Origin of the sequence: Yoonia sp. R2331, from assembly GCF_041103235.1 — a bacterium.
GTDB lineage: Bacteria > Pseudomonadota > Alphaproteobacteria > Rhodobacterales > Rhodobacteraceae > CANMYO01.
The window spans coordinates 447725-894710 of sequence record NZ_JBGCUN010000001.1 but is presented as its reverse complement, the minus strand read 5'-3'; the positions used below and the strand labels follow the sequence as shown (position 1 = coordinate 894710).

General features: G+C 60.1%; 446 protein-coding genes, 4 tRNA genes and 1 riboswitch (1 of these 451 only partly in view). Of the genes, 232 read left to right on the top strand and 218 right to left on the bottom strand.

Annotated elements, in window-relative coordinates; genetic code table 11:
• Positions 1–243 precede the first annotated feature (243 nt).
• Both AB3Y40_RS04540 and AB3Y40_RS04535 read right to left on the bottom strand, forming a co-directional pair.
• The gene (locus AB3Y40_RS04540; protein ID WP_369437614.1) at positions 244–1032 is read right to left on the bottom strand and encodes a HalD/BesD family halogenase; all 789 of its coding nucleotides are present in this window, start codon (positions 1030–1032) and stop codon (positions 244–246) included.
• Positions 1029–2714 carry an NAD(P)H-dependent oxidoreductase subunit E gene (locus AB3Y40_RS04535; protein ID WP_369437613.1) on the bottom strand — a complete coding sequence of 562 codons (1686 nt, stop codon included), beginning with the start codon at positions 2712–2714 and terminating at the stop codon, positions 1029–1031. Before AB3Y40_RS04535 ends, AB3Y40_RS04540 begins: the two co-directional genes overlap by 4 nt.
• Positions 2715–2885: 171 nt before the next feature.
• Between AB3Y40_RS04535 and AB3Y40_RS04530 the strand changes: the two genes are divergently transcribed.
• Together AB3Y40_RS04530 and AB3Y40_RS04525 are read left to right on the top strand one after the other, a co-directional pair.
• A complete protein-coding gene (locus tag AB3Y40_RS04530) occupies positions 2886–3896 on the top strand; it encodes an alkane 1-monooxygenase (protein ID WP_369437612.1) in 1011 nt (336 codons plus the stop codon).
• Positions 3884–4273 (top strand): hypothetical protein, encoded by a 390-nt coding sequence (locus AB3Y40_RS04525; protein ID WP_369437611.1) that lies wholly within the window; start codon positions 3884–3886, stop codon positions 4271–4273. Before AB3Y40_RS04530 ends, AB3Y40_RS04525 begins: the two co-directional genes overlap by 13 nt.
• On the opposite strand, the gene xseA is transcribed toward AB3Y40_RS04525, so the two are convergent.
• A complete protein-coding gene (gene xseA, locus AB3Y40_RS04520; protein ID WP_369437610.1) occupies positions 4270–5781 on the bottom strand; it encodes an exodeoxyribonuclease VII large subunit in 1512 nt (503 codons plus the stop codon). The two genes, AB3Y40_RS04525 and xseA, sit on opposite strands and share 4 nt — an antisense overlap.
• Positions 5782–5850: 69 nt before the next feature.
• Here xseA and purD point away from each other — a divergent pair, with 69 nt between their 5' ends.
• Positions 5851–7128: a phosphoribosylamine--glycine ligase gene (gene purD / locus AB3Y40_RS04515; protein WP_369437609.1), complete on the top strand. Its 1278-nt coding sequence runs from the start codon at positions 5851–5853 to the stop codon at positions 7126–7128.
• A 109-nt stretch (positions 7129–7237) separates the two neighbouring features.
• Here purD and AB3Y40_RS04510 read toward each other — a convergent pair whose 3' ends face one another.
• The 5 genes from AB3Y40_RS04510 to AB3Y40_RS04490 form a co-directional block, all read right to left on the bottom strand.
• A complete protein-coding gene (locus tag AB3Y40_RS04510; RefSeq protein WP_369437608.1) occupies positions 7238–7747 on the bottom strand; it encodes a CarD family transcriptional regulator in 510 nt (169 codons plus the stop codon).
• 211 nt (positions 7748–7958) lie between these two features.
• Positions 7959–8294, bottom strand: coding sequence for a ferredoxin FdxA (fdxA, locus tag AB3Y40_RS04505; protein ID WP_369437607.1), 336 nt, complete (start codon positions 8292–8294; stop codon positions 7959–7961).
• A gap of 48 nt (positions 8295–8342) precedes the next feature.
• Positions 8343–8726 carry an RNA-binding S4 domain-containing protein gene (locus tag AB3Y40_RS04500; protein ID WP_369437606.1) on the bottom strand — a complete coding sequence of 128 codons (384 nt, stop codon included), beginning with the start codon at positions 8724–8726 and terminating at the stop codon, positions 8343–8345.
• On the bottom strand, positions 8723–11467 hold the full coding sequence (locus AB3Y40_RS04495; protein ID WP_369437605.1) for a helicase-related protein: 2745 nt from the start codon (positions 11465–11467) through the stop codon (positions 8723–8725). Before AB3Y40_RS04495 ends, AB3Y40_RS04500 begins: the two co-directional genes overlap by 4 nt.
• Before the next feature lie 24 nt (positions 11468–11491).
• On the bottom strand, positions 11492–12043 hold the full coding sequence (locus tag AB3Y40_RS04490; protein WP_369437604.1) for a tetratricopeptide repeat protein: 552 nt from the start codon (positions 12041–12043) through the stop codon (positions 11492–11494).
• Between the two features lie 72 nt (positions 12044–12115).
• Between AB3Y40_RS04490 and AB3Y40_RS04485 the strand changes: the two genes are divergently transcribed.
• The 7 genes from AB3Y40_RS04485 (at position 12116) to AB3Y40_RS04455 (ending at position 19795) form a co-directional block, all read left to right on the top strand.
• Positions 12116–12403: an SCP2 sterol-binding domain-containing protein gene (locus AB3Y40_RS04485; RefSeq protein ID WP_369437603.1), complete on the top strand. Its 288-nt coding sequence runs from the start codon at positions 12116–12118 to the stop codon at positions 12401–12403.
• Positions 12404–12406: 3 nt separating this feature from the next.
• A complete protein-coding gene (locus AB3Y40_RS04480) occupies positions 12407–13345 on the top strand; it encodes an alpha/beta hydrolase (RefSeq protein WP_369437602.1) in 939 nt (312 codons plus the stop codon).
• A gap of 259 nt (positions 13346–13604) precedes the next feature.
• Complete coding sequence (locus AB3Y40_RS04475; protein ID WP_369437601.1) at positions 13605–14618, top strand: ligase-associated DNA damage response exonuclease; 1014 nt, start codon at positions 13605–13607, stop codon at positions 14616–14618.
• The gene (lepB, locus tag AB3Y40_RS04470; protein ID WP_369437600.1) at positions 14615–15259 is read left to right on the top strand and encodes a signal peptidase I; all 645 of its coding nucleotides are present in this window, start codon (positions 14615–14617) and stop codon (positions 15257–15259) included. The genes AB3Y40_RS04475 and lepB overlap by 4 nt, the downstream gene beginning before the upstream one ends.
• Positions 15256–16845 carry an ATP-dependent DNA ligase gene (locus tag AB3Y40_RS04465; protein WP_369437599.1) on the top strand — a complete coding sequence of 530 codons (1590 nt, stop codon included), beginning with the start codon at positions 15256–15258 and terminating at the stop codon, positions 16843–16845. The genes lepB and AB3Y40_RS04465 overlap by 4 nt, the downstream gene beginning before the upstream one ends.
• Before the next feature lie 195 nt (positions 16846–17040).
• Positions 17041–17910 (top strand): amidohydrolase family protein, encoded by an 870-nt coding sequence (locus AB3Y40_RS04460; protein ID WP_369437598.1) that lies wholly within the window; start codon positions 17041–17043, stop codon positions 17908–17910.
• A gap of 67 nt (positions 17911–17977) precedes the next feature.
• Positions 17978–19795, top strand: coding sequence for a M3 family oligoendopeptidase (locus AB3Y40_RS04455; RefSeq protein ID WP_369437597.1), 1818 nt, complete (start codon positions 17978–17980; stop codon positions 19793–19795).
• Positions 19796–19828: 33 nt separating this feature from the next.
• Here AB3Y40_RS04455 and AB3Y40_RS04450 read toward each other — a convergent pair whose 3' ends face one another.
• Positions 19829–20479 carry a pyridoxamine 5'-phosphate oxidase family protein gene (locus AB3Y40_RS04450; RefSeq protein WP_369437596.1) on the bottom strand — a complete coding sequence of 217 codons (651 nt, stop codon included), beginning with the start codon at positions 20477–20479 and terminating at the stop codon, positions 19829–19831.
• A gap of 94 nt (positions 20480–20573) precedes the next feature.
• Here AB3Y40_RS04450 and AB3Y40_RS04445 point away from each other — a divergent pair, with 94 nt between their 5' ends.
• Positions 20574–21053: a GNAT family N-acetyltransferase gene (locus AB3Y40_RS04445; protein WP_369437595.1), complete on the top strand. Its 480-nt coding sequence runs from the start codon at positions 20574–20576 to the stop codon at positions 21051–21053.
• 83 nt (positions 21054–21136) lie between these two features.
• Entirely contained in the window at positions 21137–21625 is a 489-nt protein-coding gene (locus tag AB3Y40_RS04440; protein ID WP_369437594.1) for a LysM peptidoglycan-binding domain-containing protein, read from the top strand.
• A gap of 23 nt (positions 21626–21648) precedes the next feature.
• On the opposite strand, the gene AB3Y40_RS04435 is transcribed toward AB3Y40_RS04440, so the two are convergent.
• The 7 genes from AB3Y40_RS04435 to AB3Y40_RS04405 all read right to left on the bottom strand — a co-directional run bounded on the left by AB3Y40_RS04435 (position 21649) and on the right by AB3Y40_RS04405 (position 28190).
• Complete coding sequence (locus tag AB3Y40_RS04435; RefSeq protein ID WP_369437593.1) at positions 21649–21930, bottom strand: DUF4389 domain-containing protein; 282 nt, start codon at positions 21928–21930, stop codon at positions 21649–21651.
• The gene (locus AB3Y40_RS04430; protein ID WP_369437592.1) at positions 21930–22892 is read right to left on the bottom strand and encodes a Gfo/Idh/MocA family protein; all 963 of its coding nucleotides are present in this window, start codon (positions 22890–22892) and stop codon (positions 21930–21932) included. The genes AB3Y40_RS04435 and AB3Y40_RS04430 overlap by 1 nt, the downstream gene beginning before the upstream one ends.
• A gap of 130 nt (positions 22893–23022) precedes the next feature.
• Positions 23023–23919 carry an RNA polymerase sigma factor RpoH gene (rpoH, locus tag AB3Y40_RS04425; RefSeq protein ID WP_369437591.1) on the bottom strand — a complete coding sequence of 299 codons (897 nt, stop codon included), beginning with the start codon at positions 23917–23919 and terminating at the stop codon, positions 23023–23025.
• A gap of 168 nt (positions 23920–24087) precedes the next feature.
• The gene (locus AB3Y40_RS04420) at positions 24088–25119 is read right to left on the bottom strand and encodes an RluA family pseudouridine synthase (RefSeq protein ID WP_369437590.1); all 1032 of its coding nucleotides are present in this window, start codon (positions 25117–25119) and stop codon (positions 24088–24090) included.
• 28 nt (positions 25120–25147) lie between these two features.
• Entirely contained in the window at positions 25148–26173 is a 1026-nt protein-coding gene (locus tag AB3Y40_RS04415; RefSeq protein ID WP_369437589.1) for an ABC transporter substrate-binding protein, read from the bottom strand.
• Entirely contained in the window at positions 26152–27528 is a 1377-nt protein-coding gene (locus AB3Y40_RS04410; protein ID WP_369437588.1) for a sensor histidine kinase, read from the bottom strand. Before AB3Y40_RS04410 ends, AB3Y40_RS04415 begins: the two co-directional genes overlap by 22 nt.
• Complete coding sequence (locus AB3Y40_RS04405; RefSeq protein WP_369437587.1) at positions 27525–28190, bottom strand: response regulator transcription factor; 666 nt, start codon at positions 28188–28190, stop codon at positions 27525–27527. Before AB3Y40_RS04405 ends, AB3Y40_RS04410 begins: the two co-directional genes overlap by 4 nt.
• A gap of 122 nt (positions 28191–28312) precedes the next feature.
• Here AB3Y40_RS04405 and AB3Y40_RS04400 point away from each other — a divergent pair, with 122 nt between their 5' ends.
• Genes AB3Y40_RS04400 through AB3Y40_RS04380 form a run of 5 tightly spaced genes read left to right on the top strand, consistent with a single transcriptional unit; the run spans position 28313 to position 32911 of the window.
• Positions 28313–29278 (top strand): Bug family tripartite tricarboxylate transporter substrate binding protein, encoded by a 966-nt coding sequence (locus AB3Y40_RS04400; protein ID WP_369437586.1) that lies wholly within the window; start codon positions 28313–28315, stop codon positions 29276–29278.
• Positions 29278–29769 carry a tripartite tricarboxylate transporter TctB family protein gene (locus AB3Y40_RS04395; RefSeq protein WP_369437585.1) on the top strand — a complete coding sequence of 164 codons (492 nt, stop codon included), beginning with the start codon at positions 29278–29280 and terminating at the stop codon, positions 29767–29769. Before AB3Y40_RS04400 ends, AB3Y40_RS04395 begins: the two co-directional genes overlap by 1 nt.
• Before the next feature lies 1 nt (position 29770).
• Positions 29771–31276 (top strand): tripartite tricarboxylate transporter permease, encoded by a 1506-nt coding sequence (locus AB3Y40_RS04390; protein ID WP_369437584.1) that lies wholly within the window; start codon positions 29771–29773, stop codon positions 31274–31276.
• Positions 31277–31292: 16 nt separating this feature from the next.
• A complete protein-coding gene (locus AB3Y40_RS04385) occupies positions 31293–32612 on the top strand; it encodes an acyclic terpene utilization AtuA family protein (RefSeq protein WP_369437583.1) in 1320 nt (439 codons plus the stop codon).
• On the top strand, positions 32609–32911 hold the full coding sequence (locus AB3Y40_RS04380; protein WP_369437582.1) for a DUF4387 family protein: 303 nt from the start codon (positions 32609–32611) through the stop codon (positions 32909–32911). Before AB3Y40_RS04385 ends, AB3Y40_RS04380 begins: the two co-directional genes overlap by 4 nt.
• A 96-nt stretch (positions 32912–33007) precedes the next feature.
• Here AB3Y40_RS04380 and AB3Y40_RS04375 read toward each other — a convergent pair.
• Positions 33008–33084, bottom strand: a tRNA-His gene (locus tag AB3Y40_RS04375).
• 81 nt (positions 33085–33165) lie between these two features.
• On the opposite strand from AB3Y40_RS04375, the gene AB3Y40_RS04370 reads away from it, so the two are divergent.
• Positions 33166–33357, top strand: coding sequence for a DUF6324 family protein (locus tag AB3Y40_RS04370; RefSeq protein ID WP_369437581.1), 192 nt, complete (start codon positions 33166–33168; stop codon positions 33355–33357).
• A gap of 54 nt (positions 33358–33411) precedes the next feature.
• Here the strand turns inward: AB3Y40_RS04370 and AB3Y40_RS04365 are convergent, their stop codons facing one another.
• Positions 33412–33870, bottom strand: coding sequence for an MmcB family DNA repair protein (locus tag AB3Y40_RS04365; protein WP_369437580.1), 459 nt, complete (start codon positions 33868–33870; stop codon positions 33412–33414).
• 167 nt (positions 33871–34037) lie between these two features.
• Here AB3Y40_RS04365 and AB3Y40_RS04360 point away from each other — a divergent pair, with 167 nt between their 5' ends.
• Positions 34038–34178: a hypothetical protein gene (locus AB3Y40_RS04360; protein ID WP_369437579.1), complete on the top strand. Its 141-nt coding sequence runs from the start codon at positions 34038–34040 to the stop codon at positions 34176–34178.
• 253 nt (positions 34179–34431) lie between these two features.
• Positions 34432–34917 carry a hypothetical protein gene (locus AB3Y40_RS04355; protein WP_369437578.1) on the top strand — a complete coding sequence of 162 codons (486 nt, stop codon included), beginning with the start codon at positions 34432–34434 and terminating at the stop codon, positions 34915–34917.
• On the opposite strand, the gene nusB is transcribed toward AB3Y40_RS04355, so the two are convergent.
• The 5 genes from nusB to AB3Y40_RS04330 form a co-directional block, all read right to left on the bottom strand.
• Positions 34918–35385, bottom strand: coding sequence for a transcription antitermination factor NusB (nusB, locus tag AB3Y40_RS04350; protein ID WP_369437577.1), 468 nt, complete (start codon positions 35383–35385; stop codon positions 34918–34920).
• Positions 35382–35912: a 6,7-dimethyl-8-ribityllumazine synthase gene (locus tag AB3Y40_RS04345; protein WP_369437576.1), complete on the bottom strand. Its 531-nt coding sequence runs from the start codon at positions 35910–35912 to the stop codon at positions 35382–35384. The genes nusB and AB3Y40_RS04345 overlap by 4 nt, the downstream gene beginning before the upstream one ends.
• Positions 35912–37042, bottom strand: coding sequence for a 3,4-dihydroxy-2-butanone-4-phosphate synthase (gene ribB, locus AB3Y40_RS04340; protein ID WP_369437575.1), 1131 nt, complete (start codon positions 37040–37042; stop codon positions 35912–35914). Before ribB ends, AB3Y40_RS04345 begins: the two co-directional genes overlap by 1 nt.
• Positions 37043–37113: 71 nt before the next feature.
• Positions 37114–37668: a hypothetical protein gene (locus AB3Y40_RS04335; protein ID WP_369437574.1), complete on the bottom strand. Its 555-nt coding sequence runs from the start codon at positions 37666–37668 to the stop codon at positions 37114–37116.
• Positions 37665–38261, bottom strand: a complete 597-nt coding sequence (locus AB3Y40_RS04330) for a riboflavin synthase (protein ID WP_369437573.1) — start codon at positions 38259–38261, stop codon at positions 37665–37667. The genes AB3Y40_RS04335 and AB3Y40_RS04330 overlap by 4 nt, the downstream gene beginning before the upstream one ends.
• A 199-nt stretch (positions 38262–38460) precedes the next feature.
• On the opposite strand from AB3Y40_RS04330, the gene AB3Y40_RS04325 reads away from it, so the two are divergent.
• The 3 genes from AB3Y40_RS04325 (at position 38461) to AB3Y40_RS04315 (ending at position 43004) form a co-directional block, all read left to right on the top strand.
• Positions 38461–39690 (top strand): capsule biosynthesis protein, encoded by a 1230-nt coding sequence (locus AB3Y40_RS04325; protein WP_369437572.1) that lies wholly within the window; start codon positions 38461–38463, stop codon positions 39688–39690.
• A gap of 164 nt (positions 39691–39854) precedes the next feature.
• On the top strand, positions 39855–40985 hold the full coding sequence (locus tag AB3Y40_RS04320) for a polysaccharide biosynthesis/export family protein (RefSeq protein WP_369437571.1): 1131 nt from the start codon (positions 39855–39857) through the stop codon (positions 40983–40985).
• Positions 40986–40988: 3 nt separating this feature from the next.
• Positions 40989–43004: a capsular polysaccharide biosynthesis protein gene (locus AB3Y40_RS04315; RefSeq protein ID WP_369437570.1), complete on the top strand. Its 2016-nt coding sequence runs from the start codon at positions 40989–40991 to the stop codon at positions 43002–43004.
• On the opposite strand, the gene ribD is transcribed toward AB3Y40_RS04315, so the two are convergent.
• Positions 43001–44089, bottom strand: a complete 1089-nt coding sequence (ribD, locus tag AB3Y40_RS04310) for a bifunctional diaminohydroxyphosphoribosylaminopyrimidine deaminase/5-amino-6-(5-phosphoribosylamino)uracil reductase RibD (RefSeq protein ID WP_369437569.1) — start codon at positions 44087–44089, stop codon at positions 43001–43003. The genes AB3Y40_RS04315 and ribD overlap by 4 nt on opposite strands.
• The gene (gene nrdR, locus AB3Y40_RS04305; protein ID WP_369437568.1) at positions 44086–44553 is read right to left on the bottom strand and encodes a transcriptional regulator NrdR; all 468 of its coding nucleotides are present in this window, start codon (positions 44551–44553) and stop codon (positions 44086–44088) included. Before nrdR ends, ribD begins: the two co-directional genes overlap by 4 nt.
• A gap of 284 nt (positions 44554–44837) precedes the next feature.
• Between nrdR and fnrL the strand changes: the two genes are divergently transcribed.
• The 9 genes from fnrL (at position 44838) to ccoS (ending at position 53476) form a co-directional block, all read left to right on the top strand.
• Positions 44838–45557: a transcriptional regulator FnrL gene (gene fnrL, locus AB3Y40_RS04300; RefSeq protein ID WP_369437567.1), complete on the top strand. Its 720-nt coding sequence runs from the start codon at positions 44838–44840 to the stop codon at positions 45555–45557.
• Positions 45558–45685: 128 nt separating this feature from the next.
• The gene (gene ccoN / locus AB3Y40_RS04295) at positions 45686–47296 is read left to right on the top strand and encodes a cytochrome-c oxidase, cbb3-type subunit I (RefSeq protein ID WP_369437566.1); all 1611 of its coding nucleotides are present in this window, start codon (positions 45686–45688) and stop codon (positions 47294–47296) included.
• Between the two features lie 9 nt (positions 47297–47305).
• Positions 47306–48031 (top strand): cytochrome-c oxidase, cbb3-type subunit II, encoded by a 726-nt coding sequence (ccoO, locus tag AB3Y40_RS04290; RefSeq protein WP_369437565.1) that lies wholly within the window; start codon positions 47306–47308, stop codon positions 48029–48031.
• Positions 48032–48041: 10 nt separating this feature from the next.
• On the top strand, positions 48042–48278 hold the full coding sequence (locus AB3Y40_RS04285) for a cbb3-type cytochrome c oxidase subunit 3 (RefSeq protein ID WP_369437564.1): 237 nt from the start codon (positions 48042–48044) through the stop codon (positions 48276–48278).
• Positions 48271–49134 (top strand): cytochrome-c oxidase, cbb3-type subunit III, encoded by an 864-nt coding sequence (gene ccoP / locus AB3Y40_RS04280; RefSeq protein ID WP_369437563.1) that lies wholly within the window; start codon positions 48271–48273, stop codon positions 49132–49134. Before AB3Y40_RS04285 ends, ccoP begins: the two co-directional genes overlap by 8 nt.
• A gap of 145 nt (positions 49135–49279) precedes the next feature.
• A complete protein-coding gene (gene ccoG / locus AB3Y40_RS04275; protein ID WP_369437562.1) occupies positions 49280–50764 on the top strand; it encodes a cytochrome c oxidase accessory protein CcoG in 1485 nt (494 codons plus the stop codon).
• Positions 50761–51213 carry a FixH family protein gene (locus AB3Y40_RS04270; protein WP_369437561.1) on the top strand — a complete coding sequence of 151 codons (453 nt, stop codon included), beginning with the start codon at positions 50761–50763 and terminating at the stop codon, positions 51211–51213. Before ccoG ends, AB3Y40_RS04270 begins: the two co-directional genes overlap by 4 nt.
• Complete coding sequence (locus tag AB3Y40_RS04265; protein WP_459553964.1) at positions 51210–53327, top strand: heavy metal translocating P-type ATPase; 2118 nt, start codon at positions 51210–51212, stop codon at positions 53325–53327. The genes AB3Y40_RS04270 and AB3Y40_RS04265 overlap by 4 nt, the downstream gene beginning before the upstream one ends.
• Positions 53324–53476 (top strand): cbb3-type cytochrome oxidase assembly protein CcoS, encoded by a 153-nt coding sequence (gene ccoS / locus AB3Y40_RS04260; protein WP_369437559.1) that lies wholly within the window; start codon positions 53324–53326, stop codon positions 53474–53476. Before AB3Y40_RS04265 ends, ccoS begins: the two co-directional genes overlap by 4 nt.
• Positions 53477–53547: 71 nt before the next feature.
• Here ccoS and AB3Y40_RS04255 read toward each other — a convergent pair whose 3' ends face one another.
• The 11 genes from AB3Y40_RS04255 to AB3Y40_RS04205 all read right to left on the bottom strand — a co-directional run bounded on the left by AB3Y40_RS04255 (position 53548) and on the right by AB3Y40_RS04205 (position 65960).
• Entirely contained in the window at positions 53548–53961 is a 414-nt protein-coding gene (locus tag AB3Y40_RS04255) for a secondary thiamine-phosphate synthase enzyme YjbQ (protein ID WP_369437558.1), read from the bottom strand.
• Positions 53962–53991: 30 nt separating this feature from the next.
• On the bottom strand, positions 53992–54192 hold the full coding sequence (locus tag AB3Y40_RS04250; RefSeq protein WP_369437557.1) for a hypothetical protein: 201 nt from the start codon (positions 54190–54192) through the stop codon (positions 53992–53994).
• Positions 54193–54334: 142 nt separating this feature from the next.
• Positions 54335–54604, bottom strand: coding sequence for an HlyU family transcriptional regulator (locus tag AB3Y40_RS04245; RefSeq protein WP_369437556.1), 270 nt, complete (start codon positions 54602–54604; stop codon positions 54335–54337).
• 2 nt (positions 54605–54606) lie between these two features.
• On the bottom strand, positions 54607–56586 hold the full coding sequence (gene rpoD / locus AB3Y40_RS04240) for an RNA polymerase sigma factor RpoD (RefSeq protein ID WP_369437555.1): 1980 nt from the start codon (positions 56584–56586) through the stop codon (positions 54607–54609).
• Positions 56587–56743: 157 nt separating this feature from the next.
• Positions 56744–58687, bottom strand: a complete 1944-nt coding sequence (gene dnaG / locus AB3Y40_RS04235; RefSeq protein WP_369437554.1) for a DNA primase — start codon at positions 58685–58687, stop codon at positions 56744–56746.
• An 87-nt stretch (positions 58688–58774) separates the two neighbouring features.
• The gene (locus AB3Y40_RS04230; protein WP_369437553.1) at positions 58775–59266 is read right to left on the bottom strand and encodes a sarcosine oxidase subunit gamma; all 492 of its coding nucleotides are present in this window, start codon (positions 59264–59266) and stop codon (positions 58775–58777) included.
• A 31-nt stretch (positions 59267–59297) separates the two neighbouring features.
• On the bottom strand, positions 59298–62201 hold the full coding sequence (locus AB3Y40_RS04225; protein ID WP_369437552.1) for a sarcosine oxidase subunit alpha family protein: 2904 nt from the start codon (positions 62199–62201) through the stop codon (positions 59298–59300).
• Positions 62198–62458 carry a sarcosine oxidase subunit delta gene (locus AB3Y40_RS04220; protein ID WP_369437551.1) on the bottom strand — a complete coding sequence of 87 codons (261 nt, stop codon included), beginning with the start codon at positions 62456–62458 and terminating at the stop codon, positions 62198–62200. The genes AB3Y40_RS04225 and AB3Y40_RS04220 overlap by 4 nt, the downstream gene beginning before the upstream one ends.
• 12 nt (positions 62459–62470) lie before the next feature.
• A complete protein-coding gene (locus AB3Y40_RS04215; RefSeq protein ID WP_369437550.1) occupies positions 62471–63724 on the bottom strand; it encodes a sarcosine oxidase subunit beta family protein in 1254 nt (417 codons plus the stop codon).
• Between the two features lie 83 nt (positions 63725–63807).
• Positions 63808–64317, bottom strand: coding sequence for a YcxB family protein (locus tag AB3Y40_RS04210; RefSeq protein WP_369437549.1), 510 nt, complete (start codon positions 64315–64317; stop codon positions 63808–63810).
• 200 nt (positions 64318–64517) lie between these two features.
• Positions 64518–65960 (bottom strand): Glu/Leu/Phe/Val family dehydrogenase, encoded by a 1443-nt coding sequence (locus tag AB3Y40_RS04205; RefSeq protein WP_369437548.1) that lies wholly within the window; start codon positions 65958–65960, stop codon positions 64518–64520.
• A 352-nt stretch (positions 65961–66312) separates the two neighbouring features.
• Between AB3Y40_RS04205 and AB3Y40_RS04200 the strand changes: the two genes are divergently transcribed.
• Genes AB3Y40_RS04200 through AB3Y40_RS04190 form a run of 3 tightly spaced genes read left to right on the top strand, consistent with a single transcriptional unit; the run spans position 66313 to position 69004 of the window.
• Positions 66313–67851, top strand: a complete 1539-nt coding sequence (locus tag AB3Y40_RS04200; RefSeq protein ID WP_369437547.1) for a vWA domain-containing protein — start codon at positions 66313–66315, stop codon at positions 67849–67851.
• Positions 67852–67859: 8 nt separating this feature from the next.
• Positions 67860–68396 carry a TadE/TadG family type IV pilus assembly protein gene (locus AB3Y40_RS04195; RefSeq protein WP_369437546.1) on the top strand — a complete coding sequence of 179 codons (537 nt, stop codon included), beginning with the start codon at positions 67860–67862 and terminating at the stop codon, positions 68394–68396.
• Complete coding sequence (locus AB3Y40_RS04190; RefSeq protein ID WP_369437545.1) at positions 68393–69004, top strand: TadE/TadG family type IV pilus assembly protein; 612 nt, start codon at positions 68393–68395, stop codon at positions 69002–69004. The genes AB3Y40_RS04195 and AB3Y40_RS04190 overlap by 4 nt, the downstream gene beginning before the upstream one ends.
• On the opposite strand, the gene AB3Y40_RS04185 is transcribed toward AB3Y40_RS04190, so the two are convergent.
• The 3 genes from AB3Y40_RS04185 to AB3Y40_RS04175 all read right to left on the bottom strand — a co-directional run bounded on the left by AB3Y40_RS04185 (position 69001) and on the right by AB3Y40_RS04175 (position 71177).
• A complete protein-coding gene (locus AB3Y40_RS04185) occupies positions 69001–69492 on the bottom strand; it encodes a hypothetical protein (protein WP_369437544.1) in 492 nt (163 codons plus the stop codon). The genes AB3Y40_RS04190 and AB3Y40_RS04185 overlap by 4 nt on opposite strands.
• A gap of 62 nt (positions 69493–69554) precedes the next feature.
• On the bottom strand, positions 69555–70499 hold the full coding sequence (locus AB3Y40_RS04180; protein ID WP_369437543.1) for an NAD(P)-dependent oxidoreductase: 945 nt from the start codon (positions 70497–70499) through the stop codon (positions 69555–69557).
• Between the two features lie 90 nt (positions 70500–70589).
• Complete coding sequence (locus AB3Y40_RS04175; RefSeq protein WP_369437542.1) at positions 70590–71177, bottom strand: TetR/AcrR family transcriptional regulator; 588 nt, start codon at positions 71175–71177, stop codon at positions 70590–70592.
• A 108-nt stretch (positions 71178–71285) separates the two neighbouring features.
• Between AB3Y40_RS04175 and AB3Y40_RS04170 the strand changes: the two genes are divergently transcribed.
• The 5 genes from AB3Y40_RS04170 to AB3Y40_RS04150 all read left to right on the top strand — a co-directional run bounded on the left by AB3Y40_RS04170 (position 71286) and on the right by AB3Y40_RS04150 (position 76029).
• Positions 71286–71576 carry a hypothetical protein gene (locus AB3Y40_RS04170; RefSeq protein ID WP_369437541.1) on the top strand — a complete coding sequence of 97 codons (291 nt, stop codon included), beginning with the start codon at positions 71286–71288 and terminating at the stop codon, positions 71574–71576.
• Between the two features lie 52 nt (positions 71577–71628).
• Positions 71629–72915 carry a homoserine dehydrogenase gene (locus tag AB3Y40_RS04165; RefSeq protein WP_369437540.1) on the top strand — a complete coding sequence of 429 codons (1287 nt, stop codon included), beginning with the start codon at positions 71629–71631 and terminating at the stop codon, positions 72913–72915.
• A gap of 120 nt (positions 72916–73035) precedes the next feature.
• On the top strand, positions 73036–74001 hold the full coding sequence (glpX, locus tag AB3Y40_RS04160) for a class II fructose-bisphosphatase (protein WP_369437539.1): 966 nt from the start codon (positions 73036–73038) through the stop codon (positions 73999–74001).
• A 107-nt stretch (positions 74002–74108) separates the two neighbouring features.
• On the top strand, positions 74109–75869 hold the full coding sequence (recJ, locus tag AB3Y40_RS04155) for a single-stranded-DNA-specific exonuclease RecJ (protein ID WP_369437538.1): 1761 nt from the start codon (positions 74109–74111) through the stop codon (positions 75867–75869).
• Positions 75870–75954: 85 nt separating this feature from the next.
• Positions 75955–76029, top strand: a tRNA-Glu gene (locus AB3Y40_RS04150).
• Between the two features lie 18 nt (positions 76030–76047).
• On the opposite strand, the gene AB3Y40_RS04145 is transcribed toward AB3Y40_RS04150, so the two are convergent.
• From AB3Y40_RS04145 to modA, 4 genes are read right to left on the bottom strand one after another with little or no spacing between them, the layout of a single operon-like run.
• Entirely contained in the window at positions 76048–76560 is a 513-nt protein-coding gene (locus AB3Y40_RS04145; protein WP_369437537.1) for a CoxG family protein, read from the bottom strand.
• 30 nt (positions 76561–76590) lie between these two features.
• Positions 76591–77688, bottom strand: a complete 1098-nt coding sequence (gene modC / locus AB3Y40_RS04140) for a molybdenum ABC transporter ATP-binding protein (protein ID WP_369437536.1) — start codon at positions 77686–77688, stop codon at positions 76591–76593.
• Positions 77658–78344 carry a molybdate ABC transporter permease subunit gene (gene modB, locus AB3Y40_RS04135; protein ID WP_369437535.1) on the bottom strand — a complete coding sequence of 229 codons (687 nt, stop codon included), beginning with the start codon at positions 78342–78344 and terminating at the stop codon, positions 77658–77660. The genes modC and modB overlap by 31 nt, the downstream gene beginning before the upstream one ends.
• The gene (gene modA, locus AB3Y40_RS04130; RefSeq protein WP_369437534.1) at positions 78341–79060 is read right to left on the bottom strand and encodes a molybdate ABC transporter substrate-binding protein; all 720 of its coding nucleotides are present in this window, start codon (positions 79058–79060) and stop codon (positions 78341–78343) included. Before modA ends, modB begins: the two co-directional genes overlap by 4 nt.
• Positions 79061–79142: 82 nt before the next feature.
• On the opposite strand from modA, the gene AB3Y40_RS04125 reads away from it, so the two are divergent.
• A complete protein-coding gene (locus AB3Y40_RS04125; RefSeq protein ID WP_369437533.1) occupies positions 79143–80357 on the top strand; it encodes a 3-deoxy-D-manno-octulosonic acid transferase in 1215 nt (404 codons plus the stop codon).
• Here AB3Y40_RS04125 and AB3Y40_RS04120 read toward each other — a convergent pair.
• Positions 80323–81441 (bottom strand): acetoin utilization protein AcuC, encoded by a 1119-nt coding sequence (locus AB3Y40_RS04120; RefSeq protein WP_369437532.1) that lies wholly within the window; start codon positions 81439–81441, stop codon positions 80323–80325. The two genes, AB3Y40_RS04125 and AB3Y40_RS04120, sit on opposite strands and share 35 nt — an antisense overlap.
• A 43-nt stretch (positions 81442–81484) precedes the next feature.
• On the opposite strand from AB3Y40_RS04120, the gene AB3Y40_RS04115 reads away from it, so the two are divergent.
• The 3 genes from AB3Y40_RS04115 to AB3Y40_RS04105 all read left to right on the top strand — a co-directional run bounded on the left by AB3Y40_RS04115 (position 81485) and on the right by AB3Y40_RS04105 (position 83095).
• Positions 81485–81985 carry an NUDIX hydrolase gene (locus tag AB3Y40_RS04115; RefSeq protein WP_369437531.1) on the top strand — a complete coding sequence of 167 codons (501 nt, stop codon included), beginning with the start codon at positions 81485–81487 and terminating at the stop codon, positions 81983–81985.
• Positions 81986–82055: 70 nt separating this feature from the next.
• Positions 82056–82451 (top strand): DUF1178 family protein, encoded by a 396-nt coding sequence (locus AB3Y40_RS04110; protein ID WP_369437530.1) that lies wholly within the window; start codon positions 82056–82058, stop codon positions 82449–82451.
• Positions 82451–83095, top strand: a complete 645-nt coding sequence (locus AB3Y40_RS04105) for an SDR family NAD(P)-dependent oxidoreductase (RefSeq protein ID WP_369437529.1) — start codon at positions 82451–82453, stop codon at positions 83093–83095. Before AB3Y40_RS04110 ends, AB3Y40_RS04105 begins: the two co-directional genes overlap by 1 nt.
• Here the strand turns inward: AB3Y40_RS04105 and AB3Y40_RS04100 are convergent.
• Entirely contained in the window at positions 83092–83586 is a 495-nt protein-coding gene (locus AB3Y40_RS04100; protein WP_369437528.1) for an asparaginase domain-containing protein, read from the bottom strand. The two genes, AB3Y40_RS04105 and AB3Y40_RS04100, sit on opposite strands and share 4 nt — an antisense overlap.
• Positions 83587–83709: 123 nt before the next feature.
• Here AB3Y40_RS04100 and AB3Y40_RS04095 point away from each other — a divergent pair, with 123 nt between their 5' ends.
• Positions 83710–84948, top strand: coding sequence for an aspartate kinase (locus tag AB3Y40_RS04095; protein WP_369439599.1), 1239 nt, complete (start codon positions 83710–83712; stop codon positions 84946–84948).
• Between the two features lie 737 nt (positions 84949–85685).
• Positions 85686–87965, top strand: a complete 2280-nt coding sequence (gene ptsP / locus AB3Y40_RS04090; RefSeq protein ID WP_369437527.1) for a phosphoenolpyruvate--protein phosphotransferase — start codon at positions 85686–85688, stop codon at positions 87963–87965.
• Here the strand turns inward: ptsP and AB3Y40_RS04085 are convergent.
• Positions 87962–88753 carry an EcsC family protein gene (locus AB3Y40_RS04085; RefSeq protein ID WP_369437526.1) on the bottom strand — a complete coding sequence of 264 codons (792 nt, stop codon included), beginning with the start codon at positions 88751–88753 and terminating at the stop codon, positions 87962–87964. The two genes, ptsP and AB3Y40_RS04085, sit on opposite strands and share 4 nt — an antisense overlap.
• Before the next feature lie 50 nt (positions 88754–88803).
• Complete coding sequence (locus tag AB3Y40_RS04080) at positions 88804–89304, bottom strand: GNAT family N-acetyltransferase (protein ID WP_369437525.1); 501 nt, start codon at positions 89302–89304, stop codon at positions 88804–88806.
• Between the two features lie 72 nt (positions 89305–89376).
• Here AB3Y40_RS04080 and AB3Y40_RS04075 point away from each other — a divergent pair, with 72 nt between their 5' ends.
• Together AB3Y40_RS04075 and AB3Y40_RS04070 are read left to right on the top strand one after the other, a co-directional pair.
• On the top strand, positions 89377–89985 hold the full coding sequence (locus tag AB3Y40_RS04075) for a flavin reductase family protein (protein ID WP_369437524.1): 609 nt from the start codon (positions 89377–89379) through the stop codon (positions 89983–89985).
• Between the two features lie 94 nt (positions 89986–90079).
• Complete coding sequence (locus AB3Y40_RS04070) at positions 90080–91015, top strand: fatty acid desaturase (RefSeq protein ID WP_369437523.1); 936 nt, start codon at positions 90080–90082, stop codon at positions 91013–91015.
• Here AB3Y40_RS04070 and AB3Y40_RS04065 read toward each other — a convergent pair.
• Together AB3Y40_RS04065 and AB3Y40_RS04060 are read right to left on the bottom strand one after the other, a co-directional pair.
• Complete coding sequence (locus tag AB3Y40_RS04065) at positions 90999–92621, bottom strand: SulP family inorganic anion transporter (RefSeq protein WP_369437522.1); 1623 nt, start codon at positions 92619–92621, stop codon at positions 90999–91001. The two genes, AB3Y40_RS04070 and AB3Y40_RS04065, sit on opposite strands and share 17 nt — an antisense overlap.
• A gap of 95 nt (positions 92622–92716) precedes the next feature.
• Positions 92717–93265 (bottom strand): hypothetical protein, encoded by a 549-nt coding sequence (locus tag AB3Y40_RS04060; RefSeq protein WP_369437521.1) that lies wholly within the window; start codon positions 93263–93265, stop codon positions 92717–92719.
• A 147-nt stretch (positions 93266–93412) separates the two neighbouring features.
• Here AB3Y40_RS04060 and AB3Y40_RS04055 point away from each other — a divergent pair, with 147 nt between their 5' ends.
• Positions 93413–94294, top strand: coding sequence for an S-methyl-5'-thioadenosine phosphorylase (locus tag AB3Y40_RS04055; protein ID WP_369437520.1), 882 nt, complete (start codon positions 93413–93415; stop codon positions 94292–94294).
• Positions 94291–94821, top strand: coding sequence for an adenine phosphoribosyltransferase (locus AB3Y40_RS04050; RefSeq protein WP_369437519.1), 531 nt, complete (start codon positions 94291–94293; stop codon positions 94819–94821). The genes AB3Y40_RS04055 and AB3Y40_RS04050 overlap by 4 nt, the downstream gene beginning before the upstream one ends.
• 323 nt (positions 94822–95144) lie before the next feature.
• Here AB3Y40_RS04050 and AB3Y40_RS04045 read toward each other — a convergent pair whose 3' ends face one another.
• The 14 genes from AB3Y40_RS04045 to AB3Y40_RS03980 form a co-directional block, all read right to left on the bottom strand.
• Positions 95145–96554, bottom strand: coding sequence for an FAD-binding oxidoreductase (locus AB3Y40_RS04045; protein WP_369437518.1), 1410 nt, complete (start codon positions 96552–96554; stop codon positions 95145–95147).
• A 55-nt stretch (positions 96555–96609) separates the two neighbouring features.
• Positions 96610–97302, bottom strand: a complete 693-nt coding sequence (locus AB3Y40_RS04040) for an RraA family protein (protein ID WP_369437517.1) — start codon at positions 97300–97302, stop codon at positions 96610–96612.
• The gene (locus AB3Y40_RS04035) at positions 97299–97985 is read right to left on the bottom strand and encodes an alpha/beta fold hydrolase (protein WP_369437516.1); all 687 of its coding nucleotides are present in this window, start codon (positions 97983–97985) and stop codon (positions 97299–97301) included. The genes AB3Y40_RS04040 and AB3Y40_RS04035 overlap by 4 nt, the downstream gene beginning before the upstream one ends.
• Entirely contained in the window at positions 97982–99109 is a 1128-nt protein-coding gene (locus tag AB3Y40_RS04030; protein ID WP_369437515.1) for a cobalamin-independent methionine synthase II family protein, read from the bottom strand. Before AB3Y40_RS04030 ends, AB3Y40_RS04035 begins: the two co-directional genes overlap by 4 nt.
• Before the next feature lie 76 nt (positions 99110–99185).
• The gene (locus AB3Y40_RS04025) at positions 99186–100151 is read right to left on the bottom strand and encodes a cupin domain-containing protein (RefSeq protein ID WP_369437514.1); all 966 of its coding nucleotides are present in this window, start codon (positions 100149–100151) and stop codon (positions 99186–99188) included.
• 5 nt (positions 100152–100156) lie between these two features.
• Positions 100157–101137, bottom strand: coding sequence for a nuclear transport factor 2 family protein (locus AB3Y40_RS04020; RefSeq protein ID WP_369437513.1), 981 nt, complete (start codon positions 101135–101137; stop codon positions 100157–100159).
• On the bottom strand, positions 101134–102156 hold the full coding sequence (locus AB3Y40_RS04015; protein WP_369437512.1) for a LacI family DNA-binding transcriptional regulator: 1023 nt from the start codon (positions 102154–102156) through the stop codon (positions 101134–101136). The genes AB3Y40_RS04020 and AB3Y40_RS04015 overlap by 4 nt, the downstream gene beginning before the upstream one ends.
• Positions 102156–102920, bottom strand: coding sequence for an SDR family NAD(P)-dependent oxidoreductase (locus AB3Y40_RS04010; RefSeq protein ID WP_369439598.1), 765 nt, complete (start codon positions 102918–102920; stop codon positions 102156–102158). The genes AB3Y40_RS04015 and AB3Y40_RS04010 overlap by 1 nt, the downstream gene beginning before the upstream one ends.
• On the bottom strand, positions 102920–103915 hold the full coding sequence (locus AB3Y40_RS04005; protein WP_369439597.1) for an ester cyclase: 996 nt from the start codon (positions 103913–103915) through the stop codon (positions 102920–102922). Before AB3Y40_RS04005 ends, AB3Y40_RS04010 begins: the two co-directional genes overlap by 1 nt.
• A 47-nt stretch (positions 103916–103962) precedes the next feature.
• On the bottom strand, positions 103963–105294 hold the full coding sequence (gene hisD, locus AB3Y40_RS04000) for a histidinol dehydrogenase (RefSeq protein ID WP_369437511.1): 1332 nt from the start codon (positions 105292–105294) through the stop codon (positions 103963–103965).
• Between the two features lie 15 nt (positions 105295–105309).
• Positions 105310–106326 (bottom strand): hypothetical protein, encoded by a 1017-nt coding sequence (locus AB3Y40_RS03995; protein WP_369437510.1) that lies wholly within the window; start codon positions 106324–106326, stop codon positions 105310–105312.
• Positions 106323–106847: an ester cyclase gene (locus AB3Y40_RS03990; RefSeq protein WP_369437509.1), complete on the bottom strand. Its 525-nt coding sequence runs from the start codon at positions 106845–106847 to the stop codon at positions 106323–106325. Before AB3Y40_RS03990 ends, AB3Y40_RS03995 begins: the two co-directional genes overlap by 4 nt.
• Positions 106844–108355: a GMC family oxidoreductase gene (locus AB3Y40_RS03985; RefSeq protein WP_369437508.1), complete on the bottom strand. Its 1512-nt coding sequence runs from the start codon at positions 108353–108355 to the stop codon at positions 106844–106846. The genes AB3Y40_RS03990 and AB3Y40_RS03985 overlap by 4 nt, the downstream gene beginning before the upstream one ends.
• Positions 108356–108358: 3 nt before the next feature.
• The gene (locus tag AB3Y40_RS03980; protein WP_369437507.1) at positions 108359–109402 is read right to left on the bottom strand and encodes an ABC transporter ATP-binding protein; all 1044 of its coding nucleotides are present in this window, start codon (positions 109400–109402) and stop codon (positions 108359–108361) included.
• Positions 109403–109659: 257 nt separating this feature from the next.
• On the opposite strand from AB3Y40_RS03980, the gene AB3Y40_RS03975 reads away from it, so the two are divergent.
• The 4 genes from AB3Y40_RS03975 to AB3Y40_RS03960 are packed head-to-tail and all read left to right on the top strand — an operon-like array spanning position 109660 to position 113890.
• Positions 109660–110907, top strand: a complete 1248-nt coding sequence (locus AB3Y40_RS03975) for an ABC transporter substrate-binding protein (protein WP_369437506.1) — start codon at positions 109660–109662, stop codon at positions 110905–110907.
• A gap of 54 nt (positions 110908–110961) precedes the next feature.
• Complete coding sequence (locus AB3Y40_RS03970) at positions 110962–111987, top strand: carbohydrate ABC transporter permease (RefSeq protein WP_369437505.1); 1026 nt, start codon at positions 110962–110964, stop codon at positions 111985–111987.
• A 1-nt stretch (position 111988) separates the two neighbouring features.
• Positions 111989–112870, top strand: coding sequence for a carbohydrate ABC transporter permease (locus tag AB3Y40_RS03965; RefSeq protein WP_369437504.1), 882 nt, complete (start codon positions 111989–111991; stop codon positions 112868–112870).
• 3 nt (positions 112871–112873) lie between these two features.
• Complete coding sequence (locus tag AB3Y40_RS03960; RefSeq protein ID WP_369437503.1) at positions 112874–113890, top strand: ester cyclase; 1017 nt, start codon at positions 112874–112876, stop codon at positions 113888–113890.
• A gap of 144 nt (positions 113891–114034) precedes the next feature.
• On the opposite strand, the gene AB3Y40_RS03955 is transcribed toward AB3Y40_RS03960, so the two are convergent.
• From AB3Y40_RS03955 to coxB, 10 genes are all read right to left on the bottom strand, one after another.
• Positions 114035–114940, bottom strand: a complete 906-nt coding sequence (locus tag AB3Y40_RS03955; protein ID WP_369437502.1) for an alpha/beta fold hydrolase — start codon at positions 114938–114940, stop codon at positions 114035–114037.
• Between the two features lie 109 nt (positions 114941–115049).
• Entirely contained in the window at positions 115050–115634 is a 585-nt protein-coding gene (locus AB3Y40_RS03950) for a GNAT family N-acetyltransferase (RefSeq protein ID WP_369437501.1), read from the bottom strand.
• Positions 115634–116899, bottom strand: coding sequence for a M16 family metallopeptidase (locus tag AB3Y40_RS03945; protein WP_369437500.1), 1266 nt, complete (start codon positions 116897–116899; stop codon positions 115634–115636). Before AB3Y40_RS03945 ends, AB3Y40_RS03950 begins: the two co-directional genes overlap by 1 nt.
• Complete coding sequence (thrC, locus tag AB3Y40_RS03940; RefSeq protein ID WP_369437499.1) at positions 116896–118281, bottom strand: threonine synthase; 1386 nt, start codon at positions 118279–118281, stop codon at positions 116896–116898. The genes AB3Y40_RS03945 and thrC overlap by 4 nt, the downstream gene beginning before the upstream one ends.
• A 4-nt stretch (positions 118282–118285) precedes the next feature.
• Positions 118286–118954 (bottom strand): SURF1 family protein, encoded by a 669-nt coding sequence (locus tag AB3Y40_RS03935; protein ID WP_369437498.1) that lies wholly within the window; start codon positions 118952–118954, stop codon positions 118286–118288.
• A 136-nt stretch (positions 118955–119090) separates the two neighbouring features.
• Positions 119091–119891: a cytochrome c oxidase subunit 3 gene (locus AB3Y40_RS03930; protein WP_369437497.1), complete on the bottom strand. Its 801-nt coding sequence runs from the start codon at positions 119889–119891 to the stop codon at positions 119091–119093.
• 30 nt (positions 119892–119921) lie between these two features.
• Entirely contained in the window at positions 119922–120515 is a 594-nt protein-coding gene (locus tag AB3Y40_RS03925; RefSeq protein WP_369437496.1) for a cytochrome c oxidase assembly protein, read from the bottom strand.
• Positions 120512–120712: a hypothetical protein gene (locus tag AB3Y40_RS03920; RefSeq protein WP_369437495.1), complete on the bottom strand. Its 201-nt coding sequence runs from the start codon at positions 120710–120712 to the stop codon at positions 120512–120514. Before AB3Y40_RS03920 ends, AB3Y40_RS03925 begins: the two co-directional genes overlap by 4 nt.
• Positions 120712–121638 (bottom strand): heme o synthase, encoded by a 927-nt coding sequence (gene cyoE / locus AB3Y40_RS03915; RefSeq protein WP_369437494.1) that lies wholly within the window; start codon positions 121636–121638, stop codon positions 120712–120714. The genes AB3Y40_RS03920 and cyoE overlap by 1 nt, the downstream gene beginning before the upstream one ends.
• Positions 121639–121678: 40 nt before the next feature.
• A complete protein-coding gene (gene coxB, locus AB3Y40_RS03910) occupies positions 121679–122506 on the bottom strand; it encodes a cytochrome c oxidase subunit II (RefSeq protein ID WP_369437493.1) in 828 nt (275 codons plus the stop codon).
• Positions 122507–122680: 174 nt separating this feature from the next.
• Between coxB and tldD the strand changes: the two genes are divergently transcribed.
• From tldD to topA, 5 genes are all read left to right on the top strand, one after another.
• A complete protein-coding gene (gene tldD / locus AB3Y40_RS03905; RefSeq protein WP_369437492.1) occupies positions 122681–124102 on the top strand; it encodes a metalloprotease TldD in 1422 nt (473 codons plus the stop codon).
• Positions 124102–124542, top strand: a complete 441-nt coding sequence (locus tag AB3Y40_RS03900; RefSeq protein WP_369437491.1) for a hypothetical protein — start codon at positions 124102–124104, stop codon at positions 124540–124542. The genes tldD and AB3Y40_RS03900 overlap by 1 nt, the downstream gene beginning before the upstream one ends.
• On the top strand, positions 124539–125030 hold the full coding sequence (locus AB3Y40_RS03895; protein WP_369437490.1) for a GNAT family N-acetyltransferase: 492 nt from the start codon (positions 124539–124541) through the stop codon (positions 125028–125030). Before AB3Y40_RS03900 ends, AB3Y40_RS03895 begins: the two co-directional genes overlap by 4 nt.
• 120 nt (positions 125031–125150) lie before the next feature.
• The gene (gene dprA / locus AB3Y40_RS03890; RefSeq protein ID WP_459553963.1) at positions 125151–126284 is read left to right on the top strand and encodes a DNA-processing protein DprA; all 1134 of its coding nucleotides are present in this window, start codon (positions 125151–125153) and stop codon (positions 126282–126284) included.
• A 172-nt stretch (positions 126285–126456) separates the two neighbouring features.
• Complete coding sequence (gene topA, locus AB3Y40_RS03885; protein ID WP_369437489.1) at positions 126457–129048, top strand: type I DNA topoisomerase; 2592 nt, start codon at positions 126457–126459, stop codon at positions 129046–129048.
• On the opposite strand, the gene AB3Y40_RS03880 is transcribed toward topA, so the two are convergent.
• Positions 129049–129498 carry a GFA family protein gene (locus tag AB3Y40_RS03880; RefSeq protein WP_459553986.1) on the bottom strand — a complete coding sequence of 150 codons (450 nt, stop codon included), beginning with the start codon at positions 129496–129498 and terminating at the stop codon, positions 129049–129051.
• Positions 129499–129653: 155 nt separating this feature from the next.
• Between AB3Y40_RS03880 and AB3Y40_RS03875 the strand changes: the two genes are divergently transcribed.
• From AB3Y40_RS03875 to AB3Y40_RS03860, 4 genes are read left to right on the top strand one after another with little or no spacing between them, the layout of a single operon-like run.
• Positions 129654–130370: a CoA transferase subunit A gene (locus AB3Y40_RS03875; protein ID WP_369437487.1), complete on the top strand. Its 717-nt coding sequence runs from the start codon at positions 129654–129656 to the stop codon at positions 130368–130370.
• Positions 130367–130990 carry a CoA transferase subunit B gene (locus tag AB3Y40_RS03870; RefSeq protein WP_369439595.1) on the top strand — a complete coding sequence of 208 codons (624 nt, stop codon included), beginning with the start codon at positions 130367–130369 and terminating at the stop codon, positions 130988–130990. Before AB3Y40_RS03875 ends, AB3Y40_RS03870 begins: the two co-directional genes overlap by 4 nt.
• A complete protein-coding gene (locus AB3Y40_RS03865) occupies positions 130983–131390 on the top strand; it encodes an acyl-CoA thioesterase (protein WP_369437486.1) in 408 nt (135 codons plus the stop codon). Before AB3Y40_RS03870 ends, AB3Y40_RS03865 begins: the two co-directional genes overlap by 8 nt.
• Positions 131380–131670, top strand: a complete 291-nt coding sequence (locus AB3Y40_RS03860; RefSeq protein ID WP_369437485.1) for a GNAT family N-acetyltransferase — start codon at positions 131380–131382, stop codon at positions 131668–131670. Before AB3Y40_RS03865 ends, AB3Y40_RS03860 begins: the two co-directional genes overlap by 11 nt.
• A 70-nt stretch (positions 131671–131740) precedes the next feature.
• Here AB3Y40_RS03860 and AB3Y40_RS03855 read toward each other — a convergent pair whose 3' ends face one another.
• A complete protein-coding gene (locus AB3Y40_RS03855; protein ID WP_369437484.1) occupies positions 131741–132511 on the bottom strand; it encodes a lytic transglycosylase domain-containing protein in 771 nt (256 codons plus the stop codon).
• A 390-nt stretch (positions 132512–132901) separates the two neighbouring features.
• Here AB3Y40_RS03855 and AB3Y40_RS03850 point away from each other — a divergent pair, with 390 nt between their 5' ends.
• The 16 genes from AB3Y40_RS03850 to pdeM all read left to right on the top strand — a co-directional run bounded on the left by AB3Y40_RS03850 (position 132902) and on the right by pdeM (position 148564).
• Positions 132902–133081 carry a Flp family type IVb pilin gene (locus tag AB3Y40_RS03850; RefSeq protein ID WP_369437483.1) on the top strand — a complete coding sequence of 60 codons (180 nt, stop codon included), beginning with the start codon at positions 132902–132904 and terminating at the stop codon, positions 133079–133081.
• A gap of 156 nt (positions 133082–133237) precedes the next feature.
• Positions 133238–133417, top strand: a complete 180-nt coding sequence (locus tag AB3Y40_RS03845; RefSeq protein WP_369437482.1) for a Flp family type IVb pilin — start codon at positions 133238–133240, stop codon at positions 133415–133417.
• Between the two features lie 163 nt (positions 133418–133580).
• Positions 133581–133760, top strand: coding sequence for a hypothetical protein (locus tag AB3Y40_RS03840; RefSeq protein WP_369437481.1), 180 nt, complete (start codon positions 133581–133583; stop codon positions 133758–133760).
• A 78-nt stretch (positions 133761–133838) separates the two neighbouring features.
• Positions 133839–134705, top strand: coding sequence for a Flp pilus assembly protein CpaB (gene cpaB, locus AB3Y40_RS03835; RefSeq protein WP_369437480.1), 867 nt, complete (start codon positions 133839–133841; stop codon positions 134703–134705).
• 215 nt (positions 134706–134920) lie between these two features.
• Positions 134921–136348 (top strand): type II and III secretion system protein family protein, encoded by a 1428-nt coding sequence (locus AB3Y40_RS03830; protein WP_369437479.1) that lies wholly within the window; start codon positions 134921–134923, stop codon positions 136346–136348.
• 19 nt (positions 136349–136367) lie between these two features.
• The gene (locus AB3Y40_RS03825; protein ID WP_369437478.1) at positions 136368–137033 is read left to right on the top strand and encodes an OmpA family protein; all 666 of its coding nucleotides are present in this window, start codon (positions 136368–136370) and stop codon (positions 137031–137033) included.
• Between the two features lie 271 nt (positions 137034–137304).
• The gene (locus tag AB3Y40_RS03820; RefSeq protein ID WP_369437477.1) at positions 137305–138549 is read left to right on the top strand and encodes an AAA family ATPase; all 1245 of its coding nucleotides are present in this window, start codon (positions 137305–137307) and stop codon (positions 138547–138549) included.
• Positions 138550–138561: 12 nt separating this feature from the next.
• On the top strand, positions 138562–139998 hold the full coding sequence (locus AB3Y40_RS03815; RefSeq protein WP_369437476.1) for a CpaF family protein: 1437 nt from the start codon (positions 138562–138564) through the stop codon (positions 139996–139998).
• A 5-nt stretch (positions 139999–140003) separates the two neighbouring features.
• Positions 140004–140969, top strand: coding sequence for a type II secretion system F family protein (locus tag AB3Y40_RS03810; protein WP_459553962.1), 966 nt, complete (start codon positions 140004–140006; stop codon positions 140967–140969).
• A gap of 11 nt (positions 140970–140980) precedes the next feature.
• Entirely contained in the window at positions 140981–141958 is a 978-nt protein-coding gene (locus tag AB3Y40_RS03805) for a type II secretion system F family protein (protein ID WP_369437475.1), read from the top strand.
• Between the two features lie 7 nt (positions 141959–141965).
• A complete protein-coding gene (locus tag AB3Y40_RS03800; RefSeq protein WP_369437474.1) occupies positions 141966–142529 on the top strand; it encodes a tetratricopeptide repeat protein in 564 nt (187 codons plus the stop codon).
• 27 nt (positions 142530–142556) lie between these two features.
• On the top strand, positions 142557–143414 hold the full coding sequence (locus AB3Y40_RS03795; RefSeq protein WP_369437473.1) for a tetratricopeptide repeat protein: 858 nt from the start codon (positions 142557–142559) through the stop codon (positions 143412–143414).
• Between the two features lie 4 nt (positions 143415–143418).
• Entirely contained in the window at positions 143419–143910 is a 492-nt protein-coding gene (locus tag AB3Y40_RS03790; RefSeq protein ID WP_369437472.1) for an A24 family peptidase, read from the top strand.
• Between the two features lie 114 nt (positions 143911–144024).
• Positions 144025–145335: an ATPase gene (locus AB3Y40_RS03785; protein WP_369437471.1), complete on the top strand. Its 1311-nt coding sequence runs from the start codon at positions 144025–144027 to the stop codon at positions 145333–145335.
• Positions 145336–145419: 84 nt separating this feature from the next.
• On the top strand, positions 145420–147861 hold the full coding sequence (locus tag AB3Y40_RS03780) for a ligase-associated DNA damage response DEXH box helicase (RefSeq protein WP_369437470.1): 2442 nt from the start codon (positions 145420–145422) through the stop codon (positions 147859–147861).
• A 43-nt stretch (positions 147862–147904) separates the two neighbouring features.
• Positions 147905–148564, top strand: coding sequence for a ligase-associated DNA damage response endonuclease PdeM (pdeM, locus tag AB3Y40_RS03775; protein ID WP_369437469.1), 660 nt, complete (start codon positions 147905–147907; stop codon positions 148562–148564).
• Here pdeM and folD read toward each other — a convergent pair.
• The 17 genes from folD to ruvC all read right to left on the bottom strand — a co-directional run bounded on the left by folD (position 148561) and on the right by ruvC (position 164313).
• Positions 148561–149454 carry a bifunctional methylenetetrahydrofolate dehydrogenase/methenyltetrahydrofolate cyclohydrolase FolD gene (gene folD / locus AB3Y40_RS03770; RefSeq protein WP_369437468.1) on the bottom strand — a complete coding sequence of 298 codons (894 nt, stop codon included), beginning with the start codon at positions 149452–149454 and terminating at the stop codon, positions 148561–148563. The two genes, pdeM and folD, sit on opposite strands and share 4 nt — an antisense overlap.
• A gap of 107 nt (positions 149455–149561) precedes the next feature.
• Positions 149562–151238, bottom strand: a complete 1677-nt coding sequence (locus AB3Y40_RS03765) for a formate--tetrahydrofolate ligase (RefSeq protein ID WP_369437467.1) — start codon at positions 151236–151238, stop codon at positions 149562–149564.
• Between the two features lie 153 nt (positions 151239–151391).
• Complete coding sequence (locus AB3Y40_RS03760) at positions 151392–151970, bottom strand: MOSC domain-containing protein (RefSeq protein WP_369437466.1); 579 nt, start codon at positions 151968–151970, stop codon at positions 151392–151394.
• Positions 151971–152095: 125 nt separating this feature from the next.
• On the bottom strand, positions 152096–154015 hold the full coding sequence (gene ftsH / locus AB3Y40_RS03755; protein WP_369437465.1) for an ATP-dependent zinc metalloprotease FtsH: 1920 nt from the start codon (positions 154013–154015) through the stop codon (positions 152096–152098).
• A 102-nt stretch (positions 154016–154117) separates the two neighbouring features.
• Positions 154118–155335 carry a tRNA lysidine(34) synthetase TilS gene (gene tilS, locus AB3Y40_RS03750; protein ID WP_369437464.1) on the bottom strand — a complete coding sequence of 406 codons (1218 nt, stop codon included), beginning with the start codon at positions 155333–155335 and terminating at the stop codon, positions 154118–154120.
• Positions 155326–156144, bottom strand: coding sequence for a tol-pal system protein YbgF (gene ybgF / locus AB3Y40_RS03745; RefSeq protein WP_369437463.1), 819 nt, complete (start codon positions 156142–156144; stop codon positions 155326–155328). The genes tilS and ybgF overlap by 10 nt, the downstream gene beginning before the upstream one ends.
• A 13-nt stretch (positions 156145–156157) precedes the next feature.
• Positions 156158–156682, bottom strand: coding sequence for a peptidoglycan-associated lipoprotein Pal (pal, locus tag AB3Y40_RS03740; RefSeq protein WP_369437462.1), 525 nt, complete (start codon positions 156680–156682; stop codon positions 156158–156160).
• An 83-nt stretch (positions 156683–156765) separates the two neighbouring features.
• Positions 156766–158082: a Tol-Pal system beta propeller repeat protein TolB gene (tolB, locus tag AB3Y40_RS03735; RefSeq protein ID WP_369437461.1), complete on the bottom strand. Its 1317-nt coding sequence runs from the start codon at positions 158080–158082 to the stop codon at positions 156766–156768.
• 118 nt (positions 158083–158200) lie between these two features.
• Complete coding sequence (locus AB3Y40_RS03730; protein ID WP_369437460.1) at positions 158201–159322, bottom strand: energy transducer TonB; 1122 nt, start codon at positions 159320–159322, stop codon at positions 158201–158203.
• A 4-nt stretch (positions 159323–159326) separates the two neighbouring features.
• Complete coding sequence (gene tolR / locus AB3Y40_RS03725) at positions 159327–159806, bottom strand: protein TolR (protein ID WP_369437459.1); 480 nt, start codon at positions 159804–159806, stop codon at positions 159327–159329.
• Positions 159807–159808: 2 nt separating this feature from the next.
• Positions 159809–160483, bottom strand: coding sequence for a protein TolQ (gene tolQ, locus AB3Y40_RS03720; protein WP_369437458.1), 675 nt, complete (start codon positions 160481–160483; stop codon positions 159809–159811).
• A gap of 113 nt (positions 160484–160596) precedes the next feature.
• Positions 160597–160998, bottom strand: coding sequence for a tol-pal system-associated acyl-CoA thioesterase (ybgC, locus tag AB3Y40_RS03715; RefSeq protein WP_369437457.1), 402 nt, complete (start codon positions 160996–160998; stop codon positions 160597–160599).
• 48 nt (positions 160999–161046) lie between these two features.
• Positions 161047–161391, bottom strand: coding sequence for a VOC family protein (locus tag AB3Y40_RS03710; RefSeq protein WP_369437456.1), 345 nt, complete (start codon positions 161389–161391; stop codon positions 161047–161049).
• A 20-nt stretch (positions 161392–161411) separates the two neighbouring features.
• The gene (locus tag AB3Y40_RS03705; protein WP_369437455.1) at positions 161412–162044 is read right to left on the bottom strand and encodes a hypothetical protein; all 633 of its coding nucleotides are present in this window, start codon (positions 162042–162044) and stop codon (positions 161412–161414) included.
• Between the two features lie 41 nt (positions 162045–162085).
• Complete coding sequence (gene ruvB / locus AB3Y40_RS03700) at positions 162086–163108, bottom strand: Holliday junction branch migration DNA helicase RuvB (protein ID WP_369437454.1); 1023 nt, start codon at positions 163106–163108, stop codon at positions 162086–162088.
• A 45-nt stretch (positions 163109–163153) separates the two neighbouring features.
• Positions 163154–163810, bottom strand: a complete 657-nt coding sequence (gene ruvA, locus AB3Y40_RS03695) for a Holliday junction branch migration protein RuvA (RefSeq protein WP_369437453.1) — start codon at positions 163808–163810, stop codon at positions 163154–163156.
• Positions 163807–164313, bottom strand: coding sequence for a crossover junction endodeoxyribonuclease RuvC (gene ruvC / locus AB3Y40_RS03690; RefSeq protein ID WP_369437452.1), 507 nt, complete (start codon positions 164311–164313; stop codon positions 163807–163809). The genes ruvA and ruvC overlap by 4 nt, the downstream gene beginning before the upstream one ends.
• A gap of 138 nt (positions 164314–164451) precedes the next feature.
• On the opposite strand from ruvC, the gene AB3Y40_RS03685 reads away from it, so the two are divergent.
• Together AB3Y40_RS03685 and AB3Y40_RS03680 are read left to right on the top strand one after the other, a co-directional pair.
• On the top strand, positions 164452–164904 hold the full coding sequence (locus AB3Y40_RS03685) for a hypothetical protein (protein WP_369437451.1): 453 nt from the start codon (positions 164452–164454) through the stop codon (positions 164902–164904).
• Positions 164905–165118: 214 nt separating this feature from the next.
• Complete coding sequence (locus AB3Y40_RS03680) at positions 165119–165325, top strand: DUF1127 domain-containing protein (RefSeq protein WP_369437450.1); 207 nt, start codon at positions 165119–165121, stop codon at positions 165323–165325.
• A gap of 161 nt (positions 165326–165486) precedes the next feature.
• Here the strand turns inward: AB3Y40_RS03680 and AB3Y40_RS03675 are convergent, their stop codons facing one another.
• The 5 genes from AB3Y40_RS03675 to AB3Y40_RS03655 all read right to left on the bottom strand — a co-directional run bounded on the left by AB3Y40_RS03675 (position 165487) and on the right by AB3Y40_RS03655 (position 169950).
• Positions 165487–165831 (bottom strand): hypothetical protein, encoded by a 345-nt coding sequence (locus tag AB3Y40_RS03675; protein WP_369437449.1) that lies wholly within the window; start codon positions 165829–165831, stop codon positions 165487–165489.
• Between the two features lie 107 nt (positions 165832–165938).
• Positions 165939–166814 (bottom strand): 50S ribosomal protein L11 methyltransferase, encoded by an 876-nt coding sequence (locus AB3Y40_RS03670; RefSeq protein ID WP_369437448.1) that lies wholly within the window; start codon positions 166812–166814, stop codon positions 165939–165941.
• A gap of 55 nt (positions 166815–166869) precedes the next feature.
• On the bottom strand, positions 166870–167517 hold the full coding sequence (gene msrA / locus AB3Y40_RS03665; protein WP_369437447.1) for a peptide-methionine (S)-S-oxide reductase MsrA: 648 nt from the start codon (positions 167515–167517) through the stop codon (positions 166870–166872).
• Positions 167518–167571: 54 nt separating this feature from the next.
• Positions 167572–168801: an MFS transporter gene (locus AB3Y40_RS03660; protein WP_369437446.1), complete on the bottom strand. Its 1230-nt coding sequence runs from the start codon at positions 168799–168801 to the stop codon at positions 167572–167574.
• 21 nt (positions 168802–168822) lie between these two features.
• Positions 168823–169950 (bottom strand): flavin-containing monooxygenase, encoded by a 1128-nt coding sequence (locus tag AB3Y40_RS03655; RefSeq protein ID WP_369437445.1) that lies wholly within the window; start codon positions 169948–169950, stop codon positions 168823–168825.
• Positions 169951–170031: 81 nt separating this feature from the next.
• Here AB3Y40_RS03655 and AB3Y40_RS03650 point away from each other — a divergent pair, with 81 nt between their 5' ends.
• Positions 170032–170478 (top strand): universal stress protein, encoded by a 447-nt coding sequence (locus AB3Y40_RS03650; RefSeq protein WP_369437444.1) that lies wholly within the window; start codon positions 170032–170034, stop codon positions 170476–170478.
• Here AB3Y40_RS03650 and AB3Y40_RS03645 read toward each other — a convergent pair.
• From AB3Y40_RS03645 to AB3Y40_RS03605, 9 genes are all read right to left on the bottom strand, one after another.
• Positions 170475–171416, bottom strand: coding sequence for a radical SAM protein (locus AB3Y40_RS03645; RefSeq protein WP_369437443.1), 942 nt, complete (start codon positions 171414–171416; stop codon positions 170475–170477). The two genes, AB3Y40_RS03650 and AB3Y40_RS03645, sit on opposite strands and share 4 nt — an antisense overlap.
• Positions 171416–171733, bottom strand: coding sequence for a hypothetical protein (locus AB3Y40_RS03640; protein ID WP_369437442.1), 318 nt, complete (start codon positions 171731–171733; stop codon positions 171416–171418). The genes AB3Y40_RS03645 and AB3Y40_RS03640 overlap by 1 nt, the downstream gene beginning before the upstream one ends.
• A gap of 312 nt (positions 171734–172045) precedes the next feature.
• Positions 172046–172690 (bottom strand): DUF2306 domain-containing protein, encoded by a 645-nt coding sequence (locus tag AB3Y40_RS03635; RefSeq protein WP_369437441.1) that lies wholly within the window; start codon positions 172688–172690, stop codon positions 172046–172048.
• A gap of 125 nt (positions 172691–172815) precedes the next feature.
• Entirely contained in the window at positions 172816–173844 is a 1029-nt protein-coding gene (locus AB3Y40_RS03630; protein ID WP_369437440.1) for a hypothetical protein, read from the bottom strand.
• A gap of 28 nt (positions 173845–173872) precedes the next feature.
• Complete coding sequence (locus AB3Y40_RS03625; protein WP_369437439.1) at positions 173873–174556, bottom strand: hypothetical protein; 684 nt, start codon at positions 174554–174556, stop codon at positions 173873–173875.
• Positions 174553–175035, bottom strand: a complete 483-nt coding sequence (locus AB3Y40_RS03620) for an NAD(P)H-binding protein (RefSeq protein WP_369437438.1) — start codon at positions 175033–175035, stop codon at positions 174553–174555. Before AB3Y40_RS03620 ends, AB3Y40_RS03625 begins: the two co-directional genes overlap by 4 nt.
• Positions 175036–175270: 235 nt before the next feature.
• Positions 175271–175633 carry a glycine zipper family protein gene (locus AB3Y40_RS03615; protein WP_369437437.1) on the bottom strand — a complete coding sequence of 121 codons (363 nt, stop codon included), beginning with the start codon at positions 175631–175633 and terminating at the stop codon, positions 175271–175273.
• 106 nt (positions 175634–175739) lie between these two features.
• Entirely contained in the window at positions 175740–176765 is a 1026-nt protein-coding gene (locus tag AB3Y40_RS03610; RefSeq protein WP_369437436.1) for an AraC family transcriptional regulator, read from the bottom strand.
• Positions 176766–176854: 89 nt separating this feature from the next.
• The gene (locus AB3Y40_RS03605; RefSeq protein ID WP_369437435.1) at positions 176855–177790 is read right to left on the bottom strand and encodes an alpha/beta fold hydrolase; all 936 of its coding nucleotides are present in this window, start codon (positions 177788–177790) and stop codon (positions 176855–176857) included.
• Positions 177791–177876: 86 nt separating this feature from the next.
• Between AB3Y40_RS03605 and AB3Y40_RS03600 the strand changes: the two genes are divergently transcribed.
• Positions 177877–178590 (top strand): helix-turn-helix transcriptional regulator, encoded by a 714-nt coding sequence (locus AB3Y40_RS03600; RefSeq protein ID WP_369437434.1) that lies wholly within the window; start codon positions 177877–177879, stop codon positions 178588–178590.
• Positions 178591–178626: 36 nt separating this feature from the next.
• On the opposite strand, the gene AB3Y40_RS03595 is transcribed toward AB3Y40_RS03600, so the two are convergent.
• Positions 178627–179526, bottom strand: coding sequence for a LysR family transcriptional regulator (locus AB3Y40_RS03595; RefSeq protein ID WP_369439593.1), 900 nt, complete (start codon positions 179524–179526; stop codon positions 178627–178629).
• Between the two features lie 150 nt (positions 179527–179676).
• Between AB3Y40_RS03595 and AB3Y40_RS03590 the strand changes: the two genes are divergently transcribed.
• The 3 genes from AB3Y40_RS03590 (at position 179677) to AB3Y40_RS03580 (ending at position 181894) form a co-directional block, all read left to right on the top strand.
• Complete coding sequence (locus AB3Y40_RS03590; protein WP_369437433.1) at positions 179677–180399, top strand: DUF4386 domain-containing protein; 723 nt, start codon at positions 179677–179679, stop codon at positions 180397–180399.
• 12 nt (positions 180400–180411) lie between these two features.
• The gene (locus tag AB3Y40_RS03585) at positions 180412–181449 is read left to right on the top strand and encodes an NAD(P)-dependent alcohol dehydrogenase (protein WP_369437432.1); all 1038 of its coding nucleotides are present in this window, start codon (positions 180412–180414) and stop codon (positions 181447–181449) included.
• 106 nt (positions 181450–181555) lie between these two features.
• Entirely contained in the window at positions 181556–181894 is a 339-nt protein-coding gene (locus AB3Y40_RS03580; RefSeq protein ID WP_369439592.1) for an ABA4-like family protein, read from the top strand.
• Positions 181895–182023: 129 nt separating this feature from the next.
• Here the strand turns inward: AB3Y40_RS03580 and AB3Y40_RS03575 are convergent, their stop codons facing one another.
• Positions 182024–182662: a TetR/AcrR family transcriptional regulator gene (locus AB3Y40_RS03575; RefSeq protein ID WP_369437431.1), complete on the bottom strand. Its 639-nt coding sequence runs from the start codon at positions 182660–182662 to the stop codon at positions 182024–182026.
• A gap of 388 nt (positions 182663–183050) precedes the next feature.
• On the opposite strand from AB3Y40_RS03575, the gene AB3Y40_RS03570 reads away from it, so the two are divergent.
• Positions 183051–183722 carry a VPLPA-CTERM sorting domain-containing protein gene (locus tag AB3Y40_RS03570; RefSeq protein WP_369437430.1) on the top strand — a complete coding sequence of 224 codons (672 nt, stop codon included), beginning with the start codon at positions 183051–183053 and terminating at the stop codon, positions 183720–183722.
• A 217-nt stretch (positions 183723–183939) separates the two neighbouring features.
• On the opposite strand, the gene AB3Y40_RS03565 is transcribed toward AB3Y40_RS03570, so the two are convergent.
• Positions 183940–186132 (bottom strand): primosomal protein N', encoded by a 2193-nt coding sequence (locus tag AB3Y40_RS03565; protein WP_369437429.1) that lies wholly within the window; start codon positions 186130–186132, stop codon positions 183940–183942.
• 246 nt (positions 186133–186378) lie between these two features.
• Between AB3Y40_RS03565 and fsa the strand changes: the two genes are divergently transcribed.
• The gene (gene fsa / locus AB3Y40_RS03560) at positions 186379–187032 is read left to right on the top strand and encodes a fructose-6-phosphate aldolase (RefSeq protein ID WP_369437428.1); all 654 of its coding nucleotides are present in this window, start codon (positions 186379–186381) and stop codon (positions 187030–187032) included.
• A 48-nt stretch (positions 187033–187080) separates the two neighbouring features.
• On the opposite strand, the gene AB3Y40_RS03555 is transcribed toward fsa, so the two are convergent.
• Positions 187081–189381 (bottom strand): Orn/Lys/Arg family decarboxylase, encoded by a 2301-nt coding sequence (locus AB3Y40_RS03555; RefSeq protein ID WP_369437427.1) that lies wholly within the window; start codon positions 189379–189381, stop codon positions 187081–187083.
• Positions 189382–189650: 269 nt separating this feature from the next.
• On the opposite strand from AB3Y40_RS03555, the gene AB3Y40_RS03550 reads away from it, so the two are divergent.
• Genes AB3Y40_RS03550 through AB3Y40_RS03540 form a run of 3 tightly spaced genes read left to right on the top strand, consistent with a single transcriptional unit; the run spans position 189651 to position 192011 of the window.
• Positions 189651–190358, top strand: a complete 708-nt coding sequence (locus tag AB3Y40_RS03550; RefSeq protein WP_369437426.1) for a DUF484 family protein — start codon at positions 189651–189653, stop codon at positions 190356–190358.
• A gap of 4 nt (positions 190359–190362) precedes the next feature.
• Positions 190363–191277 (top strand): tyrosine recombinase XerC, encoded by a 915-nt coding sequence (locus AB3Y40_RS03545; RefSeq protein WP_369439591.1) that lies wholly within the window; start codon positions 190363–190365, stop codon positions 191275–191277.
• A gap of 38 nt (positions 191278–191315) precedes the next feature.
• Positions 191316–192011: a CDP-alcohol phosphatidyltransferase family protein gene (locus AB3Y40_RS03540; protein ID WP_369437425.1), complete on the top strand. Its 696-nt coding sequence runs from the start codon at positions 191316–191318 to the stop codon at positions 192009–192011.
• Here AB3Y40_RS03540 and AB3Y40_RS03535 read toward each other — a convergent pair.
• The 11 genes from AB3Y40_RS03535 to dnaE all read right to left on the bottom strand — a co-directional run bounded on the left by AB3Y40_RS03535 (position 192008) and on the right by dnaE (position 206758).
• Positions 192008–192844 carry an EamA family transporter gene (locus AB3Y40_RS03535; protein WP_369437424.1) on the bottom strand — a complete coding sequence of 279 codons (837 nt, stop codon included), beginning with the start codon at positions 192842–192844 and terminating at the stop codon, positions 192008–192010. The genes AB3Y40_RS03540 and AB3Y40_RS03535 overlap by 4 nt on opposite strands.
• 12 nt (positions 192845–192856) lie before the next feature.
• Positions 192857–193306, bottom strand: a complete 450-nt coding sequence (locus AB3Y40_RS03530; protein ID WP_369437423.1) for a methylated-DNA--[protein]-cysteine S-methyltransferase — start codon at positions 193304–193306, stop codon at positions 192857–192859.
• On the bottom strand, positions 193303–193686 hold the full coding sequence (locus AB3Y40_RS03525; RefSeq protein ID WP_369437422.1) for a PaaI family thioesterase: 384 nt from the start codon (positions 193684–193686) through the stop codon (positions 193303–193305). The genes AB3Y40_RS03530 and AB3Y40_RS03525 overlap by 4 nt, the downstream gene beginning before the upstream one ends.
• A gap of 66 nt (positions 193687–193752) precedes the next feature.
• Entirely contained in the window at positions 193753–196674 is a 2922-nt protein-coding gene (ileS, locus tag AB3Y40_RS03520; RefSeq protein WP_369437421.1) for an isoleucine--tRNA ligase, read from the bottom strand.
• Positions 196675–196982: 308 nt separating this feature from the next.
• The gene (locus AB3Y40_RS03515) at positions 196983–197867 is read right to left on the bottom strand and encodes an extensin-like domain-containing protein (protein ID WP_369437420.1); all 885 of its coding nucleotides are present in this window, start codon (positions 197865–197867) and stop codon (positions 196983–196985) included.
• The gene (locus AB3Y40_RS03510; protein ID WP_369437419.1) at positions 197864–198784 is read right to left on the bottom strand and encodes a prephenate/arogenate dehydrogenase family protein; all 921 of its coding nucleotides are present in this window, start codon (positions 198782–198784) and stop codon (positions 197864–197866) included. Before AB3Y40_RS03510 ends, AB3Y40_RS03515 begins: the two co-directional genes overlap by 4 nt.
• Complete coding sequence (hisC, locus tag AB3Y40_RS03505) at positions 198784–199869, bottom strand: histidinol-phosphate transaminase (protein ID WP_369437418.1); 1086 nt, start codon at positions 199867–199869, stop codon at positions 198784–198786. The genes AB3Y40_RS03510 and hisC overlap by 1 nt, the downstream gene beginning before the upstream one ends.
• A 57-nt stretch (positions 199870–199926) precedes the next feature.
• Positions 199927–201342 (bottom strand): homospermidine synthase, encoded by a 1416-nt coding sequence (locus tag AB3Y40_RS03500; RefSeq protein WP_369437417.1) that lies wholly within the window; start codon positions 201340–201342, stop codon positions 199927–199929.
• Between the two features lie 125 nt (positions 201343–201467).
• A complete protein-coding gene (locus AB3Y40_RS03495) occupies positions 201468–202247 on the bottom strand; it encodes a VPLPA-CTERM sorting domain-containing protein (RefSeq protein ID WP_369437416.1) in 780 nt (259 codons plus the stop codon).
• Between the two features lie 173 nt (positions 202248–202420).
• Complete coding sequence (locus tag AB3Y40_RS03490) at positions 202421–203188, bottom strand: hypothetical protein (RefSeq protein ID WP_369437415.1); 768 nt, start codon at positions 203186–203188, stop codon at positions 202421–202423.
• 69 nt (positions 203189–203257) lie between these two features.
• Positions 203258–206758 (bottom strand): DNA polymerase III subunit alpha, encoded by a 3501-nt coding sequence (dnaE, locus tag AB3Y40_RS03485; protein ID WP_369437414.1) that lies wholly within the window; start codon positions 206756–206758, stop codon positions 203258–203260.
• A gap of 93 nt (positions 206759–206851) precedes the next feature.
• Here dnaE and AB3Y40_RS03480 point away from each other — a divergent pair, with 93 nt between their 5' ends.
• Both AB3Y40_RS03480 and AB3Y40_RS03475 read left to right on the top strand, forming a co-directional pair.
• Positions 206852–207178, top strand: coding sequence for an ArsR/SmtB family transcription factor (locus AB3Y40_RS03480; RefSeq protein ID WP_369437413.1), 327 nt, complete (start codon positions 206852–206854; stop codon positions 207176–207178).
• Entirely contained in the window at positions 207175–207654 is a 480-nt protein-coding gene (locus AB3Y40_RS03475; RefSeq protein WP_369437412.1) for an SRPBCC domain-containing protein, read from the top strand. The genes AB3Y40_RS03480 and AB3Y40_RS03475 overlap by 4 nt, the downstream gene beginning before the upstream one ends.
• Positions 207655–207663: 9 nt before the next feature.
• On the opposite strand, the gene AB3Y40_RS03470 is transcribed toward AB3Y40_RS03475, so the two are convergent.
• The gene (locus tag AB3Y40_RS03470; protein ID WP_369437411.1) at positions 207664–208038 is read right to left on the bottom strand and encodes a VOC family protein; all 375 of its coding nucleotides are present in this window, start codon (positions 208036–208038) and stop codon (positions 207664–207666) included.
• 154 nt (positions 208039–208192) lie between these two features.
• On the opposite strand from AB3Y40_RS03470, the gene AB3Y40_RS03465 reads away from it, so the two are divergent.
• From AB3Y40_RS03465 to AB3Y40_RS03415, 11 genes are all read left to right on the top strand, one after another.
• Positions 208193–209536: a xanthine dehydrogenase small subunit gene (locus AB3Y40_RS03465; RefSeq protein WP_369437410.1), complete on the top strand. Its 1344-nt coding sequence runs from the start codon at positions 208193–208195 to the stop codon at positions 209534–209536.
• On the top strand, positions 209533–211944 hold the full coding sequence (gene xdhB / locus AB3Y40_RS03460) for a xanthine dehydrogenase molybdopterin binding subunit (protein ID WP_369437409.1): 2412 nt from the start codon (positions 209533–209535) through the stop codon (positions 211942–211944). The genes AB3Y40_RS03465 and xdhB overlap by 4 nt, the downstream gene beginning before the upstream one ends.
• The gene (xdhC, locus tag AB3Y40_RS03455) at positions 211941–212687 is read left to right on the top strand and encodes a xanthine dehydrogenase accessory protein XdhC (protein ID WP_369437408.1); all 747 of its coding nucleotides are present in this window, start codon (positions 211941–211943) and stop codon (positions 212685–212687) included. Before xdhB ends, xdhC begins: the two co-directional genes overlap by 4 nt.
• Positions 212684–214207 (top strand): ABC transporter ATP-binding protein, encoded by a 1524-nt coding sequence (locus AB3Y40_RS03450; protein WP_369437407.1) that lies wholly within the window; start codon positions 212684–212686, stop codon positions 214205–214207. Before xdhC ends, AB3Y40_RS03450 begins: the two co-directional genes overlap by 4 nt.
• 123 nt (positions 214208–214330) lie before the next feature.
• The gene (locus AB3Y40_RS03445; protein ID WP_369437406.1) at positions 214331–215413 is read left to right on the top strand and encodes an ABC transporter permease; all 1083 of its coding nucleotides are present in this window, start codon (positions 214331–214333) and stop codon (positions 215411–215413) included.
• A complete protein-coding gene (locus AB3Y40_RS03440; RefSeq protein WP_369437405.1) occupies positions 215410–215724 on the top strand; it encodes a hypothetical protein in 315 nt (104 codons plus the stop codon). Before AB3Y40_RS03445 ends, AB3Y40_RS03440 begins: the two co-directional genes overlap by 4 nt.
• A gap of 12 nt (positions 215725–215736) precedes the next feature.
• Positions 215737–216651: an ABC transporter permease gene (locus AB3Y40_RS03435; protein ID WP_369437404.1), complete on the top strand. Its 915-nt coding sequence runs from the start codon at positions 215737–215739 to the stop codon at positions 216649–216651.
• A 46-nt stretch (positions 216652–216697) separates the two neighbouring features.
• A complete protein-coding gene (locus AB3Y40_RS03430; protein ID WP_459553961.1) occupies positions 216698–217786 on the top strand; it encodes a BMP family ABC transporter substrate-binding protein in 1089 nt (362 codons plus the stop codon).
• 204 nt (positions 217787–217990) lie between these two features.
• Complete coding sequence (locus tag AB3Y40_RS03425) at positions 217991–218701, top strand: VPLPA-CTERM sorting domain-containing protein (RefSeq protein WP_369437403.1); 711 nt, start codon at positions 217991–217993, stop codon at positions 218699–218701.
• A gap of 104 nt (positions 218702–218805) precedes the next feature.
• Positions 218806–219738: an aldo/keto reductase gene (locus AB3Y40_RS03420; protein ID WP_369437402.1), complete on the top strand. Its 933-nt coding sequence runs from the start codon at positions 218806–218808 to the stop codon at positions 219736–219738.
• Positions 219735–220817, top strand: a complete 1083-nt coding sequence (locus AB3Y40_RS03415) for an NAD(P)/FAD-dependent oxidoreductase (RefSeq protein WP_369437401.1) — start codon at positions 219735–219737, stop codon at positions 220815–220817. Before AB3Y40_RS03420 ends, AB3Y40_RS03415 begins: the two co-directional genes overlap by 4 nt.
• Here the strand turns inward: AB3Y40_RS03415 and AB3Y40_RS03410 are convergent.
• Complete coding sequence (locus AB3Y40_RS03410) at positions 220814–221758, bottom strand: Hint domain-containing protein (protein WP_369437400.1); 945 nt, start codon at positions 221756–221758, stop codon at positions 220814–220816. The genes AB3Y40_RS03415 and AB3Y40_RS03410 overlap by 4 nt on opposite strands.
• Before the next feature lie 133 nt (positions 221759–221891).
• Here AB3Y40_RS03410 and AB3Y40_RS03405 point away from each other — a divergent pair, with 133 nt between their 5' ends.
• Together AB3Y40_RS03405 and AB3Y40_RS03400 are read left to right on the top strand one after the other, a co-directional pair.
• Positions 221892–222212 (top strand): hypothetical protein, encoded by a 321-nt coding sequence (locus tag AB3Y40_RS03405; protein WP_369437399.1) that lies wholly within the window; start codon positions 221892–221894, stop codon positions 222210–222212.
• A 51-nt stretch (positions 222213–222263) separates the two neighbouring features.
• Complete coding sequence (locus AB3Y40_RS03400; protein ID WP_369437398.1) at positions 222264–222728, top strand: hypothetical protein; 465 nt, start codon at positions 222264–222266, stop codon at positions 222726–222728.
• Between the two features lie 18 nt (positions 222729–222746).
• On the opposite strand, the gene AB3Y40_RS03395 is transcribed toward AB3Y40_RS03400, so the two are convergent.
• Positions 222747–225242, bottom strand: coding sequence for a GcvT family protein (locus AB3Y40_RS03395; protein ID WP_369437397.1), 2496 nt, complete (start codon positions 225240–225242; stop codon positions 222747–222749).
• Positions 225243–225404: 162 nt separating this feature from the next.
• On the opposite strand from AB3Y40_RS03395, the gene AB3Y40_RS03390 reads away from it, so the two are divergent.
• Entirely contained in the window at positions 225405–225878 is a 474-nt protein-coding gene (locus AB3Y40_RS03390) for a DM13 domain-containing protein (RefSeq protein WP_369437396.1), read from the top strand.
• Between the two features lie 17 nt (positions 225879–225895).
• Here AB3Y40_RS03390 and AB3Y40_RS03385 read toward each other — a convergent pair whose 3' ends face one another.
• Positions 225896–227266, bottom strand: a complete 1371-nt coding sequence (locus AB3Y40_RS03385) for a hypothetical protein (RefSeq protein ID WP_369437395.1) — start codon at positions 227264–227266, stop codon at positions 225896–225898.
• Between the two features lie 122 nt (positions 227267–227388).
• On the opposite strand from AB3Y40_RS03385, the gene panC reads away from it, so the two are divergent.
• Together panC and panB are read left to right on the top strand one after the other, a co-directional pair.
• On the top strand, positions 227389–228258 hold the full coding sequence (gene panC, locus AB3Y40_RS03380; RefSeq protein ID WP_369437394.1) for a pantoate--beta-alanine ligase: 870 nt from the start codon (positions 227389–227391) through the stop codon (positions 228256–228258).
• On the top strand, positions 228255–229067 hold the full coding sequence (panB, locus tag AB3Y40_RS03375; protein WP_369437393.1) for a 3-methyl-2-oxobutanoate hydroxymethyltransferase: 813 nt from the start codon (positions 228255–228257) through the stop codon (positions 229065–229067). The genes panC and panB overlap by 4 nt, the downstream gene beginning before the upstream one ends.
• A gap of 290 nt (positions 229068–229357) precedes the next feature.
• Here panB and AB3Y40_RS03370 read toward each other — a convergent pair whose 3' ends face one another.
• From AB3Y40_RS03370 to AB3Y40_RS03350, 5 genes are all read right to left on the bottom strand, one after another.
• Positions 229358–229918 (bottom strand): F0F1 ATP synthase subunit B, encoded by a 561-nt coding sequence (locus AB3Y40_RS03370; RefSeq protein ID WP_369437392.1) that lies wholly within the window; start codon positions 229916–229918, stop codon positions 229358–229360.
• 4 nt (positions 229919–229922) lie between these two features.
• Positions 229923–230471, bottom strand: a complete 549-nt coding sequence (locus AB3Y40_RS03365) for a F0F1 ATP synthase subunit B' (RefSeq protein WP_369437391.1) — start codon at positions 230469–230471, stop codon at positions 229923–229925.
• 81 nt (positions 230472–230552) lie between these two features.
• Positions 230553–230777, bottom strand: coding sequence for a F0F1 ATP synthase subunit C (locus AB3Y40_RS03360; protein WP_089993977.1), 225 nt, complete (start codon positions 230775–230777; stop codon positions 230553–230555).
• A gap of 61 nt (positions 230778–230838) precedes the next feature.
• Positions 230839–231591 carry a F0F1 ATP synthase subunit A gene (locus AB3Y40_RS03355; RefSeq protein WP_369437390.1) on the bottom strand — a complete coding sequence of 251 codons (753 nt, stop codon included), beginning with the start codon at positions 231589–231591 and terminating at the stop codon, positions 230839–230841.
• On the bottom strand, positions 231581–231934 hold the full coding sequence (locus tag AB3Y40_RS03350; protein WP_369437389.1) for an AtpZ/AtpI family protein: 354 nt from the start codon (positions 231932–231934) through the stop codon (positions 231581–231583). Before AB3Y40_RS03350 ends, AB3Y40_RS03355 begins: the two co-directional genes overlap by 11 nt.
• A 210-nt stretch (positions 231935–232144) precedes the next feature.
• Here AB3Y40_RS03350 and AB3Y40_RS03345 point away from each other — a divergent pair, with 210 nt between their 5' ends.
• Positions 232145–232468: an ArsR/SmtB family transcription factor gene (locus tag AB3Y40_RS03345; RefSeq protein WP_369437388.1), complete on the top strand. Its 324-nt coding sequence runs from the start codon at positions 232145–232147 to the stop codon at positions 232466–232468.
• On the opposite strand, the gene AB3Y40_RS03340 is transcribed toward AB3Y40_RS03345, so the two are convergent.
• Positions 232465–233346: a DMT family transporter gene (locus AB3Y40_RS03340; RefSeq protein WP_369437387.1), complete on the bottom strand. Its 882-nt coding sequence runs from the start codon at positions 233344–233346 to the stop codon at positions 232465–232467. The genes AB3Y40_RS03345 and AB3Y40_RS03340 overlap by 4 nt on opposite strands.
• Positions 233346–234224, bottom strand: a complete 879-nt coding sequence (locus AB3Y40_RS03335) for a LysR family transcriptional regulator (protein WP_369437386.1) — start codon at positions 234222–234224, stop codon at positions 233346–233348. Before AB3Y40_RS03335 ends, AB3Y40_RS03340 begins: the two co-directional genes overlap by 1 nt.
• A gap of 109 nt (positions 234225–234333) precedes the next feature.
• On the opposite strand from AB3Y40_RS03335, the gene AB3Y40_RS03330 reads away from it, so the two are divergent.
• From AB3Y40_RS03330 to rpmE, 15 genes are all read left to right on the top strand, one after another.
• A complete protein-coding gene (locus AB3Y40_RS03330) occupies positions 234334–235260 on the top strand; it encodes an alpha/beta hydrolase (protein ID WP_369437385.1) in 927 nt (308 codons plus the stop codon).
• Positions 235261–235419: 159 nt separating this feature from the next.
• Entirely contained in the window at positions 235420–236928 is a 1509-nt protein-coding gene (gene ffh / locus AB3Y40_RS03325) for a signal recognition particle protein (RefSeq protein ID WP_369437384.1), read from the top strand.
• A gap of 157 nt (positions 236929–237085) precedes the next feature.
• The gene (locus AB3Y40_RS03320; protein ID WP_369437383.1) at positions 237086–237631 is read left to right on the top strand and encodes a GNAT family N-acetyltransferase; all 546 of its coding nucleotides are present in this window, start codon (positions 237086–237088) and stop codon (positions 237629–237631) included.
• On the top strand, positions 237628–238137 hold the full coding sequence (locus tag AB3Y40_RS03315; RefSeq protein ID WP_369437382.1) for a GNAT family N-acetyltransferase: 510 nt from the start codon (positions 237628–237630) through the stop codon (positions 238135–238137). The genes AB3Y40_RS03320 and AB3Y40_RS03315 overlap by 4 nt, the downstream gene beginning before the upstream one ends.
• The gene (locus tag AB3Y40_RS03310) at positions 238134–238646 is read left to right on the top strand and encodes a GNAT family N-acetyltransferase (RefSeq protein ID WP_369437381.1); all 513 of its coding nucleotides are present in this window, start codon (positions 238134–238136) and stop codon (positions 238644–238646) included. The genes AB3Y40_RS03315 and AB3Y40_RS03310 overlap by 4 nt, the downstream gene beginning before the upstream one ends.
• Positions 238643–239212, top strand: coding sequence for a GNAT family N-acetyltransferase (locus AB3Y40_RS03305; protein WP_369437380.1), 570 nt, complete (start codon positions 238643–238645; stop codon positions 239210–239212). The genes AB3Y40_RS03310 and AB3Y40_RS03305 overlap by 4 nt, the downstream gene beginning before the upstream one ends.
• The gene (locus tag AB3Y40_RS03300) at positions 239209–239724 is read left to right on the top strand and encodes a GNAT family N-acetyltransferase (protein WP_369437379.1); all 516 of its coding nucleotides are present in this window, start codon (positions 239209–239211) and stop codon (positions 239722–239724) included. Before AB3Y40_RS03305 ends, AB3Y40_RS03300 begins: the two co-directional genes overlap by 4 nt.
• Positions 239721–240017 carry a chorismate mutase gene (locus tag AB3Y40_RS03295; RefSeq protein WP_369437378.1) on the top strand — a complete coding sequence of 99 codons (297 nt, stop codon included), beginning with the start codon at positions 239721–239723 and terminating at the stop codon, positions 240015–240017. The genes AB3Y40_RS03300 and AB3Y40_RS03295 overlap by 4 nt, the downstream gene beginning before the upstream one ends.
• A 46-nt stretch (positions 240018–240063) precedes the next feature.
• Positions 240064–240483 (top strand): 30S ribosomal protein S16, encoded by a 420-nt coding sequence (rpsP, locus tag AB3Y40_RS03290; protein WP_369437377.1) that lies wholly within the window; start codon positions 240064–240066, stop codon positions 240481–240483.
• A gap of 53 nt (positions 240484–240536) precedes the next feature.
• A complete protein-coding gene (locus AB3Y40_RS03285; protein ID WP_369437376.1) occupies positions 240537–240677 on the top strand; it encodes a hypothetical protein in 141 nt (46 codons plus the stop codon).
• 5 nt (positions 240678–240682) lie between these two features.
• On the top strand, positions 240683–241198 hold the full coding sequence (gene rimM / locus AB3Y40_RS03280) for a ribosome maturation factor RimM (RefSeq protein WP_369437375.1): 516 nt from the start codon (positions 240683–240685) through the stop codon (positions 241196–241198).
• Positions 241195–241998, top strand: coding sequence for a hypothetical protein (locus AB3Y40_RS03275; RefSeq protein ID WP_369437374.1), 804 nt, complete (start codon positions 241195–241197; stop codon positions 241996–241998). The genes rimM and AB3Y40_RS03275 overlap by 4 nt, the downstream gene beginning before the upstream one ends.
• The gene (gene trmD / locus AB3Y40_RS03270; RefSeq protein WP_369437373.1) at positions 241991–242800 is read left to right on the top strand and encodes a tRNA (guanosine(37)-N1)-methyltransferase TrmD; all 810 of its coding nucleotides are present in this window, start codon (positions 241991–241993) and stop codon (positions 242798–242800) included. The genes AB3Y40_RS03275 and trmD overlap by 8 nt, the downstream gene beginning before the upstream one ends.
• A gap of 251 nt (positions 242801–243051) precedes the next feature.
• The gene (rplS, locus tag AB3Y40_RS03265) at positions 243052–243435 is read left to right on the top strand and encodes a 50S ribosomal protein L19 (protein ID WP_369437372.1); all 384 of its coding nucleotides are present in this window, start codon (positions 243052–243054) and stop codon (positions 243433–243435) included.
• Between the two features lie 12 nt (positions 243436–243447).
• A complete protein-coding gene (gene rpmE, locus AB3Y40_RS03260; protein ID WP_369437371.1) occupies positions 243448–243669 on the top strand; it encodes a 50S ribosomal protein L31 in 222 nt (73 codons plus the stop codon).
• A gap of 326 nt (positions 243670–243995) precedes the next feature.
• Here rpmE and AB3Y40_RS03255 read toward each other — a convergent pair whose 3' ends face one another.
• Both AB3Y40_RS03255 and AB3Y40_RS03250 read right to left on the bottom strand, forming a co-directional pair.
• Positions 243996–244421, bottom strand: coding sequence for a DUF6855 family protein (locus AB3Y40_RS03255; RefSeq protein ID WP_369437370.1), 426 nt, complete (start codon positions 244419–244421; stop codon positions 243996–243998).
• Positions 244418–244849 (bottom strand): SRPBCC family protein, encoded by a 432-nt coding sequence (locus AB3Y40_RS03250; protein ID WP_369437369.1) that lies wholly within the window; start codon positions 244847–244849, stop codon positions 244418–244420. The genes AB3Y40_RS03255 and AB3Y40_RS03250 overlap by 4 nt, the downstream gene beginning before the upstream one ends.
• Between AB3Y40_RS03250 and AB3Y40_RS03245 the strand changes: the two genes are divergently transcribed.
• On the top strand, positions 244848–245525 hold the full coding sequence (locus tag AB3Y40_RS03245) for a helix-turn-helix transcriptional regulator (RefSeq protein ID WP_369437368.1): 678 nt from the start codon (positions 244848–244850) through the stop codon (positions 245523–245525). The two genes, AB3Y40_RS03250 and AB3Y40_RS03245, sit on opposite strands and share 2 nt — an antisense overlap.
• Before the next feature lie 75 nt (positions 245526–245600).
• Here AB3Y40_RS03245 and AB3Y40_RS03240 read toward each other — a convergent pair whose 3' ends face one another.
• Positions 245601–246923 carry a DEAD/DEAH box helicase gene (locus AB3Y40_RS03240; RefSeq protein ID WP_369439589.1) on the bottom strand — a complete coding sequence of 441 codons (1323 nt, stop codon included), beginning with the start codon at positions 246921–246923 and terminating at the stop codon, positions 245601–245603.
• A gap of 303 nt (positions 246924–247226) precedes the next feature.
• Here AB3Y40_RS03240 and AB3Y40_RS03235 point away from each other — a divergent pair, with 303 nt between their 5' ends.
• Positions 247227–248036, top strand: a complete 810-nt coding sequence (locus AB3Y40_RS03235) for a division plane positioning ATPase MipZ (protein WP_369437367.1) — start codon at positions 247227–247229, stop codon at positions 248034–248036.
• Here the strand turns inward: AB3Y40_RS03235 and AB3Y40_RS03230 are convergent.
• Positions 247993–249243 (bottom strand): O-antigen ligase family protein, encoded by a 1251-nt coding sequence (locus tag AB3Y40_RS03230; protein ID WP_369437366.1) that lies wholly within the window; start codon positions 249241–249243, stop codon positions 247993–247995. The genes AB3Y40_RS03235 and AB3Y40_RS03230 overlap by 44 nt on opposite strands.
• Positions 249244–249710: 467 nt before the next feature.
• On the opposite strand from AB3Y40_RS03230, the gene pufB reads away from it, so the two are divergent.
• From pufB to AB3Y40_RS03210, 4 genes are all read left to right on the top strand, one after another.
• Entirely contained in the window at positions 249711–249863 is a 153-nt protein-coding gene (gene pufB / locus AB3Y40_RS03225) for a light-harvesting antenna LH1, beta subunit (RefSeq protein ID WP_369437365.1), read from the top strand.
• A 12-nt stretch (positions 249864–249875) separates the two neighbouring features.
• A complete protein-coding gene (locus AB3Y40_RS03220) occupies positions 249876–250232 on the top strand; it encodes a light-harvesting protein (RefSeq protein WP_369437364.1) in 357 nt (118 codons plus the stop codon).
• A 92-nt stretch (positions 250233–250324) separates the two neighbouring features.
• Positions 250325–251761 (top strand): PucC family protein, encoded by a 1437-nt coding sequence (locus AB3Y40_RS03215; protein WP_369437363.1) that lies wholly within the window; start codon positions 250325–250327, stop codon positions 251759–251761.
• Positions 251758–252426, top strand: coding sequence for a hypothetical protein (locus AB3Y40_RS03210; RefSeq protein ID WP_369437362.1), 669 nt, complete (start codon positions 251758–251760; stop codon positions 252424–252426). Before AB3Y40_RS03215 ends, AB3Y40_RS03210 begins: the two co-directional genes overlap by 4 nt.
• Here AB3Y40_RS03210 and AB3Y40_RS03205 read toward each other — a convergent pair.
• The 6 genes from AB3Y40_RS03205 to AB3Y40_RS03180 form a co-directional block, all read right to left on the bottom strand.
• Complete coding sequence (locus AB3Y40_RS03205; protein ID WP_369437361.1) at positions 252423–254078, bottom strand: FAD-binding dehydrogenase; 1656 nt, start codon at positions 254076–254078, stop codon at positions 252423–252425. The genes AB3Y40_RS03210 and AB3Y40_RS03205 overlap by 4 nt on opposite strands.
• On the bottom strand, positions 254075–254938 hold the full coding sequence (locus AB3Y40_RS03200) for a bile acid:sodium symporter family protein (RefSeq protein ID WP_369437360.1): 864 nt from the start codon (positions 254936–254938) through the stop codon (positions 254075–254077). The genes AB3Y40_RS03205 and AB3Y40_RS03200 overlap by 4 nt, the downstream gene beginning before the upstream one ends.
• A gap of 311 nt (positions 254939–255249) precedes the next feature.
• Positions 255250–255326, bottom strand: a tRNA-Arg gene (locus AB3Y40_RS03195).
• Between the two features lie 54 nt (positions 255327–255380).
• Positions 255381–256778, bottom strand: a complete 1398-nt coding sequence (locus tag AB3Y40_RS03190) for a sensor histidine kinase (RefSeq protein WP_369437359.1) — start codon at positions 256776–256778, stop codon at positions 255381–255383.
• Positions 256779–256792: 14 nt separating this feature from the next.
• Positions 256793–258211, bottom strand: coding sequence for a dihydrolipoyl dehydrogenase family protein (locus tag AB3Y40_RS03185; protein WP_369437358.1), 1419 nt, complete (start codon positions 258209–258211; stop codon positions 256793–256795).
• Between the two features lie 3 nt (positions 258212–258214).
• Positions 258215–258940 carry a TVP38/TMEM64 family protein gene (locus AB3Y40_RS03180; protein ID WP_369437357.1) on the bottom strand — a complete coding sequence of 242 codons (726 nt, stop codon included), beginning with the start codon at positions 258938–258940 and terminating at the stop codon, positions 258215–258217.
• A gap of 283 nt (positions 258941–259223) precedes the next feature.
• Here AB3Y40_RS03180 and rpmH point away from each other — a divergent pair, with 283 nt between their 5' ends.
• The 3 genes from rpmH to yidD are packed head-to-tail and all read left to right on the top strand — an operon-like array spanning position 259224 to position 259977.
• The gene (gene rpmH, locus AB3Y40_RS03175; protein ID WP_008231458.1) at positions 259224–259358 is read left to right on the top strand and encodes a 50S ribosomal protein L34; all 135 of its coding nucleotides are present in this window, start codon (positions 259224–259226) and stop codon (positions 259356–259358) included.
• Positions 259359–259372: 14 nt separating this feature from the next.
• Positions 259373–259759 carry a ribonuclease P protein component gene (rnpA, locus tag AB3Y40_RS03170; protein WP_369437356.1) on the top strand — a complete coding sequence of 129 codons (387 nt, stop codon included), beginning with the start codon at positions 259373–259375 and terminating at the stop codon, positions 259757–259759.
• A complete protein-coding gene (gene yidD, locus AB3Y40_RS03165) occupies positions 259756–259977 on the top strand; it encodes a membrane protein insertion efficiency factor YidD (protein ID WP_369437355.1) in 222 nt (73 codons plus the stop codon). The genes rnpA and yidD overlap by 4 nt, the downstream gene beginning before the upstream one ends.
• Here the strand turns inward: yidD and AB3Y40_RS03160 are convergent.
• Both AB3Y40_RS03160 and AB3Y40_RS03155 read right to left on the bottom strand, forming a co-directional pair.
• Positions 259974–260894: an alpha/beta hydrolase gene (locus AB3Y40_RS03160; RefSeq protein WP_369437354.1), complete on the bottom strand. Its 921-nt coding sequence runs from the start codon at positions 260892–260894 to the stop codon at positions 259974–259976. The two genes, yidD and AB3Y40_RS03160, sit on opposite strands and share 4 nt — an antisense overlap.
• 57 nt (positions 260895–260951) lie before the next feature.
• Positions 260952–261488, bottom strand: a complete 537-nt coding sequence (locus AB3Y40_RS03155) for a DUF3833 family protein (protein ID WP_369437353.1) — start codon at positions 261486–261488, stop codon at positions 260952–260954.
• A 93-nt stretch (positions 261489–261581) separates the two neighbouring features.
• Between AB3Y40_RS03155 and ttcA the strand changes: the two genes are divergently transcribed.
• From ttcA to AB3Y40_RS03120, 7 genes are all read left to right on the top strand, one after another.
• Complete coding sequence (gene ttcA, locus AB3Y40_RS03150) at positions 261582–262427, top strand: tRNA 2-thiocytidine(32) synthetase TtcA (RefSeq protein WP_369437352.1); 846 nt, start codon at positions 261582–261584, stop codon at positions 262425–262427.
• 61 nt (positions 262428–262488) lie between these two features.
• Positions 262489–264306: a membrane protein insertase YidC gene (yidC, locus tag AB3Y40_RS03145; RefSeq protein ID WP_369437351.1), complete on the top strand. Its 1818-nt coding sequence runs from the start codon at positions 262489–262491 to the stop codon at positions 264304–264306.
• Positions 264303–265052 carry an MOSC domain-containing protein gene (locus AB3Y40_RS03140; RefSeq protein ID WP_369437350.1) on the top strand — a complete coding sequence of 250 codons (750 nt, stop codon included), beginning with the start codon at positions 264303–264305 and terminating at the stop codon, positions 265050–265052. Before yidC ends, AB3Y40_RS03140 begins: the two co-directional genes overlap by 4 nt.
• Positions 265052–265702, top strand: coding sequence for a ribosome biogenesis GTP-binding protein YihA/YsxC (gene yihA / locus AB3Y40_RS03135; protein WP_369437349.1), 651 nt, complete (start codon positions 265052–265054; stop codon positions 265700–265702). Before AB3Y40_RS03140 ends, yihA begins: the two co-directional genes overlap by 1 nt.
• Entirely contained in the window at positions 265699–266586 is an 888-nt protein-coding gene (argB, locus tag AB3Y40_RS03130; protein ID WP_369437348.1) for an acetylglutamate kinase, read from the top strand. The genes yihA and argB overlap by 4 nt, the downstream gene beginning before the upstream one ends.
• A 46-nt stretch (positions 266587–266632) precedes the next feature.
• Complete coding sequence (locus tag AB3Y40_RS03125) at positions 266633–267256, top strand: ferredoxin (protein ID WP_369437347.1); 624 nt, start codon at positions 266633–266635, stop codon at positions 267254–267256.
• On the top strand, positions 267253–267744 hold the full coding sequence (locus AB3Y40_RS03120; RefSeq protein WP_369437346.1) for a SixA phosphatase family protein: 492 nt from the start codon (positions 267253–267255) through the stop codon (positions 267742–267744). The genes AB3Y40_RS03125 and AB3Y40_RS03120 overlap by 4 nt, the downstream gene beginning before the upstream one ends.
• Positions 267745–267954: 210 nt before the next feature.
• On the opposite strand, the gene tdh is transcribed toward AB3Y40_RS03120, so the two are convergent.
• The 3 genes from tdh to AB3Y40_RS03105 all read right to left on the bottom strand — a co-directional run bounded on the left by tdh (position 267955) and on the right by AB3Y40_RS03105 (position 270841).
• A complete protein-coding gene (gene tdh / locus AB3Y40_RS03115) occupies positions 267955–268992 on the bottom strand; it encodes an L-threonine 3-dehydrogenase (RefSeq protein WP_369437345.1) in 1038 nt (345 codons plus the stop codon).
• Positions 268989–270191 carry a glycine C-acetyltransferase gene (locus AB3Y40_RS03110; RefSeq protein WP_369437344.1) on the bottom strand — a complete coding sequence of 401 codons (1203 nt, stop codon included), beginning with the start codon at positions 270189–270191 and terminating at the stop codon, positions 268989–268991. Before AB3Y40_RS03110 ends, tdh begins: the two co-directional genes overlap by 4 nt.
• A gap of 83 nt (positions 270192–270274) precedes the next feature.
• Positions 270275–270841: a helix-turn-helix domain-containing protein gene (locus AB3Y40_RS03105; protein WP_369437343.1), complete on the bottom strand. Its 567-nt coding sequence runs from the start codon at positions 270839–270841 to the stop codon at positions 270275–270277.
• A 349-nt stretch (positions 270842–271190) separates the two neighbouring features.
• Here AB3Y40_RS03105 and AB3Y40_RS03100 point away from each other — a divergent pair, with 349 nt between their 5' ends.
• From AB3Y40_RS03100 to AB3Y40_RS03035, 14 genes are all read left to right on the top strand, one after another.
• The gene (locus tag AB3Y40_RS03100; RefSeq protein WP_369437342.1) at positions 271191–271940 is read left to right on the top strand and encodes an SDR family NAD(P)-dependent oxidoreductase; all 750 of its coding nucleotides are present in this window, start codon (positions 271191–271193) and stop codon (positions 271938–271940) included.
• A gap of 13 nt (positions 271941–271953) precedes the next feature.
• A complete protein-coding gene (locus AB3Y40_RS03095) occupies positions 271954–273189 on the top strand; it encodes an enolase C-terminal domain-like protein (protein ID WP_369437341.1) in 1236 nt (411 codons plus the stop codon).
• Positions 273189–274292 (top strand): ABC transporter ATP-binding protein, encoded by a 1104-nt coding sequence (locus AB3Y40_RS03090; RefSeq protein ID WP_369437340.1) that lies wholly within the window; start codon positions 273189–273191, stop codon positions 274290–274292. The genes AB3Y40_RS03095 and AB3Y40_RS03090 overlap by 1 nt, the downstream gene beginning before the upstream one ends.
• A gap of 29 nt (positions 274293–274321) precedes the next feature.
• Positions 274322–275551, top strand: coding sequence for an ABC transporter substrate-binding protein (locus AB3Y40_RS03085; protein ID WP_369437339.1), 1230 nt, complete (start codon positions 274322–274324; stop codon positions 275549–275551).
• A gap of 16 nt (positions 275552–275567) precedes the next feature.
• A complete protein-coding gene (locus AB3Y40_RS03080) occupies positions 275568–276518 on the top strand; it encodes a carbohydrate ABC transporter permease (RefSeq protein ID WP_369437338.1) in 951 nt (316 codons plus the stop codon).
• Positions 276518–277399, top strand: a complete 882-nt coding sequence (locus tag AB3Y40_RS03075; RefSeq protein WP_369437337.1) for a carbohydrate ABC transporter permease — start codon at positions 276518–276520, stop codon at positions 277397–277399. Before AB3Y40_RS03080 ends, AB3Y40_RS03075 begins: the two co-directional genes overlap by 1 nt.
• Before the next feature lie 11 nt (positions 277400–277410).
• On the top strand, positions 277411–278130 hold the full coding sequence (locus tag AB3Y40_RS03070; RefSeq protein WP_369437336.1) for a GntR family transcriptional regulator: 720 nt from the start codon (positions 277411–277413) through the stop codon (positions 278128–278130).
• On the top strand, positions 278127–278996 hold the full coding sequence (locus AB3Y40_RS03065; RefSeq protein ID WP_369437335.1) for an SMP-30/gluconolactonase/LRE family protein: 870 nt from the start codon (positions 278127–278129) through the stop codon (positions 278994–278996). The genes AB3Y40_RS03070 and AB3Y40_RS03065 overlap by 4 nt, the downstream gene beginning before the upstream one ends.
• Positions 278993–279466 carry a phosphopyruvate hydratase family protein gene (locus tag AB3Y40_RS03060; protein ID WP_369437334.1) on the top strand — a complete coding sequence of 158 codons (474 nt, stop codon included), beginning with the start codon at positions 278993–278995 and terminating at the stop codon, positions 279464–279466. The genes AB3Y40_RS03065 and AB3Y40_RS03060 overlap by 4 nt, the downstream gene beginning before the upstream one ends.
• Positions 279463–280323 (top strand): fumarylacetoacetate hydrolase family protein, encoded by an 861-nt coding sequence (locus tag AB3Y40_RS03055; protein ID WP_369437333.1) that lies wholly within the window; start codon positions 279463–279465, stop codon positions 280321–280323. Before AB3Y40_RS03060 ends, AB3Y40_RS03055 begins: the two co-directional genes overlap by 4 nt.
• Complete coding sequence (locus tag AB3Y40_RS03050) at positions 280314–281060, top strand: SDR family oxidoreductase (protein WP_369437332.1); 747 nt, start codon at positions 280314–280316, stop codon at positions 281058–281060. The genes AB3Y40_RS03055 and AB3Y40_RS03050 overlap by 10 nt, the downstream gene beginning before the upstream one ends.
• Positions 281057–282076, top strand: coding sequence for a hypothetical protein (locus AB3Y40_RS03045; protein WP_369437331.1), 1020 nt, complete (start codon positions 281057–281059; stop codon positions 282074–282076). The genes AB3Y40_RS03050 and AB3Y40_RS03045 overlap by 4 nt, the downstream gene beginning before the upstream one ends.
• 258 nt (positions 282077–282334) lie before the next feature.
• Positions 282335–282997 (top strand): alpha/beta hydrolase family protein, encoded by a 663-nt coding sequence (locus AB3Y40_RS03040; protein ID WP_369437330.1) that lies wholly within the window; start codon positions 282335–282337, stop codon positions 282995–282997.
• Positions 282998–283125: 128 nt separating this feature from the next.
• On the top strand, positions 283126–283275 hold the full coding sequence (locus AB3Y40_RS03035) for a hypothetical protein (RefSeq protein WP_369437329.1): 150 nt from the start codon (positions 283126–283128) through the stop codon (positions 283273–283275).
• A gap of 184 nt (positions 283276–283459) precedes the next feature.
• Here AB3Y40_RS03035 and AB3Y40_RS03030 read toward each other — a convergent pair whose 3' ends face one another.
• Positions 283460–284446 (bottom strand): 2-hydroxyacid dehydrogenase, encoded by a 987-nt coding sequence (locus tag AB3Y40_RS03030; RefSeq protein WP_369437328.1) that lies wholly within the window; start codon positions 284444–284446, stop codon positions 283460–283462.
• Between the two features lie 114 nt (positions 284447–284560).
• Here AB3Y40_RS03030 and AB3Y40_RS03025 point away from each other — a divergent pair, with 114 nt between their 5' ends.
• Positions 284561–285088, top strand: a complete 528-nt coding sequence (locus tag AB3Y40_RS03025; protein ID WP_369437327.1) for an SH3 domain-containing protein — start codon at positions 284561–284563, stop codon at positions 285086–285088.
• A 31-nt stretch (positions 285089–285119) separates the two neighbouring features.
• A complete protein-coding gene (locus AB3Y40_RS03020) occupies positions 285120–286025 on the top strand; it encodes a cation diffusion facilitator family transporter (protein ID WP_369437326.1) in 906 nt (301 codons plus the stop codon).
• On the opposite strand, the gene AB3Y40_RS03015 is transcribed toward AB3Y40_RS03020, so the two are convergent.
• The 7 genes from AB3Y40_RS03015 to AB3Y40_RS02985 form a co-directional block, all read right to left on the bottom strand.
• Positions 286022–288049 (bottom strand): M3 family metallopeptidase, encoded by a 2028-nt coding sequence (locus AB3Y40_RS03015; protein ID WP_369437325.1) that lies wholly within the window; start codon positions 288047–288049, stop codon positions 286022–286024. The two genes, AB3Y40_RS03020 and AB3Y40_RS03015, sit on opposite strands and share 4 nt — an antisense overlap.
• A gap of 99 nt (positions 288050–288148) precedes the next feature.
• A complete protein-coding gene (locus tag AB3Y40_RS03010) occupies positions 288149–288937 on the bottom strand; it encodes an amino acid ABC transporter permease (RefSeq protein ID WP_369437324.1) in 789 nt (262 codons plus the stop codon).
• 39 nt (positions 288938–288976) lie between these two features.
• The gene (locus AB3Y40_RS03005; protein WP_369437323.1) at positions 288977–289762 is read right to left on the bottom strand and encodes a transporter substrate-binding domain-containing protein; all 786 of its coding nucleotides are present in this window, start codon (positions 289760–289762) and stop codon (positions 288977–288979) included.
• Positions 289763–289802: 40 nt separating this feature from the next.
• The gene (locus AB3Y40_RS03000; RefSeq protein WP_369437322.1) at positions 289803–290855 is read right to left on the bottom strand and encodes a HesA/MoeB/ThiF family protein; all 1053 of its coding nucleotides are present in this window, start codon (positions 290853–290855) and stop codon (positions 289803–289805) included.
• A complete protein-coding gene (dut, locus tag AB3Y40_RS02995; protein ID WP_369437321.1) occupies positions 290852–291310 on the bottom strand; it encodes a dUTP diphosphatase in 459 nt (152 codons plus the stop codon). Before dut ends, AB3Y40_RS03000 begins: the two co-directional genes overlap by 4 nt.
• A gap of 105 nt (positions 291311–291415) precedes the next feature.
• Complete coding sequence (gene coaBC, locus AB3Y40_RS02990) at positions 291416–292615, bottom strand: bifunctional phosphopantothenoylcysteine decarboxylase/phosphopantothenate--cysteine ligase CoaBC (protein WP_369437320.1); 1200 nt, start codon at positions 292613–292615, stop codon at positions 291416–291418.
• Positions 292616–292673: 58 nt separating this feature from the next.
• Complete coding sequence (locus AB3Y40_RS02985; RefSeq protein WP_369437319.1) at positions 292674–293552, bottom strand: RNA polymerase factor sigma-32; 879 nt, start codon at positions 293550–293552, stop codon at positions 292674–292676.
• Between the two features lie 95 nt (positions 293553–293647).
• On the opposite strand from AB3Y40_RS02985, the gene cobU reads away from it, so the two are divergent.
• From cobU to AB3Y40_RS02965, 4 genes are read left to right on the top strand one after another with little or no spacing between them, the layout of a single operon-like run.
• Positions 293648–294172 (top strand): bifunctional adenosylcobinamide kinase/adenosylcobinamide-phosphate guanylyltransferase, encoded by a 525-nt coding sequence (cobU, locus tag AB3Y40_RS02980; protein ID WP_369437318.1) that lies wholly within the window; start codon positions 293648–293650, stop codon positions 294170–294172.
• Positions 294169–294747, top strand: coding sequence for a histidine phosphatase family protein (locus tag AB3Y40_RS02975; RefSeq protein WP_369437317.1), 579 nt, complete (start codon positions 294169–294171; stop codon positions 294745–294747). The genes cobU and AB3Y40_RS02975 overlap by 4 nt, the downstream gene beginning before the upstream one ends.
• Positions 294748–294805: 58 nt before the next feature.
• The gene (locus AB3Y40_RS02970; protein WP_369437316.1) at positions 294806–295678 is read left to right on the top strand and encodes a glutathione S-transferase; all 873 of its coding nucleotides are present in this window, start codon (positions 294806–294808) and stop codon (positions 295676–295678) included.
• Positions 295679–295732: 54 nt separating this feature from the next.
• Positions 295733–297247: a YifB family Mg chelatase-like AAA ATPase gene (locus tag AB3Y40_RS02965; RefSeq protein ID WP_369437315.1), complete on the top strand. Its 1515-nt coding sequence runs from the start codon at positions 295733–295735 to the stop codon at positions 297245–297247.
• Here the strand turns inward: AB3Y40_RS02965 and gshB are convergent.
• The 3 genes from gshB to rsmI all read right to left on the bottom strand — a co-directional run bounded on the left by gshB (position 297244) and on the right by rsmI (position 299468).
• The gene (gshB, locus tag AB3Y40_RS02960) at positions 297244–298185 is read right to left on the bottom strand and encodes a glutathione synthase (RefSeq protein WP_369437314.1); all 942 of its coding nucleotides are present in this window, start codon (positions 298183–298185) and stop codon (positions 297244–297246) included. The two genes, AB3Y40_RS02965 and gshB, sit on opposite strands and share 4 nt — an antisense overlap.
• Positions 298186–298254: 69 nt before the next feature.
• Entirely contained in the window at positions 298255–298611 is a 357-nt protein-coding gene (locus tag AB3Y40_RS02955; RefSeq protein WP_369437313.1) for a YraN family protein, read from the bottom strand.
• Positions 298608–299468, bottom strand: coding sequence for a 16S rRNA (cytidine(1402)-2'-O)-methyltransferase (rsmI, locus tag AB3Y40_RS02950; RefSeq protein WP_369437312.1), 861 nt, complete (start codon positions 299466–299468; stop codon positions 298608–298610). Before rsmI ends, AB3Y40_RS02955 begins: the two co-directional genes overlap by 4 nt.
• 64 nt (positions 299469–299532) lie before the next feature.
• Between rsmI and AB3Y40_RS02945 the strand changes: the two genes are divergently transcribed.
• From AB3Y40_RS02945 to AB3Y40_RS02930, 4 genes are all read left to right on the top strand, one after another.
• A complete protein-coding gene (locus AB3Y40_RS02945; protein ID WP_369437311.1) occupies positions 299533–300720 on the top strand; it encodes a penicillin-binding protein activator in 1188 nt (395 codons plus the stop codon).
• Positions 300680–303499, top strand: coding sequence for a [protein-PII] uridylyltransferase (locus AB3Y40_RS02940; RefSeq protein ID WP_459553960.1), 2820 nt, complete (start codon positions 300680–300682; stop codon positions 303497–303499). The genes AB3Y40_RS02945 and AB3Y40_RS02940 overlap by 41 nt, the downstream gene beginning before the upstream one ends.
• Positions 303496–305043, top strand: coding sequence for a murein biosynthesis integral membrane protein MurJ (gene murJ, locus AB3Y40_RS02935; RefSeq protein ID WP_369437310.1), 1548 nt, complete (start codon positions 303496–303498; stop codon positions 305041–305043). The genes AB3Y40_RS02940 and murJ overlap by 4 nt, the downstream gene beginning before the upstream one ends.
• 143 nt (positions 305044–305186) lie before the next feature.
• Positions 305187–305915 carry a sugar transferase gene (locus AB3Y40_RS02930; RefSeq protein WP_369437309.1) on the top strand — a complete coding sequence of 243 codons (729 nt, stop codon included), beginning with the start codon at positions 305187–305189 and terminating at the stop codon, positions 305913–305915.
• On the opposite strand, the gene AB3Y40_RS02925 is transcribed toward AB3Y40_RS02930, so the two are convergent.
• Entirely contained in the window at positions 305912–306592 is a 681-nt protein-coding gene (locus AB3Y40_RS02925) for a rhomboid family intramembrane serine protease (RefSeq protein ID WP_369437308.1), read from the bottom strand. The genes AB3Y40_RS02930 and AB3Y40_RS02925 overlap by 4 nt on opposite strands.
• Positions 306593–306671: 79 nt before the next feature.
• On the opposite strand from AB3Y40_RS02925, the gene trpS reads away from it, so the two are divergent.
• The 19 genes from trpS (at position 306672) to AB3Y40_RS02830 (ending at position 321706) form a co-directional block, all read left to right on the top strand.
• Positions 306672–307691 (top strand): tryptophan--tRNA ligase, encoded by a 1020-nt coding sequence (gene trpS, locus AB3Y40_RS02920; RefSeq protein WP_369437307.1) that lies wholly within the window; start codon positions 306672–306674, stop codon positions 307689–307691.
• Between the two features lie 477 nt (positions 307692–308168).
• Positions 308169–309032 (top strand): branched-chain amino acid aminotransferase, encoded by an 864-nt coding sequence (locus tag AB3Y40_RS02915; RefSeq protein ID WP_369437306.1) that lies wholly within the window; start codon positions 308169–308171, stop codon positions 309030–309032.
• 101 nt (positions 309033–309133) lie between these two features.
• Positions 309134–309589, top strand: a complete 456-nt coding sequence (locus AB3Y40_RS02910; RefSeq protein ID WP_369437305.1) for a universal stress protein — start codon at positions 309134–309136, stop codon at positions 309587–309589.
• A gap of 5 nt (positions 309590–309594) precedes the next feature.
• Positions 309595–310200 (top strand): CPBP family glutamic-type intramembrane protease, encoded by a 606-nt coding sequence (locus AB3Y40_RS02905; RefSeq protein WP_369437304.1) that lies wholly within the window; start codon positions 309595–309597, stop codon positions 310198–310200.
• 456 nt (positions 310201–310656) lie between these two features.
• On the top strand, positions 310657–310986 hold the full coding sequence (locus AB3Y40_RS02900) for a hypothetical protein (RefSeq protein ID WP_369437303.1): 330 nt from the start codon (positions 310657–310659) through the stop codon (positions 310984–310986).
• Positions 310987–311083: 97 nt separating this feature from the next.
• Positions 311084–311413, top strand: a complete 330-nt coding sequence (locus AB3Y40_RS02895; RefSeq protein WP_369437302.1) for a hypothetical protein — start codon at positions 311084–311086, stop codon at positions 311411–311413.
• Positions 311414–311511: 98 nt separating this feature from the next.
• Complete coding sequence (locus AB3Y40_RS02890) at positions 311512–311841, top strand: hypothetical protein (RefSeq protein ID WP_369437301.1); 330 nt, start codon at positions 311512–311514, stop codon at positions 311839–311841.
• A gap of 138 nt (positions 311842–311979) precedes the next feature.
• On the top strand, positions 311980–312543 hold the full coding sequence (locus tag AB3Y40_RS02885; protein WP_369439587.1) for a NifU family protein: 564 nt from the start codon (positions 311980–311982) through the stop codon (positions 312541–312543).
• On the top strand, positions 312543–312830 hold the full coding sequence (locus tag AB3Y40_RS02880) for a DUF6958 family protein (protein ID WP_369437300.1): 288 nt from the start codon (positions 312543–312545) through the stop codon (positions 312828–312830). Before AB3Y40_RS02885 ends, AB3Y40_RS02880 begins: the two co-directional genes overlap by 1 nt.
• Complete coding sequence (gene tsaB / locus AB3Y40_RS02875) at positions 312827–313390, top strand: tRNA (adenosine(37)-N6)-threonylcarbamoyltransferase complex dimerization subunit type 1 TsaB (RefSeq protein WP_369437299.1); 564 nt, start codon at positions 312827–312829, stop codon at positions 313388–313390. Before AB3Y40_RS02880 ends, tsaB begins: the two co-directional genes overlap by 4 nt.
• Positions 313387–313788 (top strand): GNAT family N-acetyltransferase, encoded by a 402-nt coding sequence (locus AB3Y40_RS02870; RefSeq protein ID WP_369437298.1) that lies wholly within the window; start codon positions 313387–313389, stop codon positions 313786–313788. Before tsaB ends, AB3Y40_RS02870 begins: the two co-directional genes overlap by 4 nt.
• Before the next feature lie 203 nt (positions 313789–313991).
• Positions 313992–315002 carry a BMP family lipoprotein gene (locus tag AB3Y40_RS02865; RefSeq protein ID WP_369437297.1) on the top strand — a complete coding sequence of 337 codons (1011 nt, stop codon included), beginning with the start codon at positions 313992–313994 and terminating at the stop codon, positions 315000–315002.
• Positions 315003–315073: 71 nt separating this feature from the next.
• A complete protein-coding gene (locus AB3Y40_RS02860) occupies positions 315074–315433 on the top strand; it encodes a nuclear transport factor 2 family protein (protein ID WP_369437296.1) in 360 nt (119 codons plus the stop codon).
• Positions 315430–316971, top strand: a complete 1542-nt coding sequence (locus AB3Y40_RS02855; RefSeq protein WP_369437295.1) for an ABC transporter ATP-binding protein — start codon at positions 315430–315432, stop codon at positions 316969–316971. The genes AB3Y40_RS02860 and AB3Y40_RS02855 overlap by 4 nt, the downstream gene beginning before the upstream one ends.
• Positions 316971–318062 carry an ABC transporter permease gene (locus tag AB3Y40_RS02850; RefSeq protein ID WP_369437294.1) on the top strand — a complete coding sequence of 364 codons (1092 nt, stop codon included), beginning with the start codon at positions 316971–316973 and terminating at the stop codon, positions 318060–318062. The genes AB3Y40_RS02855 and AB3Y40_RS02850 overlap by 1 nt, the downstream gene beginning before the upstream one ends.
• Positions 318063–318065: 3 nt before the next feature.
• Positions 318066–318698 (top strand): LysE family translocator, encoded by a 633-nt coding sequence (locus AB3Y40_RS02845; RefSeq protein WP_369437293.1) that lies wholly within the window; start codon positions 318066–318068, stop codon positions 318696–318698.
• Between the two features lie 3 nt (positions 318699–318701).
• Positions 318702–319865 (top strand): ABC transporter permease, encoded by a 1164-nt coding sequence (locus tag AB3Y40_RS02840; RefSeq protein ID WP_369437292.1) that lies wholly within the window; start codon positions 318702–318704, stop codon positions 319863–319865.
• A 174-nt stretch (positions 319866–320039) separates the two neighbouring features.
• Positions 320040–320960, top strand: coding sequence for a sulfite exporter TauE/SafE family protein (locus AB3Y40_RS02835; protein WP_369437291.1), 921 nt, complete (start codon positions 320040–320042; stop codon positions 320958–320960).
• Positions 320957–321706: a TIGR02186 family protein gene (locus tag AB3Y40_RS02830; protein ID WP_369437290.1), complete on the top strand. Its 750-nt coding sequence runs from the start codon at positions 320957–320959 to the stop codon at positions 321704–321706. Before AB3Y40_RS02835 ends, AB3Y40_RS02830 begins: the two co-directional genes overlap by 4 nt.
• 74 nt (positions 321707–321780) lie before the next feature.
• Here the strand turns inward: AB3Y40_RS02830 and AB3Y40_RS02825 are convergent, their stop codons facing one another.
• The 7 genes from AB3Y40_RS02825 to AB3Y40_RS02795 form a co-directional block, all read right to left on the bottom strand.
• Complete coding sequence (locus AB3Y40_RS02825) at positions 321781–322503, bottom strand: SDR family oxidoreductase (RefSeq protein ID WP_369437289.1); 723 nt, start codon at positions 322501–322503, stop codon at positions 321781–321783.
• Between the two features lie 13 nt (positions 322504–322516).
• The gene (locus AB3Y40_RS02820) at positions 322517–324049 is read right to left on the bottom strand and encodes an ATP-dependent DNA helicase (protein WP_369437288.1); all 1533 of its coding nucleotides are present in this window, start codon (positions 324047–324049) and stop codon (positions 322517–322519) included.
• Positions 324050–324089: 40 nt separating this feature from the next.
• A complete protein-coding gene (locus AB3Y40_RS02815; RefSeq protein WP_369437287.1) occupies positions 324090–324722 on the bottom strand; it encodes an acyl-homoserine-lactone synthase in 633 nt (210 codons plus the stop codon).
• A gap of 125 nt (positions 324723–324847) precedes the next feature.
• A complete protein-coding gene (locus AB3Y40_RS02810; protein WP_369437286.1) occupies positions 324848–325627 on the bottom strand; it encodes a helix-turn-helix transcriptional regulator in 780 nt (259 codons plus the stop codon).
• Positions 325581–325787, bottom strand: coding sequence for a hypothetical protein (locus tag AB3Y40_RS02805; protein ID WP_369437285.1), 207 nt, complete (start codon positions 325785–325787; stop codon positions 325581–325583). The genes AB3Y40_RS02810 and AB3Y40_RS02805 overlap by 47 nt, the downstream gene beginning before the upstream one ends.
• A gap of 201 nt (positions 325788–325988) precedes the next feature.
• Positions 325989–327269, bottom strand: a complete 1281-nt coding sequence (gene ccrA, locus AB3Y40_RS02800) for a crotonyl-CoA carboxylase/reductase (protein ID WP_369437284.1) — start codon at positions 327267–327269, stop codon at positions 325989–325991.
• 110 nt (positions 327270–327379) lie between these two features.
• Positions 327380–328756 carry a 1-acyl-sn-glycerol-3-phosphate acyltransferase gene (locus AB3Y40_RS02795; RefSeq protein WP_369437283.1) on the bottom strand — a complete coding sequence of 459 codons (1377 nt, stop codon included), beginning with the start codon at positions 328754–328756 and terminating at the stop codon, positions 327380–327382.
• Between the two features lie 136 nt (positions 328757–328892).
• On the opposite strand from AB3Y40_RS02795, the gene AB3Y40_RS02790 reads away from it, so the two are divergent.
• Together AB3Y40_RS02790 and AB3Y40_RS02785 are read left to right on the top strand one after the other, a co-directional pair.
• Complete coding sequence (locus AB3Y40_RS02790; protein WP_369437282.1) at positions 328893–330860, top strand: methylmalonyl-CoA mutase family protein; 1968 nt, start codon at positions 328893–328895, stop codon at positions 330858–330860.
• Positions 330861–330945: 85 nt separating this feature from the next.
• On the top strand, positions 330946–331287 hold the full coding sequence (locus AB3Y40_RS02785; RefSeq protein WP_369437281.1) for an H-NS histone family protein: 342 nt from the start codon (positions 330946–330948) through the stop codon (positions 331285–331287).
• Positions 331288–331547: 260 nt separating this feature from the next.
• Here the strand turns inward: AB3Y40_RS02785 and AB3Y40_RS02780 are convergent, their stop codons facing one another.
• Positions 331548–332063, bottom strand: a complete 516-nt coding sequence (locus AB3Y40_RS02780; RefSeq protein ID WP_369437280.1) for a DUF4329 domain-containing protein — start codon at positions 332061–332063, stop codon at positions 331548–331550.
• Positions 332064–332123: 60 nt separating this feature from the next.
• Here AB3Y40_RS02780 and deoD point away from each other — a divergent pair, with 60 nt between their 5' ends.
• Entirely contained in the window at positions 332124–332828 is a 705-nt protein-coding gene (gene deoD, locus AB3Y40_RS02775) for a purine-nucleoside phosphorylase (RefSeq protein WP_369437279.1), read from the top strand.
• Positions 332829–332853: 25 nt separating this feature from the next.
• Here the strand turns inward: deoD and AB3Y40_RS02770 are convergent, their stop codons facing one another.
• The 15 genes from AB3Y40_RS02770 to AB3Y40_RS02700 form a co-directional block, all read right to left on the bottom strand.
• Entirely contained in the window at positions 332854–333699 is an 846-nt protein-coding gene (locus tag AB3Y40_RS02770; protein WP_369437278.1) for an urea carboxylase-associated family protein, read from the bottom strand.
• 123 nt (positions 333700–333822) lie between these two features.
• A complete protein-coding gene (locus AB3Y40_RS02765) occupies positions 333823–334602 on the bottom strand; it encodes a succinate dehydrogenase iron-sulfur subunit (protein ID WP_369437277.1) in 780 nt (259 codons plus the stop codon).
• A gap of 20 nt (positions 334603–334622) precedes the next feature.
• Positions 334623–334907 (bottom strand): hypothetical protein, encoded by a 285-nt coding sequence (locus AB3Y40_RS02760; RefSeq protein ID WP_369437276.1) that lies wholly within the window; start codon positions 334905–334907, stop codon positions 334623–334625.
• Positions 334904–335191 (bottom strand): hypothetical protein, encoded by a 288-nt coding sequence (locus AB3Y40_RS02755; RefSeq protein ID WP_369437275.1) that lies wholly within the window; start codon positions 335189–335191, stop codon positions 334904–334906. The genes AB3Y40_RS02760 and AB3Y40_RS02755 overlap by 4 nt, the downstream gene beginning before the upstream one ends.
• A gap of 2 nt (positions 335192–335193) precedes the next feature.
• Entirely contained in the window at positions 335194–335610 is a 417-nt protein-coding gene (locus AB3Y40_RS02750) for a hypothetical protein (protein ID WP_369437274.1), read from the bottom strand.
• The gene (gene sdhA / locus AB3Y40_RS02745; RefSeq protein WP_369437273.1) at positions 335610–337415 is read right to left on the bottom strand and encodes a succinate dehydrogenase flavoprotein subunit; all 1806 of its coding nucleotides are present in this window, start codon (positions 337413–337415) and stop codon (positions 335610–335612) included. The genes AB3Y40_RS02750 and sdhA overlap by 1 nt, the downstream gene beginning before the upstream one ends.
• Before the next feature lie 18 nt (positions 337416–337433).
• The gene (gene sdhD / locus AB3Y40_RS02740; protein WP_369437272.1) at positions 337434–337805 is read right to left on the bottom strand and encodes a succinate dehydrogenase, hydrophobic membrane anchor protein; all 372 of its coding nucleotides are present in this window, start codon (positions 337803–337805) and stop codon (positions 337434–337436) included.
• 9 nt (positions 337806–337814) lie between these two features.
• Complete coding sequence (gene sdhC / locus AB3Y40_RS02735; protein WP_369437271.1) at positions 337815–338198, bottom strand: succinate dehydrogenase, cytochrome b556 subunit; 384 nt, start codon at positions 338196–338198, stop codon at positions 337815–337817.
• A gap of 164 nt (positions 338199–338362) precedes the next feature.
• Positions 338363–339043, bottom strand: a complete 681-nt coding sequence (locus AB3Y40_RS02730) for a DUF1194 domain-containing protein (protein WP_369437270.1) — start codon at positions 339041–339043, stop codon at positions 338363–338365.
• Positions 339044–339100: 57 nt separating this feature from the next.
• Entirely contained in the window at positions 339101–339835 is a 735-nt protein-coding gene (locus AB3Y40_RS02725) for a DUF4344 domain-containing metallopeptidase (protein WP_369437269.1), read from the bottom strand.
• 6 nt (positions 339836–339841) lie between these two features.
• Positions 339842–340426, bottom strand: a complete 585-nt coding sequence (locus tag AB3Y40_RS02720) for a histidine phosphatase family protein (RefSeq protein ID WP_369437268.1) — start codon at positions 340424–340426, stop codon at positions 339842–339844.
• Positions 340423–341448 carry a MaoC family dehydratase gene (locus AB3Y40_RS02715; protein ID WP_369437267.1) on the bottom strand — a complete coding sequence of 342 codons (1026 nt, stop codon included), beginning with the start codon at positions 341446–341448 and terminating at the stop codon, positions 340423–340425. Before AB3Y40_RS02715 ends, AB3Y40_RS02720 begins: the two co-directional genes overlap by 4 nt.
• Positions 341445–341648: a DUF1737 domain-containing protein gene (locus tag AB3Y40_RS02710; RefSeq protein WP_369437266.1), complete on the bottom strand. Its 204-nt coding sequence runs from the start codon at positions 341646–341648 to the stop codon at positions 341445–341447. Before AB3Y40_RS02710 ends, AB3Y40_RS02715 begins: the two co-directional genes overlap by 4 nt.
• A gap of 3 nt (positions 341649–341651) precedes the next feature.
• Entirely contained in the window at positions 341652–342197 is a 546-nt protein-coding gene (locus AB3Y40_RS02705) for an NnrU family protein (protein ID WP_369437265.1), read from the bottom strand.
• A complete protein-coding gene (locus AB3Y40_RS02700) occupies positions 342194–343033 on the bottom strand; it encodes an HpcH/HpaI aldolase/citrate lyase family protein (protein ID WP_369437264.1) in 840 nt (279 codons plus the stop codon). The genes AB3Y40_RS02705 and AB3Y40_RS02700 overlap by 4 nt, the downstream gene beginning before the upstream one ends.
• Before the next feature lie 181 nt (positions 343034–343214).
• On the opposite strand from AB3Y40_RS02700, the gene AB3Y40_RS02695 reads away from it, so the two are divergent.
• Positions 343215–343529 (top strand): hypothetical protein, encoded by a 315-nt coding sequence (locus AB3Y40_RS02695; RefSeq protein WP_369437263.1) that lies wholly within the window; start codon positions 343215–343217, stop codon positions 343527–343529.
• Here the strand turns inward: AB3Y40_RS02695 and AB3Y40_RS02690 are convergent.
• Complete coding sequence (locus AB3Y40_RS02690; RefSeq protein ID WP_369439586.1) at positions 343526–344272, bottom strand: sulfite exporter TauE/SafE family protein; 747 nt, start codon at positions 344270–344272, stop codon at positions 343526–343528. The genes AB3Y40_RS02695 and AB3Y40_RS02690 overlap by 4 nt on opposite strands.
• A gap of 103 nt (positions 344273–344375) precedes the next feature.
• On the opposite strand from AB3Y40_RS02690, the gene mdh reads away from it, so the two are divergent.
• Positions 344376–345344, top strand: coding sequence for a malate dehydrogenase (gene mdh / locus AB3Y40_RS02685; protein ID WP_369437262.1), 969 nt, complete (start codon positions 344376–344378; stop codon positions 345342–345344).
• Positions 345345–345482: 138 nt separating this feature from the next.
• Positions 345483–346484 (top strand): glycosyltransferase family 2 protein, encoded by a 1002-nt coding sequence (locus AB3Y40_RS02680; protein ID WP_369437261.1) that lies wholly within the window; start codon positions 345483–345485, stop codon positions 346482–346484.
• A 62-nt stretch (positions 346485–346546) separates the two neighbouring features.
• Here the strand turns inward: AB3Y40_RS02680 and AB3Y40_RS02675 are convergent, their stop codons facing one another.
• Positions 346547–347248: a VPLPA-CTERM sorting domain-containing protein gene (locus AB3Y40_RS02675; protein WP_369437260.1), complete on the bottom strand. Its 702-nt coding sequence runs from the start codon at positions 347246–347248 to the stop codon at positions 346547–346549.
• A 379-nt stretch (positions 347249–347627) separates the two neighbouring features.
• Between AB3Y40_RS02675 and sucC the strand changes: the two genes are divergently transcribed.
• The 12 genes from sucC to lpdA all read left to right on the top strand — a co-directional run bounded on the left by sucC (position 347628) and on the right by lpdA (position 359345).
• Positions 347628–348821, top strand: a complete 1194-nt coding sequence (gene sucC / locus AB3Y40_RS02670) for an ADP-forming succinate--CoA ligase subunit beta (RefSeq protein ID WP_369437259.1) — start codon at positions 347628–347630, stop codon at positions 348819–348821.
• Entirely contained in the window at positions 348821–349339 is a 519-nt protein-coding gene (locus AB3Y40_RS02665; protein ID WP_369437258.1) for a hypothetical protein, read from the top strand. Before sucC ends, AB3Y40_RS02665 begins: the two co-directional genes overlap by 1 nt.
• A gap of 172 nt (positions 349340–349511) precedes the next feature.
• On the top strand, positions 349512–349715 hold the full coding sequence (locus tag AB3Y40_RS02660; RefSeq protein ID WP_369437257.1) for a hypothetical protein: 204 nt from the start codon (positions 349512–349514) through the stop codon (positions 349713–349715).
• A 219-nt stretch (positions 349716–349934) separates the two neighbouring features.
• The gene (locus AB3Y40_RS02655; protein ID WP_369437256.1) at positions 349935–350123 is read left to right on the top strand and encodes a hypothetical protein; all 189 of its coding nucleotides are present in this window, start codon (positions 349935–349937) and stop codon (positions 350121–350123) included.
• 61 nt (positions 350124–350184) lie between these two features.
• Complete coding sequence (locus AB3Y40_RS02650) at positions 350185–351177, top strand: hypothetical protein (protein WP_369437255.1); 993 nt, start codon at positions 350185–350187, stop codon at positions 351175–351177.
• Between the two features lie 47 nt (positions 351178–351224).
• Positions 351225–352106, top strand: a complete 882-nt coding sequence (gene sucD, locus AB3Y40_RS02645; protein ID WP_369437254.1) for a succinate--CoA ligase subunit alpha — start codon at positions 351225–351227, stop codon at positions 352104–352106.
• Positions 352107–352227: 121 nt separating this feature from the next.
• Entirely contained in the window at positions 352228–352716 is a 489-nt protein-coding gene (locus AB3Y40_RS02640; protein ID WP_369437253.1) for a DUF805 domain-containing protein, read from the top strand.
• Entirely contained in the window at positions 352713–355667 is a 2955-nt protein-coding gene (locus AB3Y40_RS02635; RefSeq protein WP_369437252.1) for a 2-oxoglutarate dehydrogenase E1 component, read from the top strand. The genes AB3Y40_RS02640 and AB3Y40_RS02635 overlap by 4 nt, the downstream gene beginning before the upstream one ends.
• A gap of 3 nt (positions 355668–355670) precedes the next feature.
• The gene (odhB, locus tag AB3Y40_RS02630) at positions 355671–356861 is read left to right on the top strand and encodes a 2-oxoglutarate dehydrogenase complex dihydrolipoyllysine-residue succinyltransferase (protein ID WP_369437251.1); all 1191 of its coding nucleotides are present in this window, start codon (positions 355671–355673) and stop codon (positions 356859–356861) included.
• Positions 356862–356955: 94 nt separating this feature from the next.
• Positions 356956–357441, top strand: a complete 486-nt coding sequence (locus AB3Y40_RS02625) for a hypothetical protein (protein ID WP_369437250.1) — start codon at positions 356956–356958, stop codon at positions 357439–357441.
• A complete protein-coding gene (locus tag AB3Y40_RS02620) occupies positions 357438–357851 on the top strand; it encodes an MAPEG family protein (protein ID WP_369437249.1) in 414 nt (137 codons plus the stop codon). Before AB3Y40_RS02625 ends, AB3Y40_RS02620 begins: the two co-directional genes overlap by 4 nt.
• Before the next feature lie 105 nt (positions 357852–357956).
• Positions 357957–359345 carry a dihydrolipoyl dehydrogenase gene (gene lpdA / locus AB3Y40_RS02615; protein WP_369437248.1) on the top strand — a complete coding sequence of 463 codons (1389 nt, stop codon included), beginning with the start codon at positions 357957–357959 and terminating at the stop codon, positions 359343–359345.
• 65 nt (positions 359346–359410) lie between these two features.
• Here lpdA and AB3Y40_RS02610 read toward each other — a convergent pair whose 3' ends face one another.
• Both AB3Y40_RS02610 and AB3Y40_RS02605 read right to left on the bottom strand, forming a co-directional pair.
• On the bottom strand, positions 359411–360058 hold the full coding sequence (locus tag AB3Y40_RS02610; protein WP_369437247.1) for a GntR family transcriptional regulator: 648 nt from the start codon (positions 360056–360058) through the stop codon (positions 359411–359413).
• 42 nt (positions 360059–360100) lie between these two features.
• The gene (locus AB3Y40_RS02605) at positions 360101–360790 is read right to left on the bottom strand and encodes a M48 family metallopeptidase (RefSeq protein WP_369437246.1); all 690 of its coding nucleotides are present in this window, start codon (positions 360788–360790) and stop codon (positions 360101–360103) included.
• A gap of 112 nt (positions 360791–360902) precedes the next feature.
• On the opposite strand from AB3Y40_RS02605, the gene AB3Y40_RS02600 reads away from it, so the two are divergent.
• From AB3Y40_RS02600 to AB3Y40_RS02590, 3 genes are all read left to right on the top strand, one after another.
• Entirely contained in the window at positions 360903–361235 is a 333-nt protein-coding gene (locus tag AB3Y40_RS02600) for a TIGR02300 family protein (protein ID WP_369437245.1), read from the top strand.
• Positions 361236–361304: 69 nt separating this feature from the next.
• Positions 361305–361380 (top strand) — tRNA-Ala (locus AB3Y40_RS02595).
• Positions 361381–361582: 202 nt separating this feature from the next.
• The gene (locus AB3Y40_RS02590; protein ID WP_369437244.1) at positions 361583–363076 is read left to right on the top strand and encodes a malonate--CoA ligase; all 1494 of its coding nucleotides are present in this window, start codon (positions 361583–361585) and stop codon (positions 363074–363076) included.
• A gap of 647 nt (positions 363077–363723) precedes the next feature.
• On the opposite strand, the gene AB3Y40_RS02585 is transcribed toward AB3Y40_RS02590, so the two are convergent.
• From AB3Y40_RS02585 to AB3Y40_RS02530, 12 genes are all read right to left on the bottom strand, one after another.
• Positions 363724–364389 carry a DUF4166 domain-containing protein gene (locus AB3Y40_RS02585; protein ID WP_369437243.1) on the bottom strand — a complete coding sequence of 222 codons (666 nt, stop codon included), beginning with the start codon at positions 364387–364389 and terminating at the stop codon, positions 363724–363726.
• A gap of 42 nt (positions 364390–364431) precedes the next feature.
• Positions 364432–364992, bottom strand: coding sequence for a GbsR/MarR family transcriptional regulator (locus tag AB3Y40_RS02580; protein ID WP_369437242.1), 561 nt, complete (start codon positions 364990–364992; stop codon positions 364432–364434).
• A gap of 107 nt (positions 364993–365099) precedes the next feature.
• Positions 365100–366224 (bottom strand): Gfo/Idh/MocA family protein, encoded by a 1125-nt coding sequence (locus tag AB3Y40_RS02575; RefSeq protein WP_369437241.1) that lies wholly within the window; start codon positions 366222–366224, stop codon positions 365100–365102.
• A 2-nt stretch (positions 366225–366226) separates the two neighbouring features.
• On the bottom strand, positions 366227–367282 hold the full coding sequence (locus AB3Y40_RS02570) for a sugar phosphate isomerase/epimerase family protein (protein ID WP_369437240.1): 1056 nt from the start codon (positions 367280–367282) through the stop codon (positions 366227–366229).
• Positions 367283–367285: 3 nt separating this feature from the next.
• Positions 367286–368896, bottom strand: coding sequence for a glycoside hydrolase family 43 protein (locus AB3Y40_RS02565; protein WP_369437239.1), 1611 nt, complete (start codon positions 368894–368896; stop codon positions 367286–367288).
• Positions 368893–370002 carry a Gfo/Idh/MocA family protein gene (locus AB3Y40_RS02560; RefSeq protein WP_369437238.1) on the bottom strand — a complete coding sequence of 370 codons (1110 nt, stop codon included), beginning with the start codon at positions 370000–370002 and terminating at the stop codon, positions 368893–368895. Before AB3Y40_RS02560 ends, AB3Y40_RS02565 begins: the two co-directional genes overlap by 4 nt.
• 12 nt (positions 370003–370014) lie before the next feature.
• The gene (locus AB3Y40_RS02555; protein ID WP_369437237.1) at positions 370015–370767 is read right to left on the bottom strand and encodes a sugar phosphate isomerase/epimerase family protein; all 753 of its coding nucleotides are present in this window, start codon (positions 370765–370767) and stop codon (positions 370015–370017) included.
• A gap of 9 nt (positions 370768–370776) precedes the next feature.
• Positions 370777–373146, bottom strand: a complete 2370-nt coding sequence (locus AB3Y40_RS02550) for a beta-mannosidase (RefSeq protein WP_369437236.1) — start codon at positions 373144–373146, stop codon at positions 370777–370779.
• Complete coding sequence (locus AB3Y40_RS02545; protein WP_369437235.1) at positions 373146–374225, bottom strand: ABC transporter ATP-binding protein; 1080 nt, start codon at positions 374223–374225, stop codon at positions 373146–373148. Before AB3Y40_RS02545 ends, AB3Y40_RS02550 begins: the two co-directional genes overlap by 1 nt.
• A 3-nt stretch (positions 374226–374228) precedes the next feature.
• Positions 374229–375188 (bottom strand): carbohydrate ABC transporter permease, encoded by a 960-nt coding sequence (locus tag AB3Y40_RS02540; RefSeq protein WP_369437234.1) that lies wholly within the window; start codon positions 375186–375188, stop codon positions 374229–374231.
• A complete protein-coding gene (locus AB3Y40_RS02535) occupies positions 375181–376038 on the bottom strand; it encodes a carbohydrate ABC transporter permease (RefSeq protein ID WP_369437233.1) in 858 nt (285 codons plus the stop codon). Before AB3Y40_RS02535 ends, AB3Y40_RS02540 begins: the two co-directional genes overlap by 8 nt.
• Positions 376039–376241: 203 nt before the next feature.
• Positions 376242–377474, bottom strand: coding sequence for an ABC transporter substrate-binding protein (locus tag AB3Y40_RS02530; RefSeq protein ID WP_369437232.1), 1233 nt, complete (start codon positions 377472–377474; stop codon positions 376242–376244).
• 147 nt (positions 377475–377621) lie between these two features.
• Between AB3Y40_RS02530 and AB3Y40_RS02525 the strand changes: the two genes are divergently transcribed.
• The 5 genes from AB3Y40_RS02525 (at position 377622) to rpiB (ending at position 383855) form a co-directional block, all read left to right on the top strand.
• Positions 377622–378686, top strand: coding sequence for a LacI family transcriptional regulator (locus AB3Y40_RS02525; RefSeq protein ID WP_369437231.1), 1065 nt, complete (start codon positions 377622–377624; stop codon positions 378684–378686).
• 63 nt (positions 378687–378749) lie between these two features.
• Positions 378750–378835, top strand: a riboswitch (glycine riboswitch).
• Between the two features lie 148 nt (positions 378836–378983).
• A complete protein-coding gene (gene gcvT, locus AB3Y40_RS02520; RefSeq protein ID WP_369437230.1) occupies positions 378984–380096 on the top strand; it encodes a glycine cleavage system aminomethyltransferase GcvT in 1113 nt (370 codons plus the stop codon).
• Positions 380097–380114: 18 nt separating this feature from the next.
• Positions 380115–380474 carry a glycine cleavage system protein GcvH gene (gcvH, locus tag AB3Y40_RS02515; RefSeq protein ID WP_369437229.1) on the top strand — a complete coding sequence of 120 codons (360 nt, stop codon included), beginning with the start codon at positions 380115–380117 and terminating at the stop codon, positions 380472–380474.
• Positions 380475–380479: 5 nt separating this feature from the next.
• Positions 380480–383320 (top strand): aminomethyl-transferring glycine dehydrogenase, encoded by a 2841-nt coding sequence (gene gcvP, locus AB3Y40_RS02510; RefSeq protein ID WP_369437228.1) that lies wholly within the window; start codon positions 380480–380482, stop codon positions 383318–383320.
• A gap of 85 nt (positions 383321–383405) precedes the next feature.
• The gene (gene rpiB / locus AB3Y40_RS02505) at positions 383406–383855 is read left to right on the top strand and encodes a ribose 5-phosphate isomerase B (RefSeq protein ID WP_369437227.1); all 450 of its coding nucleotides are present in this window, start codon (positions 383406–383408) and stop codon (positions 383853–383855) included.
• 22 nt (positions 383856–383877) lie between these two features.
• Here rpiB and AB3Y40_RS02500 read toward each other — a convergent pair whose 3' ends face one another.
• From AB3Y40_RS02500 to AB3Y40_RS02480, 5 genes are all read right to left on the bottom strand, one after another.
• Positions 383878–385329 carry an aldehyde dehydrogenase family protein gene (locus AB3Y40_RS02500; protein ID WP_369437226.1) on the bottom strand — a complete coding sequence of 484 codons (1452 nt, stop codon included), beginning with the start codon at positions 385327–385329 and terminating at the stop codon, positions 383878–383880.
• Between the two features lie 84 nt (positions 385330–385413).
• Entirely contained in the window at positions 385414–388782 is a 3369-nt protein-coding gene (locus AB3Y40_RS02495; RefSeq protein ID WP_369437225.1) for a TonB-dependent receptor, read from the bottom strand.
• A gap of 10 nt (positions 388783–388792) precedes the next feature.
• On the bottom strand, positions 388793–400987 hold the full coding sequence (locus AB3Y40_RS02490; RefSeq protein WP_369437224.1) for a beta strand repeat-containing protein: 12195 nt from the start codon (positions 400985–400987) through the stop codon (positions 388793–388795).
• 235 nt (positions 400988–401222) lie between these two features.
• A complete protein-coding gene (locus AB3Y40_RS02485) occupies positions 401223–402308 on the bottom strand; it encodes a Hint domain-containing protein (RefSeq protein WP_369437223.1) in 1086 nt (361 codons plus the stop codon).
• Positions 402309–402416: 108 nt separating this feature from the next.
• Positions 402417–403313, bottom strand: a complete 897-nt coding sequence (locus AB3Y40_RS02480) for a lipid A-modifier LpxR family protein (RefSeq protein ID WP_369437222.1) — start codon at positions 403311–403313, stop codon at positions 402417–402419.
• A gap of 203 nt (positions 403314–403516) precedes the next feature.
• Between AB3Y40_RS02480 and glgB the strand changes: the two genes are divergently transcribed.
• Genes glgB through AB3Y40_RS02455 form a run of 5 tightly spaced genes read left to right on the top strand, consistent with a single transcriptional unit; the run spans position 403517 to position 412213 of the window.
• Positions 403517–405739 carry a 1,4-alpha-glucan branching protein GlgB gene (gene glgB, locus AB3Y40_RS02475; RefSeq protein WP_369437221.1) on the top strand — a complete coding sequence of 741 codons (2223 nt, stop codon included), beginning with the start codon at positions 403517–403519 and terminating at the stop codon, positions 405737–405739.
• Positions 405740–405741: 2 nt separating this feature from the next.
• On the top strand, positions 405742–407013 hold the full coding sequence (glgC, locus tag AB3Y40_RS02470; RefSeq protein ID WP_369437220.1) for a glucose-1-phosphate adenylyltransferase: 1272 nt from the start codon (positions 405742–405744) through the stop codon (positions 407011–407013).
• 1 nt (position 407014) lies between these two features.
• Positions 407015–408445 (top strand): glycogen synthase GlgA, encoded by a 1431-nt coding sequence (gene glgA, locus AB3Y40_RS02465; RefSeq protein WP_369437219.1) that lies wholly within the window; start codon positions 407015–407017, stop codon positions 408443–408445.
• On the top strand, positions 408442–410568 hold the full coding sequence (glgX, locus tag AB3Y40_RS02460) for a glycogen debranching protein GlgX (RefSeq protein ID WP_369437218.1): 2127 nt from the start codon (positions 408442–408444) through the stop codon (positions 410566–410568). The genes glgA and glgX overlap by 4 nt, the downstream gene beginning before the upstream one ends.
• Before the next feature lie 13 nt (positions 410569–410581).
• Positions 410582–412213, top strand: a complete 1632-nt coding sequence (locus AB3Y40_RS02455; RefSeq protein ID WP_369437217.1) for an alpha-D-glucose phosphate-specific phosphoglucomutase — start codon at positions 410582–410584, stop codon at positions 412211–412213.
• Here the strand turns inward: AB3Y40_RS02455 and AB3Y40_RS02450 are convergent.
• From AB3Y40_RS02450 to AB3Y40_RS02405, 10 genes are all read right to left on the bottom strand, one after another.
• Positions 412203–413210 (bottom strand): LacI family DNA-binding transcriptional regulator, encoded by a 1008-nt coding sequence (locus tag AB3Y40_RS02450; RefSeq protein WP_369437216.1) that lies wholly within the window; start codon positions 413208–413210, stop codon positions 412203–412205. The two genes, AB3Y40_RS02455 and AB3Y40_RS02450, sit on opposite strands and share 11 nt — an antisense overlap.
• Positions 413211–413459: 249 nt before the next feature.
• Entirely contained in the window at positions 413460–414512 is a 1053-nt protein-coding gene (locus tag AB3Y40_RS02445; RefSeq protein WP_369437215.1) for an ABC transporter ATP-binding protein, read from the bottom strand.
• Positions 414512–415774 (bottom strand): MGH1-like glycoside hydrolase domain-containing protein, encoded by a 1263-nt coding sequence (locus AB3Y40_RS02440; protein WP_369437214.1) that lies wholly within the window; start codon positions 415772–415774, stop codon positions 414512–414514. Before AB3Y40_RS02440 ends, AB3Y40_RS02445 begins: the two co-directional genes overlap by 1 nt.
• Positions 415771–416985, bottom strand: coding sequence for a carbohydrate ABC transporter permease (locus tag AB3Y40_RS02435; protein WP_369437213.1), 1215 nt, complete (start codon positions 416983–416985; stop codon positions 415771–415773). Before AB3Y40_RS02435 ends, AB3Y40_RS02440 begins: the two co-directional genes overlap by 4 nt.
• A gap of 115 nt (positions 416986–417100) precedes the next feature.
• Entirely contained in the window at positions 417101–418345 is a 1245-nt protein-coding gene (locus AB3Y40_RS02430; protein ID WP_369437212.1) for a carbohydrate ABC transporter permease, read from the bottom strand.
• Between the two features lie 104 nt (positions 418346–418449).
• Positions 418450–419796 carry an ABC transporter substrate-binding protein gene (locus AB3Y40_RS02425; protein ID WP_369437211.1) on the bottom strand — a complete coding sequence of 449 codons (1347 nt, stop codon included), beginning with the start codon at positions 419794–419796 and terminating at the stop codon, positions 418450–418452.
• A 21-nt stretch (positions 419797–419817) separates the two neighbouring features.
• The gene (locus AB3Y40_RS02420) at positions 419818–420876 is read right to left on the bottom strand and encodes a LacI family DNA-binding transcriptional regulator (RefSeq protein ID WP_369437210.1); all 1059 of its coding nucleotides are present in this window, start codon (positions 420874–420876) and stop codon (positions 419818–419820) included.
• Between the two features lie 172 nt (positions 420877–421048).
• A complete protein-coding gene (locus tag AB3Y40_RS02415) occupies positions 421049–423514 on the bottom strand; it encodes a caspase family protein (protein WP_369437209.1) in 2466 nt (821 codons plus the stop codon).
• A 1-nt stretch (position 423515) separates the two neighbouring features.
• Complete coding sequence (locus tag AB3Y40_RS02410; protein ID WP_369437208.1) at positions 423516–423857, bottom strand: hypothetical protein; 342 nt, start codon at positions 423855–423857, stop codon at positions 423516–423518.
• A gap of 44 nt (positions 423858–423901) precedes the next feature.
• Entirely contained in the window at positions 423902–424225 is a 324-nt protein-coding gene (locus AB3Y40_RS02405) for a hypothetical protein (RefSeq protein WP_369437207.1), read from the bottom strand.
• A gap of 400 nt (positions 424226–424625) precedes the next feature.
• Between AB3Y40_RS02405 and AB3Y40_RS02400 the strand changes: the two genes are divergently transcribed.
• The 8 genes from AB3Y40_RS02400 to AB3Y40_RS02365 all read left to right on the top strand — a co-directional run bounded on the left by AB3Y40_RS02400 (position 424626) and on the right by AB3Y40_RS02365 (position 433250).
• Complete coding sequence (locus tag AB3Y40_RS02400) at positions 424626–425906, top strand: DUF4384 domain-containing protein (protein WP_369437206.1); 1281 nt, start codon at positions 424626–424628, stop codon at positions 425904–425906.
• A gap of 23 nt (positions 425907–425929) precedes the next feature.
• A complete protein-coding gene (locus AB3Y40_RS02395) occupies positions 425930–426814 on the top strand; it encodes an OmpA family protein (RefSeq protein WP_369437205.1) in 885 nt (294 codons plus the stop codon).
• Positions 426811–428382, top strand: a complete 1572-nt coding sequence (locus AB3Y40_RS02390; protein ID WP_369437204.1) for a caspase family protein — start codon at positions 426811–426813, stop codon at positions 428380–428382. Before AB3Y40_RS02395 ends, AB3Y40_RS02390 begins: the two co-directional genes overlap by 4 nt.
• 144 nt (positions 428383–428526) lie before the next feature.
• On the top strand, positions 428527–429180 hold the full coding sequence (locus AB3Y40_RS02385; RefSeq protein ID WP_369437203.1) for a hypothetical protein: 654 nt from the start codon (positions 428527–428529) through the stop codon (positions 429178–429180).
• 146 nt (positions 429181–429326) lie between these two features.
• Positions 429327–430742, top strand: coding sequence for a circularly permuted type 2 ATP-grasp protein (locus tag AB3Y40_RS02380; RefSeq protein ID WP_369437202.1), 1416 nt, complete (start codon positions 429327–429329; stop codon positions 430740–430742).
• A gap of 1 nt (position 430743) precedes the next feature.
• On the top strand, positions 430744–431685 hold the full coding sequence (locus AB3Y40_RS02375; RefSeq protein ID WP_369437201.1) for an alpha-E domain-containing protein: 942 nt from the start codon (positions 430744–430746) through the stop codon (positions 431683–431685).
• The gene (locus AB3Y40_RS02370; RefSeq protein ID WP_369437200.1) at positions 431685–432485 is read left to right on the top strand and encodes a transglutaminase family protein; all 801 of its coding nucleotides are present in this window, start codon (positions 431685–431687) and stop codon (positions 432483–432485) included. Before AB3Y40_RS02375 ends, AB3Y40_RS02370 begins: the two co-directional genes overlap by 1 nt.
• A gap of 33 nt (positions 432486–432518) precedes the next feature.
• Positions 432519–433250, top strand: coding sequence for a peptidase (locus AB3Y40_RS02365; RefSeq protein ID WP_369437199.1), 732 nt, complete (start codon positions 432519–432521; stop codon positions 433248–433250).
• An 8-nt stretch (positions 433251–433258) separates the two neighbouring features.
• On the opposite strand, the gene AB3Y40_RS02360 is transcribed toward AB3Y40_RS02365, so the two are convergent.
• Both AB3Y40_RS02360 and AB3Y40_RS02355 read right to left on the bottom strand, forming a co-directional pair.
• The gene (locus AB3Y40_RS02360) at positions 433259–434572 is read right to left on the bottom strand and encodes a TRAP transporter large permease (RefSeq protein ID WP_369437198.1); all 1314 of its coding nucleotides are present in this window, start codon (positions 434570–434572) and stop codon (positions 433259–433261) included.
• Positions 434569–435147 carry a TRAP transporter small permease gene (locus AB3Y40_RS02355; protein WP_369437197.1) on the bottom strand — a complete coding sequence of 193 codons (579 nt, stop codon included), beginning with the start codon at positions 435145–435147 and terminating at the stop codon, positions 434569–434571. The genes AB3Y40_RS02360 and AB3Y40_RS02355 overlap by 4 nt, the downstream gene beginning before the upstream one ends.
• Before the next feature lie 229 nt (positions 435148–435376).
• On the opposite strand from AB3Y40_RS02355, the gene AB3Y40_RS02350 reads away from it, so the two are divergent.
• From AB3Y40_RS02350 to AB3Y40_RS02315, 8 genes are all read left to right on the top strand, one after another.
• The gene (locus AB3Y40_RS02350; RefSeq protein WP_369437196.1) at positions 435377–436444 is read left to right on the top strand and encodes a zinc-binding dehydrogenase; all 1068 of its coding nucleotides are present in this window, start codon (positions 435377–435379) and stop codon (positions 436442–436444) included.
• 82 nt (positions 436445–436526) lie between these two features.
• Positions 436527–437237 carry a succinate dehydrogenase/fumarate reductase iron-sulfur subunit gene (locus AB3Y40_RS02345; protein WP_369437195.1) on the top strand — a complete coding sequence of 237 codons (711 nt, stop codon included), beginning with the start codon at positions 436527–436529 and terminating at the stop codon, positions 437235–437237.
• On the top strand, positions 437237–437569 hold the full coding sequence (locus tag AB3Y40_RS02340) for a succinate dehydrogenase (protein WP_369437194.1): 333 nt from the start codon (positions 437237–437239) through the stop codon (positions 437567–437569). The genes AB3Y40_RS02345 and AB3Y40_RS02340 overlap by 1 nt, the downstream gene beginning before the upstream one ends.
• Positions 437566–437919 carry a succinate dehydrogenase, cytochrome b556 subunit gene (sdhC, locus tag AB3Y40_RS02335; protein ID WP_369437193.1) on the top strand — a complete coding sequence of 118 codons (354 nt, stop codon included), beginning with the start codon at positions 437566–437568 and terminating at the stop codon, positions 437917–437919. Before AB3Y40_RS02340 ends, sdhC (AB3Y40_RS02335) begins: the two co-directional genes overlap by 4 nt.
• The gene (locus AB3Y40_RS02330; protein WP_369437192.1) at positions 437919–439676 is read left to right on the top strand and encodes an L-aspartate oxidase; all 1758 of its coding nucleotides are present in this window, start codon (positions 437919–437921) and stop codon (positions 439674–439676) included. The genes sdhC (AB3Y40_RS02335) and AB3Y40_RS02330 overlap by 1 nt, the downstream gene beginning before the upstream one ends.
• A 34-nt stretch (positions 439677–439710) precedes the next feature.
• Entirely contained in the window at positions 439711–440667 is a 957-nt protein-coding gene (locus AB3Y40_RS02325; protein ID WP_369437191.1) for a fumarate hydratase, read from the top strand.
• A complete protein-coding gene (locus AB3Y40_RS02320; RefSeq protein WP_369437190.1) occupies positions 440668–441582 on the top strand; it encodes a homocysteine S-methyltransferase family protein in 915 nt (304 codons plus the stop codon).
• On the top strand, positions 441579–442244 hold the full coding sequence (locus tag AB3Y40_RS02315) for a fumarate hydratase C-terminal domain-containing protein (RefSeq protein ID WP_369437189.1): 666 nt from the start codon (positions 441579–441581) through the stop codon (positions 442242–442244). The genes AB3Y40_RS02320 and AB3Y40_RS02315 overlap by 4 nt, the downstream gene beginning before the upstream one ends.
• On the opposite strand, the gene AB3Y40_RS02310 is transcribed toward AB3Y40_RS02315, so the two are convergent.
• From AB3Y40_RS02310 to AB3Y40_RS02300, 3 genes are all read right to left on the bottom strand, one after another.
• Entirely contained in the window at positions 442227–443132 is a 906-nt protein-coding gene (locus tag AB3Y40_RS02310) for a LysR substrate-binding domain-containing protein (protein ID WP_369437188.1), read from the bottom strand. The two genes, AB3Y40_RS02315 and AB3Y40_RS02310, sit on opposite strands and share 18 nt — an antisense overlap.
• A gap of 271 nt (positions 443133–443403) precedes the next feature.
• Positions 443404–445161: a beta-N-acetylhexosaminidase gene (locus AB3Y40_RS02305; RefSeq protein ID WP_369437187.1), complete on the bottom strand. Its 1758-nt coding sequence runs from the start codon at positions 445159–445161 to the stop codon at positions 443404–443406.
• 46 nt (positions 445162–445207) lie between these two features.
• Entirely contained in the window at positions 445208–445963 is a 756-nt protein-coding gene (locus tag AB3Y40_RS02300) for a GntR family transcriptional regulator (protein WP_369437186.1), read from the bottom strand.
• Positions 445964–446180: 217 nt separating this feature from the next.
• On the opposite strand from AB3Y40_RS02300, the gene AB3Y40_RS02295 reads away from it, so the two are divergent.
• A protein-coding gene (locus tag AB3Y40_RS02295; RefSeq protein WP_369437185.1) for a carbohydrate ABC transporter permease crosses the window boundary here: on the top strand, positions 446181–446986 show its 5' portion. 139 nt of this gene lie beyond the right edge of the window; 806 of the gene's 945 nt are visible here — the first part of the coding sequence; the start codon lies at positions 446181–446183; the stop codon falls past the right edge of the window.

Here is a 446986-nt window from a genome sequence, read left to right as displayed (position 1 = left end):
CGCCTCTTCCGCGACACGGGCCGCCTCGGCCTCTTGCGCGCGGACGGCTTCAGCGTCTGCCGCAACATCCGCCTCGATCACGTCCTCTACGCCGCCATCACTGACGATCGCGTCCAGACCCTCATCAATTTTCGAGGATGACCGAAACATCCGGTCCTTGAGCTTTTTGAAAAACGACATGCGCGGGCCTTCACAACCTTGTTGCAAATGACCTAATGCCGAATGCCGCGATTTGAAAGCCCGTCAGGCCGTGCGACCATAAAACCCAAGCTGTTCGGCCTGAGAAAACCGTGCGCCGGGGCGTTCATAATAGGTCAGCACCGCAATCATCCGCGCCCGCGCGCCCTGCACCGGGGTCACCCGATGCGGCGTGTTTACCCCGCGAAAAACGTTCAATGTTCCGGGGATCACGTTCATGCGCTGCATGTCGGGATCATCCCCCGCCAAAAGCCGCGCAACACCGTCATAATTGGGGTCATCCGCCGTGCGCAAATCCGTGCGATATTCAAATTCCCCCCCGCTTTCAGGGGCTTGCAGCAAAAGCGTCACGGTAAACTCGGACCGGTCAAAGTGCCAGTTCAGCGCCTGCCCGGCCTGATAGCGCATCACGTTGAACGCCGCCAAAGGATCATCCATCGGGTATAGCGCCGGTTTGCCCATCACCCCTGCCAGAAACCTGCGCAATGGTGCCCAATGGTAGATCTGCTCAACCACCGACCCACGCAGCTGATCATTGCAAAGCGTGTTGTTCGAGGTCTCGAACTCCTGCAAGGCCGGGTGATCCGGGGCCAGACCGGGCACGTCTTTCTTGAAATAGACATTGTGCCGCCGTTTGTGGTTAAACGACGCGGTATCCATCAGCGGCGTATGCGCCTCTGCCTCGGCCTGTGCCACCTCGGGCCGCAAGAACCCATCCAGATTGAACAGGCCATCCGCCGCCATCTCTGCGCGACATCGCGCTACAAGCGCCTGATAAATGGCACTTTTTGGCGCATCCAAAGGAAACGCTGACAGGTTCAGCGCCTCCTTCATACCTCGTCCGGGAAATGCTCCATCACCAGCTTGATCGGGTTTGGCGCGGCCTGCCCCAGCCCACAGATCGAAGCATCGGTCATCGCGGTGCAAAGCTCGTCCAGCAGGTCCTGATCCCAGCTGTCTTTTTCCATCAGTTTGACCGCTTTTTCACAGCCCACGCGGCACGGCGTGCACTGGCCACAGCTTTCGTCTTCAAAGAACCGCAGCATGTTCAGGGCCGCGGCCTTGGCGCTATCTTGATCCGACAGCACCACCACAGCGGCAGAGCCAATGAAGGTGCCAAGCGGTTGCAGCGTGTCAAAATCCAGCGGCACATCATTGATCGATGCAGGCAACAGGCCAGAGGACGGACCACCCGGCTGATAGGCCTTGAAATTATGCCCCTCCGCCATGCCACCGGCGGCCGCGATCACATCCATGATGGTTGACCCCGCAGGCAGCAGGTGCACGCCGGGATTGGCGACGCGGCCCGAGACGGAATAGGACCGCAAGCCCTTACGCCCATTCTTTTCGGTGCCTGACAGAACCTCCGGCCCCTCGCGCAGGATGCGCGCGACCCAATGCAGCGTTTCGACATTATGGACCAAAGTCGGCTGCCCAAAGATACCGACCTGCGCCACAAACGGCGGGCGGTGACGTGGCAATCCACGCTTGCCTTCGATGCTCTCGATCATCGCGCTTTCTTCGCCGCAGATATAGGCCCCGGCCCCGCGACGCAGATCGATATAGCCCGGTTCCACGAGGCCCGCATCTTCCAAGCCCTTGATCTCGCGCGCCAAAATCGTCAGCACGGCAGGATATTCGTCGCGCATGTAGATAAAGACCTTATCAGCCTCCACCGCCCATGCGGCAATCAACATCCCCTCAAGGAACAGATGCGGCACCCGTTCAAGATAATAGCGGTCCTTGAATGTGCCGGGCTCGCCCTCGTCCCCGTTCACGGCCATATAACGCGGGCCGGGGTTGGCACGGACAAAGCCCCATTTCTTGCCTGACGGGAACCCGGCCCCGCCCAGACCACGCAGGCCAGACGACAACACCGTGTCCTGCACGGCTTCCCAATCGCCACCGTCCTTCAGTTCTGCCAACTTGGCATAGCCACCTTCGGACCTGTAGGCCGCAAGCCCTTGATAATCCGGAATATGTGCGTGCGTTTCGCCAGCGGCGATTGCCGCTTTCACCTTTTCGGGCGTGGCGTGGTCGATATGCGCATGGCCCAGTTCCAGCACCGGTGCAGTGTCGCAACGCCCCATGCATGGCGCGCGCAGCACGCGCACCTCTGAGGCGTCCAACCCGTCTTCCAAGGCGGCCTTCAGTTGCTGCGCCCCTGCCAGCTCGCACGACAGACTGTCGCAGACCCGGATAGTCAGCGCAGGCGGCTTGGACTCGCCTTCTTTGACCACATCAAAGTGGGCATAGAACGACGCGACCTCGTAAACCTCTGCCTGTCCCAGGCGCATTTCTTCCGCCAAGGCGCGCAGATGCGCGGCAGACAGGCAGCCATAGGTATCTTGAATAAGATGCAAAAACTCGATGAGCATGTCGCGGTCACGTGGTGTGTCACCCAGCAAAGCGCGCACCTCATCCCAGGCGGCATCATCCAACTGACGGCCTTTGGGCGTATGCCGCCCCTTGCCTTTGCCCGATTTCCAGACACCCTTGCGTTCATCCAGCGCCATAACATCCCTTTCACTTCTGCGCAGACAATAGCCGCGCAGACCGGGCACGGAAATCGCAAAAGCGACATGGCAAAGCAAAGATGCGCGCGTCCGGTCCATTAGCCGCAACAGGACTGGGCTGACCGCGCGCAAACTTCGTGCTAGACCCTGCGAAATCGTGCCGGACCCGTTATGTATTTCTTTGCCTTTGCCACCCTTTTTCCGATCCCGGTGATTGCCGCCGCTGCCGTTTGGGGCGGTGTCTGGGTGCTGACGGCCTTGGCCGTCATGACAGCACTTGTCGCCGGGTTGGACCATCTGGTCCGCCGCACCTCGCCCGCGCTGCCCGATCAGGAATTTCCTGTCGCCAACGCCCTGTCTGTCATTCTGGCGCTGGCGCATTTTGCGTTGCTGGGGGCTGTGGTCTGGGGCCTGGCACAGCCGCAGCTGTCATTGCTTGGTAAGGTTGGCGTCTGGTATGCGGCGGGGCTCTACTTTGGGCAGGTCAGCAACGCCAATGCGCACGAACTCATCCACAAATCTGGCCGGATTCTGCATCGCCTGGGCATGTGGGTCTATATTTCGCTGGCCTTCGGGCATCACACGTCGGCGCACGTGTTGGTGCATCACCGGCACGTGGCAACCGCGCAGGACCCGAATTCGGCCCGGCAAGGCGAAGGGTTCTATCGCTACGCTGCCCGTGCATGGCGCGGATCCTTCGTGGCAGGTTACACAGCAGAGGCCGCGCGCCTGTCACGGGTCGACCGGGGCATCCTGCACAACCCCTACCTGCTTTATCTGGGCGGGGCCGCGCTAATGCTGGGGATCGCCATCGCCTTGGGCGGCTGGCAGGGTGCTGCGGCCTACATTTGCGTCGCCGGGCTGGCGCAGGTCCAGCTTTTGCTGTCGGACTACGTGCAGCACTACGGTCTTACGCGCGCGATCGGTCAGAATGGCAAGCCAGAGCCTGTGGGCGACCGCCATAGTTGGAACAGCCCGCATTGGTACTCGTCTGCCCTGATGCTGAACGCACCGCGCCATTCCGATCACCACGCACATCCCGGACGGGCCTTTCCCGCCCTGACGCTGCCCGCAAATGGCCCCACCCTGCCGCGCGCCATTCCGGTCATGGCAACCGTCGCACTTGTGCCGCCACTTTGGCGTCGCGTCATGGACCCACGGGTGGCGCGATGGTCCGCCTGATCCTGCTGCTGATCACCCTTGCCGCCCCTGTCGCGGCAGAAACGCCGATGACAGCCAAGGAATTTGACACCTATGCCACGGGCCGCACCCTGACCTTTGGGCTGGCCGATGGGACCGTCTTTGGTGTGGAACAATACCTGCCCGACCGCCGCGTGATCTGGTCGCGCATGGATGGCACCTGCACCGATGGGTTCTGGTACGCGCACAAGTCAAACATCTGTTTTGTCTACGAAAACGACCCCGAACCCAAATGTTGGGAGATCTTCCGCACCGCCAATGGCATCCGCGCGGATTTCGCAAACCAACCCGGCACAACGGTCCTGTTTGAAGCCATCGAAGACCCCGCCGCCCTGATCTGCGGCAACCTGTTGTCCTAGAACAGGCTGCCCTGATCGTCCGGCTTGGGCTTTGACGCCTTGGCCTTGCCGCCCAGCGTCAACCGGCCATCGGCAAACTCAACCTCAAGCGCCTTCGCCTCTTTCGCGCGCGCCACATTGGTCACCACATCGCCGTCACCGCGCACCACCGCGTATCCCCGCTTCAGCGTTTCCTTGTACCCCAAGGTCTCGCGCAGCCGGTCAAGTGCAACCAGCCGCGCGGCATAGGCATCCTGCTGGCGATTGGCGCGGTCCGACAAGCGGCGCAACAGGCCATCCAAGCGTTCGCGCGGGCGGGTCACATCAGGTGGGCGCAGCCCCTGCTGACCAAGCGCACGCCGCGCATCCGCCATGCGCCGCGCCATCGCGGGGTCCAGCCGCGCGCCCAATCGGTCCAGCCGGTCGCGGTTCACCGCGATCCCGCGCCGCAACAGGCCGGGGCGCATGTCATTCTTGGCCAGCATGACCCGCTTTTGCGCCGCCGTCGCGCGCAAGGCCGCTGGCAGGCGCTCAGCCAGCAAATCCAACCGTTGCTGCGGCCCATTGGTCAGGCTCTCTGGCCGCGGCAGCGCGCGGCCCAAATCACGCACCCTTTGCGCGCGCCGGTCGACCGCCCCCGACAAGGCCCGATGCAAGCGCGCGCCCTGTTCATCGACCCACCCCAGCAACTCCATCCGCACCGGCACCGCCAGTTCCGCCGCCGCCGTCGGTGTCGGCGCGCGTTTGTCGCTGACAAAGTCGATCAGCGTGGTGTCCGTCTCATGCCCCACGGCAGATATCAGCGGGATCTCCGATGCCGCTGCCGCCCGTGCGACTACCTCTTCGTTGAACCCCCACAAATCCTCGATCGACCCGCCGCCGCGCGCCACGATCAGCAAATCAGGCCGGGGCAAGGCGCCCCCCGGCGTCAATGCGTTAAAGCCCGCAATCGCGCGCGCCACCTCAGGTGCTGCGTTCTGCCCCTGAACAGCTACGGGCCAGACCAATACCTTACGCGGAAACCGGTCCCGCAGCCGGTGCAAAATATCCCGGATCACCGCCCCACTGGGCGAGGTCACAACCCCGATGATCTCGGGCAGGAACGGCAGCGGTTTCTTGCGTTCCGGCGCAAACAGCCCCTCTTCGGCCAGCTGCGCCTTGCGTTGTTCCAGCATCGCCATCAGCGCTCCGGCGCCCGCGACCTCAATGCTGTCAACGTTGATACTATAGCGCGATTGCGGGCCAAAGGTGGACAGCTTGCCGGTGACGATGACCTCCAGCCCCTCCTCGGGCTTGACCCCCAGCCCCGGCACCTGCCCTTTCCAGGTGGTGCAGGAAATCACGTTCCGCTCGTCCTTGACGTCGTAATAGATGTGTCCCGACCGTGCGATCATCACGCGCCCAACCTCACCACGGACGCGGACCCGGCCAAAGGACCCCTCAAGCGTCTTCTTGATCGACCCCGTCAGCTCTGAGACGGTGAATTCAGGTGTGTTGCCGCCAGGTGCGTCGTCTTCAAAAAGGTCCATGGGCTGCCTTGTGATCTGTGCAGTGCGACCCTAGAACGACCGCCAACAAAGGCCAAGCGGGGGTGCCACATGAATATCCTGATTTTGGGCAGCGGCGGGCGCGAACACAGCCTCGCTTGGGCGGTCAAGCAGAACCCGAAATGCGACCGGCTGATCGTGGCCCCTGGAAACGCGGGTATCGCCGATCTGGCCGATTGCGCCGATATCGACATCCTCGACGGCCAAGCCGTGGCGACGTTTGCCGAAGAAAACGCCGTTGATTTCGTGATTGTCGGGCCAGAGGCCCCGCTCGCCGCCGGCGTCGCGGACGTGTTGCGCGATGCCGGACTTTCAGTTTTCGGACCTTCGGCGGCAGCGGCACAGCTCGAGGCATCAAAATCTTTCACAAAAGCGATCTGCGACGCCGCAGGCGCCCCCACCGCGGCTTACGCGCATTTCACCCACCCTGACGACGCCCGCGACTACATCCGCACCACCGGCGCGCCCATCGTGGTCAAGGCTGACGGGCTCGCCGCAGGCAAAGGCGTGGTGGTCGCCATGTCCGAGGCCGAGGCACTCGCCGCCATTGACGATATGTTCGACGGCAGCTTTGGCGATGCTGGCACCGAAGTGGTGATCGAGGAATTCATGACCGGCGAAGAGGCGTCGTTCTTTGTGCTCTCTGATGGTGAAACGCTGCTGCCCGTCGGCACCGCCCAGGATCACAAGCGCGTCGGCGAAGGCGACACCGGCCCCAATACCGGCGGCATGGGGGCCTACTCCCCTGCGCCAGTGATGACCGACGCCGTAATCGCCAAAACCATGGACCAGATCGTGCGCCCCACAATGCAAGCGATGGCCGCGCGCGGCACACCGTTCCAGGGCGTGCTATTTGTCGGTCTGATGATCGAAAACGGCAACCCGCGGCTGGTCGAATACAACGTCCGTTTCGGCGATCCCGAATGCCAATGCCTGATGATGCGTCTGGGCGGTCAGGTGCTGGACCTGTTGCAAGCCTGCGCCGAGGGCCGCCTGTCAGAGGCGCAGGTGAACTGGGCCGACGACCACGCGATGACCGTGGTACTGGCCGCCACCGGCTACCCCGGTCCTTACGAAAAAGGCAGCGTGATCAAGGGCCTGTCTGACCTGCCCGAGGACAGCCACCAGATGACCTTCCATGCAGGCACCGGCACCCGCGACACATCCATCATCGCCACGGGCGGTCGGGTTCTTGCCGCCACAGGCCGTGGTGCCACCTTGGCAGAGGCCCACGCCCGCGCCTACGCCCAAGCGCACCAGATCGACTGGCCGCAGGGGTTCTATCGCCGTGATATCGGCTGGCGCGCGCTCCCCTCTTCTTCTGGCTAAAAATATCCCCGCCGGAGGCTCCGACCGCAAGAAAAAGAACGGGCCGCGCCATTGCGCGACCCGGTCTCAACCATCCCCGATTATTCGTCGAATAATCGCCGCCCCCGCGTCAAGCGGCGCGCGACACCAGAACGCTGTCGATCTCTTCAGCAGCCGCTACCTCGTCATTGCCGGCAACCGCCGCAATCTCACGCGTCAACCGCTCCAGCGCGGCTTCATACAGCTGACGTTCCGAGTAGCTTTGTTCGCGCTGATCGTCCTGCCGGTGCAAATCACGCACCACTTCGGCAATCGCGATCAAATCGCCAGAGTTGATCTTTTGCTCATATTCCTGCGCCCGGCGCGACCACATGGCCTTTTTCACTTTGGCCTTGCCGCGCAATGTCTTCATCGCATGGCTGACCACATCCGGCGTCGACAGCGCGCGCATCCCCACTTCGGTCGCCTTATGTGTCGGCACCCGCAGGGTCATCTTGTCCTTTTCGAAAGCAATCACAAAAAGCTCCAGCTCAAAACCGGCGACTTCCTGGTTCTCGACCGAGACGATCTTGCCCACGCCATGCGCGGGGTAGACCACGAAGTCATTGGGCTGAAACTCTTTTTTCTTCGACTTGCTCATGGCATTCCTTTCTGTCCCGCAGGGCGCTCAGGCGACAAAAAAACCGGCGGGGGCGCGGGCCTCCGTCAGCTTTCAATATTGCAACAATCCTGTCAGGTCTTTGGCATCATTCCCAAACATCATACCACAAAAACGCCGCGCCCGCCAGCGCGGCAAGGAGTTTGGATTTCTGCAATAAAACGAATGGCTTAGGCGCAGCACTTTCGCCGAATCAACCGCCCTCGCCAGCGGCTTCGGAAAACAGCTCCATCTTGCCCTCTTTGCCGTCCATATCGTCGGCATTGGGCAGCGGATCTTTCTTGGTGATGATGACCGGCCACTTTTCGGAATACTTGCGGTTGAACTCGACCCACTTTTCCATGTCCGGCTCTGTATCGGGGCGGATTGCATCTGCCGGGCATTCAGGTTCGCAGACGCCGCAGTCGATGCATTCGTCGGGATGGATCACCAGCATGTTCTCACCCTCGTAGAAGCAATCCACAGGGCAGACCTCGACACAGTCGGTGTATTTGCAGGCGATACAGTTGTCGTTGACGATATAAGTCATTGTCTCTTCCGAAATCTCACGCGCGCCTTGCTAGGCTGATCGCCCCGGTCATTCAAGCCCGAACGGACCGTCACCCCCTGTTCGGGACGCCATGTCGCGCCGATCCTTCTTGGTCGGGCGACCTTTCCCGTCAAACCGCGGATTCGCAGGACGTTTGATCTTTTCGGGCGACATGTCCTCGTAAAGCGCCTGTGCCTCAGGCGCCGGTCCGCGCCGGTCGCCACAGGCAAGGATTCGCACAACCCGCACATCTTGCTGTTGCGTAAACGTCAGCACCATGCCCGGCCCCACGGCACGCGCTGGTTTGCTCACCGGTGTGCCATCAACCCGCACCTTGCCGGCGCTGACCACACCTGCGGCGATCGAGCGCGACTTGAAAAACCGCGCCTGCCACAGCCATTTGTCCAGCCGGATTGTCGGGCTCTCACTCAATCGGTCTTGAAGCCCGACAGGGCCGCCGCAAAGGGATTGTCAGGATCAATCCTCTTTTCGGCCTTGGGCTTGGATGTGAACTTTTGCGGCTTGTCACCGCGCGGCCCACCCTTGCCCTTTGGCTTGCCTTTGCCACGGGGTTTTTGCTGGCCTTGTGGCCGTCCACCCTGCCGCTGCGCGCGACCACCCCAAGTGAAGGTGTAAAACACCTCCATCTCGGGACCGGTGTCCGGGGCGTCCAGTGGTGTTTCCGCCGGGGCCGCATCGGTTGGGGGGACAATTTCTGTCGGGGCCTCTGCTGGCACCTCGACGGGTGCATCCCCTTCGGCTGCAGGCGCTTGTGCCACAGCCTCTGTCGCGACGGCCTTGACCTTTTCGCGCTCGCCCTTGTCGGCTTTGTAGCCCAGACCGCCCATCAGATCAGCAAATTGGTCCAGCGTCATGCCGGTGATCGACAGCATGTCGGCTGTCGCTTCAAACCCACCGCGCGAATCCTGATCGCGCAGCATATCGGCCAGCCGTTCCAGCATATCAATGCGGATCGCCCGTTCGCCCGCCGCGCGATAGCCCGCCATGGCGTAGTATCCCGGCGGCACATCCTTGGACGCAGGCACCGTCACCAGACCCGGTGGCGGGCTTTCGGGAAACTCCGACAGGTTCTTGGCCAAGGACCACAGCACCAGCCGCAACCGTGTTGGGGCGGGCTTCAACAAAAGCGGCATGAAAATCGTAAATTGCCCAAACCGCACGCCATGCTTGCGCAGCGCGCCGCGCGCGTCCTGATCCAGCGCCTTGACCTCGTCAGCCACCTCACCACGCGGGATCACGCCGAACCCTTCGGCCATCCGAAAGGCAAAGCCTTTGGCAGCCCCTTCCAGCGCCTCATCATTCTTCAGCGCCAGCAGCGGTTCAAACCCGGCGGCAATCTTGCGTTCGATGAAATGCTGCAAGCGGCGCTGCACCTTGGCCGCCACATCGGCGCCGGCCTCGTCATCGACAAAAGCCACAACCTCGGGCTTCAACGGGTCAGCACCCGCCGTCAGCTTGCCCACCGCGGCATCGCCCCACATCAGACCGCCCTGCTCGGTAAAGTCCATCTCGGGGTCGGGCGCGTTATAGAACCGGTCCGCCATCAGGTGCCAATGCGGCACCAGTGCCGCGACAGAGGCCTGCCGCAGCGTCTTGGCCTCATCAGGGCTGCCCGCCTTGTCCATGCGGAACCGGAACCCTTCCAGCTTGCCCACAAATTCACCTTCGACGGTCACTTCGCCTTTGTCGTTCACCTCGGCCACAAGGCTCTCCTTCTGCTTGAGCCGGCGAAGCAGGACACTGGTCCGCCGGTCCACAAATCTTTGCGTGAGCGCGCCATGCAGCGCGTCTGATAAACGGTCTTCTACAGCGCGCGTCGCATCGCGCCAATGCAATTCGTCACGCAGCCAGCCGCCCCGCTGCGCCACATAGGTCCATGTGCGGATATATGCCAACCGTTTCGACAGCGTGTCGATATCCCCGTCATGACGGTCAATCCGCGCCACCTGCAGCGCGAACCAGTTTTCATCAACCCGCCCCGACTGATGCAGATCGGTAAAGATCCGCGTCAGCAGATTGGCATGTTCGCCCCGGCTGATGCCCCGGAAATCCGGCACCCTGCAGACATCCCACAACAACCGCACCGATGGCCCATCCGTGGCCCGTGCGGCGACCAGATCATCCGCCGCCAACGCCTTGAGCGCGGCCAGATCGTCACTTTCGCGCACCCGAGTCAGCCAGGGGTCATCGGTCCGCGCCTCCAGTGTCTGGATCAGCCGCTTGGGCGATCCAAATTGCAGATCGGTGTTGCGCCACTGCAGCTTTTGCACCGGGCGAAACCGGTGCTCGACAATGGCCTCGGCCAGTTCATCATCCAGCGCCGGGGCCTCACCGGTGACGCCAAAGGTGCCGGGTTCCATATAGCGCCCCGCACGGCCCGCAATCTGGCCCAGCTCTTCGGGGAACAAATGTCGCATCCGCACACCGTCAAACTTGGACAACGCCGAAAAGGCCACATGTTTGACGTCGAGATTCAGCCCCATGCCGATCGCATCGGTGGCGACCAGATAATCCACATCGCCGTTTTGATACATCTCGACCTGCGCATTGCGCGTGCGCGGGGAAAGCGCGCCCATCACCACTGCCGCTCCACCCTTTTGGCGGCGCAGCAGTTCAGCCATCGCATAGACGTTTTCCACCGAAAACCCGACAATCGCCGCGCGGGCGGGCATCCGGCTCAGCTTCTTTGACCCCGTGTAGGTCAGCGTACTGAACCGCGCACGATGCATAAACTCCACACCGGGGACCATCGCAGCGATTGCCCCGCGCATGGTGTCGGCCCCCATGAACAGCGTTTCCTTCTGCCCGCGTGCGTGCAGCAACCGGTCGGTAAAGACATGACCCCGCTCAGCGTCAGCACAAAGCTGGATCTCATCTACAGCCAGAAAATCGCAGCCCATGCCCTCTGGCATCGCCTCGACCGTGCAAACCCAATAGGCCGCGCGCGGCGGCACGATCCGCTCTTCTCCGGTCACAAGTGCCACAACACCCGGCCCCTTGATCGCAACGATCCGGTCATAAACCTCGCGCGCCAACAGGCGCAGCGGCAGGCCAATCACGCCGGTGCGATAGGCCAGCATCCGGTCAATTGCATAATGCGTCTTGCCGGTATTGGTCGGGCCCAGAACGGCCGTAATGCGACTGGCTTGCATGGGGCTTTCCGATCTGGTCGCAGCTTACAGCGACTGGCCTTCCAATTGAATGTCCAACCGGTCCACAGCCTCGTTCACGCCTTCCGCATGCGGATGCAACGCCAGCACCTCGCGGTAAACCTCCAGCGCGTCTTCCGGCCGCTCCAATTCCTCCAGCATGATCGCCAGCCCCCGCAGCGCCCCAAAGTGGCGCGGGTTCAGGCGCAACACCTGGCGGATGTCTTCCAGCGCAGGCCCCATCATGCCGGACAGGTAATAGGCCGTCGCGCGCCCGTTGTACCCTTCGGCAAAGGCCGGATCATGATCCACCAGCGCGCTGAAATGCTCCAGTGCGGCCTGCACATCGCCCGCTTCCAGCGCATCCTCGCCCCGACGCAACAACAGATCCATCGCCGGTGACCCGCTGCGGCCCCATGCCGTGTTGATCTGCCCCGCAATCCGGTCCGCATCCTCCGGTGCCGCCTGCGCCAATTCATCGAACAACCGGTCCAGCTCCGCATCCTGCGCCCAGGCAGGTGACGCAAACGTCAAAAGTGCCGCGACGGAAAAATTGATGATGGTGCTGCGCGTGTTCATATGTTGAATGTAGCGTATCACACCGCCGACGCCAGTAGGTGTCGGTCACAATGAGATGAAAAGGACACATCAATGAGCGACGTCATCACCCAAGCCGTAGCCACCCTGAACGACAAGATTGCAGGCGGCTTTGACGGCACCGCGAAATTCAACATTGATGGCGAAGGTTCGATCATCATCGACAGCGACGGCGCGCGCGCAGGCGACGACGAAGCAGACGTGACAATGACCGCCTCGGCTGACACCTTCAAGGCGATCATGGACGGCGAACAGAACCCGACTGCCGCCTTCATGACCGGCAAACTCACCGTTGATGGCGACATGGGTGCGGCCATGCGTCTGGCTGGCTTGCTGGGCTAACCCATGGAAAAGGCACCGTTCTTTGCGGACGTCGCAGACGGCCCCGATGGGGGTGTGGCCCATTGGCTGACCACCGGCGATGGGTTGCGTATCCGCGCAGGTTATTGGCCGCAGGACGGCGCAAAAGGCACGGTGCTCCTGTTCACCGGGCGGACCGAGTTTATTGAAAAATATGGCCGCATCGCACGCGAAATAGCCGCGCGCGGCTATGCGATGGCCGCCGTGGACTGGCGCGGCCAGGGCCTCTCGGACCGAATGGCCGATGATCGCGGGCTGGGCCATGTTGAGGCATTTGGCGACTATCAGCACGATGTGGCCGCCTTTGTGGACTATGCCCGCGCCTCAAACCTGCCAAAGCCCTTTTACCTGATCGCTCACTCGATGGGCGGCGGCATCGGACTGCGCGCGCTGATTGACGGCTTGCCCGTCAAGGCCGCGGCCTTCTCGGCACCGATGTGGGGCATTCAGGCCTCGCTCAGCCTGCGTTCGGTCATGTGGGGCGTCACAACGCTCAGCCGCCGGTTCAACCTCGATGGCAACATCACCCCCGGCCAGACCTCTGACATCACGCTGGGTGAGACACCGTTTGCTGAAAATGAGCTGACCAACGATCCCGAAATGTACGCCTACATGCAGGAACAGGTCCGCAAATACCCCGACCTGGGCTTGGGCGGCCCTTCCTTACGCTGGGTGAACGAGGCGCTGTGGGAAACCCGCCGCCTCGCGGCCCTGCCCGCCCCACCCACACCGGCGATCACCTTTCTGGGCACGGATGAGACCATCGTCGACCCCGACCGGATCAAAACGAAAATGGCGCAATGGTCGAACGGCACATTGACCGTCATACCGGGCGGCAAACACGAAATGATGATGGAAAGCCCGGCGATCAAAGACCCAATCCTTGACGCAATTGCTGCACATTTCAACGCCCATCCCGCGTGACACCGGACGCTGCGTCGGGTGATGGGGCGCGGGCGCTATTGCCACCGGGTGACGGCCGCAACTTTGCAAGCAAAGCCGCTTACCCGCACGCGGTTGGCCGCTCGCGCGTCCCACCGTTCTTCTGGCAAAAAATATCCTCGGGGGAGTTTGAGGGGGCAGACAGCCCCCTCATCCGCGCCGCCAAAGGGCGGCGCAAAACATCGCGCGCGGCGCAGCCGCACCGCTCGACAGCAGCCGATCATGCGCTACCCTGCGGATCATGGCCGATGTCCTGACTTTTACCCCGCGCGGGATCTACTGCCCCGCAGGCGATTTCCATATCGACCCCTGGCGCCCGGTGGACCGCGCGCTCATTACCCACGGCCACGCCGACCATTCCCGCCCCGGCATGGGCACCTACCTCGCCACACATGCCGCAGCCCCCGTGATGCAACACCGGCTCGGCCCTGACGCCCGTATCGAAACGCTGGATTTTGGCGCGACGCGTCAAATTGGCGGTGCCACGGTCAGCTATCACCCCGCCGGCCATGTCCCCGGCTCCGCCCAGATCAAAGTCACCGTCAAAGGGCAAAGCTGGGTGGTCTCGGGCGATTACAAAACCGTCGCCGATGGGCTGTCCGAACCCTTTGAACCGGTCGCCTGCCACGCCTTCATCACCGAATGCACCTTTGGCCTGCCCGTGTTCTCATGGACCCCGAAAGACGTTCTGACCCGGCAAATCAACGACTGGTGGGCCACCAATGCCGCCGCCGGACGGTTTTCGCTGTTGGGGGCCTATGCGCTTGGCAAGGCCCAGCGCCTGCTGACCACCGTCAACGCTGACATCGGCCCGATCCTGACCCATGGTGCCATTGAAAACACCAACGCCATCTTGCGGGCCCAAGGCATCACCCTGCCTGACACGATCCGCGTGACCCCTGATATTAACGTCAAGAAATACCCCGGCGCGCTGGTCCTCGCCACACCGGGTGCCATGGCGCAACCCTGGGCGCGGCAGTTTGGCGTTGCCGCCACCGCCTTTGCCTCAGGCTGGATGGCCCTGCGCGGCGTGCGGCGCAGGCGCGCCATGGATCGTGGCTTTGTCGTCTCGGATCACGCCGACTGGGACGGGCTCAACACCGCAATCCGGGCCACAGGCGCCGAAAAAATCTTTGTCACCCACGGCTATACCGGCCCGTTCCGGCAATGGCTGACCGAACAGGGCTATGACGCCCATGTGGTCAGCACCGAATACACCGGCGACGACGCCGACCCGTCACAGGACCCAACATGAAATTCCTCGCCTTTCTCATCCTCACGCTGTCATGGGCCACGACAGCCTCTGCCCAATTCTGCCCACGCGGGCAGCTCCTCAGTCTGCTTCCATCAATTGACAGCTGGTACATCCCGCAATCAGGCATGTTACCAACGCTCAAGCCGGGCGACTGCCTGACCACGCGCACCATCACGGACCCTGCCGAGATTGAATCGGGTCGCATCGCGGTGTTCTCCGAAGGACCGACCAAAACCATCTTTCTGTTTCGCATTGTCGCCACAGCCGGACAGACGGTCCAGATGCGAAACGGCGCGCTATGGATCAACGGGACACCCGTACCACGCACCGCCCTCTCGCCGTATTTGCATATTGTGCAATTGACCAATGGCACCCCAAGCCGATGCCCAACACCCACTGCCGTCGGTGACACCTGCGAAATCAAGCAATTTCAAGAGGTTTTGGGCAATACCACCTACGCCACGCTCGATCTTGGAAAGTCCCCATACGATGACACAGACATCTTTGTCGTCCCCCCCGACCACGTCTTTGTTCTCGGCGATCACCGCGACAACGCCACTGACAGCCGCATGGCCCGCGACATCGGTGGTCGCGGCTTTGTGTCCATCGACCGGATCATCGGGATTGTTTCGCGGAAATGAAACACTTCGCCGCCCTCTTTGCCCGGATTGACGAGACGACCAAAACCAGCGTCAAGAACGCTGCACTGGCTGACTACTTTCGCAGCGCCCCGGACGACGACAAGCTTTGGACCATCGCCCTCTTCTCGGGCCGCAGGCCCAAGCGCACGATCACCGCAACCAAGCTGCGGGAATGGGCCGCTGCGCGCGCGGGCCTGCCTGATTGGCTGTTCGAGGAGTGCTACAGCGTTGTCGGCGATCTCGCTGAAACCATCGCCCTGATCCTGCCCGGGTCAAACGGCACCAGCGACGAAAGCCTCAGCCATTGGATCGGCCAGATCAAACACCTCACGACCTTGGAAGAGGATGATCGCCGCCGCGGCATCCTCGCGGCATGGGACAGCCTGCCAACCCGCGAAAGGTTCCTGTTCACCAAACTGCTCACCGGCGGCTTCCGCGTCGGCGTCAGCCAGAAACTGATGACCCGCGCACTGGCGCAAGCCACTGGTCAGGACGAACCGGCGCTGACCCATAAACTGATGGGCAACTGGACCCCGGACACCACCACTTGGGCGCAGCTGATCGAAGCGGATGACCCCACCGCCGATCTCTCAAGGCCTTATCCTTTCTATCTGGCCTACGGGCTTGGCACGCTGGATGAACTTGGCCCGCCAAACGACTGGAATGCCGAACGAAAATGGGATGGCATTCGCGGCCAATTCATCCTGCGCAGCGGTGAGCACCACTTGTGGTCCCGCGGCGAAGAGCTGATGACTGACCGCTTTCCGGAACTGGCACAACTGCGTGACTTCCTGCCCGATGGCACGGTGATTGACGGCGAAATCCTCGCCTTTGCCGATGAAACCCCGCTCAGCTTCAGCGCGCTGCAATCCCGCATCGGACGCAAGACCGTGCCAAAGAAACTTCTGGCCGAAGCACCGGTGATCCTGATGGCCTATGACCTGCTCGAAAAGGACGGCGACGACATCCGCACAGAGACATTCACAACGCGCCGCAACCACTTGGAAACGCTTATCAAAGCCACTCCCGAAACCGCTCCTATCCGCCTCTCCGCCTCCGTCCCTTTTGCCGACTGGCCCACTCTGCAAGCCGAACGCGACCGATCCCGCGCGCTGCACGCCGAAGGCCTCATGCTCAAACGCCGCGACAGCCCCTATCTCTCTGGTCGGAAACGCGGCGACTGGTGGAAATGGAAGGTCGATCCCCTGACCATCGACGCGGTGATGATCTATGCCCAAGCCGGATCAGGCCGCCGCGCCAACCTCTTCACCGACTACACCTTCGCGGTCTGGAACGGCAACGAACTCACCCCCTTTACCAAGGCCTATTCCGGCCTCACCGACGCCGAGTTCCGGGAAATCACCGCCTGGGTCCGCAAAAACACCCAAGCGAAATTCGGCCCCGTCCGCCAGGTCACACCGCACCACGTGTTCGAAATCGCGTTTGAGGGTATCCAGGCCTCACCGCGCCACAAATCAGGGGTTGCGCTGCGCTTTCCCCGCATGCTCCGCTGGCGCAAAGATAAACCCCTGGCAGAGGCGAACACGCTTGCCGACCTCAAAAAGATGCTCGCCACCTATGGCTGACCCAAACCACCAACAGCACCTGCCCCCTTCTGCGGGCCAAAAATATCCTAGGGGGTCGCCATTGGACGCGCCATTGGTCCAAGCGTCAATGGCGACGGGGCTGGCCCCCCAATCGGTCGGCGCACAATGTGCGTCGAAATCCGGCATTTCACCCCACCGGTTTGCAGACACACCAATCACGGCGAAACCGAAACCATGACCAAGCCCATTGCCCCCCTACCGCCCGCACCCCAACCCGCGCGCCAGGCACCGCCCGGCGCTTGCGACACCCATGTCCATATGCTTGCAGGCCCCGAAGAACTGCCGCTCTTTGACGGCCGGACAGAGGATCCCGCCCAGCCCTATGCCGCCTACCTCGCGGGCTACAAGGCGCACTTGAACGCCATCGGCATCACCCGCGGCGTCATCGTGCATTCAATCTTCTATGGCCTCGACAACACCGTGACCGCAAACGCCGTCCGCGACATAGGCGCAGGATTCAAAGGCATCGGCCTTTTGCCCAATGACGCGACGGCTGCGCAACTCGACCAATTCGCGCAATGGAACTTTGCCGGTGTGCGCCTCAACTACGTCCACGGCGGTGTGCTCACATGGGATGGAGCCCGCGCAATGGCCCCCGCGCTGGCCGACCGCGGCCTGCATATCCAGATGCTCTGCCACGCTGACCAGCACATGGAAACGCTCGCCGCTGACATCGCTGACTGCCCAGTCCCGGTGGTCTTTGACCACATCGGCTGGCCGACAGACATCTCGGCAGGCCCTGACACGCCGGGTTTTCAGGCGCTCTGCCGTCTGCTGTCGGGCGGCCACACCTACGTCAAGCTCTCCGGCCTCTACCGCCTGACAGACGCGCCCTACACCGAAACAGACCGCTTTGTGCAGGCGCTTGTCGCCGCCAACCCCGAACGTTGCCTCTGGGGCTCTGACTGGCCGCACATCATGCTGAACGGCGCAGAAATGCCCCCTGCGGGCGCGCTCTGGGATGCGTTCTTTCGCGCCGTGCCTGACCCCGACACGCGCGCCCGCATTCTGGTGCAAAACCCCGCGCAACTCTATCGTTTCTGATCCGACGTTCTTTCACTTTGGCGCTGCCGCGCCTATCTATGCGCAACACGCAGACAAGAGGTTCCCCATGCAGCATCCCACACCCGTCTTTGACGCCAACGCATCCGGCGGCAACGCCTTTGGCGATCTGCCCGAATGGGACCTTTCGGACCTCTATGCTGGCGAAGACGCGCCAGAACTTGCGCGCGATATGGAATGGCTGGAAACCGCCTGCGCCGATTTTGCCGACGACTACGAAGGCAAGCTGGCTGAACTGGACGCCGCGGGCTTGCTCAAGGCCGTGCAACGCTATGAGGAAATCGACGTGATCGCGGGCCGCATCATGTCCTTCGCGGGCCTGCGCTATTACCAGAACACCGTGGACAGTGACCGCGCCAAATTCATGGCCGACGCGCAGGACAAGATCACCGCCTACACCACGCCACTGGTGTTTTATGGCCTTGAATTCAACCGCTTGGACGACGCCCACCTCGCAGGCATGATCGCGGAAAACGCAGACCTTGCCCGCTACAAACCCGTCTTTGACCGCATGCGCGCGATGAAACCGCATCAGCTGTCGGACGAGTTGGAAAAGTTCCTGCACGACCAATCCACAGTTGGTGCCGCCGCCTGGAACCGCCTCTTTGACGAGACGATGGCGGGCCTCGAATTTGACGTCGAAGGTGAGGCGCTGAACCTCGAAGCAACGCTCAACCTGCTCACCGATCAGGACCGCGCCAAGCGCGAGGCCGCGACCCACGCCCTTGCTGCCGTGTTTCAAGAGAACATCAAAATCTTCGCCCGCGTTCACAACACGCTGGCCAAGGAAAAGGAAATCGAAGACCGCTGGCGCAAAATGCCCACGCCCCAGACCGGGCGGCATCTTGCCAACCATGTAGAGGCTGAAGTGGTCGAGGCCCTGCGCAATGCCGTCGTCGCCGCTTATCCGCGCCTGTCGCACCGTTATTACAAGCTGAAAGCCAAGTGGCTTGGCCTTGAAACCATGCAGACTTGGGACCGCAACGCGCCCCTGCCGATGGAAGACGACCGCCTTGTCGATTGGGAAGAAGCCAAGAAAACGGTCATGGACGCCTACGGCGACTTTGACCCCAAAATGGCAGAACTGGCAGAGCCGTTCTTTACCAAAGGTTGGATCGACGCGCCCGTCAAACCCGGCAAGGCCCCAGGCGCCTTTGCCCACCCCACCGTCACCACCGTCCACCCTTACGTGATGCTCAACTATCTGGGAAAACCCCGTGATGTCATGACCTTGGCCCATGAATTGGGCCACGGTGTGCATCAGGTGCTGGCCGCCGAACAGGGAGAGCTCCTCTCCTCAACGCCTCTCACCTTGGCCGAAACGGCAAGCGTTTTTGGCGAAATGCTCACCTTCCGCAAACTTCTTGATGGTGCCAAGACCAAGGAAGAACGCAAGGTTCTGCTCGCGGGCAAGGTCGAGGACATGATCAACACCGTTGTCCGCCAGATCGCGTTCTACGACTTTGAATGCAAACTCCACGCCGCCCGGTCCGAGGGCGAGCTGACACCAGATGACATCAACGCGCTTTGGATGTCGGTGCAGGCGGAATCACTGGGCGAAGTGTTCGATTTCCAGGAAGGCTATGAGACCTTCTGGGCCTACATCCCGCACTTCGTTCACTCGCCCTTCTACGTCTACGCCTACGCCTTCGGCGACGGCCTCGTGAACGCGCTCTACGCAGTCTACCAAGAAGGCGACCCCGACTTCCGCGAGAAATACTTCGACATGCTGCGCGCGGGTGGCTCCAAACACCACAAAGGGCTTCTGGCCCCCTTCGGCCTCGACGCCTCTGACCCCGCATTCTGGGACAAGGGCCTGTCCATGATCGAAGGATTCATCGACGAACTTGAGGCGATGGAAGACTGATCAGCTGGCGCGGCCCGCCATAGGGCCGCGCCCCTAGTACATTGAGGATTTGTAGCGCTCTTCCAGATCATCATCGATGGCTTTCATCGTGTCAGCGTCCTGTGGCGCCCCATCGGTTTGGTCCAACATGATCTGCATCAGGGACGGCATAACGGACCTGTCCTGAAACTGGGTCGGGTCCCACAAATGCGATCGTCGGAACGCCTTGGCGCAATGCATGAACACCTCTGTCACCTTGACGACAATCGCCAAACGCGGCGCGCGGTCATGCACCTTCATGCGGTCCAATAGCCCAGGATCAGTCACCAATGACGCCTGCCCGTTCAGGCGCAGGGTGTCGTCGTATCCCGGAATGATGAACAGAACCCCGACGTTCGGGTTGTCGACGATGTTCGCCAGACTATCCAACCGGTTATTGCCCGGCCGATCCGGGATCGCGATGGTCTGATCGTCCAGCACCTGCACAAAGCCCACCGGGTCGCCGCGCGGGCTGACGTCGGCACACCCATCGCGGTCCTGAGTCCCCAGACACAAAAACGGCGACCGCGCGATAAAGTCGCGCGCATGTTTGTCGAGCTTGCTCAGGCTCTTGCGGCTCGCCAGATCATGGGTGGCCGGGTAAAGCGCGCGCAACGCCTTTGCATTGCTGATCTGGTGTTCGGGACGGATGGTAAATCCTGTCATGGTGCCGCCTTTCGGTTCCGGGTGGCACAGCGCCGGGTTGCCAAGCCCCCGAATTACCGCCACTTTCTGGCCAAACCTTAAAGGCAAACGCGCCATGCTCAACCCTATTACCCTTGCGCCGTTGGATGACGCGCACCACAACGCATTGCGCGCGGTCACCGTCAAACCGTTCCAAGTCGTCTTCTCCGGCCAACCGGCCGAGGCTTTGGACACCCCCGAAGACACCGCGGACATCCATGTCATCCTGCACAAGGGCGACGTCATCGGCATGTTCAAAGTCGACCGCGCCTACCATATCGCCCACACCTTTGCCCCCGCCGACAGCATCGGCATCCGTGCGATGATCATTGATCAGGACCGCCAGGGCGCTGGGTTCGGGGCTGCGGCCTGCCGTCTGATGCCTCACTATCTGCCACCGCTTTATCCTTTGAAAACAGCGGCCTACCTGACTGTGAACACCCGTAACGCGGGCGCCTACAAATCCTACCTCAAAGGCGGCTGGACCGACACGGGCACCCAGCACATGCTGGGCCTCGCCGGACCACAGCACATCCTGCGCCTGCCCTTGGTGTAAATCAGCCGGGGCGGGAAAACCTCCATAGGCCGCCGCACCCCCTTGCCGCATACTGTCCCCATTTCAGCAGCAAGGAGTTTCCCATGTCCGTCACACTCGACATCCAACAACCCGCACCCTTTGACCTTGTGGGCCCGACCATCCTGATCGCCGGCAACGCCACTGCGTTCGAAGGCTCGCTTTCTGTCTCTGTTACCGAAGGCCACGATGAATACAGCGCCATCGCATCTGTCGGGTCACTTGGCCTGCGCCAGTTCCAGGCCAGTATCGACATTCCCGACACCAACCTGTTTCAGCTGGATCGCGTGTTCCTGACGTTGGCCGATGACGGTGCAACAGCCGACGGCCCGCGCGTGATGATCCCGCTGCTTTACGGCCCGCGAATCATGCCCGGCTATCGCGGTTGGCAGCCCTACACGGTGCAGTCAGGCGACACGCTCACCAGCATCGCCAGTGCGCAATACGGCAGCGCAGATTTTCAACCCATCTTTCGCGCCAACGCCCATATCCTGACCAGTCCCGACCTGATCTTTCCCGGTCAGGTGCTGCGCATCCCGCGCGACGACATCTAAAGCGCGCGGCGACGCGACGACATCTAGTCCAGCGTCGTCCACGGCCAAGGCTTCACCTCGCTCGCACCGGTCTGATAGCGCGCAGCCTTGGCCATCCAGACGCCCAGCGTCGTGCCCATCTCGGCCAACTGCTCATTCGGTTTGCGCTGGTTGACCAGCATCACGACGAACTGCGCAATCGTCATCAGACCCAGCAATGAGCTGGCAAAGCTCAGCATGATCCACACAATCACCATGTTGATCAGCCGCATCCAAAGCGGCTCCAGGTCGTCTTTGTTGACCTCTTGGCCCTCGTTCTCCATCATCATTGCCCCCCTGCGGCAAAGACCATATCCATCATCTCTTGTGTGCCACGAGAGAACTCAAGCGGGCAAGGGTATGCCGCCTCGCCCCGTGCTGCGGCGCAGAAGTTTTCGACCTGCAGGACGTAGTGGTTCACCCCCGGCCAACGCTCGGTGGTTGTGACCATGCCATCGTTTTCCAGCACCAGCTCTGCGGCGCCAAAAACATTGGCGTTAAACGGACACGTCAGCGTCAGCAGCCCTTTGTCGCCGTGAAAGGCAATATATTGCCGCGCAAACATCCGCATCGACACCATCGCGGCATAGCTGAACCCGGGGAATTTTGCCGCCACACGGGCTATCACGTCCACCCCGTTTTCCGTCGTCAGATCAGCGTGCTGGATCGCTTCCGGCTCTTGCCCGGTGACAAAGCGCGCGCCGCCAAAGGTATAGACCCCGATGTCGCGCAAGCCGCCGCCACCTTTGGCAGGGTCCTGCCGGATGTTGGTCGTGTCAGCCGCATTGTTGAACGAAAATGCTGCATCCACGTGCCGCAACCGGCCAATGGCCCCGCCCTGTACCAGATCGCGCGCGCGCTGGAATTGCGGATGATGCACGATCATGAACGCCTCAGCCGCCAGCTTGCCTGCGGCATCGCGCGCAGCAATCAGCGCGTCAAACTGATCGGCCTTCAGGGTGATCGGCTTTTCGCACAAGACATGCTTGCCCGCCTCCAACGCCTTGATCGTCCAGTCCACATGCATGTGGTTCGGCAGCGGCACGTAGACCGCATCAATCTCCGGGTCGGCCAACAGGGCGTCATAATCGGTCAACACCCGCAACCCGGGTGCAAATGCGGCAAATGGCGCCGCCTTGGCCGCATCCGATGTGGCAATCGCCGTCAGCTCTGCCCCGCGCGCTGCATGGATCGCAGGCCCCATATGTTCCCGCGCGAACTTGGCCGCGCCCAAGATACCCCACCGCATCGCCGTTCCTCCTGATGACTGATAGCGCAATCATTTCCGATCCACGCGCAAAGGTCACCCCTTCTTCTGGCAAAAAATATCCCCGCCGGAGGCTCCGACGGGGATCATCATTGCAGCACTCTGGTCAGGCTTACGCCGGTTCCAGCATGCCCTTGGCTTTCGCCAGTTCCTTCATGCGCTTTTGCAGCTTTTCAAAGGCGCGCACTTCGATCTGGCGGATGCGTTCACGGCTGACGTCATATTGGCTGGACAGGTCTTCCAGCGTGATCGTCTCTTCGGCCAGACGGCGCTGCACCAGAATGTCCTTCTCACGGTCATTCAGCACATCCATCGCCTCGGCCAGAAGCGCGCGCCGCGCGTCCATCTCATCCTTGGCTTCATAGTCACCGGCCTGATCGGCGTCTTCGTCTTCCAGCCAATCCTGCCATTGCATCGTGCCTTCGCCTTCGGACCCGACAGTCGCATTCAGGCTGGCATCACCGCCCGACAGACGCCGGTTCATGCTGATGACTTCCTTTTCGGTCACGCCAAGGTCTTTTGCGATCCGTTCTACGTTTTCCGGGCGCAAATCGCCGTCTTCCAGCGCGCCAATCCGCGACTTTGCCTTGCGCAGGTTGAAGAACAGCTTTTTCTGCGCGGACGTCGTGCCCAGCTTAACCATCGACCAGGACCGCAGCACGTATTCCTGAATGCTGGCACGGATCCACCACATGGCGTAGGTCGCCAGGCGAAAGCCCTTCTCGGGGTCGAATTTCTTGACCGCCTGCATCAGGCCCACGTTTGCCTCGGATATGACCTCGGCCTGGGGCAGCCCATAGCCGCGATAGCCCATGGCGATTTTTGCGGCGAGCCGCAGATGAGATGTGACCATTTTGTGGGCCGCTTCGGTGTCTTCGTTTTCGACCCAGCGCTTGGCCAGCATGTATTCTTCTTCCGGTTCCAGCATGGGGAACTTGCGGATTTCCTGCATATACCGGTTCAACCCGCCTTCCGGGGTCGGTGCTGGTAGATTTGCATAATTGGCCATTTCTTTATCCCTCTCGTCGCCCGATGTTTACAGGCTTAACATGGATATGGGTTGTCAGTCTTGCGGGTTCAAGTCCATGTCGCCGCATTTCGTTAACAATAAATGAATGCACCGGGCTGAAATGGAAAGTCGCGTTTGCGTGCGCTCACGCACATGCGATGGCTTGTTTCAGCCATCTTTGTGCATTTTCGTGACTAGACCTGCCATATCCGCGGGCAATTCGGCTGCGAATTCAAGGTTTTGCCCCGTGACAGGGTGCACAAACCCCAAGGTCGCCGCATGCAACGCTTGCCGGGCAAAGCTTGCCGCTGCGGTAACTCCGCCCACGCCTATTGCCTTTTCGCTCAATTTTCTGCGCCCGCCATAAACCGGATCACCGATCAGCGCGTGGCCCATATGCGCCATATGCACACGGATCTGATGCGTGCGCCCGGTCTCCAGCCAGCATTCCACCAGCGCCCCCGCCGGAGGCGACCCGAGAGGGTCAACGACGCGCACCCGCGTCACCGCATGACGGCCCTGTTCAAAAGACACTGCCTGCCGCTGCCGGTCCGTGCGGTGGCGGCCCAGAAAGGTCTGCACCTTGACGATATTACCCGGCTCGAACGACACGCCCTTGATCCCGCGCAGCCGGGGGTCGGCAGTGTCAGGCATCCCGTAACACACCGCCAGATAACGCCGCGCGACGCTGTGGTCGGCGAACTGCTGCGCAAGGCCCTGATGGGCGGCATCCGACTTGGCCGCGACAAGCAGCCCGGTGGTATCCTTGTCGATCCGGTGCACGATGCCGGGGCGCTTGACCCCGCCCACACCCGACAAATCATCACCGCAATGGTGCATCAGCGCATTGACCAGCGTGCCACCCGGCGTGCCGGGCGCCGGATGCACCACCATGCCTGCGGGTTTGTTGACCACGATCAGATCGGCGTCTTCAAACACCACCTCCAGCGGGATGGGTTCAGGGGCGATGTGATCAGGGGCCGCTGCCGGGGCCAGCGTAATCACCACCTGCGCGCCCGGCCCCACCTTGCGCTTGGCGTCCGTGACTACCGCGCCGTCGATCTGCACCGCACCCTCTGCAATCAACCGCACCAGACGCGAGCGGCTCAGCTCGGCCTCTGGCGGCACATCGCGGGCCAGCGCCTTGTCCAGCCGGGGTGCAGGGCTTGCGCCAATTTCAAAGGTGATCCGGGTCATCATCGCGTCCTAGCGGCAATCGCCGCCCCTGTCACGGCTGCAATACAGCCGCCGTCCATTCCGACAAAAACCGCTGCCGCATCAGCGGGTCCACAAAGACCAAAAGACCCAGATCAAGCCGGATGGGCCGCAAATGCGGACTGGCCGCAAGGGCCGCCTCATTGATGCGCGGCAGACCTGTTTCCGCCTCGATCAGGTGCTGGCCATCCTCCGACAACAGGAAATCAAGGAACGCGGCCCCCCCTTCGGGTGCCTGTGCAGTGCGTGGGATCAACGCTGTGCGCAACAACACATGGGTGAAATCCTCAGCCTCGATCACCACGCCCGCACCATCCTGGCCCAGCCTTGCGGCGGCATAGCTGCCCACCACGTTATAGGCCAACGTCAGCTCGCCCGAGCGGACCCCGTCAATCATCGCACCACTCGACCCAAACAGCGCCGGATCAAGCCCGCCCATCACCTCGGCCAGCCGCCAGATCGTATCCGACTGGCGCGCATCCTGCGTGGCAAACAGATAGCCCGCCCCCGACAGATTGGGATCATAGGTGCCAATCCGCCCGCGAAACCGCTCTGGATATTCGCGCATCAGCCGGATCAGATCATCGCGCGTGCGCGGCAACGGCATATCGGCAAAAGCGGCGCGGTTCGCAATCAACACCACCGGTTCCTGCGCAAAGGCAAACAGCTGATCCGACCAGCGCGCCCAATCCGGCAGCCGCTCTGTGGCATCTGACGCATGGCTGCGGCCAAAGCCGTCATTGGCCAGCTTCATCTGCAAATCCATGGCCGAGGACACCACCAGATCAAACGCCGCGCCCTCGTCATAGATCGCGGCATAAACCTCTTGGCTGTTGGCCACCGTGTAGTTGATCGTCACGTCCGGGTTCTGCGCCTGAAAGGCCTCGATCAGCGGGGCAAAGGCCTCTGTGTCGGTGGTCGACAGGATATCCAACGTCGCCCCATCGGCGCGGCCCGCAAAGACGGTGACTTCCTCGACCTCAAACGCCGCCCCTGCCGCCGCCCAGACCATCGCCGCTAGGCCTGTGACAATACCCATGTCGCGCATACACCGCCCCCTTTCCGCTCTACCAGTTCCAAATGACCACCCTGCGCGCGCGCCACGTCTTGCACGATGGTCAACCCAAGGCCCGACCCCACAACATCCGCCACGTTCTGCCCGCGTTTGAACCGTCCCGTCAGCTGGGCCGGGTCCATGCCCTGCAAGCCCCTGCCCCGATCCTTGACCGTGATCACTGCACCCTCGGTCAGGATAACCTCGACCGCGCCGCCGGGGTCAGAATACTTGATCGCATTGTCGATCAGGTTGCGCAGCGCGCTTTCCAGCAGCAGCGCATCAAAGGACAGCGGCACCGGCTGATCGGGCAGGCTGACCGTAACCGTGATGTCACGCATATCCGCCACAGCCTCGTGCCCCTGCGCCACACGCCGCACCAAATCGGCAAGGTCCACCGCATCGCCGCTTTGCTGGTCGCTGCGATAAACAACGGTCGCATGATCCAGCAATTGCCCGGCAGAGCGGGCGCTGTCATCCACTGCCCGGATGACCCCGCGCAGGCTGTGGCGCATCTCGTCATCATCGGTCTGGCGCAGCGCCAGTTCCGTCTGCGCCCGCAGGCTCGCCAGCGGCGTGCGCACATGGTGCGCGGCTTCGGTGATCAGCGTCTCGGTCCGGCTGAGTGATCCGCGCAACCGGCTGATAAATCCATTCAGCGCGCCCATCAGCGGCGCGAGCTCTGTCGGGACATCGCGACTGACCGGGCGCAGATCATGCGGCCCGCGCCGTCCGACGGCCTCGGCCAGATTGTTCAGCGGTTGCAGCACTGATCGCGCCGTGATCACCGACAAGACCGCCGCCAGCGCGAAAAAGCCCAGCGCCAGCCCCGCCGCGCGGTAAGCCATCTGCGCGTTGATCGCCTGCCGCGCCACAAGCGTCTGCGCCACGATCACCTGCACAGGTACAGACTGGCCATCCACCAGCACCGACCGACCCACCGCGGCAATGCGCACATCCGCGTCCAGATAAGGGCGACTATAAAACGCCAGTTCCAGCCCGCTGACCGGATCATTGGGCAACGGCAGGTCGTCGTATCCGGTCACGGTCTCATCACCCACAAGGATACGGTAAAACATCCGGTCCTGCCCCGAGGCGCCCAGCATCGCAAAAGCAGCATAGGGAATATCAACGCTGATCCCGTCCTGCCCGCCGCGCAATTCTTCGGCAATCGCCAAGGTGGCGGCCCCCAACAGATTATCATGCGCCTTTTCCACAGCGGCATCCGCCACCGTGCGCACCAACACAAACATCAGCGCGGCCAGCATCGCGGCCACGGCCAAAAGCTGCAACACCAGCCTGCGACGAATCGAATCGCTGGGGCGCAACAGCCGGATCATCCCTGCGTCAGCCTGTAGCCAACGCCGCGCACTGTCTCGATCCGCGCTTTCGATCCTTCCAGTTTGCGGCGCAGCCGGCCCACGTAAACCTCGATCGCATTGTCGGTCACCGCCTCTGCGGCGTTCAACAATCGGTCGCACAATTGCGCCTTGGAAAAGATGCGTTCGGGCGCAGCCACAAGGATTTCAAACAGCCGCAATTCGCGGTTGCGCAACTCGCGCGCTTCGCCCGCAATCGTGACCGTTGCGGCCAGCGGGTCAAAGGCCAGATCGGCAAATGTCTGCTGGGTTTGTGCCACGCCCGCGCGCCTGCGCAAAACAGCACGAACGCGGGCCTCTAACTCTGCGAAATCAAAGGGCTTTGTGACATAGTCGTCCGCGCCCGTATCCAGCATTTCGACCCGGTCAGACACCGCAGACCGGGCGGTCATCACGATCACCGGCGTGTCGCGCCCGCGCCTGCGTTCAGCCGCCAGAAAGTCGCGGCCGTCGCCGTCGGGCAGCATGATATCCAGCAGGATCAAATCGTATTGCGCGGCCGCCAGATGGTCCTCTGCATCGGCCAATGTGGCGGCCCAATCCACCGCATGGCCATCCAGCGCCAGCCGCGCCTGCACAGAGGCCCCCAGATCAGGATGATCCTCGACCAGCAAAAACCGCACCGTTTCTCCCCCCGGCAAAAATCCTGTCCGATGACAGGTTCCTGTCAGGTTGCGGCGAAAGGGTAGGCGCAGCAAGAGGGCAAAACGCTCTTTGCCAACGACGTTCTGGGAGGAACAACATCATGAAAAAGACGACACTGGGCGCATTCGCCCTGACAGCCGTACTGTCCTTTGGCGGCACCACCGCTTCTGCGGCAGAGTGCATTGCACCGGCCAACCCCGGCGGTGGCTGGGACTTCACCTGCCGCCAGATCGGCAAGATCCTGTTTGACATTGGTGCTGTGGACAAGCCCGTGCAGGTCACCAACATGCCCGGCGCGGGCGGTGGTCTGGCCTATAATACTGTTGTGGCCGAACGCAGCGATGACGCTGACCTGATCGTCGCCGCCTCTTCCGCGACAACCACCCGTCTGGCGCAGAACGCCTATGCTGGCATGACCGCCGATCAGGTCCGCTTTGTCGGTGCCATTGGTGCCGATCCGGGCGTGATCGCCGTGGCCGCTGACAGCGAATACCAGTCGCTGAATGATCTGGTCGACGCAATTTTGGCCGATCCCGGCTCTGTCGCCTTTGCTGGTGGCTCTGCTGTGGGGGGCTTTGACCACCTCAAGCCGCTGATGGTCCTGAAAGAGGCTGGCTTCACCGACATCACATCCGTGAAATACATCGGTGTGGACGGTGGCGCTGACGCGATCACCCAGACCGTGGGTGGCTTTACTCAGGCGATGACCGGCGATATGTCCGAAGTGGTGTCTTTCCTCGCCAACGGCGACATCCGCGTGATTGCTGTCCTGACAGACGAACGCGTCCCGGGGTTCGAAGACATCCCCACCGCCAAGGAACAGGGCTATGACGTTGTGGCCGTGAACTGGCGTGGCCTTTACGTGCCCAAGGGCATCTCGGATGACCGCTTCAACGAATGGGCCGAAAAGCTGCAAATGGTCGCTGACTCGGACGAATGGGCGCAAGCCATGGCTGACAACGGTCTGGCCCCCTTCACCAAAGTGGGCGGCGACTTCCAGTCATACGTTGATGGTCTTGTGGCCGACATCAACGCCATGTCCAAAGAACTGGGAGTGCTCCAGTAATGGCTGCCGACCGGATATTTGGTCTGGTCGCTCTGATCACGGCGGTCGCGTATCTCGCGGCCGCCACTCAGATCCAGACAAACATGTTCTCGGGCGAATTTCTGCCCAAACTCTTTCCCTACATGATTGGAACCGTTGCTGCGATCTGCTCGCTTTTCATGCTGTTCAAGCCTGACCCCGATCCCGCCTGGCCCCCCATCGGATCCTGGATCAACATGGGCATTGCCGTGCTGGTGCTGGCGATCTACGCGGTCATGCTGACACCCCTGGGCTTCATTCTGCCCACGATCTTTGCCGCTGGCATCATCAGCTACCAAATCTCGCCGCGTGTCATTCCCGCCGCCCTTTCCGGGCTTGGCCTGTCGCTGGGCCTGTTTGTCCTGTTCAAATACGGGCTGGAGCTTGGCAACATCGTCGCCTACCGCATCCCCACCGCTGAGAAGCTCTGGGACGCGATCACCATTCTCATTCCATTTGTTGGGGGGCACTGACGTGGACATCCTTTCCAACCTCGCACTGGGCTTTGGCGTGGCCCTGTCACCCTACACCCTGTTTCTGGCCGTTTGTGGCTGCTTTCTGGGCACAATCATCGGCGCGCTGCCGGGGCTTGGGCCCTCGAACGGCGTGGCAATCCTGATCCCGATCACCTTTACTCTTGGGCTTGATGCGACCTCTGCACTGGTGCTGATGACCTCCGTCTATTACGGCGCGATGTACGGCGGGCGGATCAGCTCGATCCTGCTGAACATCCCCGGCGACGAACCCGCACTGATGACCACGCTGGATGGCTACCCAATGGCGAAACAAGGCCGCGCAGGTGACGCACTCGTGCTGTCGGGGGTTGCCTCTTTCGTGGGCGCGTTTCTGGCAACCGTGGGCTTGATGGTCCTGGCCCCGTCACTGGCGCGCGTGGCGTTCTACTTTGGCCCCGCAGAATACTTTGCCCTTTATCTGCTGGCGTTCTGCACCCTTGGCGGCATGGCCTCTAACAATCAAGCCAAAGCAGCGCTTGCCGCCTGTATCGGCCTTGGCATCGCGACCATCGGGGTCGATTCATCCTCTGGCCTGCCGCGCCTGACAGGGGGCAATCTGCACCTCTTTGACGGGGTCGACTTCCTTGTGGCGATTGTCGGACTCTTTGCGGTGGCAGAGGTGTTCTTTTTTATCGAAAGCCACGGCAAAGGGTCGTCCATCGGCGTGAAACTCGACAAGGTGCGCATCCCGGTGCGTGACATCCTGTCCACGAAATGGACCATGCTGCGCGCCTCTGTCGTGGGGTTCATCGCAGGCATCCTGCCCGGTGCCGGGGCCTCTTTGGGGTCGTTCATGGCCTATATGTCGGAAAAATCCATCGCTGGTGAAAAGGGCGGGTTTGGCACAGGCGTGCCCAAAGGCGTCGCCGCACCAGAGGCGGGCAACAACGCCGCTGCCGGTGGTGCGCTGGTGCCAATGCTGACACTGGGCGTGCCGGGGTCCGGCACAACCGCCGTCTTGCTCGCACTTCTGATGACGCTCAACATCACGCCGGGGCCGACGCTGTTTTCGGACCGGCCAGAGGTGGTTTGGGGCCTGATCGCCTCACTTCTCATCGCCAACGTGGTGCTGCTCTTGATGAACGTGCCGATGGTCAAAATCTTCGTGAAGGTGCTGATGGTGCCCGCATGGATCCTGTTGCCGGGTGTCACGATGATTTCCTTCGTGGGGATCTACTCGCTCTCGGGCAGCTACTTTGATCTGCTGATGATGGTCGGCTTTGGTGTGCTGGGCTATTTCCTGCGCAAGCTGGATATCCCGACCGTGCCGGTGATCCTTGGCATCCTGCTGGGCGGCAACATGGAAAACGCCCTGCGCCGTGCGATGACCCTGTCTGATGGCGATGTGACCTATCTTTTCTCGTCACCCATCGCCATCGGCCTCTGGGTCGCCGCCATCGCGGGTTTTGTCGCCCCGATGTTCCTGCGCGGCATTCTGAAAAAGCCGCAAGCGATCACCGACTAACCCAAAAAGGCCCGATATGACCCGCATCCTGATTCCATCTGGCGCACTTGGTCTGGGCTATGACCAGACCGCCCTTGACCGCGGCATCGCCGCAAAACCCGACCTGATTGCCATTGATGGCGGGTCCACCGACAGCGGGCCATCCTATCTGGGGCGCGGCGTGTCAAAATACACCCGCGCCAGCACCAAGGTGGAATGGGCCGGGCTGATCCGCGCCCGCGCCGCTGCCGGATGCCCGCTGGTCATTGGCACCGCTGGCACCTGTGGCACTGACAGCACCGTCGACTGGCTGGTCGACATCACGCGAGAGGTCTTGGCCGAGGAAAACATGGCCGCCACCATTGCCACGCTGAAGTCCGAACAGGCGCAGGTGGGCGACATCACCCCCCTGCCCGGCGCACCTGATGTGGATGCCGCCACGATTGCCCAATGCACCCATGTGGTGGCACTTGCAGGTGCCGAACAGATACAGGCCGCGTTGGGCACCGGCGCCGACATCATTATCGCGGGTCGCACCACCGACACCGCGATCATCGCCGCCCTGCCCCTGCAAAACGGCGATGACCCGGGCGGGGCTTGGCACGGGGCCAAGATCGGCGAATGTGGCGCGCTCTGTGCCACCAACCCGCAGTCTGGCGTGATCCTCGTGGATTTCGACGCGCAGGGCTTTACCGTCACGCCGCTGGCCGACGGTGCCCATGCGACGCCCCATACCGTCAGCGCGCATATGCTCTATGAAAACTCCGATCCCTTCATCCTACACGAACCGGGCGGCCATCTGGACGTGACCGCCGCCCGCTACGCAGCTCTCGACGATACCCGTGTCCGGGTCGAAGGTGCCAAATGGGTGCCTGCGGCGAGCTACACGGTCAAGCTCGAAGGGGCGCGGGTCGTGGGCTATCAAACCATCATCATGGCCACGATCCGCGATGCACATTACGTGGCTAACGTGCAGGCGTGGTGTGACGACATCGCCGCCAAACATGCAATCAAAGTGGCCGACCGGCTGGGCGATGTTGCCCACACGACAGAGCTGCGGATCATCGGCCAATCCGCGACGCTGGGTGATCTGGAAACACGGCAGACGACACCACACGAAGTGGGCGTGATGGGCATTGTCACCGCCGCAGATCAGGACACGGCGCGCGCGATTGCCATGCTGCTGAACCCCTACCTCTTGCACCACCCCCTGACCCGTGGCGAGGAACAGCCCACGTTCAGCTTCCCATTCTCACCCGCTGAAACCGACCGGGGCGCGGTCTATGGCTTTGCCTTGCACCATGTGATGGAACTTCATGACCCGATGGCGGCGTTCCGGCTTGAGGTTCTGCAATGACAACCGTTGGTGACGTGGTGGTCAAGGTCCGGTCCAAGAACGCAGGGCCATTCTGGCTGACCGTTGATATCTTCTGCGGCAACGGCGCTGCCTTCGACCGGGTTGTGGCGGGTCTGTCCACGGACCGGGTCGCCGCCGCCTTCGCTGTGACGCCAGAAATGCTCAAACGCTTTGATATTGCCGATTTGCATGTCGTTAAATTTTCGTTACCGCGTCCGACCATCCAAGGAGACGTTCAAGACCGTGATATGCATGGCGCTGGTTGGGCTCCGCTGGTGGCAGAGATGGCTTTGAACTGACGTGCGGTGGATTAAGTAAACCCAACTTCAGACAATCATACGCATGGGTTGTGCATGCGATGTGCATCGGATGTGTATTGGCGGATTTGGGGTTAATGGTACCACCTCCTGGTCTCGAACCAGGGACCTCTTGATCCACAATCAAGCGCTCTAACCAACTGAGCTAAGGCGGCACTGGGGCGGATTTAGCGCCCCTGCAGGGCGATTGCAAGTCCCTTGGGTCTGTCATAAAGGGTGAAGATCAGGAGGGTCCCATGGGCATCAACGACGAACGCGACATCGAAGCAAATTTGCAAATCGGACCAACCGATCATGGGATGGTGCGGCTCTTCATTGAAGGCACCGGCGTTGAGATCCCGATGGATTTTGAGCCCGACGAAGCCCTTGAAATCGCCGAAGAAATCAAGGCCGCCGCCATGGCAGCACAGGCCGTCAAGAAGCGCTGAAGATTTTTCGTCGAAGAATCTAAGGTCCCGAATTTTCGACGAAAATTCGCCGCCCTACCAGGCGATCTGGAACCCCGGATCACGCGCCGCCTGCGCCCGAATTGCGGCGTGGCGGGCAATTTTCTGGACCATCACCTTGCGCCTTGCGGCCGCCAGTTTGGTCTCTGGCCCCATGCGGATGATCTCTGCGTCATAGGCATCTGCAATGATCAGGCCTGTGCCCTCCGGCAGTAGCTCTGTCGGGAAATCCTGATCCACCGCCCAAAAGAACCGATCGCACCATTCAAGATAACTTTGCCATTTGTGGTCAGACTGAAAATCTGCGCGGGATGACTTGCACTCGATCACCCAGATCTCGGACTTCGGGCCCAACCCCATGACGTCCACCCGCAGGCCAGAAGTCGGCACAAGTTCCTCAACACTGACAAAATCATGGCTCCGCAAATGCCGCGACACCCCGCGCGCCAGCAGTTGACCGGGCATCAGGGCAGGGATTTGGGCGTCATCAGGCATGGCTCAAATATGAACAAAAGGTAAACATCGGTCAAGCCAGCCCGGAAATAGGGCTGAATTGCGGCACATTGACCCGGCGTCATCGGACAAAAAGCCCCTTGTCCGTCATGTTTCCGCCGTGATTGGAAAGCAAAACAAATGCAACACAAGTTTTTTGGAGTTGTCCGATGTCCCTGTTTTCTGATGTGACCTTCATGGAAATCTGCCTGACCCTCGTGACCCTTGCGGTCGCAGAGCGGACGATCCTGCCTTATCTGCCCAAAAGCCTTGTTGGCCCCAACGGTCTTTTGCTGAAAACAGCCTCCTAAGACCTTGCCCCAAGCCCCCTGCCCGCCTACCTAAGTTGTCGGCGGGCTTCTGCTCTTCTCGTGTTCACGGTGGCTACATTCCAGTGGCCTTAAGCAAATCCGAGGGAGCTGGCTCTGTCTGAGCCCTGGTTCAGTTATCCGGCGCCCACCTGTATATACAGGTCCTCGGGAATAAGCCCCCAACGGTCGCTGCGGTTCCCGCCACTTTTCTTCTCACGACACCACGCTAGGTCCTCCTGTAAAGGAGACCTCCATGCGCCTCATCCCATTGATCCTCGTTCTGACGCCCCTTGCCGCCAATGCTGATGTCACTGTCACCTTTGTGGAAGGCGCGCCGAAGGACCAATTTATCCTGGAAAATCAAGGCTGTGATCTTGGTACATTTGACCTGACGATCAATCTTGCGGCTGCCCCTGCCGGCCTGATCTTTGATGTCACAGGCAGTGGTGCCGGGGTCGAGGTTCTCCAACCGGTCGAGGTTGTGACAGGCGCCGTCACTATGACTGACGTTGCTGATGGGGATCAGGTGCTGACGTTGACGATCACCGATTTTGACGCAGGCAGCGTAGCCATCATCAGCGCAGACATTGATGACACGCAAGCCGCTGGTGCGCTTGGACAAATCCGCGTCGCAGGATCAGAAATTGCAGGTGCAACGCTCGCCAGCCCTAACGGCAATCTTGCCGAATTTGATGATATGGCGCGGGCTGTTTTGCCCACACCGGACTGCATCGGCTAATCAGAATTTGTCTGGCATGATCTCGTGGGCCATGTGGTCCAGCACGGCATTGACAAAGCGCGGCTCCTTGCCTTCGGGAAAGAAGGCCCCGGCAACATCGACAAACTCGGTAATGATGACCTTGGGTGGCGTATCACCAATCAGCATCTCGGCCCCTGCTGCCCGAAACAGCCCGCGCAACGTGGGGTCAATCCGGCCCAGCGGCCATTTCGCCACCAGCGCCCGATCCGTGGTCTGGTCGATCTTGGCTTGCTCGTCCACAGCGCGTTCCATCAAGGCGCGGAAGGTGTCGACATCACCTTCCTGCATCTCTTCACCGTCATAGACTGCGCCAAAGCGGTGGTCTTCGAATTCAACCATAACCTGATCTACGGTCTGGCTTGCAGCCTCCATCTGGAACAGGGCCTGAACGGTATAAAGCCGCGCCGCTGACTTCATTTTGCGGCGTTGATTATTCGAGATAGTCATACGGTTTCACCGCCCTTCGCCAGCAACGTCCGGCCAAAACCGATGCCCTTGTTCTTGGCGTCTTTCATGCCGCGTGCCAGTGCGATGAGATGCACCGCAGCCTCTGCCGCAGCACCGGCAGTGTCCAGCCGGTTTGCATCAGCACGTTCTTCGGCCTGGTCCTTGTTTTCCACGGTGATGATGCCGTTGCCGATGCAAAGTCCCTGCAATCCCAACAACATAATGCCATGCGCGGACTGATCCACCACCACATCATAATGGCTCGTCCGACCCCGGATCACGCAACCCAACGCGACGAAACCGTCAAAATTGCCCATGCGGTTGGCAATGCCAATCGCCGTTGGGATTTCTAGCGAACCGGGCACTTCGATGGTTTCATGCGTCGCACCCGTGGCTTCAATCTTGGCACGGGCGCTGGCCAGTTGAGCCTCCGATATCGCGGTGTAGTAAGGGGCAATCACGATGCCGATTTTGCAAGGCTCATCGAACTGCGGTAGGTCCATCGCGTTGTCAGAATGACCAGCCATTATCCAATCTCCGAGATTTTTCGAGTGCCAACGATTTCAAGGCCATAGGCGTCAAGACCAACCACTTTGGGCTGGGGCGAGTTGGTGGCAAGAACGATTTCTGTCAGGCCAAGCGACGACAAAATCTGCGCGCCCAAACCGTACTGCCGTAGGGTTTGGGGCGAGGTTTCTTCCTCGGCGTCCAGCTTCATATGAACATCGCGCAGCAACACCAATGCGCCGCGTCCTTCGTTGGCGATCAACTGCATCGCGTCGCCAAATTCATCCCGCCGACCCCGCGGTCCAACACCGACAACATCCAACATCGGATCCATCGCATGCATCCGCACCAAAACGGGTTCATCGGTGGAAATATCGCCCTTAATCAATGCGATATGCTCTGCCCCTTGTGTCTCATCGGTGTAAATCCGCAGCTCCCATTCGCCGCCAAATTCGGACTGTATGGTGCTGGTTTCGCGGACGCGGACAAGGTTGTCGTGGCGGCGGCGGTAGGCGATCAAATCGCTGATCGTGCCGATCTTCAGCCCGTGCAGCTGCGCAAAGGCGATCAGGTCCGGCAGGCGGGCCATTTCACCATCGTCCTTCATGATCTCACAGATCACCCCGGATGGGTTGAGGCCTGCCAGACGGCTGATATCCACGGCGGCTTCGGTATGTCCGGCCCGAACCAAAACGCCACCGGCACGGGCGCGCAACGGGAAGACATGGCCCGGCGTGGCAATGTCGGCAGCACCTTTGGTCGCATCAATTGCCACCGACACGGTGCGCGCCCGATCATGGGCAGAGATACCGGTGCTCACACCTTCGCGGGCCTCGATTGAGACGGTAAAGGCGGTTTCGTGGCGCGAGGAATTATAGGTGCTCATCAGCGGCAGGCCGAGGGCGTCAATCCGCTCACCCGGCAGTGACAGACAGATCAGTCCGCGTCCGTGTGTCGCCATAAAGTTGATCGCGTCGGGCGTCGCCATTTGCGCGGGGATCACCAGATCACCTTCGTTTTCGCGGTCCTCGTGATCCACCAGAATGAACATGCGCCCATTGCGGGCATCTTCAATGATATCTTCGATCTTGCTGATGGCATCCGACCAATCAAGCTCGACCGGACCGGGGGTTTCAAATGGCTGGCTCATCGCGGCATCCCTTGGCAGTTAGGGGGCAGATAACGCAGGTGTGCTGCCTTGGAAAGGGCAGCGACGCCCCGTCAGGGGTGGTTTGCGGCAAAGTAGCTCTGGGCGGGCAGATAACCTGCTGTCCGCATCGCCTCGGCCCAGTCTCGTTCGTCCATCGTGTCACCGATCAGCAGATACCGGTCGGCGGGTTGGCCGTGACGGGCTGCAATGGCGCGGAGATGATCGCGCATGGTGGACCACGGCAGATGCGGGGCCGGCGCGGCGTAGGATGCATCCAATTCGGGGATCGTCCTGATCCCGCTGTGCAACAGCCCGACCCGGTCCGTTTGGTGTAAGGCCGCAAGATGCGCACGTCGGTCTTCCGGCAGCGTCTGACCCGCGCGCAGAACTTGCAAGGCATTGGAAGAGAACAGGAAACCCACGAGGTCGTGACCAGTTGCAGCGCGCACGCCTGCGTAGGTCTTGTACGGCAACCCAAGCTCTGCGGAGCGACGGACTCGCAGCCGGATCACCTCAACCGGCAGTTTGGGCAAAAGGTCCGCGCGGGCCTTGCGCCAGACGTGGCGGCGCCAGCTTTGGCCCGGCTCTGCTACACGGCCAGAATTATGACCGATGCCAGCGGTCATCCGTATTCCCGCAAGCGTGCGACATAGCGGGCCATGGTGTCGATTTCCAGATTGATGCTGTCACCCACGCGCACATCACCCCAAGTTGTCGCGACTTTGGTGTGTGGAATGAAGTTGATGCCGAAATTTGGGCCTTCTACTTCGTTCACAGTCAGCGAGGTGCCGTTCAGTGCAACCGACCCCTTGGGCGCAATGAATTTCGCCAGATCGTCGGGCGCGCGAAATGTGACGCGCGTGCTGTCGCCTTCATCTTGCATTGCCACGACCTTTGCCACGCCATCAACATGTCCGGACACGATATGCCCGCCCAACTCGTCCCCCACCTTAAGAGCGCGTTCCAAGTTCAAACGACCTCCGATTGCCCAACCACTAACATTTGTAGCGCCCACGGTTTCTGCCGAAATCTCGACATCGAACCAGTTCTGCGGGTCGGTCCCAAGGGCGATCACCGTCAGGCAAACACCGTTGCACGCAATCGACGCCCCGATATCAATGCCCGCCACGTCATAGGCCGTGCCGATCCGCGCGCGCAAATCGCCGCGCTGTTCAAGTGCCAGTACCTGTCCGATATCGGTGACAATTCCGGTAAACATGACGCAATCCCCTTGCCTTTCCCATGACCTAGCCGTTGACAATGATGCAGACAAGGCACGCGGCGGCAGCATCTGAACCCAGAGCCATCTTTTTGCCGTAACCTTCTGTTAAACCCGTATTCATCTGTTCTGAACTAATGTGCCAATCGTGAGTGAACCACACCGATTTTTGTTCCTTCAGGGTCCCCACGGACCTTTTATGCACCGCCTTGCCAAGATGTTGCGCAAAGCCGGTGCAGAGGTTTGGCGCGTCGGGTTCAACGCAGGTGACCGGGCGTTCTGGTTTGGTGCTCCTGGCTACATTCCGTTTCGCGGCACACCTGACACCTGGCCAGAAACGTTTGCCGCCCTCGTTGCCCAACATGCGATCACCGACATTGTGCTTTATGGTGACACGCGCCCGATACATGCCGATGCGATTGCACGCGCCCAGGCGATGGGCTTGCGGGTTCATGTCTTTGAAGAAGGCTATATGCGGCCCTATTGGGTAACTTACGAACGGGGCGGTACAAACGGCAATTCCCGGCTGATGAACCTGAGCATTGACGACATGCGCAAGGCGTTGGCCCTATCCGATCTTGAGGTCCCGACCCCACCGGCCCATTGGGGCGATATGCGCCATCACGTCTTTTATGGCGCGCTTTACCATTGGTTCGTGATGTTCCGAAACGGGGACTATCGCAACTTTGCCCGGCATCGCGAACTGCCCGTCGCGGCCGAGGCTTACCTTTACACCAAGCGATTACTGCTAATGCCGCTGATCGCACTCGACCGGCGGATCGCTACGTTGCGCATCCGGTATGGCGGCTTTCCCTATCATCTGGTTCTGCTGCAACTGGAACATGACAGCAGTTTTCAAATGCACTCTCCTTTCGCGCGCATGGAAGAGTTTTTGACGGTTGTCATGAAAGGCTTTGCCGACGGCGCGCCGCAACATCACCATTTGGTGTTCAAGGCGCACCCGCTTGAAAATGGCCGTTCGCCCATCAGGCGGATCATCAAACGATTGTCCAAGGAATTGGGTGTCAAAGGCCGGGTACACTATGTGCGGGGCGGCAAACTTGCCGCACTTTTGGATCATGCACGCACCTCAGTCACAGTGAATTCAACCGCAGCCCAACAGGTGTTGTGGCGCGGCATTCCGCTGAAAGTGTTTGGCGATGCAGTCTATGCCAAGCCTGAATTTGTCTCTCATCAGCCGCTGGCCGACTTTTTCACCGCCTCTGACCGGCCCGATAGCCGCGCATACAAGGATTACCGGAGGTTCCTACTGGAAACCTCTCAGGTACCCGGCGGGTTCTATTCGGCGCGCGGCAGGCGACAATTGATGCGTCAGGTCGTGGATATGATGTTGTCCGATCAGGACCCCTATGATGCGCTGGCGGCGGGCAAGACGCCGCCACGCCAACCCTTGCGGATCGTGAAATAACCACCACAAGACCTTGCGCCGCGGGTACACAATCGCGGCATTGACGCAACACCCATTGTCCCTGATCCGGAAACGGCGCGCGCGCCAACTATCTTTTGCGCCCGGATTCCCGTACCTTAAAAGAAAAACTTGAGGCAACAATAACAGGTCGAGGAGACCGAGCAGTGCTATCCCTAACGTTGCGCCTGTCCAAAGGCGTGGCCCTCGTGGTGACCCTTGGCCTTGTGGCCAGTTGCGGTCTGCCGCGCTCTGGGCCGAACAAGGCAGAAATCTTTTCCGGTTCCGTTTTGCGCGAAGGCGATGCCTTTGTCCTGACGGTTGACGACCGGGTCAATGCCATCGCCGCCGTCGCACCTGCGCTCGGCTTTTCGTCCGCATTCCTGAACGCGGGACAGCTGGGGGCCGACACGATCAGCGCCGGCGACACGCTGGGTCTGACGATCTGGGAAAACGTCGATGACGGTTTGCTGGTCCCGACCGGCCAAAACGCGACGATCCTTGAAGAGGTGCAGGTCGATGGATCTGGCTTTATCTTTGTGCCCTACGCAGGTCGCGTTCGTGCAGCTGGCAATACGCCAGAGGCCGTGCGCCGCGTGATTGCAGAGAAGTTGGCAGATCAGACCCCTGACCCACAGGTGCAGGTGCGCCGCCTTGCTGGTAATGGATCAACCGTGGCCGTGACGGGTGGTGTCAACGCATCCGGCGTCTATCCGATTGAACAGCCGACCCGCACGCTTGGCGCGATGCTGTCCGCCGCTGGCGGCGTGGGCATTGCCCCCGAAACAGCACGTGTCACCGTTGTGCGCGGCAGCCATCGCGGCTCGATCTGGTACGAAGACCTGTTCAAGAACCCGCGCAATGACATCGCACTACGCAACGGCGATCAGATTGTTGTTGAAGAAGATACGCGTTTCTTCACGGCACTTGGGGCCACCGGCACGCAAGACCGGGTTCAGTTCTTTGATCAGTCCATTTCGGCCATCGAAGCAATCGCGCAGGTTGGCGGCCTATCAGCCACAGCAGCTGACCCAACCGGTGTTTTTGTGTTCCGTAACGAACCCGAGGCGATTGCAGAGCAATTGGTAGGTGAAGACCTGATCGGCACCCAACGGATCGTATATGTCCTTGATCTGACACAGCCAAATGGCGTCTTCATGGCCCGCGATTTTGCGATCCGTGATGGTGACACCGTCTATGTGACCGAGGCACCGTTCGTGCAGTTCAACAAGACCATTGCCGCTGCGACCGGGTCGCTGGCCGCTGTGAACACGCTGAACACAGCCGCTGGCAACTAACGCATGGCGCATACGCCCAATACCGCCGCCGCGGGGGAAACCCTGCGGCGGCTTTACGTTTACAACGGTGGGTTTCTGACCCAGACCCGTACCCGCCGCATCTTGTCGCTGGCGGGCTTTGACATCAAATTGGGGAAGCCGGGTGATGGTGATGCGGTGGGCGTCTGGGGCCAAAGCCCCACTGCCCCACGGGGAGAAGCCGTCGCAGCCCACACCGACGCCCCCATTGTCAGGATTGAAGATGCGTTTCTGCGGTCTGTCCTGACCGGGCGCGACGGCGATCCTGCACTGGGGCTGCACATTGATCATCATGGTGTGCATTTTGACCCCACAACCCGGTCCGATCTCGAACGCCTGCTGGCCGAGGACCCTTTGGACGATGCGCATCTGTTGGCTCGCGCCAAGAACGCGATGGCGGACATCCAACGCCTGCATCTGTCGAAATACAACGCTTTTGACCTTGCCCTGCCGCCGCCCGACCCAGGCTATGTGTTGGTCATCGACCAGACCCGTGGGGATGCCAGCGTCAAAGCCTCTGGCTGCGATCTGAACACATTCCGCGAGATGTTGTTTTACGCGCAAACCGAACATCCCGCCGCACGCATCCTGATCAAAACCCACCCCGAAACCACGGCGGGTCATCGTGATGGGTATTTTAGCGAGAGCGATTGCACCGACCGGATCAGCTTGCTCGACACGCCACACTCCCCCTATGCGCTGTATGAAGGGGCGATTGCGGTCTACACGGTCTCTTCTCAAATGGGGTTTGAAGCGGTGCTGACCGGGCACAAGCCCGTGGTTTTTGGCCAACCGTTTTATATGGGCTGGGGCCTGACAGATGACCGCAAACCGTTGGACAGGCGCCAACGCAAACTGACCCGTGCGCAGCTATTTGCGGCGGCCATGATCCTTTATCCCACCTGGTACGATCCCTATCGCGACAAACTGTGCGAGGTTGAGGATGTGATCGCCACGCTTACCGCGCAAGCGCGCGCCTGGCGCGACGACCATCGTGGCTGGGTCGCACATGAAATGCGGATGTGGAAACGCGCACCGCTTCAAAAGGTCTTTGGCGGGGTCAAGCCGTTGACGTTTGATGCGCCCCCCAAAGACGGCCAGCGGCAAATGGTTTGGGCGGGGAAAATCACGGATTTTCTGGAGAAAACCGGTGTTTTCAGGGTCGAAGACGGCTTTCTACGCTCCAATGGGTTGGGGGCCGAACTGATCCCTGCGCTTTCGCTGGTGCTGGATGATCTGGGTATCTACTACGATCCGCGCCGCGAAAGCAGGTTGGAACAGTTGATCGCCGCATCGGTTGATCTGCCTGATGGCGCACGGCTGCGGGCGGAAAAGCTGATTGCACAGATCAACAAGGCGGGGCTTTCCAAATACAATATTGGGGATGGTGTTGATCTGCCCGATGTAGCGCAGGCGCGCCGCATTCTTGTGCCGGGTCAGGTCGAAGACGACGCTTCGATCAAGCTGGGCGCGGGCGAGGTCAAGACCAACGCCGCCCTTCTGGCAGAGGTGCGCCGGATCAATCCGGCCGCTGTGATCCTTTACAAGCCGCACCCCGATGTTGAGGCGGGATTGCGCCCCGGTATTGTCCCTGACGCGGGTGATTTGGCGGACGTGGTGCTGTCGGGCGTCGATCCGATTGCGGCACTTGATCACGTGGACGAGGTCTGGACGATGACATCCCTTTTGGGGTTCGAGGCTTTGTTGCGCGGCAAGTCCGTCACCTGTCTGGGCACGCCATTCTATGCGGGCTGGGGCCTGACTGATGATCGGGCGATGCCTTTGGCGCGCCGGGCAGCGACGCCCGATCTGATCGCACTGACCCATGCTGTTTTGATCGACTATCCCCGCTACTTTGATCCTGTGACAGGAATGGCCTGCCCAGTCGAGGTTGTCGTGGAACGTTTGCAAACCGGGGACGTGCCGCGCCCCGGTCGGGGCAATCGGCTGTTGTCGAAACTGCAAGGCTGGTTGGCGAGTTTCGCGCCCCTGTGGCGCTAGGCAGGATGCCAGCGGTGGTAGATGTCGCCGCTGATCTGCGTGACCTCTGACAGAACGAAACGTGGAGCATCCTGCAACCGGTCAAAGCCCATATCGCCCACAGATGCCGTCCCGTCCGCACCAACGACCGCACCACCGCCAAAGACAATCATTTCGTCCACAAGACCGGCGCGCAGAAGCGATGCCGCCCAGGCGCCACCGCCTTCGCAAAACACCCGCGTCAGTCCCTTGGCGGCAAGTGCCTCCAGAACGCTGGCGGGGTTGAGCCCCTGCCCGTTTGTCGCGCAGGAAAGCAACGTGGCACCGATCTGCGGCCAATTGCCTTGCGGCGCATCAGCGCCATGACACAGCCATAGCGGTTGATCGTTGGCCGTGCGGGCCAGCTTGCTGTTTTGCGGCAGGTTGAGCGATTGGCTGACAACAACGCGCACCGGTTGCGGCACATCTCCCATATCGCGCACATCCAGCATGGGGTCATCAGCGCGGGCCGTGCCGCCACCCACCATCACCGCATCATGGCGTGCGCGCATTGCATGCACGGCGCGCCGCGCGTTTGGACCGGTGATCCACTTGCTGTCACCGGTGCGGGTTGCGATGCGCCCGTCCAACGTTGTTGCGAGCTTAAGCGTCAGCCATGGCCGGTTCTGCTTGATCCGATTGAAGAAACCCGCGTGATCACGATTGGCTTCTGCCTCCCCAACGCCCATGTCCACGGTGATCCCTGCCTCTTGCAGCATCGCCACGCCTTTGCCTGACACACGGCTGTCGGGATCTGTTGTTGCGATGACGCAGCGGGCAATCCCGGCGGCGATCAGTGCTGCGGCACAGGGTGGTGTTTGCCCGTGGTGCGCACAGGGTTCAAGCGTGACATAGGCCGTTGCACCCCGCGCGGCGTTCCCTGCCTGTGCCAATGCCCGCGGTTCCGCATGGGGCCTGCCACCGTCTGCCGTATACCCGCGCCCAACAATTACCCCGTCCTTGACGATGACGCAGCCCACAGCCGGATTAGGCCAGACACGACCCATCCCACGCTGCCCCAACATCAGGGCCAGCGCCATGAACCGCGCGTCTTGGGCGGCGGTCACGTGTCTGACTTGGTGTCCGGGCGCAGTTCATCCATGAACTTTTCAAAATCATCAGCGGCTTGGAAGTTCATGTAAACGCTGGCAAATCTGACATATGCTACGGTGTCGATCCGCGCGAGGCTTTCCATCACAATTTCACCGATTGTCTTGGACGGAATGTCGGTTTCACCCATGCTTTCCAGCCGCCGCACAATGCCAGAGATCATCTGATCAATCCGCTCCGGTTCAACCGGGCGCTTTTGCATCGAGATCCGGATCGAACGTTCCAGCTTGTCGCGGTCGAAATCTTCGCGTCGACCATTGGATTTGATCACTACAAGATCACGCAGTTGCACGCGTTCGTAAGTGGTAAATCGTCCACCGCAGGCCGGGCAAAACCGGCGCCGTCTGATGGCAACGTGATCTTCGGCGGGGCGTGAATCTTTGACTTGTGTGTCAACGTTTCCGCAAAAGGGGCAACGCATATCCTGACCTCTTGTTGTCTGCCTCTTGGGTGTATCCCCAAGTTATCCACAGGCACTATAGGATGTCTGCTAGGTTTTGGGTAGCCCGGATTTTGACCCCCCTTATCTGGCATCCGTTGCCAAAGTTTTTGACCAATCTCATAACCCGACTGTCCTGCTCAAGGTGCTATCCAATCTACCGGCAGCCGAAAGGGTTTGCGCCAATTCACAGTATCGTTTGGGTCATATTGGTCTGGTCATTCCCCCCACGGACCGTCAGACTAGGGACAGGGAACACAATCGCCATGACTTTGCTCAAGTTTGATACATCTTCTTCTGTGCGCTGCACCGAATGCCCGATCCGTCATCGCGCCGTTTGTGCGCGATGCGACGACGATGAATTGAGCGTGCTAGAGTCGATGAAATCCTACAAGTCGTTCACCGCGGGGCAGACGATCCTGTCGCGGGGGGACGACCTGACCTATGTCGGTTCGGTCGTGCAAGGGATGGCAACGCTGTCTAAAACGCTCGAGGATGGGCGGACGCAAATGGTTGGGATGTTGATGCCATCCGATTTTGTCGGTTGGCCGGGGCGCACGCATATCGACTTTGATGTTGCTGCGATGACCGACACGACATTGTGCTGCTTTCAGCGCAAACCGTTTGAAAAGATGCTGTCTGAGACACCGCATGTCGCACAGCGCCTGGCCGAAATGGCGCTGGACGAGCTGGATGCAGCGCGAGACTGGATGGTGTTGTTGGGCCGCAAAACCGCACGCGAAAAGATTGCGACATTTATCGAGATGTTGGCCCGCCGGACCGAACACCCCGACATCGAAGGACAGACCCACAGCCTGACTATGCCGATGACGCGCGAGCAGATGGCCAACAATCTGGGTCTGACGCTTGAAACAGTAAGCCGCCAAATCAACGGCCTGAAGAATGACGGCGTGATCGCCTTCAAGGACCGCCGCACCTTTGATGTGCTGGATCAATCCGCACTGAAAAGCGCCACTGGCGACTGACCCCTGCCCTCAAACGCATGATTTATTCGCGACCTTGATGTAGATCAAAGACCCAAGCGTAACCCCGATCCAAAACCCCTTTGCGAACAGGAGCAGATTTTCGGCTGCTCGATTGACTGCGAGGGCCAGTGATGGATTACGTCAAACTCTTACTTTTAGGGATCATTACGTTTGTGGCAGCACTTGCTGCCAACTGGGGGCGCGACGTCGCCTATCAGGTGCATGCGTTGCTGATCATGTTGGTGGCAGGAGGCATGTTCCTTTGGGTTCTGCGCCGCACAAATGAATCGCGGCCCGAGGCAGCAGCAGCAGGCAGCCAATATGCCGATGGCGTGATCCGCGCTGGCGTGATTGCCACTGCGTTCTGGGGCATCGCCGGGTTTCTTGTCGGCACGTTCATCGCTTTTCAACTGGCGTTTCCGGCGCTCAATTTCGATTGGGGGCAGCCCTTTACCAATTTCGGACGCTTACGCCCGCTGCACACATCAGCCGTGATTTTTGCCTTTGGCGGCAACGCCCTGATTGCCACGTCCTTCTACGTGGTTCAGCGTACAAGTGCCGTGCGCCTGTGGGGCGGCAATCTGCATTGGTTCGTGTTCTGGGGCTATCAGCTGTTTATCGTACTGGCTGCCACCGGCTATTTGCTGGGGTCCACCCAATCCAAAGAATACGCAGAGCCTGAATGGTATGTCGATCTGTGGCTGACCATCGTTTGGCTGGCCTATCTCGGCGTCTATCTGGGCACCATTGTCGTCCGAAAGGAACGGCACATCTACGTTGCCAACTGGTTTTTCCTGAGCTTCATCATCACCGTCGCAATGCTGCATGTGGTCAACAACCTGTCGATCCCGGTCAGCATTTGGGGCGGCAAATCTGTGCAGGTCTTTGCCGGTGTGCAGGATGCGATGACCCAATGGTGGTACGGCCACAACGCGGTGGGTTTCTTCCTGACAGCGGGCTTCCTGGGCATGATGTACTACTTCGTGCCAAAGCAGGCCGGACGGCCGGTCTATAGCTACAAGCTGTCGATCATTCACTTCTGGGCACTGATCTTTCTGTATATCTGGGCCGGTCCACACCATTTGCATTACACGGCTCTCCCGGACTGGGCATCCACACTGGGGATGGTGTTCTCGATCATTCTGTGGATGCCCAGCTGGGGCGGGATGATCAACGGCCTGATGACCTTGCAAGGGGCATGGGACAAGTTGCGCACGGACCCGATCATGCGGATGTTCGTCCTCAGCCTTGGGTTCTACGGCATGTCCACCTTTGAGGGGCCGATGATGTCAATCCGCGCGGTCAATTCGCTGTCGCATTATACCGACTGGACGATTGGGCACGTGCATTCCGGCGCTTTGGGCTGGAACGGCATGATCACATTCGCCTGCATCTACTTTCTTGTGCCGAAACTCTGGGGCCGCAAAGAGATGTACTCGATGCCTGCGATCAACTGGCACTTCTGGTTGGCGACAATCGGCATCGTTCTTTATGCGGCATCCATGTGGGTCACAGGCATCATGGAAGGCCTGATGTGGCGCGAGGTTGATGACCAGGGGTTCCTTGTGAATTCCTTCGCCGACACCGTCAGCGCCAAGTTCCCGATGTATGTGGTCCGCGGTTTGGGTGGTGTGATGTTCCTCGCCGGGGCCTTGGTCATGGTCTGGAACATGTGGATGACGATCCGGGGCGCGCGCCCTGCGACCGTCAGCCTGCCCAACGCAACCCCTGCAGAATAGGAGCAGATCATGGCCATTCTGGACAAACACGCCGTTCTCGAAAAAAGCCCGACGCTTCTTTTGACCTTCTCCTTGCTGGTGGTAACCGTGGGCGGCATCGTTGAAATCGCCCCGCTCTTCTGGCTGGAAAACACGATTGAAGAAGTCGACGGCGTCCGCCCCTATTCTCCGCTGGAACTGACAGGGCGTGACATCTACATCCGCGAAGGGTGCTACGTCTGCCACAGTCAGATGATCCGCCCAATGCGCGATGAGGTCGAACGCTACGGGCATTATTCGCTGGCAGCGGAATCGATGTATGACCATCCCTTCCAATGGGGGTCAAAACGCACCGGGCCAGATCTGGCCCGCGTCGGTGGACGCTATTCCGACGCTTGGCACGTGGATCACCTGAAAGACCCTCAATCTGTTGTACCCGAGAGCATTATGCCAAAGTACGCATTCCTCGCGGACACTCAGATTGACGGCGAATATGTCGGTGACCTTCTGCGGACCCATCGGTTTGTCGGCGTCCCCTACACCGACGAGATGATCGCCCAGGCCAGCGCTGACTTTACCGTTCAAGCAGACCCTGACGGGGACTGGGATGATCTGGTCGCGCGCTATCCGGGGGCAGTGGTGTCCAACTTTGACGGCCAGCCCGCGCTGACGGAAATGGACGCGCTGATCGCCTACATGCAAATCCTCGGGACGATGGTCGACTTTTCGACCTTTACTCCCGACGCAACCCGATAGGAGCCGACACATGGATACCTATTCCCTTTTGCGCGAAATCGCAGACAGTTGGGTCCTGCTGGCGATGTTCTGCTTTTTCCTTGGCGTCGCCGTTTGGGCGTTCCTGCCCAGCCAGCGCCATGCACGTGAGGACGCCAGCCAAATCCCGTTTCGCAATGACGCGCCCAAGGGCGATTGCAGCGGTGAATGCGCCGCTTGCCGTTGCTCCACCACCACGTTTGACCTGAAAGGACGGGACAATGTCTGATAAAAAGGTCGATGAAGAAACCGGTGTCGAAACAACCGGCCACAGCTGGGACGGCATTGAAGAGCTGAACAACCCCCTGCCCCGTTGGTGGCTATGGACGTTCTATGCAACGATCATCTGGGGCGTGGCCTATACCATCGCCTTCCCTGCATGGCCGATGATTTCAGGTGCCACGGCAGGGTTGCTGGGATACTCGACCCGTGCCGAAGTGGCCGCCGACATCACCGCCCACGCAGAACGCAACGCCGGCCTCGTGGCTGATCTGGTCGCGGCGGATATGAATGCGCTGGCCCCGACCGACGATCTGCACCGCTATGCGGTGGCCCGCGGCGGATCCGTATTTCGCGCACAATGCAGCCAATGCCACGGCTCAGGTGCGGCGGGTGCGACGGGCTATCCCAACTTGCTGGATGATGACTGGCTTTGGGGCGGCACGATGGACGACATCGCCTATTCGGTGCGGCATGGTATCCGCAACGAAACAGACTTTGACGCGCGGTTCAGCCAGATGCCCGAATTCGGCGACATTCTGGAGCGCGAAGAGATTGACGCTGTTGTGGCCTATGTCCTGAGCCTGTCGTCTGGTGGTGCTGATGCGGATTTGGTCAGCCTTGGGTCAGAGGTTTATCTGGACAATTGTGCCGCCTGTCATGGCGACAATGCCGAAGGTAATCGCGATCTGGGCGCGCCTAATCTGGCCGATGCCATCTGGCTTTACGGCGGTGATGTGGACAACGTCACAACTTCTGTCACCAATGCGCGTTACGGCGTCATGCCTGCCTGGGGTGAACGCCTAAGCGAAGAAGACGTGCGCGCTGTTTCCGTCTATGTTCACAGCCTTGGTGGCGGTGAATAGCACAGTACGGTCGCCCGATCCGGGCGGACCCAGCCCCGAAACGAACCTGTTCGCAACCTGCTCGTTTCGGGGCGCTTTTTGACACAGATCAAGGACCGCCCCCTTTGTTGCCCATAGAACAGACGGGCGAACAGGAACCTTTATCATGACTTCAGCCAAGCTCTATGCTGCGAGAGAGCCGATTTTCCCACGCCGGGTTTCCGGGACATTCCGCCGTCTGAAATGGTGGATCATGATCCTGACGCTGGGCATCTACTATCTGACGCCCTGGATACGCTGGGATCGCGGACCCAGCCTGCCAGATCAGGCCGTGCTGGTCGATCTGGCGAACCGGCGTTTCTATTTCTTCTGGATCGAGATTTGGCCGCACGAGTTCTACTTTGTCGCGGGCTTGTTGATCATGGCCGGTTTGGGCCTGTTCCTATTCACCTCGGCGCTTGGCCGGGTGTGGTGCGGCTATACTTGTCCGCAAACAGTCTGGACCGACCTTTTCATCCTTGTGGAGCGCTGGATCGAAGGAGATCGCAACGCCCGTATCCGGCTGCACCGCGCTGGCTGGGACCTGAAAAAATGGCGGCTGCGCCTGACCAAATGGTTGGTCTGGTTGCTGATCGCCGTCGCAACTGGCGGGGCATGGGTGTTCTATTTCACTGACGCACCGACGCTGGCGCGTGATCTGGTGATGTTCACAGCGCATCCGATTGCTTATTTGACCATCGCCGTTCTGACCCTGACCACCTTTGTTTTTGGCGGCTTCATGCGCGAGCAGGTCTGCATCTACATGTGTCCTTGGCCGCGCATTCAGGCCGCAATGATGGACCCTGACACCATCACCGTGGCTTATCGTGATTGGCGGGGCGAACCGCGCGGCAAGCACCGCAAGGGGGCCGTAGCCGCAGCGGCTGCGCGGCAAGCAACACCCTATGCCGAAGCGGCAGAGACTTTACCCGATGCCCAGGACTTGCAGTTGGGCGACTGCATTGACTGCAAAGCATGCGTCAACGTCTGTCCGATGGGCATCGACATCCGCGACGGTCAACAGATGGAGTGCATCACCTGTGCGCTGTGCATAGACGCCTGTGACGAGATCATGGACAAGGTCGGCAAGCCGCGCGGGTTGATCGACTATCTGGCCCTAGCCGACGAGCCAGCAGAGCGGGCAGGCAACCCACCGCGCCCCGTTTGGCGTCATGTGCTGCGGCCCCGCGTCATTTTCTACACCGCGATTTGGTTGGCGATTGGTCTGGGGCTGCTTTACGCGCTTTTCATCCGGTCAGACATCGAACTGACGGTCAGCCCGATCCGCAATCCGCAATTCGTCGTGCAATCCGATGGTGCGATCCGCAACATCTATGACGTGCGCTTGCGCAACAAGCTGGGCGAGCAGCGCGCCTTTCATCTAAGCCTGAGCAGTGACGCGGTGCTGCGGATTGATCTGGAAGGCAGCGACCGAGATCTCACCGTCTTGGTCCCTGCCGACAGCACCACATTGCAGCGCGTTTATGTCACTGCACGCCCGCAAGATGCTGCGTCGACAGCTGACGCCACCGACCTGCGCATTTGGGTCGAGGACATCGAAAGCGGCGACCGCGCGAGCCGTGCCACAATATTCAATGGGAGATCACAATGACACGGGAAATCAAAGGCTGGCATGTGCTGGCGGCGTTTGTGTTGGCCTTCGGCGTGATCATCAGCGTCAATCTGACCCTCGCCTTCAACGCGGTGAAGACCTTTCCGGGACTTGAGGTGCGCAACTCTTACGTTTCAAGCCAATCGTTCGAGGCCGACAGGGCCGCACAGCTGGCTTTGGGGTGGGATGTCAGCGCGACGGTGAGCGGTGACACGTTGACGCTGTTGGTGCTGAAAGACGGGCACGCCATCGCCCCCACCATCGAAAGCGCCACCTTTGGCCGTGCCACCAACGTCACGCAGGACCAAACCCCAAACCTGAAATTTGACGGCACCGGTTTTCATGCGCCTGTGACCGTGGCACCGGGGAACTGGAACCTGCGACTGAAACTGCGAGCCGATGACGGCACATTATTTCAGCAGCGCGTGGTGGTGAGGGTCCCGTCATGATGTCGGCTTGCCCTGCCTGTGCTGCAGCACCACTGGCGCAAGAGGCTGCAGCGCCGCCTGATCTGCAATTCTCGGTCCCCGGCATCCATTGTGCGGCCTGTATCGGCAAAATCGAGCGTGCGATGTCAAAGATGCCCGGCGTGCAATCGGCGCGGGTCAACTTGTCACTGAAGCGTCTATCGGTCAGCGGCACGGTTGCACCGGATGCCGTTCAATCCAGCCTTCAGGATCTCGGGTTTGCTTCTTATCCGCTTGACTTGGCAGCATTGAATTCAGCGCAAGACGGGACAGGCCGCGCCTTGCTCACGCGGTTGGCGGTTGCCGGATTTGCGATGATGAATGTCATGTTGCTGTCGGTCGCGGTCTGGTCGGGTGCCGCGGGTGCTACGCGTGATTTGTTTCACCTGATCTCTGCAGGAATCGCGGTGCCGGTCGTGATCTATGCTGCACAACCGTTCTTTCAAAGTGCTTGGACAGCCCTGAGGGTACGCAGATTGAACATGGATGTGCCAATCTCATTGGCCATCGCTCTTGCCACACTCATGTCTCTTTATGAGACGTTAAACAGCGGCCACCACGCCTATTTCGACGCGGCCCTGTCATTGACATTCTTCTTGCTGATCGGGCGCTATCTGGATCACACCACGCGCCAAGCCGCCCGTTCAGCCGCGCGAGAGTTGACCGCACTTGAGGTGCATACCGCAGAGCTTTTGACCCCATCAGGCCGGGTGAGCGTGCCAGTGCCGCAGATCGAAGTTGGCGACAAAGTGCTGGTGCCATCAGGCGGGCGCGTGCCTGTGGATGGCACCCTGTCGACGCCGCAAGCCCTCATGGATCGGTCGTTCCTGACGGGCGAAAGCAAAGCGATCACGCTGGACCAGCACGACACCTTGCAAGCCGGAGAGGTCAACTTGGGCGCGCCGATCACGATGGTCGCCACCCATGTTGGGCAGGACACAACATTGCGGCGCATGGCGGCATTGGTGGAGACGGCAGAGAACAGCCGCAACAGCTATACCGCCCTGGCTGATCGCGCCGCGCGGGTCTATGCCCCGGCGGTACATCTTTTGGCGCTGGTCGCCTTTCTGGGCTGGGCCTTCGCCACGGGCGATCTGCGCCATGCGCTGAATGTTGCCATTGCAGTGCTCATCATCACCTGCCCCTGCGCCTTGGGTCTCGCCGTGCCTGCCGTCACGACGGTTGCAATCAGCCGCTTGTTTTCAAAGGGATATCTGGTCAAACACAGCACAGCACTTGAACGTCTGGCAGAGGTGGATCACGTCGTCTTTGACAAGACGGGCACGTTGACAACGCCCGAAGTCATGACACTTGATCAACTGGCCCCTCTCGAAAGGGCGATTGCTTTGGCGCTGGCTCAAAGCTCTGACCATCCCGTTTCACAAGCACTGGTGCAGGCCTTGCCGGATGTGACCCCTGCCCCGATGTCAGAAATCACCGAAACGCACGGCGCTGGCGTAACCGGCTTTTGGCAGGGACAACGCGTTAAGCTTGGGCGTGGTGATTGGGTGGCCGCAGACCTGTCCGGGCTTTGCCTGCGCATCGGCGATGCGCCGGCTATACCACTGGAAACCCCCGAAAAATTACGCGCTGGCGTGCAGGATGCCTTGGCGCGATTGGACCTGTCGACAGAGATCGTAACCGGTGATGCAAAAGATCGCGCCGCGGTCTGGGGGGACACTTTGGGCGTGCCGGTTTTGGCAGATGTGCGACCAGAGGTAAAACTGGCGCACCTGAACCGGCTTAGCGATCAGGGGCGACACGTCTTGATGGTAGGCGACGGTTTGAATGACACGCCTGCACTAGCGCAGGCTCATGCCTCGATTGCGCCTTCAACCGCGCTTGAAGTGTCACGCAGCGCTGCGGACATTGTCTTGTTGCGGGACAGCTTTGCCGACCTGCCTTTGGTACTGTCTGTCGCGCGTGCGACGCAGCGGCTGTCGCGACAAAACTTTGCCATCGCAACACTTTATAACCTAATCGCTGTGCCGATTGCGCTCGCGGGATTTGCCACACCACTGGCGGCAGCCCTTGCGATGTCGGCATCATCCATCAGCGTCTTGGCAAATGCGATGCGGATGAGGTTGGTGAAATGAACGTGCTGGTGGTTTTGATACCTGTCTCGTTGATCCTGGGGGGGATTGGGCTGGCGGCGTTTCTATGGACGATCAAGTCGGACCAATATGACGACGAAAGCGGAAACGCCGCGCGGATCTTGCTGGATGACGACACCCCTGCGCCCTGACTTTGGCCATCGTTCGGTGCAAAAAGCACCATGCACATGCGATGCACAAACCATGCACATCTGATGCAGCCTTAATCCTTAAGGAATTTAACCACCACACGGCGCTGATGCGGGGCATCGCGATGTTCGAACACATAGATCCCCTGCCAAGTCCCTAGCGCCATGCGGCCATTCTCTACCGGAATCGTCAGGGTCGTCGGCAGAAGTGCAGACTTGATATGCGCAGGCATATCATCGGGGCCTTCGTAAGTGTGGGTGAGATAGGACATCGCCGGATCAGTCGTGGGCGGCACCAGACGTGCAAAGAAATTCTGCAGGTCGGTCTGCACCTCTGGATCGGCATTTTCCTGAATGACCAAACTGGCCGAGGTGTGCTGGATCATCAGGATCACAACACCGCTGCCCCGGCCCGCGATCTGGTCAGCGACCGCGCGGGTGATGTCATATAGGCCGGGGCCGCTGGTGGGGAGGGACAGCGTCTTCATGGGAGCAAAGGTGCCCCGGCCTTGGGGGGATTAGCAAGTGGCGTTGCCCGTGAGTGGGACATTCAGCAAGGCTGCCAGCTTTTCAGTGTCGGTTAGTGTGCAAGCCTCGTCCGACTGCACCACACCGGCGAGGGTTACGGTGCTTTCGGGTGCCGTGGGATAGGCCATCGCAGGCGGGGCAAACGAGATGGTCAGGGCGGCCATTGCGGAGGTCATTGTGATGCGGGTCATCGGCTTCATCCTTTCGATAAAGACGAGATGGGGGCAAGTGCGCACACGAACAAGGTTGCTGAAACACACCGCCGCTGTTCGTGAATGCACGGAAATATTTGATCTGAGGTGGGCCTGCCGGTCTGAGGCCCGGCCTACGGCGTCAGTCGAAGAGCCAGCGGGCCTGTTGGTCGATGACCTGTTTTGCTTTGGCGAGAGAAGCGTCCTCTGCCTCTGTCTTGTCATTGAGCGTATCTGCCCGGATCAACTGGTGGACCTTGGTTTCGCCATCCACGTCCTTTTCGATGCGGGCTGCGATGCGCCAGGTTTTGCCTTCGGCCATTGGCGCGACAAAGATGCGGTGGTCTTTGTAGTCGATAGGGGCGGCCTCTTCCGGGGCCGCCGTCTTTTTGCCAAAGAGCTTGCCGAACACCACTACTGATCCAGGAAGCTGCGCAGCTTGCGCGACCGGCTGGGATGCTTGAGCTTCCGCAGCGCCTTCGCTTCGATCTGGCGGATGCGTTCGCGGGTCACGCTGAATTGCTGGCCGACCTCTTCCAGCGTGTGGTCAGTGTTCATGCCGATGCCAAAGCGCATGCGCAGCACGCGCTCTTCACGCGGGGTGAGGCTGGCGAGGACGCGTGTCGTGGTTTCCTTCAGGTTTTCCTGAATGGCAGAGTCCAGCGGCAGGATCGCGTTCTTGTCTTCGATGAAGTCGCCCAACTGGCTGTCTTCTTCGTCGCCAATCGGTGTTTCCAGCGAAATCGGCTCCTTGGCGATTTTCATCACCTTGCGGACCTTTTCCAGCGGCATTTGCAGCTTTTCTGCCAATTCCTCTGGCGTGGGTTCGCGACCGATTTCGTGCAGCATCTGACGCCCGGTGCGGACCAGTTTGTTGATCGTTTCGATCATATGGACCGGAATACGGATCGTGCGGGCTTGGTCAGCGATGGACCGGGTGATCGCCTGACGGATCCACCATGTCGCGTAGGTCGAGAATTTATAGCCGCGCCGGTATTCGAATTTGTCCACGGCCTTCATCAAGCCAATGTTACCTTCTTGAATAAGATCAAGGAATTGCAGGCCGCGGTTCGTGTACTTTTTGGCGATGGAAATCACCAAACGCAGGTTCGCTTCGACCATTTCTTTCTTGGCCTGACGCGCCTCTTTTTCGCCCTTCTGGACCTGTTGCACGATGCGGCGGAATTCGGTGATGTCGACGCCGACATATTGGCCGACCTGGGCCATGTCGCCGCGCAACTCTTCAATCTTATCGGTGGAGCGTTCGATCAGCATCTGCCAGCCGCGCCCGGTCTTTTCAGAGATCTCTTCCAGCCAGTTCGGGTCCAACTCGCGACCGCGATAAGCGTCAATGAATTCGCGGCGGTTGATGCGGGCCTGATCAGCCAGTTTCACCATCGCGCTATCAATCTGCATGATACGGCGGTTGATGCCATAAAGCTGGTCGATCAGCGCCTCGATCCGGTTGTTGTGCAGGTGAAGCGAGTTCACCAGTTCAACAATTTCGGAACGTAGCTTCTGATACTTGTCCTCGGCCTTGTCGCTGAAAGAGGAATCCTCGTTCAGTGTGGCCGACATCCGGGCATCCTGCATGTCAGACAACAGGGCAAAATCACGCGCGATGACTTCGAGCGTTTCAAGAACGCGCGGCTTCAGTGCCGCTTCCATCGCAGCGAGCGACATGTTGGCCTGCTCTTCATCGTCGTCGTCATCGTCCTTGGCAATCGGGTTGCCGTCGGCGTCAAGTTCCTGCTTTTCTTCCTTTTTCTCACCCTCGGCATTGGTGGCGGGGGCAACAACCGTTTCTTCGGTGTCGTCTTCACCCAATTGGTTGCCAAAGGTGGTTTCAAGGTCGATCACATCGCGCAACAGGATGTCTTCGGACAAAAGTTCGTCGCGCCAGATGGTGATCGCCTGGAATGTCAGCGGGCTTTCGCAAAGCCCCAGAATCATCGTGTTGCGGCCCGCCTCGATCCGTTTTGCGATCGCAATCTCACCTTCACGGGACAGCAGTTCAACGCTGCCCATTTCGCGCAGGTACATGCGCACCGGGTCATCGGTGCGGTCAAGCTTTTCGGTCTCTCCCGAGGACAGCGCCACGTCACGGCTGCCCGCGACCGTGGCAACTTCGGTGGAACCCTGCGGTTCCTCGGACTCCTCGGATTCCTCTTCCTCGGTGACCTGGATGCCCATTTCGGACAGCATCGACATCACGTCCTCGATCTGGTCAGAACTGACCTGATCGGGTGGCAGAACCTGGTTGAGCTGATCGTAGGTGATATAGCCCCGCTCGCGCGCATCGGCGATCATCTTTTTGACCGCCGCTTGGCTCATGTCGAGGGATACGTCGTCAGAGTCGCTATCTTTGCGGTCGTCGTTATCTTTGGCGGCCATGATGGCTCCCTTTAAGATGAAACAGGCCCCGAAGTGATTCGGGTGATTCGGTTAAAATCGAATCAACGCGGGTTGCGGGTGATTCGCAAGCGCTTGCAGGGTGATTTTCCCGTGATGTGTCGATTGGTCCCGATGGCTAGCGCCTATAGATAGTGCGCTAGCGGGACTTTTCAATTTTGATGTTGGCCCAAATCGCATCCCGGTGCTCACGATCGTCTTTGGATAGCTTGGCGCCGTTGTCAGCCACCTCGAAATCACCGTCGTCGGACTTGCCTTCGGGTTTGACGGTGGTATCGACAGCCTCCGCGACACGCGCCAATCTCCAAGTCAAATGCTCGTCAAAAGTCGTGCCGATTTCCTCTTCAGCTTCATCAATTTCTTTTCTGTGCCCGCGACTAGCTTCAAGCAATGCCAACTGCTCTGCGACAGTCATTCGAGAAAGTTCGTAGTCGGCATGATCTGGTACTGCAGGAACAATACTAACTATTCGGTCATTCATTATTTTGGTCAGCGATGCTTCTAAATCCTGCCTGCCAAATTCCATAAGCATCTGCTCTTCCGTGTTAGCGTAGCAATACTCAGCGATGACTAAGGCAATCTGGCTGTGAGATTCTCCCAAAAACTCAGCCATTTCCAATGCTGGTGCAAAATCACGAGCAACTTCGAGATGGTTCTTGCAAATTGCCAGAACAATCTTCTCGCGGACTTCTTCAAGTTGCCGAACATTCAAATCTCTTGCGAGTAACGACCTACGAGCGCTTGCAGTAGCCTTGTTCTTATTGGTTCGACCTGTTTGAAAGTTTGGCGCCCAATTTCTTGGTCGAAACTGTTCCCAAATGAACTGTTTGATAGCTTGGCCGTAATAATGTCTGACCTGGGGGTCAGGGATCTTCTTGATAGCCTCCTTAAGTCGCCGTTCGAGGCCAGCCTTGGACTCGGGTGTATCACTGGGACTCGTTTCGAGTTCTCTTTCCCACAGCATCTTCACCATCGGAATCGCGCCATCCAGCAGCTTTTGCATCGCACCGCGGCCCTTGGATTTCAGCACGTCATCGGGGTCCATGCCGTCGGGCATCAGTGCAAAGCGCAGGGACTTGCCCGCCTCAAGCAGCGGCAAGGCGATATCAATCGTGCGCATCGCCGCGCGCAGGCCCGCAGTGTCGCCATCCAGTGCGATGATCGGTTCATCCGCAATCCGCCACAGCATTGCGAGGTGGTGTTCGGTCACGGCTGTACCAAGTGGTGCTACGGTCGCCTCAAACCCCGCCTCGGACAGAGCGATCACGTCCATGTAGCCTTCGGCCACGACCAACGGCTGGCCCTTGCCCGCCGCCTCACGCGCCTTTTGCACGTTGTAAAGCGTACGGGACTTGTCAAACAGCGTGGTTTCGGGCGAATTCAGATATTTGGCGTTGTCGTTTGGATCCATCGCGCGACCGCCAAAGGCGATGGCCCGACCGCGCGCATCTCGGATCGGAAACATGATGCGGTCGCGGAACGTGTCATAGGGCTCGCGCCCCCTGTCAGAAGCCTTGACCAGCCCCACCTTCAACAGGTCTTCAACCGTGGCCCCTTTGGCCGTCAACGCGCTACGCAGCCCTTCCCATCCAGCCGGCGCAAAGCCGATATCCCAGCGCGCCAAAGCGTCCGCATTCAGGCCTCGCCGTTCCAGATAGTCGCGCGCCTCACCGGCAGCCGCTGTATTGAGGTTCAGGCGAAAATGCTGCACCGCCTGTTCCATGACCTGTGCCAGTTGCGTGCGTTCATCGGCCTTTTGCTGTGCCTGCGGGTCCCGTTCGGGCATGGGCAAACCCGCTTCGCCTGCAAGGATCTGGACCGCCTCCATAAAGCCCACATTCTCTGTCTCGCGCACAAAGGAAATTGCATCACCTTTGGCGTGACAGCCAAAGCAGTAATAGAATCCCTTGCGGTCATCGACGTGAAAGCTGGCAGTTTTTTCCTGATGGAACGGGCATGGCGCCCACAGATCACCCTTGCCCGGATTGGATTTGCGGTTGTCCCACATGACCTTGCGCCCCACCACCTGTCCAAGGGACAGACGGTCACGCAACTGGTCAAGAAATCCGGGCGGCAGGCTCATGCCGTATTATCCCGCGCACGCCGGGCAGAGTCGAGGCGCGCTCTTCTTCTGGCTACAAATATCCCCGCCGAAGGCATAAAATACAGTTCAGCCGCGCCCGGTATAAAGCGTGGCGGCACGGGTCAACTCGTGCGTCAAAGTACCTGCCATCGAACGCATCGCCATAATCTCGAACACATCCGGGCCGGTTCGTGTCACGCTGACCATCATATGCCCCAACATCGTCCGAGCGGTATGGCCAGTCTTGAAGGCCTTGCCGCGCAGATCAATCGGCACCAACCGTGCCAGCACATCCACACTGTCCGCGCCTGAGACCGCGACCACAGCCCAGGCATCAGACTGGTCCGTGACCGCCGCCAGTGCTGTCAGATCAGGCAGCGCGTCACAGATGACAAAGGCCATGCCCGGCCCGCCCCAAAGCGCACGGATGGCAGCGCCCGAGGTCGTCCGGTTTGGCTTCGGAAATCCCGTGCCGAGGGCTGTTGCAACAGCCTTTTCCTTCCCCTTGTAGGGGGCGACGGACCACATCGCGTCAATCACCACTTCGGTCAGTGTCACATTGCCGATAGTTTGCGGCAAAGCATCTCCGCAGGGTGTCTGAGCTATCAATTTAGCCACGCAGGCGTCCCCCATCGCTATCAAACATTACTGGATCACAGACCGTACAGCGGGTGGTCAAACCACGTACATGATCCACCATCTTCACTATCTCCCCATGTCGCGCGCGGCCGTTCACAAGGAACCCCAACCCGATGTGGCCTTGCAAGGTTGGCGACCAGCAGACCGAGGTGACGTAGCCCTGATCGTTGCTGCGCACAGGTTCTGCGCCCTCGTTAAAAAGATGCCCACCACCTGTCAGTTTCTCATCCGCCTCCACCGATTTCAGGCCGACCAATTGTTCCCGGTGATCACCCACAAGTCCCGGACGCGCGGCAGCGGTTTGGCCAATGCAATCCTTCTTGCGGGACACCATGCGGTCCATTCCGATATCAAAGGCCGTTGTGCGGCCGTGGATTTCTGCATGGGTGATGAACCCTTTTTCGATCCGCAAAACGTTCAGCGCCTCCATCCCGTAGGGGCCGCCACCCAGCGCCTCGGCCTGGGCATTCAGCAGATTGAAAAGCGAGGCACCATAACGCGCCGGCACGGCAATTTCATAGGCGTGCTCCCCTGAAAACGAGATGCGGAAAATCCGGCCTGCAACGCCAGACAGCGACACCGGGGCGCAGGACATATAGGGCAGCGTCGCGTCGTCAATCGGCTGATCCAGAAGCGTGTTCAACAGGTCGCGCGCCTTTGGCCCCGCCACGGCGAATTGTGCCCATTGTTCGGTCACGCTGATGATCTGGACGTCCATGTCCGGGCGCAGCGCTTGACGCACAAATTCCAGCTGTTTCATGACGTTACCGGCCGCAGCTGTCGTGGTTGTCATGACATAATGCGTCTCTGACAGGCGTGCGGTTGTGCCGTCGTCCATCACATGCCCGTCTTCACGCAGCATCAGCCCATAGCGGACCTTGCCCACTTTCAGGGTCGAGAATGTATTCGCATAGACGAAGTCCAAAAAGACTGCGGCATCAGGGCCTTGCACGTCGATCTTGCCCAAAGTCGAGACGTCGCAAACGCCGACATTTTCACGCACCATCGCAACCTCGCGATTGCAGCTTTCCAACCACGTCGCCTCGCCCGGTTGCGGGAAATAGCTGGGGCGGTACCACAGCCCTGCCTCGATCATCGGCGCGTTGCGTGACAGCGTCGCGACATGGCTGGTGGTGTGGCGTTCCGGGGCAAAGCCGTGACCTTGCGACCCCGCGCCCATGGCGGCGATGCTGACCGGCACATAAGGCGGACGGAAGGTGGTGGTGCCAGTCTCAGGAATGCCGCGCCCGGTGGCATCGGCCAACACGGCCAGTGACGCCACGTTCGATGATTTGCCCTGATCGGTCGCCATACCTTGAGTGGTGTAGCGTTTCATGTGCTCGACCGAGCGGAAATTCTCCTGCGCCGCCAGCTTGATGTCCTTCACATGCACATCGTTCTGGAAATCGAGCCACTTGCGGCCCTTGCCCTCAACCGACCAGAAGGGTGTGATGTTGTAAGGCGTGTCGTCCGCGTCGGGGACTGCGGCAGGGCTTGCATTCAACACCCGCGCGGCCACCTCTGCGCCTTCAGAAAGGCATGTGACCGTTGTGAACGTGCCGTTGCAGGCACCCGCGGTCACCATACCCGGCACCGCACCATCGACAGGCACAAAAGAGGCAATCTTTTCAGACCACTCCGGCCTGCCGTTCATGTGGCAAGTCAGATGCACCGTGGGGTTCCAGCCGCCGGATATCGCAAGACAATCCGTGCGGATGATGCGTGTTCCGCCCTCGTGTTCCACGGTGATGCTTTCCAGCACGTGCCGCCCCTTGGTTGCAACAACCCGACCGCCGGTGAAACAAGGGGCGTTGCCGTCAAAGCTGACCCCGGTGCGGGTGTCGATCACGGCGGCCACATTGATGCCCGCGTTTTCCAAATCGCGGGCTGTACGATGGGCGTCATCGTTATTGCCAAACACGGTAACTGATTGGCCGGGTCGCACGCCAAAGCGGTGCAAGTAGCTGCGCACGGCACCCGCCATCATGATCCCGGGTCTGTCATTGTCCGGGAATGCAATCGGGCGCTCCAGCGCGCCTGCACACAGGATGCTGTGCTTGGTGGCGATCCGCCAGAAACATTCACGCGGTGTGCCGGCGCGCGCAGGCGCGTGCTGACTGACCCGCTCGAGCGCGCCGAAGGTGCCTTGGTCGTAGGCCCCGGTGACTGTGGTTCGGGTCATGATACGGACGTTTTTCATCGCCGCCAGCTTTGCTGTCACACCTTCGGCCCAGTCCGCGGCGGGTTGGCCTTCGATCACCTCATCCTCGGACAAGAGCCGCCCGCCCGTTGTTGGGTTCTCATCCGCCAAAATGACATCGGCACCGGCTTGGGCTGCCGTCAATGCGGCCATCAAACCAGCGGGCCCTGCCCCGATCACCAGCACATCACAAAAGGCAAAGGCCTTTTCGTAGTCATCGGCGTTGTTCTTGCCAGTCAGCGCCCCAAGACCTGCCGCGCGGCGGATGATGGGTTCATAGACGCTTTCCCAAAAGCTTTTGGGCCACATGAACGTCTTATAATAAAACCCCGCGCCCAGAAACGGCGAGATCAGATCGTTCACCGCCATCACATCGCGCTTGAGCGATGGCCAGGCGTTCTGGCTGCGGGCATCCAGGCCATTGTAGATTTCAACCGTCGTGGCGCGCAGGTTGGGTTCGTCCGCGACCGTGACGAGCGCGTTAGGCTCTTCTGACCCTGCCGTCACGACGCCACGGGGGCGATGGTATTTGAACGACCGGCCCATCAGTTTGACACCATTCGCCAGGAGTGCCGACGCCAGCGTATCACCGACAAACCCCTGATAGCTGACACCGTCAAAGGTAAAATTGACCGGACGGTTACGGTCGATCTGGCCTTTGCCCGTAATCCTCATGCCTTCACCTTTGATGCCAATGTGCTGCCTGTAACGGCATGGGTCACTGTGTTCCGTTCAACCACGATCCATGCACCGCAGGGGTCGTGATACCAGACATCGCGGGTGTCGCCTGCGGGGTTGTCACGATTGTGCAAGTAGTCATCCCAGGCCGCTTCGCCTGCATCGGGGGCGGGCCTGTTCAGGGCCAGCGCATCACCCTGATAAGTAAATTCGCGTCGGTCGCGTTCGCCGCAATAGGGGCATGTGATCCGCATTTCCTGTTCCCCCTAGTGCAGATTGTGTTGAGAGCCTGTGCCTTCTTCATCCATCAGGCCGCGTCCGGTTCGGAACCGGTCAAGCCGATAGCGCGCAGCGGGTTCGTGGTGCTTTCCCGTCGCCATCAGATGTGCAAAGCTGAATCCAGAGCCGGGGACCGCCTTGAACCCGCCGTAGCACCAACCGCAGTCGATAAAGAGACCTTCGATATCAGTCTTGTCGATGATGGGCGAGCCATCGGGCGTCATATCCATGATGCCGCCCCAGCTACGCAGCACCTTTGCCTTGCCGATCATTGGCATCAGGGTCATGGCGGCATCCATGACGTGTTCTTTCATCGGCAGGTTGCCGCGAGCCGCGTAAGAACTGTAGAAATCCAGATCGCCGCCAAAGACCAGCCCGCCCTTGTCGGACTGGCTGATGTAGAAGTGGCCCATGCCAAAGCTGATCACGCCGGGCATGATCGGTTTGAGCCCTTCACTGACGAAAGCCTGCAGTACGTGACTTTCGATGGGCAGGCGCATCCCTGCCATCGCCGCGACCTGCCCCGAACGACCTGCCGTCACGATTGCCACCTTTTTCGCCCGGATCGCACCGCGCGTGGTTTGCACACCCGTGACCTTGCCGCCTGTGATGTCGATGCCGGTCACTTCGCAATTCTGAATCAGATCAACGCCGCGCTGGTCGGCGCCCCGGGCATAGCCCCAAGCCACCGCATCATGGCGGGCCGTGCCACCGCGCCGGTGCATCAGGCCGCCATAGATTGGAAAACGCAGGTTTTCGAAGTCCAGAAACGGGGCTTCACGCCGCACACCTTCGACGTCGAGCAGTTCGGCATCATCGCCCTGGTTGATCATGGAATTTCCGCGCCGCGCAAAATAGTCGCGCTGGCCGTCGGAATGGCACAACATCATCACACCGCGCTGCGACATCATGGTGTTGTAATTGAGGTCCTGTTCCATACCTTCCCAAAGTTTGAGCGAATGGGAATAGAATTCAGAGTTGCCCGGAAGCATATAGTTAGCCCGCACGATGGTCGTGTTGCGACCAACATTACCACCGCCCAGATAACCCTTTTCCAGCACCGCCACATTGGTGATGCCATGTTCCTTGGCAAGGTAGTAGGCTGTCGACAAGCCATGGCCGCCACCGCCGATGATGACGACATCGTATTCTGCCTTGGGCTCTGGGTCGCGCCAGACTGGCTTCCACCCTTTTTGGCCAAAGAGCCCTTCTTTGATGACTTTGAAGCCGGAATAACCCATGCCTGATCCCCCTGGTTCGGGGGGAGATTAGCAAGTCTGACGACAGGGAAAAGCGCGTTTACGGCAGTTCATGTCGCGGACGGTCAAAACATGCGCGACCGCAGTGGTTTGAGCTTGGATGTGACCAATTTTTCGACAGCCGCGCGTTCAGATGCATCTGCACAGGCTGACAGCGGGATGATCGAGAATTGCCGCTGGTCGATAATCAGGAACAAGGTGTCAGGTGTGATGACGTAGTGGCGGAAATGCGACCACGGCACGTCGTTTTCGCCTTCGGCTGAGGTGACGCCGACGCCCGACGGGGACAGATGCGCCGTGATCGCGGCCTGAAACTTGGGCGCGTTGCGAAAGTAGCCACGCCACATCCTGTCGCGGGCCGCATTTAGTGCCAGGACAGCAACCCCGCCTGCCAAAAGCGCCCAGGGAACGATGCCAGGCACGCCCTGCCACAGCACGAAGGCGGCGAAAGCAGAGAGCAGCCCACCAGCAATCAGATTGCCGGTTGAACCAAGCGCGCGGTGCGCCCAAAGCGCGCGGCAAGCCTGCATGAACCGCCGTTCGGTGATTTCGTAGGTCAATGAATAGGTCGTCATGCGCGCAGGTTAACGCGCACCTCTGCAAGAGTCAGCGGAAAGTAGATGACACGATCCAAGCGGCCTGTGCTGCAAGGAGGTGGGCAAATTGCCCACCCCACAGTGTCAATGCAGGTCCACTGGACCTTTTCTGTTTCGCCTTTGTCCGGGGCTCCGCCCGCTGTAGGCGGAAAAGGTCCACTGGGCCTTTTCTGTTTCGCCTACAGCCCCTTCGCGCGGTAGCTGTCGGCGACCTTGCGGATTGAGACGAGGTAGGCCGCAGTACGCAGGTCGTGCACGTCGTCGCGGCTGTGCCAGACCTCGCGCATCGACTGGTAAGCTGCCCGCATCGTGTCATCGAGGCCAGAGCGCACAAGCTCTAACTCCCCCGCACCGCGCAGGTATTTGTCTTTAAAGTTGGGCGTCATCGACCAGCGGTGTTCCAACATGTCGTCCAGCCGCTCAAGCTCTGCGACGATCAGCTCGTGCCGGGCTTCTTCTGCGCGGCGCTGCATCCGGCCAAAACGGATATGGCTGAGGTTCTTGACCCATTCAAAGTAGCTGACCGTCACACCGCCCGCGTTGGCGTACATGTCGGGAATGATCACGCAGCCCTTGTCGCGCAAGATCTCGTCCGCGCCCGCGGTCACGGGACCATTCGCCGCCTCGATAATCAGCGGGGCCTTGATGCGGTCGGCGTTAGACAGGTTGATCACACCCTCCAGAGCCGCAGGGATCAGGATGTCGCATTCCTGTTCCAGCAGCGCCCCACCATCTGCCTGATGGCTGGCATCGGGATAGCCTGCAACACCGCCATGTTTGAGAATCCACGCGCGGACGGCTTCGACGTCGATCCCGCCCTCGTCATGCAGCGCACCATCACGTTCGATGATACCGGTAATCTTGCTGCCATCTTCGTCGCTGAGGAATTTGGCAGCGTGATAGCCCACGTTGCCAAGGCCCTGCACGATTACGCGCTTGCCTTCCAAGGTGCCTTGCAATCCCGCTGCCGCAATATCTTCGGGATGGCGAAAGAATTCTTGCAGCGCATATTGCACGCCGCGGCCTGTGGCCTCTGTCCGGCCCTGAATGCCCCCGGCATTTACCGGTTTGCCTGTGACACATGCAGCAGAGTTGATGTCGGTGGTGTTCATGCGGCGGTATTGGTCCGCGATCCACGCCATTTCCCGTTCGCCAGTCCCCATATCAGGGGCCGGAACGTTCTGGGATGGGCTGATCAGGTCGCGTTTCGCCAACTCATAGGCGAAACGGCGGGTGATCTGTTCCAACTCATGCTCTTCATACTCGCGCGGGTCGATGCACAATCCACCTTTGGAGCCGCCAAACGGCGCTTCGACCAGAGCGCACTTGAACGTCATGAGCGCGGCCAGCGCTTCAACCTCGTCCTGATTGACACCCAACGCGTAGCGAATACCGCCTTTGACCGGTTCCATATGTTCGGAGTGAACAGAGCGATAACCCGTAAAGGTGTGGATATCGCCGCGTAAACGCACCCCAAACCGCACTGTATAAGTCGCGTTACATACCCTAATCTTTTCTTCCAGGCCCGGGCTAAGGTCCATCAGCGCCACCGCGCGATTAAACATGATGTCAACAGATTCACGAAAACTGGGTTCTGCGTGTTGGGCATTCGAAGCGGCCATGCGTCTATCCTTTTTGATGCAAACCGATGTGCCTAGGGACACATCTTCCCCAGCGTAACAATGATTCGCCGATTTCGCCCAATTTTTCATCGAATTGCGTACAAAGAGTGAATTTTCCTTCTCGCCCCCGTAACCGCGGTCACATCGCCTTTGTCTGATTGTTCAAGAGGCGAGAACACTGATCTCTCATCTGGGGGATTGCATCACAACACGTGGGCAATCTGTGCGATATCGCCCCGCTTTCGCCCAAATTCGGACACAGCGAGATGTTCTTTTCGTCGTTGGTGAAAACCCACACAGGCAGTTTGTGTCTGCTGTGGGTCGCAGCCTTGTATATGGGAACGGAACGATGATGATGTCACAAGCTACGCCTGCCGCAAGACAGATCCGCACGTTGATGAAGCGATTCCGAAAGGAAGAAGACGGCAGCGTCATTGTGCTGACGCTCTTTCTGCTGATTCTGATGCTGATCCTTGGTGGTATGGCCGTTGACTTCATGCGGTTCGAATCGCGGCGCGCATCGCTGCAAGGCTGTATTGACAACGCGGTGCTGGCAGGTGCCGACCTCGACCAGTCCGGCACAAACGCAGAGATTGAAGCCATTGTCGAAGACTGGGCAGAGGCCAACGGCTGCCGGGATGATCTTGATGGTGCACCTGTTGTGACAGGTGATGGCGTCGACTACCGCGAAGTGACTGCCAATGGCGAATTGACACTTGATACCTTCTTCCTGCGCCTCATTGGCACAGACGAGATGACGGCTGTTGCCGCCTCGACCGCCGTGGAAGGTGTGGGCAACATCGAAGTGTCCCTGATTTTGGATATGTCGGGTTCGATGCGCGAAGAAATTCCAGGCTCGGGTGGTGTCACCAGGATGGCGCGCTTGCAGGAGGCCGCGACAGCCTTTGTTGACGCACTTCTGGTGCCTGAAAACGCCGATAAGATATCGATCAACCTGATCCCCTACTCCGAACACGTGAACGCTGGCCCGGATTTGATGGCGCAGTTTAACGTGGACCAACAGCATGGCTTCTCGCACTGCGTGGAATTCCCTGACTCGGCCTACACCTCACTTTCGATCGATGATTCCGCTGCGCTTGATCAAGCACAACATGTGCAATTCAACACTGCCATTGATGTGGACTTCGATGGGCAGGCAGACGACTACTATGACTATTGGAACGATCCCTGGCAGGCAGTTTCCGAGCTGAACCAGCCGGTTTGCCCGCAGCAGACCTATGAACGCATAATCCCGATGACGCAGGACGCCAATGTACTGAACACAGCGATTGGCCAATTCGCACCTCGTTCCGGTACATCAATCTTTATCGGCTTGAAGTGGGGTCTGGCACTGCTGGATCCAGCACACAATGACGAGCTTCTTGCACTGCCGGCCTCCATGCGCGATCCGGCATTTGCCGGCCGTCCGGCAGCCTATAATGCCAACAACGCAGCACAGGGAGCCACAATCAAATATGTGGTCCTGATGTCTGACGGTCAAAACGACAACAGTAGCCGGCTGTATGACTGGGCCTACGACACACCAAGTGAGCGTGCCCATTGGGCTGAGGAGACTTTTCCTTGGTACCGTTCCACCGATTTGGATTGGGAAAGCAGCAACAACTGGCGGTATCAGAAATACAGCTACACTCAGGGTGATACGCTGATGGCGCAAATGTGCACAGAAGCGAAAAAGCCCGAGAACAACGTCACGATTTACACAATTGCGATGGGCACCGACGATGACCCCACAGAAGATGCACGTGGCAAAGCGGCCCTGTCTGCCTGCGCCTCTGGTCCAAGCTTCTACAAGGAAACCAGCGGTGACGAACTGGTGGCGATTTTTGAAGCCATCGCTGAGCAGATCACCGACCTGAGGCTGACCCAATGAACCAGTTGATGACCAAACTCGCTGCTAAACTGCGCGCCTTCCGCGCAGAGGAAGATGGCGCAGGCACGCTGGAATTCATTCTGATCCTGCCGTTCTACCTGATCCTGTTCACCTCGGCTTATGAGGGCGGTGTGCTGTCCACACGCCATGTGATGCTGGAACGGGGTCTGGACGTGACCGTGCGTGAGGTGCGCATCGGGCGGTTGCCTGATCCGACCAATGACAACCTGTCAGCGCGGATTTGTGAAGTTGCGAGCATCATTCCCAATTGCCTGACAAACATCCGGCTTGAGATGCTGGTGCGCGAGCCCCGAAATTTTGCGAATGTTGGCGATATCGACTGTGTCGATCGCACGGTGAACAACCAGCCCGCCGTTGTGTTCAACAACACCGGCGACAACAACGATCTGATGATCCTGCGCGCCTGTGTGCTGTTCGATCCGATGCTGCCGACCTCTGGTCTGGGCAAAGCGATCCCCAAGAAAAGCGGCAGTGCCTATGCGCTTGTTGCCACCTCATCCTATGTGATGGAGCCATTCCAATGATCCCAGCAAATACTTTGATGCGGGCCTTGCGCCGCTGGCGCCAGGAGGAAGAGGGCAGCGTCGCCGTGGAAACACTGCTGATGGTGCCGCTTTTGTCATGGGCCTTCCTGTCAACGCTGGTCTATTTCGATGCCTACCGGACCGAAGCGATCAGCGAACGCGCCGGGCTGACCATCGCCGATATGCTGAGCCGCGAGACCGGTTTCGTGAACAACGACTACATGAATGGCACTGCCGATCTCTTGGAATTCCTGACATTGCATGACAGCAGTCCCGAGCTGCGCGTGACGGTGTTCTACAAGCACACCCATGCCAACGGGAACGAACACCTGCATCGCGTCTGGTCCCGCGTCCGCAACACGACCAAGAGCGCCTTGACCACTGCCGACGTCCGAGCAATTGAAGACAAATTGCCGGAACTTGGCGACGACGAACGCGCGATTTTGGTTGAAACCTGGACGGATTATGATCCGCCGTATGAACCCGTACTGGCAACCGCCCTGAACGGGTTTGAGATGGGAACCTTTACGGTCATCAGCCCGCGTTTCGCCGACTCGGTCTGCTGGAACAACGACCCAAATGAAGATCCGGCCATGTCCCGGTGTTAGGGTGCATCGTCCGAAGATGACAAGCGCAGGGCAATCTGCTCGGCCATGAACTTGGCGGCCCCTGCCCCGGTGATCCCGCCAATGCCAACGCGGCGCCCCAAGCGCCACCACAGCCCCGGGCGCCAGCCGCGGGGCTGAGGCGTCTTGAGGATCAGCGTGAACCCGGTTGATGGCTTGGCGGCCAGCGCGCCCCGGTTGACCGCAGCGATATTGTCGAGCTCTGCCAAGACCTCACCATCGGCCGAGATAACCCCCTCATCTGTCAGCAGAATCTCGTAATCGGCCACACGGCGCATTTGTTCCCCTGCCCAAAGTGACCCTGCCGCCAAAAGCACCATGATCACGGCACCAAGAATGCCGGCGTGGCTGCCAAATGCGAGGTAAAGCAAAAGCGCACCCAACACATAAAGCAGGACAACAGCCAGAAGACGCCGCGAAGCTGCAACGGGAACACGGGCATAGACACCATCGGCATCGGGCTGAAACATCGGGCTGGCCTTATCAGTTGGGTTGACCGGCGTTTACGCCAGCGCAGCGCCAAAGGCCAGCATCAGCGCGGCGGGATCACCTCGTACCCTGGTTCTTCGGGTTCATCGTCGATCATTTCCGACGGAAAACCGGGGGCGACGACTTGCAGGCCTGTGGCTTCTTCGAGGCGGCGGATGATGTCATCGGATTGCGCACGCGGGCCAAAGCGTTTGATCCCATCCGCGAAGATCGACACCATCAACGGGCTGATTTCGAGCGGGACATCATGGGCGCGGGCGATGTCGTCAAAGAGGCCGATGTCCTTCTTCACAAGGTCCATCGTAAAATTTATGTCACGGCAACCGTTGAGGATCATCTGGCTTTCAGTTTCGTGGACGAACGAGGTGCCAGAGCTGATCTTGATCGCTTCATACGTGGTCCCAAGATCCAGCCCTGCCGCCTTCATGGTGACCAGCGCCTCGCACAGTGTCAGCAAGTTTGCCGTCGCCAGATAGTTGGTCATCACTTTCAGCTTGCTGGCAGTCCCCATCGGCCCGGTGTGCAGCACGCGCCGCCCCAGCGTGGTCAGCAGCGGGAGCACCCGCTCAAATGTGTCGCGGTCACAGCCTGCAAAGATGCTGATGTTGCCGGTGTCTGCCCGATGGCAGCCGCCCGACACCGGACATTCAACCGCCGCGCCGCCTTTTTCGGTCACAAGCGCGCCTAGTCGGGCGACATCGGCTGCATCGGTCGTGGACATCTCCATCCAGATCTTGCCGGGGCGCACTTCGGGGATCATCTCGCCCACCACAGCGGCGCAAGCGGCAGGAGACGGCAGGCATGTGATCACCGCCTCGCAGTCGTGCATCAATTGGGCGGGGCTAGTGCCTGCAACCGCACCCCGGTCGACAAACCCCTGCACCAGCGCGGGTTCCAAATCAAAGACTTGCAGATCATGCCCATTGCGCAAAAGGCTGCCCGCCAGCTTTGCGCCCACGTTTCCCAATCCTACAAATCCGACTTTCATGCCTGCATCCTTTTCCCCGTATCAGGATCAGGATGATTGGCCCTGGCAGCGATCGCTGGCCTGATAGCGACGGATTGCATTCGCTTGCAGTCAGGCTGCGACAGCCTTGCGCACCAGTTCGGTGTAAATCTGCTGGACGGCATCAATGTCCAAGCGTCCGTGCGGGTCGTACCAATTGGTGATGCCTGTCAGAAGTGCGATCAGGCCAAGGGTCGTAACGCGCGTGTCGCGCACTGCGAAATCTCCGCTTTCCACGCCTGCGCGCAAGATGTGTTCCAGCGCATCTTCGTATTGACGGCGCATCGCTTCGATCTTGGCGAAATTGCCCACATCAAGGTTGCGCAGTTCCATGTAGGACAGGAACACCTGATCCCGGCGCGGCAGGTGAAAGCGGATGTGAAACCGGGTGAAGCGGTCAAGCGCCGCTGTCGGATCGCCGCTGAGGTCCTCGGACGCGAGGGCGGCCAGCACCTCGTTCATATGGGTCTGCATTAGATCAAAAAGCAGCGACTGCTTGTCGGAGATGTAGTTGTAAAGCGCACCGGCCTGGACGCCGACCTCGCCCGCGATCTGGCGCATCGACACCGCCGCATAGCCGTGCTGGGCGATCAGCCGCAGGGCCGCGTCACGGACCTTAGGGCCGGTTATGTCAGAGTGAGAGCCTTGTTTGCGCGCCATAAAGCCATGTAACTGAACGCGCGTTCATTTGAAAACCCTTCTGGGCGTCTTTCGCACTGGTTTGGAGAAAGCTAAGATGTTTAGGTGCGAATGTGGGACACCGGCGACGTGAAACAATTTCTTTGGATGATCGTGACAATTGTGCCCGCCTGCACGCCCTTTCCCGCGCTTGATAGCAGGATCAGCGCGGATGCGGCCCGCGCGGACTACCCAGCACTTGTGCCACTTGGCCCTGTGCTGGACGCGGCTGCAACAGCAGGAACAGCCCCGCAGGATGCCGGGCTTGATGCCCGGATCGCAGCACTCAATGCACGGGCGGCAGCCCTGCGCGGAGCAGTGGTTGACCCGGCAACGCGCGCGCAGATGCAAAGCGGTGTGACACGCGCCCCGTTGCGGTAGCCCCCCCTTTTCGCTAACGAGACCGCAATCTTTCCTCAGCCCGGAGCCTCTTATGACAAAACCTTTGCGCCTAGGCATTGCTGGACTGGGAACCGTAGGTGTTGGTGTGGTCAAGATCGTGCAGCAACAGGCCGAATTGTTGGCCCGCCGCGCGGGTCGCCCGATCGAGGTTGTGGCGGTCACTGCGCGCAGCAAATCGAAAAACCGCGACGTGGACCTGAGTGGATATGACTGGGAAGATAGCGCCGAGGCGCTCGCGACACGGACAGACGTCGATGTCTTTGTTGAACTGATCGGAGGCGATGAAGGTCCCGCAAAAGACGCTACTGAGGCTGCGTTGAAGGCCGGAAAGGACGTGGTCACCGCCAACAAGGCCCTGCTGGCGATCCACGGCCAAGCACTTGCCGAATTGGCCGAGGGTCAAGGACAAGTCATCCGCTATGAGGCGGCTGTCGCAGGCGGCATCCCAGTAATCAAGGCACTGACCGAGGGTCTGGCCGGGAATGAAATCACCCGGATCATGGGGGTGATGAATGGCAGTTGTAACTATATCCTGACCCGCATGCAGGACGCAGGCCTCAGCTACGAAGCGGTGTTTGACGAGGCCAACCAGCTTGGATTTTTGGAAGCCGACCCCGAACTGGATGTGGGCGGCATTGATGCAGGCCACAAGCTGGCGATCCTGTCCTCGATCGCCTACGGTACGCAGGTCGATTTCCCGGCCATTGCGCTGGAAGGGATCGGATCCGTCACCATTGAAGACATCAATCGCGCTGCCGATATGGGCTATAAAATCAAGCTCTTAGGTGTGTCGCAGATGACCGGGCGCGGGCTGGAACAGCGCATGTCCCCCTGTCTGGTGCCAGAGGGGTCGCCACTTGGGCAATTGCAGGGCGGCACCAATATGGTCGTGCTTGAAGGTGACGCTGTCAGCCAGATCGTGCTGCGTGGTCCCGGAGCTGGCGAAGGCCCCACCGCGAGTGCGGTAATGGGCGATGTGATGGACATTGCACGCGGGGCGCGCGGGACGGTCTTTGGGCAACCTGCGAAGGGGCTGCGCAAGGTGCGCGCGGCACAGGGATCGGTCGCGGCACCGTATTACTTGCGGATGCAATTGGTCGATAAACCCGGTGCGCTTGCCAAGATCGCAACGGTCCTGGGCGATGCGGGTATCTCGATTGATCGGATGCGTCAGTACGACCATGCGGATGATGCCGCGCCGGTTCTGATCGTCACGCACAAGACAACCCGTGCAGCACTCGACGATGCGATTGCAGGCTTTGGCAAGACAGGCGTTGTGGCTGGCGATCCTGTCGCAATCCGTATCGAAGCGGTCTGAGCCGGGTGCTCTGAACTCTCGCGAAAAATCGGGGCGCTGACGGATAGGTTTAGCGCAAACAGTCTTGAGGTTCCCGCCCTGCAAGGGTTTAGGTCAGGCACAACACAAAGGAGCCTGACAATGGCAAATGCCCCTGATTTCAACGACCGCAACCTGTCTCTGGGGCTTGCCCGGGTGTCTGAGGCAGCGGCAATTGCCTGTGCTTCACTGATCGGACGCGGGGATGAAAAGGCGGCAGATCAAGCGGCCGTTGACGCGATGCGCAAACAGTTGAACCGCCTCGATATTGCCGGTGTCGTTGTCATTGGCGAAGGCGAGCGCGACGAAGCACCGATGCTTTTTATTGGTGAAGAGGTTGGCACCGGCAAAGGCCCCGGTGTGGATATCGCGCTTGACCCGCTGGAAGGCACCACGTTGACCGCCAAGGACATGCCAAATGCGCTGGCGGTGATCGCGATGGGTCCGCGCGGGTCGATGCTGCATGCACCGGACGTCTATATGGACAAGCTGGCGATTGGTCCGGGCTTCAAGCCCGGTGTTGTAACGCTGACGATGTCCCCTGCCGAGCGGGTCAGCGCGTTGGCGGCCGCCAAAGGCTGTTCAACCGAAGATATCACCGTTTGTGTGCTCGAACGCCCGCGCCATGATGATATGATCGCCGAATTGCGCAGCACAGGGGCCGCCATCCGCTTGATCACTGATGGGGACGTGGCCGGGGTAATGCATTGTGCAGAGCCAGCAAAAACCGGGATCGATATGTACATGGGCTCTGGCGGGGCACCAGAAGGGGTGTTGGCCGCAGCGGCGTTGAAATGCATGGGTGGTCAAATTTTCGGCAAGCTGCTGTTTCGCAATGATGATGAACGGGGTCGCGCCAGCAAAGCGGGGATCACCAATTTTGACCGGGTTTATACCCGCGACGATATGGTGACCGGCGATGTGATCTTTGCAGCCACAGGGGTGACGGACGGATCGCTGTTGCCGGGGATCAAGCGCGAGGTTGGCTTTGTGACAGCCGAGACGATTCTGATGCGATCCAAGACCGGATCGGTGCGCCACATGATCTATCGCAATCCTGTCGGTTGAGCTGGGCGGCGAGTTTTCGACGAAAATTCGGGCCTCTGGCGGGCATATTTTTGTTCAAAAGAAAGAGCGGTAGCACATCGGCCTGACACCGGATATGGTGGCAGGTGATGAAAGATATGCCAGATATGCCCGCCTTTTTGAATATTGAAACATCTGCCACGGGCCGTCGTTGGGTTGGGCCCAGCGGTGATGAAGACCGTTTGGCCGAAGCGATGGAACAGGACACAGGCCTGCCTGCCCCGCTTTGCCGCATTCTGGCGCGCCGGGGTGTGGCACCGCAAGACGCGGCGACCTTTCTGGCACCGACCTTGCGCGACTTGCTGCCAGATCCGAACGTCCTGCATGATATGGAAAAGGCTGCAGCACGGGTGTTGCAAGCGGTCGCATCCCAAGAGCGGATTGCGATATTTGCAGATTATGATGTGGACGGCGGATCGTCGGCCGCGCTGCTTTTGTCGTGGCTGCGCGATCTAGGTCGCGCCGCAACGCTTTACGTACCGGACCGGATTGACGAAGGGTACGGACCGAATGAGGCCGCGATGGCAGCTTTGGCTGCCGATCACGATCTGATCATTTGTGTCGATTGCGGCACGCTGAGCCATGCACCGATTGCCGCCGCAGTTGGTGCTGATGTGATCGTGTTGGACCACCACTTGGGCGGTGAAACGCTGCCGCCTGCTATGGCCGTGGTCAACCCCAACCGGCAGGACGAAAGTGGTGATCTGGCACATCTGTGTGCGGCAGCTGTGGTCTTTCTGATGCTGGTCGAGGCCAACCGGCAGCTGAAGGCGAGAGGGCAAACTGGCCCTGATCTGATGGCTCTGCTTGATCTGGTCGCACTTGCGACTGTGGCCGATGTCGCCCCGCTGGTGGGCGTCAACCGCGCCTTTGTTCGCCAAGGGTTGGCTGTGATGGCACGGCGATCACGACTGGGATTGAGGGCATTGGCTGATGTAGCCGGGCTTGATACTGCGCCGACATCCTATCACCTCGGGTTCTTGCTAGGCCCGCGCGTCAACGCAGGCGGACGGATCGGCAAGGCGGATCTGGGAGCGCGTCTGTTGGCGACCGACCGTCCGCAAGAGGCCAGCGATTTGGCTGACAAGTTGGATCAGTTGAACACCGAACGCCGCGCGGTCGAGGCTGAGGTGCGCGCGCTGGCGCTGGAACAGGCCGAAACCCGCGGAACCGACGGCGCATTGGTCTGGGCCGCGGCCGATGGCTGGCATCCGGGCGTTGTGGGCATCGTCGCGTCACGTTTGAAGGAAAACACCAACAGACCAGCCATTGTCATTGGTTTCGAAGGGGATATCGGAAAGGGGTCAGGGCGGTCTATGTCCGGCATCGATCTGGGTGCAGCAATCCAGCGTCTGGCTGTCGAAGGGCTGCTGGACAAAGGCGGTGGTCATAAAATGGCTGCCGGACTGACGGTGCAGCGCGACAAGCTGGAACCTGCGATGGCACGGCTGGAAGAGCTTTTGGCGAAACAGGGCGCTGATCAGTTGGGCCCGGCAGATTTACGTCTTGATGGCATCCTGATGCCAGGGGCCGCGACGGTTGAGTTGATCGAAATGATCGAGGCCGCTGGCCCCTTTGGCGCGGGCGCCCCTGCCCCGCGCTTTGCATTTCCTGACTGTCAGATTCACTTTGCCAAGGAGGTCGGTACCGGACACCTGAAAGTCACCTTTGGCGATGGTCTGGGCGCGCGGATTGATGCCATTGCCTTTGGCGCGATGGACGGGCCCCTTGGCCCGATGCTGATCAATCACAAGGGCGCACGGTTCCATTTGGCTGGAAAGCTGGAAATAAATACCTGGCGCGGACGGCAAAGCCCGCAACTGCGGTTGGACGATGCGGCACCCGCCTGAGGCAAGCCAAAATTTGTGCCAATTAGCGGTGAGAATCTACTTGCCCTTGGTCGAGGCTTTCCCTAAAACGCGCCTCACCACGTGCGGTCCCTTCGTCTATCGGTTAGGACGCCAGGTTTTCAACCTGGAAAGAGGGGTTCGATTCCCCTAGGGACTGCCATGGTAACCCCCCAAATACTCAGGTTGTCAGGCGCTTGAACCAGCCCTTTTTCGGGGTGTCGTCTTCTGCATCGTTGTCGTCTTCTTCGCCGGGACCTTCGACGGCTTCCTTGAAGTTGGTAAAGAACTCATCGGCCATCTTTTTGGCGAATCCATCAATGATGCGGCTGCCAAGTTGCGCCAGTTTGCCGCCCACTTTCGCCTCGACATCATAGTGCAGCACAGTTTGATCCCCCGTGGATTCCAGACGCACATCTGCGCCGCCCTTGGCAAAGCCAGCAGGGCCGCCTTTGCCCTCGCCGGTGATGGTCAGCGACGTGGGTTCGTCCCTGTTGGACAGCGTCACAACACCCTTAAAGGTGGCTTTGACCGGCCCTACCTTTTGCACGACAGTGGCAGTGAAACCGTCGTCCGGGTTTCCATCCATTTCGGTGCAACCGGGCACGCAAGCCATTAGCACCTCGCGGTCAAGCAGCGCCGCCCAGACGGTTGCTGCGTCGGCCTCGATGGTTTGGCTATCGCTGAGTTTCATGGCGCGGCTCCTTGGGTTTGATCGTAGGGCTCAGCTTACCGCGCTGTGGCGAATTGGCAATCTGCGGCGGGTCGGCGCATGCATGGCCGTGGCTTTGATGATGGCATGGATCGTTTGGCCCGGTTGCAGGTCCAGCCCCTTGGCCGACCGTCGCGTGATTCGTGCCAGCAAGGGATCACCTGCCGCATCCAGTGCCACGTCGACATAAGCGCTGTCAGCGGCGTGCAGGCTTTGGATGGTGACAGACAGCACATTAAGCGCACTGATGCCAGCGGGTGCTGTTCGGGCAAGGATGATGTCGCGCGCAGGGATACGCAGCTGCAAACCCTGTCCCGGTGCGCCCAGTGCGCCGGGGACAACCAAGGGCCCGGCGCGCGCCTCAAGCGTGGTCATATCGTCAACAGGATCATAACCTGCGACCCGGACCGGCAATATCGACCCGGCCACATCGGCCCCAAGAACCGGGATCAGTGCCGGATCGCTAAGCACCTGCGCAACCGGTCCGGCAGTGACATATGAACCGTCGCGCAACAACACCAGCGTCGTTGCAAGCCGCGCAACTTCGGTGATGTCGTGTGTGACGTAGATAATCGGCACTGCTGCGCTGTTCCGCAGCCGCTCGAGGTATGGCAAGACCTCTGCCTTCCTTGGGGCATCAAGGCTGGACAGAGGTTCGTCCAGCAGCAAAAGCCTTGGGTCCGCCATCAGCGCGCGCCCGATCGCAACGCGTTGGGCTTCGCCCCCGGATAGCTGTCGTGGGTTGCGCCCCAACAGATCACCCAAGGCGAGCATGTCGATGATCCGATCTCGGTCATGCGTGCCGCCGTAGGTCAGGTTTCGCGCCACAGTCAGATGCGGGAATAGCCGTGCGTCTTGAAAGACATAGCCGACGCGCCGCGCCTGCGGTGAGAGGTCAGTGAGGTCCACACCACTTGCGCGGACATGCCCCTTTTCTGGTCTAAGAAGCCCTGCAATTGCCCGCAGCACGCTTGATTTTCCCGCACCCGATGGGCCGAAAAGAACGGTGATACCGCCCGGCGCCTGAAACGCGACATCAAGCGCAAAGCGGCCAAGTTGGTGGCGGATCGAGACGTCAATCATCGTGGCTGCACCCGGCGCGCCAACCATTCACTGGCGATCAATGCACCCATCGCCAAAATGATCGAGATCACCACCAGCGCCGCAACCGCGGGTTCTGCGCCCGGAACCTGCAACAGCGCGTAGATCGCAGAGGGGATCGTCTGGGTCTGACCGGGGATCGCCGCGACAAAGGTGATCGTGGCCCCGAACTCGCCCAGCGCCTTGGCAAAGCCAAGTACGGCACCCGCCAAAATGGCGGGCGCAATCAGCGGCAAGGTCACGGTGCGAAAGATGCGTAGGCGCGATGCACCCAAGGTAGCTGCGGCCTCTTCCAGCCCCGGATCAACAGCTTCAATCCCAAGGCGGATGGCGCGCACCATCAACGGAAAGGCCATGATGCCGGCGGCCAAAGCTGCCCCAGTCCAGCGGAAGGCAAACGTGAGGCCTGTCGCCTCCTTCAACCAACCACCGATCAGCCCATTACCACCCAGAACGACCAGCAAAAGATAGCCGGTCACTACGGGTGGCAGGACAAGCGGCAGGTGCACCAGACCATTGACGATCTGCTTGCCCGCGAATTCCCGACGCGCCAACAAATGTGCGACCGCAATTGCCAGCGGCAAAGCGCACAGCGTGGCCACTACAGAAACCCGAAGCGACAACAGGACCGCTGCCCAGGCGGATGCGTCCAAACCGCCGATCATTGGGCCGTCAGGGGCTGAAAGCCGAAGCTGGCAAAGGTGCTTTGGCCCATGGGTCCGGTCAATTCTGACAGAAAGGATGCAGCACGCGGGTCATCAGAGATCCGCGCCGCAGGATAGATGATTGCGCTATGACTGCCCGCCGGGAAGGTCGCGCGCACGGTGACGCGCGCGTCCGCTGCAGCGTCAGTGGCGTAGGTGATGCCCAAGGGTGCCTCTTGCCGCGCAACAAGCACCAAAGCGGCGCGGACGCTGTCAACCTCGGCCAGCTGGTCCTTTAAACTGGTCCAGAGGCCAAGGCTGTTAAGCGCTTCTTTGGCGTATTGTCCCGCAGGCACGGCCCCGGTCAGACCAACAGCCAGCCGCCCGTCGCCCAGCGCAGCAGAGAGGATATCAGGTTCAAGCCCCAACGGCGGGCCGACCGGCCCTATCAGCACCAGTTCATTGCCCAGCAGATCGACCCGATCCTGCGCCAGATCGCCCAGCGCATCCATCCATTGCGGGTGCGCCAGCACCACAACATCGGCCGGCGCGCCTTGCAAAATCTGGCGCGCCAAGGTCCCGCTGCCGCCGTAGGAAACCACCGTGTCACCAAAATCGGCAGCGATCGCATCCATCGGCTCTTTCAGGCTGGCGGCAGCAAAGACGATCAAGGGATCGGCCCGGGCGACATTCGCCGCCAGCAGCAGCGCTGCACAGATCAATCCTCTTGGCATCATGCGGTGACTATTTCGCCCCGCCCCCCGCTTGGCAAGACCGCGCAGGGCCTGTTAGGTCGAGACACCGAACAAAGGCCGACCCATGCTGATCCTTCGCCTGCTGACAATCACCATTCTGCCGGTTCTGGTGGTGGGCCGTGTCTGGGCCGTGGTGCGCGGACGCGAGGGCTGGGCCGATTTTGTTGCGCGCTGGCGTGGGCCAGCGATGCCAGACGCGGCGATTTGGATCCACGGTGCGAGCGTTGGTGAATTGGCTGCTGCCAAACCGGTGATTGCGGCGCTGTCAGACCACAAGATCGTCGTCACCGCCAACACCACAACCGGCCGCGCGCGGGTTGCCAGTTGGAGTTTGCCAAATGTGACCCCTGCCCTTGCGCCGTTTGATTTTCGCCGCACAGCGCGCCGGATGATGGTCAACGCAGGCGCGCTGATCGTGATCGAAAATGAGCTTTGGCCGCAGCGCATTCTGGCCGCCCACATAGCGCAGGTGCCGGTAATAGTGTTAGGGGCGCGGATGTCGGACCGCTCTGCCCGCCGCTGGGCAAACCTGCCCGGTGTGGCGCGCAATCTGCTTGCGCCGGTCCGCCTTGTTGTACCGCAGGACACCCATTCCAGCGGGCATTTTGCCGCCTTGGGCGTGGATGCCGACGCCCTGACCCCGTCCTTAGCATTAAAATCGGCCTATGTTGCTGATGACAGCGCTTTGCCGGACGCCCTGCGCGTCTTTGAGCGGCAATCGACCGTGCTGGCCGCCTCGACCCATGCAGGCGAAGAGGCCGCCGTCCTTGCTGCCTTTACAATGGCGCGAAAGAACAAGCCCGACCTGCGGTTGATCCTTGCGCCTCGCCACCCCGAACGGGCCACAGAAGTGGCGGCATTGATTAAAGCGCAGGGGGTTGAAATGGCGCAGCGCAGCAAAGGCGACGCGCCCAATGCAGCGGTTTATCTCGCCGATACGCTGGGCGAGATGCCCTTGTGGTATCGTCTGGCAGGAGTGGCTTTTCTAGGCGGGTCGCTGGTGGATCGTGGCGGGCATACGCCGTTTGAGCCCATCGCTTACGGCTGCCCGATCCTGCACGGTCCATTTGTGCGCAATTTTGCCGACAGCTATCACACACTTGATGCTGAAGGCGGCGCTGTTGAGGTCATGGATGCCGACACTTTGGCCGACGCGATGATCGCGCATCTGGATGACGCAGGCCTGGCGGCCCGCGCTCGCGCGCTGTTCCCGCCTGCAGATGTCGCCGCCGTTGTGGACCGGATCAAAGCGATCTTGCCCGCGCCGCCAATTGGCTGACCCGTAACCTTACCGCATCTGAGATTGCGCCATGGCGCGGGCTGTCCCGAAGCATCGTGATCCAGTGGTCGGGTGGCGTTTTTACCCGGCGCTGTCCGGTCCAGCACAAATCGCGCAAAACGGCCTGCCCCGCTTGTGGCAAAGCGTCCGGTATCTGCAAGCAATTCAATGTGGCCCAGACCCCAGTCCAGCAGCGGCCGACGGACCACGGGTTATAGCCGCCGCCGCCCAGCACCATCAGACGCGGCGCCATGTTCATCAGCGCCGCCACCGTCGACCAATGCGCATTATTGGACCAAGCCAGCCGCGATTGCGGGTCTTCGTCCAGCGCATCCGCCCCGCATTGCAGCACGATTGCATCGGGGCGAAAATGCTGCACCGCAGGCAAGATCACCGCGTCCCGCGCCAAGGCCATGTCATCGTCATGCGCACCCTTGGGCATCGGCAGGTTCAAAACCTGCCCCACGCCGACATCATCCAATGCACCCGTACGCGGCCAACGGTTTTCCTCGTGCGTGGACACCAACAGCGTGTCGGGGTCGTCGCGGAAGGCCAGCTCAACCCCGTCAGGGTGATGCGCATCAATATCCACATAGGCCACCCGCTGCACGCCATTGCGACGCAGCGATTGGATCGCCAGCACCGGGTCGTTGAGATAACAAAACCCGTTTGCCCGATCCGGTAGCCCGTGGTGGGTGCCACCCGCTGGCGCATAGATCACGCCACCGTCGCGCAACATCTCACCTGCCAGCATCGCGGCCCCGGCAGAGGTCGCCGGGCGACGGTACATCTGCGCAAAGACCGGGTTGTCATGGGTGCCCAGCCCGTGCCGTGCACGAACCACATCGGTGACAGCTTGCTCCGCCTCGGCCTGTTGCAAGGCTGTCACGTAGGCGGGTGTATGAAAGCTGTGCAGGGCTGCGGGTTTTGCACGCGGGCTGTTGACGTATTGCGCATCCGGCAGCCAGCCCAGCGCACGCGCAAGGTCCATCACGGTGCTCACCCGCGGCACCCGCAGCGGATGCTGTGCGCCATAGCTGGAATGGCGATAAATCTCGGACCCGATGAAACGGGGGATGGTCATGGCTTTTGCCTTGGCGCTAAAATGCAGCTGAACCAAGGACGTAATGCATTTGAAACAGCCCGCAATACAGAAATCAGCCAACACAAGAAACGGACAGCTGCCGCTCAAGCTGCGCGCGGGCGGCAAAACCGACGTGCGTACCCAATTTGCAGCACTGTGCTATCGGTTTGAAGCGGACAAGTTGAAAGTCTGCATCGTCACCTCACGCCGGTCCAAACGCTGGATTCTGCCGAAGGGCTGGCCGATGCACAAGGAAACGCCCGCTGACGCCGCCGCGACCGAGGCCTGGGAAGAGGCAGGGCTAACCGGCCGTCCGATTGACCGCTGTCTTGGTGTTTATGCCTATGTAAAAACCATGTCCAAATCGCTCGCCCCTGTGGTGGTGATGGTCTACCCGCTTGAGGTGCACGAAGAGCACGACAAATGGCCCGAGCGCAAACAGCGCAAGCGCAAGTGGCTGTCGCCCAAAAAGGCGGCAAAGCGGCTGGCAGAGCCTGAATTGCGGCGCATCGTGGCCGGTTTTGATCCCGCCACTTTGCCGTGAGCCCGCTTGATTGCTCGCGCTCAGGGCTTAGGTCTTGCAGCAGAACACCTTGCCCGCGTAGAACCCAACGATGATCAAGTACACCTTGCAATGTGACCAGTCCCACCAGTTCGAAAGCTGGTTTCAGAACGCCGCCGCCTTTGAAAAGCTGCTGGGTGCCGGGATGGTGCAATGTGCCGACTGCGGGACGACCAAGGTGACCAAATCGCTGATGGCCCCGGCAGTCCCGAAGAAAGGTGGCGTGACGCCTCCCAAAGCCCCTTTGGAAAAGATGCGAGAGCATGTAGAGGCCAATTCCGACTATGTCGGCCTGTCATTTGCTCAAGAAGCGCGTGATATGCACGACGGGTTGATCCCCGAGCGCGCGATCTATGGCGAGGCCAATCCGAAAGAGGCCAAAAAGCTGATCCAAGACGGTGTGCCGGTCCTGCCCCTGCCCTTTATTCCCAGCAAGAAAGCGAACTGATGCGGGTTGTGATCACTGGCGCGAACCGCGGCATTGGCCGTGGGCTTTATGACCTTTATGCTGATCGTGGCGACGTGCTGGGCACGCATCGCGCAGCACCTTCACCGGGGTTTGCGCAGCTTGATGTGACCGACACCGCCAGCCAGTCCGCCTTTGCCGCGTCGCTAAATGGCGCACCTGTTGATCTGTTGGTGTGCAACGCGGGTGTCTATCTGGATAAGGGCGCGTCACTGGATGACGACTATCCGGCGTCTCAGTGGGCCGATACTTTCGCGGCCAACGTCACAGGGGTCTTTTTAACGATCCAAGGGCTATTGCCGAACCTGCGCGCGGCGAAAGGCAAAATCGCGATCATTTCCAGTCAGATGGCATCGGACACGCGGGCACCGGGCGGCAGCTATATCTATCGCGCCTCCAAGGCGGCGGTGCTTAATCTTGGTCGCAATCTGGCGAGCGATCTGCGCACCGACGGGATTGCTGTTGGCATCTATCATCCCGGCTGGGTCCGGACGGATATGGGCAGCAATGCCGCCGAAATCTCAGTAGAAGAAGCCGCATCCGGCCTGATGGCGCGCTTTGATGCGCTTTCGCTGGACACAACCGGTTGCTTCCAGACTTGGGATGGCCGCGACCACCCCTACTAGACGTCGAAACGGCCCTGTTCGGTGTTCTTGTTCAGATCGGCGGCTGCAAAGACCCGCCCGTTCATGACGCCATAGGCCCCCTCTGGCAGCATTTGCGCAGCCAACACAGCGCCACCAAGGTTAAATATCCCGTCCGATTGGCTGAGTGAATGGGGACGCATGGCGCCCGTAAATACCACGGTCTTGCCGCTAATCCGTTCGGCCACCCAGCGCGCGCTTTGACCCATCGTGCCGGTCCCGTGGGTGACAACTAGCGCGGGTTCATGCGCGTCTTGAATGGCAGCAACTATCGCGTCACGGTCTGCGTCATCGAAATCAAGGCTGTCTTTCAGCATGATCCGCTGCACCGCGGGAAAATGGCAGCGCCCGATCGCCAGAATTTCCGGGATATGGGTGGCGTTATCGCGCGCAAATGCCAGCGATTCCGTCATCGGGTCATGCACCTTGTCGATGGTGCCGCCGGTCACGATGATCCTGACATCCCTGTGCATGATTTGCCCTTTCGCTTTGGGGCAGCTTTGCCGCAGGCCAGCGGCTTTGTAAACCGATGCGCATTGCCCTTGGGCGGCCTTGGGGCTAAAGGGGCGCAACGCGAACACCAGACCGGGGCTGAGATGCCGACACTCGTGATGAAATTCGGCGGAACATCCGTCGCCAACCTCGACCGGATCGCCCGTGCGGCCAAGCGCGTGTCGCTGGAAGTGGCCAAAGGGTACGATGTGATCGTCATTGTGTCGGCCATGTCGGGCAAGACCAATGAGCTGGTCGGTTGGGTCGGTGAAACGTCCCCGCTTTATGACGCGCGCGAATATGATGCCGTTGTTTCATCGGGGGAGAATGTCACAGCAGGCCTGATGGCGCTGCGCTTGCAGGAAATGGATATCCCCGCGCGCAGTTGGCAAGGTTGGCAAGTGCCGGTTCAAACCACTTCCGCCCATTCCAGCGCCCGGATCGAGGATATCCCCCCAGAAAACATCCGCGCCAAGTTTGCCGAAGGTATGCGCGTGGCTGTGGTCGCAGGGTTTCAGGGCGTCAGCCCAGAAGGGCGGATCACCACGCTGGGGCGTGGCGGGTCAGACACCACCGCCGTCGCCTTTGCCGCCGCGTTTGAGGCCGAACGTTGTGACATCTACACCGACGTCGATGGCGTCTACACGACCGACCCGCGCATCACCAGCAAAGCCCGCAAGCTCGACAAGATCGCGTTCGAGGAAATGCTGGAACTGGCATCCCTAGGGGCAAAAGTGTTGCAAACCCGCTCGGTCGAGCTGGCCATGCGCTACAAGGTGCGGCTGCGGGTGCTAAGTTCGTTCGAAGAGCCGTCAGATGACGCAGGCACGCTGGTCTGCGCAGAGGAAGAAATCATGGAAAGCAATGTCGTGGCCGGTGTGGCCTATTCGCGTGATGAAGCAAAGATGACCCTGATCTCGGTGGCCGACCGCCCAGGCATTGCGGCAGCGATTTTTGGTCCGCTGGCGGAGGCGGGCGTCAACGTCGACATGATCGTGCAGAACATCTCGGAAGACGGGCGCACCGATATGACGTTTTCATGCCCCACCGATCAGGTCAAACGTGCCGAGGCCGCAATGCAGGCGGCCAAGGACAGCGGCGAGATCAATTATCACGATCTGGTGGCCGACACGGATGTTGCGAAAGTCAGCATTGTCGGCATCGGCATGCGGTCGCACGCTGGCGTGGCCGCCAAAATGTTTGCCACACTGCGTGACGAGGGTGTGAACATCAAGGTCATCACCACGTCCGAGATCAAAGTCAGCGTTCTGATCGACCGCAAGTACATGGAACTAGCGGTGCAGTCCCTGCACGATGCGTTTGATTTGGAAAAGTCGGCATAGGGGCACGCTGAGCAGGACCTTGCCGCGATAGGTACCGCATTTAGAAGTTCGATTCAGAAGTAAGCTTGTCAGTGTGTAACGTGGCCTGATCGGACGAGTATGTCGTTCTGATCGAAGCAGACATACAGACTATCGCCGTCGAAAGACATCGCGCTACACATACCCAAAAAGTAAGCCTCACATTGTTCGCCACCAATCTCAACGATGGTGTCATGCTCGCCGATCAATGTTGAAACCTCGGCTTTGGATAGCTCTCCGTTATGCAAGAAGCGCTGTCGAAGGTCCTGAACCATTGCCCCGCGAGGACACCGTGGACGTTGCTGGGCGCAACCAATGTCGGAGTTTGCCCCACAAGCCCCATTTGCCGCCCATTCTTCTTTGGTAAATGTGGCCCCTCGGAACGCACCGCCAGAAGACAGGAACAATAGTCCAAGGAAGGCCAACACGACGACAAAAATGAAAGAGACGACTAAGACCAAGGATTTCTTGAGCACACCTTACCTATTTGATGGTTTTCGAAGTAGCTACCCATGCGATGGTTACCAAATTCGAGGAAGGCGTAAACAGGCATTAGCTACACCACAAAAACTCGGTTGGTTGGATTCATCGCCGCAATCCGCTGCCAGCGCAGGAATGCTTCCAAGGACCGGCCTTCATGGTGGCCTTCGGCCCTTTCCCACTCCCCTTCTGCACCGAACTCGCCTATAGCTAAACCAAGAGAAGGCGTGGGGAGCAGAATGCCCGAGTGGATCGAAACGGAAAGCCGCAAGCTGCTGGGGCGCTTGCGGCGTGCCTTGGCCGAGGATAGCGCCGGGCAAGAGCGGTTAGACAAGATCGTCACGCTGACGGCCGACTCCATGCGCACCGAAGTGTGTTCGATCTATCTGTTCCGCGACGAAGAAACGCTGGAACTTTGTGCCACCGAAGGCCTGAAATCGGAATCGGTGCATCAGACCCGGATGCGTCTGGGTGAAGGTCTGGTGGGCCGTGTGGCCAAGACAAAGCAGGTGGTGAACACCGCTGATGCGCCCTCTGCCAAGGGATTCCGTTATATGCCCGAAACGGGCGAAGAACGCTATTCTTCGTTCTGTGGTGTGCCGGTTCAACGTCTGGGTGAGACGATGGGCGTGCTTGTCGTGCAGTCCAAGGAAGCGCGCGAATTTACCGCTGACGAGGTCTATGCCCTCGAAGTCGTCGCGATGGTGCTGGCCGAGATGACCGAGCTTGGCGCTTTTGTCGGTGAAGGTGCGGCATTGTCAGCACGGCACCAGAACCCAGTAATGTTCCGCGGGTCGATTGCGCAGGAAGGGGCAAGTGCGGGTCAGGTGTTCCTGCACGAACCTCGTGTGGTGGTGACAAATCCGATCTCTGATGACCCAGAGGCGGAAATGGTGCGCCTGCGCGAGGCAGTCGACCAATTGCGGATGAGCGTGGACGAAATGCTGTCCGATCAGACCACCGTGACTACCGACCAAAAGCAGGTGTTCGAAGCCTACCGGATGTTCGCCAATTCCCGCAGTTGGATGCGGCGGATGGAATCGGACGTGCAAAATGGCCTTTCGGCCGAGGCGGCGGTGGAAAAGGAACAATCGCTTGCGCGCACCCGGCTTGGGCAATCCTCTGACGCGTATATGCGGGAACGGTTGCACGATTTGGATGATCTGTCGAACCGTTTGCTGCGGATACTGACAGGCCAGGGGGCGGACACAGGCGCAGAGATGCCCGACAGCCCGATCCTTGTGGCGCGCAACATCGGTCCGGGTGAGCTGCTCGACTATGGCAAGGCGCTGAAAGGGATCGTACTAGAAGAAGGCTCCGTCGGCAGCCATGCAACGATTGTTGCGCGCGCTTGGGCGATCCCTTTGGTAATCAACGCCAAGGGTATCGCGACAGAGGCACTGAACGGTGATCAGATCCTTGTGGATGGCGAACAGGGCATCGTTCACTTGCGGCCTGATGACACTGTGCAAACCGCTTTTGCCGACAAGATCGCCATGCAGACCCGTGCGCAGGAACGCTATGCCAGCATTCGCGACCTGCCTGCGACGGCCAAATGTGGGCGCACCATCAACCTGCATATGAACGCAGGCCTGATGGCCGATCTGCCGTCCCTTGCGGGTTCTGGTGCTGAAGGCGTGGGCCTATTCCGCACAGAGCTGCAATTCCTGATCCGCAGCCAGATGCCGCGCCGGGCAGAGCTTTCCGCACTCTATGCGCGCGTCATTGCTGCCGCTGACGGGCGGCGCGTGGTGTTTCGCACCCTTGATATCGGGTCTGACAAGGTCTTGCCCTATATGAAGCCCAACGACGAACCGAACCCGGCGATGGGCTGGCGCGCGATCCGCGTCGGGCTCGACAAACCGGGTATTTTGCGGATGCAGTTGCAGGCGCTGGTGCGCGCCGCCAATGGCGGGCCGTTGTCAGTGATGTTTCCCTTCATCACGTTGCGCAGTGAATTCCGGCAAGCCAAAGCAGAACTTGATAAGGTGCTAGAGCGCGAAAGCCGTCTTGGTAACCCCCTGCCCGTCTCCCTTGAAGTCGGGGCGATGCTAGAGACACCGTCGCTGGGCTTTGCCGCGGCCGGGTTCTTTGAAGAGGTTGATTTTCTGTCTGTCGGTGGCAACGACCTGAAACAATTCTTCTATGCCGCCGACCGCGAAAACGAGCGGGTGCGCCGGCGCTATGACACGCTGAACGTCAGCTTTCTGTCGTTTCTTGAACAAGTCGTTAGGCGCTGTCGCGAAGCCGGAACCCCCATCTCATTCTGCGGCGAGGATGCTGGCCGCCCGATCGAGGCGCTGTGCTTTGCGGCTATCGGTTTTGGGTCTTTGTCGATGCGACCGGCCTCGGTCGGGCCGGTCAAACATCTGCTGCGGCAGGTGGATCTGGACGAAGTCAAAGCCGTGATCGACGATGCGCGCGACACGGGCGCGCAATCGGTGCGCCGTGCCGTGTCAGACTATCTAGTCGAAAACGCGCGTCTGACAGGTGCCATGGCAGGCGGGCGGATCACCTAGCCTGCATTGACCTGCACCGCATCGCGGGCCAGCTCGGCGTGGAAGGCATCCAATACCTGATCTTCGCCGTGCGCGCGGGCCAGCTGCCGCAACCCAAAATGCACATGGGCCATCTCGACATAGTAGCCGGTAAAGGCATAATTCGTGCCCGCGCCTGCTGCTGCGCCCAGTACTGGTACGGCTTGCGTGGCCAGTTTCTGGCTTAGGATCGTGGCAAAGCGCGGCGCGACTTTGCTGATCAGCCCCTGCACAGCCGCCCCGGTCAGACCCAATCGTGCCCCGATAAAAGAGGTGTCCACCCCATCATCGGCATCCCCCGGTCCACCGGCCCCAAAAACGGCAAGGCATTCCAACCGCGTCTCTGCTGTGGTCGGGTCCTCGCCATAGTGTTCAGCCACACCCTGGACCGCCCGAAAGATCATGGTGGTTGCCACCGGCAGCTCTGCCAAAGCGGTGGGCAGTCCACCTAGCCCGCCCAGCGCCCCTGATAGGGTTGTAAGCACCTTGTGTCCGGCATCGGACTGCACCTTGCCCGTCAGCCGTCCGCTGCGAGAAGTTGCTGCGACATCATAGCTTTTCTGCAATGCTGTCCGCGCGGCGTCGTCAATCTGCGCACGAGCACCTTTGGGAAGGAGTTTCAACGTATCCTCAACCTGACCGCCCACAAAGTTGACCGCCTTCATCAGCACACCGTTCGCTTTTTTCTGCCGCATTGCCAAATCCTTGACCTGCGCTTGCTGCTCCGGCGAAAGCGGGGGAAAGTTGGTGTCGGGGTTGATGACCTTCATGCGCTATCCTGTGATCGCTTTGATCTCAGATATGTGCAAAACCACGCATTTCAATCGCCGACGCGGGTCACGGTGCCTGCGATTCCATCCCATGCTCCGGGGGTCAGCGCGGCGCCAAGGACCCGCGCGGGGTTGGTGGGCGGTGGCATTCTGACACCCGTCAACTGATCAAACCCAAAGCGTCCATAGTACGGCGCATCCCCCACCAGCAGTACCCTGTCCCAGCCCTGATCGCGGGCCAGTTCCAGCGCGCGCCACATCAGAAGCGCGGCGATCCCTTCGCCCTGACGGGTCGGATGAACGGCAATCGGGCCCAGCAGGATCGCCCGCGCCGGACCGATTTGGACCGGCCAATTGCGGACGGCACCTGCAAGGATCCCTGCGCCATCACGCGCCACAAGGCAAAGGGACGCAATCGGGTCCACATCATCGCGCAATCGATAAGACGACAATGCCGTGCGACCGGGCGCGAATGTGAGGTCATAAAGCGCCTCAACGTCCCAAAAATCTTCGGAGGTTTCCTGCGCCAGTGCGATCTGCTCTGCGGGCATGTTTCTTTCAACTGGCCTCTGTCTTGGTGCCACGCTACCTAAACGGCAGGCTTTGTCAAAGAAAGACCCCAGATGTTTTATCGCCCCGAAGACGGCCACGGGCTGCCGCACAACCCTTTTAACGCTATCATCACCCCGCGCCCGATTGCGTGGATCGGTACACGGGGATCAGATGGCAGCGACAATCTGGCCCCCTATTCGTTCTTCAATGCCGTGGCTTATGTCCCGCCGCAGGTGATGTTCGCCACCACGGCAGACAAACCTGACCGTGACGGCACCAAAGACAGTGCGGCCAATATCCGCGAAACAGGCGTCTTTTCGATCAACATTGTCGAATTGGCGATGCGGGATGTGATGAACCAGACTTCTGGCCCTTGGGGCAAAGAGGTTGATGAATTCGCACTTGCCGGTGTCGAAAAGGCGGCGTGCGAGACGATTGATTGCCCCCGCGTTGCCGGTGCGCCCGCGACGCTGGAATGCAAACTGACCCAGATGGTGAAACTGCCCGGCGAGGCGAACACAACGATCTTTGGCGAGGTGATCGGCATCCATCTGCGGGACAATTGCATTGTAGATGGCTTGTTTGACGTGACCACATTTAACCCGCTGTCACGGCTTGGATATCGCGACTACACCACCGTGCGCGAGGTGTTCAGCCTGAATCGTCCCGATCAGGAATAGTCCAAAAGCGGCATGCCAATGGGCGCTAACTGACAAGCCCTGACATCACGGATCTGTTATCGCTGACGCAGGGACAGCGAAAATTGGGGACGGAATGCGGGACTGGCCAACGCTGGTGTTGATCGTGCTATGTTACAGCGGTTGGGCGGCAGCCACGGTGTGGCTTCCTGAGATATCGGTCTGGTTGGCCGTGGTCGTCCTTGCGCCGCTGGTGGCACTGCAATCCTCGCTTCAGCATGAAGTTCTGCATGGTCACCCGTTTCGTAGTCAGCGCCTGAACGAAGGCTTGGTGTTTCTGACGCTCAACCTTGCAATTCCCTACCAGCGGTTCCGCGACACGCATCTGGAACACCATCGCGATGCGATGCTGACCGATCCTTATGACGATCCCGAAACCAACTATATCGACCCGGTGATCTGGGAACGGATGCCCAAAACCCTGCAAGGATTGATGCAATTCAACAACACGTTGCTGGGGCGGATGATCTTGGGACCATTGATCGGTCAGATCAAGTTCATGCACGCAGATTGGCTGCTGATCCGCATGGGCGATAAGGCCGTGTTGCGGGCCTGGGGCCTGCATGCGGTTGCCAGTGTGGTCATTCTGGCTTGGCTGATCACTGTCGGCACCTTGCCGCTTTGGGCCTACGGGCTCGCGGCTTATGGCGGCTTGGCCCTATTGCGGATCCGCACCTTTCTGGAACATCAGGCCCATGAAAGCGCACGCGGCCGCACCGTGGTGATCGAGGATCGCGGGCTGCTGGCGCTGCTGTTCCTGAACAACAACTACCACGTCGTGCATCACATGCATCCACAGGTCAGCTGGTTCCGCTTGCCAGCACTTTACCGGTCAAATCGGGACCATTATCTGCGCCGCAATCATGCCTATTACTTTGCATCCTACTGGTCAGTGATCTCGCGCTTTCTGCTGCGCAGCAAGGACCCGGTTGCTCACCCGATCTGGCGAGGCGACCAGCGTAAGAGCCCCCTGCCCGAACGGATCACCCGCCGGATCAGTGCCCGCCAATAATGCCGGTGCGCACGTCGTAATCGACCGCAATCGCATAGTCGGGATCATCATCACTATCGACCATCAGGTGACCTGCCTTGGTCAGCAACTTGTGACAATCCCGGCTAAGATGCCGAAGCATGATCCGCTTGCCGGCCTCTTCGTACTTGGCCGCAACAGCCTCAATCGCTTGCAAGGCGGATTGGTCAGCCACGCGGCTGTTGGCAAAGTCAACAATCACAGTGTCAGGGTCGGCATCAACATCGAAAATCTCTGTGAACCCATCGGACGAGCCAAAGAACAATGGCCCTTGAATTTCATAGACCTGCGCACCCTCTTCTGTGCGGCTTTCGCGCTTGATCGCGTGGATGCGCGTGGCGTTCTGCCAGGCATAGGCCAGCGCGCTGACGATCACACCGACGACCACGGCCGTGGCCAGGTCAGTGGCGACCGTCACGATTGTCACCAAAATGGTCACAAAAGCATCGGTGCGCGGCACTTTACGCAGGATCGTCAGGCTGTTCCACGCAAACGTCCCGATCACAACCATGAACATCACGCCAACCAGCGCGGCCAGCGGGATCTGCTCGATCAGGCCACTGGCAAAAAGGATGAACGCCAGCAAAAACAGCGCCGCCGCGATCCCTGCAATGCGGGTGCGGCCGCCGGATTTGACGTTGATCATTGACTGCCCGATCATCGCACAGCCACCCATCCCACCAAAGAAACCCGTCACGGTGTTGGACACGCCCTGGGCGATGCATTCCTGGCTGGCGCCGCCACGCTGGTTGGTCATTTCGCCCACCAGGTTCAGGGTCAGCAAGCTTTCGATCAGACCAATGGCCGCAAGGATCAGCGCATAAGGCAGGATGATCTCAAACGTTTCCCAATTCAGCGGGACCATCGGGATATGGAAAGGCGGCAGTCCGCCCTCAATGCTGGCCAAATCTCCGACGCGCGGCACGTCCAGACCAAAACCAATCACAATGGCCGCAACAATTGCAATGCCCGCAAGGGGGGCCGGGATCGCTGTGGTCACACGCGGCATGACCCAGATGATCGCCATTGTGACCGCCGTCAGCGACAGCATCAGCATCAGCGGCATGCCCGTCAGCCAATCGCCATTCGCCATTCCGTGACCCGCATGTTCTGCCGATCCCGGCACCTGAAACTGTCCCAGTTGCGCAAGGAAAATCACAATGGCAAGGCCGTTCACAAAGCCCAACATGACTGGATGCGGCACCAATCGAATGAACTTGCCCCAACGCATGATGCCGACAAAAATCTGGATCAACCCCATCAGCACGACCGTCGCAAAAAGGTATTCAACCCCGTGCTGCGCGACCAGACTGACCATCACGACTGCCAGCGCCCCCGTCGCACCAGAGATCATGCCCGGACGTCCACCAATCACCGCAGTAATCAGACCGACAATAAAGGCAGCATAAAGCCCGACCAGCGGGTGCACCCCTGCGACAAAGGCAAAGGCCACGGCCTCTGGCACAAGCGCCAATGCAACTGTCAGGCCAGACAGGATTTCTGTCTTCCACCGGCCCGGCGTCAGCGGTGCGCTGGGATCAGTCAAGGAAAGGCTATCGGCGAAGGTCGCCAAAAGGGCACGGGCCATGTCGATACTCTTGTGATTGGTGCGTTTGAGGCCACCTAGCCTGACGGTGTTAAGATGTCACCCCACCTGAGGCGAATTGTCTTGTGCGGGCAGTATCAGGGCAAAAGGGTGACACTTTCGACATGCAGCACAATCCCGTTGCCGCGACCAGAGATGAGGGCTGGCACTGGCGACGTATAGACCGAACCGGGGGCGAGCACCGTCAAGCCCATGGCGTCCGGCATGGCAACCCGGTCAAATCGCCCCATGCCCGCAAATACAGCTTCGTAAGGCAGGTGCGGCTGTCCCGCAAAATCAAGCACCACCTGCTCGATCCCAGCCTCAGCCTTGCCGCCACCTCTGATGGCCTCAATCTCAACCTGCATTTCAAACCGATCTGACGGCACCAACAAAAACACAAGCGGCAACGTCAGGTGCAGATGCATCCACCCGGCAAAACCTGCGGCGACGGCCAGAAACAACCCCATCATTTGGGGACCCCAAAACTCTCCCCACATCGCCATGCGCCAGGTTTCCAGACGGTGACCTGCCAATGCAGTCACACCCCCGTAGGCGGCGGCCACTGCAATGATCGGCCAATGGAACGCTGTTGCAATGCCGGGGGCATAAATCACGCCGCTAGGCACAATTGCGACAAACAGCATGACAATCAGCCCTGCAACAAACCCAACCAACCACAGAGCGGCCCACCACCAGGGCAGTCGTCTGTGCGCGTGTGGGCTTGTCACGCCCGGCAAGCTTTGGTTGTGTAGCGTCATGACGTTCGGCTACCGGTCGCAAGGGGCGAAAAGATGACAAAGCTGGGGATAATCGGTGGATCTGGACTCTATGACATCCCCGGTTTGCAAAATGCGCGCTGGGTCACAGTCGACAGCCCCTGGGGCGCACCGTCGGATTCTGTGCTGACCGGCGTTTTGTCTGGCCTTTCCGTGGTGTTCCTGCCGCGCCACGGTCGCGGCCACGTCCACAGCCCAACCACGGTGCCCTACCGCGCAAATATCGATGCTCTCAAGCGACTTGGTGTCACCGATGTGGTCAGTATCAGCGCCTGCGGGTCGTTCCGCGAAGATATGGCCCCCGGCGATTTTGTCGTTGTTGATCAATTTATTGACCGCACCTTTGCACGCGAAAAGTCGTTCTTCGGGACCGGCTGCGTGGCCCATGTCAGCGTGGCCCACCCCACCTGCCCGCGCTTGTCTTCCGCTTGCCTGACTGCGGGCCAAACAGCCGGTGTCACGATGCACGATGGCGGCACCTACCTTGCGATGGAGGGGCCGCAATTCTCGTCCCGTGCCGAAAGCCTGATGTATCGCGCTTGGGGCTGTGATGTGATCGGCATGACCAATATGCCAGAGGCGAAACTCGCCCGCGAAGCAGAGCTTTGCTATGCCTCTGTCGCCATGATCACCGATTACGACAGCTGGCACCCCGATCACGGCGCGGTCGACGTCGCTGACGTAATCGCCACTTTGCAAGGCAATGGCACCAAGGCCCGTGATCTTGTCCTTGCATTGGCCGACGCCCTGCCCGACACCCGCACAGCCTGCCCGCATGGCTGCGACCGCGCGCTTGACAATGCCATCATGACCGCCGCCCAAAACCGTGATCCTGTGCTGATCTCTAAACTTGATGCTGTCGCAGGCCGCGTCCTTTCACTGAAAGCACCCCAATGAAAACTGTTTCTGACTACATCCGCACGATACCGGATTTTCCCAAGCCCGGGATCATGTTCCGCGATGTCACCACGCTCTTCGCGGATCCGCGCGGCTTTCGCATCGCGATTGATCAATTACTGCACCCCTATGCGGGTCAGCCCATTGATCGCGTCGTTGGGCTCGAAGCGCGCGGTTTCATTCTGGGCGGCGCCATCGCGCATCAGCTTTCGGTCGGTTTTGTGCCGATCCGCAAAAAGGGCAAGCTGCCAGGACAAACCATCGAACAGGCCTACACGCTGGAATATGGCGAGGCAGTCATGGAAGTGCACGACGACGCGCTGCAGGCCGGCGAAAACGTTCTGATGGTCGATGACCTACTGGCAACCGGCGGCACAGCAGAGGCAGGCATTAAACTGATCGAGCGCATGGGCGCCGTGGTCATGGGATGTGCTTTTGTCATTGATCTGCCCGATCTTGGTGGCCGTAAAAAGCTGGAAGCACTTGGCATGGATGTCCACACCCTCTGCGCCTTTGAGGGCGACTAGGGCGCAGGTCCAGACCACGCGGGGGCCAGCCCCCGCACCCCCGGCATATTTTCATTCAAAAGAAAGTGCGCGACCGGCCCCTTGTCACCAGGTGCGCCGGGCGCGATCGCGTCTTTCTTCGTCAGCGGTCATCGGCATGCCTGCCTGTACCGCGCATTCAGCTTGGCCGAACGTGGTTACAAAGCCCTTAACTTGGTCTTTCTTTTGAATGAAAATATGCGCGCCGCAGGCTCCCGCACATGCAACCCGCGCAACACTCCGGTAAACAGGCGCGCGGGGGCCACACACACCAGAATGTCGTGCGGCGCAGCCGCCCCTTTGGCTCAGGCTGGCAAGACGGTACCGGGGTTCATGATGCCTGCCGGATCAAGGGCTGCCTTGATCGCGCGCATCATCATCAATTTCGCCGGATCGCCATAGGTCTGTAGGTCGGCCACTTTCAACCGTCCGATCCCGTGTTCGGCGCTGACAGATCCGCCCATTTGATGGGTCAGATCATGAATGGCCGTCTTGATAGCCTCGCGATCACCCAGATGATCGTCCCTGCTGCGCCCCGGGACCGGGAACACGTTGTAGTGCAGGTTTCCATCCCCCAGATGGCCAAAGCAATTGATCCGGAAATCGCCAAGGTCACCAATCACGACACGCCCCTTCTCGATGAACTCCGCCACGGCCCCCAATGGCAACGCGATGTCATGGCTGCTGACCGATCCTATACGGCGGTTCGCTTCGGGAATGCTCTCGCGGATGTGCCAGAACGCCTGCCGGTCAGCCCGGGATTGCGCGATCACGCCATCGCTGACCAACCCAGCCTCAACTCCCGCCACAAAGAGCCGTTCGAGCGCTGTGTCCGGGGCCAGCCCTTGGGGCATGCCAAGGTCAACCAGCACCATCCACTCTGGCAAATCCGCAAATGGCAATCGCACCTCTGGCCCGGTTTCAGCCAAGAAATCAAACCCTTGCCTGTGGATCAACTCAAAAGCAGACACCGCATCTCCCAACTGCGCTTGCGCCAGAGAGAGGAGTTCCAGTGCAGCGGCAGGTGACGCCACGGCCATCATGGCGGCGCCGACGTCTGCGGGCTGTGGCGCCAGACGCAAGGCCGCACCGGTGATGACGCCCAGCGTCCCTTCGGCCCCGATCATCAAGTTGCGCAGGTCATAGCCGGTATTGTCTTTGCGCAACCGCGACAGCCCGTGCCAGATTGTGCCATCGGGGCGCACGACCTCGAGCCCCAGACATTGCGCACGGGCGTTTCCATAGCGCAGCACGTTCACCCCACCGGCATTGGTGGACAGCAGCCCACCAATCCTCGCGGACCCTTCGGAGGCAAGCGATAAGGGGAACAGTCTGCCCGCCTGAACCGCCGCGTTCTGCACATCCGCAAGGATCACACCCGCATCCACAATCATCGTATTTTCAAGCGGATAGACGGCGCGGATCTTGTTCATCCGCTCAAGTGAAAGCACAACAGGAACGGGGCCTTCGGGCATGATCTGCCCACCGACCAGCCCGGTGCCACCGCTATATGGCACAACCCCGATGCGGGCCGCATTGCAGGCGCCGACTACCGTCGCCACCTCTTCGGTGGTTGCCGGTGCGACGATCAGACCCTGCCCCTGCCAACGGCCACGCGGTTCGGTCAGATAGGCTGAGCCATTGGCTTTGAAAGCGGCCACTGGCAGGAGATCGCGCAGCTTGGCGATAAAGGCATCATCGGCGGGGTTGAGCATCAAACTCTCCTTTCCGCCCTAGATACATCGCCCGGCGAAAAGGGCAATCAGCGCATCAGGTTCGAGCTTTTTCAAAGGCGGTCCAGGCGACTTCGAACGCGGCAAAGTCAAAGCCGTCTTCGCGGGCTGGTCCCAGCACAAGGTGTTCTGTATCCTGCATTTTTCTGATCGCACCCGCCAGATCATCCACCACCTCCGGCGGGATCACGACCGCGCCGTGACGGTCGGCATGGATCAGGTCGCCGGGCGTAACCGTCATGCCAAAGACCGTGACCGGGCCATTCAATTCCGTGACATGGACAAACCCATGGCTTGGCCCGACAGAGCCTGCAATGACAGGGAAATCCGGCGCCATATCTCCGAGGTCGCGCATCACGCCATTGGTCAGCGTGCCGGACATGCCAAATCCCTTGTGGATTGTCGTGTTCACTTCGCCCCAGAACGCACCGATGGCGTTTTCGCCGTCCTCATCTTCGATCACGCAGATGCTGGGCTGCGGCGCTTCGGCCATTTGTTTGTAGTACGCCATGCGCCGGGTCCGGATCACTTCGGGCGCTTCTGACGGCGGCGCGACAGCCGCGATTTTCGCGGTGCTCGCGTAGCCGACAATCACACCTTCGGGTTCACTGATTAACACCGTGCCGCGGGTGAAGGCGTTAAAGCCGCGCTTGCCCTGGGCGACCTCGATTGCGTTACAGACGGTGGGGGTGTCGACGCTTTTCAAGAGCGTCAGTAGGGCGTCGTTCATTTGGCCTCTAACCAGCGCATGAGCGCTGCGGTTGTTTCATCGGGTTGTTCAAGGGTGGGTAAGTGCCCTGCATTTTCAACGATATGCAGGGTGCTTCGCGCAATCAGATCATGCATCAATTGATGCCGGTGGACAGGGCAAAGGGCGTCATCGCGCCCACAGAGGATCAGTGCCGGAACCTGGCAGTTACGCAGCGTATCCTGCTGGTCTGGCCGGGTTTGCAACGCGCGGGATTGGCGGATGAAAACGTCAGGGCCAAGGTCAGCTGCCATGTCCATGCAGAGGTCAAGGATGGCTGCGCGATTGGGGCCGTCTGTCAGGTAATTCGGCTTCATTTCATCACGCATCACGGGGATCAAGTCGCCCTTTGCAACCTTTGCGATTTGCGGTTCGCGTGAGGCAGCGAAGTTGGGGTGTTCAGCCTTGGGGTTGGTGTCCAGCAGCGCAATTCGGTCAACGCGGTCAGGGGCTTGGCGCAGAACCTCCATCGCGACGATGCCGCCCATCGACAGACCGGCAATCGCAAAACATGGCGGTGCCTGTGCCAGAACGTCAGCGGCCAGTGCGGCAACGGTATCATGGGCGTCAATCGGCATGACCTGCGCATCAGGCAAGACATTGATTTGCGGGGCAAAAAGCCGCGCGTCACACATCATTCCGGGCAACAGGATCAGCGGTGTCATGCGCTTGCCAGCTTGGCCCCTTCGGACAGCGCGCCCAGCTTGGCATAAGCGATTTCAGGGTCCACTGCGCCAAAGCCCGCAAAGGTGCCAAAGCCGCAGTCAGAGCCCGCGATCACACGATCCGACCCGACGATTTCCTTAAATCTTTCAATGCGTTGCGCGACAAGTTCGGGATGCTCCACAAAGTTCGTCGTCGTATCCACAACCCCCGGCACAAGCACTTTGTCGTCTGGAATGTCGCCTTTGCGATCCTTGAACACCGACCATTCGTGCCCGTGGCGCGGGTTCGAGGTTTCAAACAGCACATAACGCGACTTGGTGCTCATCAGCGTATCGAACATCTTGGACATCGGGATGTCACAGACATGCGGGCCTTCGTAGTTACCCCAACAGATGTGAACGCGGACTTTTTCAGCCGGGACATCCTGCAAAGCGTGGTTGAGCGCCTCGACATGGCTGGCGGCGATTTTCAAAAATTCATCATCCGACAAATCGTTAAACAACATGTGACGCGACAGTGCGAGGTCCGGGCAATCCAGTTGCAGATCAAGGCCGGAGGCCACGATGGTTTCGTATTCGGCCTTCATTGCGTCCGCCAGGGCGGCCAGATAAGCCTCGCGTGTTTTGTAGAAATCGTTCTGCAAAAACAAAGAGATAACACCGGGACTTGCCGCGTTCATAAAGCCGCGATCAACGCCATGCGCAGCCATCGCCGCCTTAAGATTGGCGATGTCTTTTTCCAACTCGCCCTGCCCTTTTGACTTTACCTCACCAACGCACATGGGTCGGGCGTATTGCGGGGTGCCGCCGTCATCGGCCAAACGCTTGAGAAAGCTGGGAAATTGCTTGAGGTCTGCAGGTGCATTGCGGGGGCTGTCACCGTCGAAACCGGTGTAGCGATCCTTGACGTATGTGGCGTAGGAAATCTTGGACGTTTCCCCGTCAGACACGATGTCGACGCCTGCAAGCTTTTGTTTTCGCACGGTTTCATCGACAGCCGCCGTCATCGCCGCATCAAAGGCACCGGCGTCATAGGCGTGCCCATGTTCACGGGCAAAAATGAAATCCACGACCTCTTGTGTTCGGGGAAGAGAGCCGACGTGGCTGGTCAAAATCTTGGTCATCGAACGGTCCTTTTTGTGGGGCAGAAAGGATGCACAAACCATACACACCCCATGCATACCATTTTCTTAATCGCGGTTAACCTTTCCACGTGTGTCCGGCCGGATCGCCGGTGGCGACGACGTGATACAGCGAAGCCTCGCCCGTCATCGAGGGTACAACGTTGTGGGGCAGGTTTTCAGGCACGGACATGGTGTCACCGGGGGCCAAAGTTGCGGCCCCGTTGGGCCAATTGACCCGCCAGTGACCCCGCATTGGCATAAGCACAGAAGGATTTTCATGACTGTGCATCGCATCCGAGGCCGAGTTTTGGTTCATAAAGCTGATCTCGAACCCCGGCTTGTCGCGCAAAAGCCCGGTTTCACCGATCACCGTGACCGGATCACGGTCTGCCAGCGCCATCATATCAAGATAGCGGGCCACGTGATTGGGCAGTACGTCGTGCGTTAACAATTCGGGCCTTTTCGCCAAGTCTTCATCGCTCATTAATGGCATGGGTTTGACGCCGTTTGTCAGCGTCTCGCCCTTTTTGGTGTCATAAAGCTTACCGTTGTCGCCCAGGATCAAACCGTGGTCGGCGGCGTCTTCGATTACTTGCGGGGCCCACATCACGCCTCCACCGGCATCGTCACCGCCAAGGATCGCCATGATCATCCCATAGTCGGTGCCGATGTTTTCAAACCCGCGAAAGATGCCCGTGGGGATGTTGAAGATGTCGCCCTCTTCCAGCACCACCTCACCCGCTGTCCCCCAGCGCCCCCAGAAGAACCGCCAGCGGCCTTTGAGGACAAAGAACACTTCGGCTGTGTTATGGTCATGCAAGGAGTTCCGGCATCTTGGCGGCTGGCCCGCCGCGCCGATGTTGAAGCCGTGCGGGATGCCGATGTGAACGTATTGGTCAGGCGATTCTGAAACACCGCCGCCGATGATGGTGAAGTTCTCTTTTTGGTCCGACCCGGGTGTGTGGGCGTCGATAAAGGCGGTTTTGCAAGGCTGCAGGTCGCCATAGCGGACAGTGCGGGCTTCCATCTCGGCCGGGGTCATCGGGTCTATCCCTGCGCCATCAGGATCTGTTTCCAGATCGCAATTTCATCATAAAGTGCGAATTCACGGCGCAGACCGATGCCATCGGGGCCAAAGGGGCCAAACTCTGCATGGCTCATGCCCATGACGTGGACGCGGGCACCGGTGGGGCGACCGAAGCTACCCCAGCCGTCGTGGGTGCCGTCCAGCGACCAGCGGATCGCCGCACGGGGTGACAACATATCGGCATCCATACCGATCTGGTGGTGGATCTTGAACGTGGCAGAGGGGAAAGACGACCGCAGACCAACCCAGAATTTCGTGCATTCCTCTGCACTTGTGAGGGTCTGCCCGCCTGCGTATTCGCCGATGACCGCGCGGTCATAGCTTTCGCGGATGTGGTTGAAATCATGGTTCATGATCCGGGTCAGCGTGTCGGCATAGCGCTGGCCCCATGCATTGTCATTGCCGGTGCCTTTGTAGTCGCCCACGACATCGTTTTCCGGCAGGAACGGCATGAAGGCCGTGTCCGGTCCACCTTCGTCCGCGATCAGCTGTGCTGCGAATTCGCGCGGGTCCTTGCCGATCTGGCGGACGATGCCGCCATAATCGCGGATCAGCCATTCATCAAAGATCGTGTCGTTCTTGGCGGCGCAATCGGCAATCACGCGGATGTTCCATTGCTTGCCCGTCGCAGGGCCAAAGGCACCATCGCGGCTATGGGTGGCGACGGTGTTCAGGCGATGCGAGGACAACAGGCCGGTTTCATGTTCTGACCAGATTACGTCTTCGCCAAAAAGCTGCCGGTCGGGAAACTCGTTGATTGTCGCCATCGTGCTGGCGATCACCGCCGTGTTGCCACGCTGGACCCCCATGGGCGAGCGCACCGGGATATCATCGCTGTAGTAGTGGTTCAGCGTGCCGACGCCGCGGTCCTCCCAAATCTCTTTGGTGATGCCGATGATATAGTCGGGGAAGTCCTTCCACCGATTGGAAAAGCCCTTCATGGGGTGGTCCTTTGGTTTGTTGGGGCAGAGCCGCGCGGGATCAGGGGGGCGTCGATTTCGACCCGGCGGACCGGGGCGATGGGATCTGCGATTTTGGTCAATAGAAGGTCCACTGTGGCCTCGACCATCTGGTTGACGGGTTGGCGCACGGTGGTCAGGTCATACGCGGCCCAAGCGGCGGTGGGTACATCGTCATAGCCAACGATTGCCACATCCTGCGGCACGCGCAGGCCAAGGTCACCGCGCAGCTTGTCCATGACTGCAAAGGCCATGTGGTCGTTGCCCACAAAGATCGCATCGGGCGGCGTGGCAGATTGCATCAGCGTCTGGGCCGCAGCCGCAGCCGTGTCGCGGTTATACATTCCGTCGATGATCTGCGGCACAGGACGCCCAAGTTCGGTCAGCCGTTCGCAGAACCCGCGCTGACGGTCGCGGCCCGTCGAGGACCCCTGCCAGCCAGAGATATGGGCAATGCGGGCATGTCCGGCGGCAACCAGAAAATCCGCCACTTTGCGCCCGCCTGCCACATTCGCAGATGTCACGGCGGAAAGGTCCACACCCTCTTGTCCCCGGTTGAACATGACCACGGGAATGCCAGCGCCTGCGCAGCGCGCTGTCAGATCACCCGACATGGAAACGGACGCCGTGATGATCCCGTCGACCTGATAATCCATCAGTTCGGACACGACCTCTTCCACGCGGTCCTGCGCATTGGAGGCGGTAAAAACAAGGATGTGATAGCCCTTGGCCTGCAGCGCGTTGGACAGACGTTCAAGCGCCAGCGGATAAAACATATTGTCGAGGTAGGCGACGATCAGGCCGATGATCCGGCTTTTGCCTGTGATCATCGCACGGGCCATGCGGTTGGGGCGATAGCCAAGTTCGGCGGCCGCCCGTTTGACCTTTTCCACGGTTTTGGCGCTGGCCGAGGCACCGGGGGTAAAGACCCGGCTGACCGCCGATTGGCTGACCCCTGCCCGCTTGGCGACTTCTAGCGAAGTGATCTTGTCGTTTGCCATCAGTCTGCCGTCCACCCGCCGTCGATCAAAAGGTGGGTCCCGGTCATCATCGCGCTTGCGTCAGACGCGAGGTAGACAACCGGACCCATGATATCAGTGACCTCGCCCACACGGTCGAGCTTGATCTTTTCCATGATCCACGCGACGCGGTCGGGGTTGTTGAAGGTGGGTGCCGACAAGGGCGTACGGATGAAGGTGGGGCAAATCGTGTTCACACGGATGCCCGCCTTGCCCCATTCGATTGCCATCGCCTTGGTAAAGCCTTCGACGGCGTGTTTGGTCCCGCAATAGACCGCACGCTCGATGCCCCCGACAAAGGCCATCTGACTGGTGATGTTGATCAAGCTGCCGGGTTTGCCAGCCTCCAAAAGCCCCTTGGCCACGGCGGCGGTCAGAAAGTAAGCGCCTTTAAAGTTAAGGTCGCTGACGGTGGAAAAATCCTCTGGCGTGGTTTCAACGGCGGGCGAGTGAATTGCCAAACCGGCGGAGTTCACCAGGATGTCAAAAGGCCCAGCCCCCGCCACAGCCGCTTGCGTCGCGGGGATGTCGACCACATCAAGCGCCATGCCGTCGGCGGTCAGCCCCGCATCGGTCAACGCGGCAACAACCTCAGCCAGCTTATCGGCAGATCGTGCGGCCAGTGTCACGGCGGCCCCGGCTTGCGCCAGTGCGACGGCGCAGCCCAGCCCGATACCGGAAGAGGCACCCGCCACCAGCGCACGTTTACCATCAAGGCGGAAAGTAGGGGTTTGCGGCAGGTCGATCATGCGTATTCCTTTGCAATTGCGGCAGGGCCAGTGGCCCGCGCCGCATTCATTGCCCGCATTCGCGCCAACACGTCCACCCCCAATTGGCGATAGAGGTCCAGCAGATCGAGCATCACCCAGTTTTCGCGGATCTTGCCGTCGGCAATGCGCCAAAAATCAAGGCTGCACAGCGTCACTTGTTTGCCGGCGGGGGCGATTCCCAGCCAGCCATCATCGGTGAGTGTCTGTTTCATGTTGGGCCAGCCAGTGACAGCGACGTAAGGCCCATCGGCAAAGAAGTGATACCCCAGCGTGTCGCGGTATTTGCCCCGGTCGGGCATGGCCGACAGGAACGGCATCTGGTGCCAGTGTCGAAAGCCCGCGATGCCGCGCGCGGTACCGATGGCGGCGGGGCCATACCACATCATGCGCGCATCCCAGAAGCGCGGCAGCTCCATTGCTTCGGGCGGTTCTGAGGGGTGGCGGCCCATGGCGGCCAGCATCGCCAGCACGTGGTCAAGCGAGGCCGCACTTTCCGCCGTGTCACGCGGACCGCGACGCAGCCCGTCCTGTGTGGCGGGTCCCGGCACGCAGAGGTGACGACCCATTGGCGGGACCATCGGCCATGCGTTTGCCTGCATCATCAGGTCGGGGATGTCCCAGATCGCTTGCACCTCTGTCACGGTGTCGCCATCCAAACGGTAGAATTCGTGATAACGCAGATGGGCCAGATGGCCGGTGGGCGGGATATCAATGAACGGATACAGGAAGGTGCCGATGTAGTGGCCTGCACAGCCGATCCACTGCGCGCCTGCATCGTCTGGCCCGGACATCACGATTGCATCGCAGCGCTCCAGATCCGGCATGGACTGCGCCAGAGGCGTATAGGCCTGTTTCAGCCACGCGTCGGGGCCAGTCAGATCGCCAAAGGGGTGGCAAAGGTGGACCACTGCGTCAGGGGCCAGAAGGTCCCGCAAGGCCGCGCCCACGCCCGGCCGGTCCCAATCGCGCATCGCAGCGCGCAGGGGGTCGATCCGGTGGCGGTCTGGGGCAGCTACACTCACTCGGCGGCATCCTTGTAGGGGGCGCCAGCGCCGTAGGGCACGTTGATCCCGCCATAGCGGCGGACGCGGACATTGCATTGTTCTGCGTGGCCGACGAAGCCTTCGAGCATACAGAGCCGCGAGCCATAGGCGCCGATCTCTGCCGCGGCCTCATCCGTTGTGATCTTTTGATAGCTGTGGGTTTTCAGGTACTTACCAACCCAAAGGCCACCGGTATAGCGCCCGGCCTTTTTGGTGGGCAGGGTGTGGTTGGTGCCAATGACCTTGTCGCCGTTCGAGACATTGGTGCGCGCGCCCAGAAACAGCGCGCCGTAGCATGTCATGTTCTCAAGGAACCAGTCGTCGCGGTCGGTCATGACCTGCACGTGTTCGGATGCGATGTCGTCCGCGACGGCCAGCATTTCATCATAGGTGTCGCAGACGATCACCTCTCCGTAGTCATCCCACGATACACGCGCGGTGTCGGCGGTGGGCAGGATTTCAAGGATGCGGGCGATTTCGGTCATCGTGTCCTGTGCCAGCTTTTCGGAATTGGTGACCAGCACCGCGGGCGAGTTGTAGCCGTGTTCGGCCTGCCCCAAGAGGTCAGTGGCACAGAGTTCGGCATCGGCACCCGCCTCATCGGCGATGACCATTGTTTCGGTCGGGCCAGCGAAGAGGTCGATGCCGACGCGACCAAAGAGCTGGCGCTTGGCTTCGGCCACAAAGGCGTTGCCCGGGCCGACCAGCATATGCACGGGGTCGATGGTTTCGGTGCCAATCGCCATCGCTCCCACGGCCTGAATGCCCCCGAGGACGTAGATTTCATGCGCGCCGCCCATGTGCATAGCCGCGATCACGGCGGGGTTGGGTTCACCCTTGAACGGCGGGGTGCAGGCGATGATACGCGGCACGCCTGCCACAGATGCGGTGGCGACCGACATATGGGCGCTTGCCACCATCGGGAATTTGCCGCCCGGCACGTAGCAGCCCACGGATTGCACAGGGATGTTCTTGTGACCAAGGATCACGCCGGGCATTGGTTCAACCTCGATATCCAGCATGCTGTCGCGTTGGGCCTGCGCAAAGTTGCGCACCTGTTCCTGTGCAAAGCGGATGTCGGCCATGTCCCGGTCAGAGACTTTGGCGATGATCGCTGCGATCTCATCCTCGGTCAGACGATAGCTTTCGCGGTTGTAGGCGTCGAATTTCACGGCCAAGTCGTGCACGGCAGCGTCGCCTCGGTCTTCGATGTCTTTCAGCGTCGCCTCGACCACAGCGCGGGTCTTGGCGTCATCTGCGGCGCGGTCTGCGGCGGAACGGGCGGTTTTGAGGTGGCGAACAGCCATCGGGGCGTCCTTTCGTCAGAAGTTGCGGGGGCCGGGTGGTACGGCATGGTGTTGCGGGAAAAGATCGACGCCCATTTGCAAGAGCACGTCGGGGATATCGACCATGACCCAATTTTCGATCAGCAGATCGCCGCTGCGGCGATACCAGTCGCAGACGCGCATCAAGAGCGTCGCGCCGTCGCTGGGCTGGCCTAGAAAAGCGTCTTTGCGCACGGTCATCAGCGACGGCCAGCCACCCAGTGCGGCATAGTCGCCATCGCCAAACCGGGTGAAATGCTTGGTCACGCCATTGTTCGATGACCCGCCGCCCCAAAAAGAAAACGCGCCTTCAAACGGCACCTGAAAAGCTGCGAAATCTTCGACGCCGACAAAGCTGCCAAAAGCGGCGGGGCCGTACCACATCATGTTGTTGTGCCAATACGGCCGCCAAGCTTCGTTTTTGGTGGCAAGGCCGGACAGCATGTCGGTGACAAGCTGGTAGGTGCTGGTGCTGTGGGCCGCATCGTTTTCTACCAGTTGCAACCCGTCCTGCGTGGCAGGCCCGGGGATGAAGCCGGTATAGCCCTTTTGCGTCGCGGGACTGGGGTGGCTGTCGGGCCATTGGTCCGTTGCGATCATCAGTTGCGGCAGATCGAGGTAAAGGTAGGTCTCAACAATGTGGTCGCCTTCAAACCGGTGAAATTCGCCGAACCGCAGATATTCGAGCCGGTCGCTTGGTGTCAGCCCGATCAGCGGCGCGCCGAAATGGCCGACGTAGTTGCCGTGCGTTGCGACCCAATCGCCACCCTCAAAGGCCCCGCCGATCAGGATGTCGTCGCGGCGGTGAAAGCCGCGAAAGGCGCGGGCGAGCGGTGCGATGAACTGGTCGAGATAGGCGTTAACACCGGTGATATCGTTCCAGGGATGCACGACGTGGAAAATTGCGTCTTTGGCAAAAATGTTGCGGGTCGCTAGCTGCTGTGCGGCGGTATCCGGCGTGGCAAAGGACCGCGCCCAATCACGCACCGCCTGTTTTCGGGTGAGATGGCTCATGGCGCAGGCGGGGTCGCGTCACCCCGGTCAAATTTTTCCCAACCTTCGCCACCAAACACATCAACGCCAAGCTGGGCCAGCACATGGGGGAAATCCACCATGACGTAATTGTCGGTGATGCGGCCATCCTCGACCTTCCAGAAATCCATGTAGCGGATTTCAATCCGTTTGCCGGAGGCTGGCACGCCCATAAAGTCGCCGCCATGGGTCGCCTCTTGCCGGCCAAAGGCGGCGGCCCATTCGCCCATATAGAGCCGCGCCTCGTCCACGCAGACCTTATCATGGAAGGCGGACTGAAACGGTTTTTGCCAATTGTCTTGAAAGGCTTGCAGCCCGTTCTTCACCCCGCACCCGGTGTTGCCCATCCAGCGGAAGCTTTGCGCAAAGAATTCCCCGATGTCGCCGATGCGGTGATCGTTGAGACCGTCGACCATGCCTTCGATCACGGCGCGGGTCTCGTCCGTTTTGGACATGTCGGTGTCGCGGGTCAGGACCGCTTGTTCGGGGCGCGATCCCTTCATGCGACGGCCTTTGCAATGATCTGGCCCGCGCGGTGGCCGATCATGATCGACGGCGCGTTGGTGTTGGCGGAAGTGATTGACGGCATGACAGAGGCATCCGCGACCCAGAGGTTCCGGATGCCTTTGACGGCAAGGTCGGGTGCGACGGGGGCGTCGCCCTGCCCCATGCGCAAGGTGCCAACTGGGTGATAGGCGGTGCCGCAGCGATCAAGGATGAACTGCCGGATATCGGCGTCGGTTTGGGCGGCGCCTGCCGGATAAGCCTCTGGCGCGGCGCGGTCGCCAAAGGGGGCGGAGGCGATGATCTGGCGCAGGCGCTTGAGGCCCACAACCATCGTGTCGAGGTCAGAGGGGTCGTTGAACAGGCCCAGGTCAATCGCCGTGCCCTGCGGTGTGATCCGCAATGCGCCGCGCGACTTGGGGCGGCAAAGGCAGACATCAGCGAAATAGCCAGAGCCGTAAGTCAGGCGCCCGCCCTTCCAATTCATGAAGAACGGGATGAAGTGGCTTTGGATATCGGGTGCGGTGTCTTCGTCGCGGGCATTGAAGAACGCTGCCGCCTCGACCGTGGGAGAGGCAAAGACGCCTTTGCGTCGGACCAGGTAGTTCAAAGGGGCCAGCGCCCAGTTGGCGGCCTGTTTCCATGTCAGCCCATAGCCCGATTCCGCGCCCGCAAAGTGCAGCCCGACGCCAGGGTGGTCGTGCAGGTTTGCGCCTACTTGCGGCGCATCCAGCACCAGCGGCACATCGGCGGCCGCCAGATCAGCGGCGGGACCAACGCCGGAGCGCAAGAGGATTTCGGGCGAACCGATGGCCCCGGCCGAAAGTACCACGCCTTTGGCCGCCGTGATCCGGGTGCCGTCCGTGAATTCCACCGCATTGGCCGCGCGCCCGGTCAGATCAAGCCGGCGCACTTGATGGCCTGTCAGCACAGTCACACCCCGATCTTGCACGGGACGCAAAAAAGCGTCAGCAGGCGACCAGCGCCGCCCGTCCCGCAAGTTGAAGTCGCAGACCCCGGCACTTTGCCGCGCCGGATCTGGCTTGCCAGCAGCGTTGGCCCCGAACAGACGGCCCAGCGCGCGGGACAGCGGATGCGGCGTGTCGAGCGGTGTGGGGGTCATCGCCGCCTCGACCTCTGCAAAGGCGGGTTCGACGTCGGCCCAGCCCCAGCCCGGCACGTTCCATGCGTCAAAATCCGCAGGCTGTCCGCGAAACCAGACCATCGAGTTGATCGACCCTGACCCGCCCAGCATACGGCCACGCGGGATGGTGATCTGTCGCCCGCCCAGCGCCTGTTGCGGTGCGGATTTCAAGCGCCAGTCGCGGCGCGAGCCCATCAGCCAGATCAGGCCAAAGGGCATTTTGACAAAGGGGTGCGCATCTGTCGGGCCCGCCTCGACCACGGCGATGCGGCCGACGCCGGCACGCGCCAATCCGGCTGCAACCGCACAACCCGCAGAGCCTGCACCGACGACAATCACATCATATGCACCGGTGGTTGGCATGAACTACAGACGCTCGCCGCTTTCGCGATCAAAGAGGTGACAAATGCTTGCGGGGATCGAGGCGCTGACGGGGTCACCGATTTCAACGCGGTAGTCCTTGCCCGATTTCACCGACAGGATCGTGCCGCCTGCGCGCATTGTGACCATCGTCGCCTCGCCCAACAGCTCCAGCGAATAGACGGTGGAATTGGCATTGCCCGCGCCGTCTGCAACAGTTGCATCTTCGGCCCGGAATCCAAGGGTCACGGGGCCATTGTGGCGGCTTTCGAGGCCGCTGATGGCGACCTTGTCGGCGGTGAAGGTCCCATTTTCCAAGGTGCCGTCGATCAGGTTCATGGCGGGTGAGCCGATGAAGCCCGCCACAAAGGTATTGGCCGGGTTGTCGTAGATTTCGGTGGGGCTGCCGACCTGCTGGACCATGCCCTTGTTCATCACGACAACGCGGTCGGCGAGCGTCATCGCCTCGATCTGGTCGTGGGTCACGTAGATGGTTGTGGTCTTCAGCTCGTGGCTGAGGTTCTTGATCTGCGCGCGGGTCGACACGCGCAGTTTGGCGTCGAGGTTCGACAGCGGCTCGTCCATCAGAAACACATTGGGTTCACGCACCACCGCGCGGGCGAGCGCCACGCGCTGACGCTGGCCGCCCGAAAGCTCTGCCGGTTTTCGGTGCAGAAATTCGTCGAGCTCCACCATCGCAGAGGCACGTTTGACCAACGTATCATGATCGCCCCCCACCTTGCGCACCTTCAGTGGAAAGCGGATGTTTTCGTAGACGTTCATGTTGGGGTAAAGTGCGTAGCTTTGGAACACCATCGCCACGTCCCGGTCTTTCGGGTCCAGATCGTTGATCCGCTTGCCATCGACCAGAATGTCGCCGCCGCTGGCATCTTCCAGCCCCGCAATCATCCGCATCGTCGTTGTCTTGCCACAGCCCGACGGCCCCAGCAGAACAAGAAATTCTTGATCCGCGATGGTCAGGTTGAAATCATGGACGCCAATAAATGACCCCCAGCGCTTTGTGACATTGCGCAGCTCAATTTGCGCCATGATCGCCCCCAGATTTGCATACGTTTGCAAACTGTGGACCGAGTCGCAAAACCGATCAAGCCCTAAAGTAATATGACAAAATATTTCCGCCCCGGCGCGAATTCTTCTTGCGCGGCGCAGGTCTGTGGCGGTTTACTTGCAAGCGTATGCAAGTGGTCGAGCGATTCGTGCGCCCGCCATGCGCACGCCAGCGGCAGCAGATGCCGCGCTGCACAATCCGCGCAAAGCGGGACAAGAGAAAACCGGGAGTGATGAACATGAATATGATGAAAACAGCCCTGATGGGCACGGCAATGGCCGTGTTGGGCGGCACATCGGCCCTTGCCGCAGGTCACGGATGTGACGTCAGCGAAGGCAGGATCAACATCGTCGGGAACGAATTCCCTGCGATCCAGTCCGTGGCTGCCGCCGCACTGGCCTGTGCCAATGGCATCGAGGCTGAAGCCAACCTGACCGCCGACCACCAGAAGATCAATCTGGCCGGTATGCAAGGCAATCCGGCGGAATACACCTCTGCCATTATCGCCAACTCGTCCATCGTGGCGCTGATCAACGAAGACGTGATCCGCCCGCTGGATGATCTGGTGGCTGAATATGGTCAGGACATTCCCGCGCGCCAGCTGATCACCATTGATGGTCAAGTGATGGCTGTGGCCTTTATGGCGAACGCACAGCACCTTGTGTACCGCCGCGACGTGCTTGAGCAGATTGGCATGGATGTGCCGACCTCTTACGAAGAGGTTCTCGCCGCAGCCGAGAAGATCCGCGCCGAAGGCATCATGGAAAACCCGGTGGGTGGTGCTTATGCCGCGGGCTGGAACTTGGCCGAGGAATTCGTGAACATGTATCTGGGCGCAGGCGGCGCGTTCTTTGAGCCCGGCACCGCCAACGTCAGCATCAACAACGCACAGGGTATCTTGGCGCTTGAGACGATGAAGGCGCTGACCGAGTACATGAACCCCGACTTCCTGACCCATGACAGCAACGCGACATCTGCAGAATGGGAAGCTGGCAACGTGGCACTCATGAACATGTGGGGCAGCCGAACGGGCGTTCTGATGGACGACGAAGGCTCTGCCATGGAAGTCTATTCCAATACTGTCGCCGGTGGCCCGTTGACCGTGGGTGACAGCGGCGTCGCCGCTTCAACGCTGTGGTGGGATGGCTGGACCGTTGCCAAGAACATCAGCGACGCAGAAGCTGCCGCAACGTTTCAGGCGCTGGCACACGCAACCTCGCCCGCGCTGCTGAACGACGAAACCATGTCACAGGCGGTCTGGCTGATGGACGGGTTCGAGGCGCAGCCGGTCAACGAAGGCGTGCTGGCCACTGTGGCCGCAGGTGCCAACCCCTATCCGATGTTGCCGTTTATGGGTCTGCTGCACACCGCACTGGGTGACAACCTGGCTGACTATCTGCAGGGCAACGAATCTGCCGAGCAGGCGCTGGCGGATGTGGAAGCGGCATACACCACGGCCGCAACCGAGCAGGGCTTTCTGCAGTAAACTAACTTGGGAAGGGCGTTCGCGCCCTTCCCGATCCAATTTGGGGGCATTGTCATGAAGCACGGCACATTCTTTTGGTTTGTTCTGCCATCCGCAGTTCTGATGCTGCTTTTCATCGCACTGCCCATCGTTTCGGTCGTCACGCAATCGCTCTATGCTGCGCATGAACAGGTCATCGAGACGGTCGAAAACTGTGGCCCGTTTGGCTGCACCGAAAGCACCGCCGTTAATCAAGAGGCGACGCAGGCCCTGAAAGAGGCAGAGCCGCTGGGCCGCTTTGCGGGCACCGAAATCTACACCGACCGCAACCACCTTGCCTTTGCCGAAGTGGGCGGGGCGTGGCGCGAGGCGGACGCCTTGCCCGACTTTGGTGCGGCGCTCATGAACCTGCCGTTCTACCGGGCGATGGCGTTCACGTTGACCTATACGTTCATTGTCACGCCATTGACGATCATCGCGGGTTTCATGATTGCGTTGGCGGTCAATTCGGTCGCGCGATTCTTAAAGGGGCCAACGATCTTTCTGTCGCTGCTGCCGATGGTCGTAACACCGATTGTGGGCGGGTTGATCCTGTTCTGGATGGTGGATGCGCGCGGCGTTTTGGGGGCTGCCTTGCAATGGCTGACCGACGATCCGGGCCTGTCGGTCAAGGCCGACACCACGCTGACCTGGATCATGCTGATGGTCTATGGCGTCTGGCATTCGGCGCCGTTTGCATTTGTCGTTTATTACGCCGGTCTGCAGACCGTGAACCAGGATACGATCGAGGCCGCCTTGATTGATGGCGCCAGCCGGTGGGAGCGGATCCGCTATGTTGTGATCCCGCATCTCTTCCCGCTGACCACTTTCATCGCGCTGATCCAACTGATGGACAATTTCCGGGTCTTTGAGCCGCTGGTCAGTTTTCAGGCACAGGCCCATGCGCAGTCGCTGTCCTATTTCATTTTCAGCGATCTGGGGGGCGAGACCCGTCTGTTGTCCTCTGCCGCCGCCACATCCGTACTGACCATTTTGGGTGTCGCGCTGCTCTTGTCACCGGTGCTGGTGCGCACCTATCGCGACTTTACCCCGAGGACATAAAATGAGTAGCAAAGCCACTTCGCGCCCCCTACCGGTTGTTGTCCTTGCCACGCTGTTTCTGCTGCTGTGGCTGGTGATTGCGGCGTTTCCGTTCCTGTGGACTGCATGGGGCAGCTTTAAGGTCGAGGGGGATTTCTTTTCCAAGGCCGACTGGCTGAACGCGATTGTCGGCCCCTTGACCACCGCTGAGACGGGCGGGGCCTTTACCGGCGATGGCTACTACGGCGCATGGGTGCAGGAAGAATTCTGGCGTGCGGCGATGAACACGGTGATCGTCTGTGTCTGCGTGGTGTCCATCTCTTTGACCTGCGGCACCTTGGGGGGCTATGCGCTGGCGCGATCCGGGTTCCGCTATGCGTTCTGGTTTCTGTTCTTTGCGCTGATTTTCCGGGCGATGCCGCCGATCACGCTGGTGTCGGGCTATCTGCTGCCGTTCTTTGAGTGGAACCTTTGGGGCCACTTGTACACAACAATCATCGTGCTGGTCGCGATCAACCAACCGTTCACGCTGTGGATGCTGCATTCGTTCTTCAAGAACATCCCAGCTGATCTGGATGAAAGTGCCATGGTTGACGGCTGCACCCGGTTTCAGGCGTTCCGGCATGTGATCATCCCGGTCATGTGGCCCGGTGTGATCACCACCGGGCTGTTCAGCTTTCTGCTCGCGTATAACGATTTCGCGGTGACCACGATGCTGCTGACCAAGGAAAACCAGACGATGGTGCCCAAGATCGTCAGCTTCCTTGGCACCACGCAGACCAAGGGTAACGTGATGTTCGCGGTGGCCGCTGCGGTGTCTATCACAGCCCCCTTGTTCGTGATGATCATGTTCTTCCAGCGTCAAATCGTGTCTGGTCTGACCGCAGGTGCAGTCAAAGGCTAAGAGATGACATTTCAAGACGCGAAGGCCATTGTGCTGGCGCATTACGATGCGCTGGCTGCGGCCACACCCCAGACCGTGGCGGATGTGCTGGCGGCACGCACGAGCCCCGAATGGCATTGGCGCGGGATGCATCCGTTCTATGAACAGCGCGGGGCAAACGCCGTTGCAGAGAGTTTCTGGGCGCCATTCCTGACCGCGATGTCGCGGGTGCAGCGGCGGCCTGACATCTTTTTTGCGGGCACCAATGTGGCCGCTGGGCGGCCCGGCACATGGGTGGTGTCGATGGGGCATCTGATGGGGCTTTTTGATGCGCCATTTCTGGGCATTCCGCCCACCGGCAAGATCACCATGCTGCGCTATGCAGAGTTCAACTGCGTTAAGGACGGCAAGATCGTGGAGACCGCGCTGTTTTGCGATCTGATCCACCTGATGCATCAGGCGGGGCTGCGCCCCCTGCCCCCGCAGACCGGCCAGCATCTGGTGCAACCGGGGCCGCTGACCCATGACGGCTTACTTTACGACACGCACGACCCGGCAGAGGGCATGGCCACGCTGGCGCTGATCGACCGGATGATTGGCGACATTGCTGCCAATTCCAACACCGGGCCGGATTCCAAGCCTCGGGAAACCCCGCAGCAAGAATTGGCGCGCTGCTGGCATGACGACATGCTGTGGTGGGGGCCTGACGGGATCGGAGCCACCTATACGATTGACCGCTATATCACCCAGCACCAGCAGCCATTCCGCAAGCACCTGACCAATCGCGTTTTCCATGGCCATCAGGCCAAGCTGGCTGAGGGGTCGTATGGGGGATTTTTCGGCTGGGCGAACCTGTCAGTCACGCCGCTGGGCGGCTATATGGGCCTGCCCAAGGGGCCTGCGGCGGATATGCGGGTCGTCGATATCTACAGGCGGGATGGCGAAAAGCTGGCCGAAAACTGGGTCTTCATCGACATCCTGCACTTTCTGGACATGCAGGGGCTGAATGTGCTGAACCGCTTGAAAGACTTGCAAACTTAGCCCGCGCAATTTGGCGGGATTTATGCTATGGTCGTAGCACGAAGCTTGTCTGCCTGACTTCACAGACTGGATGATAATTTTGCATGCCGAGCCTGCGCATGAGATGCTTCCACAAGGCCGCCCCGGACGCGAGGCGGCCTTTGTTCAGGGGATCAGCGGGTCCTCACCTTCCGCAAATTGCAGCATGTCGCGGAACACATCGGGCCGGGTGAAGAACAGCAGATGCCCCTGCCCCGGATAGCCGTAGACCGGCACGCCGCCGATTTGGGCGGCAAAGGCGGTGGTCTGTGCGGTTGAAAAGACCGGATCATTGAGACCGATGAAAAACGCCGTATCCACGCCCGTCAGGTCCAGATCAGAGGGCAGTTCCCAACCAGGCAAGGCCAGCGCGTGGGCAATGGCGATCTGCGGGTTCAGCTTGACGTAGATCTTTTCGCCCTCGGCGATTTTTTGCGCCAGCGGCGCAGCCAGTTGCGGATTATCGAGCGCATCCGGCCCGAATAAAAGCCCCGACCAGTAGCGTTTCCAGATGTCCGCCTTGCGCACCGATTTGGTAGCAACCACGGCGCGCAGGATGTCGCGCGCGCCACGCGCGATGGTGCTGACCCCGCCGCCGTATTCAACCGCTGTGGACATCGCCGCCACATGCACGCGGCGGCCCTTGGTCATGTCGGCTGCTGCTTCCAGCGCGATGAGCCCGCCGGTAGAATAGCCCACAAGTGCGATGTCCTTGTCAGGGTAACGGTTGGCAAAGGCGGTGATGCGGGCAGCAGCAGTCGCGGGGTCCACGTGATGGTCAATCGCCATGCCATCAAGGCCGGGGTAGCGATAAAATGCGCGGGCATAACCTGCGTCTTCCCAAAAGCGCGATCCTTCAAAGACATCAATCGACGACAGCGCTCCGGGGATAAACACGGCGATCTTGTCTGCACGCGCGACCTCGCCCGCGTCAAACAGCAGCGGATCATCCGCACCGCTTTTGGCGGTTGGCACATAGCCGCAGGCCGCAAGGGTCAGCAAACAGGCAAGACATAGAAGAAGGTGACGCATGAGGGCGTTGATCGCCCCCCACCAAAGTGAGGTCAAGGCGGCATAAACACTTGTCGCAATCGACCGCTTGAGATGAGGAGACGCCGAAAGGCTGCCGCTACGCGGTCGCTTATCCAGCGTCCGTCTTGCCGCGCCGGTCATGGCGCAGGTTGGCGTAAAGCACGTGATTGCGCCAGCGGCCGTTGATCTGAAGATAGCTTTGCGCAACACCTTCGTATTTGTAGCCGCAAAGTTCCAGCAACCGTCGACTGGCGGTGTTTTCGGGCAGGCAGCCCGCCTCGATCCGGCTAAGGTCCTGCACTTCGAAGGCATAGTGAACGACCGCTTGAATGGCTTCGCGCATGTAGCCCTGGCGCGCGTGCGGCTGCCCGATCCAATAGCCGGTTGTGCCGGCCTGTGCCGGGCCGCGGCGGATGTTATCAAGCGTGATCGCACCCAAAAGCGCATCGTCTTCGCGCCGGATCAAAAATAGTGGCACCGCTGATCCGCTGCTGATCGACCGCTGCGCCCAATAGACCCGGTTGGTAAAGGATTTGCGGCTAAGGTGGTCAGAAGCCCATGACGGTTCCCACGGGGTCAGAAAATCCCGGCTGGCGTCCCGCAGCGCGGCCCAGGCGCGAAAGTCGCTGTGCTGGGGCGGGCGCAGCGTCATGCGCTCTGTTTCCAGCCGCAGTTTCCGCCCCCGTCCCAACATTAGGCAGCAAGCCTTGCCTGCAGTTCTGCCAGCGTGGGCGCGTCATCTGCGGGGCCGTAAAGCGCCAGAGCGGCACCGGTCGTGGCCATCTGCGCAGCGAAGGCTTTGACGTCGCCGGTGGTAACCGCGTCGATATGGGCGATGGTTTCGGGAATGTCGGGAATGCGGTCCCAGATCGCCATCAGCCGCGCCAGACGTTCGGCACGATTGGACGGGCTTTCCAGCCCCATCAGCAGCCCGGCCTTCATCTGGGCGCGGGCGCGGGCGACCTCTGCCGCTGTCATGTCGTCTGCGGCGCGCTTCATCTCGTCGATGGTGACATCGGCCAATTCGCGGATTTGTTCGGCGCTGGTGCCTGCGTAGATCGTTGCAAGGCCGGTGTCCTCATAGGCGCCCGCCTGTGCAAAGACCGTGTAGCACAGCCCCCGCTTTTCGCGGATTTCCTGAAACAGCCGCGAGGACACGCCGCCGCCCATGACAGAGGCATAGATCTGCGCGGTATAGATCATCGGGTCGCGGTAGTCTGGGCCTTCCAGCGCCAGCGCAAAATGCACCTGTTCCAGATCGCGGTTGCGCCGCACCTCGCCACCGCCAAAGGCCGCAGGCTGGATCAACCCCTCTGGCCGGGTCAGCGCGGGCAGATGACCAAACAGCGCCTCGGCCTGCCGGACAATCGCGTCGTGATCAATGCCACCGGCCGCGGCAAGGATCATCTGGCCCGGGCCGTAGTGTTCGCCCATGAAACCGCGCAGATCATCGCCCCCAAAACCCGAGACACGCTCTTGCGGGCCAAGGATCGTGCGGCCAAGCGCCTGATCTGGGTAGGCCACCTCTTGCAGCCAATCAAAGATGATGTCGTCGGGCGTATCCAGCGTCATCCCGATTTCCTGCAGGATCACGCCACGCTCAATCTCGACATCGGCGTCTGACATCACCGGGTTCAGCAGAATGTCAGACAGCACGTCCAGTGCCATCGGCACATCGTTTTCCAGCACGCGCGCGTAATAGGCTGTCGCCTCGCGGCTGGTGTAGGCGTTGATATAGCCGCCCACGTCCTCAATCGCCTCGGCGATCTGCAGCGCGCTGCGCGTCTTGGTGCCTTTGAACGCCATGTGTTCCAGAAAATGCGCGATGCCGTTCTGTTCGGGCCGTTCGTGGCGGCCACCGGCCTGCACCCAGATGCCGATGCTGGCGGAATGCAGGCCCGGCATATGTTCGGTGACGATCCGCAGACCGTTGGAGAGCGTGTGCAGTTCGATGGTCAAGAAGCAGTCCGTTCCGTGATGATGGCCTGAATGGCGGCAAGGTCGTTGGCGGTGCGTGTCACACGCTCTGGCCGCTCATACAGGTCCGCCATGCGCGGCGGCAAGGGGGGATGCACACCTGTTGCCTCTTCCACGGCGGCAGGAAATTTCGCGGGGTGCGCGGTGGCGAGTGTGACCATGGGCGTGGTGCCCAGATGCGCCTCTGCCACGTGGACGCCGACGGCGGAATGCGGGCACAGCAACTCGCCATGGTCCGCACGGTAGCGCTTGATCGCGGCGGTGGTTTCCGCCTCGGATGCGCGGCCAGAGCGGTAGATGTCCTGCAACGCCTGATAGGCCCCCTGACTGATCTGAAAGCCGCCCTGTTTGAGGTCGTCCATCTGCTGCGCCACCGCCGCGCCATCGCGGTTGTAGGCATCAAAAAGCGCGCGTTCAAAGTTCGACGACACCTGAATGTCCATCGAGGGGCTGATCGTGGGTGTCACGCCCTCTTTGGTGTAGGCGCCGGTTTCCAGCGTGCGGTGCAGGATGTCGTTGGTGTTGGTCGCCACCACCAGATCGGCAATTGGCAGACCCATGCGCTTGGCGATGTAGCCTGCAAAGATGTCGCCAAAGTTGCCGGTGGGCACGGTGAATGACACCTCGCGGTGTGGCGCGCCAAGGCTGACAGCAGATGTGAAGTAATAGACCACCTGCGCCAGCACCCGGCCCCAGTTGATCGAGTTCACACCGGCCAGCGACACGGCTTCGCGGAAGGCGAAATCGTTGAACATATCTTTGACCATGGCCTGACAGTCGTCAAAGTCGCCGTCGACGGCCAGCGCGTGAACGTTCGCCTCTGTCGGGGTGGTCATCTGGCGGCGCTGCACTTCACTTACACGGCCATGCGGGTAGAGGATGAAGACATCGACGTTAGACAGGCCCCGAAACGCCTCAATCGCTGCTGACCCGGTGTCGCCGGATGTGGCACCGACGATGGTGACGCGCTTGCCGGACCGGCCAAGCGCGGCCTGGAACATCTGGCCGATGAGCTGCATGGCAAAGTCTTTGAAGGCCAGTGTGGGTCCGTGGAAAAGTTCCAGCAAGAAATGGTTGGGGGCCAGTTGCACCAGCGGTGCGCGGGCGGCGTGGCCGAAACCGGCGTAGGCGCGTGCAATCAGGTCTTTGAATTCCGCATCCGTGAAGGTGTCCCCGATGAAGGGGCGCATAACGGTAAACGCCACGTCCTCGTATGGTTGGCCCGCCATTGCGGCGATCTGGTCGGGCGTCAGGGTCGGCACGGTTTCGGGCACGTAAAGGCCGCCGTCACGGGCGAGGCCTGTCAGCATCGCCTCTTCGAATGTCAGCACAGGCGCTGTGCCACGGGTCGAGATGTAACGCATTGCGTCAGTCCTTTTGCAGGGTGCGGCGGATCAGGAATGCGCCCATGACCGCCCAAACGGCGGCAAGGCCAAACCAGGTGACCGCATATTCCCAGTGATCGTTTTTGATGTTCGCGCTGTCTATCGGCAGCAGCGTCGTACGGGGGTCAGCAGGCGACATTTCGGCGGCGACGATCAAAAGCGGTTCGGTTCCAAGGGTGTCGGCCATCGCGGCAAGGTCACGACCAAACCAGATGTTCTTGGGCAGATCGGGGTCGGGGGTAGAGGAATTGACATCATCGGGCCACAGCAGGTTGCCGGTCACAGTGACGGCCTGTTCCGGGGCGGGTGTGTCCTTGGCTTCGAGCGGAAGAAGCCCTTGATCAAGCAGGACAACGCGGCCGCCCAGATCAAAGCTTGTGATGACCCGGTAGCCGGTGCCGGCGGCGGTGCCAGAGGTCAGCACATGCAGCTCTTGCGGGCCGGTGATGCCCATTGCGGTCACGGCGCGGTATTCGTCGGCTTTTTCGGTGGGTGTGTCTGGCAAGGGTACGGGCGCGCCTGCCATGCGGGCGTCAATTCCAGCGAGGATGTCTTCTTTCCACGCCAGACGATTCACCTGCCAGACACCCAGCCAGATCAGCACAGCGCAGCCCGCCAGCGTCAGCAGCAATGGAAAGATGATCTTGCGCAAGGTCCGCCCCTTTGTTCGCCCGGTCTATAGCGTTGATGTGCGGCAGGGTGAACCCCGCCCTGCCCAAAGAAAAAGGGCGCGCCCGCGGCACGCCCTTTGCAATTTTGGGTCGGCCGGGGATTACCCCGGCGCGCGCTTAGCCACCCCAGATGTAGACGGCCAGAAACAGGAACAGCCAAACAACATCCACAAAGTGCCAGTACCAGGCGGCAGCTTCAAAACCGACGTGCTTTTCAGGGGTAAAGTGGCCCTTGTAGACGCGGATCAAGCAGACCAGCAGGAAGATCGTACCGATCACCACGTGGAAGCCGTGGAACCCGGTCGCCATGAAGAAGTTGGCGCCATAGATATTGCCAGAGAAACCAAAGGCTGCGTGGCTGTATTCATAGACCTGGAAGATGGTGAACAGCACGCCAAGGGCCACGGCAAGAATCAGGCCCCACTTCATGTCTTCGCGGTTGTTTTCATGCACCAGCGCGTGGTGCGCCCATGTAGCCGCCGCACCAGAGCACAGCAGGATCAGCGTGTTGATCAGCGGCAGGTGCCAAGGGTCAAAGGTTTCGATCCCGGCAGGTGGCCAGACGCCATCGACAGCAGGCGACTGTGGCCCCATCGGGTACATGGCGTGTTTGAAGAACGACCAGAACCATGCGGCAAAGAACATCACTTCGGACATGATGAAGAAGATAAAGCCATAGCGCAGACCAATCCGCACAACCGGGGTGTGATCCCCCACCTGGCTTTCGGTCACCACCTCGGCCCACCAAGCATACATGGTGTACAGCACACCGGCCAGACCGGCGAGGAACAGGTACGGGCCAGAGCCGTGCATCCAAAGCACAGCACCAAAGAGCATCGCAAAACCGCCCAGCGCACCGATCAACGGCCAGATAGAGGGGTTCAGGATGTGATAGTCGTGGTTCTTTTCGTGGGCCATGAGCGTTGTTCCCTAGGGCTTGGTCTTCGTTCAGTCTATGGCGACTGGCGTGTCGATTGTCAAAGCAGCCTGCGCCAATTCATCCTCGGGCAGGTCAATTTCGTAAAATGTGTAGGACAATGTGATCGTATGCACATATTGCCCTTCGCGGTCGTCCACGATGGCGGGGTCCACAAAGAAGCTGACCGGCATCATCATCGTTTCGCCCGGTTGTAACACCTGCTCTTCAAAGCAGAAGCAGGCGATTTTGTCGAAAAATCCGCCAGCCTCGTAAGGGGTGACGTTATAAGACGCCTGCCCTGCGACAGGGCGGTCGGTGGGGTTATGCGCCTCGTAAAAGGCCAGCCCTGTCTCACCAATGCGGATTTCCATCTCGCGCACTTCGGGCGTGAAGGTCCACGGCATGCCACGCTCTAGCGAGGCGTCAAAGCGGATCTTGATGGTTTGGTCGAGGATCACGTCCGATCCCGCCTCTGCCACATTGGTGGCCCCACCAAAACCGGTGACACGGCAGAACCAGTCATAAAATGGCACCGAGGCCCAGGCCAGCCCGCCCATCAGCACAACGACCGAAATGGTCTGGACCACTGTGCGCTTCGGCCCTTGCAGGTTTGGCAAAATCATTGATCGCCCTCCTGTGGGATCAACTGTGGTCGTGCGACGTGGTCAAATTTTTCGAACTTCTGCGCCTCGCCCAATTGCAGGACTTTCACCACGGTCAGGCCAAAGACGATGGCGACAAAGCCGATCAGCAGCAGGCCGACACCGGAATTGCGGCCACGGCGGCGTTCGTGCAGTTCATGTTCGACCTTGATCGCCATCACAGCACCCCGCTGGTGCGCAAAACCGCGTCGATCAGCAAAGCGACGAAATGGGCGAAAAGGTAATACAGCGACACCTTGAAGGTCTTGATCTCGACCTTGTGGTTGTCGGCGGCACAGGCTGCATCATCGCGCCGCCAGATGTCATAGGCCCCTTTGAGGAACCACGCGTTCATTACCACGGCAGTCGCCAGATAAACCGGCCCGCCAATGGATGTGAAGCCAAGGCCCAGCGCAACGGGCACCAGCAGCAGAGTGTAGATCAGGATGTGTTTGCGGGTGCTGTCGCGGCCATGGGTTTCGGTCAGCATCGGCACGCCTGCGTTGCCGTAGTCGGACTTAACAAACAGTGCCAGCGCCCAGAAGTGCGGCGGCGTCCACATGAAGATCAGCGCAAACATCAGCACGCTTTCAATGGCAATGCCGCCTGTGGCGACAGCCCAGCCGACCATCGGGGGAAAGGCGCCCGCAGCACCACCGATCACGATATTCTGCGGCGTCGAGCGTTTCAGCCACATCGAATAGACAACGGCATAGAAGAAGATCGTAAAGGCAAGGAGCGCGGCCGCGACAAAGTTTGTCGCCAAGGCAAGCAGCACCACCGAAAAGCCCGACAGCGCCAGCCCAAGGCCCAGCGCCTCACCCGGTTGCACACGGCCATCGGGGATCGGGCGTTTGGCGGTCCGCTTCATTCGCGCGTCGATATCCGCGTCCCACCACATGTTCAGCGCGCCAGAGGCCCCTGCCCCCACTGCGATGCACAAGATGCCCACAAAACCGATGAACGGATGCACCGGCACCGGTGCAACCAACAGACCCACAAGGGCGGTGAACACCACCAACGACATCACACGCGGCTTCAGCAAGGCAAAGTAATCGCCCATTCCGGCCTCGTGAGGTGTGTCGTGCAAGGTCGCGTCGGTCATGATGCCTCTGCTAAAAAGGGGGCAGATTGCCCCGCCGAGATTAGACGGGGTTTTCGATCTTGGCGGCCGCCAGCCATTCGTCATAGGCCTCTTGGCTCACAACTTTGACGGTGATCGGCATATAGGCGTGGTCCTTGCCGCAAAGCTCGGAACACTGGCCAAAGTAGATGCCTTCCTGTTCGGCATTGAACCACAGCTGCGCCAGACGGCCTGGAACGGCGTCCTGCTTCACGCCAAAGGCGGGGATCGTCCAGGAGTGGATCACGTCGCCGCCGGTGACGGTCATCACAATGGTCTTGCCTACGGGGATCACGACGGCGGTGTCGGTCGCCAGACGGTAAAGCGATTCGTCATAGCCGAAGTCTTCCAGCTCGCCCTCGCCGATCATGAAGCTTTCAAAGGCCACGCCATCGTCGACATATTCATAACCCCAGTACCATTGGTAGCCGGTGACCTTGATGTGCAGATCAGCCTCGGGGATTTCCTGCTGCTTGAACAGGATCGGCAGTGAGACAGCACCGATGAACACCAGAATGACCACAGGCACGATTGTCCATGCCACTTCCAGCACCGAATGGTGGGTAAAGGTTGCGGGTTCGGGGTTCGCCTTCCGGTTATACTTCAGCACAACCCAGGCCAGCAGGCCTGTCACAAAAAGCGAGATCGCGGTGATGATGACCAACAGCAGGTTGTCCAGCCAGATGATGTCGCGCATCAGTTCCGTGGCCGGTGCCTGAAATCCGGTTTGACCGGGGATGGGCGCACCCAGCACCTCAAGCTCTTGATTGACTTCCTGGGCCGTGGCGGCCCCCGCCAGCAGCATCCCGGCCGAAGCCCACAAAGAGGTCGCAAAAGAGGTCAATCGCATGGTCTATCCTGTCTGTCTTGTCGCGTGTTGCCACGCACTCGCGGGTTCGCGCGCGCGGAATCCCGTTGTATCCTGCCGCTCCTGTCCCATATCCTGATGAACAACTCAAGAACCGCTGTTGCGGCAAAGGGCCGCTTTTGGGCCTTTTGGCCAAATTTATCGCAAGGAACCGTGATGTCAGACGCCCCATTTCGCCCGTTTGAGACGCATCTGGACCAGGATCGTGCCCTTGCGCTTCTGCAAGAAGCCACCGCCGGGGCCGATGACGGAGAGCTTTTTATCGAACGCAAGCGGTCCGAAGGGCTGGTCTTTGACGATGGGCGCGTGAAAACCGCAAGCTTTGACGCCACCGAAGGGTTCGGGCTGCGCGCCGTGCGCGGAGAGACGGCGGGTTACGCCCATTCCACCACCATCGACGAACACGCCCTGCGCCGCGCAGTCGGGACGGCGCGGCTGGCCGTTGGCGACGGCGGCGGTGTGATGGCGGATGCTCCGCCGGGCACCAATCAAAAGCAATATTCCGACGAAGACCCTATCGCGCAGGCGACATTTCCCGCCAAGATCGACCTTTTGGGCGAAATTGATGCCTTTACCCGTGGGTTGGACAAGCGCGTGACGCAGGTCACCGCCTCGGTCGCGGCCAGCCACCAAGAGGTGGTGATCCTGCGCCCTGAAGGCACCCTGGTCAGCGACACCCGGCCGATGAGCCGGATCAACATTTCGGTCATCGTCGAAGACAACGGCCGCCGCGAAAGCGGGTCATACGGCGGCGGCGGGCGTGCGGGGCTGATCGGGCTGATCGCGCGTGAAAACTGGGAAAGCGTCGCGCGCGAGGCGCTGCGGATTGCTTTGGTCAACCTTGATGCGGAACCGGCCCCTGCGGGCGTGATGGACGTGGTCCTTGGCAACGGCTGGCCCGGCATCCTGCTGCACGAGGCGATTGGTCACGGGCTGGAGGGCGATTTCAACCGCAAGGGATCGTCGGCCTTTGCGGGCCTGATGGGTGAACAGATTGCCGCCAAGGGCGTCACCGTGCTGGATGACGGCACGATCCCCGACCGGCGCGGGTCGATCACCGTCGATGACGAAGGCACGCCCAGCGCCAAGAACGTGCTGATCGAGGACGGCAAGCTGGTTGGCTACATGCAGGACCGGCAGAACGCACGGCTGATGGGCGTGGCCCCCACAGGCAATGGCCGCCGCGAAAGCTTTGCCCATGCGCCGATGCCGCGCATGACCAACACCTATATGCTGGCCGGGGATGCTGCGCCCGAAAGCCTCGTGGCAGACCTGAAAGACGGGATCTACGCAGTGGGCTTTGGCGGCGGGCAGGTTGATATCACCAACGGCAAGTTCGTGTTCAGCTGCACCGAGGCCTACCGGGTCAAGGACGGCAAGGTCGGCGCGCCTGTGAAGGGTGCGACCCTGATTGGCGATGGGGCGACAGCGCTGAAACACATCCGCGGCATCGGCAACGACATGGCCCTTGACCCAGGCATCGGCAATTGCGGCAAGGCAGGCCAATGGGTGCCCGTGGGCGTCGGCCAGCCAAGCCTGATGATCGGCGGGCTGACGGTGGGTGGTGCGGCTGCTTGATGATCCGTACCGCGCCGGTTTCCGATGTGACTTTGCGCGATCGTGCGGTGATTAGGGGAAGCATAACTGCCATCATTTTTCCATTCTTGATAGGCTCGCTCTTTTTGTTGTTTGGCACGCTGTCTTCGTCTTCGCGCGCAAACGCAATTGCGATGTTTTTGTTGTGCTCGCCTCTTCTCAGCATCCCACTTGTGCTGATTGGATCTGTCGGCGCAAAATATGCGCTTTTGCGCGGGATCGCTGGTCCTTTTACCGCGGTCGCCGTTGGCGGAAGTCTGGGCGCGGTATTTGGCTTCCTACTTGGCTGGTTGAACAACGCGGGAATGTTTTCAGGGTTCACAGTTTTTTTCGGTTCGACCGGGCTCCTTTGGGCATTGTTCTATTGGATGGGTGTTTTGATTTTTGCCTCAGAAGCTGTTCGCGGAAGAGCTCGCCAATGACCCCTCGCGCTTTCTCGCCCGATGAAATTTCCGCTCTGGCGTCTTTGTGGCACGACGGCTGGCACGAGGCGCATGCGGCCCATGTGCCGGCAGAGCTGACGGCACAGCGGACCCGCGAGAGTTTCGTGCAGCGGTTGCCAGATATGGCGGATCGCACGCGGGTCATTGGACCAATGGGTGCGCCGCTCGGATTGTGTGCGATTGAGGGTGCGGAGTTGGATCAGCTGTTTGTCGCCCGTGCCGGTCGGGGCACCGGGATCGCAGCTGCGCTGCTGCAAGATGGCGTGAACCGGTTGGCGGCGAACGGGGTGCGGCGCGCGCATCTTTATTGCCTTGTGGGCAATGATCCAGCAGCCCGATTCTATGCGCGGCAGGGTTGGGAAGACATGGGGCAGGAATTGATGGGGCCGCCAGCGACCGAAACACCGTTCGCGTTGCGCTGCATCCGATTCGAGAAGTCCTTGGACGGTCTTACCTCGCAGGACTAATCACCCTCTGGTTGCAACCCGACAATTTGACCCCCCCAAAATAGCGGGGTTGCGATTCATGCCTCGTTAACCACTTCGCCTCTAACTTAATTCAAGCAACAGGACGAGGACGAGGTTAACGTGGCGCCAGAGACTTCCGCTCACCCCACCCTCACCCCCCCCCAGGAGGACGATGGCATAGACCGTCTTCGCCTGTTGCGCTCACGCCGTGTTGGTCCTGCGACCTTTCGCAGACTGATCGCCGAACATGGCACCGCCCGGGCCGCACTTGCTGCCCTGCCGGAGGTCGCAAAAGCGGCCGGCGTGACCAATTATCGGGTCTGCCCCACCGGGGTCGTGACCGCTGAACTGAACGCAGGCCGCGCGGCAGGTGCGCGGCTGATCCACGATACCGACCCAGCCTATCCGCCTGCGTTGCGCCAGATTGACGACCGACCGCCGCTACTGTGGTGTCTGGGTGATCTCTCCCTCATGACCCGGCCCATGGTGGCGTTGGTCGGGGCGCGCAATGCCTCTTCGCTTGGGACACGCATGACCAAGCAACTCGCGGGTGAATTGGCCGAGGCAGGGTTTGTCGTGGTTTCCGGCCTCGCCCGTGGGGTTGATGCGGCTGCACACACAGCCGCGTTGACCGGCGGCACCATTGCCGTCCAGGCGGGCGGGGTCGATGTCATTTACCCAGCAGAGAACACCGCATTGGCCCATGATCTGGCCCAATCCGGCCTGCGCCTGTCGGAAATGCCGATGGGCCTGCAACCGCAAGCGCGCCACTTCCCAGCCCGCAACCGAATCATTGCGGGCCTGTCCAGCGCCGTTGTCGTGGTCGAGGCTGCCGCGAAATCCGGCAGCCTTATCACCGCGCGCAATGCCCTGGATATGCACCGCGATGTGCTGGCCGTCCCTGGCCACCCGTTTGATGCCCGTGCTGCGGGGTGCAACATGTTGATCCGCGATGGCGCGCTGCTTGTCCGGTCCGCCGCCGACGTGATTGAGGCCTTGGGCACAGCACCCGCTGCAGACACCGTGGCCCCTGAACTGCCGCTGGACCCGCCCAAACCCGCCAAACCCCTGCGCGAGGTGGCCGCATTGCACGATCAGATCCTCGCCCGCCTCGGCCCATCGCCCATGGCAGAGGATCAGCTGATCCGCGATCTGGCGGTAGGTTCAACCCAGGTTTCGCCGGCGCTGGTCGATTTGGAACTGCAAGGCAAGATCGCGCGACAGGCTGGTGGCCTTTTGGCCCGCGTCAGCTGACCCACCCCATCCAAAGATTTTCAATCCTGCGCCCAAGGCGCAATTTTTCCCCGCGTATTCCTGTCGCTTATCAGGTTTCTGACAGATGGTGAAATGCCTCCATTGACAAGTCCGCAACCGACCCCACATGTTGCGCGGCCTAAGACCGCCCTGCTTCTAACGAAAGATTCCCATGCCCGTTGTCGTCGTCGAATCCCCAGCTAAGGCTAAGACAATAAACAAATATTTGGGGTCCGACTACACCGTTTTGGCGTCCTACGGACACGTCCGAGACCTGCCGCCCAAGGACGGATCGGTCCAGCCTGACGACGATTTTGCGATGACCTGGCAGGTGGCAAGCGACAGCAAAAAGCACATCAAGGCGATTGTTGACGCGCTCAAGGATGACCCTGAACTAATCCTCGCCACCGACCCTGACCGCGAGGGCGAGGCAATCAGCTGGCACCTGTGGGAAGAGCTGTCAAACAAGCGCGGGCTGAAGATCACCAAGGCTGATCGCGTGGTGTTCAACGCGATCACCAAGTCCGCCGTAACCGAGGCGATGAAGAACCCGCGCGAGGTCGATCAGCCATTGGTCGATGCCTATCTGGCGCGCCGCGCGCTCGATTATCTGGTGGGGTTCAACCTGTCGCCGGTGCTGTGGCGCAAATTGCCCGGCTCACGATCTGCCGGTCGGGTGCAATCCGTCACCCTGCGCCTGATTGTCGAGCGCGAGATGGAGATCGAGGCATTTCGCGCGCAGGAATACTGGTCGGTCAAGGCGCAGCTGACCTCTGCGCGGGGGCAAGCGTTTGAGGCGCGGTTGACCGTGCTGGCGGGCAACAAGCTGGACAAGTTCAGCCTTGAAAACGACACGCAGGCCGAGATGGCCGTGCAAGCGATCAACAGCCGCGATCTGTCCGTGCAGCGGGTCGAAGCCAAACCCGGCACGCGCAACCCTGCACCGCCCTTCATGACCTCGACCCTGCAGCAAGAGGCCAGCCGCAAGTTCGGCTTTGGCGCGCGCCAGACGATGAGCGTCGCCCAGCGGCTTTATGAGGCAGGGCTAATCACCTACATGCGGACCGACGGCATCGACATGGCGCCAGAAGCGGTCACAGCCTCGCGCGATGCGATCGCAGCGCGGTATGGCGCGGATTACGTCCCGGCAGAGGCGCGGGTATACAAAAACAAGGCCAAGAACGCGCAAGAGGCACATGAATGCGTGCGCCCCACGGACATGTCCGTCAGCGCCGAAGAGGCCAAGATCGCCGATGCCGACCAGCGCAAGCTTTACGATCTGATCTGGAAGCGGACGCTGGCCAGCCAGATGTCAGCGGCCCGGTTGGAACGCACAACAGCAGATATCGGCAGCGCGGATGGTCAGGTGATGCTGCGCGCCACCGGTCAGGTGATGCTGTTCGACGGCTTCCTGCGCGTCTATGAAGAAGGCCGCGACGATGATGTGGTCGATGACGACGACAAGCGCCTGCCGCAACTCGCCGAAGGCGAGAAGGCCGACAAGAAAAGCGTCACACCAGAGCAGCATTTCACCCAGCCCCCGCCCCGCTACACCGAGGCGACGCTGGTCAAGAAGATGGAAGAATTGGGCATTGGCCGCCCGTCTACCTATGCCAGCATTGTCACGACAATTCAGGACCGTGGCTATGTGGAAAAGGAAAAGAACCGCCTGATCCCGCAGGACAAGGGCCGGTTGGTCACCGTCTTTCTGATCAACTATTTCCGCAAATATGTAGGCTACGACTTTACCGCCGGGCTGGAGGATCAGCTTGATCAGGTCAGCGCAGGTGATGCAGATTACAAACGCGTGCTGCATAACTTCTGGTCCGATTTCTCGGCCGCGATTGCGGAAACCGCTGATCTGCGGATCGGCGAAGTTCTCGACAAGATCAACGAGGTGCTGGAGCCGCATCTGTTCCCGCCCACTGAGGACGGCAGCGATCCGCGCCTTTGCCCCAATTGTGGTGCCGGGCGGTTGTCGATGCGCACCGCACGGTCTGGCGGGGCGTTTATCGGCTGCTCGAACTACCCCGAGTGTCGTTACACCCGGCCCTTCGGCCCGCCTGATCCTGATGCCGAAGCCTCTGCCATTCCGCCTGAGGGAAAGCTTTTGGGCACTGATGCGGGCGACAACATCCGCGTCTTCAAGGGCCGCTTTGGGCCATATGTTCAGCGCGGCGAGGTGACCGAGGACAACAAGAAGCCGCCCCGCACCGGTGTGCCAGAGGCTTGGGACCCGACAGAGATTGGTCTTGACGAGGCGCTGCGTCTGCTGGAGCTGCCGCGCCTCATCGGCACCCATCCCGAGGACGGTGTGAATGTTTGGGCCAACCTTGGTCGCTACGGTCCTTATCTGAAGCACGCGGAAAGCACGTCTTTCAAAGGTGGCACCAACGCCAACCTGCCCGCAGTCGAGGATGTCTGGACCGTCGGTATGAACCACGCTGTGCAGTTGTTGGCCGAAAAGGTCGCCAGCCGGGGCGGTCGCGGCCGTGCAGCAAAACCGATCCGCGAGCTCGGCGAACACCCCGAAGCGGGCGGTGTTGTGGCGATTTATGACGGCAAATACGGACCTTATGTGAAGTGGGAAAAGATCAACGCGACGATCCCCGATACCGTGGAACACGCTGACCTGACGATGGCGCAGGCCGTTGATCTTATCGCGGAACGTGCCGCCAAAACCGGCAAGAAGGTCGCCAAGAAAAAGGCCCCTGCCAAAAAGAAAGCCGCGCCCAAGAAAAAGGCTGCGGCCAAGAAAGCCTGATCAGCGGCCCATCTGGGCCGCGAAAAACGGCTTGAGGCAGGCGATGTTGCTGCGCAGCGCGCCTTCGTATTTGGGCAGATCGTCGGCCACATCGTCCACGCGCGACTTGTAATAGACGTGTTGCAAGGGGATCAGCCGGTCTTCGACACCGTCCAACACGCGCGCCGGGATCAGGGCCAGGTTGATCCCCGGCAGATAATTCAACTGCGCCAGCACCGGGTCACCACACTTCTTGCAGGTACCCCGCCTGACCGCAAACCGCGCCTTGTGACGCTTAAAGGCAATCATGTCCCAGTTGGCATCACTGACATGTGCCCAAGGTGATATCGTGAAATCTGAATAGGCCCGCCGGTAAACGGTCTGGCAGATGCCGCAATGACAGAACATCCGGTGGCGCGGGGCCTGCGCCAGCGTCAATGTCACGTCTCCACATGAACATTGCCCGTTCATCGCAGCCATCTCCTTTCATGGTCTGGATTAGGCCGCGCGGGCCAACAAAAATCAAGCCGGGTATCTATCGTGACCTTGCTGCAACGCAGCAACCAGATTGACTTCCCATGGGTCATTGGTCACTTATCGTCAAAAGCATGATGAGGGGTTAAGCCATGAAAAAGATTTACCCGGACGCCGCCACGGCCCTTGATGGGCTTTTGCATGACGGCATGTTTATCGCGGCGGGTGGCTTTGGCCTGTGTGGCATTCCCGAACTGCTGCTGGCCGCGATCAAGGACGCCGGCACCAAGGACCTGACCTTTGCCTCGAACAATGCAGGAGTGGACGATTTTGGCATCGGCATTTTGCTGCAGACCCGCCAGGTCAAAAAGATGATCAGCTCTTACGTGGGTGAAAACGCGGAATTCATGCGCCAATATCTGTCGGGCGAACTTGAGCTGGAATTCAACCCCCAGGGCACCCTGGCCGAACGGATGCGCGCGGGCGGTTGCGGCATCCCCGGTTTTTACACCAAGACCGGCGTTGGCACGGTGATTGCCGAGGGCAAGGAGCACAAGGACTTTCCCACCGGCAAGGACGGCGCGCCCGAAACCTATATCATGGAAGAAGGGCTTTTTGCTGATCTGGCGATTGTGAAGGCCTGGAAGGCGGATGAAAGCGGCAATTTGATTTTCCGCAAGACTGCGCGCAACTTCAACCCGCCTGCGGCCATGTGTGGACGCACCTGTGTTGTGGAGGTTGAAGAGATCGTCCCGATGGGCAGCCTTGACCCCGACAACATCCACCTGCCCGGCATCTACGTGCACCGGATCATTCAAGGGCAGCACGAGAAACGGATTGAGCAGCGCACCGTGAGGGAGAAGGCATAATGTGGGACCGCAACCAGATGGCCGAACGGGCCGCGCAGGAACTTGAAGACGGTATGTATGTGAACCTTGGTATCGGTATCCCGACGCTGGTGGCCAACTACGTGGGCGACAAGGACATCACGCTGCAATCGGAAAACGGCATGTTGGGCATGGGCCCCTTCCCGTTTGAAGGCGAAGAAGACCCCGACCTGATCAACGCAGGCAAGCAGACGATCACCGAATTGCGCCGCACATCCTATTTCGACAGCGCCACCAGCTTTGGCATGATCCGCGGCGGCAAGATCGCAGCCGCAGTTCTGGGCGCGATGGAGGTGGCCGAAAACGGTGACCTTGCCAACTGGATGATCCCCGGCAAGCTGGTCAAGGGGATGGGCGGTGCGATGGATCTGGTCGCGGGCGTAGGCCGCGTGATCGTGGTGATGGACCACACCAACAAGCATGGTGACAGCAAGCTGCTGAAAGAATGCACCCTGCCGCTGACCGGTCTGGGTGTCGTTGACCGCATCATCACCAACCTTGGTGTGCTGGACGTTGTCCCCGGTGGCCTGAAGATCATCGAGACCGCGACCGGCGTGACCGAAGACGAACTGCGCGCCGCAACAGACGCCACTCTTGTCTGATCTGGCCCAAGCCGCACCAGAGGGCACATTGACCCTGCAGACGGTCGCCATGCCCGCCGATACCAATTCCGGTGGCGATATCTTTGGCGGCTGGGTCGTCAGCCAGATGGACCTTGCCGCCGGGATCACCGCACAACAGCGCGCACAGGGCCGCGCGGCCACCGTCGCGATCGAGGCGTTGCGATTTCATGCGCCGGTGCTCGTTGGTGACCTCTTTTCGGTCTACACGCAGATCCAGCGCACCGGGCGCACATCCGTCACCATGCATGTGGAGGCTTGGGTGCGCCGCCAGCGCACCGGTGAACAGTCAATGGTGACCGAGGGCGATTTCACCTTTGTGGCGATTGCCGAAAGCGGCGTGACCCGCCCCCTGCCTGCGGAGGCGGATGATGTCAGTTGAAAAGATCAGACGCGAAGTGACCGACAACAAGGGGCGCTATGTGCTGGATCACGGCAACGGGATCAGTGAGTTGACCTATTCGATCCTGTCGCCCCAGACCGTGATTGCCGACCACACAGAAGTCGCTGCAGGCCACGAAGGTACTGGTGTCGGGCTGCAATTGCTGGAGGCTCTTCTTGCAGACGCCCGTGCGGAGGGGTTCAAGATCGTCCCGCTTTGCCCCTTTGTGAACGCCCAGCGCCGCAAACATCCCGATTGGGCGGACCTCTTTCGGGTGTAGTGCCAGGTCTCACCTTCTTCTGGCCAAAATAATCCCCGCCGGAGGCTCCGCCAACGGCAAGGGGTCCGTGCTATGATCCGCTGACCGCAAAGACGCAGCCGTCGCTGACCAGCTCTGGTGGGGTCTTACAAAGGCCCTTGGCCACATTGAACGCGGCCAGCACCTTGGGCACATAGGCGCGGGTTTCAGGGTATGGCGGCACACCTGCGTGGTCACGCACGGCCCCTTCGCCCGCGTTATATCCGGCAAGCACAAGGATCGGGTCCCCGTCAAAGTGGCCCATCAGCCAAGATAAGTAGGCCACACCGCCCTTGATGTTCTGGCTGGGGTCGCTGGTGTCAGTCACGCCAAACCGTGCGGCGGTCGCGGGCATGAGTTGCATCAGCCCATGCGCGCCTGCACTGCTGGTGGCATCAGACTTGCCGGAACTCTCAATCGCAATCAACGCGAGCACCAGCGCGGGCGAGACATCGGTGCCCACCGTTTCGCGCAGGATATCCAACCCGTGGGCCTGTGCGATCTCTTGCAGGGTTTGTAGCCGTGGCGCGGGCACGCCTTTGCCCGCAGGGGCATCACCCATCGCAAGGATCGCCTGTTCCAGCCGCCCCGGTCCGCTGTCATCCAGATCGGGCGAGACGTCTTGCCAGAACCATTCCAGCCCGGTCAACTGCGGCGCATCGGGCACTGCCGGTGCAGGTGCGACAGTGGCCGGTGCCGCTGATGGGTCCACCTGCACGGTGATCCGGCTGCCCGCATTGCCTGACGGCACGCCCACACGTTTAAAGGTAAAGTCCGGTTGCAGTCTTTCGCCCTCTGCAAACACCGGATTCGCACATGCCATAAGGGCCAAAGCCCTAACACTTCGTTTCATCGCCTGCATTTTGTTCCGCCTCAACGGTTTTTATTGCGCCCAACCTCGCAGATTCAGCAGGCGTAAACCACGTTTTGTGAAACAATGCGCCAAAATGGACCTTATTCGCAGCAAACCGGCAACGCCAAATGGCAGCGATTCAGATTTCGTTCATTTTTATATCATTATATTTCAGCTACTTAGATGATTTTCGCTGAAAAATCGCAGCCCCCGCAAAATTGCACGAAACCAGCCCAAATCATGCCCCAATCAAGGGGCTATATGTCCTCATCCAAGTCGGGGATCGAGCCACAAGAGGCCGGTTCGAGAAGATCCGCCGAGGTACACTGAAACGAGCGAATACCCTGAGGAGGGAAACACATGCTTAACTTTATCAAGAACTTCCGTAACGACGAAGACGGCGCAGTCACAGTTGACTGGGTTGTGCTGACTGCTGCAATCGTGGCTCTGGGCCTGGTTGTGGGTACGTCCGTCAAGGGCGGCGCCACTACTCTGGCTGCCGACGTTGGCGCTGACCTGACCGCACAGGTTACACCGTAATCATCTTCGTCTGACGATGATTGGGCCGCACCATGTTTGTGGTGCGGCCTTTTTTGTGTCTGACGCTGCTGTCAGACCCGCCAAAGCCCGGCAGCCGACCATTTTGGTCCGCCCCCACCAGGATTTTGGCGACACACTAGAGATAGGAGTTCTGTCATGCGGCAGTATTTCAAAAATTTCCGGAACGACGAAGACGGCGCTGTCACCGTTGACTGGGTTGTCCTGACCGCGGCCATCGTAGCCCTTGGTCTGGTTGTCGGCACCTCCGTGCGCGGCGGTACCACAACACTGGCGGCCGACCTCGGCGCCGACATGACGGCGATGGTCACACCCTAAGCTGTCCTGAATTGGTAGAAGGCTGCGCCCCTCTGGGTGCAGCCTTTTGCTGTTCCAGTTGAATAAAACTCGCGGGAATTTCGCCAAAATGTCGGGCCTGTGCCACGAACGGGCCGCAATCGCGCTTTACGCATAGGTCGTGATTAAAGAAGTGAGGCCCATCATGTGGCATAAATTCAAAGAATTCCGCGCCGATCAGGATGGCGCAATCTCTGTCGACTGGGTCGTGCTGACCGCTGGCATCATGTTGTTTGCCGGTGTGGTTGCGACGCTCGTCAAAGATGGCGCTGTTGATGGCGGCAATGACATCGGTACGCACGTCGCGGCGATGGCAACACCTTAACCCAACGCCAATCATTGGCGAGTAAAGATCAATGTCAGCCCGGATCAACCGGCTGCACTAACGAAACGAGGTACGACAATGCGCGCAGTATTTGGACTGGTATTGGTTCTGGGCATGGGACTTGCGGGTTTCGCAGTTTACATGGTCAAGAACTACATGACCGATCAAGAAGCCGCGTTGATTGCCGAACGTCAGCGCGCGCAGGCCTCTGTGGCCACGGTGGACGTCTATGCGGTCAACCGCGACGTTGCTTATGGCGAACAGTTGACCCTCGAAGACGTGACAGTGGTCAAATACGCCAAAGACTTCTTACCCGAAGGCGTGTTCCACGAAGAAGCGGCGCTATTCCCGCTGGGCACCGAGGTGCCGCGTGCGGCAACCCGCGCGATGTTGGCAAATGAACCAGTTCTGGCTTCAAAAGTGACAGAACCAGGTGAGAATGCAGGCATCACGCAAAGCCTGAAACCCGGGATGCGCGCATTTGAGATTAACATTGGTGCCACGTCCGGCGTGTCCAGCTTTGTTCGCCCCGGCGACCGTGTGGACGTCTATTGGACCGGGACCGTGGGCGGTGGCGCATATGGTGAACCGCGCGAGATTACCCGCCGCATTCAAAACGGTGTGGAGCTGATCGCTGTGAACCAGTCAACAGACTCCGAGCTGGAAAACGATGAGATCCCGCGCACGCTTACTGTCCAAGTTAGCCAGAATGACGTGCTTGGCCTTGCCCAGTTGCAGACAACCGGCACCCTGTCGATGTCACTGGTTGGTGCAGGCGACTTGACCGAAGCGACGGTCGTCGAAGTGGATCAGGCATCACTCCTGGGCCTACAACAACTGGCACCCGAAGCGGCCCCAACCCCGCAGGCGGCACCGCAGACCTGTTCAATCCGTACACGGCGGGGCGCAGAAGTGGTTGAAATCCCGATCCCCTGCACAAACTGACCAGACGTTAACTTTTCCAACAAATTCAAGGGCGCGGCGCTGAAAAGCACCGCGCCCTTTGGTTTTGCCGACTGCCACCTGTTGCTTGTTATCCACATAAAGTCCACGCCCCAAGGCATTGATTCTTGCAATAAATGCGAGGTGGGGGCATGGTCGCCCCTAATGATGGAGAATAATCTCCACGAACGAGGCGTGATCGGAGAGGCAGGTCACTTATGACATACGATAGATTCCTAAAGGCGGCTTTGACCGGCCTGACGTTGGCGTTGACCACAGCACCGACGTTTGCACCGGCAGAGACGTTGCGCGTGATGCGCGGCGCCCCATCGGGCGCATTGAACGTCCCCATGAACCGGGCAGTGGTCGTCGAAAGTGACGTCCCCTTCACCGAACTCAGCATCGCCAATCCTGGCATCGCTGACATTTCATCCCTGTCGGACCGTACAATTTACGTCCTCGGCAAGGAACCGGGCCGCACCACACTGACATTGCTAGGCGCTGATGGGCGTCTGATCACCAATGTTGATGTGCACGTGACCCCCGACATCGCGGAATTCAAGGAACGCCTGCAGCAAATCCTGCCCGGCGAGAACATTGAAGTGCGCACCGCCAACAACGGCATCGTGCTGTCAGGCACGGTCAGCAGCATCGCGCGGCTTGATCGGGCACTTGAACTGGCGCAGCGCTACGCGCCGGATCGCGTATCCAACCTGATGAGTGTCGGTGGCACCCAGCAGGTGATGCTGAAAGTCCGCTTTGCAGAGATGCAGCGCAGCGTCAGCAAGTCGCTGTCATCCTCCATCGGCATTCAGGGCACCGCACTCAGCGGCGATCTTGGGCTGGCGGCGGGTACCAATTCGCTGAATAACTCTGGCGCGCTGAGCAACACCTTTGGTGGTGCGGTTCCAGGCATCAACGACGCCAACGGCGCGTTCCTCTTTGGCTTTAACGCCGGTGGGGTCGAAGTTGGCATCCTGCTGGAAGCGCTTGAAGCACGCGGCGTCGTCCGCACGCTGGCGGAACCGAACCTGACGGCCCTTTCAGGGCAAGAGGCGAAGTTCCTCGCTGGTGGTGAATATCCCGTCCCTGTCAGCCAGACAGACGGTGCAGTCAGCATTCAGTACAAGCCCTTCGGTGTTGAGATGGTCTTTACCCCCCGGGTTGTAGATGGCGACATCATCAACCTGGAATTGGTGGCCGCCGTATCTTCGATTGACGCCACCAACGGGGTCACGATCAACGGCTTTACCATCGACGCCTTCAAACGGCGCGAAACCTCGACCACGGTCGAGATGCGCGACGGCGAAAGCTTTGCGATTGCTGGACTTTTGCAGGATGACTTCACCGATCTGAACGGTCAGGTGCCTTGGGTGGGTGATATCCCGGTCCTTGGTTCGCTGTTCCGCTCGGCCCAATACAGCCGGCAACAGACCGAACTGGTGATCATCGTCACCCCGCATCTTGTCACACCGACCCGCGGCGAGGCCCTGGCCCTGCCCACGGACCGTGTGCAGCCACCCAGCGAAAAGGATCTGTTCCTCTTTGGTCGTGTGGCCGTCGACAATGCCCCATCGACTGGTGGTGCAGGCGAAGTGGCCCGTCAGGACTTTAGCGGTTCCTACGGCTATGTTCTTGACGAATAAGAGAAAAGGGAGCGACGCGATGAAGTATCTTGTGACAGCAGCAGCAGCTTCGGCGCTTCTGGCCGGATGTAGCGAAGTCCAAAACTCCTGGACTGCCTTCAACTCTGAAGCGGGCAGCCAGATCGACACCGGTGACTTTGGCAACGCCTCGATGAACAACATGCTCGTGCAGACGGGGCAGTCCGACTACACAATCAACCTGGCACGGCGCTTCAACAGCGAAGTCAACGCGACGATCAACTTTGCGTTTAACTCGTCAGCGCTGGATGCAGGGGCGCAAGCAACGCTGCGCAAGCAGGCCGACTGGATCAAACAGTTCCCAGAGGTCCGGTTCCGGGTCTACGGGCACACCGATCTGGTGGGATCCGCCGCCTATAACAAGCGTCTGGGCCTGTCCCGCGCAAATGCGGCGGTGAATTTCCTTGTGGGGCAAGGCATCAGCCGCTCACGGCTTGAGGCGGTCGCGTCCTTCGGGGAAACCCGTCCGGTGGTCAACACCGCGGATCAAAACCGCGAAAACCGCCGCACCGTGACCGAAGTGTCCGGTTTCGTGCGCAATCACCCCACGGTGCTGAACGGAAAATATGCCGAGATCATTTTCCGCGACTATGTGGAAAGTGCCATCGCGCGCCCTGATGCAGCCGCCTTGGGTGGCGGTGCCGGTGGCGGCGATTCTGGCGGCTAACCCCGGTTAACAGTTTGTTCACGCTTTACGCCCGCGCTTGTCGCGGGCGTAAACATTTCAGGCCTTTGACCCGTGATCGTCGCAAGATACCGCACAATTACGATCTTTTTGTCCAAATCCCGCCACGTTTCTCGGTGACAACCGCCTCATGGGACCAGTCTGCCCCGCGAAAATCGGGGTAGCGGCACAGGACCACGGATCGTGACGGGGCTTTAACCCTTTAGCGATAGGATTCTGCTGCTCCCCTGAGAGTTAATAAGGATGCACGGCTATGAGCAGCAACGCACAAGTGAAGACCGAAAGCCCCGCAATTGTCGCCTGTACTGTCAGCCGTGACGTGCAGATCTTTGATTTGCTGATTGAGGACATGGAAACCGCGCTTGGCGAAAGCTGGGGCGATCTGGGGTTTGCCGATGCCGTGCCGTTCCTGGCGCAGCCCGAGGCGGACGACCTGCAATTCCTGGCCATCGCGATGGATCATGAGGACGAGGATAACCTTGACCTGATCAGCACCGTGATCAGCGCCGCCAAGGAAAAAGGCATCAAGGTGATCCTGATCACCGAAGACGTCAGCCCCGCGTCACTGCACCAGTTGCTGCGCGAAGGCGGCGATGAATTTGTCCCCTACCCCCTGCCCGAGGATGAGTTGGCAAACGCCATCGAACGCGTCCTGACCCCGCCAGAGGAAGTACCCGTCGCGCCAGAGCTGCAGAACAAGCTGAAGGCGACCGGCGACCACGAAGGTGTGCTGATCGCTGTGCACGGCATGGCCGGTGGCACCGGGGCGACCACGCTTGCGGTCAACCTCGCCTGGGAACTGGCGAACATCGAAAAGGAAAATCCACCGCGCGTCTGCCTGCTGGATCTTGATTTGCAATTCGGGTCGACCTCGACCTACCTGGATCTGCCGCGCCGTGAAACGGTGCTGGAGCTTTTGTCGGACACCGAAGCGATGGATAGCGAGAGCTTTATGCAGGCGCTGCTGTCATTTGAACAAAAGCTGCATGTGCTGACCTCGCCCACGGACATGATCCCGCTGGATCTGGTTTCTGGCGAAGATATCGGTCGCGTCATCGAAGTGGCACGCACCAACTTTGATTATGTGGTGATCGACATGCCATCGACCATGGTCGAGTGGAGCCAGGTCGTGCTGGAAGCCGCACATGTCTATTTCGCCACGATTGAGCTGGAAATGCGCTCTGCCCAGAACACGCTGCGATTGAAGCGCGCGCTGCAATCCGAGGATTTGCCGTTCGACAAGCTGCGTTTTGTGCTGAACCGCGCGCCAGGTTTCACCGATCTGAATGGCAAAAGCCGCGTCAAACGTCTGGCCGAAAGCCTTGGCATCTCGATCGAGGTGCAGATGCCGGACGGTGGCAAGCAAGTGCCGCAGACGGCGGATCACGGATCACCCTTGGGGGTTTCGGCGCCCAAGAATGCACTGCGCAAGGAAATGCTGAAGCTCGCGCAATCGGTTCATGCGGTCAATCAGGCCGAAGTGGCCGAAGCCGGATAAGGGGTCAAACACATGTTTTCCAAGTATAAAAAGACAGGCGACGCAGGCAAGGCCGGGGCCAAGCCGCAACTTGCTGCCGTCGCCCCTGCCCCGACGGAAGAACCGCGCAAATCGCTGATGAAGGCGATGCCCACCAAGGCGGCAGAGGCCGCCCCGATGGACAAAGAGAAAAAGCGCAAAGAGCGGATCGCAGAGATCAAGCTTGAGCTGCACAAGGCGTTGTTGGACAGCCTGAACCTCGCGGCGCTTGAAAACGCCAGCGAGGCGGATTTGCGCAATGAAATCAACGCCATCGCAGCCGAGACGCTGGATGACATGGGCATCGTGCTGAACCGCGATGAACGCCAGACGCTTAGCCAGGACCTGTTCTTTGAAGTGACCGGTTTGGGCCCGCTTGAGACGCTGCTGAAAGACGAAACCGTCAACGATATTCTGGTCAACGGACCGCAACAGATTTTTGTGGAACGCGCCGGTAAACTGGAACTGACCGACATCACGTTCAAGGATGAAAAGCACCTGTTGCGGATCATCGACAAGATCGTGTCGGCGGTGGGTCGTCGTGTGGACGAATCCAACCCTTACGTTGACGCCCGTCTGGCCGATGGCTCGCGTTTCAACGCCATGGTGCCCCCTATTGCGGTGGACGGCAGCCTTGTCTCCATTCGTAAGTTCAAAAAGGACAAGCTGGGCATTGATGATCTGGTCAAATTCGGTGCCTTCACCGAAGAAATGGCCGCTTATCTGCAGGCTGCCGTTGCCACTCGTCTGAACGTTATCGTCTCCGGCGGTACCGGTTCGGGTAAAACAACCACGCTCAACGCGCTGTCGTCTTTCATCGATGACGCCGAACGCATCCTGACGATCGAGGATACGGCGGAATTGCAACTGCAACAGACCCACGTGGGCCGGATGGAAAGCCGCCCGCCCAACGTCGAAGGCAAAGGTGGCGTTAGCCAGCGTGACTGTCTGAAAAACGCCCTGCGTATGCGTCCTGACCGCATTATCGTGGGTGAAACGCGTGGCGAAGAAGTTATCGACATGCTGCAAGCCATGAACACTGGCCACGACGGGTCCATGACCACGATCCACGCCAACAGCGCCCGCGATGGTGTGTCACGTCTGGAAAACATGATTGCGATGGCCGGGATTGAGATGCCGATCAAGGCGGTTCGCTCCCAGATTTCATCTGCTGTGAACCTGATCGTGCAGGCATCGCGTCTGCAAGATGGTTCGCGCCGCATGACCTCGATCACCGAGATCACAGGCATGGAAGGCGACGTGATTTCGATGCAGGAAGTGTTCCGCTATCAGCGTGTCGGCCTGACACCAGACAACAAGATCATCGGTCACTTCACAGCGACTGGCGTGCGCTCGAACTACTCTGAACGCTTCAAGCTTTGGGGCTATGACCTGCCACCAGCGATCTTCGAACCCATGGTCGCGGAGTAAACATTATGATTTCTGCCGAACCCCTTATCTATATTGTTATTTTTGCTGCAGTTCTGGCGCTCGTGCAGGGTGCCTATCTGGTGATCTTCGGCAAATCCATCTCCATGAACGGCAAGGTGAACCGCCGTCTGGAACTGCTTGAAAAGGGCGGCGGCCGCGAACAGGTGCTGGAACAACTCCGCAAGGAGATGACCCAGCACATGAAATCGCAGAGCATTCCACTCTATTCGATTTTGGCAGCCAAGGCGCAGAAGGCGAATATCGCCTTTTCGCCGCCTCAGATTCTTGTGTTGATGGGCATTGTGTCTTTTGTGGCCTTTCTGGGCCTGACCGTCGCAACAGAGGTCAGCATAGCCGTCCGTGCCCTGCTTGGGCCCGCGATGGGTGTCGGCGGCGTGTTCGTCTGGATCAGCTCCAAGGCCAACAAGCGCATGGCGATGATCGAGGAACAGCTGCCCGAAGCGGTGGAATTGATGGTCCGCAGCTTGCGCGTGGGGCACCCCTTTAGCTCTGCCATTTCCATCGTCGCCAAAGAGGTGGCCGACCCCTTGGGCACCGAAATGGGTGTGATCTCGGACGAAGCAGCTTATGGCCGCGACATGGGTGAAACGCTCAAGGCGATGGCCGAACGTTTGGATATGCAGGACATGCGCTTTCTGGCGGTGGCCGTGACGATCCAGCAAACCTCTGGTGGTAACCTTGCCGAAATCCTTGACGGTCTGGCCAAGGTGATCCGCGCCCGTTTCCGTCTGTTCCGCCGGGTCAAAGCAATCACGGCAGAGGCGAAATGGTCGGGCAAGCTGCTGTCGGGTTTCCCGATCCTGGCGCTGATCGGTATCAACGTCATTCAGCCCAACTACTTTGACGAAGTGATGGAGACACCCGTCTTTATCCCCGCCTGTCTTGTGGTTGCGGGCTTTCTGGTCGCAAACCTGATCGTGATGCGCGCCCTTGTGAATATCAAAGTATAAGGTGATCCGTCATGGAATTTGTCGATAAAATCAACACGATGATCACCGATATGCTGGGGCCAAGCGGCCCGCTGCTTTTGGTCGGTTTCCTTGGGATTGTGATGATCCTTGTGACCCTGCCAGTGCTGCTCAAGCGCGAGGCGGATCCGCTGGATAAGCTCAAGACCGCCAACCGCGGTCCGGTCAAGGCCAGCGGCAAGGCGGAAAAGCTGCGCACCCCCACAAGCAAGGACAAGCTGGAAAAGTACTCCAACTTTCTTGAACCACAAGATGCCGAGGAATTTTCGGCCATCAAGCTCAAGCTGATGCAGGCCGGTTACAAAAGCGCGAATGCAGTCCGGTTCTATTACTTCTTCCAGTTCTCGCTGGGCATTCTAGGCCTGATTGGCGGTGCTGCTTACCTGCTGATCAAGATGCAGCAAGGCGAGGTGACCCAGCAGAACATGATGCTGATGGTCCTTGGGCCGGGTGTTGTGGGCTATATGCTGCCGAAATATTGGGTGACCCGTCGACAGGCGACCCGTCAGGAAAACATCACCAATGGTTTCCCCGACGCGCTTGATCTGATGCTGGTCTGTGTGGAAGCGGGTCAATCGCTGGATCAATCCATCATCCGGGTGAGCCGCGAATTGAAATCGGGTTTCCCCGAGCTTGCCGAAGAGTTTGAGATTGTGGCCCACGAGATGAAGGCCGGTAAGGCCAAAGACAGCGTGCTGCGTGATTTGTCAGAACGCGCCGGTGTGCAGGATATCTCTTCCTTCGTGACCGTGCTGATCCAGTCGCAGCAGTTTGGTACATCAATTGCCGATGCGCTGCGGGTCTATGCCTCTGAAATGCGGGACAAGCGGGTGATGCGTGCCGAAGAGGCCGCCAACAAGCTGCCCACCAAAATGACGCTGGCCACAATGATGTTGACGGTGCCGCCGCTTCTGCTCATCCTGATCGGACCTTCGATCTACAACATCGCCCAGAACCTGGGCGGGGGATAAGCAACACATGCAACAATGCCGGGCGATCATCGCCATGGCCCTGATCCTGACCTTGGCCGCCTGTTCTACAGGCGGCTTTGGTGCGTCGAACGACGCAGTCGGCGCACCGGGCGTGGCGGGGACGAGCGACGTGGACGGGCTCATCGTTGGGCATCGCCTGATGGCAGCGGGTGAGTACGAGCTGGCCTTGCGCGCCTATACCCGCGCCGCCGCCCAACAGGGGCTGAATGTTGACACGATGTCGGCGCTTGGCTCTGCGAACCTGAAACTTGGGCGGTTAGGTCAGGCGGAGCGCCTGCTGCGTCGCGCGACCGAGGAAGCCCCCGATTTTCCGGCCGCATGGAACAATCTGGGCGTGATCCTGCTTGAAAAACGCGAATATGCCGAAGCGGTCGAGGTTTTCCGTCGCGCCTTTGCAACGGATAACGGGAATTCCGACCAAATCCGACAGAACCTGGCCCTCGCGCTCGCCAAACTCGAAGATCCGTTTTATGTTGATCCACAACAAAACCAGGGACCAAAACTGGTACGGCGGGGCACAGGCGACTTTGTGATCCTGACCGATCTTTGAAGGCAGAGAGCAGCAAAGGACGCAAAAATGCGCCACCCTATCGTGATGTCATCCTTGATGGCCGCCCTTGTGGCCCTTTCGGCATGTGAAAAATCCGGCGACGCACAGGTTGAACGTGCGCTACAGGACATGAACGTTGTTGATGAAACCAATCTGAATGATGTGATGCTGACCGTGGGCGACCCGGCCGCCGCCGTCACCTATTTCCAGGGGTCCGCCGCCAAAGAACCCGAACGCATTGACCTGCAACGCGGTTTGGCCAAAAGCCTTGTGCGTGCCAAGCGTCCCGCTGACGCGGTCGAGGCATGGGAAAACGTGATCGCACGCAGCGACAGCAACCACGACGACCGGGTTGAACTGGCCGATGCGCTGATCCGCACCAACCGCTGGGACGAAGCCGCGACGATGCTGAACACGATCCCGCCGACCCACGAGACGTTTAAGCGTTACCGGTTGGAGGCGATGGTCGCCGACAGCAAGGAACAATGGGACAAGGCCGACAGCTTTTATGAAACAGCTGCAGGGCTGACCACCACGCCTGCGGGCGTGCTGAATAACTGGGGCTATTCCAAGTTGACCCGCGGTGATTACACCGGGGCCGAGCGCTTGTTCACCGATGCGATCCGCATGGACGGCGGCATCTTCACCGCCAAGAACAACCTTGTGCTGGCCCGTGGGGCACAGCGCAAATATGACCTGCCCGTCGTGCCGATGACGCAGATCGAACGCGCGCAACTGTTGCACACGCTGGCCCTGACCGCGATTAAGCAGAACGATGTGACGATCGGCAAAGGCCTCCTGCGCGAAGCGGTCGACACGCACCCGCAGCACTTTGAAGAGGCGAGCCGCTCGTTGGCCGCGCTTGAAGCGAACGTGACGAACTAGGCGCATGGGCCTGACTGCCAGTGCCGCCGGCTGGTTTCTGCTGGCGGCCGTTCCTTTCGGATTATTCAGCATTTACAGCGACTTGTCGCGCATGAAGATCCCCAATCTGGCGACCGATGGCTTGGCCGCCAGCTATATCATTCTGGGCTTTATCGCCCTGCCATTTGACCTTTATCTCTGGGGCTTTGCCCACTACGCGGTGATGCTGATTGCGGGCATTGCGCTGAATGCCGCGCGGGTGATGGGCGCGGGCGACAGTAAATTCATCGCCGCCGCTGCCCCCTATATCGCCATCGCGGATCTGCGGTTGATACTTTTTTTGTTCCCCGCCGCCTTGCTGGCAGCCTATGTGACCCACCGGGCTGCCAAATACTCGCCCTTGCGCCGTGCTGTGCCGCATTGGGAAAGCTGGCAACAGGGCAAGCGCTTTCCGATGGGCTATCCCCTTGGGATGACGCTGATCCTGTATCTGCTAATCGTGCTGCTGACCCGCTGACTGCCCCAGCAATTCAGCCTTTCGTCCATCATTTCGCCATAAATGCCTGCTCTTTTGTGCCGGAATGCGGTCAATCCACCGTGCAATGGACCAATCAGTGACAGGCGACAGACGATGAACATGGAAACCACCGGCGTTATGGCGCCCCCCGCCCCCAAGGGCCTTGATGGTATGCGTCTGCCTCTGGCGATGATGCGCGATATTCTGATCAAGACGATGTATCGGATGAACTTCAACATGGTGTCCGACATCGCCAAGGCGATCTGCCTGCCGATCCCGGTCACACAGGAATTGGTCGATATGGCGCGCGGGCAACTGCTGCTAGAGGCGACAGGCACGCTGAATGCCAACAACGGCAATGAGATGGGTTATCAGCTGACCGATGCCGGGAAATCCCGTGCCCAGGATGCGCTGCGCCAGTCAGAGTATTTTGGCGCCATGCCGGTGCCATTATCGATTTATCACGAACAGATCAAGCGTCAGTCGATCCGCAACATCCACATCACCAAGGATCAGCTGTTGTCAGCAATGGGTCACTTGATCCTGCCCGATGACCTGCTGGACAATCTTGGCCCCGCGGTGGGCGCTGGCCGTTCGATCTTGATGTACGGCCCGCCGGGCAACGGGAAATCCTCGATCTCGAATGGTATTCGCGACGCGTTGGGCGACAAGATCTATGTGCCCCGCGCCGTGGAATACTCCGGTCAGGTGATCACGGTCTATGACCCGATTGTACACAACGCGGCAGAGGAAGAGGCGCAAGATGCCAATTCGCTGCGCCGCACCACGGGCCGTTTTGACACCCGCTATGTGCGATGCGAACGTCCGACCGTGATTACGGGCGGTGAATTGTCCCTGGAAATGCTCGACCTTGTTTATAACCCGGTCGCGCGGACCTATCAGGCCCCGCTGCAGATGAAGTCGACCGGCGGCATCTTTATCGTGGACGACTTGGGCCGTCAGGCCGAGCCGCCACAGTCACTGGTGAACCGCTGGATTGTGCCGCTGGAAGAGAACAAGGATATTCTGGCCCTGCAATCGGGCGAAAAGTTCGAGGTGCCTTTTGACACGCTGGTGATCTTTTCGACCAACTTCCACCCCAACGCGATCTTCGACATGGCCGCGCTGCGCCGGATTTTCTACAAGATCAAAATTGATGGCCCCTGTCAGGCGGATTTCTTGAAGATTTTCGCGATGGTCGCACGCAAGCGCAAGATGCCGCTGGACGAAGCGACGCTGGTCCATCTGCTAAACAACCGCTACCCCGAAATCGACAACGTCTATGCGAATTATCAGCCGATCTTTTTGATCGACCAGATGATTGCGATTTGCGAGTTCGAGGGGAAACCCTACCACATGTCCCCTGAATTGATTGACCGCGCATGGAACAACATGTTCGTCAAAGAAGAAGACATCGTGCGCTGATGCATTAACACGCATTCAGATTTGCGTATGCATGGCAAGTGCATGGGTTGTGTATGGGATGTGGCTCCGTCATTTTGATGGTCCATGACAGGTTTGCCGCCCCAATTTTCTGACTGGTTTTCGGCCCGTGGCTGGTCAATTCACCCGCATCAGCAGGACATGCTGGATCGGGCGGATGCCCCCGCGCTGTTGCTGATCGCCCCCACCGGCGGGGGCAAGACTTTGGCCGGGTTCCTGCCCACATTGGCAGAGCTGGCGGATGGCCAACATGTTGGAATTCATACGCTTTATGTCTCCCCGCTCAAGGCATTAGCAGCTGACATCAAACGCAACCTGCGCACCCCGGTCGACGAAATGGACCTGCCGATCCGGATCGAGGATCGCACCGGCGACACCTCTGCCACGCAAAAAAAACGCCAGCGCGCGGACCCGCCGCATATTCTACTAACGACGCCGGAAAGCCTTGCGTTATTAACCTCTTACGAGGACGCGCCGCGCATGTTCAAGGGCCTGCAGCGGGTCATTGTGGACGAAATTCACGCGCTGCAGGAAAGCAAAAGGGGCGATCAGCTGATGCTGGCCTTAGGGCGACTGCAACGGCTGGCCCCGGATATGCGGCGCATCGGCCTGTCTGCCACGGTCGAGGACCCGGCTGTGATCGCTAAGTCATTGGCATGTAACCCAGATCCCTGTGAAATCCTGCACGCGGACCCCGGCCCAGACCCTGATATTTCGATGTTGGTCACCGCGGAAAAGCCGCCCTGGTCGGGCGGCGGTGCGGCTTATGCCATCCCCGCGGTGCTTGAACAGGTCCGGCAACACAAGACCACACTGATCTTTCACAACACGCGGGCCCAGGCGGAAATTTTCTTTCATAATCTATGGCTTGCCAATACCGACGACCTGCCCATCGGCATCCATCACGGATCGCTGTCGCGTGAACAGCGCGCCAATGTCGAAGGTGCAATGGTCCGAGGAGAGCTGCGCGCCATCGTCTGCACCGGCAGTCTGGACCTTGGCATTGACTGGGGTGATGTGGATCTGGTGATCCAGATCGGCGCGCCCAAGAACGTCAAGCGCCTGATTCAGCGGATTGGCCGCGCCAACCATCGCTACAACGCACCATCCAAGGCATTGCTGGTGCCCGCCAATCGCTTTGAAGTCATTGAATGTATTGCCGCTTTGGAGGCCGCGAAGGCGGGAGATCTGGACGGCGATCCGCCCGGTCCCGGCCCCCGTGATGTGTTGTGTCAACACATCCTTATCACAGCCTGTGCAGGCCCCTTTGATGCGGATGACCTCTTTGCCGAGGTCCGTACCGTTGGTGCATTTGCAGAACTTACCCGCGCGCAGTTTGATGAATGTCTGGATTTTTGCGCCACCGGTGGCTACGCACTGCGCGCTTATGACAAATGGAAAAGGTTGAAAGAAACCAATGGCCTGTGGCACCTGCGCGACCCCCGCGCCAGCCGCAATATCCGCATGAACATCGGCACGATTCAGGACACCGACACACTGAAAGTCCGCTACAAGGGCAGCTTCAAGCCGCTGGGCGAAATTGAAGAGGGCTTTGCCGCATCGCTGACCCCCGGTGACACATTCCTGATCGGCGGCAAGATTGTTCGCTACGAGGGCCTGCGTGAATTAACGGTCGAAGTCTCGCGCCACGCCGCCAAAAAGCCCAAGATTGCCACCTTCATGGGCACCAAATTTGCCACGTCGACCCAGCTTCAGGCCCGCATCCTGCGCATGATCGAAAGCGGCGACTGGGACGCCCTGCCCGATCACACGCGTGATTGGTTGAACCTGCAAAGGGACCTGTCGAAATTGCCAGAGGCGGATCGCATCCTCGTTGAAAGTTTCCCACATCAAGGCCAGCAGCACACGGTTTTCTACGGCTTTGCAGGGCGTAACGCCATGCAAACGCTGGGTCTTTTGCTAACACAGCGGATGGAAGAACTCTCATTGAACCCGCTTGGCTTTGTGGCGACCGATTACGCCACGATGATCTGGGGGCTTGATCCGGTCACCAACCCTGCACCGCTGATCCAGCCCGATGCTCTGCGCGACGGGTTCGAGACGTGGTTGCAAGGCAATGCGGTGATGAAAAAGACCTTTCGCACTGCCGCCACGATCGCCGGGCTGATCGAACGCAACCTGCCGCAAAGCCGCAAATCCGGACGGCAAGCGACATTCAGTTCAGATATTCTTTACGAAACGCTGGTGAAGTATGACCCGGATCATCTGATGTTGGACATCACAAGGGACGAGGCGCTGAGCGGTCTGGTTGACTTGGGCCGGATCGAGGAAATGCTGTCCAGAACCGAAGGCCGCTTTGACCATGTCGTCCGTGACCGTGTCACGCCATTGGCCGCACCACTGATGCTGGAAGTCGGCCGGGTGCCGATCAAAGGCGAAGGGCGGGAACTACTCGTCGAGCGCGAAACCCAGGCGCTGATGGAGGCGTCAGGCCTCAATACCATTGACGTTCCCGGCACAAAACCGAAATGGCGCGTTGGTTGGTAAACAAATGGTTGATTTGCGGCAAAGCCTGCAGCAAGAACAGATCATGAACGCATATATTTTCAACCTGTCCGGCATCACATTGCACGCTCTGCCCACTGGCGCGCTTTGGGCGCCTGACAGCGGCACGTTGACCGTCTCTGACCTGCATCTGGGCAAGTCTGATCGCATCGCACGGCGGCGCGGGATCATGCTCCCCCCCTACGAAACACGCGCGACGCTCGACAAGCTCGACACACTGCTGGACACCCTCATGCCACAGCGTGTTGTTTGTTTAGGTGATAGTTTCGATGACCTGGATGCGGCGAACAGCCTTGATGAAGTTGAAAAAATGCAACTCGCTCGGCAACAAGCCGGGCGCGATTGGATCTGGATAGAGGGCAACCACGACCCCGGCCCCGTTGATCTGGGTGGGCAGCATCTGAGTGAGCTACCCGATTGCCCGTTGATCTATCGCCACATTGCAATACCAGGCACCAAGGGCGAGATTTCAGGTCACTATCACCCCAAATGCAGTGTGTCGCGCGGCGGCGCGCGACCGGCATTCCTGATTGACGCAGCACGCGTGATCCTGCCTGCCTTTGGCGCTTTCACCGGCGGTTTGCGCGCCAGTCACCCGGCGCTTCAATCGCTGATGCAACCCGATGCAACCGCCGTGCTGACCGGCAAAAGGGCTATGCCCGTGCCCTTGGCGGCAACGTTTTAGGCGGTCAGGCCCTCGGGTTCAGCCAGACCATTGGCACGGCAACAGGCGGTGACAGTGTTGGCCAGCAGACAGGCAATTGTCATCGGCCCCACACCACCTGGCACCGGTGTGATGGCACCAGCCACAGCGGCACAGCTGTCATAGTCCACATCCCCGACCAAACGTGTACCACCTTCTGGCTTGTCGATCCGATTGATGCCCACATCAATCACCGTCGCACCCTCTTTGATCCAGTCGCCCGGCACCATCTGTGGCCGCCCTACCGCCGCCACAACGATATCCGCCTGACGCACAACACCCGGCAAATCCGCCGTGCGCGAATGGGCAATCGTCACTGTGCAGCTGTCATTCAACAGCAATTGCGCCATCGGCTTGCCCACAATGTTAGACCGACCGATCACCACCGCATTCATTCCCGACAAAGACCCGTGATGATCTCGCAGCATCATCAAGCAACCCAGCGGCGTACAAGGCACCATGCTTTTCTGTCCGGTCCCCAAAAGACCGACGTTCGAGATATGAAACCCATCCACGTCCTTGGCCGGGTCAATCGCATTCAGGATCGTGTCGCCGTCAATATGGTCTGGCACCGGCAGTTGGCACAGAATGCCGTGCACGGCCGGATCGTTGTTCAACTGTTCAATCAATTCCAACAGATCCTCTTGCGAGGTCGCCACATCCAGCTTGTGCTCGAAAGAGGCCATGCCAACCTCAAGCGTCTGCTTGCCCTTGTTTCGCACGTAAACCTGGCTGGCGGGGTCTTCACCGACCAAAACAACGGCCAGGCCGGGCACGATCCCGTGTTCTTCCTTTAGCCGCGCAACGTGGTCCGCCACCTTGCCCCGCACCGTGGCCGCAAAGGCCTTTCCGTCAATCACTGTCGCTGTCATCAGTCTTTCTTCCGAATAAAAATATGCCCGCCGGAGGTGACCTTCCGAGACGGCGGGCGGGGCGTTTTGCCCCCCAAACGGGGGGCAAGAGCGGCGCGCGTCGGACCCTAGAACAAGCCTTCGATCTGGCCGTCCGCGTTCAGCATGATGGCCTCCGCCGAAGGCACGCGCGGCAGGCCCGGCATGGTCATGATCTCACCGCAGATGGCAACGACAAAACCGGCCCCGGCAGAAAGCCGCACTTCACGGATCGGAACCGCGTGGCCCGTTGGCGCACCACGCAACGCGGGATCGGTCGAGAATGAGTACTGCGTTTTCGCCATACACACGGGCAGGTTGCCATAACCCTGCTCCTCCCACGCGCGCAACTGATCGCGGATCTTTTTGTCCGCAATCACCTCATCAGCGCGGTAGATGCGCTTGGCGATCGTGTCGATCTTTTCAAACAGGCCCAGATCATCGCCATAGATCGGCGCAAAATTCGCGCTGTCCTGATCGGCAATCTCGGCCACGCGGGTCGCGAGATCCCTGGTCCCTTCGGACCCATGCGCCCAGTGCTTGCACAAGATCGCCTCAGACCCCTGACTTTCGACGAAATCCTTGACCGCCTGAACTTCGGCGTCGGTGTCGGTGACAAAGTGGTTGATCGCCACGACCACTGGCACGCCGAATGATTTGACGTTCTCGATGTGACGCCCAAGGTTCGGGCAGCCTGCGGTCACCGCGTCGACATTCTCAGCCCCAAGGTCTGCCTTGGCCACGCCGCCGTTCATCTTCATGGCACGCACTGTTGCCACAACCACCACGCAAGACGGCGCAATGCCGGCCTTGCGGCACTTGATGTTCATGAACTTTTCGGCGCCCAAATCAGCGCCAAACCCCGCCTCGGTCACCACATAGTCCGCAACCTTCAGCGCCGTGGTAGTCGCTGTGACAGAGTTACAGCCATGCGCGATGTTCGCAAATGGCCCACCGTGCACAAAGGCCGGGTTGTTTTCCAGTGTTTGCACAAGGTTTGGCTGCATCGCGTCTTTCAGCAGAACGGTCATGGCACCGTCGGCCTTGATGTCGCGGCAGTAGACCGGGGTGCGGTCGCGACGATAGGCCACGATGATGTCGCCCAGACGTTTTTGTAGGTCTTCAAGGTTCAGCGCCAGACACAGGATCGCCATGACCTCGGACGCCACCGTGATGTCAAACCCGGCCTCACGGGGGAAACCGTTGGCCACGCCGCCCAGGCTGGCAGTGATCTGGCGCAGCGCACGGTCGTTCATGTCCATCACCCGGCGCCAGACGACGCGACGGATGTCGATCTCAAGTTCATTGCCCCAGTAGATGTGGTTGTCGATCATCGCCGACAGCAGGTTGTGCGCGGATGTGATGGCGTGAAAATCACCTGTGAAATGCAGGTTCATATCCTCCATCGGAACCACCTGCGCATAGCCACCGCCGGCAGCGCCACCCTTCATGCCAAAGCACGGACCCAGCGACGCCTCGCGGATACAGATCGCGGCCTTCTTACCGATCGCGTTCAGGCCGTCACCCAGACCCACGGTTGTGGTCGTTTTGCCCTCACCTGCTGGGGTCGGGTTGATCGCAGTCACAAGGATCAGCTTGCCGTCGTTGTTGCCCTGTACAGAATCGATGAACGACTGGCTGACCTTCGCCTTGTCGTGGCCATAGGGCAAAAGATCATCACTACCGATACCCAGCTTGGCACCAATTTCTTGAATCGGACGCTTTTTGGCTTCGCGTGCGATTTCGATGTCCGACTTGTATTCCATTGCTTTCATCCTGTTGGGGGCGCGAACGCCTGCATCCGTCAGGATATGTCTAGCGAGGTCGTATGCTACGGTGCACCCGGATTACGACATAATCCGCGTCAGAATCGTCGGCACAGGCCGCCGTGGTTTCGGATAAGAAACGCAATGCGCCGATCAACCACGCCAGGCTGGTTGATCCGGGACGTGCAAACGCAGGCGCTGACCGCGCTCAAACAGGCCGGGTCGTTCGACCCAGGCCGTAACCCCGCGCTTGCCGGTCGCTGCCGTTTTGAAAGCTTTACCATGACCGGGGCGATCCTGCTCTATCTCGCGAGCCGGGAAATTGCAGGGGCGGTTTTCCATGTTGATCGTGATGGTCGCCCCGTCAGGGCCCTGAAGTCGCGAGGACGGCGGCACATGGCTGAAATCGGGAATGCCGCGCACCACCAGCGACGCGCCCAGCCAAACCGGGTCAATCGCTTCCAACCCGCAGTCCTTGGCAATCTCGTCCAACTCTTCGGCGCTGAGTACCGACATTTGCCGGACATTCGCGATCTCTGTGCCTTGTGGGTGCTGCGCAATCACGCGGACGCAGGACGCGCGGGTGCGGCCTCCGTGCCGCCCTTCGCCCACCGGGCCGTCAAAGGTCAGTTCCATTGTGTCCACCGCGGCCGCGCGGATCGAGGTGTTATCCGCGACGGTTCCAAGCCAGACGATCTCTCCATAATGGTCGGTTGGGACAAGTTCTGGCATCTGATTCCTCTGTACGCTCGTTGATGAGATCATGCCTAGGCTGCATCGGGACAGAGTTCAAATCACGGATTGTGTTGCCCAGTGTCACGAAAAAGCCGCCCGGATTGGGGCGGCTTGATCGGGTATCAGGTGGACGGTTCCGGCTCCATCCCGCTGTCGGGGGATTTTGGCTTTTTCGGCTTCGTCTTGGGAATCGAGGTGATCGAGGACCCGCCAGAGGGTGGCGTGTCGTCGGCGTCATCACCACGGTTGAGCGGCTCGCCCGCGATTACGCGCGTGATCTCGTTTCCGGTCAGGGTTTCGTATTCAAGAAGGCCCTGCGCCAGACGCTCAAACTCTTCCGATTTCTCCGTCAGAATGCGGCGCGCGGTTTCATAGCCTTCGTCGATCATTTCTTTGACTTTGTCGTCAATGATCTTTTGCGTGGCCGCCGAGTGGTTGGTACCACCGCCATAATTGCCCAGATAGCTGTTCTGCTCGTTGGCGTAATCGACATAGCCCAACTCTTCGGCAAAGCCGAATTGCGTGACCATCGCGCGGGCAATTTTTGACGCCTGCTGAATATCCGATGATGCACCAGAGGTCACGTTTTCAGGGCCAAAGGTCAGTTCCTCGGCCACGCGGCCACCCATCGCCATGGCGATCATGGATTTGTATTTGGTGAAACTGACGCTCAACTGATCGCGTTCCGGCAGGGACAGCACCAGACCCAGCGCGCGGCCGCGCGGGATGATGGTCGCCTTGTGGATCGGGTCATGTTGTGGCGTGTTCAAGCCAACTATCGCATGGCCTGCTTCGTGATAGGCGGTCAGCTTCTTCTCGTCCTCGGTCATGACCATGGAACGGCGTTCGCTGCCCATCATCACTTTGTCCTTGGCGGATTCAAAGTCGATCATCGTCACAAACCGGCGGCCCACGCGTGCGGCCATCAGCGCGCTTTCGTTCACAAGGTTCGCCAGATCAGCGCCCGAGAACCCGGGCGTGCCGCGCGCGATGATGCGCAGGTCGACATCGGGGCCAAGCGGCACCTTGCGCGCATGAACGCCCAAAATCTTTTCGCGGCCCTTGATATCGGGGTTTGGCACCTGCACCTGACGGTCAAAGCGGCCCGGACGCAGCAGCGCGGGGTCCAGCACGTCGGGGCGGTTGGTGGCGGCCACGATGATGATGCCTTCGTTGGCTTCAAAACCGTCCATTTCGACCAGCAACTGGTTCAGCGTCTGTTCACGTTCGTCATTCCCGCCGCCATAACCGGCACCACGCGAGCGGCCCACGGCGTCAATTTCGTCGATGAACACGATGCAAGGCGCGTTTTTCTTGGCCTGTTCGAACATGTCGCGCACACGTGATGCACCGACACCGACGAACATTTCGACAAAGTCCGAACCCGAGATGGTGAAGAACGGCACGCCAGCCTCACCCGCGATGGCGCGGGCGAGCAGCGTTTTACCGGTGCCCGGAGGGCCCACCAGCAGCGCACCTTTGGGGATTTTGCCGCCCAGGCGGCTGAATTTCTGCGGGTTGCGCAGGAATTCGACGATTTCTTCAAGCTCTTCCTTGGCCTCATCGATGCCTGCGACCTCGTCAAAGGTGACGCGGCCATGCTTTTCGGTCAGCAGCTTGGCCTTGGATTTGCCAAAGCCCATCGCGCCGCCACGGCCACCGCCCTGCATCCGGTTCATGAAGTAGATCCAGACGCCGATCAGTAGGATGAAGGGGCCCAGCGCAAAAAGGAAACTCGACAAGGCCGATTGTTCCTGACTTTGCGCCTGCACCGGGATGTCGCGTTCGATCAAAAGGTCGGTCACCTCCGCGTCGCCCGGTTTGATCGTCACATAGTCGCGGCCATCGGTCTTGCGATAGCGGACCTGTTCGCCATCCAGCGTCACCTGCGTGACGGTGCCGCCTTCGACGGATTCAACAAATTCCGAATAGCTTTGGCTATTGCTCAGCCCGTTGTTGGCCCCGCCGTTGAACAGCTGGAACAGCGCCAGCACCAACAGAAACAGGACGACCCAAAAGACGAGATTACGTGCGTTGCCCAAGACAGGCTCCTTTAACAGCGGAAGATCAGCCGGGGGGAGTCGGACCCCCGCATTGACCTTAAAATAGAGTTTCCTAACCGATCTTCAATGCGGAAGCGCGCTTCACACGGTTTTCGCAGCAAATCGCGCGGTCCACCCCGCATTTAACCCCGCCAAGGGGGCGGCAATAAGGCGTTCGTCCTGCCAAATAGCAGGACTTGCCATAAGTGCGGCCCGTGGATGGCCGGTTTCGCGCCATTCGGGGCATTGGCTTAGCGCGCCTTTGATGGCCGAGATGCGCAATTCGGGCGCATGGGGGCCGTTCAGCGACCACCGCCCATCCCAGATGTGATCGGTGGCGCAATCAGGTCCGATGGCCTTGACCTCGCGGCAGATCAGTATCTGATCGTTGGCCGCCTGCATCACGCACCCGTGGAGCGTTGTGGTGCCCCCCGAAAGGAGTTGGTCCACCGCACTTTCAAGCGCCGACAAACGCGGTCGGTAGGGATTGCCGCCGATTGCAATCAGTGCATTGGCCACGATCCGCAGACGGGTTTCTTCTTCGACGGTGGCCAGCGCATCGCGATCAAATGCAACATAGCCTGCCTCTGCGATCCCGACCGTGGTGACTGCCTGCGTCGCCTGCTTCACCCGCTGATCCAGCGCCGCCTTGGCGCGTGCCATCTGCCGGGCGGTCTTGGCAAGTGTCGCCACATCCAACCCCTCTTGCCCGATCAGACGCCGGATGCGGACCCGGTCGAAACGCGCGTCTTCATTGCTGGGATCATCGACAAAGGGGATCTTCAGCGTCTTGCAATAGTGCCGCAACGCCTCTCGCCGGACGCCAAGAAGCGGGCGCACGATAGTCAATCCCGGCGTCTCGCGCTTTGCGGCCATGCCAGCCAACCCATCGACACCGGACCCACGGATCAGGCGCATCAGGACCGTCTCGGCCTGATCATCCTGGGTATGGGCCATCACAACGTGGCCCCTGGGCGCGCAATACGCTGTGATCCGGTCCAGTCGGGCCTGACGGGCGGCGTCTTGCAGATTACCAGTGCCGTCCCAGCCCGTCCAAGTGAGAGTCGCGTGGCGCAGCCCCAGCACGTCACATTCAGCAGCGACCATCGCGGCCTCTGCCGCACTTTCAGGCCGGAACCCGTGGTCAACGGTCATCACCTTGAGCGCAATACCGTAGATGCGCGCCCAGCCTGCCGCCAGATGCAACATCGCCATACTGTCGCCCCCGCCAGAGACGGCCAAGGCGATTTCTGAGGGGAAATTCGGGCCAAGCAGCGCGCCCATTTCATCAGCAAAATGCTGTGGTAGGTCTACTGGCATCCCAGACCGGACATCGCCGTTTGCGCCTGTGTCACGAAGGCGTTGCCCGGGAAACGCACGCCAACCTCTGCCAGTGTCAGGCAAGCATCTTGTGTCTGTCCCAGCTGACCCAATGCGCTGCCTAACTTGAACAGCGCCTCAGGTGCGGTGGGGCCGCTGGCGTCGGTGGAAAAGCTGGCGAGAAAGGCGCGCGCAGCATTTGTGGTTTCGCCCAGTCCTTCGAACGCTTTGCCCTTCATCAGCTCCGCCTCGGCGGCTACTGGCGATCCGGGGTAGGACGTAACGAAGGTCGCAAGGAGGTCAGCGGCGCCGCGAAAGTCACCGGATGCGAGCGCCTCCTGCGCCCGCTCAAAATCGGCCTGTTCGCCAATGGCAAGGGCCGGGCCGCCAGTGGCGGGGGCCGGATTGGCAACTGGCACGTCGGTGCCGTTATCAACGCCGCCAAGGGACGGCGTGTCGCCTAACAGGCTGATATCACAACCGTCTTCAAGCTCGCACAGGCGAAATTCCAGATCACCAATGCGGTTGGTGCCATCCACAGTGATGCGGTTGACGCGAAACTCCAGCTCTTCGGTTTTAGAGGTCAGGCGCTGCAACTCTGCCTCGATCGCGTTCAGGCGGTCCAGCGGCGTATTGCCACTCGTGTCATTGCCGACGCTGCCGGTTGTTGAAAGCTCCGTGCGCAGCCGCTGGATGTCGACATAAAGGATCGACAACTGCTGACGGATGTCTGCGAGCGTTTGGTCCTGGGCCATCACCGATGGCGCAGACAGGGCCAGACCCAAAACAAGTGCAACACGGATCAACATCAAACGCAGGTCCTTAGCTAAGCGCACCAACGGAAATGATCGTCACGGCGCGGCGGTTCTTGGCGTAGCAGCTTTCGTCAGAGCATACCTCAATCGGGCGTTCCTTGCCGTAGCTGATCGTGCGCAGGCGGTTAGCAGGCACCCCTTTGGAGATCAGATATTCGCGCACCGTGTTGGCGCGACGCGCACCAAGGGCAAGGTTGTATTCGCGTGTGCCCTGTTCATCCGCATGGCCTTCGACAATTGCCAGATAGTCGCCATTGGTCATCAACCAGCTGGCTTGCCCATCAAGCGTGGCCTGCCCCGCAGCCGTCAGCGTCGAGCTATCGACCTGGAACAGCACGCGATCACCAATGGTCTGCGCAAAGAACTGCGGGCTTGTCGGGTCAGCGGCCCCTGTTGGCGCGTTCAATCCAGCACCCGCACCGGCCCCTGCACCGGTCGTGTCATTGACGCCCCCGCCAAAACGGTCGGGCCGTGTGCAAGCGGCCGTGCTGAGGGTGAGCAGCACCAATAAGGCTTTGGTTGTGAATGTCATGGGTCTGTCCTGTTCTACCGCTTATATTTTTTGGCACCTTATCACGGCTTGGCTGTGGTGAAAACGTGCCTGCATGTGATGTTTCAGGGCTGTAACGGACCCCATGAAGGGTCAGAGCCTGCGCCCTGAACCGGCACTGCCTGCAGGTTCCGCCCTGAGATGTCGACCGAATAAAGAGAGGAGGCACCCGCCGCCCCTTGGGTTTCGCGCATGAACATCAGCACCCGGCCATTTGGCGACCATGTGGGGCCTTCGTCCAGAAAGGAGGCGGTCAGCAGGCGTTCTTCGCTGCCATCGGTGCGCATGACACCAATGTGGAACCGGCCTGCGTTCTGCTTGGTAAAGGCAATCAGATCACCGCGCGGCGACCAGACGGGCGTGCCGTAACGGCCTTCGCCAAACGAGATTCGCTGTGCCTCACCGCCATTTGCGGACATGATGTAAAGCTGCTGGGTGCCGCTGCGGTCGCTTTCAAACACGATGCGGCTGCCATCGGGGCTAAAGCTTGGGGCGGTTTCAATCGAAGGCGCAGAGGTCAGGCGGGTATGCGCGCCGGTGCCAAGGTCTGTCTGATAAAGATCGGTGTTGCCGCCATTGGCCAGGCTATAGATCACCCGGTTCCCATCGCGCGAAAACCGTGGGCTGAACGCCATCTCGCCCTCTGCCGTAGGCAATTGCTGGCGTCCAACGGTGGCCACATCCAGCACATTGATGCGCGGGAAGCCGGTTTCATAGGTGGTATAAAGCACCCGGTCGCCCTTGGGGCTGAACCGTGGAGCAAGCACAATGGCGCTGCTGTCGGTCAGGAATTGCAGGTTTGCGCCATCGTAATCCATGATCGCAATACGTTTTTGCCGCGCGTCTTTGGGGCCGGTTTCGGCCACGAACACCACGCGGCTGTCGAAATATCCGCCTTCGCCTGTAATCCGGCCATAGGCGGCGTCAGCCACCTTATGCGCCATGCGCCGCCAGCCCTGCACGGTACCTGCAAATTGCAGCCCCTCGCCCAGTTCGGCGCCCGCAAAGACGTCATAAAGCCGGAATTTCACGACCAATTGATCACCACTGACCGCAACCGCCCCGCCGATCAGCGCCTGCGCATTGATCGCGCGCCAGTCGGGGTAAGCAACCGGTGCGCCAAAGGATGCAGGCTGGCTGATAAACGCGCTCGACGGGATTTCGCGGAAAAGGCCCGTGTTCGCCAGATCCTGTGCGACCAGACGTGTAATGTCAGCGGCCAGTTGTTCGGCCCCTGCTGTTTCGGCCTGAAACCCGGGCACCGCAAAGGGCAAGGGTTCGATCACACCATCGGTGATAGTCAGCCGCAGTGGGCCGTCCTGTGCCTGTGCGGGGCCTGCCAAAAAGGTCGCCAGACCCAAGGCCATCAGAAGTCTCAACATTGCTCAATCCTCGCCTTGTGCGGGCTTTTCATTCGTTTTGATGGGTTCGCTTGCGCAATCAAGGGGCAATTCGCGCCGAATTCCCCGTTGCGCGACAGTTCGCCGGTTGCCAGGCCCATCACCGCAACCTCATGCCAGAGGGGTCAAAGGTAATCACCACCTCTTTCCACTGGTCATACTTTTCGGCCGGAAGGTCATACCCCCCCTGCCCCTGACAGCGCAGGATCGCGCGGCGCGCGGCCTGAAATGCGGTTTCGGTCGCGCTGCTATCTCCATCCGAAGAGATCAGTTGCACATTGCCGGACACCTTGCCGTCCTGATCCAGTGCAAAGCCCACCTCGACCGTCACGCGCGCTGCAACCGATCCGGGATCGACGTTCCAGCAGCGATTGACGGCCACCCGGAAACCTTCGCGTTCCGACCCTGTCATCGGCGGGCCCTCAGCCGCTGGCAGCTGCATAGATTCGAGCGCTGCGGCGACGGCGGCCTCGACATCCGCTTCACTGTCTTCCAAGACCTCTGCCGCCTGTGGCGCAGGTTCTTCAACCGGGGCTTCGGCGACCTCAGGTTCTGCGGGTGCGGGGCGGTTGGGCCGCACGGTTGGCCGCAAGGATGTGGAAACAGCGCCAGAGGGTTCCTCGGCTTCGGTCACGATCTCTGTTGCGGCTTCTTCGGGGGCTGTTGCCTCGGTCGGTTCCTCAACCACCTCGGCCGGCTCTGTCGCGTCTGGCGTGGCACTTTCCTGCACGACATCCGCGACCTCCGTATCAAGCGGCGGCGGGGCCACGGGTTCGGGGGCCACACGGTCAGCGGGGCGCGGAACAGGCGTGTCGCTAATTTTAAGATCGGGAGAGGCCAGTTCCTGTGGCGGTGCCGGTGGTGTCGGGGCCTGATCGGTCACATCCGCAACGGGTTCGGGCGGCGCAGGGGCTTCTGGCGGTGGCGTTTCCTCTGCCGGTTGCGGCACCGGTTCGGGTAGGGTCACATCCTCTGGCGGCGAGTCTTCTGCCGGGACAGGTGGCGTATCTTCGACCAGCGGCACGGTTGGCGCATCGGGCGCTTCACTGGCAGGGTCTGGCGTGGTGGCTGCCACGAGTGCTGCGAATTCTTCGCCCGACACCACCGAAACATCGGCCACCTCAAACGGCAGCGGATCGGATTGGAACCCCCAGCCCGCCACAAGCCAGATCACAAGGCCCACATGCCCCGCACTTGAAATATAGGTGCCGGTCGAGGCCACGGGGCTAGCCGTCCTGATCGTTCAGCGTCGGACCGCCAATATCCGTCACCAAACCGATGTTGTTAAAGCCTGCCGCATTCAGCGCGCCCATGACCTGCGCCACACGGTTCCAGGCGTTGGACCCGTCCGCGCGCAGGAAAATCCGGTCGCTTTCGCGCTCTGCAGCGATGGCCTGCAGTTTGACGACCAGATCCGCCTCGGCGGTTTCGGTGTTCTGGATCAGCAAGCCACCGTCCGCCGTGATCGTCACGGTCAGCGGTTCCTCTTGATCGGTAGGCAATGCGTTGGCAGCGGTTTCCGGCAGTTCAACTGGCACGCCCACCGTCAACAGCGGCGCGGCCACCATGAAGATGATCAACAGCACCAGCATCACGTCCACGAAAGGTGTGACGTTGATCTCTGACATCGGTTGGCTCCGGCTGGACCGGCGACGCCTGCGCCGTCCGCCATCTTCCCCGCCCGGTTTGATAACACCGGCCCCCATGCTCAGCTATCCAACTGACGGCTGAGGATCGTGGCGAATTCGTCAGCAAAGGCCTCGTAGCCTGCGACAATCCGGTCCGCGTCCGCGCTGAGTTTGTTATAGAAAACCACCGCCGGGATCGCGGCCATCAGGCCAAGTCCTGTCGCCAGCAAGGCCTCGGCAATGCCGGGGGCCACAACGGCGAGGTTTGTGTTTTGCTGCTCTGCGATTTCGACAAAGGCATTCATGATGCCAAAGACCGTGCCGAACAGACCAACGAAAGGTGCGGTTGACCCGGTGGTGGCCAGAACCGGCAGGCCCTTTTGCAGTTTGCCCGCCTCTTTGGCGATGGCCACATCCATGCTGCGGTCGATCCGGGCCTGTGCACCTGCAATCAACGCGCCGTCCTGTCGGTGCGACCTGCGCCACTCCAACATGCCGGCGCTAAATATCGTCTCGGACGCGCCGCGCGGTGTGTCACCGATCTGGTCGAACAACTGGTCCAACGGCTCGCCGGACCAAAATGCCCGATCAAAAATATCCGCTTCGCGCCGGGCGCGGCGATATTGGATCAGTTTGTCGACAATCACCGCCCAGCACCAGACTGAGGCGACGATCAGCATGATCATGACCAGTTTGACAAGGATTGTGGCGCGGGCAAACAAGGCCCACATCGTAAAATCGGTTGCTGCTTCCATATGCCCGCTCTGCTTGTGAGGCCGTTATCGGCCCTTGTTTGGACGCAACATAAGCGATGATCCTTGGGAAATCCATTGCGCTCGCGCAGTTCGCGCGCACTTCCTCGTGCGCACTACCCCAGTTTTGCGCGAAGATCCGCTGGCAGCCGTGTGGGCCGCCCTTCGGTGGTCATGCAGACCGCCGTGACAACTGCGCGAAAGATCACTTGATCGCCACGCCGCACCTCTTGGTCAAACACCCAGCGGCTTTGCCCCTCTGGCCGGTGCGTGGTCACCACGGTCAACCGGTCATCCAGCCGTGCCGGTGCCAGATAATCCGCCTCGACCCGGCGCACGACAAAGACGATACCGTCCTCTTTCATCTTGTTCTGGTCCAGCCCCATGACTTCAACCAGCTCGGACCGGGCACGTTCGATGTATTTGAGATAGTTGGCATAATAGACGATCCCGCCCATGTCGGTGTCTTCATAATAGACCCGCACAGGCAGGTGATGAGGTGTGGCGTCCTGAGGCATGGCAATCCTGTCCATTTTTCAAACCAAGGCCTCGTAGGCCCGGGCGACCTAAAGGTCGTGAAACAGATAAAAGGTGTTCCCATAGGGATCGGCAACCGTGAATTGCCGCAATCCCCAAGGTGTGTCGGCAACAGGCTCTGTGATCGTTGCGCCGCAACCTTTCAAATCAGCAAAGGCTGCATCAACGTCGTCGACAAACACCCAGAAGGTCCCTCCGGTCTTGACCGCGTCGGCCTGCCGCAAGAATAGCGCACAATCTCCGCGTGACACCGCGCCAATGCGACCTGCCGTGTTGTGCCAGCCGATCTTGAACCTCAGATGGTCGCGGTAATAGGCCTGCGCTGCCGCGACATCCGGCACCGAAAGTTCTGGTGTTGCTGGGGCAAAGTGCATCACAATTTCCCTTTGCTTTGTCAGGACGGTTTGGACTGCAAGGTCAACCGCGCCGCAACACGCAGAGCGTGGCTTGCATCCCTTGCAACCGCTGGCATCACAGGATCATAGGCAGCGCGCACCACATCCGCCACATCGGGGCGCAAAACGGTTGTGTCATTGACCACCGCCAGCGGTGACGTGTCGACAAATGCTCGGTCTGACCACAGCAGAATTGTCTGCACGGCCTGTGACAGGGCCAGCGTGTCGGCGCTGACCGCCGCCAGATGGTCGTCATAGCGCAGGAAAACAAAGGCCGCCTTGATCGCGCCCGCCTCATCAAAGCGGAAAATCCGGTATTGATTGGCCTGTGCCGCTTTCAGCCGCCCGACCAGCGGTCCAAGGTCTGGCACCAATTGATCCAGATGCGGCACTTGGGGCAGTTCATCCCAGTCCTGACAGAAGAACACCATAAGATTGGCACCCAGTTCCGGGTCGGTCTCGGCCATCTGATGCCCGGCGAGCGTGACCACCGCCTCGATCGCGCCTTTGAAGACGCCCAGCGTCGCTTCGTCCACGCCAAAGACCACAGGCGCGATTGGCCGTGCCCAGCGCACACAGACATATTGCCCGTCACTGCGCGTAAACAGCGCCTCTATCTCGCTTGCGTCCATCTTCTTCTGGCCCCAAAAAATCCCCGCCGGAGGCATCCGACCTATGCACCGAATAGATCGGTCTGATCCTTGGGCGCGTCCAGCCCCAAATGCGCCCAGGCCTTGGCGGCCAGCATCCGCCCGCGCGGGGTGCGTTGGATCAGCCCTTGCTGCAGCAAATAGGGCTCTATCACATCTTCAAGGCTGTCGCGGCTTTCTGACAGCGCAGCACTCAGCGTCTCAACCCCAACCGGACCGCCACCATAGCTTTCAGCGATCAGCCGCAAATAGCGACGATCGGCATTATCCAGCCCCAGATCATCAACGCCCAACCGTGTCAGCGCCCGGTCCGCAATCGCCTGCGTCACCGTGCCGTCGCCCTCGACCACGGCGAAATCGACCACGCGCCGCAGCAACCGTCCGGCGATCCTTGGGGTGCCACGGGCGCGCCGTGCAATCTCGCGCGCGCCGCCGTCTTCGGCGGGCGCACCCATCAGCCGCGCGCCGCGCGTGACAATCTCGTGCAACTCATCTTGTGTGTAGAATTCAAGACGTGTCGGAATGCCAAAGCGGTCGCGTAGCGGTGTGGTCAACAACCCCATGCGCGTCGTGGCACCCACAAGCGTAAAGGGCTGTAATTCGATCCGCACCGTGCGCGCGGCGGGGCCCTCGCCGATCACCAGATCAAGCTCAAAATCCTCTAGCGCCGGGTATAGCACCTCTTCCACCGCCGGGTTCAGGCGGTGAATTTCGTCGATGAACAACACATCGCGCGCTTCCAGATTTGTCAGGATCGCCGCGAGATCCCCCGCCTTGGCCAGCACTGGCCCGCTGGTCATGCGGAAATTCACACCCAACTCGCGCGCCATGATCTGCGCCAATGTGGTTTTGCCCAGGCCAGGGGGGCCGTGAAAAAGCGTGTGGTCCATCGCCTCGCCCCGACGGCGTGCGCTTTCGATAAAGACCTTCAGATTTGCCCGTGCCGCCTTTTGCCCGATGAATTCATCAAGCTGCTGTGGTCGCAAGGCGCGGTCGCCATCTTCGGCTTGCCGCTCGGGGCGCAATGTAGGATCGGGTTCGCTCATGTGGGCTCCGCGCGAAGAGGGACGATAGGACCGATGAGCACCCCCCTACCCCTTAGGTGCCAAGAGCTTCAAGGCCGCGCGGATCAGCGCAGAGGTGTCAGCCTCCGGCTCTGCCCCCATCGCTTCGGCCACAGCCCCTGCCGCGTCACCGGGCGCATAACCCAGATTGCCAAGGGCCGACAGCGCCTCGGCCTGTGCGGGATTGCCCTTGGGCGCGGGCGCGCGACGCGCAGGGGCGGGTTCATTGTCGATCACTTCGTCGCCGGTCGCCGCCGCCACGGTGCCGCCCATCGCCATCACGCCGGGGGCCTTATCCTTGAGTTCCAGAATGACCTTCTGCGCGGTTTTCGGACCGACGCCCTTGGCCTTGGCAATCGCGCTCCAATCGCCAAGCGCAATTGCGCGGCTGACACCGTCAGCACCCAGTGCGCCCAGGATCGACATCGACGCCTTGGCCCCGATCCCCTGCACCGACATCAACAAGCGGTGCCATTCCTTTTCGACCAGCGTGGTGAACCCAAAAAGCTGCAAGTTCGTCTCTTGCACCAAAAGATCAGTATAAAGTGCCACCGCCTCACCGTTGGCAGGCAGGCCCGCCATGACGCGGTTGCTGACGTAGATCACATAGCCAACGCCGCGCACGTCGATCAGAACGTGATCGGTGCTGCGGTATTCCAGCCGCCCTGCGATCCGCCCAATCATGCGCTGGCCTTTGAAAGTGCGGCCGCCAGCGTGCCCGCCGATTGCAGATGGTGCGCGTGACAAATGGCAATTGCCAGCGCGTCTGCCGCATCCGGGCCGGCAACCTTGCAGCCCGGCAGCTGAAGCTGCACCATATGCAGGATTTGCCGCTTGTCGGCATGGCCCACGCCCACAACCGCCTTTTTGACCGCGTTGGGCGCGTATTCCCCAACCCGCAGCCCAGCTTGCGCCACCGCGAGCATCGCAACGCCGCGCGCCTGACCCAATTTCAGCGTGCCCGCGCCGTCCTTGTTCACAAAGGTCTGCTCGATGGCCGCCGCATCCGGGGCATAAGACGCCAAAACATCGGTCAGGGCCAGATGCAAAGACAGCAATCGGTCCGAGAGCGCCTCTCCCTCACCGTGACACACACCGTTGGCAATATGTGAAATGCGGCTGCCAGAGACCGCGATGATCCCCCAACCCATATTGCGCAGACCGGGATCAATCCCCACAACGCGCATTGCTTACCCCTGCTCTGTCTTGTTCTTGCGCCATTGCTAGCACAAAACGCGAACATCCGCCAAGGGCTTTGCGATCCCGTGGTCGCGGCCTAACATACCGCCATTGTTTATGCGATTTGCTACCTGAAAGGACCCAGCATGGCCGATTTCGCCAATTCCCTCACCAGTTTTCTTGTCAAAAAGGGCGTTTCGCCTGCTGCTGCAGGAAGTGCTGCCAATCTGGTCATGAAGCGTGGCTTGATGAAACAGCCCTATACGGCCAACGAACTTAAGCTTTTGACTGTTTTTCTGGACACACCCGAAGCAATGAGCCTCAAGAACGGTGCGGAAGCAAAGAAATACGGTGTCGAGTTGACCAATGCGACCGTCTCGGATCTGCGCACCGAACAGCTAAACAATGGTGCCGCCGCACCTGCTGCCTTTGGCACCGAACCCCGTCAGACGGGCTATAGACCCCGCCCGGTTATCGTCACATCGTATTCTACAGCCGGGTCACCTTCGGACGATGCTGTCCGGGATATCGTCAACGCCATTTCAAGCAATCAACCGCTGCGCACCGCAGAGGCAAAGTCGATTGCGCCACAGGGATAAAGAAAGGCAAATCCGTCGCCACATAGATCAAAAGCGACCTCGCCTAACCTCTTGTTTCACAATGACTTAAGGTTAACCGTGCTTAAGAAATAGTCATTCTGAAAATGCATAGAAGCTATGCAGAAATAGTGCTGGTGAAGTGTGATCGCCACTCCTATTTGCGCCTCATGAACTTCACGCTGCACAGCAGCACCTAAACTTGAGGAGCACGCCCATGGCCGCTTTTGACACCACCCGCCCAACTGCCGTGATCTCGGCTGGTTCCATCACACGTTTCGCCACCAACCTTGTTGGTGCCGTCACAACCTGGAACGATGCGCGCATCACGCGCAAATCCCTGTCCAAGCTCAGCGCACGCGAGCTGGACGACATCGGTCTGTCCTTTGGTGACATTGACACGGTGTCACGCCGCACGTTCTGATCCCTCCCTTCAGACGTACAAAGGCCGCGCCTCGAGCATATCGGGCGCGGCCTTTTTGTGTCTGATGCGCAGTTTGGGTTTCAGGTCAATCAAACGCGCAAAGACCACACCCCCGACAGGGTGCGGCCAATGCACATAGCAATGTGCCGGTCAAAACTGTTTTACAGTCCGATGCTTTGCAACACTTGTGCGACGGCCAATGTGGCGGGGTCAGCTTGCATGATCCAGGCGCCAGCCTTTTCGATCAGCGTGCCCTCGGCCAGCTTGCCCACACGTTCGGCATAGGTCGTTTCGCCCAGGGATGCATAAATGTAGCCCTTGAACAGAAACGCTGTGCCGACCATCAGGATCAGACCGCGCAGCGGGAATTTCGGATTGTAGATACGCGGTTGCGCCTGGATCAGACCGTTACCATCAACACGGTAGGTCACGCCATTTGCCATGCGCTGATGGCTCTTGACGATCCGGCGAAGCCGCTTTTCAAAGGGTGCCTGAGCGAGTCCCATTGTTCTCTCCAGTTAAAGCCCCCACTTCAACTTTTCACGTACTCTAACGTCGCCCCAGAATGTGGCAAAATTTGGGCAAACCGCTGAAACTGAGGCATTTTAACGATCTATCCGGCGGATTTGATTAAAGTCAGCGTGGTCCAGTCAACAATGCTGATCCGGGCAATCTCATTGAAGCCGAAACGTGCATAATGGGCGGCCACGTCATCTGCCTGCTCGTTCAAAATGCCCGAAAGAATCGCGTGGCCGCCGGATGTGGTCGATGCGGCCATGTCCTTGGCGATCGCCACCAGCGGTCCTTTGAGGATATTGGCAAAAACCAGATCATAGGGTGCACGGGCGGTCAGAGCTGCGGCGTCAAAGCCTGCGGCCACAACGCAGTCAACACGGTCCGACAGATCATTGGCCGTCACATTGGCCGCCGCCACGTCCACGGCAACGGGATCAATGTCGCTGGCGACAATCGGCGCGTCCGTGACATGGGCCGCGGCCATCGCCAGCACAGCCGTGCCACAGCCGATGTCGGCCACATTGGTCAGTGGCACCCCGTCCGTAACAAGCGCGTCCAAGGCCTGCAGGCAGCCCAGCGTCGTGCCGTGATGACCAGTGCCAAAGGCCATCGCCGCCTCGATCAGCAAGGGGATCTTGTCAGCCGGCACCTTGTCAGTGTCATGCGCGCCGTAAACAAAAAAACGCCCCGCTGGCACTGGCGGCAATTCGCGCTGAACTTTGGCGACCCAATCCTGATCTGGCACTTCAGAGACAGTGAAATCCTTGACCCCGTGCAAAGCGGCCAACACCGCCAAACCGGCCTGATCGGGTGCATCGGTGAAATAGGCACCGACCTCCCACAGACCTGATCCGTCTTCGACCTCGAACACGCCAATCCCCGTGGGTTCGGGCACCAGCGCCTCTAGCGCCTCGGCCAGGGCATCTGCGGTGTCCTGGCCGGTCATGGTGGTCAATGCGGTATAGGTGGTCATCGGGGCAACTCCATATCGTTGCCCCGCGCCTATGCTGTCAGTCGTGTTTCGTCAATCAGACGCCGACGCCAATCGGGCAGGTCACGCCGGTGCCGCCGATACCGCAATAGCCGTTGGGGTTTTTGGCAAGGTATTGCTGGTGATAATCTTCGGCAAAGTAATAGGCGGGTGCCGCCACAATCTCTGTTGTGATTGCACCATATCCGGCCTTGGACAGGCGCGGTGCGAACATGGTTCTGCTGGCCTCGGCGGCGGTCTTCTGCGCATCCGAATAGGTGTAGATGCCAGATCGGTACTGCGTGCCGCGATCGTTGCCCTGCCGCATCCCTTGGGTCGGATCGTGCCCTTCCCAGAAGACCTGCAACAGCGTCTCATAACTGATCTTGGCGGGGTCAAAGACCACACGCACGACCTCATTGTGGCCGGTTTTGCCGCTGCACACCTCTTCATAAGTGGCATTGGGCGTATAGCCGCCCGCATAGCCCACGGATGTGGAATAGACGCCATCAAGTTTCCAGAACATCCGTTCCACGCCCCAGAAGCAGCCCATGCCGAACATCGCCACCTCCATGCCGTCGGGCACGTCTTTCAGCGGGGTATCGAGTACGAAATGCGTGGTCGCCGTGGGGATCGCGGCATCGCGGCCCGGCAAGGCGGCATCAGCAGAGATCATGTCGGACTTGTCGCGGAACATTGAGAACATCAGCGGCTCCTTTGCTGTGGATACTCCGGATATAGGGCGCGCACCGGGCGCTTTCTACTCTGCCGGGGCGGCGATCACGCGATTGAGACGGGTTTCATACCCCGGCACCGGATGACGCGGGATCAGCAAAGCCAGCAGGAAAGACACGCTCGCCATGCCTGCGGCCAGCAAAAAGACCGCGCCGGGTGATGTCAGCCACAGATAGCCCAAGAGCGCGGGCAGGAAGACGGCGGCGATATGGTTGATGGTAAAGGCCACAGCGGCCGTCGGTGCGATATCACCGGGGTCAGCGATTTTCTGAAAATAGGTCTTTAGTGCCAAAGCCAGCGCAAAGAAGATATGATCGACGATATAAAGCACGGCGGCCAGCACCACGCCCCAACCAAAGAAATACAAGCCGCCATAAAGCAGGAAGATCACGGCAAGGCCCGCGTATTCGAACAACAGCGCGCGTTGCTCGCCAAAAAGCGTCACCACTTTGCCCATCACCGGGGCCACGACGATGTTGGTGATCAGGGTAATCAGATACAGCACTGTGATCTCGTGCACGTCAAAGCCGAATTTTTCGACCATCATGAAGCCCGCGAAGACCATGAAAATCTGCCGCCGCGCGCCCGCCATGAACTGCAGCGCATAGTAAAGCCAGTAGCGGCGGCGCAGCACAAAGGTTTTCAACTGGGGATGGGGGGCTTCGAACTGCGGATAGGCGAGTAGGCAGAAGAGCGCGATCGCCACCGTGATCCCGCCCGAGATCATGTAGACAAAGGCGTAGGACAGATCCAAAGCCTCCCACGTCATGATGATCAGTACATAGGCCACAAACGTCGCGGCCGACCCCGCAGCCATCAGCCAGCCGATCATTTGCGGCGCGCGGGCCTTGCTGATCCACTGAAGCTGTAGCGATTGATTGACTGTCTCGTAATAGTGGAACCCGATGGACGACAGCATCGTGAGCGTCAGAATCCCCCCCATCGAAGGGAAATAGGCGGTGATCGCCGTGGCTGCGCCCAGCAGCACAAGCGACACCAGCCCCAGCACCTGTTCGCGGACAAAGATGATCAGAGCAATCACGCCAATGGCGAAAAATCCGGGGATCTCGCGCACGGTATGCAGCCAGCCAATGTCAGAGCCGTCGAAATCGCCCACTTCGATCACGAAGTTATTCAGCAATGCTGCCCAAGTGTTGAATGCGATCGGCATCGCCAATGCCATCAGAAACAGCAAGGTGATAGGTCTGCGCCAGAAGGGCAGACTGCGGGCATCTTCCAGACGAACGATCTGCATAGCCCCGGCTTACGCCTATCGTCAGGCGGTGGCGAGCGAAAAGCGCGCGGCGGCATCCGCGGCAATCGCCAGCGACTCGCGGCCAGTGGTGAAAAGCTGACCGTCGGGTGAAACGCGGAACGAGCAAAAGTAAAGACCGGGGGCCGCCGTGGCCGCGCCGCTGATCGTAGGCTTGCCATCATCCGTCAACGCGGGACTGTCGCCCAGCAACGGGCGCAGGTCGACATTGTAGCCCGTGGCCGCGATCACGGCATCAAAGGGCGCGGCACTGTCGTCAGCGAATGTCACACCGTCCTGAGTGAATGTCGCGATCCCCGGCTTTATGGCGATCTGCCCGGCCTTGATCGCGCCCAATGTGCCGACGTCAATCAGCGGGATACGTCCATCTTCGATCACCCGCGCACCGGGGCCTTTGCCGGTGGATTGCAGGCCGTAATCCTCTGGCTGCCCCACCGCCCAGCGTAGGATCGGTGCTGTGATCCGGTCGGCGGCCCTGTAACCCAAAAGCTTGCTCAGCAATCCAAAAGAGGTGATCGGCACGCCAAACAGCTCTTTTGGAAGGATGTTCACCGGCCCGCGCTGGGACAGGGTGACGTCCACGCCCGCCTGCGCCAGATCCAGTGCGATGTCGCCGCCGGAATTGCCAAACCCCACCACCAGCACACGCTGACCGGCAAAACCTCTTGCGTTTCGGTAGCCGCTTGAATGGATGATCTGCCCGGCGAACACCTCTTGTTGCGGCCACACGGGGACATGCGGTGTGCCGTTCAGACCGGTTGCCACGACAACCACATCGGTCCGGTCCGTCCCATCGGTGTGGGTCACTCGCCACCCATCACCGTCCAGCTGGATCGTCTTGACCGCCACGCCAAAGCGTGGGGATAGGGCGTTGGCGGCGGCATAAGCCTCTAGATATGTGATCACAGCAGCCCGCGATGGAAAACGGCCCACCTCTGCCGGAAATGCCATCCCCGGCAAGCCAGAGCGTCCGCGTGCCGTATGCAGTTTGAGGCAGTCATAATGACCGCGCCAGCTTGATCCCACGGCGGATGCTTGTTCCAGCAAATCAACCGCGAACCCCTGACCCTTCAGCGCGGCCGCCGCTGCCAGCCCTGCAGGTCCGGCGCCTATCACAATCGCATCTGGCATGGGCCCTCCATTGACCTGCATCAAGGTTCTGATGCGCCGTTCCAGTTAGAATGAAGTCATAACAGAAGGAAAGGAAAGCCGATGTTTTCGAAAATCCTGATTGGTGTAGACGGGTCTGACCCCGCACTTCATGCGCTGAATGCCGCCTGCGATCTGGCTAAGGCCTGCGATGCGGCGATCTATCTGGTGCATGTGCCGCACCCTGACACTGTGGCCTTCGCCACCGGTGCTGTGGCGGGCTATCATATGGTCACGACCATGCCGGACGACAAAACCGTGCAGGCCGCTGCTGCCAAGATCATCGCATCGGCCACCGACATTGTGACAAAGGCAGGCTGCACAGTTGCGGAAAGCTATACACAGCGCGGCGACCCCGGCGACATGGTCATCGCCACGGCCAAAGAAATGGATGCCGATCTGATCGTCACTGGACGGCGCGGGCTTGGCAATATCGCGGGGCTGATCCTTGGCAGTACCTCGCAGCGGATCAGCCACCACGCACATTGTGCCGTTTTGACCGTGCCCTAGCCGGGCACCAACGTCTGGCTGAGCCGGGTCAAATCAGGATAGAAGGCGGTCGCTTCTCGCGTGGCGGCCGCGTCCCAACACCTGTCGATCAGATCGACCAGTTCGGGCGCATAGACCGTCGGCGACAGCCCATCCCGGACATTGCCAAAGCTGAAATGTTCGGCCAGCCCATAGGCCACGGGAAAGACCTTGCCATCGGCGCCGATCACCACCGGTGAGACCAAATCACCCACTTTTGGCCGGGGCTTGGCTTGCAGCAGCTCGCCCGTCAGCGCGTCACAGATGATCCGGCAATCGGGGTGAATGACGTCCAGAAGCTGGCTGAGGACCATCGCCCGCAAAAGCGTTTCGTCGCTGGGTTCTTTCACAATGGCAGAGGTCAGCCCGCGCCCCAGTTCCGACACCGGATGCAGTTGCACGTGTCGCGCGCCTGCCGCGGCGATTTGCGCGACAAGGGCTGGAATATCCTCCATCCCGTCTTCACCAAGCGAGACCACAGCACCGCAGGCATGACCTTTGTCCGCCAGCGTTTTCAGCGTTTCCATCGCACGATCAAAACTGCCTTGCTTGCGCCGGATCAGGTCGTGGCGCGGGGCCAACCCGTCAAAACTGACCGAGATCAGGTCAGGCTGATGCTGATCGGCAAAACCCGCAATCCGACGCGGTTGCAGGCCGTTGGTGATGACCGACACCGCAAAGCCCTGTTCGCGCAGGCCGCCGCACAGGCGGTCCAGACCAAAGTAGATCGTCGGCTCGCCCCCCGACAGGCTGGCGCTGTCATAGCCATCCGCGGCCATCTTGGCGGTTGCTTGCAGGATGTGTTCAGGGTCCAGCCCGCGTGGCATCTGCGGGCTGGAGGTCGAATAACAATGGGCACATGTCAGATTGCACAATAGTGTCGGGTGGATGTGCACCACCCGACGGGCCATCAAGGCCATCAGCCCAGCTCTTGGCCGACGCGCACGCGCAGGCGTTCGGGGTCTGTGATCCCGTCGATCATGATGTCGACGTTGCGCACCCGGCCCGGGACCAGTTCCATCAGGCGTTGCAGGTCAAATTTGACCAGCGGCCCCTTGAATTCAAAGTCCCAGCAGGTGCCGTATTTACAGACGTCAAAGCCGATGACCGGGAATTCGTCGTTAAAGATCGCCTTGGAAATCGTGCCAAGGCTATCGCGGCTGATCTTGTTTGACGCGACCCGATTGGCCATTAGTTCAAGCGTTTGCTCGGTACTGAGCTTTTCAACATTAAGCATTCTAAAATCTCCTTTTTTGAAATTGCCGAAATATGGCGATTTCAACCTATCAGGGTGCTGAGCCGCCCGCAGGTCAGGAAAACCAGAGTGTAAGCGTTTTTGGTGGGCGTTATCTGCTGGAGGGCTGCTTTGCGGACGCAGCGGACAGATGCAGGCGCTGCCATCGCTGACGCAGCATTCATTCGCCTTTTACAGCACAACCGTCGCTGCAGTGCAGCCAAAGTCATGAGAGCGGTCATTGAAGACTGGCCGAAACAGCCAGGCTAACAGTAAATAGTGGTCCCGAAACCTCAGACAGGCATGCTGGTCGGTTCAAGCAGATTTCCTATCTGACTTCGAAAGCCGTTCAGCCACAAAGAGATTGAGCGCTATGGCGAGCCATATTGAAGTTCCTTCACTCGTTGGCGTTTCGTACCCAAAGATTGGAATGAGTATCAAATCAAAGAGTATGCGACTTGCGCCGAGAAGACCGAATGCGATGGCCCGTCGCATCCATTGTCGGTGATAGACTATGTCTCCGCGCCGAATTGCTAAAAAGGACAAACAGAGGGAAAGACCGGCACCAAGGCCGCCAACATTCATCGCGGCATAGTGTAGCCACAGTTCTGGTGCCGCGGGCGGCCGCCCCATGAGCAAAACGGCCGTGAGCGCAAAGAGAAGTCCCGCTATCATTGCAACCCGCCCGGCAACCCGATGCAATTTGCGGTACCGCATCCGCAGGCGCGACGAAAACTGAAGAGGTGCAAGAACACAGAACAAGATGCCTGATGCAATATGCAGTGCGATTGGTTCGGGGGAAGCAAAGTAGTGCAGCTGAACCATATCATGCAAAAAGCCCTTGGTGTCTGGGCCTTGGAGTATACCTGCCAGGACAAACGCCCCCGGTAGGGCGGGCACCGCACCCAAGAGTGCGATTCCCAAGGGGCCTCGAAGTGCTAGTCTCGAAGGCTTTGTCATGTGCCCGCTCCTTCGCGTCCGATGTTCTTACAGGTCTACAAGTTTTGATAAGTTCACTAATTCTGGACGGGTTCGAACATGACGACGTCACGATGTGAACCGTGTCGGGTTCGCCCGGTGGCTGATCATTCCTCAAGGTTCAACAGGTACTCGGCAGCTGCAGCACTCATCGCTCGGTAGTCATGTCCTATCCCGTCGATGATCTGGAACTGCCATTGAAATGCAGCCCCGACCCGCTCAGCTTCCTGACGAGAATGCTGATAGAAGCGTTGCCCGCGATCTAGTCGCCCCAAGCCCTGTGATTGATCGATGTGAGGAGTGTGCAGCAACGTCCCGCCAGATTGGTCGCTATTGTCGAGTGCACCCAGCATCAGGACAAGATGTGCGCCAAAGGCGTGCGTTAAGTCTATTTCCGTCAAGCCTGTCACCTGTAGCCCAGTGGGCATTGCCTGTGAAAGATCAGGAAATGTGTAGAACCCCGAATTTGCGGCGATGATAATGCGTGCCTTCGATCCCGGTGCGAAAATTGCGAAGCGGTGCAGGATTTGCCCACCAGCAGAATGCCCAAAAATATCGTGTTTTTCTGCCTCAGAGCCCGTTATCTGAATCAGTTGCTCAAAGACGCGATCAAAATCATCGAAAATCCAGTCCGGGCGGTTCGTCACCACATCAAACCGAATGTCAGCATCGTCGAGCGTAATTGTTGTAGCGGTTTCGGACACCCGGGCAAAACTCGGGTTATCGAAGTGTAAGTTCGAGATTGTGCCGCCCATATTATATGCGGCGAAGTCATAGTCCTCTTCCGAATACCCTAGGGCTGCCACGAATGTCCCAGAGGCACAGGCCGCGTCGATCCAAGCGTCCCTGTAGCCGACGCTGTTGCGTCCGGCACCAGGAAGGACGAGCAGGATTGGAGAAGAGGGAGTAAAGCTCTGCGGGCGCACGTAGTGCACGGTGAGACCAGCCGATCCAAGGTCTGGCAACTGGAAAGAACCTAAGCCTTCAGGCAGGGTCACGGGGTTTTCGCCCAATTCCTGGTTGACCGGTACAGTGCCATCAAAGCAGGAATTGTCGCTCTGTCCAAATGCGAGGCTTGGCGTAAGCAGAACGAAAGCGACGGTCAGCTTAGCCGCGCAACGAACAAGATATTTCATGATAGAAACCTCTTCTAAACAGGTTCTTTTAGGAAACCGCTGCTTCCATGGCTGCGGCATTGCGCTGGAACACGAGCGCCAAACCGACGGCGATGAACCATGCAATTGCCCCAAGTCCAAACACAGCGCCTGCGACTTCACCGAAGGGCGGGAAGATCGTGAGCAGACCACCAATGCCGGTCAGCAGTCCCAGGCCGATAACGATCTTGCCAAAGGCGCGATGGATCATACCGGCAAGGCTGACGAAAAGGATCCAGACACCACCGGCGATTTCGTTTCCGCCACCAAGACCGAGTTCCACTGCGTGCAGTGCTTCCCAAGTCTGAACAGCGGCTTCGAAGTCGTTCGGAGCCATCGCCGCCATCGTTTCAGTTGTGACATTGCCGATCATGCCAGCACCCAACACAAGGGTCGTCCAGACCAGTCCGAAAGCCATGGTCATTGTGCCCCAGTCGGGTGATTTGTCTCTCAAGCGACCTGCCAAAGCGACGACAAGCACAGCCAGCGCCAACGCGTTGAGCACGTAGATCACTGTGAACCACGTGATCATAAGCGCTTGATTGTCGACAGTGAACCGCACCACGCCAGCGGCGTCGATTGCATTCGTGCCAAAGCCAGACTCTGAAAATACAGTCACGAGCAGTGTAAAACCAAAGATATAGGTGGCGGCACAGATCAGGGCAGCAAGGCCCCCAATACGTTGCATAGTCATGATTTTTCCCTTTCGGTAATGAGTTGATGAATCTGCGCCGTGGGTATGTTGGCGCACGTGTTTTCGAATTGGTCTTGTTGTCTTTGCGGTCCTGCGACTGCGTCGAGGTCAAGCGCGTCCATAACCTGCATTTTGCTAAGACCATGCAGCTGGTCGACGCATATGAACTGTTCGACAGATGCGCGCTTTGCCTCCTGCAGGAGGTTGAGTTTGCTTGGATAGTCGATGTGCCACCCATCTACGGCATCGGCTTCACGCTTAGTGCCGAGGCAGGACACGACCAGTGTCACACCAGTCATGACCCCGCTCAAAGCGTTCGGGTCGGCAAAACGCGCCTCAACAAGTTGGTCAGCCGCGAGTAACTTGGCGCGGGAGGTCTTGCGAACGAGGGCAATCACATACCACCCCTGTCGCTGGAACTCCGAACACAACATGTGCCCAAGCGGACTGCTAGCTCCGATGAGGAGGACACGTTTCATTGCTTAGATCCTTTTTGAGAGCAAGTACTAGGGTCAGATCGGGTGGCAGCGGAGACTCAGTTGGCCCATAGGTCGGTCGTGTGGCCCGCTTTCCGGCAATACTATGTCCCGCAACAAGTAGTCGGGAAGATCGGCGGTCAGGTGCCGAACTGCGCCGCTGTCACCCACAAGAAGGGAATAGAGCGCGTTAAATCTGCGGGCGCGGTAGCGGAGAACATTTGTCATAGCGCGGCCCTCAACCCACAACTCTGTGGCCACGGCCCCGCAGGCACTCAATGACGATCGCTTCGCGCTTTTCGCTTGCATCAACAGCAGTCGAAATGCCGCCAACGAGCGCACCTGCAATTGCGCCCTCCAATGCATCGCCACTGTCAGCTTCACCGAGTGCAGCACCCACACCAGCGCCTAGAACAGTTGCAGCGATCGTGTCTTCATCGAATTGGGTCTGGTTGTGGGCCAAGGCCTGACACGCATCCAGGTCGGCCTGATAGGCAGGCGTCGGTGTGCCATCGAGAATAGGTTGATAATTTGCACCGCTGTCTGCGCATGCGGCCATCAGGACCAATCCAGCAGCGGTAAGAGTGAATTGTGTTTTCATCGTCTGATCTTTCTCGTTTCAGTATTGAGAAAGCAGATAGCCAGTCCTGTGCGGTCAGGGCATGACCGCAGGCATCAACGAATTGACACTTCGTAACAGAGTGACTTCAGGCTGCCTGATTGAGGTAGGCAGTTGGGCTGAGACCGGTCCATCGTTTGAAAGCACGGACGAATGATGACGCTTCAGAAAACCCTAATAGGTACGCGGTTTCGTTGACCGTCACCTTTTGGCCTTCTAGGTACTCCAGCGCCATCCGCTTGCGCAAATCGTCGTGGACTTCGGCGAAGGTGACGCCTTCTTCCTTTAAGCGGCGATACAGTGTTTGGCGGCTCATCGCGAGGTCTCTGGCAACCTTGTCCATTGAGATCGCTCCTTCATGCATCTTGGGCAAGATCTGAGCCTCGATCTCGGCCCGGATCGATGTATCGACCCGCAGATTTTCTAACAATTCATCGGCATGACGGGTGAAGACGCCAAAAGCATAGGTGTTTCCGGGCTCGAACTGCGTCTCCGGGCTGTCCCAGATTGGATCAATCTGAAGCGCATTCCGACGCGCATTGAATTTCACGGGGATACGGAAGAGTTCCGGATATTGGTCTACGTGAGGCGGTGGCGGATATGTGACCTCCAACCCGATCTCGAATGTTGCGTCCGGGAACGACCTGCGAAACTCGCTGATGAACCGGGCAAATGATGCTTCGGTCGCCAGGTACGCATCAGGTGAAACTTCCAGATGATCGACGATCCAAAGGTCGCCGCCTTCATGCAGCAGTTCAAAGCGGTTCGTCCCCGCCCGCAGCTTCCCGCTCGCCATAAGATGCAGATAGCGGTTTAGCTGTTCAATCGAATGCCGAAACGAGGCCGAGGTGTGAACAATTTGGCCAACAACCGAAATCGTTTCGAGCCGCGATTCAAGAGTGTGGCGCAGCAACAGCGACGTATCCCCGGTTTGCGCGATCGCCGCACCAATCATTGTCCGATAGGCGGCCTCTGGGATGCGATTGTCCTGATCTGACAGGTCGTTCTCTGTCAGACCACCAGCGGCGAGCAATGCGTCGCGTTTTGCGCCCTTCTTGCAAGCATAGTCCGCAAAGCTTGATGCGAACCCCGCCGCCATCGTCTGTTCTGCCATCAATCGGACTCCTATCACGAGGCCGTCTAACACTATGTCTATGAGCCGGCCTTGATCAAGAAGGCCGGTCAAGATGGCGCTTACCTATGTCATTGTCCTGCGAGCCAGTCCAAAATGGCCTTTGTCGTCTCATCGGGCAATTCCTGCTGGATCCAATGCCCGCAATCGAGGCTGACGACGTCAATACCCGGCACAAATTCCGAAAGGGTCTTTGATTGTGGGATCATGTCCCGTTCGCCATAGATCATCAGCGCAGGTTTGCGGATGATCGGGTCAACATCCGCAAGGATGTGCCAGTTGCGATCCATGTTCCTGTACCAATTGATACTGCTCGTAAATCCATTCTGGTCGAATGCTTCCCTAAAGATCGCGCGGTCCGCATCTGACATCACCGGCTCGCCAGCCCCGTCCGGGGTCAGTGCAAGATTGATCATCATCATGCCCGGCTCTGGCGGTGTCAGAGGGGCATTTTTGCGAAACAGATTGCGTAAGAACCGATCTGCGTTTGCATCCAGAATTGCATCCGCAACGCCTGGCTGCCGATTGAAGTGCACAAAGTAATTATCGGGACCAAAGTAGGTCTCCATCATTTCAATCCACGGCATATCACCGCGCAGCTGATAGGGAAGCGCCAGATTGATGACCTTCGCCACGCGTGAGGGGTGCAAAAGCGCCATGCTCCAGACGACATTTGCCCCCCAGTCGTGGCCAACAAAGATCGCATTGTCATATCCGAAATGATCCAGAAGCGCGGCAAGATCACCTGTCAGCTTTGAGATATCGTAATCCGTCACATCTGCAGGGCAGGACGAATTCCCGTAGCCGCGCTGGTTAGGAACGATGACGTGATAGCCTGCAGCCGCCAATGCTGGCATCTGATGACGCCAGGAAAAGGCATGTTCTGGCCAGCCGTGGCACAGGACAATCGGATTGCCTTTGTTTTCTTGACCGGTTTCGAAAACTTCGAGGGTTACGCCATTGACCTCAACGAATGAGGGCGCCGGGAAATTGGTGGTATCGAACATCGCTTTGTCTCCTTGAATTGGTGTCTAGCAACGTCGTACCTTTGAAAGGTACCATAATTTGATACCTTTTATGATAGAGTGTCCCAATGAACGGCAGAGCACGACAAGACGCGATTGTCCGCACCCTGCGTCGGTCCGGGTCAGCGACACTCAAAGGCCTGGCCCAAGAGGTCGGAGCATCAAGGAGCACCATTCTGCGGGATATCGCAGAGCTGCGGGATGAAGGATTCGTTATTGATACCGAACAGGGGCGCGGTGGCGGGGTGTCGATGGATACCCGTTCCGTGCAGACCGCAGCGCGCCTGACTGTGACCGAAGTTTTCGCACTGGTGATCAGCGTGGCAAGTATGCAGGCTGCGGGACAACTACCGTTTTCAGGACTGGCCGATGCGGGACTTGCCAAGATTGAGAAGGCCCTGCCGCCAGACAAACTCCGCGATCTAAGGCGCCTCCTTGATTGCCTCTATGTTGGGCCACTGGCCCCACAGGTTGATGTTTCAGATGTCACGGGGGTCGATCCTGCGCTACTTTCTGGGTTCGAGGACGCATTCCTGAACAGGAACTGCCTGCGCTTTCAGTATTCCGATGCCCGCGGTGCCTGCTCTGTACGCGAGGTTGAACCGCAGGCAATGCTCATTCTTCCGCCACTTTGGTACCTGGTTGCGTGGGATCCAGATCGGCAGGATTTTCGCCATTTCAGAATGGACCGGATCACAGGGCCGGAACAGATGGCGGGATCAACGTTTCGGAAAAGACATGTCACGTTCAGTGACGGTGTTCACCGTGTTCGCTATGCATAGCCGTGGCCGCGACGCCCACCTGATAGCTTAGTTTGCTTATCTCTTGAGTTCTTCGATCAGGAAGTCAAAGACCCGACGAATGCGACGGCTTGTGGTCAGCTCTCGGTGTGCCACCAGCCAGATCGGAAACCGCAGCGGTTCCAGATCAGGCAGGACGCGCACTACCGCCGGTTCCGCATCGCCGATCTGGGCATCCAGAACTCCAATCGCAGCACCTTGCTTCACCAGTTCCCACATCACCAGATAGCTCTCGGTGAGCAGCGGAAAGTTCGCTTCGGTCAGACCAAGCCCAAGACTGTTGAGCCCTTTCAACATGCCACCGCTGCGATCCAGATTAATAAAGTCAGCGTACCGCAGATCATAGGGTGTTTTTGGGTTGCCCAGTTTTGCTAGGTAATCAGGCGCGGCATAAAGAACTGCATCAGCCATCCCGACCTTTTTGGCGATCAGATCAGGTTCCGTCGGGCGGAAATTGCGGATCGCAATGTCGGCTTCCCGGCGCAGCAGGTCGCTGGCATGGTTCGAGACAACGATCTCAACGTGGATGCCAGGCTCTTCGCGGCGCAGCCTTGTCACAATCGGGGGCAGCAATACGGCCGCGTAAGTTTCGCTTGCCGAGATGCTGATCGGCCCCTCCAGCGCCTGTGCCTGACCCAAAGCAGTGAGCGAGACCCGGCCAGCGGCATGACCCATGTCGCGGACGTGTTCCAACAGTTCCAGGCCACTTGGCGTCAGAGTCAGCCCCCGACCGACACGTTCAAACAGGACCACGCCAAGCTCTTGCTCTAACCCGTCGACCTGTCGTCCGAGTGTTGGTTGCGCCATGCCCAGGGCGCGGGCGGCAGCCGACAATGACCCCTCTTCCGCCGTCACCAAAAAGGCACGCGCCTTGTTCCAGTCAAACTTTACCGACCGCCAATCCATGCAAATCTGCATATCAAAATTAGAGAATTGGTCAATTCGCATGGATCTCCGTCCAGCGTACACCCCTTTCCAAGATCAACCCCAACGCTCTGCCTGTTGCGGACAACCACACTAACCCGGACCGGCGAAACCTTGAAAGGAAAGGAAAGGAAAGGAAAGGAAATGAAAAACGCTACGCAACACTGGGACACGCAAGCGGCCCGCGCCGCAGGTGGTCTCTATCTGGCTATTGCAGTCTGTGGCGGCTTCAGCATCGGCTATGTGCCAATGCAGATTGTGGCGGGTGACGGTGCCACGTCGAGTGCGAACCTGATGGCCAACACGGGGCTTTATCAGCTGGGGATCTTGGCTGACAGCGCCGTGATCCTGTTCGAATTGGCGATCACGGCGATCCTTTATCAGATGTTCAGGTCAGTGGGCCCCAAAATGGCCATGGCCGCCCTGATTTCCCGGGCTGGTATGATCACGGTCATGGGGATCAACCTGCTGCTTTGGGTGATGCCATATATTTTGCTGACGCAAGCCACCGGATGGGACACTGCGCACCTGCATGCAATGGTCCAATTCTGCTTTGATGCACATGCAATTGGCGTCTTTGTCTGGCAGCTCTTTTTCGGCGTCCATCTTCTCGCACTTGGTTGGCTGATACTGAAATCTGACACTGTACCGCATCTGTTGGGATGGGGGCTATTTGTTGGTGCCTTTGGCTATCTGATTCAAGGTATCGCAAAGCTCACGTTCGTCGATGTCGCAGCCATCAACTACACCTACATCGCGCTCCTTGTAGTCGTGAGCATCTCTGAGATCAGTTTCGGCCTCTGGCTGCTGATCCGGGGTGGCCGCCCGACAATTCAATCCAATCAAACCACGCCGGTTGTGGCGTAAGGGGGATATCTCATGCTTGCATATTCTTACACTCAATATGGGCCTGCCGACGTTGTTTCAAAAGTTGAGGTTCCCACACCTACAGCAAAGCCAAATGAAGTTCTGATCAGGATCGTCGCCACAACAGTCAGCGCAGGTGACTGGCGCGCGCGCAGCCTGACGATGCCGAAAGGCCTCGGGCTGGTAGGTCGGTTGGTTTTTGGCATAACCGGTCCACGCAAACCGATCCTTGGGACAGAGCTCTCAGGGATCATCGAAAAAGTTGGAACGGACGTTTCAACTTTCCAGCCTGGCGATGCCGTTATCGGTTTTCCTGGTGCGGGATTCGGAGCGCACGCCGAGTTCATAGCAATGCCAGCGGACGGCAAACTGGTCAGAAAGCCAGACAGTCTGAGTTTTGCAGAAAGCGCTGCAATCCCGTTTGGGGCAACAACGGCCTATGACTTTCTGGTCAACAAGGCAAAGGTGCAGGCCGGTGACAGGATCCTGATCAATGGTGCGTCCGGTTCCGTCGGTTCGGCGAGCGTACAAATCGCAAAGCACCTTGGGGCAGAAGTGACCGCTGTTTGCAGTGCCAAGAATGCAGGCCTGATGCGTAAGTTGGGGGCCGACCGTGTCATCGACTATCGGAACGAGGACATTGTGGAAAACGGTGTTCAATATGACATCGTGGTAGATACTGTCGGAACTCTGCCATGGTCACAGGCCCAACAGGCCATTCGCCACGGCGGAAAGATGGTCCTCATCGCGGGAAAAACCTCGGATATGTTTTTCGGGGCCATCAAAGCGGCTCTCAAAGGCAAGAAGATGATCGGTGGTGTCGCGACCGAAAGCCGTGAGGTCCTGCAGGCGGTCGTAAATCTCGCGGCGCAAGGCGCCCTTCTTCCCGTCATCGACAGACGCTACTCATTTGACGATATGAGGGTTGCCCATGCACATGTCGATACCGGCAGAAAAAAGGGCAACGTGGTCGTGACCGTCAAGTCTGACGAGAGCGAACGCTCGCGAGGTGAAGGAAAAAATCTCGCAAGTGAGGTCGTCCATGCCTGATGCAAATGTGAATCATGAACTTCTGTTCTCACTGTCCAGCATTCTGGCGATCATAGGTTGGATAATCTTGCTGGCTTCGCCGCTCTTTCCAAGCTAATCGGATCGGATTTCGGGGGTATTCATTCCGTTGGTCTTGTCAGCTGGATATGTGGTGCTGGCAGTCTTCTTTCCTTCAGATGAAGATGGTGGTTTTGGCAACCTTGAAGCCGTCGCGACGCTCTTTTCGCACCCCAGTGCGATGTTGGCAGGTTGGATACACTTCCTTGCATTTGATCTTTTGATCGGAGCTTGGATCTGCAGGACAGCGCGTAAAGACTGTGTGTATTATTGGTTGGTTGCGCCTTGCCTTCCACTCACGTTTCTTTTTGGCCCAGCAGGTTTCCTCGCATTTTCAATCATCCGTACATCTACAAAGCACAAAACGTCCCAGATCTCTGTGAAATGAAGAAAGGTACGGCCTATGGTCGCAGCCAGGCCAATTGCACGAGCGTTTGCACATCTCGATACGCCAATACGTTCGGATCGTGCGCGATTGTATTCGCATCCTCGATCCGAATTTCACCAATAAATATAGTTAGTCTTCGTGTCCCCACGGGTTAGGAATTGTGGGGCTGCTTGGCGCTTCTTTGACATAAGACTCGATAAGGCGGCCAAAGGCGTTTCGCGCAAGCAAACTATGTTCCCGAGAATAATCGAGGCTCGCCACGAAGCTCCAATGAGCGTGCATCGCAGAAACGAATAGGAACGAGAGTTCTTCGCAGGAATGTCCTTTCAGCTCGGGATGCGCGATGGCCAACTCATGGGCCATGACTTTACCCAAAGTCTGGTACTGCAAGCGCATACGTCCCCTCAAAGGCAAAGAGCCCACCGAAAACGCAATAAGAGCATCATACACTTCCAGGTCGCTCGGCATTGACGTCACTTCGGACAAATCGAAAAAGTAGTCGAGGAACCAGTCAAGCCGTCTGACTTTCCCTAATTCGACAATGCCAAGGACAAGAGCCTCGCGATATTGATCAGACAGATGATCCGCCAGATCAATCATCAGGCTTTCAGCGTCTTTATAGTAATAGCGGACAAGCTGACGAGAAAGATCAGCTTGATTTGCAACGTTCTCAAAGGTCAACGCTTGTAGCCCCTGAGATGCCAGCAGTTTCGTCGCCGCCTGCAATATCTCGTTTTTCTTTTCCTTGGTTTGATCTTGATTGGACACAGCTTTCTACCAAACACCGTCGCTCATAGGACTTCGTCATCCCAACACGGTTGGGCCAAGTTCCATTCATCATTGATAAGGCCATAGAATGCCGATTCGCCTTGCGATCTCAAGCGGGAGAGCACCTATACATTTTGTCGGATTTTCAATTTGAAAAATTTACCGCGCAGGTCGCGCCAGACAGAGCGACCCACCCACTACCGTATTGAAGTATAAACACAAATATGGCCGCCCATTTCGGCGACGCCCAAACCCCCGAATATCGATTTTTCAAAATGCAAAGCCAAGCAGGTTAAGATTGACCCCTGCAACTTCCATCGTGCAGCGTCGCGTGCATGCGGCGCCAAGTCGCTTCATTGTATGGTTACTTCGGAAGTATGGAACGCTTATGACTTTTAGACTCACATTTGGAACGATGCTGCGATCAGCCACCTGCGCCGTCGCTTTATTCGGGGCCACATCGGTCTCTGCCGCGACGGTTGAATTGGTGACAAACGGAGATTTCTCTGCAGGTTCAGCCGGTTTTACATCGGATTTCACGGATGCCGGGGGAGGTACTCCAGGGCTTGCGCAGTTTTCGATCCTCAACAGTAACTATTTCGGGCTCCTTCCTCAGGACGGCAACTTTATCGCCATCAATGGTGGAAACCAGAATGCACTTCCGACAGTGTGGTCGCAGGACATCGCTGTCATATCCGGAACCGAATATTCGTTTTCGTTCTTGCTGGGCGGTACGACGACAGTGCCCTCTCCCGCAGGGCAGTTGTCGATCCAGTTTGATGGTGCGGAAATCCTGAATGCGACGGCATCCACAGGCAGTCCGGCGACGTTCCAGTCCTTTGGATCAACATTTGTGGCCAGCGCCACCGGGACATTTGCCTTGTCGTTTATCGAAACAAGCATCGGGTTCGGCGGGAACGACTATGGCATCGACGATATCTCGCTGACCTTCGATGACAGCGTCGCTCCACCGGCCGCTGTCCCCTTGCCCGCAACGGGTTGGCTGGTGTTGGCTTCCATGGGTGGCATGGCCGCAATGCGGCGCCGGAAGACGTCTTAGAAGAACGAATTATTTGTTATGGGAAAGGCGGCTCTCGGGCCGTCTTTTTTGTTTCATTGAACAGATTGTTGAACAACTGACGCATCAAACGTCGTCCAAATTGCTCTGCAATGGTCACCAAAAACTCGGGCGGCCAATTTTTCTTTTAATGCCAAAACCGGCACCGAGCAGTTGCAGCATCCGTCACTTTGGGCTCTCAGCAAACCTTCGCCGCACCCTAATAAAAACTCTGCGGATCAATATCGATCGACAGCCGCAGGTTATTGGGTAGGCGAAATTGTCCGGCCCAGTCGGCCAGCGCCTTTTGCAAAGGGGCGGTCTTTTCGGCCTTCACCAGTAACCGCACCCGGTGCCGCCCTCTGATCCGCGCAATCGGCGCAGGTGCGGGACCAAAGACCTGTGCCCCAATCGCGCGCAATGGTCCGTCGCGCCGGGCCATCTCTGATCCCAGATCAAAGACCTCTTGCACATTGGGGCTGCTCAGCACGATCCCCGCCATCCGTCCGTAGGGTGGCACGCCCGCCGCCTTGCGCTCAGCCGCTTCGGCCGCCCAGAATTGTTCTTCATCGCCCGCAATGATCGCCTGGATCACCGCGTGTTCGGGTTGATAGGTCTGCATCAGCGCCTCACCCGGTGCTTCGGCCCGGCCGGCACGTCCGGCCACCTGCCGCATCAGTTGAAAGGTCCGTTCAGCGGCCCGCAAATCGGACCCTTGCAACCCCAGATCCGCGTCGATGACGCCAACAAGGGTGAGCTTGGGAAAGTTATGCCCTTTGGCGACAAGCTGCGTGCCGATGATGATATCAGCCCCGCCTTCGGCAATCTCTGCGATATGTGCCTTCATCGCGCGGGCAGAACCATAAAGGTCACTCGACAGCACGACGACCTTTGCATCGGGGAAGAGGTCTGTGACCTCCTCGCCCATGCGTTCCACCCCCGGACCAACGGCAGACAACCGGTCCTCTGCCTCGCAATGGGGGCAGATAGTGGGCATCGGTTTGGTCTCACCGCATTGGTGGCACATCAGCCGCTTGAGGAACCGGTGCTCAACCATGCGCGCGTCACATTGATCGCAACCGATCTGATGCCCGCAGGCCCGGCACAACGTGATTGGCGCATAGCCACGGCGGTTGAGAAAGATCAGCGATTGTTCGTTCTTGTCCAACCGGGCGCGGACAGCACCTTGCAACGTGGGCGAGACCCATTTGCCGCCGGGCAGGTCTTCGACACGCATGTCAATCGCGGCCATCTTGGGCATGACCGCCGCGCCAAACCGGCTGGTCAGTTCCAGCCGCGCGTATTTGCCCGCCTCGACATTGGCCCAACTTTCCAGGCTGGGCGTGGCAGAGGCCAGCACCACTTGCGCACCATTCAGCGAGGCGCGCAGAACGGCCATATCGCGGGCGTTATAAAGGACGCCGTCCTCTTGTTTGTAAGATGTGTCGTGTTCTTCATCGACGACGATCAACCCCAGATCGCGATAGGGCAGAAACAGCGCTGACCGCGCGCCCACGATCAATTGCGCATCCCCCTGCCCGACCATGCGCCAGCAGCGCCGCCGCTCGGTCGCGGTCACGCCGGAATGCCATTCGGCTGGCTTCATCCCAAACCGCGCCTCGACCCGGTCGATGAATTCCCCGGTCAATGCGATTTCGGGCAAGAGCACCAGCGCCTGCCGCCCCTTGCGCAGACAGGCGGCCACCGCTTCAAGGTAGACCTCGGTCTTGCCAGATCCGGTCACGCCTTTCAGCAAGGTGGTGCCATAGGTGCCGGACCCGACTGCCTCGCGCAGGACCTTGGCACCTGCAAGCTGATCCGCTGTCAGGTCCTTGCCGCCATAGTCCGGGTCGAGGCGCGGATAAGCAGTGTCGCGTGGTGCGTCCTCTTCGGCAACAGCGCCCAGTTTGACCAGCCCCTTGACGACAGAGGTGCCGACGCCGGCCATCTCGGCCACTTCCCTCAGCGTGAACGACAGCCCGCCGTAGTCGCGCAGGACCTCAAGCACCTTGGTCCGAGCGGCGGTGACACGGTTGGGGTCCTGATCGCCCAGCCGGTAAACCTTGCGCATCGACGGTGGGTCACCCAGCCCCGGGGCGCGGGTCGCCAGACGCAGCATCGCGGACATCGGCGTCAGCGTGTAATCGGCGGCACGGGCCAGGAATGCCATCATCTCGTCCCGCATCGGTGCGACATCCAGCACCCGATAGGCGCTACGCACCTTTGAGATGTCCCAGTCGCCCTTGCCAGGCCCCCAGACCACGCCCATCACCTTGCGCGGGCCCAGCGGCACCTCGACGAAGGCCCCCAAAAAACACCCGCCCTCGGGCGCCTTGTAGTCCAGCACCCGGTCAATCGGCTGGGTCGTCAGCACACCGATCAGGTCGCCTTCGTTGAAATGGGTCAGGGGCATGCAAAGTCCGGTCTGGCAGAGTGGTCAGTTAAGGGCAATCACCCCGGACCCGCAAGATCAACCACCCCCGAAACGTAGCGGGCATCAGACTTTCGACGAAAGTCTGTATGCAAATCCTCTGCGAGGATTTGCTGCCTATTTCTTTGCAAGAAATTGACGCACCGCTGCGCGCCTGCGGGGCTTTCGGACCGGCGCGTCATGAGGTAAAGCCTGTCGCAACCGCCAACACATGCCCGGGAGAGACCCATGAAATTTTTCGTCGACACGGCCGAAATTGACGCCATCAAGGAACTGCACGCATTGGGCATGGTCGATGGGGTCACTACCAACCCCTCGCTGATCGCCAAATCGGGCCGCGATATCCTCGAAGTAACGAAGGAAATTTGCGACATCGTGGACGGCCCCGTCTCGGCCGAGGTTGTGGCCCTTGACGCTGACACCATGCTGGCCGAAGGCCGCAAGCTGGCCAAGATCGCAGACAACATCGCGGTCAAAGTGCCGCTCACCTGGGCCGGTCTGCAAACCTGCAAGGCGCTGAGCGACGAAGGCACCATGGTCAATGTCACCCTGTGTTTTTCCGCCAATCAGGCGCTGCTCGCCGCCAAGGCCGGGGCCACCTTCATCAGCCCCTTCATCGGGCGTCTTGATGATATCAACACCGACGGTCTGGAACTGATCGAGGACATTCGCACCATCTATGACAACTATGGCTTTGACACCCAGATCCTTGCGGCCTCGATCCGGTCGGCCAACCATATGTCAGAATGCGCCAAGATCGGTGCAGACGTGGCAACCGCACCTCCGGGCGTGATTAAGGCGATGGCAAACCATGTGCTGACTGACAAAGGTCTAGCAGGCTTCATGGCTGACGTCGAAAAGGCCGGCATCAAGATCCTCTAACATGCAAAAGCGGCCCGGTCGCCCGCCGCGTAGCGCCGTGGGCGACACCTACCCCAGAGCCACGCAATCAGCGTAATGCTGGACGACGCCGTCTTCATCCGCCTCAAGCACCAGCCCGTGGATATCCGTCTCGAACCCCGGACATTCGCGGGAAAAGGCGCGGTTGAACTTCAGATAGTCCACGATCCGGGTGTTAAAGACCTCACCGGGGATTAGAAGCGGGATGCCGGGCGGATAGGGCGTGACCAGACTGGTGGTCACTCGGCCTTCCAGATCATCAATTGCCACCCGTTCCGTTTTACGTCCCGCAATGCAGGCAAAAGCATCGCCCGGCGTCATCACCGGTGTCACATCACTCAAGTACATTTCGGTCGACAGGATCGCGACATCGTATTTGGCATAAAGTGCGTGCACGTGCTGACACAGGTCGCGCAGCCCCATGCCTTCATAGCGCGGCTGTTGCTTGCAGAAATCAGGCATGCAGCGCCACATCGGCTGGTTCTTGTCGAAGTCATCCTTGAACTGCTGCAATTCGGTCAGCAGCGAATTCCACCGCCCCTTGGTGATGCCAATCGTGAACAGGATGAAAAAGCTGTAAAGCCCGGTCTTTTCGACCACCACGCCGTGTTCGGCCAGGTATTTAGTCACAATAGACGCAGGGATCCCTGTTTCTTCAAACCGTCCATCGATGTTCAAACCCGGCGTGATCAGCGTGGCCTTGATCGGATCAAGCAGGTTAAACCCGCGTTCCATATCGCCAAAGGCATGCCAGGATTCTTCGCCGTCAGCCTTTTGCACGCCATCCGCATCGGTCCGTCGCAGCACCCAGTTTTCAGGGCTTTCAACGCCGTCTTCGTCCAGCGCCAGCTCTTCAGGGCCCCAGACCTTAAACCACCAGTCATCCGCGCCGTATTCGTCATCAACCTTGCGCATGGCCCGGCGGAAATCGAAGGATTCCAGCAGGCTTTCCTCGACCAGCGCGCGCCCACCCGGCGGCTCCATCATGGCGGCAGCCACATCGCAACTGGCAATGATGCTATACTGCGGACTGGTCGATGTGTGCATCAAATAGGCCTCATTAAAGAGGTGCCTGTCCAGCTTGGTGTCCTGACTGTCCTGCACCAGAACGTGACTGGCCTGACTGATCCCGGCCAGCAATTTGTGGATGGACTGCGTGGCGTAGGTCACGGAATGCCGGGGGCGTTCCCGTTTGCGCCCCATCGCGTGATAGGTGCCGTAAAACGGGTGAAAGGCGGCATGCGGCAGCCAGGCTTCGTCAAAGTGCAGGTTGTCGATATAACCGTCGAGCATGTCCTTGATGACTTCGGTGTTATAAAGCACCCCGTCATACGTCGATTGCGTCAGCGTCAGGATACGCGGCTTGATCGCCGTTAGATCACGCCCTGCCAGCAGCGGATGTTCGGCCATCTTCGCCTTGATCGCTTCAACCTCGAACTCTGCCTTCTGGATCGGGCCGATAATGCCAAAATGATTGCGCGTGGGTTTGAGGAACACCGGGATTGCCCCGGTCATGATGATGCTGTGCAGGATCGACTTGTGGCAATTGCGATCAACGATCACCACGTCACCGGGAGCTACAGTATGGTGCCAGACCATCTTGTTAGAGGTGCTGGTGCCATTGGTCACAAAGAAACAATGATCGGCGTTGAAAATCCGCGCCGCATTTCGTTCGGACGCGCCGATCGCGCCGTTGTGGTCCAACAGCTGCCCCAACTCTTCCACCGCATTGCAGACATCCGCCCGCAACATATTTTCGCCGTAGAACTGATGATACATCTGCCCAATCGGACTCTTGAGGAAGGCCACGCCACCGGAATGTCCTGGACAATGCCACGAGTAAGACCCGTCTTCGGCATAGTCCAAAAGCGCCTTGAAGAACGGCGGCTGGATGCTTTCCAGATAAGCCTTTGCCTCACGCGCGATGTGGCGAGCGACAAATTCGGGCGTATCCTCGAACATATGGATGAAGCCATGCAATTCGCGCAAGATGTCGTTTGGCAAATGGCGGCTGGTCTTGGTCTCGCCATAGATATAGATCGGCACGTCTTCGTTTTTCCAGCGCACCTCTTCGATGAAATTGCGCAGGTTCAGAACGGCAGGGTCCAGTTCCGGCCCCGGTGTGAATTCTTCGTCATCAATCGACAGCACAAAGGCGCTGGCGCGGGATTGCTGCTGGGCAAATTGCGACAGATCGCCATAGGTCGTAGCCCCGAGCACCTCGAACCCCTCCTTTTCGATCGCTTCGGCGACGGCGCGGATGCCAAAGCCTGACGAATTGTCAGACCGAAAATCCTCGTCAATGATCACGATGGGGAAACGGAATTTCATCAGCTGCTCCTGCTGCTGGCAGGCGACGCCGCGCCCGGGAGTGGGGTTCAGTAGTGTGCTGTGCCAGCGGCGGCGTCAAGTGGGGCGCGGATGTTGGGGACCTCGGGAAAAGGTATGCATAGGATGCAGCTGCGATGTGCATGGCTTGTGCATCACCCGGAACGCTGCATTTGACTCAAAAGCCGCACCTGACAGTTTTCCACAAAAACGTGCTGACCGGCCCGTTTGGTATGGTATGATTTGCAAAACAAATCGCTTGAGCAGGCAACATGACAAAAACACCCCTAATGGACGGCAACGTCCGTGACCGCATTATTGCTGACCCCGATCTTTTGCTGGACGACCAGGACATTATGAAGGCCCTTGTCGCCGCAAACGAACAGGCGATGGGCGGCAATATCGTCGATCTGCGCGGCATCGCGATGGAACGGCTCGAGGCGCGATTGGATCGTCTGGAAGACACGCACCGCTCGGTGATTGCAGCCGCATACGAGAACCTTGCCGGGACCAATCAGGTGCATCGCGCCGTGCTGCGCCTGCTGGATGCAACGAAATTTGAGGTCTTTTTGCATGACCTGAAAGGCGACGTGGCCGATACCCTGCGGGTTGATGTGATGAAGCTTGTTCTGGAAAGCCAGGAAGCAGGCGAAGACCCTGCAGTGGCCAAGATGGGCGATGTGCTGTCGGTGGCCGAACCGGGCTATTGCGACGCCTACGTGACCCGTGGCCGTGATGTGCCCGTGCGGCAGGTGACACTGCGACAGGTCAAACCGCAGGACCAGAAGATCTATGGCGACAAGGCCGATTACATGCGGTCAGAGGCGTGTCTAAAACTTGATTTTGGCGCAGGCCGCCTGCCCGGCATGTTGGTCATGGGGTCCGAAGACCCGCATTTGTTCACACCGCAGCAGGGCACCGATTTGCTGACGTTCTTTGCGGGCGTCTTTGAGCGCACGATGCGGCGCTGGCTGGCGTGATCCGGTGATCGCCCCCGCCTTGACTGATGCGCTGTCGAAATGGCTTGACCATGCGCGCGCCATTGATGGGGCCGCGGAAAACACGCTGAAGGCCTATCAGGCAGATGTGCTTGGGTTTCTGGCCTTCATGGGGGACCACCATGGCGGTGCGCAAGGGCTTGGCCCGATTGCGAAAATCACTGTCAGTGACATGCGCGCATGGATGGCGCGTGCGCGTGCTGGTGGCGTTGGCGCGCGCAGCCTTGCGCGGCAGCTCTCGGCGGTGAAATCGTTTTATCGCTGGCTGGCCGAACGCGAAGGGTTTGAACCAACAGCTGTGCTATCCACCCGCGCGCCCAAATTCCAGAAAAAGCTGCCCCGCCCGCTGGCCGAAGACGCAGCCGTCGCAATGATCGACACAGTGGAATTGCAAGCCACCGAAGGCTGGATCGCGGCACGTGACAGCGCCGTGGTCACGCTGATGTATGGTTGCGGACTGCGGATATCAGAAGCTTTGGGCCTAACCGGTCGAGACTACCCCCTGCCCGACACGCTGCGGATCACCGGCAAGGGTGGGAAAGAAAGGATCGTGCCGGTCATCGGCCCTGCCCGCGTGGCCGTCGCAGCCTACATCGACCTTGCGCCCTTTGACCCCGTCCCTGACGGCCCGCTGTTTCGTGGGGCACGTGGCGGTGCGCTGAACCCGCGCATGGTCCAAAAAGTGATGGAGCGCGCGCGCTTGCAACTTGGCCTGCCCGCTACCGCAACCCCGCATGCGATGCGCCACAGCTTTGCCACCCACCTGCTGACCGCCGGTGGTGATCTTCGCGCCATTCAGGAATTGCTGGGCCACAGTTCATTGTCGACCACACAGGCCTATACGGCCGTTGACACCGCCCGCCTGATGGAGGTCTACAGCAAGGCCCACCCGCGCGCCTGAGGCTTGCCCTTTCCCCTAAAACCGGACATCACGCCTGAATGACACTTTCCCAAAAAGCCCTACTCGTACACTTTCTGACCGCGTCGGGAGCCGTCTTTGCGATGCTGGCGATGCTGGCCGCAGTCGACAGCAATTGGTCGCTGATGTTTGTCTGGTTGGTGGTGGCTTTTGCCGTGGACGGTATCGACGGCCCGCTGGCCCGCAAATACGATGTCAAAACCAATGCGCCGATCTTTGATGGAGTCTTGCTGGACCTGATCATCGACTACCTGACCTACGTCTTTATCCCGGCTTTTGCGCTTTATGAAAGTGGGCTGATGGATGGCTGGTCGGGCTGGGTTGCGATCATCATCATCACCTTTGCCAGCGCGCTGTATTTTGCCGACACGCGCATGAAAACAAACGATTATTCGTTTCGCGGATTTCCGGGGTGCTGGAACATGCTAGTGCTGGTTCTGTTCGCGCTGGAACCGCATTGGTCGATCTGCCTGATCCTTGTTGCTGTGCTGGCGTTGGCGATGTTTCTGCCGGTGAAGTTCGTGCATCCGGTACGCACCGCGCGGTGGCGGATGATCACGCTGCCGATGGCCTTTGCATGGGTGATCTTTGCGGGCTGGGCCGCTTGGGTCAACTTTGCACCTGAAAGCTGGGCGCATTGGGGGCTGATGGTGACGTCCGTTTATCTTGTGGCCGCAGGTGCCGCGCAGCAGGTGCTGCACGGGCCAGACGGCTAAAGCCGGGTCAACACCACGCCACCGACAATCAGCGCCGCCGCAAGCGCCTTTTGCCGACCCAGTCGTTCGCCAAAGGCCAGCCAACCGATCAACACCGCAAAGAGGATCGAGGTTTCGCGCAGTGCCGCCACCAGCGCGATCGGTGCCTGGGTCATCGCCCAAACTGCAATGGCATACGCCCCGTAAGACGCAAAGGCCGCCACTGCGCCCAATGTCCAAGCGTTGCGGTCTGCCACAAAAACACCGCGACCACGCAAGGCAACACACACCGGCGTAAAGAAAAGCGCGTCCAACACAAAAAGCCATGCGACATACATGGTGGCATCCCCCGCCACCCGCGCGCCCAAACCATCGACAAGTGAATAGCCTGCCGTCATTACAGCCGAGCCAAGCGCCAGCGGCACCAGTCTGATCCGTTCCCCCGCGCCCCAGACCCCTTGCGCCATCAACAGGATTCCGGTGCCAAGGACAAGGATGCCTGCGTATTCCCATCCGCCCATAATGTCGCTCAGGAACAGGGCCGAGATCGCCAGCACGACCATCGGCGCAGCCCCTCGCGCGATGGGATAGACTCGGCTTAGGTCACCCTGTTCATAAGCGTAGGCGAGGAACAGTTTATACCCCGAATGAAACACGCCTGACGCCAGCAACCAAAGCCAGACCTCTGCGCTGGGAAAGGCACGGGTCTGTGCGATGCACAGCCCCAGCACGCCCTGCACCAGCGTCAAGATCAACATCGACGTCATCTTGGATGTGCCCTGTTTGATGATCGCGTTCCAGGTGGCGTGCAAAAACGCCGCGAACAGAACCGCCACCAAGACCCAGAAACTCATCGCGCCCCATGCTCAGATCAACAGCGATCCGGCCCCTTCCAGACGCAAGAGTGTCACCTTCGCCTCGATCCCGCCAGCCCCGGAAAATCCGCCCAGCCCGTTGGCCGCCAGAACACGGTGGCAAGGGATGAAAATGGCAATCGGATTGGCGCCGCAAGCCTGCCCAATGGCCTGAGCCGAGACGTTCAACTCGCCCGCCAGATCGCCATAGGTGCGGGTTTCACCAAAGGGAATGGCGCAAAGGGCAGTATAGAAATCCTGCTGAAACGCAGACCCTCGTGGTGCCAACGGCAGGGTGAAATTTTGCAAATCACCTGCGAAATAGGCCGCTAACTCAGCCCGCGCTTGATCGAACAACGGCCCTTGGGTCAGCGTGCCGCCCTGCCCCCAGATCAGCCGTGTGATCGCCCCGTCCGTGGCATCCGCACCCAGCGGGCCGAGCGGGCTGTCAGTCAGGATCACCGGGTCACCCCGGCCTTGTCGGTTACCACCATCATCGTGGCCTGCATGGTCGAGATCAGCGTTTCCACGCCGTCATCCACAGCAAACGCGCGGCCTTGCGTGACCATCAAGGTGCGCCCCGCCTTGATCACTTCGCCTTCGCAACGAAAGGTCAGACCTTTGGCGGGGGACAAAAAGTTCGACTTGAATTCGACGGTCAACACCTCGGCGTTGGCCTCCATCAAGGTGAAGGCCGCATAGCCACAGGCGCTGTCCAACACCGTGGTCACGACGCCTGCATGGATGAACCCATGCTGCTGGATCAGGTCGGTGCGAAACGGAAACTCCAGCGTCACGCGCCCCGGCGCAAGACGGGTCGGGGTGACGCCGAATGTCGCCATCACCCCTTGGTCATCAAAGCTCTGCGCGCAACGGGCCCGCCAATTGGGGTTGCGCGGCTTCATCATTTAACTTAGCGCCGCATCGCAGCGGCCGCAGACGCCTGCATGGCTGTGGCTACCCACATCGGGCAGGATCTTCCAGCAACGTAGACACTTTTCGCCTTCGGCCTTGGCAAAGACAACGCCTACATCACTGCCCTCAACGGCAAACGCATCCGCAGGGGCGGCGTCTGTCGTGACATGGATGCCAGAGGTGATGCACAGATCGTCGAAGCTGACAGTTTCCAAAACCTTGGCCTGATCTGCGCTGACAAAGACGGTCGGCGCCGCTTCGAGCGAGGCACCAATCACCTTTTCTGTCCGCTGCACTTCCAGCGCACCGGTTACAACCCGGCGGACACTGCGCACAGTCGCCCATTTTGCCGCCAGAGCGTCGTCTTTCCAGTCACCCGGCGTCTCTGGAAAGTCCACCAGATGCACAGAGCTGGCATCACCCGGGAAGCGTTCCAGCCAGACCTCTTCCATCGTAAACACAAGGATCGGCGCCAGCCATGTTGTCAGCCGTTCGAACAGCAGGTTCAGCACGGTCCGCGCCGCCCGCCGCCGCAGCGTGTCACCATCGCAATAGAGCGCATCCTTGCGGATATCGAAGTAAAACGCCGACAAATCCAGCGTGGCAAAGTCAAAGACTGTGCGGAATACCCCCTGAAAGTCGTACTTGGCATAACCTGCACGGACCTGTTCGTCGATCTCGGCCAGACGGTGCAGCACCCAGCGCTCAAGCTCTGGCATGTCTTTCGCGTCGGTCCGGTCCGCATCAGTGAAATCGGCCAGAGATCCCAGCAGGAACCGCATGGTGTTGCGCAATCGGCGATAGCTGTCGGCGACACCTTTCAGGATCTCATCGCCGATACGCTGGTCATTGGTGTAATCGGTCTGCGCCACCCAAAGCCGCAGGATATCCGCGCCGTATTGCTTAACGATCTGTTCCGGCACGATGGTGTTGCCCAAGGATTTGGACATCTTCATGCCCTTCTCATCGAGCGTAAAGCCATGGGTCAGCACCCCGCGATAGGGTGCGCGTCCCTTGGTGCCACAGGCCTGCAGCATCGAAGAATGGAACCACCCGCGATGCTGATCGGTGCCTTCCAGATACAAATCGGCCAGCCCGTCCTCGGACCCATCTTCGCGGTCGCGCAGCACAAAGGCGTGGGTCGATCCGCTGTCAAACCAAACGTCAAGGATGTCGAACACCTGATCATAGGCGTCCACGTCCACCAGCCCATCCAGGAACCGTTCCTTGGCCCCATCCTGATACCAGGCATCTGCGCCTTCGGCCTCAAACGCCTCTAGCACGCGCGCATTCACATCCGCATTGCGCAACAGGAAATCCGCATCCGTGGGCAGGGCACCCTTCTTGGTAAAGCAGGTCAGCGGCACACCCCAGGCACGCTGCCGAGACAGCACCCAATCGGGGCGCTGTTCGATCATCGCGTGCAGCCGGTTACGCCCGCGCGTCGGGGTCCATGTGACCAGCTCGTCAATGGACCGCAGTGCGCGTTCACGGATTGTGGTGCCGTAATCGTCCTGCCCATCGCCGACCGGACGATCAATCGCTGCAAACCACTGCGGCGTGTTGCGATAGAGAACCGGCGCTTTGGACCGCCAGGAATGCGGATAGCTGTGCTTGATGATCCCACGCGCCAGCAGGCCGCCCACCTCGACCAGCTTCGACATGACAGCCGTATTGGCATCACCTTCCCACGGGTTGGACTTGTTCTTCTTGTTGAGCTTGTCGCGCAGGATTTTCTTGCCACCAAAGAACGGCAGATCAGCGCGAAATGACCCGTCTTCCAGCACGTTGTAGGTGATCACCTGCTCGAGCATGCCCAGATCGCGGTAAAGCTCAAACTCTTCCATCCCGTGGGAAGGCGCACAATGTACGAACCCAGTGCCCTCTTCATCCGTCACAAAATCGGCAACACGGAAATCGCGAATGTCATCCCATTCGCCGTTGGACTCGTCGGCACCATAAAGCGGATGCCGTAGGCCATTGATCACACCGGGATCAACATCCCGGACACGCTGCCACATGCCATCTTCCAATCGCGCCTTGCCCAGCACCTGCGCGGCCAGCTTGTCAGCCAGCACAAAACGATCGCCCACATTGGCCCAGCTTTCCTCTGGCGTGCCAGTGACCTCATACAGGCCATAGTCAATCTCGGCCCCATACACGACAGCCTTGTTCGACGGGATCGTCCATGGGGTCGTGGTCCAGATCACCACATGTGCGTCTTCCAGATCAGCCTCACTGCCGCCATGGACCGCGAACTTCACCCAAACGGTAAAGCTCTCCTTGTCGTGGTACTCCACTTCGGCCTCGGCCAGTGCGGTCTTTTCAACCGGTGACCACATCACCGGCTTTGACCCCTGATAAAGCGTGCCGTTCATCAGGAAGGTCTGGAATTCTTCGGCAATCACGCGTTCTGCATGGAAATTCATCGTCAGATAAGGCTCTGGCCAATTGCCCGCCACACCCAAACGCTTGAACTCCTCGCGCTGGATATCCACCCAACCTTCAGCGAACTTGCGGCACTCTTGCCGAAAATCGACGATGTTCACATCGTCCTTGTCCTGCCCCTTGGCGCGGTACTGTTCCTCGATCTTCCACTCGATCGGCAAACCGTGACAATCCCAACCGGGGATGTAGCGCGCATCGCGACCCATCATCTGCTGGCTGCGCACGACCATATCTTTCAGGATCTTGTTCAGCGCATGCCCAATGTGCAAATGCCCGTTGGCGTAGGGCGGGCCATCATGCAGCGTGAATGGCGTGCGGCCTTTTTTCTCGCGCAGGCGGTCATAGACACCAATCTCATTCCAACGCTCCAGCCATTCTGGTTCACGTTTCGGCAATCCAGCGCGCATCGGAAAATCGGTGCGTGGCAGGTTCAGGGTGTCTTTGTATTCAGGTGTATCGGCGCACATGGGGGGCGTCCTTTGGCAATCTTAAGGAATGTCTCGACAGGGGGCGGCGTGATCCTTTCAGCACCTTGACCCGGCAACGCTACGCGCGTGCCGGGACACTAATTCGTATGAAAAACCCATGTGTCATTGCCGCCGCTTATAAGCAGCGCCGCGCCACGCCACAAGGGCACGTCCCCTGCTTCTTCTGGCCAAAATAATCCCCGCCGGAGGCCCCGACATCACCGCCGCCGCACCGGGTCGTCAAAAAGGCCGTTCACCCGCAAAACAGCACCAGAATGTCGTGCGCGCGACACGCGCGCCCCTTTTGGTCACCGGCAATAAGATCCGCTGCGATAACGCGCGGTGTCAAAGTGAAAATGGTCCCGATGTGCTGCATTGGCATTTGGCCCAAGCACGGTCCCAAAAGGCCCGCAGGCCCCGCGCCACATGCGCCGCAACGCCTCACCCTTCTGGCCACGGTTCCAATCCGTCAGTACGGTAATCTCTGACCCGGATTTCAGCCCGATCCCCGCAATATCAATCGCGCGGCCAAAAGCATGTTCGCTCAACCGCCCCGTGGAGGACGAATTGCGGTTGCGGCAGGCATAATGCGACACCACCCGCAGTGACTGCATCCCGCCGCCAATCTGACCAACAGCAGGTTTCGCAGATTGCGCAACCCAGACCTTCAGCGCGCTGGCAGTACGGCAATCAATCGTGGCACTGGGCGATAAGCGCACACCGGCAACCGAACGGACCCGCACGGCGCTTTCAATCCCACAAGCGCCGCGCCCCGGCACGCGGCCAATTGTTTCGCCCTGAATGGCGGGATCGCCGCACACCTGCCCACGCTGCCGCGCGATGCGCTGTTCAACCGCGCGCTGGGTGATTGCAGCAGGTCGCACCGTTGGGCGCAAGGACTGCGCAATGGCGTTGGGGCTAAAGGCAAACATGCCCACCTCAGCCCGTTGCTGCGGCTGCGTGGTGGCCCCGCGCGCAAGATCAGGCCGCTCAAATGGGCGCGCGCTCGGGCGCATCTCGACCGTGGGATCACCTGGTGGCGGCGGAACCAGACTGTCGGGCCGGGTTTGCGGACGCAACGCTACGACCTCGGCTACATCAGGTGCCGGGCGCGCCTCGGGGCGCATTGCACTGGTCTGGGCCTGCGCCGTCGTGGCACAGATCACAAAGACTGCGACGCAAAGCGCCTTCATGCCTTCTTGGCCGCCACGCGGCCAAAATCGGGCGCATCCGTATCCTGCCCCGCCTCGATAATGCCACGGCGGATTGCCCGCGTGCGGGTAAAATAGGCATGCAGGTGTTCGCCGTCACCTTTGCGGATGGCCCGCTGCAGGGCAAAAAGCTCTTCTGTGAACCGCCCCAAAATCTCCAGCGTCGCGTCCTTGTTGGTCAGAAACACATCACGCCACATCGTTGGGTCAGAGGCGGCGATGCGCGTAAAATCCCGAAAACCGGCTGCAGAGTAATTGATCACCTCACCATCGGTGATCCGGCTGAGATCATCGGCAACACCAACCATCGTATAGGCAATCAGATGTGGCGCATGGGACACCACAGCGCACACCAGATCATGATGTGCCGGCGCCATCGTGGCAATGTTGGACCCTAGCCCCTCCCAAAAAGCGCAGAGGTCACGCACGGCATCAGGTTCCGCGCCTTCCCCCGGCACAATCAGGCACCAGCGATTGTCAAACAATTCTGCAAAGCCAGACCGCGGCCCCGAATGCTCTGTCCCGGCCATCGGGTGGCCACCGATGAATTGCACGTTCTGCGGCAAGTGAGGCAGCACCGCCTCAAACACCGCTGTCTTGACCGAGCCCACATCTGTGACCACCGCACCCGGTTTCAGCACTGGCGCGATATCGGCCATGATGTCGCCCATCACACCAATGGGGACGCACAGCACAATCAGATCGGCGTCGCGCACGGCTTCTTGTGCCGTGTCATAAACGTCGCAAAGGTCCAATTCGCGTGCGATTGCGCGGGTCTCTGCGGTATGGGCCGTGCCGGTGATCTCCTTGGCCAACCCTGCGCGCTTGATCGCATGGCACATCGACGACGCGATCAGCCCCAGCCCGATCAGGGCGACCCGCTCATAGATTACGGCCATCAGCGCTGCCCTTTGAACTGCGCAATCCCGTGCACAACCCGACGACAAGCGCTTTCATCGCCCACGGTGATCCGCAGGCAATGGGGAAAGCCATAGCCCTTGGGATGGCGCACGATAATGCCCTGGCTCAGCAGGTATTCATTGCAACCCACGGCCTCTTCCTCATCCGCGAAACGCGCCAGAATGAAGTTAGCGGTTGAAGTATCGGACGGCACACCAATTTCGGCCAAGGCCGTGGCCAGCCATTCGCGCCAGCGGGCGTTTTCACGCTGGCACCGTTCGAAATAGGCCGTATCGCGCACAGCCGCCTCGGCCGCGGCCAGCGCAGCAGAGGACATGTTGAACGGCCCCCTGATCCGATTGAGCACGTCAATGATCGCCTGCGGGCCATAGCCCCAGCCGACACGCATCCCGCCCAGGCCATAGATCTTCGAAAAGGTCCGGGTCATCACTACATTTTCGCGTTCATTGATCAGTGACAGTCCCGCATCAAACCCTTCGACATATTCGGCATAGGCACCGTCGAGAACCAGAATAGCTTGCGGTGGCAGGCCATCGGCCAGCCGCGCCACCTCTGTCGGGCCAATCATCGTGCCTGTGGGATTGGCGGGATTGGCGATATAGACCAGCTTGGTCTTCTTGTTGCAGGCTGCAAGGATCGCATCCACATCCACCACGCGGTCGCGCTCTTTGACCTCGACCGGTGTGGCGCCAGCGGCAAGCGTCGAAATCCGGTACAGGGCAAAGCCGTGCTCGGTGTGGATCACTTCGTCCCCGGGCCCGGCAAAGGCCTGACACATAAAGTGCAAAATCTCGTCCGACCCCACACCGATAATCACGCGTGCAGGGTCAAGCGACCATACTTCGCCGATTGCGGTACGCAGGGCCATATGATCGGTGGGCGGATAGCGGTGCAGATCGTGGGCCGCCCGCATGAACGCATCCTTGGCCTTGTCGGACGGCCCAGCGGGGTTTTCATTCGACGACAGCTTCAGGACGTTGGCAATACCGTCCACGTGGCTTGCGCCACCCTGATAAAGGGCGATGTCCATGATCCCCGGTTGTGGCTTGATTGCAGCATTCATAGCGCCATTCCCCCCGCTTTCGCCCGTTCTAACGGGGTGTTTCCGGCATTGCCAGTGTCAGGTTGCCAGCACATTGCGGAATTGCCAGGGGTCACTTTCATCAATGTCTTCGGGGAAATGCTCCCACCGGTCCTGCAGCGGGGTCCAGTCGGTGTAATGCGCCTCGACCGGGCCAAGATAGGGGCGCTGCACCTCAAGGCACCTTGCGTGGTCCATCTCGTCGGTTTCCACGATCCCGGCCTGAGGGTTTTCCAACGCCCAGACCATGCCCGCCAGCACCGCCGAGGTCACCTGCAACCCCGTGGCATTCTGATAAGGCGCCAGCGTCTTGGTCTCTTCATTCGACAGTCGGGAACCGTACCACAACGCATTCTTTTCATGACCATAAAGCAGCACGCCAAGCTCATCGATGCCGGTCACGATCTCGTCCACGTCCATAATTTCGTGCACTTTCTGCTGCTTACCGGACCCGAACATCTCATGCAGGGACAGCACCGCGTCATCGGCGGGGTGATAGGCATAGTGGCAGGTCGGACGATAGTCAGGCGCACCCGCTGGGCCGACGGTATAATAGTCCGAAATGCTCACCGCCTCATTGTGGGTCACCAGAAACCCGAACTGCGGTCCGGGTGTGGGGCACCAGGTGTGAACACGGGTGATGGCGCCGGGGCGTTCGAACCAGATCGCCGCCTGACAGCCGACATCATAGCTATGCGCGGTTTCGGGCATCCACTTCTCGTGCGTGCCCCAACCCAGCTCTGCCGGTTGAAACCCTTCGGCAATGAACCCTTCGACCGACCACGTGTTGACAAATGTATCCCGCGGACGGGGCTTGGCCCTGGCTTGGGTATCGCGCTCGGCGATATGGACGCCCTTGACCCCAAGCTTTTGCATCAAAGCCGCCCAGCCGTCGCGTGTGTTGGGCACCGCATCACCGGTGTTCGTGTCCCGCGCAAGCGTCAACAGCGCTTCTTTCACGAACCAGCTGACCATGCCGGGATTGGCCCCGCAGCACGACACCGCCGTTGTGCCGCCGGGATTTGCGGCCTTTTCGTCGCGGACCTTTTGGCGCAGGGCATAATTGGTGCGGTCGGCGTTGTCGGGGGTTTCGAAATAAAAGCCCTCCCACGGCTCCACCACGGTATCGATATAAAGCACACCAATCTCGCGGCAGAACTTCATCAGATCAAGCGACGAAGTATCGACCGACAGGTTCACACAGAACCCTTTGCCATCCGGGAACAGCCCGCCAAGCACGTCGCGGTAATTGTCGCGGGTGATCGCGGTTTGAACGTGGCGGACACCTTCATCTGCCAAATGCGCAGCTGCCGCAGGATTGGGTTCAATCACCACCAGTTTGTCCGCGTCAATATCAAAATGCCGCTGGATCAAGGGCAAGGTTCCCTTACCGATCGACCCAAAGCCGATCATCACAATCGCGCCGTCAATACGGCCATAGTTAGGGTGTGCCATGCGAACCTCCGGTTAGTGTGGCACGTGGTTAGCGCAAAGCGGCGCGCATTGAAAAGACACGATCCAAAAAAGCAAAACCCCCGCCGCAGGGACAGGGGTCTTGTTTTGATATGTCAGATTGTGTCTTAGGCTGCAGACTTGCGCCGCCGTCGCGCAAAGCCTAGCCCGGCCAGCGCGCTGCCAAGCATCAGGATCGAGGCCGGCACTGGCACTTCCTGGATCGTGAAATCACTGAAAACCTGTAGTCCATCGACAGAGAACCCGTCGTTCTTGCGGTTCTTGCTGTCGTCTCTCTGAAAATTCTCAAGCTCGATCCGGGCCGAGGTTACATCCGCGCCCAAATCAATCGTCACCAGCTTAATGTTTCCATTTGCAAGCTTCGGGTCCGTGCCCCGTATCCGCATTTCAAAGCTGTCGGTTCCAGTCGTGATCCGCAGGAAGCCGCCCACGTCATTGGCATCCATCAAGCTGAAGGTCACGTAATCGAACGCAGCGCCACTCATCAGTGACACGTCCCAGCCGATGCCAAAGGTGTCGTTGCTGTCAAGAAACCACTCACCACCTGCAGGTGTGGTATTGGACCGGCCAAAGACCGTGCCGTTACGCAACGCCACTTCGGTACCTGTATTGCCCGGCAATCCAGTCACGGTGCCACCGGTCCCGGTACCGCCGAGCGATTCAAAATTGCCCACCGCCGTCGAGATCGACGCGCCCACTTCGCCCTCGCCATTGGTCACACCGAGGGCTTCAAAATCTTCGGTAGCAGCAGCGCCGACACCAAAGGTGGGATTGTAGGATGCGGCATCGAAAATCGACACGTTAATCGTTGCAGCATTTGCCATCATCGGCAAAACGGCCATCGTCGTCGCAATCATGAGGCCCTTGATACGCACGGCACTCTCCAACAGAAAAAGGTTTAACTTGGGTTAAAATATGTCAAAGGCTGGGCGAGGCAAAGGGGAAACGCCTCACTTTTTCCCCATTTTCCGTAACGGAAATAAAAATACCTGATTGTCCGCTCCCGCGAAACAATTAACCTCAAATTTCCATGCGTTTCGGCGGAATAGGTCCGTCCTGGCTACTTGCGCTCGATTCCCACGGCGACCACTTCGCCGTTATGCAGCAGGATTTCCATCCAAACCGGGCTGGATGTGAAGCGTTCGTAACCAGTGATGAAGGTCGTGTTGCGGGCGAGCGCATCGATTCTGCGCCCGCAGGGCTTGCCAAATCCGGCCCGGCAAAAGCTGGCTTTGATTGCTTCGTAAGCGTTGTCGACCTGCGTGTAGGGCCGCCGCGACTGGGCGGTTTCATAGCGCACGACCTCGTGCGTGCCGACATCACCGGTCAACACGAGTGCGGCCGTGAATTGCCGGGCGCAGCGATCGTTGAAACCGGTGATGTAATAGGGGCGCGGCGCAGTGGTGTTTGGGGCGGTGTCATAGATGGTATAGCCTGACACGCTGGCGATTTTAGCCCCCATCTCGCGGGTGGACAGCCCACAAGTGGTCCCGACCTCGCCAAAGACTTGATTGGTCAGCGGTGGGATATTGTCGTCCGGCGCGTCAGCCACGTCGCTTGGCGCTTCATTGCCCATCAACCGGCCCAGCAGGCCGGGTGACGGCGCTTCGGCCACTTCGCCATCTTCGGATGGTGCGTTATCTGCAGCACTCCCAAACAGGCCCGCAAAGAATCCGGGCGCGTCATCGGGGGCCGCAATGGCAACGCCATCTTCGCCCACATCGACGGTATCCAGCGTCGGAACTTCGTCCAGCGTGTCCTGCACACCAAAGCCCGCGCACCCTGCAAGCAGGGCCGCAACCGGCAAGGACATCAGGACAAAACGCATCACGCGCCTCCGCTCAAACAGACGATGACATAGCGCGCGATGTGGCAGAGGTCTAGCGCAGGGCGCAGTTCAGACCTCTTCGACCTCGATCACCCCGCCCAAGGACCGCAGCGCGCCCCTGATCTGCGGGTTCACCGGAAAGTCGCGGCCAAGGTCCACCTCAACCTCGCCGGGCAGATCATCTTTCATCAGACAGAAATAGATCGGGCCGCGCCCGCCCTTGACCCCGTCGCGCATTGCATTATCGAGGATTGAGGCGACCGAGGGGATCGCTTCTGGCCCATCCAGAAACACCCGCAAGCCCTGGCTGCTGACGTCCGTCACGGCGGTATCAATCGGGCTGACCGAGCGACCCAGCAGCTTGAGCTGATCCGCCTCAAGCGTGGCCTCGCATTGCAACACCACTTGCGCGCCGGTTTCCAAATGTTCGCGCGCAACCTCAAGCGTGTCGCTGAACATCGTGACCTCGTATTGCCCCGTCGGATCAGACAGTTGCACAAAGGCAAAGCGGTTGCCGCGCGCCGATTTGCGTTCCTGTCGCCCACTGACGGTGCCAGCCATCTTGACGATGGCCGCCCCCTTTTCAGCGCGCGCCGTCACCTCATCCAGCGTCATAACTTGCTTGCGTTTGAGCGCGCCCATGTAGTCGTCAAGCGGATGCCCTGACAGGTAGAACCCGATGGCCTTGAACTCTTCCGCAAGCCGTTCGGCTGGCAGCCAATCGTCGCCGCCCGCCAATCGCGGCTCTGGCAGATCGTCGCCCGCCTCACCAAACAGGCTGACCTGATTGCTGCCCTTTTGGTCAAAGATCGCCGCCGAATAGGCACTGAGTTGGTCGAGCGAGTTGAAGACCCGCTGCCGGTTCGGGTCCAACACATCAAAGGCCCCGGCCCGCGCCAGCATTTCTAGCGGACGCTTGCCGATCCGCTTCAGATCGCAGCGCCGGGCAAAATCAAACAGGTTCACAAACTGCCCGTCTGCGCGCGCTTCGACGATCAGCTTCATCGCCTCGACGCCGACGTTCTTAAGCGCGCCCAGACCATAGACAAGCTTTTGATCTTCCACATCAAATGTCGCCTGTGACCGGTTCACACAAGGTGGAACATAGTCGATCCCAAGGCCTTTTTTGACCTCTTGGAAATAGACGCCCAGCTTGTCGGTCAGATGGATATCGCAATTCATCACCCCGGCCATGAACTCAACCGGGTGGTTCGCTTTCAGCCACGCGGTTTGGTAGCTGACAACCGCATAGGCGGCGGCGTGGGATTTGTTGAACCCGTAGTTCGCGAACTTTTCCAGAAGGTCGAAAACCTCGGTCGCCTTCTTCTTGTCGACCCCGTTTTCCATCGCCCCTTTTTCGAACTTGGGGCGTTCCTTGGCCATCTCCTCGGCGATCTTCTTACCCATCGCGCGGCGCAGCAAGTCCGCACCGCCAAGCGAATAGCCCGCCATGACCTGCGCGATCTGCATCACTTGTTCCTGATAGACGATGATGCCTTGGGTTTCTGCCAGAATGTAGTCAATAGACGGGTGGATCGACTCCAGTTCCTTCTGACCATTCTTCACCTCGCAATAGGTGGGGATATTCTCCATCGGGCCGGGGCGGTAAAGCGCCACAAGCGCCACGATATCCTCGATACAGGTCGGTTTCATCCGCTTGAGCGCGTCCATCATACCGCTGGATTCCACCTGGAAAACGGCGATAGTCTTAGCGCTGGCATAAAGCTTATAGGACGCCTCATCATCCAGCGGGATGGTGCCAATGTCATTGACTGCACCTTCGGGTGGCTGGAAAAGCTCTGTCCCATCCGCCGCGATATGCAGGGGGCGCCCGGATTTGATGATTAGATCAACTGCATTCTGGATGACCGTCAGCGTTTTCAGGCCGAGAAAGTCGAATTTGACCAGCCCCGCCTGTTCGACCCATTTCATGTTGAACTGCGTCGCAGGCATGTCAGAGCGCGGATCTTGGTAAAGCGGCACCAATTCATCGAGCGGACGGTCACCAATCACCACACCCGCCGCGTGGGTCGAGGCATTGCGCAATAGCCCCTCGACCTGCTGGGCATAGGTCAACAGACGGTCCACGACCTCTTCGTTCTTGGCCTCTTCGCGCAGACGCGGTTCGTCCGCCAATGCCTTTTCAATGCTGACGGGTTTCACCCCTTCGACCGGGATCATCTTCGACAGCCGGTCCACCTGCCCGTAGGGCATCTGCAAAACCCGGCCCACGTCGCGTACAGCTGCCTTGGACAACAAGGCACCAAAGGTGATGATCTGCCCCACCTTGTCACGGCCATATTTTTCCTGCACGTAGCGGATCACTTCCTCGCGCCGGTCCATGCAAAAGTCGATGTCGAAATCCGGCATCGAAACACGTTCGGGGTTCAGGAACCTCTCAAACAGCAGCGAATAGCGCAGCGGATCAAGGTCAGTGATCAGCAACGCATAGGCCACCAGTGACCCCGCGCCAGACCCCCGCCCCGGTCCCACTGGGATGTCGTGATCTTTGGCCCATTTGATAAAGTCGGCCACGATCAGAAAGTAGCCGGGGAACCCCATGCCCTCGATAATGCCCAGCTCAAACTCTAGCCGCTTTTCGTAGTCTTCGACGGGGGCCGCATGAGGGATCACCGACAGGCGATATTTTAGCCCCTCCTGTGCCTGACGCCGCAATTCGGCGACCTCGTCATCGGCAAACTTCGGCAGGATCGGATCACGCTTGTAGGTCTTAAAGGCACAGCGCCGCGCGATTTCCACGGTGTTTTCGATCGCCTCGGGCAGGTCGGCAAAAAGTGTCGCCATCTCCTGCGGGCTTTTGAAGTAGTGCTGCGGCGTGAGCCTGCGGCGCGCTTCCTGCTGGTCGACATAGGCACCCTCAGAGATGCAGATCAGCGCGTCATGCGCCTCGTAAAGCCCTGTCTGTGGAAAGTAGACATCATTGGTCGCCACAAGCGGCAATCCCTTGGCATAGGCCATTTCGATATGGCCCCGCTCTGACAGGCTTTCCGCCTCTGGCAAGCCGCCCTCGCCCGGATGCCGCTGCAGTTCGACGTACAGCCGGTCGCCAAAGATCGCGGCGAGCCGGTCCATCAGCGCCTCAGCCTTGGGCCTTTGGCCCTGCCGCAACAGCCGCCCAACGGGGCCATCCGGCCCCCCGCTAAGGCAGATCAGCCCGCTGCCGTAGCGCGCCAATTCCTCTAGGTCGACCTGCGGCAACTGCCCGTCTGCGTCCAGATAGGCGCAAGAGTTCAGCTTCATCAGGTTCATATAGCCCGCTTCGGACTGCGCCAGCAGCACGATAGGTGCAGGCGCATCCGGGCGCTTGCCGGGCTCGGGTGTCGTGTAGGCCAGATCAACCTGACAGCCGACAATCGGCTGCACCCCTTCCTTACTGGCGTATTCAGAGAATTCCAGCGCCGCGAACATATTATTGCTGTCGGTGATTGCCACTGCAGGCATGTCGTGTTTCGCGGCCAGACCGGCCAGTTTCTTGACCGGCACGGCCCCTTCCAACAGGGAATATTCGGTGTGCAGACGCAGGTGAATGAATCGGGGATCGTTGCTCATGCAGCGACATTATGTGCCGGATTTCCGCGCCGCCAGTTGATAATACTTAGCACAACTGCTAACTTTATCCGAAACACCCGCTAAGCCCCTGACATGTCGACACATCTGAACACATTTTTTGCTGCAATGGCCGACCCGACCCGCCGCGCGGTGATCGAACAACTGACCGCGGGCCGGGCCACCGTCAGCGAATTGGCAGCTCAACATGACATGGCGCTGCCCAGTTTCATGCGTCATCTCAAGGTGTTAGAGGACGCAGGACTGGTCCGTTCCGTCAAAAAGGGCCGCGTGCGGACCTGCGTGATCGAACCCGGACCATTGATCGAGGCACAGGGTTGGCTGGCATGGCAACGCGCAGTCTGGGAAGGCCGCAATGACAGGCTGACGGCACTTGCCGAAGGATTGGAGGACCCATCATGACCAACGCAACCACGTTGACATTCACCCGCCATATCAAGGCCAGCCGCGCCGCAATCTGGCGCTGCTGGACGGAACCCGCATTGCTGAAAAAGTGGTTTGCCCCGGCACCTGTCAGCACAACCGAGGCCGAGATGGACGCGCGACCGGGAGGCATCTTTCGCACGGTGATGGAGGTTCCGGAACATGGCACTATGGCCGGCAATCCCGGTTGCGTGCTTGTCGCCGATGCGGAGCAACGGTTGGTCTGGACCAACGCGCTTGGGCCAGAATTCTGCCCCAACGCGATGGGCGACGGCCCCATGGATTTTGCCTTTACCGCCGAAATTCTGATCACACCAGCAGAAGGCGGAAGCACCTACACCGTTGTCGTTCAACACGCGACCGATGCCGCGCGAGAGGTGCATGAAAACATGGGGTTCTTTGAAGGTTGGGGGGCTGCCGCGGATCAGATGGCCGAACTTGCGGCATCACTTTGACCGGCGCTGTCATACCAAAAGCCGATCCTGATGAGGCTGCATAACCTCAATTCTGTTGCCAAAAGGGTCGGCGATATAGAACCGCCGCCAACCGGGCAACGATGAGACTTCGCCGCCTTCCAACGCAGCGCGCGCCTGTTCCAAATCGTCCACAACAAGCGCCGGATGCGCCTTGCGCGCAGGAGTGAACGGTTCCTCGACCCCCAAATGCAAGTTGACCCCTGCACCAGCAAACCAGCAGCCCCCGCGCCCGGCCAGGGCGGCGGGCTTTGCAACCTCGCGCAATCCAAGCCGCCCGCAATAAAAAGCGCGCGCCACATCTTCCTGCCCCGGCGGCATCGCCAACTGCACATGATCAAGGCCGGTAATGGAAAAACTGCTCATATTCATAGCTTAACCCGACACGCATACGGCGGAAAGGCTTGCTATTCGCGCATTTGCCCGCTTTTCTGGCAATCGACCGGGGGGTTCTTGTCTACGCCGCATCGACATCGGACCGCACACCCCAGCACGATCGGTAAGGCGGCTTGAGTTTCACATGGAGACGACGTTTCTTCTGAACGGAGAGACCGTGACCGCCCAAACCGGTCCGACAACCACACTGCTGGATTGGTTGCGCGACGGGCAAGGCCTGTGCGGCACCAAGGAAGGCTGCAACGAAGGTGACTGCGGCGCCTGCACCGTGATGATCACCGATTCCGACGGCGCCCGTGCTCTGAACGCTTGCATTCTGTTTGTACCGCAATTGGCGGGCAAGGCGGTGCGCACGGTCGAAGGCATCGCCGCCCCTGATGGCACCCTGCACCCGGTGCAACAGGCGATGGTGGATCACCACGGATCTCAATGCGGATTTTGCACACCGGGGTTTGTGGTCAGCATGGCGACCGCGCATTTCAATGGCCGCGCTGATCACGACGATCAGCTTGCGGGCAACCTGTGCCGCTGCACCGGCTATGCGCCTATCGTGCGCGCGGCAATGGCGGCGGCAGCAGCCAAAGTGCCTGCGCACATGACCGATGTGCCGGATGACACGAAAGATAAGTTGTCTCTGGACGCCTTTGCCGACTGGTACATGGAAAACCCCGATGCGACGCTGATCGCCGGGGCCACAGACGTGGGCCTATGGGTCACCAAGCAGTTCCGTGATCTGGGGGATGTGCAATTCCTGTCGCGCGTGCAGGGGCTGCGCCACAACGTGGCAACGCCGAAGACGTTCCACATCGGCGCAATGGTCCCAATGACAGAGGTGCTGGACACTGTGGCGGCCGACTATCCCAGCTATGCCGCGATGATCCGCCGCTATGGATCGGTGCAAGTGCGCAATGCCGCGACTATTGGTGGCAATATCGCCAACGGCTCGCCCATCGGGGACAACCCACCTGTGCTGATCGCTTTGGACGCCACGCTGCATCTGCGCTGCGGCGACAAGACACGTGATCTGGCGATTGCTGATTTCTTTGTGGATTACGGGAAACAAGACCGCGCGCCAGGGGAATTTGTGACCGGAGTGACCATCCCCCGCGGGCAGGATTCGCTACGGGTTTACAAGCTGTCGAAACGGTTCGATCAAGATATTTCGGCCGTTTGCGGCGCATTTAACGTCATGATTGCGGACGGCGTAGTACAAGCGGCCCGCGTCGCTTTTGGCGGGATGGCAGGCATTCCCAAGCGGGCCTCTTCGGTCGAATCCTCCCTCATCGGCCAACCCTGGACGCAGGCAACAATCACGGTCGCGGCAGAGGCGATGGCGCTGGATTTCACACCGCTCAGCGATATGCGTGCAAGTGCTGCCTACCGGTTGCAGGCCGCGCAAAAAATGCTGCACCGCTATTTTGCGGACCTTTCAGGTGTTGCGGTGCAGGTGCGCGAGGTCTCGGCATGAGCGTCGGAAAACCGCTGGCTCATGATGCCGCCGCCCTGCATGTGACGGGGGCTGCACGTTACACCGATGACATTCCCATGCCCGCCGGTGCACTGCATCTGGCCTTTGGCACCAGCGCTGTGGCCCGCGGCAAGATCACTGGGATTGACCTGGCATCCGTGCGCGCAGCGCCCGGCGTTCGCGCCGTGTTGACGGCCCATGACCTGCCCTATGCCAATGACGTCAGCCCGTCTTCCCATGATGAGCCGCTTTTGGCGACGGATATGGTGCACTACCTTGGTCAACCGATTTTTCTGGTGGTGGCCGAGAGCCACCTTGCCGCCCGCCACGCCGCACGTTTGGGCCAGATCGACATTGCGCCGGAAACCCCAATCCTAACTGTGGATGAAGCGCTCGCAGCCAACGCACGCTTCGAAGAAGGCCCGCGCATCTGGACCAAAGGCGACGTTGATGCAGCCTTGTCAGCTGCGCCGCACCGCCTGCAAGGCCGGATTGAGATGGGCGGGCAAGAACATTTCTATCTAGAAGGCCAAGCCGCCGCCGCCTTGCCGCAAGAGGGCGGCGATATGGTTGTGCATAGCTCCACCCAGCACCCAACTGAAATTCAGCACAAAGTGGCCGAGGCGCTTGGCGTGCCGATGCATGGCGTCCGAGTCGAAACCCGGCGTATGGGCGGCGGCTTTGGCGGCAAGGAAAGCCAGGGCAACGCGCTGGCCGTGGCTTGCGCCGTCGCCGCACGATTGACCGGGCGGCCCTGCAAGATGCGCTATGACCGTGACGACGATATGATGATCACCGGCAAGCGCCACGATTTTCGCATCGACTATGACGTCGGGTTCGACGATGCGGGTCGCGTGCTGGGTGTCGACTTCACCCAAGCCACCCGCTGTGGCTGGGCGATGGACCTGTCCTTGCCCGTGGCCGACCGCGCTATGCTGCATGCCGACAACGCTTATAATCTGCCTAGCTGCCGGATCACGTCGCACCGACTGCGGACAAACACCCAAAGTGCCACCGCCTATCGCGGGTTTGGCGGACCGCAAGGGGTATTGGGGATCGAGCGGGTGATGGACGAAGTGGCCCATGCCACCGGGTTGGACCCGGTCATGGTGCGGCAGGCGAACTACTATCCGGCGATGGCGGATGGGGGGCCAGCCCCGTCGCCATTGACGCTTGGACCAATGGCGCATCAAACGGCGACCCCCCGGGATATTTCTGGCCAGAAGAAGACAGGACGCGGCACCCGGTTTGGCGGGGCGCATTCACCAAAGGCCACGGTGGCGACCACGCCCTATGGCATGGAAGTGACCGACTTCATCCTGCACGAGATGACAGAGGCGCTGTTGGTGACAGCCGACTACGCCAAGCGGTGTGACGCGATTGCGAGTTGGAACGCGCAGAACGACATCCTCAAAAAGGGCATTGGGTTCAGCCCGGTCAAGTTCGGCATTTCCTTTACGTTGACCCATCTCAATCAGGCGGGCGCGTTGGTGCATGTCTATCAGGACGGCTCTGTCCATATGAACCACGGCGGAACAGAGATGGGCCAGGGCCTGTTTCAGAAGGTGGCGCAGGTCGCCGCAGCGCGCTTTGGGATCGACGTGAGCGCGGTCAAGATCACTGCCACGGACACTGCAAAGGTGCCCAATACCTCGGCCACAGCGGCCTCTTCTGGGTCGGATTTGAACGGCATGGCGGTTGCGGCGGCCTGCGACACGATCCGCGACCGGATCGCTGGCTGCCTTGCTAAGCTGCATCAGTCACGGGTTGAGGAAATCCAGTTTGCCGATGGCATGGTGCGGGTGGGTGTTACCCGGATGACCTTTGCTGAAGCCGCAAAGCTGGCCTATGAAAATCGTGTCAGCCTGTCTGCAACCGGATTCTATAAGACCCCCGACCTGCAATGGGACCGGATCAAGGGTCAGGGGCGTCCATTCTTCTACTTTGCCCAAGGCGCCGCCCTGACCGAAGTAGTGATCGACACATTGACCGGCGAAAACCGCATTCTGCGCGCCGACATTCTGCATGACGCCGGAGCCTCACTAAATCCGGCGCTGGACATCGGCCAGGTCGAGGGCGGCTATGTCCAAGGTGCCGGATGGCTCACAACCGAAGAGCTTGTTTGGGACGAAACGGGCCGTCTGAGGACCCATGCGCCGTCGACCTACAAGATCCCCGCCTGCGGCGACCGGCCCGACATCTTCAATGTGGCACTTTGGGACGCCCCCAACCCTGCACAGACGATTTATCGGTCCAAGGCAGTGGGGGAGCCGCCGTTCATGCTGGGGATTTCGGCCCATCTGGCACTGTCGGATGCTGTCGCGGCCTGTGGCGACAGCTATCCCGATCTGCAGGCCCCCGCCACGGCGGAAGAAGTCCTTGCCGCGATTGCAAGAGCGCGGCAATGAGCGCGATTCGCATCACCATCACCCGCACGGTCGGGTCCGCCCCGCGCGATGCTGGCACGCAAATGCTAGTCCGGGCAGATCGAACCACCGGTACCATTGGCGGCGGCGCGCTGGAATGGAACGCAATGGCCCGTGCCCGGCAGATGTTGCGAGATGGTCAAACCCGACATACGGAAACCGTGGCACTTGGCCCCGCGCTGGGCCAATGCTGCGGTGGGTCAGTCTCACTGCGGTATGAGGTGGCGACAGAACTGACAGATGCACCGCGCAAGCCGCTGTGGATTTACGGCTCAGGCCATGTGGGCCGGGCGCTGGTCGGCGTCATGGCTCCGCTGCCCGACTGGGCGATCATCTGGGTGGATACCGCCGCAGACCGGTTCCCTGACCTGCCCCAAGGTGTGACGCAACTGGTTGCGGTCGACCCTGCTCGCAGTGTGCTCCATGCGCCGCGTGATGCCCATCACCTGATCTTGACCTACAGCCATCAGATCGACCTTGATCTGTGCCACGCCCTCTTGTCGCACGGCTTTGCCTCTGCCGGCCTGATCGGGTCGGCCACCAAATGGGCGCGGTTCAAATCGCGGCTGGCTGCATTGGGCCACGCGCAAGCAGATATCCTGCGCATTGCCTGCCCGATTGGCGACCCGGCAGTGGGCAAACACCCGCAAGCCCTTGCTATCGGTGTGGCAATGGCGATGCTGACGGGTGGGAAACGGGCAATGTCGGGGGACAAGGCGGGATGAACGACGTGTTGCTGGATTTGCAAGGCCTGACCAAGGCCTACCCCGGGGTGATTGCCAACAAGGACGTCTCTTTTCAGATTGGACGCGGCGAGGTTCATGCTTTGCTGGGCGAAAATGGTGCAGGCAAATCCACATTGGTCAAAACCATCTATGGGCTGGTGAAGCCCGACAGCGGTGCCATGACCATGAATGGTACAGGCTTTACCCCGGCAGAGCCGCGTGCGGCCCGTGCAGCCGGTGTCGCAATGGTTTTTCAGCATTTTTCGCTTTTTGATGCGCTCAGCGTTGCAGAGAATATCGCCCTTGGCATGGAAAGCCCGCCCCGGATGCAAGAACTTGCCGCCCGCGTGCGGGCTGTTTCGGATCAATACGGGCTTCCGCTCGACCCCGACCGGACCGTAGGTGATCTGTCTGCGGGCGAACGGCAGCGGGTCGAGATCATTCGGTGCCTGCTGCAAGACCCCAAGCTGCTAATTATGGACGAACCCACCAGCGTGCTGACCCCGCAAGAGGTCGATATCCTGTTTGAAACCCTGCGCAAATTGCGCAGCGAGGGTACCTCGATCCTCTATATCTCGCACAAGCTGGAAGAGATCCGCAGCTTGTGTGAAGCCGCGACGATCTTGCGATTAGGCGAAGTTGTCGGGTCCTGCGATCCTCGGGCCACTTCGGCCCGTGACATGGCAGAATTGATGGTGGGTCAGGTGTTGCATGTGCCTGAAAAGGCAGAAAAACCACAAGGGGACGTGGTGCTGGAACTGACCGCACTCAGCGCGCCTGCGCCGCATCAGTTTGGCACCGCCTTGCGCGATATCTCGATCACTGTGCAGGCCGGCGAAGTTCTGGGCATCGGTGGTGTTGCGGGTAACGGTCAGGACGAGTTGGTCGCAGCGTTGTCGGGCGAGATGAAGACCAAAACCGGCATGATCCGGTTTGCCGGGCAGGACATGGGACCGTTGTCGGTCAACGTCCGGCGCGGCATGGGACTTTTGGCGGCACCCGAGGAACGCATGGGCCATGCAGCAGCACCCGATATGAGCCTGACTGAGAACGCGCTGATGACAGGTGCGGTGCGCAAAGGGTTGGACCAGCGCGGTTTTATCCGTTGGGACCGCGCCAGGGCGTTTGCGGCAGAGGTCATCGCGGCGTTCGACGTGCGCACCCCCGGCACCGAAAACGCGGCGCGGTCATTGTCGGGCGGAAACTTGCAGAAATTCGTCATCGGGCGCGAGATCATGCAGGACCCCCGCGTGCTGGTGATCAATCAGCCGACATGGGGCGTCGATGCCTCTGCCGCTGCGGCTATCCGGCAAGCGCTGCTGGATCTGGCCGCCAAAGGGTCGGCGGTGATCTGCATCAGCCAGGACCTTGATGAGTTGATGGAAATCTCTGACCGGTTTTGTGCACTGAACGAGGGGCGTTTGTCACCACCCCGCCCAGCGCAAGGGCTGAGCGTGGAAGAGATTGGGCTGATGCTGGGTGGTGCCCATGATATGGAGGTTGCGCATGTTGATGGCTGAGATTGCGCGCAAGCGCGCCGCATGCTGCGGGCGGGCCGCCCCGTTGCGAGCGACGGTTCCGGTTGATGGCTCAGGAGCCTCCGGCGGGGATTATTATGGCCGGAAGAAGCTGGGGGTGCGCACATGATCGCCCTCGAGAAACGCCCGCAGCCCAGTCAGCGTTGGGTTTTTCTGGCACCGCTGCTGGCGGTCATTCTGACGATGATTGTGGGCGGCATTCTGTTTGCCGCCTTGGGCAAGAACCCCCTGGTGGTGATCCGCACGATTTTCTATGACCCGCTCTTTTCGCAGAATGCCTGGTTCTATCGTCCCGAGATTCTCATTAAGGGCGGCCCCCTTGTGCTGCTGGCCATCGGGCTGAGTTTCGGGTTCCGCGCGGGCATATGGAACATCGGGGCCGAGGGGCAGTACATCGTCGGGGCGATCTGCGGGGCGGCAGCGGGACTGGCGCTTTATCCTGCCGAGACGCGGTTGATCTTTCCGCTGATGGTGCTGGCAGGCGCGCTGGGCGGCTGGGCCTGGGCGATGATCCCTGCGGTATTGCGGGTGCGGTTTGGCACCAATGAAATTCTGGTCAGCCTGATGTTGGTCTATGTGGCCGAACAATTGCTGGCGACCATGGCGCTGGTGGCCCTGCGCAACCCTGAAGGCATGGGATTTCCCGGCAGCCGCAACCTGAGCCAATGGCCTGCGGCCGCCAACAAAGAGCTGATCGCAGGTAGCGGCATGCACTGGGGCGTGGTCGCGGCCTTTATCGCAGTGATCTTTGCCTATGTGGTACTGGCGCGGCACAGGTTTGGCTTTCAGGTTCGGCTATCTGGTCAGGCCCCGCGCGCGGCGCGTTTTGCAGGCGTCAATCCCGGTCAGATGATCCTGTTCTGCATGGGGATTTCCGGTGCCTTGGCCGGGCTGGCCGGCCTCTTTGAGGTGACCGGCCCCTCGGGTCAGATCAGCATTGATTTCAACGTGGGCTATGGCTTTACCGCCATTATCGTAGCGTTTCTGGGCCGCCTGCACCCGGTCGGCATCCTGCTGGCGGGCGGGTTGATGGCGCTCACTTACGTGGGCGGCGGCATCGCGCAAAGCCAGCTGGGCCTGCCCGTCGCCGCAATCCAGCTGTTGCAGGGGATGCTGCTGTTTTTCCTGTTGGCGGTGGATGTACTGACGAATTACCGGCTGCGGATTGGTGCGGGGGCCACGGCGTGAGTGTGTGGGTCGCGGCAGTATTGGGGCTTGTGATCGGCATTGTCGCCGGCTTTTTCCAGAGTCTTGGCGGCACGATGCTATTGTTGGACCTTGGCACCGGGTCCTTTTTCTGGCCGATCCAATACGTTTGTTTTGCAATCATATTCGTCGCACTTTGGTTCACGGCAGAGGCGGCAATGCGGTTCGTCTGGCGGCGCATCAAAGGTAAGCCAAGACGTTTGATCGATCCTTCTGACGAACTCGGTCAAATGAAGCGGCCATTCCTCGTTGGTTTCTGGCTGGGGTTCGCACCCACCTACGTGGTGATGTAAAGGAAATTTGTGATGGACCTCTCCGCAATCAACCCGATCCTGTTGCTCGCATCCCTCATGGTCGCCGCAACTCCGATTCTGCTCGCCGCCGCCGGAGAACTTGTCGTCGAACGCGCAGGCGTGCTGAACCTTGGTGTCGAGGGCATGATGATCGTCGGTGCGATCAGCGGCTTTAGCATCGCGGTGAGCACCGGGTCACCTTGGCTGGGCTTCATCAGCGCCGCCGTGGGGGGCGCGTTGCTCAGCTTGCTCTTTGGCATCCTCACCCAGTATTTCCTGTCCAATCAGGTGGCGACCGGCCTTGCGCTGACGCTCTTTGGCTTGGGGCTGTCGGCGCTCATGGGGCAAGGCTACATCGGCATCAAAGCGCCCAGCTTTCCCGACTGGCACATCCCGCTGTTGGGCGACATCCCCGTTATCGGAGAGATCGTGTTCCAGCATGACCCGATGGTCTATGTCGGGCTGCTGATTGTCGCGGGCGTCTGGGCCTTTTTGAAATACAGCCGCGCGGGATTGATCCTGCGGGCTGTTGGCGAAAACCACGACGCAGCACATGCGCTGGGCTATCACGTGATCCGCGTGCGGCTGTTGGCGATCATGTTCGGTGGGGCCTGTGCCGGGCTTGGCGGCGCCTATCTTAGCCTTGTGCGGGTGCCACAATGGACCGAAGGCATGACCGCCGGTGCAGGCTGGATCGCACTAGCCATCGTGGTCTTTGCAAGCTGGAAACCGGGGAGGCTTTTGCTGGGTGCTTATCTCTTTGGCGGTGTGACTGTTTTACAGTTGAACCTGCAGGCCGCGGGCCTTGCGATCCCGGTCGAGTACCTTTCCATGTCGCCCTACATTGCCACCATCGTCGTTCTGGTCATTATGTCGGCTGGACGCGCGCCCGGATCACTGGGGCGAATCTTTCACGCCGCGCGCTAGCGGTCAAAAACCGGGGTGGGACCCGGATCCAACAAACGGGAGAACCATGTTGAAACGTAGAAATCTGCTTACCACTGCTGCCCTTGCCAGCGCTCTGGCCGTCACCGGCCTGCCCGCCTTTGCGGACGGCCACGAGCCTCTGAAAGTCGGCTTTGTCTATGTCGGCCCTGTGGGCGACGGCGGCTGGACCTATGAACACGACCAGGGCCGTCTGGCCGTGGAAGAGGCTTTTGGCGACAAGGTTGAAACCGTCTTTGTCGAGAGCGTCCCCGAGGGCCCCGATTCAGAGCGTGTGATGACACAGATGGCCCTCGACGGGGCTGACCTGATCTTTACCACATCCTTTGGCTACATGGACCCAACGATCAACGTCGCAGCCAAGTTCCCGGATGTGAAGTTCGAGCACGCCACCGGATATAAGACCGCCGAAAACGTCAGCGTCTATTCTGCCCGCTTCTATGAAGGCCGCGCCGTGCAGGGCCATATCGCGGGCAAGATGACCGAAAGCAACATCGTCGGCTACATCGCCTCTGTGCCGATCCCCGAAGTGATCCGCGGCATCAACTCTGCCTATCTGCACGCCAAAGCCGTCAACCCCGATGTGGAATTCAAGATCGTCTGGGTCTTTGAATGGTTCAACCCAGCCAAAGAAGCAGACGCCGCAAGCGTGCTGATCGAACAGGGTGCGGACATCATTCTGCAACACACCGATTCCACAGCACCCCTTGCAGCCGCGGAAGAGGCTGGCGTGTTGGGCTTTGGTCAGGCATCTGACATGGCCGCCTACAAGGACACGTCGCGTATCGGGTCCATCATCGACAACTGGGCGCCCTACTACATTGCACGCACGCAGGCCGTCATGGATGGCACATGGGAAAGCGTGAACACATGGGACGGCATGGACACCGGCATGGTGAAAATGGGCGAGATGACCGACAAGATCCCGGCTGACATTCAGGCCGAGGCCGAGGCCATGGCCGCCGCCATTGCAGCAGGTGAGTACAAGCCCTTTACCGGTCCGATCAACAAGCAAGACGGCAGCGTCTGGCTGGCTGAAGGCGAGACCGCCGATGATGGCGCGCTGGCTGGCCTGAACTTTTATGTCGAAGGCATCGTGGGCGACATCCCGCAGTAAGCTTTCGCCTCAGCACATCAAAGGCCCGCTTTCGCAGGATGGCGGGCCTTTTTGCGTTGATTGTCCACGGTGCAGCAACAATCAGCGGTGAAACACTCTTTCCCTTACGTTACGGGTGCAAATCGCGTTCGTTTCCCCCTTGTGGCGAAATTGTGGCGCATTTATGTTCAGCACGTGTTTTATAGTGTGTGAGTTGGACAGTTTATGAAGAAGATGCTCTCTGCCGCGTTGCTTGGACTGACGTTTGTTGCGTCACCCGCGCTGGCCGCCCCAATTGATGTGAACAAGCAAACCGGCAGCGTCTTTGGCGCTGAGCAGTGGAAAGTTGTCACCTCTTTCTATGCCGAAGGCACACCGCCCCGCACTGGCAGCTTTTATGCGGGTGCGTTTCAGCTGACCGCTGATGCGCTGGGCGACTTTATGGCCTTCTGCTTGCAGCCGCTGGAAAACCTCGACCTCAGCAAGGACTACACCGAAGGTACTAGTTTGGTGGACCCGGCTTTGGGCGATTTGAACAATCTCGCCGCCAACGCGTTCTTTAATGTCAGCGACGCGATCACTGCGGCTGCTTTCCAAATGGCTGTCTGGGAACTGGCACATGACGCAGGCGACTACGACATCGACGACGGTGACTTCCGTATCACTTCGCTGGCCACTGGCTCGCAGTCGAAGGCGGCTGCTGATCAGGCGCAGACTTGGCTTGATCTGGTCAAAAGCGACAGCACATGGGCCAATAATGCGCAGGGCAAGAATTTCCTGATCATCTCGGCCAATGGTACGCAGGACTTGATCACCAACATCGACAATTCGTCGGTCGTCGGCGAGGTACCCGTGCCAGCATCCGGCCTGTTTTTGCTGGCTGGCCTGGCAGGTGCAGGGGCTGTGGCCCGCCGCAAGGCCCGCAAAGCGGGCTAAGCCAACCCACTTTCACATACATCGCGCCGCGCCCGGAAACGGGCGCGGCGCGATTGCATTTTGGGGGCCTTTCAGCCCGCGATGAGACATGCCAATGTCGCAACATGACTGATTTGACACCACAAAATGGCACACCAAGATCTCGCCTGACCTTTGGCACCATGCAGTTTGGCGGCAAGGCCGACGAAGCCGCGGCGCGCGCCATGTATGATGAGGCCCGCGCGGCTGGCATCAACCACTTTGACACCGCTGTCGGCTACAACGGTGGCGCGTCCGAGACACTGCTGGGCCCGATGGTCGCAACCGAACGCGACGCAATCTACCTCGCGACGAAAGTGGGCTACATGGGCGGTGCGGGCGTGGGCAATCTGAGCGCTCAATTCGACCGCTGCCGCCAGCAACTTGGGCTGGATGCGGTTGATCTCCTTTACCTGCACCGCTTTGACGGTGACACGCCGCTGGAAGAGACGTTCACTTTCATGGCTGATCTGCAAGCCAAGGGATTGATCCGCCACATCGGCGTCAGCAATTACGCCGCGTGGCAGGTGATGAAGGCACAGGCGGTCTGCACGACACTTGGCACCCGCATCGACGTGATCCAGCCGATGTACAACCTCGTCAAACGCCAGGTCGAGGTTGAGCTGCTGCCGATGGCCGCTGATCAGGACATACTTGTGTGCCCCTATTCGCCCTTGGGCGGCGGGTTGCTGACGGGCAAATATGCGCAAGGGGGCACCGGACGGCTGACCGAGGATGACCGCTATGCCGCCCGCTACGGCCCGCAATGGATGCACGAAACGGCGGCGGCCCTTTCCGCATTGGCCGCCGCACACAATACCGATGCCGCCACGCTCGCTGTGGCGTGGGTCGCCGCGCACCGCAACGCCGTGTCCCCCATCATCTCGGCCCGGTCGGTGGCGCAACTTGCCCCCTCGCTGGCAGCCGAAGGGTTCGCCATGACACCCGCGCTTTACGACCAGATCACCGCCCTGTCGCCAACGCCCGCGCCCGCGACGGACCGGCTAGAAGAAGCATGACGGATTTCATCATTATCGGCGGCGGCGTGGCGGGCCTGTCGACGGCCGCGCGCCTGTCAGCCTTTGGGCATGTGACCCTGATCGAGCGTGAACGCAGCTTTGGCTATCATGCCTCTGGCCGCTCTGCGGCCTTGTTCGAACCGACTTACGGGCTGCCCTCAACCACCGCCCTCAGCCGCGCCAGCGCTGATTTCTTGCGGACAGAAGCCGGTGGCGTCCTGTCACCCCGTGGGTTGATGCTGATCGGCGGGCCAGACGATCACGCGGCCTTTGACGCTGATCGCGACAGTATGGGTCTGGAGGAGGTCGACGTAGATGCAGCGCGTGACACCATCCCGATCCTAAACCCCAAAACCGTCACCCGCGCCGCGACCCATGCAGAGGCGTGGGACATCGACACGGACAGATTGCTGAATATCTTCCTGCAGATCCTGCGCAGAAACGGCGGCGTGGCGCATAGCAACTGCATGCCGACCCTGATCAGCCGCACCCGGCAAGGCTGGACCGTGCAAACCACGACGCAAGGCCCGATTGGTGGGGCCATTCTGGTCAACGCCGCAGGCGCATGGGCTGATGAGGTGGCGCAAATGGCGCGCATAGCGCCCTTGGGCCTGACACCTTTGCGCCGGTCGATGGGCCGCATCCCGGCCCCCGGCGACCATGATGTCAGCGGCTGGCCGATGCTATTCGGTCCGGGCGAAACCTGGTACGCAAAACCCGATGCGGACGCATTGATCGTTTCACCTGCTGACGAAGACCCTTCCGCACCCATAGACGCCTTTGCCGACGACATGGTGCTGGCCGAAGGATTTGCACGTTACGAAAACTATGTGACTGAACCGGTCAACCGCCTGCTGGCCTCTTGGGCCGGGCTCCGCACCTTTGCGCCCGACCGCAACCTGGTGCTTGGCCCGGATCCAACAGATCCTGCGTTCGTCTGGTGCGCGGGGCAAGGCGGCTACGGCTTTCAAACCGCCCCCGCTGCCAGCGCATTGGTGGCCGATCTGGTGATCGGGCGATCGCCCCAGATCGATGCGGACATCGTCGCGCAATTGCGGCCAGATCGCCTGCGATCCTAGCCGACCATTGCCATCAATTCCCAACTGCGTATCTGCGGCATTGCTGCGTCTTCGTCGGTGGCCTGCTGCTGCAGCCGCGCCTGAGGATCGTAAGAGCTTGTCGCCGCCCCTTCGGCAAAGATCACCTGGGGCGTCTCGAACACCAGATGATAGCCAGTGATCGCCTTTAGATCGCCGTCGACCCGCACCGAATCCAGCGTCGCTGCAAGCGACCGCGCCTGCACCAGCACCGCATCCGCGCCCAGCACATGCCGCACCCGGATGTGCCGATAAAGCATCTGCTGCCCTTGGCTGATCCACAAATCGCGTTGCGGCAGCCCAAATCCCAATGCGCCCGCCTCAACCCGCACCGGCCACAAACGGCGGTCCGTCCGATAAGGCAGGCCCGCAAATGTCTGGCTATGCACCGCGACCAAAGGCTGCGGTCCGGCATCCAGCGTGTTGACCAGATCACCTACAACCAGATCATCAATCAGGCGCGCGCCATCGGGCGTATCAATCATTGTCCCGCCCAGCAGGCTGGTTTGCATCGTTTCTGCCGTCATCGCGCTATCAAATGGGATCGGCAGGCCACCCGAATTGGGAAAACACCCGCTGGCCACACCCGCTGCCGGGCCATCAACCGCTGTAAATCCCGGCGCACAGCAATCCAGCGCATAGAACGCGGTCACCAGATGCTGGGCTGCGGTATCCATCAACGCGACCGCCGCGGAAACGCTGGGATGGATCAGCTCTGCCGGGATCCGGCACCACATCCAGCCCGTTGCGCGATCCACCCGCGAAGGAAGATCTGCCAGCGCCTTGGCCGCACACATCGCGCCGTTGGTGGCATAGGTGGCAATGCTGAAATCCTTCATCCGTCCGGCATCTGACGGCGACAGGGTCACGGTCACGTCCGGCATGGACCTGTGTGGCGGATGGGATGATGAAAGAAAGGCCATTCTGACCTCCTGTTGATCCTGATCTTCCGCAATCTGACTGACAGAGACGGCAACAGGGTGTTTCCGATATGGAAAAAATGGGGCAGTCGTCCGGGTAATTGAAAAAGCGGCAAGGCTGACCCATTTATGCGCCATGACAAAACCCTCCCTGCGGGACCGCGCACGTAACCGGTTAGACCGGCAATTCAATTCCATCAGCCGCCAGTTCCCCTGGGCTGCGCGGCCCTTGGCGTTCTTGCGGCATCCCTGGCTGTGGCTGATCCGGGTGCCGATTGCGTTCATGCTGATTTTGGGCGGTTTTCTGGCGATCCTGCCGGTCTTTGGCTTGTGGATGATCCCTGTCGGGTTGCTCTTGCTGGCCGTCGACGTCCCGCGCCTGCAAAGCCCCGTCGCCGGTGCCATCGTGCGCGGCAGACGGCGCATCGACCTCTGGCGGCACCGCAATCGGCGCTAGCGGCTGGGCATTTGGCCCGTTAGGCTGCCGTCATAGCTACAGGAGCCCTTGATGAAACCCATTCTGCCCGCCATTGCCGCGATTTGTCTTTTTCCAACCTTCGCCATGGCCGATCAAGTGGACCGCCTTGCCGCAGCCACTGATATTCTGACCGGCAAGCTAACCGCGTTTTACGTCAGCCGCGTGCCCGAACTGGCTGATGCGATGCCAAACTTTACCGTTGACGCAGAAATGCGCGCGGCCCTGGGGTGTACCCTCGACACTTACACGGCCGAGATTGGCCCCAACGCGACAGAGGCCTACGTCGCCTCGGTCGAGGCTGAGGCCGCCGCGCTTGAAATCACCAGCCTGTCTGACATGGGCAATATGCTGGGCGACATCGACGAGGCGTTAGCCCTGCGCGCCATGCAGGAATGCGGGCAGATGGACATCTCCATGCGCCGGATGCAGGAAAGCGGCCTGCTTCAGGCCCTGCAAAAACCCGGCGTGATGGAGGCCTTGTTGGCAGGCGAATGACCGCGCCTGCCCAAGAGCTTAGCCATCCTTGCGGATGGTTTCGTTCTTCGGATCATAGGGGCTGTCCTGCACGATCTCAGCGTTCCAGAGCTGATCGAACATCTTGACCTGCACTTTTGTGCCCACCTCAGCATGCGCCGGTGTCACATAGCCCATGCCGATGCTCTTGCCAAAGGCCACCGAATACCCGCCAGAGGTCAGCCGCCCGATCCGGGTACCATCCATCGCATAAAGGACCTCGCGGCCCCAAGGGTCGGCGTCGTCCGGCCCGTCGATCAACAGCGTGACACACTTTGACCGGATGCCCTTGGCGACCATCGCGTCCTTGCCGTGGAAGTCCTTGTTCAGATCAACAAAGCGCGGCAGGTCCGCTTCCAACGGGGTAGCATCGCGGCCCAACTCTGTCCCGAACGCACGATAGGACTTTTCCTGCCGCAGCCAGTTCTGCGCCCGCGCACCGACCAGCTTCATCCCGTGCGGTTCACCGGCCTTCTCCAGCAGATCGAACAGATAATTCTGCATCTCGATCGGGTGGTGCAATTCCCAGCCCAGCTCTCCGGTATAGGCCACGCGGATCGCGTTGACCGGGCACATGCCCAGCTCGATCTGCTTGGCGCTCAGCCACGGGAACCGCGTGTTGGACAGCGCCGTTTCGGGGTCCGGGTCTTTGATCACCTCGGCCAGCACATCGCGCGCTTTGGGTCCGGCAATAGCAAAGACGCCCCATTGTGTAGTCACATCCTGTTCGTTGATGCGGCCAAACTCCGCCTCTTTCTCCATGATCGCCTTGTAAAGGAAATCCTGATCATAGGCATGCCATGCCCCGGCAGAGACGAGGTAGTAGTCATCCTCCGCCAACCGCACGATGGTATATTCGGTCCGCGTCGTGCCGTGGCTGGTCAAAGCATAGGTCAGGTTGATCCGGCCCACACGCGGCAGTTTATTGGTGGTGAACCAATCCAGAAACGCCGTCGCCCCTGGTCCACTGATCCGGTGCTTGGTAAAGGCGGTGGCGTCGATCAGGCCCACGCCTTCGCGGATCGCCTTGGCCTCATCATGCGCATATTGCCACCATCCGCCACGGCGGAAGCTGCGCGATGCGGCATCGTCGAACCCCTCGGGCGCAAAATAGTTGGGCCGTTCCCAGCCATTGACCCAGCCAAACTGTGCCCCACGCGCGGCCTGCCGATCATAGGCGGGCGAGGTGCGCAACGGACGACAAGCGGGCCGTTCTTCATCCGGGTGGTGCAGGATATAGACGTGCTCGTAGCATTCCTCGTTCTTGCGCGCGGCGAACTCGGTCGTCATCCAATTGCCATAGCGTTTGGGATCAAGGCTCGCCATGTCGATCTCGGCCTCGCCATCGACCATCATCTGCGCAAGGTAATACCCGGTGCCACCGGCAGCCGTGATCCCAAAGGAAAAGCCCTCTGCCAGCCACATGTTGGTCAGCCCCGGTGCCGGACCAACCAGCGGATTGCCGTCAGGCGTATAGCAGATCGGCCCGTTGAAATCGTCCTTCAGCCCGCTGTCTTCACAAGACGGCACGCGGTGGATCATCGCCATGTACTGGTCCTCGATCCGCTCCAGATCAAGCTGGAACAGATCCGCGCGGAAGCTGTCCGGCACACCATATTCGAACCGCGCAGGCGCGCCGTGCTCATAGACGCCCAAGATCCAGCCGCCGCGCTCTTCGCGGACATATGACTGTGCATCCGCATCGCGGATCACCGGATGCTCGGCCCCGCCGGTCTTGCGGTATTCCACCAGCGCGGGATCCTGATCCATCACGATAAACTGGTGTTCCACCGGGATCGCGGGAATTTTGATCCCTAGCATCTGTGCCGTGCGCTGCGCGTGGTTGCCGCTGGCCGTCACCACATGTTCCGCCGTGATGACGATCTTCTCGTCGCTGGGCACAAGGTTGCCACCTTTTTCCATCATCTTGGTGCAGGTGACCTCCCAGTCATCGCCCGTCCAGTGGAATGCATCCGCCTGCCACTTGCGTTCGATCATCACACCGCGCTGCCGCGCGCCCTTGGCCATCGCCATGGTGACGTCAGCAGGGTTAATATAGCCATCCGTCTGGTGATAAAGCGCGCCTTCAAGGTCTTCTGTGCGGATCAGCGGCCAGCGGTCTTTGATCTCATCCGGCGTCAGAAACTCATAAGGCACGCCACAGGTTTCCGCGGTCGAGGCATAAAGCATGTATTCATCCATGCGTTCCTTGGTCTGCGCCATGCGCAGATTGCCAACAACGGCAAAGCCCGCGTTCAGACCGGTTTCTTCCTCAAGCGTCTTGTAGAACTTGATGGAATAGTCGTGGATGTGGGTCGTCGCATAAGACATATTGAAATAGGGCAGCAGGCCTGCGGCGTGCCATGTGGACCCAGACGTCAGCTCGTCGCGTTCCAGCAGCATCACATCATCCCAGCCCGCGCGCGCCAGATGATAGGCAATCGACGTGCCCACGGCCCCGCCACCGACCACTAGCGCTTTGACATTCGTTTTCATGACGCGACTCCCCGCTGCAATTCCAAGGGCAATCTAGCGCATCACCCACCCCACGTCAGAACCAGCCGACATTGTTTGTCGCGAAACCGACCTATGCAGCCGGGCCGGGGCAAGCTACCTTGTACGCAAAGTACCCGGCCATTCGAACCTTAGGAGCCCTAAATGTTCCGTTTTCTCAGAATCGCGTTTCCCAGCTTTGTCGTCGGCGTCGCCGTTGGTGCAGTTGGCTGGTATCTGACGGGGCCTCTGTTCTTTGACACCGTCGTGTCCGAAGAACTGGCGCAGGCCGAGGTGTCGGCCACAGGCACCTTTGTGGACGCCGACAGCGCCCATCGCGGCAGCGGCACCGTGTCGGTCGTCACCCGCGCCGATGGCATCACAGAACTACAATTCACCGATTTTGAGGTCACAAACGGTCCCGACCTCGAAGTGTGGCTCACCGCCCACCCCGATCCGCGATCCTCTGCGGATGTCAAAGGGGCCGACTGGCTGTCACTGGGACAGCTCAAGGGCAACGTTGGCAATCAGGCCTACACCGTGCCCGCAGGCACCGACCTTTCGGCCTATCCCGCCGTGGTGATCTGGTGCGAACAATTCGGCGTGCTCTTTTCGCCTGCGGTCTTGCGCGGGTCATAGACGACCCACACAGCTTTTTATCCGTCGCTTAGCACGCAGCGACGCACACCCAGTTCGATCGCACAGTCACTGGCGCCCAGGTTGCCGCCGTTGGCGCCACGCCGAACGGTGGGTTTGGCAGTCGGTGTTGGCGCTGCCGTTGGTGCCTCTGCCGCCTGCGGATCAGCGGACCCCACTGGCAACAAGGCAATCAGTTGCCGCGTTTCATCACGGATGGAAGCCGCATCAAAATACCGCGACCCTTGGGCCGCCGCCTGAGTCAGCAAACGTCCGTCATAGATGTCGTTGACCAACCGGCGCTCACTATCTGTGACCGGGTTGTTGCCGTGCAACAACTTATGCGCAATCCGCCCAACCTTGATGTAATCAGGCTCTGGACCAAGCAAGCCGGTAAGAATCTCTGATGGGGCAAAGGCGCGGCCATTGCGTTTGACCAGACTGTCCCAATCGGTGATGTCCCCTGCGACCATGCGTTCCAGAATGCGCGTGTTCATTGGCGAATGGATACGCCCATCATTCAAGATTTCATGCGCACGCATCGCCATGCTGGGACCGGGTGGCTCTTCGGACAAGGTGTCCTTGGCCGTATGCACACCAACGTCCGCGCGAAATTTCGGGTCCGGCGTCGGCAGCAGCGCATTAAGGGCTGCCAGATCAAACTGCCCCAGCAAAGCCGCAACATGAGCGTCAGCTGCATTGGTGATAACTTCGAGCTCTACAAAGGTGCCCAATTTGGCGGTGAACCGGCGATAATTCACAGGCGTGATCTCACCCGTGGCGGGCCTACGCGATGTCCTTGGATGCTCGATCCAGTCGATCCCGTCGACCCGCGCAAATAGCGCCTTGCGTGGCCTGCCATCGTCCACGTTCCCACCAAGGTCAGCAAAGGCCGACATGGATGCGTTTATCTCGCCCAATATCTGCCCCTGCACGGTATTGGTGTTCACCTGCTCTAGCCGCTGCATCCGCAGCGCCATCAACAGCCCACCGCGCAAATAGGTCTGCGTCTCGCCTCCGGCTCCGGCCTGATCGGCGCGACGGAAATCGAGCAGGATGTTGTTGGTTGTGGATTTTGACACCATCGTGGGGATCAGTTCCGCCCCGACAATCGTCTCGCCGTCCTTTTGTTCGTAATATTTGGCGTACCAGCCGTCGGGTGCTGGCGGAATATGCCCGCGCAAATCAATGTCCGGTGTCTTTGTGACCTGACCGGTTGCGTTCTCGAACATCATCCGCAGGGCCGTCCCGCCCGCGCTGACGTTTTCATTGCCGCCGTTCAGCGACAGCGTCGTCTCTTTGCCATGCAATTGCGTATAAAGAAAATAAAGCCCGCCACCGCCAAGCAGCAGAATACACAATGCAATTGCCGGAAGGATAACTCTGATCATCAGCCGCCTCATCTGTCGTCACGTCCGATGTGGCATGGCGGGGCAATCCGGCATACTCAGGGACCAAACGTGAAGTTTTTGCGGCACCGCTTGCCGCCCTGCCCGCCCCGGCATACAACCGGGTGACGCCAAACCGTGCCGGGACTGCCATGCAAATCTGCCGCTCTATCGCCGACATCCGCGCTGTTATGGCTGATCTGCGCAGCAAGGGCTCTGTTGGGCTTGTGACCACCATGGGCGCTTTGCATGCGGGTCACATGGCGCTGGTGGCCGCAGCGGCGGCAGATCATCCAGCCGTTGTCGCCACGATCTTTGTGAACCCCACCCAGTTCGGTGATCCTAAGGACCTCGAAAACTATCCCCGCGATGAAGACGCAGACCTTTCGATGCTGCGCGACGCAGGTGTCGCCGCAGTCTTCATCCCCGACGCCGCCGACATCTACCCGGCAGGCGAAGAAACCATCGTCGAAACCACCCGTCTGGCGAATATGCTGCACGGCAAAGTGCGCCCCGGTCACTTTCGCGGTGTCGCCACCGTCGTCACCAAGCTTTTCAACATCATCGGCGCAGATGCGGCCTATTTCGGCGAAAAGGACTACCAGCAGCTTGCCGTCATCCGGCGCATGGTCACCGACCTGCATATGCCCATCGCAATCCACGGTGTGCCAACTGTGCGAGAGCCGGATGGCCTTGCCATGTCCTCGCGCAATGTGCGTCTGATCGGGGATGAACGCTATGACGCCCGCGTCCTCAACCTGTCGCTCACCGTGGCAGAGGCGCTGGTGAAAGAAGGCAAAACCGTCGAACAAGTGGCCGAAAGCATCCGGGGCGTCATCGCCTCCAAGCGGTCGGCCAAACTCACCGGCCTCGACATTGTGGACGCCGCCACCTTTGAACCCGTAACCGGCGTGCCCACCCAAACCATCGGCATCATGATTTCCGTGCAATTCATGATGGTGATGCTCATCGACCAAAGAGAGATCACACCATGAGCAGCCAAAAAGAAGTCATTCGCCGCACCACGGTCCCACAAATTTCGTCCCGCAAGGGGGGAGAGCCGATCGTCTCGCTCACCAGCTACCACGCGCACACCGCCGCCCTAGTGGACAAATATGCCGACTTCATTCTTGTGGGCGACAGCCTTGGCATGGTGATGCACGGGATGGAAAGCACCGTGGGCGTGCCGCTTGACCTAATGATTATGCATGGCAAGGCTGTGGTCCGTGGCACTCAGCGCGCCCTGATCGTGGTCGACATGCCCTTTGGCACCTACGAAGAATCTCCGCAGATGGCTTTCCGCAACGCCGCCAAGATCATGAAGGAAACCCAGTGTCAGGCGGTCAAGCTCGAAGGTGGCGCGCGCATGGCAGAAACCATCCGCTATCTGGTCGAACGCGGCATCCCGGTCATGGCGCATATCGGGCTGACACCGCAATCGGTCAACACGATGGGCGGTTTCAAGGTACAGGGCCGGGATGAGGCGGCGTGGGCCGTACATATCAACGATGCCAAAGCCGTGGCCGATGCTGGGGCCTTTGCCGTGGTGGTCGAAGGCGTGGTCGAGGAACTGGCCGACAAGATCACCGCCGCCGTTGACATCCCCACCATCGGCATCGGTGCCTCCGTCAATTGCGATGGCCAAATCCTCGTGCTCGAGGACATGCTGGGCCTGAACCCTTGGACCCCGAAGTTTGTGAAGGTCTACGGTCAGCTTGGCCCGATGATCGAAGACAGCGTCAAACGCTACGCCCAAGACGTCCGCGCCCGCGCCTTTCCGACCGAGGACGAGGTCTATCGCTGATCTAACCCTGCGCTGACAGCCGTCAGAACGGCAAAGGGCTGCGCATTCTTACGACGCGGACATCAAGCGAAGAGCTGCATTCGCCTTGGCGTATGCTGTCGCCAAGGCGTGTTGCTTTGCGTTTGAAAGTGGTCCGTCGCCGCCAAGCATCTATAAGATTGATCTGGACCCAAACCCGACAGTCCCTATCGGGCCCCAACCATATGCATGTCGGTACTTTCAGCCTGCATCCCACCAACAAAAACCCGGCCACTTGGACCGGGTTTTTCAATTCACGATGGCGGTTGAGCTTAGTGCAACCGTGTACCCACGGCCTCGATTGCCTCGTCGATCAGGGCACCAGCCGCTTTTGCATCCATCTGCTTGGCCATGATGTCCTTGGCTGCGGAAACGGCCACAATGACCGCCTGATCCTTAACCTCTTTCACGGCCGCAGCTTGCGCGCTTGCAATCTGCTCTTCCGCGCCAGCCAGACGGCGGGCGACAGAGGCTTTGATCTCGTCCTTGGCAGCGGTCGCGGCGTTCTGTGCCTCTTCCTTGGCCGAGGCGACGATGCGGTCCGCCTGCTCCTGCACCTCTTTCTGCTTGCGCTCGTAAGAGGCCAGCAGCGACTGGGCTTCTTCGCGCAGGGCACGCGCTTCATCCAGATCGGATTTGATCGCCTTGGACCGCGCGTCCAGCATTTCGCCGACCTTTGAGGGGACTTTGAAATAGAGCAGGATTCCGATGAAAATCAGGAACGCGATTGAGACAACAAAATCGGTGTTCTTGAGCGAAAAGAACGGCTTGTCACCGGCCGCAAACGCAGGTGAGGCGGCAAGAATGAAGAGCGGGGTCAGAAAACGTTTCATCCTCTTATCCCTTCATCTTTGCAGTGACGGCCGCGGTGACGGCTTTCGCATCCGCGGTGCCGCCCATGGCAGTGACCAGCGATTTGGCCACGTCCTTGGCGACAGTCTTGATGCTGTCGGTTGCACTGGCGCGGATCTCGGCAATTGCCTTTTCGCTTTCCGCGGTCTGTGCTGAAATCTGTGCGTCTGCCTTGGCAAGCTCTGCATCCAGATCAGACTGGATCGCGGCGCGCGCTTCGGCGACAATCTTGCTGGCCTCGGCCCGGGCATCAGCAAGCGCCTTTTCATAGGCGGCTTCTGCTTCGGTGGCCTGCAGCTTGAAGTCTTCGGCCTTTGCCAGATCATTGGTGATCGTGCCTGACCGTTCGGCCAGCACTGCCCCAATGCGCGGCAAAGCAATGCGCGACAAGACAAAGTAGATCACGATCAGCGAGACGACGAGCCAGAAGATCTGGTTCGGCATCCAGTCCGCGCAAAGCTGCGGCATGCCAATGGCGCTACCACCTGCGTCAACGCAGGCGCCTGCTGCGGTTTCTGTTGTTTCTGTTGCCATGATGGCCCCCGGATAACCTTGGTGTTTCCTGGTCGGGTCGCGCGATGCGTCCCGACCAGACGTAAGGATATGGGTGTGTTCTTAGACGGCGAACATCAGCAGGAGCGACACGAGGAATGCAAAGATCCCCAAGGCTTCTGCGAAGGCCAGACCGATGAACAGGGTTGCTGTCTGCGATGCAGCAGCGGATGGGTTACGCAGGGCACCTGCGAGGTAGTTGCCAGCAACTGTACCAACACCGATTGCGGCAGCGCCGGAACCGATTGCAGCCAGACCAGCGCCGATGTGTGCGAGTTCGCCTTCCATGATGTATCTCCTTACGATTGGAAGTTGTCTTGTAGGGTGGGCAATCTGCCCACCAAACCTGTTAGTGAGCGGGATGCAGCGCGTCTTTCAGATAGACGCACGTCAAAATGGTGAAAACATAGGCCTGGATACCGGCCACAAGGACCTCTAGCCCGTAGATGGCAACGATGCCGAAGATGGCGACCGGGCTGACCAGCGTGATCGCGGCAAAGCCTGCGAACACTTTCAGCACGGCGTGACCGGCCATGATGTTACCTGCCAGACGAATGGAATGGCTAACCGGGCGCACGAAGTAGGAAATCACTTCGATGACTGCGATGATCGGGCGCAGCACCAGCGGCGCATCTTTCATCCAGAACAGACCCAGAAACGCTGCACCATTCAGCACGAACCCCAGGATCGTCACGCAGATGAACACGCCAAAGCCCAACACCGCCGTCACCGCGATCATCGAGGTGGGCGAATACGATGTGGGGATCAGCGCCAGATAGTTGGCAAACAAGATGAACACGAAAAGCGTCATGATATAGGGGAAATACTTCACCCCATCCTTGCCGGTCACATCCTCGACCATCTTGTAGATAAAGCCATAGATCAGCTCTGCGATGGATTGCAGACGCGTCGGGATCGTGGCGCGACCACGGCTACCAAACACAAAAATGGCAACAATGCACAAGATTGCCGCAGCCATCCAAGCCGTCACGTTGGTGGGCGTGTACCAATGCACCGGCCCGTCACCAAACAGCGGTTTGACGATGAACTGATCCAGTGGGTGAAAAACAAGTCCGCCTTCGGCTTTCGCATCAGTCGCCACGTGTTTCGTCCTCTTGTTCGCCAGCCTCGCGTGCCAGCTGCTTTCTCTGCACTTCCTTGGCCGAGCGCAGCATCGTCTGGATGCCAGCCGCGAGGCCGAAGAATATGAACAGCACCAGAAAGATCGGGGTGGTCCCGAACAGGCGGTCAAGCCCGTATCCAATGCCAAAACCGATCCCAAGACCGGCGACTAATTCGATCACCATCCGCCATGCAAGCTGTGCCTGCGAATAGTGTTCTTCGCTATGGTGCTTGACCTCTGCCGGTGCGCGGCGTTCGGCCAATTTCGCCTCTAACGCGGCCAGACGGGCCTTGTCGTCGGCGGGATTTTTGTCGTCGGACACGTCAAAACACCCCTTCGCGAAGTTGGCGCAGGTTTAGGTCCGGGGTGGGACAGAGTCAAGCAAGGCAGCAGTGCCTTTCAACCACTTGATAATAAGCCATTTTGTGGCGCGCGCAGCAGCGCGAAACACACCATAAACACGACAGTTGCCGCTATCGCGATATTCAACCAACTGGTTGACGTTTCGCACGCATCACGCTTAACCAGATCCATGACGCCCAGCCTTGATGCCACCTTTGCAGCCCTTGCCGACCCGACCCGCCGTGCGATTCTTGCGATGCTGCTCGAGGATGACATGGCCGTCACAGACGTGGCCGCGCCGTTCGAAATGTCGCTGGCCGCGATCTCAAAGCACCTGGGCGTTCTGACCGCCGCTGGCTTGATCTCTCAGGAAAAGCGCGGCCGGGTCAAATGGTGCAAGCTTGAACCTGACGCATTGCGCGAGGCCAGCGTCTGGATGCAGGGCTTTGGCCAGATGGAAGGGATTGATCTGGACGCGTTCGAGCGTTTCCTGGAGAAAGAACTCGACAACTAACCGTCATCGCGCAACAGCAGATAAAGCGCCACAATGGTCAATCCTACCCCCACCAGAATAAGCCCCGGTGGCGCGCCCGCACCCAGTGCCAACTGCCACACGATGACCCAACTGGGCGTCAGATATGTATACGCCATAACCTTGGCACTCGGCAGTCGCAGCGCCGCGAACTGCAGCAGAGTAAAGGTCGCAGCACTCGCAAAAATCGCGGTATAAAGGATCGTCAGCCAGACCACTCCGGGAAGCGCGCGCCAATCCGTCGCCCACAGATCGCCCCAGCCAATTGTCGTCAGGATAAGCGCCCCCGCCAACAGGGTACCAAAGGTAAAGACAATCGCAGGCTCGCCCCGGTTCAACCGCGCGACCAAAGGGGTATAGATCGCATGGGCCACACAGCCCCAGAAATAGATGAACTCTCCCCGGCCGACGTTCACCCCCAGCAGCGCAGTTATGTCCGCCCGAAAGATCACCCAAAGCGCACCAGTGCCGCCAATCGCCAACGCCAGCGCCATCCGTCCCGTCAGACGTTGTCGCAGCAGGAACCAGCCAAAGCCAGCCGCGATGATCGGTGTCAGTGTAAAGACGGCAGCGGCACTGACCGCCGGCGCCGTTTTCAGGCCCTCGAACATCAGCACGAAGTAAGCGGCAAAAAACGCCGCCAGCACCGGATAACGCCACAGGGCTTGCCGCGCCTTGGCTGGCAGACCGGTTGTGGCAAGAACCGCGATCCCCATGATAGCTGTGGCGATCCAGAATCGCACGGTGTTCAGGGCAATCGGCGAAATTTCGTTGGCAGCCAAAACACCCAGCGCAAAGGATCCCGCCACCAAAAGCGAGAACAAGAGCATCGCCAGATGCCCCTGAATCGCAGGCTGCATCAAATATCCCAGCTTTTGGCGTGTTCCTTGATGAAGCTCAGGAATGACTGGACTTTTGCCGTTCTGTGCAGATCGACATGTGTGACCAACCACAAAGGGGCCGACCATTCAGACTTTGACGGGATCACCTTCGTGAGGGTCTTGTGGGACGTCAATTCCTTTTCCGGAATAAATCCGATCCCGGCCCCTGCCAAAATCGCATCACGAACGATACGGCTGTCGGTGGTCCGAAAACGAACCCGGTCGCGTGTTACGGTGTTCCCCAGCCATTGATAGAATGGCGCGCGGTTTGCATCATCATCTTCACCGACAAACCAATGGTTCTTCAGGTCAGCCTCTGATGCCGGCATCCCGTGCTTCGCGATATAGGCGTCGCTCGCCACAAGTGCGATCCCGCTAAAGGCAAGCTTTTGCACCACGTTGTCCGGTTGATCAGGCTCGGTTCCCGCTCGGATCGCAACATGCGCCTCGCCATACTCGAGCCGAAACAGACGCGCCCCGGTCAGAAAGCGCACGCAAACCTCAGGGTGTTCTTCCTGATAGGCCGCCAATACAGGGGTCAACAATGATGACAACGTGGCAAGCGATGTGACCAGCAATTCGCCGCCAACACCCGCACCCTGTCCACGGATGCGCCCGGCGAGCTGGGTAAACTGATCATCCGTGGTTTGTGCAACGCGCAACAAATCGTCACCAGCTTCTGTCGCAGTATATCCACGCGCGTGGCGTTGGAACAGTTTGACGCCCAACCGATCCTCCAAAGCATCGATGTGGCGAATAACCGTGGCGTGGTGCACGCCCAGCGCATCCGCGGCCCCGCTGACCGTGCCAGCGCGCGCCACCTGATAGGCTGTCCGAATTTCGTCCCAGCTGTCCATCGCGGTCTCTCTTTGTGCATTTTGGAACAATTCGCACTCATAAATGAGAATTCTGTTCAGAAACGCAACCGCATCTTGACCATGGGATCATATCTCAACATCAAACGGTATGACTTCCCGCGCGCAACGTTTCTGGAACCTTTATGCCCGCGTCGTGCAAAAGCCCGCGCTGGCATTTGTGCGCCCGCAGTGGCTGGCCCGCAAAGTGTTTAGCCTGAACGCCATGACGGTCTATCGGCAGCCCAAGGGATTGCGGGTCACAAACATGAATTTGGGCGGTGTGTCAGCCGCCCGTTGCCAGATCGGCGATACCGCGACCAAGGGAACCCTTCTTTATTTCCACGGCGGCGCATTTGTGATCGGCAACTTGCTCGGCTACCGCCACCTTGTCGCGCAATTGGCATCACAGTCGGGGCAATCCGGCATCTATATCGACTATGGCCTTGCACCCGAAAACCCTTATCCCGCAGCCGTGGATGATGTTGAAGCGGCCTATCGCGCACTTCTGAACGACCCGACCGCCGGGCCGATCACGCTGGCCGGGGACAGTGCAGGCGGCAACCTTGTCTTTGCCCTGCTACTGCGGATCAAACGACACGGGCTGCCGATGCCAGCCGCCTGTGCGGTGATGTCGCCGGTGACGGATCTGCGCTTGCAGAACCCCTCGCTCGCCACCAACAGGCGCAGTGATCCGCTCGTGCCAAAGACCTGGGGGGCGCGGGGCGTGCGTGACTATCTGGGCAATCAGCTCTCGGATATGCCAGAGGTCTCTCCGATCCTGGGCGATTTCACTGGTTGTCCGCCGGTCTTTATCAACGTCGATCAGACTGAAATCCTCTATGATGACGGGCGACTGATGGCCGCACACCTTCGGGCGCAGGGTGTCGACGTGACACTGGTCGAGGAACGCGGCCTCACCCATGTCTGGCACCTCAACGTCGGGCGCGCACCAGAGGCGGACACCTCCGTGCGCCAGATCGCCCACTTCCTGTCGTCACACCTTGAAACGGTTGACTCACCCCGCACCCCGGCTTAAACGCCCCCAAAACCCGGTTAGCATCAGCTTTCCGGTCCCCGGCCCATCACGGGGATCGCCACCAGTCAGCGCGTTGCGCCCACTGGTGCGCTTGTCGTTTGGGCCATCGCTTCCCACCTTGGGGGCAACGTTAACGAACCGGCCCGGAGGCCATGCGCGATGTTTGAAAGTCTGTCCGAACGCCTTAGCGGCGTGTTTGATCGCCTCACCAAGCAAGGTGCGCTGTCCGAAGATGACGTCAAAACCGCCCTGCGCGAGGTCCGCGTTGCCCTGCTTGAGGCTGATGTCTCTCTGCCTGTGGCCCGCGATTTCGTCAAAGCGGTGCAGGAAAAGGCGACTGGCCAAGCCGTTACCAAGTCGATCACCCCCGGCCAGCAGGTCGTCAAGATCGTGCATGACGAGCTGCAGCATGTGCTGACCGGCGACGCCGACCCCGGTGCGTTGAAAATTGACAACCCGCCTGCCCCCATCCTGATGGTTGGTCTGCAAGGCTCTGGTAAGACCACCACCACCGCCAAACTCGCCAAGCGATTGAAAGACCGTGAGGGCAAGCGCGTGCTGATGGCCTCGCTTGACACGAACCGACCTGCCGCGATGGAACAGCTGGCGATCCTCGGCAATCAGATCGGCGTGGAAACCCTGCCCATTGTGCCGGGTGAAACCCCGGTCCAAATCGCGAAACGGGCCAAAACCCAGGCCAGCCTTGGCGGCTTTGATGTCTACATGCTCGACACTGCGGGCCGGTTGCACATCGATCAGGAATTGATCGCCCAAGCCGCAGAGGTGCGCGATGTCGCAAATCCCCGCGAAACCCTGCTGGTGGTTGACGGCCTGACCGGTCAGGACGCGGTCAACGTTGCACAGGAATTTGACGACAAAATCGGCGTCACCGGCGTTGTCCTTACCCGGATGGACGGCGACGGACGCGGCGGCGCGGCCCTGTCGATGCGTGCCATCACCGGCAAACCCATCCGTTTTGTCGGCCTTGGCGAAAAGATGGACGCGATCGAAACGTTTGAACCCGAACGCATCGCTGGCCGTATCCTTGGCATGGGCGACATCGTGGCCCTTGTCGAAAAAGCACAGGAAACGATCGAGGCTGAACAAGCCGAACGCATGATGAAGCGCTTCCAGAAAGGCGCATTCAACATGAACGACCTCAAAATGCAGCTCGAGCAGATGCTCAAAATGGGCGGCATGGAAGGGATGATGGGCATGATGCCGGGGATGGGCAAAATGCAAAAGCAAATGGACGCTGCCGGGTTTGACGACAGTATCCTGAAGCGCCAAATCGCCCTGATCAACTCCATGACCAAGAAGGAACGCGCCAACCCCGCCCTGCTGGCCGCAAGCCGCAAGAAACGCATCGCCAAGGGCGCAGGGCTCGAAGTCTCCGAACTGAACAAGCTGGTGAAACAGCATCGTCAGATGGCGGATATGATGAAGAAAATGGGCAAGATGGGCAAAGGCGGCATGCTCAAACAAGCCATGAAAGGCATGTTCGGCAAAGGTGGCGGCCTGCCCGGTGGCATGCCTGACATGAACGACCCCAAGGCAATGGAAGAAGCCGCAAAGGCGCTGCAAGGCAAAATGCCCGGCGGCCTGCCCGGTCTGGGCGGCGGTGCCGCTCTTCCGCCGGGCCTGTCCGGCTTTGGCAAAAAGAAGTAACCGCCGATATGACGCGCGACGCACCCTTTCTTTTGAACCCCAATATGCCCGCCGGAGGCTCCGACGCCGCCACGCGCGGACCCTTTGGCTGTGGGCGTCGCGTTGCAACACAAAGCCAGAATTGCGTCGCGGCTTGCCGCGTCCTCGAGGTCACGCCATGACGTCGGCCCCGACGCTGCAAACCAAGCGCCTGACGCTGCGCGGCCCTGAAAAGGACGATCTGGCCCCATATACGGACTGGATGGTGAATTCTGCGCGGCTGACGCATCTGGGCGGCAACACGACACCCGAACGCGCATGGGGCGGCATGATCTCTGGCATTGGCCATTGGCACTGGCACGGCTATGGCTTCTTTACGGTGGTGGAAACCGCGACCAAAACCCCCGTTGGCCGCATGGGCATCCTCAACCACCTCGGCTGGCCGGAACCGGAACTGGCGTACCACATGTTCGACAACGGTGAGGGCAAGGGCTACGGCTACGAATCCGGTGTTGCAGCGCGCCAGTGGGCCGGTCAGGCGATGGGCCTCGGTCCGCTGATTTCGATCATTTCGCCCGCCAACACCCGGTCCATTGCACTTGCCACCCGGCTTGGTGCCACGCCTGAAAAAGACACAACACATGATGGCGAACCGGCAACCCTTTATCGCCACCTCGCCCATGACGATCCCGCCGCTCTGGCCCAGTGGGAGGCGGTGCAATGATCCCCACGCTGACCACAGAGCGCATGACATTGGGCCCGTTCACCCATGCCCATTTTGAAGCCTTCGCAGCCTTTTGCAAAACCGACCGGTCGCGCTTTCTTGGTGGGCCGACAACCGATCCGCGCGACGCATGGGACAGTTGCATGATCCACCTCGGACAATGGCACGCCCGTGGCTATGGCGGCTTTTTTGCGACCGAAACCGCCACTGGCAAACCCTGCGGCCGCCTGTCGATCTGGCACCCGGTCAGCATCAACGAACCCGAACTCAGCTGGGTCATGTTCGACGGCTTCGAAGGCACAGGCCTTGCCGCCGAAGGTGCCATCGCCGTCCGCAACTGGGCCGCATCCCAGGGCCTGCCTGCGCTCGCCTCTTACATCGCATCCGACAACACACGCTCTATCGCGCTGGCCAAACGGTTGGGCTGCACACCAGACGGCACCCACAGCTATCGCCCCGGCGACGTTGTCGAAGTTTGGCGCCACCCGATGGGGAAAGCGGCATGAGCATGACCCTGCAGACCCAGCGCCTTGTGCTGCGCCAGCCTGTGCCGTCAGACTGGCAGCCGTTCCATGACTTCATGATGTCGGACCGGTCGACCATGTTCGGATCGCACAAGAACCTTGGTGCCACCTGGCGTGCCTTTGCAGGCGAGCTGGGTCATTGGCAGATCTTTGACTACGGCATGTGGTCGGTCACCAAACGCGGCAGCGATACCGCGCTTGGCTTTGTTGGCCCCTGGACCCCGCCAGACTGGCCCGAGACCGAAATTGGCTGGATGATGTTCGACCCGTCCCTCGAAGGGAGCGGCATCGCGTCAGAGGCGGCCCGCGCCGCGATCAGCCATGCGTGGGATGTGTTGGGCTGGACCACCGTTGTCAGCTACATTCTGCCTGACAACACCCGTTCGATCCGCCTGGCCGAAAAGCTGGGCGCCAAGCTGGACACGGACGCAACAGGTCCGACACCGAAAACGCTGGTCTACCGCCACCCGAGATCGGGGGCGCGCCCATGACACGCCCAACTTGGGAAAAATCGGCCACAGGTGCCGCACATGATCGCGTTGTCGCCACCACCGCCACCCTGCCGCGTATCGAAACTGCGCGGCTTGTGCTGCGCGCGCCACGTCTCGCGGACTGGGCAAGTCTTGAACCGATTTTCACGACCGAACGCGCCACCCATATCGGCGGCCCAATGACGGCAGAGGACGCTTGGCTGGACTTTAACCAACTGGTCGCGGGCTGGGTCCTGCGCGGCCACGGCGCTTTGACGATCACGCGCCGGGATGACGACGACACACCACTTGGGCTGGTGTTGCTGGGTCACGAATTTGGCGACCCGCAAGCCGAACTGGGCTGGCTGTTGACGACCGACGCCGAAGGCCAGGGCTACGCCACCGAGGCCGCAGCCGCCTTGCGCGACTGGGGGTTTGACCTGCTCGGTCAAGCTGGGTTTGTCAGCTACATCGCAGATGGCAACGCCACATCTGTCAAAGTCGCCGCCCGCTTGGGCGCGACCCGGACCGGCCACCATCCGCAGGCGCAGGATGTGGCAATCTATGGCTATGGGGGTGCAGCATGATCCCGACTCTGCACACCGACCGGCTGACCCTTCGCCCCTACCAGCGTAGCGACTGGGACGCATACTTTACCTTTGCCGCCTCGCCTGAGCGGACAAAATACATGGGTGGCCCGAACAACGACAAGGACGCCTGGGGTTGGTTCACCAACGATATCGCGTCCTGGGCGCTTTATGGCTTTGGCACATTGGCGATCGAAGCGGACGGACAGATTGCAGGTTTCGCGGGCCTTGTGCAGCCGCCCAACTTTCCCGAGCCTGAATGTGGCTGGGCACTTTTCGACGGCTTTGAAGGCAAGGGATATGCCACCGAAGCAGGTGCCGCCATGCTGGCCCACACCTTTGCGACCACAACACTCGACACCATCGTGTCCTATGTAGACCCAGACAATGCGGCCTCTGCCGCTGTGGCCCAGCGCCTTGGCGGGGTCGAAGACCCCGACGCCAAGGGCCCCTTTGGCGACACAAACCGCATCTTTCGCTACTTTCGCCCCACGTCAGGAGACACCCAATGACCGACGCTGTGACCCGCGCCGCGGAACTCCTCAAAGGCCACCGCGAAAGCATCGACAGGCTGGACGCGATCCTTGTCTACACACTTGGCGAGCGCTTCAAGCACACCCAGGCCGTCGGCGCGCTGAAAGCCGAACACGACCTTCCGCCCAGCGATCCCACGCGCGAAGCGCAGCAGATCGCAAGGCTGACCGACCTTGCAAACCGGGCCGATCTGGACCCCGAATTTGCCAAGAAATTCCTGAATTTCATCATTCAGGAAGTGATCCAACACCACAACCAACACAAAACGTAAGGCAGGGATGACCTGCCAAACCCAAGACATCTAAGGAGAAAAACAGATGGCTATGAAAATTCGTCTCGCCCGTGGCGGCTCCAAGAAGCGCCCCCACTATGCAATCGTTGCAGCCGACAGCCGCATGCCGCGCGACGGTCGCTTTAAGGAAAAGCTGGGCACATATAACCCGCTTCTGCCCAAAGACAGCGAAGACCGCGTGAAAATGGACATGGAGCGCGTGCAGTACTGGCTGGGTCAAGGCGCACAGCCAACCGACCGCGTCAGCCGTATGCTGGAAGCCGCTGGCGTGCTTGCAAAGAAAGACCGCAACAACCCCAACAAAGGCACACCCGGCAAAGCCGCTCAGGCCCGCGCTGAGGAAAAAGCCGCCAAGGTTGCTGCCGCTGCAGAGGCCGCCGCTGCCCCCGCAGAAGAGCCTGTAGCAGAAGAAGCGCCTGCAGAAGAAGCTGCGGCTGAAGAGTAAGCCACCCATCTGGCCCGGCCGCTCTGGCCGGGCCAATTCAGTTCGGAACGTCCATGTTTCGCTTGATCCGCCTGCTTGTTCTGATTTTCCTCGCCTTTGCAGCGGGCACCTATCTGCAACAGCAAAATGCGAGGGACGTCTGTGCGACAGAAAACGGGGATTGGCGCGACAACACCTGCTTTATCGAGAAGTGAACGCAATGCGTGACGACCAGATCATCGTGGGCAGTATCGGCGGCGCTTTTGGCGTCCACGGCGAAGTGCGGCTCAAGAGCTTTTGCGCCGATCCAGAAGCGATCGCAGACTATACACCGCTGACCACCGAAACAGGCCAATCATTCAACCAATTGGTCCTGACCGGTCGGACAAAGAACGGGTTCACCGCCCGGATTGATGGCGTCATTACCAAAGAAGACGCCGACGCGCTGCGCAATACGGCCCTTTACGCCCCGCGCGACGCGATGCCATCGCTGCCGGATGACGAATATTACTACGCTGATTTGATTGGCCTTTTGGTCCTTGATGCTGGCGGACAAACGCTTGGCACCGTCAAGAACGTGATGGACCACGGCGCGGGCGACCTGTTAGAGATCTCAGTGCCGGGGCAATCTGAAACCGTGCTCTTGCCCTTTACCCAAGCTGCCGTCCCAACGGTCGACCTGACCGCAGGCCGGATCATCGCAGACCCGCCTGATGGTCTGTTTGAGGCATCATGACGCGTGTCATCGTGCACCCCGGCTTTCACAAGACCGGCACCAGTTCACTGCAGACCTTTATGGCCAAGAATGCCGATGTGCTGGCCCCATTCGTGACCTTCTATGGCAAGGCGGCATTCCTGCAGGCAGGCTCTGCTGCGCGGATTTATGGCCAGAAACCATACCCTTGGCGGTTACGGGCCTTTCGCGTTGCTTTGGACCGGTTTCTTGTCAGCATCCCCGACGACCCGGTGATTGTACTGTCACGAGAGACCTTTAGCGGCGCAATGCCCGGACATCGCCGCCTTTTTGGGCGATTGGTCAAAGACTATGAACGCGCCGCCGTTCCACTTGGGCATCAGATTGTCGCGGCACTGCGCCAACGCTTTGGCGCTGATGTGCAGATCGAGTTCTTCTACACCCTGCGCGAACGTGAAGACTGGATCAGTAGCGTTTACGGGCATCTGTTGCGGTCAATCCATCTGGCCGAGGATTTTGAGGCTTTCCGCAATCGCTTTCCCAACCTGCGCGACCCGGCAGAAGAATCTGCGACTATCGCCGCCCGTCTTGGGATCGACATCGTGCATTTCGCCCGGCTGGAAGATGTGGGCCAGCATCGCGAAGGCCCCGCCTCTGCCCTGCTTGATTTGCTGGACATCCCAGATGACGTGCGCGCCGACTTGCCCGCCGCGCGCCGCGCGAATGTTGGTCAAAGCGCTGATTTGAAAGAAGAGTTTCTGGCCATGAATCGCGCGGGGCAGGATAAGATTGCCCTGAAGCGCGAAAAGGATCGGATGCTGCGAAAGGCAAAAGATGGCTGAAAAGAAAGCGAAATCTGCCGGGCGGCTGTCTGCCCGCCCGTCGCTGCAACCGCGCGAACTGATGACCGACACGCCCGACCTTGCGGGCGCCTGGACAGCGCAGATCATTACGCTTTTCCCCGAAACATTCCCAGGTGTTCTGGGTGCCAGCCTGACCGGCAAAGCGCTGCAGGATGGGCTGTGGCAGTTGCAGACGTTTGACTTGCGCCGTCATGGCATCGGCAAACACCGCAACGTTGACGACACGCCAGCAGGTGGTGGAGCCGGGATGGTCCTGCGCGCTGATGTGCTGGAGGCGGCCATCACCGAGGCGCGGGCGGCGGCCAAGGGCTTGAGTCCATTGGTTTATCTGTCACCGCGTGGCGCGCCGTTTACGCAGGCCACGGCGCAGAACTGGGCCCGTGCGGATGGTGTCACGCTGCTCTGCGGTCGGTTCGAAGGGGTCGACGAACGGGTGCTGCACCACTTTGGCATACAGGAGGTCAGCCTTGGTGATTTTGTCCTGACCGGCGGAGAGATCGCAGCACAGGCGATGCTGGACGCGACGGTGCGGTTGTTGCCCGGCGTGCTGGGCAATCAGGCCTCTGCGGTCGAGGAAAGCTTTAGCGACGGGCTGCTGGAACATCCGCAATTCACCAAGCCCGCCACGTGGCAAGGTCTTGATATTCCTGAAGTTCTGCTTTCTGGAAATCATGCCAAGATCGCCGCATGGCGGCAGAAAATGTCAGAAAAGATCACCGCCGACAGACGCCCCGATCTGTGGGCCGCCTATCAGGCCCGTAAGGACGGTAAAACCCCTTGATTACATAGGCCATTGGGCCTAGAAGGCACCGTTCCCGGTCGGCTTGCTGATTCCGGGCGTGGGTTTATGGAACCGCTGGAGATCGAGCGCCCTTTCGTTGGGGTCCACTCGCCAGACAGGCCGGACAGCCCGACAAATGAAAGTTGACGGCATCTCTGGCGGGCGCATTGCGGACCCGGAAAACGACACAGAGCTCTGATCGGCACGAGACACGTTGCGGGAAAACCCGTGCTATATCAAGGAGCTATCAGATGGATCTGATTGCACAACTCGAAGCGGAGCAGGTTGCTGCGCTGGGGAATGACATCCCCGATTTCAAAGCGGGTGACACAATCCGCGTCGGTTACAAAGTGACCGAAGGCACCCGGACCCGGGTTCAGAATTACGAAGGCGTCTGCATCGCCCGCAAGAATGGCAGCGGCATTGCCGGGTCGTTCACGGTGCGCAAGATTTCCTTTGGTGAAGGCGTGGAACGTGTGTTCCCGCTGCATTCCACCAACATCGACAGCATCACCGTCGTGCGTCGCGGCAAGGTCCGCCGCGCGAAGCTTTACTATCTCCGCAGCCGTCGCGGTAAGTCCGCACGTATCGCAGAGGTCAGCAACTACAAAGCGCCCAAGAGCGCCGAAGCATAAGGTAACTGTCTGATGAAAAAAGATATTCACCCCGACTACCACATCATCGACGTCAAGATGACCGATGGCACTATTGTTCAGATGAAGTCCACATGGGGCAAAGAAGGCGACCAGATGTCGCTGGATATTGACCCCTCTGTCCACCCTGCCTGGACCGGTGGTAACACCCGTCTGATGGATGCCGGTGGCCGTGTGTCGAAGTTCAAGAACAAGTACGCCGGTCTGGGCTTCTAAGACCGCGCCGGTGGGCAGACTGCCTACCCGACACTAGATACGCCGTCCCGATTGGGGCGGCGTTTTTCGTGGGCACCGCACTGGCGGGTTAACGGTGCGGCCCGGCATACACGTCCGATGCACAAACCATGCACAAGCCATACACAGCAAAGTCCTAAGCGGTGTTCACCATTAAGGATCGCCCAGGGGTGTCATCCACAACGATGCACCGGCATTGCCTCCCTCACCCGGACACCGCACAGCCGCCCGCTGCGGGCCGGTCAGGCTGTGCGACACTCCAATTGTTCATCTTACGTTAACCCGATCCGCCCGTTTTTCAGAATCTGTTAACCCTGCCCTCGCGCCCGAATGCGGTTGTTGCGGGGGGCGTGTTCCAACTCTGCCAGACCCAGCACCTCGAGCACGGGACCGACGTAATTGGCAAAGCGCCCGCGATAGCCTTTGCGGAGGCCGTAGTAACCGCCCGCCGGATTACCTGCTGACCGCGCCCAATCCTCGAACGTGCCGGGCTTGGTGGGCTTGCCTTCGTCGGCGTTGCCAAGCGGCATCCAATCGCCGTGCGCGGCGAGCATGGCGGGGGCGTCGGTCAGCGCTGCGAGGTTGTAGCTGAGCTGCGTCTTGCCGACCTGCACCACCAGCGCGGGGGGATCGCGGGCCTCGTCCCGCCAGGCCTGAAACTCGGATGTGCCGGGCGGGGTTTTCAACAGCCAGGGATCATCGGGGGTGCCGGTGCCATAGGTGACGGTGTTCATGCGATTTCTTTCGTTGCGTGGCGCGCCAGTGCGGCGGCGAAGGTTTCAAAAGACGGGGTCAGGTCGGGCATGGATTTGAGGATAAGCCCGGACATCGGGCCGGTGAAGGTCTCGGCCATGTCAAACCTTGTGCCATCCGCCTCGGGCGTGAGGTCAAACTGACGGGTGCCGGTGAACAGGCCAAGCGGCATGCCGCCGCGCCAGATCATCCGGCGGCCATCGGCCTGCACGACGCGCAGCTTGAAGGCGCGGTTGCCTGCGACCTCGCTGTAAAGCGCGATGCGTTGGCCGGTGGCGATCGTGGCGGCGGGGCCATCAAGGCGGGTTATCCCGAAATCACCGTTCGCCAGAAGGCTGCGGTTGGTCAGAATGGCCCAGACCCGATCAACGGGGGCGGTTATCAGGCGAGATGTTTGAAAGTGCGGCATGGGTTCCTCATTGACTTTGGGAACAGGTAGCCGCCTAAATATGACACCTACTGTCATATTGGAATGTGCGATGCGCGGTGCACGATTATTGCAGATTTTGCTGCTGTTGCAGAACCGGGGGCGGATGACCTCCGCCACTTTGGCCGAGGAACTCGAAGTCTCGCCGCGTACCGTGCTGCGTGATCTGGATGCGATGACAGAGGCCGGATTGCCGGTGATCGCGCATCAGGGAACCGGCGGCGGGATCGAGCTGGGGTTTGATTATCGCAGTCAGCTGACCGCGCTGACCACCGAAGAGGCCGAGGCGTTGGCGCTGATCCTGACGGCGGATATTCCGGCGCTGGATGTGCTGGGGTTGAAGACCGCCGCCAAGCGCGCGGCGGGCAAGATACTGGAAACGCAGGCCGAAACGGTCCGGCAGGTGATGGCCGAGACGGCAGGGATGTTTCGTTTGTCTGCCCCGCCGCTGGATCAGGACGACCCACGGCCCGCGGCACTTGCCCGTGCTGTGCGGGGGCGCAACAAGGTGACGCTGCGCGCGCGGGATGCGGACCGGGCGCAGGTGCATCCGACGTCGCTACGGTTTGATGGGGTGGCGTGGGTTTTGGGCAGTGAGACGGGTGAGACGCCGCAGGCCCGTTGGGGTGATGTGGTGATTTCAGCGCATATGTTCTGAGCGAGGCGCCGGGGTAAACCCCGGCCTACTCAAGGTGGCAGGGCGGGGGTGTTTTGGTGCGAGGTTCGTCCCGGCCTACGCGGCTTTGCTACCGCCACCGCCGCCACCGCGCCGTCTGCGACGCCGCTGACCGCCGCCGGGTTTGGCGTTGGTGTGGCCGGGCTTGTTCTGCTGCTTGGGCTTGCCGCCGCCACCGCCGCCGGGGCCACCGCGCCCACGGCCACGACCACCGCCGCCGCCATTGGGGCGCTTTTTCTGACCGGGCTGGATTTCCCACGGACGGCCAGAGGCGACGGGGATCGTATCCTTCATCGCTTTTTCAATGTCCTGCAGTTCGATCATCTCATCGGGGGCCACAAGTGCGACGGCCTTGCCATCGGCACCGGCACGCGCGGTGCGGCCAATGCGGTGGACGTAGTTTTCGGCCACATTCGGCAGGTCGTAGTTATAGACAAAGGCCACGCCAGGGATGTCGAGGCCACGGGCGGCCACATCGGTTGCCACCAGCACCCGGACTTGGCCGGTTTTGAACGACGCAAGGGCGCGTTCTCGCTGGCCCTGGCTTTTGTTGCCGTGGATTGAGGCGGCGGCAAAGCCTTTCTTGTCGAGCTGACGATAGATTTTCTCGCAGCCGTGTTTGGTACGGCCAAAGACGATCGCGATCTCGTCCCGGTGGGCGTCGAGCAGTTCAACCAACAGATCGAATTTTGCAGCCTGGGCCACGAAGTGCACCGATTGTTCGATTTTCTTGACGGCCTGTCCCGGCGGGTTGACTTGCACGCGGACGGGGTTCTTGAGGTAGGTATCCGCCAGTTCGTTCATCAGTTTCGGCATGGTGGCCGAAAACATCATGGTTTGGCGGTCGGCCGCCAGCAACGGCGCGATCTGGCGCAGGGCATGGATGAAGCCCATGTCGAGCATCTGATCCGCCTCATCCAGCACCAGATAGATAGTTTCATTCAGGCGCACGGCCTTGCGATCAAGCAGGTCAATCAGGCGACCGGGGGTTGCGACCAAAAGGTCAACGCCGCCCTGAAGCCGCTTGGTCTGGGCGACGATGCCGGCGCCGCCGACGACCAGGGCCACTTTCAGGTGGCTGCCCTTGGTATAGGCGGTGAGGTTATCGGCGATCTGTTTGGCCAGTTCGCGGGTGGGGGCAAGGATCAGCCCGCGTGCGGTTTTGGGGGCGGGTTTGGTGCCCGCCTTGATGAGCGCGTCGATCATTGGCAGGCCGAAAGCGGCGGTTTTGCCGGTGCCGGTCTGGGCGAGGCCCATGACGTCGCGGCCCTGCATCGCATGCGGGATGGCCTGTTTTTGGATCGGGGTTGGGTCAGTAATGCCTTGTTCGGCAAGTTTCGCCACAAGACGGGGCGCGAGGCCCAGCATATCAAAGTCCATGTCGTTCTTTCCGGCGGGACGCGCCCGCGCAAATGGGTTCATGGGCGCGGCTGCGCCCGTTGCAGTGGTGACGCCACGCTGGCGTCGGACCCCCTGCGTGATTTTGGGAACCTGTGATCGGGGCGCCTGGCGAATTTGATCGCTCTGCTCACGCGGCAGGGCGCATCCCGGTTGCGGGTCAGATGGCCCTTTGTGGCTGCGAAGTCAAGGTCCGCGAAAAAAGAGCGGGCGGGGTGTCGCATCCGCTTTCCCTGTCCGTCAGCCCAACATATAGTGGCAAAAAATCCGATAAGGGGCAAAGCAGTGGCGCATATCATCGTCGTGGGCAACGAAAAGGGCGGCGCGGGCAAATCGACCGTGGCGATGCATGTGGCAACGGCGCTGGCGCGGATGGGCCACAAGGTTGGCACGCTGGATCTGGACCTGCGGCAAAAGACCATGGGCCGCTATATCCACAACCGGCGGACGTTTTGCCAAAAGGAAGGGCTGGACCTGCCAACGCCGGACTATGTGGACCTGCCCGAGATCGACAAGAACAGCCTTGATCCCGGTGTGAACGTCTATGACCACCGGCTAAGCATGGCGGTGGCGGGGTTGGAGCCTGATTGCGATTTCATCCTGATTGACTGCCCCGGCAGCCACACAAGGCTGAGCCAGGTCGCGCATTCGCTGGCCGACACGCTGATCACGCCGCTGAACGATAGCTTTATCGACTTTGACCTGTTGGCGCATGTGGACAGTGATGCCGAAAACATCACCGGGCCAAGTGTCTATTCCGAGATGGTCTGGAACGCGCGGCAGTTGCGCGCACAGGCGGGGCTGACCCCGATTGACTGGATCGTGGTGCGCAACCGGATGGGCGCGCAGGCGATGGTGAACAAGGAAAAGATGGCCCGCGTCATTGCCAAGCTGGCGAAACGGATCGGGTTCCGCACGGCACCCGGCTTTAACGAGCGGGTGATTTTCAGAGAGCTATTCCCGCGCGGTCTGACCCTGCTTGATCTGCGCGATATCGGCGTGAAGGGGCTGAACATCTCGAACGTGGCGGCACGGAATGAATTGCGCGAGCTTATCCGAGAGTTGAACCTGCCAGGCGTGACGGTCGATTTCTGACCGCCCGCGCGGCGGGGCGGGGCGCCCGGTTGGCCGCGATCATATGCGCCAGCCCCATCGCCACGGCACCGGGGCCTGCGGGCATCCCCCCTGCCCCACCGGCCAGCAGCCGGATCAGAAAGTACAGCATCAGCCCCGCGATCGCGAGGTCCTGCCACTCAGCATCCCGCAGATAGCGCAACCCGGCAGTGGCCGACATCCAGCCCACCATCACCATCACGGCCAGCACGATCAGCCCCAGCACAATCCCGCCGCTGACTGTCGCAAACAGCAGAAAGTTGTGGATGTTGTTGCCGTCGATACTCAGGTAGCCGTGGCCGAAGCCGAGGCTTGCGTCGATCAGGTCGATACTTCCCAGATACTGCGCAACCCGCGCCGCCCGGCTGTTTTCGTCGTTGGCGATGTTCAAAGCCAGATAGGCAAAAAGATCACCTGACAGCAGCACAAGTGCGACAACACAGAGGCCGACCACAAGGAGGGGTACGAATTTCGACCGCGCCCGCGTGATCCAGACAATAGCCGCAAGAATGCAGATCAGCGCCATCGGCAGCACGCTGGAGCTGGAAAACAGCACGAAGATGGTCACAAAGGCGCTGATGCAGACAACCTTGGGGCCCCAGCCACAGCGCCAACACGCAAGGCCCAGCATAAAGAACAGATAAAACGCACCCGACAGCCCGTTGATCGTGCTGGCAACATAGGTGATGTCACCCGAGGCCACATAGGCGTTGAAGGTCGGGCGCAGCACCTGAAACACAAAGACCGTCCGGTTGAGCGATTGCATGTAATTCAGCGCACCACCCAGCAAGTCCTGCCCCGCCAATTGCGCCGAGAGCCACAGAAACACCCAGAAAATCGGATAGGCGATGACGATGGATCGGGCGATGGTGGCTTGCGTAACACCGCGCAGGTTTGCCAGTGCCAGCGCCGCTGTTGTCGACACAAACGCCATGACCAGACGCGAGATCCCCTCGCCTCCGTGCAGGGCGAAGGCCGCAAAAAGCCCAAAGAGTGCCACATAAAGCAGCGCAATCACCGGCGGAAACCGCAGATAGGGGATCGCATAAAGCGGCATCGACCCAATCACGATCAGAGAGGCAAGGTTGGACACTTCGATGCGGGTGCCGCCCAATTGCAGCACCGGAATCCAGAGCAGGCCCACACAGGCCAGCTGGATCGCAAGGATAGTGATGTTGAGTGGTCTCACGTCAGGCGTCCGGCTGCGAAGGGTCTGGGTGCGAACCTACCCTGCGCACCAGATGCGCACAACGTGCCGTGGCGCGGTGTGATCTGCCCGGACCTGCGACAATTGATTCTGGCGCAAAGTCGCCCAAAACAGCGCCATGTCCAGCTTTACCGCGCAGAAAAACAGGCAAACGCCACGCTTTTGCGGCACCAAAGACGACCGGATGCTGCGGTATGACTGCCGGTGCTAAGCCTCTGACCGCGCTTGTCTATCGCGCTGCAAGGCGCTGCTCTGCCACCCCCGGCACGAAGGCTATGGCTGCGCAAGGGGGCGCCCCGGCGCCTTGTGTAAACTTCACTTGACATTGACGTTGTCCAACAAGTGTGACAACTTGACGCATGTAGGAAGCAGCTTGGCGTCGTCGGCGCAACCGTTTTTGAACTTTGCGGATCTGGGCGTGCTTCTTCCACGATCAAGGAGGACTGCAAATGGCAGATCAAGACAAGGTTTGGCCGACAGGTCTGACCCTCGAAGAAGCAGAAGAAGTGCACAGCTACCTGATTGACGGCACCCGCGTGTTTGGCGCGATTGCCCTGATCGCGCACTTGCTTGTCGCAATCGCGACGCCGTGGCTGGGATAGGGGAGACACACCATGAACAATGCAAAAATGTGGCTTGTCGTTTCACCGACCGTTGGTGTTCCGCTCTTTTTGGGTGCGGTCGCTGTGGGGTCATTCTCGGTTCACATGCAGGTGGTCAAGAACACATCCTGGGTGTCTGACTTTCTGCAAGGCGTGCCGATGGGTACGGGCGATCAGATGGCGGCAGCAACGCTGCTGGATGAAACCAATCTGGAGGCCGCAACGGCCAGCTTTGTGATGCCCACGGGCGACGGGCTGGAAGTGACGGTGATCCTGCCGGACGGCACCAGTGCGCAAGGAATTTTGCGGATGCCGGAAACCATGGCAGCGCATGAGGCGGAGACACTGACGCCCTTGATTGTGCAATAAATACATGGGCCTGCGGCAGATGTCGCGGGCCCAACACCATTTCCAAGTGAGGCCGCAGACCCAACCGGGCGCGGCCACAGGACTGGCACCACATGTTTGACTACCGCACATTCGCCACGCGAAAACTGGCGGCTTTAGGGCCGAAGTATTTGCCGTTTGCGGATGTGGCCAGCGCAGAGGTGCCGTTGTCACGGCTGCTGCGACTGTCGCTGTTTCAGGTGACCGTCGGCATGGCGCTGGTGATGCTGGTCGGCACGCTGAACCGCGTGATGATCGTTGAACTGGCCGTGCCTGCCACCTTGGTGGCGGTAATGCTGGCGCTGCCGCTGGTCTTTGCACCGTTTCGGACGCTGATCGGTTACAAATCTGATATTCACGTCTCGGCCCTTGGCCTGCGGCGTATTCCCTACATCTGGAAAGGCACGCTGTGCCAGTTTGGCGGCTTTGCCATCATGCCCTTCGCGCTGTTGGTGCTGTCCGGCTACGGAGAAGCCGTAGATGCCCCCCGCTGGATCGGGCTGAGTGCCGCTGCACTGGCGTTTCTGCTGGTGGGTGCGGGCGTGCATATTGTGCAGACCGTCGGGCTGGCCTTGGCCACCGATCTGGTGCGAGAGCAGGACCAGCCCAAGGTTGTCGGGCTTATGTATGTGATGCTGTTGCTGGGCATGGTCGCCAGCGCGCTGATTTATGGCGCATTGCTGGAAAACTACACGCCGGGACGGCTGATTCAGGTCATTCAGGGCAGTGCGGTGGTCACGGTGGCGCTGAACCTGGCCGCGATGTGGAAGCAAGAGGCGCGCAGCCGCGCCCGCGCGCAAGAGATGAAAGCGGCCCGCCCGATGGCTTTTCAGGCCGCGTGGACGCAACTGGCGCAGACCAAAGGCATCATGCGCCTGCTGGCGGTGATCTGCCTTGGCACTTTTGGCTTTGGCATGGCCGATGTGCTGCTGGAACCTTATGGCGGGCAGGTGCTGGGGTTGTCGGTGGCGGACACCACCAAGCTGACCGCACTGTTTGCAAGCGGCACGTTGGTGGGTTTTGGCATCGCATCAAAACTTCTGAGCGGCACAACCGCGCCGGAAAACCTTGCCATGACAGGCACCGCCATTGGCGCGCCGGGCTTTGGCGCGATCATTCTTGCAGCATTGGGCGGCGGCACGCCGGTGTTCCTGCTGGGCACCTTTATGGTGGGGCTGGGTGCGGGGCTGTTTGGCCATGCGACCCTGACCGCCATGATGCGCGCAGCGCCCAAGGACCGGATTGGTCTGGCACTGGGCGCATGGGGTGCGGCACAAGCGACAGCCGCAGGTGTCGGCGTGGCACTGGCGGGCATTGTCCGTGACATCATCGTAGGCTTGCAGGCGCCAAGTGGAAGTGCCGCACATGCGCCCTATACTGTTGTGTTCAGCATCGAAGCGCTGGCCCTGTTGGCCGCGATCGTGCTGGTCCTGCCGATGGCCCGCCGGGTCGCAAAACCAGCCGAGATCAAGACAACACCGACGCAGAGCAACCGAATGGAGGCATCATGACTACGATTATCACGCGCCTAATGCCGGATCAGGCCACAGCCGAAAGCGCCGTTGACCGGCTTTTGTTCAAAGGTGTCCCCAAGCGGGCCTGTGACGTCATCACTGCCGGCGAAGACGCCGCGCAGCGGATGGAGCGCGCGACGGTGCACCCATCGGCAATTGACGCCTATGGCAAGGCGCTGGCGGCGGGCCTAGCGGTGGTGGTGGTGCGCACCACCTATAAGCCACTGGGCGCAGCTCAGCTGACCCGCGACATTCTGGACGGACGTGGCGCGTTGGATGCAGGTGCCGTGACGGATGATTATTTTGCCCCATCGCAGCCCGACAAGTCGCCCAGCATTCTAAAGGATCACCCCCACATCCTGTCCCTGCCGGTGCCGGGGCCAAAGGGGCCGATCACGCCGGAGTTCGGTGTCCCGCTGCTCAAGGCGCATCGCAGCAAACGGTCTGTCATGGCCGGTGGCCGCCGGATGTCACGGGCGTTCTGGCCGATGAAGCTGATCTCGACCAAGACGCGCAAATCCTCTGTCATCAGTGGCGGGCGGTATATGTCGCGGGCCTTCTGGCCGCAAAAGCTGTTGTCGACCAAGCCGCGCCGCAAATCGGTGATCCCCGGCGGCGGCTTCCCGTTCTCGCGCCTGTTTGGCGCACGGACCGTGAGCTAGCCAATCGACTGGCTGCGCCCTGCGGCGCGGCCAGAGAAGATGCAGCCGCCCAGAAACGTACCCTCTAGCGCGTTGTAGCCGTGGTAGCCGCCACCGCCAAAGCCCGCCGCCTCGCCCACGGCAAAGAGGCCGGGGATCGCGGCGCCCTGCCCGTCCAGCATCTGACTGTCGAGGTTGGTCTGTAGACCGCCCAGCGTCTTGCGGGTGATGAGGTTGAGCCGCACCGCAATGAGCGGCCCGTTTTGCGGGTCCAGAAACTTGTGCGGCTTGGCGGTGCGGATCAACTTGTCACCGCGATAGTTGCGCGCGGCATGGATTGCCATGATCTGCGCGTCCTTGCTGAATGGGTTATCAACTTGCGCATCGCGCGCGGCGATCTGCGCGTGCAACTGTGCGGCATCCAGCAGGTCATCGCCGGTCAGCGCATTCATGCGGGCCACAAGTTCGGGCAGCGTGTCGGCCACGACAAAGTCGGCACCGTGTTCCTTGAACGCCTCGACCGGGTCGGTGGCGCGCGCACCGGACAGAAGGCGCTGTTTGATCACCTCGGCCCATTTGCCAGAGGTAAAGTCCGGGTTCTGTTCCGACCCAGAGAGCGCGAATTCCTTTTTGATGACCTTTTGGGTCAGAATGAACCAGCTGTATTCATGGCCGGAGTTCAGGATCGCCTTGAAGGTGCCGTTGGTGTCAAACCCCGGCAGCGCGGGCGGGGCAAAGCGGTTGCCACGCGCATCAAACCACATTGAGGACGGCCCCGGCAGGATGCGGATGCCGTGCGCGGGCCAGATCGGATCCCAGTTACGCACGCCTTCGGTATAGAACCACAGACGATCCTTGTTGATTAGCCGCCCGCCTGCCTGTTCGGCAATGCCGATCATGCGGCCATCCACATGGGCGGGCACACCAGAGAGCAGGTTGGCAGGACACGGGCCAAGGCGGTCGGTGGGCCAGACCTTGCGGATCATCTCAAAATTGCCACCGATCCCGCCAGAGGCCACGATCACGGCACCGGCATCAATGCGGAAATCGCCCGTCACATCGCGCGAAGTGGCCGCGCCCTGCACTGCGTCATCGGCGGCCAGCACCGATCCGCTGACACCCACTGCCGCGCCATCCTGCATCTCGATCCGGTTGACCTGATGGCGGAAGTGATAGGTCAGGCGTCCAGCGGCGGCGTGGTCCTTGCAGCGGCGGATGAAGTGTTCCAGCACGCCGGGGCCGGTGCCCCATGTGATGTGAAAGCGCGGCACCGAATTGCCGTGGCCATCGGCAAAACTGCCGCCGCGTTCCGCCCAGCCGACCACGGGGAACCAGCGCAGCCCCATGTCATGCAGCCAAGGGCGCATCTCTCCGGTGGCGAAGTCGAGGTAGGCGCGGGCCCATTGGCGCGGCAAGTCATCCTCTGGCCGGTCGAATTGGGCCGAGCCCATCCAGTCGTTCAGCGCCAGATCATGGCTGTCCGAAATCCCCATGCGGCGCTGTTCCGGCGTGTCGACCATGAACAGCCCGCCCAGCGACCAATGCGCCTGACCACCCAGATTTTGCGGGCCTTCCTGATCGACGATCACAACTGATTTGCCGCGATCCCCCAGCTCTGCCGCGGCAACAAGGCCTGCCAGACCGGCCCCAACAATGACGACATCGGCTGTCATTCTGCGCGCCCCCTAAGCCAGAGCACAAAGGGAATGGCCGTGGCATACATCACCAAACCGTAGATTGCCGACGGCAGGCCAATGCTGGGGATGTCACCGGATACGCCGACGATAATCGGTGCCAGCGTGATCCCAAGGGTGCCGTTCTGGATGCCAACCTCGATCGAGATGGTTTTGCGTTCCGACCATGTCAGCCCCAACCACCCTGCGATCAGCAACCCCGCCAACATCGTCACAATATTCAGGACCGCCAGCGCGGGGCCAAGCGTGGCAAGGTTGTCGGCCAAGAGATCCTGATTGCCCGCAATCGCTGCCAGCACGATCAGCACAAAGAGGATGCTTGCCAGCAGCAGCAACTTTGGTTCTGCCCGGTCCGCAAAGGCGGGGGCAGCGGCGCGGATCGCCATACCGATAGCCACGGGCAGTGCGGTGATCAGGAACATTGCCAGCGCGATAGAAGTCACTGAGACCTCGGGCGCGTCCGCCCCCATAAAGTGAACCACGGCCCAGCCGATCAGCAGTGGCACCGTAACAATCGACAGCAGGGACATCAGCGCGGTCAGTGACACCGACAGTGCCACATCCCCGTTTGCCAGCCGCGAGACGACGTTCGACGTGACCCCGCCGGGGCAAAACGCCAGCAGCATCACACCTGCGGCCATGGCCCCGGTGAGGCCAAAGATCAGGATTACCAGATAGGCCACCACCGGGATCAACGCGATCTGACAAAGTGCGCCGACGGCAAACACCCAGCCCCGCTCTGCCACGCGCCGGAAATCACCGACCGTGAGGCCGATCCCAAGGCTGAGCATGATAATCGCCAGCGACAGCGGCAGCACGACATTGACCAGAGTATCCACGCGACTTTCCCCCAAAAGCTTCTGTTGCAAGGCAGCACATCAGCCATGACAAAGCAACGGGGCTTCAATGGCGACGGGCGGCGGGGCCAAAAAGGATGCATATCGGTGCAGCAGACGCGGCTGCGCAATGCGCGGCCCGCAAAGGACCCGCGGGGACTGAGCGATTCTGTGAAGAGCAGCGCGGCGATGCCGAAAGGACAGGGCAACCGACGTGGCGGCACCCCGAAGGTTTTGCCGCACGGGCAAGCGAACTGCGGTCATCTGGGCAAAAGAAAAGGCTTGGTGATCAATCACCAAGCCTTTGAATTCTTTGGCGGACTGGGGAGGATTCGAACCCCCGACCCCTTGATTCGTAGTCAAGTACTCTATCCAACTGAGCTACCAATCCGCGTATCGGGGGATTTAGACCCCATGACAGCGCGATGCAAGTGCCATTTGGGAATTATTCGGCAGCAGGTGCCAGCGTCATATCAGCCTTGGGCAGTTGGATGGCAAATGTGGTGCCGTCATCGTCGGTGCGCTGCAGTTCAAGACGTCCACCGTGGCCGCGCACCAGATCGGCGGCGATCACAAGGCCAAGGCCGGAACCGCCCTTGCGCACCCCGCCCTGAAACGGCTGGAACAGGTGTTCGCGCGCCTTGGCGGGCAGGCCGGGGCCGGTGTCGGTGACAGTGACCCACCACGCGCCGTCATCCTCGTAGCCTTTGATGCAAATCTCGCCCGGTTTGCCGGTGGCCATGATCGCTTGCCGGGCGTTGCGCACAAGGTTGAAAATCACCCGGAACAATTGTTCGCCATCAGCGCGCAGGGTCATGCCGGCGGGCACGTCTTCGGCAAAAGACAGGGCGTAATCGCCTGCGGCAAGACGTTCGCTGTCGATCACCTCATTGACGATTTGCGCGAGGTTCACGCGGGTCAGCGCGGGCGCAGGTTCATCGACTTTGCCAAAGGCCAGCGTGGTTTCACACAGGTTCACCGCGCGGGTGATCGAGCCCACCAGCTTGGGCGCAAGGCGTTTGACCAGCGGATCTTCAGAGCTTTCGATACGGTCGGTAAAGAGCTGGGCAGAGGTCAGGATGTTGCGCAGATCATGGCTGACCTTGGCCACGGCCCCGCCAAGCTGGGCCAGACGGTCCTTTTGCTTGAGCGAGCCGGTGAGTTCAGTCTGCATGGTGCGCAGGGCCTCTTCGGCGTCGCGCAGTTCGCGCACGCCGGCCCGAGGCTCAATGATCCGGCGCGCATCTTCGGGGGCGGCGGCATAGCGCTGCATGGAGCCCACAACGCCCTTGATCGGGCGCACCAGAAACATCTGCACGGCGACGAACAACAGCCCGGCCGTGATGATCGAGATGATCGCCGACAGGATCAGGACGTTGCGGCCATAGTCCCACATCGCCTCTTGCAGGGGGTATTGCATCATCGTGACTTCGATCAACAGCCCGCCATCCTGCACCGGGTGGCCGATGACCCGGATCACCCGGTCTTCGCCGTCCAGAATGGTGCGCATCGCATCCATAATCAGCGTCATGCTGGTGGGGTCACGCATGTCGTAGGTCTGATAAATCGGCGAGGGGATCGGGGAGGCCAGCGCCAACTGCCGAATCTCATCGCGGCGCAGGACCACGTTGAAGACGCCTGCGTTCTTCAACAGCTCTGCTTCGAGCGCGGGCGAGATCATGTCGTCGGCTTCCAGCGCGAGCGAAGCAATCTGCGCCCGTTCCAGCCGCGCCAGCAGATAGTCCTGCCGGAAACGCGCAACCGATGGGACAAAGATGAACACCTCTGCCAACATCACGAAGATGATGGTCAATATCAGAAATCGACCTGAAAGGGTGTTCATCGTGCCTCGTTTCCTTATGGAATCCAGCGCTGGACGAAACCGACCACACGCTTGACCATATCGCTTTCAAACAATCTGGGGCTAAAGTAGGCCCCCGCTGCCCGTTTGTTAACCTCACTGATTGTGGGGTAAGGTAGCACGGTATTGGCAATCGCCGACATTTTCATGTTGTTGGCAATCGCCATCGCCCACATGCCGATCAATTCGCCCGCCGTGTGACCGACAATCGAGGCCCCCACGGGACGGCCTTTGACCACCATCACCTTGATAAGGCCCTTGTTTTTGCGTTCGGCAATCAGGCGGTCGTTGTGGTGGAAATCAAAGCGCACGACTTCAAGGGATGTACCATATTTCGACTTGGCCTGCGCCTCTGTCAGGCCCACTTGTGCCAGTTCAGGGTCGGTATAGGTGGCCCAGGGGATATGAGAGGTCTTTTGCTTCGACGGCAGGCCAAAAAGCAGCGAGCGGATCAGCACGCCTGCGTGGTACCCCGCCACATGGGTAAATTGCAGCCCACCGGCCACGTCGCCTGCGGCGTAGACCTTTTTATTGGTGACGGACCGCAGATCGGGGCCAACTTTCAGCCCGCGGCGGTCATGGGCGATACCGCCCTTGTCCAGGTCAAGCTTGTCGATGTTGACCTTGCGGCCCACGGCCATCAGCAGGTGACTGCCGGTAAAATCACCGGCGGGGGTGTGGACGGTGATCTGCCCGTCCTTGCCGCTGATCTTTTCGGCCTGTGCGCCTTCGACAATCTCGATCCCTTCGGCGCGCAGGTTGTCCAGCACGATCGCGGCCATCTCTGGGTCATCATTGCCCATCGCTTTGGCACCTTCGATCACGGTGACCTTTGACCCCAGCCGCACATGGGCCTGCGCCATTTCCATGCCGATGGGTCCGCCGCCTACAACGATCAGGTGGTCAGGCCGTTCGCGCAGATCAAAGATGTCTTCGTTGGTGTAGACCTTTACATCCTCAATGCCGTCAATCGGCGGCACAAAGGGGCCAGAGCCTGTGGACACAACAAAGCGTCGCGCTTCGATGATCGTGTCACCAGCCTGTACCTCGGTTTTTGAGATAAAGCGGCCAAATTCCTGAATGACATGCACGCCAAGGCCTTCGAACCGTTCCACGCTGTCGACGGGGGCGATGGTGGCGATCACGTCATGTACGTGGTCCTTGGCGGCGGCATAGTCGACCTGTGGGGCCGCATCCGCCACACCGTATTTCGCGCCGTGGCCCATGGCATGGGCCTGCTTGGCACTGGCGATCAGGGCCTTGGAGGGCACGCAGCCGTAGTTGAGGCAATCGCCGCCCATTTTGTGGCCTTCCAGCAGGACAACCTTTGCCCCCATCTGCACGGCCCCAGCGGCCACGGACAGACCGCCCGACCCGCCACCGATGACGCAGATATCTGTTTTGATGCGGTTCATGGATCAAAGACCTTTCTTGCCGCGCACGGCGTTCAACACGATGGGCAAGAGCGAGAGCGCCGCAAGGCCCAGGATCGGCAACAAGATGTGCCATTCAAAGATAATGCCAAGGTTTGGCGTCTCACCGCGGGCGAAAACTTCGCCCAAACCTGCACCGACAGAAGTGTAGACGACCGTGCCGGGGATGATCCCAAGGAAGGTCGAGATCACAAAGCGGCGCAGCGGGACCTCAAGGAAAGACGGCACAAGGTTGGCCATGAAGAACGGCACAATCGGGATCAGACGGATGGAGAACAGCATCGACCATTGGTTTTCGTCGATCCCGTCCTTGATCTTTTTCACCAGCCCGTCAGAGCCTTCGAGCTTGGCCCCCAGCTTTTCACCAAAGCCCCAGCGGGCGGCCAGAAAGATCGCCGTGGCCCCGATGGTGGCACCGACCACGTTGAAGAGCGCCCCGGGGAAGGTGGCAAACATGAACCCGCCCGCCAGTGTGGCGAATGTGGCCCCCGGCAGCGAAAAGGCGACAATGGCGACGTAGGCCGCAATAAACACCAGAACGGTCAGCACATAGTTGTTGTCCCGGAAGGTCAGCAGCGTTTCGCGGTTGTCGCGCAGCGCCTCGAACGACAGAAAGTCGCGCAGAAAGATTGCACCAAAAAGCGCAACAGCGGCGATGATGATCAGCGGCAGACGCCGTAAGATCGGGTTTTGGGCGGGGGCATCGGACATAGACATGGCTTTCTCGCAGGACATCGTTTCGGTTGGACCTTAGATGGACAATTGCGCAGGGTCCGCATAGGGCGATCACGCGCGCTTGATGGCGAGGGCCTGATCCCAAGGGGCATTGATCACAAACTGTAACATTTCGCAGGCGCAGAAAGTCCCGAATGTTGCAGAATCCGCACCTGCGGGGCGTTGACAGGGTCGGGTGCTGCGCTTAAACGGCAGGTCTGAATTGCTGATGGGCCTCGAATCCCTTGCCGGGTTTGGCCCCTTTAACCGGAGACACGCCATGAAGCGGACATTCCAACCATCCAACCGCGTGCGCAAGAACCGCCACGGTTTCCGCGCGCGTATGGCCACCAAAGCCGGCCGCAAGATCCTGAACAACCGTCGTGCCAAGGGCCGCGCCAAGCTGAGCGCATAAGCGCCCCCCGCGCAATGACAGAGTTGGAACCGCCGGTGGACCACAACGATGGACCGCCGGCGGTTTCCGTTTGTCTGGAGGTCCTCAAAAAGCGGGGCGATTTTGTCGCTGCCTCCAAGGCCAAGCGGCATGGTACGCCCGGCATTCACCTGCAGGGGCGCAACCGTGCCGATGGCGGTGGCATCCGGGTGGGATTCACCTGTTCCAAGAAAGTCGGCAATGCCGTCGCCCGCAACCGCGCCAAGCGCCGCCTGCGGGACGTCGCGCGGTTGGTGCTGCCCGCGCATGGCCGCGCGGGTTGGGATTATGTGCTGGTCGGGCGGCAGGGGGCCACCGCCACCCTGCCCTTTGCGCAATTGCAGGCTGATCTGATCCGCGCATTGGCGAAGATCCACGGATGACACCACTGGCCCGCCTCTTTGCCCTGCCGGTGCGCGCCTATCGGTTGATCCTATCGCCCTGGGTCGGCCACGGCTGCCGGTTTCAACCGACCTGTTCGGCCTACGCGCTGGAGGCACTGGAAAAGCACGGCGGCATCAAAGGTGCATGGCTGGCCGCGCGCCGCATTGGCCGCTGCCATCCCTGGGGCGGGTCGGGGATTGATAACGTCCCCGATTAAGTGGGGCGCAGTTCCTGATGACCGTCGGCAAGTGGCAGCCGCGTTGCCATCCCCGCCGTACCACCGCCATGCATCGTCGCAACCACATCCGCAAAAAAGCGCGGATCATCAAAGTACCAATTGTGCGTGGTCGTTGTTTCTGGCGTGCCGGGATAGCGCGCCTGATAGCGCCGGGCGCAATTGACGTCCCGCACAATGGTGGTTGCGGGATGCGGCAGACCGTGCTGACCGGAACGCTTGGTGCCGATGTTGAAGGTCTTGCCCGAGATATCAAGCACCTGATCGTGGATCGAGTGATAATGCGTCAACCGGCGGCTACAGCGCCGCACGGATTCCGCACACCAATCACCCGGACCCATCCAGACCTGATCATTGTCGGCCCCCACAAACATCACCTGCCCGATCTGGCGCGCCAATGTGCGTTCGGTCTGCGTGCCGGTTGCAGCCGCAAGCGACAGACCGGTCAGATAAGCCCCCATTGAATGCGCGAGGATATGAATCTTGGCCGTGGGTCGCGCGCGCAGCAGGGTCATGATGCCATCTGTTACCAGATGCCGGGACACTTTCTTCATGTCGCGCCTGTCATCATAGTAGTGAAAGACGTTGCCGTTTGCGGGCCAGTCAAAGCCCACGACAGCGCCTTTGAAGTGCGCAAGTTGGCAGCCCCGGCGGATCTTCGACAGCCTTTTGACAAAGAAATTCTGTTTGACGTTGAAGCCATGCACAAAGACCAGCACATGGCCGTTCTGGCTGGAGCCGAGCACCTCTTGCGCCCACTTTTGTTTGGACACCACGGCGGCAGCTGACCCGCTGTGACCAATCTGGCTGACCCGCACATATTCGGTTGTCAGTCCCGGCTTTGTGCCAAAAGTCTTGCCGTCGCTGCTGCGCGCACGGCGGGTGAAAAAATGTTCCATTGCCAATCTCCGTCGTTCAAATGCGGACAGGATAGCATGGTGGGCAGATGATCGGCCCTACTTTTCAAACGAAATGATCACGTCCCCAATGTCGACGCCGAACCGTTTGACGTAAGCGCGATTGAGCAGCCGGTCATCGGACAAAAGCCACATCCAGTCGTCAAAGGTGACACGCAGGGCTTCAACCGTGCCATCAGCTGCGGGCACCGGCAGGTCGATCTCGTACTGCCAGTTGAAGCGGTTGTCCTGTTCCACCCCGGTGGCGGTGCCGATGACACCGGGGGCGGTGCCTTCCCAGCTGTCGGGGCCGGTTTTGGTCAGGGTCCAGATGCGTTGTTCGGTGGCGCCGTCTTCGTAGACGAAATCCTCGACCAAGCGCAGGCGCTGCCCGTCCCAATCCCCCTGGATCGTGACCACAAAGCTGCGCCGCACGGTGCCCAGCACGTCCTGAAACTGTCCGTAAGCCACCAGTTCGCCGTCAAAGAACTCTTCGAGGTTCAGCTTGCGATCAGGGGCGAGGCTGGCGTCATCAAAGGATGGCTTGCCCGTGCAGGCGGCCAGCAGGGTCAGGCAAAGGGCAAGGGTCAGGCGCATTTTGGTCCTTTCGGTTGCAAGGGGAGGTAGCGCCCGGGTGCCAGAGGTCAAAACCGCTTTGATTGCGCGTCGCGCCGGGGTAAGAGGCCCCCCATGCTGGATGATGCTGACGACATACACCCCCTGTTCCACGGTGCGCCCAAGACCACCGAGTTCAAGAAGCTGCGCAAGCGCATTGTGGCGAACGTGCGCGAGGCGGTTGAGCAATACGGCATGGTCGAACGCGACGCGAGGTGGCTGGTGTGCCTGTCGGGCGGCAAGGACAGCTATACCCTGCTGGCGATCCTGTACGAGCTGAAGTGGCGCGGCTTGCTGCCGGTCGAATTGCTGGCCTGCAATCTGGATCAGGGACAACCGGGCTTTCCCGCGACGGTCTTGCCGGAATTTCTGGACAAGATGGGTGTACCGCACCGGATCGAGTATCAGGACACCTATTCCATCGTCATGGACAAGGTGCCGGAGGGGCGGACGTTCTGTGCGCTGTGTTCACGGCTGCGGCGCGGCAACCTTTATCGGATCGCGCGCGAAGAGGGTTGTTCTGCCGTGGTGCTGGGCCATCACCGCGACGATATTCTGGAAACCTTCTTTATGAACCTGTTTCACGGCGGGCGGTTGGCGACGATGCCGCCGAAGCTGGTCAATGAAGAGGGTGATCTGTTCCTTTACCGACCGCTGGCGCATGTGGCCGAAGCCGATTGCGAGAAGTTTGCAAGTGCCATGAACTACCCGATTATCCCTTGTGATCTCTGCGGCTCGCAAGACGGATTGCAGCGCCAGCAGGTCAAGCAGATCCTTGATGGCTGGGAGAAAAACAGCCCCGGCAGGCGGCAGGTGATGTTTCGCAGCCTGATGAATGCGCGGCCCAGCCACCTTCTGGACCCCAAACTCTTTGATTTTCAGGGTCTGACCCTATCTGACAAAGAGCCCGAAAGCCCTTGACCTTTGGGGCTTAGGGGTTGAAGAAACCCCACGTTTTTGGACAGATGGGCGGCCCGTTTCGATGGAAGAGCAAAACAAGAACCTGATCCTCGCCACCGCGTTGAGCTTTCTGGTTATTCTGATCTGGTTCTGGCTTTTCCCGCCGGAAGAGGTGACGAATCCGCCGACTGAGGTTGCAACGGAACAGACCGGCGATGTGGGCGTGCCAGCGGTGGAAAGTGCCACGGCGGCCACGGAAACCGCGCCTGCGGCCCCTGCTGTGGCAGATGCCCCGCGTCTGGCGATTGAAACGCCACAGTTTGCCGGAACGATTTCGCTGCTGGGTGGCCGGATCGACGAATTGGCCCTGACCCAATACAACGAAACGCTTGATGATGGTTCGCCCACGGTCACGCTACTGAAGCCCGAAGGTGAGGCAAGCGCCTATTACACCACCTTTGGCTGGGCCGGTGTGGATGGGATCGACGCGGTGCCCGGACCCGATACCGTCTGGGCGGTCGAAAGCGGCGAGACGTTGACGCCTGAGACGCCTGTTACGTTGGTCTGGGACAATGGCGCAGGCCAGATTTTCCGCACCGAGATTTCGGTCGACGCGGATTTCATGTTTGCCTTTGCGCAAAGCGTGGAAAACACCGGCACCGCGCCGATCAGCCTGCGCCCCTATGGTCTGATCCGCCGTCATGGCGAGCCACAGGACATGAAGAACTTTTTCATCCTGCAAGAAGGCCCGTTGCAGATGTCCGATGGCGTGCTGGAATCCTATGATTACAGCGACATCGTCGATTTGCGCGTCAATGAATTCGAGCGGGTGCCAGCCGAGCGGATTGAAACCACATCCGAAAGCTGGCTGGGCTTTACCGATCACTATTGGCAGACGATCCTGATCCCCGATCAGGCGACGCCGTTCCGGTCGGTGCAAAAGTATTTCCCAAGCCGCGACATCTATCAGGCCGAAGCCGTGATGCCGGTTGAAACCGTGGCCGCAGGGGCCAGCACGACGGTCACCACGCAGCTATTCGCGGGTGCGAAGGAATGGGAAGCGATCCGCAATTACGAACGCGAGGGCGTGACCCGTTTCCTTGATAGCATCGACTGGGGTTGGTTCTTTTTCCTGACCAAGCCGATTTTCTGGCTGCTGCATCAGTTGAACCTGATCATTGGCAACATGGGTTGGGCGATCATCGCGCTGACCGTGGTCATCAAGGCGCTGGTGCTGCCGCTGGCGTGGAAGTCTTTTGTGTCGATGGCGAAGATGAAAGAGCTTCAGCCCGAGATGGAAAAGCTGAAGGAAAGTGCGGGCGAAGATCGCCAGAAGATGCAGCAGGGCATGATGAAGCTTTATAAGGATAACAAGGTGAACCCGGCCTCTGGCTGTTTGCCGATCCTGCTGCAAATCCCGATCTTCTTTAGCCTTTACAAGGTGATCTTTGTCACGATCGAACTGCGCCACGCCCCGTGGTTCGGCTGGATCAAGGACTTGTCCGCGCCTGACCCGTCGTCAATCTTTAACTTCTACGGTCTGGCCCCTTGGGGATCGCCCGAGCCCGGTTCGATCATGGCGCTGCTGTTTATCGGTATTCTGCCGCTGCTGTTGGGTATCTCGATGTGGTTGCAGCAAAAGCTGAACCCCGCGCCCACGGACCCGACGCAAAAGATGATCTTTGCCTGGATGCCCTGGGTCTTTATGTTCATGCTGGGCAGCTTTGCCAGCGGTCTGGTCGTCTACTGGATTGCCAACAACGTGATCACCTTTATCCAGCAGTATTCCATCATGCGGATGAACGGGGCCAAGCCGGACCTGTTTGGCAACATTCGGGAATCGTTCAAGCGCGAACCCAAAGCCGCCAATGACGCGGCCAAGCCCAAGGACAAGAAGTGACCAGCGTCGCCAACCTGTGGCGTCACCCGATCAAAAGCCACGGGCGCGAGGCGCTGACGCACGTCACGCTGGTGGCGGGGCAAGCGATGCCATGGGACCGGCACTGGGCTGTGACCCATGATCTGACCAAGCATGACGGCAGCGATTGGTCGTCGTGCCGCAACTTCATGATCGGTGTACGGACGCCGCAACTTGCGGGCATCTGGGCCGAACTGGATGAAGACAGCCGCGCGATCAAGCTGCATCATGCTGATCTGGGGGAGATCGTGTTTCGTCCCGATGATCCGGCGGGCGCTGTGCAATTCCTCAACTGGGTGGAACCCCTGACGCGGGCCAGCAGCGTCAAACCCAAGGCCGTCGTTACATCCGGCAGCCGCGGCATGACCGACAGCCCCTACCCCAGCATTTCCATCATGAACCACGCCAGCCACGCAGCCGTGGCCGCCGCCGCCGGTGGCGATCTGGAGGTCGAACGCTGGCGCGGCAACATCTGGCTGGAGGGGCTGGCCCCTTGGGAAGAGCATGATTGGATCGGGCGCGAAGTGCAGATCGGCGGCGCGCGGCTGGCCGTGCGCGAGCGGATCGGGCGGTGCCTGCATACCGCCGCCAACCCGGTGAGCGGGCAGCGCGATGTGGACACGCTTGGCGTGCTGAGTGGCACCTTTGGGCATCAGGACTTTGGCATTTACGCCGAGGTGGTTGAAGGCGGCCCCATTGCCTGCGGCGACCCTGTTAAGGTGCTGTGATGGAACTGCGTTTTCCCGAAATTGAAACGCCCGACGCAGCGGCCCTTGAAAAGGGGCGGCTTTTGTTCGCGGGCGAGACAGAATTCCTCAAAGGTGTGGTGGCGATGAACGGCCTGCCGCCTGCCGACCGCACAGAGGTCTGCTTTGCCGGGCGCTCGAATGTGGGCAAGTCCAGCCTGATCAATGCGCTGACCGGCCGCAAGGGGCTGGCGCGTACCTCCAACACGCCGGGGCGCACGCAAGAGATCAACTATTTCACCGCAGGCGACATCTATGTGGTCGACGTGCCGGGCTATGGCTTTGCCAATGCGCCGGTCGCGGTGGTGGACAAATGGCAGCGCCTGCTGAAGCAATACCTGTCCGGGCGGCAAACGCTGCGGCGGGTCTTTGTGCTGATCGACGCACGCCACGGGGCCAAGGCGGTGGACGAAGAGATCATGACGCTGCTGGACCGCGCGGCGGTGACGTTCCAGGTGGTGATGACCAAGACCGACAAGGTCAAAGGCAAGGCCCTGGACGACGCGCTGGCCCGCACCCGCGCAGTGCTGTCCAAACACCCCGCCGCCTTTCCAGAGCTGATCCTGACAAGTTCTGAAAAGGGCGACGGGATCGCCAGTTTGCGCGCGGTGATCGCGGGTATCGAAGGATGAGGAAGCAACAGATGAACCGGGACTGGATCGCCACCGCGCGCACGTTGTCAGAGGCCCTGCCCTATTTGCAGCGCTATTCCGGCGCGGTGGTCGTGGTGAAATTCGGCGGCAACGCCATGGGCGACGCGGATGCGATGGCCGAGTTTGCCCGCGACATCGTGCTGATGCGGCAGGTTGGCATGAACCCGGTGGTGGTGCATGGCGGCGGGCCGATGATTAATGAGATGCTGGACAAGCTGGGCATCACATCCGAGTTCATCCGGGGCAAGCGCGTGACCGATCAAGCCACGGTTGAAGTGGTCGAGATGGTGCTGACCGGCCTTGTGAACAAGCGCATCGTGCAAGCGATCATGGACGAAGGCGGCCGCGCGGTGGGTCTGTCGGGCAAGGATGATGACCTGATGGTGGCCGAGGCCGACGACCCCGAACTGGGCTTTGTCGGACGTCCGATTGAGATGAACGTGCAGGTGCTGCGTGACCTTTACAATGCGGGCATCATCCCGGTGGTGGCCCCCGTGGCCACGGGCATGGACCCGCTGGAAACCTTCAACGTCAACGGCGACACCGCCGCCGGTGCCATTGCAGGTGCTTTGAAAGCAGACCGCTTGCTGCTGCTGACGGATGTGGCGGGCGTCAAGGATGACAGCGGTGAGGTTGTGACCCAGCTGTCGCCTGAACAGGTCCGAGACCTGACCGACAAGGGCGTGATCGCAGGCGGGATGATCCCCAAGACGGAAACCGCGCTGAAGGCGATTGAAGATGGTGTCCGAGCGGTCGTCATTCTGGATGGGCGCATCCCGAATGCCTGCCTGATCGAGCTTTTCACCGAACACGGGGCCGGGTCGATCATCCGCAGGCCCAAGGACGACGCGCCCGCGACCTGACGCTTCGTGCTGGCGCGGCCCAAGCGCGCGGTTTAGGCTGCTGCCTGTGACCGACCTTGCCACCCTTCTTGCCCCATATGCGCTGACCGCATTGGGCCGCTGCCCGCTTGGGCCGGATGACGGCGTGTCCGGCAGGTCGCTGGTGTTGATCGGTCCCGATGAGCCAAGGTTCTGGCAGACGTTCGCGGGCAGTGCTGAATGCCGCGACGGCGCGCCGGACCCGCTGGACAGGTGGTCAAAGCGGGTCTTGGACGCGGTTGCGACCCAACTGGGAACCACGGCCGTTTACCCTTTTGGCGGGCCGCCCTTTCATCCGTTCATCGGCTGGGCGCTGCGCTGCGGTGTGGTCTGGTCCTCGCCCATCTCACTTTTGGTGCACAATGATGCAGGGCTTTTTGTGTCGTTTCGCGGCGCCTTGGTGCTGGACGCACCGGCCCCGGCGACAAAGGCCGCGCGTCCTTGTGATGCCTGCCACCAGCCTTGCAAGACCGCCTGCCCGGTGGATGCCTTTGCCGACGGCTATGATGTGGCCGCTTGCAAGGCGCATGTTCGCGCTGCCGCAGGACACGACTGCCGCAGCGGCGGTTGTCTGGCCCGCCGCGCCTGCCCGGTGGGACAGCACCGCCGCCTGCCCGCCCAATCCGCATTCCATATGGAGGCCTTCCTGTGACCCGTCTGATCCTGATCCGCCACGCCAAATCCGGCTGGGACGACCCGATGGCCGATGACCACGAAAGGGTGCTGACAGACCGGGGGCGCAAGGCCTCAGCGACGATCGGGAAATGGTTGCAGGCCAAGGGCTATGTGCCCGAGGTGGTGCTGTGTTCCGACGCGGCGCGAACGCAACAGACCGCAGAGGGGGTTCTGGCCGCGTTTGCTGATCCGCCGGTGCTGAAACTGGTGCCGCTTTTGTACCACGCGAGCCCGGACACGGTGCTTGATCTGGTGTCGCGCGTGGATGCGGGCAGCGTCGCCGTGATCGGCCACAACCCCGGCATCGGCATGGCCGCCAGTGGTCTGGTCGCCCAAAGGCCCGCGCACCACCGGTTCAGCGACTACCCGACATGTGCCACGACGGTGATCGACTTTCCCCATACAATCGCGCCCGGAGCGGGCGATCTGGTCGATTTCGTCGTGCCGCGCGATTTGGTGGACTAGTGTCCGGTTTGCGGGCGCAGCAACTTTCGTGAAAGTCTGGCATCAAAGCCTCAATCCGGTTCTGCCTTTGCGCCGCTGTTGGCCCCGCGCGGAACGTAGTGCCCACCTTCCCCCGCAGCCCGACAAGCAGAGCTTTTTTGAAGGTCTACGCCGGTGCCCCGCCGCCTGTGCTGATGTATTCCATGGGTGGGGATCCTTGCGTATTGCCGTTTAGGTCCAGTCGAGAACCACTTTGCCGCTGGAGCCTGCCTTCATGGTTTCAAAACCGGCTTGGTAGTCGTCGATGGGGAACCGGTGAGTGATCACGCCGCTGACGTCCAAACCGTTTTGCAGCATGGCAATCATCTTGTACCAAGTCTCGAATATCTCTCGGCCATAGACGCCTTTGAGCGTGAGCGCCTTGAACACGATGCGCGACCAATCCACAGGCGATTTGCCCGGTGGAATCCCCAAGAGTGCGATGCGTCCGCCCATCACCATCGCTTCGACCATCTGATCCAGGGCCGCCTGATTGCCGGACATTTCCAACCCGACATCAAACCCCTGGCGCAGCCCCAGACGCGCGATGACATCGTTCAGGTTTTCTGTCGTGACATTCACCGGCACCACGTCGGCCACTTGCGCGGCAAGTGCCAGACGGTCCGCGTTCACGTCCGTAATCACGACGTGGCGCGCACCTGCATGCCGGGCCACGGCGGCGGCCATGATCCCGATAGGACCTGCGCCCGTGACCAACACATCCTCGCCCAACAAATCAAAGGACAGGGCGGTGTGCACAGCGTTTCCCAACGGATCAAGGATCGCGCCGATGTCGTCGCTGATGTCGTCCGGCAGTGGCACCACGTTAAAGGCCGGCAAGCGCAGGTATTGCGCAAAGGCGCCCTGTTCGTTGACGCCGATCCCGCGCGTGTCGGGATCAAGGTGAAACTTGCCCGCCCGCGACTGGCGGCTTTCCTTGCCGATCAAATGCCCTTCGCCGGAACAGCGTTGGCCAAGGGTCAGATCACGGACGTTCTTGCCCAGCTCAACAATCTCACCGGCGAACTCATGCCCTGTGATCAAATTCAGCGGAACGGTCTTGCGCGCCCAGTCATCCCAGTTCCAGATGTGAATATCCGTGCCGCAAATGCCGGTCTTGTTGATCTTGATCAGCACATCATCGGGGCCGATTTCGGGCACAGGCGCGTGCTGCATCCAAAGCCCTTCTTGGGGTTTGGTTTTCGCCAACGCCTTCATCAGATTGCTCATGCCAAAGCCCCCGTCGCGCGCCCGGCCTTTTCAAAGGCATCCAACGCAAAATCGAGGTCATCGCGGGTGAGCGCGCTGCTCATCTGGGTGCGTATCCGCGCCTGGCCCTTTGGGACCACGGGGTAAAAGAAACCTGCGACAAAAACCCCGTTTTCATTCAGATGTGCGGCCATGCTTTGGGCGAGGTTTGCGTCCCCGAGCATCACCGGAATGATCGGGTGTTCACCCGGTTGCAGGGTAAACCCAAGCGCTGTCAGCCCTTCACGCCAATAGGCCGCATTTTCAAACAACCGGCTGCGCAGGGCGTCCCCCGCCGCGACGATATTCAGGGCCTCAATCCCTGCGGCAACAATCGACGGCGGCAAAGAATTCGAGAACAAGTAGGGCCGCGCGCGCTGACGCAACAGGTCAATGACCGCTTGCGGCCCTGCGATATAGCCGCCCAAGGCACCGCCAAGTGCTTTGCCCAGCGTCCCTGTCAGAATATCGACATCGACCCCGAAATGCGCAGGCGTGCCTGCGCCCTTTGGTCCCATGAAGCCCGTCGCATGGCAGTCATCGACCATCACAAGGGCGTTGTATTGTTCGCCCAGCGCGACGATCTCGGGCAGTTTTGCTAGGTAGCCGTCCATGGAAAACACACCGTCGGTGGCGATCATGATAAACCGCGCGCCATCCTTCTGGGCCTGCTGCAACTGCGCCTCTAGATCCGCCATATCGGAATTGGCGTAACGATAGCGCTTTGCCTTGCAGAGCCGGATGCCATCAATGATCGAAGCGTGGTTCAGACTGTCGGAGATGATCGCGTCTTCGGGGCCGAGAAGCGGTTCAAACAAGCCGCCGTTGGCGTCAAAACAGGCGGCAAACAGGATCGCATCATCCTTGCCCAAGTATTTCGCCAGCTTCGTTTCCAGCCTGCGGTGGATATCCTGCGCGCCACAGATAAAGCGCACCGACGCCATGCCGAACCCGTGGCTGTCCATCGCCCCTTTGGCGGCTGCAATCAGGCGCGCATCATCTGCCAGCCCCAGATAATTGTTGGCGCATAGGTTGACCATACGCACAGGCGCCTTGCCACCTTTATCAACCATGATGCTGCCGCCTTGCGGAGACGTGATGTTGCGTTCAGTCTTGAGCAGTCCATCGGCTTCGATGCCGTCCAGCGTGGTTCTGATGTGGTCAAGATATTGAAGTGTCATGCGCAACCTCCCGTTTAACGGAGGCATATCCGCCAAAACGGCCGCATGTCAATATAATGGATAAGAATCCGAAATTGTGGATATCATGCGTTCTTGACGACCAATATCGCGCGTGCCTTTTTTGGTGCCCGGATGGCATGATCCTGATCGGCCACATAGCGGATGGTATCACCTTTACCCGCACGTTCACTCACGCCGTTGGATGTAATCTCAAGCACCCCGTCCAGGACGGTGATTGCTTCGACACAGCCACTTTTATGCGCAGAACTGTCGAGGCAGGCCCCGACGTCAAAGTGGATATCGTAGATCTCGGTATCGCCGACATCGTCAGGCGCGCTGAGGATGCGGACAAGGCACTTGGCCGATTTGTTGTTAATCACGGGCGTGTTTTCGGCGCGCACGACGTCCAGGATTGGACCGGTGCCGCCATCTGGCACGTCCAGCAATTCAGCGAAGTCGACATTCAAAGCACGTGTGAGGTTCCAAAGACTGGCCACTGTCGGGCTGGATTCGCCGCGTTCGATCTGCGACAGCATCGACCGGGACACGCCAGACAACTTTGCCAGAGCGTCCAGACTGAGCCCCTTTGCTGTCCGCTCTGCCTTCAATCGAGAAGCAAGGCGGAGTGCGATTTCCGGTTTCGGAGACATGAGGCGGCGCCTTTCTCTTCGTTGTTTTGGCACTTTATGTGTTGGAACCATTCGTTCCGGTCGTCAAGCAAACCCAACGATCAGCCCAGCTTATTAAGTGTCGTCCAAATTGGCCCTGCGAAAGCAAAAAGCAATTTGCGCCAGACAGTTGCCCTTAGCGACCGGGGCAATGATCCTGTTCCTGAGACCTGACAGTCGACGCGTCATCCGACCACAAACACAAGACACTGTCAGTTTTATTGGGGCCTTGAGCGAAACCAGATCCCCAACGGTCGCGCCAGTATCCAATAGTTGCATGCTACCATGGTAGTGTGCAATTGTCTTACGGAAGATGATTCTGGGGGACGCTATGTGTATCGTCGTAACGGGTGCGGCAAAGGGGATCGGCGCAGCTGTCGCGCGGCGTCTGTCGGATGACGACATCGCTTTGGTCCTCGTCGATTTCGACGAAAATGCGCTCCATCAAACAGCGACTGAACTGCCCGGATCGCCGGTTTGTATTGTCGGTTCCGTTGCCGATGCGGCGACTGCAGAGCGAACATCGAATGCGGCTTCTGATTTGGGTGGCGCGACTGGGTTCACGTATAATGCCGGTATTCAGCGCTATGGATCAGCAGCCGATACAGCGCCTGATCTTTGGGACGAAGTCATGGGTGTGAACCTGCGCGGAGCGTACCTTATGGCGCGCGCATTGCTGCCGCAACTTGCCGAGAACCGTGGTGCCTGCGTGTTTATGGCATCGGTTCAGGGGCTTGCCACGCAGCAGAATGTTGCCGCCTACACCGCGTCCAAACATGGGCTGATCGGGCTGGCCAAATCCATCGCTGTTGATTTTGCCGCTGACGGTGTGCGCGCAAACGCTGTCGCACCGGGGTCGGTCAAAACGCCGATGCTGGAATGGGCTGTCAATCTGGCTGACGATCCTGACGCTGTTTGGGATGAGATCAACAAGATGCACCCGCTGGGCCGCGCCGCAAAGGCCAGCGAAGTCGCTGAAGTCGTGGCCTTTTTGTTGTCGGACAAAGCGTCCTTCGTCACTGGCGATGTGATCAAGGTCGATGGTGGGCTTATGGCGCGGCTTGGTGGATCGCCGAAATGAAAGGTCAGAATACGTGACGATTGCAGACATCAAGGTGACGACGGTTGCCGTTCCGCTGGAGGCACCCCTAAGGCATTCCGCGGGCGCCCATTGGGGCCGCTTTATCCGCACCATTGTTGAAGTGATCGGAGATGATGGTCTGTCTGGCTGGGGTGAGCTGGGCGGCGGCGGTGAGGGTGCGGAAAGCGCCGTCATGTCCTTGCTGCCCTATCTGAAGGGGCATGACCCGCTGAACCTTGAGCAGTTGCGGTGGAAGATCATGAACCCCACCGCGACGCTGTATAACAACCGGCTGCAATTGCATGCGGCGATTGAAATGGCCTGTCTTGATCTGGCAGGCAAGCGGCTGGGTGTTCCGGCCCATGCGTTGCTTGGCGGCGCGATCCGCACCTCGGTCGAATTCGCGTCCTATTTGTTCTATCGCTATGAGTCCGACGGCGCGGGCGGCGAAACCATGCCGGACGAGATCGTCGCCCATGCCAAGGCGCTGCGCGATGAACACGGGTTCCGCACACATAAATTGAAGGGCGGCCATTTCGCCCCCAACCACGATGTCGAGGTCTTCACCGCATTGGCAGACGCCTTTCCGCAGGATCGCGTGCGTCTTGACCCCAATGGCGTGTGGTCCGTCGAAGAAGCGATCCGCGTCGGGCGCGCGATTTCGCATCTCAACAACGATTATTTCGAAGACCCGACCTGGGGACTGGACGGTATGCGGCGCGCCCGCGACGGCCAGCCGATCCCGACCGCGACGAATATGGTCGTTGTGAACTTTGAACAGCTTGCGCAGTGTATCCGTCACGACATTGTGGATGTGATCCTGCTGGACACCACGTTCTGGGGCGGGCTGCGGCAATCCGTCAAAGCAGGCCACGTCCTGGAATCGTTCCAACGTTCTGCTGCCGTGCATTCTTCGGGCGAGTTGGGCATCCAGCTGGCGTCGATGCTGCATTTGGGCGCGGTCCTGCCCAATCTGAATTTCGCGGCCGATGCACATTATCACCACCTTCAGGATGACATTCTGGAAGGGGGCAAACTGCCGTATGAGAATGGTCATATTGCAGTGCCGACTGCCCCCGGATTGGGGGTTGAGGTCAGTCGCGAGAAGCTGGCGCAATATGCCGACTATTTCCGCGAAACCGGTGGATACACCTACGACCGCGACCCCGCGCGGCCGAATTGGTACTCGGTCTGGCCCGAGCGCAACTACGCCGATCCGTCGGTCAAGACTGCGCCGGGGTTGTCCTGATGGCCGGGGTGATTGTCCGTGATCTGGTAAAAGTCTACGGCCGACAGTTGGCTGTCCGTGGCATCGACCTTGATATCCCTGACGGCGCGTTTGTGGTTCTTGTCGGCCCGTCAGGCTGCGGCAAGTCGACGACATTGCGGATGATCGCCGGGCTTGAAAGCATCTCTCATGGGGAGCTGTTGATTGATGGCAAACGCGCCAATGATCTGCCATCGCGTGATCGCGGCGTGGCGATGGTGTTCCAGACCTACGCGCTTTATCCGCATTTGACCGTCAAAGAGAACCTCGCGTTTTCGCTGAAACTGGCAAAGATCGATCCGGCCGACATGGACCGTCGGATCAATGGCGCGATCGAGGCGCTGGAACTGCAACCCTATCTGGATCGCCGCCCGTCCGAATTGTCTGGCGGCCAACGCCAAAGAGTGGCGATGGGACGCGCGATCGTGCGCGAGCCCGAGGTTTTCCTGTTTGATGAGCCTTTGTCCAATCTGGACGCCAAGCTGCGCAACCAGATGCGGGTTGAAATCAAGCGGTTGCAGCATCGGCTGGGTGTGACGACGATCTATGTCACGCACGACCAGATTGAGGCGATGACCTTGGCCGACGTGATCGTCGTGATGAAAGACGGGGAGATTGCCCAGCAAGGCACGCCCTTGGACGTTTTCGAAAATCCCGCCAACAAATTCGTCGCAAGCTTTATCGGCTCTCCGCAGATCAATTTCTTTGAAGGTGAGATCAGGCAGAACGGCGATGGCTTTGCCTTCGTCAGTCCGGACATGACGATCCCTTTGGATGACGACAAATTTCGCGGTGCCTTGCGCGACGGGCAGCGCGTGACGGGGGGGCTTCGGCCAGAAGACATCATCCCCCACGGGCACGGCATGCAGCCCGAAGGTGGGGTTTCGATCACCGGCGAGGTGACACTGACCGAGCTTCTGGGCAACGAGAGCCTTTTGTTTGCGCGATGCGCATCGGTGGATTTCGTCGCGCGCATGCAGCAGCCGCGCATCGTGAACGATGGCGAAGAAATCAATTTCCACGTCGCCGGATCGCGTCTGCATCTGTTCGATGCCGACACGGAGATGTCTTTGAGAACGACATAACACAACAATTTTAACGAGGAGGAGAACAAATGAATATCAAGGGAAAACTACTGGGAACGGCTGTGGGCGTCATGCTTGCAGCAGCACCGGTCATGGCGCAAGAAGTGCAATTGTTTCACGACAAAGGCTTCTGGTCCGAGCAGCTTCAGTCTGTCGGGGATGCCGCACAAGAGGCAACAGGCGTGAAAATCGTCGAAACGCCTTATGCCAACGCTGAACAATACAAGGCCTTCGTGCAGGCCTCTATCGCGTCTGGCGAAACGCCCAACATGTTCACATGGTGGACAGGTGCGACGTTTGAAGAACTGGTCAGCAGCGGGCAAATCGCACCGCTGGACGATCTTTGGGCCGAGATGATTGCCGAAGGCGGTTATGGCGAAGCGTCCAAGGAATTGTTCGTGGTGGACGGGCAGGCCTATGCGGTGCCACTTTTGCTGGCCCGCTGGGTCGTTCTTTATAACAAGCCGCTTTACGCCGAGCTTGGCCTGGAAGAGCCCAAGACCTGGGACGAGCTGATGTCCAATGCGGATGCGATCGTCGCCGCAGGTGAAACACCGTTCCTTGCAACTGTGCACGAAGGTTGGCGCGGGTTTATCTGGTTCCAGGAATTGTTGCTGCGTATGCACCCGGAGGCCTACAACGGCCTGAACGACGGATCTGTCGCATATGACGGCCCGGAATTGCGTGCCGTGTTCGAGGCGTGGTCGGATATGTATGCCAAGGGCTATTTCTCGGATCCGCGATCCACTGAAGAGTTCAACGATTATGTGCGCGGCGCGGGTGCCATGTATCTGATCGGTGAATGGGCCTCTGGTCTGGTAATCGAAGCCGGTGTTGCGCCGGATGATCTGGGCGTGTTCATCATGCCGAATGCCGTCGAGGGCGCACCGGCTGCGGTCATCGTCGAAGGCGCGCCGCTGGTGGTGTCGGTTGATGGTGCCGCAGATGCGGACACGATGGAGGCCTTGCGCTTTTGGGTGTCAACAGAAGGCGCAAATGCCTGGGGCGAAGCGACAGGCAACTACATCGGCAACAATTCGGCCGAGGCACCGAACGCCATCGTCGGGGAAGTGAACGCCGATATCGCGGAATCCGGGGCTGCGGCCTACCTGCGCTGGTGGGAAGCTGTTCCACCTGATCTTCAGGGCGAACTGGTCGCGGAAATGAACCGCTTTATGCTGGACCCGACAATGGAGACAGCAGAAGACGTCATGGCAACGATGCAAACCCTCAATGCCGCCTACTGGGCCGACCAGTAAATAGGGACGGATAACAATGGACCGCGCCGCCACAGACAAAGCCTTGCTTGACCGGATTGGGATGGATCAGATCGCCCGAAACGCTCGAGCACGGCGGCGCGGCCAACTTGGCATCGGACTGGTCTTCATGGCGCCGGCGCTGATTATGGTTGTGGGTTTGCTGTTGCTGCCGGTCGTGTTCAACATCTGGCTGAGTTTTACCAAGTGGAAGAAGTTCAAGGGTTTTGGTGAATACGCCGGTTTTACAAATTACGAACGCATGCCGGGCAACCCATTCTTCACCGAAGCGCTGATCAACACTGCGATCTGGGTCGGCGCATCGGTCGTCTTTCCCATCGCGCTGGGGCTTGGCATGGCGATGTTTTTCCGCAATCTGCGCGGCGCTGAGACCTTTAAGAACATCATCTTCATTCCGCGCATTCTGGCCCCGACGGCGGTCGGTGTCTTGTGGTTCTACGTCTATGCGCCTGACGGTTTGCTTAATCGCGGGCTTGGGATGTTGTCGGGTCGGGATGTGGATATCGGCTGGCTTTATAACGACGCCACCGTGACACCCGCCATCATTGCAACCTTCGTCTGGCAGACCGCCGGTCTGGTCATGGTGTTGCTGTTGCTTGGGCTGGCCGCGATCCCGAAAGACCCGATTGAGGCGGCCCATATTGATGGTGCAAACCGTTGGCAGATATTCCGCTACATCACGCTGCCGTTGCTGATGCCGACACTGTTGATGGTCACGATTCTATCTGTTCTGGCAGGCTTCACAGTGTTTGATCTGCTGTGGGTCATGGGGGCGAATTACCCCGGTCAACGCAGCCTTGCCCTTGCCGTGTTCATGTATTTCGAAGCGTTCCAGAAAGGCAGCTGGGCCTTTGGGTCTGCCGTCGCGGTCATCATCGGCCTTGTGGTGCTGTGCGTGACCTGGGTGCAAACGGTGCTGCAGGCCCGCGTCGACAGGATGACACGCTGATGGCATTTGATATCTCAACACTTGATCTGGACGCCATCGAACGGCGCGAAGCAGCAAAGCACAAAGGCAGCTCGTTCAAGCTGGTTGCAGCCGTCGGATTTGCATTGCTTTGGATCGTGCCGTTCTACTTTCTGGCGATTTCGATCTTCAAATCGAGCAATGAATATTCGCGCAACCCACCTTTGGCATTGCCCGAAGGGGTCGCCCCTTTGTGGGAGAACATTTCCCGCGCGTGGGAACTGGGGAGCATGGGACAAGCCATGTTAAACTCTGCGTTTTACGGCACGGTCGGAGCATCACTGGCGGTGTTTTTTGCGGCTATGGCGGCCTTTGCCATTACGCGCCTCGACATTCCGTTCCGCAACGGATGGTTCATGCTGATTTTCGCAGGCACGGTCTTTCCGTTCCAGATGTATCTGATCCCGCTGTTTTTCGGGTATCAAAAGCTGGGTCTTCTGAATTCGCACTTGGGGATGCTCTTGTTTTACACTGCAATTTGCGTTCCCTTCCCGACGCTGGTGCTGCGCAACTTCATGTCCGGCCTGTCACGTGAAATGGATGAAGCCGCACGGATGGATGGGGCGAGTGAATTCACAGTCTTTTTTCGCATCATTCTCCCCAACACCATTGGGCCGATGACGGCGGTGTTTTTGCTGCAATTCACCTGGATCTGGAATGACATGCTGTTTTCGACGGTCCTCGGCAACCGGTTGGAAACACGATCAATCATGAATGCCCTGCTGGTCTTCCAAGGCAGCTATTCATCAATCGGACCAAATATCGTTCTGACGGCGGCCCTTTTGGCCTCTCTGCCTAGCATCGTGCTTTTCTTTCTGCTCAGAAAGCATTTCATGCAGGGGCTGCAGGTCCAACAATCCTGAACGGGGGGAAGATGGCACATCTCAAAAAAGCAAAATCCGGCCGTCCTTTGCCATTGGCGCGACAGGTTTATGATGATTTGCACCAGAGGATCCTGAGGTTCGAATTGAAACCCTATCAGGTTCTGTCAGAGGCCTCGGTGTCAGAGATGTTGGGGGTCAGCCGCACCCCTGCCCGCGAAGCGCTGACAAAACTGGCAGAGAACAAGTTTGTCGATGTGGTTCCTCAGCGTGGCTCGCAAGTGGCACCCTTGCGTATCGAGGATCTTGACCGGTCGCAGTTCATGCGCGAGGCGCTTGAAGTAGCGCTGCTGCGACGGGCCATGTCATCGGGCGAAGGGGCTGCTTTGGTCAAAGGGCTGCGCAAGGAAATAACCTTGCAGCGCACATATGTGACCTTCGAAGACGCAGAGAGCTTTTATGCCTCTGACGAAGCATTTCATGGTCTCATCGCCGAATATGCCAAACAGCCAAGTGTGCTGCCCGAAATCCTGCGTCTCAAGGACCACATGGACAGGTTCCGGCATTTGATGGTGGCGGCTGTCGAAGACCTCGACACGATTATCAAACAACATGTTGTCATCGCGGATGCAATCGAGGCGGGCGATGAGGCGCTGGCCGAAGAACGGATGATCAAACACCTGCGCCGCATTTTTGATTATATCGACGAAGCGCGTGACAAATTCCCGGAGTATTTCGAGCAGAGCGAAGAATACGCCCGAGCTGCAAGATGACCATTCGCATTCTGGGGGACTTGCGCGATGGCGTTGGTGAAAGCCCCTTTTGGAATCCGAAGGATGGCAAGGTTTGGTCGGTGGATATCACTGGCAAGGCACTGATTGCCCGCGACCTTGAGAGCGGTGAGACCACAAAGTTCGAAACGGACGATCTGCCAACCGCGCTTGCGCTTGGTACGGATGGAGTGGCGATCGTGTCCTTCGCCAAAGGCGTGGCGCGGTGGCGCGACGGTAAGACAGGTCCATTGACCTGCGCCGAAACTGATCCGGCGATGCGGCTGAACGAGGGGGCCTGCGATCCTTCGGGGCGGATGTGGGTCGCAAGCATGGAAAACAATCTGACCGATGATCTGCAGCCCCGCGAGCAGACGCGCGCCTGCGGGCGGCTTTTCAGGATTGATGCGGATGGTGCGGTGCCAGTGACAGAACCCGAATTTGGAATACCAAACACCATGGTCTGGTCGCCTGAACGCGACCGGTTCTATCTTGGCGATAGCCTGCGCAATACGATCTGGGTTTGGGACTATGACGACGCGACGGCTGAGATTTCCAACCGCCGCATCCATGTCTCTGGCGGGCCCGGTGTCCCGGATGGGTCCTGTATGGATGCCGAAGGGTTCTTGTGGACTGCGCGGTTCGGCGCGGGTCGCGTGATCCGGTACGATCCAACTGGAAAACCGGACCGTGAAATCCTGCTGCCTGCGCACAACCCAACGGCCACCACATTTGCGGGGGCGGATATGTCCACCCTGATCGTGACATCCGCGCGCTTTGCGATAGAACACCCGGCAGATGCGGATGGTGCGATGATGGTGGTAGAGACCGATGGCACCGGGCAGCCCGAGAACCGGTTTGTGCCATGACCGTGGAGTTTGCCGCGCGCTGCACGGCCTTGGTGGTCGAACTGGGCCTGGGCAAGGCGGAAGACATGCGCTTAGTCGCGCCGCTGGCAGGTGGCGTTGCGTCAGATATCGGCAAGGTCATCTTGGCCGATAAGACCATCTGCATCAAATTCGCGCTGCCGAAACTCAAGGTCAACCAGGCGGGAACGCTCACCGAAGCTGTTGATGCGTTCAAGGCCGCATATGCCGCCGGTTACCGCAGCGTGGTTTCTGCCAGATCAGGCGAGACCGAAGACGTCGCAATTTCCCATCTCGCAACGGGCCTTGGGGCCGGACAGCTTAAGGTCGGGTCATTCACGCGGTCTGAACGCATGGCGAAATGGAACGCATGTCTGCGCATCCAGAATATGCTTGGACGCGATGCCTTCGTGGGGGGCGCACCGCTTGCAAACACGTGGTGGGGTTGCAAAAACAACGGAGAACAAAGATGAAGTTTCTAAGAATTGGCCCCGCTGACCGTGAGGTTCCTTGCGTTCTGGATGCCGAAGGTGGGGCACGCGATGTGTCTGGAATTGTTGATGATTTCACACCCGATACCATCCCGACACTGCGCCAGACAATGGCCCGTGTTGACCTGTCCACCTTGCCTGTCATCGAACAAGGCGGCATGCGCATTGGCACCCCCATGACCCAGCCGCGCAACGTCTATTGCATTGGCCTGAACTATTCCGACCACGCCGCCGAAGCTGGCATGGATATCCCCGCCGAACCGATCTTGTTCAACAAATCCGCAGCGACGTTCTGCGCGCCACATGCGCCGATCCTGTATTCAGCGAAAATGACGAAACTCGATTGGGAGGTCGAACTGGGGATCGTGATTGGCCAGCGGGCATTGAATATCTCCAAGGCCGACGCGCTTGATCACATTCTGGGGTTTACCGTCGTGAACGATCTGTCGGAACGTGCCTGGCAGCTGGAACGGGGCGGCCAGTGGGCGAAGGGAAAAAGCTTTCCGAATTTCTGTCCAACCGGCCCGTGGATCGTCACGCCTGATGAGGTCGGCAATGCCGCGGCCTTGCCGATGTGGCTTGATGTGAATGGCGTGCGCATGCAGACCGGCAATACCAACACCATGATCTTCGATCCCGCAACAATTGTCTGTTACCTGTCCGAATTCACGGTGCTGGAACCGGGTGATCTTATCTGCACCGGCACGCCTCCCGGTGTCGGGGCGGGTATGACGCCACCTCAATTTCTCAAAATCGGCGATACTGTGAACCTTGGAATAGAGGGGTTGGGCGCGCAAAGCCAAACTGTGACCGCACTGGAGGGAACCTTATGGACCTGACCAAACGTCTGGCCGGGAAAACCGCCGTGGTGACGGCGGCGGGCCAAGGGATCGGGCGGGCCATCGCGGAGCGTTTGCTGGCAGAGGGGGCGCAGGTCCATGCGTCCGATTTGAATGCGGGTTTGTTATCTGACCTCAAAGGCGCGGACATCGCGGGGCTGGACGCGACACACGCCGCTGATGTCACTGCCTACTTTGACACATTCGACCGGATTGACGTGCTGGTTCACGCGGTCGGCTACGTCCACCAAGGCACGATTGAGGAATGCAGCCTTGAGGATTGGCGTCGGTCCTGCGCCATCACATTGGACAGTGCCTTTCTGGTATTGGGTGCAGGTATTCCGAAGATGAAGGCGCAAGGCGGCAGCATCATTACAATCGGGTCGGTGGCGAGTTCCATCAAAGGGTTTCCCAAACGCGCAGCATATTGTGCGACCAAGGGCGGCGTTCTGGGGCTGACAAAATCAATTGCTTCTGATTACCTGCCCGACCAAATCCGGTGCAACGCGATCTGTCCGGGCACCGTTGATAGCCCCAGCCTGCAAGGTCGCATTGCGGATCTGGCAGACCAGATGGGCAGCCAAGAGGCCGCGATGAAATTCTTCATCGACCGCCAACCTGCTGGGCGGTTCGGCAAACCCGACGAAATTGCGGGCCTCTGCGCTTTTCTTGCTTCGGACGATGGTGCGTTTGTGACGGGTCAGGCGATCAACATTGACGGCGGCATTACGATTTGACCGATACGGTTTGGACCTTTGATTGGGGGAGCATCCGCGGCGAGGTCGCCGCACGTGGCGGAATGCTTGGCCCGGTCTGGTTCACGCTTTCGGACGGCCGCAAGGTTCAGCCATTCGCCGTCGCACCTTGGGCTGATGATCCGCCGGAAAAACGCGACACCCTGCCACCCATCTTGCAGCGGTTGCGCGGAGAATTCCCATGTGTGCCGTTCGGTGTTGCCACAGCGCGAACCGACTTGCCGCCGCATTGGATGGATGGGCTTGATCCAACAATTCCGCCTGCGGACGATTTTGCCCATGGCTATAGTGCGAACCATTGCTGGCACCTAGTGGAACAGACTAGCACCGCGATCACGATCGCCATCGACTATCCCGAAGACCATGTCGTTCGTCGGCTGACGCGGTGCATTTCACGGGGGACCGGTGAGCAGATTAAACTTGATTTGCACATCGAAATGCACCGCGATGCTGCGCTGCCGATTGGGCTGCACCCCATTTTTGCCTTGCCCGGTCAGGCGGGGGCTGCGCAGCTTAGCATTCCGTCGCTGACACGCGTCAGAACCTTCCCTGTTCCCGTGGATGATGCGTCGCAATGCATGCCCGACACAACCACCGACACGCTGACACAGATACAGACAAAAGACGGGTCAGGCGCGGACGTCACGCGCCTGCCCCTTGCCATCCAGACAGAAGAACTCTTGGCTGTTTCGCTGACAGAAGGTGATGTGCGCCTGTCAGACCTGCAAAATCGATTTGCCGTCGATTTGTCCTGGGATATCGCAACATTTCCGCAATGCCTGTTGTGGCTCTCAAACCGTGGTCGCAAGGCCTACCCCTGGAGCGGTCGTTTTTGCGCCATCGGGATTGAACCAGTTGCGGCGGCTTTTGATCTGGGTGTCGCGCATTCGGCAAATTCCGATGCGCCACTTCCGCGATCTGGTATCGCGACGCAGACGCCACTTTCGGCAAGTGAACCGTTCACCACACGCTATGCGATCACGGTAAGTGAGCTGTGATCACGATGCGCCCATGCGGTCACGATTGACATGATGGGCGCATGTGACGCGTGGCGGCCATAAGCTGTTTTCTCTGCGAGTGGTCTTGCGGACCAACCAAAGCAGACATTCTCTGCGGGACAGAAAAACGGTCAAATTGGCCTTTGGCCAGACATACCGCAGACGCATGCGCCCCAAGGCCTACCCCAGTCAGGAATCCCCCACTGGATTTGTCGGCCCCGCCGCGCCAGACTGCCCGGCAACAAAGGGGGATCGTCCATGACAATCGTCAGCTATCCGGTGAAAGAAGCGGCGAAACTCGCGGCCAACGCTTACGACATGCACCGCAACGCCACGCTGCGCGGCATGATCGTTGATGAATGTCCGATCCCTGGGGCCGAGGCGACGCTCTTGAACAATGGCTTTCTGATCATTCCCGGCACCAATTCGCTGCTGGACCATATCCAGTTCAATTTCCGCCCCTTTCGCATCGGGCATGAACAATATGCGCTGAACAATCAGGACGCCAAAAGAGGTGCCAGCGGCACGATCTGGCATCAGGGTTTTCTGGCCCACGCCAAGGCGATCTATGACTGGATGGGCGACCGCCGTCCCACTGTCATCGTCGGCCATTCGCTGGGGGCTGCGGCCACGCAAATCCTGTCCAAAAGCTGGAAACGCACCGGCATCGGCTTTGCCGCACCGCGCCCGCGCAAGGCGCGCGGGCGGGTCGTGGACGACGCCCATTGCCTGAGTATCTGCCGCGTGGACGACCCGGTGACAGCGCTTGTCGGCAGTTTTCACCACATGGGTCGCGCCCCACATCTTGTGCATAGACGGCCCCGTTTCGGTCTGAACCACAATATGGATGCCTACATGGATGCCCTCGACAACAACATCGGCACCGCCGAAGTGCCTGTCAAATGGCCCCCGGTCGGCTAAAACCGTGACCCCCATGCATTTTTGCAACGGGGAAAATGCGACCTATATTTTCCTGCATCCTTAACTTTACGTTTAGGTTATATTGCGATCACCGCACATAAGATGCGGATTGAGGAAAGTGAGAGCAGATGAAACGCACACCCCTGATGGCGGTGTTGGCCCTGTTGGCGCTTAGCGCCTGTATACAGCCCGAACCTGTGACCGGCCGCGCCGATAATGACATGCTACGGTTTTCTGCGATGAACTACGTCGCCACCCCGGAATTCGGCGCCCGCTAAGGCGCGCATTCCGGCACGTTTCCGCGCGGCATGACCTGCCGCGCGCAGCACATTTGTGTGAGACAGCCATCCGTCGAAAAAGGCCGTTACGCCACCTCATCTCGCATCACTTAGCCTATCACCTGACCGGGACGGTGGGCGGGGCGCCTTGGCCGCGTATCGCGGCCAACAGCGGCGCGCGCCGTCACAACATCCCCGGCACCACCAGATCAGGCGGCCGATGCCCGTCAGCAAAGGTCTTGATGTTGATGATCACCTTCTCGCCCATCTCGATCCGCCCCTCCAGCGTGGCCGAACCCATGTGCGGCAGCAGGATCACATTGGGCTGCGCCTTCAGCCGCGGGTTCATCTGATGCCCACGCTCGTAGACATCGAGGCCTGCCCCCGCAATCTCGCCCGCGCGCAGCATCCGGGTCAGCGCGTTTTCGTCAATCACCTCTCCGCGCGAGGTGTTCACAATCACCGCCTCGGGTTTCATCAGCTTCAACCGCCGCGCATTCATAAGATGAAAGGTGCTTGGCGTATGTGGGCAATTTACCGACACCACATCCATCCGTGCCACCATCTGATCAAGACTCTCCCAATAGGTGGCCTCTAGCGCCTCCTCGATCTCGGGGCGCAGGCGTTTGCGGTTGTGGTAGTGGATTTGCATCCCAAAGGCTGCCGCCCGCCGCGCCACTGCCTGCCCAATCCGGCCCATGCCCAAAATTCCCAGACGCCGCCCGCCCAGCCTGCCGCCCATCATCGCTGTGGGCGCCCAACCGGGCCAATCGCCCGACTGCGCTAGCGCCACGCCCTCTGGCACCCGCCGGATCACACCCAACATCAGTGCCATGGTCATATCGGCAGTGTCGTCCGTGGTCACACCGGGGGTATTGGACACCAGAATGCCGCGCTGCCGGGCCGTGGCTACGTCAATATTGTCGACCCCTGCCCCGTAATTGGCGATCAGCTTCAACCGCTCACCGGCTTGCGCCAGCATCTTGGCATCAATCTGATCGGTGATCGTCGGCACCAAGATATCCGCATCCGCCAATGCCGCGGCCAGCGCCGTGTCCGACAACGGCGCATCATCTTCGCGCAAGGTCACATCAAACAGCTCTTTCATCCGGGTCTCAACAACCTCGGGCAACCGTCGCGTCACAACAACACTCAGCTTTTTCCCCGGCATTGGCACCTCCCAGATGCTTTGCAAATCACGCAACTGCTGTCAGGTTGCCAGATAACCGACGCGTGACACAAGAACGATCACGCGCGGCAGGTGCGGTAAGTGACAGGCGGTCCCATGACAATTCAACGGCTTCTTCTGGTGATGCTGCTGCTGGCCCCTGTGGCACACGCGCAAGAGGCGACCCAGGCCGCCAATGCCCCCGCAACTGCACCACTTTTCGGGCCGGAAACCAACCTGCCCCTGCCGCGCTTTGTCAGCCTCAAGGCGCAGGAAAGCAACGTGCGGCGCGGCCCGTCGCTGTCGCACCGGATCGACTGGGTCTTTCGCCGCAAGAGCATGCCATTGCAGGTGATCGCCGAATACGGCCACTGGCGTCGCGTCATCGACCGCGAAGGTCAGGGGGGCTGGGTCCACTACACCATGTTGTCGGGCGTCCGCACCGTGATTATCGACACCGATATGACCGCCCTGCGCGCCAAACCGGATGCTACAGCCCATGAACGCGCCGTGCTCGAGGCGGGCGTGATCGCACGCCTTGGCAGCTGCGCGGCAGGCTGGTGCGAACTCACCGCCGCCGGCTATCGCGGCTGGGCACCGCAAGACGGGCTTTGGGGGACGCTCCCGGGCGAAGAAAGAGACTGACCTTTCCCGCCCAAACCGCTAAATCTCGGGCATGACCGCGCAACATGACACCAAATTGAACCTCTCTGCCGGGGTGCTCTCTGTTTCAGTGGCGCTTGTGCTTGTCCTTGCCAAGCTTTGGGCGCTGGGGCAGACCGGGTCGCTCGCCGTGGCTGCAACACTGGCCGACAGCGCGATGGATCTGATGATGTCGCTGGGGGGGCTGGCAGCCATCGCTTATGCTGCCAAACCCGCTGATGACGACCACAACTTCGGCCATAGCTCGGCCGAGGATCTTGCTGCCCTGGGCCAGTCGCTTTTTATCCTGATCTCTGCCGGGGTCATCGCTGTGGCTGCCGTGCTGCGCCTGCTAGACGACACCGTCACCCTGCCCCAGCGAGAGGGACAAGGCATGGCGGTCATGGTCTTTTCCATCGCTGTCACCCTTGGGCTGGTGATCTGGCAACGCCGCGTGGCACGGCAGACCGGCAACGCAGTGGTGCGCGCCGATTCACTGCACTATCTTGGCGACCTGATCCCCAACGTCGGTGCGTTGATCGCACTTTGGGCCAGTGCCACGCTTGGTCTTGGCCGCGTTGACAGCGTGGTGGCCCTTGGCGCTGCTGCCCTGCTTGCAGTCGGCGCCATCCGCATCGGCAAAACAGCCTGGGACGCGCTGATGGACCGGCAAGCTGACCCCGCGATGATCGCAGGCATCACCGCGATTGCGCATAACTTTCCCGGTGTGCATGGATTTCACGACCTCAAGACCCGCCGCGCGGGCAGCCGCGTTTTCGTGAACCTGCATATTGAGCTGAACGGGGATCAAACGCTCAACGATGCCCATGCGATCGGTGCCGCCTTGCGCCGGGCAATCATTGCGAGATATCCCCGCGCGGACGTGCTGATCCATAAGGATCCGGTCGGCGTGCAAAAGCACCCCGACGACACCCGCTAGGCTGCGTCGTCCAGCCCCCGGCCCTTCAACAGTGCCTCGACCCCCGGCAGACGCCCGCGGAACGCGGTATAAAGCTCTGCGGCATCGACAGACCCGCCAGAGGACAGGACCGTCTGTTCCAGCTTCATCGCAGTAGCCGCATCAAACGGGTCGCCCGCCTCTTCAAAGGCGGCAAAGGCGTCAGCGTCCATGACTTCGGACCACATGTAGCTGTAATAGCCACTGGAATAGCCGTCGCCTGCGAACACATGCGCAAAATGCGGCGTGGCGTGGCGCATGCGAATGGCATTGGGCATCCCGATCTCTTCCAGCACCTCAGCCTGTTTCTGCATCGGGTCTGCAGGTGCTGGGCCGTCGTGGAACGCAAGATCGACCAGTGCGCTGGCGACATATTCCACCGTTTGGAACCCCATGTCATACGTCGCGGCCTTCAGCACGCGCTGCAACATCTCGTCCGGCATCGCCTCGCCTGTGTCGGCATGGGTCGCAAATTCCTGCAAGACCTGCGGCACCTCCAGCCAGTGTTCATAAAGCTGGCTGGGCAGTTCCACAAAATCGCGCGCCACAGATGTCCCGCTGATACTTTCATAAGTCACATCCGACAGCATCTGGTGCAGCGCATGGCCGAACTCGTGGAACAGCGTGCGCGCATCGTCATACGACAAAAGCGCAGGTTTCCCCTCTTCGGGTTTGGCGAAGTTGCACACATTCACCACATGGGGCCGCACCTCACCCGCGAGCCGCTGCTGGCTGCGCATCGCCATGCACCACGCCCCTGACCGTTTGCTGGGTCGCGCAAAGTAATCGCCAATGAAAACAGCCACATGCGCGCCGTTGCGCGTCACTTCGTAGAGCCGCACATCGGGGTGATAGACAGGGCCATCCAGCGGCTTGAACGTCAACCCGAACAGCCGGTTGGCACAGGCAAATGACGCCTCGATCATGCGGTCCAATTGCAGGTAAGGCTTCAATTCAGCCTCATCCAGATCATGCAATTCCTGACGCCGCTTTTCGGAGTAATAGCGCCAATCCCAAGGCTCTAACGGGCCATCCCAGCCATCGGCATGCAGCATCCGCTCCAGCGCCTTGGCGTCGCTTTCAGCGGCGGCTTTGGCCGGTTTCCAGACCTCCATCAACAGATCGCGCACCGCGCCGGGCGTGCCCGCCATCTCGGTTTCCAGCTTGAAATCGGCAAAGCTGTCATAGCCCAACAATTCGGCCCGTCTTTGCCGCAGCTTCAGCGTTTCCGCCGCGATGCCACGGTTGTCGGTCTTGCCGCCATTGGCCCCGCGTGCTGTCCAGGCCTCATAGGCCTTTTGGCGCAAGTCCCGCCGGGACGAGAATTGCAAGAACGGCACAATCAACGACCGCGACAGCGTTACGACCGGCCCGTCTGCATCCAATTCCTTGCCTGCGCCGCGCGCTGTGGCCACGACAAAATCCGGCAGTCCTTCCAACCCGTCCTTGTCCAGCACCATGTGCCAGTCGCGTTCATCCGCCAGCAGGTTCTGCGTAAACTCTGTGCCCAGCACAGACAGGCGCGACTTGACCGCGCGCAATTCCTTTGCCGCGTCCCCTTCCAACTGCGCACCGGCCCGCACGAACCCGCGCCGGGTCAGCATCAGCACTCGTTGTTGTTCATCCGTCAGATCAAGGCTCTCACGCGCCTCCCAGATCGCCTCAATCCGCGCAAACAGCGCCTTGTTCTCGGTCACCTCTGATCCATAGGCGCTTAGCTTGGGTGCAAAGTCCCGCTGCAACGCCTCGCGCGCGGCGTTCGAATCTGCACCCGCGATGCCATAAAACACGCCCAAGACCCGGCCCAAGGTGTCCTCGGACAACTCAAGCGCTTCAATCGTATTGGCAAATGTCGGCGCTTCAGCGTTCTCGGTGATCGCCTTCAAATTTGCCCGCGCCTCATCCAACGCCGCGTCCACAGCAGGCGCAAAATCATCGTCAGAGATCTTGTCAAATGGGGGCAGCCCAAACGGCGTGTCCCAGTCAGTCAGCAGCGGATTGGTCATGGCAAATCTCCTTTGCCCACAACCTAGGACCGCGCTGCCTGACTTGCCAGAACCCCCTGCTTCTTCTGGCCAAAAAATATCCAAATCCCGCTGGTGCGGTTATCGCTGCCGCATCCGTGCCTCGAACCGCCGCAGCAACAGCGACAGACCGATCGTCATTGTCAGATAGACCAGCGCCACCACGTTATAGGTTTCAAAATACCGGAAATTGCCCGCCGCCGTGACCTTCCCGAGTTGTGTAATGTCGGTCACGCCCAGCACGCTGACCAAGGACGAATCCTTGACCATTGCCACGAAATCATTGCCCAACGGCGGCAGGATTGTCCGCAACGCTTGCGGGAAGACGATAAACCGAAACCGTTGCCACCGGCTGAGCCCCAGCGCCTCTGCCGCCTCGATCTGGCCTGCGTCTACGGACTGCAATCCAGCGCGAAAGACCTCTGCCAGAAACGACGCATAGGCCAACGTCAGCGCAATGATCGCCCGCCACAGCAGCGAAAAGTCACGCGTGCGGATCCCTTCAAACCCCAGCCCCTGCGCCAGCCAGTTCCATGAAATCACCATCGCGGGCGCCAGCACAAAGGCCACGTAAAGCAGCAGCACAATGATCGGAATGCCGCGCATCACCTCGACATAGAACCGGCAAATCTGCCGGAGAATCAAGGATTTGGACAAGGCCCCAAGTGCGAGCAACAGCCCCAGCGCGCAGGCCATCGCATAGCTGACAAGTGCTACAAAAACCGTGGTGCGGATGCCCTTGGACAGGGTGGTCAGCACCTTGGTATAGGCCTCGTCCGTGAGAACCTGGAAAAACATCCAGGCCCCGATGGCCAGCACCGCCACCAGCCACCACGGAAAGTCGTCATCATTGGGGGATGTGGGGATCATCTTGAAACGGCCCCCGACCTATGCCGGGGGCCCTGGGCCTTAGCCGCCCACCTTGAAGTCAAGGAACCACTTGGTGTTTAGCGCATCAATCGTGCCGTCGGCCTCCATATCGGCAATTGCTGCATTGATCGGTGCGACCAGATCAGACCCCTTGGGAAAGATGAAACCAAAATCCTCGGTCCCCAGCTTTTCGCCAATGATCTTGAGCGCGCCGTCCGAGGCATCGACATAGCCGTTGCCCGCCGTGCCGTCCGTCAGGATCAGGTCCACATCACCTGCGCGCAGCGCCTGCACCGTGGCACCAAAGGTTTCCATCAGCTTGATGCGCGGGTTCGCCTCGTCCCCGTCCAACACGTCATAGACGCCCACGTAGAAGGGCGTCGTGCCGGGCTGGGCTGCCATCAGCAGATCATCGTCAGCGGCAAAAGACGCGGCATCGGTGAACCGCTCTTCGTCCCCGCGCACCATCATCACCATCTCGGACGTCATGTATTTGTCCGAAAAATCAACAACTTCCGCGCGGTCCTCGCGGATGGTGATCCCGGTCATGCCCATGTCGAACTGGCCTTCGCTGACGGCGGCGATCATCGCGTCCCAGCTGATGTTTTCATAGACCACGGTCGCGTTCAGCCGCTCTGCGATGACTTCCATCGCGTCGTATTCCCAGCCGACGGCGTTGCCGTCGCCATCAATGAACTGCAGCGGCGGATATGCGTTTTCCGTGACCACCACGATTTCGCGGCCTTCCAGATCGGTCAGATGCCCGTCCGCCATTGCAGATGTGGCCATCACGGCCGTCGCGGCCAGCGTTGCAAGAATTTTCATGGTAAACCCCCAGGTTAAGACCCGCCAAGACTACCCGCGCTCACGCCCCTTGCAAGCCCTGCCCACCACAATCGGGGCAATCCGCGCGCGCTTTGGCTGCGATCACCCGAGTTTCCGCGTAAAGTGCATCATAAATCAGCAAGCGCCCACGCAGCCCTTCGCCCGCGTCTGTGATCTGCTTGACCGCCTCGACTGCCATCATGGATCCAACCACACCGGGCAACGGCCCGATCACGCCCGCTTCGGCACAGGTTGGCACCAAAGACGCGTCAGGGGCCTGCGGAAAAAGGCAACGATAACAGGGGCCTCCGCGCTTTGGATCATAAAGGCTGATTTGACCTTCCCATTGCGTCAGTGCCGCAGCGATCAGGGGCTTGCCCTGCGCAACAGCCACCTGGTTCACCAAGTAGCGAGTATCAAAATTGTCGGACCCATCCAGGATCAGATCGTAATCAGCAAACAACTCCGCTGCGATCTCTTCGGTCAAGCGCCGCTGATAGGGTCGCACGGTGACAAAGGGGTTTTGCGCCGCAATCGCCTCTGCCGCAGAGTGCACTTTGGGCGCACCAATGGCCGCATCAACATGGATCACCTGCCGTTGCAGGTTGGCATTGTCCACCACATCATCATCAATCACCCCAATGGTGCCGACGCCCGCCGCCGCAAGGTATTGCAGCGCGGGCGATCCCAGCCCACCTGCACCAACCACCAAGACCTGCGCCTCTTTCAGGGCCTTTTGCCCCGGTCCACCAACCTCGCGCAGGATAATGTGCCGGGCATAGCGGTCCAGCTCGGTCGGTGAAAACCCGCCAGCCTTTGGCGCAGGAGCATCCCGCGCTTCTGCCCGCCGACGCAACCGGCCCAAAATGCGCCCATACCCCCAGACAAGCGCACCACCGGCAAGGATCAATAACCACAGCCGCGCGTCGCCGCCCGTTGCCTCGCGCAGCGGATGGCCGTCCGGCAAGACGATGTGGCCCGCAATGACCGCAACCATCAGAATGCCGATCATCGTCCAGCGCGCCTGACGCGGGGTGCCCATCACCATGCCGGTGATCCAAAGCACCGCCGCCATCGCGCCGACCATAATCACGATGTGAACCCGGTCGACCCAAAGCCACCGCTGCCGCGCGCCGTTTCATCCAGATCGCCCAGCGCAAAGTCCGCGACCGTGACCGGGGCCACCACCATCTGCGCAATGCGCATCCCGTGAGTCACGGTGAAATCTTCCTGGCCATGGTTAATCAAGATCACGCCGACAGGCCCACGATAGTCGCTGTCGATGGTGCCGGGCGCATTGACCATGCCGATCCCATGCTTCAGCGCCAGCCCCGACCTTGGCCTGATCTGCACCTCGAACCCCGCCGGGATCGCCATGCGCAACCCGGTTGGGATCAGTTTGCGGGCGCGCGGGGCCAGAATTATCCTTTTGTGATCAGGGATATTGGCGCAGACATCTGCCCCGGCAGCCCCCGCCGTCGCATAGGATGGCAACGGCAGGTCCATATCCGCGCCCGGCGCCCAGGCGATTTTGATCAAAGGTTTCATCCGTCTAAAGCCCGCGCTTCAGTTAATGTGAAGACGTGTTCATCTTTGCGTATGCATGGCATGTGCATGGTGTGTGTATCGTCTGTGACTTGCATTTTTTCTGCGTTAACCGTCTGAGAGTGCGGCCGCGATTTTTTCCGCCAAACGCGCTGCGACAGCCGCCTTGCCCATCCGGGGCCAGTCCTCTGCGCCGTCTGCAGTAATCAGGGTCACGTCGTTTTCAGCCCCGCCCATGATGCCCGTCGCAGGTGAGACATCGTTGGCGACGATCCAGTCACAGCCCTTTCGGTCCCGTTTGGCCGTGGCATGTTTGATCACATCGTCCGTTTCGGCGGCAAATCCGACCACCAGTTTCGGGCGCCCGGCTTTCATCTGCGCCACACCGGCAAGGATGTCGGGGTTTTCCGCAAAATCCAATGATGGCAAACCCTTACCGTCTTTCTTGATTTTGCTATCGCCCGCGTTTTTGACGCGCCAGTCGGCAACGGCGGCCGCAAATACGGCCGCATCTGCGGGCAGCGCGTCCGCAACCGCTTTGGACATGTCCAATGCTGTCTGCACCTTCACAACAGTGACATCCATCGGCGGCGGCACGTCCGCGGGGCCGGTGACAAAAGTCACATCTGCCCCGAGCGCTTTCAACGCCTTCGCAATTGCTGTGCCTTGCGCGCCGGACGACCGGTTGGCGATATAGCGGACCGGGTCAATCGGCTCATGTGTTGGGCCAGAGGTGACGAGAACATGCTTGTCCTTCAACGGGCCATCCGCCAAGGCGGCATCAATTGCGTCAACAATTTCAAGAGGTTCCGCCATTCGGCCCGGCCCGTATTCGCCGCAGGCCATATCGCCCTCATTCGGGCCGACAAGCAGGATACCGTCATCGTTCAGCGTCGCCAGATTGCGCTGGGTCGCCGGATGCTGCCACATCCGCACATTCATCGACGGGGCCACCAGCACCCGTTTGTCAGTTGCCAAAAGCAGGGTCGAGGCAAGGTCATTCGCCAGCCCTGCCGCCATCTTGGCCATCAGATCAGCCGTGCCTGGGGCCACGACAATCAGATCCGCCGCACGTGACAGCTCAATATGCCCCATCTCGGATTCATCATTGAGATCAAAAAGTTGCTGAAATACCTTGTTGCCCGCCAAGGCAGAAACCGACAGCGGCGTGACAAACTCTGCCCCCGCATTCGTCAGCACCGGGGTCACCGTCGCACCGCGCTCGCGCAGGCGGCGGATCAGGTCCAGCGCCTTGAAGGCCGCGATCCCGCCACCGATGATCACCAATATGTGTTTGTTTGCCAGCATTTGCCCGCTCCTTTGATCGGGCAAACACTAGGGCAGTATGCCGGGCAATGACAATGGATCACGCCAAGAAGCGGTGAACCTCTGTGCTGGTCGCTTCGAGCTTCTTGCGCATCTTGCCGAAGGCTGCGGCCTCTAGCTGCCGCACCCGTTCCTTTGACAGCCCAAGCTCTGTCCCGAGGCTTTCCAAAGTCCGGGGATCGTCGCGCAACTTGCGCTCTCGGACGATGAAGCGTTCACGCTCATTGAGGTCGGTCAGTGCGGAGAGCAACCATTGGCGCAGGGTCGCATTGTCGTGAGAGTTCTCAACGTTTTCCGCCGCTTGCGCAGAATCGTCTTCGAGTGCGTCAATCCACTCGCGTCCCTCATCCTCGGTCGATTGCGTCGCATTGAGCGAGAAATCAGAGCCTGACAAACGCCCCTCCATCATCTCAACATCATGCAACGGCACGCCGACCTCGGACGCGATCAATTTCCGCATCACGTGGCCTTCCAACACGCGACCTTCGGCGGCCGCTTCACGCTCTAGCCGGGCCTGAACGCGGCGCATGTTGAAGAACAGCGACTTTTGAGAGGACGTGGACCCGGTCCGCACCATCGACCAATTCCGCATCACGTAGTCCTGAATGGACGCCTTGATCCACCAGACAGCGTAGGTCGAAAAGCGGACGCCGCGATCGGGGTCGAACTTGTCAGCTGCCTTCATCAGGCCGACAGATGCCTCTTGGATAAGATCGTTCATCGGCGCGCCGTAGCGCTTGAATTTCGAGGCCATTGAGATTGCGAGGCGCATATACGCGGTGATCAGGCGGTGCAGCGATTTTTCGCAACGCTGGTCACGCCAGGCATACGCCAACTGCAGCTCGGTTTCGGCGTCCAATAGCTCTGCCTTCATCGCGGTCCGCGAAAGGCTTTGGTCTGCAAATCCGTCTAAGGCCATCAGTCATTCCCCCATCGGTCAAACTTGTGTTCAGGCTTGTGGATGTTCTAGGTACGCAGCACCGGCCTAGTTGGATGACGAAAAGTTTCAAATAGATGATCAACACCTTAACCCTCGTGCTTGGTGGTGCCGCATCCGGCAAGTCAGCCTTTGCCGAAGATTTGGTGCAACTTATTGGTGGAAAACGCATTTACATCGCGACAGCCCAAGCGTTTGACGACGAAATGCGCAAGAAAATTTCCCGTCACATCGCGCAGCGTGGCGATGGCTGGCACACGGTCGAAGCGCCGCTTGATGTTCCCAGTGCGCTCAGGGACCGCCAACCGGATGAGGTTGTCCTGCTGGATTGCGCCACTCTTTGGCTGACCAATCATATGCTGGCAGAGCATGACCTGGACGCCCAACAGGCCGACCTTTTGTCGTCCCTTGCCGAATGTCCCTGCCCTGTTGTCGTGGTCTCGAACGAGGTGGGGCAAGGCGTTGTACCGGATAACGCGCTGGCGCGCCGGTTCCGCGCGGCACAGGGACACTTGAATCAACGCATCGCAGCGCAAAGCGACTGCACGGTATTTGTTACCGCCGGTCTACCGCAAATCCTCAAAGGGGCGCTGCCGGCATGACTCGGTTCTTTTGGGTGCGCCACGGGCCGACACATGAAAAATCATTTGTCGGCTGGCGCGATGTTCCTGCTGACCTGTCAGATCACGCCCTGATCGCACGCGTCGATGCCAGTCTGCCGCAGGACGCAATCGTCGTCGCCTCTGATTTGTCCCGCGCCAGCGCCACGGCCACGGCCATTGGCGGCACACGAACCCGGTTGCCGGACGACCCGGCGTTGCGCGAATTCAACTTTGGCGCTTGGGATGGGCTGCCCTTTGACAAGGTTGCCGCACGCGACCCCACGCTGAGCCGCAGGTTTTGGGAAGAGCCCGGCGATCTTGCGCCACCCGATGGCGAAAGCTGGAACGCGGTGGCCGCCCGCGTCGGTGCGTCGGTCGACCAGCTGATCGCGCGCCACCCGGACCACGACATCATCGCCGTGGCCCACATCGGGGTGATCATGACCCAAATCCAACGCGCCAGCGGCAGCACCGCCTATCAGGCGATGGGCCACCAGATCGAGAACCTGTCGACAACTGAATTGCAGATGCGAAACGGGCGCTGGCAGGTCGGACGCATCAATCACATTCCCTGATGGGTCGCGTCACGAAGCAGCGTTGGCCGCGCGCCAAGGTCGCCGCTAAGGTCCTGTCATGACTTATGAACTCTTTATCGGGGACCGCACGTTTTCAAGCTGGTCCATGCGCGGCTGGTTGATGCTGGAATGTTTTGACCTGCCTTACAAAACAACGCTCGTCGGGCTTTACAGCGGCACCTACCGCGAAGACCTTGCCGCCTTGGCGCCCGCCCGCACCGTACCCGCAATGCGCACGCCGCAAGGTGGCATCTTGACCGATAGTTTGGCCATGGCAGAGACTTTGGCAGAGGAAAACCCGGACCTTGCGCTTTATCCCAAGGACCCCGCCGCACGCGCGCTGGCGCGGTCTATGGCATCGGAAATGCACAGCGGTTTCAGTGCGTTGCGTGGCGCTTGCCCGCAGATGCTGGCACATGGCTGGAATGGGTTTGCCGTGTCTGACGATGTCAAAGCCGATCTCGACCGGATCATGACGCTGTGGCAACGCGCCAAAGATCTCTATGGCGCGGACGGCCCGTGGTTGTTTGGTGATTACACACTGGTTGACGCATTTTATGCCCCCGTCGCCGGACGGATCGCGACCTATGGTCTGCCGGTCGATGGTTCGACGCAAAGCTATGTGGCGGCGCATCTTGATGACCCGGCCTTTCGCCGCTGGCGCGCCATGGGACTGACCGAGACTTATGATCCGATGCCCTACCGACACGCCCTGCCAGAGATTCCCTGGCCGGGACCAACGCCACTGACCGCAGAGCCTGTCACCGATGGCACGCCTGAAAACGACCGATGCCCGTATTCAGGCGAAGATGTGACCCATCTGGCGCAGATCGAGGGACGCATTTTCGGATTTTGCAACGCCTTCTGCCGCGACAAAACCGTTGCCGATGCAGCCGCTTGGCCGAAATTCATGGCGCTTCTGGAGCGTTAACCAATCTTAAACCCTCTGGCCCCTATTCGTTAACCAAGAAGGGGACGATGGTTCATGTCAGTGGTGGCCTATACAGTTGCATTCGACGGGATAGAGGCGCGTCAGGTCGAAGTGCAATGCGCCGTCGCCCCCGGCATGCCAGCCTTCGCCATCGTCGGCCTGCCGGACAAGGCCGTGTCAGAGGCGCGCGAACGGGTCAGGTCTGCCTTGTCGGCAATGTCGATCGCGCTGCCGTCCAAGCGGATCACGATCAACCTCTCACCTGCCGATATGCCCAAAGAGGGATCGCATTTCGATTTGCCGATTGCGCTGGCAGTGCTCGCAGCCCTTGACGTGGTCCCGCGCGAGGCTGTGGCCGGCACTGTGGCGCTGGGAGAACTTTCCCTTGACGGCGGGCTGGTGCCGGTTGTGGGCGCATTGCCCGCCGCGATGACGGCCAGTGCCGATGACCGGACGCTCATGTGCCCTGCCACCTGCGGGGCAGAGGCCGCATGGGTCGACGCGGTGGCGGTGATTGCCCCGCGGTCACTGGCCGAGGCGGTGCAGCACTTTAGTGGTCAGGCGGTTTTGGCCCCCGCCACACCCGGCGAAGTCACAGGGCCCAGCGGTGCGCGCGATCTGGCCGAAGTCAAAGGCCAGGAACGCGCCAAACGTGCGCTGGAAATCGCCGCCGCCGGGCGGCATCACCTGCTGATGGTCGGTTCTCCGGGGTCGGGAAAATCCATGCTGGCGGCCCGCTTACCGGGGATCATGCCGCCGCTGACCCCGGCAGAGGCGTTGGAGACCTCGATGATCCATTCGCTGGCCGGGTTACTGGACGAAGGCGGGATCAGCCGCCAGCGCCCGTTTCGCGAGCCCCACCATACCGCGTCAATGGCGGCCATCGTCGGCGGTGGCCGTGGCGCGAAACCGGGCGAGATTTCCCTGGCGCACAACGGCGTGCTGTTCATGGACGAATTCCCCGAATTCCCGCGCACTGTGCTGGAGACCCTGCGCCAACCGATTGAAACCGGCGAGGTCGTGGTGGCGCGCGCCAATGCGCATGTCCGCTATCCCTGCCGGTTCATGCTGGTGGCGGCCGCCAACCCTTGCAAATGCGGCTACCTCGCCGATCCGGCCCGCGCCTGCGCCCGCGTCCCGATCTGTGGTGAAGATTATCTTGGCCGCATTTCTGGCCCGTTGATGGACCGCTTTGACCTGCGGGTCGAAGTGCCGCCGGTGGCCTTCACCGATCTGGACTTACCCGAATGCGGTGATCGATCCGCCGATGTGGCAGCGCGGGTCGCTGCCGCCCGCGCGGTGCAGACCGCGCGCTTTGCCGATCAGTCGGACATGACCGTCAACGCGGACGCACAAGGTGCTGTTCTGGAGGAGATCGCGACGCCGGACGCCGAGGGCCGCACGCTTTTGACCCGCGTTGCGGAACGGTTTGGACTGTCAGCGCGCGGGTATCACCGGGTGCTGCGGGTGGCCCGCACAATTGCCGATCTGGATGGCGCCAAAGAGGTCCGCCAACCCCATGTGGCCGAAGCGGTCAGTTTTCGGCTCGCCATGTCGAAAGAGGTTTAGGATCTGCGCCGCTCTATCGCTTGCCAGATCTTCTCTGCAACATTGATCCCGTCAAAGCGCTCTAGCTCTTGAATGCCTGTGGGGGATGTCACGTTAATTTCGGTCAGCCAGTCGCCGATCACGTCAATGCCCACAAAGACCTGACCCTTCTCGCGCAAAAGCGGCCCGATCCGCGCGCAAATCTCGCGGTCGCGATCTGTCAATTCGACCTTCTCCGGGCGGCCACCCACATGCATGTTCGACCGGGTTTCACCTTTCGCAGGCACCCGGTTGATCGCGCCCACTGGTTCGCCATCCACAAGGATCACACGTTTGTCGCCCTTGGTGACGTCCGGCAAAAACTTCTGCATAATCAAGGGCTCGCGGTTGATGCCGGCAAAAAGCTCGTGCAGCGACGCAAGATTGCTATCGTCCTTGCGCAGTTTGAAGACACCGGCACCACCGTTGCCGTAAAGCGGTTTGAGGATGACATCACCGTGCTCTGCCCGGAAGGCACGCAGCGTGTCCAGATCGCGGGCGATCATTGTGGGTGGCGTCAGGTCCGGGAATTGCAGGACCAGCAGTTTTTCGGGGTAATTGCGCACCCAGAACGGATCATTCACCACCAGTGTTTCAGGATGCACCATATCAAGCAGATGCGTCGTGGTGATATAGCCCATGTCAAACGGCGGATCCTGCCGCAACCAGACCACATCAAAATCAGCCAGATCAACCACTTGCTGCGCGGCAAGGGTGAAATGATCACCCTTGACCCGCTGAACCGTCAGCGGCCAGCCCTGCGCCATAACGCGGCCTGCGTTATAGGACAGCTTGTCGGGCGTGTAATAGAACAGACTGTGACCGCGCGCCTGCGCCTCTTCCGCGATGCGGAATGAGCTATCGGCATCAATGTCAATCGGACCGATCGGGTCCATTTGGATGGCAACTTTCAGGGACATGGGCGACCTCAGGCATGCAAATTCTGCCCTTTACATGGGGCAAGCCCCGATCATGTGCAATGGCGCAAATCAGGCGTCCATGAATGCGTTCTCGATGATCTGCACTGCACCTTGGGCGTTCACAAGGGCCACGTCAAAACGCACATCTGTCAACTGACCCTTGGGTTCGTTGGCGATATATTCTGACGCGGCGCCATAGATGCGATCCATCTGCCGACGCGACAGGCGCGTTGCTGCCTGCGCAAAACTGCGGCTTTTCTTGACCTCGACAAAGACGATGCAATCGCCTTCGCGCACGATCAAATCAACTTCTCCGGCAGAACCGCGCCAGCGCTTGTTCAACGCAGGCCATCCGCGCCGCGCATAATCGGACGCCACAATGTCCTCGGCTGCGGCCCCGGCATAGTAACTTGTGCGTCCGCTCATTTATCTGTCTCCAATGTCAGCGCCAGCTGATAAACCTGCCTGCGCGGCAAACCCAGCGCGCCTGCGACCGTTGTCGCCGCATCCTTAACCCGCATCGTCTGCATCGCGTCGCGCAGCGCGCTTTCGATCATCGCATCATCCACATCAACGGCACCCGCGCGCCCAACAAGAACAACGATTTCGCCTTTGACATTGCGGCCACTGAACTGGTCCGCCAATTCATCCAGGGTCCCGCGCAACACCTCTTCAAATCGTTTGGTCAATTCACGACACACAACTGCATCGCGACCACCCCCCAAAACTTCGCGCAGACTTTCTAATAATCCATGAACACGTTTCGGGCTTTCATAGAAAACAAGCGTAAATGGCGTGTCCCGCAGGGCCGCAATCTCGGTTTCGCGCTGGGTCTTGCCAGAGGGCAGGAACCCAACAAATGCAAACCGGTCGGTGGGCAGCCCGGCGACGCTTAGTGCGGCAATCACAGCAGAGGGTCCGGGCGCCGTGGTCACGAGGATATCTTGGGCCATTGCGGCGCGGCCCAGTTCATAGCCCGGATCGGCAATAAGTGGCGTGCCGGCCTCGGACACATAGGCAACGGATTTCCCGGCTTTCATCTCTGCCACCAGCCGGTTGACGGCCCCCGCACCAGAGTGATCATGAAACGCCAAAAGAGGCCGTCCATCAATTGCAACCCCATGAATATCCATCAGTTTTCGCGCCGTCCGCGTATCCTCTGCCGCGATCACGTCGGCGCTTGCCAACACATCAAGCGCGCGCAAGGTGATATCGCGCGCCGACCCGATGGGCGTGGCTACAAGGTACAGCCCCGCCTGTAGCTGTGTTGCTTTGAAATTCATCCCTAGACCCTTCTGCCCCCGGCTCTATGATGGTCCCGACCAGAGTACCAAAGGAAGCCTGCACATGTTTGCCGTTTTACCGCGCCCTCGCAAGCCATTCGCCTTGCTGATGGCCTTTCTGTCGTTCCTGTGGGTGTCTGCCTGCGCCCCCACCGCCATCGTGGCGCCCGGCGCAAATACAGGTCAGCGGATTGATACATCAGCCCCTGTGCAAGTGGCGCTTTTGGTGCCCGGTGGTTCCGCCACAGGCAGTGACCAGTTTCTGGCGTCAAACCTTGAAAACGCTGCACGTCTGGCGATCTCTGATCTGAACGGGGTCGAGGTTGATTTGCGCGTCTACAACACCGGCAGCGACCCGGTGCAAGCCGCCAGTGTTGCGACGCAAGCCGCCAACGACGGGGCCAAGATCCTGTTGGGGCCGCTTTTTGCTGAATCCGCCAATGCCGCAGGTGTGGCCGTGGCCGCGCGCAACATCAACGTTCTGGCCTTTTCCAACAACCCCACCATCGCAGGCGGCAACGTCTTTGTGCTTGGCGCAACTTTTGACAACACCGCCAACCGGCTGGTGCAATACGCGGCGCGTCAGGGCAACACCCGCTTTGCGGTGGTGCATGGCGACGATGTGGGCGGTCAGGTTGGGCGCGATGCGATCACCCGCGCGGTGCGCAGCAATGGCGGTCAGGTTGCCGCCGTTGAAAGCTATCCGCTGTCACAGCAGGGCATCCTGGGTTCAACCGGGCGCATTGCCGGGGCGATCAAATCCGGCGGCGCTGACGCTGTCTTTCTGACCGGCGGGGTGAATGCCGATCTACCGATCCTTGCCACCGCCCTGCCAGAGGCGGGCGTGAACCCGACCGACACACAATTCATCGGCTTGCAGCGTTGGAATGCCGTACCACAGGCACTGTCCCTGCCAGGCCTGCAGGGCGGTCTTTTCGCCCTGCCCGACCGCGCGATGAGCGCCAATTTCGAGGCCCGCTATGCCGGTGTCTATGGCGAAGCACCGCACCCGCTTGCAGGCCTTGCCTATGACGGGATCGCAGCGATCGGGGCGCTTGTCGCCCGTGGCGATGCCAATGCGCTCACCAAATCCGCATTGACCACGCCGCAGGGTTTTCAGGGCACAAACGGCATCTTTCGCCTGCTGCCCAATGGCCTGAACGAACGTGGTCTGGCCGTCGCAACCATCCGTAACAATCAGGTCGTTGTCCTTGAGCCAGCCCCCCGCAGCTTTGGTGGCGCCGGTTTCTGAACCGGCCCCCGCCACAGATAAAACAGATAGCGCGCCGGACGGTCTGATCTGTCCGGCGCACGACATTTTTGACCCCGCCGCGGTGCAGGCGGCTTTGGCGCAGGCCTGCGCCGATGCCAAGGACGACCGGGACGTGCGGCGCGCGACAGTCACCATTCTGGCCGAGGCGCAAAAGCGCGGCCGTGCCGCCATCGCCGCCGCCTTTGTAGATGACCCTTTTCGCGCGCGCCCCACGGTGCGGGCGTATAGCTGGCTGACCGATCAATTGGTGATGGCAGTGCTTTCGGTTGCGCGTGACCGCTTGCACCCTTTGCCCAATCCCACCGAAGGCGAGCGGCTGAGCATTATCGCCGTTGGCGGCTACGGACGCGGTGAGATGGCCCCGCATTCCGACGTCGATCTGTTGTTTCTGACGCCCTACAAGCTGACCCCATGGGCCGAAAGCGTGATCGAAAGCAGTCTTTACATGTTGTGGGACCTCAAGCTGAAGGTTGGTCACGCCAGCCGCACGATCAAGGATTGCCTGCGCCTCGCCAAAGATGACTACACCATTCGCACCTCACTGGTTGAAATGCGCCACCTGTCTGGTGATGAAACCCTTGCCGGGACGCTGGTCGAGAAATTGCGCAAAGAACTGTTCCGCGCCACCAAGGCCGAGTTTATCGAAGCCAAACTGGCCGAGCGCGAGGCGCGACACATCAAACAGGGCGGCCAGCGCTACATGGTGGAGCCCAACGTGAAGGAAGGCAAAGGCGGGCTGCGAGACCTGCAATCGCTGTACTGGATCGGCAAGTATATCCATGGCGTCAGCCAGGCCCGCGAATTGGTCGCCCACAAGGTCTTTACCGAGGATGAATACGACACCTTCCGTGCCGCGCATGAATTCCTGTGGGCAGTGCGCTGCCACCTGCACCTGATCGCCGGACGCGCGTCTGACCAGTTGAGCTTTGACATGCAAGTCATCGTGGCCGAGGCGATGGGCTATGAGGACAGCGGCGGACGACGCGGCGTGGAACACTTCATGCAGGCCTATTTCCGCCATGCGACCAGCGTCGGTGATCTGACCCGGATTTTCCTGACCGCCCAAGAGAAAAGCCAGGCCAAGGCCGAACCGATGCTGTTCCGGCTTTTGAAGCGGCGGGCCAAGGTCGAAAAGCCCTATGCTATCAAGCAAAACAGGCTGACAGTGTCCGCGCCCAAGACCTTTCTGTCGGACAAGCTGAACCTGTTGCGAATCTTTGAAATCGCACTGCGGACCGGCCTGCTGGTGCATCCTGACGCCATGCGTCTGATCGCCGCGAACCTGGATCTGATCGACGAAGACATGCGCCAGTCGAAAGAGGCGAACCGCCTGTTTCTTGGCCTCTTGCTGAAACACGGCAACCCCGAGCGCGCATTGCGGCGGATGAATGAGCTAAACGTGCTGGCCGCTTTCATGCCGGAATTTGCGCCCATCGTGGCGATGATGCAGTTCAACATGTACCACCACTACACAGTGGACGAGCACACCATTCAAGTGATCAGCCAGCTGGCCCAGATCGAACGTGAGGAACTGATCGAGGATTTGCCGATTGCCTCTGGCATCCTTAAACGCGGCGTGAACCGCAAGGTGCTTTATGCAGCACTTTTGCTGCATGACATCGGCAAAGGCCGCAAAGAGGACCATTCCGTTCTGGGCGCGCAGATCGCACGCAAGGTGGCCCCCCGGCTGGGGCTGAACAAGAAAGAATGCGAAACCGTCGAATGGCTGATCCGCTACCATCTGCTGATGTCTGACACGGCGCAAAAGCGCGACATCGCTGAGCCGCGCACCGTGCGTGGCTTTGCCAATGCGGTGAAATCGGTGGAGCGGCTGGACCTGCTGACGGTGCTGACGGTCTGCGATATTCGCGGCGTCGGGCCCGGTACCTGGAACAACTGGAAGGCGGTACTGATCCGCAACCTTTACCGTGCCACACGTGATGCGCTGGAAACCGGTCTGGAGGACCTCAACCGCGAAAGCCGCGAGGCCGAGGCCAAGCGCCAGCTGCGCAGCGCCTTGGCGGACTGGCCCGCCAAAGACCTGCGCGCAGAGGTGGGGCGGCACTATGGCACCTACTGGCAAGGTCTGCCGCCGGCGGCCCATCTGGTTTTTGCCCGTTTGCTGAAAGAGGTCAAAGACACCGAAATCAGCATTGATCTGATGCCCGATGAAGACCGGGACGCCACCCGCGCCTGCTTTGTGATGGTCGACCATCCCGGTCTCTTTAGCCGGATGACGGGCGCATTGGCGCTCGTCGGGGCCAATATCGTCGATGCCCGTACCTATACGTCCAAAGACGGCTATGCCACGGCGGTGTTCTGGGTGCAGGACGCAGATGGCACCCCTTATGAAGCAGCGCGCCTACCGCGTCTGCGCCAGATGATCGCCAAGACCCTGCGTGGAGAGGTGGTCGCACGCGACGCGCTGGTGGACCGCGACAAGTACAAGAAACGTGAGCGTGCCTTTAAGGTGCCCACGACGATCACCTTTGATAACGACGGCTCTGAAATCTACACGATTATTGAGGTGGACACCCGCGACCGCCCCGGCCTGTTGTTTGACCTGACCCGGACCCTTGCAAACGCTCATGTCTATATCGCCTCTGCGGTGATCGCGACCTATGGGGAACAGGTCGTCGACACCTTCTATGTCAAGGACATGGTGGGGCTGAAATTCTACTCTGAAGGCAAGCGTGCCGCGCTGGAACGTAAACTGCGCGAGGCGATTGCGCTTGGTGCAGAACGGGCGCACGCATGAAACCGATCCGCCTGATGGCTGGTTTCTTTACCGTCGGCATCTGGACACTGCTCAGCCGAATATTGGGCTTTGTCCGTGACATTCTGATCGCGGCCTTTCTTGGCACCGGCGTGGTGGCGGAGGCGTTCCTCATCGCCTTTTCGCTGCCCAACCTTTTTCGCCGCTTTTTTGCCGAGGGCGCGTTCAACATGGCGTTCATTCCGATGTTCGCCAAAAAGCTTGAAACCGATGACGCGCCGCAACGCTTTGCGCAGGATGCCTTTGTCGGCATGGCGTTCCTGTTGTCGATCTTCACTGCGCTGGGGGTGATCTTTATGCCCGCGCTGGTGACGCTGATGGCCAGCGGGTTTCGTGGGGATGAGCGGTTTGATTTGGCCGTCCGGTATGGCCGCATCGCCTTTCCCTACATCTTGTTTATCTCTCTCGCGGCGTTGCTGTCGGGGGTCTTGAACGCCACCGGGCGCTTTGCCGCCGCAGCTGCGGCACCGGTCCTTTTGAATGTGGTCTTTGTGGCGGCAATTCTCTGGGGGGCCAGCACCTCTGGCGAGGCCGCAGCCATAGGAACCAAGCTGGCATGGGCCGTGCCGGTTGCAGGGATCGCGCAACTGGCGCTGGTCTGGTGGGCCGCCAAAAGGGCCGGCTATGCCCTGCGTCTGGGCCTGCCGCGCATGACGCCGGAACTCAAACGCCTAGCGATTATCGCCGCCCCTGCCGCACTGGCCGGGGGTGTGGTCCAGATCAACCTGCTGGTCGGGCGGCAAGTCGCCAGCTTCTTTGACGGGGCGGTCGCATGGCTGTCCTATGCTGACCGGCTGTATCAACTGCCGCTGGGGGTGGTGGGCATTGCCATCGGCGTCGTCCTGTTGCCCGACCTTGCCCGCCGTCTGGGAGCAGATGACGCCGCCGGCGGGCAGGATGCGTTCAACCGCGCAGCAGAAATCAGCCTCGCCCTGACCGTACCTGCCGCCGTGGCGCTGCTGGTGATCCCGGCACCGCTGGTCAGCGTGTTGTTCGAGCGCGGTGCGTTTTCGGCCGCAGACACGCAGGCCACAGCACTTGCCGTCGCAGTCTATGGTCTGGGCCTGCCAGCCTTTGTTTTGCAAAAGGCGCTGCAACCGCTGTTCTTCGCTCGCGAGGACACCAAGCGGCCCTTCAAGTACGCACTTGTGGCGATGGTTCTGAACCTGGTGATCGCCGTCGGCCTGTCACCGGTCATTGGCTATATCGCCGCCGCCGTTGGCACCACATTGACCGGTTGGGCAATGGTTTTCCTGCTGTGGCGCGGATCACGCGGGATGGGGCAGGCATCACAAATTGATGAACGTTTTCAGAAGCGTATCGGGCGTATCATCATCGCAAGCCTCATCATGGGCGTGATCCTATGGGGTTTTGCGGCAGTTCTTTCCCCCTATCTTGCCGCCGCCACGCTGCGCTATGCAGCTCTTGCCCTACTTGTGGCGACAGGGCTTCTGTCCTACTTCGCCATCGGGCAGGCCATCGGTGCGTTCAAGTTGAACGAAATTCGCAAGGCCCTGCGCCGCTAGCGAAACCTTTTGACCCACCGCACCGTGAATGTGGGGAAGACGAACCAAAGTTGTCTGCTGATGGGCGCAATGCCGCCACAGTTTCTTCTTTGTTTGCCGTTAACCATTACCAAGAAGATGCTGTGAAAATTGGACGCGCAAGAATGCAAACGCTGGAACAGATGACTGCACAAAAGGTTGAACACGCCGTTTCTGTCGCGCGTCCCAGCCTGCGCGCAGTCACCATGCCGCCCAAGCCAGCGCAGGCCCCGGCCCAGCCCGGCGCGACGCGCTATGCCAGTTACTTCAAACGCCCTTTTGATATCTTCATGGTCCTGCTTGGCGCCCCATTGGCTGTGCCGCTGATTGGCTTGATGATCTGTGCGATCTGGCTCTCCGGGGGTCAGCCTCTTTACCGTCAGGAACGCCTTGGCAGAGGCGGCAAGCTTTTCACCATGTGGAAGCTACGCACGATGGTGACAGACGCGGACGCAGCTTTGGCGGCCCATCTGGCCTCGCATCCTGCGGCCCGTGCGGAATGGGATGCCAACCAAAAGCTGCGCGATGACCCCCGCATCACTCGGATTGGCCGTGTTTTGCGCAAGATTTCCTTTGATGAGCTGCCGCAGATCTGGAACGTGCTGAGGGGCGACATGAGCCTGATTGGACCGCGTCCGATGATGGTTTGCCAAAAGGTGCTGTACCTGGGCGAAGGTTATTACACCCTGCGCCCCGGCATCACCGGGCTGTGGCAGGTGTCGCGCCGCAATGATGTGTCGTTTACCGAACGCGCCAATATCGACGGCATCTATGCCCGCAACGTAACGTTCAAGGGTGATCTGCGCATTCTCGCCCAGACACTGCGGGTCGTCTTTCGCGGCACGGGCGTCTAGGACCGCTGCCGCAACCGCTGGACCAGCGCAGCCCAGCCACCCGGGACCAGCAGTGTTGCCACTGCAAACCCAAACACAAAGCCCGCCAATTCCGCGATCCAGGCATTGCCTGCGCCGAAGAGCAAACCAAAGACCAATTGCAGCGCCAGCAAAAAGCCGATCAGCCGAAAGGCGGCCAATTGGCTTTGCCCGGTGCGGCCAAGGTGCAACCAGATCACATAGGTATAGGCGCCAATCAGGCCGTAGACCGGTGGGAACAGGCCAAAGAGCGGCGTTGTGCCGCTGGCGATCAGGCAGAACACGATGGCCCCGCCGATGGATGTTGCCAGAAACACCACCAAAACTGCGAGGTTGCCCAGCGCGTCGCCCACAAATTTACCGAGCGCCAGCAGCAGTGCTGCGCCAAACAGCGCTTGTGTAAAGCTGGCGTGGACAAAGGGATAGGTCAGGAACCGCATCAGCATCTCGGGCGCATAATCGCCGCGCGCATGCATCCATTCCAGCACAGCAGGCGACACCGAATAATCCTGTAAGGCATTGATCCGCCACCCGATTGCGGTGCGATCTGCCACGACGCCAAACTGCCCCGCGCTTAGCACCAGTTCCACCAGAACCGCGATCAGGCAAAGGACGATCACCACCGGCGGGATTGGGTTGACGGGGCTTTGGTTTTCCATTGCACGGCTCATTGAAGTTGACGGTCTGCTCTGGCATGGGTAAGCGCAGAGCGCCTAAACCACCAGACCGGATCATCAGATGACTGCCTCGACCTTTACCCCGCGTGTTTTCTCTGGGATCAAGCCCTCGGGCGGTTTGCAGCTGGGCAATTATCTGGGCGCAATCAAACGGTTTGTCGGGATGCAGGGCCCGGATTTCGAGACGGTCTATTGCGTTGTCGACCTGCACGCGATCACCGTCTGGCAAGACCCCGCAGAGCTGGCGCAAGGCACCCGAGAGGTTGCCGCAGGCTATCTGGCCGCTGGGCTCGACCCTGAAAAGTCCATTCTTTTCAACCAGTCACAGGTTTCCGCCCATGCCGAATTGGGCTGGATTTTCAACTGTGTGGCCCGTGTTGGCTGGATGAACCGGATGACGCAGTTCAAGGATAAGGCCGGGTCTGGCGCTGAAAAAGCCTCGCTTGGGCTTTATGCTTATCCGTCGCTGATGGCGGCTGACATCCTGCTTTATCACGCGACCCATGTGCCGGTTGGAGAGGATCAAAAACAGCATGTGGAGTTGACGCGGGACATTGCGGCGAAGTTCAACCATGACTTCAAAACCGATTTTTTCCCGGAAACTCAACCGGTTATCGACGGCCCGGCCACTCGCGTGATGAACTTGCGCGACGGGTCCAAGAAGATGTCGAAGTCTGGTGAGAGCGACATGGAACGCATCAACATGCTGGATGATGCCGACAAGATCGCCAAGAAGTTCCGCAAGGCCAAGACCGACCCAGAGCCGCTGCCAGAGACGCTGGATGGTCTGAAAGACCGTGCCGAGGCGCGCAATTTGGTCGAGATTTATGCAGCTTTATCAGACACTTCGCCCGAAGCTGTCATCACGGAATACGCAGGGGCCGGTTGGGGTCAATTCAAGCCTGCGCTCGCCGATCTGGCGGTGGACAAGCTTGCGCCGATCTCGGACGAGATGCGCCGCCTGATGGATGACCCGGCCGAAATTGACCGGATTCTGGGCAAAGGTGCTGAAAAGGCCCGCGCGATTGCGGACCCGATCCTGCGCCAGACCTATGACATTGTCGGGCTGTTGCGCGGCTAAAAGGGCCACCTGCGGACCATACACATCCGATACACAAAGCATGCACAAACCATGCACATGACTGTCCAAGCGTGTGTGTGAAGGCACGGCGCGCTTTTGGACGGCAGTCATCGTGCCGGACCGCACCCAAAACCGTCGTCGGGGTTAAGGCCCGTTAAGCTTTGCCCGCGAATTTAACGTGGCCGCAACTTTTTGCGTGAGGGTACGGTGGCCGCCTGGTCCGGGGCGCGCCACGACCCGCGGATCGGGGGTTTTGACTGACTTCGAGATCATGGCGACCCAAGAGCCGGTCAACCCCGACCCCAAAGGCGTGTCATGAAGTTGTGACAGTGATCCGGCAAGGTTTCGGCATGGGCCCTGCACCCCGTCCCCGCCGGTGGCCCCAATATTGCGCCCGACCCCCGCTCCCCCCCGGGGTCGGGCGCTTTACGTTTGTGCGGGTGCGGCCTAGCGTGCCTTCAGCAAGAGGAGGCACCCATGGCGACCGGCACCAATATCCGCACCTATTTCAATGGCACCTGGCATCAGGGTGACGTGCCGGTCATGTCGGCAGCTGACCACGGCGCTTGGCTGGGGTCAGGCGTGTTTGACGGGGCGCGGATGGTCAACGGGCTGACGCCTGATCTGGACCTGCATTGCGCAAGGGTGAACCGGTCTGCCGAGGCGCTGATGCTGACACCAACGGTCAGCACCGCAGATATGATTGCCATTATAAAGGAAGGTCTGGCGGCCTATGCCCCCGGCACCCCGGTTTACATCCGCCCGATGTACTGGGGCATCAACGGCGATGTGACGGCGATTGTGCCGCAGGGGGATCAGACCGGCTTTGCCATTTGTCTGGAAGAAATCCCCTTTGCCAAGCCAGAGGCCACCACCACCCTGACCACGACGCGATTCCGCCGCCCGGTCATGGAAGACGCGGTGGTCGATGCCAAGGCGGGCTGTCTTTATCCTAACAACGCACGGATGCTGGTTGAGGCGCGCGCGAAGGGATTTGGCAATGCGCTGGTGGCGGATGCGATGGGCAATGTCGCTGAAAGTGCCACGTCCAACGTCTTTATCGTGCGCGACGGGGTGGTGATGACGCCCATTCCCAACGGCACCTTTCTGGCGGGCATCACGCGCGCACGCCACATCAGCAACCTGCGCGCCGACGGGGTCGAGGTGATTGAGGGCGTTTTGTCCTTTGAGGATGTGCGCGCCGCGGATGAGGTGTTCCTGTCGGGCAATATGTCCAAGGTCACGCCGGTCAGCGCATTTGACGACCGCCAGTATCAGGTGGGGCCGGTCACGCGCCGGGTGCGCGAGATGTATTGGGACTGGGCTGCGTCGCAAGCCTGACCTTGCCCCTGCGCAAAGCCGCGGTTTTGCGCGGAATCGCCGTTGCCAGCGTCCGGGCTTGGTGACAATGTGTGGGTCGCAAGACAGCGAAGGGATCCGCGATGCGCAAGTTTCTGGTCATTCTGGATGACAGCCGCGAGTGTCTGAACGCCATGCGGTTCGCTGCGATGCGGGCAGCCCATACGGGCGGCGGCGTCACCATCCTGTCTGTGATCCCGCCTGATGAGTTCAACCATTGGATCGGTGTGGGTGAGATCATGCGCGCCGAGGCGCGTGAACGGATCGAGGTCCACTACGAAGTTTTCGCCAAATGGATGCGCGACAAACAAAACGTCGAACCCAATCTGGTCATCCGCGAAGGTGAACCGGTGCCGCAGATCATGGCGCAGGTCAGCGAAGACCCAGACATTGGTGTTCTTGTGCTCGGTGCGGGCACCGAAGGCAAAGGGCCCGGCCCGCTTATCACGGCATTGACCCGTCAGGCCGGCGAATTGCCGATCCCGATCACCATTGTGCCGGGTGATTTGTCCAAAGAACGGCTTGAGGCGATTACGTAACCCAAATGAACCGCGCAGCAGCTATCTCGATTGCCTGTCTGGTCCCCGTTTTTGCGGTGGCCTTTTATGTCCTGACCCGCACCATGACCCCGATCTGGGGCTACTTTGCGGCACTTGGTGTCTATTGGGTCGCGTTGATCGTCTTGCTCGTCCGCTATTGGCCGGATTACCGCCCCAACCTGTCGTGGCGTCTGCCTGCCCTTTGGATCTGGGTTGCACAGGCCGTGATGTTGGTAGGGGTCGCCGTTGCTGCGGCGCTTGCCCTCGCGGCTCAGCCCGCTGCATTGGCCTATCTGCCGTTGATCGCCGTTATTGCCCTGACGAACGGCACACTCGAAGAACTTTTTTGGCGCGGGGTTCTGTTGCCGGCCCCGCAAGCGCGGGATGCGGCACTGGCATTGGCGCTTTTTGTGGGTTGGCATCTGGCCTTGCTGGCCGCAACGGGGGTGCATGTAACCGGCGGCGCCCTTGGACTGCTGGGCGGCGCGTTCTTTGGCGGCCTGCTATGGACGATGGCCCGACTGCAAACCGGAACGGTCGGATTTGGCATCGTCGCGCATGTGCTTTTGAACCTTTTGGCCTTTAGTGAGCTGACAGCACACAACCTGTGACGTGACATACGCATCACGGCACAGAGAGATCACTGAAATGCGCTGACATATGCCGACACGGGCATGCGAGCCGGGCGAAATATTTGCCAATCACAGCTTTGCGTGACGATTTTTTTCGTGAGCGGTTGAAACCGAAATCTGGCAAATTTTCGCATGTTTTCAGCCCTGTCCGACCCGGTTCTGTTCGCGGCAGATTTAGCGATGTGCATAAATGCACACATCTGGGGGGACGGTGCGAACTGTCTTCGCGTCAAGGGGAACGCCCCCTCACAACCCGTTCGATTTTTCGTGATCAGCACACCCCTTTCCGGATCGGGATTTGCGAACAATCTTTGTCTCATCGAAACGCGGCACACCCCGCCGCAAACAAACAAACGGCCCCCGGGCCACATCAACTGGCCCACCTCCCAAGGCCGCACACAACGCCCCAAAAGGGCACATGAAAGGAACGAAACCATGTCTATCAAAACACTTACACTCGCCGCCGCCGCTGTCGCAATCACTGCTGGTGCAGCTTCCGCCAACACCTTTGGTTTTCAGGAAAGCGTTGAAGACCGCAACAGCATCGAGCTGGGTCTGGTGACTGCTGCCGCTGACGGTGTGGTCGAGATCTACAACCTGAAAGCTGGTGAGCAGGGCGCGCTGCTGGGTATGCAGAGCGTGAACGCAGGTGCCAACGATGATGTGCGCATCAACATCGGCAACGGCTTCAAGACTGACGTGCTGGCCGTGCTGAAGGTCGACGGCCAGATCGTCGCCACCGAAGAATTCGACGTCGCACGCTAATCGCCACGTCTCTACCGGATCGCCCAATCATGGGCGGCCCGGCCACCTCCCCCAAAAACAAGCCTGCGCAATGCGGGCATCTAAAAGGAACGAAAACATGTCTATCAAAACACTTACTCTCGCCGCTGCTGTTGCTTTGACCGCTGGTGCTGCTTCTGCAAACGGCTTTGGCTTTCAGGAATCTGTCGAAGACCGCAACAGCATCGAGCTGGGTCTGGTAACCGCCGCTGCTGACGGTGTGGTCGAAATCTACAACCTGCAGGCTGGCAACCAAGGCGCACTGCTGGGTGCCACGATGGTGAACGCTGGTGCAAACGACGACGTGCGCATCAACATCGGCAACGGGTTCAAGACTGACGTTCTTGCCGTGCTGAAAGTTGACGGCCAGATCGTCGCGACCGAAGAATTCGACGTCGCTCGCTTCTAATCCCTCTCCCCCCTGGGGTCGCCCAAAGGGGCGGCCCGCTCCTCTCCCCTCCCAAATCATGGCGCAGTCCCGCGCCGACATCACAAAGGAACGAAAACATGTCTATCAAAACACTCATCACCGCTGCCGCCGCTGTCGCAATCACTGCTGGTGCAGCTTCCGCAAACACCTTTGGCTTTCAGGAAAGCGTTGAAGACCGCAACAGCATCGAGCTGGGTCTGGTAACCGCTGCTGCTGACGGTGTGGTCGAAATCTACAACCTGCAGGCTGGCAACCAAGGCGCACTGCTGGGTGCCACGATGGTGAACGCTGGTGCAAACGACGACGTGCGCATCAACATCGGCAACGGGTTCAAGACTGACGTTCTTGCCGTGCTGAAAGTTGACGGCCAGATCGTTGCTACAGAGGCATTTGACGTCGCACGCTAATTGATAACGACGATCAATCGAGGGGCCGGTTCCGCAAGGGGCCGGCCCTTTGCGCATTGGAACTTAGAATGGTTCCAAAACCTTGACATGGCCGCCGCTGAGGCGCATATCTGGGACCTGATCCGAAGGGGGCCCAAGATGTTCATTCAGACCGAATCCACGCCAAACCCGGCGACGCTGAAATTCCTGCCCGGTCAGGCCGTTCTGGACGTGGGCACCGCCGATTTCCCAACAGTTGAGGCCGCAGAGGCATCCCCCTTGGCCAAACGCATCTTTGGCGCAGGTGGTGTGGCTGGCGTGTTCTTTGGCGTCGATTTTGTCACCGTGACCAAGGCCGAAGACGCCGAGTGGGACCATATCAAGCCCGGCATTCTGGGCGCGATCATGGAACATTATCAATCCGGCGCATCGGTCATGGGTGAAGACCATCAGCCCGTGTCGGGCCATGCCGAACACACCGGCGAAGACGGCGAAATTGTGGGCCAGATCAAAGAATTGCTGGACACCCGCGTACGCCCGGCGGTGGCACAGGACGGTGGCGACATCACGTTCCACGGTTTTGACCGCGGCATCGTCTATCTGCACATGCAGGGGGCTTGCGCTGGCTGCCCATCCTCGACCCTGACGCTGAAGATGGGGATTGAGAACCTGCTGCGGCACTACATCCCCGAAGTTATCGAAGTCCGCCCCGTGGCCGCGTGATGGCGGACAAGGTTGAGGTTGAAAACGTCAACGTCCCCGGACAGGTGACCCGCGTCGATGCGGCCAAATATCACGCGATGAAAGATGCGATGATGCAGGTCATGGCCGGTGCTGCGCCGATGACCGCCAATGCGATCAAAGAGGCTGCCAAGGCGCATTTGCCCGAAGATCTGTTCCCCGGCGGGGCCACATCGGGCTGGTGGCAGAAGTCAGTCCAGCTTGATCTGGAAGCCAAGGGCGTCGTGCAGCGCCATGCCACCAAGCCGCTGACCTTTACGCTGACATGACCACATTGCTTGCGTTTGATACCGCGGCAGCCCATTGCGCTGCCGCACTGTTGTTGCAAGGGCGTGTTGTGACGCGCGTGGACGCGATGGCGCGCGGACAGGCCGAACATCTGATGCCAATGCTGGAAGAAGTGCTGACCGCCGAGGGACTGCATTGGCGCGATCTGGACGGGATTGGTGTGGGCATTGGCCCCGGCAATTTCACCGGCATCCGGATTTCCGTGGCGGCCGCGCGCGGTTTGGCGCTGGGGCTTGGGAAGCCCGCGATTGGCGTCAGCACCTTTGATGCGCAAGCTTATGGGCGGTCAGGGGCGACCATTGTGCTGCCCGCCCCCCGCGATCAGGTCTATGTGCAACGGGCCGATGACGCACCGCAATTTTTGCGGGCGGAAGAGGCCCCGGCGGGCGCCCCGCTGAAGGACACAAGCACCATGATCGCGGACCTCGCACAGGTGGCCGCAAGCCGGTTGGGCACGCCGCAGCCGCGCCCTGCCCCGCTTTACATGCGCCCCGCCGATGCCGCGCCACCCAAGGAGGCAGCCCCGGTGATCCTGGGATGAGCCTTCCGGCGGATTTGGCGGCGACCCATGCGGCGGCCAATCAGGTCGACCGGGCCTGGACCGCCACCGAGTTCCAAGACTTGCTCGCTGCCGGTGCCACCCTCACCGGTGATGCGCGCAGTTTCGTGCTGGGTCGCATCATTGCGGGCGAAGGCGAGGTGCTGACGCTGGCCACCCACCCCGACCACCAGCGCAAAGGGCTGGCGCGGGCCGCGCTGGCCGCATTCTGCGCCACCTGCGACACCGTCTTTCTGGAAGTCGCAGCGGACAATGCAGCCGCCCTTGCGCTGTATCGCAGTGCGGGGTTTGCGCAGGTCGGCAAGCGGGCGGGATATTACAAACGCCCGAATCACACCCCCGTCGACGCCTTGGTTTTGCAATACAAAGCGGCGGGCTGATGGTTTTTTGACCAGTCGGTCAAAAGCAAAACGCGGGGGAACCTAGGGAAACCCGCCCAATTGCCGAAGAATCGGTTGACCCCCGCCCCGCGCCGTTGCCTTATCTTGCGATGGACCGGCTTGACCGGCTCGCATTTTCACGGGGGCGTGGCGCGTGTTTGTGACGCCAAAGCCCCCCAACAGAAACGACCTGGGAGAAACCAATGACCCTTATGACAAAATTCCTCGGCGCATCCGCTGCAGTGGCGCTGACCGCAAGTGCCGCTTGGGCCGACGGCCACGGCGCTGATCCCGCAATCATCTTTGACCTGGGTGGCAAGTTCGACAAATCCTTCAACGAGAGCGCATTCAACGGCGCCACCCGTTGGGCCGAAGAAACCGGCAGGTCCTTCGCCGAGGTCGAGCTGCAGTCCGACGCCCAGCGCGAGCAGGCCCTGCGCCGCTTTGCAGAAGCGGGCAACAACCCCATCGTGATGGCAGGCTTTGCCTTTGCCACGGCACTGGGTGAGGTTGCACCGGATTATCCTGACACCAAGTTCCAGATCATCGACATGGTGGTTGATGCCGACAATGTGCGGTCGATCGTGTTCGCTGAAGAGCAGGGTTCCTATCTGGTCGGCATGGCGGCGGCCATGGCATCCGAGACCGGCACCGTTGGTTTCATCGGCGGCATGGACATTCCGCTGATCCGTAACTTTGCCTGCGGCTATGCCCAGGGCGTGAAAGCGGCAAACCCCGATGCGACCGTGATCGCCAACATGACAGGCACAACGCCTGCCGCTTGGAACGACCCGGTCAAAGGGTCCGAGCTGACGATTGCGCAGATCAGCCAGGGCGCTGACGTGGTCTATGCGGCCGCTGGCGGCACCGGTGTGGGCGTGCTGCAAACGGCTGCTGACGAAGGCATCCTGTCGATCGGTGTGGACAGCAACCAGAACTATCTGCACCCCGGTCAGGTTCTGACCTCGATGATGAAGCGCGTGGACAATGCGGTTTATGACGCGTTCAAGGCGGGCACCGATCTGGAGCCCGGTTTCAACGTCATGGACCTGTCCAATGGTGGTGTGGGCTATGCGGTTGACGAGAACAACGCAGAGCTGATCAGCGCCGATATGGCCGCAGCCCTTGAGGATGCGCAGGCCAAGATCGCCGCGGGTGAGATCATGGTTCACAACTACAACAGCGACGAAACCTGCCCGGCCTATGACTTCTAAGTCAGCCTGACAGGCCAAGAGATGGGGCCGTGCCAGCAATGGCGCGGCCCTTTGCAATAGGGGGGATTGGGATGTCAGCACTGGACACATTCTTTGCGGCCTGGAGCATCACGGATGCCGCCGCACGCCACGACACGATTGCGCAGGCCTGCGCAGATCAGGTCAGCTATTCCGATCCGCGGTCGGGTGGACGTTTGCAGGGGCTTGATGCGGTCGCCACATACGTTGGCATGTTCAGTGCCAATGCGCCCGGTTGGACCGCAAAAGTTGACGCCGCAGATGAGGTCAACGGCTACATGCGCGCCACGGTCGTCTTTGGCGGCAAGGGGCCGGATGGGCAGGACATGGCGCAGCACGGCACCTATTTCGCCGACCGCGATGACAGCGGCAAAATCACGATGCTGGCCGGATTTGTCGGAGGCGGACAATGAATGTAACGTCGATTGCCCCCGCGATTGAGCTGAAGGGGATCAGCAAGGCCTTTGGCCCGGTGCAGGCCAACAAGGATATCTCGATCCGCGTGATGCCCGGCACGATCCACGGGATCATCGGGGAAAACGGCGCGGGGAAATCGACGCTGATGTCGATTTTGTACGGGTTCTATAAGGCCGATAAGGGCGAAATCTTTATCGGCGGGCAGAAAACCACAATTCCCGACAGTCAGGCGGCCATCGCCGCAGGCATCGGGATGGTGTTCCAGCACTTCAAGCTGGTCGAGAATTTCACCGTTCTGGAAAACATCGTGCTGGGCGCAGAGGACAGCGGTTTGCTGAAACCCTCGCTGAAACGTGCGCGGGCGGAGTTGAAGTCGCTGGCCGAGGAATACGAGCTGAACGTGGACCCGGATGCGACGATTGAAGACATCGGCGTGGGGATGCAGCAGCGTGTCGAAATCCTCAAGGCACTTTATCGCAAGGCCGACATTCTGATTTTGGACGAACCCACCGGCGTGCTGACCCCTGCGGAGGCCGATCAGCTGTTCCGCATTCTGGGACGACTGAAGGAAGAGGGCAAAACGATCATCCTGATCACCCACAAGCTGCGCGAGATCATGGATATCACCGACACCGTGAGCGTCATGCGGCGCGGCGAGATGACCGCGACGGTCAAGACGCTCGACACCTCTCCGCCCGAGCTGGCGGAACTGATGGTGGGCCGTAAGGTCTTGTTACAGGTCGATAAAAAGCCCGCCGAACCGGGCGAGGTCATTCTGGATGTGCAGGACCTGAACGTGACCGACGCCAAGGGTGTGCACCGCGTAAAAGGCATCAGCTTTCAGGTGCGCGCGGGCGAAATTCTGGGGATTGCCGGGGTCGCGGGCAATGGGCAATCCGAACTGCTGGAGGTTCTGGGGGGCTATGAAAACGGCACCGGCACGATCACGATGAATGGTGAGGCGATTGACCTGACCGGCGCGCATTCCGACGGGCAAAGCCGCCGCGCGCGCGGTATTGCCCATGTGCCAGAGGATCGCCAGCGCGAGGGGCTGATCATGGATTATGCGGCCTGGGAAAACACCGCCTTTGGCTATCACCACGACGCGAAATACCAACGTGGCATGTTGATGGACAACAACGCCATCAAGCAAGACACCGAGGAAAAGATGGGCCGTTTCGACGTGCGCCCACCGGATCCCAAACTTGCGGCCAAGAACTTTTCCGGCGGCAACCAGCAAAAGATCGTGCTGGCGCGCGAGATTGAGCGAAACCCGGACCTGCTGCTGATCGGGCAGCCAACACGCGGCGTGGATATTGGTGCGATCGAGTTCATTCACCAGCAAATCGTCGCCCTGCGGGATCAGGGCAAAGCGATCCTGCTGGTCTCGGTCGAGTTGGAGGAGATCTTGTCGCTGTCAGACCGCATCGCGGTGATGTTTGACGGCAAGATCATGGGCGAGCGGATGCCCGACGCCACGGACGAAAAAGAGCTGGGCCTGTTGATGGCCGGGATGACGAAGGGGGCCGCGTAATGGATGTGATGCCAAGATGGGCCGAAGTGGTCCTTGTGCCGCTGATCAGTCTTGTGCTGGCGCTGGTCTTGTCGATGGTGGTGATCGCCGCGATTGGCGAGGACCCGTTCAACGCCTTGAAAATCATGGCAAATGCCGCACTGGGGTCAACCGAAGGCATTGGCTATACGCTGTACTACGCGACCAACTTTATCTTTACTGGGTTGGCCGTGGCGGTGGCGTTTCATGCGCGACTTTTCAACATCGGCGGCGAAGGTCAGGCGATGCTGGGCGGCTTGGGCGTGGCGGTGGTGTGCCTTTATCTTCCCATGCCGCACTGGACGATTGCGCTGGTTGTGGCGGCACTCGCCTCTGCCATTTTCGGGGCAGCCTGGGCGGCGATCCCGGCCTATCTGCAGGCACGGCGCGGCAGCCACATTGTGATCACCACGATCATGTTCAACTTTATCGCGGCGGGCGTGCTGATCTACATGCTGCGCGAGGTAATGAAACCCGAAGGGTCGATGGAACCGGCCAGCCCCAAGTTCGCTGAATCGACCCATTTGCCAAGTTTTTATGACATGGCACAGATGTTCGGCTGGGAGGCGTTCGCCTCTGCCCCGGCCAATATCACCTTTTTCGTGGCGCTTGCGGCCTGCTATTTGATCTGGCTGCTAATCTGGCACACGCGGCTGGGCTATGAAATCCGCGCGCTGGGGCATTCCGAAACGGCGGCGAAATATGCGGGCATCGACCCGGTGAAGCTGACGATGATTGCGCTGCTGATCTCTGGCGGGCTGGCTGGCATGATGGCCATTAACAACGTGCTGGGCGAGGCCGAGCGGCTGGTGCTGAACGCCACTGAGGGGGCCGGGTTCATCGGGATTGCCGTGGCCCTGATGGGGCGCAACCACCCTGTTGGCATCATCATCGCGGCTGTGCTGTTCGGGATGCTGTATCAGGGGGGTGCGGTGCTGGCGCAGGACACCAAGATCCCGGTGCAGATGGTGATCGTCATTCAGGCGCTGGTGATCATGTTCACCGGCGCGCTGGATAATATGGTGCGCGCACCGCTGGAACGGGTGTTTCTGGCCCGGCGCAGGAGGGCCTGAGCGATGGACTACGCGACCTATCTGCCCGGTTTTCTGGCCGCTTATGCCATCTTGCTGGTGGGGGCGTCTTCGCCCGGTCCGGCGGTGGCATTGCTGTTTGGCATCGCCAGCGCACAGGGCCGTGGCCCCGCACTGGTGACCACGGCGGGGATCAGCACCGGCAGTGCCACGATCAACGTGTTGACGCTGATCGGTGTGGGCCTGATCCTGCAACAGGCCGCTTGGGCAATGACCGCGTTTCGCATCATTGGGGCCGCCTATCTGGCCTATCTGGCCTATGGCGCATTCAAGAAGGCCCTGAACCCGCCCAAGGTTGTGGCAGCAAGCGCGCCGCGCGCCAGCACCGGGCGGCTGTTCATCATCGGTTATCTGCTGCAGGTCACCAACCCCAAGGCGATTGCATTCTGGCTGGCAATTGCCGCCGTGGGCGCAACAGAGGGTGGCGGCATCGCCGTGATCCTGGCCTTTGTGGCAGGCGCCTGGGCGATGTCATTCATCTGCCACGGCGCCTGGGCGGTCGTTTTGTCCACGCCTGCAGTCAGGCGCGCCTATGTCAGTGGGCGGCGCTGGATCGAAGGCGCGCTGGGTGTTTTCTTTGGCATCTTCGCCTTCAAACTTGCCACGTCGGAGGCTTGAGCCATGGATTTCTACACAATTGTTCAGCTGGCCGACGCGACATTGCGCATGGCGATCCCGTTGTTGCTGGCGTGCCTCGCCGGTCTGTTCAGCGAACGCGCGGGCATTTTCGACATCGGGCTGGAAGGCAAGATGCTGGCGGCGGCGTTCCTGTCGGCGGCGGTGAGTTTCGCCACCGGGTCGGTCTGGATCGGCTTGCTGGCGGGGATAGGCGCGTCGCTGTTGTTGTCGCTGATCCATGGCATCGCGTCGATCACGTTCCGGGGCAATCAGCTGATTTCAGGTGTTGCCATCAACTTCCTCGCCGCCGGTCTGACCGTGGTGATTGCCGAGGGTTGGTTTCGTCAGGGCGGGCGCACGCCGTCGCTGTCGGGGGCGGCGCGGTTTGACGGGATCGACTTTCCCGGCGCACTGACCCGCATCCGTGACAAGTTGCAAGCCAGTCCGGGCATGCAATTCTATTCAGAGCTGATCAGCGGCCATTCGATCCTTGTTTATATCGGGCTGATCGCGGTGCCGTTGTCGTGGTGGGTGCTATACCGCACACGCTTTGGACTGCGCCTGCGCGCGGTGGGTGAAAACCCCGCTGCGGTGGACACCGCGGGCATCAATGTGGTGCAGCTGCGCTTTGCCGCCGTGCTGATCTGTGGCGTGCTGTGCGGGATTGCGGGGGCCTATCTGTCAACAGCGGTGCAGGCCGGGTTCACCAAGGACATGACCGCAAACCGGGGCTTTATCGCGCTGGCGGCGTTGATCTTTGCCAAGTGGCGGCCATGGCACGCGATGGGGGCCTGTCTGCTGTTTGGTCTGTTCTTTGCCATCGACAACCGGTTCCAGAACATCCAGCTGGATGCGCTGTGGGTTGTTGTGATCCTTGTGGGGATTTCGGCCCTGCTGACCGGCTATGCCCTGCGCCGCGACAAGATCGACGTGATGGTGCTGGGTGGGTTGTCCGCGGTGCTGACGGTGATTGCGCTGATGCTGTGGGGCAGCCTTGCCAGCACATCAGAGGCAGGCCTGTTTGGCAGCCTGATGGAAACCATCAAACTGCCGGGCGAGTTCATCCAGTCCCTGCCCTATATCCTGACCGTGGTGATCCTTGCAGGCTTTGGCGGCAAGGCCATCGGGCCGCGCGCCGGGGGCGAGCCTTATGTGAAGGAACGCTGACGCCGGTTTGCGGTCGCGCGCAGGGCACCAGTAAGTCCAGATGCCGCGATGTGTATGGCCACGTTGCGGCATTTTTCGCACTTGCAGCATTTTTTCCGTTCAGAGGTTTGACACCCTTTGGGAATAGGCGTTTGGTGCGGCCACACGCGGCCACGCTTATCGCCGGGATAGCCCATGCAAATTTACCTTCCAATCGCCGAGGTTTCGGTGAACGCGTTCCTCCTTTTGGGGCTGGGCGGCATGGTGGGGATTTTGTCGGGCATGTTTGGCGTGGGCGGCGGGTTTCTGATGACGCCGCTGTTGTTCTTCATCGGCATCCCGCCGGCGGTGGCCGTCGCGACCGAAGCCAACCAGATCGTCGCGTCGTCCTTTTCGGGCGTGTTGGCCCATCTCAAACGCAAGACCGTTGATCTGAAGATGGGAACGGTGCTGCTGGTCGGCGGCCTTTTTGGGTCGGCGCTGGGGATATTGCTGTTCAACTATCTGCGCTCTCTCGGTCAGGTCGAGCTGTTGGTGCAGCTGTGCTATGTGGTCTTTCTGGGCATCATTGGCGCGCTGATGTTTGTCGAAAGCCTGAACGCGATCCGGCGATCCAAGGCAGCGGGCGGGGCCGTGCCCAAGCGGCGCAAGCACAATTGGGTGCATAACCTGCCGTTCAAGGTCAAATTCCGGGTCTCTGGCCTTTATATCAGTGTGATCCCGCCCCTTTTGGTCGGTGTGCTGGTCGGTATTCTGGCCGCGATCATGGGTGTCGGCGGCGGTTTCATCATGGTGCCCGCAATGATCTATTTGCTGGGCATGCCGACCAAGGTGGTTGTTGGCACATCGCTGTTCCAGATCATTTTTGTCACCGCCTTCACCACGATGTTGCACGCCACCACCAACTTTACCGTGGATATCGTGCTGGCGGTGCTGCTGCTGGTCGGCGGTGTGATTGGCGCGCAGATCGGCACCCGGATCGGCGTGCACATGAAAGCCGAGCAATTGCGCATCTTGCTGGCGATGCTGGTGCTGGCGGTCTGCGGCAAGCTGGCCTTTGATCTGCTGATCACCCCGGCAGAGCTTTATTCGCTGGGCACCGGGGGGCATTCATGATCCGCGTTCTGCTGCCCCTGTTGCTGTTGCTGGCCCTGCCGGCCAAGGCCGAGCAAATTGTGCTGGGCCTGAGCCGGGATGAAGTTGCGATCACCGCAACATTCGAAGGATCCGACATCCTGATCTTTGGCGCGATCAAGCGCGAGGCGCCGGTGGCCCCCGGCCAGTTGGGTGTGATCATCACCATCGCCGGGCCCGACACGCCCGTGGTCGTGCGCCGCAAGGACCGCCGCCTTGGCATCTGGGTCAACACCGACGCCGTCGAGGTCGACGCCGCGCCATCATTTTACGCAGTGGCCAGCAGCGGCCCCCTGAAAGATGTGTTGAGCGATACCGAAGACCTGCGCAATCAGGTCACGATCCGGCGCGCGATCCGCTCTGTCGGGGCAACGGTGGACGACAGCGCCGCATTTACCCGCGCCCTGATCCGCATCCGCGCGGGCAGCGCACTCTACCAAGTGCTGGAAGGTGAGGTTGATCTGGAAGAAGACACGCTGTTCCGAGCGTCTGTGCAACTGCCCGCGAACCTGACTGAGGGTGACTATGCGGCGCGCATTCTGTTGACCCGCGACGGGTCAATTGTGGATGAATATCAGACCACAATTCCGGTGCACAAAGTCGGGCTGGAACGCTGGCTATACAACCTCGCCCATAACAACGCGCTGCTGTACGGGCTGATGTCGCTGGCAATTGCGATTGCGGCGGGCTGGGGTGCCTCGGCGGTCTTTGGTCTGCTGCGGCGTTAAAGCGGCGGGGTGAACCCCGCCCTACCCCTCATCCCATAGGGTTCCCCAGGTGCTGCAGGTAGGTCGTTTGCCCCCTACCCGCGCCCGACAAATGGCATCTTGTTGGCCATGATGGTCATCGACAGCACATTGGTCGTGACCGGCAGCCCGGCCATATGCAACACCGCTTGCGCGACTTCGTCCACGCTCATCGTCGGATCAGCCGCCTCGCCGCGTGCGACGCGTTGCGCATTCATGTCAGCGACCATCGCCGTTTCGGCATTGCCGATGTCAATTTGACCCGCGGCAATGTCATAGGCGCGCCCGTCCAACGACAGCGTCTTGGTCATGCCGGTCACGCCATGTTTGGTGGTGGTATAGCCGATCGACCCATCGCGCGGCGTAGTGGCCGAGATCGAGCCGTTGTTGATGATCCGCCCGCCCTGCGGGGTCTGGTTTTTCATCTGGGTAAAGGCCGCGCGGGCGGCCAGAAACATCCCCGTCAGGTTCAGGTCGATCAACGCCTTCCAATCGGCAAGGCTGATCTGGTCGATTGTCTGCATCTGGCCAGACATACCCGCGTTGTTAAAGAGCACATCCAGCCGCCCGGTCTGGCCCACAAAGCGGTCAAAGGCAGCCTGCACGGCGGCCTCGTCCGTCACGTCACAGGGCAGGGCCACGGCGTTGGCGTGGGTGATCTGCGCCAGTTTGTCGGCACTGCGGGCGATCAAGCCGGTGGTCCAGCCTGCGTCCAGAAACGCCTGCGCCACGGCCCGTCCGATGCCGGAACTGGCCCCGGTGATGATGATGGTTTTCATGGGCATGGCTCCTTTAGGTGTTGGGGTCTTCGGCGGTCAGGGTCAGGGGTGCGGCGGGTGCCGCCAAGTCATCGACCCGCAGCACATCGTTGGGCAGGCCAAGGCGGTTGCGGACCACCCAGCGCAACTGCGTCTGGGCGCGGGTGATCGCCACATAGGCCAGCCGTTTCCACAGCGCCTGCCCCGCTTCCATCCGGCCCATGCGGCTGGCGGCGTAGATGTCGGGCGCAAAGACCTGCACCGTGTCCCATTGGCTGCCCTGGGCCTTGTGGATCGTCACCGCCGCCCCATGCAAAAAAGTCGCGCCCATCTTGGCGGCAAAGGGGATAAAGGGTTCTTCTTCGCCTTCCTTTTCGATCTTCACGATCGAAGCGGCGCTGACCTGCGGGTCTTCGGCCCCGATGACGTGCAGGCGGGAAAAGCCCGGTTTGCGGCCCGGCCCCAGATAGACGACCTGCGCGCCTTTGATCAGGCCCTTCGCCTCGAGGTCGAGGCGGCGTTTGCGGTGCTTGAGCGGCAGTTCGATGCCGTCGCAAATGAGCGGCTCACCTTCGAGCAGTTCATCCTCGGGGGCGTTGTAGGCAGACCGGAAGGCGTGGATCAGGCGGATGCGGGTCGCATTGCGCCAGACCAGCGCGGGCGAGCGGGACATCAGCCCCGCCTCGACCCGTTGGGCCATGACGACGCGGTCATCCTTGCCTGCCGCCTCTTCCACCATGCGTTCGAAGCCGTGGAAATCCAGCGCTGGGTCGGCCAGCGCATGGGCCAGATCTAGGATCGGGTTATCGGCGTCCTGCCGGTGAATACGGTTCAGCGTCAGGACACGGGGGGCCGGCAAGCTTTCAAAGACCATGCCGCCTTCGGATTGCACGGGCGGCAGCTGCGCGGGGTCACCAAAGAGCAGCAAGGTCGGGAAGATTTCCTGCAAATCCTCGAACTGCTTTTTGTCGAGCATGGAGGATTCATCAACAAAACCAATGTCCAAGGGTTCTTCGCGCCGTTTCCAGCCGGTGATGAAATCCGACCCGCGCAGGCCCGCGGCGGCAAGTGCTGCCGGGATTGAGGCATTGGCCTGAAACGAGGTCCAGGCCCGTTCAAGGGCCACATCAGTCAGCCCCTCAATCTCTGGCCGGTCGCCTTGGCCAGAAAGCCATTCTGCGACCTTTTCGTATTCAGGGTCATAGACGGGCGTATATAGAATGCGGTGGATCGTGGTCGCGGGCACGCCGCGATTGCGCAAGACGCTGGCGGCCTTGTTGGTGGGTGCCAGGATTGCGAGGGTCCGCCTGCCGGTGCGTTTCTTGCCCTCGTAATCGCCCGAGACGATGTCAACGCCCGCCTCGCGCAGCGCCTCATACAGCCGGGCCAGCAGCATGGTTTTGCCGGACCCCGCCTTGCCGATCACGGCCATCACGGAAGAGGCGTCTGATTGCGGCGGTTGCAACAGCCCATCGTCCAGTTCCACCCCGGCCTGTTGCAAGGCTGTGGCGATACTGTCCCAAGCCTCTGCCTGGTCATCGGAAAATGTGATGGTGGGGGCGTTCATGGGGCGACATTAGCCGTCGCCCCATCCGTGTGCCAGCAGATTAGGCGGCGATCTGTTTCGCCCGCACGGTATAGCCGAAGGAGCGGTTGAACCATGCCTCTGAGATGGTCGAGGACAGCCCGGCGCGGCGCAGCACCTTGATCCGATCCTCGGCCTTGTAGGCCCAAAGCCCGACGCTGATCTGGTCGCGGCCTTCGCCGGTTGATCCCAGCACCTCTGGCGAGGCACCGATCATCCGGTAGATGCGCACCATGCGGGCATCAAAGACGCCCAGCAGATGCGTGAGGGAAAAGGCGCGCATCAGCTCCCCCCCCGCTAGCATCAGGGCACCGGCGACCTTTGGGCTGGCATCGGGGGCCAGACAAAAGCGGGTGCATTCCCAGATGAGCGGACTGGAAATCTGGGTGTCCGTCAGGTGGCCGAAGTGGTCGTTGACCATTGTGCGCCCGGACGTGGGCAGGAACCGCATGGAACCACCGTGTTCGCCGCGTTCATTTTCCCAGATCACATAAAGTGGGTTCAGCTGGTCGTATTCGTCCCGTTCCCAGCCGTTGGTGTCGACCGTCACATCCCATTTCAGGCGGTCCCGAAACTGATGTGCGCGGTCGCGAAACATGCTGTCTTGCAGCCGTGCATGTGTTTGTAGTGAGTCACCGTAAATATAGCGTAGCATTTCAATCCCCGTGGCAATACGTGCGATGGGGCTAGTCTTGTGAAAGCTTGGATAAAACGTGGTTAACGCACCGCGCCAAATTTTGGAAAAGTGGTTTCCAGAAGGTTAAGGCGCGATGCCTAAGCCTAGGCCGTGGCTGCTGCGACAGCGTCCTTGCCCGGCCAATGACCTTCGGCCTCTCGCACGGCACCGCCGACGACGATCAACCCTTCGGACAGGGCGCGGGCAACGGCGTGAGTGGTGTTGGCCGCCCCCAGTTTGAACCGCGCACTTTCGATATAGGCGCGCAGAGTGTGTTCCGAGATTGACAGCATTTCAGCCACCTGACCGCGCCCATATCCCATTGCCAGATAGGTCAGCGTATCAACCTCGCGCGGGGACAGCGGACGCACGGGTTCGGGCGTGCGGCCCTTTTCAATCTCGAGCGCTTTTTGGTTGAGGTAGTGGGCAACAAGGATCAATTCGCGCTGGTGGTCATCCGTAAAGCGCCGCCAGGTTTCATCGTCGCAACTGTGCGACACGGTAAAAAGTGCGAATTGTCCGTTGGGGCCCCGGATCGGGATGGAAAAGCCCTGATTGCCAACCCCGTGGCTGATGGCATCACGGCGGAATGTGCGGGCGGCTTTTGATGTCCAATCGAGGTTCTTCCAATCGACGGGGTGGAACCGCTGGAAGCAGCCAATGATGACCGGATCCACCCGCAAATAATCCCGATCAATGTAATGTTGCACCCAAACCGGTGGGTAAGTGCCAAAGCCGTATTGTTCACCATCGGTGCTGACCCAGTGATAGACGGCGTGATCGACGTCCAACTGATCGCGCAGCCCAACGATCAGGTCCTGGATCTGATCAAGTTGTTCAGCCTGTTCCAGTCCTTGATAGAAGCGATTGAATTTGTTCCGCATCACCATGCACCACAATCGGCGCCCCTTCGTTCAAGGCAACGATTTCTGCTGACGCAACCCGCGCAGTCTTTCCCAGTTCAGCTGCAAGAATGGGCAGCTTGTTCTGGTGGGCAAAAGACTCCAAGTCAGCAAGAACGTCGATAATCCATTTGTGTCCCATGATTACCCTCCAAAGTAATCGTTAACGAAATGTTAACAACCTAGGATAGCACGGCGAGGATTTAAGATTTATTCACTGGACTGTCCCCCGCTAGATATGGGGAGGGCATAAATCGCCAAGTGTTTGAATTATTGTCGCTCGCCTTGGAACAAAAAATCGCCCCACAACCATGGGGCGATTGATGTTCCGAATCACGCTGACTTATCGTTGTGCTTCGACAACCGTGTCTTCATAGGTCCGAAGCCCGGTTTTTGGCGCCTGAACCAACACCGCCATATTGCCGGGCTTGTGTTCATTCTTGCGCATTTTGGTGTGTGCGGCGGGAATGTCGGCCCAGGGGAACACCTCTGACATGCAGGGATCAAGGCGGCGTTCGATCATCAGCTGGTTGGCCGCCGACGCCTGTTTGAGATGCGCAAAGTGCGACCCTTGCAGACGCTTTTGGTGCATCCACATGTAGCGGACGTCAAAGGTACAGTTGAACCCGGTGGTGCCTGCACAGATCACCACCATGCCGCCCTTTTTGCACACCAGCGAGGACACCGGGAACGTCGCCTCGCCGGGGTGTTCGAACACCATGTCGACGTTGTTGCCCTTGCCGGTGATCTCCCAGATGGCCTTGCCGAACTTGCGCGCCTCTTTCAGCCAGGTGTTGTATTCGTCTGTATTGACGGTGGGCAATTGCCCCCAGCAGTTGAAATCCTTGCGGTTGATGACGCCCTTGGCCCCAAGGCTCATGACAAACTCGCGCTTGTCCTCTTCGGAAATCACGCCAATCGCATTCGCGCCTGCGGTGTTGATCAACTGGATCGCATAGGACCCCAAACCGCCAGAGGCGCCCCAGACAAGCACGTTCTGACCCGGCTTGAGGTCATGGGGTTCATGGCCAAAGAGCATGCGGTACGCGGTGGCCAGCGTCAGCGTATAGCAGGCGCTTTCTTCCCATGTCAGGTGCTGTGGGCGCGGCATCAGTTGCTGGCTTTGCACGCAGGTGAACTGTGCAAAGGACCCATCGGGGGTTTCATAGCCCCAGATCCGCTGGCTGTCGGAAAACATCGGATCGCCGCCGTTGCAATGTTCATCGTCGCCGTCATCCTGATTGCAGTGGATCACCACCTCATCCCCGACCTTCCAGCGTTTGACCTTGTCACCCACCGCCCAGACGATGCCCGAGGCATCGGAGCCTGCGATGTGGAAATCCGCCTTGTGCACGTCAAAGGGGCTGATCGGGATGCCGAGACCGGCCCAGACACCGTTATAGTTGACGCCTGCGGCCATCACCATGACCAGCACCTCGTGGCTGTCAGGCTTGGGGCATTCCACCACCTCAACCTCGAACGCCTTGTCAGGCTCGCCGTGGCGCTCGCGACGGATGGTCCAGGCATACATCTGATCGGGCACATGGCCCAAGGGCGGCATTTCACCCACCTCATAGAGTGCCTTTTCAGGTGCAGTTGTCGCGGTGTTCTGATCCAGGGCCATGTCGCTCTCCATCATGCTCATCCCGTTGCCGCGTCGCAGAATCGACGCTTTTCCGGTATTTCGCATCTGCAGCGTAACTTTGCAACCCATCTACGGCATTTTTTGTAATTTTATTTCGCAACCGATTCTTGCGCGTCCCGCCCCATGTGATGTGCGATGCTGGCGGCATAAAAGCGCAGAATGTCCTGTCCGGTCTCTGTGATCTGCAGCGCATCGCCTTGCTTGGTGATCAAGCCGCGGTCAGCAAAGCGGCGCAGGGCGTCTTCGACCAATGCGCCGGGGTCCCGGCGCGGCAGCACCATCCGCCGGTCTTTCAGCTGCGAAAGTGCGGCCTGCACTTTCGTCTGCACCGCAGCGGATGTGTCAGCTCCCTGCAACAGCGCATCTGCGATCAACGGCGCGGACAGCACCGGGATCACCGCGTTGATCCGCGCCATCAGCTCTGCCGCGACAGCCTCTGTCAGGTCACCTTGGACGGTTGTGCGGAATGCGGACAATTCCAGCGGCTGCCCAAACCCGACCGAGGCCGCGCCAAAGCTGTCAAACCGGCGAGTGATCCGTTGCCACAGGTGCCAGGACACGCCGCGCACCACCGTCATCAACGGCGGGCGGAACCGGCGCACGCCCTTTTTATCGGCAGCCACCAGGAATTTGTCTTCCAGTATTCGGTCATAGTTCAACCCTACGGGGACAAAGACCACATCGCGGTCGGTCAGATCAGCGGTGACGATATAGTTCAGCAGTCCCAGCTTTGGTGCAGTGCTGCGCCCGGTCAGAGACAGGCCGCCCTCTGGGAACATGGCCTGCGTGACGCCACCGGTGGTGGCCATTTGCACATAGCGGGCCAGCACACGGCGGTACAAATCGCCACGCGACCGGCGACGGATAAAGTAGGCGCCCATCATCTTGATCATCGCCGACAAGGGCCAGACCCGCGCCCATTCGCCCACTGCATAAGATAGCGCGCCCGCGCGGCTGACCAGATAAGTGACCAGCACATAGTCCATGTTGGACCGATGGTTCATCACAAAGATCACGGTTGCATTTGGGTCCAGCGCGGCGAGCGCCTCGCGGGGGAAGGCACCCAGCCGGATGCGGTAAAGCGATTTGCTGATCCAGCGGGCCAGCCGGGTGCCAACGGTGAAATAGGCGGTGGCCGAAAAGCTGGGCACGATTTCGCGGGCATAGCGTTGCGCCTGCTCAAACGCCACGTTTTCGGGCAGGTTGTTCTTGCGCGCGTGTTCGACGACGGCTTGCGTCACGTCCGGGTCATAGACCAACCGCTGGATCATGTCGTAACGCCGCGCCAGCTTGAACGGTTCAATCGGCTTTTGCAGGCGTTCATTCAGCCGGGCGATCACCCGTTCGGCCCGGCGGCGAAAGAACCAGCGCACCGATGGAAACAGGAAGTGCGACGCAAAGGTCACCCCCGCGAACAACAAGATAAGCACAAAGGCCCACAGCGGAAGCGTCACGGGTTGCGTCATAGGCAGAGCCTGACAGGGAACGGACCCCGCGTAAATCCCGTCATGCCGCAGCGCAGCGGATTGACGAAGGTTCAAAATTTCCTATAACGGGGTTTGAAAGCAATAAAATTACGCTGCGACCGCAAAGAGGCCCGCAATGACCCAGACCGAAAAAGACCGCCCCTGGCTATTCCGCACCTATGCAGGCCATTCCACGGCCAAGGCGTCAAACGCGCTTTACCGGGGCAATCTGGCGAAGGGGCAGACCGGGCTGTCGGTCGCCTTCGATCTGCCAACCCAGACGGGGTATGACAGCGACCATGAGTTGAGCGCGGGTGAGGTCGGCAAGGTTGGTGTTCCGGTGTGCCATCTGGGCGATATGCGCGCGTTGTTTGACGCTATTCCGCTGGAGCAGATGAACACCTCGATGACGATCAACGCCACAGCGCCGTGGCTTCTGTCACTCTATATCGCGGTGGCCGAAGAACAGGGCGCGGATGTCAGCAAACTGCAAGGCACGGTGCAAAACGACATCATCAAGGAATACCTGTCGCGCGGCACATACATCTGCCCGCCAGAGCCCAGCCTGCGGATGATCACCGATGTGGCGGCCTATACGCGGGCCAATCTGCCCAAGTGGAACCCGATGAACGTCTGTTCCTATCACCTGCAAGAGGCGGGAGCGACGCCAGAGCAGGAATTGGCCTTTGCGCTGGCGACGGCCTGCGCGGTGCTGGATGATCTGAAAGGTAAGGTCGCCCCTGAAGATTTTCCCGCGATGGTGGGCCGGATTTCATTCTTTGTGAACGCGGGTATCCGCTTTGTCACAGAGCTGTGCAAGATGCGCGCCTTTGTGGCGCTCTGGGATGAGATTTGCCGCGAGCGCTATGGGGTTGAGGACGCGAAATACCGGCGGTTCCGGTATGGTGTGCAAGTGAACAGTTTGGGACTGACCGAGCAGCAACCCGAAAACAACGTCTACCGTATTCTGATCGAAATGCTGGCGGTGACCCTGTCCAAGAATGCGCGCGCCCGCGCGGTGCAATTGCCTGCGTGGAATGAAGCGCTTGGCCTGCCCCGCCCGTGGGACCAGCAATGGTCGCTGCGGATGCAACAGATCCTGGCCTATGAAACCGACCTGTTGGAATACGACGATCTGTTTGACGGCAACCCCGCGATTGACCGCAAGGTCGAGGCGCTGATGCAAGGTGCGCGCGATGAGTTGCGCCAGATTGACGGCATGGGTGGGGCTGTGAATGCGATTGCCTATATGAAAGGCCGACTGGTTGAGGCGAATGCCGCACGGATCAGCGGCATTGAAACCGGGGCCACCACGGTGGTGGGGGTGAACAAATGGCAGGCGGCGGAGGCCTCTCCGCTGACGGCGGGCGAGGATGCGATCATGGTCGCAGATGCGGCGGCAGAGGCGGATCAGGTCCGCCGTCTGGCCGCGTGGAAGCGCGACCGGGATGGGGCGGCGGTGATCGCATCACTGACCGCGCTGCGGCAAGCGGCGCAAGACGGCAGCAATATCATGGAACCCTCGATTGCCTGCGCCAAGGCGGGTGTCACCACCGGCGAATGGGCCGATGTGATCCGCGCGGCCTTTGGTCAATACCGCGCGCCCACCGGCGTCAGCGCAAACCCATCCAACCGCACCGAAGGTCTGGACGATATCCGTGCCCGCGTGGATGCCGTGAGCCAGACATTGGGGCGGCGCTTGAAATTCCTTGTTGGCAAACCCGGCCTTGACGGCCATTCCAATGGCGCTGAACAAATTGCCGCCCGCGCCCGCGACTGCGGAATGGATATTTCCTATGAAGGGATTCGCCTGACCCCAGATGAATTGGTTGCCGCAGCCCAATCAGAAGATGTGCATGTGATCGGTCTTTCAATTTTATCGGGATCGCATATTCCGCTTATTTCCGCATTCATGGAAAAGATGCGCGCCGAAAACCTGAGCCATATTCCGGTTATTGCTGGTGGGATTATTCCCGAAGACGATGAGAAACGGCTATATGAAATGGGTATTTCCAAGGTTTATACCCCTAAGGATTTCGAGCTGAATAAGATCATGGATGACATCGTGACACTGGTTGACCCCGGGGCAATTGCGGCGGAATAGCGCATAGATCGCGCTAGGACAAAAAGGCGAATTGCCTTAGTGTGCTTTTGCGTCGAAAAGCGTGTTGTCACTCAGGAGTATCACGATGAAAAAGTCCGAATTGAAAGCGATGTCACGCAAAGAGTTGGAGAAACTCAAAGTGACGATCGACGAGGTTTTGGAAGGCCTGGCAGAACGCGATCGTAAGGCCGCATTGGCTGCGGCTGAAAAAGCCGCGGCGGAACATGGCTTTTCTCTGGCTGATTTGGCAAGCGACGCGCCCAAGAAACGCGGACCGAAACCCGGCAAGAAAGCCAAGGCCAAATCTGTTCCGAAATTTGCCAACCCTGCCGATAAGTCCCAGACCTGGACAGGCAAGGGGCGTCAGCCGGAATGGTACAAGGCCGAGATTGCAAAAGGCACAAAGCCAGAGGCGATGGCGATCTAGGGTCAGGACCCATTATTCTGGCGCCGCTGGCGCAAAATCCGCTAAATCTCAGTGGTTTGGGACGCGCCGGAAAGTGTGGTTCACTTTTCAAGCGGCCCAAGCCGCTGAGGTGACGCGGATTTTACGTCCGCAGGATTTGGCGGATTTTCATCCTCACTGCGTCACAGAGCCTTGAAATAGAACCACTATTCCTGCGCCTCTGTTCCTTGTGAGAAAGAAAATCTACCAAACCAACGACGCCAGAATAATGGGTCCTGACCCTAGTCGTTCAGCTTTTGCACCAATTCATCGAACGTATAGCGTTCCGCAATTGCGCCATTCAGACCTTTGCGGAAACCCGGTGCAACGGGCAGACACCCAACACCACAGATTTGACGGGCGACCCATGCGCGCCCGTCGATATACCACAGCCGCCCGCCGGGGGTTGAGACATATCCGTTCAACAGGAATTCCGCGTCACTTTCCATATCCACGTCGCTGGGAATTTCATTGAAATAGCCGTGATCAAATGCGCCGTGGGTGTGATAGGACGCAACCACCGCCAGATCATCGGGAAAGGGCGCGCCACAACTGGCCTGGGTACCTGCGGTGGCAGGTGATGCGACCAATTCCCCGGCGGCGTTGTAGCCAATAAAGCCGCAGTATTCACGGCGTTTGCGAAAGGACAGGTCTTGCAGGCTGGCCAGGACCTCGCGCGCCACGGCCACCTCGGCCGCGTCCTGCGCCTGCACAGGGACCCCGAACAGGATCGCAATCAACATGGTTTGCCGCAGCATGGGGGTTCCTTCGCCGGTGAACTGGGCCTAGCCTAGCGGCAACAACAAAGGACAGCAAAGATGACAATTCATATCGGTGCAAAAGACGGTGACATTGCCCCTACGGTGCTGATGCCCGGCGATCCTTATCGCGCGAAATGGGCCGCAGAGACGTTTCTGGACGATGCCCGTCTGGTGAACGAAGTGCGTGGGATGCTGGGGTTTACCGGCACATGGAACGGGCATCCGGTGACCATTCAGGGCAGCGGCATGGGGATGCCCAGCCTGTCAATCTACGCCAATGAGCTGATCAAGGACTACGACGCGCAAACGTTGATCCGCATCGGGTCCTGCGGCGGGATGCAGGACAGCGTGGCGATCCGCGATGTGATCCTGGCGATGACCGCCTCTACCGTTTCGACGCCCTCGCGCGGTATCTTCAAGGAATTGCAATTCGCCCCCTGTGCCGACTGGGGTTTGCTGGCCGCGGCCCATGCGGCAGCCACGGCCAAGGGGACGACGACCCATGTGGGCGGCATTTATTCCTCGGACGTGTTCTATGACGAGCGACCCGATTTGAACGAACAGATGGTGCGGCATGGGATTTTGGGGGTCGAGATGGAAGCAGCAGAGCTTTACACCCTCGCCGCCCGCTATGGCCGTCGTGCGCTGGCCGTGCTGACGGTCAGCGACCACTTGATCACGCACGAAGCGCTGCCCGCGGCAGACCGCGAACGGTCCTTTGGCGACATGGTCGAGATTGCCCTGCAAGCGGCGTTTGCCTAGCGCGCGATTATGCGACGCATCATCGTCACCGCCCGTGGCTGCGGTCATAGCCATTGACCGGCGGGCTGTCCCAGGTGGTCAGCGCCGCCGGGCGCAGCACCTCCATCCGCAAGGGGTGGCAGGGGGCGGTGTCGCTGGAGTGCTCGGACGAACAATCACCGCCCGGGCAGGCGGACAGGACCGCCAGCAGGTCGATCTCTGCCAAAAGCTCCAGATAGTCGCCGGGGCGCACCGGGCTGGCCTTCATGAAATACTGGCCGGTGTCGCGAGTAAAACCGGTGCACATGAAGACATTCAGCACGTCATGCACATGGACCTCTGCCGCGTCTAACGACAGCCCGGTGGCATCCGCCAGCGCGCGGGTCAGGTTGGAATGGCAGCAGTGGTGGTACTGGCTGCCCGACAAGAGGTTGCCGGTGTAAGGGTCGCAGCGGGTGCCAATCACGTCATGCACACCGCCGCCAAATTCATCGAACCCATACCAGCCAAGCGTATCATGCGTCACCGTCGCCATGGGCCGCAAATGCGGAAAGCAGGACCACATCCGGTCACCGGTGGTGATATGGGTGCCGTGCAGCGCGCGGGTCTTGCCGGAATAGAATCGCTCTGACAGATCGCTGGCGTTGAACAGGTTCAGATCCCCCACCTGCGGCCCCTCAACCGAATGAATGCGCAGGATATGCCCGGCGGGCACTGTCACGCTTGCGGCGTCGCGGGGCGGCACGAGCACCTCGGCGACCGGCGTCAGATCGGCCCGCAAGGTGGCGTAAGCGTCCAAATCGGGCTGCGGCAAAGTCTCGGTCGGATAACAGATCACCGGCACAACCGCGCGGCGCGCATCTGCATCTTCAGGGGGGGTCACATCACTCATCCCCCGACCCTGCCGCAAATGATCTTTCTTTTGAACGAAAATATGCCCGCCGGAGGCATCGCCCTGCCGGATGGCAGGGCAAAACATCGTGCGGCGGGCCTTGGCCCGCCTCGATTCAACAGATCACACGACGCGTTCGACCAGCTTTTTCTTGATGTCGGCAATTGCTGCAGCCGGGTTCAGCCCCTTGGGGCAAGTCTTGGCGCAGTTCATGATCGTATGACACCGATAAAGCTTGAACGGATCTTCCAGATCATCCAGCCGTTCGCCCGTCGCCTCATCCCGGCTGTCGACGATCCAGCGATGCGCGGCCAACAGGGCTGCTGGCCCGAGATAGCGGTCACCATTCCACCAATAGGACGGGCAGGATGTGGAACAACAGGCGCACATCACGCATTCATACCCACCATCGAGCTTTTTGCGGTCTTCAATCGACTGCTTCCACTCTTTCGCGGGCGTATTGGTCTTGGTTTCCAGCCACGGCATGATGCTGGCGTGCTGGGCATAAAAGTGGGTCAGATCCGGGATCAGATCCTTGACCACGGGCATGTGTGGCAGCGGATAGATCTTCACATCGCCCTGCACCTCATCAAGGCCATAGATACAGGCCAGCGTGTTGATCCCGTCGATGTTCATCGCACAAGACCCGCAAATGCCTTCGCGGCAGGACCGGCGGAAAGTCAGCGTCGGATCAATCTCGTTCTTGATCTTGATCAGCGCGTCCAGAATCATCGGCCCGCAGGTGTCGAGATCGACGAAATAGGTATCCAGCGACGGGTTCTTTCCGTCATCTGGGTTCCAGCGATAAATCTGGACCTTTTTGACGTTGGTCGCACCCTCGGGCTTGGGCCAGGTCTTGCCGGTGACCATGCGAGAGTTCTTGGGAAGCGTCAGTTGAACCATTGGTCAAACCTTTCGATAACTTAGCGGAGCGCGGGCGGGCGAATGGGCGCTTGCCCGGTGCGCCGCAACACGCAGGATTCGTAGACTGCAACGGGATCAGCCCCGCGCAGGAAATCGGATGAGACCCCAACAGAGCCTTCGAAAAAGCCCCCGGTCCGAGAGTTCGTGCCCACAGTGATATTGCCCGTCGGCCCTTGGGCCGCACGCGCGCGTTCCTCGCATTGCTGTGCCACCTTTTCGGGGTCAGGCGGCGGAAGATCGCAGGCGGCAAGGGCCAAGACCAAAAGTGGGGCAAAGCGGATCACTGCAGCGCGTCCCCGGCACAAGCAAACAGGGTCTCAAGATCGACGTATTCGCTCATGACGCTGTCACGCTCTTCGGTGGTTTTGGCCGCATTCAGCGCGGCAATGCCGTCGCCTTGCAATTGCTCCACACCGCAGTTCACGATTGTTTCGGCGGCTTTCACATCGCCAATCTCACTTGCGACATCGGCAAGCAAGGCCGCACGTGCGTCTTCGGTCACTTGTGCCAAGACCGCGACGGGCGAGAGGCACAGCGTGGCCAGAACGAAATGTTTGATAATCCGCATCCCTATCGCCCCGTACAATATTGCGACCCGCCATAAATTACCGACGCACCTGCGGGACAGGAGGCAGACCGGGATTGCGCGACCGGCGTCCGCACCCGGGCCGCCGGGCTTAACCCGCCAGAGACTTCGGTCACGGGTGTCGCAACGGCAGGAAGTCGGGATGCCGCGCAGTCGTTGATCCGGTCAGCCAGGCCTTGCGACAAACGCTCGGTGGGCACAATCACAACGCTTGCGCGCTGGGTGCCGCCAGTGAGTTCGACCCGCGCACGGGTCTGGATCGGGAAGATTGCATCGCCCTGCTCTTTGGCGCAGGCGAATATCGCGTCTTCCTGTGCCTTCATGGTTGGACCGACGACCGTTGCCGCGCAGCCCGATAGCGCAAGAGCGGCGGCCGAAAAAACAAGACTTGCGGACCGCATCAATACACCCTCGCCTTTGGCGCGATCTTCTTAAGGTCAATCCCGCCCTCGTCCTGCGTTGTCAGCGGGTCCAGATGCACGGGGCGATAGCTGAGCGTTGTCTTGGCACCGTCGACATTCGCCAGCGAATGCACCCGCCACTTTTTGTCATCGCGGTCGGGGTAATCCTCGTGCGCGTGGGCGCCACGGCTTTCCTTGCGCGCCTCGGCGCCAACAATCGTCGCCAGCGCGTTGGGCATCAGGTTGCCCAGTTCCAGCGTTTCCATCAGGTCAGAGTTCCAGACCAGCGACCGGTCGGTGACTTTCAGATCGCCCATCTTGCCGGCGATGGCTTCCATCTTTTTCACACCCTCGGCCAGCGTCTTGTCGGTGCGGAAGACGGCGGCGTCTTCCTGCATTGCCTTTTGCATCTCAAGCCGCAGTTCCGCGGTCGGGGTGGCCCCATCGGCGTGACGGACGTTGTCAAAGCGGTCAAAGGCTTGATCGACCGAGGCCTGATTCAGCACAGGGTTTGCGGCATTGGGGTCCACAACCTCACCTGCCTTGATCGCGGCGGCGCGGCCAAAGACCACAAGGTCGATCAGGCTGTTGGAACCAAGGCGGTTCGCGCCGTGGACGGATGCGCAACCCGCTTCACCCACGGCCATCAGGCCGGGCACAACCGCATCGGGGTTATCCTTGGTCGGGTTCAGCACCTCACCCCAGTAATTCGTGGGGATACCGCCCATGTTATAGTGCACGGTGGGCAACACAGGGATCGGTTCCTTGGTCAGGTCCACGCCCGCAAAGATGCGCGCGCTTTCCGAGATACCGGGCAGACGCAGATCAAGCGTCTCGGGCGGCAGGTGGTTGAGGTGCAGGTGGATGTGATCGCCCTGCGGGCCCACGCCGCGGCCCTCGCGGATTTCCATTGTCATACAGCGCGACACCACATCGCGCGACGCGAGATCCTTGTAGGTGGGCGCATAGCGTTCCATGAACCGCTCACCTTCGGAGTTGGTCAGATAACCGCCTTCGCCCCGTGCGCCCTCGGTGATCAGGCAGCCCGCGCCGTAGATGCCGGTGGGGTGGAATTGCACGAACTCCATATCTTGCAGGGGCAAGCCTTGGCGGGCGACCATGCCGCCACCGTCACCGGTGCAGGTGTGGGCGCTGGTGGCAGAGAAATAGGCGCGGCCATAGCCGCCGGTCGCCAGAACGGTCGTCTTGGCGTTGAAGACATGCATGGTGCCGTCATCAAGTTTCCATGCGACTACACCCTGACATTGCCCGTCTTCGGACATGATCAGGTCGGTAGCAAAATACTCGATATAGAATTCGGCCTTTTGTTTCAGGCTTTGGCCATACAGCGTGTGCAGGATCGCGTGGCCGGTGCGGTCGGCGGCAGCGCAGGTGCGCTGCACGGGCGGGCCTTCGCCAAATTCGGTGGTGTGGCCGCCAAAGGGGCGCTGATAGATGTTACCCTCTTCGGTGCGGGAAAACGGCACGCCGTAATGTTCCAGCTCATAAACCGCCTTGGGCGCTTCGCGGGCCAGATATTCCATCGCGTCGGTGTCACCCAGCCAGTCCGACCCCTTGACGGTGTCATACATGTGCCACTGCCAGCTGTCGGGGCCCATGTTGCCGAGCGAGGCAGCGATACCGCCCTGGGCGGCGACGGTGTGCGACCGGGTCGGAAAGACCTTGGTGATACAGGCGGTTTTCAGACCCTGTTCAGCAAGGCCCAATGTGGCGCGCAAACCGGCACCCCCAGCACCCACCACAATGGCGTCATAGACATGCGTTTCGTATTCGTAAGCGGCCATCTGGAAAGCTCCGGCAGATTAAAGGGCGAGGCGCACGACGGCGAAAACACCGGCGGCGGCTGCAGCATAGGACAGGCAAATCATGCCGATGATGGCGGCCTTGCGGGCGAAGCCGTGTACGTAATCCTCGATCAGGGTCTGCACGCCACCGCGAAAGTGGTAGAAGCTGACAAAGATCGTCAGCCCGGCAATGATCGCAGGCACAGGCCGCTGGTAATAGGCGACCACTTCTTCATAGGGTTGGCCCAGCACAGCGCCGAAGGTGAACATGAAGGCGATCACCAGCGGCACAAGGGCCACGGATGTCACCATCATTTTCCAGTGATGATCTGTCCCGGTCTTGGCAGAGCCCATACCAGCGGCGCGTTTGCGGTCGGTCAAATAAGCCATGCGGACCCCCTAGACGACGATTGCAGTAAAGATGGTCAGCAGAACGCTGGCGATGATGGCGGCCTGTGCATAAGTCTCTGACCGTTTGACATCGAGCATATGGCCGCTGTCCCAGATCAGGTGACGCACGCCAAACAGCAGGTGATACCAGACTGCCCAGACCGACAGGAACATGACCAGATCGCCAAACCAGCTGGTGACAAAGCCATTGGCAGTGGCAAAAGCATCCGGCCCGGTCGCGGCGGCCACAAACCACCAGACGATCATCAGGGCCGCCACAATAAGGGCGTTGCCCGTGAGGCGCGTAAAGATCGAGGTCATGGAGGTCAGTTGCGGACGATAGATCGTCAGATGCGGCGAAAGAGGGCGATTGCCCCGGTTCACATCGGCCATTTCAGTTCCCTTCTTGGCGTCACGCGGGCTGGCTGGCCCGCGCCTTTGGACCGTTATTGCGCATCTCTTTCCCAGAGTCACGTAAACGGGGTGCTAAAATCCGCGCGAAAATGCCGCGTTAGCGCAAAAAGTCGCAGATGTGATCACAGTTGCAAAAGGTGTGATCACATATCAGGCGGCACCAGCACGGCGATCTGTTTGGTGATCTCGCGGATCAGTTTCTGGCGGATCCGGTCCTGATAGGTGTGATAGTCTGCGGCCCGTAAGGCAAAGGCACCGGGGCCGGTGATCACATGGGTGCGAAAGTAATCGACCAGCCCGGCCTCTTCGTTTTCGATGGCCAGCGCATTGATCGTGACGCGGCGCGACAGGGCCAGCGCGCGGGCCTCGAGCGGGTCGAGCCCTTCGTTGGAGGACCCGTCACCGCTGATGTCGATGACGTGGCGGGTGCAACTGAGGACGGCGGGGTCTTCAAAAGCGGTCAGCGCCACGCGCATCGCCTCGCCCACCGCCGTCGAAAAGTTGCGCCAGCGGCGCGGGGTTTCGGCCACCTGCAAGGCAAAGCCATCGGCCTGATCAAAATCGGTGATCGGCGTCCAGGGGATCGAGACGATCTGCCGCCCTGCCCCGGTCCATTGCAGCAGCATCACGCGGGCCTGCGCGTTGACCAGCGCCTCGCTCACCGCGCCATCTTGCAGGGCTGCGGCCAACCCCTGCATTTGCAGATCGTATTCCGATCGTTCAACCGAGCCTGACACGTCCACCGCCAGCACCAGCGCCAATTCGCAGGCGGGCAGCGCTGTGGGGGTCAGGGCAAGGGCTGTGATCAGGGCGCGGTACCGCATGGAGGCAGCTTGCCGCATTTCGGCGCGCTGCGCCCGTCACATTTTCGCGGGGCGGTGTCAGTCGACCTGAGATGCCAGATGCGCGACAAATTCGGTGCACATGGTGATCGCCTGGGTCTGCGGGTCGTAAAAGGCGTTGGCCTCGCCACAGGCAGCGATGTTCACAGGCATGTCTTGCGGCAGAGACATTTCTGCGTTCAGGGCTGCCAGTTCCGCGCCAATCACATCAATCAGGATGCCTGCCCCTGCAAGGCCCGGATCATCCACCACCAAGATCAGGGTTTCACCGGCACCGGCCTCTGCCAGTTCATCCAGAACCGCGCCCCAGCTGCCTGCGGCCTGATCGTATTCGTCTGGGCAATAATCAGCGCGCTCTTCGGGTAGGCCAAGGTCTTCGGCCACGTCGCCGCGTTCATCGGGGTTGGCGCCATAAAAGATGCACACGGCGTTGTAGTAACGCTGCAGATCGGGGCCATGCACATCCCACCACGCGACGTCATTGCCGGTGTCGTCCGCCTCGGCCCGGAACCCAAAGGCGGTGTCATAGACCAATTCCACGGCGGTTTCTTCGTCAAAGAGTGCGTCAATCATGAAGGCCGACAAGACGTCGGCTGCATCTTCTTCCTGCCCAAAGATCGGCAGGCCCATCTGGTCGATCAGGGCGTGGCCAAGCTCATGATAGAAGATGCCCAGCAGGTTGGCCGCGACATAGGTGGCTTGATCCTCGGTCAGGTCCTGCGCACTGGCTGAGGTGGCGGCGATGAGCGTCGCAGTGGTCAGAAGTCTTCGCATGGCATCCTAATCCGATATGAACGTTTCAATCGGTGTCCACTGGGTGCCGCCTTGCGTCAAGGTCGTATCGAAGCGAAACCAGCAGCCCCCGATATTGCCGGGTTGGTCATGGGCGCGGTTGATCGCAAGGCCCGCGATGTGGCAGCGCAGCAGCGTTCCCACTGCACCGTGGCCGACGAACAGGATGCGTTTGTCGGGGTTTTCGGAGATCACCTGACGCACGGCCCCGACGATGCGGGCCTGCGCGGTACGCGCTTTTTCCCAGCCGCGGTGGCTGTGGTCGGGGTTGGCGAAAAAGGCGTCTGCGGCCGCCTCAAAATCAGGGCCGGGCAGATAGCCTGTGGCGCTGCGGTCGTTTTCGCCAAGTGCTGCGCGGGTCAATACGGGCCAGCCCCGCGCGTCGTGCAGGATTTCTGCCGCGTCCTGCGCCTTGCGTTCGGCGCTCGCGGCGATCAGGTCAAACGGGCCAAAGGCGGGTACGGCTGCCAGCGCCGCAATCCGCGCGCGGCCTGCGTCCGACAATTGCCACTGCGGCACCGGCACCGCCGGGTCCTGAATGACTTGCGGATGGGTCAGGTAGAGGTGTTTCAAGCGGGCATCAGCGCCCAATAGTCGAGGTCAAGCAGCACATCGGGGTGGTACTTGCCGTCTTCGCCTTTCAGCACACCGGCTTGCCCCTTGGTCGCGACAAGTCGCAGGCGGATCGCACCGACGCCGGGGGCTTTGGTTTCGGCCAGCTCAAGCACTTCCGACCAGGCGCGCAACGTATCGCCTGCAAAGCAGGGGTTGGCATGGGCACCGCCATTGAGTGCCACGATCATCTGCGCGTTGGCCAGCCCATTAAACGACAGCGCGCGGGCAATGCTGATCACATGGCCGCCGTAGATCAGCCGCTTGCCATCGGCGCGGTTGGTGGCGTCAAAATGCACCTTGGCGGTGTTCTGCCACAGACGCGTGGCGAGCATATGTTCGGCCTCTTCCACGGTCACACCATCCACATGGTCGATCACCTCGCCCACCTGGTAATCGCCAAGCCTGTGCGGCTCTCCGGCGAGAGTGAAGTCGTAATTTGTAAAGTTCAGGCCCTCTGGCACCACCAGATCGCTGGCAGGCACAGATTTCTGCAAGTCGGGGATCACCGGGTCGGGGGCGGCGCTGTCGCTGCGTTTGCGCACCATCACCCAGCGCACGTAGTCCAGCACGGGTGTGCCCATCTGGTTGCGCCCGGTGGTGCGCACCCAGACCACGCCGCTTTTGCCGTTGGAGTTCTGTTTCAGCCCGATCACCTCTGACGATGACGTCAACGTATCACCGGGCCAGACCGGCGCCAGCCAGCGCCCTTCCGCGTAGCCCAGATTAGCCACCGCATTCAGAGAGACATCGGGCACGGTTTTGCCAAACACCACATGAAAGGCGATCAGGTCATCCAGTGGAGAGCTTTCCAGTCCGCAATCCTGCGCAAAGACGTCTGAGGAATAAAGCGCCCCGCGGGCCGGATAAAGCGCATGATATAGCGCACGCTCGCCTTCGGCGACGGTCCGGGGGACGGCGTGGTGGATCACCTCGCCAAGGGTGTAATCCTCGAAAAAGCGGCCCGGATTGGTCTTGGTCATTGCTGGCCCAGCTTCATGTCCGGGTGATAGGGCGTGTCAATGTCCTTGGTCACCGCCTGCCCGCAGCGCATGACGCCGTTGGCGTGGTCAAAGGCATAGGTGGGATCGCCGTGCAATTCCCAGCCCTTAGACAGCGCCAGCGAGACCTTGTGGCAAAAGGCCGAAGTGTCATCTTCGGTCAGCAAACGATAGATTTTCATGTCTTATCCAAAGGGGTTGTAGCCAAGGATGGCATGGATACCGCCCACAACAATCACCGCGATCACGGTGGCCACGGCGGCGGTAAATTCCTTTTTGACCGGCACCTCGTGGTAGGGGCCGCGTGGGCCTTCGGCGCGGTTGATCACGACGATTTCGGCGATGGCCCAGACCATCAGCCCGCCAAACAGCACAAAGGACGGCGTGTCGCCGTTGACCACCAGATGTGCGACGCACCACAGGATCACGGCGGTCAGTTGCGGGTGACGTACGGTCTTGGTGATCTTGGTTTTGGCGCCCGAGGCTGCGAACAGATAGAACGAAAACACCATCAGGATGTTGTTGATCCCGGTCATTGCCGGTGTCCGGCCCCAATAGAACGTGCCGTCCCATGCACGGTAGCCCCAGATCATGAAGATGATCGCCACAGCCAAGGTCAGTGCCACGATCGCCTTGCCCTTGTCGCCAAACTGCGCACGGTTTGCAGGCAATGCACGTTTCCAGAAATGGGCGGCGGCCCACAGTATCAGACCGAGAATAAGAAGGATCATGGCGTCTCCAGTGCGGCAATGGCTTTGGCTTTCGCCAAAGTTGCCCGTGCGGTGACGATATGCAAGTTCTCTACAATCTTTCCGTCCACCACCGCGACGCCCTGCCCTGCGGCTTCGGCGGCGTCAAAGGCCGCAATCTGGCGTTCGGCCAGTTCAATTTCGGCATCCGAGGGGCCAAAGATCGCATTGCAAATGTCGACCTGTGCGGGGTGAATCAGGGTTTTGCCGTCAAAACCCATATCGCGGCCTTGGGTGCATTCGCTGCGCAATCCGTCCTCGTCCTTGAAGGCGTTATAGACGCCATCCAGGGCCACGATCCCTGCCGCGCGGGCGGCAAGTAGGCAGTGTTGCAGTGCGGTGGTCATCGCATCGCGCGTGCGCGCGCCCAGATCCTTGGCCAAATCATTGGTGCCCATCACGAACCCTTGCAGACGTGGATGGGCGGCAATGGCGGCGGCATTCAGGATACCTTGCGGCGTTTCCATCATCGCCCAGAACGGGATGTTCGGGACGAGAGCGGCCAGCGCATCCAGATCGGCGGGGCTGTTCACCTTGGGCAAAAGTACCGCGTCGCAGTTCATCGCGGCCACGGCGCGGGCGTCATCGGCACCCCAATGGGTGTCCAGCCCGTTGATCCGCACGATCCGCAGGCGCGGGCCGTAGGATGTGCCCAGCGCCGTGGCGAGCGTCGCGCGTGCATCCACCTTGGCATCGGGGGCCACCGCGTCTTCGAGGTCAAACAGGATCACATCCACCGGTAAGCCGCGGGCCTTTTCCAGCGCCCTGTCCTTTGCGCCGGGGATATAGAGGGCAGAGCGGTGTGGGCGGTTGGTCATGATAGGTTCCCTTGCGATCCTCGCAACATTGTTGCGCGCAACACACCCGATCCGAATAGATATTTCAAGGCAAAAATGCCGCAATGCAGCACGGCCGGACCACCGGACGCCGCGTTAACCATGTCTAACGCCTCTCCCCGCATCCTTGGCCACCTCTCATACCGTCCCGAAAGGACATGCCATGACACGCGAATTGATGCTGACGATGATGACAGGCTCTGCCCTGATGCTGGCCGCCACCCAGACAGAGGCGCAGGGCCGCAACTGTGGCCCGCATGGTGCGGTGACCACGCATCTGGCGGAAAATTACAATGAAAGCCGCACGATGATGGGGCTGGCCGCCAATCAAATGGTGATCGAGGTCTTTGTGAACGCAGAGACGGGCAGTTGGACCATCATTGCCACGCGCCCCGACGGTGTGACCTGTCTTGTCGCCTCGGGCTCGAACGCGGATGTGATCCCGGCGGCGCTTCTCAATACCGATCCAGAGGCCTAGAGCCCGGAAAGGCCGCCCCAGATCAGGCGGATCGACAGCAAGAGCAGCGCCCAGACGACGGCCTGAAAGAACAGCTTTTCCGGCAGGATCCGGACCAGCCAGACCCCGGCAAAAACCGCGCAAATCGCAGGCAACGCCAGAATGGCCGCGATTTGCAGGTTGCCGGGGTTGAGTTGCCCCAGAAAGTAGTAGGGTATCAGTTTGATCACATTGACATAAGCGAAGGCCACGGTGACCGTACCTGCAAACATCAGTTTCGGCATGCGCAGCGGCAGCGCGAAAATCTGAAACGGGGCTGCGCCGGAATGGCTGACAAAGCTGGTAAAGCCGGTGATCGTGCCCCAGAACAGGCCCGGCCCCCAGCGCGGTTTCCGGGCTGGACCCTCGAGGTTGCGCCGGATCAGAAGTGTCAGCGCATAGACCCCGCCGATCAGCCCCACGATCAAGGTCACGGCCGCTTCTGAGACATAATCCACCGTCAGCCAGCCGATCAGCGTGCCCAGCGGCAGGGCCACCAGCATGATCGCCAAAACCGCCCGGTGAAAGCTGCGCCAATAGGCGTAAAGCCCGAAGATGTCGGATGCCACAAAGACCGGCAGCAGGATACCAGCGGCGGCAACCGGCGATGTCACAAGCGCCAGAAGCGGCACCGCCATCGCCGTGATCACAGGCACGCCGCCCTTGCCCAGACCCACGCAGATGGCCGCCAGCGTGGCTGCAATCCAGAAACCGATGTCTTCCACGCTGGTGAATTCCCTCATCTCGCGCCGCACTGCAGCACACTTGCACCCGGACGGGCAAAAGACTAGGCAATGCGTGAAATTCATCACGGATAGGACCCTAGCCATGGCCAGACCCAAGATTGCCCTGATCGGCGCCGGACAAATCGGCGGCACCCTTGCCCACCTTGCTGCGATCAAAGAACTCGGCGATATCATCATGTTCGACATCGCCGAAGAGGGCGACATCGCCCGCGGCAAAGCACTTGATATTGCAGAGGCAGGCCCGGTTGCGGGGATCGACGTGGCGCTGAAAGGCACCAACGACTATGCCGAGATCGCGGGTGCTGATGTTTGCATCGTCACCGCCGGTGTGGCCCGCAAGCCGGGCATGTCGCGCGATGATCTTCTGGGTATCAACCTGAAAGTCATGAAATCCGTGGGCGAAGGCATTGCGGCCCACGCGCCAGAGGCCTTTGTGATCTGCATCACCAACCCGCTGGATGCGATGGTCTGGGCGTTGCGCGAATTCTCTGGCCTGCCCACCGCCAAGGTCTGCGGCATGGCCGGTGTGCTGGACAGCGCCCGTTTCCGTCATTTCCTGGCGGAAGAATTCGACGTCTCGATGCGTGACGTCACCGCCTTTGTGTTGGGCGGCCACGGCGACACCATGGTGCCGCTGACCCGTTATTCCACCGTCGCCGGTATCCCCCTGCCTGATCTGGTCGAGATGGGCTGGACCACGCAGGAAAAGCTGGACGCGATCGTACAGCGCACCCGTGACGGCGGTGCTGAAATCGTGGGCCTGCTGAAAACAGGCTCTGCGTTTTATGCGCCCGCAACTTCGGCCATTGAAATGGCAGAGTCCTATCTGAAAGACCAAAAGCGCCTGTTGCCCTGTGCGGCCCATGTTGACGGTGCTTATGGCCTGAACGGTTTCTACGTGGGCGTGCCCACCGTGATCGGTGCCGGCGGTGTCGAGCGCGTGGTGGAAATCAAGATGAACAAAGAAGAACAGGCGATGTTCGACAAATCCGTCGACGCCGTCAAAGGCCTTGTCGCCGCCTGCAAGGGCATCGACGACAGCCTGAGCTGATTTTGCGCATCCGGGGCGGTGTTCAGCGCCGTCCCGGGTGACACAATCCGCCCAATACCTCTTGCGACCTCTTTGTTGGTTTGCAGCGGTGCGATGCATCTGCTCTTACTAGACTTATGCGCAACCGGAGGTCGCCCCTTGCCCACATGGGAAGTCACAGCAACGCTTGATGAACCGGCACCGCTGGTGTTGGCCTTTGTGGCGCATCATCTGGCGATGGGGGCGGACCGCATAAATCTTTACTTTGATCGTACGCCGCAGGGTGATCTATCGCTGTTGGCAGGTGAGCCGCGCGTGCGCATGACCCAATGCGACGGAGACTATTGGCGCAAGATGGGGTGGCGGCCGCCGTTGCATGTGGACCGGCAGATCGTTAACGCCAACCATGCCTACACCCGCGGCCAATCGGAATGGATGCTGCATTGTGATGCAGATGAATTCATCTCGGACGGAGAGGCCCTGCGCGCCGCGCTGCACACCCTGCCCGCTGACGTGCCCAGCTTGCGGTTGACGGCTTTTGAGCGGTGTTTCACCGCGGATCAAGACAATGAAAGCGTGTTTGGCGGCGATTTGCGCGGACCGATCCCGCAGCTTTATAGCGGCAGTTTGGCGGCAGAATACCCACCTGCCGTGGCGGCGATGTTGCAAAACGGGATGACCGCCTATGTGGGGGAAAAATCGCTGAGCCGGATTGGCGCGCAAGTGGCAGTTGGAATCCACCACACCTTTGTGCGTGATCGGACCGCGCAAGGTAGCGCTGACACACGCACGCCCTTTGCGCGCAGCCCTGACGTGCCGCTTTTCCACTTTGACGGGCTGACGCCGCGCCATACCAGCAAAAAGCTGCGACGCAAAACCATTGACGTCGATACCGACGCCCTGGTTGCGCGATTGGGCCCCGCCCGCATGGCCCAGATCGCGGCATTCTCTGCCCCACAGGCGGATCCCGCGGCGCTGTTCTTTGCACTTCGGCAGATGCCGCCCAAGGTCGCAGAGGTGCTGTCGACGCTTGGTCTAATCGCGACACAAAGCCTGCGCCCCGACACCGCCGCCCACTGGCACTGGCCAGAGGCAACGCTGGACTTTTCACCGCAGGCTGTGGATGGCCCCCTCGTGACGGACGACATCAAAGTCGCCTGATCCGCGCCAAACGCAAAAAGGCCCGCGTGTCGACGCGGGCCTTTTGTCGACTTCAAGCCAGATCAAGCGTGCTGTTTGCGCCGCTTGGCCAGACCAAGGGCACCAAGCCCCGCCAGAAGCAGCGGCAGACCGGCAGGCAGCGGGATTTGACCGACGATGTTGGGGTCAGGCTCTGCTTTCACAGACGACAGGTAAAACTCCTGCGCGCCAGTTCCGCCATAGGCAAGCGTCAGACTGTCAATTCCAAACAGCGGGATGTTGGACAGTGCGCCAAACGAGGTTTCTGACAGCCCGCCGCCGTTGATACCGATCAACAGTGTGTCCAGCGAGGTCGAGCTGATCAGCGAATGGTTCGCGGCACGGAACACGAAATCGCTGAGGATCATTGTGACGTCAAACGCGATGGTCACAAATTCGTTCGCGGTCACGTTGTCGTCGCTGCCAGGATTACACTGGTTTTCCTTGCCGGTCCCACCCACGGTGTTGATCGCAAATGGCGTCGTGCAGACACCCAGGCCCGCGTTCCCGTGATCGAGATAGGCATAAGCGTCATTCGCAACCGGTGTGCCGTAGTTGGTCTGAAGACCACCTGACACGGTCACGTTCAAAAGGCTGGTGTTCACAGAGTTCAGAACGGTGCCATCTGACAGCGCCTGCTCGTTGAAATCAGCTTCGGCTTGAAAGTTGATGCTGACCGGAGCTGCGACCGCTGAGGTCGCAAAAAATGCAGCGCTGATCGCAGCTGCAGTGAATAGCTTCTTCATTCCAATCTCCTCGTTAAGGCCGCGAAATTGCACGGCAGACATCTTTTTACCGGTTCATGGTTAACACAGTTTCGGCCAAAAGTCGCCATGAATTGGCCCCATTTTGGCCGGTTCTGGCCTGAAACCAGCGGCCAGAGGGTCAAGAACCGCTTAAAGTCACGAGTGTCACGCAGGATTTACACATCTTGAGACACGGCTTGTCCCGATGTCGAATCGCCTGATTCAACCGCAAATCATGGATTGAGTCTTATTTGTGATCACACTTTTTCTGGCTGTGATCACAAATGTCCGATTTTTGGCCCGTTCGCGCTAACGATGGTTTTTTGTTAACTCTGCCTGTGGTTTGTCTGGAGGAAATTCAGCCCAGCGGGGAAGCATCATGAACATCCACGAATATCAGGCCAAGGCACTCTTGAAGTCTTTTGGCGCACCGGTCAGCGACGGACGCCCGGTTCTGCGTGCCGAAGAGGCCAAGACAGCCGCTGGCGAACTTGATGGCCCGCTTTGGGTGGTCAAGGCGCAGATCCACGCTGGTGGTCGCGGCAAGGGCAAGTTCAAAGAGGCTGACGCCGGTGATGCAGGCGGTGTGCGTCTGACAAAATCCGTGGAAGAGGCCGCACAGGAAGCGAAAAAGATGCTGGGCCGCACCTTGGTCACGCATCAGACCGGTCCCGCAGGCAAGCAGGTGAACCGCATCTATATCGAAGACGGTTCCGGCATCGAGACAGAGATGTATCTGGCCCTGCTGGTTGACCGCCAAACCAGCCGCATCGGTTTTGTCTGCTCGACCGAGGGTGGGATGGACATCGAAGAGGTCGCAGCCTCGACGCCTGAAAAGATCCTGAATTTCACCGTTGACCCCGCCACCGGTTATCAGCCCTACCACGGCCGCCGCGTGGCCTTTGCGCTGGGGCTGGAAGGACAGCAGGTCAAGCAATGCGTCAAGCTGATGGGCATCCTTTATAATGCCTTTGTATCCAAAGACATGGAGATGTTGGAGATCAACCCGCTGATCGTCACCGATGGCGGCGATTTGAAAGTGCTGGACGCCAAGGTGTCTTTCGATGGCAACGCCGTCTACCGCCATCAGGACGTCGCCGCCCTGCGTGACGAGACAGAGGAAGACCCCAAGGAACTTGCCGCGTCGAAGTATGACCTCAACTATATCGCGCTGGACGGGGAAATCGGCTGCATGGTCAATGGCGCGGGTCTGGCGATGGCGACGATGGACATCATCAAGCTTTACGGTGCCGAGCCTGCCAACTTCCTCGACGTGGGCGGCGGTGCGACCAAGGAAAAGGTGACAGAGGCGTTTAAGATCATCACCTCTGACCCGAACGTCAAAGGCATTCTGGTAAACATCTTCGGCGGCATCATGCGCTGCGACGTGATCGCCGAAGGCGTCGTTGCCGCCGTGAAAGAGGTGGGGCTGAAGGTGCCGCTGGTGGTCCGGTTGGAAGGCACAAACGTGGAAGCCGGAAAGGACATCATCAACAATTCGGATGTCGACGTGATCGCCGCTGACGACCTCAAGGACGGTGCCCAGAAGATCGTGAAAGCGGTCAAGGGCTGATGAAGTCTGTTTCCTGCGTCCTCGCCGCCGCTTTGACACTGTCTGCCTGCGGTGTGCCTGACCAAAACCGGTTCCGTCCCCTGATGGAACCGGAGCGTGTTCAGGCGGTCCAACCGACGGATGCCTTCGTCAACACGTTCTTCCGTGTGTGCCTTGATAATGCGGGCCGGTCGAGCACGCATCGCGCGGCGGCGATGGCCAATGGGTTCAGCCAATTGGCGATGCGCAGTTCCGACAGTTTCATCGCCAATAGCGATGATGGCACGCAAGCCCTGGTGTTGATCGCCGAACTCACGGGATATCGGTGCAGCCTTGATGATCTGACGCGCAGCAAAGGTGCGGCAACGATTGCAGCCTTCCGCGCTGCGGCGCAGCAGGCTGGTGCAACCCCGACCACGGGCGGGAACCTGCAGATTTCGGTCAAGCCGATCCTGAATTCAGGCGATGTGCTGTTTTATGACCTCAAGGCCGTGCGCGGTTCTGGCGGTTTGTCCCTTATCCTTGAAAATCAGTCCTGAACAATGTGGACCCGAGGGCATATGCAACCAGCAAAAGACCCGCATCCTGCGGAACCGGCTGCTATGCCCCTAAAAGATCACATTTTAGACAAATCGAAGCTTCATCCCGCTGACAGACAGGCAGCAACGGCCGGAGAACCGGTCTTTGCACCTGATCTGAGGGGATTGAGTTATGAAAAAGATTGCACTGCCGCTGTTCATGGCTGCCACGCTAAGCGCCTGTATGGGCACCAGCCAGCCGGTCGCCGTGGCCCAGACCGAGGTTATCTCGACCTCTGGCGCCAGCGCGGCCTGCCCCAGCATCCATATGCGGACCACAAACGGCCTGCCGATGCGCTGCGGACCGCAAGCGATCAAGCCTTACACCTTCCAGTAAGGCCACGAACACAACCGGCAGCGCCCCGCGCTGCCCTGATTGGCAAAGACCTGCCCAGACGTGCCTTAACGTCTCGGCAAGGCTTTGCCATGCTTTTGCCTTACGGCTTTCATCATGTCGCCAACCGGATCAGTGATGCATCAGGCATCGCAAACGCGTCCGCTGGCCTGTTCTGGGGGGCAGGACGCCCTGATACCGAACAGTCAAAGGACCAAGACCATGATGAAATACGCCGCTCTCGCCACCATCGCACTGACACTCTCGGGTTGCCTGGAAAGCAGCAATGGCGCCTCTGTCGCACGGCTCGACACGCTGTCAGCCAGCTGCGGCAGCCCGCACATGCAGACCATGAACGGCCTGCCCATGCGCTGCGGCCCGCAGGTCGCATCGCCCTATACGTTCCAGTAAGAGACCCACAGCAGGCCGCGCCACATGGCGGGGCCTGCGCGCGCACCAGTGAGGTGCGCACATGAAGGCAATTGTCCATATTGGCCTGCCCAAGGCGGGCAGCAGCACGCTTCAGGATTTTCTACATCAAAATGCCGATGCTCTGGACAAGCAGGGCTTTTGCTATCGTCGTTTTGACCCCGCGGACATGTGTCAGCGCGAATATCTGTCGGTTGTGTTTCAGACGACAGGGCGAATTTTCGACGATCCTGTCCAATCCGTTGCTGCCAAGATGCGCACCCGCGCGGACGTCGCGGCTCGGGCAGATGCGCTGGACCACTGGATTGATGCCGAAGTGGCGCGCACCGACGCCGATGTCTGGCTGATCTCGAACGAGTTTTTATCGTCGGTTGTCATGCGATTTGATGGTCAGGCCGCAATCCATGATTGGCTGACGTCGCGTTTTGATCATGTCCGCTACGTGATTTACCTGCGCAGTCAGGACAGCTGGACTGTCAGCATGTATTCCCAAAAGCTGCGCGATGGATTTACCGATGCATTTCCGGCGTTCCTGTCCCAGACCAAGCCACGTGACTACGCGAAATTGGCAAACCATTGGGCGCAACTCGCAGGCACCGAAAATCTGTCCGTTCGGTTGCTGGACCGCAGCGCGCTGGATCAGGGTGATCTGATCTTGGACTTCTGTTCCCTTGTTGGCATTGATGCCAATGGGTTGGCGCGCCCCGCCCCGCGCAACACCAGCTATACCCGCCGATGCGCCGATGCAGTGCGGACGCTGAATAGCGCGGTTGGACGGGTCTTGCCACGTCAAAGCCCGCTGAGCCGCGCCATCAGAAAGGCCGGGCGCACCGTCGCAGAAGCGACGTTAAACACCGGCGCACCGATCACCCTGACACCCACCCAGCGCGAGGCCCTGCTTGGTCCCGTCGCCAAATCCAATGAAGCGTTGCGCAAACGGTGGTTTGCGGACCGTCCCACACTTTTTGACCCCACGCCTTCACAACCCGCGCATGCAGCGCCTGCACCAGCAGACCCTGCACGCGTACATATGTAACAACACGCGCAAGAACGACGCGCCAAACTGACCAATAAGGGAACGCCATGGCCATCCTCGTCGACAAACATACCAAAGTGATCTGCCAGGGCCTGACCGGCTCTCAGGGCACGTTCCACTCTGAACAAGCCATTGCCTATGGCACCCAGATGGTGGGTGGCGTGACCCCCGGTAAGGGCGGACAGACCCACCTTGACCTGCCGATCTTCAACTCGGTCCACGAAGCCAAGGCCAAGACCGCAGCTGATGCCTCTGTCATCTACGTGCCGCCGCCCTTTGCCGCCGATTCCATCCTCGAAGCCATCGACGCCGAGATGGAGCTGATCATCTGCATCACCGAAGGCATCCCGGTGCTCGACATGATGCGCGTCAAGCGCGCGCTGGAAGGGTCCGCATCCCGCCTGATCGGCCCCAACTGCCCCGGCATCATCACGCCCGACGCTTGCAAGATCGGCATTATGCCCGGCCACATCCATAAGCGCGGGTCGGTGGGCGTTGTGTCCCGCTCCGGCACGCTGACATATGAGGCGGTCAAGCAGACATCCGACAGCGGGTTGGGTCAGTCCACCGCCGTGGGCATCGGCGGCGACCCGATCAAGGGGACAGAGCATATCGACGTGCTGGATATGTTCCTGGACGATGATGAAACCCATTCGATGATCATGATCGGTGAGATTGGCGGCTCGGCCGAGGAAGAAGCCGCCGAATTCCTGACTGCGCAGAAGAAAAAGGGCCGCTGGAAACCGGTTGCCGGTTTCATCGCCGGCCGCACCGCCCCTCCGGGCCGCCGCATGGGCCATGCAGGTGCCATTGTCGCGGGCGGCAAGGGTGACGCGGAAAGCAAGATCGAAGCGATGAAATCCGCTGGAATCGTGGTCGCCGACAGCCCCGCAACGCTGGGCGAGGCGGTGCTTGAGGCAATCGGCTAATGCCCAACGGGTGCTACATCAGACCAGAGGGCAGCGCCGGACCCGAGGGGGGGCGTGAAGCGCCCGCCCTGAGGGCCGGGTCGGGCGCTGCCCGGCATTTGGGCCTGGCGGGACAGCGCTGATGGGGCCGATCGCCGCCATCAGGACCGGCTTTGCCAAGTCGTTCCAGTTTGAGGGCCGCGCCACGCGGTCCGAGTTCTGGTGGTTTGCGGCGTTTGCTGCGCTCCCGGTCTATCTTGTTGCCACTTGGCTCGTCCAACCATGGGACAGGCGCTCGTATTCCTTGTCGGAGAAAATGCTTGAAGTCGGATGGTTGGGCGCTCTGATTTGTCCATTAGTGTGTTTCATACTCATGCTTTCTCTTGGAATGCGAAAATACCGCGATGTCGACGTCCCGGTATTTCTCTGGCCAGTACTCATCGCGATAGCTGCCTGCCCGATAGTCTACGCCATAGTCGTGCCCGACATCTTCTATCACCCAAACCAAGCCTTCGTTGTTGCAATAATTCTATGCCCCATCGTGCTGCTTTGCGCGTTTCTCTTCCCGCTAGGGCCTACCAACAGTCGTCTCCTTCCTGAGAGTTCCGACGCAAATGAGGTTCCCAAATGAACGACCATTCCCCGAACGACGTCTTTCACGCCTCCAGCTTCATGCAGGGGCACAATGCGGAATATGTGGAGCAGCTTTATGCCCGCTACGCCGATAACCCCGGTGCGGTGGATGAAAGCTGGCAGGCGTTCTTCCGCAGCCTTGGCGACGCCCCGGCGGATGCCAAGGCAGAGGCCGCAGGGCCGAGCTGGGCGCGCCATGACTGGCCGCCTGTCCCGAACGACGATCTGACAGCCGCCCTTGACGGGCAGTGGCCCGCTGAACCCGAAGCGGCGGGCAAGAAGATCAAGGGCAAAGCCGCCGAAAAGGGCGTGACACTGGATGAATCCCAGGTCCGTGCCGCCGTGCTCGACAGTATCCGCGCGCTGATGATTATTCGTGCCTATCGGATCCGGGGCCACCTGATTGCTGATCTCGACCCGCTGGGGATGCGTGAAAACGTCCCACACCCGGAACTTGACCCGGCGAACTACGGTTTCTCCAAGTCCGATATGGACCGCCCGATCTTTATCGACAACGTGCTGGGCCTCGAAGTGGCCACCATGAACGAGATCATGGCGATTGTGAAACGCACCTATTGCGGCACTTTCGCGCTGCAATACATGCACATTTCGAACCCCGAAGAGGCGGGCTGGCTGAAAGAGCGGATTGAAGGCTACGGCAAGGAAATCAGCTTTACCACAAACGGCCGCAAGGCGATCCTGAACAGCCTTGTGCAGGCCGAGGGTTTTGAGAAATTCCTGCACGTCAAATATATGGGCACCAAGCGTTTCGGCCTTGACGGGGGCGAGGCGCTGATCCCGGCCATGGAACAGATCATCAAGCGCGGCGGGCAGCTCGGGCTTGAGGATATCGTGATCGGGATGCCGCACCGGGGCCGCCTGTCGGTGCTCGCCAATGTGATGGAAAAACCCTATCGCGCGATCTTTAACGAATTTCAGGGCGGTAGCTTTAAGCCCGAAGATGTCGATGGTTCGGGCGATGTGAAGTACCACCTTGGTGCCTCATCTGACCGCAGCTTTGATGACAACACCGTGCATCTGTCGCTGACGGCAAACCCCAGCCACCTTGAGGCGGTGAACCCTGTTGTGCTGGGCAAGGTACGCGCCAAGCAGGACCAGCTGAAGGACGAGGATCGCACCCGCGTCATGGGCATTTTGCTGCATGGGGATGCGGCCTTTGCAGGGCAAGGCGTTGTGGCCGAAGGATTCGGTCTGTCGGGGCTGAAAGGTCACAAGACTGGCGGCACGATGCATATCGTAGTCAATAACCAGATCGGATTTACCACCGCGCCGCATTTCAGCCGCTCGTCGCCCTATCCCACCGACATCGCGCTGATGGTTGAAGCCCCAATTTTCCACGTCAACGGCGACGACCCAGAGGCGGTCGTGCATGCCGCGCGCGTGGCAACAGAATTCCGCCAGAAGTTCCACAAGGACGTGGTGCTGGATATCATCTGTTACCGCCGCTTTGGTCACAACGAAGGCGATGAGCCGATGTTCACCAACCCGGTGATGTACAAGAAGATCAAGACCCACAAGACGACGCTGACGCTGTATACAGAACGGCTTGTCCGCGACGGTTTGATCCCCGAGGGCGAGATCGAGGATATGAAAGCCGCGTTCCAATCCTATCTGAACGAGGAATTCGAGACCGGTAAAAATTATAAGCCCAATAAGGCCGACTGGCTGGACGGGCGCTGGTCGCATCTGGACAAGAACGACGCCGACTATCAGCGCGGCCAGACCGCGATCAAGCCGGAGACAATGGATCAAATCGGCAAGGCGCTGACGGCGGCACCGGATGATTTCAATATCCACCGCACGGTTTCGCGCCTGTTGGACACCAAGAAGACAATGTTCGAGACCGGCGAGGGCTTTGACTGGGCCACGGGCGAGGCTTTGGCCTTTGGTTCGCTTGCCGTCGAAGGCTACCCGGTGCGCCTGTCGGGTCAGGATTGTACGCGCGGCACCTTTAGCCACCGCCACTCTGCCCTGATCAATCAGGACACCGAAGAACGGTACTACCCGCTAAACAACATCCGCGAGGGCCAGGCGCAGTACGAAGTCATCGACTCGATGTTGTCGGAATACGCTGTGCTGGGCTTTGAATATGGCTATTCGCTGGCCGAACCCAATGCGCTGGTGATGTGGGAGGCGCAGTTTGGCGATTTTGCCAATGGTGCGCAGATCATGTTCGACCAGTTCATCAGTTCTGGCGAAAGCAAATGGTTGCGGATGTCGGGCCTCGTCTGCCTGCTGCCGCATGGCTACGAAGGTCAAGGGCCCGAACATTCCAGCGCGCGCCTGGAACGGTTCCTGACGATGTGCGGCGGTGACAACTGGATCGTCGCCAATTGCACCACGCCTGCGAATTATTTCCACATCCTGCGCCGTCAGGTGCATCGCGACTTCCGCAAGCCGCTGATCCTGATGACGCCAAAGTCGCTGTTGCGCCACAAGATGGCCGTCAGCCGGGCCGAGGAATTCCAGACTGGCAGCTCGTTCCACCGGGTGCTGTGGGATGATGCCCAGCAGGGCAATTCTGACCTGACGCTCAAGCCCGACGACAAGATCAAGCGTGTCGTGATGTGTTCCGGCAAGGTCTACTTTGACCTGTTGGAAAAGCGCGATGAAATGGGGCTGGATGACACCTATATCATGCGGTTCGAGCAGTTCTATCCCTTCCCCGCGCAATCGGCGGTGAACGAATTGCAGCGTTTCAAGAATGCCGAAATGGTCTGGTGCCAGGAAGAGCCCAAGAACCAGGGGGCGTGGTCGTTCATGGAACCCAATATCGAATGGGTCCTGACCCGGATCAAAGCCAAACATTCACGGCCTGCCTATGCCGGTCGCGCCGCCGCTGCCAGCCCCGCCACGGGGCTTGCCAGCCAGCACAAAGCCCAACAAGCAGCACTCGTCGCAGACGCGCTGAACATCAAAGGAAACTAAGTCATGAGCACCGAAGTCCGCGTCCCCACCCTTGGCGAAAGCGTCACCGAAGCTACCGTCGCCACGTGGTTCAAACAGCCCGGCGATGCCGTAGCGGTTGATGAAATGCTCTGCGAGCTGGAAACCGACAAGGTCACGGTCGAGGTACCGAGCCCCGTCGCTGGCACCCTGTCTGAAATTGTCGCCGCCGAAGGCGACACCGTTGGCGTTGATGCGCTGTTGGCCCAGATCGCCGAGGGCGACGCGGCCCCGGCACCCGCCGCCAAACCCGATGAGGGCGCGACAGCAACCGAAGAGGCCCCTGCCCCGGCTGCCGGAAAGGACGTCGAAGACGCCCCCAGCGCGAAAAAGCTGATGGCCGAAAACAACCTGACGGATGTGCAGGGCACCGGCAAGGATGGCCGCGTGATGAAAGAGGATGTGTTGAACGCCCTTGCCACCCCGGCCCCGGCACCTGCCGCCGCCCCGCGCGCACCCGTCGCTGCCGATCAGGCCGCGCGCGAAGAACGGGTCAAGATGACCCGCCTGCGCCAGACCATCGCCAAACGCCTGAAGGACAGCCAGAACACCGCCGCGATGCTGACCACCTATAATGAAGTCGACATGACCGAGGTCATGGCATTGCGCAATGAATACAAGGACTTGTTCCTGAAGAAACACGGCGTGAAACTGGGCTTCATGTCCTTCTTTACCAAGGCCTGCGTACACGCCCTGCGCGAAGTGCCAGAGGTCAACGCCGAAATCGACGGCACCGACATCGTCTACAAGTCTTACGTCAACATGGGGATCGCGGCTGGCACGCCCACCGGCCTTGTGGTGCCGGTCATCAACGATGCCGACCAGATGTCATTCGCCGCCATCGAAAAGGCGATTGCCGAAAAAGGTGCGAAGGCGCGTGACGGCAAGCTGTCGATGGCTGAAATGCAGGGCGGCACCTTCACCATCTCCAACGGTGGTGTCTACGGCTCGCTGATGTCGTCGCCCATCCTGAACCCGCCACAGTCGGGCATCCTTGGCATGCACAAAATTCAGGACCGTCCCATGGCGATCAACGGGCAGGTGGTGATCCGCCCGATGATGTATCTGGCGCTGTCCTACGACCACCGGATCGTCGACGGCAAAGGCGCTGTGACGTTCCTTGTGCGGGTGAAAGAAGCGCTTGAGGATCCACGGCGGTTGTTGATGGATCTGTGACACCGACAATGGTCATTGATAGGTGCACACGCCTTGGGGGGAAGCAAAGCGCCCTCCAAGAGGAAGGTCAGCCCATGTCTGGATGTGTGAAGCGATGACCATCTTTCCCGAAGTAACTCGACGGCAGATGCGAATTGCGCGGGTGCGGTGCATTTTGCTGTTTCTGCTGTTCACCTTCTCCCTGATATACAGCGTGTTTGTATTGATCCCGACCCGAACCGACCTTTGGATTCATGGTCTGGCTGCGTTCACTTTCAACAGCTTCGTGGTTTGCATTTCGATCTTTACCTATCAAATTGAAACCAGCGTTTCGCGCTTCAAGTCTGAAAGAGTCAGAAAGCTCTCACCTGAGACTATGTTGCCGCTTCTGCTTTTCGTTCCGCTCTTTTCGGTCGCGACAAGCACACTGCAGCAGGTAGCGCGCTACGAGTCAGTGCCACTCATGTACGCCTCCGCTCTTGCAAATATTCCGTTTATGGCGTTCATGATCCACGGATGCTGGCACGGAATACGTGATCCCTACATGCCGGCCGCCTTCAAGATCAGGCTCCGCAACGGCGCGGAAAGTCAGCGCTCATGACCCCCGAACTCACCGTCCTCACCTTCGCCATCCTGCTGCAAGCGCTCCAGTTCTGCTGGCTCTCTGTCGCGGCCAATCTTGAGCTTGGGCCGGGCAAGACCGCCTCGCCGCGTGACCCCGAACGGCTTGGCGGGAAGCGGCTGGAAGAGCTGGCGAGCGCCAAAACCGGCCGCCTTTTCCGTGCGATGAACAACCACTTCGAGGCGCTGATCCTTTTCACCGCCACCGTCGCCGTGATCAGCCTTGCCGACAAGAACACCGGCTTTTCCGCGATCTGCGCCTGGGTCTATCTTGGCGCGCGCATCCTTTACGTCCCCGCCTACTATTTCGGCCTCGTCCCCTGGCGGTCGCTGATCTGGTTTGTCGGGTTTACCGCCACGATGCTGATGTTACTGTCAGTATTCATCTGATTGCGCGTGCACCGCACGGTTCACGCGTCTTAAGACCCCAGGCAGCACGGAATGTTGCCGCGATGTGCACGGGTTGTGCATCGTCAAAATGCCAAGGAGAGGCCCATGGCCAACTACGACGTCATCATCATCGGTTCCGGCCCCGGCGGCTATGTCTCGGCCATTCGCTGCGCCCAACTGGGCCTGAAGGTCGCTTGTGTCGAAGGGCGCGAAACGCTTGGCGGGACCTGCCTGAACGTCGGCTGCATCCCCTCCAAGGCGCTGCTGCATGCCACCGAAATGCTGCACGAAGCGCAGCATAATTTCGCGGAAATGGGCCTGAAGGGCAAAGCGCAATCCGTCGACTGGAAACAGATGCTAGCCTATAAGGACAAGACCATCAGCCAGAACACCGGCGGCATCGAATTTCTCTTTAAAAAGAACAAGATCGACTGGCTCAAGGGCTGGGGTTCAATTCCCGAGGCGGGCAAGGTCAAAGTCGGGGAAGAGGTGCACGAAGCCAAGCATATCGTGATCGCATCCGGATCTGAATCATCCTCTCTGCCCGGCGTTGAGGTTGACGAAAAGACGGTCGTGACGTCGACCGGCGCGCTGGAACTGCCAAAGGTGCCCAAAAGCCTTGTGGTCATCGGCGCGGGCGTGATTGGGCTGGAACTCGGCTCTGTTTACGCGCGGCTTGGGTCAGAGGTGACCGTGGTGGAATTCATGGATGCGATCACCCCCGGTCAGGACGGCGAGGTTGCCAAGGTCTTCCAGAGAATGTTGAAAAAACAGGGCCTTAACTTTGTCATGGGGGCCGCCGTCCAAGGTGTCACCGTCAAGTCGAACAAGGCCACCGTGACCTACAAACTGCGCAAGGATGACAGCGAGGCGACCTTGACCGCGGACACCGTGCTGGTCGCCACAGGCCGCAAACCTTACACCGACGGGCTGGGCCTTGACGCGCTGGGGGTCGAGATGTCGGACCGCGGCCAGATCAAGACGGACGCCAATTATGCCACCAATATCAAGGGCATCTATGCCATCGGCGACGCCATCGCGGGCCCGATGCTCGCCCATAAGGCCGAGGACGAGGGCATGGCCGTCGCCGAAGGCATTGCAGGTCAAAAGCCACATGTGAACTACGGCGTAATCCCCGGTGTGATCTACACCCACCCCGAGGTAGCAAGTGTGGGTGAGACCGAAGAAACCCTGAAAGAACAGGGCCGTGCCTATAAGGTCGGCAAATTTTCCTTTATGGGCAATGCCCGCGCAAAGGCTAATTTTGCCGGCGATGGCTTTGTCAAAATCCTTGCCGACAAGGCCACCGACCGCATTCTTGGTGCCCATATCATTGGCCCAATGGCAGGTGACCTGATCCACGAGGTTTGCGTCGCAATGGAATTTGGCGCCGCGGCAGAAGACCTCGCCCGCACCTGCCACGCGCATCCGACCTATTCAGAAGCCGTGCGCGAGGCGGCACTGGCCTGTGGCGACGGCCCGATCCATATGTAGGTCTTTCTTTTGAATGAAAATATGCTGGGGGGAGGCGCGCAAGCGTCCGTGGGGGCTAGCCCCCCCTACCCCTTGAGCAACCGCAGGCCCTTGGTCGCATCGGTGCGCACGGCCAGCCGCAAACCCGGCTCGTCCCCCGCACGCAGGGCCGAGATGATCAGCCGGTGGGTCACTGGCGGCTCTGCCCGGTTCAACCGCCCATAAAGCGCCCGCATGGTGGGCCCCAGTTGCAGCCAGACGGTTTCGGTCATCGCCAGCATCGCCGGGGCCTGCGCGCGCAGGTAAAGCGTGCGGTGAAACTCCAAATTCATCCGGATATAGCCCGTCGCATCATGCCGCGCGATCATCTGGCTGACGCCGTTGTTGATCGCCTCCAGCCGCTCGATCAGGGCAAAGTGGGCGCGCGGCAAGGCGCGGCTGGCCAGTTCCGGTTCCAGCAAGGCGCGCAGCGTTGCCAGCTCTTCGATGCGTTCATTCGTCAGCTCTGGGGTCGAGACACGGCCAGAAGACGACAAGAACAGCGCGCCTTCTGCTGCCAGCCGGCGGATCGCCTCGCGCGCGGGCGTCATCGAGACCCGGTATTCCTTGCCGATCCCGCGCAAGGTCAGCGCCTGACCGGGCGCAATCTCGCCATGCATGATCCGCGTGCGCAGGGCGCGGTAGACGCGGTCGTGGACGACACCGGCGGTGTCAGGTGTGCGAGGTTGGATCATGTCGCTTTGTGATCACAAATCGAAATTCGGTCAAGGGCAGGCTCAATCGAACTGCACCCGGTGCAAATCCGTCCCATGTGCCCGCAACCAACCGCGGTGCGCGGCATAGTCCGGCATCAGCTCGGCCACCACAGTCCAGAAGGCGGCAGAGTGGTTCATTTCGACCAGATGCGCGACTTCGTGCGCAGCGACATAGTCCAGCACCGCAGGTGGTGCCATGATCAGCCGCCAAGAATACATCAACACGCCCTTGGACGAACATGACCCCCAGCGTGACCGCGTATCCCGCAGGCTGAGCTTTTCATAGCGCCGTCCCACCAGTGCTGCATAGTGATCCGACCGGTCCGCCAGCACATCCCGCGCGTGATGCTTCAGCACCGCCTGCACCTTGGAGCCAATGGCGCGTGTGGTTTGAGGCAGGATCAGGCTGTCGTCCGCCAGATGCGGGCGCTTGACCGCGCCTAACCGGATGGTCAGCGGGGCACCGCGAAACGGGATGCTGGCCCCTTCGACCACGGGCTGCGGCCCTGCCACCTGTGACAGGTGTTTGCGCAACCAATCCTCGCGCGAAGACAGAAACGCCAGCGCCTCGCCGTCAGAGGCGCGCGGCGGCAGCGTCAGGCTGACCTTACCGTCCAATCGCGACACGCGCAGCGACATTTGCCGCGCCCGCGCCGATTGCCGGATTGCAACTGCAATCGGGGGGTTGCCAAGGGTCAGTTCCCGGCCCATATCCGTCCTTTACGCCGCTTGTCTGCCAAAGACTTTGACACCGTCATTGGGTTATGGCAGTTGGCCCGGATAGCCCGCAAGGGCCGCTCAGAATTTTTGAAGGGGAAATCCCATGCCGAACGAAGAATGGGGCACAAAACGCCTTTGCCCGACGACTGGCAAACGCTTTTATGACCTTGGCAAAGACCCGATCGTCAGCCCTTACACAGGCGAGGTTGTGGCGGTCGATACCTCCAAGACCCGCACGATGCAGGCCGATGCCGAAGACGCGCAGACCAAGAAGCTGAAAGAGACATCGGAAGAAGAGGATCTGATCCTCGACGATGATGACGATTCTGATGAAGACGTCGATCTTGGCGATGATGTGCTGGATGATGACGACGACGACGATGATACCGTCAGTCTGGACGAACTGGCCGACGTTGCCAGCGATGACGACAGCTAATTGTCAAACGGGGCGTGATTTTTGGACTTGATCCCGCCCCGTCAGCCGCATAAGTAGCGGCCACGGTCAGGGGCCTTAGCTCAGTTGGGAGAGCGCTTGCATGGCATGCAAGAGGTCAGGGGTTCGACTCCCCTAGGCTCCACCAAATCCCCCTTTTTGACATGATCGCTTTTGTCCTGCGTTGGTTGGCATTGCCTGCAGCGTGCGAGGTGGTGCGCGGCAAGATCGAAAAGCGCCCGATATGGATGGCGCATCTAGTTTTTGCACACCGGTTTTATCCTATACATCCCTGCCAAACTTTGTTGAAACATCAGTGGCTTTGATGATCCCGGACCGGAACCGCTGACGTGACGAATACTTTATACAACGCACTTTTTGCCCCGCATGCGCAGAACGACGCGCTGTTTCTGGAACTCGATGACGGCACCAGCTGGACCTATGCGCAATTTGTGGCACGGGCGGCCCAGATGGCGCATGTGCTGGCGGATGTGGGTGTGACCCCCGGCGACCGCGTTGTTGTGCAGGCCCCGAAAAGCGCCGACGCGCTGGCCCTTTATGCCGGCGCTGTGCAGGCGGGCGCGGTCTATCTGCCTTTGAACACCGCCTATACCCAAAGCGAAGTTGGCTATTTCGTCGGGGATGCCGACCCGGCCCTGATCGTCTGCGACCCGGCGAGCCTGCCGCAGATGACTGCGCTGACCGGGACCAGCGGCATCCCGGTGCTGACGCTTGCTGCGGACCAGACTGGCACGCTGAGCCGAGCAGCGGACACATTTGCAACCACGTTCGAAACCGCCGCACGCAGCGCAGATGATCTGGCGGCCTTACTTTATACCTCGGGCACGACGGGGCGGTCCAAAGGCGCGATGATGAGCCATCGCAATTTGCTGTCGAATGCCCGGACGCTGACCGATCTTTGGCAGATCACGGCACGCGACAGGTTGATCCACGCGCTGCCGATCTTTCACACCCACGGGCTTTTTGTGGCGATGAATACCAGCTTTCTGGCGGGGGCGTCGGTGCGCCTGATGGCGGGGTTTGATCTGGACGATATTCTGGATGCCCTGCCGCGCGGCACGCTGTTGATGGGGGTGCCCACGTTCTACACCCGGCTGCTTGCGGATCTACGGCTGACCCCGGATCTGGCAGAAAACATGCGGCTTTTCATCTCGGGCTCTGCCCCGCTGTTGGCTGAGACGCACAGTGACTTTGTCGCGCGTACAGGCCACCGCATTCTGGAACGCTACGGCATGACAGAGACGAATATGATCACCTCTAACCCCTACAAGGGGCCCCGCGTTGCAGGGACGGTGGGCTATCCTTTGCCGGGGGTTGAGGTGCGGCTGATGGCGGACGGCGCGCCTGTCGCGCCTGGTGAAATCGGCATGATCGAAGTGCGCGGCGACAACGTGTTCCAAGGGTATTGGAACATGCCCGACAAGACCGCCGAAGAGATGACTGAGGACGGTTTTTTCATCACCGGCGATCTGGGGGTTGCCACATCCGACGGGCGGATCAGCATCGTTGGGCGGCAAAAAGACCTGATCATCTCGGGCGGTTTCAACATCTATCCCAAAGAGGTTGAGGATGTGATCAACGCCGTGGATGGCGTGCTGGAAAGTGCTGTGATCGGCGTGCCGGACGCGGATTTTGGCGAAATCGTTGTGGCCGTTGTTGTGCTTGACGATAGCGCGCTGACGCCGAACGACCTGTCCGCCGCAGTGGCACCGCATCTGGCCCGTTTCAAGCATCCGCGCCGGTTTGAGGTCGTGCAGGCGCTGCCACGCAATACGATGGGCAAGGTGCAAAAGAATGCGCTGCGCGACCGCTTTGACGGCTAACCTAGGCGTCCCAGTCCATCACCACTTTGTACGCGGCGATTTGTTTGGGAATATCGCCCGGGATCGCGATGGCGTTGGCTTGGGGTAGGTACGGGGTCGTTGGTTAAGCTGCCCGGTCTGTTAGCGACCACACCCAGCATGTTGCGGCAAAGTGGGGCCTGTCCGGCGCGGTCTGGACGACGGGGTCGCGATGCAGGAAAGCGGCGCGGTACCATCGACTGTCACCGTCAAATGTGCGGGCCGTTTCATGACACCCAGATTGGGCATTCGCCGCTTGAAATCGCGACGCGGCGCGGCGATTATCTGACTTGTGTTGTTTCGCGAACCTTGGCGTGCAGCCAAAGACACCTATCGTCCGTCGCGGCATCACAAAACATGATGTTGGAGCTACTGGATAGATCTGGATAAGGGATTTGACGGGACACCGGGCCGGAAATGACCACGACACCCAACAATCGGAGGCACAATGCCTGACTATCTACTTGATCTGCTGTCCTGGGTTGTGGCCTTCATCGTGCTTGGCGTCGTCTGGCGCTGGCTGCAAACCCGGCAGTCCCGTCGCAAAGATGACGACGACGCATGACCTTGCAAGGTGCCGACCACCGTGACGGCGATCAGATCAGCCCCGCCCTGCGGTTCCCGCAAACCTAGCTTGCGTCTTGAAACCGGGCATCTTGCGCGATCAGCAAGCCAAGTAATCGACTGCGCAATCGCAGCGAAAACAGAAATGCATCGCCCCCCAGATCGTGGTGCCCGATTACCAACGCACCCGGCCCCAGCCAGCGCGGCAGCCGCAATCGTCTTTGACCCCACTGGACAAAGTAGTGATCGCTTTTGAAATAGAGCGCGTCATCGCTCGCCTCGATTTTCAGGGCCATGCCAATGCCATAGCCGATGTATTCTTCCAGCCCTGTTGGCCCTGCGAACCGTTTGGAGCTGTGCACAACCTGCGGAAACCCACGGCCACGCCCGTATTGCCGAACCCAGAACTGCCCGTCGCTGGCGTGATCCTCTGTCACCACGACAACCGCAGGCTGCCCCACGGCAGCGGCATCAAACGGCAAAGGCGCACCGACCAGACGCAAGGCCTGCGCCAAAAGTCGCCCCGCCCAATTCATCTGCATGTCGATGACCTGCCCCTGATAGGTGACGCTGTTGCCGCCCGATAAACGCTTGCCAAAGCGGCGGCGGATGGCCTGCGGCAGTCGCGCCCATTGTGCGGCCCCCAGCAGGTTGCGGAACCGGTGGTCGCGGGCCGCATTGGCGCGGATCGGCTGATACATCTCCATTTTGTTGTCCTCCAATCGTGTCACAAATTTCTGCACAGACAGAAATAAATCGTCAAAAAAAGGGGGCTATTCCTTTGCCCTACCCGTCAGGTTCATCAGGGCAAACACCTTGTCACCCATTTTCATCATCATGTTCAGTTTCGACTTTGGCACGCCCAGCATCTGGCCGTACCATTTGTCTGCAGTTTGCAAGAGGTCCTGCAAATCTTGCATCCGTTTCAGGGCCTCGGGGCTGACGTCCTTTTCCTGTTCGGCCTGTGCGAGGCAGGACGCAATTGCGGTCATTGCGGGATCAATCTCGCGCTCTTTGCGGCCCTGCGCGATGCGCATCGCCATTTCCCAAACGTCGGCTTCGGCCTCAAAATGCTCGCGCCGGTCACCGGCGATGGGCACGCGGCGGATCAGCTTCCAGCCCACCAGCTCTTTGAGAGAGTTCGACACGTTGGACCGTGCAATCCCCAGTGCGTCAGAGATTTGTTCGGCATTCAGGGGCTTGGCGCTAAGGAACAGCAGCGCATGGATCTGCGCCACCGACCGGTTCACGCCCCACTGGCTGCCCATGTCACCCCAATAGAGGATGAATTGTCGCTGCGCCGAGGATTCGCTTATGTCTCTAATTTCTGTCATGACAGAAATATCTGACAAAACCGGATCAGAGTCAAGCGTGACCGCAGGCATTGCCCAAGCGCGTACCCCAAAAAAACGGGGCCGCCCTTCGGACCGCCCCGCTGATGTCAGCTAAGTGTGACCCAGCCTGCGTTGCCCTGACTTGACCGCACGCAGGCATCCACGAACCGCATCCCGTCAAGACCGGCATCAATGCCGGGCAGTAGCGTGTCGCTGGTCTTTTTCTCGCCCCGCACAACGGCGGCGGCTTCGGTGTAAAGCGTGGCGAAGGCTTCCAGATATCCCTCTGGGTGGCCACCGGGGATGCGCGAGACGGCGGCGGCGGCGTAATTGGCGCCTGCCCCGCCGCGTGTCAGCGTTTGCACCGGGTCACCATGCCGTGTGAAGCGCAGGTAGTTCGGGTTTTCCTGCCCCCATTCCAGCCCGCCCTTGTCGCCAAAGATGCGGAGCCGCAGGCCGTTTTCATTGCCCACAGACACTTGACTGGCCCAGAGCATTCCCTTGGCCCCATCCGCATAGCGCAACATGATGTGTGCGTTGTCATCAAGCCTGCGGCCGGGGACAAAACTGGACAAATCAGCGGCAAGGTGCGACGGGGTCTGCCCGGTCACAAATTGCGCCAGATTATAGGCATGGGTGCCAATGTCGCCGATCGCCCCGCCCGCGCCAGACTGCGCAGGGTCGGTGCGCCATGCGGCTTGTTTCTGGCCAGTTTCTTCAACAGCCTCGGTCAGCCAATCCTGCACGTATTCGGCCTGAACAACCCGGATCTTGCCCAGATCACCCGCAGCAATCATCGCGCGGGCCTGCCGGATCATCGGATAGCCGGTGTAGTTGTGCGTCAGGATAAAAGGTGCCTTGGCCGATTTGACCACGGCCGCCAATTCCTCTGCCTCGTCCAGACTGGCGGTTAGCGGTTTGTCGCAGATGACTGCGATCCCGGCGTCCAGAAACGCCTTGGTCACGGGCGCGTGCAGGTGGTTCGGGGTCACGATGCTGACCGCATCAATACCGTCTGCGCGCGCGGCCTCTGCTGTCGCCATTTCAGCATAGCTGCCATAGCTGCGATCAGCTGCCACGCCCAGTTCTTCGGCAGATGCGTGGGCGCGTGCAGGGTCGGACGAGAACGCCCCGGCCACGATCTGCCAATGCCCGTCCAAACGCGCGGCGATACGGTGCACGGCCCCGATAAAGGCCCCTTGTCCGCCGCCGACCATTCCAAGTTTCAACATGGCTATATCCCCAGCAACCGCTTGTTCTTTGCCGTATCCGGCTTTGCCCCTGCAAAATCATCAAACGCCTTGTCGGTCAATTCAATGATGTGATCTGCGATAAAGGGCGCGCCTTCTGCGGCACCTTGCTGCGGTGATTTCAGGCAGCATTCCCATTCAAGAACCGCCCAACTGTCATAGCCGTACTGTGCAAGACGCGAGAAAATGCCTTTGAAATCAACTTGCCCGTCGCCAAGGCTTCGGAACCGCGCGGCGCGGTCCGTCCAGCCTGCGTAACCAGAATAGACACCCTGCGAGGCGGTAGGGTTAAATTCTGCATCCTTGACGTGAAACGCTTTGATCCGGTCGTGATACAGGTCGATGAAGCCAAGGTAATCCATCTGCTGCAACAGGAAATGGCTGGGGTCATAGTTGATCGTGGCCCGCGCGTGTCCGTCAAGCGCATCGACGAAACGTTCAAAGGTGGCACCGTCGAACACGTCCTCTCCGGGGTGAATTTCATAGGCCAGATCAACGCCGTGATCTTCGTAGGCGTCCAAAATCGGCTTCCAGCGGCGGGCCAGTTCGGCAAAGGCATCCTCGATCAGGCCCTGCGGGCGCTGCGGCCAAGGGTAGAGGTAGGGAAACGCCAGCGAGCCGGTGAACCCGACAGAGACATCCAGCCCCAGATTGCGCGAGGCTTTGGCCGCTTTCATCACTTCGCCCACGGCCCATTCCTGCCGGGCCGCAGGGTTGCCATGCACCGCCTCGGGGGCAAAGGCATCAAACGCCTCGTCATAGGCTGGATGCACCGCGACCAACTGGCCCTGAAGGTGGGTCGAAAGCTCTGTGATCTCGACACCGGCATCGGCGCAGATGCCCTTGACCTCATCGCAATAGGCTTCGCTTTCGGCGGCCTTGGTCAGGTCAAACAGGCTGGGGATGAACGTGGGGATCTGCACGCCCTTATAGCCCAGCCCGGCGGCCCATTTTGTGATGTTCTCCAAAGAGTCGAAGGGCGCGTCATCGCCTGCAAACTGGGCCAGAAAGATGCCCGGCCCTTTCATGCTTTTTCCCATGATCTAGCTCCTCTCGTAGGGTTGCGGGTGATAGGCAAACCGGCTGAACGTCGCCTCTTTGCCTTGCCCGGTTATGTCAAATGCGACCATACCGACAAAGGCCCCGGTAAAGGACGCATGTTCGCCCCGCCCGCCTTCGTCGCTGATCAGATAGGCGGGCAGCGCCGGACCCAGCGGCTGTTCTTTACCACCGTCCTGTGACCAGAAAAACTGTTGCAGCGGCCCGGTCACTTGCACGGATATCTGCACAGGACCGTCGCCGACCGGTTGCGGTGCGTCCAGCGAGAATGTCAGCGCCCCATCGGGGAAATCCCCCATGCAGGACATCAGGGTCAGCACGCGGCCCATACCCGGTTCATCAGTCACAAGGGCTGCGTGGAATTTGTAACGGTTGTAATAGGTGACGAGGCCCGCGGCCTGTTGATAGGTCGTCGGGTCAAAGGCCACGGTGGTCGCGGCCTTATAGGCCAGATGCTCTTGCCGGCGGGCGACCAGCGCCTGTTCGAACCAGCTGCCGAGGCTCTCGCGGCCGGTCAGGACCAGCGCGCCATCCTGAATGCGGAAAATCCGGTCATGGTCAGGCGTGCGCAGCCATTGGAATTCATCCGGCAGCGCCGCGAATGTCTCATGCACGACCGGGCCTGTGTCCGCTGCCTCGGTGGTCATCGCCACGGTCGGCGGCGGCAGTAAGCCGCCGTCTTCCAGGTAAAGCCAATCGTCGCGCCAGACGCAGCGGGCAATCCCCGTCTCGCGCCCGCAGGGGCAATAGCGCCCCTGGCCGTTTTCATCCCCGATCGGGCGACCCATCAGATAGGTATGCCAGGCGGTGCCATCTTCGGCTTCGACAAATTGCCCGTGCCCGGTGCGTTGCACCGGATGATCCGGCGCGCCCATCGTGCTGATCACATAGCTGTCTGGGTGATCCTCATAGGGCCCCCAGATGTCGCGCGACCGGGCCAGCGTGACCGCGTGGTCATAACCGGTGCCGCCCTCTGCCGTGGTCAAATAAAACCAGCCGTTGCGCTTGAAGATATGTGGCGCCTCGGTCAGGCCACGCGGTGTGCCGGAATAGATGCTGCGCACCGGGCCGGTCAGACCGCCGTCTTCGGACCATTCCTGCAACAGAATACCGTCAAAGCTGTCGTGCACCGGGTTCCCGCCCGTGCCAGAGCCGCGATGGTTCCATTGCACGTTCATGAAGTACTTGCGCCCGTCATCGTCGTGATAAAGCGAGGGATCAAAACCACTGGAATTGACATAGATCGGATCGGACCAATCTCCGTCAATCGTCTCGCAGGTGACGATGTAATTGGGCGCATCCTTGAACGCGCCATCCAGCCGTTTGACATCCGTATAGACCAGCCAGAACCGCCCGTCTGCGTGGCTGAGGCAGGGTGCCCAGATGCCGCAGCTGTCGGGATTGCCGCGCATGTCCAGTTGTGCGGCCCGATTCAGCGGACGGCTGACCAGCGTCCAGTTCACAAGGTCGGTCGAATGGTGGATCTGGACACCGGGATACCACTCGAACGTAGAGGTAGCGATGTAGTAGTCCGATCCGACCCGGCAGAACGACGGGTCAGGATTGAAGCCGGGCAGGATCGGATTTTTGATCATTTCAGCAGTGCCTGTGCTTCTGCGATGCCCAGCGGCGCGGGTTTTTCGCAGGTTGTTGTCATCGCCTCGAACTGGCCGGTTTCGCCTGATTTCAGGATCGAGGTCATCACGTCCGTGGCATGAACCGCCAATGAAACGTCGCAGCGATGCGGACGACCCTCGGCGATGGCAGCGACCATATCCGCCAGCCCCGCGCAGCGATAATTTGCCCGGCCATCATCGTTGTTCACGCCAAACGGGTGATCCCAGGCGGGCACCGGCTGCATGTCTTTGTTGTCGTCGGACTGATGCAGATCACCGCCAAAGAAGTTCGGATCAGGCACATAAAGCGTGCCGTCCGCGCCGTAGATTTCCATGTTCTGGTGATCGTGAGCGGTCACATCCCAGCTTGCCGACAGGGTGAACGTGGCCCCCTGTTCAAACTCGATCAGGGCATGGATGTTGGTGGGTGTTTTGACCGGAACAGTCTCGCCAAGGCGCGGCCCGTTGCCGATGGTGCGCACATCGCGCGCAGAGCTGGACAATGCGGCCACGCGTTTGACCGGCCCCAGAAGCTGGATCAGGTTGGTCACGTAGTAAGGGCCGATATCCAGCACCGGGCCAGCGCCCGGCAAAAAGAAAAAGTCAGGGTTGGGATGCCAGTGTTCCATCCCCTTGGACATCACATGCGCGGTGCCTGCCACGACCCTGCCGATCCCGCCTGCGTCAATGATTTGCCGTGCCTGCTGATGCGCGCCGCCCAAGAACGTATCGGGGGCGGACCCCACGCGCAGTCCGGTTTCGTCGCACAGCTTTTGCATCGCCTTGGCCTGATCCAGCGTCAGCACCAGCGGCTTTTCGGAATAGGCATGTTTACCCGCGCGCAAGATATTGCAGGTCACGTCAAAATGCGCATCCGGGATGGTGAGGTTGATGATCACCTCAATATCGTCGCTGGCCAACAGCGCATCAACGCTGCGCGCTTCGACCCCAAATTCCTTGGCACGGGCCTGCGCGTTGTCCATGTTCAGGTCCGCGACAGCAATGATGTCGACACCCTTGAACATAGGGCCAAGCCGCAGGTACGCGGCAGAGATATTGCCACAGCCGATAATACCAATGTTCATTTTCTCTATCCTTTACAGTGTCTTGGCATGCGCTAGCGAAGCGCGGGCAAAGCGGGCATCATCTGATGGGTTGTCGTGTTCCATCACGAAATGCGTGGTCCCGGCAGAGCGTAAGGCGGTCATGATCGTGGCCCAGTCAATGGTACCCTTGCCCAAATCGGCCCAGCCGTCCTCTGCGTCGTTGGTGCCGGCGGCGGCGCGGTCCTTGACGTGGGCAGCGGTGATCCGGGACCCATATTTGGCAATGGTGTCCAGCGGATTGGACCCTGCGACCACGGCCCAGGCCACGTCAAATTCGAACGCCAGATCAGTGCCATCAAGGATCGCGTCAATAGGCAGGGTGCCGTCGGCAAGCGGGGTGAATTCAAAGGCATGATTGTGCCAGCCAAAGGTCAGGCCCGCGTCGCGGAAAGGTGCGCCGATGGTTTGCAATTGCTGGCCGAAGTCAGCCCAGCCTGCCGCATCTGCGGGGCGTTCATCTTCGGGCAGGAAGGGGCAGTAGATGCCAGAGATGTCCAGCGCCTTTGCAATCGCGATCACGCCTTCGGGGTCGGCGGACAGCTGTGGCAGCCCAAAGTGGCCCGATGGCATCTTTAGCCCTGTTTCATCCAAGGCCGCCTTGGTCGCGGCGACGGCTGCGGGGTCGGCATAAAGCGCGCCATAGCCTTCCACCCCGGTATAACCGAGGTCGGCCACCATCTTGAGCGTTTGGTCCATCGGGCCAAAGTTGCGCGAGCAATAAAGCTGGTAGGAAAATCCAGTCATGTCATGTCCTTAGTAAGTGGCGCTGTGCAGGTCGCGCAGCGTGAAAGTGGGTGTCTGGGTGGGGTCAGCCGGTGTAAACACCAGCTGCGCGGTGTGGCCGGGGCCGATATGGACCCCGTTGGTGTCAAAGCGCCCGGGCGTATCCGCCTCGGCGTTGACAAAGAGTGCGAGCGCCTTGGCCGTGACGCTCAGGGTATAGGTGTCGCCGGACTGTTGAACGCTCTGGGTCAGACCGGCAGGAAGCAGATCATAGTGCTTGTAGGGCCGCGGAGCAAAGATATCGCCGCCCTTGGCCCCGTTCGACGCGGTCCAGCCAAAGGTTAGCATCTCTTGCGGACCAACGGTCAGCCCAGTCAGCACGGTGGCCGCCTCTGCCCCCACTGCCGCCTTGCTGCTTGCCAGCTCGCGGGCCTGACCTGCCATGTCGGTGGCATAGGCAGTCACAGAGATGTCGACCGCATCAGCGGTGTCATTCACCGCGCGCAGCGTGATGCTTTCACCATCGGGAACCGCGACCACGGTAACAGGCGCGTTGAAATTGGCCGAGATGTGGTGCAGCAACTTCCAGCCGCCGCCATAGTCAAGCGAGGCCCAGCTGGCCACCGGCCATGTGTCGTTCAGTTGCCAGACCAGCGTGCCCATGCAATGCGGCTTGAGCGACCGCCACTGGGTCACAGCGGTCTTGATCGCCAGCGCCTGCTGCACCTGACTGATATAGACAAAATTCTCAAAGCTGTTGGGAAAGCGGAAATAACGGAACATCGTCTCTGCGATGCGCGCGTTGCCGCCGGGGTTCTTCTGATGGCTCTCCATCACCGGGGCAGCAATGTTGAAATCGGCTGGCTCTGCAAAGCTGCGGATCTGATCCATTGACGGATAGCTTTGGAACCCGAATTCCGAACAGAACCGGGGTGCCACATCGCGGTAGTGGTCAAAGTCGCGGCCCTCGTGCCAGACCGACCAAAAGTGCATGTCGCCCGCGCTGTCATCGTGCCAGGCATCACCAAAGGACAACGGGCCGGGGCTGGGTGAGGATGGCCACCAATTCGCATCCGGCACCATGTCGATCAGCGTCTCTTCGATTGTGCGGTTCAGGCGGTCGTAGTTCACCAGATAGCGGTCGCGGTCCGCTTTGGAAGCCTCGTACCAGGTCAGCGCGCCGACCAGTTCATTGTCGCCGCACCATAAGGCCAGACAGGCGTGGTGGTGCATCCGGGCGACGTTATCGCGCACCTCTGCCTGCACCTCTGCCAGATACGCCCGGTCAGAGGGGTAAAGGTTGCAGGCGAACATGAAGTCCTGCCAGACCAGCAGGCCAAGTTCATCGCAGGCATCATAGAACGACGTCGGCTCGTACCGGCCGCCGCCCCAGACGCGGACCATGTTCATATGGGCATCTGCGGCCGATTGCAGCAGATCACGGGTCTTGGCCTCTGTGATCCGACCGGGCAGCGCATCGGCAGGTATCCAGTTGGCCCCTTTGCAGAACACGTCGCGCCCGTTCACGCGGATCTTGAACCCAAGGCCGGCATCATCCTTTTCGGTCACCAGCTCCATCCGGCGCAAACCGATCCGGCGCGCAGCCGTGGCGCCACCAGCCTGCACATGCAGATCATAAAGCGGCTGATCGCCCTGCCCTGCGGGCCACCACAAATCGGGGTTTGCAACGGAAAAGGTCACTTCCGCCTGCCCGTCGATCACAAAGGTCGTCAACTCTTGCCCGGCAAAGGCAAAGACCGCCTCTTTCGGGCCATTGGCGATCTGGGCTGTGACAATCACGTCCACACCCGCGCCGCTGTGATCCTGTGCCACCATGACCCGGTCGATCCGGGGTGCCTGCGACGCCTCGATCCGCAGTGCGCCGTAGATGCCAAAGGGGGCCAGCGCAATATTCCAATCCCAGCCAAAATCGCAGGCCGGTTTGCGCAGGAAATTGCCGTAAGGGATCGGGCAGTTCGACGACCACGGGATGTCGAAGGGATGCGCGTCATACTTGGCCTTGCCCGCGGCAACTGGCGCATGAAAGGTGACGCTGATCGCGTTGCTACCGACCCGCGCGGCATCGCTAAGCGGCACGCGATACTGGCGGAACGCGTTTTCTGCCGTCAACACGATCTTGCCGTTCACCACCACGGTGACAACGGTGTCCACTTCGGACAGGACCAAATCGACGTCCGTTTCCGTCAACTCGAACGTCCGGGTGGCAACCCAATCGCGTTCACAAATCCAGCGCAGATCATATTCGTTCTGCCCCACATAGGGGTCAGGGATCAGCCCGGCCTGATGCAGGGCGGTGATCCCATCGCCGGGAAGCGACAGGTCACAGCCATGCATGCCACTTGCATCCGCAAGCGACCAAAGACCGGACAAATCAAGCATTAGAGCCTCAGTTCAGACTTCTTGTCAAAGAGCGAGGCGCGCGACGGGTCGATCCCGATCTCGAGCGTCTCACCCACGGCAACGCGGGCCTGCCCGTCCATGCGGATGCGGAAGGTATGCGCGCCCAATTTGGCATAGACCAGCGTGTCAGATCCCATCGGTTCCACCAGATCAACGGTTACCTGAAACCGCAGCGGCGCACCTGCGACCAGCTCTCCGGTGATGACATGTTCGGGCCGGATACCAATCACGGCTGGGCGGTCGGCGGTTTGCGGATCAACCCATTCATAGCCGGTCATCGGCATCACCATATCGTCCACCTTGAAGGTGCCGCCGGTCAGGTCGCCGTCGAGGAAGTTCATCGAGGGTGAGCCAATAAAATCAGCCACATAGATGTTCTGCGGGCGGTTGTAGATTTCATCCGGGCTGCCCAACTGCATGATCAACCCGCCCTTCATGATCGCAATCCGGTCGGCCAGCGTCATCGCCTCGACCTGATCGTGGGTCACATAGATCATGGTGTTTTCAAGCTGCTGGTGCAGCCGCTTAAGTTCCACCCGCAAGTCTGCGCGCAGCTTGGCATCAAGGTTCGACAGGGGTTCGTCAAACAGGAAAACATCCACATCCCGCACCAGCGCACGGCCAATAGCGACACGCTGCCGCTGACCACCAGACAAGGCACCGGGCTTGCGATCCAAGAGCGGCTGGATTTGCAGGATTTCAGCGGCGCGCGCCACGCGTTCCTCAATCTCGGCCTTGGGGACCTTGGCGTTCTTGAGGCCAAAGCTCAGGTTCCCTTTCACCGTCATTTGCGGGTAAAGCGCATAGCTTTGGAACACCATGCCAATGCCGCGTTCGCTGGGCTCTGCCCATGTGACGTTCTTGCCCTTGATGTGAATCTGGCCGTCAGAGACCTCCAGCAGCCCCGCAATACAGTTCAGCAAGGTGGATTTGCCGCAGCCCGAAGACCCCAGTAGCACCAGAAACTCGCCTTCGTGGATATCAAGGTTGAGGTTCTTGAGCACTTTGACAGCGCCGAAGGCCAGATCGAGATTTTTGATTTCAACTGAGTGGGTCATGGTTCAACCTTTGACTGCGCCGGCTGCAATGCCACGCACGAAGAGCTTGCCGGAGGCAAAATAGATGATGAGTGGGACAAGGCCGGTCAGAAGGGTTGCCGCCATGTTGACGTTGTATTCCTTCACCCCTTGCACCGAGTTCACGATGTTATTGAGCTGTACGGTCATCGGGTAGGTTTCCGGTTTGGTGTAGATCACCCCAAACAGGAAGTCATTCCAGATGCCCGTCACCTGCAGGATCATTGCAACCACGAAGATCGGCAGTGACATTGGCAGCATGATCCGGAAATAGATACCCCAGAAGCCGGCACCATCGACCCGGGCGGCTTTGAACAGTTCCTCTGGCACAGAGGTAAAGTAGTTCCGGAAAAGCAGCGTCAGGATCGGCATCCCAAAGATCGTATGAACAATCACCAGCCCTGACAAAGACCCCATCAAACGAATAGCGGCGGCGTCTTCGTTGAACATCCGCAGGAACGTCGTCAATCCTTCGCCGCTTTCGCGCAGCAGGATCACGATAGGATAGATCATCACCTGATAGGGAATGAAGGCGCCAAAGATCAGGATGGTAAAGAAGACCTCGGACCCCTTGAAGCGCCACATCGACAGCGCGTAGCCGTTCACCGACGCAATCGCGATCGAGATGATGACCGACGGGATCAAGATCCAGACCGAGTTGCTGAAACCGCGCGACAGGCCTTCGCAATTCACGCCGGTGCAGGCTTCTGACCATGCTTTGATCCAGGGTTCAAATGTCACCTCGACCGGAGGGGCAAAAATATTGCCAAGGCGGATTTCGGGCATGCCCTTGAGCGATGTCACGATCATCACATAGAGCGGCAGAAGGTAGTACATGCAGACCACGAACAAGGTGCCGTAGATGACGATGTTGGTGGGTGTAAAGGCGCGCTTGGGCCGGGGACCGCGAGGATCGGAGGCAGCGTTCGTGGTCACATCAGCCATTTTTCTTTCCTCCGAATTCGAGATAGGCCCAAGGGATCAGCACGACCAGAACACTGAGCAGCATCATGGTGGACGCCGCAAAACCAAGACCAAGGTTCTGCGCCAGGAACATCTTTTCGATCACGTATTTGGCGGGGACTTCGGACGAAATGCCCGGCCCGCCGCTGGTTTGGGCGACCACAAGGTCATAGACCTTGATGATGCCCGCCGCGATAATCACAAGCGCGGTCACGAACACGGGCCGCATCATCGGGATGACGATAAAGAGATAGGTTTTCCAGGTCGGAATGCCTTCGACCCGGCTGGCTTTCCAGATGTCTTCGTCAATGCCGCGCATGCCAGCAAGTAACAGCACCATCACAAAGCCGGAGCCTTGCCAGATACCGGCGATGAGAATGCCGTAGATCACGATCTCGGCGTTGTTGAGCGGGTCAAAGGCGAAAGAAGTCCAGCCCCATTCGCGCACAACGTTCTGCAAGCCAAGCGATGGATTGAGAATCCACTGCCACACCAACCCGGTGACAACGAACGACAGCGCGAAGGGGTACAGGATGATCGTTCGGATTGTGTTTTCGAACCGGATCTTGCGATCAAGCAGGGCCGCAAGGATAAACCCGATAACAAGCGACAGGATCAGCGAACAGGCGCCGTAAATGGCCAGGTTCTCGATCGAAATCAGCCAGCGGTTTTCGCCCCAGAGCCTTTCGTAGTTATCGAGCCCCACCCATTTGTCGGGCGCAGGCAGCAGCCGCGACCGGGTGAAGGAGTGGTAGATCGTCCAGACCGTGCAACCGATAAAGATCACCAGCGCGGTGAAGACCATCGGAAGCGACGCAATCTTGGCCGACATGTTTCGGAAGAGACTTGACGGGCGTCTTGCCCCCGGCCCGTCTGTGTCAGTCACCGCCATGATGTCCCCCCCGTGGCTGTGGATTTTCTAGAGGCTATGCCAAAACACCCCGGTAAGGCGAGGTCTTTGGGAATAGCGATTGGGTGCTTGGGTCAGATGTCGGGTCCAGAGCGACGCGCCCCGGACCCGACAGGAGGATAACCTTAGTCGGCGTCCGCGATGATGTCCGCATAGCGCTGCTGTGCGTCCGCGGCCGTGATCGACGGATCATTCCAGAATTCGACCATCAGGTCAGACAACTGGGTCTGCGTATCCGCTGACAAGGTTTGGTTGCCATCGGGCAGGATGTTGCCAGATGCGAGGATTTCCAAACCCTTCTTCATGCAGTCGTTTGCCGCTGCCAGGTCCACATCGCCACGGATCGGCAACGAGCCTTTGGCGAGGTTGAAGCTCACCTGCACTTCGGGGCTGAGCAAAAGGGCTGCAAGCTCTTTTTGGGCCGCAGTGATCTCTGCATCGTCATTGACAGGGAAGTAGAACGCATCACCACCGGTCGAGATCACTTCGTTCACGCCCAGACCGGGCAGACAGGTGTAATCTTCACCAGCGACCTGACCGGCCACCTGGAATTCGCCTTGCGCCCAGTCACCCATGATTTGCCCACCGGCCTGACCGGTGATCACGAGGTTGGTCGCCTGGTTCCAGTCCTGCACGTTGGAATTTGCAGCGAATGCACGCGCATCAGCGGCAGCCTGGAAAACCTTGGTGTATTCCGGGCCCATGACGGCGTCTGCGTTCTTTTCGACGGTGACCTGAGTCCATGCGTCAACGCCAGCAATGGCAACGGCCATCACGCCGAATGCGCCGGAAGACTGCCAAGGCTGCTGACCCATTGCGAGGGGGATCTTGCCAGCCGCTTCAAGCGCGGGGGCGGAGGCCACGAATTCGTCCCAGTTGCTTGGAACATCAACGCCAGCATCGGCATAGGCCTGATGGCTGAGCCAAATCCACTGCCAAGAGTGGATGTTGACAGGTGCGCAATAGATGCGACCGTCCACGGTGCAGCTATCCAAAAGCGACGTGGGGTTCACGATGTCTTTCCAGCCTTCGGCTTCGGCAACATCGGTGAGATCAAGCAGCAGGCCTGCTTCGATCAGTTCTTCGGCCTGACGGCCATGGTTAAACTGGAATGCACCCATCGGGTCACCACCGGTGATCCGGCTGATCATCACGGGACGTGCAGTGCTACCACCGCCTGCAATCGCGCCATCAATCCATGTGTGATCGGTCTTTTCGTTGAACGCTTTGGCGAATTCGCCGACAGCAGCGGCTTCGCCACCGGATGTCCACCAATGCATGACCTCCAGCTCGACGGCTCCGACGCTTCCGGCTGCACAGATTGCTGTTGCGGACAGTAGTTTTGTTGTGAGTTTCACGATTTCAACCTCCCTGACTAAATCGTTGTAGAAAAGTCTATAACGTTTTAGAGTTATCTGACAACGAAAATAATTAGCGCTAACAAAACACGCGACAGGCGCTTGAAAATATGACGGAACCAGCGCCGCTGGGGGGACGACGCAAGCATGTCAAAGAATGATGAAACCATAAAAACTCGCCCCGGTGATTCGGCCTCAGCACGCGGCGCACGCAAGCAACCGACGCTGAAAACGATCGCTGCTTTGACCGGTCTTGCGGTGCCAACTGTCAGCCGTGCGCTAGGGGGCGCATCTGACATCAGTGCGACCACCCGCGCCCGAGTCCGCGCTGTCGCGGATGAAATCGGCTATGTCCCCAACCGGGCCGGTGTGCGCCTGCGCACCGGACGCACGAACGTTATCGCACTGGTGCTGTCGACCGAACACGAGGTGATGAACCACACCGCCAAACTGATTTCTTCGGTGGCAGCAGGCCTGCGCGAGACGCCGTTTCATCTGAACATCACGCCCTATTTCGGGGACGAAGACCCGATGAAACCGATCCGTTATATTGTCGAGACGCGCTCCGCGGATGCGGTCATCTTCAACCAAACGCGCGATGAAGACCCGCGTGTGGCCTATCTACGCAGCGTCAAGTTTCCCTTTGCCACCCATGGGCGCACCAAATGGTCCGATGAACACGCCTATTACGATTACGACAATGCAGCCTTTGGCGCCTTGGGTGTGCAAGAGCTGGCCAAACGTGGCCGCAAGAACATCCTGTTGGTCGCCCCGCCCACCGACCAGCGTTATGGGAAGGACATGGTCGATGGGTCCCGGACCGCCGGAAGGGAATATGGTGTCAAAGTTGATATCTTGTCCGGGGCTAGCAGCGACAATGCCATGCAGCAAACCGAAGCAGCCATTGATGCGCATATTGCCTCTGGCGCGCCAGTAGACGGGCTGATCTGCGGCTCAAACAGTGCCAGCATCGCGGCCATGTCCGCGGTCGAGCGGGCAGGCATGGTGCTGGGCGACAGCGTTGATCTTTTCAGTAAAGAAGCGATCCCGATCCTCAAGCGGATACGACCGTCTATCCTGACGGTCCATGAAGACGTGGCTGAAACCGGGCGTTTCCTGGCAAAGGCGGCCATGTCGGCGGTTCTGTCCCCCAATGAACCGGCCTTGCAGTTTCTGGAAGTTCCCTCGCACAGCTCTTTGACGGACTACTGATCGGCTTGCGGCATACCGCGGTGCACAACCCACTTGCCTGCGCGCAAATCCCCGGCTAACGTCCGCCCAGCAACGGGAGAACCGGTTTATCCGGTGCCGAAGGCGCAACCGCCCCGGAAACGCTCAGGCCAAAGGACCGTTGCAACGACAAGACTCTGGAGAGTGGCCCTGACAGGCCCGCCGAAGGGATAACGATCTCAGGCCAAAGGACAGAGGGGGCATCACGGCGCGCAATCAGCGCGCCCATGTGGTGCCCGGTGATCCCAACAGATCAGCGTGGCCCGAAAGGGGAACGGGATGAGTGATCTGAAACGCACGCCGCTGTTTGATCTGCATGTGGGCCTTGGGGCCAAGATGGTGCCCTTTGCGGGCTATGAGATGCCCGTGCAGTATGGGCTTGGCGTGATGAAGGAACATCTGCACTGCCGCGCAAAGGCTGGGCTGTTTGATGTCAGCCACATGGGGCAGGTCAAACTGGTCGGCGCGGATGCCGCCGCAGCCTTTGAAACGCTGGTGCCGGTTGACGTGGTGGGCCTTGCCGAAGGGCGGCAGCGCTACGGCTTTTTCACCAATGACGCGGGCGGAATCATGGATGATCTGATGCTCGCCAATCGCGGGGATCATATCTTTGTGGTCGTCAACGCCGCCTGCAAAGACGCGGACATCGCGCATTTGCGGGCGCATCTGAACGGCGTCGAGGTCATCGAAGTGACCGACCGCGCGCTTTTGGCATTGCAGGGCCCTGCGGCAGAGGCGGTGCTATCGAGCCTGAACCCTGCCGTGGCCGACATGGCATTTATGGATGTGGCAACCATTGATCTGAACGGTGCCGCATGCTGGATCTCACGCTCTGGCTATACCGGTGAGGATGGCTATGAAATTTCGGTGCCGGCAGCGCAGGCAGCGGCGCTGGCGAAAGAGCTTCTGGCACATGATGATGTTGAAGCAATTGGGTTAGGCGCGCGCGACAGTCTGCGGCTAGAAGGCGGCTTATGCCTTTATGGACACGACATTGATGACCAGACATCCCCGGTGGAGGCGGCCCTGACCTGGGCGATCCAAAAGGTGCGCCGCACAGGTGGCGACCGCGCGGGCGGCTTTCCAGGTGCCGATGTCATTCTGGCCCAGATCGCGGATGGTACCACACGCAAACGGGTCGGCCTGCGCCCCGAAGGCCGGGCGCCGATGCGCGAAGGTGTGCTTTTGTTTGATGAGGCGGACGCCGTCACCCCCATCGGCAAAATCACGTCCGGCGGTTTTGGCCCGACGGTCGAGGGACCGGTCGCGATGGGCTATGTCAGCACGGGCCATGCCGCCCAAGGCACGGTTGTCTATGGAGAGTTGCGCGGCAAACGCCTGCCGCTCACCGTCACCGCCCTGCCCTTCACCCCCGCAAATTTCAAACGTTAAGACCAAGAGGGAACCATCATGAAATTCACCGAAGAACACGAATGGCTGCGCGTCGAAGATGACGTTGTGGTCGTGGGCATCACCGAACATGCCGCCACGCAACTGGGCGACATCGTCTTTGTCGAACTGCCAGAGGTCGGGACCGAAGTCGTCGTCGATGACGAGGCGGTGGTGATTGAAAGTGTGAAAGCCGCGTCCGACATCCTTGCCCCGCTGGACGGCGAAATTGTCGAAGTAAACGAGGCACTTGCCGACAATCCCGCACTGGTGAACGAGGACCCGCTGGGCGACGGCTGGTTCTTTAAGATCAAGTCGGACGATTTGTCCAAGATGGACGAATACCTGGATGAAGCTGCCTACAAAGCGCTGGTGGAGTAACGCACATGACCTTCAAGCCGACAGATTATCTGCCCTATGATTTTGCCAACCGCCGCCATATTGGCCCCTCGCCCGCTGAAATGGACGAGATGCTGCAGGTCGTCGGCGCGGATGATCTGGCGACCTTGATTGACGACACCCTGCCCCCCGGCATCCGCCAGAAAGACCCGCTGGATTTCGGCAAGCCCAAGTCCGAACGCGAGCTGTTGCACCACATGCGGGTGACGGCATCGAAGAACAAGGTGCTGACCAGCCTGATCGGCCAAGGCTATCACGGCACGATTACCCCCCCCGCGATCCAGCGCAACATCCTTGAAAACCCCGCGTGGTATACCGCCTATACCCCTTACCAACCCGAGATTTCGCAGGGCCGACTTGAGGCACTGTTGAACTTTCAGACGATGGTCAGCGACCTAACCGGGCTTGAGATTGCCAATGCATCGCTGCTGGATGAGGCAACGGCCTGCGCCGAAGCGATGACCATGGCGCAGCGGGTGGCCAAGTCCAAAGCCAATGCGTTCTTTGTTGATGAAAACTGCCATCCCCAGAACATCGCAGTGATCCAGACCCGTGCCGCCCCCTTGGGGATCGAGGTGATCGTCGGCAGCCCCGATGACATGGACGCATCGTCGGTTTTTGGCGCGATCTTCCAATACCCCGGCACTTATGGGCACTTGCGCGATTTCACCGACCAAATCGCAGCCCTGCATGATGCCAAGGCGATCGGCATTATCTCTGCCGATCCGCTGTCACTGACCCTGCTGAAAGAACCGGGTGCGATGGGGGCTGACATCGCCGTGGGCACCACCCAGCGTTTTGGTGTGCCGGTTGGCTATGGCGGCCCACATGCCGCCTATATGGCGACCAAACAGCAATACGCACGCAACATGCCGGGCCGGATCGTGGGTGTCAGTGTCGACAGCCACGGCAACCGCGCCTACCGGTTGTCGCTGCAAACGCGCGAGCAGCACATTCGCCGCGAAAAGGCGACATCGAACGTTTGCACGGCCCAAGCCCTGCTGGCTGTGATGGCCGGGTTTTATGCAGTGTTCCACGGGCCAGAGGGCCTTAAGGCCATTGCCCAGCGCATCCACCGCAAAACCGTCCGGCTGGCGCGCGGGCTGGAAGAGGCCGGGTTCAAGGTTGAGCCTGACGCCTTCTTTGACACCATCACCGTCGACGTGGGCCTGTTGCAGCGCGGCGTGATGCAGGCGGCGGTGAACGAAGGCGTGAACCTGCGCCGCGTGGGCAAGACAAAGGTCGGGATCACGCTCGATGAATATTGCCGCCCCGCCACGATCAAAAAAGTCTGGCGCGCCTTTGGCATTACGGAACGCGACACAGACCTGACCGCGGAATACCGGATGCCCGATGCGCTGGTGCGGCAGTCGGCCTATTTGACTCACCCGGTCTTTCACATGAACCGGGCCGAGACCGAGATGATGCGCTATATGCGCCGTCTCGCAGATCGTGATCTGGCGCTGGATCGTGCAATGATCCCGCTTGGGTCCTGCACGATGAAGCTCAATTCAGCGGCAGAGATGATGCCGGTCAGCTGGCGCGACTTTTCGCTGCTGCATCCCTATTGCCCGAAAGATCAGGCAGCGGGCTATCAAGAGATGATCGACGATCTGTCGGCCAAGCTGTGTGACATCACCGGTTATGCGGCAATTTCGATGCAGCCCAATTCCGGCGCGCAGGGCGAATACGCAGGCCTGCTGACGATTGCGGCCTACCACCGCGCCAATGGTCAGGGGCATCGCAACGTCTGCCTGATCCCGATGTCTGCGCATGGCACCAACCCGGCCAGCGCGCAGATGGTCGGCTGGAAAGTCGTGGCGGTCAAATCGGCCACGAACGGCGATATTGATCTGGACGATTTCCGCGCCAAGGCGGAACAGCACGCCGACAACCTAGCAGGATGCATGATTACCTATCCCAGCACTCACGGCGTGTTTGAGGAAACCGTGACCGAGGTTTGTCAAATCACCCATGACCACGGCGGGCAGGTCTATATCGACGGGGCCAACATGAACGCGATGGTGGGCCTGTCGCGCCCAGGCGATCTGGGCGGTGACGTCAGCCACCTGAACCTGCACAAGACGTTTTGCATCCCGCATGGCGGTGGTGGCCCCGGCATGGGGCCGATTGGGGTCAAGGACCACCTTGTCCCGCATCTGCCGGGCGATCCCAACGGTGGTGAGGGCGCGGTCTCTGCCGCCGCCTTCGGATCGCCCTCGCTTTTGCCGATCTCCTGGGCCTATTGCCTGATGATGGGCGGCGAGGGTCTGACCCAAGCGACGCGCGTGGCGATCCTGAACGCCAATTACATCGCAGCGCGGCTCGCAGGGGCTTATGACGTGCTTTACAAGGGGCCAACGGGCCGGGTGGCGCATGAATGTATTATCGACACGCGCCCCTTTGCCGAACATGGGGTCACGGTCGATGACATCGCCAAACGGCTGATCGACTGCGGCTTTCACGCGCCCACGATGTCATGGCCCGTCGCTGGTACGCTGATGATCGAACCCACGGAATCCGAAACCAAAGCTGAGCTTGACCGATTCTGCGATGCGATGCTGGCGATCCGGGCAGAGATTGACGCGGTGGCAAGCGGCTCTGTCGACTATGCGGCCAGCCCACTGCACAACGCACCGCACACGATGGAAGACCTCGTGCGCGACTGGGACCGGCCCTATAGCCGCGAACAGGGCTGTTTCCCGCCGGGCGCGTTCCGCGTGGACAAATACTGGCCGCCGGTCAACCGGGTCGACAACGTGTTTGGCGATCGCAATCTGGTCTGCATCTGCCCCCCGATGGAGGATTACGCAGAGGCCGCTGAGTAGGCGCCGGACTTTTTGAAAAAGTCCGGCCAAAATCTTTGAAGATTTTGGTGCCCCGCGATAAAGGTCGGTCAAAACGGGAAATGCCATGACACAGAGCACTACAATCGTCCTGTCCAGCGACCACGGCGCGGTGGATTTGCGGCAGGCCATCGCCGCACATCTGACCGCACAGGGCCACACCGTCCGCGACATTGGCCCGGTCACAACCGAAAGCACCGACTACCCCGCGCATGGGCAGGCGGCTGCGGACATCGTCGCGGCAGGAGAGGCTGATCTAGGCATCATCCTGTGTGGCACCGGTCAGGGCATCATGATGGCTGCCAACAAGGTGCCGGGCATTCGCTGCGGCGTCTGCATGGATACCTTTTCAGCCAAGATGATCCGCGCCCACAACGATGCCAATATGCTGGCCTTGGGCGCGCGGGTCATTGGCGAAAGCCTCGCGGTCGAGATCGTGGATGCCTTCATGTCCACCCCGTTTGAGGGCGGACGTCATGCCAAGCGCGTGGATATGATCAAGGCGCTGGAATCCTAACGCCCTGATCTTTTTTTGACATTCAGCCGGGATTTCCTGCCGAAATGTATGCGGTTTTGACTGTGGTATAGAACTCCGCCGCCGCCTTCCCCTGCTCGCGCGGCCCGTAAGAGCTGTCACCGCGGCCGCCGAATGGGACATGGTAATCCGTGCCAGCGGTGGGCAGGTTCACCGTCACCACACCGGTGCGGGCATTGCGCCGGAAATGCGTGGCGCGTGCCAGTGACGTGGTGACAATGCCAGATGTCAGGCCAAAGTTGGTGTCATTGACCACGCCCAGCGCTTCGTCATAGCTGTCAACCTTGATCACGGCGGCCAGAGGCGCGAACATCTCTTCTCGGTTGATCCGCATCGCATTTGTGGTGCCCAGAAACACGCCGGGGGTCATGTAGTAGCCTTCGGTCGGCATCTCGACCCGGGTTCCGCCGCAGACCAGTTCAGCACCTTCGGATTTGCCCAGATCAACGTAGCCCAGATTGCCCTGCAACTGATCCTCGGACACCACCGGTCCGATTTGTGTGCCCGCTTCCAATGCATGCCCGACCTTGAGCGCCTTTGTCGCGGCGATCAGTTTCTCGACAAAGGCGTCATGCACCGCGGCGTGGACGATCAACCGCGAGGATGCCGTGCATTTCTGCCCCGACCCGCCAAAGGCTCCGCCTGCGGCCAGTGCAGCGGCCAGATCCAGATCGGCATCGTCCATCACCGCCAAGGCGTTCTTGGACCCCATTTCCATCTGCACCTTGGTCAGGTTCTGAATGGCCGCCGTGGCGATCCCTTTGCCCACCGGCACCGACCCGGTAAAGGAAATTGCGTTGACCTTGGGGCTTTCGACCAGCCGCTGACCCACGTCGCGGCCCGCACCCATCACCAGATTGAAAAGACCCGGCGGAATGTCCTGTTTGGCGATGATCTCGGTCAGGGCCACGGCAGAGGCCGGCGTGACATTCGCCGGTTTCCAGATCACCGCATTGCCGTAGCAAAGTGCCGGCGCGATCTTCCATGATGCGGTCGCCGTTGGAAAATTCCACGGGCTGATGATTGCGACCACGCCCACCGGTTCGCGCCGCACGTCCACCTCGATCCCGTCACGCACGCTATCTGCGTTTTCACCGATCTGGCGCAGTGTTTCGGCAGCGTAATATGTGAAAAACTGCCCGGCGCGATAAACCTCGCCCTTGCCCTCGGCCAGCGGCTTGCCCTCTTCGCGGCTGAGCAAGGTGCCCAACTCTTCGGCGCGGGCCATCATTTCGGACCCGATGGACATCAGCACGTTGTACTTGCGCTCGATCCCGTAAGCGGCCCAATCCGCCTGTGCGGCCCGCGCTGCATCCAGCGCCTGTTCCAATTGGTCTGCACTGGCCTGCGCATAATGGCCGATCACATCCGACAGGTCAGACGGATTGCGGTTTTCCACCTCTGACGTGCCCGATACCCAGTCACCGCCGATATAGTTTTGATAGCTTTTGGTCATGAATGTTCCCCTTTGGCGCAAATTGCACCATCAGGGTCGCCGCCGTCCAACCCAATTGCCCCTTTCGGCGCGCAAAGGCGACATTCAGAACTGCGCTATGATGTTCAGGAACGCGCCTTGATCATCCCTTGTCAGGTCCGTCAGATCATCCGAGAAGCTGCCAAAATTATAGCCCACCCCAACCTTGAGGTTTGCGTTCAGCGATTTGTAAACCGCACCCAGCGCGCTTGACTCTGACGTGCCCGCATCCACAAGGTTCAACTGCCGCACCTCAATCAGCGCGTCCCAATCCTTGACCACATGCCAGCGGGCAGAGGCCGCGGCGAGCCAGGCATCATTGGCCGCATCCAGATTGCCATCCGCATCCAGCGTCTGGCTGCTGCGATAGCCGACCTTGCCGCCCAGCGTCCATTGCGGGTTCAAGTCATAGGTCGCGTCTAGGCTGACCACATGGCTACGCTGGCGGATGCCGCTGTCGTCGCTGGCATCCCGCAGCCCGTAGAGGTCATAAAGATACCGGTAGCGCGCGAGCACATTCAGCTTGTCATCCTGGGTCGGTCGGAAGGCATAGCCCAGCACCACATCAGCATAATTGCCGTCCACGAGCGTGCTTTGATCGGTCTGGGATCGGGCCAGATCGGCGGAAAAGACCAACCGGCGTTCTTCGTCAATCTTGTAGGCCGCATTGGCCGATACCAGCAGGGTATCGGCGTTCACTTGCAAGCCGTTCTGCAACCCGTCCTCGACCCGGTATTCCACCCGGCCAGAGGCGGACAATTGGTCATCTTCATAGACCACGCCAAGGGTCAGCGCCTGCCGCTCAAAGTCATAAAGATCGCCATCGTCCACGCGTCCGAATTCCAGCGCTGTGGTGATCGACAGCGCGTCATTGGGTGCGTAGGTCAACCCATAGGCGCTGGTCAGGGACCGGTGCCGTCCAAACAGGTCATAGGTATTTTCGCCGAACATATCGACGGTGCTGCTGACGCTTTGGGTGCCACCGGCCACAAACCGGCCCCGGTCGCGGCCATTCAGCACCAGACCATTCAGATCGCGGCCCGGTTCCAACTCGTAGCCCAAATACCGCGTGTTCCCGTTGCCATCATCGCGGCTGGCGGTGATGCGGCCACCGACACCCAGATCGCCGTCAGATACCTCGCCCGCGACGGCCCAGCCGTTGGCAAAGGCATAGGTCCCGCCCACGCCATATCGGTTGTTCTCTGGCAGATCGACCACATCCACGGTCGCCTGCCCAAAGACGTAGACCGATGCGTCATCGCTGGGGCGGTAGGTCACTTTGGCGGCCACGTCCGTGCGGCTGCCGGGATTGGTGCCACCGGTGTTGTCCTGCACTTCCACGCCGACGGCATATTCCCATTGGTCAGAGGCTTCATAGGCCAGCTGCCAGGTGCCATCGACGGTGCGCACTCCGGCCTCATTTTCGTAGTGATCAAAGCCCACCAACAGCGTCAGCCGGTCCAGCAGCTTCACATCCGCCGACAGACCATAGAGCGTTTCATCGCTGGTCACGCCCAGATCAAGCGACGAAAAGCCCGCCGTGCGTTCCTCGTAATAGGCGTTGACCACGCCCTCGCTGCCCAGTCCCAATTCCGCCAGATCGGCTTGCGCTTCGATCTTGACCGCCTGCCCCGCGTCGCCGCTGGCGGCGATGTCATTCACGATCAACCCGCCATCGGCAGAGAATGTACTGTCGAACCCGGTGCCTTCGGATTCCGCATATTCAATTTTGACAAAACTATTGTCCGACAGCGCCAATAGCAGGTCAGCGCCGACCACCCGGTGATCGGTCACGCCGGTTTCATCCAGCATTCCGCTAACCCCGAACCGCAGATTGTCGGTCACCCAGCCCTCGGCCCGGCCACCGTAGGCAAAGCCGTCAACATCGCCTGCCGTGGGCGTGTGTTCATAGGCCGCGACCAACACCACATCGGCGTCGCGCGCCGACCCGATGGAAAACAACCCGTCAGAGGCCGAGGCCTCAATCGGGCGGGTCAGGGTCACGATGCCCTGAATGTAGTTGATTGCGTAATCTTCGCCCGCGATCAGGGTTTGCGTGTCGATCACACGGCCGGTGTCTGGGTCGCGCAATTGGATCGACAGGGATTCAGAGGCTTGGGCAATATCCTGTTTTTCAAGGAAAAAGACCGTGCCGCCTGTGCCAAGGAAGATATCGCGCTGCGGCAGCATGTCGGGCTGGGCGGCATAAAGTGTCAGCGCCGCGCGCGCCTCGCCCGCTGGGGTCACGCTGGACGTCGCCAGCCCCGCCGACAGCCCGTAGAGCGACCGGTCATTCTGCACAAAGCGGTTGTCACCAAGGTCGCTGTCAAAGTCGCCCCATTGCAGGTAGTTCGCCTCGCGCTCGATCCGCAGGAACAGCTTGCCGGACGTGGGTGTGCGGTCTTCGATTGTGCTGTCATCGCCATAAGTGGGGTAGAGATCTGCGGGGTCCACGCGCAACAGCAGCTGCCGGGGGTCACGTTCATCCAACCGGCGAAAGATCTGGTCCAGATCGCCTTCGCCTGTGTCCAGCGACCCGGTGATCCGGGTGCCGCCTGCGGTCTTGCCGTCAAAGAACCCCGCGACACGCCCTGTCTGATAGGTCTCGCGCCCGGTGGTGCTGTCGCCCTCGCGGATGCCAAAGGTCAGATCAGCGGTGGCGACATAGAACCACTCGGCATTGGGGATGGTGATGTCGCGCGTCAGGTCCACGCGCCGGCCAGCACCATTCACGCTGACATCCACGCCATAGTCGCCGGGTGGCAGAATGCGCTGGATCACAAAGCCGCCGCTGCCGTCTGTCGGCACCACCTCGCCCAATGCCACAACCCGCGCACCGGGGGCCACGTCGGCGCCGGATACGGTGACCGCCCCGCCGCTGACCGGGATACCCCGGCGGCGCGCGCTGTCGCTGCCGTCCTCGACGCCCTCGGCCAGACCGCGCGTGTCCGTGCGCATCACCGACAAGGGTGCGGTTTCATCAAACCGGCCCTGCGCGTCATAGACCCGGTGCACCACCACCAGATCGTCACCTTCTGGCAGGGTCAGGGCGACTTGTCCGTTTGGATCAACCGGCACCGTGGCGACCGTGCGCGCGCCGCCAAGGGCCGCGCGGTCAATCACGCGGATTTCACCGCGCTGCACGAAGGCGGGATAGTTCAGCGCCGATTGCAGAGTGATTTGGTCGCCTGCGCGTCCCGGATCACCGACCAGCTCCACGTCCAACCGCGGGTCGGCACCCAGCCCGTCAAAGACCACCTGTACATCAGCATTTGCCAGCGCCACATCGGTGCGCCGCACGGTATCGACCACCACCGGATCACCGATGATCGCATCACCGTTCAGCGAGATGGCAAAGCCGTCTTGCGCCGCGGCAGGGAAAGCTGTGGCAAGGGCCAATGCACTGGTTAGCAGGGCTGTGTTTCGCATGTTCATCATCCGCATCCTATTGCACCGCCCGAATGGCCCGTACGATCCGCAAGCCTGCGCCGCGCCAGCGATCGCGGATCAAGGCCTCTGCCGCGTCCAGTCGCGCGCGCGCCAGTTCACGACCTTCGCCGTTCACATAGTAGTTCAGGTTCAGCACCACCGGGCTGTCGCCCACCTGCTGCGCCAAGTTGTCGATCCCCGATGCCAGCGCGGCAGAGGGGGCCGCCCCGCTGCCAAAGGCCGCCGCCATCAGGTCAATGTCGACCACATTGCCCAGTGCTGCGCCAAAGTTCAGTTTCGCCACTGTGCCCGGTGTCACCCGGATCGTGCGCGGGTTTTCGGTGGTGACGGCATAGCCCGTGGGCAAGGTCCGCTCATCCAGTTTCAACGTGAAATTGGACCCAATCGACGCAGGCAGTTCCGCACATGGCACACTAAAGCGGCCATAGGCATCTGTGGTGATCAACGTGCCGTTCACCGTTGACAGGCGCACATTCGGCAAGCCCGGTTCTGCACCCGGTGTCAGCACCTCGGGTGCCAGCTTGCCGCCGCCTTTGCCGCCGTAGTAGGTCTGATCGGTGATCTGTGAGCGGTCAGGTTCAACCACACCATCCTGATAACCGTTGAAGTTCTCATCATCAAACACCTTGCCGATGATGTCGGCGCATTCGAATACCGGCTCTGGCGGGCGGGTCAGGGTGGCGGTGGCGATGTTGGACACCACCTCGCCATCCGGGCCCAGCATATAGGCGCGGTTCACCATCTCGACCGCGTCCCCCACCACGCGCGCGTCAAAGGTCACGCTGCTGGTGCCCAAAGGTGCCAGCGTCAGCGGCGACCAGCGCAGCTGATTTCCGACAGTTTCAGGATCATCTATTGCCACCCCGTCAAAGGCCGATGTGCCGGGCGTGTAGATCACACCGGCAGGCATGATATCGACCGCAGTCAGCTGCGCCTCTTCCTGTGCAAGGCGGTTCTGGAAGGTCAGCGTATAGGTTACCGTGCCACCGCGCAGCACCGTTTCCGGGGCCACCGATTTGGTGGCAAAGATGTCGGGGGCTGCGACCCTTGGTATCTCGACAGATGCGGTCACCGCCTCGGAAATGGTCGAGGACACCACCGAAACGACATTGGCTTGTCCGGGGAAGCCCTGGCTGGTGTCATAGTCCACATCAAACTGCAACGTGCCTGTGGCACCGGGCGCGAGAGAGACACCGCTGGTCAGCAGATTGATGTCATTGCGACCGTCAAAGCCGGGGTTCGGCCCGCCTGTTCCGATCCAGCCGCTGGCTGTCGGCGTGGTGGTGCCGATCAGCTCTGCCGGGGTGGTGAACGCCACCAGATCATCGGTTACCTGCACCTCTGTCTGGGTGATGTTGCCGGTGTTGGTCACTGTCACGTCAAAGGTCACGCGATAAAGGTTCGCGCCAATCAGCTCTGGTGTTGTGGCCTCTTTCGTGGCCTCGATGCTGGCAATCTGGTTGATCGCGATGACCGTCGGGTCATCGGTGGTATTGCCGTCATCATCAATCCCGTTGTCAGAGGTATCGGTGACCGGATCGCCACTTGGGTCCGTCGTTTCGGCCAAAGCGGTGTTCTCGACCCCGCCGCTGTCGATGTCGGCCTGAGTCAGCGTATACAGCACGGTGAACGTGTTGATCGCACCGGGGATCAGCGAGGTTTCGTCCGTGCCACTGTCAAAGGTTATACTGTCCGGGGTCAGCGCATCGCCGTCCAAATTGGTCAGCGTGTCGGTGATCACCAGATTGGTCAGCGTGACCGTGCCTGTGTTTTCGGCCGTAATGGTGAATTCCACAACGTCACCGGCCACGACGGCCGCATCGGGGTCCGCAAATGGCACCGCAAGCTTGGTCACTTCAAGCGCGGGTGCAGGCGTGATGCTCAGCACCGTTGGGTCGTCAGAGGTGTTGCCATCGGTGTTGTCGCCATCGTCCGAGACATCGTCGACCGGGTCGCCATTGGGCGCAGTGGCCGTCACCGTTGCGGTGTTCGAAATGCCGCCTGCGTCCACGTCATCCTGTGTCAGCGTATAACGCAACTCGAACGTTAGCACCTGTCCCGGCGCGATCGACCCCGGCAAGCTGGTTGGGTTGACGATGGTCGGTGCTGCCGTCGACAGCACCGTGCCATTTGCGTCCGTCAGCGTGTCAGAGACATCAATACCAAAGAGCGTCGTGTTGCCCTGATTGGTTGCCACCAGCGCAAAGACCACCTCATCACCTGCCACAGCACCTGTGGTGGTGATCGTCTTCACCAGGCTCAGTGCGGGTCCGGGGACAATTGCAAACTCGGTCGGGTCATCGTCGGTGTTGCCGTCCGTGTCATCGCCATCGTCAGAGGTCTCATTAACCGGTGTGCCAAAGGGATCAGTGGCTGCAACCAGCACGGTGTTATCAAACCCGCCTGCATCAATATCGGCCTGCGTGATCCGCTTCGTCCCGGTATAGGTCCAGACCTCGGTCACATCGAGCCGCCCGTCGCCATCTGTGTCACCAGTCAGACTGCCAAAGGGTGTGGTCAGCGTGGTCGGCGTGGCAGCAAAATTGCGGCGTGTCATTGTGTCGGTGATGCTGTCGATGTCCAGCGTCACATCGCCTGTGTTGACCAGTTGAAGGGTATAGGTGACGTCTGTCCCAAGGAAGGTGTTGGGCGCCGACGATGTCTTTGTCACCTCAAGCCCCGGCATCGCAGGCACTGCCGGTGTGGTGATCGTGTCGTCGCGATCCACCGGTGTGCCGCTGGGGTCCATCGCCGTGGCCGTGGCGGTGTTCTGGATCTCGCCTGCGTCCTTGTCGTCTTGGGTGACAGTGTAAGACAGCGTGCAGGTCGCATCGGTGGCGCCCACATCAAGTCGCGCGATGTCGCAGGTATAGGCGGGGCTGACAATATCATCGGTGATGGTCAGATCAGTCAGCGTCACGTTGCCGGTGTTTTCCACCGTGAAGGTATAGGTGACACCGGTGCCAACCGCGCCAAAGGGGTCCGGCGTGGCGGATTTGGTCAACGTGTAATCAGGCGCAGCCGTCGGGCCACCCACCGTCAACGAGGTGTCGTCGCGCACCGGGTCACCCTGTGGATCAATACCGGTGACAAAGGCATCGTTGGGTATGTTGCCGTTGTCGATATCGTCCTGCGTGACCGCATAGGTGCCGGTACAGGTGGCATCCACATCGCCGGGCAACAAATCACCCAAGGTGCAATCCAGCGGCAACAGATCATCGCGCGCGCGCACGCCACTGATCGTCTGGTTGCCGTCATTGGTCACCGTCAGCGTATAGGTGATCATCTGGCCCACGGTGCTGAAATCGGTCAGATCAGCGGTCTTGGCGATGCTCAGCGATGGGTCAATATCGGCATCTGTCGTCTCGACGCTGGGCGGTGAGATCACCGGCGTGCCGGGCAGCGGCCCGAAAGAGGTTTCCGCCGTGGCGCTGTTGGTGACACTGCCACTGTCCAGATCGTCCTGATCTATCAGCAGCTGCCCTTCGCAGGTTGCCGTCTCGGCCGGATCAACCGCATTGGCGGGGGTAAAATCGGGGTCGCCGCCGCCGGGGTTTGGTACCCAGCAGGTGACCGGCGCGGTCAACAGGGGATCGTTGATCACAATGTCACGTGTAAAGGCCGCATCACCGGTGTTGGTCACTTCAAATTCATAGACCAGCACATCGTTGACCTCGTCAAACTCCAGCCCCGGCTGGACAGAGGTGTCCGGGTTCTCGATCCGCACCAGCGTTTTGGTCACGGTCAGGCCGGGAGCTGCCCCGGTGGGCACGGTGACGGAATCGGGGGGCGAAGTGGTGCCATCCACCGTCGCCGTTGCGGTGTTGGTGGCAGATCCCACATCAACATCCGGCTGCACCACGGTGTAACTCGCGGTGCAGGTCAGCTCATCCCCCGGTGCCATACCGGGGTTGGGGTTGGCCGGACAGCTTGTGCCGCCGGGGATCAGGTTGTCGTTCACGACCAACGGCCCGGTCAGGTTGACGTTGCCGGTGTTGCGCACGGTGTATTCAAAAGAGATCACAGCGCCCGACACAAAGTTCGCCGGGTTATCAACATCGTTGTCGCCGGTTGAGATCGACACAGCCGTTTTGTCTACGGTCACAGCGGGGGCCTGCTGTGCGGGGACGCTTTCGGTCGCGACGGGGCTGGTCGTGGTGCCATCACTTGCGGTGGCGGTGTTATCGACCTGCCCCGCGTTTAGATCATCCTGATCCACGGTGTAAGACCCGGTACATGTCAGCGATGCATCGGGTGCCAAGGGAACGGCGCCACAAGTGATGGTCCCACCGGCATTGGTGATCAGCGGGTCAGTGATGCTGATCGGATCGGTGATCGTGACATTGCCGTCATTGGTGACGGTGAATGTATAGGTCAGCGTATCACCCACGGCATCAAAGGTCGGACCACCCGCAGTGAGTTCCTTGACCAGCGACAGGGCTGGTGCCGCCGGGATCGTCAGCACGGTGCGGTCGCTGTTGTCACCGGGCGTGCCCGCATCAGTCAGGTCATCAACATCCGTGCCGTTGGGATCGGTCCCAGCCACACGCGCGCGGTTGTCGATGCCACCTGCGTCAATGTCATCCTGCGTCAACTGATAGGTCGCGCGAAAGGTCGCGGTTTCACCCGGGATCAGCGTCCCTTCACCTGAACCCGCATCCGCTGCAAAGAACGTCGGGTCTGTGGTCAGCGTCAGCGGCGTGCCATCGGCGCGGCGCAGGGTGTCCTGCGGGACGCCGACGCCGGTCAGCGTGACATTGCCGGTGTTGGTCGCCGTAATCTCGAACCGGACGATCCCGTTCAGCGTGGTCGGCCCCGCCGTGATCACTTTTTCGCCTTCAATGTCGGGCATCGGCGCAATTGGCAGCGTGGTCGGGGTGGACCCACCGCCGGGCGTCGGGTGGGATACATCATCAACTGGCGTGCCAAACGGGTCTTCGGCGCTGGCAGTAGCGGTGTTCGACAGACCGCCCGCATCAATATCGTCCTGCGTCAGCACATGGGTCAGCTGATAGGTCCAGACCTCGGTCAAACCCAGAAGGCCATCACCGCCGGTATCCCCGCCAGTAAACGAAGGCACGGAAGGTGTGATCGGTGTGCCGTCCGCACGGCTGAGCGTGTCAGACAGGCTCACATTATCCAGCGTCACATTGCCGGTGTTGCTGACAGAGATGTCAAAGACCACCGTCTGCCCTGCGACCAACGTGGCCGGTGGCGTGACGGTCTTGACCGTCTCCAGCGACGGATCGGGGTCTTCAAGGTCGACCGTTTCGGTTGCCGTTTCGGTTGGTGGTGGTGTCACACCCGCCGGTGGGGTCGCATCGGCGCTGACGATATTGGTCAGGTCATTGCCCGCATCTATGTCGGCCTGTGTGACCACATAGGTCGCGGTCAGTTGCGCGGTGTCAGTCGGGTCAAGCGATGCAATCACCCCACCCGATGAAATCGTCAGGTTCGCGGTACCACTGGCAGAGGTATGCGCATCCGTCAGCGTGATCGCGGTCAGCGTCACATTGCCCGTATTCGCGACGGTGTAAGTATAGGTGATCGTGTCGCCCTCTGCGACATTTGTGGTGTCAGAGGCCACCTTGGAGATTGTGAAATCAGGGTTGCGGCTGCCGCTTACCGTGACCGTCGCGTCGTCATCAATCGTGCCGCCATTGACCGGGTCGGCCACCTCTGCGGTGGCGATGTTGGTCACTTCGCCCGCGTTCACATCGTCTTGGTCCACGGTATAGGTGCCGGTGCAGACAAAGAAACTGTCGGGCAACAAGACCGGGTCAAAATCTGGCGCAGGCCCGGTGTCTGGCAGTGAATTGCCGCAAGACAGGCTGGGGATCAGATCGTCCGTCACTGTTGTGGCGGCGGTCAGCGTCACGTTGCCCGTGTTGGCGATGACATAGCGGTAATCCAGCGTGTCACCGTCATTGGCGAAAGTGGTGTCCAGCGCCTCTTTGGTGATGGTGATCGCCGGTTCGCGAGCGGGGCCGCTGCCGGTGATGTCGTCGCTGTCATCAACCGGGCCGTAGTTGTCGGTGGTGGATGTGGCCGTCGCCTCGTTGTCCAGCGTACCGCGGTCGATATCGTCCTGCGTGACCGTATAGGTAAACACGCATGATGTATCCTGTTGCCCCGGTGCCAAGGGCCCGATGTCGCATTGCTCACCGGGGAACAGAATGTCGGTGACGGTCGTGCTGGTCAGCGTGATGTTGCCGCTGTTGGTTACGGTGATCTGATATGGCACCTGCTGACCAACCGCTGAAAAGGCGGTCATCGGCTCGCCTTGTGCCAGCTCTTTGAGTATCGTGACCTCTGGATCGGGGGTCACCAGCGGATGCATGTTGTCATCCATACCGGTCACTGCCACGCCCTGCGGCGTGTTGCCTGCCACATCTGCGATATTGTCAAGCGTGGTGCCCGCATCCAGATCAGCCTGCTGCACGGTATAGCTGCCGGTACAGACCGCTTGCTGACCGGGTTGCAAGGTCGTGGGACTGGCCGCACCATTATAGAGACAGCTGAGGCCCGGGATCAGCGGATCGCTGATCGCCAGACCAGAGATTGTCTGGTTGCCGTCATTGTCCACTGTGATCTGATAGGTCAGCATATCGCCCACGGCGGCCGGGTTATTGCCCGCTGTCACGGATTTATCGACCGTCAGCAGGTTGTCCGCCACGCCTTCGACGGTGACTTGCACGGGGGGTGACGAAATCTCGGCGCTGCCAGAGGGGATGGTGGTCACGATGCCTGCGGCATTGTTGGTGACAAAGCCAGTCGTCAGACCGGCCTGCACCCGGTCCAGATCATCCTGATCAATGATATAGGTTACAGTTTCGGTACAGGTGAATGTCTCGCCGGGGTCCAGATCGTCTGACGGGCCAGCCGGGGCCACGTCCACCGCCGGGTCAAAACAAGCGATGTCCATACCGGGGAAATTGTCGTCACGAATCACGATCTCACGCGCAATCGACGGGGCCAGCGCGCCGCCGGGGCTCGTGTTGGTCACGTCAAAGGTATAGGTGATCGTGTCGCCGATCTCGTCAAATGAAGTGACATCCGGGGTCTTGGTGATGGTGATGGTCGGCGGCTCACCCTCTGGCACTGTTTCGGAGGTTGGCGGGCTGTCCACTGTGGGGCTGGATGCAAAGGCAGTGTTGGTCACGCTGCCAAAGGCCACGTCATCACTGCTGATCGGATAAGTCGCGGTACAGCTGACGGGCGCATCGGTCGGATCAAGATCGCCTGCGAAACAGGTAAAGGTGCCGATCAGGTTATCGGTAATCTCAATCGGGCCAACAATTGTCTGATTGCCCGTGTTGGTGATCTGATAGGTGTATTCCAGCGTCGAGGACGTGTTGAAGCCACCGTTGCCCAGAATATTTGTCAGTTCTTTTTCAACTTCCATCGCGGGCGTCTGCACCGCGTTCACAGTGACCGAGGCAGGCGTGGGCGTGGTCACAGGCGCACCGCCAAAGGTGGTCGCTGCGGTGGCCGAGTTTGTAAAGCTGCCCGCGTCGATGTCCGACTGCTGGGCCGTCCAGATCGCAGTACAGGTCACTGCGCCGCCGGGGGCCACAGCACCGCTGCCGCAGGACAGGGCCGGGTCAATGTCGGGGTCGTTGACCGTAAATGGCGCAGTCAGGGTCACGTTGCCGGTGTTGCGCACTGTGAATGTATAGCTGACCGTGTCACCCACCGCCGCATAGGTCGATGGCGTGCCGGGGGTCACCACCTTGTCGATTTCGATGCTCGCGCCCTGCGTGGCGTTGACCGTCACCGTGTCCGTGGGGGATGCCACATCGGCAGATCCGTCTGGGTGGGTGGCGGATGGCACCACCGGCTGGGTCACCTCTGCAAAGGCCACATTGGTCACATCGCCCGTATCCAGATCATCCTGCGTGACCGTATAGCTGGCGGTGCAATTCAGGCTGTCGCCGGGGGCAAGACCTGCACCAATTGGATCACAAACCACCGGCGTGCGGTCATCATCCACCGTGATCGGTTCTGTGATGGTGATCGCACCGGGATTGCCTGCAGCCACATTGGTGACCACGTAATTGTAGGTGATCGTATCACCCACCGCGCTGAAACCACCGGTGGGCGAGGATTTGACGATGCTTAGCTCTGGGGTCTGGTCGGGGCCGGGAATGGTATTTTCGTCGCTCGCATCGACCGGCGTGCCTTCCGTCGTGACACCGGTCACATTGACCGTGTTCACCACCGCGCCAAAGTCCACCTCGTCCTGGGTGATCGTCAGATCGGCACTCAGCGCAGGCGCACCACCGGCACAGGTTGTCGCGGTCGCACCGGGGGCCAGATCATCCAGCGCACAGTTCAACGTGATGCGCGGGTCGGGGTCGTCAATCGTCAGGCCGGTCAGGGTGACATTGCCGGTGTTGGTGACTGAAAAGTTGTAGGTCAGCGTATCACCCAGCGCAAAGGCGCTTGGGTTGCCTGCGATGGTCTTTGAAACGCTGACGCCGGGCATCTCTGCGGGGCCAGGTACAATCACGGTGGCGCTGTCAGTCTCTGCCGGGCCACTTGGCGGGTTGCCGGTCACATCACCGGTGTTCGAAAATTCGCCCGCGTCCACATCGCTTTGCTGCACGGTATAGGTGCCGGTACAGGCATAGCTGGCGCCGGGCGCCAAATCCTGCGGCGCACAGGCCGGGGCAAAGGTGACATCCGCATCGGTGATCGTCACACCGGTCAGCGTCACATTGCCGGTGTTGCGCGCGGTCAGGGTAAAGGTGACCACATCGTTTTCCAGCGCAAAGCCGCCGTCGGCCACTTTCGTGACCTCGACCGAAGGATCTGCCGCAGGACCGGTCACAGTATTCATGTCGTTTTCGTTCAGCCCGTTCGCGGCAGATGCCGCAAAGGCTGTGTTCACATAAGATCCCGCATCAATATCGTCCTGCGTGATCGTATAACTGCCCACGCAGCTGCTGTCGGTGTCGCCGGGTGCAATGGCAGGCAAGCTACAGCTCAGCCCCAGTTGTGCATCGGTCACCACCACATCGGTCAGGGTGATCTTGCCGTCGTTGAGTACGTCAATCACATAATCAATCCGGTCACCCACGGCTGCAAACGTGGTGGCAGAGGCGCGCTTGTCCACGTCCAGACTGGGTAGCACAGTTCCATCGGCATTGACCGTTTCGCCATCGGTGTCGGTCAGTGGTGCACCGCCGGGGGTGCGGCCCAGCGCGGTGGCCGTATTGGTCACAAAGCCGCGGTCCAGATCAGCCTGCATGATCGTATAGCTATAGGTGCCTGCGCAGCTTTCGGTGCCAAAGGGCGCAATTGGCCCCACCGCACACACCGCCCCGCCCAACAGCGGGTCGCTGATGTCCACAGTTGAAATGGTCTGGGCAGAGGTGTTGGTCACGCTGAAGGTGTAGTCAATCGTATCGCCCAGATCGCCGAAATCCGCCGTGGCCGTGGCCTTGTCCAACGTCAGGCCGGGGGTCACGGCAGAGGGCACGGTTTCAGTGACTGCAGGGCTGGTCACATCGGTGCCCGACACGCTGAGCGTGGCGGTCGCCATGTTCACGACCTCCCCGGCATCAATGTCGGGCTGGGTGACGTCATAGGTGCCAGTACAGGTCAGGCTATTGCCAATAGTCAGGGCGGCAGGCAGCGGGTTGGGATCGGAACAATCAACCCCGCCTGCCGGGATCTTGTCGTCGCTTACAATTGTGGTGGGGTCCACGCCGGTCAGGTCGATATCCAGCGTGCCGTCATTGGTGACCGTATAGGTATAGGTGATCGTCTCACCCAGCGTGGAAAAGCTCGCCAGATCAGCCGCCTTCGCAATGTCCAGCGACGGCGTGCCGGTGGGCGACAGGCTGACGCTGTCGGCGTTCGATACCACCGGGTCGCCGCCAAACGCTGTCGCTGCCGTGGCGGTGTTGTTCACGAAACCCGCCGACACATCCGCCGTGGTGATGGTGTAGGTCGCGGTGCAGGTCACATCGTCGCCCGGGGCCAGCGCACCTGCAGGGCAGGAAATCACCGTCGGGCTGAACTTGTTGTCGTCTACGGTGAACGGGCCCGGCAATTCAACGTTGCCGGTGTTGGTGACCAGATAGCTGTAGCTGATCGTCTCGTTGGTCAGGAACGACCCGTCAAAGCTGCCGGATTTTGCCATGCTCAGCGCGGGCATCTGATCGGCATCCACGGTCAGATCGTCCGTGACCGGGGTGATCGCTGTGCCGTCAGGCGTTTCAGCCTCTGCCGTGGCGGTGTTCGTCACTTCGCCCGCGTCCAGATCATCTTGTGTGATCGTGTAGGGGTCGGACGTACAGGTGATGTTGCCCCCTGCCGGGATGGTGGCCGCCGGACAGGTTAAGGTGATTTTGTCATCGGACAAATCCACCGCATCCAGCCGCACATTGCCGGTGTTGGTCAGCAGATAGCTGTAAACCAGTTGATCTGTCGTCGCGGTAAAGGGATCAGCGCCGCTGGCCAGCGACTTTTCAACCGTCAACGCGGGCAGAAAGACAGCCGGGATTGTGGCGTCGTCATCGTCCATCGCGGTCGCACCGCTCACAGTGATCGTCGCACTTGCGGTGTTCAGCACCTCGCCTGCGTCAATGTCAGACTGCATGACTGTATAACTGGCCGAACACGTGACCGTGTTGCCCGGTGCTACCGCGCCTGCGGGGCAAGACACGCTTGGATCAAGCGTATCAGTCACCGTGGGCGGGCCCGGCCATGTCACATTGCCGGTGTTGCGAATGGCGATGTCGTAATTCAACACATCACCCACCGCATCGTAGTTCGCCGTGCCTGCGGTCTTGGTCAGTTCCATCGCGGGTGCTGATGCGGGACCCGTGACCGTCGCTGAACCGGTATCGCTCAGAGACTGATTGTTGGGATCGCGCGCACGCGCCGTTGCGGTGTTGACCAGCGATGTCCCGGCGGCAGCGTTGTCCACATCTGTCTGCGTCACAACATAGGTGCCGGTACAGGTGATCGTGTTGTCGGTGTTGTCAGCCGACAATGGTGCAACTTCGGTGGCATCACAGGTCAGCGCCGGGATCAGCGGGTCGGTGACCTGCACATTGCTCAGCGTCGCATTGCCGGTGTTGGATACGGTAACAGTATAGGAGATCACCTGCCCTGCGGTGGTGAAGCTGGTTGGCGACGCGACCTTGTCCACGTCCATCGCGGGCGCAAGTGCGGGACCGGTCAAGACAACCTGCGCCTGGAGCTGGCCCAACTGACCAAATTCCGGTGTACCATTGGCCACCGCCACATTGGTCAATGTGCCGTTGTCGATGTCCTCTTGCGTGACCGTGTAGGTCGCTGAACACAGTGCAGTCGCGGGTGCTGGCTGGCCGCTTTCGGTTCGCGGCAGGAAGGTAGGCGTACAGGTAACACTGCCGATCTTATCATCATCAACAGTGATGTTCGAGATATTGACCGACCCGATGTTGGCGACCTCATAGTCATAGGTGATGACCTGCCCGACCGTCAGATAGGTCGTATCACCGCCGCGCCGTACCTTGGTCAGCTCGTACCCCGGTGCAATGGTGCGGATGTCATTGTTGGGCAGGTTCTCACCACGCCGGAAATCCCAATAGTTGTCGTTGGGTGTACGGTCGCGCACCTGTGTGGTGGTCTGGCCGGTCGCCAGAATGTTGGCCAAAAGCGCCGGATTATTGGAACTGAACCAGCCCGTGTTGGTGGTGTTATTGCCAAACCCGTCCTGAAAGCCAAAACTTTGCGTGCCATTGGTATTGGTGATCTCGGTCGTCAGCCCCGACCAGTTGCCGACATCAAAGCCGTTCATCACCAGTTCAATATTGTTGCGGTCAAAGCCGCCGACCTGCGTATCACCGTCATAGGCCGTAAAGCGCACGTCGATCTGCGCAATCGATCCGCCAAAATAATCCGTACAGCTGCGAAACCCGCAATCCAGCCCAATCGGGTCGTTGATCGTAAAGGGATTACCCCGGAACTGGCTGGGGGTGCCGTTGTTCTGGAATCCACGGAACGCGCCCGCTGGGTTCGAAAATTGGTAATAGATGTTGCCGTTGGACCCGGTTAGCACGATCGCGACGCCGCCGGCTTCGGGGTATTCGGGCGGCAGCGCCACACCGCTTCCTGGCACGGTGCTGGTGAATGGTGTCGCTGTGGCAGGGGTGGCGTTGGCAATAAGCCCCAGAGCCACTGCAGCGGTCATGCCCCAAAGACCTTTTCCTGCCCTGCGCAACACATTCGCCATGCGGTCACCTGCCTGTTTTCGACGCGCCGTTTGCGGCGCCTGTGATTAATAAATTGTTAACGCTTTCATCTGACAGGAAAACCATTTTCCGCGCCAGATGAAACGGGGAAAAGCACGGGTTTACGCTGCTTTTCCGCCGATCGGACAGGTCGGACTGTGACCTTGCTGCATCGCGCTTGCGATGGATTAGTGATCAGACCGGTCGATGGAAGCGTCGGGTGCCTGCATCATGGGCCAGAATGGCCGCCTCGCTTGGGGTCAGCACGCGGCGCGCATAGGCCCCGTAGGACGCCGCATCGCGGGCAAGATCGGGCAGACGGTCAAACATGCGGTCCTGCGTATCGGGCTGCATGGTGGCAAGTGCTGCACTTGCGGGATGAAAGCTTTCTGTCGCCACGCCGTTGGCAAAAACGATCTCGTGCTGCGGCAACATGATGTGGATGTAATCCACCTGCCGAATGGCCCGGTCGCGAATGACAGAGGTGTCATTGATCAGATCACGGGCCGCGACCAAAACCTCATCCGCGCGGAACAGCGCCTGTGCCCGCGCGCCGCGCAGCACCACTCGGTGATCGGGCGATACCAGCAGGCCCGCGTCAGGCACATCTTCGTCCAGCGCGCCGCGCCGTAGCCGAATGGGGGCCAGCTCTGGCATCACCATCAGCCGCGCGCCTGTCACCCGTCGCAGCCCGATCCACAGGATCTCGGCCGCGCCATTGTCCTGCGTCTGCACGAAATCACCCTCAACCAGACTGGCCACATCGCGCGGGCCAAACGGAGTTTGGATCATGGTGCCAGGTGTGAAACAGACCACGCCGCCGGAATCGGCATGGGCCTGATCGCGCACCCTTGCGCTGACGCTTTGACGCACCACCCAGAGCTCTGCCCCGCGCGGCGGGATGATCCCGTGAAACAACAAAAGCGGCTTGCGCCCAGCCCCGGTGGGGATCAGCGAGATATCCCACGACCTTCGGCCATCGGTGACCACAAAACCGTTGTCAAAAAGCGGATCGTTCAGGATCAGCGGATCGTCCTGCTGTGTCACCCGGTCCTGCGCCATCAACCGCCGCACGGTCAGGGCCGCGCGCTTGCGCATGTCTGCCATCCCCTCGGCCTCGCCTAGGGGCAAAATGCCCCGTGGGCCATCCACACGCACCGCCTCCCCAGTCCAGGACCAGACAGCGCCCGCGCGCAAATCGGCGACAGGCGCGGCGTGGTTGCCGTCCAGCTCTGTCTGCGACCATGAAATAACAAACGTGCCTTTGAAGCCCGTTTTCATACCTGTAACTCTGCCTATCTCGCGCCGCGTCATTGGGTGCGCGGCGATCTGAGAGCAACGTTACCCCACCGCGGAATCGCGGATCAAGTGCCTGTCACGCATAAAGTTTCAAAAGTTGAAGCCAAGCCGCAGTGACCCCAGCACCTGCCCGCCGTCTTGTCCGTCAAATTCCTCGGACAGATAGGTCGCCCCGTAAAACACGGTGAAGTTCGGCGCAGGTTGCCACAGCACACCCAACCGCGCGCGCTGACGCTGATCAAGTGCTGTCACACCACGGGACGCAGGCAGATAGGCGCTGTCGCCAATCGCCGCAATATCAGCCCCCGCCAGCACCGCCCAACCGGTTTGCCCAGCATCTGTGCCGCGATAGGGCTGGCCGGTCACATCATCGCGCAGCCAAAGATCGTCCTGGCCGACGTTGCCAATCAGCACATCCGCGCCAATGCGCGCGATCTGCTCTGTCCCGCTGCGCAGCTCTGCAAAGGGCCGTAAGCTGACGGTCTCGGACACACGATAGGTATAGGTGGCAGAGGCGCGCGCGCCAAAAATCGTCTCGTTCGGCAGCTGGTTCGCCGTCAAGGGCGCGCGCAAATCAAAGGCATCGTGGAACTTTTCCTGAAACACCGACAACCCGGTTTGCGGCCCGATGAATGCCACATCCGCCCCCAGCGCATAATGCCAGGGCCCGTCGCCAAAATGCGTTTGCGCACTCAGCGTGATCGCACCCACGTAAGGCCGATCCACGCCGCCCGCACCCGGCGAGATGATCTCGGTCATGGCGCGATATTCGATGATGTTGCCAAAGGCGCGGTTGGCTGGGTCATACGGCCCGTTCGCGCGCAAATGGCTATAAACATACGACCCGCTGCGCCAACGATCCCGCCCATCGCCAAAGTAATCATTGGTGAACAGCCGACCGGTGCCAATCGTTTCGCGCGGTTCGGCCTGTGCAGGCTGAAGGGTCATCAAGATTGCAGCAGCGGCAGCAGCAAGTCGGCGCATCATCAGTCCTTTGTCAAAATCTGGAACAGACCTATGTCACTTCTCAGATGTGTTCCACAGATGTTGCGCCAAGCAGGCCATTTTGTGACCCCGCCAAGACCTTTGCCGGGCGTCGCCAAACAGCCAAATTTGATGCAAATACTTGGATTACTTGCAAATAGCGCCGATCCCGTGTCCACTTGGACGGTGCAACCGCCGGAGAAGCTATGCCTAAGACCCGCCAACCCGCCGTGCCAGATGCTGCAGCTTTGATCGACCACAACGCCGCGCGTGACATCCTTGCAGGGCGCTGCGGTGATCCTTTTGGGCAATTCGGCCTGCAACAGCGCGACGGGCATTGGCTGCTGACCGCCTTTGTGCCCGGGGCCGCCCAGGTGTCTGCCCTGATCGGTGCAAAAACGGTCAAACCGCTTGACCCGCTGCCCGACTATCCGGGTCTTTTTGTGCAGGTGTTTGCCAAGCCGCCAAAGTACCGATTGCAGGCCGAAAGCGACGGTCACAGCTGGACCTTTGACGACCCTTACAGCTTTGGGCCTGTCCTGGGTCAGGACGATCTTTATTATCTGGGCGAAGGCAGTCATCAACGCCTGTGGACTGCCCTTGGTGCGCATGTGCTGAAACACGAAGGCACTGCTGGCACACATTTTGCCGTCTGGGCGCCGAATGCGCAGCGCGTTTCGGTTGTTGGCAACTTCAACATCTGGGATGGCCGCCGCCACCCGATGCGCCGCGCCAGCGACAGTGGCATCTGGGAAATCTTCCTGCCCGGCATCGCTGCCGGAGAGGCTTACAAATATGAAATCGTCGGCCCCGATGGGGCCACCCTGCCCCTGCGCGCCGATCCCGTGGGCTTTGGTGCCGAACATCCACCCCGCACGGCCTCTGTCGTGCGCGATATCTCGGGAGCCGCATGGTCGGACAAAAGCTGGATGAAAACCCGCGCCAAGGCGCAAAACATCGACGCCCCGATCAGCGTTTACGAGGTCAACCTTAACAGTTGGAAACGCGCCGAAGGCAACCGCCCGCTGTCCTACACCGAACTTGCCGCTGATCTGGTCGAGTACGTCGCGTGGTTGGGTTTCACGCATATTGAGCTGATGCCGATCTCTGAATATCCCTTTGACGGGTCGTGGGGTTATCAGCCGGTGGGCATGTATGCCCCCACAATCCGGCACGGCACACCTGATGAATTCCGCGCCTTTGTGGATGCCGCACATGCCAAGGGCATAGGCGTCTTGCTGGATTGGGTGCCGGGGCACTTCCCCACCGATGCCCACGGGCTGGGGCAATTTGACGGCACGCATCTTTATGAGCACGCCGACCCCAAGGAAGGGTTCCATCAGGACTGGAACACCCTGATCCCCAACTTTGGACGGCACGAGGTGGCGAACTATTACACCTCTAACGCCTTGTATTGGCTGGACGAATACCACCTCGACGGGCTGCGCGTGGATGCCGTGGCGTCGATGCTTTACCGCGACTATTCCCGCAATGACGGGGAATGGATTCCCAACAAGGACGGCGGGCGCGAGAATTACGAGGCGATCGCGCTGCTGCAGAACATGAACACCCTGACCTATGGGCAATGCGATGGCATCATGACCGTGGCCGAGGAATCAACCGCCTTTCCAGGGGTCAGCCGCCCCGTCGACCACGGGGGTCTGGGGTTCGGGTTTAAATGGAACATGGGCTGGATGAACGACAGCCTGCATTTCATGCAATTGGACCCGGTGCATCGCAAGCACCACCACCATGAAATGACGTTCAGCCTGCATTACGCATTTTCTGAAAACTACATACTGCCCATTAGCCATGACGAGGTGGTGCACGGCAAAGGATCAATGCTCAACAAGATGCCCGGCAGCCAATGGGAACGCTTTGCGAACCTGCGCGCTTACTATGGTTTCATGTGGACCCATCCGGGCAAAAAGCTGCTCTTTATGGGTCAGGAATTCGCGCAAACAGCCGAATGGAACCACAACCAAAGCCTCGATTGGCACGAATGTGACCACGGCCCGCACAAGGGGATGCAGATGTGGGTGCGTGATCTGAACCGCGCCTACCGCGACCTGCCCGCGCTGCACGTGAACGACACGCGACCCAGCGGTTTTCAATGGCTCGAAGCGAACGATGCCGCCAATTCGGTCTTTGCATTCCTGCGCGTCGGCAATCCTGGCGATGCACCCGTGGTCGTGGTGATGAACCTCACACCGGTTGAGCGTTCCGACTACCGCGTTGGCCTGCCGGGTGCGGGTGACTGGACCGAAGTTCTGAATTCAGACGCCGAAAGCTATGGCGGCGGTGGGCGCGGTAATCTGGGAGGAGTGACCGCACAAGACACACCGTGGATGGGGCAAGACCACTCTGCCACGCTGACGCTGCCACCACTTTCGACGCTGATACTGACGCAAAAGACCAAGGGAGGATGACGATGAAGCCGACACCAAATCAACGCCTGTCAAACAGGGCCATGGCCTTTGTGCTTGCCGGGGGTCGTGGGAGCCGCCTGAAAGAGCTGACAGATACCCGCGCCAAACCTGCCGTCTACTTTGGCGGCAAGACCCGGATCATCGACTTTGCCCTGTCCAACGCGCTGAATTCCGGCATCCGCAAGATGGCGATTGCCACGCAGTACAAGGCCCATTCGCTGATCCGCCACTGCCAGCGCGGCTGGGGCTTTCTGCGCGCGGAACGCAACGAATACCTTGATATCCTGCCCGCTTCGCAGCGCATATCAGAGGAAAAATGGTATCTCGGCACCGCTGATGCCGTGGCCCAGAACATTGATATTATCGACAGCTATGACGTTGATTTCATTGTCGTCCTTGCGGGCGATCACATCTACAAGATGGACTATGAAATAATGTTGCAGCAGCACCTTGATAGCGGTGCGGATGTGACCATCGGCTGCTTGACCGTCCCCCGGATGGAAGCGACGGCCTTTGGCGTCATGCACTGCGACACCAAGGACCGGATCACCGCCTTTCTTGAAAAGCCCGCTGATCCGCCCTGCATCCCCGGTGACGCTGATCATGCGCTTGCCTCGATGGGCATTTATGTCTTCCGCTGGGAATTCCTGCGCGAATTACTGCTGGCGGACATGGCCGACAAAAAGTCCAGCCATGACTTTGGCAACGACATCATTCCGCACATCGTCAAGAACGGCAAAGCCATGGCACACCGGTTCGAGGATAGCTGTGTCACCAGCGGGTTGGAAACTGAACCCTATTGGCGTGATGTGGGCACGATTGATGCCTTCTGGCGGGCCAACATCGACCTGACCAGCTTTACCCCGCCGCTTGATCTGTATGACACAAGCTGGCCGATCTGGACCTATGCCGAAAGCGTGCCACCGGCCAAATTCATCCACAACGAAGAGGGGCGGCGCGGTAATGCAGTCTCCTCGATGGTGTCCGGCAACTGCATCATCTCCGGCTCTGAAATCAAAGAATCGCTGCTGTTCACGGGGGTTCGCACGCATTCGTTCAGCTCGCTTGATCGCGTGGTGGCCCTGCCCCATGTGGAGGTGAACCGCAAAGCCCAGCTTAAGGATGTGGTGCTGGATCGCGGCGTTGTGGTGCCCGAGGGCCTTGTCGTTGGCGAAGACCCCGAAGAAGACGCCAAGTGGTTCCGCCGCACCGACAGTGGCGTGGTGCTGATCACTGCGCCGATGCTGGCGCGCCGCGCGGCAGAGCTTGGCTGACATGGGCGGTCGGGTTCTGTCGGTCGCCTCAGAGGTGGTGCCGTTTATCAAAACCGGCGGGTTGGCGGACGTGGCAGGCGCCCTGCCCGCCGCCTTGGCCGATCACGGCTGGGACATGCGCACGCTGATGCCGGGCTATCGCGGGCTGATCAAAAAAACCAAGGCCAGACATGTGCTGTGGTCGAGCGATGACCTGTTCGGTGGTCCGGCGACAGTTAAGACCGGGGCGCTGGATGGGCAGTCGGTGATGCTGCTGGACGCGCCGCATCTCTATGACCGCGCAGGCGGCCCTTACGGCGACCCCGACGACTTCAAGGACAATGCCCTGCGCTTTGCCGCGCTGTCCTGGGCCGCCGCCCAGATCGCGCAGCACGGGCTGACCGATGGCTGGACGCCCGATGTGCTAAACGCGCACGACTGGCAAGCAGGCTTTGCCCCGGCCTATCTGCGCTTTGCGGGGTCATCGGTGAAGACCGTCATGACCGTTCACAACATCGCGTTTCAGGGCAATGCATCTGCCGCGATGCTCGGGCAATTGATGTTGCCATTTGATCAATTCAACACGGAATGCCTGGAATACTGGGGGCATTTGTCCTCGCTCAAGGCCGGGCTGGTCACCGCGGACGCCATCACCACCGTCAGCCCCACTTACGCGGCAGAGTTGATGCGCCCGGAATTCGGCATGGGGCTGGATGGGGTCATCGCCAACCGGGCGGCTGATCTGCACGGCATCCTGAACGGTGTTGATGACACCGTCTGGAACCCGCAAACCGACCCAGAGGCGAAACCATATACCGCCAAGTCGCTGACCGGCAAAGCCGCCAATCGCAAGGCACTGATGGCCGAATTCGGCCTCAAGGGGATCAAGGGGCCGCTGGCCATCATCGTCAGCCGCCTGACTGAACAGAAAGGTATCGACCTGCTGGCGGGCACGATCCCCGCCTTTATCGCGGGTGGTGGTGGGCTAGCGGTGCTCGGCTCCGGCGCTGCCTATCTGGAAGAACAGCTCAAGGATTTGGCCATGGCGCATCCGGGCAAGGTTGGTCTGCGCATTGGCTATGATGAGGCGCTGAGCCACCGGATGTTTGCAGGCGGCGATGCGGTGCTGGTGCCCAGCCGCTTTGAACCCTGTGGGCTGACACAGTTGTACGGGCTGCGCTATGGCACAATCCCGGTGGTCGCGGCCACCGGCGGGCTGGCGGACACGGTGATTGATGCCAATCCGATGGCCGTCGCGGACAAGGTTGCCACCGGCATTCAGTTCCACCCCGTCGACCAGATCGCGTTCGCCCATGCGCTGCAGCGCCTGCTGGCGCTTCATGCCGAAAAGTCACTCTGGCGTGTCATGCAGAAACGCGGGATGACGCAGGCGCTCGGCTGGGCTACATCCTCGGGCAAATACGCGAAACTGTATGAAAGCCTGATTGCGTGAATGCCCACCTGACGACCGACCTGCCGACCCAGCTCAAGGACCACCCGCTGTCTTCGGGCAAGCCGCACCCCTTGGGCGCGACGTTTGATGGGCAAGGCGTAAACTTTGCGGTGTTTTCCGAAAACGCCGAACGGATAGAGCTGTGCCTTTTCAGCGACGATGGCCGCAAGGAACGCGCGCGCATCCCGCTGACCGAACGTGACGGCGATGTCTGGCACATCTACGTCACCGGCCTGCACCCCGGCGCAAAATACGGCTTTCGCGTGCATGGCGCCTATGCGCCGGACAAAGGCCACCGCTTCAACCCCAACAAGCTGCTGCTTGACCCCTATGCCAAGCGCATCTTCGGCAAGTATCGCTGGTCGGACGCGATGATGGGCTACAAGGTCGGCAGCGCCCGCGAAGACCTGAGCTTTGATTCCCGCGACAGCGCGTTCTGCGTGCCGCGCTCCATGGTGGTGGACCCGTCATTCAACTGGGGCAACGACGCACCGCCTGCGATTTCACGTTCCGAAACAGTGCTTTACGAAGCTCACGCCAAAGGGCTGACCGCGCGGATGCCGGGCGTGCCGCATGATGTGCGCGGCAAGTTTCTGGGGATGTGCAGCGAACCGGTGCTGGACCACCTGACCAAGCTTGGGATCACCACCGTGCAACTGATGCCTGCCCAGGCCTTCATGGATGAACAATTCCTGACCGAAAAGGGCATGCGCAACTTCTGGGGCTACAATACCATCGGCTTTTTCGCACCAGAGCCGCGCTATATGACCGATCAGGGCATCTGGGAATTTCAGACCATGGTGCGCCGCCTGCATAGCGCCGGGATCGAGGTGGTCTTGGACGTGGTCTATAACCACACCGCCGAGGGCAATCAGATGGGCCCGACCGTCTGCCACCGCGGATTTGACAACCTGTCCTACTATCGCCTGACCGAAGACAAGCGGTTCTATCTCAATGACACCGGCACGGGTAACGTGCTGAACATGCAGCACCCGATGGTGCTGCGCATGATGATGGACAGCCTGCGTTACTGGGTCGAGGTCATGCATGTGGACGGCTTCCGCTTTGATCTGGCGACCTCGCTTGCGCGGGAAGATGACGGCTTTGACCGGCAGGGCGGTTTTCTGGATGCGATCCGGCAAGACCCGGTGCTGAGCCGGGTAAAGCTGATTGCAGAGCCATGGGATCTTGGCCCCGGCGGCTACCAACTGGGCGCGTTCCCGCATCCGTTTCTAGAATTCAACGACAAATTCCGCGATGGCGTGCGCAAGTATTGGCGCGGCGACAGCGGCATGGTGCCCGACTTTTCCAAGCGCATCCTTGGCAGCGCCGAACAATTCGACCATTCCGGCCGCGCCGCCACCACCTCGATCAACTTCGTCTCTGTGCACGACGGCTTTTGCCTTGAAGACGTGGTCAGCTACAACGTCAAGCACAACGCCGCCAATGGCGAAGACAACCGCGACGGCAAGGACGACAATTATTCCGACAATATGGGCGTCGAAGGGCCAACCGAAGACCCCGCGATCCGCGCCGCCCGCGACCAGCGCAAGCGCAACTTTCTGGCGACAATCTTTTTGTCACAGGGCACGCCGCTATTGCTGGCCGGCGATGAGATCGGCAATACCCAGAACGGCAACAACAACACCTTTGGTCAGGACAATGAATTGGGCTGGGTGAACTGGGACAAGCCCGATATGGCGCTGCTTGACTTCGTTCAGCGCCTCGCCGCCCTGCGGCGCAAACATACCGTGCTGCGCCAGATTCGTTTCCTGCATTCGCGCCAGCGCGTCCGCGATGGCATCCCCGATCTGTTCTGGCGTCTGCCTGACGGTAACACGCCCCGCGCCGAAGACTGGCAAGACCCCACCTGGAAAGCACTTTGCGTTGAGGTCCGCACATCTTCGGGCACACCTGAATATGCCGCATCGGACGATGTGCTGTTTCTGACCTTCAACAGTGGGCCAGAGACCGAAGTCCACCTGCCGCCCGCCTTTCGCGGAAAACCGTGGGAACTGGTGCTCAACACAGCTCGGCCAGACGATGGCGCAGTGTGCATCCCCGGCCAGTCCACCGTGATCGACGCGCACAGCGTCTGCGTCTTTGCCTGTTCTGCCACCTGAAAGGAGCCTGCCCATGCAAGTGACCGAAGTTGCGACACAACCGATCGAAGGCCAAAAGCCCGGAACCTCTGGCCTGCGCAAAAAGACGCGGGTGTTCATGGGGCGGCACTACCTTGAGAATTTCGTGCAAAGCATCTTTGACGGCATCGGTGGTGCTGCGGGCAAGACCTTTGTGCTGGGCGGTGACGGGCGGTTCTTTAACAAACGTGCCGCTCAGGTGATCCTGCGCATGGCCGCCGCCAATGGGGCCGCACATGTGTTCGTCGGGCGCGACGCGCTGCTGTCGACGCCAGCGGCCAGCCACCTGATCCGGCTTAACAAGACCGACGGCGGCATCATCATGTCCGCCAGCCACAACCCCGGCGGCGAAGACGAGGATTTTGGCGTCAAATTCAACATGTCCAACGGCGGCCCCGCCCCTGAAGCGGTGACAGAGGCGATGTTCGCCCGCACCAAGGACATCACCTCTTACAAGATGCTCGAGGCGCAAGACGTTGACATTTCGACTGTCGGGGAAACCAGCTTGGGCGCGATGAAGGTCACCGTTGCCGACCCGGTGGCCGACTACGCCGACCTGATGGAGACGCTGTTTGATTTTGACGCGATCCGCGCCATGATCGCGGGTGGTTTCCGCATCAGCTTTGACGCCATGTGTGCGATCACGGGGCCTTATGCCACTGAAATCATTGAAAACCGTCTGGGTGCCGCACCGGGTACCGTGGTGCATGGCACGCCCTTGCCTGACTTTGGTGGCATGCACCCCGACCCCAACCCAACTTGGGCGCACGAGTTGATGGCGACGATGAACGGTGCGGATGCGCCCGACTTCGGCGCTGCCTCTGATGGCGATGGCGACCGCAATATGATCGTCGGCCCGCGCGTCTATGTCAGCCCCTCAGACAGCCTTGCCGTGCTGGCGGCCAACGCGCATCTGGCCAAGGGGTACACTGCGGGGCTTGCCGGTGTCGCGCGCTCTATGCCGACGTCTGCCGCCGCCGACCGCGTGGCAGAGGCGATGGGCCTGCCCTGCTATGAAACGCCAACGGGGTGGAAGTTCTTTGGCAATCTGATGGACGATGGCCGCGTGACACTCTGTGGCGAAGAAAGCTTTGGCACCGGGTCCAGCCACGTCCGCGAAAAGGACGGGCTTTGGGCCGTGCTGATGTGGCTCAACATCCTTGCTGTGCGCAAGCAAAGCGTGGGCGAGGTGTTGCAGGATCATTGGGCGCGCTTTGGCCGCAATTTCTATTCCCGTCACGACTTTGAAGGCATCGAAACGGACAAGGCCGACGCAATGATTACTGCCTTGCGGGACAGGCTGGCATCGCTGCCCGGTTACACCGTCGCCGGCCTGACGGTCGCGGATGCCGATGATTACGCCTACAACGATCCCGTCGATGGCTCGGTCTCGGCCAATCAGGGCGTGCGGGTGATCTTTGAAGGCGGCGCGCGCTTTGTGATCCGCCTGTCCGGCACGGGCACCTCAGGGGCCACGATGCGGCTTTATCTTGAGGCGCTTGAAACCGACCCCGCAAAGTTCGATCAGGATCCGCAAGAGGCGCTGGCGTCGATCATCACGGCTGCGCACAACATCGCCCAAATCACTGCCCATACCGGACGGATTGACCCTGACGTTATGACCTAGGCGGCGCGAGCGAGCCGCGTTCGATGATCTGGGTTTCGAACAGCGCGCTTTCGGCGGGCTTGCCCGCAAGCCGCGCCAACAGAATCGCGGCTGCTGCGCGGCCCATCTCGAACTGCGGCACGCGCACCGTGGTCAAGGCCGGGTGGCAGACCAGCGACAACCCGATGTCATCAAAACCGGTGACCGAGACATCATCCGGCACCGCCACCCCCATCTGCCGGGCGCGCACCACGGCCCCTGCGGCCAGCACATCGCTGCCACCGATGATCGCGGTGGGCCGTGCCGCCCAAACGGTGTCAAAGGCATCGCCTGCGGGGTCCAGCAGATAGGGTGCCTCGGCCAGCGCCACCAGTTCTGCCCCGTCGCGCGCTGCAACGGCCCCACGCACACCCGCGATACGCTCTGACACGCGGTCATTGCCTGCGCTCACGCCCGCAATCATCGCGATCTTGCGGTGGCCCATATCCAGCACCTTGTCGGTCATGGCCTGTGCCGCGCGCCGGTTGTCGAACCCCGCAAACAACCCTTCGTCCGCGGCCCCCGTTGTCCATGCCTTGACATGTGGCACGTTGCGCAGCGCCAGAAACCGGCTTGTTTCTTCTGGCCGCTCGGTGCCGATCAACATCAGCCCCGACGCGCCCTGCGTCATCAGCGCCCTGATCTGGCGCAGCTCTGCTTGTGGGTCATAGCCTGTTGTGGCCACCAGCAGGGTCACGCCTGCCTCTGACAGCGCTTCCTGAAAGGCCTGCATCCCGCTGGCAAACATTGCATTTGCCATCGTCGGGATCACCGCGCCTACCGTCTTGAACCGGCTTGATGCCATTGCGCGCGCGCCGAAGTGCGGCGTGTAACCCAGCGCCTCGATGGCGGCATTGATCCGTTCGCGCGTGCTTTTGGCGACCTTGTCGGGGTCGTTGATCGCGCGGCTGATCGTGGCAGTGCTGACCCCGGCAGCACGGGCCACATCACCAATCGACGGTGTCTGAATGCCTGTCATGCGCTCCCCCTCACAGGCTGCTGATAACACACCCGGTGTCCCCGCAATAGCCGCGGATGCAATGATGAAAATGGGGCTTGCGAAACGTCGCTTTCAAACGCAGTATGCAAGCGCTTTCTACGGCGGACACTTTTGTGAATCACCGTGATCGTCAGTGCTGCGATTTTCGCCGCTGACTTGTGTGCGTAGGCGGGGATCAGGTTTTGGGAGGAGCCCCCCGTCTGCGGACCACACCCTAGGGTCAGGACCCTAGGACAGCACGGCCAACCCATCCGCGCCGAAAAAGTGCAGATCATCCGCCGACAACTGTAACCCAACCTGATCACCCGGTGCCAGATCGCTGTTGCCAGTCACCCGCACGGTGACCTGACCCAGATCACCGCAGGCCAGAATGACAAAGGTATCCGCGCCCAGATATTCCAGCACATCCACCGTGCCATCAATCTGACCACTGCCGGGGGCACCCAGCGTGATATGCTCGGGCCGAATGCCCAGATGCGTGGCAGGCGCGCTGCGCCCGTAAGCGCCACCGCGATGGCCTGACAGCGCATAGGCGTCACCGGATGTCTGGCAGGGCATCACATTCATGCGCGGGCTGCCGATAAACTGCGCCACAAACAGGTTTGCAGGCCGCTCGTACAGCTCGCGCGGGCTACCCACTTGCGCAATCTTGCCCGCATCAAGCACCACAATCCGGTCCGCCAGCGTCATCGCCTCGACCTGATCGTGGGTGACATAAATCATCGTGGTCTTGAGCGACTGATGCAACTTGGCAATCTCGTATCGCATCTCGACCCGCAAAGAGGCGTCAAGGTTCGAAAGCGGTTCGTCAAACAGGAACGCCGTGGGGTCGCGCACGATTGACCGGCCGATTGCCACGCGCTGGCGCTGCCCCCCCGACAGGTCCTTGGGCCGCCGGTCCATGTAGTCGTCCAGCTTCAGCACACGCGCGGCCTCGTTCACCTTGGCGTCAATGTCTTCCTTCGGCAGCCCCGCCGATTTCAGCGGAAAGCCCACATTGTCGCGCACCGACATATGCGGATAAAGCGCGTAAGACTGGAACACCATCGCCAGCCCCCGCTTGCTGGGCGGCTCTGCGGTCGCATCGCGGTCGCCCACCATGATCTGCCCGCGAGAGGTTTCCTCCAGCCCCGCTATCATCCGCAACAAGGTCGATTTTCCGCAGCCCGATGGGCCCACGAAGATGATGAACTCGCCCTCTTCCATTGCCAGATCAACACCTTTGATGACCTGCACATTGCCAAACCATTTTTCGACGGATCGTAGCTCTATCGAAGACATCAGGCCGCCCCTTGTTGCTGGGTTGTTTCACGTTCACGCCCGGCCCAGGTCAGCCAGATCGCCGCCGTCCAAGTGAAATCGGCACCGCCACAGGGGGTCATATCCACCGGGTCGAAATATTCATAGAAACCGTGCTTGCGGATCAGCGCCGCCGTCTCGGCCCGCAGCCGTTCGGACAGATCCGCATGACCGCTTTCAGTCAGGCCAAGCGCAATCAGCGCATTGACCACCGGCCATGTCGGCCCGCGCCAATAACGGCGCGGATCGAAAATCTTGTTTTCCGGATCGGCCGAGGGGATGCCGTAATTGACCGCATCCCAGGCCCGCATCAGTTCTGCATCCAACCGCGGGTTCCCGGCACCCGCGACATAGGCCAGAAACGCACCCGACCCCAGCACACCTGCAAATGCATCCGTGCGCAGGTTGCGCGCGTCATAGGCACCCAGCGCATCGTTCCAGATCAGCGGCAAGGCAGAGCGTAGCTCGGTCGCCCAAGCCTCCAGCGTGCTGACATCCTCGCCCAGCGCTCGGCCGATCGCTGCCAAATCCTCATGCGCGCGCAGCAGAACAAAGGTGATGCCGGGATCAGCCATCAGAAACGGCCCTTCGGCCACGATCCGGGCCTGATCCCACCCCGTCTCGCGCCCGAACTGCAGCATCGCGATATAGCGGTCGTAGTCTTCCTTGCCGGGCCGCATCTCGGGGTCGACATGGCCTGTGTCGCGACGCGTGTAGTCGCCGACACGCGACCCATCGACACCTGCCATGCCGATATCCCAATCGGGGCAATTGTCGCGCCCGCTTTCCCACGGGTGGGTGATCGCGACCGGTCCGGTGGTGCAGCGGAAATCATGCCACCAGCGGTGCCATGCGACCAGCTTGGGGAAAAGCGCCTTGATCCGCGCTGTGCCCGCCGCCTCATCCGCCGCCCATATCTGGCGCGCAATGATGGCCGCAACCGGCGGCTGGCTGATGCCCGAAGATGCGGGCGTGCGGCCCGTGCCCCAGACATCCGGTCCAGGGAAATAACCCGGATCGGACTGGTGGAAAATGATATGCGGCACCATCCCATCGTCCCACTGGCTCGCCATCAGCGTGTCCAGCTCGTCCCAGGCCCGGCCAATATCAAAGGTCGAAAACCCCCAGGCCGCAAAGGCGCTGTCCCAGTTCCACTGATAGGGATAAAGCCCATGGGTCGGCACGGTATAACCACCCCTGTCATTGCGTCGCAGGATTGCGCGCGCCTCGTCATCAAGGTTCATCCTTTGACACTCCCCGCCGTCAGGCCCTTGGTCATGAATTTTTCCAGCCCCAGAAACAGCGCCATAATCGGCACGGTGGCAATCACCGAGCCCGCCATCAGATGCTGGCGCGGAATTTCCGAGGAATTAAGCGACGCGATCCCCCGCGTCAGTGTGAATTTCGATGGGTCATCCAGCAGCATGAAGGCCAGCAGGAACTCGTTCCAGGCGATCATGAAAACATAAAGCGAAACAGAGGCCAGCGCCGGCAGCGACAGCGGCAAGGTGATCTTCCAGATCACCTTTAGCCGGCTCAGCCCATCCATCAGCCCCGCCTCTTCGATCTCGGCGGGCAGCCCACGGAAATAGCCCTGCAACATGTATAGCGCCACGGGGATCGTGGTGACCGGATAGATCATGATGATCCCGCCCAGCGAATTGCGCAGGCCGGTCATGGAAAAGGCGATGTAGATCGGCAACGCCAGCACGATCATCGGCACCATATAGATCAGCAGGATCGACCGTGAAAACGCCGCCTGCCCCCGGAACCGCAACCGCGCCACCGCATAGGCACCGGGGATCGCAAAGGCCAGCGTGATGAACACCGTCAGCACAGAGATCACGAAGGAATTGAACAGATAGGTGCCGAAATTGAACTGCCGGAACAGCTCATCATAAGACCGCAACAGCCCCCAGCCCTTGCTCAGGTCGATTGAGAAATCGAGCGGGTTCTGGATCAGCTCTGCCTGGTTCTTCAGGCTGGTCATCACCATCACATAAAACGGGATCAGCACAATCGCGGTGAAGAAGATATAGCCAAAGCCGGTCAGGAACCGGATCACTGCTGCCTCAAACTCATGCCGGGTCAGCGCGCCGGGGGTGATGTCGGTCAGAATCACCGCCGTCGACACCGCAAAGCTGCCCGCCAGAATGACCGCCCCAATCACTTGCGCCACACCGCCAACACCCGCGCCGGTCAACATCGGCCCGATGCCTGCCAGCACCAGCGCCACAATCGCCGCGCCAATCAGTGCCTGCATCACCGCGCCGCGGCCCCAGGCCACGATCAGCGCACCACCCAAGCCACCCCACAACAACGAAAGCAGGATACCGGGGCGGAACGCATCGCCGGTGGCAAAGGACATCGCCACACCCACGGTCGTGGACAGGACCACCATCCACAACGCCCCCAGCACAGGGCCTGTCACATAGCCAAACCTCAGACCTTGCATTGCAGGTCCTCCTTCTTCTGGCCAAAATAATCCCGGGGGGAGTCCGCTTGCGGACGGGGGGCAGCGCCCCCCTGCCCCGCCCGCCGCAGGCGCGGACGCATCTGTGATGCGCCCCTCATAGCCCCTCCTCCCGGCTGATGAAGCGGAAGAAGAAGACCGAAAACAGCAGCAGACAGGCAAAGATCACCACGGCCACCGCCGCACCGGCGCCAATATTGCTGACCGCAAAGGCCTGCTCATAGACGTTCACCGTCAGCGTCCGGGTGCCCGCATTGCCCCCAGTCAGCAGGAAAATGTCGTCGAACTTGTTGAACGTCCAAATGAAGCGCAACAGGAATAGCACGCTTAAGATACCCAACAACTGCGGCACGCTCAGATACCAGAACTGCTGGAATGGGCTGGCCCCGTCCATGTCCGCGGCCTCATACATGTCGCTGTCTATCGACTGCATCCGGGCCAGGATGAACAGGAACGACAGCGGGAAATAGCGCCAGATTTCAAAGACTGTCACCATGATCAGCGCCAGCGGGCGCTCGCCAAAGAAATTGATCGCTTCCGTTGTTACACCCATCTGCACCAACAGCGCATTGGCACTGCCCGAAAACGGGTCGAACAGCAGAATCCAGGCGAAGGCCACCGCGATCACCGGGGCCACGTAAGGAAACAGATAAAGCCCCCGCAGAATGCCCTGCCCTTTGAAGGATTTGTTCAGCAGCAGCGCCGCAAACAGCCCAAACAGCAGCGCGCCGATGGTGCCAAAGACGGTGTAGAACAGGGTCACACCCAACACGCCCCAGAACTCATCCCCGTCAAAGACGCGGGCAAAGTTTTCCCATGTGAAGGTGGCATTGGTCAGCACATTGGCCCCACGCCCGATGGTCACAGCGTCGCTGTCCTGCGGGCGTTCGCCACCATCCAGATAAGCTTGCTCGATCTCGACAGGGATCATCAGGGTCTCGCGCAGCCCCGGCTCCCAATCGCCCAGATCGCAGAACAGATCGCGCCCCTCCAGCGTGCAACGCGGGTCCAGATCAGTGACCCTCAGCCCGGCGGGCAACACATCGCTGAAACTGACACCGGTGATCGGCTGGTCCTGACTGGAATTGCGCAGCCGGTAGCGGATATTGGCCTGATCGCCTACCGCCTCATCATCGCCACGGATGTCTTCGCGCAGCACCACTTCTGGCGGGCGCAGATCGGCCAGTGACACAGGCTTGACCGAGATCCAGAAAATCGCAAGCAGCGGCAGGATCACGACCAAGGCCACGGCGATCAACGTGGGCGACAGCAAGCCCCATGCCAGCCGCGCCTCGCGCCTGCCAAGTGGTCCGGTCCCTTTGGGTGGTGTCAGATCGGTCATGATGTCCGCCACATGGATTAAGATGCACCCCGCCCCGGACGCCACTGCGGGGGCCTGACTGTCGTATCATGGTCCCGGACAGGGTCCGGGACGGGGTCTTTGATTTATTGAACCGCCGCGATGGCTGCGTTCAACTCGGCCACTGTCGCTGCTGCGTCGCGTTCACCATCGATGAACTCGCGCACCAAACGGTTGATGACCTGGCTGTTGATGATCTTCGACGCCGTGGCCAATTGGCCTTCTTCGACGCCCCAGCGCTGTGCGACATCCAGACCGCCCACGATCTCGTCGATCATCGCCGCGTCATAAAGTTCACCCAATGGTGCCTTGCGGTCAACGCCCACATCCAGCGTGGCCCAAAGGTCTGCAAATGCTGTGGGGTTGTCGGCTGTGCCGCGCCGCACCGGGAACTTGCCCTCAGGCGCGATCGCAAGTGTCTGGCCATAGCCTTCGTCCAGCGAATACTGCACGAATTCCATCGCCGCATCGGTGGCTGCGTCAGAGGTGATGCCAAAGTAACGAACGTCACCCCATGCCGCACCATCGGGGTTCGACGGGCCGCTGAAGTTGGTCACGATACCCGTGGCCGCCGCCAGATCCCGGCTGGTGGGGTCATCGTTGATCGTGGGCGGGGCGCTGTCGCGCAGACCGGCCAATTCATCCAGGATGAATGGCGACCAGATAATCATCGCCGCATTGCCGCTGAAATACAGGCTGCGCGACTGATCCCAATACAGATCACCCGGCGGTGAAGCTTCGGCAATGGCCTTGTAGAACTCCAGCACCTCGATCGTTGCAGCCTCGTCCAGATCGGCCACGCCGTCCGCATCAACCGGGCTTACGCCGTTGGCGAGGAACACATGCTCCAGCACCTGAGACATGAAGTTCTCGTCGATCTTGGTGGCCGCGACAAAGCCATACATCTCAGGCGGGTTATGCAGAGCGTCAACAGCGGCCAGCACGTTGGCAAAGGATGTCGGTGCCTCAAGGCCCGCTTCGTCAAACTTGTCCTTGCGGTAGACGATCATCTGCGTCCAGCCGTCCACCGGCACAGATGCGAAACCGTCGCCCGTGTCCGCCATCGTCAGCGCGCCGGGGGCAAAGGTATCCGCGCCCAACATCTCGACCACGTCGGTGGCCGCGTCGATGTCCAGAATACCCGCTTCGGCCCAAGGGGCAGCATATTGCAGCGTATGATAGATCACATCCGGCAGATCGCCCGCGGCAAATGCAGCCGTTGCACGGGTGCCCAGGTCGTTCTCGCTGACCGGGATCACCTCCACGGTGTGGCCCGATGCGGCTGCAAAATCTGCCGCCATCTGTTCCTGCCGCGCCAGCCGTTCGGGCTGTTCCTCGGTGGTCCAGAACCGCAGCTCTTCGGCGCTGGCCGCCAGGGCTGACAGCACCAGTGCGCAGGCGGTTGTTGATAGGATTTTAGGCGTCGTTCTCATGGTATTCCTCCCAGTGGTCTTTTAGGTCCTGTGGTGTTTTGCGATCCGCGCAGCAAGCGCTGCACTGGTGCAGACGGGGGCCCGTGCGGACCCGCGATCCAAGTAGCGAGCTGTGGTCAGCTCGCGCAGTTTTTCGGGCGCTTCACCCTGAATACGGCGGATCAGAAACCCGCTCAGGCGTTGGCCGCAATCGGTGAAATCGACCGCATAGGTGGACAGTGCCGGTGCCATATGCGCGCCTTCGGGGATGCCATCATAGGCAATCACCGACAGCTCTGTGCCCACAGTCAGGCCGCGATCAGCAGCGGCGTTGTAGACCCCAAGGGCCGCCATATCGACGGCACAGACAATAGCTGTGGGCGGTGCCTTGGTGTCCAGCAATTCAGCCGCCGCCGCTGCGCCATCAGCGCGGGTCACGGCCCCTTCGCGCAGCAGGTCGGCGTCAATCGCCATGCCATTGCGGGCCATCGCATCCACAAAACCGCCGCGGCGCAGCGCGCTGTAGTTATAGGGCAGCCCGCCGCCAATATAGCCGATCCGCCGGTGGCCCAGTGCAAAAAGACGGTCGACCGCATCACCAATTGCACCTTCGCCGTCCACATCCAGCCACGCACAGCCGTGATCGTCGCCGGTGCGGCCAAACAGGACAAACGGCACCTCCATCGCGCGCAGCATCCGGATGCGCGGGTCGTCCCGCAGGGTCCGTTGCAGCACAAATCCATCGGCCTTGCGGTCCTGCAACATGGTCTGAAACGCCAACAGCGTGTCGCTGTCAGACGTCGAGGATGCAACCGTAAGTGTATAGCCCTCAGCACTGGCACCCAGCGACAGCCCCGCCAGAAACTCTGCCAAAAACGGCCGGTGCGCGTCATGTTCGCTGAGCTGGATCACCAGCCCCAGCGATTTGGTGCGCCCGGTCCGAATGGCCTGTGCGTGTGACAGCGGGCGATAACCCATCTTTTCGGCCATGCGTGTCACCCGCAGCCGCGTCGCATCTGCAATATCGGGATAGCCATTCAGCGCCCGGCTGACCGTCGATTTGGTCAGCCCAAGGGCCTGCGACATATCAGCGATAGTCACCCGTCGCTGCGCTTGTCTTTGGCCGATTCGCTCTTCGATCATTGGCACTTTTTGCCCCCCTGCCATCAAACCTGTTTGCCGAAACCGGTTTCGGCAAGGGGTTTTCTGCCACGCAGTCAGCAAGGCCAGATTTGGCCGGGCACCGCGCGAGACTGCGCGGCACCCGCAAGTGTCAGTAGAGGTCGACGCGGAAAGGCGAGGTTTCCCAGTAAATCTGGGCCAGTTGCAGGATCCGCGCCTTGGGGTCAGTGGCCGCAGGCCCCTTGCCCAGACGGGTCAGAACCTCATCCATCGCGGATTGGCTTCCGGGGCCAAAGGCACCGTCCACATCCAGCGTTCCGCCCAGCGCCTTGATCAGCCGTTGCGCGCCGCCATTGATCACCTGCTGTGGCATCGCATCCAACTGTTGTTCGGCATATTGCGCGTTGCGGTTGTTTGCCAGCGCCGTGCCCTTGGCTGCCATCACAGCGGCGTCAAACTGGTCATAGCCCGGCACACTTTCGGTCATCAGCGTATAGGCCGCCGTGGCCCCGGACACCGGATCACCACGCTCCAACCCATCAGAAAAGATCGCGACCGCCTGCGCTGTGTCGCGCCCGCCGGGGGCAGAGCCGTCGTTATACATCGTCGCCAGCGTATAGGCGGTGCTGGGGTGGCCCGCGTCATGGGCATCCTTGATCAACTGATAGGCGCGGCCCGTATCGGGCGTCAGCCCGGCCTGCCCTTGCTGATAGGCAATCCCAAGGTTCAGCATCCCGTAGATATCACCGCGTGCGACGCTTTCGTTCATATACCGCAAGGCCCGCTCTGGGTCATAGTAGCTGCTGGATTCATCCAGATAGATGCCCGTCAGCGCGTTCATCGCAAAGGTATGGCCAACTTCCATCGCGCGGATCAGCAGGTCATAGCCCTCGACCTCGGCCTCGGTTGTGCCACCGTTCTTAAGCAGCTCATACCCCAGCGTGTGCATGGCATAAGGATCACCCTGCGCCACACCGCGCGCGAAAAGCTGGCGTACCGCATCACTGTCAGGCCGTCCTTCGGACGTGCCGCCGCCCACACCACGTTCGGCATAGCGTGCCTGAAGCCCCAGCGCGTGCCAGGCCCGCGTGTGTCCCAGATCGCGGGCCCGCTCAAAGCTGGCGATGGCACCGTCGATATTGCGCAGCGCAAGCTGCGCGCGGCCCTTTTGATAGTGGAACCGCCCGGTATCGGGATTGGCCGCAATCGCAGCCTCGCAAGCGGCCAGCGCGATTTCCGGCCGAATTTCGTTAGGGTATCGGGTCAGCCCCATGCCATCAGGGTCCAGATGATCGCCTGCTTCCATGTCGCAGTCGTTGGGCACAAGGTTCAGTGCCACGCGGGTTTCGACCCCGTTGACCTCGATCAACAGCGAATCCGCCAATTGGCCGCCATCCACGGTCATCGCAGGCACCTGCACGCTTTCGTTGACCAGCGTCAGACGATCCACATCCAACCCGGTCAACGTCCGCCCGGTCACATCGGTGTTCAGCCCGCTCCGGTCGCGCTGCATCAGCACGCCGGTTTCAGGCCGCGCCAGAAAGCGCACCGTGTCGGTCACACCAATGTTCAGCGCCTCGGACAGGGCAGGGCCGATGTCGACCTCGGGCACGAAATCTGCCGTGATCACATTGCTGAAAGGGGCCGCACTCACTTGCGTTTCCTCGGCCACGACCTCCAGGTCGCTCACTCGGGCCACGCCGCGCGTCTCGCCCGTGCCGGTGCTGCTCACTTCGATTGGCCGCGACAATTGCGCGCCCAGACCAAAGCTTGCCGGTTCAATCAGGGTCGAACTGTCCCATGGCACCTGGCGGCCATTGGTACGCTCAAACGTCTTGCGGCGCACAACTTCGAAGACATCCTTGATCAGCGCCTCCGGCGTGGCCGAGGCTTCTTCGATCAGTGACGCCGTAAACGGGCTGTTGCCGCCTTCCCCGTCAAAGGCCAGCGACCCCGGCGAGGTCGAATAGATCAGCATCGAATTCAGCGGCGCGGACTGGCTGGCAAATCCGGTGCGCGTCTCGCGCAGCGTATTGCCCACCTGGGTCAGCAATTCCTTGCCCGCAAACGGGTTGTCGCGGCAACTGTCCAGAATGACGACCTGAAGTCTCGCCCGTGCGCCGATGATGCCGACCAGTGACCCCAGTGACACCGCCTCAAACGGCACATCATAGACAGAATCAAGGTCCGCGTCCGTTGGCACCAGATAGTTCTCTGCCCCGATCTGAAACCCATGACCGGCAAAGAAAACAACCACTTCGGTGTCGCGGTCCACGTCAAACAGCACCCGGCGCAGCATGTCCTCGAAGCCGCGCTTGGTGATGTCTTCGTGGTGTCGCACCAGATAGCCTTGCGCGCGCAGGAAGGTGGCAACCACTTCCGCATCGGCGTGGGCATTCGGCAGGTCAGGAATGTCGGCATAATCCGAATTGCCAATGACAATCGCGTAGCGCTTGGCGGCGCGGGTATCGGGGTTGATGCCCCGGAACGGAAGAATATCCGCCGACCCGTTGATCAACCGCTCGACGATCAGGCTGTTCTGGGCCAGCGCAGGGCCGGTCGCCAAAACGCTGACCGACAAAAGCGCGCCTGCCAAAACCGAAAGTGGTCTGGTCATCTTAGCACTGCCAGCAAGGTGGCGGTGGCGGCGGTGGTGGCGGCGCAGGAGAGGGCGATGGCGATGGTGAAGGAGAGGGCGAAGAATTGTTATTATTGTTGTTGCGCTCATCCCGACGCCGCGCCGCGCGTTCTGCGGCCTGCTGGCGCGCGCGTTCAATCGCTGCGGCCTGCGACTGCGTCGTGGTCGTCGTCGTTGCTGGCGTGGTCGTGGTGGTTGTCGTTGTGACCGGTACCGTGACCGGCAGTGGGACCACCAGACAACCAGAGGTCAGCGTGACCAATCCGATCACGGCACCGGCGCGCAAGCCGCGCACAATGCCTTGGGGGGGGATTCTGGACATCTTTAATACTCCTTGTCGTCGTAAATCGGTGTCAGGCACCAGTTTTAGTTGGCGTCGATCGGCAATCCGCCTGCACCCTTGATCCGTTCGATCAGGTCCAGCGTCTTGCGCGGATCGGCGCGAAAAGCGTCTTGTATCAGTGGAAAGTCTGCCCATTCCTGCCCTTGGGGCAAGTCAGGATTTCCTTCCTGCGTGATGGAACGGGTCGTGCCGGTGCCCGGCGCAATGGCTTGCAACTGAGCACAAAAATGCGCGCTCAGGAATGCGTTCTCCAACCCCAGATCGGGGCAGTTTTCCGCCTCATCTGCGGCGGCTGTGGTGGCACAGGCCGCAACAAAAGCTGTGATCAGGTGCATCCGGCGTCGCATCGTTGTGTTTCCTTTCCTGTGAACGCTTTCGCGTCCGGTACTGATAAAGTGCAGCAAACCCGCTTGGGCTGTTCTCTGCGTGATGTCACCACCCTAGACCAGCCGGGCGAACCTTGGCGCCTGTCGTATCGAAAACGACAGCCCTGCCGGGCGGCCCATCTCGCGCGATAACCTTACGCAAGTTAACACGTTTCACCAAACGCAACCGTCGCGAAGATCAGGATTGTGAACATGACCACCCTCAACGAAATCCTCTTTGTCCTTACATTGGGCGCACAACTGATGCAGATGCTCTGCGCCCGCCACAGCGCCGCGCATCCCCATGCACACGCCCAACAGGCCACAACGTATGAAAAACGTGACTGCCCAAAGACGGCATTTGCCTGCTAGCATCCCCCCCATGACGTATCGCGCCCTTCATACCGCCGCCCTAATTGCGGCATTGGCCCCGGCAGCCTTGGCTGAGGATCGCGCCCTAATCATCGGGATCGAGGGCTATCCTAACCTTGATCTGCGGCTCGCCCCGCAATCAGCCACCGACGATGCCATCGCAATGGCGCAACTGGCCGTTGAACGCTGGGGCTATCGCCAGACGCAAGTTTCCCTGCTGCTTGACAGCGCCGCCACCTCAGAAGCGATCCTTGATGCGCTGATCGACGAATTGGTCGGCCTGACAACCCCCGGTGATCGCGCGCTGCTTTACTTTGCGGGGCTTGGCAGCCGCAACACCCAAGACACCCGCGTGATCCTGGCCTATGACAGCGAAAGCTTGCTGGGCCGCATCCCAGAGGACGCGCTGTCTGACATCCTTGACCTGATCGCCGACCGTGATGTGACGGTCATCATGGACACCGGCTTTCGCGGCGACATCAACACGCCCGGACAGCGCGGTATTGGTGCGCCGGGGTTTGAGGCCGCGCCATTCGCTGCCAACGGCGACCTGCGCGCGGTCTTCACCGCCGCTGCGGTCAGCCAGACCGCTTGGGAAACCGCCTTGGGCGGGGTGATGACCAACGCGCTGATCACCGGGGCCAAAGGTGCTGCTGACGCGGATGCCGATGGCACGACCACCCACGGTGAGTTGCTGGCTTTCTTGCGCGCACAAAGCACCGCATGGTGCGCGCCCCACCCCGATTGCGGCCCGATGGGCCTGACACCCGGCTTTGCTGGCCCCCTGAACCGGAGCGCCACCGGGGCCACCGTCGCGGCATCGGCACCTGCCCCGCAAACCAGCACACCGTTCGCGGCCACCAATGCCGCTGACCTGCGCCTTGCCATCGACGGCGGCACAGCCCTGACCATCGGGCAATCGGTCACCTTTCGCGCCACCGCCCAAGCGGCTGGCACCCTGCTGATCCTTGACGTGGACCCCAACGGCCAGTTGGCGCGCATCTTCCCCTCTGCATTGGCTCCGGGCAGCGGCACAGAGATTACACCGGGCGTGGAACTCGCGATCCCCAGCGGCCAGTCCACCAGCGGCGCGCCCCTGCGGGTGCGGGTCACCGGGCCTGCGGGTGACGGTTACCTTTTGGGCGTTCTGATCGAAGGTGCGGCCTTCGATGCCACCACCCTGCTGCCACAGGGGGCCGCCAGCGCCGCCCTGCCGCAACTTGCACAAAACCTGTCAAACCTTGGTCGCCGCTGGTCGGCCATGACCCTCAATTATACCATTTCGAACTGACGCGATCATAAAGGAGCCTTTGGATGAGACACCTTTCCCTTCTGACCCTGCTGGGTCTCAGCATTGCCACACCGGCACTGGCCTGCGACAACTACGACGCTGCCGTCGCCGCCGTCCAAAGTAATGACGCGGCCGCTGCAACCGCCCTATTTGACGGGCTGGTGGCCGACAACGATTGCACTGACGATTTTCGCGAATGGGTCGGCGACTTTCTGGCCCGCGATGCCTTTGCCGTGACGCTGACCGATGCTGATGACGCCACCAAACGCGCCGCCCTGCAAACCGCGCTGGGCTATGAACGCCACTGGCGCAGCTTCGCCGGGTTGGGCCATCTCGACTGGGCCGCCGCCGATTATGCAAACGCCGCGGCCAACTTCCAACTTGCGCTGAACGAACTGGCCGAGGGCGACCAAAGCCATGACGCCGCCACCGATGAAATTGCAGAAATCTACCAACTCGCGACCGCCGCACTGGCCTTGTCCGATGACGTTGTGGACTTGCCGGTCACCCGCGCAGGCAACCCCAGCGTGATGCTAACCGGCAAGGTGCGCGGCTTTGAGGTCGAGGAAATCCCGCTGCCGATCACCTTTGAATATAACTCGGTGCAATTTGACGCCGCCGGACTGGACTACGCCAACGCGCTGGTCAACCACCTGCTGATGGTGAACCCGGTCAGCGTAAACCTTGGCGGCCACACCGACCCCGTCGGCGGCGAAGACTTCAACCTTGCCCTGTCTGAAGCCCGCGCCGAGGCACTGGCGACCTACATCAAGGCCGCCGGCTTTACCGGTGACATCATCACAACCCCCTACGGCGAAAGCCGCCTGCCAGAGCCCCCTGCGGGGATCGAGGCCGGATCAGAGGAGCACCACCGCATCGCGCGGCGCGTGTCCTTTGCAAGCCAATGAAGGCGCTTGTCACAGCCGCAGCACTTTGCTGCGCCGCCCTGCCCGCCTGGGCCGAAAAGACCTATGGCCTTGTGATTGGCATCGACGACTATGCCAACGTGCCGGACCTGCAAGGGGCGGTGAATGACGCGCGCGACATCGCGGACGCGCTGGCGGGCATCGGGGCCGAAGTCACGTTGCTTCTGGACCAGGACGCCACCCGCGCCGCGATCTTCGCTGCTTGGGAAGCGACCGCCGCCAAGGTCCAACCCGGCGACCGGCTGGTGGTCAGCTATGCCGGCCACGGGTCTTATGAACCTGAATATATCATCGGGTCCGAAGCGGATGGCCGGGACGAGAACTTCCTACTTTCGGGCTTTTCGTTTCAGGGGGCCGGGGCCGCCGAACGCATCCGCGATGATGAAATCGCGGCGCTGATTGCCCTGACCCCGCAGGCAGAGGTCGTGTTTCTGGCCGACAGCTGCCATTCCGGCACCGTGTCGCGCAACGTGACCCCGGTCTTGGGCTACCGCTATGTGATCGGCGGCAAGCTGTCCGATGATCCACTTCCGCCACCCCCGCCCCGCACGTCGCCCAGCGAAGGCAAGGATGACGTGGCGCTGTTTCTGGCCGCCGTCGATGACGCCAACAAGGTGCCGGAATTCCTGATCGACGGCGCACCGCGCGGCGCGCTGTCCTATTCCTTTGCCCGTGGCCTACGGGGGGCTGCGGACACAGACGAAAACGGTGCAGTGACCAAGGACGAACTGGCCTCTTATGTGCGCCGCTCGGTCCGTGAAGTCAGCCAAGGCCTGCAAGCGCCTCAGATCAGCCCGCGTGGCGACGAGGAACGCGTCCTGTTCGCACTCGATGGTGCCCCTACCCCGGTGATGATCGAGGTCTCTCCGTTTGAAAAAACCCTCGCCGGTTTGCCGCCACTGGCCGTCGCCCAAAACGGCGGCAATTTCGGGGCCACGGTGCTGGCCGGGATCGACGGGGTGCAACTGGTCGAAGACCCGCTGGCTGCCGGGGCCTTTGCCGATTTCTCGGCGGGTGTCCTGCGCTCGACCGTGGGCGATGTGCTGGCCAGTTTTGACGAATCCTCGGCTGCCGCAGGTCTTGAACAAGCGGTTAACAAAATGCGGGTGACACAGGCCATCGCAGATGCCGGTCCCGCCGGAAGGCTCGAGGTGCGCTTTGCCGAAGGCGACCGGAGCTATACCAGCCGCGACCGCGTGACTGTGCAGATCAGGGGCCGCAGCACGCCCTATATCACGCTTGTTGCTGTCGCCTCTGACGGGTCGGTGTCTTTGCTTTATCCCTATCAGGGCGACGGCATCAATGACCCCCAGGCTGTGATCCCCGCGGACCCTTTGAACCTTGTTTTACAGGTGACACCGCCCTTTGGGGCGGATCATATCATCGCCATTGAAACCAACGGTGACGGCGCTGATCTGCGTGCGGTCCTGTCCCATCTCGACAGCCAATCCAGCCGCACCCCAAAACTATGGGAGGTGCTGCGCACCGCCGTGTTGAAGATGGACACACAACCCCGGATCGCGCTTTTCCCGTTCTACACCCGGCCATGATGGTTAACCGCTGTTAGGATCTGTGGCTGTATAGGGTGTGCATGTGATGTGCATCGTTTGTGCATCCTGTCCGATGGGCCAACGGTCTGTTCACACTTGACCTCTTAGACGAAGCGCCCCACCTTTTTGGCAGGGGGACGGCGCATGACGGACACAGGCGAAAACGACAAGGCGCAGACCGCGCTGATCCATGCCTTTGAAACCGTCGAAGCCTCACTCCGGACCGAAAACTGGTTCTTTGAAACCGTCCGGGCCGAGTTGCAAAAAGCTGCGCCATTGTCGGATTTTCCGACAATCATGGGGGCGAATGGCCACGACTATCTGCTGCACTTCACCCAGTTCATGTTCTTCCTGCGCGCCCTTGATTGCACGGACGCCGAACAGATCAGCGTCTTCATCGACAGCCATAATGACAAGATCAACGGACAGCTTGCCGATCCGAATTTTTCCAAGTCTCCCAATGAGTTCCGCAAAGCGATCTTCAAGCCCGAGCGCAAGGCCAAGATCCTCGACAGCATCCGCGCCCTGGGCGCGCCGGTGTTTGCGATCTATGAATTCGGGCATCTTTTGATTGACGATATGTCGCCCAAAACCACCGAAAAGCTGATCGAGGATTTGCGCTTTGGCAAACTGCTTGACCGGCGCGAGGATGACCGTCTTGAAGCGGACGCCAAGCGGGTCTTGATCGCCTCAACCGGGTTTTTGGAAGACACCTACAAGATGTCCCTTTTGATGCAGCGCCGCATGATCGCCGCCAGTATCACCGACGCAGAGGTCGAGGCCGCGCGCAAGACCTAAGGCGCTGATCCCGATAGCCCAAGCCCACGTATCAAACGCACATTGCACCCCCTTTGTCCTGCCTGTTTTTTGTGCACTTGTGTCGGACGTCGCCCCTAAACGCCGGTAAACATTGCTATTTGGATCAGACGCAGTAGCCTAAGAACATGGGACAACACTACAGCGAAATGATCACCGGCGATGGCACGCGACCGCCCTACGCCGCCTACGATGACTGGTTTGCCAAGCAAAACAACGAACGGCTCGCCAAGAAAGCGAGCGAGGCAGAGGCGTTTTTTCGGCGCACCGGGATCACCTTTAACGTCTACGGTCAGGCCGACGCCGAAGAACGGCTGATCCCGTTTGATCTGGTGCCGCGGATCATTTCGGGACGGGAATGGACCAAGCTGTCGCGCGGCATCGACCAACGGGTACGCGCGATCAATGCCTTCCTGCACGACATCTATAACCGGCAGGAAATTCTGCGGGCCGGGATCGTGCCGACCTCTCTTGTCGCCCAGAATGATGCTTTTCTGCCTGAAATGATGGATTTCAGCCCGCCGGGCGAGGTCTATACACATATCGTCGGCACCGATATTGTCCGCACTGGCGAAGATGATTTCTTTGTGCTCGAAGACAATGCGCGCACCCCCAGCGGGGTCAGCTATATGCTGGAAAACCGCGAAACGATGCTGCAGATGTTCCCCGAGCTTTTCAGCAAGATCAAAGTGCAGCGGGTCAGCGATTATCCCAAGAACCTGCGCCGTTCGCTTGAGGCATCAGCGCCTGCATCCTGCACCGGACGGCCCTGTGTTGTGGTGTTAACACCCGGCATTCATAATTCGGCCTATTACGAACACAGCTTTCTGGCCGACCAGATGGGCGTGGAACTGGTCGAAGGCCATGACCTGCGCGTGGTTGACGGCCATATCGCGATGCGCACCACACGTGGCTACAAGGTGATCGACGTGATCTATCGCCGTGTAGACGACGAATTCCTTGATCCGCTGACATTCAATCCCGCATCAATGCTTGGTGTGCCGGGGATCATGGATGTCTATCGCGCAGGCAACATCGCGATTGCCAATGCCCCCGGAACCGGGGTTGCAGATGACAAAGCAATCTATAGCTACATGCCTGATATCGTTGAGTTCTATACGGGCGAACGGGCGATCCTGAAGAACGTGGAAACACACCGCTGTTCCGAACATGACACGCTGAAATACGTCCTCGACAACCTTGCCGATCTGGTCGTGAAAGAGGTGCACGGATCCGGTGGTTACGGGATGCTTGTCGGGCCTGCGGCCAATAAGAAAGAGCTGGCGGATTTTGCTGAGAAACTGAGGGCAAACCCTGCGAACTACATCGCACAACCCACGCTTTCGCTTTCTACCGTTCCGATTTTCACAGAGGCTGGGCTTGCCCCGCGCCATGTTGATTTGCGGCCCTTTGCCCTTGTTTCACCCTCTGGTGTGGACATCACTCCGGGCGGGCTGACCCGCGTGGCACTGACCGAAGGCAGCCTTGTTGTGAACTCCAGTCAGGGCGGCGGCACAAAAGACACCTGGGTATTGGAAGACTGATATGCTTGGAAAAACCGCAGGTGGTCTTTATTGGATGTTCCGCTTTCTAGAGCGGGCTGAAAACACCGCACGCCTGATCGAGGCGGGGTTTCGGATTGCGCTTACTCGCTCCACGGATGCAGAGGCCGAATGGAAATCGGTGATCGTCACGTCAGCGACGCAAACTTCCTATGATGCAAAGCACGACGGTTATGACAGCGCGCGCGTGACCGACTTTTTGCTGCGCAATCCGGACAATCCCAGTTCGGTCCTGTCGGTGATGAAGATGGCCCGGGATAACGCCCGATTGGTGCGCACCGCCCTGACAAACGAGGTCTGGTCGAGCGTGAATGAGACATGGATGCTGCTGGGCGACGTCCTGCGCGACCCCGTGCCGGAAACCGATCTGCCCAATGTGCTGGCCACGATTCGCCAGCAATCTGCGCTGGTGCGCGGGGCACTGCACGGCACGATGCTGCGCAATGATGTCTATGATTTTTGCCGTCTAGGCACGTTTGTCGAACGGATAGACAGCACCGCGCGGATCATTGATGTGAAGTACTACGCGCTTTTGCCTGCACCTTCTTTCGTGGGCAGTCGGATGGACAATGTGCAATGGGAAACCATTCTGCGCTCTGTCTCGGCGCATCGGTCGTTCCGTTGGGCGGTCGAAGATGATTTCAATGCGCCCAACATTGCGGCCTTTCTGATCTTAGACCGGCGCATGCCCCGATCACTTTACTTTTGCGCCGGGCAACTGATGGATAACCTTGAATATCTTGCCGATAGCTATGGTCAGGAATCGGACAGCCTGCAACTGGCACGCGCGCTGCGGGCACGGTTGAAGGATCGCGACATCGGGTCCATTTTTGAAGAAGGTCTGCACGAATTCCTGAGCGACATTCTGGCAGAGACGGCGCGACTGGGCACACAGATCGAACAAGATTTCAGGTTCATTCAATAATGCAGCTGCACATTAATCACTCCACGCGCTACAGCTATGACCAGCCGGTCACCTATGCCTTGCAAAAGGTGCGCCTGCGCCCTGTTGACGACCCGATGCAGACGGTTGGTGATTGGGATGTCACCGTGACCGGTGGCAAAAAGGAAACCAGCTATCGCGATCATTATGGCAACCACGTCGATCTCGTCAGCACCACACCCGGCGAGACCGCGCTGACGATCACCGCCAGCGGCACCGTGACGACGCATGACACCGCCGGTATCCTTGGAAAGCGCTATGGCCGCGCCCCGCTTTGGCATTTCAAGCAGGCCACAGCACTGACCACGCCCGGTGATGCAATCGCAGGCTTGGCCAATGACCACCTGCCAGAAAAGACTGACTTGCTGGACGCGCTGCACGGCTTGTCAGCGGCCATCCTGACGGCGACGCCATACAAGACCGGCCAGACGTCGGCCGACACCACTGGAGAGGCTGCAATCGCCATCGGTCACGGGGTGTGTCAGGATCACGCGCACATCATGATTGCGGCGGCCCGCAAAACCGGTCTGTCAGCGCGCTACGTCAGCGGCTATCTGATGATGAATGACCGGGTGGATCAAGATGCCAGCCACGCCTGGGCAGAGGTGCATGTCGACGGGTTGGGCTGGGTCGGCTTTGACGTCTCGAACGGTGTCTCCCCCGATGAGCGTTATGTTCGCGTTGCAACGGGCCGCGACGCGCAGGATGCAGCCCCCATTTCTGGCTTACGTTTGGGCAGTGGCGACGAGTCCATGATTGTATCTTTGCAGGTGCAGCAGTAATTTCCCCGCACGGACAGTTTTGGAAAGACCACCATGACCTATTGCGTCGGCCTGCGCCTTGATCACGGCCTTGTTTTCATGTCGGACACACGCACCAACGCTGGTGTCGACAACTTTTCATCAAGCGGCAAGATGTTCACCTGGTCAGTGCCGGGTGAGCTGTCGATCACCATCATGACAGCGGGCAATCTGGCGACAACGCAGGCGATGATCAGCCTGTTGGACGAACGGTCCAAAGCGACAGAAGACCGCGACCCCAGCATGTTGCGCCAAACCTCGATGTTTCAGGTTGCGCGATTGGTTGGTGCAACCTTGAAAGAGGTAATCGCCTACAGCAGCCCCGACGGCCCCACCGCGGATGATGCCTTCAGCGCCTCTGCCATCGTGGGCGGGCAAATCAAGGGAGGGCAACCGACGATTTTCTTGATCTATCCGCAAGGCAACTTTATCGAGATTACCGCCGACACACCTTTCTTTCAGATTGGCGAGGCGAAGTACGGCAAGCCCATTCTGGTCCGCGCCTACGACCCCCAGATGTCGTTTCAGGACGCAGTGAAACTGTTGCTCGTGTCGTTTGACTCAACAGTCAAATCGAACTTGTCCGTGGGGCTTCCGTTTGACCTACATGTGTACGAGAACAACGCGATGCACGCTGACCGCCGGACCCGGATCGAAGAAGACGACCCGGTTTATGCCGCGATTTCTTCGGGGTGGGGCGACGCCCTGAAAGCCGCGTTTGAGCAGCTTCCGCGTTACGAAATCTGATCCCGCTGTCAGGAGATCAGGAAGAGCGTGATGACCGGGAACATCACGAGAATGGCCACCCGGACCAGGTCGGTTCCCACATAGTAGATCACGGCCTTGTAGGTCTGCAGGATCGGTGTTTCGCGGTCCATCGCGTTGATCACAAAGAGGTTCATCCCCACCGGCGGCGTGATCAGGCCGACCTCGACCACGATCAACACAAGGATGCCAAACCAGATGGCGGTGTGTTCCCCGCTAAGGCCGAAATCAAGCTGCATCATCACCGGAAAGAAGATCGGGACCGTCAGTAGGATCATCGACAGGCTGTCCATCAGGCAGCCAAAGATCAGATAAAAGATCAAAATCAGCACCAGCACCGTCAAGGGGCTAAAGCCTTGATTGACGACATAATTCGACAGCTCTTGCGGCGCTTGGGTCAGTGCCAGAAAACCGTTGTAGAAGGCCGCCCCTAGGATGATGAAAAAGATCATCGCGGTCGATTTGGCCGTAACCGTAAAGCTGTCGATCAAGGTGCCCCATGTGAGGCCACCGTTCAGCAAGGCGATCACGCCGGTGCCTGCGGCGCCCACGGCGGCCCCCTCGGTGGGCGTGAACCAGCCTGCATAAATGCCGCCAACCACAAGGCCAAAAACCAACAAGACCGGCCAGACCTTGAGAAGCGCGGCGAAACGTTCCGCATAGGGCACAGAGGGCCGCGTTCCCGCTGCGTTGGGGTTCAGTCGCACATAGATCGAAATTGCGATGACATATCCCAGTGCGGCCAGCAGTCCGGGGATGAAGGCCGCAAGGAACAGCTTGGCGATATTCTGTTCGGTCAAGATCGCATAAATCACCAGCACAACCGACGGTGGGATCAGGATGCCCAACGTACCACCAGCCGCCAAAGTCGCAGTGGCAAAACCCCCGTCATACCCGTATCGCCGCAGTTCCGGCAAAGCGACGCGGCCCATCGTGGCCGCAGTGGCAAGCGACGACCCACAGATTGATCCAAAGCCGGCACAGGCCCCCACGGCGGCCATCGCAACCCCGCCCCTGCGGTGGCCCAGAAAACTCTCGGCCGCTTTGAACAATGCTGTCGACATGCCACCCAATGTCGCAAAATGACCCATCAGCAGAAACATCGGCACGATGGACAGCGAATAGCTGGAAAAGGTGGTGAAGGTTTCGGACTTTAACCGGCCAAGGGGCAAGTTGAGGTTGCCAGTCACCAGGTAAAGCCCGCCCAATCCGGTGAGAAACATGGCTAACCCAATGGGAACCCGCAGGAAGATCAACACCAGAAGCGCCGGAAAGGATGCAAAACCAATCTCAAGCGTGGTCATTGCGCGGCATCCTCGATCGGCAAAATGGCGCGCGCAGTTGCAACCTCTGCAATGCGGACGACTGCCACGTAGACACCGACGACCGCAGCGGTCGCTGCACCGAATAGACTGGCCGCATAGGCCCACCAGATCGGGAACTGCAGCAGGAACGTCGTCTCGCCATAGCGGAGTTTTGACTGCAGCCCTGCGTTTAGTTGCACCGCAATCAGGATCAGTACGGCGGCGAAGATCAGATCGGTCACCATGCGCAGGATGCGATTCAGCCGCATGGGGAGTTTGCTGGTGAAGATATCAACGGCGGCGTGACCCGCGCTGAGTTGACAAAGCGGCATGAAGGCGAAGATCGCAAATGCGACCCCGGATTCCACAAGCTCAAAATCGCCGTTGATCGGCCCTACGCCCCTTTCCAGCGCCCATTGGGCAAATCCGGGCCAGATGTCGCCAATCGCCCCATGCATCGCGCCATTCAGACCACGCCCCAACACGGACATGCAGACAACACCGATCAACGCGGTCAGCACAAGGCCGCCCAGGATCGCCATACCAAGCGATAAGCGCCTGATCCATTTGTACATGTCGCCCCCCTTTGGGATGACCCGACAACACCGTCAGGGCGGTGGCTTGGTCAATTCAAGCCGGAGCGTCAATGCCTATTTCAGGGGGTAGCCTCGCATTTCCTGCCATGCAGGTTGCAACGTGACGATAGCCTTTTCTTGCGCGAAGCCCGTCCCGCGCGCCAAAGTACGCGTATTGCCGGACGGAATTGCGGGTCGGCTCATCCTGTGAACAAGAAAGTTCCCCATCATGCGTGCCGCCGTTGTCAAAGCGTTCAAGGAAGACCTGTCCATCGAAACGGTGCCTGACCCAGCGTGTCCGGCGGACGGCGTGGTGCTAGAGGTCGCAGCCTGCGGCGTGTGCCGGTCTGACTATCACGGTTGGGTCGGTGGGCATCCAAAGGTCATGCCCGGTTCCATCATGGGTCACGAGTATTGCGGAACGGTGGTTGCGGCGGGGCCGCAGGCAAAACACAAGCTTGGGGACCGATTGATCGCGCCGTTCATTCTGGCCTGCGGAACGTGCCCCGAATGTCATCAGGGCGTTTCCAATGCCTGCGAAAGCGCGATTGTGCCGGGCTTTGGCACGCCGGGGGCCTATGCCGAGTTCGTCGCTGTGCCGTTTGATCACAACCTTGTGCACCTGCCCGACACCATGTCCCCCGCGCTGGCCGCAGGGCTGGGGTGCCGGGTGACGACCGCGTGGCACGCGTTAACAGATCGCGCCAATGTGCGGGCTGGCGAATGGGTGGCGGTGCATGGCACCGGTGGGATCGGGCTGGCAACACTTTTGCTTGCCAAGGCGCTGGGTGCCCGTGTGGTTGTTGTGGATGTCGTCGCTGAAAAGCTGAAACATGCGACGGGGCTGGGTGCGGACGCTGCGGTAAATGCCGCAGAGGTCAATGCCGCCGAAGCAATCCGCGACCTGACCGGTGGCGGTGCGCATGTCTCGGTCGAGGCATTGGGAATTGCCGCGACCACCAACGCATCTGTTGAATGTCTCAGGACGTTGGGGCGGCATGTGCATGTTGGAATGCCCTCTGGCGATGGAATGATGCAGGTCAACATGCGCGCGATTTATTCCAAGCAGCTGTCATTCTTTGGCACCCGCGGGATGCCAGCGTGGAAGTACCCGACGCTCTTGGAAATGATCGCCCGCGGAGATGTGGATCTGGAGCCGATGGTAGCACGCCATGTCGCGCTAGAAGACTCCAGCGCGGAATTGCGCGCGATGCAAGGGCCGACAGCACCGGGCACGGCAGTCATCACACGCTTTGCCGGGGTGGATAACCGAAAGCCAGCCTTTCAAAAACCGTAAGGAATTTTCGCATCACTCAAGCAACACTTTCAGATACACTACTCGGCAGAGCTGGCCTTGAACTGACCGCGTTGCGCACCCGATGACCAAAACCCTTCACGTCACTGTTGCCCGAGACCAAGGTCGGATGCAGACCTTCGACGTGCCTGCACAGAACAATCAAACAGTTTTGGATGTCGTGTCCTGGGTGCAGCAGAATGCCGATCCGACGCTGAGTTATCGTTTCGCCTGCCGGGTCGGGATGTGCGGCAGTTGTGCCATGATGGTCAATGGTGTGCCGCGATGGACGTGTCGCACGCATATCGCAAAGGTCAGCGACGGCGATGCGGTCACTATCGCACCCTTGCGAAATCTGCCCGTGATCAAGGACCTTGTGGTCGACATGGACCCGTTTTTTGACAAGTGGGTTGCGGCCGAAGGCGTGCACCATCCCAGCCAGACCAGAGATGATCCGATCGCCCCGGTGGATGCCACAACGCATGCGCGTGTGACGGCGGACGCCGGGATTGAATGCATTAATTGTGCGGCTTGCTATGCGGCGTGTGACACCGTTGCAGGAAACCCCGATTACCTTGGTCCTGCCGCCCTGCAGCGGGCGTGGACGTTACTGAATGACGTCAAAGACGATGGGAGTTCCCAGGTCCTAGACGCCGTTTCTGCCCGGGGAGGTTGCCACAATTGCCATGCGATGGGGTCTTGTACGACCTATTGCCCCAATGAGCTTGATCCCTTGTCAGCGATTGCGGGCCTCAAACGCGAGACCTCGCGCCGCTTTTTCGGTCGGCGGCGCTGATGCTGGATCTGCGTCTGTATATGCTGCAACGGATCAGTGCGTTGGTCATGGCGCCCTTTGTTCTGGTTCATCTGGCGGTGATGATCTACGCCATCCAAGGCGGAATGAGTGCGGCGGAAATTCTGGGACGCACGCAAGGGTCTGTGCTTTGGTTCACCTTTTACGGATCGTTCGTCGTCGCTGTTGCCATTCACGGCGCCATCGGGCTGCGCGTGATCGCGCGTGAATGGGTTGGGATAACCGGCGCCGCGCTGACAGGGTTCATGTGGCTTTGCGGATTGGGCCTGTTTGCCTTGGGTGCGCGCGCTGTTTGGGCAGTGACATTCGGATGAGCACGGTGCGGAACATCACATCACGGGCGCATCCCCTGTGGCTGGCCTATATTGTGCACCGTCTGTCGGGTTTGGCGCTGGCATTGTTCTTGCCGCTGCATTTCTGGGTGCTGGCGATGGCCATGACCAACCCTGCACGTCTTGATGGGTTCTTGCAGATGACAGAGGCCAGCATCGTCAAGCTTGCTGAATTCGGCCTCGTCTTTCTGCTGGCCGTTCATATGTTTGGCGGGCTGCGCCTGATGGCGATGGATTGGCTGCCTTGGTCGCCACGGCAAAAGACCCTGGCCGCCAGTGCGGCGGCGGCTGCGGCCCTGATTGCGCTTTTGTTTTTGATGCGGGCGCTGTGATGAAAAGCCCCGATATCACCCGCCATGACACCGACATTCTGATCCTTGGGACGGGGGGGGCGGGGCTTTTTGCGGCTCTGCATGCCCAGCAAACAGCGCCAGATGGGACCCGGATCTCCATTGCGGTGAAGGGGCTGATCGGCAAATGCGGCTGCACGCGCATGGTGCAGGGCGGCTATAATGTGGCACTTGGTGGTGGCGACACGGTCGAGCGGCACTTTATGGATACGATCCAGGGGGGCAAATGGCTGCCCAATCAGGATATGGCGTGGCGGTTGTGCGAACAGGCCGTTGTCCGCATCCGCGAGTTGGAAAATGAAGTCGGCTGCTTCTTTGATCGCAATCCCGATGGCTCGCTTCATCAAAAGGCTTTTGCCGGACAGACCGCAGACCGCACCGTGCATAAGGGCGATTTGACAGGCATCGAGATCATCAACCGGCTGATGGAAAAAGTGCTCGCCTCTGGGGTTGAGACGATGCAAGAGCACCGTGCAGTTGGCCTGATCCCGACCAAAGACGGATCAGCGCTTGCCGGCGTGCTGATGATCGACATGCGCACAGGGGGTTTCCGTTTTGTGCGGGCCAAATGCGTGTTGATGGCCACCGGCGGCGGCCCGACCATGTACAAATACCACACACCCAGCGGCGACAAGACGATGGATGGGCTTGCCATGGCGCTGCGCGCGGGCCTGCCATTGCGCGATATGGAGATGGTTCAATTCCACCCAACCGGATTGCTGGCAGGCGATCACACCCGGATGACTGGCACCGTGTTAGAAGAGGGTCTGCGCGGCGCGGGCGGGCAACTGATCAACTATGCAGGCCAGCGCTTTATGTTCGACTATGATGCCAAGGGTGAACGTGCGACCCGCGATGTGGTCAGCCGCGGCATCTATGCCGAGATGCGCAAGAACAACGATCCCACGCAAGAAGGTGTGTTCATCTCGATGTCGCACCTTGGGCCTGAGTGGGTCGCGCAAAAGTTCAAGGGCATGGTCAAGCGCTGCTCTGACAGCGGTTTTGATTTGGCGGGCGGTCAGGTCGAGGTTGTGCCGACGGCGCATTATTTCATGGGTGGCGTTGTGGTTGATGTGGACACACGGACCGCGATGGAGGGGCTTTATGTGGCAGGCGAGGACGCAGGCGGCGCGCATGGGTCCAACAGACTGGGCGGCAATGGCGTGGCCAATTCCACCGTTTATGGCGGCATTGCCGGTGATGTGATGGGCAAAGATGTCGCCGGAATGACCTTGCGCGAGCCCGATGAAAGCGCACTGGCCGCAGAATGGGAACGCGCAACCCACCCCTTGAGCCGCAAACCTGATCTGATCTTTCCACTGCGCAAGCAGTTGCAGGATGTGATGTGGGACGAGGTCGGTGTGATGCGCACAGAGGCAGGCATGAAACGCGGACTGACAGGCATCGCAGCCGTGTCAGATGCGCTGATGGATGTCGGCGTGGACGATGGCAATCTTGCCTTCAACCTGACCTGGCACGATTGGCTGAACCTGCGGTCACTTTGTGATATATCGCAGGTGATCACCAAGGCTGGCCTTGCCCGCGAAAACTCGCGCGGCGCACATTACCGAGAGGATTTCCCAGCGCCGGGGGCGATGGAGGATAGCCACTATACGGTGGCGCAGATGGAAGGGGACAAGGTGAAGGTCGGAACGGAACCTGTGCAATTCACCATCGTGAAACCGGGGGAAAGCGTGCTGCCTCCGGGAGAGCCGGAAACCTTGGTGGCTGCGCCATGACGAAATGCTGCATAAGCCGCGCAGGTGGCGACCGATGATCCCCATCTCCCTTATCCAGTCGACCGCCGAAACCCTCATGGACAAGGCTGCCATTGAGATCCCGCAAGACTATCTGGAAGGCTTGCAACAGGCCGCCAAGACAGAGGATGGCGATCTGTCTTCTTTTGTCCTCAAGGCCATGCTCGACAATTACCAAGCCGCCAAGGAAGACCGCCGCGCGATGTGTGGCGATACCGGCGTGCCCCGTTGGTTTGTGAAGTTGGGGAACGAGGCGCAAGTGGAAGGTGGCATGGTCGCGCTCGAAACCGCGCTGCGCCGCGCCACAGCCAATGCCACCAACGGTGTGCCGTTACGTCCCAACCGGGTGCATCCGCTGTGGCGCACGGACCACAACAACAACGTGGGCATTGGCGCGCCCGAAGTCGAATACGGGTTCGAACCAGAGGGCGCGTGGATCGACCTGATCACCGTGCATAAGGGCGGGCTTTTCGGGTCGGACTACAGGATGCTTTTCCCTTCTGACGGCGTTCAGGGGATCAAGCGATTTTATCTTGATAGTCTGATGGCGTTCGGCAAACGCGGCCTTGCCTGTCAGCCTGCGATCATCGGGATCGGTCTGGGTGGGTCCAAAGATATCTGCATGACGCTTGGCAAGCGTGCCTCGACCCTGCGGGTAGTGGGCAGCCGCAACAGCGATCCGCGCATCGCCGAGATGGAGGATGAATTCAAAGAGCTGGGCAACTCCATCGGCATGGGCGCGATGGGTTTTGTCGGCAAGAACATGGTGATCGATTGCAATATCGAGGTCGGCTATTGCCACACGGGCGGGATGCCCATGTCGGTGCACGCCTTCTGTCTGTCATCCCGCCGCGCCGTGGCCCGCATTTACGCCGACGGTCGGGTTGAGCATCGGACAGACCCCGATTGGTTTACGCCCTACCAGCGGCGCGAAACGGTGGATTGGGCACCCGCACAGGAGGCCGCGGAATAGATGAAACGAAACTTGCCCAACGCAACTGACAAACGCTTTCTGGTATTTGCTGGAACCGGGACCGACCTTATTTTCAATCGCGGGATCGACCTGCCGGGGTTTGCATCATTTCCGTTGGTCAATAACCCCACCGCGCAACCGGTACTTGTCCAGCAAATGCGCGAATTGATGGCGGTCGCAAATGGCGCGGGCATGGGTGCCATTCTGGACACGCCAACCTGGATGGCGAGCCGGGACCGTGCAGCGCCGCTGGGGTACGATACCGAAACCCTTGCGACGATCAACCAAGCGGCAGTTGCGATGATGCGGGAAATGCGCGACGCGTCGGAAACAAATGATGTCCTGCTTGCGCTTTGCCTTGGCCCCGCGCGCGACCCCTACACCACACTTGATCCCTTGGATGTGGAAACGGCACGCAGTTATCACCGCGAACAATTGGGCTGGGTTGCAGACGCGGGCCTTGATCTGGTCAACGCCTATACGTTCAATCAAGTGCAAGAGGCCGCAGGTGCGGCACTGGCCGCGGGCGATCTGGGACTGCCCATCGCCGTTTCACTGGTCGTCGAAACGGACGGGCGGTTGCACAACGGACAATCGCTGGCAGAGGCGCTGGATGAGATTGACGCGCTGACCAACACTGCGCCGCAGTACTTCATGGTCAATTGCGCGCATCCCGCCCATTTTAGCGCGACACTGCCGGATAATCCGCGTCTGAAGGGCGTCGTGGTCAATGCCTCGCGCTGTTCACATGCGGAACTGGACGACGCGACAGAACTGGATGACGGCGACCCCGATGAACTGGGGAAAGAGGTGGCAAAGTTGATCGCGGAGCACCCGCATTTGTCTGTGTTGGGCGGCTGCTGCGGCACCGACATGCGCCATTTAGGGCGGATCGCAGCAGGGGTCACCGCGTGAGCCCGCGCGAAGTGCGACTGTCCACGACGCCCACGCCTGAGGCGATTGCAGACTTGCGCCTTGGCGACGTCGTTTATTTGGATGGGCTGATGTATACCGCACGCGAAGGCGTCTATATGCGCGCGTTGGAGGATCGGGCAAATATTCCGATGGAACTACCGCGCCAGTCTGCTGCGAATTTCCATTGCTCGCCTGCTGCCCGGATCAATCCTGATGGCAGCTTTGACATGGGTGCAGTCACCGCCACTGCATCCTTTCGTTTTGCCAAGTGGTTGCCAGAGTGGATCGCTAAGACCGGGGCCAAACTGATTGTGGGCAAAGGCGGCATGACGTCAAAGGACTATAGGGACTATTTCGTCCCAAATGGGGCCATCTATTTGTCCACGGTCGGCTATGGCACCGGTGCGTTATTGGGGCGCGGGGTTGAGACGGTCGAAGCTGTGCATTGGAACGAGGAGTTGGGCCTTGCGCAGGCCATGTGGGTGATAAAATGTAACAAAATGGGGCCGTTCATCGTGGCGTCGGACCTGGATGGAAATTGCTTGTTCGAGCGCGAAAATGCCAAGATCGCTGAAAATATCGCGCAGGTTTATGAGGGCACAAAACCTGCCGTTCTGAAACGCTACGGCGAAAGCGATGACCGCTCAGACGAGGTGATCTGAGGCAAGCGTTGATCCGGTCCGTGAAATCACATGCGACAGCGCATCAAATAGGGCGTCCATCGCCTCCGCTTTGATCGGGCTGTCCTGATGCACCAACCCTAACGTTCTGACCGGCCTGTCCGGCCCAAGTGCTATGCGTCTAACGAAGTCGTCGCCGGACGGTTTGACCGCAAGATCCGGCACAATCGACACCCCAAGGTCCTGTTCGACCATGCTGGTGATGGCTTCTGGGCTGTTAAGCTCCATCGTTTCGGTCACGCGCAGGTTGCGGGACCGGATCCAATTGTCGATCAGCGTGCCAACAACAGCGTTGCGGTTGAACCTGATGAACGGACGGGTCTGCAGCAGTTCGATGGGATCATTCTCTGTTTCACACGCGGCCGCGATCAATTGCATTGGTTCCTCGGCCAAAGGACGAAAAATCAGGCCTGCGGGCATCAGATGTGGGCGGGACACTATCGCCGCATCGAGCGCACCACGTTCCACTTCGACAATGAGGTGCTGGGTAAGACCAGGGCGGATATGCAGCCCAACCTCCGGATAGCGTGCCTTGAGCACGCTCATTGCTTGCGGGGTCAGGCCGGTCAAGGTTGATGGAATTGCACCAAAGTTGATCACGCCGCGCAAGCCGTTGTCAGCCAGAACAGAGGGCAGCAGGTCGTCATAGGCGGCAACCACGCTGCGGGCCTTGGCGACGATTTGATGCCCCAAGGGCGTCAGTTCCGGTGTCCGCTTGGAGCGATCAAAAAGCTCCACTCCCAAATCTGCCTCGAGCGTGCGCATCTGCTGGCTCACTGCGGCGTGGGTGACATGCACAACCTCGGCTGCGGCGGTAAAGGTCTTGACCTCGGACACCGCGACGAGCGTGCGGAGCAATCTGATGGACATCCGTCGGGCTTTCGCAAAGCTTGCTTTCGATTACTTAAATCACGACCCGGCGCTCGAAAGAACAGTTAACGAAACGAGAGCGCACAACGACCCGCCCAGAAGTCAGAAGTTCATAAGATCATAAGATCATAAGATCATAAGATCATAAGATCATAAGATCATAAGATCATAAGATCATAAGATCATAAGATCATAAGATCATAAGATCATAAGATCATAAGATCGTGCAGCTGACTGATCGCGGCTGCGCAAGACCAATCGTCGACGCTTGTCAGAAAGACATGGATTCTGTTGGCCCGATCGCAAGACCACCCTTTTCATCAACTTCATAGTAGAGTGATAGGCTTTCTAAAGCCGCCATGTCCGGGCGATCCGTCTGCCACGCCATCATCGCAACACCCAACATCCGCGGCATCAGCATTGGCCACATCTGGCCATCAATGGTCGTGAACTCGGACCAGAATGCGCCTTGCACACCGATAATGCGGTCTGTGAGGGCTTGATCAGGTACGGGATCCCAGGCGATGGTATCCGCCAAATCCACAAATGCCGCCCAGCTTGCACCCCAGTCATCTGGATCACTGGTATGCGCCATATCAAGGTAGACGTGTTGCGCCGGCGTCATGACGACATCATAGCCCGCGCGCGCGGCGTCCAGCCCAGGGCCCTGCCCGGTCCAGCTAAACAGAACGGCATTGTGGCCGATCCCGCCGTTCGATCCTTCGGCGGCTTCTTCCCATGCGGCGGGGCGCTTGCCGTGTGCTTGCGTGAACGCGGCAAGCTTTGCCATCGTCCAACCTTGCAAATCCTGCGTCGTCTTGAGGCTGTTTTCGGCCATCAGGGCACGGGCGCGCGGGCTGCTCATCCACGTGTCTTTCGGCAACTCGTCACATCCAAGATGCAAATGATCAAATGGGAAAAGAGCGCTGATTTCCGCAACGATGGCTTCCAGCACCTCCCAAGTCTTGGGCATCGCCGGATTCAGTGCATTGCGCTGATATCCCTGCACAGATGCCTCTGACCCGTTATCGCCGGGATCGCGTGTTTCAGGATAAAGCGTTGTCAGTGCGAGTGCATGGGCGGGCGCTTCGATCTCGGGCATGACGTCGATGTTCATTGCCGCGGCATGGTCGATGATCTGGTGCACGGTCTGTTTGGAATAGGTTCCGCCTTCACAGGGTGATCCGGTGAAGAGTGCGGGCAACACCTGCCCCTCGCCCCGTCGCGCCGTCTGTTGCGCCAGTTCGGGCAGCGCGTCCAGTTCAATGCGAAACGCCTCATCATCCGCGAAATGCCAGTGAAACCGGTTGAGCTTGAGCAGCGCCATAAGGTCCAGCAAGGCGGTGATACTTGCAGGCTGATAAAAATGCCGCGCGGTATCGAGATGCTGACCACGCCAACCAAAGCGCGGTTGGTCATACATCACGCCGCACGGAAGTGCCCCATGCTGCAACAATGTCAGCAACGTGATCCCGGCATAGAACTGCCCGCCGTATGACCCGGCGGCAATGGTCACGCCATCGGGGGTCATGGTCAGGCGATAGGCATCAGCCGCTAATTCTTCGTGCCGAAGTTGCAGGGGGAACGTACCAGTGAAGCGCATGTTGTGCCGCTGCGCGAGGTCCGCGACGGCCGTCAGTGCGTCACCCGCCACCTCGAACCCGTCGACCGGGACCCTATCGCCGGTTGGTGACCATTCGCTGGGTTGCGGGAGCATTGGCAGCCCCTCAAACGCAGGTGTGTCCACGAGTTTAGGTGTGTGCCGCCCAGCAGGTGTTGGCGGAAGCGGTATAACCTCGCCATGGTGCCTGAGATATGGCCCGAGCGGCATCCACGCGCGGTTGGCGGGTGTGTAGCCACCTGTGTATCTCAGCGTCACGACATGAGGGACCGCAATGGCCAGATCGGGCAAGGCAATTTCGGTGTAGCTGCCCAAGGTATATTCCAGTTCACCACCTGCGACGGGCGCCATCGGCGCCATGCCCGAACAGCAAAAGATCGCACCTGACAAGGCACGATCAGACGTCAAGGTAAGGACCAACAGATCGCCCTCTATCCGGCAGGTATATTGCATATCAGTCCAACCGCAGTTCAGAGACAAAGTCATAGATATCAGAGCGGTAGAAGCCGCTTGTAAATTCGATTGGCCGCCCGGAGGACAGATAACCAGTCCGCTCGATCTGCAACACGGCCGCACCTTCGGGAAGGTCCAGATGATTGGCGACGGCGGCCGTGGCGTTGACCGCCGTGACACGCTGCATGGCCCGGGTCGGCGCGGTGCCGCGGGCGCGCAAAAGTTCATAAAGCGAGACGTCGATCTTGTCGGGGCGGGGCAAGACGTCTTCGGGAAGCGACGAATATTCCAGCGCCATCGGCACATCATCTCCCCGTCGCAGGCGGTGCACGCGAGACACCTGATGATGCGTTGACAGGCCCAACACCATCGCCTCTGTCGGTGTCGGGCGAAACACGCCTGTCAGCAGTGTTTGGCTGGTCGAAGCGATCCCACGTGCCTGCAGATTTTCGGTAAAAGAGACGAGGGACGACAACGATTGCTCAAACCGTTCGCCGCTGCCGCGCACAAACGATCCCGCTCCTTGCCGTTGCTCGATCATGCCATCTGATACCAGCTCTGCAATGGCCTTGCGGACAGTCACCCGGCTGACCTCTGCGATTTCGGCGATGTCGCGTTCGGACGGAAGTTGGTCATCAGCGACAAGATCGCCGGCAGCCACAAGTCCGCTGATGTGACGGCAAAGCTGTTTGTACCGCGGGCCGCGCCCGTCGCGGTACCATCGGCTTTGCGCGAGTTGCGTGATGAAGTCAGACATGGCTCTACCTGTCATGTTGTCCGAGGCTTGGTATCAAAAAACAATACCAATGCAAACCAATTTCTGAGATTTCCCAGACCCACCCTTAATCAAGATATTATTTTTCCTATATAAATTCACCGAACGTCGCTTTGGTATTGCAGTGGTAGCAAAATTGGAATTGTGAGGTACTCTGAATGTGGAAGGTCGATTCGAGGATGGCCAACCGGGGGACCACATGACAGACACACTGCAAGCATCACGCCACACCACCGCCGCGCAGGTGGTCAAGCCAAAGGCAAAGTCCTTGCCCGAGGCGGTGTTTGCCTGGCTGCTGGTCGGTCCAGCCATGCTATTTATTGCTGTGATCGTGGCCTGGCCTTTGGCCGAGACGATCCGCCTGTCTTTCATGGAGGCCGGGTTGGGTGGCGAAGAATATGTGGGCCTTGCGAATTACCAAGATCTGGTCGAAAGCCGCAAATTCCACCAGACGATCGTTCGGACCTTTTATTGGATGTTTCTATCCGTTGGGCTGAAACTGATCCTGGGCCTGATCGGGGCGACGCTGTTGAATGCCGCCGTTCCTGGCCGGGCGCTTTTCCGTGTTCTGGTCATGCCGCCCTGGATCATCCCAATGGCGATTGGCATGATCGGCTGGCTCTGGCTTTATAACGGTTACTTCGGCGTGTTGTCGGGCACGATGATGTCACTGGGGATCACCGACGGGCCCTTTGAGTTTCTGGCCTACAAGCAATCCGCGTTTTATTCCGCTGTTGTCGCCGATGTGTGGGTCGGCACGCCAATGGTGACGCTGTTCTTTCTGGCCGCCATGCAAGGGGTTAGCCGCGATTTGTACGAGGCCGCTTGGGTCGATGGCGCGGGCCGCTGGTATCGGTTCCGCCGGATCACGATCCCTCAAATCATGCCGGTGATTGTCTCTATGTCACTTTTGTCTGCGATCTTCACGTTCAACAGTTTCGAGATCATCTGGATCCTGACCGAGGGCGGCCCTCGCGGTGCGACCACCACCCTGATCGTGGACAC

What these genes read in the sequence shown, in the direction of transcription:
- AB3Y40_RS04540 (WP_369437614.1), bottom strand. Translation starts at nt 1,032, where the DNA reads ATGAAGGAGGCGCTGAACCTGTCAGCGTTTCCTTTGGATGCGCCAAAA.
- AB3Y40_RS04535 (WP_369437613.1), bottom strand. Translation starts at nt 2,714, where the DNA reads ATGGCGCTGGATGAACGCAAGGGTGTCTGGAAATCGGGCAAAGGCAAG.
- AB3Y40_RS04530 (WP_369437612.1), top strand. Translation starts at nt 2,886, where the DNA reads ATGTATTTCTTTGCCTTTGCCACCCTTTTTCCGATCCCGGTGATTGCC.
- AB3Y40_RS04525 (WP_369437611.1), top strand. Translation starts at nt 3,884, where the DNA reads ATGGTCCGCCTGATCCTGCTGCTGATCACCCTTGCCGCCCCTGTCGCG.
- xseA (WP_369437610.1), bottom strand. Translation starts at nt 5,781, where the DNA reads ATGGACCTTTTTGAAGACGACGCACCTGGCGGCAACACACCTGAATTC.
- purD (WP_369437609.1), top strand. Translation starts at nt 5,851, where the DNA reads ATGAATATCCTGATTTTGGGCAGCGGCGGGCGCGAACACAGCCTCGCT.
- AB3Y40_RS04510 (WP_369437608.1), bottom strand. Translation starts at nt 7,747, where the DNA reads ATGAGCAAGTCGAAGAAAAAAGAGTTTCAGCCCAATGACTTCGTGGTC.
- fdxA (WP_369437607.1), bottom strand. Translation starts at nt 8,294, where the DNA reads ATGACTTATATCGTCAACGACAACTGTATCGCCTGCAAATACACCGAC.
- AB3Y40_RS04495 (WP_369437605.1), bottom strand. Translation starts at nt 11,467, where the DNA reads ATGCAAGCCAGTCGCATTACGGCCGTTCTGGGCCCGACCAATACCGGC.
- AB3Y40_RS04490 (WP_369437604.1), bottom strand. Translation starts at nt 12,043, where the DNA reads ATGAACACGCGCAGCACCATCATCAATTTTTCCGTCGCGGCACTTTTG.
- AB3Y40_RS04485 (WP_369437603.1), top strand. Translation starts at nt 12,116, where the DNA reads ATGAGCGACGTCATCACCCAAGCCGTAGCCACCCTGAACGACAAGATT.
- AB3Y40_RS04480 (WP_369437602.1), top strand. Translation starts at nt 12,407, where the DNA reads ATGGAAAAGGCACCGTTCTTTGCGGACGTCGCAGACGGCCCCGATGGG.
- AB3Y40_RS04475 (WP_369437601.1), top strand. Translation starts at nt 13,605, where the DNA reads ATGGCCGATGTCCTGACTTTTACCCCGCGCGGGATCTACTGCCCCGCA.
- lepB (WP_369437600.1), top strand. Translation starts at nt 14,615, where the DNA reads ATGAAATTCCTCGCCTTTCTCATCCTCACGCTGTCATGGGCCACGACA.
- AB3Y40_RS04465 (WP_369437599.1), top strand. Translation starts at nt 15,256, where the DNA reads ATGAAACACTTCGCCGCCCTCTTTGCCCGGATTGACGAGACGACCAAA.
- AB3Y40_RS04460 (WP_369437598.1), top strand. Translation starts at nt 17,041, where the DNA reads ATGACCAAGCCCATTGCCCCCCTACCGCCCGCACCCCAACCCGCGCGC.
- AB3Y40_RS04455 (WP_369437597.1), top strand. Translation starts at nt 17,978, where the DNA reads ATGCAGCATCCCACACCCGTCTTTGACGCCAACGCATCCGGCGGCAAC.
- AB3Y40_RS04450 (WP_369437596.1), bottom strand. Translation starts at nt 20,479, where the DNA reads ATGACAGGATTTACCATCCGTCCCGAACACCAGATCAGCAATGCAAAG.
- AB3Y40_RS04445 (WP_369437595.1), top strand. Translation starts at nt 20,574, where the DNA reads ATGCTCAACCCTATTACCCTTGCGCCGTTGGATGACGCGCACCACAAC.
- AB3Y40_RS04440 (WP_369437594.1), top strand. Translation starts at nt 21,137, where the DNA reads ATGTCCGTCACACTCGACATCCAACAACCCGCACCCTTTGACCTTGTG.
- AB3Y40_RS04435 (WP_369437593.1), bottom strand. Translation starts at nt 21,930, where the DNA reads ATGATGGAGAACGAGGGCCAAGAGGTCAACAAAGACGACCTGGAGCCG.
- AB3Y40_RS04430 (WP_369437592.1), bottom strand. Translation starts at nt 22,892, where the DNA reads ATGCGGTGGGGTATCTTGGGCGCGGCCAAGTTCGCGCGGGAACATATG.
- rpoH (WP_369437591.1), bottom strand. Translation starts at nt 23,919, where the DNA reads ATGGCCAATTATGCAAATCTACCAGCACCGACCCCGGAAGGCGGGTTG.
- AB3Y40_RS04420 (WP_369437590.1), bottom strand. Translation starts at nt 25,119, where the DNA reads ATGATGACCCGGATCACCTTTGAAATTGGCGCAAGCCCTGCACCCCGG.
- AB3Y40_RS04415 (WP_369437589.1), bottom strand. Translation starts at nt 26,173, where the DNA reads ATGGGTATTGTCACAGGCCTAGCGGCGATGGTCTGGGCGGCGGCAGGG.
- AB3Y40_RS04410 (WP_369437588.1), bottom strand. Translation starts at nt 27,528, where the DNA reads ATGATCCGGCTGTTGCGCCCCAGCGATTCGATTCGTCGCAGGCTGGTG.
- AB3Y40_RS04400 (WP_369437586.1), top strand. Translation starts at nt 28,313, where the DNA reads ATGAAAAAGACGACACTGGGCGCATTCGCCCTGACAGCCGTACTGTCC.
- AB3Y40_RS04395 (WP_369437585.1), top strand. Translation starts at nt 29,278, where the DNA reads ATGGCTGCCGACCGGATATTTGGTCTGGTCGCTCTGATCACGGCGGTC.
- AB3Y40_RS04385 (WP_369437583.1), top strand. Translation starts at nt 31,293, where the DNA reads ATGACCCGCATCCTGATTCCATCTGGCGCACTTGGTCTGGGCTATGAC.
- AB3Y40_RS04380 (WP_369437582.1), top strand. Translation starts at nt 32,609, where the DNA reads ATGACAACCGTTGGTGACGTGGTGGTCAAGGTCCGGTCCAAGAACGCA.
- AB3Y40_RS04370 (WP_369437581.1), top strand. Translation starts at nt 33,166, where the DNA reads ATGGGCATCAACGACGAACGCGACATCGAAGCAAATTTGCAAATCGGA.
- AB3Y40_RS04365 (WP_369437580.1), bottom strand. Translation starts at nt 33,870, where the DNA reads ATGCCTGATGACGCCCAAATCCCTGCCCTGATGCCCGGTCAACTGCTG.
- AB3Y40_RS04360 (WP_369437579.1), top strand. Translation starts at nt 34,038, where the DNA reads ATGTCCCTGTTTTCTGATGTGACCTTCATGGAAATCTGCCTGACCCTC.
- AB3Y40_RS04355 (WP_369437578.1), top strand. Translation starts at nt 34,432, where the DNA reads ATGCGCCTCATCCCATTGATCCTCGTTCTGACGCCCCTTGCCGCCAAT.
- nusB (WP_369437577.1), bottom strand. Translation starts at nt 35,385, where the DNA reads ATGACTATCTCGAATAATCAACGCCGCAAAATGAAGTCAGCGGCGCGG.
- AB3Y40_RS04345 (WP_369437576.1), bottom strand. Translation starts at nt 35,912, where the DNA reads ATGGCTGGTCATTCTGACAACGCGATGGACCTACCGCAGTTCGATGAG.
- ribB (WP_369437575.1), bottom strand. Translation starts at nt 37,042, where the DNA reads ATGAGCCAGCCATTTGAAACCCCCGGTCCGGTCGAGCTTGATTGGTCG.
- AB3Y40_RS04335 (WP_369437574.1), bottom strand. Translation starts at nt 37,668, where the DNA reads ATGACCGCTGGCATCGGTCATAATTCTGGCCGTGTAGCAGAGCCGGGC.
- AB3Y40_RS04330 (WP_369437573.1), bottom strand. Translation starts at nt 38,261, where the DNA reads ATGTTTACCGGAATTGTCACCGATATCGGACAGGTACTGGCACTTGAA.
- AB3Y40_RS04325 (WP_369437572.1), top strand. Translation starts at nt 38,461, where the DNA reads ATGCACCGCCTTGCCAAGATGTTGCGCAAAGCCGGTGCAGAGGTTTGG.
- AB3Y40_RS04315 (WP_369437570.1), top strand. Translation starts at nt 40,989, where the DNA reads ATGGCGCATACGCCCAATACCGCCGCCGCGGGGGAAACCCTGCGGCGG.
- nrdR (WP_369437568.1), bottom strand. Translation starts at nt 44,553, where the DNA reads ATGCGTTGCCCCTTTTGCGGAAACGTTGACACACAAGTCAAAGATTCA.
- fnrL (WP_369437567.1), top strand. Translation starts at nt 44,838, where the DNA reads ATGACTTTGCTCAAGTTTGATACATCTTCTTCTGTGCGCTGCACCGAA.
- ccoO (WP_369437565.1), top strand. Translation starts at nt 47,306, where the DNA reads ATGGCCATTCTGGACAAACACGCCGTTCTCGAAAAAAGCCCGACGCTT.
- AB3Y40_RS04285 (WP_369437564.1), top strand. Translation starts at nt 48,042, where the DNA reads ATGGATACCTATTCCCTTTTGCGCGAAATCGCAGACAGTTGGGTCCTG.
- ccoP (WP_369437563.1), top strand. Translation starts at nt 48,271, where the DNA reads ATGTCTGATAAAAAGGTCGATGAAGAAACCGGTGTCGAAACAACCGGC.
- ccoG (WP_369437562.1), top strand. Translation starts at nt 49,280, where the DNA reads ATGACTTCAGCCAAGCTCTATGCTGCGAGAGAGCCGATTTTCCCACGC.
- AB3Y40_RS04270 (WP_369437561.1), top strand. Translation starts at nt 50,761, where the DNA reads ATGACACGGGAAATCAAAGGCTGGCATGTGCTGGCGGCGTTTGTGTTG.
- AB3Y40_RS04265 (WP_459553964.1), top strand. Translation starts at nt 51,210, where the DNA reads ATGATGTCGGCTTGCCCTGCCTGTGCTGCAGCACCACTGGCGCAAGAG.
- ccoS (WP_369437559.1), top strand. Translation starts at nt 53,324, where the DNA reads ATGAACGTGCTGGTGGTTTTGATACCTGTCTCGTTGATCCTGGGGGGG.
- AB3Y40_RS04255 (WP_369437558.1), bottom strand. Translation starts at nt 53,961, where the DNA reads ATGAAGACGCTGTCCCTCCCCACCAGCGGCCCCGGCCTATATGACATC.
- AB3Y40_RS04250 (WP_369437557.1), bottom strand. Translation starts at nt 54,192, where the DNA reads ATGACCCGCATCACAATGACCTCCGCAATGGCCGCCCTGACCATCTCG.
- rpoD (WP_369437555.1), bottom strand. Translation starts at nt 56,586, where the DNA reads ATGGCCGCCAAAGATAACGACGACCGCAAAGATAGCGACTCTGACGAC.
- dnaG (WP_369437554.1), bottom strand. Translation starts at nt 58,687, where the DNA reads ATGAGCCTGCCGCCCGGATTTCTTGACCAGTTGCGTGACCGTCTGTCC.
- AB3Y40_RS04225 (WP_369437552.1), bottom strand. Translation starts at nt 62,201, where the DNA reads ATGAGGATTACGGGCAAAGGCCAGATCGACCGTAACCGTCCGGTCAAT.
- AB3Y40_RS04220 (WP_369437551.1), bottom strand. Translation starts at nt 62,458, where the DNA reads ATGCGGATCACATGCCCCTATTGCGGCGAACGCGACCGACGCGAATTT.
- AB3Y40_RS04215 (WP_369437550.1), bottom strand. Translation starts at nt 63,724, where the DNA reads ATGGGTTATTCCGGCTTCAAAGTCATCAAAGAAGGGCTCTTTGGCCAA.
- AB3Y40_RS04210 (WP_369437549.1), bottom strand. Translation starts at nt 64,317, where the DNA reads ATGACGACCTATTCATTGACCTACGAAATCACCGAACGGCGGTTCATG.
- AB3Y40_RS04205 (WP_369437548.1), bottom strand. Translation starts at nt 65,960, where the DNA reads ATGGCCGCTTCGAATGCCCAACACGCAGAACCCAGTTTTCGTGAATCT.
- AB3Y40_RS04200 (WP_369437547.1), top strand. Translation starts at nt 66,313, where the DNA reads ATGATGTCACAAGCTACGCCTGCCGCAAGACAGATCCGCACGTTGATG.
- AB3Y40_RS04195 (WP_369437546.1), top strand. Translation starts at nt 67,860, where the DNA reads ATGACCAAACTCGCTGCTAAACTGCGCGCCTTCCGCGCAGAGGAAGAT.
- AB3Y40_RS04190 (WP_369437545.1), top strand. Translation starts at nt 68,393, where the DNA reads ATGATCCCAGCAAATACTTTGATGCGGGCCTTGCGCCGCTGGCGCCAG.
- AB3Y40_RS04185 (WP_369437544.1), bottom strand. Translation starts at nt 69,492, where the DNA reads ATGTTTCAGCCCGATGCCGATGGTGTCTATGCCCGTGTTCCCGTTGCA.
- AB3Y40_RS04180 (WP_369437543.1), bottom strand. Translation starts at nt 70,499, where the DNA reads ATGAAAGTCGGATTTGTAGGATTGGGAAACGTGGGCGCAAAGCTGGCG.
- AB3Y40_RS04175 (WP_369437542.1), bottom strand. Translation starts at nt 71,177, where the DNA reads ATGGCGCGCAAACAAGGCTCTCACTCTGACATAACCGGCCCTAAGGTC.
- AB3Y40_RS04165 (WP_369437540.1), top strand. Translation starts at nt 71,629, where the DNA reads ATGACAAAACCTTTGCGCCTAGGCATTGCTGGACTGGGAACCGTAGGT.
- glpX (WP_369437539.1), top strand. Translation starts at nt 73,036, where the DNA reads ATGGCAAATGCCCCTGATTTCAACGACCGCAACCTGTCTCTGGGGCTT.
- recJ (WP_369437538.1), top strand. Translation starts at nt 74,109, where the DNA reads ATGAAAGATATGCCAGATATGCCCGCCTTTTTGAATATTGAAACATCT.
- AB3Y40_RS04145 (WP_369437537.1), bottom strand. Translation starts at nt 76,560, where the DNA reads ATGAAACTCAGCGATAGCCAAACCATCGAGGCCGACGCAGCAACCGTC.
- modC (WP_369437536.1), bottom strand. Translation starts at nt 77,688, where the DNA reads ATGGTTGGCGCGCCGGGTGCAGCCACGATGATTGACGTCTCGATCCGC.
- modB (WP_369437535.1), bottom strand. Translation starts at nt 78,344, where the DNA reads ATGATCGGCGGTTTGGACGCATCCGCCTGGGCAGCGGTCCTGTTGTCG.
- modA (WP_369437534.1), bottom strand. Translation starts at nt 79,060, where the DNA reads ATGATGCCAAGAGGATTGATCTGTGCAGCGCTGCTGCTGGCGGCGAAT.
- AB3Y40_RS04125 (WP_369437533.1), top strand. Translation starts at nt 79,143, where the DNA reads ATGCTGATCCTTCGCCTGCTGACAATCACCATTCTGCCGGTTCTGGTG.
- AB3Y40_RS04120 (WP_369437532.1), bottom strand. Translation starts at nt 81,441, where the DNA reads ATGACCATCCCCCGTTTCATCGGGTCCGAGATTTATCGCCATTCCAGC.
- AB3Y40_RS04115 (WP_369437531.1), top strand. Translation starts at nt 81,485, where the DNA reads ATGCATTTGAAACAGCCCGCAATACAGAAATCAGCCAACACAAGAAAC.
- AB3Y40_RS04110 (WP_369437530.1), top strand. Translation starts at nt 82,056, where the DNA reads ATGATCAAGTACACCTTGCAATGTGACCAGTCCCACCAGTTCGAAAGC.
- AB3Y40_RS04105 (WP_369437529.1), top strand. Translation starts at nt 82,451, where the DNA reads ATGCGGGTTGTGATCACTGGCGCGAACCGCGGCATTGGCCGTGGGCTT.
- AB3Y40_RS04100 (WP_369437528.1), bottom strand. Translation starts at nt 83,586, where the DNA reads ATGCACAGGGATGTCAGGATCATCGTGACCGGCGGCACCATCGACAAG.
- AB3Y40_RS04095 (WP_369439599.1), top strand. Translation starts at nt 83,710, where the DNA reads ATGCCGACACTCGTGATGAAATTCGGCGGAACATCCGTCGCCAACCTC.
- ptsP (WP_369437527.1), top strand. Translation starts at nt 85,686, where the DNA reads ATGCCCGAGTGGATCGAAACGGAAAGCCGCAAGCTGCTGGGGCGCTTG.
- AB3Y40_RS04085 (WP_369437526.1), bottom strand. Translation starts at nt 88,753, where the DNA reads ATGAAGGTCATCAACCCCGACACCAACTTTCCCCCGCTTTCGCCGGAG.
- AB3Y40_RS04080 (WP_369437525.1), bottom strand. Translation starts at nt 89,304, where the DNA reads ATGCCCGCAGAGCAGATCGCACTGGCGCAGGAAACCTCCGAAGATTTT.
- AB3Y40_RS04075 (WP_369437524.1), top strand. Translation starts at nt 89,377, where the DNA reads ATGTTTTATCGCCCCGAAGACGGCCACGGGCTGCCGCACAACCCTTTT.
- AB3Y40_RS04070 (WP_369437523.1), top strand. Translation starts at nt 90,080, where the DNA reads ATGCGGGACTGGCCAACGCTGGTGTTGATCGTGCTATGTTACAGCGGT.
- AB3Y40_RS04065 (WP_369437522.1), bottom strand. Translation starts at nt 92,621, where the DNA reads ATGGCCCGTGCCCTTTTGGCGACCTTCGCCGATAGCCTTTCCTTGACT.
- AB3Y40_RS04060 (WP_369437521.1), bottom strand. Translation starts at nt 93,265, where the DNA reads ATGCTGTTTGTCGCAATTGTGCCTAGCGGCGTGATTTATGCCCCCGGC.
- AB3Y40_RS04055 (WP_369437520.1), top strand. Translation starts at nt 93,413, where the DNA reads ATGACAAAGCTGGGGATAATCGGTGGATCTGGACTCTATGACATCCCC.
- AB3Y40_RS04050 (WP_369437519.1), top strand. Translation starts at nt 94,291, where the DNA reads ATGAAAACTGTTTCTGACTACATCCGCACGATACCGGATTTTCCCAAG.
- AB3Y40_RS04045 (WP_369437518.1), bottom strand. Translation starts at nt 96,554, where the DNA reads ATGCTCAACCCCGCCGATGATGCCTTTATCGCCAAGCTGCGCGATCTC.
- AB3Y40_RS04040 (WP_369437517.1), bottom strand. Translation starts at nt 97,302, where the DNA reads ATGAACGACGCCCTACTGACGCTCTTGAAAAGCGTCGACACCCCCACC.
- AB3Y40_RS04035 (WP_369437516.1), bottom strand. Translation starts at nt 97,985, where the DNA reads ATGACACCGCTGATCCTGTTGCCCGGAATGATGTGTGACGCGCGGCTT.
- AB3Y40_RS04030 (WP_369437515.1), bottom strand. Translation starts at nt 99,109, where the DNA reads ATGACCAAGATTTTGACCAGCCACGTCGGCTCTCTTCCCCGAACACAA.
- AB3Y40_RS04025 (WP_369437514.1), bottom strand. Translation starts at nt 100,151, where the DNA reads ATGACCCCGGCCGAGATGGAAGCCCGCACTGTCCGCTATGGCGACCTG.
- AB3Y40_RS04020 (WP_369437513.1), bottom strand. Translation starts at nt 101,137, where the DNA reads ATGAAGGGCTTTTCCAATCGGTGGAAGGACTTCCCCGACTATATCATC.
- AB3Y40_RS04015 (WP_369437512.1), bottom strand. Translation starts at nt 102,156, where the DNA reads ATGGCAAACGACAAGATCACTTCGCTAGAAGTCGCCAAGCGGGCAGGG.
- AB3Y40_RS04005 (WP_369439597.1), bottom strand. Translation starts at nt 103,915, where the DNA reads ATGCGCGATTGGGACCGGCCGGGCGTGGGCGCGGCCTTGCGGGACCTT.
- hisD (WP_369437511.1), bottom strand. Translation starts at nt 105,294, where the DNA reads ATGGCTGTTCGCCACCTCAAAACCGCCCGTTCCGCCGCAGACCGCGCC.
- AB3Y40_RS03995 (WP_369437510.1), bottom strand. Translation starts at nt 106,326, where the DNA reads ATGAGCCATCTCACCCGAAAACAGGCGGTGCGTGATTGGGCGCGGTCC.
- AB3Y40_RS03990 (WP_369437509.1), bottom strand. Translation starts at nt 106,847, where the DNA reads ATGAAGGGATCGCGCCCCGAACAAGCGGTCCTGACCCGCGACACCGAC.
- AB3Y40_RS03985 (WP_369437508.1), bottom strand. Translation starts at nt 108,355, where the DNA reads ATGCCAACCACCGGTGCATATGATGTGATTGTCGTCGGTGCAGGCTCT.
- AB3Y40_RS03980 (WP_369437507.1), bottom strand. Translation starts at nt 109,402, where the DNA reads ATGGCGCAAATTGAGCTGCGCAATGTCACAAAGCGCTGGGGGTCATTT.
- AB3Y40_RS03975 (WP_369437506.1), top strand. Translation starts at nt 109,660, where the DNA reads ATGAATATGATGAAAACAGCCCTGATGGGCACGGCAATGGCCGTGTTG.
- AB3Y40_RS03970 (WP_369437505.1), top strand. Translation starts at nt 110,962, where the DNA reads ATGAAGCACGGCACATTCTTTTGGTTTGTTCTGCCATCCGCAGTTCTG.
- AB3Y40_RS03965 (WP_369437504.1), top strand. Translation starts at nt 111,989, where the DNA reads ATGAGTAGCAAAGCCACTTCGCGCCCCCTACCGGTTGTTGTCCTTGCC.
- AB3Y40_RS03960 (WP_369437503.1), top strand. Translation starts at nt 112,874, where the DNA reads ATGACATTTCAAGACGCGAAGGCCATTGTGCTGGCGCATTACGATGCG.
- AB3Y40_RS03955 (WP_369437502.1), bottom strand. Translation starts at nt 114,940, where the DNA reads ATGCGTCACCTTCTTCTATGTCTTGCCTGTTTGCTGACCCTTGCGGCC.
- AB3Y40_RS03950 (WP_369437501.1), bottom strand. Translation starts at nt 115,634, where the DNA reads ATGTTGGGACGGGGGCGGAAACTGCGGCTGGAAACAGAGCGCATGACG.
- thrC (WP_369437499.1), bottom strand. Translation starts at nt 118,281, where the DNA reads ATGCGTTACATCTCGACCCGTGGCACAGCGCCTGTGCTGACATTCGAA.
- AB3Y40_RS03930 (WP_369437497.1), bottom strand. Translation starts at nt 119,891, where the DNA reads ATGGCCCACGAAAAGAACCACGACTATCACATCCTGAACCCCTCTATC.
- AB3Y40_RS03925 (WP_369437496.1), bottom strand. Translation starts at nt 120,515, where the DNA reads ATGATTTTGCCAAACCTGCAAGGGCCGAAGCGCACAGTGGTCCAGACC.
- AB3Y40_RS03920 (WP_369437495.1), bottom strand. Translation starts at nt 120,712, where the DNA reads ATGGCGATCAAGGTCGAACATGAACTGCACGAACGCCGCCGTGGCCGC.
- cyoE (WP_369437494.1), bottom strand. Translation starts at nt 121,638, where the DNA reads ATGACCGACGCGACCTTGCACGACACACCTCACGAGGCCGGAATGGGC.
- coxB (WP_369437493.1), bottom strand. Translation starts at nt 122,506, where the DNA reads ATGCGATTGACCTCTTTTGCGACCTCTTTGTGGGCTTCGGCCGGGATG.
- tldD (WP_369437492.1), top strand. Translation starts at nt 122,681, where the DNA reads ATGTCAGACGCCCCATTTCGCCCGTTTGAGACGCATCTGGACCAGGAT.
- AB3Y40_RS03900 (WP_369437491.1), top strand. Translation starts at nt 124,102, where the DNA reads ATGATCCGTACCGCGCCGGTTTCCGATGTGACTTTGCGCGATCGTGCG.
- AB3Y40_RS03895 (WP_369437490.1), top strand. Translation starts at nt 124,539, where the DNA reads ATGACCCCTCGCGCTTTCTCGCCCGATGAAATTTCCGCTCTGGCGTCT.
- topA (WP_369437489.1), top strand. Translation starts at nt 126,457, where the DNA reads ATGCCCGTTGTCGTCGTCGAATCCCCAGCTAAGGCTAAGACAATAAAC.
- AB3Y40_RS03880 (WP_459553986.1), bottom strand. Translation starts at nt 129,498, where the DNA reads ATGAACGGGCAATGTTCATGTGGAGACGTGACATTGACGCTGGCGCAG.
- AB3Y40_RS03875 (WP_369437487.1), top strand. Translation starts at nt 129,654, where the DNA reads ATGAAAAAGATTTACCCGGACGCCGCCACGGCCCTTGATGGGCTTTTG.
- AB3Y40_RS03860 (WP_369437485.1), top strand. Translation starts at nt 131,380, where the DNA reads ATGTCAGTTGAAAAGATCAGACGCGAAGTGACCGACAACAAGGGGCGC.
- AB3Y40_RS03855 (WP_369437484.1), bottom strand. Translation starts at nt 132,511, where the DNA reads ATGGCATGTGCGAATCCGGTGTTTGCAGAGGGCGAAAGACTGCAACCG.
- AB3Y40_RS03850 (WP_369437483.1), top strand. Translation starts at nt 132,902, where the DNA reads ATGCTTAACTTTATCAAGAACTTCCGTAACGACGAAGACGGCGCAGTC.
- AB3Y40_RS03845 (WP_369437482.1), top strand. Translation starts at nt 133,238, where the DNA reads ATGCGGCAGTATTTCAAAAATTTCCGGAACGACGAAGACGGCGCTGTC.
- AB3Y40_RS03840 (WP_369437481.1), top strand. Translation starts at nt 133,581, where the DNA reads ATGTGGCATAAATTCAAAGAATTCCGCGCCGATCAGGATGGCGCAATC.
- cpaB (WP_369437480.1), top strand. Translation starts at nt 133,839, where the DNA reads ATGCGCGCAGTATTTGGACTGGTATTGGTTCTGGGCATGGGACTTGCG.
- AB3Y40_RS03830 (WP_369437479.1), top strand. Translation starts at nt 134,921, where the DNA reads ATGACATACGATAGATTCCTAAAGGCGGCTTTGACCGGCCTGACGTTG.
- AB3Y40_RS03825 (WP_369437478.1), top strand. Translation starts at nt 136,368, where the DNA reads ATGAAGTATCTTGTGACAGCAGCAGCAGCTTCGGCGCTTCTGGCCGGA.
- AB3Y40_RS03820 (WP_369437477.1), top strand. Translation starts at nt 137,305, where the DNA reads ATGAGCAGCAACGCACAAGTGAAGACCGAAAGCCCCGCAATTGTCGCC.
- AB3Y40_RS03815 (WP_369437476.1), top strand. Translation starts at nt 138,562, where the DNA reads ATGTTTTCCAAGTATAAAAAGACAGGCGACGCAGGCAAGGCCGGGGCC.
- AB3Y40_RS03810 (WP_459553962.1), top strand. Translation starts at nt 140,004, where the DNA reads ATGATTTCTGCCGAACCCCTTATCTATATTGTTATTTTTGCTGCAGTT.
- AB3Y40_RS03805 (WP_369437475.1), top strand. Translation starts at nt 140,981, where the DNA reads ATGGAATTTGTCGATAAAATCAACACGATGATCACCGATATGCTGGGG.
- AB3Y40_RS03800 (WP_369437474.1), top strand. Translation starts at nt 141,966, where the DNA reads ATGCAACAATGCCGGGCGATCATCGCCATGGCCCTGATCCTGACCTTG.
- AB3Y40_RS03795 (WP_369437473.1), top strand. Translation starts at nt 142,557, where the DNA reads ATGCGCCACCCTATCGTGATGTCATCCTTGATGGCCGCCCTTGTGGCC.
- AB3Y40_RS03790 (WP_369437472.1), top strand. Translation starts at nt 143,419, where the DNA reads ATGGGCCTGACTGCCAGTGCCGCCGGCTGGTTTCTGCTGGCGGCCGTT.
- AB3Y40_RS03785 (WP_369437471.1), top strand. Translation starts at nt 144,025, where the DNA reads ATGAACATGGAAACCACCGGCGTTATGGCGCCCCCCGCCCCCAAGGGC.
- AB3Y40_RS03780 (WP_369437470.1), top strand. Translation starts at nt 145,420, where the DNA reads ATGACAGGTTTGCCGCCCCAATTTTCTGACTGGTTTTCGGCCCGTGGC.
- pdeM (WP_369437469.1), top strand. Translation starts at nt 147,905, where the DNA reads ATGAACGCATATATTTTCAACCTGTCCGGCATCACATTGCACGCTCTG.
- folD (WP_369437468.1), bottom strand. Translation starts at nt 149,454, where the DNA reads ATGACAGCGACAGTGATTGACGGAAAGGCCTTTGCGGCCACGGTGCGG.
- AB3Y40_RS03765 (WP_369437467.1), bottom strand. Translation starts at nt 151,238, where the DNA reads ATGGAATACAAGTCGGACATCGAAATCGCACGCGAAGCCAAAAAGCGT.
- AB3Y40_RS03760 (WP_369437466.1), bottom strand. Translation starts at nt 151,970, where the DNA reads ATGCCAGAACTTGTCCCAACCGACCATTATGGAGAGATCGTCTGGCTT.
- tilS (WP_369437464.1), bottom strand. Translation starts at nt 155,335, where the DNA reads ATGCCAGTAGACCTACCACAGCATTTTGCTGATGAAATGGGCGCGCTG.
- ybgF (WP_369437463.1), bottom strand. Translation starts at nt 156,144, where the DNA reads ATGTTGATCCGTGTTGCACTTGTTTTGGGTCTGGCCCTGTCTGCGCCA.
- pal (WP_369437462.1), bottom strand. Translation starts at nt 156,682, where the DNA reads ATGACATTCACAACCAAAGCCTTATTGGTGCTGCTCACCCTCAGCACG.
- tolB (WP_369437461.1), bottom strand. Translation starts at nt 158,082, where the DNA reads ATGTTGAGACTTCTGATGGCCTTGGGTCTGGCGACCTTTTTGGCAGGC.
- tolR (WP_369437459.1), bottom strand. Translation starts at nt 159,806, where the DNA reads ATGGGGGCCGGTGTTATCAAACCGGGCGGGGAAGATGGCGGACGGCGC.
- tolQ (WP_369437458.1), bottom strand. Translation starts at nt 160,483, where the DNA reads ATGGAAGCAGCAACCGATTTTACGATGTGGGCCTTGTTTGCCCGCGCC.
- ybgC (WP_369437457.1), bottom strand. Translation starts at nt 160,998, where the DNA reads ATGCCTCAGGACGCCACACCTCATCACCTGCCTGTGCGGGTCTATTAT.
- AB3Y40_RS03710 (WP_369437456.1), bottom strand. Translation starts at nt 161,391, where the DNA reads ATGCACTTTGCCCCAGCAACACCAGAACTTTCGGTGCCGGATGTCGCG.
- AB3Y40_RS03705 (WP_369437455.1), bottom strand. Translation starts at nt 162,044, where the DNA reads ATGGACGCAAGCGAGATAGAGGCGCTGTTTACGCGCAGTGACGGGCAA.
- ruvB (WP_369437454.1), bottom strand. Translation starts at nt 163,108, where the DNA reads ATGAGCGAACCCGATCCTACATTGCGCCCCGAGCGGCAAGCCGAAGAT.
- ruvA (WP_369437453.1), bottom strand. Translation starts at nt 163,810, where the DNA reads ATGATTGGGCGGATCGCAGGGCGGCTGGAATACCGCAGCACCGATCAC.
- ruvC (WP_369437452.1), bottom strand. Translation starts at nt 164,313, where the DNA reads ATGCGCGTTGTGGGGATTGATCCCGGTCTGCGCAATATGGGTTGGGGG.
- AB3Y40_RS03685 (WP_369437451.1), top strand. Translation starts at nt 164,452, where the DNA reads ATGGCCGATTTCGCCAATTCCCTCACCAGTTTTCTTGTCAAAAAGGGC.
- AB3Y40_RS03680 (WP_369437450.1), top strand. Translation starts at nt 165,119, where the DNA reads ATGGCCGCTTTTGACACCACCCGCCCAACTGCCGTGATCTCGGCTGGT.
- AB3Y40_RS03675 (WP_369437449.1), bottom strand. Translation starts at nt 165,831, where the DNA reads ATGGGACTCGCTCAGGCACCCTTTGAAAAGCGGCTTCGCCGGATCGTC.
- AB3Y40_RS03670 (WP_369437448.1), bottom strand. Translation starts at nt 166,814, where the DNA reads ATGACCACCTATACCGCATTGACCACCATGACCGGCCAGGACACCGCA.
- msrA (WP_369437447.1), bottom strand. Translation starts at nt 167,517, where the DNA reads ATGTTCTCAATGTTCCGCGACAAGTCCGACATGATCTCTGCTGATGCC.
- AB3Y40_RS03660 (WP_369437446.1), bottom strand. Translation starts at nt 168,801, where the DNA reads ATGCAGATCGTTCGTCTGGAAGATGCCCGCAGTCTGCCCTTCTGGCGC.
- AB3Y40_RS03655 (WP_369437445.1), bottom strand. Translation starts at nt 169,950, where the DNA reads ATGCCAGATGCGATTGTGATAGGCGCCGGACCTGCAGGGCTGGCAGCG.
- AB3Y40_RS03650 (WP_369437444.1), top strand. Translation starts at nt 170,032, where the DNA reads ATGTTTTCGAAAATCCTGATTGGTGTAGACGGGTCTGACCCCGCACTT.
- AB3Y40_RS03645 (WP_369437443.1), bottom strand. Translation starts at nt 171,416, where the DNA reads ATGGCCTTGATGGCCCGTCGGGTGGTGCACATCCACCCGACACTATTG.
- AB3Y40_RS03640 (WP_369437442.1), bottom strand. Translation starts at nt 171,733, where the DNA reads ATGCTTAATGTTGAAAAGCTCAGTACCGAGCAAACGCTTGAACTAATG.
- AB3Y40_RS03635 (WP_369437441.1), bottom strand. Translation starts at nt 172,690, where the DNA reads ATGACAAAGCCTTCGAGACTAGCACTTCGAGGCCCCTTGGGAATCGCA.
- AB3Y40_RS03630 (WP_369437440.1), bottom strand. Translation starts at nt 173,844, where the DNA reads ATGAAATATCTTGTTCGTTGCGCGGCTAAGCTGACCGTCGCTTTCGTT.
- AB3Y40_RS03625 (WP_369437439.1), bottom strand. Translation starts at nt 174,556, where the DNA reads ATGACTATGCAACGTATTGGGGGCCTTGCTGCCCTGATCTGTGCCGCC.
- AB3Y40_RS03620 (WP_369437438.1), bottom strand. Translation starts at nt 175,035, where the DNA reads ATGAAACGTGTCCTCCTCATCGGAGCTAGCAGTCCGCTTGGGCACATG.
- AB3Y40_RS03615 (WP_369437437.1), bottom strand. Translation starts at nt 175,633, where the DNA reads ATGAAAACACAATTCACTCTTACCGCTGCTGGATTGGTCCTGATGGCC.
- AB3Y40_RS03610 (WP_369437436.1), bottom strand. Translation starts at nt 176,765, where the DNA reads ATGGCAGAACAGACGATGGCGGCGGGGTTCGCATCAAGCTTTGCGGAC.
- AB3Y40_RS03605 (WP_369437435.1), bottom strand. Translation starts at nt 177,790, where the DNA reads ATGTTCGATACCACCAATTTCCCGGCGCCCTCATTCGTTGAGGTCAAT.
- AB3Y40_RS03600 (WP_369437434.1), top strand. Translation starts at nt 177,877, where the DNA reads ATGAACGGCAGAGCACGACAAGACGCGATTGTCCGCACCCTGCGTCGG.
- AB3Y40_RS03595 (WP_369439593.1), bottom strand. Translation starts at nt 179,526, where the DNA reads ATGCAGATTTGCATGGATTGGCGGTCGGTAAAGTTTGACTGGAACAAG.
- AB3Y40_RS03590 (WP_369437433.1), top strand. Translation starts at nt 179,677, where the DNA reads ATGAAAAACGCTACGCAACACTGGGACACGCAAGCGGCCCGCGCCGCA.
- AB3Y40_RS03585 (WP_369437432.1), top strand. Translation starts at nt 180,412, where the DNA reads ATGCTTGCATATTCTTACACTCAATATGGGCCTGCCGACGTTGTTTCA.
- AB3Y40_RS03570 (WP_369437430.1), top strand. Translation starts at nt 183,051, where the DNA reads ATGACTTTTAGACTCACATTTGGAACGATGCTGCGATCAGCCACCTGC.
- AB3Y40_RS03565 (WP_369437429.1), bottom strand. Translation starts at nt 186,132, where the DNA reads ATGCCCCTGACCCATTTCAACGAAGGCGACCTGATCGGTGTGCTGACG.
- fsa (WP_369437428.1), top strand. Translation starts at nt 186,379, where the DNA reads ATGAAATTTTTCGTCGACACGGCCGAAATTGACGCCATCAAGGAACTG.
- AB3Y40_RS03555 (WP_369437427.1), bottom strand. Translation starts at nt 189,381, where the DNA reads ATGAAATTCCGTTTCCCCATCGTGATCATTGACGAGGATTTTCGGTCT.
- AB3Y40_RS03550 (WP_369437426.1), top strand. Translation starts at nt 189,651, where the DNA reads ATGACAAAAACACCCCTAATGGACGGCAACGTCCGTGACCGCATTATT.
- AB3Y40_RS03540 (WP_369437425.1), top strand. Translation starts at nt 191,316, where the DNA reads ATGACACTTTCCCAAAAAGCCCTACTCGTACACTTTCTGACCGCGTCG.
- AB3Y40_RS03535 (WP_369437424.1), bottom strand. Translation starts at nt 192,844, where the DNA reads ATGAGTTTCTGGGTCTTGGTGGCGGTTCTGTTCGCGGCGTTTTTGCAC.
- AB3Y40_RS03525 (WP_369437422.1), bottom strand. Translation starts at nt 193,686, where the DNA reads ATGGCGACATTCGGCGTCACCCCGACCCGTCTTGCGCCGGGGCGCGTG.
- ileS (WP_369437421.1), bottom strand. Translation starts at nt 196,674, where the DNA reads ATGTGCGCCGATACACCTGAATACAAAGACACCCTGAACCTGCCACGC.
- AB3Y40_RS03515 (WP_369437420.1), bottom strand. Translation starts at nt 197,867, where the DNA reads ATGAAGGCGCTTTGCGTCGCAGTCTTTGTGATCTGTGCCACGACGGCG.
- AB3Y40_RS03510 (WP_369437419.1), bottom strand. Translation starts at nt 198,784, where the DNA reads ATGGCCGTAATCTATGAGCGGGTCGCCCTGATCGGGCTGGGGCTGATC.
- hisC (WP_369437418.1), bottom strand. Translation starts at nt 199,869, where the DNA reads ATGAATGCTGCAATCAAGCCACAACCGGGGATCATGGACATCGCCCTT.
- AB3Y40_RS03500 (WP_369437417.1), bottom strand. Translation starts at nt 201,342, where the DNA reads ATGGCACACCCTAACTATGGCCGTATTGACGGCGCGATTGTGATGATC.
- AB3Y40_RS03490 (WP_369437415.1), bottom strand. Translation starts at nt 203,188, where the DNA reads ATGCGTTTTGTCCTGATGTCCTTGCCGGTTGCGGCCCTGCTTGCAGGG.
- dnaE (WP_369437414.1), bottom strand. Translation starts at nt 206,758, where the DNA reads ATGAGCAACGATCCCCGATTCATTCACCTGCGTCTGCACACCGAATAT.
- AB3Y40_RS03480 (WP_369437413.1), top strand. Translation starts at nt 206,852, where the DNA reads ATGTCGACACATCTGAACACATTTTTTGCTGCAATGGCCGACCCGACC.
- AB3Y40_RS03475 (WP_369437412.1), top strand. Translation starts at nt 207,175, where the DNA reads ATGACCAACGCAACCACGTTGACATTCACCCGCCATATCAAGGCCAGC.
- AB3Y40_RS03470 (WP_369437411.1), bottom strand. Translation starts at nt 208,038, where the DNA reads ATGAGCAGTTTTTCCATTACCGGCCTTGATCATGTGCAGTTGGCGATG.
- AB3Y40_RS03465 (WP_369437410.1), top strand. Translation starts at nt 208,193, where the DNA reads ATGGAGACGACGTTTCTTCTGAACGGAGAGACCGTGACCGCCCAAACC.
- xdhB (WP_369437409.1), top strand. Translation starts at nt 209,533, where the DNA reads ATGAGCGTCGGAAAACCGCTGGCTCATGATGCCGCCGCCCTGCATGTG.
- xdhC (WP_369437408.1), top strand. Translation starts at nt 211,941, where the DNA reads ATGAGCGCGATTCGCATCACCATCACCCGCACGGTCGGGTCCGCCCCG.
- AB3Y40_RS03450 (WP_369437407.1), top strand. Translation starts at nt 212,684, where the DNA reads ATGAACGACGTGTTGCTGGATTTGCAAGGCCTGACCAAGGCCTACCCC.
- AB3Y40_RS03445 (WP_369437406.1), top strand. Translation starts at nt 214,331, where the DNA reads ATGATCGCCCTCGAGAAACGCCCGCAGCCCAGTCAGCGTTGGGTTTTT.
- AB3Y40_RS03435 (WP_369437404.1), top strand. Translation starts at nt 215,737, where the DNA reads ATGGACCTCTCCGCAATCAACCCGATCCTGTTGCTCGCATCCCTCATG.
- AB3Y40_RS03430 (WP_459553961.1), top strand. Translation starts at nt 216,698, where the DNA reads ATGTTGAAACGTAGAAATCTGCTTACCACTGCTGCCCTTGCCAGCGCT.
- AB3Y40_RS03425 (WP_369437403.1), top strand. Translation starts at nt 217,991, where the DNA reads ATGAAGAAGATGCTCTCTGCCGCGTTGCTTGGACTGACGTTTGTTGCG.
- AB3Y40_RS03420 (WP_369437402.1), top strand. Translation starts at nt 218,806, where the DNA reads ATGACTGATTTGACACCACAAAATGGCACACCAAGATCTCGCCTGACC.
- AB3Y40_RS03415 (WP_369437401.1), top strand. Translation starts at nt 219,735, where the DNA reads ATGACGGATTTCATCATTATCGGCGGCGGCGTGGCGGGCCTGTCGACG.
- AB3Y40_RS03410 (WP_369437400.1), bottom strand. Translation starts at nt 221,758, where the DNA reads ATGGCCTTTCTTTCATCATCCCATCCGCCACACAGGTCCATGCCGGAC.
- AB3Y40_RS03405 (WP_369437399.1), top strand. Translation starts at nt 221,892, where the DNA reads ATGACAAAACCCTCCCTGCGGGACCGCGCACGTAACCGGTTAGACCGG.
- AB3Y40_RS03400 (WP_369437398.1), top strand. Translation starts at nt 222,264, where the DNA reads ATGAAACCCATTCTGCCCGCCATTGCCGCGATTTGTCTTTTTCCAACC.
- AB3Y40_RS03395 (WP_369437397.1), bottom strand. Translation starts at nt 225,242, where the DNA reads ATGAAAACGAATGTCAAAGCGCTAGTGGTCGGTGGCGGGGCCGTGGGC.
- AB3Y40_RS03390 (WP_369437396.1), top strand. Translation starts at nt 225,405, where the DNA reads ATGTTCCGTTTTCTCAGAATCGCGTTTCCCAGCTTTGTCGTCGGCGTC.
- AB3Y40_RS03385 (WP_369437395.1), bottom strand. Translation starts at nt 227,266, where the DNA reads ATGATCAGAGTTATCCTTCCGGCAATTGCATTGTGTATTCTGCTGCTT.
- panB (WP_369437393.1), top strand. Translation starts at nt 228,255, where the DNA reads ATGAGCAGCCAAAAAGAAGTCATTCGCCGCACCACGGTCCCACAAATT.
- AB3Y40_RS03370 (WP_369437392.1), bottom strand. Translation starts at nt 229,918, where the DNA reads ATGAAACGTTTTCTGACCCCGCTCTTCATTCTTGCCGCCTCACCTGCG.
- AB3Y40_RS03365 (WP_369437391.1), bottom strand. Translation starts at nt 230,471, where the DNA reads ATGGCAACAGAAACAACAGAAACCGCAGCAGGCGCCTGCGTTGACGCA.
- AB3Y40_RS03360 (WP_089993977.1), bottom strand. Translation starts at nt 230,777, where the DNA reads ATGGAAGGCGAACTCGCACACATCGGCGCTGGTCTGGCTGCAATCGGT.
- AB3Y40_RS03345 (WP_369437388.1), top strand. Translation starts at nt 232,145, where the DNA reads ATGACGCCCAGCCTTGATGCCACCTTTGCAGCCCTTGCCGACCCGACC.
- AB3Y40_RS03340 (WP_369437387.1), bottom strand. Translation starts at nt 233,346, where the DNA reads ATGCAGCCTGCGATTCAGGGGCATCTGGCGATGCTCTTGTTCTCGCTT.
- AB3Y40_RS03335 (WP_369437386.1), bottom strand. Translation starts at nt 234,224, where the DNA reads ATGGACAGCTGGGACGAAATTCGGACAGCCTATCAGGTGGCGCGCGCT.
- AB3Y40_RS03330 (WP_369437385.1), top strand. Translation starts at nt 234,334, where the DNA reads ATGACTTCCCGCGCGCAACGTTTCTGGAACCTTTATGCCCGCGTCGTG.
- ffh (WP_369437384.1), top strand. Translation starts at nt 235,420, where the DNA reads ATGTTTGAAAGTCTGTCCGAACGCCTTAGCGGCGTGTTTGATCGCCTC.
- AB3Y40_RS03320 (WP_369437383.1), top strand. Translation starts at nt 237,086, where the DNA reads ATGACGTCGGCCCCGACGCTGCAAACCAAGCGCCTGACGCTGCGCGGC.
- AB3Y40_RS03315 (WP_369437382.1), top strand. Translation starts at nt 237,628, where the DNA reads ATGATCCCCACGCTGACCACAGAGCGCATGACATTGGGCCCGTTCACC.
- AB3Y40_RS03310 (WP_369437381.1), top strand. Translation starts at nt 238,134, where the DNA reads ATGAGCATGACCCTGCAGACCCAGCGCCTTGTGCTGCGCCAGCCTGTG.
- AB3Y40_RS03305 (WP_369437380.1), top strand. Translation starts at nt 238,643, where the DNA reads ATGACACGCCCAACTTGGGAAAAATCGGCCACAGGTGCCGCACATGAT.
- AB3Y40_RS03300 (WP_369437379.1), top strand. Translation starts at nt 239,209, where the DNA reads ATGATCCCGACTCTGCACACCGACCGGCTGACCCTTCGCCCCTACCAG.
- AB3Y40_RS03295 (WP_369437378.1), top strand. Translation starts at nt 239,721, where the DNA reads ATGACCGACGCTGTGACCCGCGCCGCGGAACTCCTCAAAGGCCACCGC.
- rpsP (WP_369437377.1), top strand. Translation starts at nt 240,064, where the DNA reads ATGGCTATGAAAATTCGTCTCGCCCGTGGCGGCTCCAAGAAGCGCCCC.
- AB3Y40_RS03285 (WP_369437376.1), top strand. Translation starts at nt 240,537, where the DNA reads ATGTTTCGCTTGATCCGCCTGCTTGTTCTGATTTTCCTCGCCTTTGCA.
- rimM (WP_369437375.1), top strand. Translation starts at nt 240,683, where the DNA reads ATGCGTGACGACCAGATCATCGTGGGCAGTATCGGCGGCGCTTTTGGC.
- AB3Y40_RS03275 (WP_369437374.1), top strand. Translation starts at nt 241,195, where the DNA reads ATGACGCGTGTCATCGTGCACCCCGGCTTTCACAAGACCGGCACCAGT.
- trmD (WP_369437373.1), top strand. Translation starts at nt 241,991, where the DNA reads ATGGCTGAAAAGAAAGCGAAATCTGCCGGGCGGCTGTCTGCCCGCCCG.
- rplS (WP_369437372.1), top strand. Translation starts at nt 243,052, where the DNA reads ATGGATCTGATTGCACAACTCGAAGCGGAGCAGGTTGCTGCGCTGGGG.
- rpmE (WP_369437371.1), top strand. Translation starts at nt 243,448, where the DNA reads ATGAAAAAAGATATTCACCCCGACTACCACATCATCGACGTCAAGATG.
- AB3Y40_RS03255 (WP_369437370.1), bottom strand. Translation starts at nt 244,421, where the DNA reads ATGAACACCGTCACCTATGGCACCGGCACCCCCGATGATCCCTGGCTG.
- AB3Y40_RS03245 (WP_369437368.1), top strand. Translation starts at nt 244,848, where the DNA reads ATGGGTTCCTCATTGACTTTGGGAACAGGTAGCCGCCTAAATATGACA.
- AB3Y40_RS03250 (WP_369437369.1), bottom strand. Translation starts at nt 244,849, where the DNA reads ATGCCGCACTTTCAAACATCTCGCCTGATAACCGCCCCCGTTGATCGG.
- AB3Y40_RS03240 (WP_369439589.1), bottom strand. Translation starts at nt 246,923, where the DNA reads ATGGACTTTGATATGCTGGGCCTCGCGCCCCGTCTTGTGGCGAAACTT.
- pufB (WP_369437365.1), top strand. Translation starts at nt 249,711, where the DNA reads ATGGCAGATCAAGACAAGGTTTGGCCGACAGGTCTGACCCTCGAAGAA.
- AB3Y40_RS03220 (WP_369437364.1), top strand. Translation starts at nt 249,876, where the DNA reads ATGAACAATGCAAAAATGTGGCTTGTCGTTTCACCGACCGTTGGTGTT.
- AB3Y40_RS03215 (WP_369437363.1), top strand. Translation starts at nt 250,325, where the DNA reads ATGTTTGACTACCGCACATTCGCCACGCGAAAACTGGCGGCTTTAGGG.
- AB3Y40_RS03210 (WP_369437362.1), top strand. Translation starts at nt 251,758, where the DNA reads ATGACTACGATTATCACGCGCCTAATGCCGGATCAGGCCACAGCCGAA.
- AB3Y40_RS03205 (WP_369437361.1), bottom strand. Translation starts at nt 254,078, where the DNA reads ATGACAGCCGATGTCGTCATTGTTGGGGCCGGTCTGGCAGGCCTTGTT.
- AB3Y40_RS03190 (WP_369437359.1), bottom strand. Translation starts at nt 256,778, where the DNA reads ATGAACACCCTTTCAGGTCGATTTCTGATATTGACCATCATCTTCGTG.
- AB3Y40_RS03185 (WP_369437358.1), bottom strand. Translation starts at nt 258,211, where the DNA reads ATGAACCGCATCAAAACAGATATCTGCGTCATCGGTGGCGGGTCGGGC.
- AB3Y40_RS03180 (WP_369437357.1), bottom strand. Translation starts at nt 258,940, where the DNA reads ATGTCCGATGCCCCCGCCCAAAACCCGATCTTACGGCGTCTGCCGCTG.
- rpmH (WP_008231458.1), top strand. Translation starts at nt 259,224, where the DNA reads ATGAAGCGGACATTCCAACCATCCAACCGCGTGCGCAAGAACCGCCAC.
- rnpA (WP_369437356.1), top strand. Translation starts at nt 259,373, where the DNA reads ATGACAGAGTTGGAACCGCCGGTGGACCACAACGATGGACCGCCGGCG.
- yidD (WP_369437355.1), top strand. Translation starts at nt 259,756, where the DNA reads ATGACACCACTGGCCCGCCTCTTTGCCCTGCCGGTGCGCGCCTATCGG.
- AB3Y40_RS03160 (WP_369437354.1), bottom strand. Translation starts at nt 260,894, where the DNA reads ATGGAACATTTTTTCACCCGCCGTGCGCGCAGCAGCGACGGCAAGACT.
- AB3Y40_RS03155 (WP_369437353.1), bottom strand. Translation starts at nt 261,488, where the DNA reads ATGCGCCTGACCCTTGCCCTTTGCCTGACCCTGCTGGCCGCCTGCACG.
- ttcA (WP_369437352.1), top strand. Translation starts at nt 261,582, where the DNA reads ATGCTGGATGATGCTGACGACATACACCCCCTGTTCCACGGTGCGCCC.
- yidC (WP_369437351.1), top strand. Translation starts at nt 262,489, where the DNA reads ATGGAAGAGCAAAACAAGAACCTGATCCTCGCCACCGCGTTGAGCTTT.
- yihA (WP_369437349.1), top strand. Translation starts at nt 265,052, where the DNA reads ATGGAACTGCGTTTTCCCGAAATTGAAACGCCCGACGCAGCGGCCCTT.
- argB (WP_369437348.1), top strand. Translation starts at nt 265,699, where the DNA reads ATGAGGAAGCAACAGATGAACCGGGACTGGATCGCCACCGCGCGCACG.
- tdh (WP_369437345.1), bottom strand. Translation starts at nt 268,992, where the DNA reads ATGAGCAATCTGATGAAGGCGTTGGCGAAAACCAAACCCCAAGAAGGG.
- AB3Y40_RS03110 (WP_369437344.1), bottom strand. Translation starts at nt 270,191, where the DNA reads ATGACACTTCAATATCTTGACCACATCAGAACCACGCTGGACGGCATC.
- AB3Y40_RS03105 (WP_369437343.1), bottom strand. Translation starts at nt 270,841, where the DNA reads ATGTCTCCGAAACCGGAAATCGCACTCCGCCTTGCTTCTCGATTGAAG.
- AB3Y40_RS03100 (WP_369437342.1), top strand. Translation starts at nt 271,191, where the DNA reads ATGTGTATCGTCGTAACGGGTGCGGCAAAGGGGATCGGCGCAGCTGTC.
- AB3Y40_RS03090 (WP_369437340.1), top strand. Translation starts at nt 273,189, where the DNA reads ATGGCCGGGGTGATTGTCCGTGATCTGGTAAAAGTCTACGGCCGACAG.
- AB3Y40_RS03085 (WP_369437339.1), top strand. Translation starts at nt 274,322, where the DNA reads ATGAATATCAAGGGAAAACTACTGGGAACGGCTGTGGGCGTCATGCTT.
- AB3Y40_RS03080 (WP_369437338.1), top strand. Translation starts at nt 275,568, where the DNA reads ATGGACCGCGCCGCCACAGACAAAGCCTTGCTTGACCGGATTGGGATG.
- AB3Y40_RS03075 (WP_369437337.1), top strand. Translation starts at nt 276,518, where the DNA reads ATGGCATTTGATATCTCAACACTTGATCTGGACGCCATCGAACGGCGC.
- AB3Y40_RS03070 (WP_369437336.1), top strand. Translation starts at nt 277,411, where the DNA reads ATGGCACATCTCAAAAAAGCAAAATCCGGCCGTCCTTTGCCATTGGCG.
- AB3Y40_RS03065 (WP_369437335.1), top strand. Translation starts at nt 278,127, where the DNA reads ATGACCATTCGCATTCTGGGGGACTTGCGCGATGGCGTTGGTGAAAGC.
- AB3Y40_RS03060 (WP_369437334.1), top strand. Translation starts at nt 278,993, where the DNA reads ATGACCGTGGAGTTTGCCGCGCGCTGCACGGCCTTGGTGGTCGAACTG.
- AB3Y40_RS03055 (WP_369437333.1), top strand. Translation starts at nt 279,463, where the DNA reads ATGAAGTTTCTAAGAATTGGCCCCGCTGACCGTGAGGTTCCTTGCGTT.
- AB3Y40_RS03050 (WP_369437332.1), top strand. Translation starts at nt 280,314, where the DNA reads ATGGACCTGACCAAACGTCTGGCCGGGAAAACCGCCGTGGTGACGGCG.
- AB3Y40_RS03040 (WP_369437330.1), top strand. Translation starts at nt 282,335, where the DNA reads ATGACAATCGTCAGCTATCCGGTGAAAGAAGCGGCGAAACTCGCGGCC.
- AB3Y40_RS03035 (WP_369437329.1), top strand. Translation starts at nt 283,126, where the DNA reads ATGAAACGCACACCCCTGATGGCGGTGTTGGCCCTGTTGGCGCTTAGC.
- AB3Y40_RS03030 (WP_369437328.1), bottom strand. Translation starts at nt 284,446, where the DNA reads ATGCCGGGGAAAAAGCTGAGTGTTGTTGTGACGCGACGGTTGCCCGAG.
- AB3Y40_RS03025 (WP_369437327.1), top strand. Translation starts at nt 284,561, where the DNA reads ATGACAATTCAACGGCTTCTTCTGGTGATGCTGCTGCTGGCCCCTGTG.
- AB3Y40_RS03020 (WP_369437326.1), top strand. Translation starts at nt 285,120, where the DNA reads ATGACCGCGCAACATGACACCAAATTGAACCTCTCTGCCGGGGTGCTC.
- AB3Y40_RS03015 (WP_369437325.1), bottom strand. Translation starts at nt 288,049, where the DNA reads ATGACCAATCCGCTGCTGACTGACTGGGACACGCCGTTTGGGCTGCCC.
- AB3Y40_RS03010 (WP_369437324.1), bottom strand. Translation starts at nt 288,937, where the DNA reads ATGATCCCCACATCCCCCAATGATGACGACTTTCCGTGGTGGCTGGTG.
- AB3Y40_RS03005 (WP_369437323.1), bottom strand. Translation starts at nt 289,762, where the DNA reads ATGAAAATTCTTGCAACGCTGGCCGCGACGGCCGTGATGGCCACATCT.
- dut (WP_369437321.1), bottom strand. Translation starts at nt 291,310, where the DNA reads ATGAAACCTTTGATCAAAATCGCCTGGGCGCCGGGCGCGGATATGGAC.
- coaBC (WP_369437320.1), bottom strand. Translation starts at nt 292,615, where the DNA reads ATGCTGGCAAACAAACACATATTGGTGATCATCGGTGGCGGGATCGCG.
- AB3Y40_RS02985 (WP_369437319.1), bottom strand. Translation starts at nt 293,552, where the DNA reads ATGGCCTTAGACGGATTTGCAGACCAAAGCCTTTCGCGGACCGCGATG.
- cobU (WP_369437318.1), top strand. Translation starts at nt 293,648, where the DNA reads ATGATCAACACCTTAACCCTCGTGCTTGGTGGTGCCGCATCCGGCAAG.
- AB3Y40_RS02975 (WP_369437317.1), top strand. Translation starts at nt 294,169, where the DNA reads ATGACTCGGTTCTTTTGGGTGCGCCACGGGCCGACACATGAAAAATCA.
- AB3Y40_RS02970 (WP_369437316.1), top strand. Translation starts at nt 294,806, where the DNA reads ATGACTTATGAACTCTTTATCGGGGACCGCACGTTTTCAAGCTGGTCC.
- AB3Y40_RS02965 (WP_369437315.1), top strand. Translation starts at nt 295,733, where the DNA reads ATGTCAGTGGTGGCCTATACAGTTGCATTCGACGGGATAGAGGCGCGT.
- gshB (WP_369437314.1), bottom strand. Translation starts at nt 298,185, where the DNA reads ATGTCCCTGAAAGTTGCCATCCAAATGGACCCGATCGGTCCGATTGAC.
- AB3Y40_RS02955 (WP_369437313.1), bottom strand. Translation starts at nt 298,611, where the DNA reads ATGAGCGGACGCACAAGTTACTATGCCGGGGCCGCAGCCGAGGACATT.
- rsmI (WP_369437312.1), bottom strand. Translation starts at nt 299,468, where the DNA reads ATGAATTTCAAAGCAACACAGCTACAGGCGGGGCTGTACCTTGTAGCC.
- AB3Y40_RS02945 (WP_369437311.1), top strand. Translation starts at nt 299,533, where the DNA reads ATGTTTGCCGTTTTACCGCGCCCTCGCAAGCCATTCGCCTTGCTGATG.
- murJ (WP_369437310.1), top strand. Translation starts at nt 303,496, where the DNA reads ATGAAACCGATCCGCCTGATGGCTGGTTTCTTTACCGTCGGCATCTGG.
- AB3Y40_RS02930 (WP_369437309.1), top strand. Translation starts at nt 305,187, where the DNA reads ATGCAAACGCTGGAACAGATGACTGCACAAAAGGTTGAACACGCCGTT.
- AB3Y40_RS02925 (WP_369437308.1), bottom strand. Translation starts at nt 306,592, where the DNA reads ATGGAAAACCAAAGCCCCGTCAACCCAATCCCGCCGGTGGTGATCGTC.
- trpS (WP_369437307.1), top strand. Translation starts at nt 306,672, where the DNA reads ATGACTGCCTCGACCTTTACCCCGCGTGTTTTCTCTGGGATCAAGCCC.
- AB3Y40_RS02915 (WP_369437306.1), top strand. Translation starts at nt 308,169, where the DNA reads ATGGCGACCGGCACCAATATCCGCACCTATTTCAATGGCACCTGGCAT.
- AB3Y40_RS02910 (WP_369437305.1), top strand. Translation starts at nt 309,134, where the DNA reads ATGCGCAAGTTTCTGGTCATTCTGGATGACAGCCGCGAGTGTCTGAAC.
- AB3Y40_RS02905 (WP_369437304.1), top strand. Translation starts at nt 309,595, where the DNA reads ATGAACCGCGCAGCAGCTATCTCGATTGCCTGTCTGGTCCCCGTTTTT.
- AB3Y40_RS02900 (WP_369437303.1), top strand. Translation starts at nt 310,657, where the DNA reads ATGTCTATCAAAACACTTACACTCGCCGCCGCCGCTGTCGCAATCACT.
- AB3Y40_RS02895 (WP_369437302.1), top strand. Translation starts at nt 311,084, where the DNA reads ATGTCTATCAAAACACTTACTCTCGCCGCTGCTGTTGCTTTGACCGCT.
- AB3Y40_RS02890 (WP_369437301.1), top strand. Translation starts at nt 311,512, where the DNA reads ATGTCTATCAAAACACTCATCACCGCTGCCGCCGCTGTCGCAATCACT.
- AB3Y40_RS02885 (WP_369439587.1), top strand. Translation starts at nt 311,980, where the DNA reads ATGTTCATTCAGACCGAATCCACGCCAAACCCGGCGACGCTGAAATTC.
- AB3Y40_RS02880 (WP_369437300.1), top strand. Translation starts at nt 312,543, where the DNA reads ATGGCGGACAAGGTTGAGGTTGAAAACGTCAACGTCCCCGGACAGGTG.
- tsaB (WP_369437299.1), top strand. Translation starts at nt 312,827, where the DNA reads ATGACCACATTGCTTGCGTTTGATACCGCGGCAGCCCATTGCGCTGCC.
- AB3Y40_RS02870 (WP_369437298.1), top strand. Translation starts at nt 313,387, where the DNA reads ATGAGCCTTCCGGCGGATTTGGCGGCGACCCATGCGGCGGCCAATCAG.
- AB3Y40_RS02865 (WP_369437297.1), top strand. Translation starts at nt 313,992, where the DNA reads ATGACCCTTATGACAAAATTCCTCGGCGCATCCGCTGCAGTGGCGCTG.
- AB3Y40_RS02860 (WP_369437296.1), top strand. Translation starts at nt 315,074, where the DNA reads ATGTCAGCACTGGACACATTCTTTGCGGCCTGGAGCATCACGGATGCC.
- AB3Y40_RS02855 (WP_369437295.1), top strand. Translation starts at nt 315,430, where the DNA reads ATGAATGTAACGTCGATTGCCCCCGCGATTGAGCTGAAGGGGATCAGC.
- AB3Y40_RS02850 (WP_369437294.1), top strand. Translation starts at nt 316,971, where the DNA reads ATGGATGTGATGCCAAGATGGGCCGAAGTGGTCCTTGTGCCGCTGATC.
- AB3Y40_RS02845 (WP_369437293.1), top strand. Translation starts at nt 318,066, where the DNA reads ATGGACTACGCGACCTATCTGCCCGGTTTTCTGGCCGCTTATGCCATC.
- AB3Y40_RS02840 (WP_369437292.1), top strand. Translation starts at nt 318,702, where the DNA reads ATGGATTTCTACACAATTGTTCAGCTGGCCGACGCGACATTGCGCATG.
- AB3Y40_RS02835 (WP_369437291.1), top strand. Translation starts at nt 320,040, where the DNA reads ATGCAAATTTACCTTCCAATCGCCGAGGTTTCGGTGAACGCGTTCCTC.
- AB3Y40_RS02830 (WP_369437290.1), top strand. Translation starts at nt 320,957, where the DNA reads ATGATCCGCGTTCTGCTGCCCCTGTTGCTGTTGCTGGCCCTGCCGGCC.
- AB3Y40_RS02825 (WP_369437289.1), bottom strand. Translation starts at nt 322,503, where the DNA reads ATGAAAACCATCATCATCACCGGGGCCAGTTCCGGCATCGGACGGGCC.
- AB3Y40_RS02820 (WP_369437288.1), bottom strand. Translation starts at nt 324,049, where the DNA reads ATGAACGCCCCCACCATCACATTTTCCGATGACCAGGCAGAGGCTTGG.
- AB3Y40_RS02815 (WP_369437287.1), bottom strand. Translation starts at nt 324,722, where the DNA reads ATGCTACGCTATATTTACGGTGACTCACTACAAACACATGCACGGCTG.
- AB3Y40_RS02810 (WP_369437286.1), bottom strand. Translation starts at nt 325,627, where the DNA reads ATGCGGAACAAATTCAATCGCTTCTATCAAGGACTGGAACAGGCTGAA.
- AB3Y40_RS02805 (WP_369437285.1), bottom strand. Translation starts at nt 325,787, where the DNA reads ATGGGACACAAATGGATTATCGACGTTCTTGCTGACTTGGAGTCTTTT.
- ccrA (WP_369437284.1), bottom strand. Translation starts at nt 327,269, where the DNA reads ATGGCCCTGGATCAGAACACCGCGACAACTGCACCTGAAAAGGCACTC.
- AB3Y40_RS02795 (WP_369437283.1), bottom strand. Translation starts at nt 328,756, where the DNA reads ATGACGCAACCCGTGACGCTTCCGCTGTGGGCCTTTGTGCTTATCTTG.
- AB3Y40_RS02790 (WP_369437282.1), top strand. Translation starts at nt 328,893, where the DNA reads ATGACCCAGACCGAAAAAGACCGCCCCTGGCTATTCCGCACCTATGCA.
- AB3Y40_RS02785 (WP_369437281.1), top strand. Translation starts at nt 330,946, where the DNA reads ATGAAAAAGTCCGAATTGAAAGCGATGTCACGCAAAGAGTTGGAGAAA.
- AB3Y40_RS02780 (WP_369437280.1), bottom strand. Translation starts at nt 332,063, where the DNA reads ATGCTGCGGCAAACCATGTTGATTGCGATCCTGTTCGGGGTCCCTGTG.
- deoD (WP_369437279.1), top strand. Translation starts at nt 332,124, where the DNA reads ATGACAATTCATATCGGTGCAAAAGACGGTGACATTGCCCCTACGGTG.
- AB3Y40_RS02770 (WP_369437278.1), bottom strand. Translation starts at nt 333,699, where the DNA reads ATGAGTGATGTGACCCCCCCTGAAGATGCAGATGCGCGCCGCGCGGTT.
- AB3Y40_RS02765 (WP_369437277.1), bottom strand. Translation starts at nt 334,602, where the DNA reads ATGGTTCAACTGACGCTTCCCAAGAACTCTCGCATGGTCACCGGCAAG.
- AB3Y40_RS02755 (WP_369437275.1), bottom strand. Translation starts at nt 335,191, where the DNA reads ATGCGGATTATCAAACATTTCGTTCTGGCCACGCTGTGCCTCTCGCCC.
- AB3Y40_RS02750 (WP_369437274.1), bottom strand. Translation starts at nt 335,610, where the DNA reads ATGCGGTCCGCAAGTCTTGTTTTTTCGGCCGCCGCTCTTGCGCTATCG.
- sdhA (WP_369437273.1), bottom strand. Translation starts at nt 337,415, where the DNA reads ATGGCCGCTTACGAATACGAAACGCATGTCTATGACGCCATTGTGGTG.
- sdhD (WP_369437272.1), bottom strand. Translation starts at nt 337,805, where the DNA reads ATGGCTTATTTGACCGACCGCAAACGCGCCGCTGGTATGGGCTCTGCC.
- sdhC (WP_369437271.1), bottom strand. Translation starts at nt 338,198, where the DNA reads ATGGCCGATGTGAACCGGGGCAATCGCCCTCTTTCGCCGCATCTGACG.
- AB3Y40_RS02730 (WP_369437270.1), bottom strand. Translation starts at nt 339,043, where the DNA reads ATGCGGTACCGCGCCCTGATCACAGCCCTTGCCCTGACCCCCACAGCG.
- AB3Y40_RS02725 (WP_369437269.1), bottom strand. Translation starts at nt 339,835, where the DNA reads ATGCGAAGACTTCTGACCACTGCGACGCTCATCGCCGCCACCTCAGCC.
- AB3Y40_RS02715 (WP_369437267.1), bottom strand. Translation starts at nt 341,448, where the DNA reads ATGACCAAGACCAATCCGGGCCGCTTTTTCGAGGATTACACCCTTGGC.
- AB3Y40_RS02710 (WP_369437266.1), bottom strand. Translation starts at nt 341,648, where the DNA reads ATGAAAATCTATCGTTTGCTGACCGAAGATGACACTTCGGCCTTTTGC.
- AB3Y40_RS02705 (WP_369437265.1), bottom strand. Translation starts at nt 342,197, where the DNA reads ATGATCCTTCTTATTCTCGGTCTGATACTGTGGGCCGCCGCCCATTTC.
- AB3Y40_RS02700 (WP_369437264.1), bottom strand. Translation starts at nt 343,033, where the DNA reads ATGACCAACCGCCCACACCGCTCTGCCCTCTATATCCCCGGCGCAAAG.
- AB3Y40_RS02695 (WP_369437263.1), top strand. Translation starts at nt 343,215, where the DNA reads ATGACACGCGAATTGATGCTGACGATGATGACAGGCTCTGCCCTGATG.
- mdh (WP_369437262.1), top strand. Translation starts at nt 344,376, where the DNA reads ATGGCCAGACCCAAGATTGCCCTGATCGGCGCCGGACAAATCGGCGGC.
- AB3Y40_RS02675 (WP_369437260.1), bottom strand. Translation starts at nt 347,248, where the DNA reads ATGAAGAAGCTATTCACTGCAGCTGCGATCAGCGCTGCATTTTTTGCG.
- sucC (WP_369437259.1), top strand. Translation starts at nt 347,628, where the DNA reads ATGAACATCCACGAATATCAGGCCAAGGCACTCTTGAAGTCTTTTGGC.
- AB3Y40_RS02665 (WP_369437258.1), top strand. Translation starts at nt 348,821, where the DNA reads ATGAAGTCTGTTTCCTGCGTCCTCGCCGCCGCTTTGACACTGTCTGCC.
- AB3Y40_RS02660 (WP_369437257.1), top strand. Translation starts at nt 349,512, where the DNA reads ATGAAAAAGATTGCACTGCCGCTGTTCATGGCTGCCACGCTAAGCGCC.
- AB3Y40_RS02655 (WP_369437256.1), top strand. Translation starts at nt 349,935, where the DNA reads ATGATGAAATACGCCGCTCTCGCCACCATCGCACTGACACTCTCGGGT.
- AB3Y40_RS02650 (WP_369437255.1), top strand. Translation starts at nt 350,185, where the DNA reads ATGAAGGCAATTGTCCATATTGGCCTGCCCAAGGCGGGCAGCAGCACG.
- sucD (WP_369437254.1), top strand. Translation starts at nt 351,225, where the DNA reads ATGGCCATCCTCGTCGACAAACATACCAAAGTGATCTGCCAGGGCCTG.
- AB3Y40_RS02640 (WP_369437253.1), top strand. Translation starts at nt 352,228, where the DNA reads ATGGGGCCGATCGCCGCCATCAGGACCGGCTTTGCCAAGTCGTTCCAG.
- AB3Y40_RS02635 (WP_369437252.1), top strand. Translation starts at nt 352,713, where the DNA reads ATGAACGACCATTCCCCGAACGACGTCTTTCACGCCTCCAGCTTCATG.
- odhB (WP_369437251.1), top strand. Translation starts at nt 355,671, where the DNA reads ATGAGCACCGAAGTCCGCGTCCCCACCCTTGGCGAAAGCGTCACCGAA.
- AB3Y40_RS02625 (WP_369437250.1), top strand. Translation starts at nt 356,956, where the DNA reads ATGACCATCTTTCCCGAAGTAACTCGACGGCAGATGCGAATTGCGCGG.
- AB3Y40_RS02620 (WP_369437249.1), top strand. Translation starts at nt 357,438, where the DNA reads ATGACCCCCGAACTCACCGTCCTCACCTTCGCCATCCTGCTGCAAGCG.
- lpdA (WP_369437248.1), top strand. Translation starts at nt 357,957, where the DNA reads ATGGCCAACTACGACGTCATCATCATCGGTTCCGGCCCCGGCGGCTAT.
- AB3Y40_RS02610 (WP_369437247.1), bottom strand. Translation starts at nt 360,058, where the DNA reads ATGATCCAACCTCGCACACCTGACACCGCCGGTGTCGTCCACGACCGC.
- AB3Y40_RS02605 (WP_369437246.1), bottom strand. Translation starts at nt 360,790, where the DNA reads ATGGGCCGGGAACTGACCCTTGGCAACCCCCCGATTGCAGTTGCAATC.
- AB3Y40_RS02600 (WP_369437245.1), top strand. Translation starts at nt 360,903, where the DNA reads ATGCCGAACGAAGAATGGGGCACAAAACGCCTTTGCCCGACGACTGGC.
- AB3Y40_RS02580 (WP_369437242.1), bottom strand. Translation starts at nt 364,992, where the DNA reads ATGACAGAAATTAGAGACATAAGCGAATCCTCGGCGCAGCGACAATTC.
- AB3Y40_RS02575 (WP_369437241.1), bottom strand. Translation starts at nt 366,224, where the DNA reads ATGTTGAAACTTGGAATGGTCGGCGGCGGACAAGGGGCCTTTATCGGG.
- AB3Y40_RS02570 (WP_369437240.1), bottom strand. Translation starts at nt 367,282, where the DNA reads ATGGGAAAAAGCATGAAAGGGCCGGGCATCTTTCTGGCCCAGTTTGCA.
- AB3Y40_RS02565 (WP_369437239.1), bottom strand. Translation starts at nt 368,896, where the DNA reads ATGATCAAAAATCCGATCCTGCCCGGCTTCAATCCTGACCCGTCGTTC.
- AB3Y40_RS02560 (WP_369437238.1), bottom strand. Translation starts at nt 370,002, where the DNA reads ATGAACATTGGTATTATCGGCTGTGGCAATATCTCTGCCGCGTACCTG.
- AB3Y40_RS02555 (WP_369437237.1), bottom strand. Translation starts at nt 370,767, where the DNA reads ATGACTGGATTTTCCTACCAGCTTTATTGCTCGCGCAACTTTGGCCCG.
- AB3Y40_RS02550 (WP_369437236.1), bottom strand. Translation starts at nt 373,146, where the DNA reads ATGCTTGATTTGTCCGGTCTTTGGTCGCTTGCGGATGCAAGTGGCATG.
- AB3Y40_RS02545 (WP_369437235.1), bottom strand. Translation starts at nt 374,225, where the DNA reads ATGACCCACTCAGTTGAAATCAAAAATCTCGATCTGGCCTTCGGCGCT.
- AB3Y40_RS02540 (WP_369437234.1), bottom strand. Translation starts at nt 375,188, where the DNA reads ATGGCTGATGTGACCACGAACGCTGCCTCCGATCCTCGCGGTCCCCGG.
- AB3Y40_RS02535 (WP_369437233.1), bottom strand. Translation starts at nt 376,038, where the DNA reads ATGTCGGCCAAGATTGCGTCGCTTCCGATGGTCTTCACCGCGCTGGTG.
- AB3Y40_RS02525 (WP_369437231.1), top strand. Translation starts at nt 377,622, where the DNA reads ATGTCAAAGAATGATGAAACCATAAAAACTCGCCCCGGTGATTCGGCC.
- gcvT (WP_369437230.1), top strand. Translation starts at nt 378,984, where the DNA reads ATGAGTGATCTGAAACGCACGCCGCTGTTTGATCTGCATGTGGGCCTT.
- gcvH (WP_369437229.1), top strand. Translation starts at nt 380,115, where the DNA reads ATGAAATTCACCGAAGAACACGAATGGCTGCGCGTCGAAGATGACGTT.
- gcvP (WP_369437228.1), top strand. Translation starts at nt 380,480, where the DNA reads ATGACCTTCAAGCCGACAGATTATCTGCCCTATGATTTTGCCAACCGC.
- rpiB (WP_369437227.1), top strand. Translation starts at nt 383,406, where the DNA reads ATGACACAGAGCACTACAATCGTCCTGTCCAGCGACCACGGCGCGGTG.
- AB3Y40_RS02500 (WP_369437226.1), bottom strand. Translation starts at nt 385,329, where the DNA reads ATGACCAAAAGCTATCAAAACTATATCGGCGGTGACTGGGTATCGGGC.
- AB3Y40_RS02495 (WP_369437225.1), bottom strand. Translation starts at nt 388,782, where the DNA reads ATGAACATGCGAAACACAGCCCTGCTAACCAGTGCATTGGCCCTTGCC.
- AB3Y40_RS02490 (WP_369437224.1), bottom strand. Translation starts at nt 400,987, where the DNA reads ATGACCGCTGCAGTGGCTCTGGGGCTTATTGCCAACGCCACCCCTGCC.
- AB3Y40_RS02485 (WP_369437223.1), bottom strand. Translation starts at nt 402,308, where the DNA reads ATGAAAACGGGCTTCAAAGGCACGTTTGTTATTTCATGGTCGCAGACA.
- AB3Y40_RS02480 (WP_369437222.1), bottom strand. Translation starts at nt 403,313, where the DNA reads ATGATGCGCCGACTTGCTGCTGCCGCTGCTGCAATCTTGATGACCCTT.
- glgB (WP_369437221.1), top strand. Translation starts at nt 403,517, where the DNA reads ATGCCTAAGACCCGCCAACCCGCCGTGCCAGATGCTGCAGCTTTGATC.
- glgC (WP_369437220.1), top strand. Translation starts at nt 405,742, where the DNA reads ATGAAGCCGACACCAAATCAACGCCTGTCAAACAGGGCCATGGCCTTT.
- glgA (WP_369437219.1), top strand. Translation starts at nt 407,015, where the DNA reads ATGGGCGGTCGGGTTCTGTCGGTCGCCTCAGAGGTGGTGCCGTTTATC.
- AB3Y40_RS02455 (WP_369437217.1), top strand. Translation starts at nt 410,582, where the DNA reads ATGCAAGTGACCGAAGTTGCGACACAACCGATCGAAGGCCAAAAGCCC.
- AB3Y40_RS02450 (WP_369437216.1), bottom strand. Translation starts at nt 413,210, where the DNA reads ATGACAGGCATTCAGACACCGTCGATTGGTGATGTGGCCCGTGCTGCC.
- AB3Y40_RS02445 (WP_369437215.1), bottom strand. Translation starts at nt 414,512, where the DNA reads ATGTCTTCGATAGAGCTACGATCCGTCGAAAAATGGTTTGGCAATGTG.
- AB3Y40_RS02440 (WP_369437214.1), bottom strand. Translation starts at nt 415,774, where the DNA reads ATGAACCTTGATGACGAGGCGCGCGCAATCCTGCGACGCAATGACAGG.
- AB3Y40_RS02435 (WP_369437213.1), bottom strand. Translation starts at nt 416,985, where the DNA reads ATGCAAGGTCTGAGGTTTGGCTATGTGACAGGCCCTGTGCTGGGGGCG.
- AB3Y40_RS02430 (WP_369437212.1), bottom strand. Translation starts at nt 418,345, where the DNA reads ATGACCGATCTGACACCACCCAAAGGGACCGGACCACTTGGCAGGCGC.
- AB3Y40_RS02425 (WP_369437211.1), bottom strand. Translation starts at nt 419,796, where the DNA reads ATGAGAACGACGCCTAAAATCCTATCAACAACCGCCTGCGCACTGGTG.
- AB3Y40_RS02415 (WP_369437209.1), bottom strand. Translation starts at nt 423,514, where the DNA reads ATGACCAGACCACTTTCGGTTTTGGCAGGCGCGCTTTTGTCGGTCAGC.
- AB3Y40_RS02410 (WP_369437208.1), bottom strand. Translation starts at nt 423,857, where the DNA reads ATGTCCAGAATCCCCCCCCAAGGCATTGTGCGCGGCTTGCGCGCCGGT.
- AB3Y40_RS02405 (WP_369437207.1), bottom strand. Translation starts at nt 424,225, where the DNA reads ATGCGACGCCGGATGCACCTGATCACAGCTTTTGTTGCGGCCTGTGCC.
- AB3Y40_RS02400 (WP_369437206.1), top strand. Translation starts at nt 424,626, where the DNA reads ATGACGTATCGCGCCCTTCATACCGCCGCCCTAATTGCGGCATTGGCC.
- AB3Y40_RS02395 (WP_369437205.1), top strand. Translation starts at nt 425,930, where the DNA reads ATGAGACACCTTTCCCTTCTGACCCTGCTGGGTCTCAGCATTGCCACA.
- AB3Y40_RS02390 (WP_369437204.1), top strand. Translation starts at nt 426,811, where the DNA reads ATGAAGGCGCTTGTCACAGCCGCAGCACTTTGCTGCGCCGCCCTGCCC.
- AB3Y40_RS02385 (WP_369437203.1), top strand. Translation starts at nt 428,527, where the DNA reads ATGACGGACACAGGCGAAAACGACAAGGCGCAGACCGCGCTGATCCAT.
- AB3Y40_RS02380 (WP_369437202.1), top strand. Translation starts at nt 429,327, where the DNA reads ATGGGACAACACTACAGCGAAATGATCACCGGCGATGGCACGCGACCG.
- AB3Y40_RS02375 (WP_369437201.1), top strand. Translation starts at nt 430,744, where the DNA reads ATGCTTGGAAAAACCGCAGGTGGTCTTTATTGGATGTTCCGCTTTCTA.
- AB3Y40_RS02370 (WP_369437200.1), top strand. Translation starts at nt 431,685, where the DNA reads ATGCAGCTGCACATTAATCACTCCACGCGCTACAGCTATGACCAGCCG.
- AB3Y40_RS02365 (WP_369437199.1), top strand. Translation starts at nt 432,519, where the DNA reads ATGACCTATTGCGTCGGCCTGCGCCTTGATCACGGCCTTGTTTTCATG.
- AB3Y40_RS02360 (WP_369437198.1), bottom strand. Translation starts at nt 434,572, where the DNA reads ATGACCACGCTTGAGATTGGTTTTGCATCCTTTCCGGCGCTTCTGGTG.
- AB3Y40_RS02355 (WP_369437197.1), bottom strand. Translation starts at nt 435,147, where the DNA reads ATGTACAAATGGATCAGGCGCTTATCGCTTGGTATGGCGATCCTGGGC.
- AB3Y40_RS02350 (WP_369437196.1), top strand. Translation starts at nt 435,377, where the DNA reads ATGCGTGCCGCCGTTGTCAAAGCGTTCAAGGAAGACCTGTCCATCGAA.
- AB3Y40_RS02345 (WP_369437195.1), top strand. Translation starts at nt 436,527, where the DNA reads ATGACCAAAACCCTTCACGTCACTGTTGCCCGAGACCAAGGTCGGATG.
- AB3Y40_RS02340 (WP_369437194.1), top strand. Translation starts at nt 437,237, where the DNA reads ATGCTGGATCTGCGTCTGTATATGCTGCAACGGATCAGTGCGTTGGTC.
- sdhC (WP_369437193.1), top strand. Translation starts at nt 437,566, where the DNA reads ATGAGCACGGTGCGGAACATCACATCACGGGCGCATCCCCTGTGGCTG.
- AB3Y40_RS02330 (WP_369437192.1), top strand. Translation starts at nt 437,919, where the DNA reads ATGAAAAGCCCCGATATCACCCGCCATGACACCGACATTCTGATCCTT.
- AB3Y40_RS02325 (WP_369437191.1), top strand. Translation starts at nt 439,711, where the DNA reads ATGATCCCCATCTCCCTTATCCAGTCGACCGCCGAAACCCTCATGGAC.
- AB3Y40_RS02320 (WP_369437190.1), top strand. Translation starts at nt 440,668, where the DNA reads ATGAAACGAAACTTGCCCAACGCAACTGACAAACGCTTTCTGGTATTT.
- AB3Y40_RS02310 (WP_369437188.1), bottom strand. Translation starts at nt 443,132, where the DNA reads ATGTCCATCAGATTGCTCCGCACGCTCGTCGCGGTGTCCGAGGTCAAG.
- AB3Y40_RS02300 (WP_369437186.1), bottom strand. Translation starts at nt 445,963, where the DNA reads ATGTCTGACTTCATCACGCAACTCGCGCAAAGCCGATGGTACCGCGAC.